Annotated in this window: 365 protein-coding genes, 2 tRNA genes, 2 pseudogenes and 1 riboswitch; of the genes and pseudogenes, 187 read left to right on the top strand and 182 right to left on the bottom strand. The window is 63.4% G+C overall.

Annotation, left to right across the window (positions count from 1 at the left end):
• Nucleotides 1-1,071, top strand: a 1,071-nt coding sequence (gene hutF, locus ACT54B_RS18045; protein ID WP_476046875.1) for a formimidoylglutamate deiminase, incomplete at its 5' end; no start/stop codon positions are given.
• 120 nt (nt 1,072-1,191) lie between these two features.
• Nucleotides 1,192-1,464, top strand: a complete 273-nt coding sequence (locus ACT54B_RS18040; RefSeq protein ID WP_476046873.1) for an acyl carrier protein — start codon at nt 1,192-1,194, stop codon at nt 1,462-1,464.
• A 17-nt stretch (nt 1,465-1,481) separates the two neighbouring features.
• On the opposite strand, the gene ACT54B_RS18035 is transcribed toward ACT54B_RS18040, so the two are convergent.
• From ACT54B_RS18035 to ACT54B_RS18025, 3 genes are all read right to left on the bottom strand, one after another.
• Nucleotides 1,482-1,976, bottom strand: a complete 495-nt coding sequence (locus tag ACT54B_RS18035) for a hypothetical protein (RefSeq protein ID WP_476046871.1) — start codon at nt 1,974-1,976, stop codon at nt 1,482-1,484.
• A gap of 70 nt (nt 1,977-2,046) precedes the next feature.
• Nucleotides 2,047-2,952, bottom strand: a complete 906-nt coding sequence (gene lepB, locus ACT54B_RS18030) for a signal peptidase I (RefSeq protein WP_476046869.1) — start codon at nt 2,950-2,952, stop codon at nt 2,047-2,049.
• 104 nt (nt 2,953-3,056) lie between these two features.
• Nucleotides 3,057-3,473: a hypothetical protein gene (locus ACT54B_RS18025; protein WP_476046867.1), complete on the bottom strand. Its 417-nt coding sequence runs from the start codon at nt 3,471-3,473 to the stop codon at nt 3,057-3,059.
• Nucleotides 3,474-3,718: 245 nt separating this feature from the next.
• Here ACT54B_RS18025 and ACT54B_RS18020 point away from each other — a divergent pair.
• The 4 genes from ACT54B_RS18020 (at nt 3,719) to secD (ending at nt 7,875) form a co-directional block, all read left to right on the top strand.
• A tRNA-Pro gene (locus ACT54B_RS18020) sits at nt 3,719-3,795 on the top strand.
• Nucleotides 3,796-4,441: 646 nt separating this feature from the next.
• Nucleotides 4,442-4,621: a Flp family type IVb pilin gene (locus ACT54B_RS18015; protein ID WP_476046865.1), complete on the top strand. Its 180-nt coding sequence runs from the start codon at nt 4,442-4,444 to the stop codon at nt 4,619-4,621.
• A 224-nt stretch (nt 4,622-4,845) separates the two neighbouring features.
• Nucleotides 4,846-5,271 carry a hypothetical protein gene (locus tag ACT54B_RS18010; RefSeq protein ID WP_476046863.1) on the top strand — a complete coding sequence of 142 codons (426 nt, stop codon included), beginning with the start codon at nt 4,846-4,848 and terminating at the stop codon, nt 5,269-5,271.
• A gap of 81 nt (nt 5,272-5,352) precedes the next feature.
• Complete coding sequence (secD, locus tag ACT54B_RS18005) at nt 5,353-7,875, top strand: protein translocase subunit SecD (protein ID WP_476046861.1); 2,523 nt, start codon at nt 5,353-5,355, stop codon at nt 7,873-7,875.
• Between the two features lie 42 nt (nt 7,876-7,917).
• On the opposite strand, the gene ACT54B_RS18000 is transcribed toward secD, so the two are convergent.
• On the bottom strand, nt 7,918-8,712 hold the full coding sequence (locus ACT54B_RS18000; protein WP_476046859.1) for a LytR/AlgR family response regulator transcription factor: 795 nt from the start codon (nt 8,710-8,712) through the stop codon (nt 7,918-7,920).
• Nucleotides 8,709-9,809 (bottom strand): sensor histidine kinase, encoded by a 1,101-nt coding sequence (locus ACT54B_RS17995; protein ID WP_476046857.1) that lies wholly within the window; start codon nt 9,807-9,809, stop codon nt 8,709-8,711. Before ACT54B_RS17995 ends, ACT54B_RS18000 begins: the two co-directional genes overlap by 4 nt.
• A gap of 217 nt (nt 9,810-10,026) precedes the next feature.
• Here ACT54B_RS17995 and ACT54B_RS17990 point away from each other — a divergent pair, with 217 nt between their 5' ends.
• Nucleotides 10,027-12,255 carry a calcium-binding protein gene (locus tag ACT54B_RS17990; protein WP_476046855.1) on the top strand — a complete coding sequence of 743 codons (2,229 nt, stop codon included), beginning with the start codon at nt 10,027-10,029 and terminating at the stop codon, nt 12,253-12,255.
• 297 nt (nt 12,256-12,552) lie between these two features.
• Complete coding sequence (locus ACT54B_RS17985; protein WP_476046853.1) at nt 12,553-13,995, top strand: pyridoxal phosphate-dependent decarboxylase family protein; 1,443 nt, start codon at nt 12,553-12,555, stop codon at nt 13,993-13,995.
• A gap of 608 nt (nt 13,996-14,603) precedes the next feature.
• On the opposite strand, the gene dxs is transcribed toward ACT54B_RS17985, so the two are convergent.
• Nucleotides 14,604-16,532, bottom strand: a complete 1,929-nt coding sequence (gene dxs / locus ACT54B_RS17980) for a 1-deoxy-D-xylulose-5-phosphate synthase (protein WP_476046851.1) — start codon at nt 16,530-16,532, stop codon at nt 14,604-14,606.
• A gap of 257 nt (nt 16,533-16,789) precedes the next feature.
• Here dxs and ACT54B_RS17975 point away from each other — a divergent pair, with 257 nt between their 5' ends.
• Entirely contained in the window at nt 16,790-17,536 is a 747-nt protein-coding gene (locus ACT54B_RS17975; RefSeq protein ID WP_476046849.1) for a class I SAM-dependent methyltransferase, read from the top strand.
• Nucleotide 17,537: 1 nt separating this feature from the next.
• On the opposite strand, the gene ACT54B_RS17970 is transcribed toward ACT54B_RS17975, so the two are convergent.
• The 6 genes from ACT54B_RS17970 to ACT54B_RS17945 form a co-directional block, all read right to left on the bottom strand.
• Nucleotides 17,538-17,846, bottom strand: coding sequence for a type II toxin-antitoxin system RelE/ParE family toxin (locus ACT54B_RS17970; RefSeq protein ID WP_476046847.1), 309 nt, complete (start codon nt 17,844-17,846; stop codon nt 17,538-17,540).
• 2 nt (nt 17,847-17,848) lie between these two features.
• Complete coding sequence (locus ACT54B_RS17965; RefSeq protein WP_476046845.1) at nt 17,849-18,118, bottom strand: transcriptional regulator; 270 nt, start codon at nt 18,116-18,118, stop codon at nt 17,849-17,851.
• Between the two features lie 88 nt (nt 18,119-18,206).
• Nucleotides 18,207-18,452: a helix-turn-helix domain-containing protein gene (locus ACT54B_RS17960; RefSeq protein WP_476046843.1), complete on the bottom strand. Its 246-nt coding sequence runs from the start codon at nt 18,450-18,452 to the stop codon at nt 18,207-18,209.
• A 64-nt stretch (nt 18,453-18,516) separates the two neighbouring features.
• A complete protein-coding gene (locus ACT54B_RS17955; RefSeq protein WP_476046841.1) occupies nt 18,517-19,437 on the bottom strand; it encodes a pirin family protein in 921 nt (306 codons plus the stop codon).
• A gap of 114 nt (nt 19,438-19,551) precedes the next feature.
• On the bottom strand, nt 19,552-19,803 hold the full coding sequence (locus tag ACT54B_RS17950; protein WP_476046839.1) for an exodeoxyribonuclease VII small subunit: 252 nt from the start codon (nt 19,801-19,803) through the stop codon (nt 19,552-19,554).
• Between the two features lie 10 nt (nt 19,804-19,813).
• Nucleotides 19,814-20,743 carry a histone deacetylase family protein gene (locus ACT54B_RS17945; protein WP_476046837.1) on the bottom strand — a complete coding sequence of 310 codons (930 nt, stop codon included), beginning with the start codon at nt 20,741-20,743 and terminating at the stop codon, nt 19,814-19,816.
• Between the two features lie 146 nt (nt 20,744-20,889).
• Between ACT54B_RS17945 and ACT54B_RS17940 the strand changes: the two genes are divergently transcribed.
• Complete coding sequence (locus tag ACT54B_RS17940; protein WP_476046835.1) at nt 20,890-22,077, top strand: winged helix-turn-helix domain-containing protein; 1,188 nt, start codon at nt 20,890-20,892, stop codon at nt 22,075-22,077.
• Nucleotide 22,078: 1 nt separating this feature from the next.
• Here the strand turns inward: ACT54B_RS17940 and ACT54B_RS17935 are convergent, their stop codons facing one another.
• The 8 genes from ACT54B_RS17935 to ACT54B_RS17900 all read right to left on the bottom strand — a co-directional run bounded on the left by ACT54B_RS17935 (nt 22,079) and on the right by ACT54B_RS17900 (nt 31,040).
• Entirely contained in the window at nt 22,079-22,519 is a 441-nt protein-coding gene (locus tag ACT54B_RS17935; protein WP_476046833.1) for a hypothetical protein, read from the bottom strand.
• Nucleotides 22,516-22,779, bottom strand: coding sequence for a type II toxin-antitoxin system Phd/YefM family antitoxin (locus tag ACT54B_RS17930; protein ID WP_476046831.1), 264 nt, complete (start codon nt 22,777-22,779; stop codon nt 22,516-22,518). Before ACT54B_RS17930 ends, ACT54B_RS17935 begins: the two co-directional genes overlap by 4 nt.
• Before the next feature lie 58 nt (nt 22,780-22,837).
• Complete coding sequence (gene aroC, locus ACT54B_RS17925) at nt 22,838-23,932, bottom strand: chorismate synthase (RefSeq protein ID WP_476046829.1); 1,095 nt, start codon at nt 23,930-23,932, stop codon at nt 22,838-22,840.
• Between the two features lie 105 nt (nt 23,933-24,037).
• Nucleotides 24,038-27,229, bottom strand: a complete 3,192-nt coding sequence (locus ACT54B_RS17920; protein ID WP_476046827.1) for a sensor domain-containing protein — start codon at nt 27,227-27,229, stop codon at nt 24,038-24,040.
• 155 nt (nt 27,230-27,384) lie between these two features.
• On the bottom strand, nt 27,385-27,993 hold the full coding sequence (locus tag ACT54B_RS17915) for a histidine phosphatase family protein (protein ID WP_476046903.1): 609 nt from the start codon (nt 27,991-27,993) through the stop codon (nt 27,385-27,387).
• Between the two features lie 20 nt (nt 27,994-28,013).
• Entirely contained in the window at nt 28,014-28,832 is an 819-nt protein-coding gene (fabI, locus tag ACT54B_RS17910) for an enoyl-ACP reductase FabI (protein WP_476046825.1), read from the bottom strand.
• Between the two features lie 248 nt (nt 28,833-29,080).
• On the bottom strand, nt 29,081-30,304 hold the full coding sequence (locus ACT54B_RS17905; RefSeq protein WP_476046823.1) for a DnaJ C-terminal domain-containing protein: 1,224 nt from the start codon (nt 30,302-30,304) through the stop codon (nt 29,081-29,083).
• 337 nt (nt 30,305-30,641) lie between these two features.
• A complete protein-coding gene (locus tag ACT54B_RS17900; RefSeq protein WP_476046901.1) occupies nt 30,642-31,040 on the bottom strand; it encodes an RT0821/Lpp0805 family surface protein in 399 nt (132 codons plus the stop codon).
• Between the two features lie 144 nt (nt 31,041-31,184).
• Here ACT54B_RS17900 and pdxH point away from each other — a divergent pair, with 144 nt between their 5' ends.
• On the top strand, nt 31,185-31,805 hold the full coding sequence (pdxH, locus tag ACT54B_RS17895) for a pyridoxamine 5'-phosphate oxidase (protein WP_476046821.1): 621 nt from the start codon (nt 31,185-31,187) through the stop codon (nt 31,803-31,805).
• An 18-nt stretch (nt 31,806-31,823) separates the two neighbouring features.
• Here pdxH and ACT54B_RS17890 read toward each other — a convergent pair whose 3' ends face one another.
• The gene (locus ACT54B_RS17890) at nt 31,824-32,597 is read right to left on the bottom strand and encodes a sulfite exporter TauE/SafE family protein (RefSeq protein ID WP_476046899.1); all 774 of its coding nucleotides are present in this window, start codon (nt 32,595-32,597) and stop codon (nt 31,824-31,826) included.
• A 561-nt stretch (nt 32,598-33,158) separates the two neighbouring features.
• Between ACT54B_RS17890 and ACT54B_RS17885 the strand changes: the two genes are divergently transcribed.
• Nucleotides 33,159-33,602 carry a helix-turn-helix domain-containing protein gene (locus ACT54B_RS17885; RefSeq protein ID WP_476046819.1) on the top strand — a complete coding sequence of 148 codons (444 nt, stop codon included), beginning with the start codon at nt 33,159-33,161 and terminating at the stop codon, nt 33,600-33,602.
• 31 nt (nt 33,603-33,633) lie between these two features.
• Here the strand turns inward: ACT54B_RS17885 and tldD are convergent, their stop codons facing one another.
• Together tldD and ACT54B_RS17875 are read right to left on the bottom strand one after the other, a co-directional pair.
• A complete protein-coding gene (gene tldD / locus ACT54B_RS17880) occupies nt 33,634-35,058 on the bottom strand; it encodes a metalloprotease TldD (RefSeq protein ID WP_476046817.1) in 1,425 nt (474 codons plus the stop codon).
• 91 nt (nt 35,059-35,149) lie between these two features.
• Nucleotides 35,150-35,716, bottom strand: coding sequence for an invasion associated locus B family protein (locus ACT54B_RS17875; protein WP_476046815.1), 567 nt, complete (start codon nt 35,714-35,716; stop codon nt 35,150-35,152).
• 410 nt (nt 35,717-36,126) lie between these two features.
• Between ACT54B_RS17875 and coxB the strand changes: the two genes are divergently transcribed.
• The 12 genes from coxB (at nt 36,127) to ACT54B_RS17815 (ending at nt 46,106) form a co-directional block, all read left to right on the top strand.
• Nucleotides 36,127-37,011 carry a cytochrome c oxidase subunit II gene (gene coxB, locus ACT54B_RS17870; protein ID WP_476046814.1) on the top strand — a complete coding sequence of 295 codons (885 nt, stop codon included), beginning with the start codon at nt 36,127-36,129 and terminating at the stop codon, nt 37,009-37,011.
• Nucleotides 37,012-37,031: 20 nt separating this feature from the next.
• The gene (gene ctaD, locus ACT54B_RS17865) at nt 37,032-38,711 is read left to right on the top strand and encodes a cytochrome c oxidase subunit I (protein ID WP_476046812.1); all 1,680 of its coding nucleotides are present in this window, start codon (nt 37,032-37,034) and stop codon (nt 38,709-38,711) included.
• An 82-nt stretch (nt 38,712-38,793) separates the two neighbouring features.
• Nucleotides 38,794-39,747 (top strand): heme o synthase, encoded by a 954-nt coding sequence (locus ACT54B_RS17860; RefSeq protein WP_476046810.1) that lies wholly within the window; start codon nt 38,794-38,796, stop codon nt 39,745-39,747.
• Nucleotides 39,747-39,884, top strand: coding sequence for a hypothetical protein (locus ACT54B_RS17855; RefSeq protein WP_476046808.1), 138 nt, complete (start codon nt 39,747-39,749; stop codon nt 39,882-39,884). The genes ACT54B_RS17860 and ACT54B_RS17855 overlap by 1 nt, the downstream gene beginning before the upstream one ends.
• The gene (locus ACT54B_RS17850; RefSeq protein ID WP_476046806.1) at nt 39,877-40,488 is read left to right on the top strand and encodes a cytochrome c oxidase assembly protein; all 612 of its coding nucleotides are present in this window, start codon (nt 39,877-39,879) and stop codon (nt 40,486-40,488) included. The genes ACT54B_RS17855 and ACT54B_RS17850 overlap by 8 nt, the downstream gene beginning before the upstream one ends.
• A 64-nt stretch (nt 40,489-40,552) precedes the next feature.
• Nucleotides 40,553-41,431, top strand: coding sequence for a cytochrome c oxidase subunit 3 (locus ACT54B_RS17845; protein ID WP_476046805.1), 879 nt, complete (start codon nt 40,553-40,555; stop codon nt 41,429-41,431).
• Nucleotides 41,432-41,603: 172 nt separating this feature from the next.
• Nucleotides 41,604-41,987, top strand: a complete 384-nt coding sequence (locus ACT54B_RS17840; RefSeq protein WP_476046804.1) for a DUF983 domain-containing protein — start codon at nt 41,604-41,606, stop codon at nt 41,985-41,987.
• Nucleotides 41,980-42,720: an SURF1 family protein gene (locus tag ACT54B_RS17835; RefSeq protein ID WP_476046803.1), complete on the top strand. Its 741-nt coding sequence runs from the start codon at nt 41,980-41,982 to the stop codon at nt 42,718-42,720. The genes ACT54B_RS17840 and ACT54B_RS17835 overlap by 8 nt, the downstream gene beginning before the upstream one ends.
• Before the next feature lie 432 nt (nt 42,721-43,152).
• Nucleotides 43,153-44,172, top strand: a complete 1,020-nt coding sequence (ispH, locus tag ACT54B_RS17830; protein WP_476046801.1) for a 4-hydroxy-3-methylbut-2-enyl diphosphate reductase — start codon at nt 43,153-43,155, stop codon at nt 44,170-44,172.
• A gap of 132 nt (nt 44,173-44,304) precedes the next feature.
• Nucleotides 44,305-45,267, top strand: a complete 963-nt coding sequence (locus tag ACT54B_RS17825; protein WP_476046799.1) for a homoserine kinase — start codon at nt 44,305-44,307, stop codon at nt 45,265-45,267.
• A gap of 5 nt (nt 45,268-45,272) precedes the next feature.
• A complete protein-coding gene (rnhA, locus tag ACT54B_RS17820) occupies nt 45,273-45,713 on the top strand; it encodes a ribonuclease HI (RefSeq protein ID WP_476046797.1) in 441 nt (146 codons plus the stop codon).
• A 12-nt stretch (nt 45,714-45,725) separates the two neighbouring features.
• Nucleotides 45,726-46,106, top strand: a complete 381-nt coding sequence (locus ACT54B_RS17815) for a helix-turn-helix domain-containing protein (protein ID WP_476046795.1) — start codon at nt 45,726-45,728, stop codon at nt 46,104-46,106.
• Here ACT54B_RS17815 and ACT54B_RS17810 read toward each other — a convergent pair.
• The 3 genes from ACT54B_RS17810 to ACT54B_RS17800 form a co-directional block, all read right to left on the bottom strand.
• Nucleotides 46,078-46,416 (bottom strand): type II toxin-antitoxin system RelE/ParE family toxin, encoded by a 339-nt coding sequence (locus ACT54B_RS17810; protein ID WP_476046794.1) that lies wholly within the window; start codon nt 46,414-46,416, stop codon nt 46,078-46,080. The two genes, ACT54B_RS17815 and ACT54B_RS17810, sit on opposite strands and share 29 nt — an antisense overlap.
• Nucleotides 46,417-46,525: 109 nt before the next feature.
• Nucleotides 46,526-47,011 (bottom strand): redoxin family protein, encoded by a 486-nt coding sequence (locus ACT54B_RS17805; RefSeq protein WP_476046792.1) that lies wholly within the window; start codon nt 47,009-47,011, stop codon nt 46,526-46,528.
• A gap of 96 nt (nt 47,012-47,107) precedes the next feature.
• Nucleotides 47,108-47,905 (bottom strand): protein-disulfide reductase DsbD domain-containing protein, encoded by a 798-nt coding sequence (locus ACT54B_RS17800; protein WP_476046790.1) that lies wholly within the window; start codon nt 47,903-47,905, stop codon nt 47,108-47,110.
• Nucleotides 47,906-48,041: 136 nt separating this feature from the next.
• Here ACT54B_RS17800 and ACT54B_RS17795 point away from each other — a divergent pair, with 136 nt between their 5' ends.
• Entirely contained in the window at nt 48,042-48,674 is a 633-nt protein-coding gene (locus tag ACT54B_RS17795; protein WP_476046788.1) for a YqgE/AlgH family protein, read from the top strand.
• A gap of 31 nt (nt 48,675-48,705) precedes the next feature.
• Here the strand turns inward: ACT54B_RS17795 and ACT54B_RS17790 are convergent, their stop codons facing one another.
• The 4 genes from ACT54B_RS17790 to thrC all read right to left on the bottom strand — a co-directional run bounded on the left by ACT54B_RS17790 (nt 48,706) and on the right by thrC (nt 55,019).
• Entirely contained in the window at nt 48,706-51,624 is a 2,919-nt protein-coding gene (locus ACT54B_RS17790) for an EAL domain-containing protein (RefSeq protein WP_476046786.1), read from the bottom strand.
• Entirely contained in the window at nt 51,621-52,229 is a 609-nt protein-coding gene (locus ACT54B_RS17785; protein ID WP_476046784.1) for a GNAT family N-acetyltransferase, read from the bottom strand. Before ACT54B_RS17785 ends, ACT54B_RS17790 begins: the two co-directional genes overlap by 4 nt.
• A 62-nt stretch (nt 52,230-52,291) precedes the next feature.
• Nucleotides 52,292-53,590: a M16 family metallopeptidase gene (locus ACT54B_RS17780; protein WP_476046782.1), complete on the bottom strand. Its 1,299-nt coding sequence runs from the start codon at nt 53,588-53,590 to the stop codon at nt 52,292-52,294.
• Between the two features lie 28 nt (nt 53,591-53,618).
• The gene (gene thrC / locus ACT54B_RS17775) at nt 53,619-55,019 is read right to left on the bottom strand and encodes a threonine synthase (RefSeq protein ID WP_476046780.1); all 1,401 of its coding nucleotides are present in this window, start codon (nt 55,017-55,019) and stop codon (nt 53,619-53,621) included.
• Nucleotides 55,020-55,337: 318 nt separating this feature from the next.
• On the opposite strand from thrC, the gene ACT54B_RS17770 reads away from it, so the two are divergent.
• Together ACT54B_RS17770 and ACT54B_RS17765 are read left to right on the top strand one after the other, a co-directional pair.
• Nucleotides 55,338-55,931 carry a hypothetical protein gene (locus tag ACT54B_RS17770; protein ID WP_476046778.1) on the top strand — a complete coding sequence of 198 codons (594 nt, stop codon included), beginning with the start codon at nt 55,338-55,340 and terminating at the stop codon, nt 55,929-55,931.
• 60 nt (nt 55,932-55,991) lie between these two features.
• Nucleotides 55,992-56,927, top strand: a complete 936-nt coding sequence (locus ACT54B_RS17765; RefSeq protein WP_476046776.1) for a diacylglycerol/lipid kinase family protein — start codon at nt 55,992-55,994, stop codon at nt 56,925-56,927.
• Nucleotides 56,928-56,939: 12 nt separating this feature from the next.
• Here ACT54B_RS17765 and ACT54B_RS17760 read toward each other — a convergent pair whose 3' ends face one another.
• Entirely contained in the window at nt 56,940-57,629 is a 690-nt protein-coding gene (locus ACT54B_RS17760) for an HAD family hydrolase (protein ID WP_476046774.1), read from the bottom strand.
• A 442-nt stretch (nt 57,630-58,071) separates the two neighbouring features.
• Here ACT54B_RS17760 and ACT54B_RS17755 point away from each other — a divergent pair, with 442 nt between their 5' ends.
• From ACT54B_RS17755 to ACT54B_RS17730, 6 genes are all read left to right on the top strand, one after another.
• The gene (locus ACT54B_RS17755; protein ID WP_476046772.1) at nt 58,072-59,499 is read left to right on the top strand and encodes a hypothetical protein; all 1,428 of its coding nucleotides are present in this window, start codon (nt 58,072-58,074) and stop codon (nt 59,497-59,499) included.
• A 10-nt stretch (nt 59,500-59,509) separates the two neighbouring features.
• Nucleotides 59,510-59,953, top strand: a complete 444-nt coding sequence (locus ACT54B_RS17750) for a hypothetical protein (protein ID WP_476046770.1) — start codon at nt 59,510-59,512, stop codon at nt 59,951-59,953.
• A gap of 40 nt (nt 59,954-59,993) precedes the next feature.
• Complete coding sequence (locus ACT54B_RS17745; RefSeq protein ID WP_476046768.1) at nt 59,994-60,314, top strand: hypothetical protein; 321 nt, start codon at nt 59,994-59,996, stop codon at nt 60,312-60,314.
• Nucleotides 60,315-60,592: 278 nt separating this feature from the next.
• Nucleotides 60,593-61,261, top strand: coding sequence for a GntR family transcriptional regulator (locus ACT54B_RS17740; protein ID WP_476046766.1), 669 nt, complete (start codon nt 60,593-60,595; stop codon nt 61,259-61,261).
• Nucleotides 61,262-61,754: 493 nt separating this feature from the next.
• Nucleotides 61,755-62,888: a DNA methyltransferase gene (locus ACT54B_RS17735; protein WP_476046764.1), complete on the top strand. Its 1,134-nt coding sequence runs from the start codon at nt 61,755-61,757 to the stop codon at nt 62,886-62,888.
• Nucleotides 62,889-63,064: 176 nt separating this feature from the next.
• A complete protein-coding gene (locus tag ACT54B_RS17730; protein WP_476046762.1) occupies nt 63,065-64,906 on the top strand; it encodes an O-linked N-acetylglucosamine transferase, SPINDLY family protein in 1,842 nt (613 codons plus the stop codon).
• On the opposite strand, the gene ACT54B_RS17725 is transcribed toward ACT54B_RS17730, so the two are convergent.
• Nucleotides 64,818-65,525 carry an HAD family hydrolase gene (locus ACT54B_RS17725; RefSeq protein ID WP_476046760.1) on the bottom strand — a complete coding sequence of 236 codons (708 nt, stop codon included), beginning with the start codon at nt 65,523-65,525 and terminating at the stop codon, nt 64,818-64,820. The genes ACT54B_RS17730 and ACT54B_RS17725 overlap by 89 nt on opposite strands.
• Entirely contained in the window at nt 65,522-66,595 is a 1,074-nt protein-coding gene (gene mutY / locus ACT54B_RS17720; protein ID WP_476046759.1) for an A/G-specific adenine glycosylase, read from the bottom strand. The genes ACT54B_RS17725 and mutY overlap by 4 nt, the downstream gene beginning before the upstream one ends.
• A gap of 204 nt (nt 66,596-66,799) precedes the next feature.
• On the opposite strand from mutY, the gene ACT54B_RS17715 reads away from it, so the two are divergent.
• From ACT54B_RS17715 to ACT54B_RS17685, 7 genes are all read left to right on the top strand, one after another.
• Complete coding sequence (locus ACT54B_RS17715; protein ID WP_476046757.1) at nt 66,800-67,540, top strand: glycosyltransferase family 25 protein; 741 nt, start codon at nt 66,800-66,802, stop codon at nt 67,538-67,540.
• A gap of 14 nt (nt 67,541-67,554) precedes the next feature.
• The gene (locus ACT54B_RS17710; protein WP_476046755.1) at nt 67,555-68,895 is read left to right on the top strand and encodes an O-antigen ligase family protein; all 1,341 of its coding nucleotides are present in this window, start codon (nt 67,555-67,557) and stop codon (nt 68,893-68,895) included.
• Between the two features lies 1 nt (nt 68,896).
• Entirely contained in the window at nt 68,897-69,436 is a 540-nt protein-coding gene (locus tag ACT54B_RS17705) for a DUF721 domain-containing protein (protein WP_476046753.1), read from the top strand.
• 132 nt (nt 69,437-69,568) lie between these two features.
• Nucleotides 69,569-70,324 carry a DsbA family protein gene (locus tag ACT54B_RS17700; RefSeq protein WP_476046751.1) on the top strand — a complete coding sequence of 252 codons (756 nt, stop codon included), beginning with the start codon at nt 69,569-69,571 and terminating at the stop codon, nt 70,322-70,324.
• 102 nt (nt 70,325-70,426) lie between these two features.
• Nucleotides 70,427-73,888 carry an AAA family ATPase gene (locus ACT54B_RS17695; RefSeq protein ID WP_476046749.1) on the top strand — a complete coding sequence of 1,154 codons (3,462 nt, stop codon included), beginning with the start codon at nt 70,427-70,429 and terminating at the stop codon, nt 73,886-73,888.
• Between the two features lie 218 nt (nt 73,889-74,106).
• Nucleotides 74,107-75,225 carry a Fic family protein gene (locus ACT54B_RS17690; RefSeq protein ID WP_476046747.1) on the top strand — a complete coding sequence of 373 codons (1,119 nt, stop codon included), beginning with the start codon at nt 74,107-74,109 and terminating at the stop codon, nt 75,223-75,225.
• Between the two features lie 334 nt (nt 75,226-75,559).
• Complete coding sequence (locus ACT54B_RS17685; protein WP_476046745.1) at nt 75,560-75,811, top strand: hypothetical protein; 252 nt, start codon at nt 75,560-75,562, stop codon at nt 75,809-75,811.
• A gap of 156 nt (nt 75,812-75,967) precedes the next feature.
• Here the strand turns inward: ACT54B_RS17685 and ACT54B_RS17680 are convergent, their stop codons facing one another.
• The 6 genes from ACT54B_RS17680 to ACT54B_RS17655 all read right to left on the bottom strand — a co-directional run bounded on the left by ACT54B_RS17680 (nt 75,968) and on the right by ACT54B_RS17655 (nt 78,130).
• The gene (locus ACT54B_RS17680) at nt 75,968-76,405 is read right to left on the bottom strand and encodes an XRE family transcriptional regulator (RefSeq protein ID WP_476046743.1); all 438 of its coding nucleotides are present in this window, start codon (nt 76,403-76,405) and stop codon (nt 75,968-75,970) included.
• The gene (locus ACT54B_RS17675; RefSeq protein WP_476046742.1) at nt 76,297-76,638 is read right to left on the bottom strand and encodes a type II toxin-antitoxin system RelE/ParE family toxin; all 342 of its coding nucleotides are present in this window, start codon (nt 76,636-76,638) and stop codon (nt 76,297-76,299) included. The genes ACT54B_RS17680 and ACT54B_RS17675 overlap by 109 nt, the downstream gene beginning before the upstream one ends.
• Before the next feature lie 75 nt (nt 76,639-76,713).
• Entirely contained in the window at nt 76,714-77,106 is a 393-nt protein-coding gene (locus ACT54B_RS17670) for a GFA family protein (protein ID WP_476046740.1), read from the bottom strand.
• 83 nt (nt 77,107-77,189) lie between these two features.
• Nucleotides 77,190-77,420 carry a hypothetical protein gene (locus ACT54B_RS17665; RefSeq protein ID WP_476046739.1) on the bottom strand — a complete coding sequence of 77 codons (231 nt, stop codon included), beginning with the start codon at nt 77,418-77,420 and terminating at the stop codon, nt 77,190-77,192.
• A gap of 74 nt (nt 77,421-77,494) precedes the next feature.
• Nucleotides 77,495-77,734, bottom strand: coding sequence for a 30S ribosomal protein S21 (gene rpsU, locus ACT54B_RS17660; RefSeq protein ID WP_476046737.1), 240 nt, complete (start codon nt 77,732-77,734; stop codon nt 77,495-77,497).
• Nucleotides 77,735-77,920: 186 nt separating this feature from the next.
• Entirely contained in the window at nt 77,921-78,130 is a 210-nt protein-coding gene (locus tag ACT54B_RS17655; protein ID WP_476046736.1) for a cold-shock protein, read from the bottom strand.
• Nucleotides 78,131-78,536: 406 nt separating this feature from the next.
• Here ACT54B_RS17655 and ppdK point away from each other — a divergent pair, with 406 nt between their 5' ends.
• Entirely contained in the window at nt 78,537-81,212 is a 2,676-nt protein-coding gene (gene ppdK / locus ACT54B_RS17650; RefSeq protein WP_476046735.1) for a pyruvate, phosphate dikinase, read from the top strand.
• Between the two features lie 276 nt (nt 81,213-81,488).
• Here the strand turns inward: ppdK and ACT54B_RS17645 are convergent, their stop codons facing one another.
• The gene (locus ACT54B_RS17645) at nt 81,489-81,956 is read right to left on the bottom strand and encodes a hypothetical protein (RefSeq protein ID WP_476046734.1); all 468 of its coding nucleotides are present in this window, start codon (nt 81,954-81,956) and stop codon (nt 81,489-81,491) included.
• A 316-nt stretch (nt 81,957-82,272) separates the two neighbouring features.
• Here ACT54B_RS17645 and ACT54B_RS17640 point away from each other — a divergent pair, with 316 nt between their 5' ends.
• The 3 genes from ACT54B_RS17640 (at nt 82,273) to ACT54B_RS17630 (ending at nt 84,415) form a co-directional block, all read left to right on the top strand.
• Complete coding sequence (locus tag ACT54B_RS17640; RefSeq protein ID WP_476046733.1) at nt 82,273-83,181, top strand: DUF1499 domain-containing protein; 909 nt, start codon at nt 82,273-82,275, stop codon at nt 83,179-83,181.
• Between the two features lie 108 nt (nt 83,182-83,289).
• Entirely contained in the window at nt 83,290-83,916 is a 627-nt protein-coding gene (locus ACT54B_RS17635) for a LysE family translocator (protein WP_476046731.1), read from the top strand.
• Between the two features lie 202 nt (nt 83,917-84,118).
• Nucleotides 84,119-84,415 (top strand): TFIIB-type zinc ribbon-containing protein, encoded by a 297-nt coding sequence (locus ACT54B_RS17630; RefSeq protein WP_476046729.1) that lies wholly within the window; start codon nt 84,119-84,121, stop codon nt 84,413-84,415.
• Nucleotides 84,416-84,470: 55 nt separating this feature from the next.
• Here the strand turns inward: ACT54B_RS17630 and ACT54B_RS17625 are convergent, their stop codons facing one another.
• From ACT54B_RS17625 to ACT54B_RS17610, 4 genes are all read right to left on the bottom strand, one after another.
• Complete coding sequence (locus ACT54B_RS17625) at nt 84,471-85,010, bottom strand: M15 family metallopeptidase (protein ID WP_476046728.1); 540 nt, start codon at nt 85,008-85,010, stop codon at nt 84,471-84,473.
• A gap of 190 nt (nt 85,011-85,200) precedes the next feature.
• Complete coding sequence (gene cysN / locus ACT54B_RS17620; RefSeq protein WP_476046727.1) at nt 85,201-86,688, bottom strand: sulfate adenylyltransferase subunit CysN; 1,488 nt, start codon at nt 86,686-86,688, stop codon at nt 85,201-85,203.
• Nucleotide 86,689: 1 nt separating this feature from the next.
• Complete coding sequence (cysD, locus tag ACT54B_RS17615) at nt 86,690-87,643, bottom strand: sulfate adenylyltransferase subunit CysD (protein WP_476046725.1); 954 nt, start codon at nt 87,641-87,643, stop codon at nt 86,690-86,692.
• An 80-nt stretch (nt 87,644-87,723) separates the two neighbouring features.
• Nucleotides 87,724-88,476 (bottom strand): phosphoadenylyl-sulfate reductase, encoded by a 753-nt coding sequence (locus ACT54B_RS17610; RefSeq protein ID WP_476046724.1) that lies wholly within the window; start codon nt 88,474-88,476, stop codon nt 87,724-87,726.
• A gap of 302 nt (nt 88,477-88,778) precedes the next feature.
• Here ACT54B_RS17610 and ACT54B_RS17605 point away from each other — a divergent pair, with 302 nt between their 5' ends.
• Nucleotides 88,779-89,237 carry an RrF2 family transcriptional regulator gene (locus tag ACT54B_RS17605; RefSeq protein ID WP_476046897.1) on the top strand — a complete coding sequence of 153 codons (459 nt, stop codon included), beginning with the start codon at nt 88,779-88,781 and terminating at the stop codon, nt 89,235-89,237.
• A 1,017-nt stretch (nt 89,238-90,254) separates the two neighbouring features.
• Here ACT54B_RS17605 and ACT54B_RS17600 read toward each other — a convergent pair.
• Together ACT54B_RS17600 and ACT54B_RS17595 are read right to left on the bottom strand one after the other, a co-directional pair.
• The gene (locus ACT54B_RS17600) at nt 90,255-90,542 is read right to left on the bottom strand and encodes a type II toxin-antitoxin system RelE/ParE family toxin (RefSeq protein WP_476046722.1); all 288 of its coding nucleotides are present in this window, start codon (nt 90,540-90,542) and stop codon (nt 90,255-90,257) included.
• Between the two features lie 8 nt (nt 90,543-90,550).
• On the bottom strand, nt 90,551-90,781 hold the full coding sequence (locus ACT54B_RS17595; protein ID WP_476046720.1) for a CopG family ribbon-helix-helix protein: 231 nt from the start codon (nt 90,779-90,781) through the stop codon (nt 90,551-90,553).
• Nucleotides 90,782-91,096: 315 nt separating this feature from the next.
• On the opposite strand from ACT54B_RS17595, the gene betI (ACT54B_RS17590) reads away from it, so the two are divergent.
• Genes betI (ACT54B_RS17590) through betB form a run of 3 tightly spaced genes read left to right on the top strand, consistent with a single transcriptional unit; the run spans nt 91,097 to nt 94,688 of the window.
• Nucleotides 91,097-91,678 carry a transcriptional regulator BetI gene (gene betI / locus ACT54B_RS17590; protein WP_476046718.1) on the top strand — a complete coding sequence of 194 codons (582 nt, stop codon included), beginning with the start codon at nt 91,097-91,099 and terminating at the stop codon, nt 91,676-91,678.
• 20 nt (nt 91,679-91,698) lie between these two features.
• A complete protein-coding gene (betC, locus tag ACT54B_RS17585; protein ID WP_476046716.1) occupies nt 91,699-93,225 on the top strand; it encodes a choline-sulfatase in 1,527 nt (508 codons plus the stop codon).
• Nucleotides 93,225-94,688: a betaine-aldehyde dehydrogenase gene (betB, locus tag ACT54B_RS17580; protein ID WP_476046895.1), complete on the top strand. Its 1,464-nt coding sequence runs from the start codon at nt 93,225-93,227 to the stop codon at nt 94,686-94,688. The genes betC and betB overlap by 1 nt, the downstream gene beginning before the upstream one ends.
• A 95-nt stretch (nt 94,689-94,783) precedes the next feature.
• Here betB and ACT54B_RS17575 read toward each other — a convergent pair whose 3' ends face one another.
• The gene (locus tag ACT54B_RS17575) at nt 94,784-95,134 is read right to left on the bottom strand and encodes a helix-turn-helix domain-containing protein (protein ID WP_476046715.1); all 351 of its coding nucleotides are present in this window, start codon (nt 95,132-95,134) and stop codon (nt 94,784-94,786) included.
• 160 nt (nt 95,135-95,294) lie between these two features.
• Between ACT54B_RS17575 and betA the strand changes: the two genes are divergently transcribed.
• Entirely contained in the window at nt 95,295-96,950 is a 1,656-nt protein-coding gene (gene betA, locus ACT54B_RS17570; RefSeq protein ID WP_476046713.1) for a choline dehydrogenase, read from the top strand.
• A 559-nt stretch (nt 96,951-97,509) separates the two neighbouring features.
• Nucleotides 97,510-99,345 carry a GGDEF domain-containing protein gene (locus ACT54B_RS17565; RefSeq protein ID WP_476046712.1) on the top strand — a complete coding sequence of 612 codons (1,836 nt, stop codon included), beginning with the start codon at nt 97,510-97,512 and terminating at the stop codon, nt 99,343-99,345.
• A gap of 16 nt (nt 99,346-99,361) precedes the next feature.
• On the opposite strand, the gene ACT54B_RS17560 is transcribed toward ACT54B_RS17565, so the two are convergent.
• From ACT54B_RS17560 to dcm, 3 genes are read right to left on the bottom strand one after another with little or no spacing between them, the layout of a single operon-like run.
• Nucleotides 99,362-100,693, bottom strand: a complete 1,332-nt coding sequence (locus ACT54B_RS17560; protein ID WP_476046710.1) for an MvaI/BcnI family restriction endonuclease — start codon at nt 100,691-100,693, stop codon at nt 99,362-99,364.
• Nucleotides 100,674-101,108 (bottom strand): very short patch repair endonuclease, encoded by a 435-nt coding sequence (locus ACT54B_RS17555; protein WP_476046708.1) that lies wholly within the window; start codon nt 101,106-101,108, stop codon nt 100,674-100,676. The genes ACT54B_RS17560 and ACT54B_RS17555 overlap by 20 nt, the downstream gene beginning before the upstream one ends.
• Before the next feature lie 31 nt (nt 101,109-101,139).
• The gene (gene dcm / locus ACT54B_RS17550; protein ID WP_476046707.1) at nt 101,140-102,363 is read right to left on the bottom strand and encodes a DNA (cytosine-5-)-methyltransferase; all 1,224 of its coding nucleotides are present in this window, start codon (nt 102,361-102,363) and stop codon (nt 101,140-101,142) included.
• A 239-nt stretch (nt 102,364-102,602) separates the two neighbouring features.
• On the opposite strand from dcm, the gene ACT54B_RS17545 reads away from it, so the two are divergent.
• On the top strand, nt 102,603-103,601 hold the full coding sequence (locus tag ACT54B_RS17545) for an NAD(P)H-quinone oxidoreductase (protein WP_476046705.1): 999 nt from the start codon (nt 102,603-102,605) through the stop codon (nt 103,599-103,601).
• Between the two features lie 14 nt (nt 103,602-103,615).
• Here ACT54B_RS17545 and ACT54B_RS17540 read toward each other — a convergent pair whose 3' ends face one another.
• The 7 genes from ACT54B_RS17540 to betI (ACT54B_RS17510) all read right to left on the bottom strand — a co-directional run bounded on the left by ACT54B_RS17540 (nt 103,616) and on the right by betI (ACT54B_RS17510) (nt 109,961).
• Nucleotides 103,616-104,896: an NRAMP family divalent metal transporter gene (locus tag ACT54B_RS17540; protein WP_476046703.1), complete on the bottom strand. Its 1,281-nt coding sequence runs from the start codon at nt 104,894-104,896 to the stop codon at nt 103,616-103,618.
• 31 nt (nt 104,897-104,927) lie between these two features.
• The gene (locus ACT54B_RS17535) at nt 104,928-106,367 is read right to left on the bottom strand and encodes an MFS transporter (protein WP_476046701.1); all 1,440 of its coding nucleotides are present in this window, start codon (nt 106,365-106,367) and stop codon (nt 104,928-104,930) included.
• A gap of 82 nt (nt 106,368-106,449) precedes the next feature.
• Nucleotides 106,450-107,277 carry an energy-coupling factor ABC transporter ATP-binding protein gene (locus ACT54B_RS17530; protein WP_476046700.1) on the bottom strand — a complete coding sequence of 276 codons (828 nt, stop codon included), beginning with the start codon at nt 107,275-107,277 and terminating at the stop codon, nt 106,450-106,452.
• Nucleotides 107,274-108,014 (bottom strand): cobalt ECF transporter T component CbiQ, encoded by a 741-nt coding sequence (gene cbiQ, locus ACT54B_RS17525; RefSeq protein ID WP_476046698.1) that lies wholly within the window; start codon nt 108,012-108,014, stop codon nt 107,274-107,276. The genes ACT54B_RS17530 and cbiQ overlap by 4 nt, the downstream gene beginning before the upstream one ends.
• Nucleotides 108,014-108,328: an energy-coupling factor ABC transporter substrate-binding protein gene (locus tag ACT54B_RS17520; RefSeq protein WP_476046697.1), complete on the bottom strand. Its 315-nt coding sequence runs from the start codon at nt 108,326-108,328 to the stop codon at nt 108,014-108,016. Before ACT54B_RS17520 ends, cbiQ begins: the two co-directional genes overlap by 1 nt.
• A 3-nt stretch (nt 108,329-108,331) precedes the next feature.
• The gene (locus ACT54B_RS17515) at nt 108,332-109,000 is read right to left on the bottom strand and encodes an energy-coupling factor ABC transporter permease (protein WP_476046695.1); all 669 of its coding nucleotides are present in this window, start codon (nt 108,998-109,000) and stop codon (nt 108,332-108,334) included.
• 72 nt (nt 109,001-109,072) lie between these two features.
• Nucleotides 109,073-109,292, bottom strand: a riboswitch (cobalamin riboswitch).
• 78 nt (nt 109,293-109,370) lie between these two features.
• Nucleotides 109,371-109,961 (bottom strand): choline-binding transcriptional repressor BetI, encoded by a 591-nt coding sequence (gene betI, locus ACT54B_RS17510; RefSeq protein ID WP_476046694.1) that lies wholly within the window; start codon nt 109,959-109,961, stop codon nt 109,371-109,373.
• A gap of 200 nt (nt 109,962-110,161) precedes the next feature.
• On the opposite strand from betI (ACT54B_RS17510), the gene choX reads away from it, so the two are divergent.
• The 5 genes from choX to ACT54B_RS17485 all read left to right on the top strand — a co-directional run bounded on the left by choX (nt 110,162) and on the right by ACT54B_RS17485 (nt 115,954).
• Nucleotides 110,162-111,070 carry a choline ABC transporter substrate-binding protein gene (choX, locus tag ACT54B_RS17505; protein WP_476046893.1) on the top strand — a complete coding sequence of 303 codons (909 nt, stop codon included), beginning with the start codon at nt 110,162-110,164 and terminating at the stop codon, nt 111,068-111,070.
• Nucleotides 111,067-111,879 carry an alpha/beta fold hydrolase gene (locus ACT54B_RS17500; RefSeq protein ID WP_476046692.1) on the top strand — a complete coding sequence of 271 codons (813 nt, stop codon included), beginning with the start codon at nt 111,067-111,069 and terminating at the stop codon, nt 111,877-111,879. Before choX ends, ACT54B_RS17500 begins: the two co-directional genes overlap by 4 nt.
• A gap of 85 nt (nt 111,880-111,964) precedes the next feature.
• The gene (locus tag ACT54B_RS17495; RefSeq protein ID WP_476046690.1) at nt 111,965-112,972 is read left to right on the top strand and encodes an asparaginase; all 1,008 of its coding nucleotides are present in this window, start codon (nt 111,965-111,967) and stop codon (nt 112,970-112,972) included.
• A gap of 184 nt (nt 112,973-113,156) precedes the next feature.
• Nucleotides 113,157-113,870: a hypothetical protein gene (locus tag ACT54B_RS17490; RefSeq protein WP_476046689.1), complete on the top strand. Its 714-nt coding sequence runs from the start codon at nt 113,157-113,159 to the stop codon at nt 113,868-113,870.
• Nucleotides 113,871-114,025: 155 nt separating this feature from the next.
• Nucleotides 114,026-115,954: an O-linked N-acetylglucosamine transferase, SPINDLY family protein gene (locus ACT54B_RS17485; RefSeq protein WP_476046688.1), complete on the top strand. Its 1,929-nt coding sequence runs from the start codon at nt 114,026-114,028 to the stop codon at nt 115,952-115,954.
• 123 nt (nt 115,955-116,077) lie between these two features.
• Here the strand turns inward: ACT54B_RS17485 and ACT54B_RS17480 are convergent, their stop codons facing one another.
• The 3 genes from ACT54B_RS17480 to ACT54B_RS17470 form a co-directional block, all read right to left on the bottom strand.
• Complete coding sequence (locus ACT54B_RS17480) at nt 116,078-116,737, bottom strand: glutathione S-transferase family protein (protein WP_476046686.1); 660 nt, start codon at nt 116,735-116,737, stop codon at nt 116,078-116,080.
• A 110-nt stretch (nt 116,738-116,847) separates the two neighbouring features.
• On the bottom strand, nt 116,848-117,804 hold the full coding sequence (locus ACT54B_RS17475; RefSeq protein ID WP_476046684.1) for a LysR family transcriptional regulator: 957 nt from the start codon (nt 117,802-117,804) through the stop codon (nt 116,848-116,850).
• A gap of 73 nt (nt 117,805-117,877) precedes the next feature.
• The gene (locus ACT54B_RS17470) at nt 117,878-119,233 is read right to left on the bottom strand and encodes a TIGR03808 family TAT-translocated repetitive protein (protein ID WP_476046683.1); all 1,356 of its coding nucleotides are present in this window, start codon (nt 119,231-119,233) and stop codon (nt 117,878-117,880) included.
• On the opposite strand from ACT54B_RS17470, the gene ACT54B_RS17465 reads away from it, so the two are divergent.
• The 6 genes from ACT54B_RS17465 (at nt 119,224) to ACT54B_RS17440 (ending at nt 124,960) form a co-directional block, all read left to right on the top strand.
• Nucleotides 119,224-119,382, top strand: a complete 159-nt coding sequence (locus tag ACT54B_RS17465) for a hypothetical protein (RefSeq protein ID WP_476046681.1) — start codon at nt 119,224-119,226, stop codon at nt 119,380-119,382. The two genes, ACT54B_RS17470 and ACT54B_RS17465, sit on opposite strands and share 10 nt — an antisense overlap.
• A 131-nt stretch (nt 119,383-119,513) precedes the next feature.
• Nucleotides 119,514-121,811: a sensor domain-containing protein gene (locus ACT54B_RS17460; protein ID WP_476046679.1), complete on the top strand. Its 2,298-nt coding sequence runs from the start codon at nt 119,514-119,516 to the stop codon at nt 121,809-121,811.
• An 85-nt stretch (nt 121,812-121,896) separates the two neighbouring features.
• Nucleotides 121,897-122,484: a TMEM175 family protein gene (locus tag ACT54B_RS17455; RefSeq protein ID WP_476046677.1), complete on the top strand. Its 588-nt coding sequence runs from the start codon at nt 121,897-121,899 to the stop codon at nt 122,482-122,484.
• 412 nt (nt 122,485-122,896) lie between these two features.
• Nucleotides 122,897-123,922 (top strand): fatty acid desaturase, encoded by a 1,026-nt coding sequence (locus ACT54B_RS17450; RefSeq protein ID WP_476046675.1) that lies wholly within the window; start codon nt 122,897-122,899, stop codon nt 123,920-123,922.
• A 355-nt stretch (nt 123,923-124,277) separates the two neighbouring features.
• Nucleotides 124,278-124,487 carry a cold-shock protein gene (locus ACT54B_RS17445; protein ID WP_476046673.1) on the top strand — a complete coding sequence of 70 codons (210 nt, stop codon included), beginning with the start codon at nt 124,278-124,280 and terminating at the stop codon, nt 124,485-124,487.
• 152 nt (nt 124,488-124,639) lie between these two features.
• Nucleotides 124,640-124,960 (top strand): hypothetical protein, encoded by a 321-nt coding sequence (locus ACT54B_RS17440; protein WP_476046672.1) that lies wholly within the window; start codon nt 124,640-124,642, stop codon nt 124,958-124,960.
• Between the two features lie 190 nt (nt 124,961-125,150).
• On the opposite strand, the gene ACT54B_RS17435 is transcribed toward ACT54B_RS17440, so the two are convergent.
• Nucleotides 125,151-127,199: a hybrid sensor histidine kinase/response regulator gene (locus tag ACT54B_RS17435; protein ID WP_476046671.1), complete on the bottom strand. Its 2,049-nt coding sequence runs from the start codon at nt 127,197-127,199 to the stop codon at nt 125,151-125,153.
• A complete protein-coding gene (locus ACT54B_RS17430; RefSeq protein WP_476046669.1) occupies nt 127,183-128,691 on the bottom strand; it encodes an ATPase domain-containing protein in 1,509 nt (502 codons plus the stop codon). The genes ACT54B_RS17435 and ACT54B_RS17430 overlap by 17 nt, the downstream gene beginning before the upstream one ends.
• Nucleotides 128,692-129,083: 392 nt before the next feature.
• On the opposite strand from ACT54B_RS17430, the gene ACT54B_RS17425 reads away from it, so the two are divergent.
• The 6 genes from ACT54B_RS17425 to ACT54B_RS17400 all read left to right on the top strand — a co-directional run bounded on the left by ACT54B_RS17425 (nt 129,084) and on the right by ACT54B_RS17400 (nt 135,658).
• Complete coding sequence (locus tag ACT54B_RS17425) at nt 129,084-129,293, top strand: cold-shock protein (protein ID WP_476046667.1); 210 nt, start codon at nt 129,084-129,086, stop codon at nt 129,291-129,293.
• A 110-nt stretch (nt 129,294-129,403) separates the two neighbouring features.
• On the top strand, nt 129,404-129,619 hold the full coding sequence (locus tag ACT54B_RS17420; RefSeq protein WP_476046666.1) for a hypothetical protein: 216 nt from the start codon (nt 129,404-129,406) through the stop codon (nt 129,617-129,619).
• Between the two features lie 337 nt (nt 129,620-129,956).
• Nucleotides 129,957-130,157 (top strand): hypothetical protein, encoded by a 201-nt coding sequence (locus ACT54B_RS17415; protein ID WP_476046664.1) that lies wholly within the window; start codon nt 129,957-129,959, stop codon nt 130,155-130,157.
• Between the two features lie 118 nt (nt 130,158-130,275).
• Nucleotides 130,276-130,722 carry a GyrI-like domain-containing protein gene (locus tag ACT54B_RS17410; RefSeq protein WP_476046663.1) on the top strand — a complete coding sequence of 149 codons (447 nt, stop codon included), beginning with the start codon at nt 130,276-130,278 and terminating at the stop codon, nt 130,720-130,722.
• Nucleotides 130,723-130,798: 76 nt separating this feature from the next.
• Entirely contained in the window at nt 130,799-131,683 is an 885-nt protein-coding gene (locus ACT54B_RS17405) for a L,D-transpeptidase (RefSeq protein ID WP_476046661.1), read from the top strand.
• A 198-nt stretch (nt 131,684-131,881) separates the two neighbouring features.
• Nucleotides 131,882-135,658: a beta strand repeat-containing protein gene (locus ACT54B_RS17400; RefSeq protein WP_476046659.1), complete on the top strand. Its 3,777-nt coding sequence runs from the start codon at nt 131,882-131,884 to the stop codon at nt 135,656-135,658.
• A 285-nt stretch (nt 135,659-135,943) separates the two neighbouring features.
• Here ACT54B_RS17400 and ACT54B_RS17395 read toward each other — a convergent pair whose 3' ends face one another.
• On the bottom strand, nt 135,944-136,435 hold the full coding sequence (locus ACT54B_RS17395) for a MarR family winged helix-turn-helix transcriptional regulator (protein WP_476046657.1): 492 nt from the start codon (nt 136,433-136,435) through the stop codon (nt 135,944-135,946).
• Nucleotides 136,436-136,589: 154 nt separating this feature from the next.
• On the opposite strand from ACT54B_RS17395, the gene ACT54B_RS17390 reads away from it, so the two are divergent.
• A complete protein-coding gene (locus tag ACT54B_RS17390) occupies nt 136,590-137,012 on the top strand; it encodes an organic hydroperoxide resistance protein (RefSeq protein ID WP_476046655.1) in 423 nt (140 codons plus the stop codon).
• Between the two features lie 59 nt (nt 137,013-137,071).
• Here ACT54B_RS17390 and ACT54B_RS17385 read toward each other — a convergent pair whose 3' ends face one another.
• A complete protein-coding gene (locus tag ACT54B_RS17385; RefSeq protein WP_476046653.1) occupies nt 137,072-137,557 on the bottom strand; it encodes a MarR family winged helix-turn-helix transcriptional regulator in 486 nt (161 codons plus the stop codon).
• A gap of 76 nt (nt 137,558-137,633) precedes the next feature.
• Between ACT54B_RS17385 and ACT54B_RS17380 the strand changes: the two genes are divergently transcribed.
• The 9 genes from ACT54B_RS17380 to ACT54B_RS17340 all read left to right on the top strand — a co-directional run bounded on the left by ACT54B_RS17380 (nt 137,634) and on the right by ACT54B_RS17340 (nt 145,489).
• On the top strand, nt 137,634-138,392 hold the full coding sequence (locus tag ACT54B_RS17380; RefSeq protein WP_476046652.1) for a VOC family protein: 759 nt from the start codon (nt 137,634-137,636) through the stop codon (nt 138,390-138,392).
• 315 nt (nt 138,393-138,707) lie between these two features.
• Nucleotides 138,708-141,056, top strand: coding sequence for a putative monovalent cation/H+ antiporter subunit A (locus tag ACT54B_RS17375; RefSeq protein ID WP_476046650.1), 2,349 nt, complete (start codon nt 138,708-138,710; stop codon nt 141,054-141,056).
• Nucleotides 141,053-141,472 (top strand): Na(+)/H(+) antiporter subunit B, encoded by a 420-nt coding sequence (locus ACT54B_RS17370; RefSeq protein WP_476046649.1) that lies wholly within the window; start codon nt 141,053-141,055, stop codon nt 141,470-141,472. The genes ACT54B_RS17375 and ACT54B_RS17370 overlap by 4 nt, the downstream gene beginning before the upstream one ends.
• The gene (locus ACT54B_RS17365; protein ID WP_476046647.1) at nt 141,472-141,846 is read left to right on the top strand and encodes a Na+/H+ antiporter subunit C; all 375 of its coding nucleotides are present in this window, start codon (nt 141,472-141,474) and stop codon (nt 141,844-141,846) included. The genes ACT54B_RS17370 and ACT54B_RS17365 overlap by 1 nt, the downstream gene beginning before the upstream one ends.
• An 11-nt stretch (nt 141,847-141,857) precedes the next feature.
• The gene (locus tag ACT54B_RS17360; RefSeq protein ID WP_476046645.1) at nt 141,858-143,441 is read left to right on the top strand and encodes a Na+/H+ antiporter subunit D; all 1,584 of its coding nucleotides are present in this window, start codon (nt 141,858-141,860) and stop codon (nt 143,439-143,441) included.
• Complete coding sequence (locus tag ACT54B_RS17355; protein ID WP_476046644.1) at nt 143,438-143,923, top strand: Na+/H+ antiporter subunit E; 486 nt, start codon at nt 143,438-143,440, stop codon at nt 143,921-143,923. Before ACT54B_RS17360 ends, ACT54B_RS17355 begins: the two co-directional genes overlap by 4 nt.
• On the top strand, nt 143,920-144,270 hold the full coding sequence (locus tag ACT54B_RS17350; RefSeq protein ID WP_476046642.1) for a cation:proton antiporter: 351 nt from the start codon (nt 143,920-143,922) through the stop codon (nt 144,268-144,270). Before ACT54B_RS17355 ends, ACT54B_RS17350 begins: the two co-directional genes overlap by 4 nt.
• Entirely contained in the window at nt 144,267-144,590 is a 324-nt protein-coding gene (mnhG, locus tag ACT54B_RS17345; RefSeq protein WP_476046640.1) for a monovalent cation/H(+) antiporter subunit G, read from the top strand. The genes ACT54B_RS17350 and mnhG overlap by 4 nt, the downstream gene beginning before the upstream one ends.
• 470 nt (nt 144,591-145,060) lie before the next feature.
• Complete coding sequence (locus ACT54B_RS17340; RefSeq protein WP_476046638.1) at nt 145,061-145,489, top strand: Ros/MucR family transcriptional regulator; 429 nt, start codon at nt 145,061-145,063, stop codon at nt 145,487-145,489.
• A 146-nt stretch (nt 145,490-145,635) separates the two neighbouring features.
• Here the strand turns inward: ACT54B_RS17340 and ACT54B_RS17335 are convergent, their stop codons facing one another.
• The 3 genes from ACT54B_RS17335 to ACT54B_RS17325 all read right to left on the bottom strand — a co-directional run bounded on the left by ACT54B_RS17335 (nt 145,636) and on the right by ACT54B_RS17325 (nt 147,296).
• Nucleotides 145,636-145,980: a DUF1491 family protein gene (locus ACT54B_RS17335; protein WP_476046637.1), complete on the bottom strand. Its 345-nt coding sequence runs from the start codon at nt 145,978-145,980 to the stop codon at nt 145,636-145,638.
• Between the two features lie 34 nt (nt 145,981-146,014).
• Nucleotides 146,015-146,437, bottom strand: coding sequence for a SufE family protein (locus tag ACT54B_RS17330; protein ID WP_476046635.1), 423 nt, complete (start codon nt 146,435-146,437; stop codon nt 146,015-146,017).
• 325 nt (nt 146,438-146,762) lie between these two features.
• Complete coding sequence (locus ACT54B_RS17325; protein ID WP_476046633.1) at nt 146,763-147,296, bottom strand: DUF5330 domain-containing protein; 534 nt, start codon at nt 147,294-147,296, stop codon at nt 146,763-146,765.
• A gap of 463 nt (nt 147,297-147,759) precedes the next feature.
• On the opposite strand from ACT54B_RS17325, the gene ACT54B_RS17320 reads away from it, so the two are divergent.
• Together ACT54B_RS17320 and ACT54B_RS17315 are read left to right on the top strand one after the other, a co-directional pair.
• Nucleotides 147,760-149,337, top strand: a complete 1,578-nt coding sequence (locus tag ACT54B_RS17320; protein WP_476046632.1) for a sensor histidine kinase — start codon at nt 147,760-147,762, stop codon at nt 149,335-149,337.
• The gene (locus ACT54B_RS17315; protein WP_476046630.1) at nt 149,309-150,427 is read left to right on the top strand and encodes a peptidoglycan-binding domain-containing protein; all 1,119 of its coding nucleotides are present in this window, start codon (nt 149,309-149,311) and stop codon (nt 150,425-150,427) included. Before ACT54B_RS17320 ends, ACT54B_RS17315 begins: the two co-directional genes overlap by 29 nt.
• A gap of 67 nt (nt 150,428-150,494) precedes the next feature.
• Here ACT54B_RS17315 and ACT54B_RS17310 read toward each other — a convergent pair whose 3' ends face one another.
• Both ACT54B_RS17310 and ACT54B_RS17305 read right to left on the bottom strand, forming a co-directional pair.
• The gene (locus ACT54B_RS17310) at nt 150,495-151,286 is read right to left on the bottom strand and encodes a DUF6456 domain-containing protein (protein WP_476046628.1); all 792 of its coding nucleotides are present in this window, start codon (nt 151,284-151,286) and stop codon (nt 150,495-150,497) included.
• Nucleotides 151,273-151,743: a helix-turn-helix domain-containing protein gene (locus ACT54B_RS17305; protein WP_476046627.1), complete on the bottom strand. Its 471-nt coding sequence runs from the start codon at nt 151,741-151,743 to the stop codon at nt 151,273-151,275. Before ACT54B_RS17305 ends, ACT54B_RS17310 begins: the two co-directional genes overlap by 14 nt.
• A gap of 1,399 nt (nt 151,744-153,142) precedes the next feature.
• Here ACT54B_RS17305 and ACT54B_RS17300 point away from each other — a divergent pair.
• Nucleotides 153,143-153,730 carry a DUF1214 domain-containing protein gene (locus tag ACT54B_RS17300; RefSeq protein WP_476046625.1) on the top strand — a complete coding sequence of 196 codons (588 nt, stop codon included), beginning with the start codon at nt 153,143-153,145 and terminating at the stop codon, nt 153,728-153,730.
• Entirely contained in the window at nt 153,723-154,376 is a 654-nt protein-coding gene (locus tag ACT54B_RS17295; RefSeq protein WP_476046624.1) for a DUF1254 domain-containing protein, read from the top strand. Before ACT54B_RS17300 ends, ACT54B_RS17295 begins: the two co-directional genes overlap by 8 nt.
• A gap of 37 nt (nt 154,377-154,413) precedes the next feature.
• Here ACT54B_RS17295 and ACT54B_RS17290 read toward each other — a convergent pair whose 3' ends face one another.
• Complete coding sequence (locus ACT54B_RS17290; protein WP_476046622.1) at nt 154,414-154,590, bottom strand: hypothetical protein; 177 nt, start codon at nt 154,588-154,590, stop codon at nt 154,414-154,416.
• 467 nt (nt 154,591-155,057) lie between these two features.
• Between ACT54B_RS17290 and ACT54B_RS17285 the strand changes: the two genes are divergently transcribed.
• Nucleotides 155,058-156,152, top strand: a complete 1,095-nt coding sequence (locus ACT54B_RS17285; RefSeq protein WP_476046621.1) for a DUF2336 domain-containing protein — start codon at nt 155,058-155,060, stop codon at nt 156,150-156,152.
• Between the two features lie 65 nt (nt 156,153-156,217).
• Here the strand turns inward: ACT54B_RS17285 and ACT54B_RS17280 are convergent, their stop codons facing one another.
• The 5 genes and pseudogenes from ACT54B_RS17280 to ACT54B_RS17260 all read right to left on the bottom strand — a co-directional run bounded on the left by ACT54B_RS17280 (nt 156,218) and on the right by ACT54B_RS17260 (nt 165,292).
• Nucleotides 156,218-157,840 carry a calcium-binding protein gene (locus ACT54B_RS17280; protein ID WP_476046620.1) on the bottom strand — a complete coding sequence of 541 codons (1,623 nt, stop codon included), beginning with the start codon at nt 157,838-157,840 and terminating at the stop codon, nt 156,218-156,220.
• A gap of 92 nt (nt 157,841-157,932) precedes the next feature.
• Entirely contained in the window at nt 157,933-158,670 is a 738-nt protein-coding gene (locus tag ACT54B_RS17275) for a hypothetical protein (protein ID WP_476046619.1), read from the bottom strand.
• 154 nt (nt 158,671-158,824) lie between these two features.
• Nucleotides 158,825-160,654 (bottom strand): annotated as a pseudogene (locus ACT54B_RS17270) (calcium-binding protein); the annotation flags it as partial.
• An 833-nt stretch (nt 160,655-161,487) separates the two neighbouring features.
• The gene (locus tag ACT54B_RS17265) at nt 161,488-162,846 is read right to left on the bottom strand and encodes a calcium-binding protein (RefSeq protein ID WP_476046617.1); all 1,359 of its coding nucleotides are present in this window, start codon (nt 162,844-162,846) and stop codon (nt 161,488-161,490) included.
• A 280-nt stretch (nt 162,847-163,126) separates the two neighbouring features.
• Nucleotides 163,127-165,292 (bottom strand): transglycosylase domain-containing protein, encoded by a 2,166-nt coding sequence (locus ACT54B_RS17260; protein WP_476046616.1) that lies wholly within the window; start codon nt 165,290-165,292, stop codon nt 163,127-163,129.
• A gap of 208 nt (nt 165,293-165,500) precedes the next feature.
• Here ACT54B_RS17260 and ACT54B_RS17255 point away from each other — a divergent pair, with 208 nt between their 5' ends.
• The gene (locus ACT54B_RS17255) at nt 165,501-165,974 is read left to right on the top strand and encodes a YcgN family cysteine cluster protein (protein WP_476046614.1); all 474 of its coding nucleotides are present in this window, start codon (nt 165,501-165,503) and stop codon (nt 165,972-165,974) included.
• Between the two features lie 262 nt (nt 165,975-166,236).
• Here the strand turns inward: ACT54B_RS17255 and ACT54B_RS17250 are convergent, their stop codons facing one another.
• Both ACT54B_RS17250 and ACT54B_RS17245 read right to left on the bottom strand, forming a co-directional pair.
• Complete coding sequence (locus ACT54B_RS17250; RefSeq protein WP_476046612.1) at nt 166,237-166,374, bottom strand: hypothetical protein; 138 nt, start codon at nt 166,372-166,374, stop codon at nt 166,237-166,239.
• A gap of 138 nt (nt 166,375-166,512) precedes the next feature.
• Complete coding sequence (locus ACT54B_RS17245) at nt 166,513-166,824, bottom strand: hypothetical protein (protein WP_476046610.1); 312 nt, start codon at nt 166,822-166,824, stop codon at nt 166,513-166,515.
• Between the two features lie 451 nt (nt 166,825-167,275).
• Here ACT54B_RS17245 and ACT54B_RS17240 point away from each other — a divergent pair, with 451 nt between their 5' ends.
• The 25 genes from ACT54B_RS17240 to ACT54B_RS17120 all read left to right on the top strand — a co-directional run bounded on the left by ACT54B_RS17240 (nt 167,276) and on the right by ACT54B_RS17120 (nt 186,764).
• Nucleotides 167,276-167,749, top strand: coding sequence for a hypothetical protein (locus tag ACT54B_RS17240; RefSeq protein ID WP_476046608.1), 474 nt, complete (start codon nt 167,276-167,278; stop codon nt 167,747-167,749).
• Entirely contained in the window at nt 167,733-169,223 is a 1,491-nt protein-coding gene (locus ACT54B_RS17235; RefSeq protein ID WP_476046607.1) for a DNA-packaging protein, read from the top strand. Before ACT54B_RS17240 ends, ACT54B_RS17235 begins: the two co-directional genes overlap by 17 nt.
• A 120-nt stretch (nt 169,224-169,343) precedes the next feature.
• A complete protein-coding gene (locus ACT54B_RS17230) occupies nt 169,344-169,646 on the top strand; it encodes a Dabb family protein (RefSeq protein WP_476046606.1) in 303 nt (100 codons plus the stop codon).
• A gap of 120 nt (nt 169,647-169,766) precedes the next feature.
• Complete coding sequence (locus tag ACT54B_RS17225) at nt 169,767-170,930, top strand: phage portal protein (protein ID WP_476046605.1); 1,164 nt, start codon at nt 169,767-169,769, stop codon at nt 170,928-170,930.
• Nucleotides 170,931-171,117: 187 nt separating this feature from the next.
• Nucleotides 171,118-171,486 (top strand): DUF6107 family protein, encoded by a 369-nt coding sequence (locus tag ACT54B_RS17220; protein WP_476046603.1) that lies wholly within the window; start codon nt 171,118-171,120, stop codon nt 171,484-171,486.
• A complete protein-coding gene (locus ACT54B_RS17215; protein ID WP_476046601.1) occupies nt 171,483-172,073 on the top strand; it encodes an HK97 family phage prohead protease in 591 nt (196 codons plus the stop codon). Before ACT54B_RS17220 ends, ACT54B_RS17215 begins: the two co-directional genes overlap by 4 nt.
• The gene (locus tag ACT54B_RS17210; RefSeq protein ID WP_476046600.1) at nt 172,070-173,353 is read left to right on the top strand and encodes a phage major capsid protein; all 1,284 of its coding nucleotides are present in this window, start codon (nt 172,070-172,072) and stop codon (nt 173,351-173,353) included. Before ACT54B_RS17215 ends, ACT54B_RS17210 begins: the two co-directional genes overlap by 4 nt.
• Nucleotides 173,354-173,445: 92 nt before the next feature.
• Complete coding sequence (locus ACT54B_RS17205) at nt 173,446-174,015, top strand: head-tail connector protein (protein WP_476046599.1); 570 nt, start codon at nt 173,446-173,448, stop codon at nt 174,013-174,015.
• A gap of 1 nt (nt 174,016) precedes the next feature.
• Complete coding sequence (locus ACT54B_RS17200) at nt 174,017-174,352, top strand: head-tail adaptor protein (protein WP_476046597.1); 336 nt, start codon at nt 174,017-174,019, stop codon at nt 174,350-174,352.
• Complete coding sequence (locus ACT54B_RS17195; protein WP_476046595.1) at nt 174,349-174,756, top strand: DUF3168 domain-containing protein; 408 nt, start codon at nt 174,349-174,351, stop codon at nt 174,754-174,756. Before ACT54B_RS17200 ends, ACT54B_RS17195 begins: the two co-directional genes overlap by 4 nt.
• Before the next feature lie 50 nt (nt 174,757-174,806).
• Entirely contained in the window at nt 174,807-175,214 is a 408-nt protein-coding gene (locus ACT54B_RS17190; RefSeq protein ID WP_476046594.1) for a phage major tail protein, TP901-1 family, read from the top strand.
• The gene (locus ACT54B_RS17185; RefSeq protein ID WP_476046592.1) at nt 175,214-175,576 is read left to right on the top strand and encodes a gene transfer agent family protein; all 363 of its coding nucleotides are present in this window, start codon (nt 175,214-175,216) and stop codon (nt 175,574-175,576) included. Before ACT54B_RS17190 ends, ACT54B_RS17185 begins: the two co-directional genes overlap by 1 nt.
• Nucleotides 175,573-175,815 (top strand): rcc01693 family protein, encoded by a 243-nt coding sequence (locus ACT54B_RS17180; protein WP_476046590.1) that lies wholly within the window; start codon nt 175,573-175,575, stop codon nt 175,813-175,815. Before ACT54B_RS17185 ends, ACT54B_RS17180 begins: the two co-directional genes overlap by 4 nt.
• A complete protein-coding gene (locus ACT54B_RS17175; protein WP_476046588.1) occupies nt 175,812-176,396 on the top strand; it encodes a phage tail tape measure protein in 585 nt (194 codons plus the stop codon). The genes ACT54B_RS17180 and ACT54B_RS17175 overlap by 4 nt, the downstream gene beginning before the upstream one ends.
• A 10-nt stretch (nt 176,397-176,406) precedes the next feature.
• On the top strand, nt 176,407-177,036 hold the full coding sequence (locus ACT54B_RS17170; protein ID WP_476046586.1) for a phage distal tail protein, Rcc01695 family: 630 nt from the start codon (nt 176,407-176,409) through the stop codon (nt 177,034-177,036).
• The gene (locus ACT54B_RS17165; protein WP_476046584.1) at nt 177,033-177,923 is read left to right on the top strand and encodes a DUF2163 domain-containing protein; all 891 of its coding nucleotides are present in this window, start codon (nt 177,033-177,035) and stop codon (nt 177,921-177,923) included. Before ACT54B_RS17170 ends, ACT54B_RS17165 begins: the two co-directional genes overlap by 4 nt.
• A complete protein-coding gene (locus ACT54B_RS17160; RefSeq protein WP_476046582.1) occupies nt 177,920-178,381 on the top strand; it encodes an NlpC/P60 family protein in 462 nt (153 codons plus the stop codon). Before ACT54B_RS17165 ends, ACT54B_RS17160 begins: the two co-directional genes overlap by 4 nt.
• Before the next feature lie 3 nt (nt 178,382-178,384).
• Nucleotides 178,385-182,233 carry a baseplate multidomain protein megatron gene (locus ACT54B_RS17155; protein WP_476046580.1) on the top strand — a complete coding sequence of 1,283 codons (3,849 nt, stop codon included), beginning with the start codon at nt 178,385-178,387 and terminating at the stop codon, nt 182,231-182,233.
• 35 nt (nt 182,234-182,268) lie between these two features.
• Entirely contained in the window at nt 182,269-182,478 is a 210-nt protein-coding gene (locus ACT54B_RS17150; protein WP_476046578.1) for a hypothetical protein, read from the top strand.
• Nucleotides 182,479-182,571: 93 nt separating this feature from the next.
• Nucleotides 182,572-182,859, top strand: coding sequence for a hypothetical protein (locus ACT54B_RS17145; RefSeq protein WP_476046576.1), 288 nt, complete (start codon nt 182,572-182,574; stop codon nt 182,857-182,859).
• 50 nt (nt 182,860-182,909) lie between these two features.
• Nucleotides 182,910-183,608 (top strand): response regulator transcription factor, encoded by a 699-nt coding sequence (locus ACT54B_RS17140; RefSeq protein ID WP_476046574.1) that lies wholly within the window; start codon nt 182,910-182,912, stop codon nt 183,606-183,608.
• The gene (locus ACT54B_RS17135) at nt 183,605-184,999 is read left to right on the top strand and encodes an ATP-binding protein (RefSeq protein WP_476046572.1); all 1,395 of its coding nucleotides are present in this window, start codon (nt 183,605-183,607) and stop codon (nt 184,997-184,999) included. The genes ACT54B_RS17140 and ACT54B_RS17135 overlap by 4 nt, the downstream gene beginning before the upstream one ends.
• A gap of 318 nt (nt 185,000-185,317) precedes the next feature.
• Nucleotides 185,318-185,719 carry a hypothetical protein gene (locus tag ACT54B_RS17130; protein ID WP_476046570.1) on the top strand — a complete coding sequence of 134 codons (402 nt, stop codon included), beginning with the start codon at nt 185,318-185,320 and terminating at the stop codon, nt 185,717-185,719.
• Between the two features lie 98 nt (nt 185,720-185,817).
• On the top strand, nt 185,818-186,270 hold the full coding sequence (locus ACT54B_RS17125; RefSeq protein ID WP_476046568.1) for a hypothetical protein: 453 nt from the start codon (nt 185,818-185,820) through the stop codon (nt 186,268-186,270).
• An 11-nt stretch (nt 186,271-186,281) separates the two neighbouring features.
• Nucleotides 186,282-186,764 carry an ImmA/IrrE family metallo-endopeptidase gene (locus ACT54B_RS17120; protein ID WP_476046566.1) on the top strand — a complete coding sequence of 161 codons (483 nt, stop codon included), beginning with the start codon at nt 186,282-186,284 and terminating at the stop codon, nt 186,762-186,764.
• Nucleotides 186,765-186,771: 7 nt separating this feature from the next.
• On the opposite strand, the gene ACT54B_RS17115 is transcribed toward ACT54B_RS17120, so the two are convergent.
• The 4 genes from ACT54B_RS17115 to ccmI are packed head-to-tail and all read right to left on the bottom strand — an operon-like array spanning nt 186,772 to nt 190,828.
• The gene (locus ACT54B_RS17115) at nt 186,772-187,233 is read right to left on the bottom strand and encodes a cytochrome c-type biogenesis protein (RefSeq protein ID WP_476046564.1); all 462 of its coding nucleotides are present in this window, start codon (nt 187,231-187,233) and stop codon (nt 186,772-186,774) included.
• Complete coding sequence (locus ACT54B_RS17110) at nt 187,230-189,221, bottom strand: heme lyase CcmF/NrfE family subunit (protein WP_476046562.1); 1,992 nt, start codon at nt 189,219-189,221, stop codon at nt 187,230-187,232. The genes ACT54B_RS17115 and ACT54B_RS17110 overlap by 4 nt, the downstream gene beginning before the upstream one ends.
• Complete coding sequence (gene ccmE, locus ACT54B_RS17105; RefSeq protein WP_476046560.1) at nt 189,218-189,673, bottom strand: cytochrome c maturation protein CcmE; 456 nt, start codon at nt 189,671-189,673, stop codon at nt 189,218-189,220. Before ccmE ends, ACT54B_RS17110 begins: the two co-directional genes overlap by 4 nt.
• Entirely contained in the window at nt 189,674-190,828 is a 1,155-nt protein-coding gene (gene ccmI, locus ACT54B_RS17100; protein ID WP_476046558.1) for a c-type cytochrome biogenesis protein CcmI, read from the bottom strand. It abuts the gene before it with no gap.
• A 416-nt stretch (nt 190,829-191,244) separates the two neighbouring features.
• Here ccmI and ACT54B_RS17095 point away from each other — a divergent pair, with 416 nt between their 5' ends.
• The gene (locus ACT54B_RS17095; protein ID WP_476046556.1) at nt 191,245-191,757 is read left to right on the top strand and encodes a nucleotidyltransferase family protein; all 513 of its coding nucleotides are present in this window, start codon (nt 191,245-191,247) and stop codon (nt 191,755-191,757) included.
• Nucleotides 191,723-192,139, top strand: a complete 417-nt coding sequence (locus ACT54B_RS17090; RefSeq protein ID WP_476046554.1) for a hypothetical protein — start codon at nt 191,723-191,725, stop codon at nt 192,137-192,139. The genes ACT54B_RS17095 and ACT54B_RS17090 overlap by 35 nt, the downstream gene beginning before the upstream one ends.
• Here ACT54B_RS17090 and ACT54B_RS17085 read toward each other — a convergent pair.
• From ACT54B_RS17085 to ACT54B_RS17075, 3 genes are all read right to left on the bottom strand, one after another.
• Nucleotides 192,129-193,523 (bottom strand): sensor histidine kinase, encoded by a 1,395-nt coding sequence (locus tag ACT54B_RS17085; RefSeq protein ID WP_476046552.1) that lies wholly within the window; start codon nt 193,521-193,523, stop codon nt 192,129-192,131. The genes ACT54B_RS17090 and ACT54B_RS17085 overlap by 11 nt on opposite strands.
• A gap of 12 nt (nt 193,524-193,535) precedes the next feature.
• The gene (locus tag ACT54B_RS17080; RefSeq protein ID WP_476046549.1) at nt 193,536-194,267 is read right to left on the bottom strand and encodes a response regulator transcription factor; all 732 of its coding nucleotides are present in this window, start codon (nt 194,265-194,267) and stop codon (nt 193,536-193,538) included.
• A gap of 127 nt (nt 194,268-194,394) precedes the next feature.
• The gene (locus ACT54B_RS17075) at nt 194,395-195,957 is read right to left on the bottom strand and encodes a Do family serine endopeptidase (RefSeq protein WP_476046547.1); all 1,563 of its coding nucleotides are present in this window, start codon (nt 195,955-195,957) and stop codon (nt 194,395-194,397) included.
• A gap of 233 nt (nt 195,958-196,190) precedes the next feature.
• Here ACT54B_RS17075 and ACT54B_RS17070 point away from each other — a divergent pair, with 233 nt between their 5' ends.
• The 3 genes from ACT54B_RS17070 (at nt 196,191) to ACT54B_RS17060 (ending at nt 199,876) form a co-directional block, all read left to right on the top strand.
• A complete protein-coding gene (locus ACT54B_RS17070; protein WP_476046545.1) occupies nt 196,191-199,130 on the top strand; it encodes a bifunctional [glutamine synthetase] adenylyltransferase/[glutamine synthetase]-adenylyl-L-tyrosine phosphorylase in 2,940 nt (979 codons plus the stop codon).
• A 91-nt stretch (nt 199,131-199,221) separates the two neighbouring features.
• The gene (locus ACT54B_RS17065; protein ID WP_476046543.1) at nt 199,222-199,470 is read left to right on the top strand and encodes a DUF4160 domain-containing protein; all 249 of its coding nucleotides are present in this window, start codon (nt 199,222-199,224) and stop codon (nt 199,468-199,470) included.
• The gene (locus ACT54B_RS17060) at nt 199,457-199,876 is read left to right on the top strand and encodes a DUF2442 domain-containing protein (protein WP_476046542.1); all 420 of its coding nucleotides are present in this window, start codon (nt 199,457-199,459) and stop codon (nt 199,874-199,876) included. Before ACT54B_RS17065 ends, ACT54B_RS17060 begins: the two co-directional genes overlap by 14 nt.
• 17 nt (nt 199,877-199,893) lie before the next feature.
• On the opposite strand, the gene ACT54B_RS17055 is transcribed toward ACT54B_RS17060, so the two are convergent.
• Together ACT54B_RS17055 and ACT54B_RS17050 are read right to left on the bottom strand one after the other, a co-directional pair.
• Complete coding sequence (locus ACT54B_RS17055; RefSeq protein ID WP_476046540.1) at nt 199,894-200,298, bottom strand: type II toxin-antitoxin system MqsA family antitoxin; 405 nt, start codon at nt 200,296-200,298, stop codon at nt 199,894-199,896.
• Nucleotides 200,295-200,603, bottom strand: a complete 309-nt coding sequence (locus ACT54B_RS17050; protein WP_476046538.1) for a type II toxin-antitoxin system MqsR family toxin — start codon at nt 200,601-200,603, stop codon at nt 200,295-200,297. Before ACT54B_RS17050 ends, ACT54B_RS17055 begins: the two co-directional genes overlap by 4 nt.
• 167 nt (nt 200,604-200,770) lie before the next feature.
• On the opposite strand from ACT54B_RS17050, the gene ACT54B_RS17045 reads away from it, so the two are divergent.
• Nucleotides 200,771-203,083, top strand: coding sequence for a PAS domain-containing sensor histidine kinase (locus ACT54B_RS17045; protein WP_476046891.1), 2,313 nt, complete (start codon nt 200,771-200,773; stop codon nt 203,081-203,083).
• A 36-nt stretch (nt 203,084-203,119) separates the two neighbouring features.
• Here the strand turns inward: ACT54B_RS17045 and pepN are convergent, their stop codons facing one another.
• Nucleotides 203,120-205,762: an aminopeptidase N gene (gene pepN, locus ACT54B_RS17040; RefSeq protein ID WP_476046889.1), complete on the bottom strand. Its 2,643-nt coding sequence runs from the start codon at nt 205,760-205,762 to the stop codon at nt 203,120-203,122.
• A gap of 320 nt (nt 205,763-206,082) precedes the next feature.
• Between pepN and ACT54B_RS17035 the strand changes: the two genes are divergently transcribed.
• Entirely contained in the window at nt 206,083-207,012 is a 930-nt protein-coding gene (locus ACT54B_RS17035) for a DMT family transporter (protein WP_476046536.1), read from the top strand.
• A gap of 3 nt (nt 207,013-207,015) precedes the next feature.
• Here the strand turns inward: ACT54B_RS17035 and ACT54B_RS17030 are convergent, their stop codons facing one another.
• The gene (locus ACT54B_RS17030) at nt 207,016-208,242 is read right to left on the bottom strand and encodes an MFS transporter (RefSeq protein WP_476046534.1); all 1,227 of its coding nucleotides are present in this window, start codon (nt 208,240-208,242) and stop codon (nt 207,016-207,018) included.
• A 272-nt stretch (nt 208,243-208,514) separates the two neighbouring features.
• On the opposite strand from ACT54B_RS17030, the gene ACT54B_RS17025 reads away from it, so the two are divergent.
• Entirely contained in the window at nt 208,515-209,453 is a 939-nt protein-coding gene (locus tag ACT54B_RS17025; protein ID WP_476046532.1) for a hypothetical protein, read from the top strand.
• Nucleotides 209,454-209,462: 9 nt separating this feature from the next.
• Here ACT54B_RS17025 and ACT54B_RS17020 read toward each other — a convergent pair whose 3' ends face one another.
• The 4 genes from ACT54B_RS17020 to ACT54B_RS17005 form a co-directional block, all read right to left on the bottom strand.
• Nucleotides 209,463-209,651 (bottom strand): hypothetical protein, encoded by a 189-nt coding sequence (locus ACT54B_RS17020; RefSeq protein ID WP_476046530.1) that lies wholly within the window; start codon nt 209,649-209,651, stop codon nt 209,463-209,465.
• A 209-nt stretch (nt 209,652-209,860) separates the two neighbouring features.
• Nucleotides 209,861-210,727, bottom strand: a complete 867-nt coding sequence (locus tag ACT54B_RS17015) for a uracil-DNA glycosylase (RefSeq protein WP_476046528.1) — start codon at nt 210,725-210,727, stop codon at nt 209,861-209,863.
• A 47-nt stretch (nt 210,728-210,774) separates the two neighbouring features.
• Nucleotides 210,775-212,055 carry an Hsp70 family protein gene (locus tag ACT54B_RS17010; protein ID WP_476046526.1) on the bottom strand — a complete coding sequence of 427 codons (1,281 nt, stop codon included), beginning with the start codon at nt 212,053-212,055 and terminating at the stop codon, nt 210,775-210,777.
• A 311-nt stretch (nt 212,056-212,366) separates the two neighbouring features.
• Nucleotides 212,367-213,143 (bottom strand): ABC transporter substrate-binding protein, encoded by a 777-nt coding sequence (locus ACT54B_RS17005; RefSeq protein WP_476046524.1) that lies wholly within the window; start codon nt 213,141-213,143, stop codon nt 212,367-212,369.
• A gap of 199 nt (nt 213,144-213,342) precedes the next feature.
• Between ACT54B_RS17005 and ACT54B_RS17000 the strand changes: the two genes are divergently transcribed.
• Nucleotides 213,343-214,311 carry a LysR family transcriptional regulator gene (locus ACT54B_RS17000; protein ID WP_476046522.1) on the top strand — a complete coding sequence of 323 codons (969 nt, stop codon included), beginning with the start codon at nt 213,343-213,345 and terminating at the stop codon, nt 214,309-214,311.
• A gap of 78 nt (nt 214,312-214,389) precedes the next feature.
• Complete coding sequence (locus ACT54B_RS16995) at nt 214,390-215,520, top strand: NAD(P)/FAD-dependent oxidoreductase (RefSeq protein ID WP_476046520.1); 1,131 nt, start codon at nt 214,390-214,392, stop codon at nt 215,518-215,520.
• Between the two features lie 18 nt (nt 215,521-215,538).
• On the opposite strand, the gene ACT54B_RS16990 is transcribed toward ACT54B_RS16995, so the two are convergent.
• From ACT54B_RS16990 to ACT54B_RS16980, 3 genes are read right to left on the bottom strand one after another with little or no spacing between them, the layout of a single operon-like run.
• Nucleotides 215,539-216,330 carry an SDR family oxidoreductase gene (locus tag ACT54B_RS16990; RefSeq protein WP_476046518.1) on the bottom strand — a complete coding sequence of 264 codons (792 nt, stop codon included), beginning with the start codon at nt 216,328-216,330 and terminating at the stop codon, nt 215,539-215,541.
• Between the two features lie 41 nt (nt 216,331-216,371).
• Complete coding sequence (locus tag ACT54B_RS16985; protein ID WP_476046516.1) at nt 216,372-217,787, bottom strand: FAD-binding oxidoreductase; 1,416 nt, start codon at nt 217,785-217,787, stop codon at nt 216,372-216,374.
• A gap of 53 nt (nt 217,788-217,840) precedes the next feature.
• Entirely contained in the window at nt 217,841-218,617 is a 777-nt protein-coding gene (locus ACT54B_RS16980) for a DUF3667 domain-containing protein (protein WP_476046515.1), read from the bottom strand.
• A gap of 290 nt (nt 218,618-218,907) precedes the next feature.
• On the opposite strand from ACT54B_RS16980, the gene ACT54B_RS16975 reads away from it, so the two are divergent.
• The 3 genes from ACT54B_RS16975 (at nt 218,908) to ACT54B_RS16965 (ending at nt 222,240) form a co-directional block, all read left to right on the top strand.
• On the top strand, nt 218,908-220,572 hold the full coding sequence (locus ACT54B_RS16975) for an electron transfer flavoprotein-ubiquinone oxidoreductase (RefSeq protein WP_476046513.1): 1,665 nt from the start codon (nt 218,908-218,910) through the stop codon (nt 220,570-220,572).
• Nucleotides 220,573-220,893: 321 nt separating this feature from the next.
• On the top strand, nt 220,894-221,532 hold the full coding sequence (locus ACT54B_RS16970; protein ID WP_476046512.1) for an HAD family hydrolase: 639 nt from the start codon (nt 220,894-220,896) through the stop codon (nt 221,530-221,532).
• An 84-nt stretch (nt 221,533-221,616) separates the two neighbouring features.
• Nucleotides 221,617-222,240, top strand: a complete 624-nt coding sequence (locus ACT54B_RS16965) for a L,D-transpeptidase (RefSeq protein ID WP_476046510.1) — start codon at nt 221,617-221,619, stop codon at nt 222,238-222,240.
• Between the two features lie 5 nt (nt 222,241-222,245).
• Here the strand turns inward: ACT54B_RS16965 and ACT54B_RS16960 are convergent, their stop codons facing one another.
• The 7 genes from ACT54B_RS16960 to ACT54B_RS16930 form a co-directional block, all read right to left on the bottom strand.
• On the bottom strand, nt 222,246-222,572 hold the full coding sequence (locus ACT54B_RS16960) for a BrnA antitoxin family protein (RefSeq protein ID WP_476046509.1): 327 nt from the start codon (nt 222,570-222,572) through the stop codon (nt 222,246-222,248).
• Nucleotides 222,548-222,832, bottom strand: a complete 285-nt coding sequence (locus ACT54B_RS16955) for a BrnT family toxin (protein WP_476046507.1) — start codon at nt 222,830-222,832, stop codon at nt 222,548-222,550. Before ACT54B_RS16955 ends, ACT54B_RS16960 begins: the two co-directional genes overlap by 25 nt.
• 112 nt (nt 222,833-222,944) lie before the next feature.
• Nucleotides 222,945-224,546 carry an ABC transporter ATP-binding protein gene (locus ACT54B_RS16950; protein WP_476046505.1) on the bottom strand — a complete coding sequence of 534 codons (1,602 nt, stop codon included), beginning with the start codon at nt 224,544-224,546 and terminating at the stop codon, nt 222,945-222,947.
• A 1-nt stretch (nt 224,547) separates the two neighbouring features.
• Nucleotides 224,548-225,690: an ABC transporter permease gene (locus ACT54B_RS16945; RefSeq protein WP_476046503.1), complete on the bottom strand. Its 1,143-nt coding sequence runs from the start codon at nt 225,688-225,690 to the stop codon at nt 224,548-224,550.
• Nucleotides 225,683-226,606, bottom strand: coding sequence for an oligopeptide ABC transporter permease OppB (gene oppB, locus ACT54B_RS16940; protein WP_476046501.1), 924 nt, complete (start codon nt 226,604-226,606; stop codon nt 225,683-225,685). The genes ACT54B_RS16945 and oppB overlap by 8 nt, the downstream gene beginning before the upstream one ends.
• Nucleotides 226,607-226,664: 58 nt before the next feature.
• Nucleotides 226,665-228,263, bottom strand: coding sequence for a peptide ABC transporter substrate-binding protein (locus ACT54B_RS16935; protein ID WP_476046500.1), 1,599 nt, complete (start codon nt 228,261-228,263; stop codon nt 226,665-226,667).
• 350 nt (nt 228,264-228,613) lie between these two features.
• The gene (locus tag ACT54B_RS16930; protein WP_476046498.1) at nt 228,614-229,975 is read right to left on the bottom strand and encodes a glutamine synthetase family protein; all 1,362 of its coding nucleotides are present in this window, start codon (nt 229,973-229,975) and stop codon (nt 228,614-228,616) included.
• A 193-nt stretch (nt 229,976-230,168) separates the two neighbouring features.
• Between ACT54B_RS16930 and ACT54B_RS16925 the strand changes: the two genes are divergently transcribed.
• Both ACT54B_RS16925 and ACT54B_RS16920 read left to right on the top strand, forming a co-directional pair.
• Nucleotides 230,169-231,542 carry an aspartate aminotransferase family protein gene (locus ACT54B_RS16925; protein WP_476046496.1) on the top strand — a complete coding sequence of 458 codons (1,374 nt, stop codon included), beginning with the start codon at nt 230,169-230,171 and terminating at the stop codon, nt 231,540-231,542.
• 627 nt (nt 231,543-232,169) lie between these two features.
• Nucleotides 232,170-234,947 (top strand): hypothetical protein, encoded by a 2,778-nt coding sequence (locus tag ACT54B_RS16920; protein ID WP_476046494.1) that lies wholly within the window; start codon nt 232,170-232,172, stop codon nt 234,945-234,947.
• A 105-nt stretch (nt 234,948-235,052) separates the two neighbouring features.
• On the opposite strand, the gene ACT54B_RS16915 is transcribed toward ACT54B_RS16920, so the two are convergent.
• Together ACT54B_RS16915 and ACT54B_RS16910 are read right to left on the bottom strand one after the other, a co-directional pair.
• A complete protein-coding gene (locus ACT54B_RS16915) occupies nt 235,053-236,555 on the bottom strand; it encodes an AMP nucleosidase (RefSeq protein ID WP_476046493.1) in 1,503 nt (500 codons plus the stop codon).
• A gap of 70 nt (nt 236,556-236,625) precedes the next feature.
• On the bottom strand, nt 236,626-236,790 hold the full coding sequence (locus tag ACT54B_RS16910) for a hypothetical protein (protein ID WP_476046491.1): 165 nt from the start codon (nt 236,788-236,790) through the stop codon (nt 236,626-236,628).
• 193 nt (nt 236,791-236,983) lie between these two features.
• Here ACT54B_RS16910 and ACT54B_RS16905 point away from each other — a divergent pair, with 193 nt between their 5' ends.
• The 3 genes from ACT54B_RS16905 (at nt 236,984) to ACT54B_RS16895 (ending at nt 238,735) form a co-directional block, all read left to right on the top strand.
• Nucleotides 236,984-237,688: a glutathione S-transferase N-terminal domain-containing protein gene (locus ACT54B_RS16905; protein ID WP_476046489.1), complete on the top strand. Its 705-nt coding sequence runs from the start codon at nt 236,984-236,986 to the stop codon at nt 237,686-237,688.
• 223 nt (nt 237,689-237,911) lie between these two features.
• Complete coding sequence (locus tag ACT54B_RS16900) at nt 237,912-238,169, top strand: YjhX family toxin (protein ID WP_476046487.1); 258 nt, start codon at nt 237,912-237,914, stop codon at nt 238,167-238,169.
• A 65-nt stretch (nt 238,170-238,234) separates the two neighbouring features.
• Nucleotides 238,235-238,735 carry a GNAT family N-acetyltransferase gene (locus ACT54B_RS16895; RefSeq protein ID WP_476046485.1) on the top strand — a complete coding sequence of 167 codons (501 nt, stop codon included), beginning with the start codon at nt 238,235-238,237 and terminating at the stop codon, nt 238,733-238,735.
• A 69-nt stretch (nt 238,736-238,804) separates the two neighbouring features.
• On the opposite strand, the gene ACT54B_RS16890 is transcribed toward ACT54B_RS16895, so the two are convergent.
• Nucleotides 238,805-239,143 (bottom strand): DUF2147 domain-containing protein, encoded by a 339-nt coding sequence (locus tag ACT54B_RS16890; protein ID WP_476046483.1) that lies wholly within the window; start codon nt 239,141-239,143, stop codon nt 238,805-238,807.
• Nucleotides 239,144-239,675: 532 nt separating this feature from the next.
• Here ACT54B_RS16890 and ACT54B_RS16885 point away from each other — a divergent pair.
• A complete protein-coding gene (locus ACT54B_RS16885) occupies nt 239,676-239,921 on the top strand; it encodes an SEL1-like repeat protein (RefSeq protein ID WP_476046481.1) in 246 nt (81 codons plus the stop codon).
• Between the two features lie 261 nt (nt 239,922-240,182).
• Here the strand turns inward: ACT54B_RS16885 and ACT54B_RS16880 are convergent, their stop codons facing one another.
• From ACT54B_RS16880 to ACT54B_RS16870, 3 genes are all read right to left on the bottom strand, one after another.
• Entirely contained in the window at nt 240,183-241,292 is a 1,110-nt protein-coding gene (locus tag ACT54B_RS16880) for a pyridoxal phosphate-dependent aminotransferase (protein WP_476046479.1), read from the bottom strand.
• Between the two features lie 85 nt (nt 241,293-241,377).
• Nucleotides 241,378-241,779: a DUF2177 family protein gene (locus ACT54B_RS16875; RefSeq protein WP_476046477.1), complete on the bottom strand. Its 402-nt coding sequence runs from the start codon at nt 241,777-241,779 to the stop codon at nt 241,378-241,380.
• Between the two features lie 85 nt (nt 241,780-241,864).
• Entirely contained in the window at nt 241,865-242,218 is a 354-nt protein-coding gene (locus tag ACT54B_RS16870) for a hypothetical protein (protein ID WP_476046476.1), read from the bottom strand.
• A 318-nt stretch (nt 242,219-242,536) separates the two neighbouring features.
• Between ACT54B_RS16870 and ACT54B_RS16865 the strand changes: the two genes are divergently transcribed.
• Together ACT54B_RS16865 and ACT54B_RS16860 are read left to right on the top strand one after the other, a co-directional pair.
• Nucleotides 242,537-242,998, top strand: a complete 462-nt coding sequence (locus tag ACT54B_RS16865; RefSeq protein ID WP_476046474.1) for a glyoxalase superfamily protein — start codon at nt 242,537-242,539, stop codon at nt 242,996-242,998.
• 50 nt (nt 242,999-243,048) lie between these two features.
• Nucleotides 243,049-244,413, top strand: coding sequence for an MATE family efflux transporter (locus ACT54B_RS16860; protein ID WP_476046472.1), 1,365 nt, complete (start codon nt 243,049-243,051; stop codon nt 244,411-244,413).
• Nucleotides 244,414-244,465: 52 nt separating this feature from the next.
• Here the strand turns inward: ACT54B_RS16860 and iolB are convergent, their stop codons facing one another.
• The 5 genes from iolB to ACT54B_RS16835 all read right to left on the bottom strand — a co-directional run bounded on the left by iolB (nt 244,466) and on the right by ACT54B_RS16835 (nt 250,989).
• The gene (gene iolB / locus ACT54B_RS16855) at nt 244,466-245,260 is read right to left on the bottom strand and encodes a 5-deoxy-glucuronate isomerase (protein WP_476046470.1); all 795 of its coding nucleotides are present in this window, start codon (nt 245,258-245,260) and stop codon (nt 244,466-244,468) included.
• Nucleotides 245,261-245,309: 49 nt separating this feature from the next.
• Nucleotides 245,310-246,206: a myo-inosose-2 dehydratase gene (gene iolE / locus ACT54B_RS16850; protein ID WP_476046468.1), complete on the bottom strand. Its 897-nt coding sequence runs from the start codon at nt 246,204-246,206 to the stop codon at nt 245,310-245,312.
• A 30-nt stretch (nt 246,207-246,236) separates the two neighbouring features.
• The gene (iolD, locus tag ACT54B_RS16845; RefSeq protein WP_476046467.1) at nt 246,237-248,081 is read right to left on the bottom strand and encodes a 3D-(3,5/4)-trihydroxycyclohexane-1,2-dione acylhydrolase (decyclizing); all 1,845 of its coding nucleotides are present in this window, start codon (nt 248,079-248,081) and stop codon (nt 246,237-246,239) included.
• Nucleotides 248,082-248,104: 23 nt separating this feature from the next.
• Nucleotides 248,105-250,030, bottom strand: a complete 1,926-nt coding sequence (locus tag ACT54B_RS16840; protein WP_476046465.1) for a bifunctional 5-dehydro-2-deoxygluconokinase/5-dehydro-2-deoxyphosphogluconate aldolase — start codon at nt 250,028-250,030, stop codon at nt 248,105-248,107.
• Nucleotides 250,031-250,128: 98 nt separating this feature from the next.
• Nucleotides 250,129-250,989, bottom strand: coding sequence for a MurR/RpiR family transcriptional regulator (locus ACT54B_RS16835; RefSeq protein WP_476046463.1), 861 nt, complete (start codon nt 250,987-250,989; stop codon nt 250,129-250,131).
• Between the two features lie 195 nt (nt 250,990-251,184).
• On the opposite strand from ACT54B_RS16835, the gene ACT54B_RS16830 reads away from it, so the two are divergent.
• The 3 genes from ACT54B_RS16830 to ACT54B_RS16820 all read left to right on the top strand — a co-directional run bounded on the left by ACT54B_RS16830 (nt 251,185) and on the right by ACT54B_RS16820 (nt 254,686).
• On the top strand, nt 251,185-252,393 hold the full coding sequence (locus tag ACT54B_RS16830) for a tetratricopeptide repeat protein (protein ID WP_476046461.1): 1,209 nt from the start codon (nt 251,185-251,187) through the stop codon (nt 252,391-252,393).
• A gap of 142 nt (nt 252,394-252,535) precedes the next feature.
• A complete protein-coding gene (locus ACT54B_RS16825; RefSeq protein WP_476046459.1) occupies nt 252,536-253,753 on the top strand; it encodes an NAD(P)/FAD-dependent oxidoreductase in 1,218 nt (405 codons plus the stop codon).
• A gap of 294 nt (nt 253,754-254,047) precedes the next feature.
• Nucleotides 254,048-254,686 (top strand): response regulator transcription factor, encoded by a 639-nt coding sequence (locus ACT54B_RS16820; protein WP_476046458.1) that lies wholly within the window; start codon nt 254,048-254,050, stop codon nt 254,684-254,686.
• 6 nt (nt 254,687-254,692) lie between these two features.
• Here ACT54B_RS16820 and ACT54B_RS16815 read toward each other — a convergent pair whose 3' ends face one another.
• Together ACT54B_RS16815 and ACT54B_RS16810 are read right to left on the bottom strand one after the other, a co-directional pair.
• Entirely contained in the window at nt 254,693-255,154 is a 462-nt protein-coding gene (locus tag ACT54B_RS16815) for a type II toxin-antitoxin system YhaV family toxin (RefSeq protein ID WP_476046456.1), read from the bottom strand.
• A 2-nt stretch (nt 255,155-255,156) separates the two neighbouring features.
• Nucleotides 255,157-255,483, bottom strand: coding sequence for a type II toxin-antitoxin system PrlF family antitoxin (locus ACT54B_RS16810; RefSeq protein ID WP_476046454.1), 327 nt, complete (start codon nt 255,481-255,483; stop codon nt 255,157-255,159).
• Nucleotides 255,484-255,701: 218 nt separating this feature from the next.
• Between ACT54B_RS16810 and ACT54B_RS16805 the strand changes: the two genes are divergently transcribed.
• From ACT54B_RS16805 to ACT54B_RS16775, 7 genes are all read left to right on the top strand, one after another.
• Complete coding sequence (locus ACT54B_RS16805; RefSeq protein WP_476046452.1) at nt 255,702-256,886, top strand: aminotransferase class V-fold PLP-dependent enzyme; 1,185 nt, start codon at nt 255,702-255,704, stop codon at nt 256,884-256,886.
• Nucleotides 256,887-256,900: 14 nt separating this feature from the next.
• Nucleotides 256,901-257,860 (top strand): HpcH/HpaI aldolase/citrate lyase family protein, encoded by a 960-nt coding sequence (locus tag ACT54B_RS16800; protein WP_476046450.1) that lies wholly within the window; start codon nt 256,901-256,903, stop codon nt 257,858-257,860.
• A 25-nt stretch (nt 257,861-257,885) separates the two neighbouring features.
• Nucleotides 257,886-259,067 carry a malate--CoA ligase subunit beta gene (locus tag ACT54B_RS16795; protein WP_476046449.1) on the top strand — a complete coding sequence of 394 codons (1,182 nt, stop codon included), beginning with the start codon at nt 257,886-257,888 and terminating at the stop codon, nt 259,065-259,067.
• Between the two features lie 11 nt (nt 259,068-259,078).
• A complete protein-coding gene (sucD, locus tag ACT54B_RS16790) occupies nt 259,079-259,978 on the top strand; it encodes a succinate--CoA ligase subunit alpha (protein WP_476046447.1) in 900 nt (299 codons plus the stop codon).
• A 149-nt stretch (nt 259,979-260,127) separates the two neighbouring features.
• Entirely contained in the window at nt 260,128-261,411 is a 1,284-nt protein-coding gene (locus tag ACT54B_RS16785; RefSeq protein ID WP_476046446.1) for a glycerate kinase type-2 family protein, read from the top strand.
• A 190-nt stretch (nt 261,412-261,601) separates the two neighbouring features.
• Complete coding sequence (locus ACT54B_RS16780; protein WP_476046444.1) at nt 261,602-263,338, top strand: type I secretion system permease/ATPase; 1,737 nt, start codon at nt 261,602-261,604, stop codon at nt 263,336-263,338.
• A 10-nt stretch (nt 263,339-263,348) separates the two neighbouring features.
• Nucleotides 263,349-264,707, top strand: a complete 1,359-nt coding sequence (locus tag ACT54B_RS16775) for an HlyD family type I secretion periplasmic adaptor subunit (RefSeq protein WP_476046443.1) — start codon at nt 263,349-263,351, stop codon at nt 264,705-264,707.
• Nucleotides 264,708-264,760: 53 nt separating this feature from the next.
• On the opposite strand, the gene ACT54B_RS16770 is transcribed toward ACT54B_RS16775, so the two are convergent.
• Nucleotides 264,761-265,249 carry a helix-turn-helix domain-containing protein gene (locus ACT54B_RS16770; RefSeq protein ID WP_476046442.1) on the bottom strand — a complete coding sequence of 163 codons (489 nt, stop codon included), beginning with the start codon at nt 265,247-265,249 and terminating at the stop codon, nt 264,761-264,763.
• Between the two features lie 590 nt (nt 265,250-265,839).
• On the bottom strand, nt 265,840-266,772 hold the full coding sequence (locus tag ACT54B_RS16765) for a hydrogen peroxide-inducible genes activator (RefSeq protein ID WP_476046441.1): 933 nt from the start codon (nt 266,770-266,772) through the stop codon (nt 265,840-265,842).
• A 156-nt stretch (nt 266,773-266,928) separates the two neighbouring features.
• Here ACT54B_RS16765 and katG point away from each other — a divergent pair, with 156 nt between their 5' ends.
• From katG to ACT54B_RS16745, 4 genes are all read left to right on the top strand, one after another.
• Nucleotides 266,929-269,097 carry a catalase/peroxidase HPI gene (gene katG / locus ACT54B_RS16760; protein ID WP_476046439.1) on the top strand — a complete coding sequence of 723 codons (2,169 nt, stop codon included), beginning with the start codon at nt 266,929-266,931 and terminating at the stop codon, nt 269,095-269,097.
• Between the two features lie 220 nt (nt 269,098-269,317).
• Nucleotides 269,318-269,408, top strand: a tRNA-Ser gene (locus ACT54B_RS16755).
• A gap of 576 nt (nt 269,409-269,984) precedes the next feature.
• Nucleotides 269,985-271,025 (top strand): porin, encoded by a 1,041-nt coding sequence (locus ACT54B_RS16750; protein WP_476046437.1) that lies wholly within the window; start codon nt 269,985-269,987, stop codon nt 271,023-271,025.
• A 546-nt stretch (nt 271,026-271,571) separates the two neighbouring features.
• On the top strand, nt 271,572-272,516 hold the full coding sequence (locus ACT54B_RS16745; protein WP_476046436.1) for a porin: 945 nt from the start codon (nt 271,572-271,574) through the stop codon (nt 272,514-272,516).
• 230 nt (nt 272,517-272,746) lie between these two features.
• Here the strand turns inward: ACT54B_RS16745 and ACT54B_RS16740 are convergent, their stop codons facing one another.
• A complete protein-coding gene (locus ACT54B_RS16740) occupies nt 272,747-274,795 on the bottom strand; it encodes a lytic transglycosylase domain-containing protein (RefSeq protein WP_476046435.1) in 2,049 nt (682 codons plus the stop codon).
• A 343-nt stretch (nt 274,796-275,138) separates the two neighbouring features.
• Between ACT54B_RS16740 and dapA the strand changes: the two genes are divergently transcribed.
• Nucleotides 275,139-276,020 (top strand): 4-hydroxy-tetrahydrodipicolinate synthase, encoded by an 882-nt coding sequence (dapA, locus tag ACT54B_RS16735; protein ID WP_476046433.1) that lies wholly within the window; start codon nt 275,139-275,141, stop codon nt 276,018-276,020.
• Nucleotides 276,021-276,100: 80 nt separating this feature from the next.
• Nucleotides 276,101-276,580 carry an SsrA-binding protein SmpB gene (smpB, locus tag ACT54B_RS16730; RefSeq protein WP_476046431.1) on the top strand — a complete coding sequence of 160 codons (480 nt, stop codon included), beginning with the start codon at nt 276,101-276,103 and terminating at the stop codon, nt 276,578-276,580.
• A gap of 79 nt (nt 276,581-276,659) precedes the next feature.
• On the opposite strand, the gene ACT54B_RS16725 is transcribed toward smpB, so the two are convergent.
• Nucleotides 276,660-277,238, bottom strand: coding sequence for a LabA-like NYN domain-containing protein (locus ACT54B_RS16725; protein WP_476046430.1), 579 nt, complete (start codon nt 277,236-277,238; stop codon nt 276,660-276,662).
• 651 nt (nt 277,239-277,889) lie between these two features.
• On the opposite strand from ACT54B_RS16725, the gene rpoZ reads away from it, so the two are divergent.
• The 8 genes from rpoZ to recO all read left to right on the top strand — a co-directional run bounded on the left by rpoZ (nt 277,890) and on the right by recO (nt 284,869).
• The gene (rpoZ, locus tag ACT54B_RS16720) at nt 277,890-278,294 is read left to right on the top strand and encodes a DNA-directed RNA polymerase subunit omega (protein WP_476046428.1); all 405 of its coding nucleotides are present in this window, start codon (nt 277,890-277,892) and stop codon (nt 278,292-278,294) included.
• A gap of 171 nt (nt 278,295-278,465) precedes the next feature.
• Nucleotides 278,466-280,676, top strand: coding sequence for a RelA/SpoT family protein (locus ACT54B_RS16715; RefSeq protein ID WP_476046426.1), 2,211 nt, complete (start codon nt 278,466-278,468; stop codon nt 280,674-280,676).
• A gap of 244 nt (nt 280,677-280,920) precedes the next feature.
• Complete coding sequence (locus ACT54B_RS16710; protein ID WP_476046424.1) at nt 280,921-281,073, top strand: DUF3563 domain-containing protein; 153 nt, start codon at nt 280,921-280,923, stop codon at nt 281,071-281,073.
• A gap of 129 nt (nt 281,074-281,202) precedes the next feature.
• Nucleotides 281,203-281,601 carry a holo-ACP synthase gene (acpS, locus tag ACT54B_RS16705; protein ID WP_476046423.1) on the top strand — a complete coding sequence of 133 codons (399 nt, stop codon included), beginning with the start codon at nt 281,203-281,205 and terminating at the stop codon, nt 281,599-281,601.
• A gap of 94 nt (nt 281,602-281,695) precedes the next feature.
• Nucleotides 281,696-282,439, top strand: a complete 744-nt coding sequence (lepB, locus tag ACT54B_RS16700; protein ID WP_476046422.1) for a signal peptidase I — start codon at nt 281,696-281,698, stop codon at nt 282,437-282,439.
• Nucleotides 282,436-283,155: a ribonuclease III gene (gene rnc / locus ACT54B_RS16695; protein WP_476046421.1), complete on the top strand. Its 720-nt coding sequence runs from the start codon at nt 282,436-282,438 to the stop codon at nt 283,153-283,155. Before lepB (ACT54B_RS16700) ends, rnc begins: the two co-directional genes overlap by 4 nt.
• 6 nt (nt 283,156-283,161) lie before the next feature.
• Nucleotides 283,162-284,097: a GTPase Era gene (gene era / locus ACT54B_RS16690; protein WP_476046420.1), complete on the top strand. Its 936-nt coding sequence runs from the start codon at nt 283,162-283,164 to the stop codon at nt 284,095-284,097.
• Between the two features lie 34 nt (nt 284,098-284,131).
• On the top strand, nt 284,132-284,869 hold the full coding sequence (recO, locus tag ACT54B_RS16685) for a DNA repair protein RecO (protein ID WP_476046418.1): 738 nt from the start codon (nt 284,132-284,134) through the stop codon (nt 284,867-284,869).
• Between the two features lie 15 nt (nt 284,870-284,884).
• On the opposite strand, the gene ACT54B_RS16680 is transcribed toward recO, so the two are convergent.
• The 4 genes from ACT54B_RS16680 to ACT54B_RS16665 all read right to left on the bottom strand — a co-directional run bounded on the left by ACT54B_RS16680 (nt 284,885) and on the right by ACT54B_RS16665 (nt 290,425).
• Nucleotides 284,885-286,108: an MFS transporter gene (locus tag ACT54B_RS16680; RefSeq protein ID WP_476046417.1), complete on the bottom strand. Its 1,224-nt coding sequence runs from the start codon at nt 286,106-286,108 to the stop codon at nt 284,885-284,887.
• Between the two features lie 101 nt (nt 286,109-286,209).
• Nucleotides 286,210-287,058, bottom strand: coding sequence for an MOSC domain-containing protein (locus tag ACT54B_RS16675; protein ID WP_476046415.1), 849 nt, complete (start codon nt 287,056-287,058; stop codon nt 286,210-286,212).
• A gap of 12 nt (nt 287,059-287,070) precedes the next feature.
• Nucleotides 287,071-287,733 (bottom strand): HD domain-containing protein, encoded by a 663-nt coding sequence (locus ACT54B_RS16670; protein ID WP_476046413.1) that lies wholly within the window; start codon nt 287,731-287,733, stop codon nt 287,071-287,073.
• A gap of 91 nt (nt 287,734-287,824) precedes the next feature.
• Entirely contained in the window at nt 287,825-290,425 is a 2,601-nt protein-coding gene (locus ACT54B_RS16665) for a DUF2339 domain-containing protein (RefSeq protein WP_476046411.1), read from the bottom strand.
• A gap of 359 nt (nt 290,426-290,784) precedes the next feature.
• On the opposite strand from ACT54B_RS16665, the gene nadA reads away from it, so the two are divergent.
• From nadA to nadC, 3 genes are read left to right on the top strand one after another with little or no spacing between them, the layout of a single operon-like run.
• Nucleotides 290,785-291,849 carry a quinolinate synthase NadA gene (gene nadA / locus ACT54B_RS16660; protein ID WP_476046409.1) on the top strand — a complete coding sequence of 355 codons (1,065 nt, stop codon included), beginning with the start codon at nt 290,785-290,787 and terminating at the stop codon, nt 291,847-291,849.
• 50 nt (nt 291,850-291,899) lie between these two features.
• Nucleotides 291,900-293,507 (top strand): L-aspartate oxidase, encoded by a 1,608-nt coding sequence (locus ACT54B_RS16655; protein ID WP_476046408.1) that lies wholly within the window; start codon nt 291,900-291,902, stop codon nt 293,505-293,507.
• A gap of 32 nt (nt 293,508-293,539) precedes the next feature.
• Nucleotides 293,540-294,442 carry a carboxylating nicotinate-nucleotide diphosphorylase gene (nadC, locus tag ACT54B_RS16650; RefSeq protein ID WP_476046887.1) on the top strand — a complete coding sequence of 301 codons (903 nt, stop codon included), beginning with the start codon at nt 293,540-293,542 and terminating at the stop codon, nt 294,440-294,442.
• 73 nt (nt 294,443-294,515) lie between these two features.
• On the opposite strand, the gene ACT54B_RS16645 is transcribed toward nadC, so the two are convergent.
• From ACT54B_RS16645 to ACT54B_RS16610, 8 genes are all read right to left on the bottom strand, one after another.
• Nucleotides 294,516-295,475, bottom strand: a complete 960-nt coding sequence (locus tag ACT54B_RS16645) for an NUDIX hydrolase (RefSeq protein ID WP_476046406.1) — start codon at nt 295,473-295,475, stop codon at nt 294,516-294,518.
• Nucleotides 295,475-296,005, bottom strand: a complete 531-nt coding sequence (locus tag ACT54B_RS16640; RefSeq protein ID WP_476046405.1) for a tyrosine phosphatase family protein — start codon at nt 296,003-296,005, stop codon at nt 295,475-295,477. The genes ACT54B_RS16645 and ACT54B_RS16640 overlap by 1 nt, the downstream gene beginning before the upstream one ends.
• On the bottom strand, nt 296,002-296,580 hold the full coding sequence (locus ACT54B_RS16635) for a YfbR-like 5'-deoxynucleotidase (protein WP_476046885.1): 579 nt from the start codon (nt 296,578-296,580) through the stop codon (nt 296,002-296,004). The genes ACT54B_RS16640 and ACT54B_RS16635 overlap by 4 nt, the downstream gene beginning before the upstream one ends.
• 32 nt (nt 296,581-296,612) lie before the next feature.
• Nucleotides 296,613-297,449: a CAF17-like 4Fe-4S cluster assembly/insertion protein YgfZ gene (ygfZ, locus tag ACT54B_RS16630; protein WP_476046403.1), complete on the bottom strand. Its 837-nt coding sequence runs from the start codon at nt 297,447-297,449 to the stop codon at nt 296,613-296,615.
• 82 nt (nt 297,450-297,531) lie between these two features.
• Nucleotides 297,532-298,260 carry a hypothetical protein gene (locus ACT54B_RS16625; RefSeq protein ID WP_476046402.1) on the bottom strand — a complete coding sequence of 243 codons (729 nt, stop codon included), beginning with the start codon at nt 298,258-298,260 and terminating at the stop codon, nt 297,532-297,534.
• A 59-nt stretch (nt 298,261-298,319) separates the two neighbouring features.
• Nucleotides 298,320-298,589: a hypothetical protein gene (locus ACT54B_RS16620; protein WP_476046400.1), complete on the bottom strand. Its 270-nt coding sequence runs from the start codon at nt 298,587-298,589 to the stop codon at nt 298,320-298,322.
• Nucleotides 298,590-298,672: 83 nt separating this feature from the next.
• On the bottom strand, nt 298,673-299,110 hold the full coding sequence (locus ACT54B_RS16615; RefSeq protein ID WP_476046399.1) for a TIGR02301 family protein: 438 nt from the start codon (nt 299,108-299,110) through the stop codon (nt 298,673-298,675).
• Entirely contained in the window at nt 299,107-299,538 is a 432-nt protein-coding gene (locus ACT54B_RS16610) for an NUDIX hydrolase (RefSeq protein WP_476046397.1), read from the bottom strand. Before ACT54B_RS16610 ends, ACT54B_RS16615 begins: the two co-directional genes overlap by 4 nt.
• 115 nt (nt 299,539-299,653) lie before the next feature.
• Here ACT54B_RS16610 and ACT54B_RS16605 point away from each other — a divergent pair, with 115 nt between their 5' ends.
• Nucleotides 299,654-299,977, top strand: a complete 324-nt coding sequence (locus tag ACT54B_RS16605; protein WP_476046396.1) for a YnfA family protein — start codon at nt 299,654-299,656, stop codon at nt 299,975-299,977.
• A 31-nt stretch (nt 299,978-300,008) separates the two neighbouring features.
• Entirely contained in the window at nt 300,009-300,788 is a 780-nt protein-coding gene (locus ACT54B_RS16600) for an SOS response-associated peptidase (protein ID WP_476046395.1), read from the top strand.
• A gap of 80 nt (nt 300,789-300,868) precedes the next feature.
• Here ACT54B_RS16600 and ACT54B_RS16595 read toward each other — a convergent pair whose 3' ends face one another.
• The 5 genes from ACT54B_RS16595 to ACT54B_RS16575 all read right to left on the bottom strand — a co-directional run bounded on the left by ACT54B_RS16595 (nt 300,869) and on the right by ACT54B_RS16575 (nt 307,076).
• Nucleotides 300,869-301,003, bottom strand: coding sequence for a hypothetical protein (locus ACT54B_RS16595; RefSeq protein ID WP_476046393.1), 135 nt, complete (start codon nt 301,001-301,003; stop codon nt 300,869-300,871).
• 181 nt (nt 301,004-301,184) lie between these two features.
• Nucleotides 301,185-302,048: a CDP-diacylglycerol--serine O-phosphatidyltransferase gene (gene pssA, locus ACT54B_RS16590; RefSeq protein WP_476046391.1), complete on the bottom strand. Its 864-nt coding sequence runs from the start codon at nt 302,046-302,048 to the stop codon at nt 301,185-301,187.
• A 31-nt stretch (nt 302,049-302,079) separates the two neighbouring features.
• Complete coding sequence (locus ACT54B_RS16585; RefSeq protein WP_476046883.1) at nt 302,080-302,811, bottom strand: phosphatidylserine decarboxylase; 732 nt, start codon at nt 302,809-302,811, stop codon at nt 302,080-302,082.
• A 53-nt stretch (nt 302,812-302,864) separates the two neighbouring features.
• A complete protein-coding gene (locus ACT54B_RS16580) occupies nt 302,865-304,751 on the bottom strand; it encodes an ABCB family ABC transporter ATP-binding protein/permease (protein WP_476046389.1) in 1,887 nt (628 codons plus the stop codon).
• 189 nt (nt 304,752-304,940) lie between these two features.
• Complete coding sequence (locus ACT54B_RS16575) at nt 304,941-307,076, bottom strand: LysM peptidoglycan-binding domain-containing protein (protein WP_476046387.1); 2,136 nt, start codon at nt 307,074-307,076, stop codon at nt 304,941-304,943.
• 224 nt (nt 307,077-307,300) lie between these two features.
• Here ACT54B_RS16575 and ACT54B_RS16570 point away from each other — a divergent pair, with 224 nt between their 5' ends.
• Nucleotides 307,301-307,921 carry an LOG family protein gene (locus ACT54B_RS16570; protein ID WP_476046385.1) on the top strand — a complete coding sequence of 207 codons (621 nt, stop codon included), beginning with the start codon at nt 307,301-307,303 and terminating at the stop codon, nt 307,919-307,921.
• A 12-nt stretch (nt 307,922-307,933) separates the two neighbouring features.
• Here ACT54B_RS16570 and rarD read toward each other — a convergent pair whose 3' ends face one another.
• The gene (gene rarD, locus ACT54B_RS16565) at nt 307,934-308,854 is read right to left on the bottom strand and encodes an EamA family transporter RarD (protein WP_476046384.1); all 921 of its coding nucleotides are present in this window, start codon (nt 308,852-308,854) and stop codon (nt 307,934-307,936) included.
• A gap of 448 nt (nt 308,855-309,302) precedes the next feature.
• Here rarD and ACT54B_RS16560 point away from each other — a divergent pair, with 448 nt between their 5' ends.
• The 4 genes from ACT54B_RS16560 to ACT54B_RS16545 all read left to right on the top strand — a co-directional run bounded on the left by ACT54B_RS16560 (nt 309,303) and on the right by ACT54B_RS16545 (nt 310,777).
• A complete protein-coding gene (locus ACT54B_RS16560; protein WP_476046383.1) occupies nt 309,303-309,509 on the top strand; it encodes a hypothetical protein in 207 nt (68 codons plus the stop codon).
• Nucleotides 309,510-309,573: 64 nt separating this feature from the next.
• Complete coding sequence (locus ACT54B_RS16555) at nt 309,574-309,810, top strand: hypothetical protein (RefSeq protein WP_476046381.1); 237 nt, start codon at nt 309,574-309,576, stop codon at nt 309,808-309,810.
• Entirely contained in the window at nt 309,788-310,246 is a 459-nt protein-coding gene (locus ACT54B_RS16550) for a type II toxin-antitoxin system VapC family toxin (protein WP_476046379.1), read from the top strand. The genes ACT54B_RS16555 and ACT54B_RS16550 overlap by 23 nt, the downstream gene beginning before the upstream one ends.
• A gap of 129 nt (nt 310,247-310,375) precedes the next feature.
• Nucleotides 310,376-310,777: a VOC family protein gene (locus ACT54B_RS16545; protein ID WP_476046377.1), complete on the top strand. Its 402-nt coding sequence runs from the start codon at nt 310,376-310,378 to the stop codon at nt 310,775-310,777.
• On the opposite strand, the gene ACT54B_RS16540 is transcribed toward ACT54B_RS16545, so the two are convergent.
• From ACT54B_RS16540 to ACT54B_RS16450, 19 genes are all read right to left on the bottom strand, one after another.
• Complete coding sequence (locus ACT54B_RS16540; RefSeq protein ID WP_476046375.1) at nt 310,729-311,391, bottom strand: helix-turn-helix domain-containing protein; 663 nt, start codon at nt 311,389-311,391, stop codon at nt 310,729-310,731. The two genes, ACT54B_RS16545 and ACT54B_RS16540, sit on opposite strands and share 49 nt — an antisense overlap.
• 45 nt (nt 311,392-311,436) lie before the next feature.
• Entirely contained in the window at nt 311,437-313,053 is a 1,617-nt protein-coding gene (cimA, locus tag ACT54B_RS16535; RefSeq protein WP_476046373.1) for a citramalate synthase, read from the bottom strand.
• Nucleotides 313,054-313,088: 35 nt separating this feature from the next.
• Nucleotides 313,089-314,045, bottom strand: a complete 957-nt coding sequence (gene pip / locus ACT54B_RS16530; protein ID WP_476046371.1) for a prolyl aminopeptidase — start codon at nt 314,043-314,045, stop codon at nt 313,089-313,091.
• Between the two features lie 11 nt (nt 314,046-314,056).
• Nucleotides 314,057-314,179: a hypothetical protein gene (locus ACT54B_RS16525; RefSeq protein ID WP_476046370.1), complete on the bottom strand. Its 123-nt coding sequence runs from the start codon at nt 314,177-314,179 to the stop codon at nt 314,057-314,059.
• The gene (locus tag ACT54B_RS16520) at nt 314,176-314,652 is read right to left on the bottom strand and encodes a GFA family protein (RefSeq protein WP_476046369.1); all 477 of its coding nucleotides are present in this window, start codon (nt 314,650-314,652) and stop codon (nt 314,176-314,178) included. Before ACT54B_RS16520 ends, ACT54B_RS16525 begins: the two co-directional genes overlap by 4 nt.
• The gene (locus ACT54B_RS16515; protein WP_476046367.1) at nt 314,649-315,122 is read right to left on the bottom strand and encodes a GFA family protein; all 474 of its coding nucleotides are present in this window, start codon (nt 315,120-315,122) and stop codon (nt 314,649-314,651) included. The genes ACT54B_RS16520 and ACT54B_RS16515 overlap by 4 nt, the downstream gene beginning before the upstream one ends.
• 40 nt (nt 315,123-315,162) lie before the next feature.
• Nucleotides 315,163-316,548, bottom strand: coding sequence for a cysteine--tRNA ligase (gene cysS / locus ACT54B_RS16510; protein WP_476046366.1), 1,386 nt, complete (start codon nt 316,546-316,548; stop codon nt 315,163-315,165).
• A gap of 220 nt (nt 316,549-316,768) precedes the next feature.
• On the bottom strand, nt 316,769-317,509 hold the full coding sequence (locus ACT54B_RS16505; RefSeq protein WP_476046364.1) for an SDR family NAD(P)-dependent oxidoreductase: 741 nt from the start codon (nt 317,507-317,509) through the stop codon (nt 316,769-316,771).
• Between the two features lie 37 nt (nt 317,510-317,546).
• Nucleotides 317,547-319,034, bottom strand: a complete 1,488-nt coding sequence (purF, locus tag ACT54B_RS16500) for an amidophosphoribosyltransferase (protein WP_476046363.1) — start codon at nt 319,032-319,034, stop codon at nt 317,547-317,549.
• Nucleotides 319,035-319,136: 102 nt separating this feature from the next.
• Nucleotides 319,137-319,748 carry a CvpA family protein gene (locus ACT54B_RS16495; protein WP_476046361.1) on the bottom strand — a complete coding sequence of 204 codons (612 nt, stop codon included), beginning with the start codon at nt 319,746-319,748 and terminating at the stop codon, nt 319,137-319,139.
• A gap of 99 nt (nt 319,749-319,847) precedes the next feature.
• On the bottom strand, nt 319,848-321,248 hold the full coding sequence (gene radA / locus ACT54B_RS16490; protein ID WP_476046360.1) for a DNA repair protein RadA: 1,401 nt from the start codon (nt 321,246-321,248) through the stop codon (nt 319,848-319,850).
• 58 nt (nt 321,249-321,306) lie between these two features.
• The gene (alr, locus tag ACT54B_RS16485) at nt 321,307-322,482 is read right to left on the bottom strand and encodes an alanine racemase (protein ID WP_476046358.1); all 1,176 of its coding nucleotides are present in this window, start codon (nt 322,480-322,482) and stop codon (nt 321,307-321,309) included.
• An 89-nt stretch (nt 322,483-322,571) separates the two neighbouring features.
• Nucleotides 322,572-324,068, bottom strand: coding sequence for a replicative DNA helicase (locus tag ACT54B_RS16480; RefSeq protein WP_476046356.1), 1,497 nt, complete (start codon nt 324,066-324,068; stop codon nt 322,572-322,574).
• Nucleotides 324,069-324,334: 266 nt separating this feature from the next.
• Nucleotides 324,335-324,910 carry a 50S ribosomal protein L9 gene (rplI, locus tag ACT54B_RS16475; RefSeq protein WP_476046354.1) on the bottom strand — a complete coding sequence of 192 codons (576 nt, stop codon included), beginning with the start codon at nt 324,908-324,910 and terminating at the stop codon, nt 324,335-324,337.
• Between the two features lie 30 nt (nt 324,911-324,940).
• Nucleotides 324,941-325,915: a DUF2232 domain-containing protein gene (locus ACT54B_RS16470; protein ID WP_476046352.1), complete on the bottom strand. Its 975-nt coding sequence runs from the start codon at nt 325,913-325,915 to the stop codon at nt 324,941-324,943.
• A gap of 188 nt (nt 325,916-326,103) precedes the next feature.
• The gene (gene rpsR, locus ACT54B_RS16465) at nt 326,104-326,352 is read right to left on the bottom strand and encodes a 30S ribosomal protein S18 (protein ID WP_476046350.1); all 249 of its coding nucleotides are present in this window, start codon (nt 326,350-326,352) and stop codon (nt 326,104-326,106) included.
• A gap of 13 nt (nt 326,353-326,365) precedes the next feature.
• Entirely contained in the window at nt 326,366-326,788 is a 423-nt protein-coding gene (gene rpsF / locus ACT54B_RS16460; RefSeq protein ID WP_476046349.1) for a 30S ribosomal protein S6, read from the bottom strand.
• Between the two features lie 290 nt (nt 326,789-327,078).
• Complete coding sequence (locus ACT54B_RS16455; protein ID WP_476046347.1) at nt 327,079-327,687, bottom strand: YecA/YgfB family protein; 609 nt, start codon at nt 327,685-327,687, stop codon at nt 327,079-327,081.
• Between the two features lie 102 nt (nt 327,688-327,789).
• Complete coding sequence (locus ACT54B_RS16450) at nt 327,790-328,830, bottom strand: aldo/keto reductase (protein WP_476046346.1); 1,041 nt, start codon at nt 328,828-328,830, stop codon at nt 327,790-327,792.
• Between the two features lie 190 nt (nt 328,831-329,020).
• Between ACT54B_RS16450 and fabD the strand changes: the two genes are divergently transcribed.
• The 7 genes from fabD to gmk all read left to right on the top strand — a co-directional run bounded on the left by fabD (nt 329,021) and on the right by gmk (nt 335,739).
• Nucleotides 329,021-329,965 carry an ACP S-malonyltransferase gene (fabD, locus tag ACT54B_RS16445; RefSeq protein ID WP_476046344.1) on the top strand — a complete coding sequence of 315 codons (945 nt, stop codon included), beginning with the start codon at nt 329,021-329,023 and terminating at the stop codon, nt 329,963-329,965.
• A gap of 57 nt (nt 329,966-330,022) precedes the next feature.
• Entirely contained in the window at nt 330,023-330,760 is a 738-nt protein-coding gene (gene fabG / locus ACT54B_RS16440; RefSeq protein ID WP_476046343.1) for a 3-oxoacyl-[acyl-carrier-protein] reductase, read from the top strand.
• Between the two features lie 299 nt (nt 330,761-331,059).
• Nucleotides 331,060-331,296 (top strand): acyl carrier protein, encoded by a 237-nt coding sequence (locus ACT54B_RS16435; RefSeq protein ID WP_027675866.1) that lies wholly within the window; start codon nt 331,060-331,062, stop codon nt 331,294-331,296.
• Between the two features lie 120 nt (nt 331,297-331,416).
• Entirely contained in the window at nt 331,417-332,679 is a 1,263-nt protein-coding gene (fabF, locus tag ACT54B_RS16430) for a beta-ketoacyl-ACP synthase II (protein WP_476046341.1), read from the top strand.
• Nucleotides 332,680-332,887: 208 nt separating this feature from the next.
• Nucleotides 332,888-334,126 carry an endolytic transglycosylase MltG gene (mltG, locus tag ACT54B_RS16425; protein WP_476046339.1) on the top strand — a complete coding sequence of 413 codons (1,239 nt, stop codon included), beginning with the start codon at nt 332,888-332,890 and terminating at the stop codon, nt 334,124-334,126.
• A 54-nt stretch (nt 334,127-334,180) separates the two neighbouring features.
• The gene (locus tag ACT54B_RS16420) at nt 334,181-335,068 is read left to right on the top strand and encodes a YicC/YloC family endoribonuclease (protein ID WP_476046337.1); all 888 of its coding nucleotides are present in this window, start codon (nt 334,181-334,183) and stop codon (nt 335,066-335,068) included.
• A gap of 5 nt (nt 335,069-335,073) precedes the next feature.
• Nucleotides 335,074-335,739, top strand: coding sequence for a guanylate kinase (gene gmk, locus ACT54B_RS16415; RefSeq protein WP_476046336.1), 666 nt, complete (start codon nt 335,074-335,076; stop codon nt 335,737-335,739).
• Between the two features lie 27 nt (nt 335,740-335,766).
• On the opposite strand, the gene rsmA is transcribed toward gmk, so the two are convergent.
• The 6 genes from rsmA to lptF form a co-directional block, all read right to left on the bottom strand.
• On the bottom strand, nt 335,767-336,609 hold the full coding sequence (gene rsmA, locus ACT54B_RS16410) for a 16S rRNA (adenine(1518)-N(6)/adenine(1519)-N(6))-dimethyltransferase RsmA (protein ID WP_476046334.1): 843 nt from the start codon (nt 336,607-336,609) through the stop codon (nt 335,767-335,769).
• On the bottom strand, nt 336,609-337,637 hold the full coding sequence (gene pdxA / locus ACT54B_RS16405) for a 4-hydroxythreonine-4-phosphate dehydrogenase PdxA (protein WP_476046332.1): 1,029 nt from the start codon (nt 337,635-337,637) through the stop codon (nt 336,609-336,611). The genes rsmA and pdxA overlap by 1 nt, the downstream gene beginning before the upstream one ends.
• 7 nt (nt 337,638-337,644) lie before the next feature.
• Nucleotides 337,645-338,577: a SurA N-terminal domain-containing protein gene (locus ACT54B_RS16400; RefSeq protein ID WP_476046330.1), complete on the bottom strand. Its 933-nt coding sequence runs from the start codon at nt 338,575-338,577 to the stop codon at nt 337,645-337,647.
• Nucleotides 338,578-338,712: 135 nt separating this feature from the next.
• Entirely contained in the window at nt 338,713-341,028 is a 2,316-nt protein-coding gene (locus ACT54B_RS16395) for an LPS-assembly protein LptD (protein ID WP_476046328.1), read from the bottom strand.
• A complete protein-coding gene (gene lptG / locus ACT54B_RS16390) occupies nt 341,028-342,113 on the bottom strand; it encodes an LPS export ABC transporter permease LptG (RefSeq protein ID WP_476046881.1) in 1,086 nt (361 codons plus the stop codon). Before lptG ends, ACT54B_RS16395 begins: the two co-directional genes overlap by 1 nt.
• Nucleotides 342,110-343,276 (bottom strand): LPS export ABC transporter permease LptF, encoded by a 1,167-nt coding sequence (lptF, locus tag ACT54B_RS16385; RefSeq protein WP_476046327.1) that lies wholly within the window; start codon nt 343,274-343,276, stop codon nt 342,110-342,112. The genes lptG and lptF overlap by 4 nt, the downstream gene beginning before the upstream one ends.
• A 176-nt stretch (nt 343,277-343,452) precedes the next feature.
• On the opposite strand from lptF, the gene ACT54B_RS16380 reads away from it, so the two are divergent.
• On the top strand, nt 343,453-344,964 hold the full coding sequence (locus ACT54B_RS16380) for a leucyl aminopeptidase (protein ID WP_476046325.1): 1,512 nt from the start codon (nt 343,453-343,455) through the stop codon (nt 344,962-344,964).
• 10 nt (nt 344,965-344,974) lie between these two features.
• Nucleotides 344,975-345,424: a DNA polymerase III subunit chi gene (locus ACT54B_RS16375; protein ID WP_476046323.1), complete on the top strand. Its 450-nt coding sequence runs from the start codon at nt 344,975-344,977 to the stop codon at nt 345,422-345,424.
• 21 nt (nt 345,425-345,445) lie between these two features.
• Here ACT54B_RS16375 and ACT54B_RS16370 read toward each other — a convergent pair whose 3' ends face one another.
• The 3 genes from ACT54B_RS16370 to ACT54B_RS16360 all read right to left on the bottom strand — a co-directional run bounded on the left by ACT54B_RS16370 (nt 345,446) and on the right by ACT54B_RS16360 (nt 349,042).
• Entirely contained in the window at nt 345,446-346,372 is a 927-nt protein-coding gene (locus tag ACT54B_RS16370) for a Gfo/Idh/MocA family protein (protein WP_476046321.1), read from the bottom strand.
• A 225-nt stretch (nt 346,373-346,597) separates the two neighbouring features.
• Entirely contained in the window at nt 346,598-348,481 is a 1,884-nt protein-coding gene (locus tag ACT54B_RS16365) for an ABC-F family ATP-binding cassette domain-containing protein (RefSeq protein WP_476046319.1), read from the bottom strand.
• A 51-nt stretch (nt 348,482-348,532) separates the two neighbouring features.
• Entirely contained in the window at nt 348,533-349,042 is a 510-nt protein-coding gene (locus ACT54B_RS16360; protein ID WP_476046317.1) for a DinB family protein, read from the bottom strand.
• A gap of 140 nt (nt 349,043-349,182) precedes the next feature.
• Between ACT54B_RS16360 and ACT54B_RS16355 the strand changes: the two genes are divergently transcribed.
• Together ACT54B_RS16355 and ndk are read left to right on the top strand one after the other, a co-directional pair.
• Nucleotides 349,183-349,875 (top strand): glutathione S-transferase family protein, encoded by a 693-nt coding sequence (locus tag ACT54B_RS16355; protein WP_476046316.1) that lies wholly within the window; start codon nt 349,183-349,185, stop codon nt 349,873-349,875.
• A gap of 107 nt (nt 349,876-349,982) precedes the next feature.
• Nucleotides 349,983-350,405 carry a nucleoside-diphosphate kinase gene (gene ndk / locus ACT54B_RS16350; RefSeq protein ID WP_476046314.1) on the top strand — a complete coding sequence of 141 codons (423 nt, stop codon included), beginning with the start codon at nt 349,983-349,985 and terminating at the stop codon, nt 350,403-350,405.
• 73 nt (nt 350,406-350,478) lie between these two features.
• On the opposite strand, the gene ACT54B_RS16345 is transcribed toward ndk, so the two are convergent.
• Nucleotides 350,479-350,997, bottom strand: a complete 519-nt coding sequence (locus ACT54B_RS16345) for a hypothetical protein (protein ID WP_476046313.1) — start codon at nt 350,995-350,997, stop codon at nt 350,479-350,481.
• Nucleotides 350,982-351,560: a CGNR zinc finger domain-containing protein gene (locus ACT54B_RS16340; protein WP_476046311.1), complete on the bottom strand. Its 579-nt coding sequence runs from the start codon at nt 351,558-351,560 to the stop codon at nt 350,982-350,984. Before ACT54B_RS16340 ends, ACT54B_RS16345 begins: the two co-directional genes overlap by 16 nt.
• A 68-nt stretch (nt 351,561-351,628) precedes the next feature.
• On the opposite strand from ACT54B_RS16340, the gene ACT54B_RS16335 reads away from it, so the two are divergent.
• The gene (locus ACT54B_RS16335; RefSeq protein ID WP_476046310.1) at nt 351,629-352,525 is read left to right on the top strand and encodes a branched-chain amino acid ABC transporter permease; all 897 of its coding nucleotides are present in this window, start codon (nt 351,629-351,631) and stop codon (nt 352,523-352,525) included.
• A 111-nt stretch (nt 352,526-352,636) separates the two neighbouring features.
• Here the strand turns inward: ACT54B_RS16335 and ACT54B_RS16330 are convergent, their stop codons facing one another.
• From ACT54B_RS16330 to uvrC, 4 genes are all read right to left on the bottom strand, one after another.
• Complete coding sequence (locus tag ACT54B_RS16330; protein WP_476046308.1) at nt 352,637-353,107, bottom strand: molybdenum cofactor biosynthesis protein MoaE; 471 nt, start codon at nt 353,105-353,107, stop codon at nt 352,637-352,639.
• A gap of 3 nt (nt 353,108-353,110) precedes the next feature.
• Nucleotides 353,111-353,365 (bottom strand): molybdopterin converting factor subunit 1, encoded by a 255-nt coding sequence (moaD, locus tag ACT54B_RS16325; protein WP_476046306.1) that lies wholly within the window; start codon nt 353,363-353,365, stop codon nt 353,111-353,113.
• On the bottom strand, nt 353,365-353,955 hold the full coding sequence (pgsA, locus tag ACT54B_RS16320) for a CDP-diacylglycerol--glycerol-3-phosphate 3-phosphatidyltransferase (protein WP_476046304.1): 591 nt from the start codon (nt 353,953-353,955) through the stop codon (nt 353,365-353,367). The genes moaD and pgsA overlap by 1 nt, the downstream gene beginning before the upstream one ends.
• 115 nt (nt 353,956-354,070) lie before the next feature.
• The gene (gene uvrC, locus ACT54B_RS16315) at nt 354,071-356,107 is read right to left on the bottom strand and encodes an excinuclease ABC subunit UvrC (RefSeq protein ID WP_476046302.1); all 2,037 of its coding nucleotides are present in this window, start codon (nt 356,105-356,107) and stop codon (nt 354,071-354,073) included.
• A 506-nt stretch (nt 356,108-356,613) separates the two neighbouring features.
• Between uvrC and ACT54B_RS16310 the strand changes: the two genes are divergently transcribed.
• Nucleotides 356,614-357,252, top strand: a complete 639-nt coding sequence (locus tag ACT54B_RS16310) for an outer membrane protein (protein ID WP_476046301.1) — start codon at nt 356,614-356,616, stop codon at nt 357,250-357,252.
• Nucleotides 357,253-357,363: 111 nt separating this feature from the next.
• Here ACT54B_RS16310 and ACT54B_RS16305 read toward each other — a convergent pair whose 3' ends face one another.
• The 3 genes from ACT54B_RS16305 to ACT54B_RS16295 all read right to left on the bottom strand — a co-directional run bounded on the left by ACT54B_RS16305 (nt 357,364) and on the right by ACT54B_RS16295 (nt 359,650).
• Entirely contained in the window at nt 357,364-357,963 is a 600-nt protein-coding gene (locus ACT54B_RS16305; protein ID WP_476046879.1) for a glutathione S-transferase family protein, read from the bottom strand.
• Between the two features lie 22 nt (nt 357,964-357,985).
• Entirely contained in the window at nt 357,986-358,717 is a 732-nt protein-coding gene (locus ACT54B_RS16300; RefSeq protein ID WP_476046299.1) for a ribonuclease T2 family protein, read from the bottom strand.
• A 75-nt stretch (nt 358,718-358,792) separates the two neighbouring features.
• Nucleotides 358,793-359,650: a 23S rRNA (adenine(2030)-N(6))-methyltransferase RlmJ gene (locus ACT54B_RS16295; protein WP_476046297.1), complete on the bottom strand. Its 858-nt coding sequence runs from the start codon at nt 359,648-359,650 to the stop codon at nt 358,793-358,795.
• Nucleotides 359,651-359,731: 81 nt separating this feature from the next.
• On the opposite strand from ACT54B_RS16295, the gene ACT54B_RS16290 reads away from it, so the two are divergent.
• Nucleotides 359,732-361,852, top strand: coding sequence for a molybdopterin oxidoreductase family protein (locus ACT54B_RS16290; RefSeq protein WP_476046295.1), 2,121 nt, complete (start codon nt 359,732-359,734; stop codon nt 361,850-361,852).
• On the top strand, nt 361,849-362,442 hold the full coding sequence (locus ACT54B_RS16285) for an NUDIX domain-containing protein (RefSeq protein WP_476046294.1): 594 nt from the start codon (nt 361,849-361,851) through the stop codon (nt 362,440-362,442). Before ACT54B_RS16290 ends, ACT54B_RS16285 begins: the two co-directional genes overlap by 4 nt.
• A 52-nt stretch (nt 362,443-362,494) precedes the next feature.
• Here ACT54B_RS16285 and ACT54B_RS16280 read toward each other — a convergent pair whose 3' ends face one another.
• From ACT54B_RS16280 to ACT54B_RS16265, 4 genes are all read right to left on the bottom strand, one after another.
• Nucleotides 362,495-363,451, bottom strand: coding sequence for an omptin family outer membrane protease (locus ACT54B_RS16280; RefSeq protein WP_476046292.1), 957 nt, complete (start codon nt 363,449-363,451; stop codon nt 362,495-362,497).
• 101 nt (nt 363,452-363,552) lie between these two features.
• Nucleotides 363,553-364,137: a phosphoribosylglycinamide formyltransferase gene (purN, locus tag ACT54B_RS16275; protein ID WP_476046291.1), complete on the bottom strand. Its 585-nt coding sequence runs from the start codon at nt 364,135-364,137 to the stop codon at nt 363,553-363,555.
• Nucleotides 364,134-365,207: a phosphoribosylformylglycinamidine cyclo-ligase gene (purM, locus tag ACT54B_RS16270; protein WP_476046289.1), complete on the bottom strand. Its 1,074-nt coding sequence runs from the start codon at nt 365,205-365,207 to the stop codon at nt 364,134-364,136. Before purM ends, purN begins: the two co-directional genes overlap by 4 nt.
• A 107-nt stretch (nt 365,208-365,314) precedes the next feature.
• Complete coding sequence (locus tag ACT54B_RS16265) at nt 365,315-366,331, bottom strand: helix-turn-helix domain-containing protein (protein ID WP_476046287.1); 1,017 nt, start codon at nt 366,329-366,331, stop codon at nt 365,315-365,317.
• A gap of 130 nt (nt 366,332-366,461) precedes the next feature.
• Between ACT54B_RS16265 and ACT54B_RS16260 the strand changes: the two genes are divergently transcribed.
• The 7 genes and pseudogenes from ACT54B_RS16260 to ACT54B_RS16230 all read left to right on the top strand — a co-directional run bounded on the left by ACT54B_RS16260 (nt 366,462) and on the right by ACT54B_RS16230 (nt 374,980).
• A complete protein-coding gene (locus ACT54B_RS16260) occupies nt 366,462-367,490 on the top strand; it encodes an alpha/beta hydrolase family protein (RefSeq protein ID WP_476046285.1) in 1,029 nt (342 codons plus the stop codon).
• A 134-nt stretch (nt 367,491-367,624) separates the two neighbouring features.
• A complete protein-coding gene (locus ACT54B_RS16255; RefSeq protein WP_476046284.1) occupies nt 367,625-368,176 on the top strand; it encodes a CDP-alcohol phosphatidyltransferase family protein in 552 nt (183 codons plus the stop codon).
• A gap of 40 nt (nt 368,177-368,216) precedes the next feature.
• Nucleotides 368,217-369,344, top strand: coding sequence for an AI-2E family transporter (locus tag ACT54B_RS16250; protein ID WP_476046283.1), 1,128 nt, complete (start codon nt 368,217-368,219; stop codon nt 369,342-369,344).
• Between the two features lie 35 nt (nt 369,345-369,379).
• Complete coding sequence (hdaA, locus tag ACT54B_RS16245; protein WP_476046281.1) at nt 369,380-370,078, top strand: DnaA regulatory inactivator HdaA; 699 nt, start codon at nt 369,380-369,382, stop codon at nt 370,076-370,078.
• A gap of 159 nt (nt 370,079-370,237) precedes the next feature.
• A pseudogene (locus ACT54B_RS16240) lies at nt 370,238-372,376 on the top strand (RNA degradosome polyphosphate kinase); the annotation flags it as partial.
• 33 nt (nt 372,377-372,409) lie between these two features.
• The gene (gene ppx / locus ACT54B_RS16235; protein WP_476046279.1) at nt 372,410-373,924 is read left to right on the top strand and encodes an exopolyphosphatase; all 1,515 of its coding nucleotides are present in this window, start codon (nt 372,410-372,412) and stop codon (nt 373,922-373,924) included.
• 390 nt (nt 373,925-374,314) lie between these two features.
• The gene (locus ACT54B_RS16230; RefSeq protein ID WP_476046278.1) at nt 374,315-374,980 is read left to right on the top strand and encodes a response regulator transcription factor; all 666 of its coding nucleotides are present in this window, start codon (nt 374,315-374,317) and stop codon (nt 374,978-374,980) included.
• A 14-nt stretch (nt 374,981-374,994) separates the two neighbouring features.
• Here ACT54B_RS16230 and ACT54B_RS16225 read toward each other — a convergent pair whose 3' ends face one another.
• The 4 genes from ACT54B_RS16225 to ACT54B_RS16210 all read right to left on the bottom strand — a co-directional run bounded on the left by ACT54B_RS16225 (nt 374,995) and on the right by ACT54B_RS16210 (nt 379,827).
• Nucleotides 374,995-375,678, bottom strand: coding sequence for a hypothetical protein (locus ACT54B_RS16225; protein WP_476046276.1), 684 nt, complete (start codon nt 375,676-375,678; stop codon nt 374,995-374,997).
• Between the two features lie 154 nt (nt 375,679-375,832).
• Nucleotides 375,833-376,978, bottom strand: coding sequence for a ribonuclease D (gene rnd / locus ACT54B_RS16220; protein ID WP_476046877.1), 1,146 nt, complete (start codon nt 376,976-376,978; stop codon nt 375,833-375,835).
• A gap of 94 nt (nt 376,979-377,072) precedes the next feature.
• On the bottom strand, nt 377,073-378,470 hold the full coding sequence (locus ACT54B_RS16215) for a multicopper oxidase family protein (RefSeq protein WP_476046274.1): 1,398 nt from the start codon (nt 378,468-378,470) through the stop codon (nt 377,073-377,075).
• A gap of 115 nt (nt 378,471-378,585) precedes the next feature.
• Nucleotides 378,586-379,827 carry an MFS transporter gene (locus ACT54B_RS16210; protein ID WP_476046273.1) on the bottom strand — a complete coding sequence of 414 codons (1,242 nt, stop codon included), beginning with the start codon at nt 379,825-379,827 and terminating at the stop codon, nt 378,586-378,588.
• Nucleotides 379,828-380,080: 253 nt separating this feature from the next.
• On the opposite strand from ACT54B_RS16210, the gene aspS reads away from it, so the two are divergent.
• Entirely contained in the window at nt 380,081-381,871 is a 1,791-nt protein-coding gene (gene aspS / locus ACT54B_RS16205) for an aspartate--tRNA ligase (protein WP_476046271.1), read from the top strand.
• Nucleotides 381,872-381,999 lie beyond the last annotated feature (128 nt).

The following is a 381,999-nucleotide window of genomic DNA, read 5'->3' as shown; positions in this document are numbered from 1 at the left end:
CCCGACCAGATGCAGGCGGTTGCCGAGATGGCCTATGTGGAGATGCTGGAAACCGGCTTTACCCGCGTGGGGGAGTTTCACTACCTGCATCACGGGCAGGATGGCCGCCCCTATGCCGATCCGGCCGAGATGTCGTTGCGGATCGTTGCGGCGGCGACGGAAACCGGGATCAATCTCACCCATCTGCCCGTCTTCTACGCCCATTCGGATTTTGGCGGCGCGCCGCCCTCGGACGGCCAGCGCCGCTTCATCCATCATCTCGAGTCCTTTGCCCGGTTGCTCGAAACCCTGCGCGGGAGGCTGTCGCGTCCTCTCGACCGCCTCGGCATCGCTCCGCACAGCCTGCGGGCGGCGACCGGCGAAGAGCTGGATCGTCTTCTCGCTGCCAATCCTGCCGGTCCGGTGCATATTCACATTGCCGAGCAGATGCGGGAGGTGAACGACAGCGTCGCCCATTCCGGCCAGCGCCCGGTGGAATGGCTGCTGGAGCATCAACCGGTCGATCGGCGCTGGTGCCTCATCCATGCCACGCATCTGACGGACGCGGAGCGAAAGGGCATTGCCGCATCCGGTGCCGTCGCCGGGCTCTGCCCGATCACCGAAGCCAATCTGGGCGATGGCCTGTTCCCCGCAGTCGCGTTCCTGGCCGAAGGTGGGCGCATGGGGGTGGGGACCGACAGCAATGTGGAGATCACCGCCGCAGGCGAGCTGCGGCTGCTGGAATATGGCCAGCGCCTGTTCCATCGCCAGCGAAACCTGCTCGCGCTCGGGGAAGGCTCGACCGGGCGAGCGCTGCTTCGCGCAACGCTCGCCGGCGGCGCGCAGGCGCTGGGGGCGCCCGACCCGGCCATCGTGGCCGGTGCGCCCGCCGATCTGGTTGCGCTTGAAGACAGGGCCGCGCTTTCGGTCGATAAAGATGGATGGATCGACCGTCTCATCTTCGGCCGTGACATCGCCATAGCCGATGTCTGGGCCGCCGGAGACCATGTCGTCCAAGCGGGCAGGCATGTGAAGCGCGACCAGGTCGAGCGCGCCTACCGGGCCGCCATGCAGGCGCTTCTGATGGCGTAAGGCAGAAAGAAGAAGCGTGCGGGGTCCGGATCACATTCCGTTCACCATACCCGCACATCTGGATGTTTTTATCCGCATTAGTTGCCTATATTGCCAATGCAATCAAAAATGGTGGTAATTATGGATCAACTGGTGTGTTCCATTCGGGAAATCCTGTTCCGAAATGGTCATTTTGCGGGGAATGCGGCCGGGTTGGGTCTCGATGACAACCTGTTTGATCTCGGCATGAGTTCTTTCCAGGCCGTGCAGCTGATGATGGCGCTGGAAGACGGTTTCGATCTCCAGTTCCCGGATGACCTCATCCGCAAGGAAACCTTTGCCTCGATCAGGGCCATGGCGGAAGCCGTCGATTTCGTGCTGGCCGGGCGTCTCGCGGTCCGCCGCGCCGTTTAGGCCGGCAAGCGCCGCGCTCAGGAGGGCGAGGGGCCGATGATCCGCAGGATCGCGGCGCGAGCCTCGTCCGCATCCTCCGCTCTGGCGAAGCTGCGCAGGCAGAGCGGTTTCTTCACGTCTTCGAGCTGCAGCAGAAGATCATGGCTGGCGGGTCCGTCCGACCAGCTGTTTTCCACCACGTCCACGCTACGGATCGCATCGAAGCGCCATTGGCGGGTGCGATGCGAAAAGGGTGACCGGGTCGTAACGGAAACCTGCCGCGTTTCGCCATCCAGCCGGATGGCGCTTTTCCCACCCAGAACCGCCCCCGCCAGCAGGGGCAGGCCAATGCTCATGGCGCCGAGGGCAATGATCCAGAATGGCAGAAGGCCGAGCTGGAAGGGATTGCCCCCCGGCCTGATGAAGAAATCCCACAAGGGAAGAAAGCAGAACAGGCCCGCAGCGCCCTGCAGGATTCGTTCCGGAAGAACCAGATCGGACCGGCTCTCGAACACGCTTTCGGAAAGGCTCATCGCACCTTGCATGGCATCAGCTTGCCATGGGTGGATTGCAGAAACGTAACGGCATTCGGTAAAATGTCGATCAGCGGAAGTTGAACACCTTCCCCTTGATATGCTTCTGCGGCACGAAGCCGATGCTCACCGCATCCCGGCTGTCCCGGCTGGATATCCTGTTGTCCCCAATGACGAAATAGGCGTGCTTGGGCACAAGGCGCTCGGGATGATTGTCGAACCGGCCCGTGCCCGGGGAAGCGGAGGAAAGGACCCGGTAGCGGGTGCCTTCTGGAAGTGTTTCCATGAAGGAGGGAGCCGAAAGGCGCAATTGCCCATTCTGGGATGTGTAAGGCCCGAGCGCTTGCACGGCGAGCGGCTTCCCGTTGACATAGGGGACCCCCATGCGCATGGCCACCCGGTCGCCCGGCAGGCCGATGATGCGGGAAACCCGGGTGATCGTCCCCCGTCGGTCGGGGGTGGTGAAGAGAACCACGTCGCCCCGTTCCGGCAGGGACCAGCGATAGGCATAGGTATTTAGGAAAAAGGGAGCATTGAGATCGATGGTGGGAGCCATCGACGTGCTGGCCATCCGATGGCTGGAAAGGGAAACCAGCGTGAAAATGCACAGCGAGAGCACCACGACGGGCGCCGAGAGCAGCAGCGCCAGCCACTTGTAATGGCGCGCCTGCGGCAAGGACAGCGGTGGCTGGACCCGGTTCGTGCAATGCAGGGTGCCGACGACATGCACCGCCAGCACGTAAAAGAACTTGTAGGGCATGAAGGCCAGATAGCTGAGATCCGCCAGATAAAGCCAGGTGAAGCCGAAAGCCACGAAAACAGCATAGGCCGCATAGAACAGGGCAAGCCGCACCTGTCCGAGATACAGGAATCCGAGCCAGGGACCGGCCAGCATCGAGAGGAGGCCCGCTCCCATGGGGGCTGCGGGCTTGGTTCGGTCGGCAGGATAATAGGGGGACGCCGTCGCAAAATTCATGAATGAAACCGAATAAAAAGAAGCATAATTTAGGAATATATATCAAAACACAAAGGCCCGCCATGCGACACGGCGGGCCTCGGAGCAACAGGGTTAACGAAGGGTCAAGAAGCGGGCTTGTCCCCGGCCAGGAATTCCGCGCAATAGGAGGGGCCATTCAGGCCGGGGCGGTCCGCCACCGTGGTGATCTTGCGGATCGTATAGGTGTCGTCCACCGAAAGCTTGACGGTGCAGCTCAGGTAGCGGGTCTGGGCGGCAGAGAGGCGCTTGCCCTTCTTGCCCTTGTCGCCTTCGGCATATTTCGCGGGCACCCGCACCGTCTTGTAGCCACCCTTCCAGGTATATTCGGTCATCCCGCCTTCGCCGGTGTCGCCGGCGGGCGGCCCGAACTGGGCGAAGAAGATGCCTGCGGACTTGCCGTTCCAGGCCGATTCGACGGCATTGCGCGGCAAGCCGCCGGTGGTGGTGCAGCTGGCGAGGGCCACGGCAAGGCCGCCGAGCATGAACATGCGGATTTTCATTGGTCGATTGTCCCCTGAGATATCGAGCGCTGCGTGCGCGTTCCCTGCTCTAGCCGATCCCGAGCCGGTTGAAAATCGTTGCAGCGCCGGGAATCCGAACAAATTTTGCCCACCCGCCGGCCTCTGCCCCGCGCCTTTTCCACAGGGGAAAAGCGGCGGATTAAAATCACTCCCTGGGATGACATTTTTTTGGAATTGCCGCTTGTGTCTCCAAAAGGGCTGGTCTATAGAACCCGCGCTGGCCACGGAGTGTAGCGCAGTCTGGTAGCGCACCACGTTCGGGACGTGGGGGTCGAGTGTTCGAATCACTCCACTCCGACCAGCCGAAATTCTTGTTTTCAAAACAGGATTTCAAAAGAAAGGCCGCCCTTCGGGCGGCTTTTTCTTTTTCCGGCGCGGAGCGCTGGACAGGACCGAACGGCCCTTGCGCGCGAAGGGAGGTCGACCCTCCGGATGGTTCCGTGACGGATAAGGCGGCGCGGATTGCCGATGATCTTTCCGAGTGGAGCATGCCGCCGACGCGGTTTTTTCAGCTGGCGCCGTTGTGCCGCGGACCGCGTTTTGCCGACTGCCGATCGGCTTCCCCTGTGATTCCGTCTTACGGCCGCACAGGTTTCACCTGTCCGGTTCTCCCGTGACATCGAACCGGCTCGACGGGGGAACCCGCTCGACGGGGAACCGCGTCCCCCAGCCTGTCGGCAAATGCGGCCTGCTCTCGTGAAACCGGGAATCGTTGCTGCCTAATTCCTTCCATAATGAATTAATCATAGGTTGTATTTCCCGTTTTGCGGGGCTTCCCGTTTGGCAAGTGTCAGATGTTATTGGGGGTTGTGCAATCGAGCATTAACTAGGTTAAATTCTGCAATTTTTAGGTTGTATCAGGTAAGGAAATTGAAAGAATTTGGAACCAAAAGTGGCGCAACCACAAGCAGTGGTGGATGGTAATGAGTAACATCACGGAGTTTTAAATGTCTAATCTTATCAATCGCTTCCTCAAGGATGAATCCGGCGCGACCGCCATCGAATACGGCCTGATCGCGGCGCTCATCTCTGTCGCTCTGATTGCAGGCGCGACGTCGCTGGGCGGTCAGATCGGTGCTACCTTTACGAAGCTTAAGACCGAGATGAATACCGCCACCAACAAGTAATTCCGCTCTGGTGATGTTCAGCACGAGACGGTTTGAACAACCGCTGATAGCGATATCGGCGGTTGTTTCTTTTTGTGCCGGGGAGCGGCGCGAAGGGTGTTTTCGCGGCCGGTTCGGTCTTCTTCCCGGCAGCTCGCCAAGGGCTCGTGCTCGTCGCCGGACGCTTATCTGTTGGCTTTTGCGCTGTTTTGCCGTTAAGACCGGGGAGCAAACGAGGCAAAGCCGTGCTGGTTCAGGATGAGAAAAGCGATCTAACGGGAGTATCTGCCGGTTCCGGCGGATATCGCTCGGCGTCCGCCTGGCTTGGTTTTCTCGTTCTCGCCGTCCTCATGGCTCTTCTGGGCTTGGGCCCGCGCGCCGGCATCCTGGCGATGCAGTCCGGGCAGACCCTCGATACGTCTTCCGGACCTGGCCGGGCCCTCTTCCTTGCACGGGAGGAGCGGAGCAGGGTGGCCCATGCGCCCCGCCCGGTCGCCAAGCCGCTTCTGTCGGCCGGTGGTGGCGATGACCTCTTGTCCTTGCCCTATCCGGCAATCGCATGGTCCACCGGATCGGCCCCCCTTCGCCCGGTCGCACAGGCGCCCCGCGCCTGGCGGGCCCATCGCTTCGGTCAACCGCGCGCGCCGCCATCGGTGCGCCTCATCGCCTGAATCCTTCGACCGAGACGATACGGCCTTGTCGCACGCACCCCTCGCGGGGTGCGGGACGGCCGTCGAACAGGAATTTTTCCCATGCGCACGCCGCGTTCCCTCGTGGTCACCTATGTGGCCATCATTATCATGGGCTTTTTCATCGCCCTGCCCAATATTCTGCCGCCCACCCTTTTGTCCCGGCTTCCCTCCTTCCTGCCGCATGCCCAGGTTTCCCTTGGGCTCGATCTGCGCGGGGGCGCCCATCTGGTTCTCGAAGTGGATGAAACGGATCTCGTCAAGGAGCGGATGCAGGGCTATCAGCGCGAAGCGCGCCAATTGCTGCGCGAGGCCAACGTCAAGGCGTCAGGCTTTCAGGTGCGCGCCGGCCAGCTGATGATCACGCTTGCCGATCCGGCGCAGGAAGAGGCGGCGCGCGACGCCCTGAAGAAGCTGGTATCTTCGGTCGCGGCCGGCCTTTCGGCCGGGCAGGCCGATCTGGAGGTGACGGCGCCTTCTTCCGGACAGATTGCGGTCGGCATGACCGACGCCGGCCGTGCCGAAGCGCTCGACCATGCGGTGGCGCAGAGCCTGGAGGTCATCCGCCAGCGTGTCGACCAGGTGGGGGTCTCCGAGCCCACCATCCAGCGGGTCGGTTCGAACCGCATCCTCGTCCAGCTCCCCGGCGCGCAGGATCCGTCGCGCCTGCGCCAGCTTTTGGGCTCGACCGCGAAAATGTCCTTCCACATGCTGTCGGACGGCGAGACGGCAGGCCCCGGCATATCGCTGCTCAAGGATGAGGAAGGGCGCACCTATCCGGTGCTCGACCGGGTCGAACTGTCGGGCGACCGCCTGTCCGATGCCCGGGTCAACTTCGATCCGCAGACCAATGAACCCGTTGTCAGTTTCCGGTTCGACAATGCCGGCGCGGCGCGCTTCGCTGAAATCACCCGGCAGAATGTGGGCCATCCCTTCGCCATCGTGCTGGACGACAAGGTCCTGAGCGCGCCTGTTATCCGCGAGCCGATTACCGGTGGCTCCGGCCAGATTTCCGGCAGTTTCAGCGCGGAAAGCGCCAATACGCTGGCCGCCATGCTGCGGGCGGGGGCCTTGCCCGCCAAGCTCACGGTCATCGAGGAACGCACCGTGGGCGCCGATCTCGGCGCAGATGCCATTCGCAAGGGGATAGATACCGGCCTGATCGGCTTCGGGCTCGTGGTCGGCTTCATCCTGCTTCTCTATGGCTGGTGGGGGCTTCTCGCCAATGCCGCGCTCGCCCTCAACGTGGTTCTCACCTTTGCCGGTCTGACCCTTGTGGGTGCTACGCTGACGCTTCCCGGCATTGCCGGTATCGTGCTCGGCATCGGCCTGGCGGTGGATGCCAACGTGCTTATCAACGAGCGTATCCGGGAGGAAACGCAAAAGGGCCGTTCGGCGCTGGCTGCCATCGATGCCGGCTTCTCGCGGGCCTATGCCACCATCGTCGACAGCAACATGACCGCGCTCATTGCCACAACGCTGCTGTTCTACTTCGGCAGCGGGCCGGTACGCGGCTTTGCGGTCACCATGGGGCTCGGCATTCTCATCTCCATGTTCACCGCCGTGTCCATCGTGCGGGTGCTGATGGTGGCGATTGCCACGCGGCGCAAGCTGAAAGAAATCCGCATCCGGCCGCTGTTGCCGCTCAAGCTCATTCCCGATGGCACCAATATCCGCTTCATGAATGCCCGTTTCCTCGGGCTTGGCATTTCCGCATTCCTCTCCCTTGCCTCGCTGGTGCTCTTCGTCACCCCGGGGCTGAATTACGGGGTCGATTTCCGCGGCGGCATCCAGCTTGAGGTCAAGACGGCCGGTCCGCCCGACATGGCGGCGCTGAGGCACGATCTCGAAGGCCTCAATCTGGGCGAGATCACCCTTCAGGGCGCCGGAGACAACCGGGTGCTGATCCGCGCCGAGCGGCAGGCCGGCGGCGAGGAGGCGCAGACGGCCGCCCTGACCAAGCTCAAGCAGCAGATCGCCGTCACCGAAAAGGACGCCACCATCGTGCAGACGGAGGTGGTCGGCCCGAAAGTGTCGGGAGAACTCGCCACCGCCGGCATTATCGCCGTGGTTCTCGCCTCGCTGGCCATGCTTGTCTATATCTGGGCCCGCTTCGAATGGCCCTTTGCCGTGGGGGCGATCGCCACCCTCATTCTCGACGTGACGAAATCGCTCGGCTTCTTCGCTCTCACGGGGCTGGATTTCAACCTGACGGCCATTGCCGCCCTCCTGACCCTGGTCGGCTATTCCGTGAACGACAAGGTGGTGGTCTATGACCGGATGCGGGAAAACATGCGGCTCTACAAGTCCATGCCCCTGCGTGACATCATCGACAAGTCGATCAACGAAACACTGGCGCGCAGCATCTATACCTCGCTGACCGCCTTCCTCGCCATGCTGCCCATGGCCATCTGGGGCGGAAGCGCGGTGGCAAGTTTCGCAATTCCCATGGTGTTCGGCATCTTCGTAGCCGCCGTTTCGTCGGTCTTCATTGCCGCTCCGATCCTGCTGTTCCTCGGCGACTGGCGCAAGCGCCATGCCGCCGCCACGCAGGCGGAAGAGGCGCAACCGCAGCCGCAAGGCTGAGCATCAGTGCGCCGCGGCAGCCGGGCTGCCGCGGCGCAACCGTCAACTGGCGGTTTTCAGCTCCAGGGCGCGGCGCACGGCGGAAGCATAGGTCCGTCCCACCCGCAGTTCGGTTCCGTCGGCCAGCCGCAGGGACCAGGACCCGTAGCGGCCCTGCACCAGCTGGCTGACCGCCTCGCGCCTCACCAGCGTGCTGCGGTGGATGCGCAGGAAGCCAAGCGGCGAAAGCCGCGCCTCGACCGCGGATATGTTTTCAGAAACGAGATGCGACTGACCGCCCGCGTGCAGCCGCACATAATCACGCTCCGCCTCCACATAGTCGATCGTTTCGATGCCGAGCCGCTGCTGCGTGCCCCGGCCTTTCACCCAGAAGAAATGCGCGGGCGTCTGGTTCTGGCGAAGCGACCGGCGCAGCGCTTCGACGGTCGCCAGAAGGTCGCCGATCTGCTCCTCCCGGCTGCGCTGCTCGATGGCTTCGCGCGCGCGGCGAACCGCCATGGACAGGCGCACCGGATCCACCGGCTTGGTCACATAATCCACCGCCTCGATGTCGAAGGCCCGCAGCGCATGATGATCAAAAGCGGTCACGAAGATGACCGGCGGCGATTGTGTGCCGAGCTTCTCGATGACGTCGAAGCCGTCGCCACCGGGCATCTGTACGTCGAGCAGCAGGAGATCGGGCCTGAGCTGCAGAGCTGCCTCTACCGCCGAGGGCACATCCGCGGCCTCTCCGATCACCTCCACGCCCTCGATGGCGCGCAGGATGCGGATGAGACGGCGCCGGGCAATCTGTTCGTCGTCAATCACCAGGATGGTAAGCGGGAGCAGCATGTTCATGGGATCAGGGGCATCGTGATTTCGATACGGATGCGTCCCGGTTCGGTCGGGACGATGATGCATTCGGCGGCGCTGCCGTGGCGCGCCATGAGCCGGCTTTTGACATTGGCAAGGCCGATGCCCAGGCCGTCGGGTGGGGATAGGTCGCCCGGCGGCACCGAATTCTCCACCCACATCCGCAACCGTCCGCCCTCGAGCGCCGTCGCGCCGATGGCTATGCCGGCGGGGCCGGGCGTGCGCGCCACCCCGTGCTTGATGGCGTTTTCCACGAGCGGCTGAAGAAGGAGCGCCGGCACGCGGGCATGCCGGGCGCTGTCATCCAGCGCAACGGTCACCGTCATCCGGTCGGAAAAGCGGGCTTCCTCGATCCCGAGATAATCGAGCTGCAACTTCACCTCCTCGGCCAGCGACGTTTCCGTCATGGGGTCGAGCGAAACGGTCCGGCGCAGAAAGCTCGCCAACCTCAGCACCATCTCGCGGGCAGGGCCGTTTGCCCCTTCCTCCACCAGGCCTGCGATGGAATTCAGCGTGTTGAACAGGAAATGCGGATTGATCTGGTAATGCAGGGCCCGCATCTGCGCCGACAGCGCCTCTTCGCGAAGCGCCGCAAGCCGCCGCTCCGTCGCCCGCACTTCGCTGCTGTACTGGAGCGCCAGATAGAGGCATGACCAGCCGAACAGCTCCGACGTGCTGAAGATCACCACCTGCGCGATATAGGTCGGATCGATCGGCACCGGTTTCGGCCAGAAATAATAGCTGCTGATGCACCAGTCGACGAAGGCCGATACGGGGGAGGCGGCCAGCGCCAGCACGCAGGCCACCAGGGCTTTCACCCCCAGCGGCCTGGCGCGGAGCTTCCACAGAACCAGCGTGATCAGCGCGGCGAGCACGGTATCGCCGGCAATGCCGACCAGCTTGCCGGTGGCCGACTGTACGGGATCGACCCCGGCAATCCACCAGACGAGGCTCGCCACCAGAAACAGAACGACTGCGAAGGAGGCTGCAAGCCCCAGAACCTCCCGGCTGAGAATCGGGACGGGATCGGGCGAAGCAGATACCTCCGAAAAGGCGGTCGGGCGGGCCATTGGACTATTCATGGAACCGATCATCGCGCGCCTTTGCCGCGCTGTCGAGACACCTTCGTCGGCAGTTTTTTGTCGTTGGTCGAAAAGCCTGTTCAGCCGCAGCCTCCACACAGCTGTTCGCCTGAACTTGCTTGCCCCGCCGCACGCCTGAGGGAAAACCTGCGCACCTGTCAGATCCCGACATCCTGGGGGCTGACAATATTGTAACGCATTCAGGAGACCTTGAACCATGTCAACCCTTTACGGCTCTGCCGGCAACGACAGCCTCACAGGAACATCGAGCTCCGATATCATCTATGGCTATGCCAAAGACACATTTCCCGAAAACGAGTTCGGCAATGACTATCTGCGCGGTGGCGCCGGCAACGACATCATCTATGGCGGCGGCGGTGACGACACGATCCTCGGCGACGACGGCGCTGATTCCATGTATGGCGGGGACGGCAACGACACCCTCTATGGCGGCGAAGGCAATGACAAGTTTTATGGTGGCGCCGGCAACGACACTTTTGTCATAACGGACAACAAGTACGATACCTATGATGGCGGCACCGGCTTCGATACGCTGAAGCTCGGCGCAAACATCAATGTCCAGTATCTCACGCTCACGGCACCGGTCAGCGTGGAATCCATCAATTTGAACGGCTTCCTGTTGAACGGCACCGGCTATGCCGACAAGTTCGACCTCTCCGGCCTGACCTCCTTCAGCTATGCCGGCAAGTATATCGACCTCGGCGACAACAACGACACGTTCATCGGTTATGCGGGCGCTGACTATGTGCGCGGCGGCAACGGTTCGGACAAGTTCTATGGCGGCGCCGGCGACGACGTGTTTTCCGGAGGCAACAATTCCGACTATTTCGACGGTGGCGCCGGGAATGACACCTTCCTGATCGACGACAATGATTCCGATACGTTCCTGGGTGGCGCGGGCATCGATACCGTTCGCCTGGAAGGGACGACTGTCCGTTACCGCCTGATCCTGGACGCTGCCGCTGGCGTGGAGCGTCTGGACCGGGCGGGTTTCTCGCTGAAAGGCACATCGCTCGCCGATGTCTTCGACTTCACCGGCCTGACCACGCTCATCGATACCGGCCCGATCATCAACCTCGACTACGGTGACGACACCTATCGCGGTTATGCCGGCACCGATGCGGTGGACGGCGGCGGCGGAGCCGATACAATCACCACCTATGCCGGAAATGACACGCTGGATGGCGGCCTCGGTGCGGATATGCTGATCGGCGGCCTCGGCAACGACATCTATTACGTCGACAACACGGGTGACCGGGTTGTGGAATATGCCGGTCAGGGCATCGATACCGTCTATTCGACCATCAGCTACACGCTGGCCGCCTATGCCGACAATCTCACGCTCGCCGGTATCGGCGCGACCACGGGCATCGGCAACGAGCTGAACAACGTCATGATGGGCAACAACAGCAACAACGTGCTGCGGGGCCTCTCCGGCAACGACGTGCTGTCGGGCCTTGCCGGCAACGATACCCTCGACGGTGGCGTCGGCAGCGATTCCATGTATGGCGGCCTCGGCAACGATTCTTACGGTGTGGACAGCACCGGTGACCGGGTCGTCGAATATGCCGGACAGGGAACGGATACGGTCTATTCCAGCATTTCCTACGCTCTCGGTGCCAACCTGGAAAATCTCGTGCTGTCCGGCACGGCAGCGATCAACGGCACCGGCAACGAACTGAACAATGTCATGAATGGCAATGCCGCAAACAACGTGCTGCGCGGTGCCGCTGGAAACGACATCATCTCCGGTCTGGCGGGCAATGATACGCTGGATGGCGGGATCGGCGCCGATAGCCTGTATGGCGGGCTGGGCAACGATGTTTACTATGTCGACAATGTGGGCGACCGGGTCATCGAAACCGCAGGGCAGGGAACGGATACCGTCTATTCCACCGTATCCTACACGCTCTCCGCAAATGTGGAAAATCTCGTGCTGGCCGGCACGGCTGCCACGTCCGGCTTCGGCAACGAACTCGCCAACCGGCTGACCGGCAATGCCGCCAACAATGCGTTGTACGGCAATGCGGGCAGCGACGTTCTGTCCGGCATGGCCGGCAATGACGTGCTGGTCGGCGGCGTCGGCGCGGATGCCCTGTTTGGCGGTACCGGAAACGATTATTTCATATTCCGCGCCCTGTCCGACTCCACCGTGGCCAGCACGGGCCGCGATACGATCTACGACTTCACCGCTGGCGACAAGATCGACCTCAGGGGAATTGATGCCAGCACCGTGCTGACCGGCGACAATGCCTTCCACTTCATCGGGACAAGCAATTTCACCAAGACCGCCGGTGAACTTCGCTATGTAAAGTCGGGAACCGACCTTTACGTCTACGGCGATGTGAATGGCGACGGAAACGCCGACTTCAGCGTCCTTATCAAAGCGCATGCCGCGCTCTCATCGAGCGATTTCCTGCTCTGAGCGCCGCGCCAGCCACAGCAGGGCTGCCCCCTATATAACCCCTGCTGTACCCCTGGTCCGGCCTTGTCCCCGTAAGCAAGGCCGGACGGCTGTTTCGAAGCAAGGCCGGTTGGATCATAACGATCCAGCCGGCCTTGCCGTTTGCCCCGGACAGGTGACGTCGACTACCCAAATATTGTTAACATGTGAAACAAAATTTCGTCGTGCATCTTGCCTTTCCCTCCGGGCGGTGGCCACTCTGCGGCTTTCGCAATATCGCCCTTTCCCGCTTGTGCGAAAGGGCCGGGAGGAATGACCATGTCCACTCTGAATGAAGGTCCGCTCGCCGGGCCTGCCACGCTGTCGTTCAGCGAAGCCGAAATGCGCCGCATCATGGAAAAGGTCGGCGGCATGATTATCGATCACTTCACCGGCCTCAAGGAGCGGCCCGTGACCACGCCCTCCACGCTGCCATCCCTGAAGGCGGGCCTTGCGGAGGCGTTGCCGATGGAGGCGGTGCCGGTCGACCAGTTGCTCGATCAGGTGCGCAGCTTCGTGCTCGACCAGATGACCCATCAGGACCATCCGCGCAATTTTGCCTTCGTCCCGGGACCTTCCAACTTCATCGGCGCGATGGCGGATGCGCTGGCCTCCGCTTACAATATCTTCTGCGGCGCCTGGATCGGCCCGTCCGGTTCGGCGCAGATCGAGATCACGGTCATCGAATGGCTGCGTCAGTTGTTCGAATTCCCGGAAACGGCCGGTGGTCTTTTCGTGTCGGGTGGGTCCATGGCCAACATGACCTGCCTTGCGGTGGCCCGGCATGAAATGCTTGCCAACAACCCCCTCAATGCCACGGTCTATTTCTCCGATCAGACCCATTCCTCCGTGGCGAAAGGTCTGAAGATCCTCGGCTTCCAGCAGTATCAGCTGCGGAAGATCGCCTCCGACGCCCATTTCCGCCTGCCCATGGAGACCCTCCGCCAGAAGATCGCCGCCGACCGGCAGCAGGGCCTGGTACCCTTCTGTGTGGTGGCCAATGCCGGCACCACCAATGCCGGCGCCATCGATCCGTTGAACGAAATTGCCGATTTCTGTGCGGCGGAAGGCCTGTGGATGCATGTGGATGGCGCTTATGGCGGCAGCGCGGCCCTGTCGCCCACCGGGCGGCAGGCGCTGGATGGCATGAACCGGGCCGATTCCCTGTCCATCGATCCGCACAAGTGGATGTTCCAGCCCTACGAAATGGGCTGCGCGCTGGTGCGCAACCAGGCCTATCTGAAGGACACGTTCCGGGTTTCGGCGGAATATCTGAAAATCATGGAGGAAAGCGCCGAACAGCCGAACTTCTCCGATTACGGGGTGCAGCTGACCCGCGGCTTCCGGGCGCTGAAGCTCTGGATGTCGCTGAAGGCCTTCGGCGTTCCGGCTTTCCGCGAGGCCATCGAGAACGGGATCGCGATGGCGGAAAAGACCGAAGCCCGCCTGCGAGAAAACGCCGCCTGGGAGATCGTGACCCCCGCCTGCCTCGGCATCGTCACCTTCCGCTACCGGGTTGCGGGAATGGAGGAGAAGGAGCTGGACGCGCTCAATGCGCGCATATCCTCGGATCTGATCATGAGCGGCTACGCCATGCTGTCCCCGACGGTCCTGTCCGGCAAGCTGGTGCTGCGCATGTGCACCATCAATCCGCGCACCACGCTGGAAGACATCCACGGCACCATTCGCGCCATGGAAGACATCGCGGCAGCCCTGACCTGAAGCCCGGACGACATCCGCCCTTTGCCGTCCGCGCGGCGAAGGGCAGGATCACCATCCGGCGCCTGATCCCGTCGGGTGAGCATGCGCTGGGCGCATTGAGATCGCTGTCTTCTGCGAGCGTTTTTCACGCCTCTCCCGAAGGCGCGATTCCGAGCGGGAGGACGATCATCCAAGGCGTCTCGGGAGCGCGTCCGGCAAGCATCGTTTTGCCGGACAGCCCTAACGCTCTGTCTTGGCCCATTTACGGACGGGAAACCGGCTTTGCGGTTTTCCCGGACATGCTCCGGGATGAAGGGATTGCCCCGCCGGTGGCGACAAAAAGTGCGGCGTCCCGTCCCCCCGTCCATCGGGTGCGTTGTGGCAGAGGTATGGGAACGCCGCAAAAGCCGGGACTTGGAAAAACCGAGCAAGAACCGTCGCCACGGCCTTTCAACCGGGGTTCTGGTTATTGCCGGGTCTCCCGGCCGTTACGGCAGACATGGAGAAATGCTTGATGTATCATGGCAGCGATGCATCCAACCCTGCCGTCCTCAGAACCTAGCAGGCAAGCGACAGGAGTCAATCAATAAATCCGAATAGATGAACATTCGGAAATTGTGGCGTGCCGGTCAGGCAACCGGCCCGGAAACGCGCGCCTTCAGCGAAGACTGTCCGAGCGCCTCAAAGACCGTGCGCACGATGCCGGCGCGGTCGAGGCCGGCCTTCTCGTACATGGCTTCGGGCTTGGCCTGTTCCATCCAGCTGTCGGGCAGCACCAGCGGCCGGATCTTCAGGCCCTGATCGAGCAGGCCCTCGGTTGCGAGATACTGGAGCACCTGCGCGGCAAATCCGCCGGCGGCCCCTTCCTCGATGGTGACAAGCACCTCGTGGTTCTTGACGAGATCGCGGATGAGGGCCGTATCGAGCGGCTTGGCAAAGCGCGCATCGGCAACGGTGGTGGAAAGACCGGCGGCATCCAGCTCTTCCGCCGCATTCAGACAGTCCTGAAGGCGGGTGCCGAAGGAGAGGAGCGCCACTTTCGTGCCCTGCTTGAGCACCCGGCCCTTGCCGATCTCGAGAATTTCGCCGCGCACGGGCAATTCCACGCCCACGCCTTCGCCGCGCGGGTAGCGGAAGGAAATCGGCCCCTGATCATAGGCGGCTGCGGTGCGCACCATATGCTTCAGCTCCGCCTCGTCGGCGGCCGCCATCACCACGAAGCCGGGGAGGGCAGAGAGGAAACCGGTATCGAAGGAGCCCGCATGGGTTGGCCCGTCGGCGCCGACGAAACCGGCGCGGTCGATGGGAAAGCGCACGGGCAGACCCTGGATCGCCACGTCATGCACCACCTGGTCATAGCCGCGCTGCAGGAAGGTGGAATAGAGCGCGCAGAAGGGCTTGTAGCCTTCCGCCGCGAGACCGGCCGCAAAGGTCACCGCATGCTGTTCGGCAATGCCCACGTCGAAGCAGCGCTTCGGGAAAAACTCCGCCAGCTTGTCGAGCCCTGTACCGGATGGCATGGCGGCGGTGATGCCGACGATCTTCTCGTCGTGCCGTGCCTCTTCCACGAGCGCATCGGCAAAGACGGATGTATAGGCCGGCGCATTGGGCTTTGCCTTCGCCTGCGCGCCGGTAATGACGTCGAACTTGTTGACGCCGTGATACTTGTCCGCCGCCGCTTCCGCCGGCGGATAGCCCTTGCCCTTCTGGGTAACGACGTGGATCAGCACCGGGCCGCGCTGGTTGTCACGCACATTGCGCAAGACCGGCAGCAGGTGCTCGAAGGAATGCCCGTCAATGGGGCCGATATGGTAGAAGCCCATTTCCTCGAACATGGTGCCGCCGGTAACATAGCCGCGCGCATGTTCCACGGCACGGGTGATGGCCCGGTCCACCGTCTTGCCGAGATAGGCGGTCAGCTTCTTGCCGAGATCACGCATGCCCATATAGGTGCGGCCGGAGGCCAGGCGCGCCAGATAGGCGCTCATCGCTCCCGTCGGCGGCGCAATCGACATGTCGTTGTCGTTGAGAATGACGATCAGACGCGCATCGAGCGCGCCTGCATTGTTCAGCGCCTCATAGGCCATGCCGGCCGACATGGCGCCATCGCCGATGACGGCAATCACCTTGCGGTCGCGCCCGTCGAGATCGGCGGCAACGGCCATGCCGAGCCCGGCGGAAATGGAGGTGGAGGAATGGGCCGCACCGAAGGGGTCGTATTCGCTCTCTGCCCGGCGGGTGAAGCCGGAAAGGCCGCCCTCCTGCCGGAGCGTGCGGATGCGCTCGCGCCGGCCGGTGAGGATCTTGTGCGGATAGCACTGGTGGCCGACATCGAAGATCAGCCGGTCGTCAGGCGTGTTGAACACCTTGTGGATGGCAATCGTCAGTTCCACCACGCCGAGGCCCGCGCCGAGATGCCCGCCGGTCACGGAAACAGCGCTGATCATCTCGTCGCGCAATTCGCGCGCGAGCTGCGGCAGGTCCCGGTCCTCGATCCCCTTGAGATCGGACGGGACATTCACCTTGTCGAGCAGCGGCGTTTCGGGGCGTGTGGTCACGGGCTTTGGCCTCATTCTTGGTCTGGCGCGCGGGCGGCACGCCAATCATGCAAGCATTCGCGCCCGGCTTTACTGCAATTTAGGTCGCGGCAAAAGCGGGCGAATTCAAGAACCTTCACCGACTATAGCGTAAAAACAAAGGGCCGGTCTGCCAAACAGCGCCTTTTTCTTCGATTTGGCCGGGAAATTTGCCGCATGGGGTAGGAAGCGGCCGCCGCCTGCGTTACCTCTCCCCGCCTGACCCGAGGAAAATGACCATGCAAGACGATCCGCTCTACACCGATCCCGCGCTCGCCAGCTTCTACGATGTGGAAAACGAATGGGCGCACGATTCGGAAACCTGCTTCCTGATGGCGGAAAAGGCGGGCTCCGTGCTGGACCTCGGTTGCGGCACCGGCATGCTGGCCGTGGCGATTGCCGATCTCGGCGACCGCCGCGTCGTCGGCGTCGATCCGGCCGCGGCCATGCTCGCCATTGCACGTACCCGTCCGGGCGGGGAGGGGGTGGCCTTCATCGAGGGCGATGCCCGCACCCTCCGCCTCGACGAGCGCTTCGACCTGATCACGCTCACCGGCCACGCCTTCCAGTGCTTCCTGACGCGCGAAGACCGGCTGGCGCTTCTGAAGACGATCGCCGCCCATCTCTCCGACAAGGGCCGTTTCATCTTCGACAGCCGCAATCCGAAGGCCGAGGAGTGGCTGGAATGGAACCGCGAGGAAAGCGAGCGGGTGATCGATCATCCCGAACTCGGCACCTTCCTCGCCTGGAACGAGGCAGCGCAGGACGCCGCAACCGGCATCGTCACCTACGAGACCCATTACCAGAACCTCATCGGCACGAAGCACCTCAAGGCCGCCTCCCGCATCGCCTTCCCCGACAAGGCCGAAATCGAAGCCCTGCTCAAGGAAGCCGGCCTCAAGGCGGAACAATGGATGGGCGACTGGTCCGGAGAGGCCTACACGCCCGATATGCCCGAGATCATTCCGGTGGGTGTGCGGGCATAGGTTAGGGAACATCCGGGTCGCCCATTTCGCGGGGAGCGAGCGCATCGCCTTGGCGTGCGTGCCGAATGGACGCGATTTCGATATACTCGCCCACGCGCCGCGCGATCAGGATAAAGGGCGGCATGGAAATCTTCCGCGTGCCTTGCCGAAGACCGCGCTCGGTCATGTTGGGAAAAATGCCGAGCAATGTCTGCAACTCGGCCAGCCGGCGGATCAGCTTTTCTGCTGCTGGCGGGTTATGCTGTGCAATCTCTGCAATATGCCGATGGAAAAACCGTGTTGCGCGCGGCGACAGCCGGACCTGAGGCATGGTCAGGAGGCGCGCTTTTTCCCGGCCGCCGCTACGATGCGCCGGGCTTCGGCGAGAACCGTGTCAAGGGCGATGCCTTCTCCGCGATCGAGTTCGTCAATGCCCTCTGCCTCGTCGAGCAAATCGGCACCCTCCGCTGACAGGTAGGACTGCAAGACCTGGAGCACGACAGTGGACCTGTCGCGCTTCGTATAGTCCGCGATCCTGTCGATCTGCTTCAACACGTCAGCCGGAAGCCGCAGCACGATCTGGCTTTCATCCTGATATGCCATGAAAAATCTCCGCATTGCTGGCCGGGAACATCATACGCCCTCTGTTGATGAAGACAAGTTAGTAAATTCGGATATGTTTCAATTTGATTCAGTCGCGGTCGATCCTGCCGATCTGTGCGAGGCAATCCCCCGGATCGAACCCGAGGATCTCGGCGAGCTGCAGGAATTCCACCACATCCACCCGACGCTGCCCGCTTTCCAGTCGCGCCACGAAGGACTGGTATTCCCCGAGCTTCTCGGCGAGCGCGGCCTGTGTCAGCCCGGCTTTCTCTCGCTGCTCGATAAGCAGCGAGATCAACGCTCGATGTTGCGCACTGCCCAGGGATTTAGACACGGGAATGATCCGGAAGTTGAAGGGGCTGACTATAGTCTTCGCGAGGCCGGGCGTCTCCCGATCTTCACTGCGGCAACGGAATGAACTCTTCCTCGTCACCGGGCACGATGTCGAAGCGGCCGGTTTTCCATTCGTGCTTGGCCTGTTCGATGCGCTCCTGGCTGGAGGAGACGAAGTTCCACCAGATATAGCGCTTGCCTTCCATGGCATCGCCGCCGAAGAGCATGAGGTGGCAGCCTTCCGGCCCGGCGGCAAGGGTGATCGGGTCGCCCGGACGGAAGACGAGGAGCTGGTTTTCCGTGAAGGTGTCGCCCGCAATCGTCACGCTGCCGGAGAGCATATAGGCGGCCCGTTCTTCCTCGCCCGCCGGGAAGGGGAAGCGGGTGCCGGGTTCCAGCCGCAGATCCACGTAGAGCGTGCCGGAGAAGGTCGGCACCGGTGCCTTGAGCCCCAGGAAATCGCCGATCACCACCCGGCCCGATGCGCCGGCCTCGTCGAAGGACGGCAGCTCCACCGCGCCTGTATGGTGAAAGGCGGGGTCGATCTCCTCCCGGTCGGAAGGAAGTGCCAGCCAGGTCTGCAGCCCGGAGAGCGAAAGCGGCCCGCCGCGCAGATTTTCCGGCGTGCGCTCCGAATGGACGATGCCCCGGCCGGCCGTCATCAGGTTCACATCGCCCGGGCGGATCACCAGTTCCGTGCCGAGACTGTCGCGATGCTTGATGTCGCCATCGAACAGATAGGTGACGGTGGAAAGCCCGATATGCGGATGCGGGCGCACGTCGAGTGCGGCACCCGCCTGCAACCGCGCCGGACCCATGCGGTCGAAGAAGATGAAGGGGCCGACGAGGCGGCGCTTTGCCGTCGGCAGCGCCCGGCGCACCTCGAAGCCGCCGATATCGCTGGTGCGGGGAATGATCAGCTGTTCGATGAGGTCGGCCGCAGCCGCATCGCCCGCTTCGGGATCGGTTCCGGGAAAGAAGCTCATGGGCGGCGCCCTCCTCAACGTGGTTGACGGCCCATCATGGCCCGGATGTCCGGCGGGCAAAAAGCCGGGTGCCAGCGAACGCAGTGTCGCCGATCCGGCCCCTTGGCGCGCGATTCAGCCGTCCAGCGGCTCCGTGCCCTGCGGCTTGCCGGCGCGGTCGAGTCGGATTTTCTCGATCCGGCCTTCGGCAGCGGAAAGCAGGGTTTCGCAATGCTTCTTCAGCGCCTCGCCACGCTCGTAGATGGCGATGGATTCCTCAAGCGCCACATCGCCGCGTTCCAGCCGCTGCACGATGGTTTCAAGCTCCTGGACGGCCTTTTCGAAGGAGTGGCCGGAAACATCGGCCTGGGTGGCGTCGCTGCTCATGATACTCTTCTCAACCCTTCATCAGACGCAGGATGTGCAGCCCCGCCGACTCGGCGAGACCCTCGAGATCATAGCCGCCTTCCAGCAGGCTGACGACCCGGCCCTTCGCGCTTTTCCCGGCGAGATCGAGAAGCTTGCCCGTCGCCCAGTCGAAATCCTCGCCGACGAGGTTGATCTGGCCGAGCGGGTCCCGGTAATGGGCATCGAAGCCCGCCGAAATCAGGATGAGGTCCGGCGCAAAGGCCTCCACCGCCGGCAGCACGCGCTCCTTGAAGGCGGCGCGGAAATGGTCGCTGCCGTCATGCGGGTTGAGCGGCGCATTGACGATGGTGCCCGCCGCGCCCGTCTCCGTCTTCGCCCCGGTGCCGGGGTAAAGCGGCATCTGGTGGGTGGAGGCAAAGAGCACGGAAGGGTCGTCCCAGAAAATATCCTGCGTGCCGTTGCCGTGATGCACGTCCCAGTCGACGATGGCGACCCGCTCCGCCCCGTGCGCCTTCTGCGCATGGCGGGCGGCAATCGCCACCGTGTTGAAGAAGCAGAAGCCCATGGCCTTGGTCCGCTCCGCGTGATGGCCCGGCGGCCGCCCGGCCACGAAGGCATTGTCGGCCCGCCCGGCAAACACGTCGTCGACGGCGGCAAGCGCCCCGCCGATGGCCGTCAGGGCGGAGGTGAGGCTTTCCGGCCCCGCATAGGTATCGGCCTCCAGCTGGCTCATGCCCTCCTCGGGCATGGCGCGCATGACGGAGAAGAGATGGCTTTCCGGATGGGCCAGCAGCACCGCATCCTCATTGCCCACGGGCGCCTGCACCCGGGTGAGGTCCCGGAAATTCTCGTGCTCCAGCGCGATATTCAGCGAACGCAGCCGGTCGGCCCGTTCGGGGTGACCGGGCGGGGTGAGGTGGCGAAGAAATACCGGGTTCTCGTAATAATGGGTGGTCATGCGGGCTCCTGGCTCTTGGCCCCAGAGATAGGGAGGGCGGGCGCAAACGTCCAGCAAAAGGGCCTCCCTCGCGGTTTTTCCGGGTGGACAGCCGCGGCAAAAACCCGTGTTATGAAATTTGTTCCCTGAATGTTCGGATTGATTCCATGGCCACTGCGATTTCCAATACCCTTGCCCGCCGCCTGTTTCTCCAGGCACAGGGCCTTTCCGCACCGCCCGGCCGGGCGCTCGGGCGACAGGGGCTGCTCGATCTCATCCACGGCCTCGGCTTCGTGCAGGTGGACAGCGTCCAGACGGTCGAACGCGCCCATCACCAGATCCTGTTTTCCCGCAACCAGACCTATCGGCGGGAGGATCTCGCCCACCTGCTCGAAACGGAGCGGTCGCTGTTCGAGCACTGGACCCATGATGCGTCCGTCATACCCTCCGCCTTCTTTCCCTACTGGAAACACCGCTTCCGCCGCCGCGAACCCGTCATGCGCGAACGCTGGACCCGATGGCAGGGCGACGGTTTTCACGGAGTCACGGAAGACGTGCTCGCCCGGATCCGCGACAACGGCCCGGTCATGGCCCGCGAGATGAAGGAGACGCCGCAGAAATCCACCGGCTGGTGGGATTGGCATCCTTCCAAGACCGCGCTGGAATTCCTGTGGCACACGGGCAAGCTTGCCATTGCCGGGCGCGAAGGCTTCCAGAAGGTCTATGACCTGACCGAGCGCGTCATCCCCGCCGCCCATCATGAAGCGGAGGTCAGTGAGGCAGAGTTCATCGATTGGGCCTGCAAAAGCGCGCTCGAACGGCTGGGCTTTGCCACATCGGGCGAGATTGCCGCCTTCTACGATATTGTTTCGCCGGAGGAGGCGAAGGTCTGGGTGGCGGAAAACCGCGACCGGCTGGAGGAGGTGGAGGTGGGCACCGTGGATGGCAAGAGCCGCCTTTCCCATGCCTTGCCCGGTTTCGTGGCCGCGATCGACACCTGCGTGGAACCGCCCGCACGGGTGCGGGTGCTCTCGCCCTTCGATCCGCTGATCAGGGATCGCAACCGCTGCGAACGCCTCTTCGGTTTCCGCTACCGGATCGAAATCTTCGTGCCCGAGGCCAAGCGCGAATACGGCTATTACGTCTTCCCGCTGATCGAGGGCGACCGGCTCATCGGCCGCATCGACATGAAGGCCGAACGCAAGGGCGGCACCCTGGATGTGAAGCGCCTCTGGCTCGAACCCGGCATAAAGCCCTCAGCCGGCCGGCTGGAAAAGCTTGATGCGGAACTGAACCGGCTCGCGCGCTTCACCGGCGTGGAACGGGTAAATTATCTGGAGGGGTGGCGGGGGTGATCTATTCGGTTCGGCTCACCATGGAGATCATGTTTTCCTGCCGGTTGAGGACAATCTGTTCGATGAGCTTCTTGGTCAGCGCCTCGGGAAGATAGCCATAGGCCCAGTCACGCTTGTTGCCGGCTGTGTCGATAAAGCGAAAATCCGGACCGACCCACGAAAAGGAATTCAACTCCGTGGTGATGATCCATGAGGGACTATCATCGAGTCCCAGACGTTGCTTGGTCTTGACGGGCAGTTCGATAGCCCGCGTATCGGGCCCCGGGGGGCTGTGGGTGACCGGAGCAACAAGCAGGCGCAGGTTTCCCGGCTTTTGCCTTGTCGACAGAACGACCACGCAGGGCCGGTCCTTGGAGGCTTCTTCCTTTCCCCTTCTGGCCTCGTCACGCCAAAGATAAGCGTAGCGAAACACCAGTCCCGGCTGCGGTTCCGGCAGCATCATTCATCGACTTCGTGATTGAACGCCTTGGTAAATTCCGGCGGCTTGGCCTTCTTCAAATCCTCGATGACATCATCCGGCAGTTCCCAAGCGTAATGGGCAGTCGGTGCATCGTCCAGGGCCTTCAGCCGCCGGTATTCCTCCGCAGAAAGCACGACGAGGCTTTCCCGACCATGGTGGGTTACGGCAACCGGCTCGCGAATGGCGAGATCCCGATAGCGTCCGAATTGTTTCTGCAGTTCAGCAGCTGTCACGCGGATCATGGAATTCTCCTTCTTTCCTTATAATAGGAAAAATCCGGAAAATGCGCAATCCGCCCCCTCAATCCAGCCGGCCGGTCTGGCCGCGGTCGCGGAGGTAGTGGTCGGCGATGGCGCAGGCCATCATGGCTTCGCCGACGGGCACGGCGCGGATGCCCACGCAGGGGTCGTGGCGGCCCTTGGTGCGCACGTTCACCTCTTCGCCATCCGCATTGATCGAGCGACGCTCGGTCAGGATGGAGGAGGTGGGCTTGATCGCGAAGCGCGCGACGATCGGCATGCCGGTGGAAATGCCGCCGAGAATGCCGCCCGCATGGTTCGAGAGAAACACAGGCTTGCCGTCGGGGCCGATCCGCATCTCGTCGGCATTTTCCTCGCCGGTGATTTCGGCCGCACCGAAGCCATTGCCGATTTCCACGCCCTTGACCGCATTGATCGACATGAGGAGGCCGGCAATATCCTGGTCGAGCTTGCCGTAGAGCGGCGCGCCGATGCCGGCGGGGACGCCTTCGGCCACCACCTCGATGACGGCGCCGACGGAGGAGCCCGCCTTGCGGATGCCGTCCAGATAGTCCTCCCAGACGGGCACGATTGCCTTGTCCGGGGCGAAGAACGGGTTGTTGTTCACCTCTGCCCAGTCCCAGTTGTCGCGGTTGATCCGGTGCGTGCCGATCTGGATCAGCGCGCCGCGGATGGTGACGCCCGGAATGACGAGGCGGGCGAGCGCACCGGCCGCCACGCGGGCCGCGGTTTCGCGCGCCGACGAGCGGCCGCCGCCGCGATAGTCGCGGATGCCGTATTTCACGTCATAGGTATAGTCGGCATGGCCCGGCCGGTACTGGCGGGCGATCTCGCCATAATCCTTGGAACGCTGGTCGGTATTCTCGATCAGGAGCGAGATCGGCGCGCCGGTCGCGATGAAGGAGCCGTCCTCCTGCGGCATGACGCCGGAGAGAACCTTGACGATGTCGTCTTCGCGGCGCTGGGTGACGAAGCGGTTCTGGCCGGGCTTGCGCTTGTCCATGTAGTCCTGGATGTCGGCCAGCGTGAAGCGCAGCCCGGGCGGGCAGCCGTCCACGACCGCGCCGAGGGCGGGTCCGTGGCTTTCGCCCCAGGTGGTCACGCGGAAGAGATGGCCAAAGCTGTTATGCGACATGAGGAAAACCGTTTCGCCGATGCGCGCCCGAACGAGAGCTGAGGCCCGCCATTGATGACGGCCTCTCTTAGAGGATGGGGGGCAGGGGCGACAAGAGGCTTCTTGTCAGCCGCCCGTTCCGTTGTGGCGAAGATCTTTGGCCGTATAGGCCCAGGCGCCATGTTGCACGGCCTCCGCGAAACGGTCGTAGGAGAGGGGACGCGCGAAGGCATAGCCCTGCAGGATGTCGCAGCCGAGCGTCAGCAACAGGTCGGCATGTTCGATGGTCTCCACCCCTTCGGCCACGGTTTCCACGCCGAGCGAGCGGGCGATGTCGATGATGGAGCGCACCAGCGCCCGTTCCTTCGGCGAATGGGTCAGCGGCATCACCAGCTGCCGGTCGATCTTGAGGCGTTTCGGCTTGAGGCGCAGCAGGCTGACGATGGATGTATGCCCCGTGCCGAAATCGTCGATCTCGATCTCGATGCCGAAATCCTTGATCTTGGCGAGGTTTTCCTGAACCACGTCTTCGCCCTCGTCGAAGAAGATGGATTCGACGAGTTCGAAGGCAATCTCGCCGGGTTGAATCGGCAGGGTCTTCAGGGTCTCGAGAAGCGAGGTGTCCTTCAGGCGCTTGGCCGAAACATTGACCGAGAGGCGCGGCAGCTGGATATTGCGGGCCGCGAGGCGATACTTGTCGCGCAGCGCCGTTTCCAGCACGATGCGGTCCAGCAGGTGCACCACGTTCAGCTCCTCGGCAATCCCCAGGAACCGGTCGGGCGTCAGCACGCCCTGGCTCGGATGGTTCCAGCGCACCAGTGCCTCCGCACCGACGAGCTGGAAAGTGCGGGCGTCGAACTGGGGCTGGTACCAGGCCGTGAATTCGCCGCGCTCCAGTCCGGCGAGGATTTCGTCGGCCGTGCGCTTGCTGGTGATGATTTCGGCATGCAGGTCCTGGGTGAAGAACTGGAAGCAGTTTCGCCCCTCGTTCTTGGCGCGGTAAAGGGCCACGTCCGCATTGATCAGCATCTTGCGCGCGTCGATCCTCTGGCCGATGGCGGTGGCGATGCCGATGGAAACGCCGCAACGGCACGGGAAGCCTTCGATCTCGATCGGGTGGCGCATCTCGTCGATGATGGCTTGCGAGAGTTCGGAAAGCTCCCGGTCGCCAATCCTCTCCTCGATCAGGATCACGAATTCGTCGCCGCCGATGCGTGCGACCAGATCATCCGGATGGATCGCGCGCTTCAGGATTTCCGAAGCATGGATCAGCATGGCATCGCCCGCCGCATGCCCAAGCGTGTCGTTGATCTGCTTGAACCGGTCGAGATCGAGATGCAGCACGGCGAAACGGATGCGCTCCTGGTGGCTGCGCCGGGACAAGGCGTCGAGCGCCTCGTCGAATTGGCGCCGGTTGGCAATGCCCGTCAGCGGATCGTGCAGCGCCGTATGCTCGATATGTTCCTTGGCGGCCCGCAATTCGGCGTTCATGGCATCCGCATCGTCCTTGGCCTGCTTGATGGCGGCCGTCATCAGGGCGTCCTTGGTGATGTCGAAGGCCATGCCGACAATATTCATGTGGCCGTCCTTGTCCGTGTGGATCTGGCCGACAAGCCGCACGTAACGAACGTCCTCGCCACCGTCCTCGATCGGTACGCGGCAGACGATGGAATCCCGCCCGTCAAAAGGATAAAGCGAGGCGAAGGCCTCCTGAAACGCGTCCCGGTCTTCCTCCAGCAGGCAGGATTTCCACTGCCCCACGCTCACCATCCCGCCGACGGATTTCCGGTTGAAGAGCTGTTCCATCCGGTCGTCCCAAAGCGCCGTTCCATCGGGAAGGGACGCTTCCCAGATGCCGCAATTGTAGGAATCGAGCGCCAGGTCGAGCTTGCGCGACAGTTCCTCGAGCTCCCGCTCGCGGATGGACAGTTCGTCCAGCGCCAGCTCCAGCTCCGCATTCTTGATATCGGTGTTTTCCTTGGCTTCGCGCAGCGTCGTGTTGCGCTCCACATCGTCGGTCACGTCCCAGAAAATGCCCGCGGTTCTGGATTGGCCACCCTCCTCGATATGGGAGCTGGCCGAGCGCACATGCCTGATATCGCCATCCGGATGAATGATGCGGAACTGGATGCGCTGTTCTCCGCCGCCGCTCATGGCCTGCGCGAAGTGTTCGTTCCACAGCCCCCGGTCTTCCGGATGCACGGTGCATTGCCACTCGCTCAGGGCCCGGGTCGCCTCGGTCGGGTGGAAGCCGTGCAAGCCGGCGCTGGAATCGTCGAAATAGAGATAGCGCCCGTCATCGGTCAGCTCCCACACGCCGATATGGGAGGATTCCAGGGCCAGATCCAGCCGCTGCGACAGGGAGCGCAACTGCGTTTCCCGGCTTTGCAGCACGGCAATGAACCGGTTTCGCTCGGAGAGCAGCAGGAAGGACGCGGTGATCGGCAGCAGGATGACCGCACCGGACAGCAGGAGCAGGACGCGCAGGAAAACCTGATTCTGCGGACGCTTGTTCCAGCCCTCGGAGGGGGCGGCATTGATCTCCCACAAGCCGCCGGGGAAGATCAGCCGCTGGCTGACCGGGCTTTCTCCCGCAACGGCGGGATCCCCGAAAAAGATCGGCGCATCGAGCATGCCGCGGGAAAGATTGCGCACCGAAAAGTGCACATTGTCCACATCCCGGCCTTCGACACCGGCCTGGGTCAGGTTGGTTCTGTGGTAGAAGCTGTTTTCGTCGATCAGCGCATGAACGGCGCCCCAGACGATCGGGCCTTCCCGGCTGTTGAGGACGACGGGATAGACCACCGCAAAGGCGCCGCGCATGCCGTCGGTCACGACGGGGCCGAGAAACTGGGGCTGGCGGGACCTGTCGTCATGGTCGTTCCACGGAAAGTCGTAAAGCTTGCGCAGATCGCTGCCCTTGGCCATGTCCGTGCTTCCCCAGGGGGCAATCAGCTTCGTCTTGAAATTGGGCGCCACCGAGACCGCCAGCAGCGTGGGATCATCCAGCAAAAGGCGGCGCAATTGCGCTTCGATGATGAAGTCCGCCTGATCGGGACGCAGGGAGAGCTGGCCGGCAAAATTACCGATGGTGGACAGATAGGTACGGATCTGCGCTTCCACGCGGGTCTTGATCAGCTGCGCGCGTGCATCGACGCGCGTATGCAGCTCGCGTTCGTAGAACGTCGCGTTCTGATAATCCACGAGATAGCCAAGAATCGTCACGACGCTGCCCACCACCGCGGCGGCAATCACCGTCGAGCGGGTATTCTTGGCGAGCGCGCCCCCCAGGCGCACCAGATGATTGTAGAGCGTCACGTGCCATCCGCCGCTATGTCCCTGTATGCACCGGATACTAGCGGAGGGCTCTTAATGTAATATTGAGCGATAACTCATATCCGCTACGAGAAATTCGGCAAGAAATTGGGGTCGGCCGGGCCGATCCTGGTCCCATGGAAGGGCTGCGGGTGCGTTCAGCCTGCGGGAAGAACCGGTTCGAGCCAGAGGGTTTCCGCGCGCGCGACGTCGACGGCGAGAATGCGGTCCTGATGAATGGAAGCCTCCGCGGCCTGATCGCCCGTCAAGCCGCCAACCAGCCTGAGGATGCTGCGCATCACGCCGCCATGGCTGACGCAGACGGTCGGCCGTGCGACCGATTTCAGCCAGGAGCCGACCCGCCAGGACAGGATTTCATAGCTTTCGGCATCCGGTCCCGGAGGGATGAAATCCCATTTGTTGCGATGGCGCGCCTCAAGCCGCTCGGGCCAGAGCCGCTCCAGATCGGAAACCGTGTGCCCCTCCCAGTCGCCGAAATTCAGCTCCACGAGGCGTTCGTCCGTCCGGTAGGCGAGGGGATCGAGACCCATGGCCGCCCGCAGGCGTTCCATGGTCTCGCGGGTGCGCGACAGGGGGCTGGCGACGAAATCGAATTCCGTGGCGGCCCCGATCAGCGCCTTCAGCGCCTCGCCATTGCCGGTCGCCTGTCGGCGACCGAGCGCATTGAGGGGAATATCCTGCTGGCCCTGCATGCGCAGTTCCGCATTCCAGTCGGTCTGCCCGTGGCGGATCATGAAGATTTGCACGGGCTTGTCCACGGCTGTCGTCAGTCCTTGGCAACCGAAATGTCGGGGGCGTCCACGGCCTTCATGCCGACGGTGTGGTAGCCGCTGTCCACGTGATGCACTTCGCCGGTCACGGCGGTGGAAAGGTCGGAAAGCAGGTAGAGGGCCGATTTGCCCACTTCCTCGATGGTAACGGTGCGCTTCAGCGGCGCATTATATTCGTTCCACTTGAGGATATAGCGGAAATCGCCGATGCCGGAGGCGGCAAGCGTCTTGATCGGGCCGGCCGAAACCGCATTGACGCGAATGCCGCGACCACCGAGATCGACCGCCAGATAGCGGACCGAGGCTTCGAGAGCCGCCTTGGCAACGCCCATGACATTATAATGCGGCATGACTTTCTCGGCGCCGTAATAGGTCAGCGTGATCATCGAGCCGCCGTCATTCATGATCCGCTCGGCAGCCTTGGCCACGGCGGTGAAGGAATAGACGGAAATGTCCATGGTGCGAGCAAAGTTGTCGCGCGTCGTGTCGAGATATTTGCCGGTCAGCTCGTCCTTGTCGGAGAAGGCGATGGCGTGCACGACGAAATCGATCTTGCCCCACTTCTGTTCGAGTCCGGCGAAGACGGCGTCGATGGTTGCGGGGTCGGTCACGTCGCAGTGGCCGGCCATGACGGCGTTGAGTTCGGCTGCCAGCGGTTCCACGCGCTTCTTCAGCGCATCGCCCTGCCAGGTCAGTGCGATTTCGGCGCCGGCATCCGCGCAAGCCTTGGCAATCCCCCATGCGATCGAACGGTTGTTGGCGACACCCATGATGATGCCGCGCTTGCCTGCCATGAGGCCAGATGCCTGAGCCATGTTTTGCTCCCTGATATAATAGTGTGTGTGCCTATGACATAGTGGGTCCGCCCGTTCAAGGCAGGGGCCTATCAACTGGTGTTATGTATTGTTACAATCCCATGAAATTTAGGGCAGTTTTGCCCTCTTCGCCCCGGCGCCCCGCGGGGCGGGCCGGCCGCGGGCAACAGGCTGCGCCCGAAGCCCCGATTGAAAAATCCCGGCAGGAGGGCCCCGCCGGGATTGAAATCGTGACCTTGCCAGCGGGATCAGAGGTAGAGGCCTTCCCGCATCGATCGCATCAGGTCGGTGACCTTGGCATCGGGCTTGTCCCAGAGAATGATGCGGATTTCGACCACCAGATCGCCCCGCCCGCCCTGTCCGTTGAACAGTCCCTGCCCGGCAATCCGGATCGACTGGTCGGAACCGGTCCAGGCCGGCACGGTGACGTCGATCGGGCCGGTGGGCGTCTCCACCTGCGCGGTACAGCCGAGAACAGCATTCTCGAGCGGGATCGGCAGGGTCGTGCGGATATCGTGGCCGCTGACGCTGAAGAGCGCTGTGGGTTCGACCCGCAGCGTCACCACCGCATCGCCCCGCTGCATGCCGGGAACACGAAAACCCTGGCCCTTCAGCCTGACGCTCTGCCCGTCGGTCTGGCCGGCCTCCAGCCGGAATTTCAGGTCGCGGCCTTCCTGGGTCGGAACGGTCACGAAGTTTTCCTTGAGCAGGTCCTCGATGGTGATGCGCGCTTCCACGAACTGGTCGGGTGCCTTTTCCTGCGGCACCCGTCCCGTGAGGCGGCGGATGAACTCGCCGATCAGCTTGATCGGATTGCTGCCACCGGCCTCGGCGCTTCCGCTCGGCGCGCCGCTGCGCGTTTCGCCGTCGCTCTCCCGCGAGGGCTGGCCCTCGGAAAAATTCGGCTGGGAGCCGAAGATCCGGTTGATGACATCCTCGGCGCTTTCCGCGCCGGAGGCCTTGGGCTGCGCTCCGTCCGGTTGGGCCTGCGAAGCGCCAGCCTGCGCCTGTCCCTGGGCGGCGGCGCCCTGCGGTGCTGCCGCGGCTTCGCCCGCCGGCCTTTCCGCGCCGGGGACGTCGGAACGGGCAGGCTGGGCCTGCCCCTTCGCGGCGGCCTCCGCCTGGGCCTTGCGGGCTTTCTCCGCTTCCGCCTTCATCAGCTCTTCCATCACGCGGCGCGCATTTTCCTCGGCCGCCTTGCGCTTGGCGGCCGCTTCGCGTGCGGCCTCGCGCTGCTGCTGGATGGTCGCTTCCTGCTTGCCGGATTGGCTGAGCATGTCATAGCGGCTGCGCTTCTGCGGGTCGCGCAGCAATTCATAGGCCGCTCCCGCTTCCGCAAAGGATTTTGCGGCATTGGGATCGGTCCGGTTCTGGTCCGGGTGGATTTTCTTCGCAAGAGCGCGCCAGGCGGATTTGATCTCGCTGGCATCCGCATCCCGCTTCACGCCGAGCACGGCATAGGGATCACGCATGATGAACACCGATGATTTGTCGCCCCGGAGCAACGGCAGCCGCTGCCAGGGCATTACGCAATACTCAAACACATCATCTGCCTGCACTCTCCGAAGAGGTACCGGGCAACACGAGGACGAAGAATGACAGAAATCTGCTAACCAGACGTTACGTCAGGCGCGTTCATACAATATCAAGGAATGGCAAAGGCCAGACAGGGCCTGTTCCCACCGCTCGACCCGGATCCCCGCGGCCAAAAAGCGTGCAGGATCAAGAAAGCTGAGAGTGGGCAGGCGCGCTGGGCGCCCGCTTCCGTCCCGGTCAATGCGTAAAGATGCGGTTAAGCGCCGAAAGCGTTCAGCCTTCTTCCTGGAAGCTCATCAGCTTCCAGCTGCCATTGCCCTCCAGGCAGGTCCGGCCGAGAAACTTGGCGATGCCCATGTAGGAATGGCGGGTCGTGCGGAACTGCCGGCATCGAATGCCGTTCTGGTTCTCGTCGAGCACCGTGGTGATCACGCCAGCACTTCCGGTGGAAGCATTGGCCCACGGAATGGGATTACTGCCGATTTTCGCCATGTCGGCGGAGGTCACCGCATTGGTAACCGTCATTTCATCGGAGACTGCATCGGTCGAACGGGACGGTTGTACGGCGGATGTGGATACCGAACGGTCCGGCTTGGCAGACCCGAACAGGTCGAGCCCATCGCTGGCGCAACCGGTGAGCGCGACGGCGACACCGACGACACTTGCCAGCAGGACAAGCCTCGAAGCGGAACCGCGCGCTCCGCCTGCGTCAAGATTTCGCCTGCATGTCTCTTCCACCGTGCATCCTGTCCGGTTAAGAAGTTCGGGAACCGACCTCATAACTTTGTTATCAAAATTCGAGGCATTTGAACTATCATGGCTGGAAACGAGTTAACAACCCGTGACTTTACCGAAGAGAACGAGCCCTTCGCCCTTTTCGGCGAGTGGCTGAAGGAAGCGGAAGCCTCGGAGATCAACGATCCGAATGCGCTTGCGCTCGCCACGGTGGACGAAACCGGCCTGCCGAATGTGCGCATGGTCCTGCTCAAGGGCTTCGATATTGACGGGTTCGTCTTCTACACCAATTTCGAGAGCCAGAAGGGCCGGGAGATCCTCGGCCAGCAGAAGGCGGCCATGGTGTTTCACTGGAAGTCCCTGCGGCGGCAGGTGCGGATTCGCGGCCCGGTTGAAACGGTGACCGACAGGGAAGCCGACGAATATTTCGCCAGCCGTCCGCGCGGCAGCCGGCTCGGTGCCTGGGCGTCGAAACAGTCCCGCCCGCTGGAAAGCCGTTTTGCGCTTGAGAAAGCCGTGGCGGAAGTCACCGCCCGATATCCGTTCGGCGAGATCCCCCGTCCGCCGCACTGGTCGGGCTTTCGCGTGAAGCCCACCTCGATCGAATTCTGGCATGATCGCCCCTTCCGTCTTCATGACCGGATGGAGTTTCGCCGGGACACCCCGGAAAGCCCCTGGAACAAGGTCCGCATGTATCCTTGAGCGGAGCTTGAGGGGCCATTACCGGAACAGGTTCTCCAGCAACGGCAGGCCGCCGATGGCGGCTGCCGCGATCAGCCCGAAGCACACACGCCGGAAAAGCACCTCGCTCGCCACGCCGAACAGCCGCGAGCCCAGGTAGAGGCCGAGAGAAAAGACCGGCGCGACGAGGATCGCCAGGGTCAGGGACTTGAACGTCAACAGGCCGTTCAGCCCGTAATTCGCCGCCGAAATGCAGGTCGACATCGCAAAGAACAGGATGATGCTGGCGCGCACCATCCGCCCCGGCATGTCGCGCCCGATCAGATAGGCCACGACCGGCGGGCCGCCGAGTTGCGCCGCCCCGGAAAAGAAGCCCGAGATCATGCCGACGGCAATGCTGAGCGGCGCCTTCGACTGGCCGCGGTAGCGAAGGCCTGATGCGAGAAGCGCCAGCAGCGTCAGGACGGTTACCGATATCGCCCATCGCAGCTCTATCGCCGGCACATGTACCAGCGCCAGCGTGCCGATCGGCGCGCCGAACAGGGCGCCCGCCGCCAGCAGCAGCGGATCGCGCCGCGGCGCCGTCGCCGCCGCATTCGGTATCAGCGTCAAGGCCGTAAAACCGTCGGCGATCAGCAGCGTCGCCGAAGCCAGCTGCGGCGAGATCACGATGCTGGCCAGCGGCATGAAGATCAGCGCACCCCCGAATCCCGAGAACCCCCTCGCCAGCCCGGCAACGAGCGCCACCACCAGCAGGAAACCGAGAGCGTGCGGGGAGAGACCGGCTGGCAGGAGGTCGATGAGGTCAGGCATCACGGCGCGCGCTCGACATGTCGTTCATTTGGCTTCGACAGTGTGTCTATCCTCCTTGCGATCCGCTCACAAATGAAATTGAATGTGAGAAAATGCGAAAACAACGAAGGACGTTGACTTATATGTCAATTTATGCCAATATTTCCCTTCTTGAGGCAAAAGGAGAATTGGTGGCTTTCCTGCCGCCCGTAGGCTGGCCGGTCAAACGTAGGCTTTACCTGACAGCGGGTTTTTACCGACAGCTGCAGGATCGTCGTTCGAGCCTTCATTTTTTTGCTCAAGTCGTTCTGATCCGCGTGATGTTCGAGCATTGGACGAGCGGCGGCACAATTTTGGTGCGCCTTGGCCATGGGCACGGGGAAGCGGAACTGGCGCGGCTGGAGCCGCCACCCGAGGAGATATGGGAGTTCCGGATCACGCGATCACAGCCACAAGTTCGCGTTTTCGGCCGGTTTGCGGCGCCAGATGTCTTCGTGGCCATGGCCGCCCACGATCGAAACCGGCTGGGTCGGGCAAGGAACCGTGGCAGGAACCGGAACAGCGCGTGGTCGGAGGCAATGTATGACTGTCTATCGGAATGGAACCGGCTTTTCGGAGGAACCCCACCGCTTCGGGGACGAGGAGCCAGTGACTACGTCCGGGAAAATCATCCTGGACCGCAATAACCCCTTCGGACTCAACAATCGGGAAATGGCGGATACAGGCTTCGTGCGGATGCAGTACGAAGCCTTTTACGCCATCTATGCGCTGTGGCTTCGCCGCCGTGCGGAGGGAATGACCCAGCGTGACATCGCCGCGAAACTGGAGCGCGATCCGGCCTGGGTGTCGCGGGCGCTTTCGGGGCCGAAGAACTGGACGATGCGGACGCTGGGCGAACTCGCCCACGCACTGGACGGGCACGTGACGATCCGCGTGGAGGCGGTGGAAGACCTTTCCGCGGATACGGAAGCCGCCGGAGCGGAGGGGCAGCCTGCCGTGCGATCCGGTGTGGGGGAGGCGGGATAGACCCGCTGTCACTCCGATCCGGCGGACGGCTTCAGGCCTTCGTGCCGCCCACGGTGATCTGGTCCATCCTGAGATGCGGCTGGCCGACGCCGACCGGAACCCACTGGCCCGCCTTGCCGCAATTGCCGATGCCCGTATCGAGCTTGCTGTCATTGCCGATCATGCTGACGCGCTTCATCGCATCGGGACCGTTGCCGATCAGCATGGCGCCCTTGACCGGCGCGCCGATCCGGCCGTCCTCGATCAGATAGGCCTCGGTGCATCCGAAGACGAACTTGCCTGACGTGATGTCCACCTGTCCGCCGCCGAAGGATACCGCATAGATGCCCCGTTTTACGGAGGCGATGATTTCCTCCGGCGTCCGGTCGCCGGAAAGCATGTAGGTATTGGTCATGCGCGGCATGGGCTGGTGCGCATAGCCCTGCCGGCGGCCGTTGCCGGTGGCTTTCATGCCCATCAGGCGGGCATTCTGCCGGTCCTGCATGTAGCCGACCAGACGGCCGTTCTCGATCAGCACATTATAGGCGGAGGGCGTGCCCTCGTCATCGACGGAGATGGAGCCGCGGCGGTTCTCGATAGTGCCGTCATCGACCACGGTCACACCCGGCGCGGCGACCATTTCGCCGAGCAGGCCGGAGAAGGCGGAGGTTTTCTTGCGGTTGAAATCGCCTTCGAGCCCATGGCCCACCGCCTCGTGCAGCATCACGCCGGGCCAGCCGTTGCCGAGCACCACATCCATGGTGCCCGCCGGGGCCTCTACCGCTTCCAGATTGACGAGCGCCTGGCGGAGCGCCTCGTCGGCGCCCTTCTGCCAGCCGCCGTGATCGAGGAAGGTGTCGAAAGCCACCCGTCCGCCCGTGCCGAAGGAACCGCTTTCCTGCCGGTCTCCCGATCCGGCGACCACGGAAATGTTGAGCCGGGTCATGGGCCGCACGTCGATCACCCGGTGCCCGTCGGCGCGGATGATCTCGACCACCTGATGGCTGGCGGCGATGGACGCGGTCACCTGCCGCACCTTCGGATCCTTGCCGCGCAGATAGGCATCGATCTCGCCGAGCAGCTTCGCCTTCGCCTCGAAGGAGGGCGCGCCGATGGGGTTGTCCTCGCCATAGAGCTTGCGGTTGGTGCGAGCCGGCGCCTCCGCATAGGTGCCGTTGTGCCCGGAGGCCACGGCACCGGCCGCATCCGCCGCGCGCTTCAGCGCCGCAAGGCTCATCTCGCCGGAATGGGCATAGCCCACCACTTCGCCCGCCACGGCACGCAGGCCAAAACCCTGGTCGGTGGAGAAATTGCCGCCCTTCAGGCGACCGTTGTCGAAGGTGAGCGATTCGAGTTGGCTCTGCTCGAGATAGAGCTCGCCGTCATCGGCGCTCTGCAGGGCGCCGGAGAGCGTCGCCACCACATCGTCCTCACTGGCATCGAACAGGCTGATCAGGGAGGCGGGATGGCTGGACATGCTTCTTATCCTCTGGGCAAAGGGAAAAGAGGCGCGGCCGCCCCTTCATTCGTCCTGTGATATAGGGAGGGGAGGGAGGGTCTGGCAACCGTCAGGGCAGCGCATCGTAGCCTTGCGCGAAGCCCTTGAGGTCGACGGGAATGCCGATCCCGTCCTGCTCGAGGCTTTCATGCACGATGAAGGTGGCGACCGAGCCGCTGCGCAGCGTCTTCAGGAGGTCGTCGTCCAGCGTCACTTCCGCATAGCACCCATCGGCAAAGCAGCGGGCGAAATAGGCGTGCCCCAGGTTCTTTCCGTCGATATTGAGGCCAAGGCCCCCCTTCGGCGGCAAAAGCAGCACGCCGAGCGGCGCGAGCACGCGCAGAATGCGCGCCTTGCGGTCCGCCGTTTTCAAGACGACCACGGAAAGGCCGAGCTCCGGGCGATCCTCGGACAGCACGTTCTGCATCAGCACGCATTGCTCGGCGGAGGCGCCGGCGGGCTTGTCGCAAACCACCGACCAGGAATCATGGGTGGATTTCACCGCTCCCATCTGTGCCGGCTGCTGGCTGCCGGGTGTCGTCTCCCCGGCCGCACGGGCGGGAACAAGCGCGCTTGCCAGAAAGCCGGCCAGGAGGCACACTCGGGTAACGGGTCTGGCGAAGTGAAAAACGCCCATGAAAACCTCTGATATCACGAATCACTCCGGTCTATTGATGGGCTCCGGAGCGGCAAATGAAAAGGGCTGACGCCCTGCTGCAGGCCTGATTTCGCGCCTTTGAGCCCCCTGTCGTCGGCCGAAGCGCAGCATTCCGGTCTGCAATACGGTTCTTATGAGCGGCAAAGCGGCCAAAATAGGACAGGCAGCGGAAAAGATGCGCCAAAAAGGCGTCCCGGCTTCAGAGCTAAGGCAAGCTGGCTTGTGCAAGGCTGTTGAAAGCGTTCGCAAAATTGATTTTGCGCAAAAATGCCGCACGCGCGCACCTTCACGGTGGTTGCGGCGGGCAACAAACTGTGATTTGAAGCGGGAGATAGCATGGATTCCGCGTTTCGGTTTGATGCAGATCAAACGCATGAGGGAGATACGTTGTGATTAAGAAGGCTTCTGCGGCATGGGCCTCGCTGGCCACGCTGCTTTTTGCTTCCGGCGCCTACGCCGATCAGCCCCAACCCTGGCAGACCGGTCTGCAGGCGGCCGCAAGCCCCGTCATGGCCGATATCCGCTGGTTCGAACAGTATACGCTGTGGTTTATCGTTCCGATCACCCTCTTCGTACTGCTGCTTCTGATCGTGGTTGTGGTCAAGTTCCGCTCGGGTGCGAACCCGGTTCCGTCGAAGACCAGCCACAATACGCTGATCGAGATCGTCTGGACGCTCGGTCCGGTCATCGTGCTGATGTTCCTGGCGGTTCCCTCCTTCAAGCTTCTCAACAAGGAGCTGATCCTGCCCGAGAAGCCGGATGTGACCATCAAGGCGACCGCCACCCAGTGGCAGTGGAACTACGAATATGAAGGCGAGAACGCCGTCTCCTTCGACAGCTATATGCTGAAGGATGCCGACCGCAGCGCCGCCGGCAAGACCGATCTGGCCCGTTACCCGCGTCTGCTCGCGGCCGACAACGAGCTGGTCGTTCCCGTCAACAAGAACATCCGCATGCTGGTGACCGCGGCTCCGACCGACGTCATCCATGCCTTCGCGATGCCGGCTTTCGGCGTCAAGATCGACGCCGTCCCGGGCCGTCTCAACGAGACATGGTTCCTGGCGGAGAAGGAAGGCCTCTATTACGGCCAGTGTTCCGAGCTCTGCGGCAAGGACCACGCCTTCATGCCGATCGCGATCCGCGTCGTCTCTGAAGACAAGTACAAGTCCTGGCTGGCTGCTGCCGGCTCCGATCTTGCGAAGGCGAACAAGGACCTGATGGCTGCCACGGACGGGCCCGCCACGGTCAAGGTCGCCGAAAACAACGCACAGTAATTGAGGAGGAGTGAGGAACTATGGCTGGACCATCCGCTCACGACCACGCCCACGACGCGCACGGGCATGACGACCACCACGCCCATATGCCGGGCTTCTTTGCACGCTGGTTCTTCTCGACGAACCACAAGGACATCGGAACGCTCTACCTGATCTTCGCGATCATGGCCGGCATCGTCGGCGGCATCCTGTCCATCGTCATGCGCATGGAGCTGCAGGATCCGGGCATCCAGATCTTCCACGGTCTGGCTTCCATGGTTTACGGCTTCGAAGGCGATGCGGCCATCGACGGCGGCAAGCACATGTATAATGTGTTCACCACCGCCCACGCCCTCATCATGATCTTCTTCATGGTGATGCCGGCCCTTATCGGCGGCTTCGCCAACTGGATGATCCCGATCATGATCGGCGCGCCGGACATGGCGTTCCCGCGCATGAACAACATCTCCTTCTGGCTGATCGTTCCCGCCTTCCTGCTGCTGGTTCTCTCGATGTTCGTCGAAGGCCCGGCCGGTGCCTATGGCACGGGTGGCGGCTGGACGATCTATCCGCCGCTGGCCACGACCGGCCAGCCCGGACCGGCAATGGATCTCGCGATCCTGGCGCTGCACGTCGCCGGCGCATCTTCGATCCTCGGCGCGATCAACTTCATCACCACGATCCTGAACATGCGCGCTCCCGGCATGACGCTGCACAAGATGCCGCTCTTCGCCTGGGCCGTTCTGATCACCGCCTTCCTGCTGCTGCTGTCGCTCCCGGTTCTCGCCGGCGGCATCACCATGCTGCTCACCGACCGCAACTTCGGCACCACCTTCTTCGCACCCGAAGGCGGCGGCGATCCGATCCTGTTCCAGCACCTGTTCTGGTTCTTCGGTCATCCGGAAGTGTACATCCTGATCCTGCCCGGCTTCGGCATCATCAGCCACATCATTTCCACCTTCTCCCGCAAGCCGGTCTTCGGTTACCTCGGCATGGCCTATGCCATGGTCGCCATCGGCGCCGTCGGCTTCATCGTGTGGGCGCACCACATGTACACGGTCGGCCTGTCGCTCGAAGCGCAGCGCTACTTCGTGTTCGCCACCATGGTCATCGCGGTCCCCACCGGCGTGAAGATCTTCTCGTGGATCGCCACGATGTGGGGTGGCTCGCTCTCCTTCAAGACCCCGATGGTCTGGGCGATCGGCTTCATCTTCCTGTTCACCGTCGGTGGCGTGACGGGCGTCCAGCTCGCCAATGCCGGCCTCGACCGTTCGCTGCATGACACCTATTACGTCGTGGCCCACTTCCACTACGTCCTGTCGCTCGGCGCCGTGTTCGCGATCTTTGCCGCCTGGTACTACTGGTTCCCGAAGATGTTCGGCTACACGACCAGCGAGTTCATCGGCAAGCTGCACTTCTGGGTCATGTTCGTGGGCGTGAACCTCGTGTTCTTCCCGCAGCACTTCCTCGGCCTCGCCGGCATGCCGCGCCGCTACATCGACTATCCGGATGCCTTTGCCGGCTGGAACTACGTGTCCTCCGTCGGCTCCTACATCTCGGGCGTCGGCGTCCTGATCTTCCTCTTCGGCATCGTCGAAGCCTTCATGGCCAAGCGCGTTGCCGGCAACAACCCCTGGGGTGAAGGCGCAACCACGCTGGAATGGCAGCTGTCCTCGCCACCGCCGTATCACCAGTGGGAACAGCTCCCGAAGATCAAGTAAGATCGACTTTCTCCGGACGCCGCCCCTGCGGCGTCCGGAACCCTGAAAGGGGCCGGGCCCCGGTTTTGAGATGAGTAAGGTAATGACGGTTCTGGAAAATCACGATGAAGGTCTGAACGACGGTGCGGTGCGCCTGTCGGAAGCCGGTGCGCGTGACTTTTTTGAGCTGTTGAAGCCCCGCGTCATGTCGCTCGTGGTCTTCACCGCCTTTGCCGGCCTCGTGCTGGCCCCGGGCGCGGTCAATCCCATGCTGGCCTTCATCGCCATTCTCTGCATCGCCGTCGGTGCGGGCGCCTCCGGTGCCCTCAACATGTGGTACGATGCCGATATCGATGCGGTGATGACCCGCACGGCGCGCCGCCCGATTCCGGCCGGCAAGGTCACGGGCCAGGAAGCGCTCGCCTTCGGCATTGCACTGTCCTGCTTCTCGGTGGGCATCCTCGGCCTTGCCGTCAACTGGCTGTCGGCGGGCCTGCTCGCCTTCACCATCTTCTTCTACGCTGTCGTCTACACCATGTGGCTGAAGCGCTGGACCCCGCAGAACATCGTGATCGGCGGTGCGGCCGGGGCCTTCCCGCCCATGATCGGTTATGCTGCCGTCACCGGCACGGTCTCGATCGATAGCGTCATCCTGTTCATGATCATCTTCCTGTGGACGCCTGCGCATTTCTGGGCGCTCGCGCTCTTCAAGATGCGCGATTACGGTTCCGTCGGCGTGCCCATGCTGCCGAATGTGGCCGGCGAAGGCCCGACCAAGGTCCAGATCGTGATCTACGCGGTCCTGACCGCCCTCTGTTCCATCCTGCCGAGCCTTCGCGGCACGGCGGGCCTTGGCTATGGCCTGTTTGCCGCCGTGCTCGGCCTTCTCTTCGTCTGGTATGCCGTGAAGGTGTATCGCATGCCCGACGGCGATGAAAAGATGGTGCCGGCCAAGAAGATGTTCGCCTATTCGATCCTTTACCTGTTCGCGATCTTTTCGGCCCTGATGGCCGACCATGCGATCCGCCTGTTTGCCCTGACGGGAGGAACTGTCTGATGGAAACCGTCAACATGACCGAGGCGCAGAAGAAGTCGCGCCGCAACCGCAACATCGCACTGGGTCTGGTTCTCGCCGGCCTCGTCGTGCTCTTCTATGTGATGACCTGGGCCAAGCTGGGAGCCTTCCATGGCTGAGCCCGTCACGCCCGCGCCGCAGCGCCCCGCGCCGCGCAACAACGGCCTCGTCGTCGGCCTTTGCCTCGCCTTCGTGGGCGGCATGGTCGGCATGTCCTTCGCGGCGGTGCCGCTTTATCGCATGTTCTGCGAATTCACGGGATATAACGGAACCACCCAGCGCGTCGACCAGATGTCCGATGTGGTTCTCGACCGCAACGTCACCGTTTCCTTCGATCCCAACGTATCGGCCGGTCTGCCGTGGGAATTCAAGGCCGTGACGCGCGAAGTGACGATGAAGATCGGCGAGACCGTCAAGGTCGACTTCACCATTGAAAACAAGTCGGACAAGCCGACCGTCGGCCAGGCTCGTTTCAACGTGACGCCCATGCAGGCCGCGGCCTACTTCAACAAGGTCCAGTGTTTCTGCTTCGAGCGCACCGAGTTGAAGCCGGGCGAAAAGCGCGACATGCCCGTCGTGTTCTACATCGATCCCGAAATCGTCAAGCATGTCGAGACGAATACGGTGAGTGCCATTACCCTTTCCTACACCTTCTATCCGCAGGACGACGTGAAACCCGTTGCCCAGAATGTGGAGAAGGTGAAGGCTGAGGGCCAACTTTGAGAGAGAGGAGGCGGCTGGCTTGCCGGGCGCCTCAGGGAAAGAAAGACATTCGGGGATAGCTTCCATGGCTGATGCTCATCAGAAAAACCACGACTACCACATCATCGATCCGAGCCCGTGGCCGTTCCTCGGCTCCGTCGGTGCCTTCGTGATGGCGCTTGGCGGCGTCGGCTACATGCGCTACCTCGCAGGCGGCTCCTTCAAGCTGTTCGGCCTTGAACTCGCCCATCCGTGGCTGTTCTTCATCGGCCTGGCGCTGGTGCTTTACACCATGTTCGGCTGGTGGTCGGATACGACCAAGGAAGCCAATGAAGGTCACCATACCCGCGTGGTTGCCCTGCACCTGCGCTACGGCATGATCATGTTCATCGCTTCCGAAGTGATGTTCTTCGTTGCCTGGTTCTGGGCCTTCTTCGATGCCAGCCTGTTTGCCGGCGAGGCACACCAGCTCTCGCGCGTCGAATTCACCGGCGGTCACTGGCCGCCGAAGGGCATCGAGGTTCTCGATCCCTGGCACCTGCCGCTCTACAACACCGTGATCCTGCTGCTGTCCGGCACCACCGTCACCTGGGCGCACCATGCCCTGCTGCATGGCGACCGCAAGGGTCTCGTTCGCGGCCTGCTGCTGACCGTGCTCCTCGGCGTGCTCTTCTCCTTCGTGCAGGGCTACGAATATGCGCATGCCCCGTTCGACTTCAAGAACTCCATCTATGGCGCCACCTTCTTCATGGCCACCGGCTTCCACGGTTTCCACGTGCTCGTCGGCACCATCTTCCTGCTGGTCTGCCTGCTGCGCGCGCTGAAGGGCGATTTCACCCCGAAGCAGCATTTCGGCTTCGAAGCCGCTGCTTGGTACTGGCACTTCGTGGACGTGGTCTGGCTGTTCCTCTTCTTCTCCATCTATATCTGGGGTGGCTGGGGTGCACCGCTGGCGCATGGCTGATCGGCCCGCCGGATGACATTCGAAATGGCGGTCTCCGGGCCGCCATTTTCATTTCCGGGTCCTGCCTGCGACATCACCGCGGTTGCTCCCGAGGGAAGTCCAAACTATCTATCCGCGTAAGGCGTCCCCGCGAAGCCGGGTGTTCCACGCCGTCATGCATGAGGAAGACGCCATGAGCGACGATCACGCCCATTACCCGCCCGTTGATCCCTACACGACCGGTCTTCTCGGCCGCTGCCCCCGTTGCGGCAATGGCAGCCTGTTCCAGGGTCCGCTGAAGGTCGCGCCGCGCTGCAATGCCTGCGGACTGGATTATGGTTTCGTCGATGCCGGCGATGGCCCGGTGGTCTTCGTGATGCTGATCGTCGGCTTCCTCCTCACTGGCATGGCTCTCTGGCTGGAATTCACTTTCTCGCCGCCGGTCTGGCTGCACATCGTCATCTGGGGGCCTGTCAGCCTGGCCATGGTGGTGGGTGTGCAGCGCATGGTGAAGGGCTTGCTGATCTCGCTGCAATACAAGAACAATGCGGGGCAGGGGACCATCGACCGTGGTTGAGCCCGCGTCCGTGCCGAGGCGATCCGAAAGGCTGGTCACCGGTGCGCTCGTGCTGGTGGCGCTCGCAATCCTCCTGTCCCTCGGGACCTGGCAGGTCAAGCGGCTCTTCTGGAAGGAAGCGCTGATTGCCCAGCTCGACACGCGCATCCATGAGCCGCCGAAGCCGCTTGCGGAGATCGAACGCCTCGCCGCGACCGGGGGCGATGTGGACTACCGGCCCATGCAGGCCACCGGCCGTTTCGACAACAGCCGCGAACGCCATTTCCTGGCGACCTTTCGGGGCAATAGCGGTTTCTACATCTATACGCCGCTGACGCTTGCCGATGGGCGCTCTCTCTTTGTGAACCGCGGCTTCGTGCCTTACGAGAACAAGGAACCCGAGATGCGGGTGCTGGGGCAACTCACCGACATCGTCACGGTGAAGGGGCTCGCCCGGGCACGTCTCATGGAGAAACCCGGTACCCTCGTACCGGACAACGATACCGCGAAGAACATCTTCTACTGGAAAGATCTGGATGCCATGGCCTCCAGCACCGGTCTCGACAAGGCGAAGGTGGTGCCCTTCTTCCTCGATGCCGACGCCACGCCAAACCCTTCCGGCCTGCCGATCGGCGGGGTGACCATCGTGGAACTGCCGAACAACCACCTGCAATATGCGATGACCTGGTATGGCCTCGCGGCCGTTCTTGCTGCCATTACCGGGATCGGCTGGTGGAAAAGCCGGCGCAGTTGAGGGCTCGCCCTATTGAAGCAATCGCTTGAATGCACTAGAGTTCATGAGTGGAAGGCGGGGTGCAACCCGCCTTCCACCTAATCAAGGCAAGATATATGCCCGCACGGTGATAATCCAGCCCGTGCGGGTCTTCTTGACCTCGATCGTGATGCGAACAGGAATTTTGAAAAGTCCCATCTGCTTCACTCCTTCGCTGAGGGCAAAGCCCTTGCCTGGGCCGGGGTGGCTCATCCTCCCCGATACGCCGGCTGGAACGGCGCCGCTGCTTCTGCCTCAGCAGACACAGCCTTTCACAACTTTTAAAATAAGAAAAGTAGAAAATATGAATGCAATGGTTTGCATGCCTGCCTTGTTGCGGCAGGCCTCAAACCCCATTTTCCTTTTCGCCGGATGTGGTAGACCGTCCCGGCACGGCAGAAGGACCCGGACGACATGAATGCGATGACCAGACCGCCCCTTACCATCCGGCTCTGCGGGCCGCGCGGCTTCTGTGCCGGCGTGGACCGGGCGATCCAGATCGTGGTTCTGGCGCTCAAGGCCTATGGCGCGCCGGTCTATGTCCGGCATGAGATCGTGCACAATCGCTATGTGGTCGAGGGCCTGGAGGCCAAGGGCGCGGTTTTCGTCGAGGAACTCGATGAAATCCCGGAGGAGCATCGCGGCCAGCCCGTGGTTTTCTCCGCCCATGGTGTGCCGAAATCGGTTCCGGAAGATGCGGTTGCCCGCAATCTCTTCTATCTCGATGCGACCTGCCCGCTGGTCTCCAAGGTACACAAGCAGGCCATGCGTCACCAGCGCCTGGGCCGGCATGTGGTCCTGATCGGCCATGCCGGCCATCCGGAGGTGATCGGCACCATGGGACAACTGCCCGAAGGCTCGGTCTCCCTCGTCGAGACCGTGGAGGACGCGGACCGCTACGCGCCGCTCGATCCGGACAATCTTGGCTATGTCACGCAGACGACCTTGTCCGTCGATGACACGGCCGGCGTGATTGCCCGCCTGCAGGAGCGTTTCCCCAAGCTGACGGCGCCCGCCGCAGACAGCATCTGCTATGCCACCACAAACCGTCAGGAAGCCGTCAAGCAGGCCGCCCCGGGTTGCGATCTCTTCCTCATCGTCGGCGCGCCCAATTCCTCCAATTCCAAGCGGCTGGTCGAAGTGGCGCTCAGGGCCGGCGCGAAGCAATCCCTGCTGGTCCAGCGCGCCTCGGAGATAGACTGGGCAAATCTCGGGCCGATCACGACGGTCGGACTTTCCGCCGGGGCCTCGGCGCCGGAGGTGATCGTCAACGAGATCATCGAGGCTTTCCGCGAACGCTATACAGCCACCGTGGAGCTGGCCGATACGGTAGAAGAGAACGAGCACTTCCTCGTCAATCGGGAGCTGCGCGGCATTGCGCTCACCGAAGCGGACATGGCTTTCGTGAATGGCGAGCGTGCGCCGCAGGCGTGACAGGGATCTGCCCGTTTGCGCCGGATAAGCTGTGGTCTTTGCCGCGCTGCGGGTAGTCTTCAAAGCGGCCTTTGCGCTAAGGAGGGCGGGGAGAATCTTGCTCCTTGACCAGCGACAGAATGGGAAGCCGACGTGGCCGTCTATACCGATATCAGCGAGGATGACCTGAAGCACTTCATCGCCGCCTATGAGGCGGGCGATCTCTTGTCCTACAAGGGCATCGCCGAAGGCGTGGAGAATTCCAACTTCCTGCTGCACACGTCGAAATTCCCGCTGATCCTCACGCTTTATGAAAAGCGGGTGGACCGGAATGACCTGCCTTTCTTTCTTGGCCTGATGGAACATCTGGCAGCGCGGGGCCTGTCCTGCCCGTTGCCCCTGCCACGCAAGGATGGCGCGCTTCTCGGCGAGCTCTCCGGCCGGCCGGCGGCGCTGATCTCCTTCCTGGAGGGCATGTGGCTGCGCAAGCCCGAAGCCAAACATTGCCGGGAGGTCGGCCGCGCGCTGGCCGCGATGCATCTCGCCGGTGAAGGCTTTGAGATCCGCCGGCCGAATGCGCTCTCGCTGGCCGGCTGGCGCGAGCTCTGGGACAAGTCTGAAGCCCGGGCCGATGAGGTGGAAACGGGTCTTTCCGCAGAAATTCGCGGCGAGATGGCCGATCTGGAAGCGCATTGGCCGAAAGACCTGCCATCCGGCGTGATCCATGCCGATCTTTTCCCCGACAATGTCTTCTTCGTCGGCGATGAACTCTCGGGCCTGATCGACTTCTATTTCGCCTGCAACGACCTGCTCGCCTACGACGTTTCGATTTGCCTCAATGCCTGGTGCTTCGAGAAGGACGGCGCCTATAACATCACCAAGGGGAAGGCGCTGCTTGAAGGCTATCAATCGGTGCGCCCGCTCTCCGAAGCTGAAGTGGCGGCATTGCCGATCCTGTCGCGCGGCTCGGCGCTGCGCTTCTTCCTGACGCGCCTCTACGACTGGCTGACCACGCCCGCCGGTGCACTTGTCGTCAAGAAGGACCCGCTCGAATATCTCCGCAAGCTGCGCTTCCACCGGCAGGTGAAATCGCCGGCCGAATACGGGCTGCTCTGATCGCCATGAAGCATGTAGACCTCTTTACGGATGGTGCGTGCTCGGGAAATCCCGGCCCCGGCGGCTGGGGCGCGGTGCTGCGCTATGGCGACGTGGAAAAGGAACTTTGCGGCGGCGAGGCCGACACCACGAACAACCGCATGGAACTGATGGCCGCCATTTCAGCCCTCAATGCCCTGAAGAGCCCCTGCGAGGTCGATCTCTACACCGACAGCGCCTATGTGAAGGACGGCATCTCCAAGTGGATCCATGGCTGGAAGAAGAACGGCTGGAAGACGGCCGACAAGAAGCCGGTCAAGAATGCCGAACTCTGGCAGCAGCTGGAAGAGGCCCGCAACCGCCACAAGGTCACCCTGCACTGGGTCAAGGGCCATGCCGGCCACCCCGAGAACGAACGCGCCGACGCACTCGCCCGCAAGGGCATGGAGCCGTTCAAGAAGCAGTGAGGGGCTGCCCCCTTGTCAAACCGGGTCGCAACGATTATTTTATACGAAATCTCGTATATCGGCATCCTGATGACACAGCTTGGCTACGACAATATCTTCGACGTGGTGACGGAAGACGCGCAAGAGGCGGCGGACCTGCAGTTTCGGGCTGACCTCATGCTCACCCTCCGCCAGATGTTCGAGCAAAGGGGCTGGAAGCAGGCCGATATTGCCGCAGCACTGGGCGTTTCCCAACCACGGGTAAGCGATCTTATGAGAGGAAAGGTCGATCAGTTTTCGGCCGACAAGCTGATCGGATTTCTGGCCCGAATGAATGTCCGGCTGCGTCCCCGCTATGACGCAGCACGGGGTATCGGCTGCGATGTCATGGCGATTGCACCTTTGCCAGCATGAGGCGGTAGCGCTCCCGTGCCAGCAGCATGGCCTTGCGGTCAACACCGTTCGTTTTTTTCGTGAAGCTGTGAAGAATGAAAACCGTATCCGCATATTTTGCGCAGTAAATGCTGCGATATGCCTGTTCGCTGTTATCGATCAGCTCGACCGCGCCAACCCCGACAGTCTCGGTGAGGTGCTTCCATTTTGAGAATGGCGACAGCCCGGCTTGCACCGCCTGCAGGTCGGCGCCGAACTGTTTCTGTATCGATTTTGGCAGATCCAGGAATTCCCGTTTCGCTGCCGCGTTAATGAACTCGAATTTTCGCATCGGAAAAACGTAAATTAGAAAAATATTTATAAGTGTATACGTGAGCCTTTTGTCAATTGCGTAGATAAAAGATACGGCCCTCGCAAAAGCGAGGGCCGTCAACGCTGGATCAGAGGCTTTCCAGCATGTGGGCTGCGGCGGAAACCGTTGCCTGGCCGGGATTTTCCTCGATGTTCAGGCTCTTCACCACGCCGTCTTCGACGAGCATGGAATAGCGCTTGGAGCGCACGCCGAGGCCGCCGGCGGAGAGGTCGGCATCGAGGCCGAGGGCCTTGGTAAAGGCGGCGTTCCAGTCGGCGAGGAAGTGGATCTTGCCCATGCCGCCGGAATTCTCGGCCCAGGCGCCCATGACGTGCCAGTCATTGACGGAGACCACGGCCACTTCGTCCACACCCTTCGCCTTCAGCGCATCGATATTCTCAAGATAGCCGGGCAGGTGGTTCAGCGAGCAGGTCGGCGTGAAAGCGCCGGGCACGGCGAAGATCACCGCCTTCTTGCCGGCAAGCAAATCCTTGACGCTGACTTCGACCGGGCCGTCTTTGGTCTTTTCCTTGAACGTGGCGTCAGGCAGGCGGTCGCCGATGGCAATGGTCATGTCGTGTCTCCTTGAATGGCGGATATGGCCGGCTTCGCTGGCGGGCCGGATGCTGAGAGATAGGGTCTGGCTGGCGCGGAGAAAAGAGGCCCGAGGCTAGTTGGGAGAAAATTCCGTCTCGATAGCGCGCGCCCCGCTCCGGATCACCACCCGCCAGGCGGCGGCGGAAAGGCTTGTTCCATGCGCAAGGCCCTTCAGCGGAACCGAGACGGTCAATCGTCCGTCGTCCGCAGCGGTTCCCGCGGCGGTAAAGGCATAGCCGGGCGGGCCTGTCACGATCGCCTCCCCTTGGGCGCCGGGCAGGCCGAGATCGGCGACGAGGTCGATGGCGTCGCCGGCGGGCGCAAGCCGGGCCTGCACGAGCGAAAGGCCGTCCATGCGGCCGGGCGGCAGAATTGCTTCGGCCGCAGCCACCGCCGCCTCTTCCTCCGGGGAGGCGGACGCATCGCCCGTCACCTTCAGATCGGCCTGAAAGGGAATGCAGATGTCCTTGCAGAGCCCGATGAACAGCATCGCCTGCACCGGGCCGGGCGCGGCGCCAAGCCGGATGGGCAGGGCGACCCGTCCCTGATAGCCGAGATCGGTCAGGTTGCCGAGCCGAAGGATGTGCGGCGCGGGAAAGTGCAGCGACAGCAAAGCGGCGGGCGGCGTGACGGTCAGCTGCGGAGGAATGCCGCTGTCGCCGGGCTCCCGCCAGTAGGTGATCCAGCCCGGAGCCGGTTCGATTTCCACCATGCCCCGCCGGCTACCATCCGCGCCGGGTGCCAGCAGAACCAGGCGGGCCCGCCCGCCTTCATTGACGATCCAGTCACTTGCGGCGGCGGCTGCATGGCCTGCGGCGGCAAGCCCGGCCAGAAGGGCAAGTAGCGGAGCAACAAGGATTTTCGGCTTCATGGCGGCTGCTTCTCCCGGATGGTTGCCTTCCCTTAGCGTATCGGCTTGCAGATTGCCGATCATTTTTGGTTGATTGATGGAGGGAAGTGCCCCATCTTGAATGTGGCAATTGGCAATTCCGGGCTGGAGGAACTCGATGTCATTCTCGAAGCTCACCGATCCCACCATCCACACGCGATCCTCCGGCAAGCGGGAGCGCGGTTTTCTCGATGGCCAGTTTCTGATCGCCATGCCCGGTGTGTTCGACCAGAATTTCGCCCGTACGGTCATTTACATCTGCGCGCATTCGCCGGCGGGCGCCATGGGCTTTATCCTCAATCGCCGGCAGGCGATCACGCTGCCGGAGATACTCCTGCACCTCAACATGATCGACCAGCATGATGCGATCATGCTGCCGCAGCACATGAAGGATTTCCCGATCCAGACCGGCGGGCCGGTCGATACGGGCCGCGGCTTCGTGCTGCATTCGGACGATTATCTCACGGATTCCTCGATCCCTGTCAGCGAGGATATCTGCCTCACCGCCACGCTCGATATCCTCCGGGCGATTTCCGATGGCGGGGGCCCGCGCCGGGCGACCATGCTGCTGGGTTATGCAGGCTGGGCAGGTGGCCAGCTGGAGGCGGAGATCGCCAATAATGGCTGGCTGCATTGCGCCCCCTCCGAAGAGCTGATCTTCGACCGCAAGCTCGACGACAAGTATGAGCGCGCGCTCGCCCTTCTGGGCATTTCGCCGGCCATGCTGAGCAATGAGGCCGGGCACGCCTGAAGCCCTCGCCCCCTTTCGGAGTGCCTGAGGTTCAGGCGCTTTTCGTCAGCGGAAAGCGCTCCTTCAGGAGACGCAGCACGCTGTCTGCGGGGATGGGGGCACCGAAGAGGTAGCTTTGCCCGTAGCGGCAGCCGAGCCGCGCCAGTTCGATCGCGTCCTCGTCGCTTTCGATCCCCTCCGCCACCACATCCATGCCGAGGTCCCGCGCCATGACGATCATGGAGCGGAGCAGAATGGCGCGGCGTTCGCCTTCGCCACCCACCAGCGACTTGTCGAGCTTGATCGTGTCGAAGGGGAAGCGGGCGAGATAGGAGAGCGAGGAATAGCCGGTGCCGAAATCGGTGAGCGCCAGGCCGATGCCGTTCTGCTTCAGCTTTTCGAGCACGAGGCGCGACTGTTCCGGGTTTTCCATGACCAGCGTTTCGCCGAATTCGAGCTTCAGCTGCTCGGCCTTGACCTGCGTGCGGGTCAGCACGGATTTCACATCCATGCAGAGCTCGTTGTTGAGCAATTGACCGGTCGGAATCCCGACCGTCACGAAAACGGGAATTTCGCCGGTTTGCGCCTGCCAGGCATTGAGATCCTGCGCGGCCCGCTCGAGCGCGATGGCATTCAGTGTGGCGCAGAGACCGGCTGCTTCTGCCGCATCGTAGATCTCGTTGATCGGTACCAGACCGCGTTTCGGATGGTCCCAGCGGATGAGGCCTTCGAAGCCCGCCACTTCCGCATCGTTCAGGCGGATGATCGGCTGATAGGTCAGGGTGAGCTCGCGGCGCTCCACGGCGCGGCGCAAATCCGCTTCCATCTGCAGCCGGTCGAAACCCATGCCCCGGAAGGACGGCTGGAAGGGTTCGACGCGATTGCCGCCCGCCTTCTTGGCGCGATACATGGCCAGCTCCGCATCCGCCACCAGCCCGGCGGCGCTGTCCTGCTGCGTTACCCAGGTGGAAAGGCCGATGGAAGCCGTCAGCACCACTTCCCGATTGGCAAAGGAGAGCGGCACGGAAATGGCGCGGCTCACCGCATCGGCGAAATCCGCGACCTTGGCCGGGTTCGCCTCGGATACGAGGAGGAGCGCGAACTGGTCGCCGGAAATCCGCGCCAGCGTATCCTGCGGCTTCAGCAGGCGGCGCAGCCGTCGCGTCAGCGCAATCAGGATGTTGTCGCCGGCGGCAATGCCCAGCGTATCGTTGACCAGCTTGTAGCGGTCGATGTCGATGATGAGCACGGTCGGGCGCACCCGCTCGTCGGTGGGAGCGAGCGCCATCACGCTTTCCAGCCGGTCGAGGAAGATCTGACGGTTGGGCAGGCCGGTCAGGTTGTCGCGCAGCGCGTCGTTCAACAGACGGTCGATGGAATTTCGCTGCTCGGTCACGTCGATGATCGTGCCGACGCAGCGGATGATCTCGCCGTTCGAGCCCAGCACCGGCCGGGCCCGGATCGCCAGCCAGTGGAAATGGCCATCCTCGGCGCGAATGCGGAATTCGTGGCTCAGCCGGCCGCGACGATGTTCCAGCAGCACGTCCAGCGTGGCGCGGAAACGGTCGCGGTCATCGGGGTGAAGCCGCGGCAGCCAGTTGCGCACCGCCCCGTTCATGGCGCCCTGCGGCAGGCCGAGCTTGGCGGAGAGATCGGGAATGGTCACCACCCGGTCGCGCGCCACGTCCCAGTCCCAGACCGTATCGCCCGATCCCGTCAGCGCCAGCGATTGCCGCTCGAGATCCGAGAACAGGCCCTGATGCAGGGCGCCACCGGCAAAGGCATGCTGCATGACGGTAAAGCCGATCAAAAGCACGATCAGCACGAGGCCGCCGCCAAGCGCCGGCTGTACCACGTCATTGTCGATCTGCCCGGTGACGGTCAGCCAGGCGCCGAACAGCCAGACGAGAATCAGCACCCAGGCGGGCACCAGCAGGATCGCGCGGTCATAGCGGTTGAAGCCCAGATAGACGATCAGCAGAATGCCCGCCGCCGCCGTCATCGCATAGGAAAGCCGGGCGACGCCGGACGCAATCGAGGGATCGTAGATGGCGACGCCGAACAGCAGGCCGAGGCCGAGAACCCAGGCAAAGGTGGCATAGCCGAGATTGACGTGCCACCGGTTGAGATTGAGATAGGTGAAGAGGAAGATGACAAGCCCCGCCGCCAGCGCCACCTCAGTCGAGGCCCGCCAGATGCGCTGGTCGCCCGATGTCAGCGTGATCAGCTTTTCGAGAAAGCCGAAATCGACGCAGATATAGCCAAGCACGGCCCAGGCGAGCGCAGCGGTCGCCGGCAGCATGGACGTGCCCTTCACCACGAAGAGGATCGTCAGGAACACCGCCAGCAGGCCGGCAATGCCGAGCACGATCCCGCGATAGAGCGTGAAGGCATTGACCGTGTCCTTGTAGGCGTCGGGCTCCCAGAGATAGAGCTGCGGCAGATCGGGCGAGGCGAGCTCCGCCGCAAAGGTCACGACCGCGCCGGGGTTCAGCGTGATGCGGAACACGTCATCCTCGGAAGACGGCTGACGGTCGAGCGCGAAGCCTTCCGACGGCGTGATCGCCACGATGCGCTGCGAGCCGAGATCGGGCCAGAACACCTTCGAATTCACCAGCCGGTAATGGGGTGCGACGATCAGGCGCTCGATCTGCTCGTCCGTGACATTGGCAAGCGCGAAGACGGCCCAGTCGCCCTGATGGTTCGGCGAGCTCGGTTCCACGGCGAAGCGACGGCGGATGCCGTCGGGGCCATCGGCCGCGGTCACGGTCAGCTTGTCGCTCTGGTTGGTGTAGATCTCGGTGGTGGCGGTGAGGTTCAGCGCCGTATCTTCGCGGGAAATCTTGACCGGTTCGACGGCAAAGGCATTGGATGCGGCCACCGGTGACAGGCACAGCAAGAGGGCGAGCAGCGGCAGGACGGCCACCCACGCGATCGAAAACGCCGAAAACCCGGTTTTCCCTGATGTCATGACGTCTTCCGGTTCCTGTTTTCGTCGCTGGCGAGAAGGGCATACATGAGGTGATCGCGCCATTCGCCGTTGATCTTCAGATAGCCCCTCAACGAGCCTTCCTGTCGAAATCCGGCCTTTTCAAGGAGGCGGATGCTGCGGGCATTGTCCGCAATACAGGCAGCTTCGATGCGGTGCAACTCGAGCGGGCCGAAGATGTAGGGGATGACCGTATCGAGCGTCCGGGACATGATGCCCTTGCCCGCATGCTGCTCCCCCATCCAGTAGCCGATCATGCAGCTCTGCGCCACGCCGCGCCGGATAAGCCCGATGGTGATGCCGCCGAGCAGCTCCTCGCTGTCCGGGTCCCAGATGAAGAGCGCGATGGACTGGCCCGCATCATATTCCTGCTGGTAGCGGTTGAGCCGGGCGCGATAGGCGCTGCCGGACAATTCGTCCGGCCGCCATTTCGGTTCCCAGGGCTGCAGAAAGGTGCGGCTGTCGGAGCGCAGCCGCTGCCAGGCGCGGTAATCGGATGTTTGCGGCATCCGCAGATACAGCCCGTCGCCGTAGAGCTCGACCGGCGAATTGTTCCGCGAGAAAAATCGGAATACCGACCGTGTCATCCGCTGCTCGATCCCTTGCGGCCATCATGGCCGTCCCTTAAGCGACAGGCCAAAGTTCCCGTTCAGCCGTTCGCCGTCAAGGGAGCGGGGGCCTTGCCGGAAAGCGAGGCCACAATTTTCTCCAGCGGAGCCAGCTGATCGAGCGGTCCGATGGCAGAAAGCGTGGGTTTGGTGTCGAAGAACAGGCGGCCGGCGAGATCGGTCAGCCGGTCGGTGGTGATACCGGCCAGCCGTTCCATCATCTCGTTGTTGGGAATGATGCGTCCATAGAGCATCATCTGCCGGGCGATCTGGCCGGCCCGGGCGGCCGGGCTTTCCTGCCCCATCAGCAGCTGGGCGCGGATCTGGGCGCGGGCGCGCTCGATTTCCTGCGGGTCGATGCGCTCCGAGCTTTTCTTCAGCTCGTCGATGATGACGGGCACCAGTTCCGGCAGGTTCTCGCCGCCGGTCGCGGCATGGATGCCGAAGATGCCCGTATCGGAAAAGCCCCAGTGGAAGGCATAGACCGAATAACAGAGACCGCGAATTTCGCGCACTTCCTGGAAGAGCCGCGAAGACATGCCGCCGCCGAGAATATTGGCGAGAATCTGCGAGCAGTAGAAGTCGCGCATGTGATAGGCCTTGCCCTCGAAGCCGAGCAGCACCTGCGTATCCATGAGGTCGCGGGTCTCGCGCACCTCGCCGCCCGTATAGCGGGCGAGATCCATGACCGGCGAAACCGAAGGCTTCTGCGGCAGGCTGGCGAAGCGGGTTTCCACCTCGCGCACGAAATCCTGGTGATCGACAGCGCCGGCCGCGATCACGAACATGCGGTCGGTAGTATAGTTGCGCGAGAGATAGCCGCGGATCTGGTCCGGCTGGAAGGACAGGACCGTTTCCGGCGTGCCGAGGATCGAGCGGCCGATGGTCTGCTCCGCATAGGCGGCCTCGGAGAAGCGGTCGAACACCACGTCGTCGGGCGTGTCGTCGGCCGCGCCGATTTCCTGCAGGATGACGTTCTTCTCGCGGGCTAGCTCTTCCTCGTCGAAGACGCTGTCGGTCAGGATGTCGGCGAGAATGTCGACCGCGAGCGGCACGTGATCCTTGAGGACGCGGGCATAATAGGAGGTCGTCTCCGTCGAGGTCGCGGCGTTGACCTCGCCGCCCACATTCTCGATTTCCTCGGCGATCTGCCGGGCCGAGCGGCGATGCGTGCCCTTGAAGGCCATATGTTCGAGCAGATGGGCGATGCCATGCTCTTCGCGCGTCTCGTTGCGCGATCCCGACTTGATCCAGACCCCGAGAGCGACGCTCTCCAGATGAGGCATGTTTTCCGTTACCACTGTCAAACCGGAAGCAAGCCGGGTGCACTCAACCTTCATCGTCCGTCTTTCTGCGAACCCAGTCGCCTCAGGCCTTGCCGGCCCGGGCGTGGGCGCCAATCAGTTTCTCGACCGCCTGGAGATCCGCCTCGATCACCTCGAAGCGCTCCTGGCGATCCATCAGGTCACCGAGCCAGGCGGGAAGTTCCGGGGTCACGCCAGCGGCCTTCTTGACCGCGTCGGGGAATTTTGCCGGATGCGCCGTGGCAAGCGTAATCATGGGACTATTGGATTTTTCGTGCGCCTTGGCAACAAAAACTCCAACAGCCGTGTGCGGGTCGAGCAGATAGCCGGTCTTTTCCAGCGTTTCGCGGATGGTCGCCGCCACCTGCTTCTCGCTGGCCCGGCCCGCCTTGAACTCGCGCCGGATGGCGCGCAGCGCGCCTTCCGAAAGGGTAAACGCATTCGCCTGCTTCAGGTTCTCCATCAATCCGCGCACCGCCGAGGAATCCCGGCCATAGGCTTCGAACAGCAGCCGTTCGAAGTTGGAGGATATCTGGATGTCCATGGAGGGCGTGGTGGTCGCCTTCACGGATTTCATCTCGTAGCGGCCGGTCTTCAGCGTGCGGGCCAGAATGTCGTTCTCGTTGGTGGCGATCACCAGCCGGTCGATCGGCAGCCCCATGCGCTTGGCGACGAAACCGGCGAAAATGTCACCGAAATTGCCGGTCGGCACGGTGAAGGACATCTTCCGGTCCGGTGAACCGAGGGCCACGGCTGTGGTGAAGTAATAGACCACCTGCGCCATGATGCGCGCCCAGTTGATCGAGTTCACGCCCGAAAGCTGCACCCGTGTGCGGAAGGCCTGGTCGTTGAACATGGCCTTCACCAGGTTCTGGCAATCGTCGAAATTGCCCTTCACGGCCAGCGCATGCACGTTGGAAGCGCCGTGCGTGGTCATCTGCCGCTGCTGGACGGGCGAGACCTTGCCCTCGGGGAAGAGGATGAAGATGTCGGTGCGGTCACGTCCTGCAAAGGCGTCGATGGCGGCCCCGCCCGTATCGCCCGAGGTCGCCCCGACGATGGTGGCGCGCTGCCCCCGCTTTTCCAGCACATAGTCCATCAGCCGGCCGATGAGCTGCATCGCCACGTCCTTGAAGGCGAGCGTCGTGCCGTGGAAAAGCTCCATGATGAAGGAATTCGGCCCGGTCTGGACGAGCGGCGCCACCGCCGGATGGCGGAAGGTGGCATAGGCCTCGTCGATCATGGCGCGGAAATCCTCCGCGGGAATTTCGCCGCCGGTAAAGCGGTAGAGGATCTCGAAGGCGGTTTCCTGATAGGTGAGGCCGCGCAGGGCGCGGATTTCCTTTTTCGTCAGCTGCGGCCAGCTCTTCGGCACATAGAGGCCGCCGTCGCTCGCAAGCCCTGCGAGAAGCGCATCGGAAAAGCCGAGGGTAGGGGCCTCGCCCCGCGTCGAGATGTAGTCCACTGCCAGTTTCCTTGAGTTCCGGTGTCGGATGGGAGCCCGAAGTCTAAGCGTCCTTGCCGTCGCCGGTTTATCTTGTTTGCGCCAAAATTGCCCGGTGACTTTCGTTCTTCGGCAAGTTCGCGTCGCGTCCGCATGGCGCGTGCCGGAAGGCGGGCGTCCTGCGCCCCGCCGCTTCCTCCGAAAACCTGCCCAAAACCTTTTGCCCCCAATCGATTTTTTTCAGCGCCGCTGGTATAGAGCATCCGCATGGGGCATGAAAGGCCCGTTTTCCGTCATTTGTACCGGCATGGAACAGCCGGGTGTTCAGGGAGTGGCAGCATGACAGGCAGAATTCAGGCAAGGATGCTTCGTGGGGCCGCGTTGACCGCCGTGCTGCTGGCGGTGGCGGGCTGCAACACGCCGACCACCACGCCCTTCGACCACGGCACCAAGGCGCCCGGCATGGAAAAGCTTTCCACCGCCCAGGGGGCACCTGCACCCGTCGTGACCGGCACCTGCCCCCAGATTGCGCTGCGGGAGGGCACGGCCTTCCTGCGCAAGGGCGGCAAGGGCAAGAACGGCGCGCCCGACGACCAGTCCAAGCTGCAATACCAGGCCTCTCTGGCCGATACGACCCGCCAGTGCACCGTGGACGAAACCGGCGCCACCAAGGTGATGGTGCAGGCCCAGGGCCGCATCGTCCTCGGCCCGCTCGGCAAGGCCGGCAAGTTCACCCTGCCGATCCGCGTTGCCGTGATCGACGGCGACCAGACGGTTTATTCCGAGCTGGTGAAGTTCAATGTGGATCTGCCGGCCGGTCAGCCGTCCGGACAGTTCCTGTTCCAGAAGGATGGCATCGTGCTGCCGGTGGGAACCGGCGCGACGGCCCGCGTCTTCATGGGCTTCGACGAAGGCCCTTACAACACCAAGTAAGACCGCCGGAAAAGGCCGGCCCTGGAGGAGGGGCGGCCCGTCCGGTGAAGAGGGGGAGCATTGCGCATCGCAATCATCGTGAATCCCGTCTCGGGAGGGGGACGGGCCTCACGGCACGCCGAAGCGGTCCGGGCCGCTGTCGAAAGCCGCTGCGGCGCCGTGGAGATGGCCTTTACCGGCGGGCGGGGCGATGGCGCGCGGCTGGCCGAAAGTAATGCCCGGGCGGGCGTCGATCTTCTGATTGCCTTCGGCGGCGACGGCACGCTGGGCGAAGTGGCGGATGGCCTCCTGCGCCTTTCGCCGGGCGAGGTCGCCAAACGCCCCGATCTGGGATTCATCGCCGCCGGAACCGGCTCCGATTTCCGCCGCAACTTCACCTTCTCCCGTGATCCCGCCACCGCAGCGCTGGAACTGCTCGACCGCCCGGCCCGTCCGGTGGATGCCGGCCGGGTGACCTTTGCCCTGCCGGGCGGCGGCGAGGGCAGGCGGCATTTCCTCAACATTGCCAGCCTCGGCATCTCCGGCGATATCGTCCTGTCCGTGAACCGGGCGAAGCTTGAGAACAACCGCAGCGGCGCGCTGATCTATCTCTTTTATACGTTGCGAACGCTGATGGCCTACCGCTTTCCGCGCGTCCGGATCGCACTCGACGGAGAGGCGCCGCTGGAGGCGCAGGTGGCGGCTGTCGCCATTGCCAACGGCGCCTGGTTCGGCGGCGGCATGAAGATCGCCCCCGACGCACTGATCGACGACGGCCTTTTTGAAACCGTGGTGGTGAAAGCCCGCAATCGCCTGACGCTGCTCGCCAATCTCGCCCGGGTTTATGGCGGCTTGCATCGCTCGCATCCGGACGTGGTCATGCGCCGCGCCCGGCAGGTGGAGGTCAGCCCGATCGAGGCGGGAGCGATGGTTCCCCTCGAATTCGACGGCGAGGATATGGGATGCCTGCCGGCGCGCTATGAGATCCTTCCCGGTGCGCTGATGCTGCGGGCCTGAGCGAACCGGGAATCAGACCGCACCCGACCATTGCGACAGCGCGGCGATGGTGGCGGGCAGGTCGCTCATCCGGGAAATCACCGTTTCCGCGCCCGCATCCGTCAGCCGGTCCGCATGGGAGGGATAGGTGTGGGAGGCGCCGGTAAAGCCGATCACCCGCATGCCGGCCGCCACCGCGCCGCGAATGCCGTGGACGGAATCTTCCACCACCACCGCATGGCTGGGCTTCACGCCCATTTCCTTCGCCGCGTGAAGGAAAATGTCCGGCCGCGGCTTCACCCGGTCCTCGCCGAGATCGCGGGCGGAATAGATATGCGGATCGAAATAGGCCTTCAGCGCCACATGCGTCAGCATCTTGTCGAGCCGCCGGCCGGTGGAGTTGGAACAGATGCAGCGGGGCTGGGTGAGCCGCGAAAGCGCGTCCTTGACGCCCGGGATGATCTGCACGTCGCGGCCGAGGCGCTCGTCGAGAATCGTCTCCGATTTGTCGATCAGCGAGGCCGAAAGCGGGATGGACGCCTCCCGCTCGACGGCAAGCAGGATATTCTGCCAGGTCATGCCCGCGAAGCGCTCGCCCATTTCCTCGATGGAGATCGGATAGCCCGCCTCCGTCAGCAGCACTGATTCGACTTCTGCCGCGATGATTTCCGAATCGACGAGCACGCCGTCATTGTCGAAGATGATCAGGTCAATCTGGCTCATGAATGCGTGGACCCCGTCTGTTCCGGCTGTAATGGGAGTGAAGCGCCCTGCTACACGAAGCGAGCTTCCGCGACAATCGGGGATCTTGCATGGCTCTCCCCAACATCCGGAATAAGTCGAAGATAGCGCTGTAAAAACAAGGCATTAATATACGTCCGGGAAGCCGGGATCCCGCCCTCTTGCGCTGGCCGGCGCGAACCCGGCAGGGAAGGTGTGCGGCAATGTGATTAAAAATGACAACATTTGACACCGGTTTTCGCCGTTACTACAAAAGTCAATAAATAATTAAATTAGCATTGAATCAGGTTTTGGAATCTGAGGTTTTTTCACCCGGCGGCGGCCGCGAAGACAGCAGAGCGCAAGATCTGAACCGGGAACAGGAGCGGGAGACGCAGCGGCTTTGTTTTGAGGTTCCGGGCAGAAATCCCCGAAAGAGGCGGAGATGAAGACCATTCTCGATATTCTATCCCCCAGGGAACCCTTTTTCCGCAAGCAGCGGAATGCCAGGGCCGAAACGGATCCCGCGGCCATGCCGCTGGATGCGATCGGGCAGAGAAACGAAGATCTGCGCCAGCGGATCGATGCCTATAGCGGGCGGCTGGAGGATGCTCTTCTGCTGCGCGACGAGTTTCATCTGCTGATCAAGCCGCTGACGGATATCGCGACCGAGCTGGAGCTGGCGCGGACGAGGATCGTGGAAATGGAGCAGAGGCTCCGCATGGAACGGCGCAGCCGGGAGGAGGCCACCCAGGCGCTTGCCGACGTCAAGTCCCGCTATGCCACCTACGAGCTCAATCTCGGCGAACTCTCCCGCAAGTATGAGGCAGCCTCCAGCGAACTCGGCGAGCGGATCCTGCAGGTCGGCGGGCTGGAGGAGGCCCTTCGCCTGGCGGAGGAGGCGCGGGTCGATGTGCAGCGCAAGGCCTCCGAATTCGAGAAGGCGCTGAAGATCCACGACAGGGAAGCCACCGTCAACCGGGCGGCGCTGGAAGCCTCTGCGGCGCGTATTTCCCGCCTCGAGCAGGATCTCGCGGTGGTGACGGAGCAAAATGCGGTGCTTGACCGCGAGAGCCTGCGCCTGAAGGAAGGCAACGGCTCCCTGGCCCAGCAGGTCACGGAAATGTCGGCCCTGCAGAAAACCCTCGAAGTGGACCTCGCCGCAGCGCGCCGGCGGCTGGCGGAGGTGGAAGCCCACTATGCGCAGGACAAGGCCGCCGCCGAACAGGCCGCCGTGCAGCACCGCACCTTCATGGCGGCGCTTCAGATGGAGCGATCCGCAGCCGAGGAGCAGAATGCCAGCCTGCGGGCCCGGCTGGAGATCGCCGAGCAGACGGCCCGCCAGCTGCGCCAGCAGCAACTCGAAAAGGATGATGCCTTCCGTTCGGTCGAGCGTCTCTACAGCGAGCTGCAGATGTCCAAGTCGCTGGTGGACAATGCCCACCAGGCCCTGCAGGCAGACCTGGCCAAGCTGACGGAACGGGTCAACGACTCCGAGAAGGCAAGGCGCGAGGCGGAGAGCCGCAGCGCCATGATGTCCAAGGCGATCGCGGCCAAGGATGCCATCCTCGATCAGAACAGCGAACGCATCACCGCGCTGACGGCCATGCTGGCCGATGCGGAAGCTGCCATGCAGGCGGAAAGGGCCGAACTCGCCGCCGCCAACAGCCGGCTGACCGCGGAACTCGAGAATGAAAGGTCGGAAAGAGCCCTTCTTCAGGGCGCGCTGAACATTTCCCGCGAAAGCCGGGCGGAGGTGCAGCGCCAGTTCGATGCCTTCCGCCGGACCGCCCGCGCGCCGCTTGTCGGGATGGATGCGGCTCAATCGAGCGCCACAGAAAGTAATGTGTTGAGTATTAACCAGAAGAATTGAGGGCCAAGCCATGCAAAGCGAAGTGATTGCCGAGATCGAAACCCATGAAATCCCGACGGAAGATGTCGAACTGAATGTCCTGACATTCGCAAAACCCGCTGCCATTGCCGCCCCCGCGAGCAGCTATGGCTTGATCGTCAATGCGGAAGCGGAAATTCCCCGCAATTCGCCGGGTTCGCTGGAAATCGTGCGCGAGGCAGCCGAGGCGCTGCGCATCAGCTCGCTCCGCATCCAGGAGCTGGAGAATGGCCTGCTGGAATTGCGCACCCGCTCGGCCGAAACCATCGCCCATCTGGAAAGCGTGAAAAGCGATCTGGAGCGGGACAAGACCAGCCTCGAAAAGCGGATTTCCGACATGACGCTCCGGGCGGACCGCGCAGAGGTCGCGCTCTCGACGCTCAACGAAGCCATCAAGACCTCCTTTGCCCCCTACCTGAAGAACTGGAAGGCCTGAGGTCGATGGAACGGCCATCCTTCAGACTGGGGCGCTGATCATGAACATCCGTGCCATCGACAGCAAGGAAAGCGAACTGATCGTCCGCGAGATTGCCGACAGGCTGGCCGAGCTGACGGATATCGAGGCGAACCATCGCGAGCTCTACGATCAGGCCGTGGCCGAGTTGGAGGAGGAGCGCGTGAGGGCGAGCCAGGTCATGATGCAATATGCGACCGAGATCGAGAAACTCTCGTCTGAGGCCGTGGAACTCCGCCAGAAGATAGAATTGCTGCGTGCCGAGAATGTATTTCTCGCGAACTATATTCGCGACCATGTCGACAAGAAGGGAGGGCTGGAGGCGGCCGCAAAGGCCCGCTGAGGCGGTCCGGCCTGATGCCTTTTCCCGTTTCCGCCCCGGTGCGGCCGCGCTCCGGGGATGCGGGCAAGGGGGGGAAAGGCCAGCTCCTGCGGGAGGCGGGGAGGTAAACCTGTCCAGCCTGCCGTTTCCCCGGACAGGACAAACGCTGCCCTCCGGCGAGGGCGGATATTCTATGCCGGGATCACGGTGCATGCGAGGTCTGCCTGCCCGCCGAAAGCGTTGGGTCTGGTCCATGATGGCGCTTGCACGGCACCCGTCCCGATGCTCTAAGAGCCTGCATGAGGAAGGACCGAGACGATACCATAGTCGCCAGAATCAGCCGGACGCTCGCCGAGCGGATCATCCGGGGTGAGCTCACGCCCGGCATGCGGCTGCGTCAGGATCATGTGGCGGAAGAATTCGGTGCCAGCCATGTGCCCGTGCGGGAAGCGTTCCGCCGCCTCGAAGCGCAGGGACTGGCCATTTCGGAGCCGCGCCGGGGTGTGCGTGTCGCCTCCTTCGATCTGTCCGAAGTGAAGGAAGTGGCGGAAATGCGCGCCGCGCTCGAAGTTCTGGCCTTGAAACATGCCGCACCCCATCTCACCGCTTCCATTCTCGATCAGGCGGAAGAGGCGACCCGCGAAGGCGATGCGGCGGGCGACGTGCGCGCCTGGGAAGCGGCGAACCGGCGTTTCCACACGCTCATCCTGTCCACGTGCGGCATGCCGCGCCTGCTCGCATCCATCGACGATCTGCATTCCGTATCGGCCCGGTTCCTGTTTTCCGCCTGGCATTCCGGCTGGGAGGCCCGCACCGACCACGATCACCGTGCCATTCTGACCGCCCTTCGCCAGGGCGCCACTTCGGATGCGGTCGCCATCCTCGAACGGCACGTCAAATGGATCGGCCAGCGCCCGGTCCGGACCGTCTCCGGCACCACCCGCGACGCCTTCGCCATCGTCGGTTGACCGATCTGTCAACGACGTCCGCAGGGCGATCTGCCTTCACCCTCCGCTGAAACAGCAAGAACCTTACCTGTCTGGCGCGTGCCGTCATTTTGCCTTCTGAAAAGCGGCACGGCGGCGGGCGGCCATGGTCCTCTTCGAATGTGCGCCTGATCTTGCCGGCGCCTTTTTCAGGAACGGGTGATCGCCGTTTTCCGGCCGCAACGCCCGGACAAACCAAGGCTTGGACGCCCTTCGGATGACCGGAGATGGCCGGACCGGCTGCAGGGAAATCAGGCCTCCCGCAAGACGGCTCACCTGTCGCCGGGCTGGGCAAGATCAGGCCAGAAATGCAAGCCTTTGCGAGGTCAGCGGGTCGCGCTGCATGCGGTCGCCTTCCGCATGCGGCATCGTCGCTGGCGCTTTTTCTCGTTCCCGTTCAGCCTTTGGTAACCAACTTCGGTAACCATAAGCATCAAGGATTTGTTCAGCGTAAGCGTAAAAAGTGAGTATCGAAATGGCGTCTGTTCTCCCGCTTTCCGGCCTGCGTCAAAGCACCGAGCCGCTGTCCTGGCTCAATTCCATCATCAAGGGTGATTGCGTGGCCGCTCTCGAAGCGCTGCCGGACCAGTCGGTCGATGTGATCTTCGCCGATCCGCCCTACAATCTCCAGCTCGGTGGCATGCTCACCCGCCCGGACCAGTCCATGGTCGATGCGGTCGATGACGAATGGGACCAGTTCGCCTCCTTCGAAGCCTATGATGCTTTCACCCGCGCCTGGCTGCTCGCCTGCCGCCGGGTGCTGAAGCCGTCCGGCTCGATCTGGGTCATCGGCAGCTATCACAATATCTTTCGCGTCGGCGCGATGATGCAGGATCTCAACTTCTGGATCCTCAACGATATCGTCTGGCGCAAGACCAATCCGATGCCGAATTTCAAGGGCCGCCGCTTCCAGAACGCGCATGAGACGATGATCTGGGCGAGCCGCGATCCCAAGGCCAAGGGTTACACCTTCAACTACGATGCGATGAAGGCTGCCAATGACGACGTGCAGATGCGCTCCGACTGGCTGTTCCCGATCTGCTCCGGCGGCGAACGCCTGAAGGGCGACGACGGCAAGAAGGTGCATCCGACCCAGAAACCGGAGGCGCTGCTGGCCCGCGTCATCATGGCCTCCAGCAAGCCGGGTGACGTGATTCTCGATCCCTTCTTCGGCACCGGCACCACGGGGGCCGTCGCCAAGCGCCTCGGCCGCCATTTCGTCGGCATCGAGCGCGAGCAGGATTATATCGATGCCGCCTCGGCCCGCATCGCCGCCGTCGAGCCGCTCGGCAAGGCCGAGCTGACAGTGCTGACCGGCAAGAAGCAGGAGGCGCGCGTCGCCTTCAACGTTCTCGTCGAAAGCGGGCTGGTGAAGCCCGGTCAGGTCCTGTTCGACCAGAAGCGGCGCTACAGCGCGATCATCCGTGCCGATGGCACGCTGGCCTCCGGCGGTGAGGCCGGCTCCATCCATCGCCTCGGCGCAAAGGTTCAGGGCTTCGATGCCTGCAATGGCTGGACCTTCTGGCATTTCGAGGAAGATGGCGTTCTGAAGCCCATCGACGACCTGCGGGCCAAGGTGCGCGCCGGTCTCGGCAAGCTGGTGGATTGACCCGCCAGTTCAAGTTCCCTGCCAGCCGCCGGTCATCGTACCTTCAGTCCCGGCGGATATGGAAGAGAGCCCGGCCTTCGCAAGAGGGCCGGGCATTCTTGTTTTATCAGGCACTTATCCAGCCTCGGACAAGACGCGCTTTCTAAGTCTCGCTGCAACGAAATGGAGCGGATGGAATGGCGGCTTTGCTGGACAAGGCGATGCAGCAGTACCAGCGGGGCGATCTGAAGATTGCGCTCGCGACGCTGCGCCGGCTTCTGGAAAAGGAGCGTCGCAATCTCAACGCCCATCTGCTCGCCGGCACCATTCACGAACAGCAGGGCAATCTGGCCGAGGCCGCCCGCTTCTTTGCCGATGCGGTGGCGCTGTCGCCGGATCGCAAGCGCGAAATCGGTCTTCGCGCCGCCGTCCATTACGTCTCCGCCGGTCTGTCGGACAAGGCCCTGGCCTGTCTTCTGTCGCTGCATCCGCTGATGCCTGAGGATATCGAGGTCAATCACGGCATTTGCAGCATCCTGCGCGAGGCGGGGCAATATCAGGAAGCCTTGCCCTTCGCCGCGCGCCTCGCCGCGCTGGGCGGCAATTTCGGCAATCTTCTCAATGCCGCTCTCGTCCTGTCCGGTACCGATCATCACGAGCGGGCACTGCCGCTGCTGCTGAAGGCGCTGGAGATGCAGCCGGGCGAACGGCTCGCCCTCAGCGAACTTTTCTGGGTGGCCGCCAATCTCTGCGATTTCGACCTGACAGACCGGCTGCAGGCCGCGCTCGAAGCCGGTTATGCGCGGGAAGGCGACCACGCCGATATCCGGGAAAATGCCTTTCGCGCGATCCTCTGGTCCGGCGATGAGGCCTATCATCTGAAGACGGCACGCCGCACCGCGGAGGTTCTCTTCACGCCGCCCGTGGCCAGAAAACCGGCCGTGCCGGTCACCGGCCGCCGCATCCGCATCGGCTATGTGTCCTGCGATTTCCACGAGCATGCGACGCTGTCGCTCTTCACCGGTGTTCTGGAGGCCCATGACCGGGACCGGTTCGAAGTGTTCCTGTTCTGCCATACGGAAGAAAGCGCGCGCCACGGCCCGCTGCGGGAGCGGGCGCTCGCCGCCGTCGATCACTATGTGGATATCCTCCCCCTGCGAGACGATCAGGCCGCCGCCGAGATCGCCCGTCGCGGCATCGATATCCTGGTCGATCTCAAGGGGTTCACCCAGGGAGGGCGCCTCGGCATCTTCACCCGCCGGCCGGCGCCGCTTCAGGTGTCCTATCTCGGCTTTCCCGGCTCCGTTGCCGGTGTCGGGATTGACTATGCCATCGCCGATTCCATCGTCGCGCCGCCCGGTTCGGACGCCTTCTTCGAAGAGACGATCCTCCGGCTGCCGCGCTGCTACCAGGCAAACGATCGCGGCCGTGTCCGCCCGGTCCGGCCCGCGTCGCGGGCGGTTTACGGCCTGCCGGAGGACGGGATCGTCTTTGCCGCCTTCCACCAGGCCCCCAAAATGCGCAGTCGCGCCTTCAGCGCCTGGATGGACATTCTGAAAACGGTCGAAGGGTCGGTTCTCTGGCTGGCGCCGCAATCGGAAATGGTCGCCGCCAACCTGAAGCGCGCGGCAGAAGCCCGCGGGGTTTCGGCGGATCGGTTGATCGTCGCGCCGCGCATGCCGCTGGCCGCTCATCTGGAGCGCCTGGCGGCGGCGGATATCGCGCTCGATTGCACGCCCTGCAACGGCCACACCACCACCTCCGATGCCCTGTGGGCGGGGGTGCCGGTGGTCACGGTCAGGGGCACAAGTTTCGCAGGTCGCGTCAGCGAAAGCCTGCTTTCCTCCGTCGGGCTCCCGGAGCTCGTTGCGGAAGACCTGGATGCGTTCGTCCGCCTGACGAACGCGCTGGCGCAGGATGGAAACCGCCTTTCCATCCTGCGCCAGAAGCTTATTGCTGCCCGCGATCACGCCCCGCTTTTCGATACGGTTGGCCTGACCCGGGATCTGGAATCGGCCTTCGCCGGTTTGTGCGGCTGATCCTACAGGCCGGAATGCCGAAGCCGGCAAGATCCCGGCGCAATTGATCGGCCCCGGTGAAGAGAACCGCCTGCCATCCCGCAGCCTGCGCACCTTTCACATTGGCGGGCGAATCGTCGATGAACAGGGTCTCTGCGGGCTTAAGGCCGAAGCTCTCCACATGCAGGTCGTAGATCCGCCGGTCGGGCTTGATCAGCTTGACGTCGCCCGAAACCGTTACTCCGCGCGGCTTGGCAAGGAAGGGAAAGATCTCGTTCGCCTCCCGATAGGTGTCGCTGGCGAAATTGGTCAGCATGGTCACGTCGCGGCCCTCTGCGATCAGGCCCTCCATGATGGCGACCGTATCCGTATAGGCATAGGGCACCATCTCGCGCCAATGCTTGCGGAAGGCGCGGATATGGCTTTCGCGGTCCGGATGCAGCGCAATCAGCAGGCGCTCGGCCTCTTCCCAGGGGCGGCCGCGATCCTGCTCGATGTTCCACTCATGGGTGCAGAGATTCTGGAAGAACCACTGGCGTTCCGCCTCGTCGGGAATGAGCCGGCTGAAGGGGATGTTGGGATCGTAATGGATGAGCACCCGGCCGATGTCGAAGACGATGTGGCTGATGGCTGAAGTCATGGCTTTTCTTTTCTCTTCGTTCTGAACGCATCGGGCATGGCGGCGGCAATCGCCTTTTTCATGACGGTCGGCAATGCCGCCTGATCAATTTTATCGACAGGCTGCCACCATCCGTCATTGCTGTCCTGCACGCTTTCCATGTCACTGCGATAAACCGACAGCCGGAGTTCGAAATGGGTGAAGACGTGGCTGACGGCGCCAGCCGGCTGCCAGGCTCCGGGGAAGGGGGCCCCGGAAAGGTCGGTCGCCCCGTCTTCCCGCGCGGTCCACACCGTGCCGGGCACCTCGCTCATGCCACCCAGCAAGCCGCTGTCCTGCCGGCGGTGGAGAAAGACGGACGGACCCGGCCCCACCGCCACATAGGCCGCGCCCACCCGGATCGGTTTCTCCTTTTTGGCCGCCTTGACGGGATAGAGTTCCGGATCGCCCTCTCTGAGGGCCCGGCAATCTCCGTTCAGCGGACAGAGCGCGCAGGCCGGACGACGCGGCGTGCAGATCGTGGCGCCGAGATCCATCATCGCCTGCGCGAAATCGCCGGGGCGGTCGTCGGGAACCATCGCCGCGGTAAAGGCGCGGATCGGGGCTTTCGCGGCGGGAAGAGGGGTGGAAATGCGTTGCAGGCGGGTCACCACCCGCTCCACATTGCCGTCCACGACGGTGGCTTTGCGGTTGAAGGCAATGGCCGCGATGGCCGCAGCGGTATAGGCGCCCACGCCCGGCAGGCCGAGGAGATCCTCCTCCCGCTCGGGAAACCGGCCGCCATGCTGAAAGGCGACCGCTTCGGCGCATTTTTTCAGATTGCGCGCACGGGCATAATAGCCAAGACCGGCCCAGGCGGCCATGACCTCCTCGCTGGGGGCGGCAGCCAGATCCTCGACCGAAGGCCAGAGACGGGTGAACCGATCGAAATAGGCTTTCACGGCCTGCACCGTCGTCTGCTGCAGCATCACTTCCGAAAGCCACACCCGGTAGGGATCGGTGCGGAGGCCTGCTTTCCCGTCGGAAGGCGGCATTCGCCAGGGTAAAGCGCGATGATGGCGATCATACCAGGCAAGCAGCCTGGCCGTCATCTCTTGCGGATCTGTGTCGGCACCGTCGCGCGTCACCGCTCCGCCCCATTTTTCTGATTGTCTACCGCTGAAGAGGTAGCGGCAGTTCCGCCCTGCCACAAGCGGGAATTTGCGGCTTGCAAAGACTGGGGAGGATGGCGGGTGGCGATTGTGTCTTCTGCCGAAATCCGCTAGCGCTGGCGTGAACACAATCATGGGATGCGTATGACACTGCCCGTATATGCCATCAATCTGGACCGGTCCGTGGGACGCTGGAAGCTGATTGCCGACAGCGCCGAAACCGATGGCCTTGAGCTGATCCGGGTCCCCGGTGTGGATGGTCGGGCCGTGCCGCGGGCGGAATGGGTCGATGTGTCCGAGCAGGGGTTCCGGCGTCTGGCGGGCCGCATCATGCGCCCCGGAGAATATGGCTGCTATCAGAGCCATCTCAAGGCGCTCGACCTTGCGGCCGCCTCCGGCGCCCCCGCATCCATCATCGCCGAAGACGACGTGCTGTTCGCACCGGGCTTTTCCGCGCGCGTCGAAGCCATCCTTGCCGATTTTCCCGAGGCCGAGGTGGTGAAGCTGATCAATCACCGGATCAAGGGTTTCCGCCGCCATGGCGTCACCCGTATGGGCGACGAGATCGGCCGCTGCCTGCACGGGCCGCAGGGGTCGGCCGCCTGCTATCTGGTCACCGCAGCGGGCGCCGCGAAGCTGGCCCGCAGCATGCGCCCCATGCAGCTTCCTTTCGACGTGGAACTCGAAAGGGGCTGGAAAACCGGTGCCGCGACCTATACGGTCAGACAGGATTTCGTGTCGCTGGGACCGCTTGAAGTCGAAACGGAAATTGGCAGCCGGGAGGATTACCGGCAAACCCGCCTGCCGGAATACAAGCGCCTGCCGACCCATCTTTTCAGGGCCTGGGATTATGCATGCCGCATGATCTACGCCGTAAAATATTGAGAAAAAGCAAGGCGATGACTTTTGAAGAACGCCCCACGCCGAAGATGGCCGCTGCCGGATTCCTTCTCTGGTTTCTGATGTTGAGCGCCACGCTGGTGGAAACGGATGCCTATCGCAGCAGCGCGATCATTGTCGCCGGCTATGGAATATGGGTCTATTATCGCACCCGGCCGCAGCCCGGCATTTCCCTCATGGCCTGGTACTGCTTTCTCTGGGCGCAATATGTGATCATCCGCTTCCTGTACGGTTATTTCAGCAGCGCCAATTTCGAGCACGGTTCCTCGGAATGGCTCTTCGCCTTCCCGATGTTCTTCGCAGGAATGGGCATCGGCTTGACCCGCATGCGGTTTCACATCGAGAAGGTGCTGCTGTTCTTCTTTGCGGTCGCGGCGCTCATGCTCGCCGCCTCCCAGCACTGGTGGGTCATGGCGACGGGCCGGGCGGTCAGTCCCCTTTACCACAACAACCAGATCCACGGGGCCGTTGCGTGCGGGATGATCATGATCGGCGCCTTTTACTGGTTTGCCCATTATGCGTCCCGCGGCCTTCGGCAATCGCCGCCCTATGGGATGGCAGCCGCCATTCTCGCGCCGATCATCATCGTTCTGTGCATCATCTCCATCATCGGATCGACCTCGAAAGGCGTCTGGATGGCCATGCTGGGCACCTTGCCGGCCGCCATTCTGCTGCATCTCTTCCTGGAGCATCATCGTTTCATCCGCCTGGCGGTCTTCGGTTTCGTGGCCGTCGTCCTCGCCTCGGGCGCCCTGTTTCATGAGAAGCTCTGGACGCGTGCCGGCAGCACGGTGGTCGCGGCCTGGAATCTGCTGAAACAGCTGGTGGTCGGGCGCTTGCCCGCCACGACCATCATCGAGCAGCAGATCGCCTCCGGTTCGGTGCCCTCATCGCTGAAATCCCGTCTGGAAATCTGGTACAATGCCTTCGAGCTGTTCGAGAAGGCGCCGATATTCGGTCACGGCAATTTCTGGATCGAGATGTGGGAGCACACCCGGTATGCGAATGTGGGATTCTATCTCATGCACAATGGCTATCTGGAAATTCTGATCCGCCATGGGCTTTTCGGCTTTGTCGCGCTCGGCATCATGCTCTTTGCGCTGATCGGCATGACATGGCGCGGCTGGCGGAAGGGCTTCATTCCGCTCGCCGGCCTGCAGGCCTATCTCATGCTGATCTTCTTCTTCGGCCTGACCCTTCTGTCCAATTCCAACAACCGGCTGGCGATCGGCGAAGCATTGGCTCTTCTTACCGGAGCCGTCGCCTTCTACGCCCAGGCGATGGAGCGTTATACGGCGCTGCAGGCAAAGCCTGATGGCGCGGAACCGGCGGAGACCTGACATGCAGGGATCCTCCCCGGGCGATGACAGGAAGGACGGAGGCTTTCGCCGCCGGGGCGTCGCGCAGGTCAGCGAGATCGCCAATCCGATGATCGACCGGGTGCTGGCAAAGAAGGCCGGCATTTCCACCGCGCTGCTCGGCAGCTGGGACGAGATCGCCGGCGCTGATTTTGCCGAAACCACCCGCCCGGAAAAGATCACCTGGCCCCGCCGCGATTATGGCGGCGCCGACGGCGGGTACGAGCCGGGCGTCCTGACGATTGCCTGCGAAGGCGCGCGCGCGCTGTTCCTCACCCATGCGCAGGGCGAGCTGATCAGCCGCATCAACGCCTTTTTCGGCTTTCCGGCGATCCGCCAGATCCGCATCGTGCAGAAGCCGGTTTCCGTGGGTCCCCCGCGGCGGCGGAAGATTGCCCCCCTTCAGGGAGCGCAGGCCCGCAAACTGGAGGATATGATGGACGGCGTGGAGGAAGGCCCCCTGCGGGAGGCCCTGAAGCGTCTGGGCACCGCCGTGATGACCCCGACCCGCCGTTTGCGCTGATCACGGTAAATTCAACGCCTTGCGGCCATTTGACCGCCATGTTTCAACGGCATCAGCGTGTCATGACCCTTGTGAGCGCGGTTTTGGCGTACTACCAAGGGCCATGTTTTCGGAATGGCCCGCAGCAAAGGGATGAACAGAATGCAGAGCTTCGACACCACCTTCACCAAGCGCCGTCTTCTTTCCGGTCTGGCCCTGACGGCCGGCGCGGTGGCGCTGACCGCCTGCAGCGAGGAAAAGAAGGCCGAAGCGCCGAAGGCCCCCGAAACGCCCGCCCAGACCGACCCCGCGAAAACCGCATCCACCACGCCGGCCAAGGTGGAAATTCCCGAATCCTCGGGCGATGTGGATATGGCCAAGGTGCTCGAGCCCGGCGCTCTGCCCGAGATGTCGATGGGCAAGGCGGATGCCAAGGTCACCGTGGTCGAATATTTTTCCATGACCTGCCCGCATTGCGCCCATTTCCACAACGACACCTTCGAGAAGATCAAGGAAAAATACATCGATACCGGCAAGGTCCGGTTTATCGCCCGGGAATTCCCCTTCGATCCGCGTGCGGCAGCCGCCTTCATGCTGGCCCGCTGCGCGCCGAACGGCGCCTATTTCCCGATGGTTTCCATGCTGTTCAAGCAGCAGGAAACCTGGGCCGCTGCCGATGACGGCAAGGCCGCGCTGCTCCAGATGTCGAAACTGGCCGGTTTTACACAGGAGAGCTTCGAGAAGTGCTTGACGGACCAGAAGCTTCTGAATGATGTCAATGCGGTCAGGGAGCGCGGCGCCAAGGAATTCGGCATCGATGCGACGCCCACCTTCCTGATCAACGGAAAACGCTACGCCGGAGCCATGTCGTTTGAGACCATGTCCGCGCTTCTGGACAGCCTGCTCTGATCCACGCTCCCTTGGGGCGGGGCAGGGTCCGCGCGTGCTGACATCCTCCCCGCTTCGCCGATACCGTGCCGGAGCCCGCGCCCCGGCACCGGAGCCCGCCCCATGAAGTTCAACAAGCTTCGCCTGGTGGGCTTCAAGTCTTTCGTGGAACCTTCCGAATTCATCATCGAGCGCGGGCTGACCGGTGTCGTCGGCCCGAACGGCTGCGGCAAATCCAACCTGGTGGAAGCGCTGCGCTGGGTGATGGGCGAAAACTCCTACAAGAACATGCGCGCATCCGGCATGGATGACGTGATCTTTTCCGGGTCCGGCAATCGCCCCGCCCGCAACACGGCCGAAGTGGGCCTGTTCCTCGACAATTCCGACCGCACCGCACCCGCCGCCTTCAACGATGCCGACGAAATCCAGGTGACGCGCCGCATCGAGCGCGAGCAGGGCTCCGTCTATCGCATCAACGGCAAGGAGGCGCGTGCCAAGGACGTGCAGCTGCTCTTTGCCGATGCCTCCACCGGCGCGCGCTCGCCCTCCATGGTGGGGCAGGGGCGTATTGGAGAGCTCATCCAGGCAAAGCCGCAGGCCCGCCGCCAGCTTCTGGAAGAGGCCGCCGGCATTTCCGGTCTGCATTCCCGCCGCCACGAGGCCGAACTTCGGCTTCGGGCCGCCGAAACCAATCTGGAACGGCTGGAAGACGTGGTCTCGCAGCTGGAAAGCCAGATCGAAAGCCTGAAGCGGCAGGCTCGGCAGGCCAACCGCTTCAAGATGCTGTCTGCCGATATTCGCGCCCGCGAAGCCATGCTGCTGCATATCCGCTGGGTGCAGGCGAAGGAGGCCGAGGCCGAGGCGACGAGCGCCCTCAATCAGGCGACCATGGTGGTGGCCGAACGGGCGCAGGCGCAGATGGAAACGGCGAAGAACCAGGCGATCGCCGCCCACAAGCTGCCCGAGCTGCGCGAGGAAGAGGCAAAGGTGGCGGCCGCCCTCCAGCGCCTGCAATTTGCCCGTGCGCAGCTGGAAGAGGATGCGGGCCGCCTGCTGAAGCGCCGCGACGAGCTGATGCGTCGCCTGACGCAGCTGGCCGACGACATCGCTCGCGAGGAACGGCTTGTCGGCGAAAATGCCGGCATTCTCGCCCGCCTCTCCGAAGAGGAGAACGAGCTGGAGGACCTGCTTGCCGAGGCGGGCAGCGCGGCGGAGGACATTCTCACCGCCTTTTCGGAAGCCTCCCATCGCCTCACGGAGAGCGAGCAGATCTTCCAGAAACTCACCGCCGAGCGCGCCGAAGCCGGTGCCCGCCGGGGCCAGCTGGAGCGCGCCATTCGGGACGCGGGCGACCGCCGCCAGCGGCTGGACCAGCAACGCGGCGAAGCGGGCCGCGAGCTCGACGCCATCGACGAGCGGATGAAGAGCCTGCCCGACCCCGCCGAACGCCAGGAAATGCTGGAAGCGGCAGAAGAGGCGCTCTCCCGCCATCTTGCCGATCTGCAGGCGTTGGAACAGGCGGTCATGGCCGCGCGCGGGGCGGAGGCCATGGCCCGCAAGCCGCTGGAAGCCGCCCGCCAGCGGCTGGCCGGGCTGGAGACCGAAGCCCGCACCATTCAGAAGATCCTTTCCGCCGGCGAAAGCGAGGGCGGCTTCCGCGCCGTTGCCGAAGACATCACCGTCTCGCGCGGCTTCGAGGCGGCCTTGGGTGCGGCGCTGGGCGACGACCTGCAATCCTCGCTCGATCCCGCCGCGGCCGCCCATTGGCTGGAGAATGGCGATGGCGCGGGCGATCCGCCGCTGCCGGGCAATGCGGTTCCGCTCGCCCGTCACGTGCAGGCCCCGGTAGCCCTCCAGCGCCGTCTGGCCCAGATCGGCGTCATCGAACCGGAACAGGCGGAGCTTCTGCAACGCCAGTTGCGCCCCGGCCAGCGTCTCGTCACCCGGGCGGGCGCGGTCTTCCGCTGGGATGGCCATGTGACCGGGGCCGATGCGCCGGGCGCCGCCGCATTGCGCCTCGCCCAGAAGAACCGGCTTTCCGAGATCGACGAGGAAAAGACGCTTGCCGAGGATTCCCTGGCCGAGGCCGAGGAGCAGCTTGGCGCGGCCGAGGACGAGATCCGCATCGCCGAATCGCGGCTTGCCGGCGGGCGCGAGCAGAGCCGCCTTCTGCAGCGGCAGGTGGCCGAGGCCCGCGAGGAACTGACCCGCGCCGAACGCGCGTCGGGTGACCTTCTGCGCCGCCGCGACGTGATCCGCGAGACCGTCGCCCAGTTCGACAACCAGATCGAGGAGATTGCCGAGGCGCTGGAGGATGCCCGCGCCGAGCTGGAGGACCAGCCCGATCTTTCCGAGATCGACAATCGCCTGCGCGAGCAGCAGATGGCGGTCGCGACCGATCGCGGCCTGCTCGCCGAAGCGCGCGCCCGGCACGAAGGCTTCAACCGCGAGAACGACCAGCGCCAGCGCCGGCTTCTGGCGCTCCGCCAGGAGCGCGGCAACTGGGAGACGCGGGCTGCGGGGGCCAGCGCCCAGATCGAGCGGCTGCGCGAGCGCGAGGAAGAGGCCCGCGAGGAAATGGCGGGTCTCGACGAGGCGCCGGAGGAATTCGAGGAAAAGCGCCGCGCGCTGATGAGTGCCCTTCAGGCGGCGGAAGCCGCCCGCCGCGAGGCCGCCGACCGGCTGGCCGAGGCGGAAAACCGCCAGCGCGAGGCCGACCAGCAGGCGGCGCGGGCCCTTGCGGAACTCGCCGAGGCCCGCGAAAAGCGCGGCCGGGCGGAGGAGCGTCTCGTCTCCGCCCGCGAACGCCGGCAGGAGGGCGAAGCCCGCATCCGCGAGGCGCTGCATGTGGAGCCGCACGAGGCCATCCGCTTTACCGGCATCGGCCCGGCAGAAGAACTGCCCGATCCGCGCGAGGTGGAACGCGAACTCGAACGCCTGAAGATCGAGCGCGAGCGGCTGGGGGCTGTCAACCTGCGCGCCGAGGAAGAGGCGCGCGAACTCTCCGACAAGCTCGCCGCGCTCATCAAGGAGCGCGACGACGTGATCGACGCGATCAAGAAGCTGCGCGCCGCGATCCAGAGCCTCAACCGCGAGGGCCGCGAACGGCTGATCGCCGCCTTTGACGTGGTGAATGCCCAGTTCCAGCGGCTTTTCACCCATCTCTTCGGCGGCGGTACGGCGGAGCTGCAACTAATCGAAAGCGACGATCCGCTCGATGCCGGCCTCGAAATCCTCGCCCGCCCGCCAGGCAAGAAGCCGCAGACCATGACGCTTCTCTCAGGCGGCGAGCAGGCGCTGACCGCCATGGCGCTGATCTTCGCCGTGTTCCTGACGAACCCCGCGCCGATCTGCGTGCTCGATGAAGTGGACGCGCCGCTCGACGACCACAATGTGGAGCGCTACTGCAACCTGATGGACGAAATGGCGGCCTCCACCGAAACCCGCTTCATCGTCATCACCCACAACCCCATCACCATGGCCCGCATGAACCGCCTCTTCGGCGTTACCATGGCAGAACAGGGCGTCTCCCAGCTCGTCAGCGTGGATTTGCAGACGGCAGCCGAACTGGTGGATGTGGGGTGAGTGGGCTTTCCGGCAACCGCAATGGTTTGTCCGCCAAAAACGTGGAAAAATGAAAGTCAAAGTCGCTTGTCTTCCCGCGGCGGCAATCAAACAGCGTTGTCTTTCATTCTTGTCGATTCTTGGAAGTCAAATAAGCTTGCCTTTCCGCCGTGACAGACAATAAGCTTAGACTGTCAAAAAGCTGAAATTTTGGAAGTCAAATGGTCTTGAACCGAACTTTGGACCTGTCGGAAGCCGTCCAGTATCATTACGGACAGTTTCCCCCACAGCACATTGATGCGGGGCGGTTGATCATGCCTATCGCCTCGGCCTCCGCTGCCATGGCGCGCTACGACCAGATGTTGAAGGGCATGCACAATAGCGAGATCCTGCTTGCTCCGCTGAGAAGCCAGGAAGCGGTCGTGTCGTCGAGAATGGAAGGCACGGTCAGCACGCTTGATGAAGTCCTTCGGTACGAGGCGGACGAAGAGGAACGGGGGGAGGAAACGGGCGGCCATTATCGCAACGAGGCGATTGAGGTCTTTCTCTACGGCAGGGCCTTGACGGTTGCGCAGCGCAGCATCGAGCAGGGGGCGCCGCTGTCCAGCTTTCTGATAAGGAGCGCGCATCGCGTTCTTCTCGGGTTCGGACGCGGGGCGCAATTGTCACCGGGAGAGTTCAAGACAGAGCAGAATTATCTGGCTGACCGGATGCGTCGGAAGGTGCAGTTTGTTCCCATGCACCCGGAACAACTGCAGGACGGTATGGATCGCCTCTTCCACTATATCGAAGATGAGAAGAACCAGATCCTGATCAAGACCGCCGTGGCCCATCTGGAATTTGAGGCTCTCCATCCGTTCAAGGATGGAAACGGGCGAATTGGAAGAATGCTGATTACCCTCATGCTTTGGAAATACGGCGCCATCTCTGCACCGCATTTCTACATAAGCAACTATTTCGAAGATCGGCGCGATGAATACATAGACTTGATGCGTGCGGTCTCCAAATCCGGCGAATGGACCGATTGGATCATCTTTTTCCTTGAGGCCCTAGAAGCGCAGGCGCAGAAAAACCTCGCAACCGCCGAGCGTATCAGAGACCTTTACGAAGAGCTGAAGCGCGCCTTTCCGCAGGTCCTGTCCTCCCAGTGGAGCACCGCTGCCCTCGACTTCCTGTTCTCCCGTCCTGTCTTCCGCAATAACGTCTTCACCAAGAAGTCCGGAATACCGGAGACCTCGGCACACCGTTTCACGCGCATCCTGTCCGAACAGGGACTTATCCAGACACTGGAACCCGCCGCAGGCCGGCGACCGGCGCTCTACAGTTTCGAGCCGCTGCTACAAATCGTGCGAGAATGATCGACGCCGCGCGGGAACGCCCGCTAATCAAGCATTGACTAAACCAATCATCCTGCTAACCTCCTCTTCAGGATGTGGGCAGAATCCCCCATCCCGGGGCTTAGAACACCCCATAAACGATGTGGCCGTGCCTTGATTGGCCCGTCCCGAACCCATTAGCTTCTTGGCTGTCGGCCGGGAGGCCTCGGCCATGTCCAGAACTTCGGTTTAAAAGCCGGGGCGGCCGCACGTTTACGGTTGTTCTAACTCCCGGTCACCGGTGGCTACCCCATGGCCGCCGGTGACTCCGTCTCGAGCGAGGGAGTTTAGAGCCGTGAACCTGGATCAACTGTACATGACATCGCCGGATTGGATCAAAGGGCTGATGGTCGTCCTGCCCTTTGCGACGGCCTATGGCATTGCCCGGCTCTTCGCGCCCCGGCAATCCAAGGCCACGCCCATCGCGCCGGCACCGGCTGAAACGGCGCGGGAGCCACGGCCTGAGCCGATCCCGGTGCTGGAGATGACGCCCATCGAAGCGCTGGAGGCACTGGAAAAGGCGGAAGACACCCGACCGCCCGTCCGCACGCTCGATCTGGAACGTTAGGGCAAGTCGCGGAAAAGGGTGGTCACGGTTTGCGCCTGGAGAGGCGAGACGACAAGGCGTGACAGCCCATGCGGTGATCCCGTGATCGCCGACAGGCTTGAGGGTATTTCCCGGAAAAGCACGAAAGAAATGCTGGAACCGTCAGGGGCCCCGTGGTCACAAGGCCGGGTCCAGCCGGCCGATGGTGGTCAGTTTTCCGGCTTCGCGCAGCTCCAGCCGCACTTCCATGTCCGGCTGAAGCTTCCAGAAGATCAGGAACAGCCGATCGAGCGTAAAGCGCTTGAGCTTCAGGTTGTTGATGCGGGAAAATTCCGAATGGGAAATGCCCGTCTTTTCCTCCGCCTCACGGGTGGAAAGCCCCTGTTCGGCCAGCGTTTTCTTGATCCAGATCGCCAGTTGCGACCGGGCCTGTTCGAGGTCGGGGTTGGGCAGAAGGATATCGCGGGCAATATTTCCACTGCTGCGCAGAATGACAAGGTCGTCGTCTAGCTCAAGGTCCGAAGCTGCTTCAGCCGCGCCTTGATCGTCTCGATTTCCTTCTGTGGCGTGGCGATCCCGGATTTCGATTTCTTTTGGAAGGCGTGGATCATCCATATGTCGTCACCGATCTTGAGTGCATAGACGAGGCGCCAGGCATTGCCGCCCTGCCGTTGCGCAATTTCCAGAACACCTGTTCCCAGACCCTTCAGGGGTTTCGCTTTTGACGGCATCCCGCCCTGAGCGAGAAATTCGAGATCAGCATGAAACGCGGCTCTCGCCTCCGCCGGAAATGCCAGGAAGTCACGGCGTGCGGCGGTCAGCCAGCGTATTTCTTTCCAGTCCATCATCCATATGTTCGCAAATTTGTCAACAGTGAAAACATGCGAATATGATAATGAAATGAGTTTGCCTGTAAAGGTCGGCTAGTCTTCGTGGCGGCTCTGGTTGTCCCGGTCGCGGTCGTAATGATGCGCGAGAGGGAAGGGCGGCAGCCAGCTTTCCCGCCGGATGGTCCAAAGTTCGTAGGTGGGGGTGAAAAGATCGGTTGCGTCGAAGGCGCCGATATTGATCTCGGTTTCGTCACCGCTGACGGCGAAGACGGAAGAGCCGCAGGTCGGGCAGAAATGCCGTCCGGCATAGGCGCGGCTTTCCCCGGTCACCTGCACTGCAGTCGCCGGAAAGATCGCAGAGGCGTGGAAGAGGGCGCCGTGATGCTTGCGGCAATCGAGGCAGTGGCAGAGCCCGACGCGATAAGGCGCGCCGGTGGTCTCGAACCGCACCGCCCCGCACAGGCACCCGCCGGTCAGTCGCTGCATGATCCGCCTCCTGAAGATGCCGCTCCGCCGGCAGAGCGGTTTGCCGGCGCGGATATGCGGAAGAAGGGATGAGAGCCCGCGTCTCAGGCGCGTCCGGCGCTCTTCGCCTTACGGGCGGGTTTGGCCGCAGGGGCGGGGGTGGCTGCACCGGCGGCTTCGCGGGCAAGACGCAGGGCGCGAAGCGCTTCCGTCTTCTTCTCGCGGGCGCGGATTTCCGCATTGAGGATCTGGCGGGCGGCGGAGTCTGTTCTCTCGGCCTTGTCGGCGGCAGAGAGCTTTTCGGGCTTGAAGAAGGTGTCTCGGGTGGCGTCCATGGCGGGTCTCCTTCCTGATCGGGTAAAAGGGCGAGGCGCGCGGGCGGCGTTACGCCGCCGGCGCCAGACCGGTATCAGCGGCCGCGCGCAACCTTCGGCTTCGGCGCGGGCAGCAGGCCTTCGCGCTGCATCTTCTTGCGCGCCAGCTTCCGGGCGCGGCGAATGGCGTCTGCCTTCTCGCGGGCCCGCTTCTCGGAGGGCTTTTCATAGGCGCTGCGTGCGCGCATCTCGCGGAAAATGCCTTCCCGCTGCATCTTTTTCTTCAGGACCCGCAGGGCCTGTTCGACATTGTTTTCGCGAACGATGACTTGCAAAAATATCTCCTCCTGCCGCAAGCGCGGCATTGCGTGAACGGCCAGCAGAGGAAACGCGCGGAAGACCGGATCGTTTCGCCAGAAAGGCCATGAAAAAGCAAAAGGCCGGGACTGCTCCCGACCTTCCAGATCATCGCCAGCAAGCGTGCCAGTACATCCGTGGTCACGCGGGCAATGAAATTCGAATTATGCAGCCTGCAGGTTATCCGCAGAGCTCTTGCCGGACCGCTTGTCCTGCACGATGTCGTAACGGATCTTCTGGCCTTCGGTGAGGCCGCGCATGCCGGCGCGCTCAACGGCGGAGATGTGGACGAAAACGTCCTGGCTGCCGTTCTCGGGCTCGATGAAGCCGAAACCCTTGGTGCTGTTGAACCACTTTACAGTGCCTGTGTTCATGAAACGATTCCTTTCAATCGCTGGAAAGCCCGGCATTCGTCCCCGGGCGGGGTCAATCGACGATGAAGGAAATCTGGTAGAGCCGTAAAGGGTCGTGCAAACGTCGCTAGCATGGTGCGATGAGGATAATGTACTCTCTCTTTTGGCTATTTCAAGGCACGGAGGTAATTTTTTTCGAACGAGGGAATTTTTTGACGAAAGGAATTTTAAGAAAACACCTGTTTCGTCCACTGGTTACGCCTCGCCGGGCCGTCTCAACGAAAGGTCGGCGCGCGCCGCGAAGAGAGGCTTGTTTGCCGCAGTCGCGCCAATTTATCCCGCACTGCACAAATTTTACCCGAACGGGTGATTTCCTTTCTTTTTTGAATGGATTACCGTGCTTTTGGCGAGGTGGGATGAAATAACAATGGTCAAGTGGGTCTATACCTTCGGAAATGGCAGGGCGGAGGGCCGTGCCGGCGATGTCGATTTGCTGGGCGGCAAGGGGGCGAACCTGGCGGAAATGGCAAGTCTCGGCCTGCCGGTGCCGCCGGGCCTGACGATCACCACCGAGGCCTGCGCCTGGTTCAACCGGCATAACAAGAGTTTTCCCGATGCGCTGCGTGCCCAGGTGGGCGAGGGCCTGCGCGGCATCGAGGAGGCGACGGGCCGCCGTTTCGGCGATCCGCACCGCCCGCTGCTGCTCTCCGTGCGCTCCGGTGCCCGCGTTTCCATGCCCGGCATGATGGATACGGTGCTGAACCTCGGCCTGAACGACGAGACGGTGCAGGCGCTTGGCCATGATGCGGCCGATGCGCGCTTTGCCTGGGACAGCTACCGCCGCTTCATCCAGATGTATGGCGATGTGGTCATGGGGCTCGACCACGAGGTGTTCGAGGAAATCCTCGAGGATGAAAAGGCCCGCCTCGGCCATGAATATGATACGGAACTCTCCGCCGTCGAATGGCAGCATGTCACGCGGCTCTACAAGGACGTGATCGCCGAGGAGCTGGGCGAGCCCTTCCCGCAGGATCCCGGCATCCAGCTGTGGAAGGCGATTGGCGCCGTGTTCCAGAGCTGGATGAACCACCGGGCCGTCACCTATCGCATGCTGCACAACATTCCCTCGGAAAGCGGCACGGCGGTAAATGTGCAGGCCATGGTCTTCGGCAACATGGGCAACAATTCCGCCACGGGCGTCGCCTTCACCCGCAATCCGTCCACCGGCGAGCGGGAGCTCTACGGCGAGTTTCTGGTCAATGCGCAAGGGGAAGATGTGGTGGCGGGCATCCGCACGCCGCAATCCATTTCGGAAGCAGCCCGCATCGCGTCCGGCTCCGACAAGCCGTCGCTCGAAAAGCTGATGCCGGAGGCCTTCGCCGATTTTCGCGCCATCTGCGACCGGCTGGAAGCCCATTACCGCGACATGCAGGATCTGGAATTCACCATCGAGCGCGGCACGCTCTGGATGTTGCAGACCCGCGCCGGCAAGCGCACCGCCAAGGCGGCGATGAAGATCGCCGTCGACATGGTGGAGGAGGGCCTGATTACCACCGGAGAGGCGGTGTCTCGCATCGATCCCGCCTCGCTGGATCAGCTTCTGCACCCCACCATCGATCCCCGCGTCGAGCGGCAGGTGATCGGCTCGGGCCTGCCTGCCTCACCGGGCGCGGCCACCGGCGAAATCGTCTTCACCTCGGAAGATGCGGTGGCGGCGGAAGCCGAAGGCCGCAAGGTCATTCTGGTGCGCATGGAAACCAGCCCCGAGGACATTCACGGCATGCATGCCGCAGAAGGCATTCTCACCACCCGCGGCGGCATGACCTCCCATGCGGCGGTGGTCGCCCGCGGCATGGGCATTCCTTGCGTCACGGGCGCGGGCAGCATGCGCGTGGATTTCCACAATGGCCTGCTGGTCGGTGTCGGCGTGAAGCTGAAGAAGGGCGACGTCATCACCATTGACGGCTCCTCCGGTCAGGTGCTGAAGGGCGAGGTGCCCATGCTCCAGCCGGAGCTGTCGGGCGATTTCGGCCGCATCATGGAATGGGCCGATGCCGCCCGCCGCATGACGGTGCGCACCAATGCGGATACGCCGCAGGATGCGCGCGCGGCGCGCTCCTTCGGGGCGGAGGGCATCGGCCTTTGCCGCACCGAGCACATGTTCTTCGAGGGCGGGCGCATCCACGTGATGCGCGACATGATCCTTGCGGAGACGGAAGAGGGCCGCAAGACGGCGCTGGACAAGCTGCTCCCCATGCAGCGCTCGGATTTCACCGAGCTCTTCTCGATCATGCATGGCCAGCCGGTGACCATCCGCCTGCTCGATCCGCCGCTGCACGAATTCCTGCCGAAATCCGATGCGGAAATTGCCGAAGTGGCCGCTGCCATGGGCATGGAGCCGCGGGCGCTCCGGGAACGGGTGGATGCGCTGCACGAGTTCAACCCCATGCTCGGCCATCGCGGCTGCCGGCTGGCGATTTCCCATCCGGAAATCGTGGAAATGCAGGCCCGCGCCATCTTCGAGGCGGCGGTGGATGCCGCGCGCCAGACCGGCGAACTGGTTTCGCCTGAGATCATGGTGCCGCTGGTCGGCCTGCGCGCCGAACTGGATTACGTCAAGGGCCGCATCGATGCCATCGCCCGCGCCGTCATGGACGAGGCGGGCATGGAAATCCATTATCTGGTCGGCACCATGATCGAGCTGCCGCGCGCAGCCCTTCGCGCCCATTCGATTGCGGAAGCGGCGGAATTCTTTTCCTTCGGCACCAACGACCTGACGCAGACCACCTTCGGCATTTCGCGCGACGATGCGTCGAACTTCATCAACACCTATATCCGCAAGGGCATCATCGATCACGACCCCTTCATTTCGCTGGATTTCGACGGGGTGGGTGAACTCATCCGCATCGCCGCCCAGCGCGGCCGGCTGACCCGGCCGGAGATGAAGCTCGGCATCTGCGGCGAACATGGCGGCGACCCGACCTCGATCCACTTCTGCGAGTCGATCGGTCTGGATTATGTCTCCTGCTCGCCCTTCCGTGTGCCCATCGCCCGCCTGGCGGCCGCCCAGGCGGCCATCAAGGCCGGCACCGCCAGCCGTTGACGGCGGACTAGTCTAAATTAGGGACTTCAAGATCGGCGGTGCGGGAGTAGCTTGCCGCCAGTGACATGCGGCAGGATCCGCCGTGTTACGGGCGGCAGGTCCGGAAGGCCTTCGCCCGCGGGGCAGGGTCGTATCCGAAAGCCGGTGGAGAGCCTGTGTTTCCCGTCGAAACCGGCAGCATGGCACACCTTGTCAGGGCGCCGGCTCACCGGCAAAGGGTGCCGGACGATACCCATCCCACCGGCACTCTCCTGACCTTTTCGGGGCCGCTGACGCTCAGCCGGCCATGGCACGGCTGGAGATCTGCGGCACGTTCAGCCGTCCCAGCACGCCGACGAAGGAGCGGGCCATCTGGCAGATGGCCTCGCTGCGCTCATCCGGCTGTTCGATGCGGATCGTCGATCCGTCCGGGTCCATGCAGGCCAGCGCCATCAGCCAATCCGTGCCCGAGGGGAGGGCCAGCACTGCCACCCGCCGCGAACCGGGCAGAAGACCGCTGGCCGGCAACTCGAACAGGAAGGCGCCGCCGGCGCTTTCGGCGGCCCGGCTGACGGCCGGCGCGAAATCCTCGACCCCGTCATAAGCGGCAAGCGACAGCTCTGCTTCGAGCAGCGCTTCGTCGAGCAGGGAGGGCAGGACGGTGCCGTTCAGCGGGGCAGCCGGCTCGAACCGTGGCTTCAGGGTCAGCACGCCGGCGTGCGTGTGGCCGGCAACACCGGCAGGGGCAATGTCGATCATGGCCATTCTCGGCTCCTTCGTGATTGTCCGGCCCGTCTTCCGGTCTGTGCACGCTTTTAAAGGCATGCCGACCGGGCTCCGTGCCCGTTCGAACGCTCGCCCCCGCGCATGGGCCTGACAGCAAAGCGTGGTGATTTTGAGACAGGCAAGAATTTATTAAACATGATTTTTAACCATGCCTTTACCGATCAGGGCGGGATGCCGGTGCGGAAACGGCGGGAAATTGACGGGCATCCATGCCGGGCCGGATGGCATCGCCGGCCAGTTTGCTTTAGAGAGAAACCAACCCCAACCGCCTCCAGCCGCGAGGATTGCCACCCGCATGATGATCCGCTTCGAAAGGCCGGTTTCCCGTTCGGCCTATCTGGCCCGCCGCCTCGCTTCCCTGGCATTCCTGTTGACGCTGGCGGCGATGGGCACCCATCGCTTCGGCCTGATCGCGACGCCGGCCTTCGTTGCCCTGGTGCTCGTGGGGGCGGCGCTGGCCGCGGCGGCGGTATTGCTGGCGCTGATCGGCCTGCAGCGCCTGTGGCAGGTGGGCGCGGAAGGCGGGCTTGCCGCCCTGCGCGCGCTCATCCTCTCGCTGCTGCCGCTCGGTCTGGTGGGCAGTGCGCTCTATGCCGCCCGGATCACCGCACCGGTTGCCGATATTTCCACCGACCGCGTTCAGCCCCCGCAATGGATCAACCCGCCCGTGGCCGATCCCGTCTTCCTGCCGCGACCGGACACGACCGGCATGGCGGCACTCTCCGCCCTGTCCGCCTATCCGGAACTGACCGGCCGGCGTTACGAGGGCGCCCTCGATCGCGTCTACCGCGCCGTAACCAAGGTGGCCGAGGCCGAGCGCATCGTCATCAGGGAACAGGCAGGGATCGAAAAGGCCGTCGATCTGGAAGATGCGCCCGTCCCCGAGCGGACCGATTCGCAGGCCGTGGCGGATGCGCCCGCCGAAACGCCGGAAATCGGCCCCGTTCCGCGGCAAAGGCCCGATGCGGCCGAGGCCATGGCCGGCCCGCGCGGCGACGTGGTGCTGCAGGGCGAGAAACGCACCCTGATCCTGGGCCTGCCCTTCGATATCCTCATCCGTCTGCGGGAAGAGGCGGAAACCACCTCGGTGGATATCCGGGTCGTCGCCCGCTACGGAGATCGCGACCTCGGGATCGGCAAGTCGATTGCTGAATCCTACCTGAGGGCGCTGGATGCGGAGCTTCTGGGCATTGCAGGCAGCTGACCGGCGAGGCGATGCTACCTGAACGGGGTCTCGCGTTGGACTAGTCCATGAGAACATATTAAAAGTCGAAATTATTTATGTATGTCTGGGGCGTTCGGGGAGGACGCCATGGACGCAGGATCGCAAACGCTTGCCTTTGCCACGACCGTGGTTCTGGTGGGGATCATACCGGGGCCGGCCATGCTCTATGTCGCGGCGGAGGCCCTCTATGGCGGCCGCCGGGCCGGGTTGCAATCCGTGCTTGGCGTGCATCTCGGCGGCTATCTGCACGTGCTTCTCGCCGCCAGCGGCCTTGCGGCGTTGTTCCATTCCTTTCCGCAGGCCTTCTTCGTCGTCAAGCTGGCCGGCGCCCTGTATCTGGTGGGGATCGGCCTGCGCATGCTGATCCGCAGCGATATCGCCGCGCCGGCGGTCGCTTTCACGGCAGGCCGCCGCCAGACGCTCTGGCGCAGCATGGCCGTCGAGGCGCTCAATCCGAAATCGGCAATCTTCTACATGGCGCTGCTGCCGCAATTCGCCTGTCCGGACGCCACCATTCCCGTGGCCCTGCAACTTCTGCTGCTGGGGGTGGTTGCCAATATCGTCCTCTCGGGGATCGAGGCCGGCGTGGTGATGACGGCGGGCCTCTTTCGCGCCACGGTCAAGCAGGCGCAGCATTCGGCCCGGCTTGCGCGGTTCGCGGGCGGCACGATGATGATCGGGCTCGCTGCCCATCTTGCCTTCGCCCAGATCTGAGGTGAGGGCCATGCTGCGCGCCATCCTTGCCCATCTTCAGGAGACGTTGCGCCTCATCGCCTTTCTGTCCGGCGGGTCCTCTCTGCCCGCAGACGGAATTGGACAGGGCCCCGGCGCCGCGACGAAAGGGACGCTTGAAACTGGCGCTCGGCCACCCCACGTGTCTTCCCGAGCGGACCAACCTGAACCCAGAGAGAGGCCCATGTCTCAAAACATAAACGGAATGCAATGCCCGGTCTGCCGGGTCGGACTCGTCATGAGCGACCGGCAGGGCATCGAGATCGATTATTGCCCCCAATGCCGGGGCGTCTGGCTCGACCGTGGCGAGCTGGACAAGATCATCGAGCGCAGCGCCCCCGCTGCACCGGCGCCGGCTCCCGTTCAATCCGCGCCGCAGCCATCCTATCAGCCGCAGCCGCAATACCAGCAATCCCAGGGCTATCCGCAACCCCACTACCAGAAGCGGCGGAAGAGTTTCCTGGAAGAACTGTTCGACTGACCGAAACGGCAACGCGCGGGTTCAGGCCCGCGCGTTGTGCCTCGGACACCGTCTCCTACGCGAAGCGCTCCCGCATCGCCTCGTCGATGGCCTTGAGCGACAGCCCCGCCATCAGCGGCGAGGCGTCCTTCCGCTTCTGGACATGCGGCCAGTCGGAAAGCCGGGGCCAGAGCCCGCCCGCCACCAGCCCGGCCGCTTCCGCCGCCCGCGCATAGGCGTGATAGCCGTTGTCCCTGTTGACGATCCGGGCGAGCGACCATTCCGCCACGCCATCGACCACCCAAAGACAGTCGGCAGCCTCGCCCCACTGGTGCCATGACAGGCCCGGCAGCGCCCGGGTGACAGGCGGTCCCTGGGCGGGAGCGCTTGTCGCCAGCACTTCGGCCAGATACCAGGCGCCCGCCTGCTTCAGATGACGGATCGCCGCCTCGATTTCCTCCCGCGAGCGCGACTGTCGCCACAGGCGCGCCTGCTCGGCCGGTGGCCGGACGCCCACCGTCACTCGCATCTCGATCCCGTCGTCGCGAAGCGCGCCGATCACCGTTTCAAGCCTTGCCCGGAACTGCGGCTCCAGTCCTTCCAGTCTGTCCGTCATGAAATACACTCCCTTTGAAAGGCTGGAAGTATAGATCGACGTGGATGGCCGGGGACGACGGGGCGGGGCTCGCCTTGAATTCCTTGCATGATTCCGGCTGGTTGTCCCCCATCCCCACACGCTGGGAGCGGGCACGAAAAAGGCCGCTCCGGTGAAGAAGCGGCCTTTCCGAAACGGTCTGCCTGCCGTCTCAGCTGTCGAGATCGTCGAACAGTTCTGCGGCGCGGCCGGCGGTGGTGCGGCGCACCTCCACCTCGTCGCGACGGCTCGCGAAGATCTCGCTTGCCATCAGCTGGTCGGCAAGATCGGCCGGCAACGAAAGGATGACGCGGCGGTCGTTCTCGTGAATGCCGCCCACATCCGTGCGCTTGGCGGTGATCATGCCACCGGCAACCGTGTTGTTCGTGTCCGGATCGATCAGGATGAAGGCGCCGGTCACGCGGTTCTGTTCGTAGGGATCGAAGATCGCCGCCTCGTCGAAGGAGAGATGCACCTTGCCGATGGAGTTCATCGGCAGGGCGTCCGCATGGTGGTGCCACTTGCCGGTCTTCAGATCCAGCTGGCTTGCGGGCTCGACGGTCACGCGCTGGCGGCGCGAACCGCTCTTCAGCCAGTATCGCTTGCCGGGCTCGATGCCGGATGGCTGGAGCGCGACGAGCTGGGCGTCGAAGGAGAGGCCCACCTGCGGCTGGCTTTCCAGCGAGACGATCATGTCGCCGCGCGAGACATCCACCTGACGGTCGAGCACCAGGGTGATCGCATCGCCGGCGACCGCCGCGTTGCGGACGAGGTCGAAGGTGACGATCTTGGTGACGTTCGCCACCATGCCCGAGGGCAGGATCGCGACGCTGTCGCCCGGCTTCACCGAGCCGCCGCCCACCGTGCCCTGATAGCCGCGGAAGCTTTCGCCGGGGCGCGAGACGCGCTGCACCGGAAGCCGGAAGCCGACGGTCTGCGCGGAGCGGACGGTTGCCAGTTCCAGCGTCTCGACCAGCGTCGGGCCGTCATACCAGGGCATGGAGGCGCGGCCGTCATAGACCACATTCTCGCCCTTCAGCGCCGACATGGGGATTGCGGTGACCTGGCGGATGCCGAGCGACAGCGCGACTTCCTTGAATTCATGCGCGATGGCATCGAAGCCGGCGCGGTCATAGTTGGTCAGGTCGATCTTGTTCACCGCCAGCACGAACTGGCGAATGCCCATCAGGGCGGCGATGGTCGCATGGCGGCGCGTCTGTTCCAGCAGGCCGGCGCGGGCATCGACCAGCAGCACGGCGAGATCGGCGGTCGAGGCGCCGGTTGCCATGTTGCGGGTATACTGCTCGTGGCCGGGCGTATCCGCCACGATGAAGGAGCGCTTGTCGGTGGCGAAATAGCGATAGGCGACATCGATGGTGATGCCCTGTTCGCGTTCGGCCTGCAGACCGTCGAGCAGCAGCGCGAAATCCGGCAGGCCGAGATCGTTCTGCTTGCCGCTGTCGCGGTTGAGCGCGGCGGCCTGGTCTTCCTTGACGGCCTTCGTATCCCAGAGGAGACGGCCGATCAGCGTCGATTTGCCGTCATCCACGGAACCGCAGGTGATGAGGCGTAGCGGGCGGGTGTCGCGGATGGCGGGCGCGGCTTCCGCATGGGGATGGGCGGAATGGGCTGCAAGGGCAGCGGTGGCGGTTGCGGACATCTCAGAAGTACCCTTCGCGTTTTTTCTTTTCCATGGAGCCGGCCTGATCGCGGTCGATCGCGCGGCCCTGACGTTCGGAGACGGTGGCGATTTCGAGCTCGGCAATCACCTCTTCCAGGTTGGAGGCGGTGGAGCGTATGGCGCCCGTCAGCGGCCAGCAGCCGAGCGTGCGGAAACGGATATGGCCTTCCTGAATGTTCTCGCCGGGCAGCGCCTCGAAGCGTGGATCTTCCGCCCAGAGCATCATGCCGTCCCGTTCGACGAACTTGCGCTTCTTGGCGTAGTAGAGCGGCACCAGCGGAATGTCTTCCGCCTGGATGTAGCGCCAGATATCCACTTCGGTCCAGTTGGAGAGCGGGAAGGCGCGCACGCTCTCGCCCTTGCGGACCATGCCGTTATAGATGCTCCAGAGCTCGGGGCGCTGGTTGCGCGGGTCCCACTTGTGGTCCGGCGTGCGGAAGGAATAGATGCGCTCCTTGGCACGGGAGGCTTCCTCGTCGCGGCGCGCACCGCCGAAGGCCGCATCATACTGGCCGGCATCCAGCGCCTGCCGCAACGCTTCCGTCTTCATGATGTCGGTATAGAGCGCCGAACCATGGGTAAAGGGCGTGATGTTCTCCGCATCGCCGCGCGGGTTCTTGTGCTCGATCAGGTCGAGATCGTAGCGCTTGGCGATCTCGTCGCGAAACGCGATCATCTCCGGAAACTTCCAGCCGGTATTCACATGCAGAAGCGGGAAGGGCACGCGGCCGGGGAAGAAGGCCTTGCGCGCCAGATGCAGCAGCACGGAGGAATCCTTGCCGATCGAATAGAGCATCACCGGACGTTCGAATTCGGCGGCGACTTCGCGGAAGATATGGATCGCTTCGTTTTCCAGCGCCTTCAGGTGCGGATCGAGCGGCGGCTTGGTCGGAACCGGATTCTTCAGTTCGACGTCCGGTCTGGTATCGGGCATTGCTTGGCTCCAGTAACTGCGTCAGGCCGGTGTCTCGGGAGGATTGCACCGGCTCTGAAAGGGAAAGGTGTTCGGATGGATCAGGCGGGTTCGGGCAGGCTCGAAGCGGCGGCTTCGGCCACATGCAGGCCGCATTCGCGCTTCTCGTCCTGCTCCCACCACCAGCGGCCGGCTCGCTCCGGTTCGCCGGGCTTGATCGCGCGGGTGCAGGGCTCGCAGCCGATGGACGGGAAACCGCGCTTGTGCAGCGGATTGACCGGCACGGCCTGCGCCTCCACATAGGCATTGATGTCCTCGATGGACCAATCCGCCAGCGGGTTCACCTTGATGAGGTTGCGCTCCGCATCATATTCGGCAAAGGGCGTGGTGGCGCGGTTGCCCGACTGGCCACGGCGCAGGCCGGTGATCCAGATATCGGCGCCTTCGAGCGCCCGGGCCAGCGGCTTCAGCTTCCGCACGCCGCAACAGGCATGACGCGCCTCGACGCTCTCGTAAAAACCGTTCATTCCATACTGCGCCGCATAGGCGTCGACATCCGCCTGTTCCGGCCGGAACAGAGTGATCGTCATGCCGAAGCGGGCTTCGGTTTCCGAGATCAGATCCACCGTCTCCTTGAACAGGCGACCGGTCTCCAATGTGGAGACGGTAATGTCCAGCCGGTTCAGACCGATCGCGGCCGTGATGACCTGATCTTCGATCCCGAGCGACGTGGTGAAGACGGCGCGGGCCGAAAGCTCCGCCACATGCGACAGCCGCTCTTCCAGGGAAAGCGACGCAAAGGCGCGATCAAGCGCTTCGGCAAAGGCGGGCGTGGCGGCAAAAGCATGGGGCATGGGATGAATTTCCTGCACTCGACGATATGGCATGCATTATCGCAGGGCTGCCGCCCGAAGGCAGGAAATGGCTTTGCAAATATCGGGAGGGGGTGAGCAAATCTCACCTGTCTTTCGCACTGCGGCGAAACGGGAGAGCCGCCGTTTCCACTGGAAAAATCTATAAAATTAGTAGACTATATGGCATCAGCCACGGCGGCACCGCCTCTATCCGAATGATGATGCGTTGTAATTTCTGTTTCGATGCGATAGTGCCTTTGCCGTTCCTGAATATGGATATTGCTGTCGGTATTGGCGTCGAGATGATCTCCCAGAAGGCAAAATATGCATTGCGTGCCCTGTCTGCGCTCGCCCGCGGCGACGAAGGCAGACCTTTGCAGATTTCGGAGATCGCGGCGGCGCAGAACATTCCGAAGAAGTTTCTGGAACAGATCCTGCTGGACCTGAAGCGGGAGGGCATCGTGCGAAGCCTGCGCGGCAAGCAGGGGGGATATCTCCTGCACCGCCCCGCCGCCGAAATCACCTTCGGTGAGGTTCTGCGCATCATCGACGGCCCGCTGGCGCCGCTGCCCTGCCTGTCGATTACCGCCTATCGTCGCTGCGACGACTGCGATGGCGAACTGTCCTGCGAAATCCGCCATGTCTTTCATCAGGTGGCAGAGGCCGAACGCGCCGTGCTCTTCTCGTCCACCATCGCGGACGGCATCCAGATGGCCGATACGGCAGTTGCGGAAGCCGCTCCGGGCGAAACGGCCAGTTGACGCCGGAACGCGCACGCGCCGGTCGTTTCATTTTATACATCAGGAAAATTTGATATTAATGCGGTGAAAGCGCTGAAGCAGCCGCGGGGAGACCAGCCCCGCATCCGCACGAATGGGCGTTGCGGAGTGGGGCAAGCCACCGCCTTGCGCTTTTGCCGGAGTGAGAGATATGCGGAAGTTTCCGTTTTCGATCAGCTTTACCGTTCGAAAGACCCGCACGACCTGGTCGTTGACCGTGCGGATCAGCTTCGAAACAGAGTAAATGCAAAGGACAACGGGAGTTCGCGCTCCCGTTGTCACTTCGGTTATATATTAGCATCCACGTCTTCGCAAGACGCTCCCGGTTGTTTCATTTTATACATCAGGCAAATTTGATATTCATGCGGTGGAAGCGCTAAAGCAGCAACGGGGAGACCAGCCCCGTATCCGCACGAATGGGCGTTGCGGAGTGGGGCAAGCCACCGCCTTGTGCTTTTGCCGGAGTGAGAGATATGCGGAAGTTTCCGTTTTCGATCAGCTTTACCGTTCGAAAGACCCGCACGACCTGGTCATTGACCGTGCGGATCTACTTCGAACAAAACTAAAGCAAAGGACAACGGGAGTTCCCGCTCCCGTTGTCACTTCGGTTATATATTAGCACCCACGTCTTCGCAAGACGCTCCCGGTCGTTTCATTTTATACATCAGGAAAATTTGATATTAATGCGGTGAAAGCGCTAAAGCAGCCGCGGGGAGACCAGCCCCGCATCCGCACGAATGGGCGTTGCGGAGTGGGGCAAGCCACCGCCTTGCGCTTTTGCCGGAGTGAGAGATATGCGGAAGTTTCCGTTTCGATCAGCTTTACCGTTCGAAAGACCCGCACGACCTGGTCATTGACCGTGCGGATCACATTCGAGAACGAGTAGAAGCAAAAAGGACAAGCGGAGTTCGAGCTCCCGTTGTCGCTTCGGTTCTATATTAGGCCTGCCTGTTTTGCAAGGGAAGTGTTCGGATCGGGAACAGCTGCCGTGAGTGTCCCTTAGAATTGAAGGGGCCAGCGCCTCTCCGTGGGCACCACGGTGAGAATGTCGATACCCCACTCGGTCACGCGGTAGGCGAGGCTGAGCGGAAGGTCGGAAAAGTGAAGCTCGCGTGTACCGGATACGCGTCCAAGGCGCCCCATTTCCGGTTGCTCCGCCAGCACCAGCGCCGCATAGCGGACACGGGTGATCATCGCCCGCGCCGCTGCCGGGTCTTTTCTCGATTTGAAATGACTGATGAATTTCAGCCGGCTTATCGCCTTGTCAGTCCATCGCACCCGGGACATGGTTCACCTCAGGACAGGAGTTGGTTGAAGACTTGACCCGCATGTTCTTCCGATACGAGATGCCCCTGCCGCGCATCGATCAAACCCGCCTCGATGTCCGACAATTGCCACTCTTCCGTATCCACGAAAAATTCGATGGCCCTCTCGGCGATGCTGTGATGAGACTGGTTGCTCTTCGCGCAAAGCTGCTCGAGCCGGCCTGCGGCTCTTTCTGAAATTTCGATAACAAGTGATGGCATGATTCGAACCTCATGAATAAGTGGCAGAATACGACTGTATAAAAGACGGTCAATATTTTACGTTCTGACAGATTATATCTTGTAAATTTATAGTTATATTTAAAAACCATGCTGTAGTCATGGGAGCATTATTTTACGACACCTTTTCGATATTGGAGGGGCGATCGTCCGGTCCGGTGCGGAATGCCGTGCGCTTCAAGAGCCAATCGAGACCCCGTCAGCCATGGTCGTGGACGGTACGGTTTCGGTCGCGATTTTTTGTTGATTGATGGATCAATTAAAAATAATCTGGCTTCCATCAAGAAGGATCGACCGATGCCGAAAATCGGAATGGAGCCCATACGCCGCAAGGCGCTGGTGGATGCCGCGCTGAAAGCGATCGGCGATCATGGCTCGCTTGCCGTCACCATGTCCGAGATTGCGCGCGAGGCCGGCGTGTCTCCGGCCCTGGCCCATCATTATTTCGGCAGCAAGGAGCAGCTTCTGCTGGAGACCATGCGCTTCCTGCTGCGCCAGCTGCATGAAGATGTGGCGCTCGCGCTCCGCAAGGCTGCGACCCCGCGCGAGCGGCTCTCGGCCGTGATCGGCGTGAGTTTCAATGCCAGCCAGTTCACGCCGGAAACCATTGCCGCCTGGCTTGCCTTCTATGTGGAGGCCCAGCGCTCGGAGGAAACCCGGCGCTTGCTCACCATCTATGCCCGCCGGCTGCATTCCAATCTGGTCGATGCCCTGAAGGCGCTCGTTTCGCCCGACGATGCCAGCCGCATTGCCGAGGGCACCGCCGCGATGATCGACGGTCTCTACATCCGCCAGGGCCTGAGGGCAGGGCGGCTGGGGATCGAGGCCTGCGTGGCGCTCACCGAAGATTACCTCTCCTCCCAACTTTCACGCCGATAAGAATCAAGGGAACACCCGGCATGACCGCAAGACCCAATATCCTCATCATCATGGTGGACCAGCTGAACGGGAAGTTCTTTCCCGATGGTCCGGCGGATTTCCTGCATGCGCCGCACATGAAGGCGCTGGCCGCCCGCTCCGCCCGTTTCGTCAACAACTACACGTCTTCGCCGCTCTGTGCGCCGGCGCGCGCCTCCTTCATGGCCGGCCAGTTGCCGAGCCGAACCCGCGTCTATGACAATGCGGCGGAATATGTCTCCTCCATCCCCACCTTCGCCCATCACCTGCGCCGCGCCGGCTATTACACGGCGCTGTCGGGCAAGATGCATTTCGTCGGGCCGGACCAGCTGCATGGCTTCGAGGAACGCCTGACGACCGATATCTACCCCGCCGATTTCGGCTGGACGCCCGATTACCGCAAGCCCGGCGAGCGGATCGACTGGTGGTATCACAATCTCGGTTCGGTGACGGGTGCCGGCGTCGCCGAAATCACCAACCAGATGGAGTATGACGACGAGGTCGCCTTCCTCGCCAATCAGAAGCTCTACCAGCTCTCCCGCGAAAACGACGATCAGGCCCGCCGCCCCTGGTGCGTGACCGTCTCCTTCACGCACCCGCACGACCCCTACGTGGCGCGCAAGAAATTCTGGGATCTCTACGAGAATTGCCCGCATCTCCTGCCCGAAGTCGGCACGCTGCCGGAGAGCGAGCAGGACCCCCATTCCAAGCGCATCATCCATTCCTGCGATTACGAGAACTTCAACGTCACCGAGACGGACATCCGCCGCTCGCGGCAGGCCTATTTCGCCAATATCTCCTATCTGGACGAGAAGGTGGGCGAATTGGTCGATACGCTGACGCGCACCCGCATGCTCGACAACACGCTGATCTTCTTCTGCTCCGACCATGGCGACATGCTGGGCGAGCGCGGTCTCTGGTTCAAGATGAACTTCTTCGAGGGCTCCGCCCGCGTGCCGCTGATGATCGCAGGCCCGGGCGTCATCGCCGGCACGCATCTCGCGCCCGTGTCGAACCTCGACGTGACCCCGACGCTCTGCGATCTTGCCGGGATCTCCATGGACGAGATCATGCCCTGGACGGATGGCGAAAGCCTGGTGCCGGTCATCAACGGCAAGCCGCGCACCGCACCGGTGCTGATGGAATATGCGGCGGAAGCCTCTTACGCGCCGCTCGTCGGCATCCGCGAGGGCAAGTGGAAATACATCCATTGCGAGCTCGATCCGGAACAGCTCTTCGATCTGGACACCGATCCCTTCGAGCTGAAGAACCTCGCCACCGATCCCGCCCATGCCGACGTGCTGGAAGGCTTCCGCGCCAAGCGCAAGGCCCGCTGGAACATGGCGGAATTCGATGCCGCCGTGCGCGAAAGCCAGGCGCGGCGCTGGGTGGTCTACGAGGCGCTGCGCAACGGGGCCTACTATCCGTGGGATCACCAGCCGCTGCAAAAGGCCTCCGAGCGCTACATGCGCAACCACATGGACCTGAACATTCTCGAAGAATCCAAGCGTTACCCGAGGGGTGAATGATGCGCGCACAACCGAAAGCCAGCCATTTCATCGATGGCGAATATGTGGAAGACACCGCCGGTGCGGCCTTCGATTGCGTCTACCCCGCCACCGGCGAGGTGATCGCGAAGCTGCATGCGGCAACACCCGCGATTGTCGAACGGGCAATTGCGTCCGCCAAGGCCGCGCAGAAGGAATGGGCGAAGGTAAGCCCCACCGCCCGTGGCCGCATTCTGCGCCGCGCCGCCGAGATCATCCGCGAGCGCAACCGCGAACTCTCGGAACTCGAGACGCTGGATACGGGTAAGCCGATCCAGGAAACCACGGTGGCGGACGCCACCTCCGGGGCCGACAGCTTCGAATTCTTCGGCGGCATCGCGGCGTCCGCGCTCAATGGCGACTATATCCCGCTCGGCGGCGATTTTGCCTATACCAAGCGCGTGCCGCTCGGCGTTTGCGTCGGCATCGGCGCCTGGAACTATCCGACCCAGATCGCCTGCTGGAAGGGCGCGCCGGCCCTCATCTGCGGCAATGCCATGGTGTTCAAGCCGTCGGAAAACACGCCGCTTTGCGCGCTGAAGATCGCCGAAATCCTCATCGAGGCTGGCCTTCCGAAGGGCCTTTACAACGTCATTCAGGGCGACCGGACGACCGGCCCGCTGCTCGTCAATCATCCCGATGTCGCCAAGGTGTCGCTGACCGGCTCCGTGCCGACCGGCCGCAAGGTCTATGAGGCCGCCGCTGCGGGCCTGCGCCACGTCACCATGGAACTCGGCGGCAAGTCGCCGATCATCGTCTTCGACGATGCGGATATCGACAGCGCCATCGGCGGCGCCATGCTCGGCAACTTCTACTCCACGGGACAGGTCTGCTCCAACGGCACCCGCGTCTACGTGCATACCGCCATCAAGGGCGAATTCTTGAAGCGGCTCAAGGCCCGCACGGAAGCCATCGTCATCGGCGATCCGATGAACGAAGACACGCAGATGGGCCCGATGGTCAGCCATGCCCAGCGCGGCAAGGTTCTGGATTACATCGCCAAGGGCAAGGCCGAAGGCGCAACGCTGGTCACTGGCGGCGGCATTCCGAACAATGTGACGGGCGAGGGGTACTACATCCAGCCGACCGTCTTTGCCGATGTCACCGACGACATGACGATTGCACGGGAGGAAATCTTCGGGCCGGTCATGTGCGTGCTCGATTTCGAGGACGAGGCAGATGTGATCGCCCGCGCCAACGACACCGAATTCGGCCTCGCCGGCGGCGTTTTCACCGCAGACCTCACCCGCGCGCACCGCGTGGTGGACGAACTGGAAGCCGGTACGACCTGGATCAATGCCTACAATCTCTGCCCGGTCGAAATCCCCTTCGGCGGTGCCAAGCAATCCGGCTTCGGCCGGGAAAACTCCGCTGCTGCCCTCAACCACTATTCGGAACTGAAGACCGTCTATGTGGGCATGGGCCCGGTCGCCTCGCCGTATTGAGGACGGGCACGATGGGGGCGGGTTTCGAAACGAACAGGTTCGGAACGGGTGCGTGTAGGGCGCACCTGACCGCCCCCGCTTGCGCCCGATCTGCCTCAGACGACGATGTCGTCAAGCTCGACCCGAAGGGCTGTCGCGATGCGCTTCAGCACGTCGACCGAGCCGGTCTTCTTTCCGCTCTCGATCTCGGAAAGATAGGGCTGGGAAATGCTAGCGGCTTCCGCAAGTTCGGAAACGCTCATGCCGCGATAGGTGCGGTAGGTGCGGATGCGGCTGTCTGTGGACAGGAGTTCGACGACGAGGTCCATCGGCCATGTCTCTTCGCCCGGCGCGATGCGCGCCATGATCGCCTGCGCCTCGATCGTATCCACCATGTCTTCGTAGTCCTCCTCGCTGAGGAGAACATAGACTTTACCCGCGATCTCGATGCGCTGAACGTCGCTCATGGCTCTTCGCTCCTCGTGGATGCCGCCCTCGTTTTCGACCGCCCTGACATGAACGACCTTGCTCTGATCGCCGATAATCGATGGGTCGTTGTCCATAGAGCTGAACAAAACGCCCCACAGCGCCTTCAATCCAGATATCACTAATATAGTGGAACGTGCCATGACACAACAAGCAGATTTCGTCATCATCGGGTCGGGCTCGGCGGGCTCCGCCATGGCCTCGCGGCTTTCCGAAGACGGCAGGCATTCGGTAATCGTGCTGGAATATGGCGGATCGGATGCGGGCCCCTTCGTGCAGATGCCGGCGGCTCTCGCCTATCCGATGAACATGAACCGTTATAACTGGGGCTATCTCTCCGAGCCCGAGCCCTTCCTCAACAATCGCCGGATGATCGCGCCGCGCGGCAAGGTGATCGGCGGGTCCTCCTCGATCAACGGCATGGTCTATGTGCGTGGGCACGCGGAAGACTTCAACCGCTGGGAAGAACTTGGCGCCCGCGGCTGGGCCTATGCGGATGTGCTGCCCTATTTCAAGCGGATGGAACATTCCCATGGCGGCCAGGACGGCTGGCGCGGCACGGATGGCCCCTTGCATGTGCGCCGGGGCGAGGTGAAGAACCCGCTCTACAAGGCCTTCATCGAGGCCGGCCGGCAGGCGGGTTTCCCGGTCACGGAAGATTATAACGGCCAGCAGCAGGAAGGCTTCGGGCTGATGGAGCAGACGAGCCACAACGGCATCCGCTGGTCCGCCGCCAATGCCTATCTGAAGCCGGCCCTGAAGCGCCCGAACTGCCGCCTGATCCGCTGCTACGCCAAGCGCGTGGTGATGGAAGGCACCCGCGCCGTTGGCGTCGAGGTGGAGATCGGCGGCCAGCGGGAGGTTATCCGCGCCAACCGCGAGGTGATCGTCGCGGCTTCCGCCTTCAACAGCCCGAAGATCCTGCTTCTGTCAGGCATCGGCCCGGCCGAGCACCTGCAGAAGATGGGTATTCCTGTCGTCGCCAACCGCCCCGGCGTTGGCCAGAACCTGCAGGACCACCTGGAATATTACCACCAGTTCCATTCCACCAAGCCGATCACGCTGCATGCCAAGAACAACTGGTTCTGGATGGGCGTCGTGGGGGCGCAGTGGCTGTTCTTCAAGAAGGGCCTCGGCACCTCCAACCAGTTCGAGGCGGCAGCCTTCATCCGCTCCGCACCGGGCATCAAGTGGCCGGATATCCAGTATCACTTCCTGCCGATCGCCATTTCCTATGACGGAAAGTCGGCGGCGGGCGGCCATGGCTTCCAGGCCCATGTGGGCTATAACATGTCGAAGTCGCGTGGCTCGGTGACGCTGCGCTCGCCCGATTTCAAGGACGATCCGGTGCTGCGCTTCAACTACATGAGCGACCCCGACGACTGGGTGAAGTTCCGCCACGCGATCCGCGTGACCCGCGAGATCTTCAACCAGAAGGCCTTCGATCCCTATCGCGGCGAGGAAATCCAGCCCGGTCGCAATGCCCAGACCGACGAAGAACTGGATGCCTTCCTGCGGGAGCATCTGGAAGGCGCCTATCACCCCTGCGGCACCTGCAAGATGGGGGCGGTGAGCGATCCCATGGCCGTTGTCGACCCGGAAACCCGGGTTATCGGCGTCGAGGGCCTGCGCGTCGCCGACAGCTCCATCTTCCCGCATGTGACCTATGGCAACCTCAACGGCCCTTCGATCATGACCGGCGAAAAGGCCTCCGACCACATTCTCGGCCGCCAGCCCCTGCCGCGCTCCAACCAGGAGCCGTGGATCAACCCGAACTGGCAGGTCAGCGACCGCTGATCCCTTGCCAATCCATCCGGATTGGCTTATATTCCCGGATCAGCGGCGGGGCTGCAACCCCGCCACTGACTTTCTTACTTACTACGCTTCTGTACCCGCACGGAGACAATCCAGCCCGTGCGGGTTTTGCGTATCGTAAGCGTGATTGAATACCAATTTCTCGGCATCGTTTCACCTCCGGTTACGAAGGCAGGCTTTGTCCTGCGACACGCCGGGACGCCCATTCGCCCGGCTACGCCGGCTGGCTCGACGCGGCTGCTTTGCCTTCGCCCGGGATATTTTATCGGAAAATTCGAAATATAAAATATAAATGTCCTGTGGTGCGCGAAGCCCCTCGGAATGGGACCGTCTGACGCATCCTCCTGCTTCCGATGCGACCAAGTATAATGTTGGGATGGCACATAGTTCACGGGCAATGCTGCGATGTAAAGGCGCTAGAAGTCTTATTCTATGTCATTGAAATGTCATAAAAAAGTTCTTTTCAGTCTATACTTTCTTCAGATGTGTCCGATTAGATGCGCGGGAAATATTCCGATTCTGGATGTGGCTGGAGTATTGAATGACCATAGCGCCCGATCTCCTCAGGCTCTTTGTGGACCGTGATCTCGTGACACTGGTAAGGCTGATAGCCGTGAATGCCTTCCAGCCGATCGTCGAGGCCGGAACGGGTGCTGTTTTCGGCTACGAGTCGCTTTTGCGCGGCCATGAGCGGCTGGGCTTTGCCTCGCCGGTTGACTTTCTCGATCACGCCCAGCTTCACGGGCAACTCATGGAGGTGGAGCGGTTTATGGCGGAGCGGGCGCTGTCGGGTTTCGCGACGGTTGAGAACCACCGGGATGCCACGCTGTTTCTCAATCTCGATGTCCGTCTCATTCCGCGGGGACAGGAATTTGCCGGTGCGCTGCTCGCCTGCATGGATAGCCACGGCATTCCCGCGTCTTCGGTCTGCTTCGAGCTGTCCGAGCGCTTCGACAATGCGAGCGTTCCGGAGTTCGCCGCCGTGGTCAGCACGCTGCGTCAGGCGGGCTTCAAGCTGGCGCTCGACGACTACGGCGCCGGTCATGGCGAGATGAACCTGCTCTGCGACTATCAGGTGGATTACCTGAAGATTGATCGCCACATGGTCTCCGGCATCGACCAGAACCCGCGCAAACGGCACCTCTTCAAGAACACGGTCAACATGGCCCATGCGCTGGGCATCCGGGTGATTGCTGAGGGCGTGGAAACCGAGGCGGAATTCGTCACCTGCCGGGAGCTCGGCGCCGATCTGGTGCAGGGCTGGTATTTGTCCCGGCCGGATGTGGATCTGTCCCGCCTGAAGACGGCCTTTCCCCATCTGCCGCGTATCGGCCACGGGGCGGGGGGCGCCGGTCCGTCAACCGATCTCGCCCTCATCCGCCGGCAGATGGAGGCGCTGCCCGCCATCCACGAGCATGACAGGCTGGACCGGGTCTTCGAGCTTTTCCGCACCAATCCGGCGCAGACCTTCTTTCCGGTGCTGAACGCCAATGGCGAGCCGCGCGGCATCATCCGGGAGCGCACGCTGAAGGCCTATATCTACCAGCCCTTCGGCCGCGATCTCCTGTCCAATCCGCATTATCGCCGCTCGATCAGCCGCTTTGTCGAATCCGCCCCTGTCTTCGCGCTCGACGCGGATACGGACACGGACCAGCTCGCCTCCATCTTCACCAACATGGAGGGCAATGACTGCGTGATCCTGACGGAGAACATGCGCTATGCCGGCATCGTCTCGCCGGCGGCGATGGTGCGCGTGTTCAACGAGAAGCAGCTGAAGAATGCCCGCGAACAGAACCCGTTGACCGGCCTTCCGGGCAATACGGCGATCCATGACTATCTGCTTGCCCGCACCCGCGATACGGCGCGGCTGCGCTATTTCTGCTATGGCGATTTCGACCATTTCAAACCCTTCAACGATGTCTATGGCTTCGAGCGGGGCGACAAGGCGATCACCCTGTTTGCCGCGCTGATGCGGCGCGATTTCCTGGCGGGGGAGGTGTTTCTCGGCCATATCGGCGGGGATGATTTCTTCATCGGCACGGTGGACATGCCGCGCGCCCAGGTGGAGGCGGCGCTCTCGCGCCTGACCGCCGATTTTGCACTGGAGGCCCGCCAGCTCTACCGGCCCGAGGACATCGCCCGCGGCGGCATCGAGGCGGAAGACCGCATGGGCCGCCCGAGCCTCTTCCCGCTGCTGCGCTGCTCTGTGGCGGTGCTGGAAGTGCCGGAAGGGCAGGTTCTGTCAGACCTCGCCGATATCAGCCGTCGCATTGCCGAGCTCAAGCGCGACGCCAAACGCCACCCCCGCGGCCTCGTCTTCGGCACCGTGGACCGCGCCGATGCGGGGCATGAGGCGCCGTTACAGGCGGCGGGGTGAGGGGGCGGCGCTAGGCTTAGACCAACTTATGGAGAGTGAGCGAGTGATAGACGTTTGGCACGTTTCGATAGTTGATGCGGAACTGGCTTCGTTTCTTCGGCTTCGGCTGGCTTGAGGAGAACATTTCCATCTTTATTCCAGGATCCATAAAAACCAGACCCTTTGCGACCGCAGAGAGAAACAGATTGAAGTCCGTACCTTCGCAAAGCTGAACGTTTGGCCCTATCCGGTATTCCCGGGTACTCGTCTCACGCATTTCTCCGGGAACATACACCGCCTTTGAGTGCTTTTCGTTCCAGTGGGTCAGCAACTTCGGAAACGACCACGTGGCAACCTCCACCCCGGCATCACTTGCAAGTACCAGCTGTCCATCCACATCCGTGACTTTTCCGGTGATGGCATCAAATCCATGAAGACTTGCAGTTAAACCTGTAAGGTGATGACGCCTTCCAACGCGAAAATCTCCGCCGAAATTCATCCGGTCCTCAACACCATTCCTGTCGGCGTAGCCAAACTTCGACAGGAATTCTTTAAGGCCAATCTGTTTGTAAACCCCTCCATCCGGCTCGGGTGTGAGAAGCGTTGTTTTCTTGGAGTCTGGTATTTTCGTGAAATTCGTAACTTGCAGGGATTTAACTTCCCACCCTTCAAAATCCGGGCCGGCTGTTCCATTGTTCGCAACCCCAAGTTCTGCTTCGAGTGTGTAGCCCAAGCCGTTTCTTGCGTTGTACGAAGAAATGCCGTTCTTGGTCCTGCGTTTGCCAGCAATCCAGTCTAGGAGATGGATCCTGCGAAGTTCATCCAGCAAGATGGCCCTACTATCCCGGGCACTGGAGCTGGTTAAAGGAATTCGGCGGAACACGCCCTCAGATTCCAGTTCGCCAAGGCGCCTTATCTCTTCCGCCAGGCCGTTGTCGCCCCAGCAGGCCCAGGCAACAATTCTGCGGTTTTCAGTTATCCCGAAAAACATGATGCGCCCTGGCAGACGGGTTGTCAGTATTTCGTTAGGGCCTTTGGAGCCACGCAGGAAGCCGGAGAATCTGACTTCCGGATACTGTGGGTAGAGAATGAGTTTTGCGTGTCTCGCAGGAACCGTACTTCCATCCGGCTGCAACCAAACAAGATTCAACGGGGCTTTCATGATTCTGTTGCCGCGGTCGGTAACATCCACGTAAACCTCTCCCGCGGGAATGATATTCAGTACATCCATGCTACCGGACAGATAGGGCTGATTTTTTGCATTGTCGTTTGGCGCAAGCTCTTTCATCAGCAAGCGCCGAACACCAGCAGCAATCATCATGCTCCTGAGCTGTTCCAGGTTTATGTCGTTATTGCTCCGCTGGCTCATTTGTTGGGCTCCCAAGCTCGATGAATGGGGCTTCAGAGGTTAGCCATTTGCCCAAGGCGAGGATAACCTCCCCTGTAGGCATACGTTTCTTGCCCCTCAAAGCACATTCCCAAACTATACCGATTCTCCAGCCCTCAACCAGAAGTTTATTAGTGTTCAGGAAATCATTTTTTTGATTTCGCGTGATTTTGAGCTCCCAGAATTCCCGTCTTGTGGAGGGCCACTTGAACATGTGGCAATTGTGCCCATGCCAGAAGCAGCCATGGACAAAGATGACAGCCTTCCACTTGGGAAACACCATGTCGGGTGTTCCGGGAATGCTGCGATTGTGTAACCGAAATCGGAAGCCGGCAGCATGAAGGCCCCTGCGAACTATCATCTCCGGACGGGTATCTTTCGAACGGATACCGGACATCATCCGGCTCCTGACCTCCGGTGCCACTACATCAGTCATTTTGTACAGGTTGACGCTGTACTGACGACAATGCCTCATGAATATGGGGTGCCATCGCTTCCGCGATTGCCTCAACAACGGGCACAACAACGGCGTTGCCAAACTGACGATAGGCCTGCGTGTCCGACACCGGAATATCCCAGACGCGATTGCCCCGCTCAAAGCCCATGAGGCGGGCGCATTCTTTCGGGGTCAGTCGCCGCGGGCGCTTTCCCTTGCCCTGGTCAACCAGGATTTCTGACCCGTCCTTGTGATACCGCGCCGAAAGCGTACGGGCAACGTCCTCGGGACCGACCAGTCCGTACCCAAATCCATTTCCGGCAGCGTTGTGCTTTTCCTTATAGTCCTGAAGATACTGCCAAAGCTTTGGTGTCAGTGTATATTTCTCATCTACTTCGTTCAGCAGGACTGATTTCATTGTTGGCGGTGGAACATCAGGATAAACGATGTCGTCAAAGGTGAAGCTGCTCCTGCTGCTGAAACCGACGATAAAGATCCTTTCCCTACCTTGCGGCACCCAAGGTTTTGCACTTATGACGCGCGTGTCAACATGATAGCCCAGTTCCTCAAGCACCTTCATTATCGTGCTGAATGTCCGGCCCTTGTCATGCCGCTGAAGGTTCTTGACGTTCTCAAGCAGAAACGCTTTCGGCTTGTGATACTGAATTATTTTCGCAACATCGAAAAAGAGAGTACCTTGCGTCTCGTCCAGGAACCCGTGCGGACGGCCGAGCGCATTTTTCTTTGATACGCCTGCAATGGAAAAGGGTTGGCATGGAAAACCGGCCAGCAGCACGTCGTGAGCGGGAATTCTTGCCAGTGCTTCGTCACTTTCCGTGTAGGGGCGAATATCGCCTACCAAAACGTGACCTTCTTCATGAGGGAAATTTTTACGGTACGTAATGTTGGAATACTTGTCCCATTCACTTGTGAAGACACATTTTCCGCCGATATTCTCGAAGCCTATGCGCAGCCCACCGATACCTGCAAAGAGATCTATAAAGGTGAAGCTGTGATGAGACTGTTTTGGCCTGTTGCTTTCAGCCATCAGTCGTAGCATAGCGATTGCCGCAGGGTGAGGAGCGCACTCGCCACTATCGTGACGGTAAGCGGACCTGACCGAAGTATGCGTGATCCTTGCAGCTTCTTCCACAGTCAGCCCCGCCTGCTCGCGCAGTGTCGCAAACTCGGACCGGCCGTTTAACGTGACAAGCATCGGCGATTCTCCAGCTGGGTCATTTTCCGTCACGTTGGCACAATGTGTCCCGCCGGACAATCTGTATTCTTCTTTCCAGCTGAGGCCTTTCAGGCTGCGTGATCGGTGAGGTGTTTGAAATTCCGGGTGTGTCCCACCCCCACAGCGTCCCTATGCCGCGTAATCATGCCCTTGCCCACAAGCCCAAGTCCGCCCTAATTTTCCGGGAAAACAGACAAGGCTTGAGGAGGCCAGATTTCATGACCCTTCCCCAGGAAATGACCCATGTTGCGCTCGATGCGCCCGGTGGGCCGGAGGCGATGCGGATGGCGAGGGGGCCGTTGCCGGTCCTGAAGCCCGGCGAGATCCTTGTCCGCGTCGAGGCGGCGGGCATCAACCGGCCGGATGTGCTGCAGCGCAAGGGCGCCTATCCGCCGCCGAAGGATGCAAGCCCGATCATGGGGCTCGAAGTGGCGGGTGAAGTGGTCGCGGTGGCAGAGGGTGTCGCAAGCTTCCGGCCCGGTGACCGGGTCTCAGCGCTCGCCAATGGCGGCGGCTATGCGGAATATTGCGCCGTCCCCGCCACCCAGGCGCTCCCCTTTCCCAAGGGCTATGATGCGGTCAAGGCGGCCGCGCTGCCGGAAACCTTCTTCACCGTCTGGGCCAATCTCTTCCAGATGGCCGGGCTGACGGAGGGTGAAACGGTCCTCATCCATGGCGGCACGTCCGGCATCGGCACCACGGCGATCCAGCTTGCCCGGGCCTTCGGCGCGGAGGTCTACGCGACCGCCGGCACGGCCGAGAAATGCGCCGCCTGCGTGACGCTCGGCGCGAAGCGTGCCATCAATTACCGCGAGGAGGATTTCGCCGCCGTCATCCGCAACGAGACGGAAAAGGGCGGCGTGGACGCGATCCTCGACATGATCGGCGCCGCCTATTTCGAAAAGAACATCGCGGCGCTCGGCAAGGATGGCTGCCTCTCCATCATCGCCTTCCTTGGCGGTGCTGTGGTGGAAAAGATGGATCTGACCCCCATCATGCTGAAGCGGCTGACGATCACCGGCTCGGCCATGCGCCCGCGCACGGCGGCCGAAAAGCAGGCGATCCGAGACGAGCTGCGCGACGAGGTCTGGCCGCTGCTCGAAAACGGCACGGTTGCCCCGGTCATTCATGCGGTCCTGCCGTTCGCGGACGTCGCGAAGGCCCATCGCATGATGGAAGAGGGCCACCACGTCGGCAAGATCGTGCTGACGCTTTAGGGCGAGACGCGCGCTCAGGAAAACACGAAGAAGGCCGCGGAGGCCGCCGCCATGGCGGCGGTCGCCAGCCAGCCGGCAACGGCGAGAGGCGGCTTCAGTGTCAACCGTCCCATGACGCGGCGGTTGGTGGCGATCATCATCATCACCGCCATCAGCGGGGCGGAGAGAAGGCCGTTGACGACCGCGCTCCAGTAGAGCGCCTTGACGGGATCGATCGGCGAAAGGCTGATGGCCACGCCGCCGGCGGTGGCGAGCGCGATCACCCCGTAAAAGGCTTTCGCCTCGCGCGGGCGGCGGTTCAGTCCTTCCACCCAGCCGAAGGTCTCGCTGACCGCATAGGCGGTCGATCCCGCCAGAACCGGCACGGCGAGAAGGCCGGTCGCGACGATGCCGAGCGCAAAGAGGGCGAAAGCGAGATCGCCGGCGATCGGCCGCAGCGCCTCGGCGGCATCCGCCGAGGTCCGGATGTCGGTCACCCCATGCGCATGCATGGTGGCGGCAGCGGAAAAGACGATGAAAAGCGCGATCAGGTTCGAGACGCCCATGCCGGTGATCGTGTCGAAACGGATGCGGGCGAGCTCGGGTCCGGCACTTCTCGGCGTGATGCAGAGCGGCTTCACATGCCGCCGGTGCAGCTCCTCCACCTCCTGTCCCGCCTGCCAGAAGAACAGGTAGGGGCTGATCGTGGTGCCAAGCACCGCCACCAGCGCCATCATGTGGTCGCGGTCGAAGGTCAGGCGCGGGATGAGCGCACCGGACAGCGCCTCGCCGACCGGCAGCTTCACTGCAAAGACCACCGCCACATAGGAAAACAGCGACAGCGTCGCCCATTTCAGAAAGCCGGCATAGCGGTCATAGGGGATGAAGATTTCCGCAATCACGCAGATCAGGCCGAACAGCACCGTATAGACGAGCGCCGGCCCGCCGAGGATCAGCTTCAGCGCCGCCCCCATGGCGCCGAGATCGGCCCCGAGATTGAAGACATTCGCGACGATCAGCAGCAGCACCACGGACCGGAGCAACGCTTTCGGATAATGGCGGCGGAGATTCTGGGCGATGCCCACCCCGGTCACGCAGCCGATCTGGGCGCTGACGGCCTGGATGGCCGCCATCAGCGGAAACGAGAAGACCAGCGCCCAGGACAGACCGTAGCCGAATTGCGCGCCCACCTGCGCATAGGTGGCGATCCCGCTCGGATCGTCGTCCGCAGCACCCGTGACCAGCCCCGGTCCGAGGCTTTTCAGGAGGCCGGGCTTTTCCGGCAGGTCGGCGGGTTCGTGGTCGCTATGGTTCATGGCCCTCTATACCCAAAGCCCGCGCAAACGGCTAGGCGGCGAGGCGGCGCCGCAAGGCCAGCCCCGACAGAACGGCCGCCGCAGCCGGCAGGGCAAACAGCAGGAACAGCCAGTGGGCGGCGCTGCGATTGCCTTCGAGGCCGCCGGGATCGAGGAGGCCGGTGGAATTGACGATCACGCCGGCCAGCGCCGCGCCGAAGCCGGAACCGAGCGACTGCATCATGGTAATGGCCGCGGAGGCGCGATCCTTCTCGTCGTCCCGGGCCAGCCGGATGACCAGCGCGACCAGATGCGACCAGCCGAGCCCCACCCCGGCGCCCATGAAGAAGATGCCGACCGAAACGGCCGTCAGCAGAAGAAGATCCCCGGCGGGATCGGCCTGCGCCATGGAAAAGGTCAGGCTCGCCGTGCCCACCGTCTGGATGACCGCGCCGATCAGGATCGAGGCAAGCGCCCGGTTGCCGGTGTAATGGGTGGTGAGAAAAGCGCCGCCCGTCCAGCCGAGCGCCACCAGCGCCACCAGATAGCCGGAGAAAAGCGGCGGCACGGCGTGCAGTTCCTGCAGGAAATAGGGGATGTAGACATCCGCAGACAGCACCAGCAGCACTAGCATCATGAAGGCGTAGATAAGGCCGAGCGGTGTGGAAAGCCGCGTCGCCCCTTCCGGAAACAGGCGCACGGGAAGCAAACGCTCGCTCACCACCACGCCGATGGCGGCCGCAATGGCAAGACCGAACCAGACCGCGCGGCGGGTTGCGTCCTCGGCCGAGCCCGCCAGCGACAGCAGCACCACCGCGGCGACCATCAGGAAGATCTGCGGCAGCGCCACGCGAATTTCGCCCCGGTCGTCAGGTGCGGCGGGCAGCAGGCGCGGCGCGGCAAGCGCCATCACCAGCGTGAAGGGCAGGGGAATGGCGAAGGCGAAGCGCCAGAGCGAGCCCGAGGCGAACAGGCCGCCGAGCGACGGCCCGATGAAGGTGGCCGCGCCCCAGACAGCGGCATAGAGCGTGCCCGCCATGTTCCAGAGCCGTTCGGGATAGGCGTGACGCACGAAGGCATAGCCGAGCGCGACGATGATGCCCGCGCCAAAGCCCTGCACGCCACGCCCGGCAATCAGCAGCGGCATGCTGGGAGCAAGGGCGGCAAACAGGCTGCCCGCGCCGAAGAACAGCGCCCCGATGACATAGACCGTCCGGAGCGAAAGCCCGCGCGGCCGGGCCGTGATGAAGACCGAGCCGAGCAGGGAGAAGGCGACGAACAGCGTGGTCGCCCAAGCAAAGAGATCGAGCCCGCCCACATCCCGCACCACCGAGGGCAGCACGGTAATGGAAATATAGACCTCGATCGCATGCAGCGCGACCCCGCCGCCGAGCATCAGCGTCGCGCCCAGATAGCGCGGCGCGAAGATTTCGGTAATGCGCGAGCGGGATGCGTGTTCCCTTGCCTCGCCGGTCGCCGGCCTGTCGTCCATGAGCGCGATTCCCTGAGCTGTCAGGCAACCTGTCTGGCGCGATTGCGGCAGTCTGGCAAGGTGCGGAATCTGGCCGCGCCCCTCAGCCTCTCGGCAAGGTGCCGATCAGGCCCACCAGATCTTGGACGGAACGGGGCAGATGCCCGATCACGCCCGCGCCCTTCAGCGCAGCGGCAATCTCCTGCACCATGGCGGGCCGAAGCCCGAGCCGGGTGAGCGCCGCGCCATCGGCAAAAACGGTCTCCGTCGGGCCTTCGAGCGCGATGCGGCCGCGCGAGAAGACCACGGCTCTTTCGGCCCAGCTCCAGGCGAGATCCATGTCATGGGTGGCGATCACGATGGCCGTCCCGCGCCTGTTCAGGGCGTCGAGCGCATGCATGAGTTCGCTGACCCCATGCGGGTCGAGACCGGCGGTCGGCTCGTCCAGCAGCAGCACGCGGGGCTCCATGGCGATGACGCCGGCAATCGCGGCCCGCTTCTTCTGCCCGAAGCTCATGCGGTGGGTGGGGGTCGCTGCCAGATCGGCAATGCCCATCGCCTCCAGCGCGGCCGCCACCCGGCGGCGGATCTCCGCCTCCGGCAGACCCATGTTGGACGGGCCGAAGGACACGTCTTCGGCGACCGTGGCCGCAAAGAGCTGGTCGTCCGGGTCCTGCATGACGAGGCCGACGCTGGCGCGCAGCCGGGCAAGGCCCTTGCGGTCGTGGCTGATGGCCTCGCCGTCGAGCCGCACCGTGCCTTCCGCCGGCTTCAGGCTGCCGTTCAGCAGCTGGAAAAGGGTGGACTTGCCGGCCCCGTTGACGCCGAGCAGCGCCACGCACTCACCGCGATCGATGGAAAAACCGACGCCCGAGAGCGCCGGCGGCGCGCCCGGATAGGCAAAGGAAAGGCCTTTCGCCGACAGGATCATGCAAACCTCCCGACCAGCAGCAGGCCGGCAAAGGCGCTGACCGTCGCCGCCATGCGGAAGAGGCGGGAGGGCTCCTCGGTCGTCAGGAACACGAGTCGCCCCTCGTAGCCGCGCGCGCCCAGTCCGGTTTCCAGCCGCTGCGCCCGCGAGAAGACCCGCGGCAGCAGCGCCGCCAGCAGCAGACCGTGCGAGGTGAGAATGCCGCGGAAATTCCGGTGCCCGAGCCGGCCTTTCAGCGCCCGCTCGCCGCTTTCCAGACAGTCGAGCGTCAGCCAGATCATCCGGAACATCACGAGCGCGATATCGGCAATATGCGGGTTCAGGCCGCGCCGCTCCAGGAAGGCGATCAGCCGGGTGAGCGGCGTCGTCAGCGCCAGCAGCAGCAGGGCGGAAATGGAGGCAAGCGCCGTCACGGCAAAGCGTGCAGCCATCAGAAGGTCTTCCCGGCCTGCCAGGCCGAGAACGGGGCCACCGGACCAGGAGAGCGTCACCGCCTGGGCCAGGACGCCCGTGGCGATGAAGCCTGCCGGAACGGCAAAAGCCTTCAGGTAATCGCGCGCCGGAATACCGGCGCCGAAAAGGGTGAGCAGGGCCATGATCGCCAGGATCACGAGCTTGATCGCCAGCGCCGTCGACAGCACCGCCACCAGCATGGCGGAGAGGCTGAGCGCGAGTTTTTCCGCCGTTGGCACATGGCGCCAACGGCTCGTATGGGCGGACCGGTCGATGAGGCGCATCAGTGCGCCTGTTCGACGGATGTCTTCGATGCGCGATGGCTGTCGCCCCGGGCGGAGCGTCGGCCGAAATAGAAGCCGATCAGGCCGGCGCCAAGCGCGGCCTGCAGCGCAAACAGCAGGCTGGCCACTTCGCCGCTCGGCGGCTCCCAGATCGGGGTGAACCAGGGCTGGTAACCGGGATTGATCTCGGTGATCAGCGCGGCGGCATTGTTGTCGGCGCCGTTGAACTGGGCGGTGCCGCCCCGGTGGATGAAGAGCGGCGCGGCGGCCAGCGCGCCCACGATGGACAGGAGGATGAGGTTCTGCTTCAGCATGGCTCAGGCCTTTCCGGTCACGGGGCCGAGCGCCTTCAGCTCATCGGCGGAATAGCGCGACAGAAGATTCATCACGACCACGGTCAGCAGACCCTCGCTGACCGCAAGCGGCGCCTGGGTGGGTGCGAAGACCGCGAGGAACTTCACGGCCGCCCCGGTGACGCCCGAAACCGGATCGGGGAAGGCGAGCGCCAGCTGCAGCGCGGTGACGCAATAGGTGGCGAGATCGCCGAGCATGGCGGCGAAGAACACCGCGACCGCCATGGAAGCCCCCGCCTTCGTGAGGCCGCGATAGAGGCCATAGGCGATGAAGGGACCGGCGATCGCCATGGAGAAGACGTTGGCGCCCAGCGTCGTCAGACCGCCATGGGCGAGCAGCAGCGCCTGGAACAGAAGCACGATGGTGCCGAGCACGGCTGTCACGGACGGGCCGAACAGCGTGGCCGAGAGGCCGGTGCCGGTCGGATGGGAGCAGCTGCCCGTCACCGACGGGATCTTCAGCGCCGAGAGCACGAAGACATAGGCCCCGGAAGCGGCCAGCAGCATCTTGGTTTCTGGTTTTTCCTCAAGCGTGCGCACGATCTTGCGGGCGCCATAGACGACGAAGGGGAGAGAAAGCGCAGCCCAGCCAAGGGCATGGCTCACCGGAAGGTAGCCTTCCATGATATGCATCGGACAACTCCTTTGCCCGCGCCACCCGCGCGGGGCCAGTCAAAAGGATGGTTCCCTGTCGGGAAATCCCATCCCGGGTTGCCGAAAGAGGCAGGTCTCCTGGCTTGCGGGTCGTCGCTCGGTCCGCCTTATCGGCACGCCTGTCGCGCCAATGGCATGGTTGGACGTCGCTCTCCGCTCACAGTTGCGGGGGCAGCCACGGTCTCGGTCCCTGATGGGTAATCCTCACCGTGTTCCCTTTTCATCCGCCCTCCCGTCCGGTGTGGGCAGAACCGTCTTTCGTAGTCACGTCGCGCGAACCTTCGGGTCCGCGTTTCCGCATCCCTCCTTCATAGGAGAAGTTCCAGCCGATTGCAATCTGCGCTTTGCGTCATGCGGTGACGGTGGCAGGCACAAGCCCGTCGACATAGCGCCAGACCTGCCGCAGCGCCGCATCCCGGTCCATCGATCCGGCGCCGAGCCCCAGGCGCAGCCAGAGGCCGTCGATCAGCGCGCTGAGGCCGGCGGCGATGTCTTCCGCCTCCTGACGCGGCACGAGGCCGGCCAGCGCCGCCACCAGATTGGAGTGGAGCCGCGCGTGGAACACATGCTGAAGCCGCGCCAGCTGCGGCTCGCGCGGCACTTCCGCCACCAGCGAAAGCCAGGCATGGCTGATTTCCGGCTTGAAGAATTCCGGCTCGAAATTGCCGAGCAGCACCGCTTCGAGCCGCTGCCGGGGCGTCGTGGCCGTCTTCAGCCGGGCGACGACCGCCCGGTGCAGGGCCGCGTTCGCCTCCCGCATGGCCTGCTCGAAAAGCTCCTGCTTGTTGCGGAAATAATGCAGCACGATGCCCTTCGATGCCCCCGCATGCGTGGCCACCTTTTCCAGCGTCGTTCCTGCCAGGCCCTCCGTCTGCAGCACCTCGAAAGCCGCCTGCCGCAGTTCCCGGCGCCGGATCTCGCTGATTCTCGAAAGCTTCATGGCCGCCCTGCCTCTGCTCTGTGCCCCTGCCTCCTTCATCGACAATTCGTCCGGAAAGATCAACTGTTGACCGGCGGGTCAATTTAATATCCAATGAGACAAAATGATGGGAACGGCGGTGCGCCGCAGAAAAGGAGATGTCGATGAGGGGGCAAACGGAAAAGGGTCGAAGCGGGCGTGGCCTCGTGCTCGCCGCAATCATGGCAGGGGTTCTGGCCGGGGCGGGCGCCGCCCGGGCCGCCGAGGCTGAAAGCTGCAAGGCGGTCCGCATGGCCGAACCCGGATGGAACGATCTTGCCTTCACCACCGGCGTCGGGATGACGCTGCTGAAGGGGCTCGGCTATGAACCGTCCTCGTCGCTTCTCGGCGTCGATGTCATCTATCTCAGCCTGAAAAACCGGGATCTCGACGTTTTCCTCGGCTATTGGGATCCGGCCATGATCACCTATGCCAAGCCCTATCTGGCGGATGGAACGGTAGAGACGGTGGCCACCAATCTCACCGGGGCGAAATATACCTTTGCCGTGCCGACCTATGTCTATGAGGCCGGCGTCCACGACTTCGCCGATCTGCAGGCCTTCGCCGACCGCTTCGAACGCAAGCTCTACGGCATCGAGCCGGGTTCCAACCAGCTGATGCTGGATGCCGTCAACGATCCCGCGCTTGGCCTGAAGGGCTGGGAAGTGGTGGAATCCTCCGAGCAGGGCATGCTGGCCGAGGTCAAGCGGCATGCGAAAGACAAGAGCTTCATCGTGTTCCAGGGCTGGGCGCCCCATCCGATGAACACGGACATCGACATGAAGTACCTCACCGGCGGCGACAAGTTCTACGGCCCGGATTTCGGTGCGGCCACCGTCAGCACCCAGGTGCGCAAGGGCTTTGCCGGGGAATGCCCGAATGTGGCCAAGCTGCTTTCCAATCTCCGCTTCGATGTGGATTTCGAGAATCGCGGCATGGGCTACCTGATGAATGACGGCCTGCCGCCCGAAGAGGCCGCCGCCCGTGCCATCAAGGAGGAGCCGAAGCGGCTGGAAGCCTGGCTTGCGGGCGTCACCACGCTCGACGGCAAGCCCGGCCTCGAGGCCGTCCGCGCGAGCCTTGGCCTGTGACGCCGATAGAGGCCGATCTCTGGCGGGCCTCCAAGCAGCGGTTGGTGCTGCCCGATGGCCGCGCGCTTGCCTATGTCGAGCAGAAAGGGACGGGAAGGCCGTGGATACTGATCCATGGCTATTCCGATACGAGCCGCAGCTATCAGCCGCTCCTGCCGTATCTGGCCGGCCGATGGCTGCTCGTTCCCGATCTTCCCGGCCATGGCGACAGCACGGCCCCCGGCGCGCTCAGCCTGAAGGGCCTCGCCGACGATCTCCGCCATCTGGCGGCCCATGCGGGCGCAGTTCCGGCTGTGGTCGTCGGCCATTCCATGGGCGCGCTGCTGGCGCTCGAAATGGCGTCACGGGCGATCTTCCCCGACATGAAGGTGGTGCTGCTCGCCGGCACACCCTGGCCCGCCTGCACCGGGCTGGCCTTTCTCGACGGGGTGGACGACTTTCCGGACCCGCCCGGCTTCGGATCCCCCTTCTTCGACAGCTGGTATGAAAGCCCGATGCCGCTCGATCCGCGTTTTGTCGCCTCTGTCCGGCAGGAGGCCGCGGCCATGCCGAAGGAAACCTGGCTGGCCTTCCGGCAGCTGATCGCCACGACCGATCTCCGCTCCCGCCTGTGCGGTGTCTCCGCGCCGGTCCTGGCCCTGTCCGGCGCTTGCGATCCCCTCTTTCCGCCGGCCCATGCGGCGCTGCTGGACGCGGGCCTTGCCCGGCGCACGGTGATCCGCCTCGAGGGGCACGGCCACAATCCCCATTGGGAGGATCCCGCCCGCATGGCGTCGCTGATTGCGGATTTTGCGGCGGAAGGCCGCTGAAAATTGTGCCCGGGACAGCAAAATCCGTTTCGAAATCCTGCGCCCTGCGCTATTTCGGAGGCCCGTCTTGCCAAGGAGGCCCCCTATGACCAATCCGGTTCTCGTCGAAGTCACCCGCGGTTCGCTGGTCGAAAGCCGCCATCGCGGCATGGTCGTGGCGGTCGATTCGGAGGGCAGGGTGGTCTTTTCCGCCGGTGCGGTGGACAGCGCGGTCTTCCCGCGCTCGGCCTGCAAGGCCATGCAGGCGCTGCCGCTGGTCGAAAGCGGCGCGGCCGATCATTATGGTTTCGGCAAGCGGGAACTGGCGCTCGCCTGCGCCTCCCACAGCGGTGAGGACGATCACGCCGCGCTTGCGGGTGCGATGCTTGCCCGGGCCGGGCTCGGCGAGGAGGTGCTGGAATGCGGGGCGCACTGGTCCTTCGACCAGGGGCCGCTGATCCATCAGGCCCGGACCTTCGACCGGCCCACGGCGCTCCACAACAACTGCTCGGGCAAGCATGCGGGCTTTGTCTGCGCCGCCTGCCACACGGGCATGACCGTGGAAAACTACGTCACCTACGACCATCCGCTGCAGGCCGAGATTCGCGGCATCATGGAGAGCCTGACCGGCGCGGTGCTCGCCCATGACAATTGCGGCACCGATGGCTGTTCCATTCCGACCTATGCCGTGCCGCTCGACGGGCTTGCGCGCGGCTTCGGGCGGATGCTGACCGGCCGCGGGCTGGAACCGCTCCGGGCGCGCGCCGCCCGACGGCTCATCGACGCCTGCATGGCCGAACCCTTCTACGTCGCCGGCACCCGCCGCTTCTGCACGGAGCTGATGGAAGCGGCACCGGGCAAGATCTTCGCCAAGACCGGTGCCGAGGGCGTCTATTGCGCGCTGCTGCCCGAACAGGGCATCTCGATCGCGGTCAAGTGCGAGGACGGCGCCGGCCGCGCCGCCGAATGCATGGTGGCGGCAAGCCTTGCCCGCTTCTTCGAGCCGGGCAGCGAAACGCGCCAGACGCTTCTCTCCATGGCCAACCGCACCATGCGCAACTGGAATGGCATCGAGGTTGGACAAATCCGCGCAGGCGCGCTCCTGCTCGGCTGAGGCCGTTTGGCCAAGGCTTTATAAACACTGATGAATCCGCACGACCAGCGAAGCGGGCAGTGCGATTCCCTGCTGTGAATCTTAAGCGAAGCTTTACCATTCATGATTAATTTCAGAGATTGTAATACGTCTATTTTGTAAGGGAACTCCGAAATCAGTTCGGGGCGACAAGGGACCGGATACCATGTTTGCGGGACGTTACATCTGGTGGCTGCTGACGACGGCCGTGTTGCTTTTTCTGACCATCGTGGTTTTCGATTTCCTCGTGATGGTGGCGCTCGGCTTTTCCGATTGCCATCTCCGCGAAGGCAGCTGCTACCTTCTGAGCGGCTGGTTGATGGGGTCCTTGAAACAGACGCTGGTCGGGATCGCCGCAGGGGCGGTGCTGCTGGTGATCGTCATCCGCATCCTCTATCTGCGCCTTCTCTGGTTCTGGCTCGTGCCCGTCTTCGCCTGGGCCGCCGCGACGGCGAGCGCCGTGCTTGCCTATGATCCGCTCTGGCGCGACGGCGCCGATTACAGCGATCTCCTGCTGCTGCTGCCGCCCGGCACCTTTGCCTTACTGGCGCTGGCCCTTTTTCTCTGCTTCCCGCTGGAGGAGGAAGACGACGGCTACCGCGGCCGCCCGGCGCCCATCGGCATTCTGGCAGGCTTCATGGCGCTCATGTGCGTGCTGCACACCTATGCCACCGCGACCGGCCTCGCCAGCTTCGTGCTTTCGCTGAGCAACGGTCCCGAACCGGCCGTGACGCTGGAAAACATTCGCCGCGTGCTGGCCATCGCCCTTCTCGTGGCCAATGGGAGTCTCATTCCCGGCTTCCTGATGACCATCCTTTTTGCCCTCGCGCTGGCCTTGCGGGTGCTGCGGCACGAGCGCATCGTGTCGGGGCAAGTCTGAAATTTCGCCAGTTTCGTGCAAGTCGGAAAATGATAAACAACCCCTGTTCAAATCCCTGATTTGAACGTGTTTTTTTCGATTTGCGGTTGCCGGTCACCGCGCGCGGGCCGGGGGCGGCGACCGCCGTCGTGTTCCGGCCGGAAGGGCTTTTGGACATGAACCAGACCTTGAAGGAGGCCTTCGCGGCCTATCAGGCAGGGCGCTATCAGGAGGCGCTCGACCGGATCGGCGAGACCTATGCCCGCACCGGCGCCCGCAGCCAGGAATTGTGCTCCCTCGAAGGCAATTGTTACCTGCGCCTGGGGCAGGGCCTGCAGGCGGCGGAATGCTTTGCGACCGGAGCGAAGCTTCCGGGTTCCAATGCCGCCATGCTGGCGAAATTTGCCGTCGGCCTCTTCTCCCGGGCCGGCGCGCGCCGCCGGATCGCCGATTTCGGCCCCGACGCGGTGGCCCTCAATCCCGACGAGCCCGCGCTCGCCTTCGATCTGGCCGAGGCGCTGTTCAGCGAGGGGCGCTTTCACGAGGCGGCGGCTCTGGCGGGCGCACTCGACCGCACCAATCCCCATCACTTCGCCCTGATCGTCAACTGCTTTCGCCTGACGGGCCAGTTTACCCGGCTGGCCGAAGAGCTGGAAGCGGCCTGTCGGCGCGACCCCGGCGATGCGCTCGCCGCCATATCCCGCTTCGTCGTGGCCCGCGAAGTCGCGGATTTCCCGGTGGTCGAAGCCCATGACCGTCTGCTCGGTTCCCGGACCGACCCCGAACGTGGTCCGCTGACCGATGGCGAGCCGGCCATGGCCCGCCTGCTCTGGGCCCTGACGGACCGGGCAGCCAGCATGCCGAACGGCGATTCCATCCGCCTGGCGGCGGAAGCGCCCGCACCGGCCCGTCGCTCCGTTTCCGCGGCCGGGGAAAAGCTGCGGATCGGCTATCTCTCCTCGGATTATCACGAGCATGCCACCATGCGCCTGATCGAGGATGTATTCACCCTGCACGACCGGGATGCCTTCGAGGTCACGCTGTTTTGCCATACGGAACCGGCGCAGCGGCTCTGGCAGCAGCGCAACCTGCCGCCGGATATCCTGTTTTCCCTTGTGCATGTGGGCTTTATGGACGATCGCACCGCCGCGGCGGAGATTGCAGCCCGCGGCATCGATATTCTGGTCGATCTGAAGGGCCATACGATGGGCGCGCGGCTCGACATCGTCAAGCGTTCGGATGCGCCGGTAAAGGCAACCTTTCTCGGCTTTCCGGGCAGCGTGATGGGGGCGGGGCTGGACTATGCCATCACCGACCCCATCGTCACGCCGGATGCGGCCATCCCCTATTTCGAGGAAAAACTCTGCCGCCTGCCCGAGACCTACCAGCCGAACGGCAGCCTGCGGCGACCCCTGCCGCCCTTCGCAAACCGCGCCATGGCAGGGCTCCCGGCGGATGCCTTCGTCTTTGCCTCGTTCAACGCCATCCAGAAGATCACGCCCGGCTGTTTCGAGCTCTGGTGCCGCATCCTCAAGGCCGTGCCCGGATCGGTATTCTGGATCTTCGCCGAGCGCAGCGAAGCCCGCGCCCATCTGATGGCGGCCTTCCGGCAGGCCGGCATTGCCGACGAGCGCATCGTCTTTACCGGCGGCATTCCCTATGCGCAGCATGTGGCCCGCCTCGGCCTGGCCGATCTCGGTCTGGACAGCTTTCCCTATAACGGCCACACCACCACGTCGGACATGCTCTGGGCCGGCCTGCCGTTGCTGACGATGAGGGGGGAGGCCTTTCAGGCCCGCGTGTCGGAAAGCCTGCTCCGCGCCGCCCGGCTCGACGGCCTGGTGGCCGATGATCCGGAGGATTTCGTCCATCGCGCCGTCTCGCTCGCCGCCTCGCCGGACCGGATCGCCGCCCTGAAGGCGCAGATCGAGGAAAACCGCTTCCGTGCGCCGCTCTTCGACAGCGAGCGCTTCACCCGCCATCTGGAACGGGCCTATCGCCTGATGGCCGATCGCGCCCGCGCAGGCCTGCCCGCAGCACTGATCGACGTCCCCGCTCTCCCGCCCCGTATCGGCCCCTTCTCGGACCGCCAGCGCGGGGGGTGAGGCTTCACAAGCCGGAAAACCCTGCCGAAGCCGTGCTCCGTCAGGTCGTTCTGGCCGGCCCGTCATCCGGGCCGGCATCGGCAAACCGGGCAGGCACCACGCGCCTGCTTCGATCCCGCAGGCCTATTCCGGTTCGCCGAGGCGGGTTTCCATCATGGCGCGGAAAGCGGGGCGGGATTGGCAGGCGGCGATCCAGGCCTGCACATGCGGCGCCTCGTCGAACAGGGCCTGCTGCGACTGGGTGTAGCGGAAGACTTCCGCAAGGTTGAGATCGGCCACCGTGAAGCGGTCGCCCACCACATGACCGGTCGAGGCGAGCTGGCGGTCGAGCACGGCGAAAGCCTTGCGGAGCGCGCGGCGGGCGATCGCGATGGTCGTCTTGCCGTCTTCGGTATTCTCCGCGCCCGCATCATAGGTGAGCACCAGCTTCACCGCATGCGGTTCCACCTCGTTGGCGGCCCAGAAGCTCCAGCGCAGCATCTCGCCCTCTTCCTCCAGCGTGGCGGCGGAAAGCGGACCGGGATGCTTGCGGGCGAGATAGAGGTTGGTGGCGAGCGATTCCGTCAGCAGCAGCCCGTCATCCGTGACCGCGGGGATCTGGCCCATGGGGTTGATTGCCAGAAATTCCGGCGAGGCGGTGTTGAGCGGCGCTCCCGGCGCCATCGGGTCGCTGACCCGGCGCGCCTGGATGACAGGCACGGAGCGGAATTCGAGGCCAAGCTCGAGAGCCATCCAGTAATTGCGCGAGGCGCGCGAGCGGTAAACGCCGTAGATCGTCAGCATGAAGAACTCCGTTGGGAAGGGACGCCGGACAGTAGCGGCCTTCCTTCCGGCAAAACATCGCCTTCGGGTGACAGGAGGATGAATTCCGCTGATGATTGCGAAGTGGACCGTCAGTCCACCCCGCATTCGGGGGAGCGTTCGGCCAGCGGGCCGAGAATGCTGAAGATCTTCTCCCGCATCCAGCGATGGGCCGGGCTTTCCTCGTTGCGCCGGTGCCAGGTCGCCACCAGCAGCGGCGCCGGAACGGGAATGGGCGGGGTGAAGAAATCGAGCTGCATGTCGGCGGCAAAGCGGTCCGCCACATGCACGGGCACCAGCGCGATCAGATCGGTGCAGCTCACGGTCCGGCATATGGAAAAGAAGAAGGGCAGGGTGACGGCCACCTGGCGGCTGCGGCCTATTCGCCCCAGCGGCCCTTCGGCATCGGCCCCGACATTGCCTTCCGGCGAGAAGATGACGTGGCGGAGGGCGCAATAGAGGTCGATCGGCACCGCCTCCCCGGGGGCGATCCCGGCTTCCGCAAGGGCCGGATGGCCCCGGGCGGCGACGATCGTAAAGGGCGAGCGCAGCAGGCGGCGGCGGATGACCCAGTCCGGAACCGCCTGCTCGGGATGCAGCGCAATATCCGCCTTGAACTGTTCGAGGCTTTCCACATAGACGTCGCGCACCAGATCCACCTGATGCAGCCGGATACCCGGCGCCTCGCGGGCCAGCACGGCCGCCAGATCCGGCATCAGCGTTTCCGCGAAAAAATCCGCCCCGGCAATGCGGAAGCCGAAACTGGCCCGGGCAGGATCGAAGGCGGTGCCGATGGACAGCAGCGATTCCATCCGCGCCAGTTCCTCGCGCAGCGGAACCGCCAGCATCGCCGCGCGCTCGGTGGGCACGATCCGGGTGCCCTGCCGCACGAAGAGTTCGTCGTCGAAGGCAAAGCGCAGCCGTCCGAGGGCTGCCGAAACCGCCGGCTGCGAGAGCCCCAGCCGCTCCCCCGCCTTCACGGTCGATCCGTCCCGCAAGAGAGCATCCAGCACCCGGAGCAGGTTGAGATCGAATGCGGTGAAATCCATGCGGTCCGGCTCCTCTTGCATCGATACTCTATTAGGTGACGCTCACCTTTGCAATGCGGGGAATTGACAATCGTCAAGACAGGATGTTGCGCTCCACCGTCACGCCCGGAAACCGTTCGGCCCCCTCGATCAGCTCGCCGCTCGCCTGATCGTTCCAGCGGAAACCGGCAATCGCCGCGCCCGGCGTCGCCGAGAAGACATTGCCGGAAATCAGCGCGCTGCCGGCCCCTTCCGCGACGCTGACGGCGCAACCGACCGGGACGGCGCGAACCATGTTGCCGGAGGCCGCGACATTGCGCAGATAGGGACCCCAGCCCAGCAGCAGGCCCCATTTTTCGATCGTATCCAGCGCATTGCCCGAAATCACCGCATCCGCCTCGGCGCTGATGCCCACCCCGAAGCCGCCGTCGCTGGCGGGGTAGGGGCCCGGCCCGGCAATATTGCGCACGATATTGCCGGTAATGCTGGCCAGCCGGCCGCCCTCGTTGAAATTCACCACCGAAATGCCGTTCGCCGCGCCATCCACCGTGTTGGCGGAAATGACCGCCCCTTCGAAGGCAAATTCGCAATAAAGCGCGGTCTCGCCCGAACGCAGGCACTGGTTGCCGGTGATCGAGATGCCGGAGGCGCTGTTGGCGCGAATGGCGGAGAAGGCGCAGTCGGAAACATGGTTGGCCGAAACGATCACGTTCCCGGCGCGGAAAACATTGATCCCGTTTCCGTTCTGCCCGGTGCCGCCGGACCGCGCCGCAATCCGCTCCACCCGGTTGCCGGTGATCAGCGTGCCGTCTTCGGCGGCCGTGTAGCGGTGAACCAGTATGCCGCCATTGCCGCACCCGTCCACCCGGTTGTCGCGGATGACGAGGCCCCGGCTTTCCGCCGCGAAGATGCCGGCTTCCGCCGCACCGGACAGATGGCAGCCGGCAATCCGCCCGCCGCATCCCTCCAGCCGGATCGCATGGGCGGCCGATCCCAGAATGACACAATCCTCGATTTCCACCTGCTCGACCGCATTGAACTGCAACAGCGCGCCGGCGGCATCCGCCAGCCAGCGATTCGCCCCGTCGATCTCGATCCCGCAAAGCCGGATGCGCCGGGCATTGGCGGCGGCAAACAGATGACCCTCGCCGGTATATTCGATGCGGGTGCGACCCGGCACGCCGTTGATCTCCGTATTGTCGGGCAGGTCCAGATTGGAGACGCGATAGGTTCCGGGCGGCAGGAAGACGGGCTTGCCGCGCGCCGCGGCCTCTGCCAGCACCTTCTGGAAGCGGCGGCTGCCGCCGGCGGGAGGCGCGGTTGCCGCGACCGGCTGGAAGGCGTCCAGCGCGCCCCGCAGCGGCCGATCGTCCCGGAAACCGGCAGCGCGGGCCGGCAAGGCGGCCAGCCCCGCCAGGGCGGAGGCAAGGAAGAGGCGGCGTGTCGACATGGGACGGCTCCGGCATTTCGGTGGTCTTGCCGATTGTCATGTGCAATCGCCGTGCCACCGCCGCCCGTGCCATTTCGAGACGACCGGCCGGCGGCAAGCGGCGCGCGCCGGCGCCCCTTTCCCGCGAAAAGTCGCTGACGCGATTTTGATGGCGATACGTGAAAGTTAAGTCTCGCACAAACAATGGTTTGAATATAATAATACACACAGTTTCGTTTCGCGGTTGTATCCCGGTCTGCTGGCCGAGGCGCGGCGGCCAAAGCCAGGAAAGGGACGGAGCATGCACAAGGTCGGGGCTACGAGCATGGACGGAGGCGTCGCGGACGAGTTGTCCGATGAAAGCCGTCTTCTGCTTTCCCTCGCGGGTGCGCGGATCGTCACGGAAAGCACGGAACTGCTCACCGCGGAGGTGGATTTCCTCCGCTCGGTTCTCGAGCAGCTTCCCGCCCAGATTTTCGTGAAGGACCTGCAGAGCCGCTTCCTCTTCGCCAATCAGGCCACGTTGCGCCGGCTCGGCATGTCTTCCTTCAGCGAGGTGAAGGGCAAGACCGATTTTGCCTTCTATGGCCCGCAGGACGCCCAATCCTTCTACGATCTCGAACAGCAGGTGATCCGCACCGGCATTCCGGCCATGAACCACGAGGAGAAATTCGTGGGCGAGGACGGACTGCCCTCCTGGCATCTTTCCTGCAAGCTGCCGATCCACGATCCGGCGGGCGAGGTGAACGGCATCGTCGGGTTCTCGCTGGATATCACCGAGCGCAAGCGCCAGGAAATGCTGCGCCGGGGCCAGTCGGACCTTCTGGAAATGATTGCGCGGAGCGAGCCGCTGCCCTCCATCCTGGAGGCGCTGGTGCTGCTCATCGAGGCGCAGCTTTCGGGTATTTTCGGCTCGATCCTGCTGCTCGATGCGGAAGGCCGGCATTTGTACAAGGGCGCCGCCCCCAACCTGCCGGATGCCTATAACGACCGAATCGAGGGCGTTGCCGTCGGCAACATGGTCGGCTCCTGCGGCACGGCGGCCTGGTCGGGCAAGCCGGTCTTCGTCAGCGACATCATGAACGATCCGCGCTGGGCGAATTATCGCGGGCTGGCGGCCGCCTTCGGCTTCCGCTCCTGCTGGTCCACGCCCATCATCGCGCAGCACAATCATGTGCTGGGCACCTTCGCGCTCTATTCCTTCGAAGTGCGCGAGCCCACCTCGGAAGAACTGTCGCTGATCAGCATCGCCACCCATATTGCCGGCATCGCCATCGAGCGCAAGCGGGCGGAAGACCGCATCCGCTATCTCGCCCATCATGACAGCCTGACCGGCCTGCCGAATCGCGCCGCCTTCATGGACATCATGGCCGAGACCTTCAACCAAGCCCGCCATACCAAGCAGCACGTGGCCGTGGTCTATATCGATCTCGACAATTTCAAGCAGGTCAACGATACCCATGGCCACCAGGCGGGGGACCTGCTCCTGTCGGAATTTGCTGCCCGTCTCGTGCAGTTCAAGCATGGCGGCGACCACGTGGTGCGCCTTGGCGGCGACGAATTCGTGATGCTGTGTCTCACCAAGCCCACGGACGAGCGGGCCTTCATTTCCCGCCTGCACCAGTTGCGCAAGATGCTGGCCGAACCGATCCGCATCGGCGAGGGTGAGGTGGTCACCACGGCCAGCATCGGCGTCGCCCTGCATCCCCGCGACGGCGCCACACCGGAAGCGGTGCTGGCCAGCGCCGATGCCGCCATGTACCGCTCGAAGGAAATGGGTCGCGATACCCTGTGCGTCTATGACGGGCCGGGCAATTTCAAGATCAGCCGCGACATCGGCCGCGAAGAGGAACTGCGCCGCGCGGTCGAGAATGGCGAGCTTTTCCTCGAGTACCAGCCGCGCGTCGACATGATGAGCGGTCGGATCCTCGGGCTGGAGGCGCTGGTCCGCTGGCGGCACCCCAAGGAAGGCATCGTGCCGCCGCTGCAGTTCATCCCGCTGGCCGAGGAAACCGGGCTGATCCTGCCCATCGGCAACTGGGTGCTGAAAACCGCCACGCGGCAGGCCAAGGCGTGGCAGGACGCCGGCTTGCCGCCCGTGGTCATGGCGGTCAATGTCTCCGCCCGGCAGTTCTGCGATCCTCTCTTTCCCGATCAGGTGGAACAGGCGCTGGCCGAAAGCGGTCTTTCCGCCGAATTCCTGGAGCTGGAACTCACCGAATACACGCTTCTCGGCAATGTCCGGGGCGCACTTGCGGCCATGAATGCGGTGAAGGCGCTCGGCATCCGCCTGTCCGTCGACGATTTCGGCACCGGCTACGCCAATCTCGACATCCTGCGCGACCTGCCGATGGACATGCTGAAGATCGACCGCTCCTTCGTGGGCGCGCTGCCGGGCGACCGGGCCACCCGCGCCATTGCCGGCGCGGTCATGTCGCTGGCCCGCGACCTGAAACTCTCGGTCGTTGCCGAAGGGGTGGAGACGACCGAGCAACGGGATTATCTGCGCGCCGAAGGCTTCGCCGAAGCCCAGGGCTTCCTCTATTCCGCCCCCATCGGCGCGCCGGAAATAGAACGACTTCTGGGAGCAGCCTGCTGAAGCGGTACGCGCCGCAGTTTCCTTTTTTCTTGCGTCATGTCAAATATGCAACCGGACGCTGGGAAACGAAGGGCAGGGGGCGCGCATGGCAGAGGGTAAACGGATGGGCAAGGGCCGGGTGGAGGCCTTTTCCGACGGGGTCGTGGCCATCATCATCACCATCATGGTGCTGGAGCTGAAGGTCCAGCATGGGGAAACCCTGTCGGCCATCCTGCCGCTTTATCCGGTCTTCCTGTCCTATGTGCTGAGCTTCGTGCATGTCGGTATCTATTGGAACAATCATCATCACATGTTCCATGCGGTCACCCATGTGCGCGGCGGGGTGCTGTGGGCCAACATGCACCTGCTGTTCTGGCTGTCGCTGGTGCCCTTCACCACCGGTTTCATGGGCGAAAACCACTTCGCACCCTTCCCGGTGGCGCTCTATGGCGTGAACCTGCTGCTGTGCGGGGTGGCCTATTTCATCCTGGCGCGCCTGCTGCTGAAGCATCACGGGCAGGAGTCCGATCTCGCCCGCGCCATCGGCCGCGACCGCAAGGGGGTGATCTCGGTGGTGCTCTATGCCATCGCCGTCGCGGTTGCCTTCGTGGCGCCGATCCTCTCCATGGCTCTCTACACCGCCGTGGCCGCCCTCTGGTTCATCCCGGACCGCCGCTTCGAGAACGCGGCCTGAGAAACCCGCGGGCTTCCGGGGGAAGACACCGCCGGTTAGCCCCCTGAAGAACGGCAAAGATCGAACAGCCGACACGGGCACCCTTTCGCGGCTACGGCGTTTCCTGTCCGTAAGCGGATCGAGGCCGGATGGGCGCTTGAGCGGCTCCCGGCCGATCTGTTCTGCGGGCGTGCAGGTCGCCTGTCCGGATCGGAGAGGAAGATGTCCCGTTTGGGGCACGCTTTGTCCATCGGAGGGGAAAACTTCGGAAAGTCCGGATTGCAATACGGGCTTCTTTAGTGCCTATGGCGGGAACCAGATCCGCGGGGGGCGGGCAAACGTGTCCGGCAGCGAGCCTGGATGCGAAAGCCGCATGCTCGCGCGGGTGCCAACGAAACAGCAGAAGTGCTATTGGGAAAGTCGGATTTTCAGAATGAACAACATTGCGTCAGAAGCAGCCAGTGCAAAAGCCTGGCCTGCCGCACTTGCCGGGTACCGGGAAGCAAGAATGGGAACGGCGGCCTGGGAACTGGGCGTCACGCTTCTTCCCTTTCTGCTGTTTTGGACATCCACCCTGCTGCTTGTCCACTTCGGCTACTGGTTCGGCCTGATCCTGATTGTTCCCGCTGCCGGATTTCTTGTTCGCCTGTTCATGATCCAGCACGATTGCGGACATGGCTCCTTCTTCGGCCGGCGCTTTGTCGACGACTGGACCGGACGCATCCTGGGCGTCCTCACGCTCACGCCCTTTGATTGCTGGCGGCGCGCGCATGCAAAGCATCACGCCTCGGCCGGCAATCTCGACAATCGCGGTGACGGCGACATCACCACCTATACGGTCCGCGAATATCGGGCGCTGTCCCCCCGTGCACGGCTCGGTTACCGGTTGTACCGGCACCCGCTGGTGATGTTCGGCATCGGTCCGGCCTGGGTGTTTCTGTTCAAGCAGAGACTGCCGCTCGGCATGATGCGGGAAGGCAGCCTTCCCTGGCTTTCGAGCATGGGCACCAATGCCGCCATTGCCGTGCTCGTCCTTGCCGTCGCCTGGGCAGTCAGCCCGCTGGCCTTGCTGGTGGTGCATCTGCCGATCGTTCTTCTGGCCGGGCTGGCTGGCGTATGGCTCTTCTACGTGCAGCACCAGTTCGAGGATACGCACTGGTCCCGCCCTCCGGACTGGCAGTTCCAGCAGGCGGCACTGCACGGTGCGTCGCATTACGTGCTGCCGCCGGTGCTTCGCTGGTTCAGCGGCAATATTGGCGTGCACCACGTTCACCATCTCGCCAGCAGGATCCCCTATTACCGGCTGCCGGAGGTGCTCAAAGATCATCCGGAGCTTGCCGACATCAACCGCATCACGATCCGGGAAAGCCTGCGCTGCGTGCCCTTGACCCTCTGGGACGAAGAGTCCGGAAGGCTCATCTCCTTCCGCGATGCGGCAGCCCTGTCAGGGCGGGCATAACCGGCGGCGGTCGCTGCCGCCCTTTGGCATCGGCGGACGGAGTAAGCCCGGTCGCAAGCGCGGGAGAAGTCCGTTCCAGACCGGGCTTGCGGCCGGTTGAGCCGGTCGGCTGGCCGCAGCGCCCGCGTGTCGCGAAGGGGAGCGGTTGCTCGTGCGGCGCGCGATCCGAAAATCAAAAGTTGACAAAGCGCTCGGGAATACCTATCTCCGGTTCATCGATATTTTCTTGCCGAGCTTTTGGTTATCGCGCGCCTGGCACCGCGCCTTGAACGAACCCTCCCTTTAAAACCGTCGTTATCCTCCACCGCCGCGCCTCTGCGCAGCGGGTATCGCAATTGCTATGAAAGGGTTCATCATGACCACTGGCACTGTAAAATGGTTCAATTCCACCAAGGGCTTCGGCTTTATCCAGCCCGATGACGGCGGCGCCGACGCCTTCGTGCACATCTCGGCTGTAGAACGCGCCGGCATGCGCGAACTGGTCGAAGGCCAGAAGATCGGCTTTGACCTCGAGCGCGACCGCAAGTCGGGCAAGATGTCTGCCTGCAATCTTCAGGCAGCCTGACTTTGTCTATGCTCTGCGCTGACCACGGATGTACTGGCAGTATCGGAGCATAAACCGGATAAGGTCAGGCGGTTGCCTGACCTTTTTGCATTTCACGACCGCAGCTGCCAGATTTGTTGCTTCCGGCTCTCTGCTTCAAGGATGTCGATTACATGAGTACTGACCGCAGGACGAACGCATTGCCCGAAATCGCTCTCACGCCGGCGCAATCGCGCGCGTTGAAGCTGGCGAAAACCGGCGACCTCTACGCCAACGGCAGCAATGGCTGGACGTTGAAGGATGCTGTGGTCACCTATGCCCGCAATGACCGGTTCAAGGAGCGCCCGCGGAAAGTGGTCGTCGTCAACGAAAAAACTATCAACGAATTGCGCGATTGCGGTTTCCTGCAGGGACCGGCCGTCGCTGCGGAAGCGGGCAGTGTGCCCTACAAGATCACGATGCCGGGCAAGATCTGGCTACTGCAGAACAAATAGACCGGCAGCGGCGCAGAGAGCGCCGTTTCATGTCTTCGATTTTTTGCGGATGCGTCCGAGACCCATCCAGCCTGCGGCCGCCATGGGCGGGACCGGGAACGGCCTTGGCGGCGACCCGGCCTGACCTTCCGTTCGCTGGCTTCCGCCTGCCGGGCATCCTCGCCCGCAGGCCGTCCGGGCAAGCCTCCCGCTATATCAGCTTGCCCAGCATCAGCGCCAACTGCTCCTGGGAATAGGGCTTCCCGAGCCTTGCCACATCCAGTTCCATGCCCGACGGCAGGTCCGCATAGCCGGAGGCCAGCAGGATCGGCAGGGTGGGCAGCCTTTCGCGAACGGCTTTCGCCAGTTCCGCCCCGGTCATGCCCGGCATGGAATAATCCGTGATCAACAGGTCGAAAACTTCACCGCCATCGATCAGCGAAAGAGCGTCCTTGCCGGAATAGGCCTCGACGACCTCATGGCCGAGATCGGTCAGCATGTCCGCCGAACTCATCGCGATCAGCGCATCGTCATCGACGAGAAGGATCCGCTTGGGGCCGGCGGCGGCGACCCGCATCGGTGCTGCCGCCCCGTCCTGGGCCATGACCGGCCTTTCCGAGGTCGAAACCGGTATCCAGAGTTCGGCTGTCGTTCCCTGACCCAGACGGCTCGTCAGCCGCAGCCGGCCATTCAGCTGCAAGGCCAATCCATGTACCATGGACAGGCCGAGGCCCGTGCCCTTGCCGAGTTCCTTGGTGGAGAAAAACGGCTCGACTGCCTTTTGCAGGGTGTCCGGGTCCATGCCATGGCCCTGGTCGATGACCGACAGCACCACATAGCGTCCCGGCGCGAGCTCGTCCGAACCCGCCGGCTGCTCGCCCTCCTTCAGTTCGATACGGAGGACGCCCCCGTCGGGCATGGCGTCACGTGCGTTGACGGCGAGATTGAGAAGGGCGAGCTCCACCTGGTTGGCATCCGCTGAAACCTGCGCCAGCCGCTCGGGGACGGCCACTTCGACGGCGATCCTCGATCCGACCGAGCGCTGCAACAGGTCCTTCATCTCCTCCACGAGACCGGCAAGGTTCACCGGACCCACCTGAAGATCCTGCCGGCGGGCAAAGGCGAGCAGCCGCTGGGTCAGCGAGGCGCCGCGTCTCGCCCCTTGCAGCGCGCCTTCGATCAGCCGCGTCGCCTTCGCATCGCCGTTATGGTGCTTCTGCAGCAGCTCCAGATTGCCGAGCACGGCCATGAGGAGATTGTTGAAATCATGCGCCACGCCGCCCGTGAGCTGGCCGATCGCCTCCATCTTCTGTGCCTGCCGCAATTGCTCTTCCGCCCGTTCCCGCTGATGGACCTCCGCCAGCACGAGCCTGTGGGCTTCCTCCAGTTCGCGCGTCCGCTCCGCGACCCGCTCCTCCAGCATCTCGTTGACATGCCGCTGCTGAAGCTCCGATCGAAGCCGCTCGGTAATATCTGCGGAAACGCCCACGAGCTTGATCGGCCGCCCGGACAGGTCGCGGTGAAGCTGCGCGCGGATTTCCGCGCCATGCACCGAGCCGTCCGGCCAGACCGTCCTGTAGGAAATCGCATAATCGACGCCGGTTTCGAGGGTCGTTCGAACGGCGGTTTTCATGCGGTCCAGATCATCCGGATGGATGGCCGCAAGCAGGTCCTCGTAGGTAAAGCGCTCGTCCGGCGCGCGGCCGAAAATTTCGCGGCATAGCGGCGATGTCGTCAGGACATTGGTGGCGATATCCAGTTCCCAGGCCCCGAGACGACCGGCGGCAAGCGCCGTCTGAAGCCGGCGCTCCCCCTCGTCCAGAGCTTTCATCCGGGCGCTTGCCTCATACTGCCGGCGGCGGCCGCGCATGGCCGAGGTGGCGACGCTGATGAAGGAGGTGGCGTGGAAAGGCCGCTCGATGAAGCTGACATTGCCGAGCACTTCGGACAGCCGCGCCGCCGCCGGGTTCCGCTCCGGGCCGCCGCCCCGCGCCGTGAGAATGATGAAGGGGAGATCGGACCAGGTCGGCTGCGATGCGATCCACTGGGCCAGCGGGCGCAAGTCCGCCGAACGCAGCGCCTCCTCCGTCATGACGACGAAGGCGACATTGTCGGTGAGGGCGGCAACCACACCCTCGAAGGTGGGGACCGTGCGGGCGAACAGGCCCGCTTCCTGCAGCAAGGCCGCAGCAATCTGGGCATCCCGACCCAGGGGAGCATGAATGAGGCCAAACACATCGCGGTCAGGAATGGGAAACATCCTCGTCTAGGGTCTGCAGAAGGGGCTTCCTGTCCCCGATGAAGATCGGAACGCCGCGGAGAATACCCTGAAATCCCGAGAGCGGCGCTCCGAGCGTCAGACCGTCGCGGCCGATCTTGTATTCGCGAATGGTGTCCTCATGCGGACCCGTGCGCTTCTTGATGACCGAAATTGCCCGGCGCACCCGGCCCTCGGCCACGAAATAGCGGAGCAGAATGACCGTATCGGCCAGATAGGTGACGTCGACCGGTGACTTCATGTCGCCGACCAGGCCATGCTGCGCCACGGTTATGAAGGTGTTGGCCCCCTGCCTGTTCAGATATTGCAGCAGTTCGTGCATGTGCAGGATGAGGGCGTTTTCCTCCGGCATCGCCGCCTGATAGCCGTTGATGCTGTCGATAACGACCGTTTTTGCGTCGAAGCTCGCCACCTTGTCTCTCACCCGCTGGGCAAACTCGCCCGGCGACAATTCGGCGGCGTCGAGCTGTTCGATATGAATGAGCCCCTTGTCCCGCATGGATTCGAGATCCAGTCCCAGGTCCCGGGTGCGGGCAAACAGGAGCCCCAGCTCCTCATCGAACACAAAGATCGCGGCCCTTTCGCCGCGCCGAACGCTTGCCTCGACAAATTGCAGCGCAAACAGGCTCTTGCCCGTGCCGGCAGGTCCGATCAGAAGCGTGCTGGAGCCGCGGGCAATGCCCCCGCCCAGCAGATCGTCGAATGCTCCGATGCCGCTCGCGAGGACCGTGCGTTGAAAATTCGACCTGTGTTCCAGGGCACGCAACCGCGGGAAAACGGCCACGCCCCCGGTCTTGATCGTGAAATCGTGATAACCGCCGCGAAACGATTGCCCACGATATTTGAGAACCCTGAGCCGACGGCGCTCCGACCCGTAATCGGGCGCCAGCTGCTCGAGGTGGATGACACCGTGCACCACGCTGTGGACCGTCTTGTCCGTCGCATCGGAGGTCATGTCGTCGAGCAGCAGAACCGTTGCCTGGGAGCGGGAAAAGAAATGCTTCAGCGCGAGAATCTGCCGCCGGTACCGCAGCGAGCTCTGGGCCAGAAGCCGGATTTCCGAAAGGCTGTCGATCACCACGCGATGCGGCTTCGCCCGCTCGAAGGCCTCGAAGATGAGCTTGGTCGTCTCCCCCAGCTCCAGATCCGACGAATAGAGCAGGCTCTGCTGCTGATCGGCATCGAGAAGACTTTCCGGCGGCACCAGCTCGAAGATCTCCACATGGTCGTCGATGGTCTTGCCGTGGGCGAGCGCGCTGTCGCGAAGCTCCTCCTCGGTCTCGGAAAGGGTGATGTAGAGACAGCGTTCGCCCTTGCTGGCGCCTTCGAGCAGGAATTGCAGGGCAACGGTGGTCTTGCCGGATCCGGGCGCGCCTTCCAAGAGAAACACATGACGACGGGAAAGCCCACCGGACAAGATTTCATCGAGCCCTTCCACGCCGGTCTTCGCCATACCGTTGAAACTGTCTGCCATACCTTCTCCATCTGATTGTGAAATAGAGCGATGCGCTTTCTTTGCCAGTGAAGAAGACGCCTGAACCTGCCATTTCGTTCCGCTTGCAGGCGAGCAATAAGAAAACCCCTCGGCATCCGGCGCGGCGGCCGGCAAAGACCGTATGCGTGTTTCTGCCGGAGTCAGCGGCGACGGCGCGCGCCGCAACCAAAAATTTATAAAGAATAGCTTTCCATCACTTCTGATTGACATACGAATGGAAGCTGCTAGGATGGGCCCATCGAATTTTGCTCGCTAAGTTTTGTTATCGCGTTTCGCAACGCGCCATGATCGAACCTTCCTTCAAAAATCGCTATCCCAAGCCGCAGCGCTGCCGCGCTGTGGGCACTCATGCGCCTCAGAAAGGGTTCATCATGACCACTGGCACAGTAAAATGGTTCAATTCCACCAAGGGCTTCGGCTTCATTCAGCCTGACAATGGCGGCCCGGACGCCTTCGTGCACATCTCCGCCGTCGAGCGCGCCGGCATGCGCGAAATCATCGAAGGCCAGAAGCTGGCCTTCGACATGGAGCGCGACCAGAAGTCGGGCAAGATGTCGGCCTGCAATCTTCAGGCGGCTTGATCAGGCACGCTTCTGACCACGGATGTACTGGCAGAGCGGCACGATACGAAGATCGGGGTCAGGCGGATCGCCTGGCCCTTTGTCTTGAACGCGATCCGACCGGAAAGACCATGACCGAGACCCACAGCAAATCGCGGCAAAGAGCGGAGCTCGCCTTTGCCGATACCCAGAGCCAGTTCTTCGCCCGCAGCAAGGCGCTGGACGAAGCGGCTGCCCTCGTGCAATCGCGCGATGAAAAGACGGCCCGCCTGCGCGAAGCGCGGCTGGCGCGGGAGGCGGAAGCGCTCGCTTCTGCAAGGCCGACGCGGCCAGACGACTCTCTCTGAAGCGACAAGCGCCGATGAGGGCGCTGCGGCAAGGGCCACGCCCCGTCGTCGCTCCCGGCGCAACGGCCTCGAAATCTTCATCCTCCGGTTGATCGGCCCCGTCCCCGAACCGGGCCTTCCGCGCCTCTCCCCGTCCGCACGCTGTCCTAATAAAGGAAATTTGCTGTCGGTTGCGCTAGATCAAATCAAATGAACCAAACTCTCGCCATAGTCTTCCCATGGTCGACAGGAAATCCACCTCGGAATTCTTGTCGCTACAAGTAGAAATCGAGAGAAAGGCAGCAACCAGCTCCGCCAACGGGGGTGGAGTGGCTGTGTGTTGCCGGGGAGACAGGACATGATACGTTTGGCGGTCGTCATTTACATTCTGACTGCAACTGTTTTTGCGGGTTCTGCTGTGATTGCGGTTCTGACGATGAATTTGCTGAAACCGGCGCAAATCGGCGGGGCCTTCGGGGCCGGTCTGCTTCTGGCCGCGCCCGTGGCGCTTCTTGTCGCACGCAACATCTATAATGCCCTGAACAGCCGAAGCGTCTGACGTTTTCGCCGCAGAGGGGCTGCGCCTCCGGGTCGGGCGGGTCCCGGAGGCGTCTTTCATTCGGCATCCGGCTCGGCTATGAGCGAGGGCGCAACCCCTCGCGATCCCGGAGACCCCGATGCTCGAAACGCCCCGCATCGTCGAAGCAGACGAGCAGATCACCGCCGTCGTTCCGTTTCGCGTGCCCCGCAGCGAAATCGCCGAGGCCATGGGGGCCGGGCGCATGCAGCTGATCGAGGTGCTCGCCCGCCAGGGGATCGAGCCGACCGGCCCCTGGTTTTCCCGACATCATCGCATGGATCCCGACTGGTTCGATTTCGAAGTGGGTCTGCCCGTCGCCCGCGCCGTGGTGCCGGAAGGCAGCGTCGTGCCGTCCACGCTGCCGGCGGGACGGCTGGCGCTCACCGTCTATCACGGCGGCTATGAGGGGCTCGGCACCGCCTGGTCGGATTTCATGCTCTGGCTGGAGGAGGGGGGCTATCGGCCCGCCGAACAGCTCTGGGAACATTATGCCGCGAGCGACGACGGCACGCCGGCGACGGTTCTCTGCCGCCCGGTTCTCTGACCGCCCCGGCGACAGCTTCGCGAAAGGGCCGCCGGCTAGCCTCGGCCAAGGTTCCTGATCAAGAAGCGGTTTCCGTATGTCCCTGTTCCTTTCCCGTCTTGCCGTTCGCGCCCGGCGCCTTGCGCCGCTCGGCGCTGCGCTTTTTCTGAGCGGTTGCTATATCGATACCAGCAGCATGAATACCGACCGGTTCGTTCAGCAGACCCGGCCGATCTTCTATGTGGACGAGGACCTGCCGGATACCGCCAATGCCTATGTCGCGCCGCCGAACACGCTGCCGCGCGTTCCGGCCCAGATGCCGCTCGCCGGAACACCCGGCCGCACGCCGCCCTCCACCAACTATCCGGTTGCGCCGAAGCCGGTGCTGAAGGCCGGGTTGACGCTCTCGCCCGGCCAGCTGGATGTCTACGATCCCGAATATGAAAGCATGTACGGCGCCTTCCAGGACAAGGACCGGCTGCTGCCCGCACTGCCCTACAAGCGCATCCCCGCCAAATATCTGCGCCGCGAGGTGGATTTTCCGAGCGCCGACCGGCCCGGCACCATCATCGTCGATACGAAGGAGAAATATCTCTATCTCGTGCTCGGCAACGGCAGGGCCATGCGCTACGGCGTCGGCCTCGGCCGCAAGGGCTTCGGCTGGCACGGACGCGGCGTCATCCAGTGGCGGCAGCGCTGGCCGCGCTGGACCCCGCCCGACGAAATGGTGCAGCGCCAGCCGGAAATCGCCCAATATTCCGCCGCCAATGGCGGCATGAACCCCGGCCTTGCCAACCCGCTCGGCGCGCGCGCTCTCTATATCTTCCAGAACGGCCAGGACAGTCTCTACCGCATCCACGGCACGCCGGAATGGCGCTCCATCGGCAAGGCCGTCTCCTCCGGCTGCGTGCGCATGCTGAACCAGGACGTGATCGACCTTTACGACCGCCTGCCGGACAAGGCCGAGATTGTGGTCCTGTAAGCCCCTTTTCCTCTTCGTCGTTTTCCAGAGCCCGGCCCCAGCGCCGGGCTTTTTGCGTTCGGGCCGGGCTGAGGCCGGAAAGGTCCGTGAAATCGGGACTTTGCGCATTTCGGGGCGCGTCGGTCGCTTGACACGAACAGACATTTAAATAGCCTCATATCCGAATTTTTGAATATTTTGATTTACGAGGAAACAATCATGGCATTGAGGCTAACGCTGACCAACAGCAACGGCACCCACACCTACAATAACGGGGATACGGTCCCCTTGACCTCGGGTGCCGATGTCATCGAGGGAACGCAGTTTCAGGACGTTTTCCTTGTTGATCCTGCCGGCATCACCTGGAAGGACAAGATCAATCTGGGTGACGCATCGAATGACCGGCAAGACCTGATTGCCTTTTCGGTTCCCGGCACGTTCGACACGACGCTGCTCGGCGAGTTCTCCGGGGTAGATATTATCTACGGCAGTGAAGGTGACGATACCATCAAGATCCGTGCCGATAATACAGCCGATCTGGTGATGGGCGGTGGCAACGACAAGCTGGTGCTTGTCGGCGGCGGTACGCTCGACCTCACGTCCCCGGGCACGTCCTACCTGTATAGGTACACGAGCTTCCAGTTCCTCGAAGGAACGGATGGCATCGACGATACCTTCGAGATTGCGGAGGGCAGCACGCTCACCATCGACGGCAGGACCGGCACGGACAAGGTCGTGCTCAAGGGCGGCGGCATGCTGGATACGACGGTGGCAGGCCGCTACACCAGCATCGAAAAGTTCGATGGCACGAGTGCGGGCGCGGATACCTTCATCATTACCGCAAACAATACCGCCATCATCGATGGCAAGGAGGGGGCGGACAAGATCATCCTCTCGGGCGGCGGCGAACTCGATCTCACCGTCACGGACCGTTACCTCAACATCGAAAGCTACGAAGGCTCCGCTGCCGACGACACGTTCAAGGTCGCGGCCGGAAGCGCGCTCACCATCGACGGCAAGGGCGGCACGAACACGGTGATCCTGAACGATACGGGCACGCTGGATATGACGACGTTCACCAACATCCGGACCGTGCTGGGCACCACGGGCGACGATGTCTTCGACGTCCGTGCTTCGAGCAGGATCACGATCCAGAGCAACGGCGGCAGGGACAAGGTCGTGCTCTCGGGCGGCGGCACGCTGGATACGACGGCGGCCTTCTACACCAGCATCGGAAAGTTCGATGGCACCAGTGCGGGCGCGGATACCTTCATCGTGACCGCAAACAATACCGCCATCATCGACGGCAAGGAGGGGGCGGACAAGATCATCCTCTCGGGCGGCGGCACGCTCGATACGACATCGCCGCTCTACACCGATATCGAAATCTTCGAAGGCACAAATGCGGGCGCTGACAGTTTCACGGTCAAGGCAGACAATACCGCCATCATCGACGGCAAGGGCGGCGTCAACAAGGTCATTCTTTCGGGCGGCGGCACGCTGGATACGAGGTTTGCGGGCCGCTACCTCAACATCGGCACCTTCGAAGGCACCGACGACACCGACGACACCTTCGAGATTGCGCTCTACAGCGCGCTGACCATCAACGGCAGGACCGGCACGGATACGGTCACAGTCAGCCAGAATCTCACCACTTCAGCCCGTATGGATGCCACCCGGTTCACCCATGTGGAACGCATTGTGGGCAGCACCGGCGATGATGTCATCTCTGTGTCCCAGAGCTGCTTGGCCTTTATCACGCGCATCGACGGCGTCGGCGGATCAGACATCGTCTTTCTTGACGCCGCCGGGTCCATCGATCTTGGAAAACTTGCAAACATCACGACTGTCCAAGGCTCCGCCGGCGACGACATCTTCACGGTCGGATCTCGTAACACTATCAACGTTCAGGGCAAGGGCGGCGTCGACACGGTCGTGCTCTCGGGCGGCGGCACGCTGGATACGACGATTGCAGGCCGCTACCTCAACATCGCCACCTACGAAGGCACCGATGCAGGCAACGACACCTTCACCATCCTCGCGGGCAGCACGGCGATCGTCGACGGCAAGGGCGGCACGGACAGGATCGTGCTTGGCTCTGCCGGCGCGCAGGACACGCGGACATTCACCGGCATCGATTATATTGACGGCTCTTCCGGCGCGGATACCTTCACCGTTGCGGCGGGCAACACGGCCAGCATCGACGGCAAGGAAGGGACCGACAAGGTGGTGCTTGCCGCCGCCGGCACGCTGGACCTCACGAAATTTACCGGCGTCGAAAGTGTCGATGGCACCGCGGGCGCGGATACCTTCACCGTCGGGGCGGGCAACACCGCAACCATCGACGGCAAGGAAGGGACCGACAAGGTGGTGCTAGCCGCCGCCGGCACGCTGGACCTCACGAAATTTGCCAATATCGAGCGTTTCGAGGGCTCTTCGGGCAACGACACCTTCATCACATCCGTGGCGGGCACTGCCATCATCGATGGCGGCGAGGGCGCGGATACGGTCCGCCTTGCGGCGGCGGACACGCTCGATTTCACCACCGCCACCCGCTTCGCCCATATCGACCGCTTCGAGGGCTCGTCCGGCCATGACAGTTTCATCGTCACCGCGGATGGACCGCAGATCGTCGATGGCGGCGCGGGCTATGATACCGTGCGCCTTGCGGCGGCGGGCACGCTCGATCTCGCCCGCTTCACCGCTATCGATACCTTCGTCGGCTCCGAGGGCAACGATACCTTCCTCTTCGCGCCCGGCACGGAAGGCCGGATCGACGGCGGCGCCGGCAGCGATACGCTCCGGCTCTCCAGGGCCGGCACCCTCGATCTCGCCGTTGATGGCCGCTATCTGAACATCGAGAAGGTCCTGGGCTCGTCGGGCAACGACACGTTCCGCATCGCTGCGGGCGATACGCTCGGCATCGACGGCGGCGCCGGCAGCGGCGATACGCTCAGGCTCTCCAGGGCCGGCACGCTCGATCTCTCCGTCGCCGGTCGCTATCTGAACATCGAGAAGGTCCTGGGCTCGTCGGGCAACGACACGTTCCTCGTCGCTACGGGCGATACGCTCGGCATCGACGGCGGCGCCGGCAGCACGGATACGCTCCAGCTGGCCTCGGCCGGCACGCTCGATCTCTCCATCGCCGGCCGCTATCTGAACATCGAAAAGGTTCTCGGCTCGTCGGGCAACGACACGTTCCGCGTCGCCGCAGGCAGCACGCTGGGCATCGAAGGCGGCTTCGGCAGCGATACGGTGCAGCTGGCCACGGCGGGCACGCTCGATCTCACGGCAGCGGGCCGTTATGTCGGCATCGAGACGTTTCTGGGTTCGGCCGGCAATGATGTGTTCCTGATCAATGCCGCCACCACGGCCGCCATCGATGGCGGCGGCGGGATGGATACGGTGCAGGTCGCCACGGCGGGGGCGCTTGACCTGCAGGCAATGAGCAACTTGAAGGGTATCGAGCGCCTCCTCGGCTCGAAGGGCAATGACACGCTCTCCGGCAGCCTGCTCGGCGATACGCTCGAAGGCGGGGACGGCAATGACGGGCTGAACGGCCGGGGCGGCAATGATACGCTCCTCGGCGGGCTCGGCAACGACACGCTGACCGGCGGCGATGGCAATGACCGGCTGAATGGCGGCGACGGGCGCGATATCCTCGTCGGCGGCAACGGCAATGACAGTTTCGTCTTCGACACGAAGCTTGGACCGGTCAATCTGGATACGATCAGCGGTTTCAACGTGGTGCAGGATACGATCGAGCTCGACAATGCCATCTTCACCCGGCTCGGCAAGACCGGGGCGCTTGGCGCTGGCTTCTTCACAGCCAATGCCACCGGCAAGGCCGTCGATAAGGACGATTACCTGATCTACAACACGAAAACCGGCGGGCTGTTTTACGATGCGGACGGCAATGGCAAGGGCGTGGCGATCCAGATCGCCCAGCTCGACAAGGCCCTTGCGCTGACGGCGAAGGATGTCCTCGTCATCTGAGCCCCGTCACCCCAATGACGAAAGAGCCCGGCGGCAGACCGCCGGGCTTTTTGCCGGGTGACAAACCCTCCATCCGCCAACCTGCCTACTCGAAGTCCAAAATTCACGGAATGTTTCTCAATCGAAAAGGGGAGGGATCGGACCCAAATCGGCCTCAACACCTGCCAGAAGACTTTTGTCAGCAGTCCGAGCCCGGCGGCACACCGCCGGGTTTTGGGCCGTTTTCTCTTTGAAAAAGCGCGGGCCTCCGGTCGGTGCGGCAAGCCCTCGGGTGCCGGGCAGGCTCTAGCCTTCCAGGGCGCGGCGAAGCCGGGTCAGCCGTTCGCGCAAGTCGTCGGCCTCGCCGGCGCCACATCCGGTCTTGGCAGCAATGCCGGCAAAGACGCGAATGGCTGCCTCCCGCAGGGCTTCCCCCGCAGGGGTGAGCGAGACCGTTACCTGTCGCTCGTCGCCCGCATCCCGCCGTCGCGCCACATGGCCGGCCTGCTCCAGACGCTTGAGAAGCGGCGAAAGCGTGCCGGAATCCAGCGTCAGCGCCTCGCCCAGCGCCTTCACGCCCATCGGTCCCTGCTCCCACAGAACCAGCATCACCAGATATTGCGGATAGGTCAGCTGCAAGTGCTCCAGCAGCGGCTTGTAGGCCCGCTGAAAAGCATGCGCCGCCGCATGGACGGAAAAGCACAATTGCCGGTCGAGCGTGAGCGCGGCGCTGAAAGCCTCCCTCTCTTCCGGCTTGAGCACGGGCAAGGGATCGTTTGCCGCAATCGGGCGTTTCATCAAAGGTCTCCAGCCTTGAGGGCAGGGCCGGCGCAAACCGGCAATCTCCCCTGCATCATGCCGCAGAAAGGCCGAATTTTCAATGCGCAAAATTCTATTGCGCGCAATTTAATTTTGCGCTATTTGTTTCGCATCAACCAGAAAGGAAACGCCGATGCCGATACTCTACACCACCAAGGCCACCTCCACCGGCGGACGGGCCGGCTCCTCCCGCACCGAAGACGGTGCACTCTCGGTCACGCTCACCGTGCCGAAGGAACTCGGCGGCGATGGCGCGCCGGGCAACAATCCCGAGCAGCTTTTCGCTGCCGGCTATTCCGCCTGCTTCCTCGGCGCGTTCAAGTTCGTGGCCTCGAAGGAAAAGATCAAGATTCCCGACGATGCCCGCGTCACCGCAACCGTCGGCATGGGCCCGCGGGAAGATGGCGGTGGTTTCGGCATTGACGTCAAACTGGAAATCCACGTGCCGGGCCTCGACAAGGCCGAGGTGCAGCGCCTGGCCGATGCCGCCCATGTGGTTTGCCCCTATAGCCACGCCCTGCGGGTGCCGCGGCAGGTGCCCACCACCGTTGTCTGACCGGCACTCCGGGGATGGAAGCAAGGCCCGGCCCCTGAAAAGGCCGGGCTTTTTGCCGTTCAGCTGTTTTCGTCGGCTCTGCGGCAGGCCTGGGTCAGGCTCTCCAGCGTCGCCGGCACCGCCGCCAGCTCCGTCGCTGACTGGGCTGTCAGCCGCGCCAGCGTGTCCTGCCAGACAGGCAGAAGCTGCTGCAGAAGCCGGTAGCCGTCCTCCGTCAGCAAAAGCTGCTGCACCCGGCGATCGCCGGGGGCAGGGCGGCTTTGCAACAGCCCGCGCCCCGAAAGCACCTTCACCGCCGCCGTCACCGTGGTCCGGTCCATGCCGAGTTCCCGGCCCACTTGCCCGATGGAGGGCGGCTCGGGACGGTTCAGCGCCATCATCAGGGAGAATTGCCCGTTGCCCACGCCGAAAGGTTGAAAAGCCCGGTCGAAAAGCCGGGCCAGTTCCCGGGCAGCGCGCTGCGCCTGAAAGCACAGGCAGTGGTCCCGCACGAAAAGCGTGGTGGCAAATGGAACGGGAGGTTGTGAAAATCCGGCGGTTGACATGCCCTATATGTTGATATCAACTTTTCCTCGTCAAGAGCCCAGCCTTCGAGAGGCCTGACAAAAGGGAGACAGGATCATGGCAGCCCACCACGGACCCTTCATCTGGTATGAATATGCAAGCGCCGATCCCGGCCGCGCGGCGGCCTTCTATGCCCATGTGATCGGCTGGACCACGAGCGATTTTTCCATGCCGGGCATGCCCTATACGATCTTCAACGCGCCGGATACGGGCGTGGGCGGCCTGTCCGGCCTCATGGAAGGCAGCCGCAAGGGCTGGCTCGGCTATGTGCAGGTCGAGAACGTGGATGAAACGGTCAGCGCCTTCGCGAAGGACGGCGGCGGCGTGCTGGTGCCCGCCATGGATATTCCGACGGTGGGGCGCTTCGCCATCCTGTCCGATCCCGGCGGCGCGGCTCTGGCGGTCATGAAGCCGCTCTCCGAGGAACGCTGGGTTCCGGACACGCTCGCCAGACCCGGACATTGCGCCTGGCACGAGCTCTATGCCCGCGACGGGGAGGCGGCCTTTCCCTTCTATGCGAAGATGTTCGGCTGGAGCGAGGCCCGCACCATGGATATGGGCGCCATGGGCGTCTACCGCATCTTCGCCCAGGATGGCACCGATATCGGCGGCATGATGACCATGATGCCGGGCAATCCCGCCCCCTACTGGAACTTCTATTTCCACGTGGATGCCATCAATGCCGCCGCCGCCCGTGGCGCGGAGAAAGGCGCAACCGTGCTCATGGGTCCCCATCAGGTCCCGGGCGGCGCCTGGGTCATCCAGATGATCGATCCCGAGGGCAACCCCTTCGCCATGCTGTCTGCGGTGAAATAGCGGGCAAACGCCTCTTGCCGTCGGGTGCGCCGGGCAGGCGAGGGGTGCGTCCTCCGGCCCGGGGCTCGCCCGTCCGCCGGGCATCTTCCGCGCCTGCGGCGGATCGGAAAGACCCGGAAAAACCGCATGAACGAGATGCCGCGAATGCGGGAGAGAACGGCGCCCGCCAGCCTTCGCTCGCGGCCTCGTGACCCGATTTCAGCGGGCGTGTTGCCCTTTCGCCTTGAGCCATCCGGGCAAATGGCCTATCTCGGGGCTAGCGAAACGGGGCATCTCAGCCAGAGGCTCCGGGCATGAGGACAGAAGGCCAATAGGATGGAAGTAACCTTTCTGGCGCTGGTCGCGCCCTTTCTCGCCGCGCTTGCCGCGCCGGGACTGGTGCGTGTCTTCGGCCATCGGGCGGCCTTTCTGCTGGCGCTTGTTCCCGTGGCGATATTTGCCCGTCTGGCGGGCTTTCTTGCCGATGTCATGGCGGGCGAGAAAATCACCGGCGGCTTTGCCTGGGTGCCGTCTTTCAATCTGTCCTACAGCTGGTATCTGGATGGGCTGTCGCTCACCTTCGCCCTGCTCGTGACGGGCATCGGGGCGCTTATCGTGCTCTATGCCGGGGCCTATATGAAGGGGCATCCGCAGCAGGGGCGTTTTCTCGCCTTTCTTCTGGCCTTCATGGGCGCGATGCTCGGGCTCGTGGTGTCCGACAGTTTCCTGATGCTGTTCATCCATTGGGAACTCACTTCGCTCACCTCCTTCCTGCTGATCGGATTCGATCATGAAAAGGCGGCCTCGCGCCGCGCGGCGCTGACGGCGCTCGCCGTCACCGGCGGGGGAGGGCTGTTCCTGCTGGCGGGGCTGATGTTCATCTGGAACATCACCGGCGTCACCCAGTTCTCGCTCCTGCTCATGCTGGGGGGCGACCTGAAGGCCAGCCCCTTCTACATGGCGGTCTTTGCGCTGATCGCGGTTGCGGCCTTCACCAAGTCCGCCCAGTTTCCCTTCCATTTCTGGCTGCCCAATGCCATGGCCGCGCCAACCCCTGTTTCGGCCTATCTCCATTCCGCCACCATGGTGAAGGCGGGCGTGTTCCTGCTCATGCGGCTCAATCCGGTCATGGGCGGCACGCCGCTCTGGACCATCGTCCTGCCGGTCATGGGCGGCGTCACGCTGATTGCCGGCACGGTGCTGGCACTGCGGCAGACCGATATCAAGCTCATTCTCGCCCAGACCACGGTCGCCTCGCTGGGGCTTCTGGTGATGATGACCGGTTATGGATCCGAAAAGGCGGTCGAGGCAGCGGTGCTCTATCTCCTCGCCCACGCGCTCTTCAAGGGCGCGCTGTTTATGGTGGCCGGGCAGGTAGATCACGGCGCGGGCAGCCGCGAAATCGGGGTGGTGTCGGGCCTTTATCGCGCCATGCCCCTCACCGGTTTTGCCGCGGGTCTGGCCGCCCTTTCCATGATCGGCTTCATGCCTTTTGCGGGCTTCCTCGCCAAGGAAGAAATCTATGCCGCCTTTGCCGGCGGTTCCCCGCGCGATCTCCTGTTTCTCGCCACCGCCTTTGCCGGCAACGTCATGATGGGCGCTGCCGCCCTGCAGGCGGGCATCACACCCTTTCGGGGGCGGTTCGCCGCGCCGGAAGCCCATCCGCATGAAGGGCCGTTCGGGCTTCTGGCGGGGCCGCTTCTGCTCTCCATTCTCGGCCTTGCCGCTGGCATGGGGGCCGGCTGGTATCATGCGGGGGTCGGCAATCCCATGGCCTCGGCCGTGGCCGGCCATCCGGTCGCGATCACCATTTCCGGCATCCCGCATCTCGGCCTGCCTTTCGCGCTGTCGCTGGCGACGATCCTGCTGGCCGTGCTTCTCTGGTGGCGGCTGCCGGCGCTGGCGCCTGCGCTGCGCACCTTTCTCACCGCACTCGGCCCGGGGCCGGACCGGGGCTTCGATCATGCGCTCGACGGGCTGACGCGGATCGCCCATGCCGTGGTGCGCCGCGTGCAAAGCGGCCGGCTCGAACATTATTTCGTCGGCACTTTTGCCGCCCTGGCGCTGACGCTTCTGGTGTCGATGGCGGTGCAGGGCGAAATGCCCGGCCTGCCGGCGCTTGCCGGGCCCGTGCCCGTGGCCGAGGCCCTGGTGCTGCTGCTTGCCGTCTGCGGCATCGGGGCGGCGCTGGCTGCGGCAGACCGGCTCGTCGCCATTGTCGCGCTCGGCATTCAGGGCTTTGCGGTCGGTCTCGTCTATCTGCTCTATGGCGCGCCCGACCTCGCCTTTACCCAATTCATGGTGGAAACGCTGGCCGTGGTCATTCTGACCCTGGTCATGACCCGCCTGAACCTCAAGGGCAGCGATCATCGTGCGCCGGTGGAGCGGCTTGTGGATGGCGCCGTCGCCTGTGCCGCGGCGCTGTCGCTCGGCCTGCTGATGCTGAAGATGCTGGAAAGCCCGTTCGATGCGCGCCTCAGCACCTTCTTCAATGCCTATAGCAAGGCCATCGCCCATGGCGCCAATGTGGTGAATGTCATCATCGTCGATTTCCGCGGCACCGATACGCTGGGCGAAATCAGCGTCGTGCTGGTCACGGGGCTTGCCGTGCTGGGCCTCATTCGCTTGCGTCGCCCGGCGGCCCGGCCGGAACGGGCGGGCAAACAGTCGGGGGAAAGCCGATGAACACGCTGATTTTCCGCACCATCGCCCCGTTCCTGTCGGCGCTCATGCTGGTCTTCTCGGTTTTCGTGCTGTTGCGCGGCCATAACGAACCGGGCGGCGGCTTCATCGGCGGGCTGATTGCGGCGTCCGCCCTTGCCATCCAGGGCATCGCGCAGGGCGTCCCGGCCGTGCGCCGCTCGCTGAAGGCTGATCCCCTGACGATCGCCGCATTCGGCCTGCTGCTGTCGGCGCTGGCCGGTCTCATGCCCTTTCTCGGGTACCGGCCCTTCATGACCGGCCTCTGGACGGAGATCGATCTCGGGCTGGGCACCGTGGCGATTTCCTCGGTGATGCTGTTCGATATCGGGGTCTATCTGGTCGTCGCCGGCACGGTCACGGCCATGGCCCTCGCGCTCGAGGAAAGGGAGAAGGACTGATGGAACCCGTCTTCGCGGCGCTTGCCACCCTGTTCTTCGCGGCCGCCTTCTATCTGCTGCTGTCGCGCCATGTGGTGCGGATGCTGATCGGCGTGGCGCTGCTCGGCAATGGGGTCAATCTTTCGCTGTTTCTGGCCGGACGCCTGACGCGCGACGTGCCGCCGGTGATCGGGGCGGAGGAAACGGTGCTGGCTGCCGGGGCCGCCAATCCGCTGCCGCAGGCGCTGATCCTCACGGCCATCGTGATTTCCTTTTCCTTCTTCGCCTTTCTGCTGGTGCTCGGCTATCGGGCCTATCAGACGCTGGGCACCGACGATACGCGCACCATGCGCTTTGCCGAGCCGGATCGCCTCGATCCGCCCTCTGGCTATTGAGGAGCGCTGTCATGGCCGCTTCGCTGTCCGTCGATCCCGCTCTCGTGGCCGATGCCATGGCCACCGCTCCGGTGCTGCCGGAACACTGGCTGATCGTCGCCCCCGTCCTGCTGCCGCTCATCGGCGGCGGCGTGGTCATTGCCGCCCGCCACCGGGCCGGGCGACCGGCCGGCTGGCTGTCGCTGCTCGTTCTCGCCCTGACGCTGCTGGCCAATCTCGGGCTGTTCCTGAACGTGCTGCAGGAAGGCGCGCTGACCATGGTCATGGGGCGCTGGCTGCCGCCCTTCGGCATCGCCTTTACGGTGGACCGGCTGGGTGCGGCCTTCTCGCTCGCCGCCTCGGCCGCCACGCTGCTGGCGGCCATTCACAGCCGCACGGAAAAACGGCCGGCCCCGGCCTATGGCCCGGAACCCTTCCAGCTTCTGCTGCTCGCGGGTGTCTCCGGCGCCTTCCTGACGGGTGATATCTTCAACCTGTATGTGTGGTTCGAGGTGCTGCTGATCTCCTCCTTCGGCCTGCTGGCGCTAGGGCCGGGGCGGGAGGAGCTGGATGGCACGCTGAAATACGGCTTCCTCAATCTGGCGGGCACCACGCTGTTCCTCATTGCGGTCGGCCTGCTGTACGGCCTCACGGGCACGCTCAACATGGCCGATCTTGCCCAGCGCCTGCCCGCGCTCGAAACCGGACCGCTGATTACGCTCGCCAGCCTGTTCCTCTTCGCCTTCGGCATGAAGGCCGCGGCCTTTCCGGTGCAGTTCTGGTTGCCGGCCGCCTATCATACCCCGCGCGCCAGCACGGCGGGGCTGTTTGCCGCCTTGCTCACCAAGGTGGGCATCTATGCCATGTTCCGGGTGCTGGTCATGCTCATGCCCGGCCCGCTTGAGGAGCTGAGCCTGCTGGTGGCCGCCATAGCCGCCGCGACCATGCTGTTCGGCGCGCTCGGCACCCTGGCCGAGCGGGATCTTCGCCGCCTGCCGGGTTTCGTGCTGATCTCCGGCATCGGCACCATGCTGGCCGGCATCGCACTGCATTCGCCGGGCGGGGAAACCGGCGCCATCTTCTATGCGCTGCAATCCATGGCGCTGATGCTGGCGCTTTATCTGGCCCTCTTCGAGGCGGCGCGGCTGGCCGGCACGACCGACATGATGAAGGGCGGCGGGCTCCATGCGCGCGCGCCGCTGCTGTCCGGCCTCGTGCTTGCCCTCTTCTTCGCGGCCTCCGGCCTGCCGCCTTTCTCCGGCTTCTGGCCGAAGGCGCTGATCCTCAAGGCGGCGCTGGATATCGGCGCCTGGTGGCTGGCCGGCGCCCTGCTGCTCTCGGGCTTCCTGACCACGATCGGGCTTGCCCGCGCCTATCTTCTCGCCTTCTGGCATCCTGCCCGGCCCCGGGGGGAGGCGAAGGGCGCGGACGCCGTGGAGGCCCTGCCGCAGGCAACCCCCCTCGCCACGCTCCTGCCGGTGCTGCTGCTCGCGGCGGTCGTCCTCGGTTTCGGCCTCTTTCCCGAGCCGCTGCTGCAGCTCGCCGGCGATGCCGCAGGCGGTCTTGCCGATCCCACCGTCTATATCCGCTCCGTCTTTCCGGGAGTCCAGCCATGATGCCGTCCCGAAGCGCGCTCGCCTATGCCACCATTCTCACCCTGTTCTGGCTCGCCCTGAGCGGCAGCGTCACGCCGCTCAACATCCTGCTCGGCTATGCGGTGTCCGCCGCAGCGCTCGGCGTGCTGCGGGGGCAGTTGCCGGAAATCGATTTCCGCATCCGGCCGCTGAAGGCTTTCGTTCTGTTCCTGCTGTTTCTGCGGGAGCTTTTCCGCTCCGCCTGGCGGGTGGCGAGCCTTGTGCTGCGGCCGCGCCTGGATATCGCGCCGGATGTGGTGGCGGTCCCCGTGGGCCTTGCCCGCGACGCGGAACTGACCCTGCTGGCCAATCTCATCACCCTGACCCCCGGCACGCTCACCGTCGATATCGCCGATGACCGCCGGGCGCTCTACGTGCATGCGCTCGAAGGGGGCGATCCGGAGGCTGTCCGGCGCGACATCCGCGCGGGCTTCGAACGGGCGATCCGGGAGGCCTTCCGATGAGCCTTGCCGCAACTGTTCTCGATCAGGTGTCGATGGTGGCCTTGCCCGTGCTCGGCCTTTCGCTGCTCGCCACCGCCTGGCGGGTGGTGCGCGGGCCGACCCTGGCCGACCGCGTGCTGGCCCTCGACATGATGACGGCCATCGCCATCGGCTTCATGGCCGTCTTTGCGATCCGCACCGGCCACAGCCTCTATGTGGATATTGCCATCGCCCTTGGCCTTGCGGGCTTCCTCGCCACCATCGCCTTTGCCCGCTTCATTCTCACCCGGCCGGACCGGCGCCAGCCGCCCGCGCCGCCCGCGCGGCCCAGACCCATGCGGCCCGGCCAGAGACGGAGGCGCGCATGATGGACGATATCCTCGACTGGCTTTCCGCCGCGATGATCCTGGCCGGAGCCTTCTTCACGCTGGCCGCCGCCATCGGCCTGGTGCGTCTGCCGGATCTCTTCACCCGCATGCATGCCGCCTCCAAGGCGGGGGCCGTGGGCGCCGGCCTTTTTCTCATCGCCGCCGGTCTTCAGGGAGAAAGCTGGGGTATCCTGGCACGGACAGTTGCAGGTTTCTTCTTCCTGATCCTCACCTCTCCCGTGTCCGCACACCTGCTCGCGCGGGCTTTTGTCGCTGCAGGAAACAGGCCGGATACAGCCCGCTTGCGCCGCAAGGACTGATTTGCTCGCTCCGCTCGCCGCCTGACGGGTGTTACATTTTGAGATTACATTGCTTCGGGACAGTGATTCATTATTTTTGTTCACTATTGTTGAGATATTCTTTTGATATGCAATATCGCGACTGATGAGGGTTTTTATATATTTTCCGCCATTTTATTATTGGTTTTTATTTTGATTGGTGATAGGCAAAAAACCATAGAGTGACTGTGTTGACTGTAGCAGACCCGAAATTGTCACCTCATTGCTTGCATGCCGTCAGGATGTCTCGCAATGAACGAGGTTGGCGGTGAAAGGAATGTTTCGCAACGGGCGCAAGGCAACTTGGCGGACCATGGTGAAGCGCTTAGGGGTAGGCGTTTCACTGCCAATTTGTTTCAGTGTCTGGACTCTGCACAGCACATCTATGGATTGGCCGGCGCGTGTCTCCTGGGGGAGCGGCCGGTGGGCGTGTTGATAAGGAGAAATAACTAATGGTTGAATTGGTTGGAAACGCCAATCAAGAGCTGCTCGTCGAGCTGACTGCGGAAATCGTCGCTGCCTATGTGGGGAATCATGTCGTGCCGGTGGCCGATTTGCCGAACCTGATTGCGGATGTGCATGCGGCTCTGAACCAGACCCACTCGCCTCAGCCGGTCGCCTTGCCCGTCGAGAAGCCGAAGCCGGCCGTCTCCGTGCGCAAGTCCATTCAGGACGATCAGATCACCTGCCTGGAATGCGGCGGTTCCTTCAAGTCGCTGAAGCGCCACCTGATGACCCATCACTCCCTTTCGCCGGAAGAATATCGCGAGAAGTGGGACCTTTCTGCCGATTATCCGATGGTCGCGCCCGCCTATGCAGAAGCCCGCTCGCGCCTCGCCAAGGAAATGGGCCTCGGCCAGCGCCGCAAGCGCGCCAAGTAAGCCCTCGCCATCTCCCGCCATTCAAAAAGGCCTCCGCTGTCGCGGGGGCCTTTTGCATATCCGGCAAGCCCGTTCGCGAATATCGCCTCGATCAGTAACCCGCCCCCCGAACCATCGGCCCCATGGACAGTCTTGCGCGTCGGTGTTCACGGGCTTTCGTCGACGGCAATATAGCGGCCGAGATCTTCGGTTTCCGCCTCCACCACCCAGAGATCCGGATCGAAACGGCGCTCGCGGGCCATGAGGGCGTCGACGGCGTCGGCTTCGGCGCGGTCGAGACGCCGCTCGAACCGCCGCTCGCCGCTCGTCTCGTCGTCGAAGAAAGCCTGCGGGGCCGGGGCGAAGAGCGTGACGGTGCCGTCCCGGTGGCGTTCCTTCAGGAAAACCGCACCCGCTTCCGGCGCGCCCTTGCATTCCACCGCCGCAAAGCCGCCGGCGGCAAAAACGCGCCGGATCAGCGCGCTCACATAGAAATCGGTGGTGACGCGCATGGGAAAACCCCTGTTGCGGTGAAAAGGCCGGCCGTCAGGACGTCTTGGCCAGCCGGAGGGCGTCCTCGCGGATGCGGGCGATCATCGAGCGCAGCCCGTTTGCCCGCTGGGCGGAGAGATGCTCGATAAGGCCGATCTTCGCGAAGAGATCGGCGGCGTCGAGCCCGGCGATCTCGCTGGCGCGCTTGCCGTCATAGGCCGCAAGGACGATGGCGACGAGGCCGCGCACGATATGGGCGTCGCTGTCGCCTTCGAGATGCAGCACCGGATCGGTGCCCGTCTCTGGCTTCACCACCAGCCAGACCTGGCTGGCGCAGCCGCGCACCTTGTTTTCCGCCGTCCGCAAGGCCTCCGGCAGCTCGGGCAATGCCTTGCCCAGCTCGATCACATAGCGGTAGCGGTCTTCCCAATCGTCGAGATAGGCGAAGTCGTCGATGATCTGGTCGATGGAGGCCATGGCGTGGTCGAAGTCCCTGCTGTCACGTGCCCCCGATATAGGCGAAGCCTGCGGAAATGAACAGGAACAGCGTCCATTCCCCCGCACAAAAAAAGAAGCCGCGAGGCACGCCGTCGGGCGCACATCGCGGCAAGCAGCAACAGGGATGCTGCAAGGTGACAGGGCAGGCACTGCAACCGGAAGCGGGGCGGGAAAGCCGGATGCTTCCGGGGAAAACGCGCGGGCCTCGGATCCTGCCGCAGGGCAGGGGGGACAAGAACCGGCGCGAAAGGAAAATGCGGGGGCGACCAAGGGACAGGAGGCCACCCCCGCCAGGGAAAGGCGTTCAGATCTCCGGGTTGGGCCGCGGCAGCGGCACCGGCACCCGGGCAGGAAGGCTGCCGGTCACCACCGTGTCGGAGACCGGCGGACGATAGGCCTGCGGCTTGTGGCCGGAAAGTTTCGACGGCAGGGGCTGGAAGGCGACGCCGCCCTCGACAGCCTCATCGGCGGATTTCTCGGCGAAGGCCACGGCCAGCGAAGGCGATTTCGGTGCAGCCGGCGCGGCATCCGCAGTGCGGGACCCCGCCTTGCCCGGCTCGTCGGCAAATTGCTCGTTCAGGTACTGATAGGCGACGAAGGCCCCTTCCTTGGCGCGGTAGCCGAGCGCGGTGAAGGTTTTCGCACCCTTCTCGCACACATCGGGCTTTTCCTCGCAGAGACCGGAAAGATAGGTGTAGGCCCCGGTTGCGGCGGCGAAGGCATCGCCCATTTCCACCGGCGGGGCATTGGCGAGGCGACCGGCGCTGCCGGCACTCAAAAACGGCAACAGCACAAGCACCAGCGAGAACCAGAAGCTGCCCTTGATCATCCACCACATTGCATTCGTCCCTGTTATCACGCTCCGGTCTTCGTGCCGGATGAAGCGGAACCACTGCCCCGCTGACTGACCTGACCCTAGGGATCGAAGTGCCAACAGCGGCTTTCCCGGACCGATGGCATTTGCGGCGAATTTCACTCAAATGCCATTGTTTCTGCATTTGAAGCGAATTTGAATGGCATTTTAACGGCGGCCGTTAAGCATATGGGCAGCCCCACCCCCGGAAACCGGGGAGATCGGCCGGCCGGCTCTGCCGCAAGTCTTAACATCCATCGAAAATACAAGGTAAAACCGTCGCTTACGCGGTATTAACCACAATTCCCAAAGCAGGGCAAAAGCGTCCGGAAAAGAGACTCCGAAGGGGGTTCGCCCCATTCGGGGACAGGCATTTTTATCCTTTCCTTAAGCCGCCGGACCGTAAAATCGGACCATACAAGGATCAGCCTTGAAGGGTTCATCAGGTTTGCGCGTTATTGAAACCATCTGCGGGAAGGCGGGCGATGCAGTCCGGTTCACCGCCGGCCGCTGGGCCGACCACTGGCTGGCCGCCACCGGCGGGGCAGAGGATGCGCGCGCCCACGAACGGGCTCTTCTGGTCTCGGCTGCCGGCATGGCCGGCATGGCTTTCGTCACCCTGGCGCCGCTCTCGCTTTTCCTGCTGCCCCCCTCCGCCGCCCTGCCGGCCGCCTTTGCCGCCTCCACAGCCGGTTTCCTCGTCAGCGCCACCGCCGCCATCGCGCGGGCCCGGTCCGCACCCGAGCCGAAGCGCGCCGACGCGGTTTCCCCCGCAGGCCCGGAGCTGTTGCTGGCTGCCAGCCGGCTGGCGCCCGGCCTCATGCTGATCATGGATCCGCAGGGCCATGTGCTGGCCACCGGCGGACGCGATGCGGCGACCATGCTGGCCCGCATGGCCGATCCGCTCGGCGCAGGCTTCACCGAACAGCTTCACGTCTCCGACCGCATTGCCTATCTGACGGCGCTCGACCGGCTGCGCCAGGGCGAGGACCGCGCGCGCGCCGATATCCGGCTGGAGCCGCCGCTTGCGGCCGAGCAGCGGGGCGGCCAGTTCGCGCCCGTCCGGCTGGATCTGATGGCGGAGCGCGGCCCCGATGGCGCGCTTTGCTATATTGCCTGCCATGTGGAGGACAGCACCGAGGAAAGCCGGCTGCGCGACGCGGCGGAGGCGAAGACCGCAGAGGCCGAGAACGCCAATGAATCGAAGAGCCGCTTCCTCGCCGCCGTCAGCCACGAGCTGCGCACGCCGCTGAATGCCATTCTGGGCTTTTCCGATATTCTGCTCGGCGAGTATTTCGGCAAGCTCGCCGATGACCGGCAGCGCGAATATGTGGGGCTGATCCGCCAGTCGGGCGCGCATTTGCTTTCGGTCGTCAACACCATGCTCGACATGTCGAAGATCGAGGCGGGCCGCTATGAGCTGATCATGGAGCCTTTCCCGGCTGCGGAGCCCATCCGCGCCTGCGAGGAGATGCTGGCGCTCCAGGCCCGCGAAAAGGGTGTGACGCTGACCAGCCGCATACAGCGCGACATGGGCGAGGTGGTGGCAGACCGCCGCGCGCTCAGCCAGGTGCTGATCAACCTCGTCGGCAATGCCATCAAGTTTACCGATCGCGGCGGCGTGATTTCCATCGATGCCACCCGCGCCGCCGGGCGGCTGGTGATCACGGTTGCGGATACGGGTATCGGCATTGCCGAAGACAAGATCGGCCTCATCGGCCAGCCGTTCCAGCAGGTGCAGAACGCCTATACCCGCCAGTATGAAGGCACGGGCCTCGGCCTGTCGCTGGTCAAGGGGCTGGTGCGGCTGCATGGCGGCGAATTTTCCATCCGCAGCCGGGTGGGCGAGGGCACCGTCATCACGGTCAGCCTGCCCGATGACGGTTCCGGCCCGGTCGGCGTCGAAGACGGTCCGGCCGACGACAGGACCGTGGAATTCCCGCCGCGCCTCGGCGCCGCACGGACCACCGCGGCCAATCCACATGAGGGCATGAGCCATGGCACCCCGAAAGCCCAAAGCGCCTGAAAAGCGGCCGAAGCCGCTGATCGTCCGGCTGTTGTCCACCACCGCGCTGTGGCTGGGCCTTGGCGCGCGGGGTCTCGGCCGTCAGGCGCTGCGCCATCCCGGGCCGGCCCTGGCGAGCGCCCTGTTTCTGGGCGTGTTCGGCTCCGTCGCGGCCAATGCGCTCTGGTACCAGCCGCAGCGGCTCGCCTCCGGCTATTTCGCCACGCGCGATTTCGACCGGTTCGATGCTCTGCCCGGGCTGCGCCACCGCAAGCCCGCGCCCGCCGACGTCACCACCTTCAAGATCGAACGCGCCGATGACGTGGTCGTGGAGGGCGAGGAGCCCGCCGCCGCCCCGACCGCCGAAGAGACCGCCTCGACCGGCGACGAGACCGCCTCGATCATCCGCAATGCCGAAAGCCTGCCTGTGGCGGGGACGGTTCCGTCGGCCGGCCCGGAAAATGTCGCCCTGGCCGTCGCCGTGCAGCAGGCGCTGATCCGTCGCGGGCTCTATAACGGCAATGCCGACGGGGTGATCGGCCCGCGCACCACCGCTGCGATCCTGTTCTTCGAGCAGACGGAGGGCCTGCCGGAGACCGGCGAGGTGACCGAAGACCTGTTGAAACGGCTGACGGAGGGCGCGCCGCCCGCCGAAACCACCGCCGCCATCAGCGCCGCCCCGGCGGAAGCGGCCCCGGCCCCGGAGGCCGATCCCGTCGCGGCCGCCATCCGGGCCACGCCGGTCCCGGCCGCCCGGCCGAAAACCCGCAAACCGGAAGATCGCGCCACGCCGGTCAAGGTCAAGAGCGGCGCGGACGATCTCGCCAGCCTCATCCGCGCCAGCGATGACCAGGCACCGGCAAAGACCGCCGGCAAGACCACGCTGCCCGGCAAGAGCAGCGCCGCGCCGCCGCCGGTCGATGCCCACATGATCAGCCAGATCCAGGCGGGACTGGCCCGCATGTCCTACCAGAACGCCGATCCTAAGGGGGTTGCCGGCCCCGGCACCCGCGCCGCAATCCGCCAGTTCCAGAAATACTACCGCCTGCCGATGAACGGCGAACCCAGCGCCGAAGTGCTGGCCAAGCTGAAGGAAATCGGTGCGGTCTAGCATCCGTCAGGATGCGGTCTAGCATTCGGTTGGAGCGATCCGGCATTCTGCCGGGGGGCGTCCGGCTTCAGAGCCGGTAATGCCGCGCCAGCAGGCTGAGGGCGGTACGCAGCATCAGCTTGGCGGAGCGGGCGGGCCATTGCCGGTCGCGCTCCACCTGTTCCAGGCCCTTGCCGAAGCAGCAGACATCCAGCGCCACGCCTGACAGTTTCGGACCGAGGGCGGCAAGGGCGGCATCGAGACGGGCACGGGCATCGAGCTGGTGCTCGGAAAGCTCCGCCTGCCCGCCGCGTCCGCCGCTGTTGCGGGCGGAGAGATGCGGCTCCAGCCGCGCGGTAAGGCGCGGTTGAAGGCCCGCAAACGTGAAATCGCGCCCCAGTCTTTCGCCCGCCTGCACCGCCTCGGTCGAAAACCAGGGCGCGCCGGTGCGGTCCTTCCGCTGGGCCAGCTGGCCAAGCACGCTTTCGTGCCGGTTGATGCGCACGGAGCGGCCTGTGCCGTCGATCAGCCGGTCCTGGACGGCGATATCGGCATGCTGGGCCAGAAAGGCCGGCGTGTCGCCGCTGAGCAGCCGCCGCAGCAGGGGCCGGGCCGGGGGCAGGGGCGTCAGCCGGCGTCCGTCCCGGGCAAGAAGGCCGCGCCGGACGCAATGGGCAACGAGGAAGGGCGGCGCCTGCCGCGTCAGCGTGCCCCGGCGGAGAACCAGAACCTCGCCCTCCGCCTCGATGTCCACCGGTCCGGCCAGCACGAAGCCGATCAGCTTCACCAGCCCGCGGGCGGGATCGCCGCCACGCCCTTCCGGCACGGGCAGGCGGGGCGGAAAGGCCGGTGCACCGGCAGAGGCATCACGCGGCCGCATCGAAATCCCCCTCCGCCGGCTCGAAGACCGCGATGGCGAGCCGCTCCACGGCGGCGACGAAATCGTCATAGACGGGATCGTCGCGCCGGTCCTCCACCGCCGAACAGGCATGCCGCACGGTGGTGCGGTCCCGGCCGAACCCGTGGGCCACATCCGCCTGCGGGATGCGCAACGCCACATGGCAGACATACATGGCGATCTGCCGGATATGGCATTCGGAGCGGCGGCGGTCCGTCCGGAAGCGGATGCGATCGCCGGTGACGCCGAGCAGCTCCGCCGTCATCTTCCGGACCGTCAGGCACACCGGCCGCAAGGGCACCGGCGTGACCGGCGGCGGCGACGGCCGGGCAAGGGGCGGGGCCGACAGCCCCCGCCGCCCCCGCCGCCCGTCCGCCAGCAGCACATGCGAAAGCCCGGGTATGCGATCCGGGTGGTAATAGGGATTGATTTCCGACATGCCGAGACTCCCTCACTGGATGTAGGAATAATTTCTCTCAATTTGCCGGAAAAGGGAACGGGTAAAATTGCTTATAGGGCATGTGCAAGCTGATTTTGTTGGGTTATTTTTAGTTCTAATCCACAATTTATAGGCTTAATATCCTAAATTCTGTATCGAAATGAGACAGGTGGATGCGCGTGCACCCCACCGCTTCCGCATTCCGAAGCCCACCCGCGACGCCATCCTCGGCCTCCGTGCCGAGGATCTGCTGCCGGTTCGGCAACCTCCCGCTCTCCGCAGCCCTCGGCAGATGCTCGGGACAAGCCCGAGCATGACGGTGTGCGGCCTATACTTGGTGTCGTCCGCCCCTCGCACCCAGCCCCATACTCAACGTCATCCTCGGCCTCCGTGCCGAGGATCTGCTGCCGGGTCACCGGCCTCGCGCTTCCCGCAGGCCTCGGCAGATGCTCGGGACAAGCCCGAGCATGACGGCGTGTGCCCTACACTTGGCGACGTCCTCCGCCCGCACTCGGCGTTATCCGGCATCCCGAACTCCGCCCCACACGCGACGTCATCCTCGGCCTCCGTGCCGAGGATCTGCTGCCGTGTCAGCGGTCTCGCGCTATCCGCAGCCTCGGCAGATGCTCGGGACAAGCCCGAGCATGACGGTGTGTGCCCTACACTTGGCGTCGTCCTCCGCCCCGCGCCCACCCCCACACGCGACGTCATCCTCGGCCTCGTGCCGAGGATCTGCTGCCGGTTCGGCAACGTCCCGCTCTCCGCAGGCCTCGGCAGATGCTCGGGACAAGCCCGAGCATGACGGTGTGTGGATGGGGGCAATGGCGGAGGTGAGGAGAGCCGGGAGCGGCAGACGAAAACACAGAACCCGGAGGCCAACAGCCCCGGGCGTGGAGCGTTGCCCGGTCGGCAGCCTCCCGCTATCCGCAGTCATCGACAGATGCTCGGGGCAAGCCCGCCGAACATGCCCGAGCAGGACGGCTTGGCAGGGGGGTGGTGCGATGCAGGGGGTGCAAAGAAGAAAGCCTCCGCGAGGGGGCGGAGGCTTTCGGGATCTCTCAGGAGACGGGGATGCGAGGTTGCTCGTTGCCGCTGCTGAACACGCAAGAACAGGACGTTAGACCGACGGCTGCCGGACGAAATACTTCCCTCGTGGCGTGCACCCCCGCCTTCTGAAAGATCCTGGCCGAACGGGGCGGCCGGTCCTTTCTCTGTAGCGTGCCCCGGCTTTCGGAAGACTTTCCGCATGGACCCAATAAATCATACGGTACAATTGACAGCCTGCTTTCTTTACCCGTTGCTTACCCCGGCGGGATGCCTTTTGCTCCGGCGGAATCAGTGATAGTCCTGCCCGGACCGCACAGTGCCGTGCCATGAAAACAAAGGCTGCCGATTGCGCATGTTCCGGGTTCCGTTTCTCGTTGCCATCACGCTGGCCATCGCCTTTGGAGGGGGGATCTACTCCACGCTGCGGCTTCTGGACGCGACCTCCGGTTTCGGGGCGATCCGGCTGGGGGCCTGGCAGGCTTTTCCCGATGCGCAGACTTCGGCTGCCGATCCCTATGCGCGGGCGCACCGTGCCAAGGCGGGACGGCTTCTCTATGGCAGCGCCGAGGGCTTGATGTTCGAAGCGGACCGGGACGATCAGGGCAATGCCCTTGATGCCGCCTGCGATTATCGGCTTTCCGGCCAGACGCCGATTGCCCGGGCCTGGACGCTCTATGTGGCGCGGCCCGATGGCAGCGCGCTGCTTTCCGCCGCCGGCCTGCCGAGCGGGCTGAACTCCACCATCGTCACCCGCCGCCCCGATTCGTCTTTCGAGATCACGCTGTCGAGCCGCGCCTCGTCCGGCAACTGGCTGGCGCTGCCGCAGGGCGGCACCTTCCGGCTGGAGCTGACCCTGCTGGATACGCCGACCGCCGGATCCTCCGGCCTGTTCGATCTCGCCATGCCGAAGCTGGAAAAGCAGGAGTGCCGCCATGGTTAGGCTGCTGCACGCCCTTCTCACCGGCCTTGTCGGCGCGGCGCTTCTGCATGTGGTGATCATTCTCGGCCTGCCGCGCTTCGTGAAGGCGGATGCCTTTCGCCGGGTGGAAGCGCTGGGCGCGCCCGGGCTTTTCCACCCGCTGGCCGGTGCGGCCGAAGGCGGCGCGCTGCGGGGGCTTGCGGGCGATACCGGCGCATTGGCCGGGGGCGAGGGCCAGAAACGGCCGCCGCTGGCCAGCGAAGACCCGTTCCTCAGCGTGGCCGCCTGCATCGTCAATCTCGAAGGGGGGCCGGTGCGGCTCTTTGCCGAGGGCGACGTGCCCTTCTGGTCTGTTGCGATCTACGACCGCAATTCGAACGAGGTCTACAGCATGAGCGACCGGACCTCGATTACCGGTGCGCTGGACATTCTGGTGGGCCGGCCGACCGATCTGCCGGCGATCCGCAAGGCGGTCCCGCCCGATCTCGCCCAGTCCATTCTGGTGGAAATGCCGGAAAGTGGAGGCTATGCCGTGCTGCGCGCGCTGGCGCCGACGCCGAGCTATCGCTCCTCCGCGGCGGATTTTCTCGCCTCCGCCCAATGCGGCCCCTGGAAGGCCCCGGCCGCGGACAGCCAGCCGCCGGCCTCGGCGGAACCCGCCGGTTGACCACCGCCGCCACTATGCGGGGTGGAGAGGGCCTGCCTCAGCGCTTGCGCGCGCGGGTGGAGCCCGTGGGGCGCGGCTGCGTTTCCGGCTGGTATCGCTCGTAGCGCACGCCCGTGAAGAAATAGACGCGCGCACCGCCTTCCGGCACGGCCGCGCGTTCCGCTGCCTGGCGCCGTTTCGGTTGCCGGTCTCTCAGATAGATCACTGCTGCCATTCTCGTCTCCATGCCAAACGATGAGACGGATGATCGAAGTACCGATTTCACCCTGCCCGACCGCGCAGGTCGTCCTGCGTTCGGGCTGGCGCTGTCCGGACTGGACCCTCGGCCGCCGCCGTCATGGGCGGAAACCCTCAAGCCTCATTCCCGGTTCCGGCGGACCGGCCGGGAAAATCGTCCGGCGTCATGCGCGCCGTTCCCAGATCCCCTGTGAGAGCATGTCCGGATTGCCCCGCCGGGCATGCCCATCTTGTCCGCGATCCGGCCCGGAACGGCGTGCCGTTCCAGGATTTTGCCTCTCAACCCACAACCTGAGGCGGTTTCGCGGTCATTGAGAAAGACTACGCTACTTGAGCCTGCGAATCTTTCCCCTATGCCGCATTCAGCCACAGCATAGTTAACAGCTCGCTAACGATTTTGATCTAGTTTGATGGACTGTGTCTTGCGTAACCCGGGAATTTATCGTGGACGACCGTTTCAGAGAACTCGAGCGCCCGCTTGCCATGCGGAAGAAAGACGTCGTGCTGCTGGCTGCCGTGACCAGCTTCGACGCGCTCGGCCTGCCGGGCAAGATCGAACAGAAGCAATTTTCCGAGCTTTTTCCGCCGCTTTTCGCCGCCTCCACCGCGGAAGCGCGCCGTCAGGCTGCGGCGGCGCTCAGCCGCTCTGCCCATGTGCCGGATGCCGTCGCGCTGTTTCTGGGGCGCCAGCCCATCGACGTCGCCGCCGTGTTTCTCACCTCGGTGCCGGTCATTTCCGATGAGGTGCTGATCGAGATCGCCAGCCGCGAAGGGGAGGGTCATGCCCGCGCCATCGCCCGGCGCGAGAGCCTTTCGCCCGCCGTGATCGATGCGCTTGTCGGCCTTCGCTTCGAGCGCCAGCAAAAATCAAGGGAAGGGCAAAAAGCCGCCGCAATCCCGCCACAGGCCCCCACCATTCTCCCGCAAAACGAGCAGTTGGAAGCAAAAGAGGAACGTCTGACCATGCAGGAGGAACACCGGATGGACATCGAGGAGACCGCCGACAACAGCGCGCTTTCCACGCCGCCCGTGGCCGGGGAGGCCGAGGCCCCCGCCCGCATGGAGCGCGAGGAGAAGCTGCGTCAGGAACTGAAGGCGCTCGCCCGCCATCTCAATCCTCCGGAAGAGGACCGCGCCGGTCTGCGCCATATCCAGCCGGTGGAGCGCGCGCTCTTCGTGCGCTTTGCCCGCGCCGGCGAAATCGGTCTCTTCACCACCGCCCTGTCCTATGCGCTGTCTTCCACGCGCTGGCTGGCCGAACGGATCCTGCTCGACATGTCCGGTCTGCAGCTCGCCACCACGCTGGTCAGCCTGGGCATGCCGGATGAAGAGGCCGCCGAGGTGCTGTCCGGCGTCTATCCGCATCTCGCCGCAACGGAAGGGCAGGGAACCAGGGCCGTCAACCTCTTGGAATCGCTCGACCAGCGCGATTGCGACCTGCGCGTCGATAGCTGGCTGCGTGCCGATACCTATTCCTTCCCGGCCGCTGGCAATGGCCGCAAGGAAGACCAGCGCGTGCGTCGCTTCACCCGCCGCTGAGCCGAGCCGCATCCCGGCATGTCCAACGAAGAAAGGGGCCCGACGGCCCCTTTTGCATGCAGGCGTCAGAGAATGACGAAATCCAGGTGAGACAGGGCAAGTCCCGGAGAAAGCAGGGCGATTTTCACCGCCGCGCCCCGGCCGTTGCCGTCCGCATCATAGGAAAGCAGCCCGGTGCAGCGATTGTAGATCAGGATGTCGTCCCGGTCGGCGGGCAGCCCCGTCGTGGTGACGGCCAGCAGGCCGGGCGCCAGAACGCCGGTCCTGGCCAGCGCCGTGAAAATCCCGTTCTCCAGCTGGATCGTATCGTCCTTCACGGAAAAATCGGTGATCCGGTCGAGCGCACCGCCCGCGCCCGGCGCGGTGTCGAACAGGAAGAAATCCGCGCCCGCGCCGCCGGTCAGGATATCGCTGCCGCCCTTGCCGGCCAGCCGGTCATTGCCGTCGCCGCCTGAAAGCCCATTGTTGCCGGCATTGCCGGTCAGCTGGTTGGCCAGTCCGTTGCCGGTGGCGGAAATCGCGGCCGACCCGGTCAGCGTCAGGTTCTCCACCGCGCCTTTTGCAGAAGCCAGCGAGAAGGACACGGCGGATTCGACCCGATCCACGCCCCCGCTTTCGTCCACCCGGTCGCGGAGGTTGTCGACCACATACAGGTCGTCGCCCGCGCCGCCCTGCATCATGTCCGGATCCTGTCCGCCGTCCAGCCGGTCATTGCCGGCTCCGCCGAACAGGGCGTCCCAGCCGCTGCCGCCGACCAGCGTATCGTCACCGGCCTCGCCCATCAGGTGGTCGTCCTGCGCGTCGCCATACAGCATGTCGTTGCCTTCGCCGCCGAACAGGTCGTCGACCCCGTTGCCCCCTCTCAGGGTGTCGGCGCCGCCTTCGCCATGCACCGTATCCGCCGCGACCGTGCCGAGAATGACCTCGCCCCGGGCGCTCCCGAAGAAGGCCTCCACCCCCTGCCATTTCAGCGACAGGACCGCCAGGTTGATCGGCCCGGCCGGAACGAAATCCTCGAGCCGGACGATATCGAATCCGTCCCCGCCGCTCACCCGGTCGGTGGGGTCCACGGTCAGCACGTCATTGCCCGCGCCGCCGAACAGATCGTCCGCCCCCGCGCCGCCGGAAAGGCCGTCATTACCCTCGTCGCCCCTGAGCGTGTCGTTGCCCGTGCCGCCGGTCAGCCGGTCGTCGCCGATGCAGCCGCAGAGGTCGTCGTCCCCGGCGCCGCCGTCGATCTCGTCATTGCCGCCGGCGCCGTGGACCCGGTCCGCCCGCGCCGTGCCGATGATCACGTCCCGGAGATCGCTGCCGAAAACCGCCTCGATGCTCTGCCAGTGGGCCGAAAAACTCGTCAGATCCAGCGGATTGAGGCCGAGCGACGGGGAAATCCACACCATGTCATACCCGTCGCCGCCATCGATGGTTTCGGCGACATCGGAATAGAAGATGTCGTCGCCCGCTCCGCCGAGCATCGTATCCACGCCCAGCCCGCCGTCGAGCACATCGAACCCGTCGCCGCCGGACAGAATATCCTCTCCCGCGTCCCCGTAGAGGTGGTCTTTGCCGCCCCCGCCGAACAGGCTGTCTGCCCCGAGCCGGCCCCGGAGCGTCTCGTCCGCGGCGGAGCCGTTGATCGTGTCATCCCCATCCGTGCCCTCGAGAACGAGGCTGTTGAAAAGCGTCATGATGTGATCTCCCGCAGAAGGGCCCCTCCGGCCTTCCGCATGTTCGGATGCCGGACGGGCCGCCTGTTCGGACGACCCGCCGAAACTCCGCCTCAGATGACGAGGACGTCCAGATGGGTGAGGAGAGGGGCCTTGTCGAGGGTGGCGAACTGGATGGCCGCCCCCTTGCCGTTGCCGTCGGCATCGTAGAACAGCGCCCCGGTCTTGGTGTTGTAGACAAGGTAGTCGTTCTTATCCATGGCCACGCCCCTGGCATTGGCCACGAACTGGTCCTTGGCCAGCACCCCGGTCTTCAGCAGCTTGGTGAAGACCGCATTTTCCAGCTCGATCGTGTCGTCCTTGACGTTGAAGTCCGTGATCCGGTCGAGATTGGTCTTCGCATTCAACGCCGTGTCGAACACGAAACTGTCCTTGCCCGCGCCGCCGGTCAGCCGGTCGAGGCCGAGCTTGCCGAAGAGCCGGTCGTTGCCGGCCCCGCCGTCCAACTGGTTGCCGCTGCCATTGCCGGTCAGGCTGTTGGCAAGCCCGTTGCCGGTGGCGTCGATCTTGGCCGTGCCGGTCAGCGTCAGGTTTTCCACCGCGCCCTTCGCCTTGGTCAGGCTGTAGGTCATGGAGGAGAGAACCGTATCCGTGCCGGTGCCGCCGGTTTCGTCGACGATGTCGCCTGCCTGATCGACCACATAGGTGTCGTTGCCGGCCCCGCCCGCCATCCGGTCCGCGCCCGCGCCGCCGTCCAGCCGGTTGTCGCCGCCATTGCCGGTCAGGCTGTTGGCGAGCCCGTTGCCGGTGGCGTCGATCTTGGCCGTGCCGGTCAGCGTCAGGTTTTCCACCGTGCCCTTCCGCCTTGGTCAGGCTGTAGCTCACGGAGGACATCACCATATCCGTGCCGGTGCCACCGGTTTCGTCGACGATGTCGCCGCCATGGTCGACCACATAGGTGTCGTCACCGGCAGCGCCCGTCATCGTGTCCGCGCCCGCGCCGCCGTCGAGACGGTTGTTGCCGCCGTTTCCGACCAGCCTGTTGGCGAGCGCATTGCCGGTGGCGTCCATATCGCCCGTGCCTGTCAGCGTCAGGTTTTCCACCGCGCCGAGCGTCGTCCGAAGGCTGTAGGAGACCGAGGACTCGACCCGGTCGATTCCGGAGCCGTCGGTTTCGTCGACGATGTCGCCGGCAATGTCGACCACATAGGTGTCGTCTCCGGCGCCGCCCTTCATCGTGTCGGCCCCTTCGCCGCCGTCGAGACGGTTGTTGCCGCCATTTCCGACCAGCCTGTTGGAAAGGTCGTTGCCGGTTGCTTCCGTATTGCCCGTGCCTGTCAGCGTCAGGTTTTCCACCGCGCCGAGCGGGGTCCGCAGGCTGTAGGAGATCGACGATTCCACCCGGTCGGTGCCGGAGCCCTCGCTTTCGTCCACCACATCGCCGGCATCGTCGACCACATAGGTGTCGTCTCCAGCGCCGCCGATCATCATGTCGGCGCCTTCGCGGCCGTCCAGGCGGTTGTTGCCGCCATTTCCGACCAGCCTGTTGGAAAGGTCGTTGCCGGTTGCTTCCGTATTGCCCGTGCCTGTCAGCGTCAGGTTTTCCACCGCGCCGAGCGGGGTCCGCAGGCTGTAGGAGATCGACGATTCCACCCGGTCGGTGCCGGAGCCGTCGGTTTCGTCGACGATGTCGCCGGCATTGTCGACCACATAGACATCGTCTCCGGCCCCGCCTTGCAGCGTATCGGCCCCGAGCCCGCCGTCCAGCCGGTCGTTGCCCGCATCGCCCTTCAGGGTATCGTTGCCGGCGCTGCCGTCGATATTGTCATTCTGCGAGGAGCCGCTGATCCGGTCGGATTGCGCCGTCCCGAGCAGGCGGGCGACCCGGATCCCCACCTGGATTTCCTCGATATTGTGCAGGCGCGCCATCAGCGTGGAGAGATCCACGATGCTTTCGTCGAGATCGCCATCGATCTCGACGATATCGTAGCCATCGCCGCCGTCGATCTCATCGAGGCCCTCGGTGAAGAAGCGGTCGTCGCCGCCGCCGCCGCGCAGCGTGTCGCTGCCCGCACCGCCGCGGATGAGGTCGTTGCCGAGCCCGCCGTCGATGGTATCGTCACCCGCGCCGCCGTCCAGCATGTCATTGCCGTCGCCGCCGTCGAGCGTGTCGCTGCCTGTCCCGCCGGAGAGCGTGTCATGGCCGGCCCCGCCGCGCAGGATATCGTTGCCGTCGCCGCCATCCAGCAGGTCTTCGTCGTCACCGCCCTCGAGCGTGTCATTGCCGATCCCGCCGTCGAGCTTGTCATTGCCCGCATAGCCATAGAGCCGGTTGTTGCCGGAATTGCCTGATATCGCATTGTCCAGCCCGTTGCCGTAGCCATCCACGCTGCTGGCGGCGATATCGATCGCAGCCGGCTCGCCGGCCTTCTGTGCGAGTGACTGAAACCAGTTGAAAAGCGTGGTGGGGGTCAAAACCGGCAGGGCCGTGCTGTCGAGGAAACTGTCGATCAGGTTCAGATTTTCCACATTGTCCGAGAGATGCCAGGTTTTGGCGGTCATCACCGTATCGATGCCCTCATTGGCGTTCTCGAAGATCTGGTCCCGCTCCTCGTCATGGACGATATAGAGGTCGTTGCCGAAGCCGCCATAGAGACGCCCGTCGCCTCCGAGGGAGATCAGCACGTCATCGCCCGCGTCGCCCCGGAGCTCGTTGCTGCCCGTGCCGCCCGAAAGAATATCGTCTCCATCGCCACCGGAGATCGTATCGTCGCCGCCGCCGCCATCGATCTTGTCATTGCCGCCGAGCGCCAGGATGAAGTCCGCAAAGTCCATGGCCGTGACGATATCGTCGCCCTCGGTCAAGCTTATCCTGTTCGTTGTGGTCAAAAGCTCCGTCATCGCAATACATCCTTCTGAAAAAGGCAGCCCAAAAGGTATGGCTGCCGCAATCTGCGGTTTTTAAAATGGGTGTCTTCGGAAAAAGCTTTCCCTGCGCCGCCGCAACGGGGCTGCTGCCCCGATCCGGAGATCGGTGAAAAGGCCGAAGACGTTAAAATCAGGCTCTGGATGGAAATTTAAAGTTTATAAAGCCTAAAATAAGAAAACACGGATGAAGGGTGTTTTGCAACTGCCCGACTAGACCATCTTAAGAAGTGGTTAACGCGCCGCCTTGCATTCCGCAGGTTGTCGGCCGGACCGGTCTGGCGTGACTGAGTAGACCGGACACGATGCAGGCACCCGGGCGGAACGGACAGCAAGTCCCCTGCCAGAAGCCGGCGCCAGGGACATGGACCCCGCCCGAGCCCGGTGCAGCCTCTTCCTTCGGAGCGCTGCCTGACCGTGACGGGTGCCGCTTCTGCATGGGGGCCGTCTCCGAATGCGTTCCGTCTTCCAGTCGAGCGCCGCTTCGTGACGGATTCAGGAGGGATGACCGGATTTCGACCGGTCGACCGGAGCGGGACGACACGTGGCATTTTTGCGGGTGCATCGGGCGAGGGGCGGCCCGGACTGCCGCACGTGTCGGCGCCAATCACGCGATCAGGACGAAGTCCGTAGTCTCCCGGCGGCTGGCACCGAGGGACGTGCGGACCAGAGCCGTCCGGCGCGTGGCATTCTTGCGGTTGTATGGGGGCGGCCAGAACCGCCCCCTCGCATGCCATTGTCGATCAGGCGATCAGGATGAAGTCCGAGGCGGCCAGGGACGCCGGATGGTGGCCATGGCCATCGTCGAAAGTGGCGACCAGCCGCTTGCCTGTCCAGCCTTCCGCATTGGCGGCGCTGCCGTTTTCGTCGTACCAGAGCTCGCCCTTTTTCGCGTCATAGAGGAAGAAGTCGTTCTTGTCCTTGGCATAGGCGCCGTTCAGGAACACCTCCGCGTCAAACTTGCCTCCTGCCGTCATGCCCGCATCCGCCAAGGCGCTGAAGGTGGAGACGCTCAGGGCAATTTTGTCCGTCCCGGAGTCGAAATCCGTAACGACATCCGCATTGGCCTGGATCGTCCGGCCCAGCACCTCGTGGTTCGGTCCGAGGCGATAATAGTCCCGCCCGAAGGAGAAGGTGTCGACGCCCTCGCCACCGGTCAGGCTGTCCTTGCCCTGTCCGCCGTCGAGCCAGTCATTGCCTTTGCCACCGGTCAGCGTGTCGTTGCTGTATCCCCCGAAGAGGCGATCCTGGCCGTCGCCGCCGTCGAGCGTATCCGCGCCCGCGCCGCCATAGAGATTGTCGTTCCCGCCCAAACCGGAAAGCGTGTTGTTCATCAGGTTGCCGGTGATGGCATTGTTCAGCTCGTTGCCGGTGCCGTTGACCGCGTCCGTGCCGCGCAGCACCAGCTGCTCGATATTGTCGGGAAGCGTGTAGGTGGCTTCGACGATCACCGTGTCGCCACAGCCCATCTTGGCCTCAACCAGCGTGACTGCGGTGACCTTGCCGAGAATATAGGTATCGTCGCCCATGCCGCCGGTCAGCGTGCTGCCGGCCCCGACCTTGTCGAAGGTATCGTCTCCGGCCCCGCCATCCATGAAATCCTTGCCGCCCGAGCCGAACAGCCGGTCGTCCCCGCTGCCGCCGAAGAGGTGGTCGTCGCCGAGCGATCCGTAGATCGTGTCGTTGCCGCCCCGGCCATCGAGGGTGAGACCGCCGGGAAAGGTGTAGCCGCCGATCGTCGATCCGAATGCCGTGAGCCTGCCGTCCAGAACATTGTCCTGGTCGTTGCCATAGGCTTCCTTGATGCCGATGGCCAGCCGCAGGATTTCCACATTGGCCGGCAGCGTATAGCCGTTGACATAGGTTTCGACCGCATCGATTCCCTGGCCCTCCTTTTCCTCTATCCGGTCGCCGAGGCTGTCCACCTCATAGGTATCGTTGCCCGGGCCGCCGATCATGTAGTCGTCACCGGTGCCGCCTGAAATCCAGTCGTCGCCGTCGAACCCGACCAGCTGGTCCTTGCCGCCCTTGCCGTAGAGCGTGTCGCTGTCCTTCGTACCGCTGATGGTTTCGTCCCGGTCCGTACCGTTCAATATGGCCATGAATTATCTCCTTGAAATCAAAACAGGCCTTTAAAATGAAAATTATTATAGTCGAATTTAACGAATAAAGGAATGACCTGTTTGCCACAGATCACAGGCTTTTGATGACAGGCGGCACGATTGCCCTGTGCGGCGCAGCGCGCGCACAGAAGCGCGGGGGGAAACGGCTGACGGGGCTCCCGTCCTGAGCGCTCCGGACACAGCGTTGCGGATCGGGACATCCTTTGCCGCCACCGCGCCGATGTGGCCGGTTATCGACGCCGGATCTATCCGGCGCGCCTCAGTGCACGCTGCCGACCTTGGCGGGATCGGGGAGGGGAGGTGCGGTCTTCAGGTCGTTGGCGATCTCGCGGATCAGGCGCGTGGCGTCGCTGGAGAGCGAACGCGGGCGTTGCAGCGGGGGCATCAGCGGCAGGCCGGTTTCCTGGTTTTCCGCCACCTTCTGGCCCTCGTCCGGGGCCTCGCCCGCGGGCGTCGAGGGGTTGGGATTGTCGATGCCGGGAATGGGCCTCAGCTCGATGCCCTGATGCGCGTAGTCCATCAGCCGCTTGAAGGTCATGGCCGGCAGCGAGCCGCCCGTCATGTTGTTCGAGGAGGTATAGTCGTCGTTTCCGAACCAGACGGCGGTGGTGTAATTGCCGGTGAAGCCGCAGAACCACGCATCGCGATAGGCCTGGGTCGTGCCCGTCTTGCCGCCGGTGACGATGCCGTGGTCGAGCGCCGCCTTGCGCGCCGTGCCGATGACGGGGATCTGCACCAGCATCTTGTTCATGTTTGAGGCGGCCACTTCGGACAGCACCCGCTTGGGCGCCGGCTCGTCGCGGTCGAAATCATAGAGCACCCGCCCGTCCTCGGAGAGGATCTGGGCAATGCCGTGCCGGCGCGACTGCATGCCGCCCGCCGGAAACACCGCATAGCCGGTCGCCTGGTCCAGCACGGTCAGCTCCGACGTGCCGAGCGGAATGGTCTTGTCGCGACGGATCGGGGTTTCCACGCCAAAGGCCTTGGCGGTGTTGACGATGGCGTCGATGCCGAGCACGTCCTTGGCCAGCCGCACCGGAATGGTGTTGATCGACTTGGCAATCGCCGTGGTCAGGGTCACCCGGCCGGAATAGGAATTATGATAGTTCTGCGGCGACCAGCCGCGCCAGGTGATCGGCGCATCCACCACCACCGTGTCAGGCGTCATGCCCTTTTCCATGGCGGCGGAATAGGTATAGACTTTGAAGGAGGAACCCGGCTGGCGCAGCGCCTTCGTCGCCCGGTTGAACTGGCTTTCGCCATAGTCGCGCCCGCCCACCATGGCGCGCACGGCCCCGCCATTCTCGATCATGACAAGCGCGCCCTGCTTCACCCGGTAGCTCTCGCCATATTCGCGCAGCGAGGTTTCCACGCTGTCTTCCGCCGCCTGCTGCAGGCCCATGTCGATGGTGGTGCGCACCGTCAGCGTGTGTTCGGGAAAACGCGTCGCCAGCCGCTGCACGTCCTCGAAGGCCCAGTCCAGGAAGAAATCCGGAGAGGCGACGGTGCCGCGATCGACCACGGTCGCGGGGTTGCGCCGCGCCGCCACCACCTGGCCCTCCGACATCAGCCCGCCCTGGACGAGATTGGTCAGCACTTCGTTGGCGCGGGCGCGCGCCGCCGGCAGGTTCACATGCGGCGCATATTTGGCCGGCGCCTTGAACAGGCCCGCCAGCATGGCGGCTTCCGCCAGGTTGACGTCGGTAATGTTCTTGCCGAAGTAGAATTTTGCCGCCGCCGCCGCGCCGAACGTGCCGCCGCCCATATAGGCGCGGTCGAGATAGAGGCGCAGGATTTCCTTCTTGGAGAGATTGGCCTCCAGCCAGAGCGCCAGAAAGGCCTCCTTCACCTTGCGCTCCAGCGAGCGCTCGTTGGAAAGGAAGAGGTTCTTGGCAAGCTGCTGGGTCAGCGTCGAGCCGCCCTGCACCACCTCGCCGGCCCGGGCATTCTCGCTCATGGCGCGGATCAGGCCGAGAAAATCGATGCCGAAATGGTCGAAGAAGCGGCGATCCTCGGTGGCCAGCACCGCCTTGACGAAATGGTCCGGCAGCTCCTCGATCGGCACGCTGTCCGCATGGATGATGCCGCGATGGCCGATCACGTTGCCGTAGCGGTCAAGGAAGGTCACGGCGAAATCGCCCCGGTTCTTCCAGTCGCCCTTGGTCGCCTCCATGGAAGGTTGGGCCAGCGCCAGCATCAGCACCGCGCCGGCGGTGCCCCAGGTCGCGGCCTCGCCTATCACCTCGAACAGCGCCCGGGTCCAGCCCTTCACCCGGAAGCGCCGGAAGAAAATGGTGATTTCCTCCCAGATCTCGGCGGCGCGATAGCCCGCGTTCCACAGGCCCGAATCGATCCAGGAGTCGATGCGCAGCAGGAGGAACCGCTTGCGTTTGCCGCCATTCGGAGAGGGGGTCTTTTCGGTCACGCTGGATACATTCCCGGTCGAACGGCTGTCCGCGCCTTGACCTTCGGCCCATTCGGGGCAAGAAGCATGTCCGGCGGGCCGCAGCCTTGCTCAGGTCTTTCTGTCCGCGATCATTGGGCGATTTCCCGACAAAGGACAAGAGCTTGCGCGGGCTGCCTGCCGAAAATTGTTCTGATTTGAAACGGGTGTTGCGCAGAGGAGATGGCGGATGGGCCAGCCGTTCTGGAAGACGAAAAGTCTGGAAGAGATGAGCCTTTCCGAATGGGAAAGCCTCTGCGACGGGTGCGGCCTGTGCTGCCTCAACAAGCTCGAGGACTGGGATACGGGCGAGGTGGTGTTCACCTGTGTCGGCTGCCGGCTGCTCGATGGCGAAACCGCCCGCTGTCGCAATTATGAAAACCGCCAGGCGATCGTCGAGGACTGCATCCAGCTGACGCCGGAGGAGGTCCGCACCATCACCTGGCTGCCGCCCACCTGCGGCTATCGGCTGGTGCGCGATGGCGAGGATCTGAAGTGGTGGCATCCGCTCGTCTCGGGCGATCCGGAAACGGTGCACCGGGCGGGTATTTCCGTCCGCGGACGCACCGTGGAGGAAGGGGATGTCGAGATCGAGGATTATGAGGATTACGTGGTCGAATGGCCGCTGACGGTTGGGGAAGGGCCGAAGGCCCGCAAACCCTGAGTATTCTGTTCGACCAAGAGGCGCGGAAGCCTTGCGCCGGCAGGCCCCTGCGGGCACTGCCGGCGATGGCGGGCGGTTTCTGGTCTCCGCCCGCGCCCTGGGAGGCTCAGCGCAGTCCGAAGAAGGACAGGATGGCAATGACGATGACGACGGCGCCGACGAGCCAGATGATCTGATTCATGGAATTTCTCCCTCTTGGATGGACCGCCTCGCGGTCGTGACAGGCTAGGTTGCGAAGGCGGCTTCCGCCCTCCGGATACTCTCAGCGGAACCCCGCATAGGAGAGGATCGCGAGAATGATGACGATGGCTCCAACGGCCCAGATGATGCGGTTCATGGTCTTTTCCCTTTTTTGCCGGGCGACGATCTTCAAGGCCCGGTTGTACAAGGAAAGCCGCAACGGCCTGTTTGGTTCCCCCTCGCTTCGCTTTACCCCCATTTTTTTTGGAAGCGGCCCGCCGTGCCGGGAGGCGCAAGACACGAAAACGCCCGGCCGCAGGGAGAGGCCGGGCGTTTTCGGGACGGGAGGTCGGGCCGGTTAGTTGCCGGAACCGGAGCTGCCGCCGGTATTGCTGTCATTCGAGCCGTCGGAGCTGTGGCTGTTGGCATTGCCGCCGGTCGGGCTCTTGGACTGGTCGCTGCACGGCTGTTCGTTGCCGGTGCTGGCGGTGCCGGTCGTGTTCTTCTGGGTGCTGTCCACGCAGTTTTCATCGGCCGGCATGGTGGTGGTCGTGGTCGAATCCATGGTCGTGCCGGTCGCGGTGCCGGTGGAGGTCTGGGCAAGGGCCGGAGCCGCTGCAACGGAGGCGAAAAGGGCAGCGGCAAGGGCCGCATTCGTCAGGATTTTCATATCGATCTTCTCCTCTTGATCTGTTGAGCCGCGGGGACATCCGCCGGTCCGCCGGGGAGGAAAGGCGATCCCGGTCGAAGGATGTCCGGAGGCGGATGCTGCCGTCTCCTGCCGGGGAGGCTGCATCCGCCGGCAAGGAAGAAACACCTCGAACCCCGGGAGGTTCCGAGATTTCTTTCCCTTGCCGTCAGCGATTATCGGGAACCCACCGCCACCGGAGGCCACCGGAACGGGCCGTTTCCTGGCCATTTCGCCCTTTTCATCGCAAGAAAGAAAAATAAAAGATAATAGGAAAAATATCCTTGACACCGTCGCGGGGCCGGGTTATGGTTCAGGCATGATCGGAAAGCTGCGGCCGAAACGAACGGCGCCACCGGTTTTCCTCTTCCCCGCCTTCTTCAGCCATTGAGGCCGCGCCGGTTCTGCCGCCGCGCCTACCGGGAGCCTTGCCATGGATGACAGCCTCAACCCGACGCCCCCTCACGGCGTGCCGGACAGTCTTGCCTATATGGCCGACCTGATGCGGCGGATGAAGGCGGAGCTGGAAAGCCAGTTCGCGCTCTTCTCCACCGCCCGCGAGCAGGCGGAGCGTCGGCTCGGCCAGGACCTGCCCGAAGCGGAGCTGAAGCTCTGCCGGGCCGACCTGAAGGCGGCGGTGGATGCCTTGTCGGTCATCGTCCGCACGCTGGAAAAGGTGGACGAGATGGAGCGGCGCATCATGCGCGACCAGCAGGATCTCGCCGCCATGCCGGGCACGGAGGCCGATTACGACCGGCTCTTCGCCAGCGTCGAGGCGGCCATCGAAGCGCGGATCGCGGAGCGGCTCGCCGCCAGCGCCGGTCCCGCCCTGCCGGAACCGGTGCCGAAGCCGGAAATCGAAGCGATCGATAATCCGCCGGAGGCGGTCCATGCCCTGCAAGGATGAAGCCGGTCCCTCTCTCCGTCATCGGCGGCGCCAGGCGGCGGGTCTGGCGCGCGGCCATCTCTGCGCGGCGGGGCGTCTGAAAACCGGCGTGGAACAACGGCTGCTGGAGACCGCCCGGCAGCACGGGCTGGAACGGCAGGCCGTGCTCTTTCCCGAGGGCGCCCGTCTGGCCTCGACGCTTTCCGGCGACGCGCGACCGGTGCGGACGAAGCGCATCTGGGCCGATGCGGCCGATCTGCCGGCCCCGGCGCTGCTGCGGCTCTCGCGGGATTTCCGGCTGCTCGGCCGGGCCAGCCAGCAGCCGCCCGGCGGCGACTGGCGGCTCTGGCTGCTGCTCGGCGGTCGCGGTTCGGGCAAGACCCGGGCCGGGGCGGAATGGGTGCAGGCGCTGGCGCGCCGCGCCGGTCCCCGGACCGACCTGCGCATCGCACTGGTGGCCGAAACGCTGTCCGATGCCCGCGAGGTGATGGTGGACGGCATCTCCGGCCTTCTCTCCATCTCGGCGGGCTTCCGGCCCGATTACGAGACGAGCCGCCGCCGTCTGGTCTGGCCGAACGGGGCGGTGGCGCAGATTTTCTCCTCGGAGGACCCGGAATCGCTGCGCGGGCCGCAATTCCACTTCGCCTGGTGCGACGAGCTCGCCAAGTGGAAGCACCCGCAGGAGACCTATGACATGCTGCAATTCGGCCTGCGGCTTGGCCTCTCGCCCCGGCAGGTGGTGACGACCACGCCCCGTCCGCTGCCGCTTCTGAAGACCATTCTTGCCGATCCCGGCACGGCGCTGACGCGGCTTTCCACGGCTGAAAACCACGCCCATCTCGCCCCCGGCTTCATCGCGGCGCTGGAAGCGCGCTATGGCGGCACCCGGCTTGGCCGGCAGGAACTGGACGGCGAGCTGATCGAGGACCGGGACGATGCCCTGTGGAAACGCGGCCAGCTGGAAAAGCTGGTGCAGCCGCTGTCCGGCCCGCTGTCGCGCATCGTCATCGGCGTCGATCCGCCCTCCGGCGCGGGCAAGGGCTCGGTCTGCGGCATCGTCGCCGTGGGGCTGGATACGCTCGGCCGCGCCGTGGTGCTGGCCGATGGCTCGGTGGAAGGGGCAAGCCCCGCCGGCTGGGCGCGGGCCGTCTCCGGCCTTTTCCGCCGCTTCGAGGCGGACCGGGTGGTGGTGGAGGTGAACCAGGGCGGCGACATGGTGACGGCGCTGCTTTCCGCCGCCGACGCCACCCTGCCGGTCACCGCCGTCCATGCGGCGCGGGGGAAATTCACCCGCGCCGAGCCGGTCGCCGCCCTCTACGAGCAGGGGCGGGTGGTGCATGCCGGCCATTTCCCCGCTCTGTGCGACCAGTTGTGCGATTTCGGTCCTGATGGTCTCTCCGGCGGGCGCTCGCCCGACCGGCTGGATGCGCTGGTCTGGGCCATCACCGCGCTGCTTCTGTCGGGAACCGGCGAACCCCGCATCCGCGGACTGTAATCCGGTGGCCGCTGTAACCCATGGACGAGGAAAAACGCCGCATTGAACTTGGCAGAGGGTCATGTTATCCGCCCATCCGTCTGGACCGGTCCGCCGGCCCGCCATCGGAGTGCAGCAATCTTGATCCGCCACATCGTCTTCTTCACGGCCCGCGACAAAAGCGATGTCGAAACCATCCGCGATGGACTGGCGGTTCTGGCAGGCATTCCCCACGCGTCGAAGCTCGAAGTGGCGATGAACAAGAAGACCGACCAGCTCGGCAACGAGGTGGATCTGGTCGTCTACGGCGAATTCGAGAACGAGGCGGCCTTGGCCGCCTACAAGGCGCATCCGCTCTACCAGAAATCCATCGAGCTGGTGCGCCCGTTGCGTGAATTGCGGCTCGCCGCCGATTACGACTGCGCGACCGCCGCCGGTCGCTGACCGCATCCGCCTGACCTGACCGACACGATGTGAGGCTGCCGCCGCGTTTCGCGGAGGCTGGCCTTTTGACGTCTGCCGGCCACTCATCCGAACATCCGAACCTTCATGGAGGACGACACCATGCTGACCCTCTTCCGGGGATTGATCCGCCGTGCCGCAGCTGAGCCGTCGCGGGGCGTTTCCGGCGGCTCCGTGCCGCTGGCGCTCGGCGGGGGCGGGCTCGCCCCGGAGGGGCAGTCCTATGCCGCGCTCTCCCGCCGGGGCTATCAGGGCAATCCGGTTGCCCATCGCTGCGTGCGGCTGGTGGCGGAAACCGCCGCCGCCGTGCCGGTCGTGACCTATGAGCAGGACCGGGAAGCGCCCGATCATCCGCTTGCTCGGCTTCTGGCCCGCCCGAACCCGCTGATGGCGGGGCCTGATTTTCTGGAGGCGGTCTACAGCCATCTGGCGCTCGACGGCAATGCCTTCGTCGAGGTGGTGACGGTGGCGGGCGAGGTGCGCGAACTCTATCCGATCCGCCCCGACCGGGTGCGGATCGAGACGGGGGCCAATGGCTGGCCGTCGGCCTATCTGGTCGAGACCGGCACCCGGCTTCGCCGCCTGCCGGTAACGGGCGCGCCGGGCGATCCGGTGCATGTGCGCCTGTTCCATCCGCTCGATCCCGCCCGCGGCTTTGCCCCGCTGGCGGCGGCGGCAGGGGCGCTGGCGCTCTCCAATGCGGCGACCCGCTGGAACCGGGCGCTGATCGACAATTCCGCCCGGCCCTCCGGTGCCCTGGTCTACCAGCCGAAGGACGGCGGCAATCTCTCGCCCTCCCATTACGAGCGGCTGAAGCGGGAACTCGTGGAGGGCTATTCCGGTGCCGGCGGTGCGGGCAGACCGTTGCTGCTCGAAGGGGGGCTCGACTGGAAACCCATGTCGCTCACCCCCCGCGATCTCGATTTCGCCGAGGCGAAAAACGGGGCCGCCCGCGACATCGCGCTGGCGCTCGGCGTGCCGCCGCTTCTGATCGGTCTGCCGGGCGACAATACCTATGCCAATTACCAGGAGGCGAACCGCGCCTTCTACCGGCTGACCGTGCTGCCGCTCGTAACCCGCACGCTTGCAGCGCTCGTCCATGCGCTGGTGCCGGCAGGCGAGGGGGTCCGCATCGAGCCCGATCTCGACCGGATCAGCGCGCTTTCGGCCGAGCGCTCCGAACTCTGGAGCCGGGTCACCGCCGCCGATTTCCTGACCGATGCGGAAAAGCGCGAGGCGCTGGGCTACGGCGCAGAACCGGCCTGAAAAGCCTTTTCCTGACAATGAGTTGAGGCGAGAACCGGAATCGGTCCGGAAGCCGCCTCACGGGCTTCGCCCGCCGCTTCAGCCGATCCGGCCAAGCGATTCTAAAGATTCGACAGTTTCAACCCGCTTCACCGCGATCCCGCTTCGGGGCCGCGAAGGAAGCCCCGTGCGCAGAAAGGACCCTGTCATGACCGACCTTAGCGGCGCGAACGGCTGGCTCGCCGAACGCATTGCGGGATCGACGGCCGGTGCCGCCGTCTCTCTCGTCTATCTCTTTCCCGGCAGCCGCAAGGAGGCGGCGACGCGCTTCCTGACCGGGCTCTGCTGCGGTCTGGTCTTCGGCGGCCCGGCCGGGCTCTGGCTCGAACGCTCGCTCGGGCTCGGCGACCGGCTCTCCGGGCCGGAACTGATGCTGTCGGGCTCGGCCTTTGCCAGCCTCGTCGCCTGGTGGGGGCTCGGCATTCTCGCCCGCATCGCCGCGCGCCAGACCCGGCCGGGCACCACGCCCGCGGGCGAGGCGGGCAGGCCCACCGGCAAGCCCGGAGACCGGCCATGAGCGCGCCCGATCCCGTGGCGCGGACCGGCACGCTTTCGCGCCGCAACGCCGCCCTCTCGCTCGCCGGCCTTGGCGGGGAGGGGCGCTTTTCCGGCTATGCGAGCGTCTTCGGGCGGCCCGATCTCGGCCGCGACGTGATCGAACGCGGCGCCTTCCTCGCCTCGCTCGGCCGGCGCGGGCCGGAAGGGGTGCGCATGCTCTACCAGCACGACCCCGCCGAGGTGATCGGCCGCTGGACCGTGATCCGCGAGGATGCCCACGGCCTCTATGTGGAGGGGCAATTGACCCCCGGCTCGGCGCGCGCCGCCGAGGTCTATGCCAATCTTCTGAACCGCGCCATCGACGGCCTCTCCATCGGCTTCCGGGCGCTCAGCACTCGCCGCGACGGCCGGGGCGGGCTTCGCCGCATCCTGGAGGCCGATCTCTGGGAAATCTCCATCGTCACATTCCCCATGCTGCCGGAGGCGCGGGTGGGCGCGGTGAAGCGCGCCGACATCCCGCCGATCCGCGCCCCCGCTGCGCCGGTGCCCGGCCGCATCCGCACTCCCTTTCGCATCCCACCCCCACCAGGAGGACTGACCGCATGATCGAGACCAAGACGCTTACCGCCCCCGCATCCGCCGCGACCCTGCCGCGCGCGCCGGACATCAAGGCCTGGCCGGACGGCCTCGCCTCCGCCCATGACGAGATGATGGGCACTTTCGAGGCCTTCCGCGAGGCGAACGACCGGCGGCTCGCCGAAATCGAGAAGAAGCTCACCGCCGATGCGGTGACCACCGAGAAGGTGGACCGCATCAACCGCGCGCTCGACCGCCAGTCGCGGGTGATGGAGGAGCTGGCCCTGAAGGCGGCCCGCCCGCCGGTCGGCGAGGCCGCGCCATCGGGTGTCGCCCCGCCCGAGTTCAAGGCGGCCTTCGAGGCCTATCTGCGGCGTGGCGACGAGGCGCCGCTGCGCGATCTCGAGGCCAAGGCCTTTTCCGGCAGCGTGTCGGCCGATGGCGGCGTCGTCATCCCGCCGGAGCTGGATACGGAAATCGGCCGACGTGTCGGCGTAATCTCGCCCCTGCGGCGGCTGGCGACGGTGCGGCAGATTTCCACCTCCGTGCTGAAGAAGCCCTTCGCCACCAACCGCCTCGCCACCGGCTGGGTGTCTGAAACCGCCAATCGCGGCCAGACCAACAGCCAGAACCTCGCCGAAATCGCCGTGCCGACCTTCGAGCTCTACGCCCAGCCGGCGGCAAGCCAGACCCTGCTCGACGATGCCGCCGTGGACATGGAGGCCTGGATCGCGGCGGAAGTGGATCTCGTCTTTGCCGAGCAGGAAGGCGCGGCCTTCATTTCCGGTGACGGCACCACGAGGCCGAAGGGCATTCTCTCCTTCCCGGCCGTGGCGGAAAGCGCCTGGAGCTGGGGCAATATCGGCTATATCGCCACCGGCGTCGCCAACGGCTTCAAGGCGGCGAACCCGCTCGACACGATCTTCGACGCCATCTACGCGCTGAAGGCCGGGTATCGCCAGAACGGCACCTTCCTGATGAACCGGAAGACCCAGGCGGAAATCCGCAAGTTCAAGGATACGACCGGCAACTACATCTGGTCGCCGCCCGCCGCCGCCGGGCAGCCCGCCGCACTCGCCGGCTTCCCGGTCGCCGAGGCGGAAGACATGCCGGACTTTTCCGCCGGCGGCAGCGCCATCGCCTTCGGCGATTTCCGGAGCGCCTATCTGGTCGTCGACCGCATCGGCACCCGCATGCTGCGCGATCCCTATTCCGCCAAGCCCTTCGTGCTCTTCTACGTGACCCGCCGCGTGGGCGGCACGGTGCAGAATTTCGAGGCGCTGAAGCTGATCCGCTTTGCCGCCGCCTGACGGGCGCTGCACCCTCCCGCTTCCGCCGCCGCCCCCGCTCCCTGAAAGGGCGGGGGCTTCCTGTTCCGGACCCTTGCCGAGGAATTCCCCCCATGACCTATGTGACCGTCACGCCGCCCGCCGTGGAGCCGCTGACCCTTGCCGAGGCGAAAGCCCATCTGCGCGTCGATGGCACCGCCGAGGACGACTATCTCGCCGGCCTCATCCGTGTCGCCCGCGACCATCTGGAGCGCATGACCGGCCTCTGCCCGATCACCCGCACCCTGCGCCTCGCTCTTCAACCGGTGCCTGAAGACGGCGTGATTCCGATCCTGAAAGGCCCGGTGCAATCCATTGACCGGGTTATCCTTTATGACGGCAACGGGCTTCCGTCCGCCTTTCGGATCGACCCGCTTGCCGTCGAGCGGGACGGCCCGCCCTCCCGGCTGGCGCTTGGCAGCGCCTTCGACCGCAGCCGCGCCGAAAACGGCATCGAGATCGACTTCACCGCCGGCTTCGGCGCGAGCGGTGCGGATGTGCCGGACAGCCTCCGCCGGGCGCTCCTGCTGCATGTGGCGCTGATGTACGACCATCGCGGCGGGCTGACGCTGGACCAGCAGCCGGCCGCCGTGCCCGACGGCTATGACCGGCTGATCGCCCCCTTCCTGCCGCCGAGGCTCTGAGATGGGACGGCTCCTGATCGACGCGGGGCGCCTCCGCCACCGCCTGGTGCTGGACGTCCCCTCCGCCGAAGCGGACGGGGCGGGCGGCCTGAAGCCGGACAGGACGGCGGGCGAGGCGCTCTTCGCCCTCGTCGAACCCGCCGGGCCTCTGGCCCTTGAGGATACGGGCTTTGCCATGCCGGGCCAGCGGCTTGCCGTGACGATCCGGTTCCGGCCGGGCCTTGCCGCCGGCCAGCGCTTCCGCCACGGCGAGCGGTTGCTCGTCATCGAAAGCGCCTTCGATCCGGATGAAACCGGACGCTTCATCCGCTGCCTCTGCCGAGAGGAGGGCCGATGAGCCGCGCCGGTCTCGATCTCCGCGCGCGCGTTCTGGCGCGCCTTGCCGCCACGCCCGCGCTTGTCGCAAGGCTGGGCGGCAGCAACCGCTTCTTCGATCGGCTGCCCGCCGCGCCGGTGCCTTTCCTGCTGTTCGGCCCCGCCGATATCCGCGATTTCTCCACCGCCACGGAGCCGGCCGAAGAGCATCTGCTGACGATCGAAATCTGGACCGGCGCGGACCATCCGGCGCTTGCGGGCGAGCTTGCGGCGCTGGTCCGGGACGCGCTGTCGAGGCCGCTTGTCCCGTCCGGTTCCGGCAGCGGCCTGATCCGCCCCGACTATCTTTCGACGCGCGCCCGCCGCGTGCCCGCCGCCCGCGCGCTGGTGACGGCGCTCGTTTTCCGCGCGGTGACCGAGGGCTGAGGCCCGCGCCTGTTTTTCCATTCCATCCCTTTCATCACGGAGGACCCGATATGGTCATGCAGAAGGGCAGGGATTTCCTGCTGAAGATCCAGAACGGCAATGCCTATGAAACCGTGGCGGGCCTGAGAAGCCGCAAGCTTTCCTTCAACGCCCAGACGGTCGACGTCACCGACGGCGACAGCGCCGGGCGCTGGCGGGAGCTGCTGGCGGGCGCCGGCGTGCAGCGTGCAGCGATTTCGGGCGCCGGCCTCTTCAAGGATGCGACCTCCGACAGTCTGATCCGCAGCGCCTTCTTCGCCGGCCAGAGCCTCCTCTGCCAGATCGTCATCCCGGATTTCGGCACGGTCGCCGGTCCCTTCCAGATCGCCGCGCTCGACTATTCCGGCGATTACAATGGCGAGATGAAATTCGAGATCGCGCTGGAATCCGCCGGTGCGCTGAGCTTTGCGGTGCTGTGATGCGGGGCCGTGACGATAAGGGCCGGGCCATCAGGCACCGGGGCGAGGTGGAGGCCGTCATCGGCGGCGAACGCCGCATCCTCTGCCTGACGCTCGGCGCGCTCGCCGAACTCGAAACCGCCTTCGCCGCCGAGACGCTGTCCGATCTCGCGGCCCGCTTTTCCGGCGGGCGGCTGAAGGCGCTGGATCTGGTGCGCATCCTCGGCGCCGGCCTCAGGGGCGGCGGCAATCACTTTTCGGATGAGGACGTGCTCTGCCTCGATATCGAAGGCGGTGTGCCGGCGGCGGCGGATCTCGTGGCCGCGCTGCTCGTCTCCGCCTTCGGACAGGACGCGAACGAGGACCGCACGCCCCGCCCTTGAGGGCCGCAGCCCCCGGAGCCTCGGCACCGCCGGCCTTCCCCTGGCGGGCGGCAATGGCATTCGGCCTCGGGCGGCTGCGGCTTTCCCCCGCGCAATTCTGGGCGATGACCCCTCTCGAACTCGCCGCCGCCGCCGGTTCCGGCGAGCCTCGGACGGCGGCACCCGACCGTGCGGCGCTCGATGCGCTGATGGCCCGCTTTCCCGACGGGCCGCCCTCTGACGAAGGAGACATGCCATGAACGGACAGACCGATCCGCAGGCGGCAGTGACCGCCGCCAGCGAGGCGGCGGCGCTCGGCCCCGTGCTTGCCGATCTCGAAAGCCGCAGCGACCAGCTGGCCGCCGCCCTGACCCGCGCCTTCGCGCAAGGGGTGACGGGGGCGAAGAGCCTCGACGAGGCAGTGCGGGGGCTGGCGCTGAAGCTCTCCTCGCTTGCCCTCGATGCGGGGCTGAAGCCGGTGGAGAACCTTCTCTCCGGCGCGCTCGGCAGCCTTTTTACCGGGCTCTCGGGCAAGGCGGGCGGGGAGGCCGCAGCCGCGGCAACGCCCTTTGCCACGGGTGGCGTCGTCTCCGCCCCCACCTTTTTCAGCGATGCGGGCGGCGGGCTCGGCCTGATGGGCGAGGCGGGCGCGGAAGCGATCCTGCCGCTCCGGCGCGGCGTGGACGGGGCGCTCGGCGTCGCCGTTTCGGGCGCTGGCGGCGCCGGCCCCGGCATCGTCTTCAACATCCAGACCGCCGATGCGGACAGCTTCCGCCGCTCCGAGGCGGAGCTGTCCGCCATGTTCGCCCGCACCATCCGGCGCGGCAGCCGCCATCTCTGAGGAGAAACCCATGGCCTTTCACGACGTCCGCTTTCCGCTGCGGCTGGCACTCGGCGTCAGCGGCGGCCCGACCCGGCAGACCGATATCGTCAGCCTCGCCAACGGGCGCGAAGCCCGCAACCAGCGCTGGCGCCATTCGCGGCGGCGCTACGATGCGGGCTCCGGCATCCGCTCGATTGCCGATCTCTATGCGGTGCTCGAATTCTTCGAGGCCCGGGCCGGGGCCCTGCACGGCTTCCGCTTCCGCGACCCGCTGGACTGGAAATCCTGCCGCCCCGACCAGACGCCGACGCCGCTCGACCAGGCGATCGGCCGGGGAAACGGGGTGCTGAAGGCCTTTCCCCTCGTCAAGACCTATGGCGATGCGGCCGGCAGCTGGCCGCGCCCGATTGTGAAACCCGTGGCTGGCACGGTGCGCATCGCGGTGAACGGGGTCGAAGCCCGCGCCGGCGAGGTCGCCATCAATGCCGCAACCGGCCTCGTGACCTTCGCCGCCGCCCCCGCCGACGGCGCGACAGTGACCGCCGGCTTCCAGTTCGACGTGCCGGTGCGCTTTGCCACCGACCGGCTGGAGGTCAGCCTCGAAGCCTTCGCCGCCGGCCGCCTGCCCACCGTTCCGCTGATGGAGATCGACCCATGAGAGCCCTGCCACCGGGCCTTGCCGCCCATCTCGAAAGCGGCGCGACCACGCTTTGCCATTGCTGGCAGGTGACGCGCCGCGACGGAACCCGCCTCGGCTTCACCGATCACGATGGGGATCTGGTCTTCGACGGCGTCACCCATGCCGCCGGCTCCGGCTTTGCGGCGGGCGCCCGGGCGGAGGAGAGCGGCCTGCCCGCCGCCGCAGGCGACATGGAGGGCGCTTTTTCGAGCCCGCTGATCACCCGGGAGCACCTGCTTGCCGGTCTCTATGACGGGGCGGAGGTGGATCTCTGGCTGGTCAACTGGAAGAACACCGCCGACCGGCTGCTGCTGAGCCGCCGCGACATCGGCGAAGTGTCGGTGGAGGGCGATCTCTTCCGTGCCGAGCTTCGCCCGGTGACCCACCGCCTGCAAAGGCCCAAGGGCCGCGCCTATGTGCGAAGCTGCTCGGCGGATTTCGCCAGCGCGGATTGCGGGCTGACGCCGGTGGCCGGGCGGCATTCCGGCGCGGGTCAGATCCTTTCCGTGCTTTCGGAAACCCGCCTTGTCGTTTCCGGTCTTTCCGGCTTCGAGGGCAATGCCTTTCTCCATGGCCGGCTGCACTTCGGCGAAGGGGTGCTTTCGGGGCGGATGGCGGGCATTGCGGGCTCGGCCCGCTCGGGCGAAAACCACCTGCTGGATCTCTGGCTGCCGCTCGACCTGCCGCCCGCGCCCGGCGACCGGGTGACGCTTCTGGTCGGCTGCGACAAGCGCTTCGAGACCTGCCGCGACCGCTTCCGGAACGGCGTGAACTTCAAGGGCTTTCCCCACATGCCCGGCACCGATTTCGCCTATTCCTATGCCGACAGGGACACGGCCCATGACGGCCGTGCGCTGGTGCCATGAACGGGGCGGACGACACGGGCGAAAAGGTACTGGCGATTGCCGAAACCTTCCTCGGCACGCCCTACCGGCATCAGGGTTCGGTCAGGGGGGTGGGCTGCGATTGCCTCGGCCTCGTCAGGGGCATCTGGCGCGAGCTCTACGGCGAGGACCCGGAGGAGCCGCCGCCCTACCGCCGCGACTGGGCGCTCGATGCGCCCGGCGAACCGCTGCTTCAGGCTGCAGTTCGGCATTTCGGACCCGCGCTTTCGCCCCGGGCCATGCGGCCCGGCGATCTCCTCGTCTTCCGCTGGAAGCCGGAAGGCCCCGCCACCCATGCCGGCATTCTGGCCCGGCCGGAGCGGGACGGGGACAGCTTCTACCATGCCTATGAACAGGCGAGCGTGCTGCGCTCGCCGCTCGTGCCCTCCTGGCGGCGGCGGATTGCCGGCGTCTTCCGTTTTCCCGAACCGAAGAGGTAAGCCATGGCAACCGTGATCCTGCAGGCCGCCGGTGCCGCGCTCGGCAGCGTCTTCGGCCCCGTCGCCGCCATGGCCGGACGGGCGCTCGGCGCGCTGGCCGGCGGCATGATCGACCAGTCCCTGATGGGCGCCGGCGCAGGCGAGGCGGCCCATCTTTCCACCGCCCGCATCGGCGGCCCGGAGGAGGGCACGCCGATCCCGAGGCTTTACGGCACCGCACGGCTCGGCGGCACGCTCATCTGGGCGACCCGCTTTCTGGAAACCGTGGTGGAGGAGCGCAGCGGCGGCAAGGGCTCGGGCAGCGCGACAGAGGGCTACAGCTACAGCGTCAGCCTGGCGCTCGGCCTGTGCGAGGGGCCGATAGCCGGGGTGCGCCGCGTCTTCGCCGATGGCCGGGAATTGTCGCCCGCCCGTTTCGAGATGCGCGTCCATACCGGCACCCTGACCCAGCAGCCGGACCCGCTGATCCTTGCCAAGCAGGGCGCGGGCGGTGCGCCCGCCTATCGCGGTCTCGCCTATGTGGTGCTGGAAAACTTTCCGCTCGACGATTTCGGCAATCGCATTCCCGTGCTGCAGTTCGAGGTGATCCGCCCGGTCGGCCAGCTCGAGAAGGATATCCGCGCCGTGACCCTCATTCCGGCGGCGACCGAACACGGCTACCATCCGCTGACCGTCACCGAGAAGATCGGCGACGGCGCCACCCGCAAGATGAACCAGAACACGCTGGCCGGCAAAAGCGACTGGGCCGTTTCCCTTGACGAACTCCAGTCGCTGCTGCCGGCGCTGGAGACCGTGGCGCTCACCGTCTCCTGGTTCGGCACCAGCCTCGATGCGGGGCGCTGCGAGATCCTGCCCGGCGTGGAGGTGGCGACACGCACCGAGGAGAGCATCCCATGGTCCGTCAGCGGGCTCCCCCGGGCTGCGGCGCGGCTGATCAGCCGGAGCGGCGACGGCCCCGCCTATGGCGGCACGCCCTCCGATGCCTCGGTGATATCAGCGATCCGCGACCTCAGGCAGCGCGGCCTGAAGGTGGTGCTCTATCCCTTCGTGCTGATGGATGTGCCCGCCGCCAACACGCTTGACGATCCCTATGGCGCGGCCCGCCAGCCGCCCTATCCCTGGCGCGGGCGCATCACCTGCAATCCCGCGCCCGGCCGCCCGGGCTCGCCGGACAGGAGCGCGGCCATCACGACGATGGTGAGCCGCTTTGCCGGCAGCGCGAAGCCCTCCGACTTCGTGATCGAGGGCGAGACGCTGCGCTATACGGGCGTGCCCGGCGGCTTCCGGCACATGATCCTCGCGCAGGCCTTTCTGGCGCGCATGGCGGGCGGGGTCGATGCCTTCCTGCTCTCCTCCGAGTTTCGCGGGCTGACCACGCTTCGTGACGACAGCGGCCGCTTTCCCTTCGTGGACGAGCTGATCCGGCTGGCGGGCGAGGTGCGCGCCATTCTCGGACCCGGCACACGCCTGACCTATGGCGCCGACTGGAGCGAATATTTCGGCCATCAGCCGGCCGACGGATCGGGCGACGTCTTCTTTCATCTCGATCCGCTCTGGGCGAGCGCCGACATCGATGCGGTCGGGATCGACAATTATCTGCCGCTCTCCGATTTCCGCGACGAGGATCTGGCCGCCGCCCATCCCGACGGCTTTGCCCATGCGGAGGATCCGGAGGCGCTTCAGGCCGGGATCGGGAGCGGCGAGCGCTTCGACTGGTATTATGCCAGCGAGGCCGACCGCATGGCCCGCAGGCGCACGCCGATTGCCGACGGGTCGGCGGGCAAGCCCTGGGTCTTCGCGCCGAAGAACCTTGCCGGCTGGTGGTCGAACCTGCATTACGAGCGCCGCGCCGGCCGCGAACTGCCAAGCCCTACCGCCTGGCGGCCGCGTCTCAAGCCGATCTGGTTCACCGAACTCGGCGCTCCCGCCATCGACCGGGGCGCCAACGAGCCCAACCTCTTCCAGGACCCGAAATCCTCCGAAAGCCGTCTGCCCGGCTTTTCCCGCGGGCATCGTGCCGACAGCGCCCAGCGCCGGTTCCTGGAGGCCCATTACCGCTACTGGACGGGCGCCGCCGCGCCTGCGGGCATGGTCTCCCCGCGCGATATCTTCCTCTGGTGCTGGGACACGCGGCCCTATCCGGCCTTTCCCTTCGGCACTGCCTGGACGGACGGAGACAACTGGCGCACCGGCCACTGGCTGAACGGGCGGCTGGGAGCCGGAACGCTTGCGACTGTCATCGCGGCGATCCTGGCTGATCACGGCTTCACCGAGGTGGATGTCTCCGGCGTGTCCGGCGACCTGCCGGGCTATGTGCAGGCCGACATCGTGCCGGCCCGGGCGCTGATCGAACCGCTGATCGAGGCCTTCCAGCTCGACGTGCTGGAGCGGGAGGGACACCTCGTCTTCCGCAGCCGCGCCGAGGCAAGCCTGCCGGCGACCGCAATCGACACGCTGGCCGAGGCGAAGGGCGAGCCGCTGGTGGCGGAATTGCGGGCCGAGGCGTCTGCCATTCCCCTCGAGGTCCATCTTTCCTTTGCCGATCAGGCGCTCGACTACGAGCCCGCGCGCGCCCGCGCCGCTGCGCTTTCCGGCGAGGGAACGGGGGCCGCCACGCTGTCGCTGCCCGCCGTGCTCGATGCCGGCCTTGCCGAGCGGCTGGCCGCCGGCCTGCTGCGTGACCGCAGCGCTGGCCGCCGCGCCATCCGCTTCCGCCTGCCGCCGACCGCGCTCTCCCTCGAGACGGGCGATGCGGTGACGCTTCCCGACGGCCCGCCCGGGCGCTTTCTCGTCTCGCGTATCGAGGAGGGGCCCGCCCGGCTGGTGGAGGCCCATTCCTTCGCGCCGGCCCCCGGGGCGGTGCGCACGCTGGCGCCGGTGAAGCCCCGGCCCGGCCGCCTGCCGCCGGGTGCAGCCTTTTCCCCCGAAATCGTCTTTCTCGACCTGCCCCGGATGGGGGCGGGGGAGACCGGCAGCTTCCTGAAGGCCGCCGCAACCGTGACTCCCTGGCGGCCGATGACCCTTTCGCTGTCCACGACAGGGACGGGTTTCAAGACCCGCACGACCCTCTCCCGCCCGGCCATGATCGGCCGGCTGGCCGCCGTGCTTGCCCCCGGATCCTTGCGCGGCCGCTTCGATCCCGTGCGGCGGCTGCTGGTGGATTTTCCCTTCGGCGCGCCCGCTTCGGCCAGCCGCGCCGAGGTGCTGGCGGGGACCAACCGGCTCGCCGTGCTCGGCGTGGACGGAGCGCTTGAAGTGATCGGCTTTCTCTCGGCACGGGAAGTGTCCGGCGGGCGCTTCGAGCTGACCGGCCTGCTGAGCGGCCTTTACGGCACGGACGATCAGGCCGCTCTGGGCGCTCCCGCAGGCAGCCGGGTGGTGCTGCTCAACAGCGCCCTCACATCGCTGGCGCTGGGCGAAGGCGAGATCGGCAAGGCACTCTCGGTCCGGCTTGGCGCTGGCGGAGCGCTCGGCGGCACGGCCGGTCCCTTTGTCGCCCGCGGCGGCCTGCGTGCCGAGCGGCCGCTTTCGCCCGTCCATCTCAGGGGCCGCCGGCTGGCAAACGGCGATCTGCACTTCACCTGGATCCGGCGCGGTCGCCTGGATGCGGATGGCTGGGAGGCCAGCGACATTCCGCTCGACGAGGCGGCCCTGCGGTTCCGGATCGATCTCGCCGGGACCGACGGCCGGCTTCGCCGCACCCTGATCGCGACCGAGACCCGGGTCCTCTATGCCGCCGAGACCGAAATGCAGGATTTCGGCGCCCGCCAGACCGCGCTCGACGTCACCGTCCGCCAGCTCGGGCGGCGTGTGCCGGATGGTGTGCCGGCCCGGGCCCGCATCGCTCTCTGAGGCTTCATCGCTTTACCCCAAGAAGGAGAAAGACCATGTCCGACAGCAAATACTGGTATCAGTCCCGCGCCGTCTGGGGCGCGATGGCGGCCCTTGTCGCCACCCTCATCCGTGCATCCGGCCATGATCCGGGCGCGGCCGGCGAGGCGGCCATGGCGGAGGCCGCGCTGGACATTGCAACCGGAATAGGCGCGCTTGCGGCCCTTTACGGACGGCTGGCCGCCACCCATCTTATTGTTCGCTGAGGGCGGCCCTCTTCCACGGCCACATTCATTTGCCATTCAGCCGTGATCGGATAAGAATTTGACATCAATGAAGACCTCGGCAACGGTGTGACAATGGCGAAGCGGCTACCCATGACGGTTCTTGCGCTCGGGCTGTTCGGCCTGACGGCGCCGCTTGCCGCCATGCCGGCTGCAACCCCTGATGCATCTTCCGCCCGGGGGCTGGTGCATTATGTCGGCGGCGATTGTTCCGCCGCCGCCCAGCAGGTGGTGGACGAAACCGGCGGGCAGCTTCTGTCCGCCGAGCCCTCCGGCGATGGCCAGAGCTGCGTCATCACCGTCCTGGTGCAGGGGGATGGCACGTCCCGGCCGCGCAGGATAAGGGTGCAGGTGCCGATGTAGCGGCTGCGATTCTGCAGGCAGCCGCCCTTTTTCGAAGACAGGTCAGATCCATGCGCATTCTCGTGGTCGAAGACGATGCCCACCTCAACCGCCAGCTTGCCGAGGCGCTCAAGGAAAACGGCTATGTGGTCGATCAGGCCTTCGACGGCGAGGAGGGCCACTTCCTTGGCGATACGGAGCCCTATGACGCCGTGATTCTCGATATCGGCCTGCCGACCATGGACGGGATCACCGTTCTGGAGAACTGGCGCGCCAACAGCCGCACCATGCCGGTGCTGATCCTGACCGCCCGCGACCGCTGGTCGGACAAGGTGGCCGGCATCGATGCGGGCGCCGACGATTACGTGGCGAAGCCCTTCCATGTGGAGGAGGTGCTCGCCCGCATCCGCGCGCTCATCCGCCGCGCCGCCGGCCATGCCTCTTCCGAAATCGTCTGCGGCCCGGTGCGGCTCGACACCAAGAGCTCCAAGGCCAGCGTCAATGGCGAGGCGCTGAAGCTCACCTCCCACGAATTCCGGCTGCTTTCCTATCTCATGCACCACATGGGCGAGGTCGTCTCGCGCACGGCGCTGGTGGAACACATGTACGACCAGGATTTCGACCGGGATTCCAACACGATCGAAGTCTTCGTCGGCCGCCTCCGCAAGAAGATGGGCGTCGACCTGATCGAGACCGTGCGCGGCCTCGGCTACCGCATGCAGCCACCCGGCGAGGCAAAGCCCGACGCCAAGCCCGGTAAATCCAGGTGAGCCGCAGGATCACCTCGCTCACCGCCCGCGTGCTGTTGCTCGCGACCCTCTGGTCGGCGGTGGCGCTGGTGGTGATTGCGGTGGTGATCTCGACGCTCTACCGCCAGGGCTCCGAGCGCGGCTTCCAGGAGCTGCTGCGCGCCCAGCTCTACAATGTCATCAATTCCGTCTCCGTCGGGGAAAACGGCAATCTGGCCGGGCGCCCGGAACTGGGGGACCTGCGCTTTTCCCAGCCCGCCACCGGCTGGTACTGGATGGTGGAGCCGCTTGGCGACTTCAAGACCGAACCACTCACCTCCGCCTCGCTCGGCACCACCAAGCTCGCCATGCCGCCGGTGGCGAGCGTGCCCTTCGACGACAATTACGAGCGCTTCTACGTGGAGGACGACGGGCAGGGCAACAAGGTGCAGGTGGCCGAGACCGAGGTGGTTCTGGACCAGGACGGCCGCGCCGCCCGCTTCCGCGTGTCCGGCAACCGCGCCATCGTGGAGGCGGATATCCAGGCCTTCTCGAACCGGCTTTATCTCGCGCTCGGTGGCTTCGGCATCGGCTCGCTGGTCGTCAATGCGCTGGCGATCCTGATCGGCCTGAAGCCGCTCGACCAGGCCCGCGCCGCGCTCGAAAAGATCCGCCGTGGCGAGGCCGAACGCCTGCCGAAGGATTTTCCCCGCGAGATCCAGCCGCTCGCCTCCGAGGTCAATGCGCTGATCGACAGCAACCGCCGCATCGTCGAGCGGGCGCGCATGCAGGTGGGCAATCTCGCCCATTCGCTGAAAACCCCGATTGCCGTGCTGCTGAACGAATCCCGCGTGCTGGACAAGGGCCATGGCGACCTCGTGAAAAGCCAGGCGGAAGCCATGCAGGGGCAGGTGCAGAGCTATCTCAACCGCGCCCGCATCGCCGCCCAGCGCGATACGGTTCTCGCCCGCAGCGAGGCCGAACCGGTGATGGAGCGCCTGTTGCGCGTCATGCGCCGGCTGAACCCCTCGCTCGCCTTCGATCTTTCGGTCGTGCCTCCGGGTCTGTCGCTTGCCATGGAGCAGCAGGACGTGGAGGAAACCGTCGGCAACCTGCTCGAAAATGCCGCCCGCTTCGCGAAAAGCCGGGTGAGCGTCGCCGTCAGCCCCGCCGATGGACCGACCGAGGAGGAAAGCCAGCGCCGCGCCTGGGTGGAGGTGCTGGTGGATGACGACGGGCCGGGGCTTGAGCCCGACCAGATCCGCGAGGCGATGAAGCGCGGCCGCCGGCTGGACGAGAGCAAGCCCGGCACCGGGCTCGGCCTGTCCATCGTGCACGAGATTGCCACCGAATATGAGGGAGCCATCACCCTGTCGCGCAGCCCGTCCGGCGGATTGCGGGCGCGGCTTCTTCTTCCGGGGGTTGCCGTCTGACGGGAGGGCGGATGGCATGCTGTCGTGCACAATTTTACGCCCTTCCTGACGAATAGTGGTGACGAAGCGATTGAAATTGTATTGTGCAACGCCATAATAGCGGGAAGGTACGCCTGTTTCGCGCATTCGGCATCCGGCTTGCATGGATGAGGGTTGAGGGTCGAGCCCGCCGGTCACCGCCAGACCGGAAGGGTGGCTGAAATTCCGCCGCAATTCTGCCCGAAGCACGGTCGCACCCGCCCCTTGATGCCCCGCCGCGGCAGGAGAAATTGGTTGTCTGCACTTCGTTCGTCGTTACCCGCCTGGAGACATGGACTGTTGACGGTGCCTCTGGCCGCGCTTCTGCTTTCCGCCTGCACCACCACGTCTCCCTATCTGGGCAAGAGCCTGTTTTCCAAGGCCCCGCCATCGCCCTCCGCCCGCATTCTCGCGGCGCTCAATGGCGGTATCGTCGGCAATACGGAAGCGGATCTTTCCGACAACGACACCAAGCGGGCGCTGGAAGCGGAATATCGCACCCTCGAAGCCGCCCCGGCCGGCCAGCCGGTCGTCTGGCGCGGCGACGATGCCAATGGCGAGGTGATGGCCGCCGCACCCTACCAGGTCGGCACCCAGAACTGCCGGCAATACACCCACCGCATCATCGCCTCCGGCAAGCAGATGCAGGCCCGCGGCTCCGCCTGCCGCAACGACGACGGCAGCTGGTCCCTGCTCGATTGAGGGCAGGGTCATCGGACATATTGAGTGCTTATTTAGATAAGGCTTTAATTTTGGCTTCAATCCGGATACCTTCATCCTGCTTTGGGGAGGGAGGCATCATGGACGGCAAGTTCACCACGGCTCTATTTGTCGGACTGCATCTGGTAACCTTGGTTTTTCTCGTTGCCATCATTTCAGATTATCATTTCATTGATCCCTCCCTCATGGCCGAGGTCGAAGCTCACGACGGGCTCGATACGATTGCTGTTGCCTCTCAGCTTGGCCGTTTCGATTTTCTCTCGGTCCTGCTGGCGGTCTTCGCCCTCCTTGCGGTATTCGGCGGCTTGTTCGGCTTTGGGTTTGTAAGGGGCGAAAGCCAGGCCACCGCCCGGCAGACTGCGGAGCGAATTGCCGAGGAGCGCTTGACGGAACTGTTGTCGGAGTTCAGGAAAAGCAACGATGATCTGCGGGCGATCCTCCAATCCAGCGAGGAGCCGTCATCCATGCCGCCGGCTCCTGAGTATTTGCGCAAGGCGGATGCAAACAGTGAAACGAGCCATCGGTCCGGCTGAGAGGGGATACCATGCGAGTGGAAGAAAAGATGCGCATGATCCGGGAGTTTACCTCCCGTCCTCCGCCTGTGATGACGATCGAGCTTGCGGAGGCGCTGGGCATCAACGTCTTCTACGTCGATTGGCCGGACGATATTTCCGGCCGTATCCAGAAGGATACCGTCAATGGAGGCAAGAGCGGCTACGCCATTCTTGTGAACCAGAAGCACCACCCCAACCGGCGGCGATTCACCATCGCTCATGAGATCGCGCATTTCGTGCTGCATCAGGATCGGATCGGCGACGGTATCTACGATGATGCGCTGTATCGTTCCGGGCTGCCGCGCCCGATGGAATTTGAGGCGAACCGGTTGGCCGCAGACATTCTCATGCCGCTTTCCACGCTTGGGGAGGCCCTGAACCAGTCCCCCGCATCCGTGGAGGAACTGGCGGAGAAATTTCAGGTCTCGAAGAGCGCCATGTCGATTCGGCTCGGCATTCCCTACGAGAGCTGAGACGGACCTATTCTTCCTTCAGCAGGTCCTTCAGACGTGCTTCTTCCTCTTCGGTGAGCGGCTGGGGTTGCGCCGTCTGGCGACGGCGGCCGAGGGCTGCGACGAGGAGGACAGCGCCGCCGACTGCGATGAGAGCGGCTGGAGCTCCCCACAAGACAAGGGTCTTGGCCGAGAAGCGCGGCTTCAGCAGCACGAATTCCCCATAGCGCGAGACGAGATAGTCGAAGACCTGTTCGTCCGTATCGCCGCGCTTCAGCCGGTCGCGCACCAGCACCCGGAGGTCCTTGGCCAGCTCCGCATTGCTGTCGTCGATGGACTGGTTCTGGCAGACCATGCAGCGCAGCTCGGCGGAAATCTTTCGCGCCCGGGCTTCGAGCGCGGGGTCGGCGAGCATTTCGTCCGGATTGACGGCAAGCGCCGGCAGGGCCGATACCATCAGGAAGAAGGCGAGGGCGAGCTTGCGGATCATTCGGCGGCCTCCAGCACAGGCGTTGCGGCCCGGTGGGCTGCCCGACGCGGCGCACCGACACGCAGCCGCCGGTCCGAGAGCGACACGAAGCCGCCGATGGCCATGATAACGGCGCCGAGCCAGATGCACAGAATCGTCGGCTTCCACCAGACGCGGACCACGATGCCGCCGTCCGGCGTCGGATCGCCGAGCGAGACATAGAGCTGCGACAGGCCGAAGGTGAGAATGCCGGCTTCCGTCGTCGGCATCTTGCGCGCCATATAGATGCGCTTGGACGACCAGACGTCGCCCACCGTCACACCGCCCTGGGCAATGGTGAAATGGGCGCGGCTTTCCGTATAGTTCGGGCCTTTCGCATCCTTCATGCCGTCGAAACGCAGCTGATAGCCGCCCGCATCGATGGCGGCGCCGGGCTTCACCTCGGTCACGGTTTCGGTCGCGAAGGCGGAAACGGCGACGATGCCGATGACCGTTACGCCAAAGCCCAGATGGGCCAGGGCCGTGCCGAAAGCCGAGCGCGGCAGGCCGGTGAGCCGGCGCATGGCCTGCCCGGAGGCGACGCGGCCGAAGCCCGCTCGTCCCCAGAGATCGACCAGCGCGCCGAAGACGATGTAGAACCCGACCCCCAGCCCGAGGACGGCCATGATCGGCCCGCCGTTTTCGGCATAATGCATCGCGGCCGCGATCACCAGCGCGGCGAGCACGGCGACGAAGAGACGCTGCGAGGCGCCGGCGAGATCGCCGCGCTTCCAGGCAAGCAGCGGCCCGAAGGGCAACACGATCAGCAGCGGCACCATCAGGAGACCGAAGGTGAGGTTGAAGAAGGGCGCGCCGACCGAGATCTTCTCGCCCGTCAGCGTTTCCATCAGCATGGGGTAGAGCGTGCCGATCAGCACCGAGGCGGTGGCGACGGTGAGGATCAGGTTGTTCAGCACCAGCGCGCCCTCGCGCGAGATCGGCGCGAAGAGGCCGCCGGAGCGCAAGGTTCCGGCCCGGAAGGCGAAGAGGCTGAGCGCCCCGCCGATGAAGAGCAGCAGCAGGACGAGAATGAAGATGCCGCGCGTCGGATCCGAAGCGAAGGCATGCACCGAGGTGAGCACGCCCGAGCGCACCAGGAAGGTGCCGAGCAGCGACAGCGAAAATGTGAGGATCGAAAGCAGGATCGTCCAGATCTTCAGCGCATCGCGCTTTTCCATGACGAGCGCGGAATGCAGCAGCGCGGTGCCCGCCAGCCAGGGCATGAAGGAGGCGTTTTCCACCGGATCCCAGAACCACCAGCCGCCCCAGCCGAGTTCGTAATAGGCCCAGTAGGAGCCCATGGCGATGCCGAGCGTGAGGAAGGCCCAGGCGCCCAGCGCCCAGGGACGCACCCAGCGCGCCCAGGCCGCATCGATGCGGCCTTCGATCAGCGCCGCGACCGCAAAGGAGAAGCAGACCGAAAAGCCCACATAGCCGAGATAAAGCAGCGGCGGGTGGATCGCGAGACCCACATCCTGCAGCACGGGATTGAGATCCTGCCCCTCGACCGGGGCGGGGTTCAGCCGGATGAAGGGATTGGAGGTCAGCACGATGAAGAGCGAGAAGGCAAAGCCGATCCAGCCCTGCACGGCCAGTACCAGCGTGCGCAGGCGCACCGGCAGATTGGCCGAGAAGCCCGCGACCATGGCCGAAAACAGCGAGAGGATGAGCAACCAGAGCATCATCGAGCCCTCGTGATTGCCCCAGACCCCGGAGATCTTGAACAGCGCCGGCACCAGCGAATGGGAGTTCTGCCAGACATTCATCACCGAGAAATCCGAGGTCAGATGCGCATGCATCAGCACCCCGAAGGAAAAGGCGACCAGCGCGAAATTGACGAGCGTCGCGGCGGGGGCAATCCCCATGAGCGTGCGGTCGCGGATGACCGCGCCGTAAACCGGCACGATCGAGAGCAGCAAGGAAACAACGAGCGCGATGACGAGCGCAAAATGGCCGAGTTCAACGATCACGGTGTCTTGGCCTCCTCGCCGCGCCATTCGCCCTGCTGCTTCAGCCGGTCGGCCACATCCTTGGGCATGTATTTCTCGTCATGTTTTGCCAGCACCGTATCCGCGGTGAAGAGCTTGCCATCCCCATTGAAGGCGCCTTCGGCAATCACGCCCTGTCCCTCGCGGAAGAGGTCGGGCAGGATGCCCGTATAGGTGACGGGCACGACCGTGCCGGTCGTATCCGTCACGGAAAAGGCAACCGTGGAGCCCTGGCCGCGCACGACGGAGCCGTTCGCCACCAGCCCGCCCAGGCGGATGCGGGTGCCCGGCTGCACATTGGCCTTGGCAAGATCGCCGGGCACGTAGAAGAAGGACACCGACTGACCGAAGGCGAACATGACCAGCAGCACGGCAGCCATGATGAAGCCCACGCCGCCGCCGATAATCGCAAGCCGCTTCTGTTTGCGCGTCATTCAATTGCCTCCTTCGGCGGAAATGCCCATGCTGTCGCCGAGCGCCTTCAGCTGGCCGCCCTTGTCCGTATCGGCGGGGAAGGTCTTCAGGGCGGTGGCGAGCGCGTCCGATGCCTTGTCCTTCATGCCGAGCACGCCATAGGAGCGGACAAGCCGCATCCAGCCCTCGAAATTGTCCGGTTCGTTCTGGAGCCGCGCAGCCAGCGTTTCCACCATGCCCATGATCATCTGCTGCCGGTCGGCGCCGCTCATGCCCTCGGCCGCGGCAATATCCGCCTCGCCGGGATTGCCGGGCGGAGCCGCCTCCGGCGCCGGCGCGGGCTTCGAAGGATCCGTCGCGGCGATGTGGCGGTCGACCAGTTCGAGATAATTCGCATCGGGCGCCGCATCCTTGCGGATCGCCTGGAAGGCGGCGAAAGCCTCCGCGCGCTTGCCCTCCTGCTCGAGCTTCAGCGCCAGATAGAAACGGGCGCGGGGATCGCCCGGTGCGCGTTTCAGCACCGCATTCAGCTCCGCCACCGCTTCATCGCCGACCTTGCCGCCGTCCAGGCCGATCAGCGCTTCGGCAAAATTGCCGGACCGCTCCAGCGAAGCACCCTCCAGCCGGATGGCGTTGCGATAGGCATCGGCTGCCTTGTCGTAGATCTGGTTGCGCAGATAGATCGGCGCGACGAGATCCCAGCCCTTGCCGTCTTCCGGGTTCTGCAACAGGTGGCGCTCGACCTTGGCGAGCAGGAGTTCCATGTTCTGGCCGGGATTGGCAAGCCGCTCTTCCAGCGGCTGGTCGGGAATGCCGGGCGCACCCGTCAGGAGATAGAGCGGAACGCCGATGGCCGGCAGCGCCACGATCACAAGCGCTTCCGCCAGACGGCGACGGAAGGGGCGCGATTCGATCTCGCCCGTGCCGCGGCCTTCTTCGACCGCCAGCAGGCGCCGGGCGATTTCCGCCCGCGCATAATCCGCCTCGGCCTCGGAAATCAGCCCGTTTTCCCGGTCCCGAACCACTTCCTTCAGCTGGTCGCGATAAACCGCCGCTTCCTTTTCCCTGTCCTCCCCGTCGGGCATGGCAGCGCCCTTTCCGGCGCGCGACAGCGGCAGGAGGAGCAAAATCGCCACAAGGGCGGTCATGACGGCAACGAGGATCCAGAACAACATGGAACAGTGGAATACAAAAATGCGGCGCGCAATCCAATCCGGAATAGACCGTACACGCGGATTTGAGGCGTTTGGCCGCAATTTGATGCATGTCAAGGCGGGAAGGGGCGAAATCGGGGTGGGATGGGCGGACAGCTCCCCTATGCCTGCTTCCCGTTTTCGATGTTGACGCGGTTAAGTTGACCATTTATTTTGGCAATTGCCTAAAAAAATGGGCAATTGACTATTTCAATGGGCATTGAGGCGTTATGAGCCGGATTGATACCGAAAGCGTAGTCCGCCGGCCGTTGAATCACATTCTCGGCTCCCTTTCCCATGTTCGACTCCTGCGGTCACTCCTATGGCACGGAGGATATGTTTCGGCTTCGGACCTCACGCGCTCTACCGGGCTCTCCCGAGAGAGCGTCCGACAGGGTTTGGCGACGCTGGAAGCGCTTGGTGCGGTCGCAGCGGTGGGGTCCGCCTATGCAAGAGTGTTCCGCTTTGATGAAAACGGTGCCCTGGCCCCTCAGCTTGCCGCACTGTTCATGGCGGAAAAATCTCGTTTCGAGACAATCCTGGACACGATCCGCTTGGCCGCCAGGGAGCTGAAGCCTCTTAGCCTGTTCCTCTATGGCAGCGCAGCGCGGGGAGAGGATGGTATCGACAGTGATCTTGATATCTGCGTCATCCTGCCCGTCGGCCGGTTGGCCGCAGGTGTCGAGCGCCTGCGCGAAGGATTGCGTGACCCTTCCCAGCGGCTCGGCTTCGTGCCGGCGGTTGTCGGTCTCGACCTCAGTCACGTGCGTCATCTCTCGGCCACCTCCGATCCGTGGTGGATAAGTGCCGTGCGCGATGCGCTCCTGCTTGACGGTCGCCGGCCTGACGATCTGGATGACCGGAGGGAGGCACGCCATGGTCAGAACGGGTCGCACAAAGCGGAAGGATGAGACCTATGTCTCTGAACGTCTGCGCATCGCACGGGCATACCTGAAATCCGCGTCCAGTGGCATCGATATTTCTGACACCGGCGATATCGGAAACCCGGTCATTTCCACAGCCATTCTCTGCGCTATCGCCTATGCCGATGCGCTGACGGCCCGAAGGCTCGGTGAAGTCAACCAGGGGGATCATCAGGGGATTGTCAAACTCTTGCGCCAGGCTTTCGGCAAAGAATTACCGGATCGGCAAGCTGCCAATCTCCGGGGGCTGCTGGAAGAAAAAGATGAAGCGCAGTATGGCGCCCGCGCGAAAACTCTCGATGAGGCGAAACGGGCGCTGGAACGGCTCCGGTCTTTCGCAGACTGGGCCGAACTCACCCTCAGAACCTGAGGGTGACAGTCAGGCCCGGGTGGTCGGGGGTGGTGGGGTCGGTATCCGAGAGCGTGATCTTGCCGCCATGCAGCACCATCACCGCTTCCGCCATGGCGAGGCCGAGGCCGGTGCCGGGTTTGGTGCGGCTTTCGTCGAGGCGGACGAAGCGTTTCATCACGTCGCCGCGCCGGTCGGCGGGAATGCCGCGGCCGCGATCGGAGACCGAGAGCGCCACGCCACCGCCGTCATGGGTGAGGCTGACCCGGATCAGCCGCTCGCTGCCTTCGCCGTCGCCGTATTTGATGGCATTGTCGATAAGGTTCGCGAGCGTCTGGCCGATCAGCTCGCGATTGCCCTTGACGCCGATGCCGGGTGCGATCTGCGCCTCCAGCCGGAAACCTGCTTCCTCCGCCACCGGCTCGTAGAGTTCGACGCAATCGGCGGCGATGGCGGAAAGGTCGAGATCGGTCAGCGTCGCGGCTTGCGAGCCCGCTTCCACGCGCGAGATCATCAGCAGCGAATCGAAGGTGCGGATGATCTGGTCCGCCTCGGAGAGGATGCCTTCGAGGCTCATGCGCCGCGCCTCGGGATCCTCGGCGGCCAGCGCCTCCGTTGCCCGGTTCTTCAGCCGGGTGAGGGGCGTCTTGAGATCGTGGGCGATGTTGTCGGAGACCTGCCGGAGCCCCTCGGACAGTTTGCCGATCCGCTCCAGCATGTCGTTGAGCGAGAGCGACAGCCGGTCGAATTCGTCGCCGGAGCCGGAGACGGGCAGCCGCTGGGCCAGATCGCCGGCCATGATCTTCTTGGAAGCGGCGGAAATCCGGTCGATGCGCTTCAGCGCGTTGCGGCCGATGAAGAGCCAGAGCAGCAGCGCCCCGATGCCCATGGTGCCGACGGTGATGAAGATCGCCCGCCGCACGAGGAAGCGCAGCGCCCCGGGCTCCGCGAGGTCGCGCCCGATCAGGATGCGCATGCCATTGTCGAGAAACACCACGCGGGCGATGGCCATGCGCGGATGTTTGTCGTTTTCCTCCTGGTAGCGGCGATAGGGGAAGGGATCGGTCGTCCATCCCTCCTTGTCGAACAGGCCCGGCGCGACCGAAGCGACATTGCCGGCGAGCATTTCCCCGGCGGGACCGGCGATGATGTAGAGATTGGCTCCGGGCTGGCGGGCGCGCACATCCATCACCCGGGCGAGCTGGCCAAGCCCGCCGCGCTCATAGGCGCGTTGCACGGCCGAGACTTCCTGATTGAGCGATTCCCGGATTTCGGCAATCAGCAGCCGCTCCGACATGGCGGTGACATAGAGCACCAGCGCGCCAGCCGCGAGCGCGAAGATGAGAATGAAGAGGGCGGACAGGCGCACCGCCGTGGACAGGAAAAGCAGGCGGAAACGCGACATGGTGAAAGGTCCTCAGTCCCCGTCCTTGATCATGTAGCCCGCACCGCGAATGGTCTTCAGCAGCGGCGGGCTGCCGGGCTTCTCGATCTTGGCGCGCAGCCGCGAAATATGCACGTCGATGACATTGGTCTGCGGATCGAAATGGTAGTCCCACACATGTTCGAGCAGCATGGTGCGGGTCACCACCTGGCCGGCATTCTTCATCAGATATTCGAGCAGGCGGAATTCGCGCGGCTGCAGCAAAAGATCCTTGCCGGCGCGGCGGGCGGTGTGGGACAGGCGGTCGAGCTCGATATCGGCGACCCGGTAGACCATGTCCTGCTCGGGCGCGCCCTTGCGGCGGCCGAGCACCTCCACCCGGGCCAGCAGTTCGCTGAAGGCATAGGGCTTCGGCAGATAGTCGTCGCCGCCGGCGCGAAGGCCGGTCACGCGGTCGTCCACCTGGCCGAGTGCCGAGAGAATCAGCACCGGCGTGTTCACGCCCTTGCGGCGCAGCTCCCCGATGACGGAAAGCCCGTCCCGGCGCGGCAGCATGCGGTCGATGACCATCACGTCGTAGCTGTTTTCCAGACCCATGAAGAGCCCGGCTTCCCCGTCGCTCGCATGGTCGGCCACAATGCCGGTCTCGCGAAACGCCTTGATGAGATAGGCGGCGGCTTCCAGATCGTCTTCGATGACAAGAATTTTCATGGAGTCGATCTTAGCGTCGCGACCCTTCCCTTCGCAATCCATCGTGTCGTTCATCCTGGGAGTCTCCCGCGTGTTCGCAAGGCACAAGGGGGCTCGCGCCGGCTCCCCGCCGGGGAGTGGCGCGCTCAAGCCCGATGGAAAAAAGGCCTGCCGGTGCCGGCAGGCCTTCCTGTTTTCGGGATCAGCCCTTGTTGGAAATGTCGAGGGCGAGGAAGCGGGTGCCCTGCTGGCTTTCCACCTGGAAGAGCGCCTTGGCGCGGCCCTGGTTGCGGGCCTTGTCGATGACCTTCTCGATGTCCTCGGCAGACTTCACTTCCTGATTGTTGACGGAGGTGATGGTCTCGCCCTGCTTCATGCCCTTGTCGGCCGCATCCGAGTCGGGATCGACCTCGGTCACGGTAACGCCGGCGCCGCCATCGGCAGGCGAGACGGAAAGGCCGAGGCCCGCCAGCGCCTTGTCGGTCGAAGGCTGGGTCTGCTCCTCGTTCTGCTGGTCACCGGCCTGCGCCTGCTGCTGGTCGGCGGGCAGCGAACCGAGTTCCAGCGACAGAACCTGGCTCTTGCCGTCGCGCCAGATGGTCACTTCGGCCTTGGTGCCGGGGCGGAACGAGGCGATGCGCTTGGCAAGATCGCGGGCATCCTTGACCGGCTCGCCGTTGACGGCGGTCACGACGTCGCCCTTCTTCATGCCGGCCTTCTGGCCGGGCGACCCTTCCTGCGGGGCGACAACGAGCGCGCCGGAGGCTTCCGACAGGCCAAGCGAGTCGGCGATATCGCGGGTCACGGGCTGGATCTGTACGCCAAGCCAGCCGCGGGAGACCGAGCCGTTCTTGATCAGGTCGTTGACCACGCCTTCGGCCACCGTGGACGGGATGGCGAAGGCAATGCCCACATTGCCGCCCGACGGCGAGAAGATGGCGGTGTTGATGCCCACCACTTCGCCGGAAAGGTTGAAGGTCGGGCCGCCGGAATTGCCCTTGTTCACGGCTGCGTCCACCTGCAGGTAATCGTCATAGGGGCCCGAGCCGATGTCGCGGCCACGGGCGGAGATGATGCCCGAGGTGACGGTGCCGCCGAGACCGAAGGGGTTGCCCACGGCCACCACCCAGTCGCCCACGCGCACCTTGCTGTCATCGGCGAACTTCACATAGGTGAAGGTGCGCTTCGGCTCGTCCACCTTGAGGACGGCGAGGTCGGTGCGGCTGTCCTTGCCGATCAGCTTGGCATCCAGCTCGGTGCCGTCGTTCAGCACCACGGTGAAGGCCTCGCCGTCGGATACGACGTGGTTGTTGGTGACGAGATAGCCGTCAGCGGAGATGAAGAAGCCGGAGCCCTGGGCGGTCGGGCGCAGATGGCCCTTGCCATGCGGCATGCGGTGCGGGTTCGGACGACCCTCGCCATCGAAGCCGGGACCGCCGAACTCCTTGAAGAAGCGCTTCAGCGGGTGATCGTCCGGCAGCTGGTCGAAGCCTTCGCCACCGAAATTGAAGGAAAAGCCGTTTCCTTCGGCAGCGGTTTCATCGACATTGGTCTGCACGCGGACCGAAACGACGGCCGGGGTCACGGCGCTCACCACATCGGCAAAGCTCGGCACCTGCGGGGCCTGCACGGCGACCGGCGCGGCATAGGCGGACATGATGCCCTGCGGCACGCCCGAAACGACGACGCCGGCGGCGATAAGCCCGGCCGCAGAGGCCTGGAGAGCGGATTTCACGGTGAAAAGACCTTTGATACGGGTGATCATTGTCGTCTGCCTTCTCTTGCTGGGACCCCGTTTCTGGCGGGGCATTCATTCGATGACCTCAGATATAGGCGGGCGCACCTTACGAAGAACTGTCCGGAGCATGAAATCTTTGTAATGTTTTCCGGTTCCGCACGCCGCCGTGGAATACCATCGCCGGGGATGACTTATGCCGTGCCGGCCTGCTACATCCTTGCAGGAGGACGCATCGCATCGGGGAGGACAAGCGGTTGGACATGGCAGGCCTGAAGGACATCACCGCTCATCCCTTGCGTCCCATGAGCCAGACGGAGCTGAAGTCCGTCCTTTCCGACCTGAAGGATATCGCCAAGACCGAGCCACCGGTGGCCGCCCTGATGGCCGGTGATGGCGTGCTGAAGGAATTCATCCTCGCCGCGCTCTCGCTCTCGCCCTTCCTGCGCGAGGTGATGAACCGCGATCCCGCGCTTCTGTCGCTGGCCATCACCGGGGCGCTGGAGCCGGAACTCGAAAAGCTGGTGGCCGCGGCCCGCCAGGCCTGGAAACCCGATGCCGAGGGCCGCGAGCCGACCGAAGCGGAGGTCATGTCGAGGCTTCGCCGCGCCAAGCGCAGCGTCGCCTTTCTCGTGGCGCTTGCCGATCTCGCCCGCCTGTTCGACGGCCGGAAAACCACTGGCTGGCTGACCCGTCTGGCGGAAGCCTCCGTCGCCGCGGCGATCGATCACCTGCTGCTCGCGGCCGATGGCGGCAAGATCACGCTCAAGAACCGCGACAATCCGAGCGCGGAAAGCGGCCTCATCGTGCTGGGCATGGGCAAGCTCGGTGCGGGAGAGCTCAACTATTCCTCCGATATCGACCTCGTCGTCTTCTTCGACATTTCGGCCGGCATCGTCGGCGACCCGCTGGATGCGACGGAAATCTATGCGCGCATGATGCGCCGGCTGATCCGCATCATGCAGGAGCGGACGGCGGATGGCTATGTCTTCCGCACCGACCTGCGCCTGCGGCCCGATCCCGGATCCACGCCGCTGGCCGTGCCGGTGGAAAGCGCGATGATCTATTACGAGGGGCGCGGCCAGAACTGGGAGCGCGCCGCCTTCATCAAGGCCCGCGCCATCGGCGGCGATATCGCGGCCGGCGAACGCTTCCTGCGCGATCTCGTGCCCTTCGTCTTCCGCAAATATCTGGATTATGCGGCAATTGCCGACATTCACTCCATCAAGCGGCAGATCCATGCCCACAAGGGCCATGGCACGATTGCGGTGAAGGGCCATAACATCAAGCTCGGGCGCGGCGGCATCCGCGAGATCGAGTTCTTCGCCCAGACCCAGCAGCTGATCGCCGGCGGCCGCATGCCGGCGCTGCGCTCCCGCGCCACCGAGGAGACCCTGCATCGCCTTGCCGAGGCGAAATGGATCGACGAGGCGACGGCCACGGAACTGACCGAATGCTACTGGTATCTGCGTGATGTGGAGCATCGCGTGCAGATGGTGCGCGACGAGCAGACCCATCTTCTGCCCGAAACCGAGAGCGAGCTGAAACGCATCGCCTACATGCTCGGCTATGCCTCCACGGCGGAATTTTCCGAAGCGCTGGTCGAGGTGCTGAAGCGGGTGGAGCGGCGCTATGCCCGCCTGTTCGAGCAGGAAACCCGGCTTTCGACCGGCACCGGCAACCTGGTTTTCACCGGCCAGAACGACGATCCCGATACGCTGGACACCCTGTCGCGCCTCGGCTTTGCGCGCCCCTCCGACATTTCCCGCGTCATCCGCACCTGGCATTACGGCCGCTACCGCGCCACGCAATCGGTGGAGGCGCGCGAGCGGCTGACCGAGCTGACGCCGGAACTGCTGCGCGTTTTCGGCGAGAACAAGCGCGCTGACGAGGCGCTGCTGCGCTTCGACAATTTCATTTCCGGACTGCCGGCCGGCATCCAGCTTTTCTCGCTGCTCTCGACCAATCCGGCGCTGCTCTCGCTGATCGTCACCATCATGTCGGCGGCACCCCGGCTGGCCGACATCATCGCGGAGCGGCCGCATGTCTTCGACGGCATGCTCGATCCGGCGCTGCTGTCCGAACTGCCGACCCGCGACTATATCGAGAACCGGCTGACCCTCTTCCTCGCCGGCGCCCGGCATTACGAGGATATCCTCGACCGGCTGCGCATCTTTGCCGCCGAGCAGCGCTTCCTGATCGGCATCCGTCTTCTGACCGGCTCCATCGGCGCGGAGGTGGCGGCCCGCGCCTTCACCCATCTCGCGGACTTGATCATTGCCGCCGCCCTGGAGGCGGTGCTGAAGGAGATAGAGCAGGCGCACGGCACCTATCCCGGCGGCCGCGTCGCCGTCATGGGTATGGGCAAGCTCGGCAGCTTCGAGCTGACGGCGGGCTCCGACATCGACATCATCCTCCTCTACGATTACGACGACACGGCCCCGGAATCGTCAGGGCCGAAGCCGCTCGATCCCGTCCGCTACTTCACCCGCATCACCCAGCGGCTGATCGCGGCGCTCTCCGCGCCCACGGCGGAGGGCATTCTCTTCGAGGTGGACATGCGGCTGCGCCCCTCCGGCAACAAGGGGCCTGTCGCCACCCGCATCCAGTCCTTCGAGAAATACCAGCGCGAGGAGGCCTGGACCTGGGAGCACATGGCGCTCTCGCGCGCCCGGCTGATCTCCGGCGACGAGACCTTGAAGGCCGAAGCCGCCGATATCATCGCCAAGGTCCTCTCGCGCCCCGGCGATCTCGGCAAGATCGCCGCCGACGTGCGCGAGATGCGCCAGCTCATCGAAACCGAAAAGCCGCCCAAGGCGATCTGGGACCTCAAGCTCATTCCGGGCGGGCTGATCGATATCGAATTCATCGCGCAATATCTCACGCTGGCGGCGCCCTATCGCGGCGTATCCCTCCCGGCCCGCGGTCTCGATACCGCCGAGACGCTGAAGGCGGTGGCAGGCGACGGGCTCGACCCCAACGATCTCGATACCTGCCTGGAAGCGCTCGCCCTTTACAGCGCGATCGCCCAGATCACGCGCCTCAGCATCGACAGCGGCTTCGACCCGAAGGAAGCCCCGGCCGGCCTGATCGACCTCGTCTGCCGCGCCGGCGACTGCCCTGACATCAAGACGCTCGAAGGCGAGGTAAAGCGGCTCTCGAAGGCTGTCCGCAAGGTATTTTCGGCGGCGGTGCGGGCGTGAGATTGAAAAGAAAGGAATTCTAATTTAAAGTTTCTGCAGAAACAGGCAGTCAGCGCTTCCCAAGCGCTTGGGTTTTTGTTAGGATCATTCCATGCCGACGGTGATGCGCCTCGGCGGATACCGGGTTGTCATCTATCTCAATGACCATCGGCCCGCCCATGTTCATGTGCTGGATGGCGGGCGCTCTGCCGTCTTCGCCCTGAATTGTTATCGCGGACCGGTGGAGCTTCGCGAAAGCCATGGCTTTGCGCGGGCTGAAGCAAGCCGCGTCTGCCGGCTTCTGGAAGCCGTGGTAGAGGCTCTTTGCCGGGAATGGAGGCGTTTCCATGCCGATATCTGACGAAGAATGGCAGACTGCCCGGGCGCGGGGTGCGCGCGTGGCAGGGCGTGCCGCGACCGGGGTGCGCTACGATCCCGTTCGCAAGGCGATCCTCATCGAATTCGGCGATGGCTCCTTTTTCGGTGTCCCGGCGGACCGCCTGGAAGGGCTGCGCGACGCGAGCGAGCCTCACCGCGCCCACGTCCTTCTGCAGGGCGCCGGGACGGGCCTTCATTGGCCTGACCTCGATCTCGACCTTCTGGTTTCCGGCCTGCTTGAGGGCCTGTTCGGCACCCGCGCTTTCATGGCCGGCCAGTTGGGCGCTGCCGGGGGCCGGGTGTGCAGCGCCGCCAAATCCGCCACCGCCCGCGAAAACGGCCGCAAGGGCGGCCGGCCGCGGAAAGCCGTGCAGTCGGAGAGCGTCTAGATGCGGAGGGCAGTCCCTCAGCCGGCTTTCAGCCGGTCCAGCTCCTCGGGATGTCTTTCCAGCAGCCGGAAGAGGTTGATGACTGCGGGAGAGGGCTCGATGGCGCCTGTCTCGTAGCGGGAGAAGGCATTATGTCCGCCACCGGTCAGTCGTGCGGCCTCGGCTTGCTTGAGATTCAACTTTTTCCTGATGCGCCGCAATTCAAGCCCTACCGCCTGCCGCGCTGCGAGGACCAGAGCATCGCCGGCCTCCGCATAGCGCACTGCGCTTTCAGGTTCGAATTCGATCTCGCCGCAGAGGGTGCACCGAAAGCCCGACAGGTTGCCGACTGTCGCCTGTCGATCCCGATAGTCGACGGTCAGGCTCTCGCCGCAAAAGGAGACCATCTCCGCTGCGCCGCAGCTTCCACACTGTCGTGTCATGTCTCCAGCTCCTTGAATTGAATGACGGGCGCGCCATCGTCACGAAGGGTGATCTTGATGTATGCCTTTCCCGCCGGGGTCTCCCCATGATAGACATCCTGCCACAGGCGGCTGTCCGCATAGGTCGTCATCGACTTGTAGAGACAGGCTGGCGTCAAGCACGAAACGGCCTCGACCATCTCCGCAAGGGTCAGGCCCATTCTGCGGCCCCCATCGAGAGCCGTCCGCGTGAATGCAGCACTCCCACGTTCCTCGACGCGGATGATCACCACTGCCAGATCGTAGTGCGCTATCCTTTTCTCCATGGCTAATATTACCCATATTGGGTAGTATCGCAAGGAAAATGTCCACATCGCCCCGCTTAACGAATCCTTATCAAATTTCGCTGGACAAGCCGAATCACCGATGATTCATTAGGGCAGATTCGCGAAGCGGCTATTGCGAATCATGACGAGGAATCAGGGTATTGACGATGATGGACGTGCGGCGGGCAACCGCGGCCGATGCTCGGCTGCGTTTCAAATTTCCGGACCGTGAACAGGGTGTGGGGCGCCCCGAGGGAGGGGTCCGGTTGTTTTCGGAACCGGTCGCCATGCAGCTCTCCCGTCTGGAGCCTCTTCTCAAGCGGGCCATTCCCGTTCTGATCGTCGTCTTCCTCGTCGTGGTGGCGATTGCGCGCGTGGCCGGCATTCTCTCCCAGCAGGCCCGCATCCAGGAAGCGGCGCGCGACAGTGTCTCGCTGTCGGCGGCACTGGCGGCCACCGCCTTTGCCGGCGGCGCCGTCGATCTTTCCGACCATGCGGCCGTCGAGAAGCAGTTGCAGAAGGTGTTGCCGCAGGACCGCATGGCCCCGGGCGCCTTCGTGATGATGGTGACAGCGACCGGCCGGGTGACGGGCGCTTCGGCTGCGGGCGAAGGCTTCGTCGGCCGCAACATCTTCAATCTCATTCCGGAAGTGGCCTCCGCCCAGCGGTTCGATGGCCATGCGGGCATTTTCGAAACCACCATCGGCGGCATTCCCCATTATGCAACGCTGGTGCTGGTCGGCGACAAGGGCGATTTCCTGCTGGCGGGCCGCTCGCAGGCGGCGATCAACGATCTCTGGCGCGAGGAAATCGCGCTGAATGTCACGCTTTTCGCCGGCATTTCCTCGATCCTGCTGGTCATCCTCTACGCCTATTACAATCAGGTGCGCCGGGCGCGCGATGCGGACAGCATCTTCCTCGAAAGCAATCTCCGGGTCGAGCTCGCGCTGTCGCGCGGCCGCTGCGGCCTCTGGGATTTCGATTTCGCCAACCGCCGGCTCTACTGGTCGCGTTCGCTTTACGAAATGCTCGGCATGCCGCCGTCGGACCAGTTCCTGTCCTTCGCGGATGCGGCGCGCCTCATGCATCCGGAAGACGACAATCTGAGCCAGCTTGCCCGCGCCGTCGCCAAGGGTGACAGCCGGCAGGTGGACCGCGTCTTCCGCATGCGCCATGCGCAGGGGCATTATGTCTGGATGCGCGCCCGCGCCCAGGTGATCCGCAATCCCTCCGGCCGCGTGCACATGATCGGCATCGCCATGGACGTGACCGAGCAGCACCGGCTCGCCCAGCGCTATGCGGAAGCCGACCAGCGGCTCGCCGACGCCATCGAATGTACCTCGGAAGCCTTCGTGCTCTGGGACAAGCATGACCGCCTCGTCATGTGCAACGCCCACTTCCAGCAGGCCTACGGGCTTCCGGACACCGTGCTGGTGCCGGGCACCGAACGGGCACTGGTGAATGCGGCGGCGGCCCGCCCGGTGATCGAGCGGCGGCTCGCCGACGAGACGCGCGGCGGCCTTTCCCAGACCACCGAAGTGCAGCTGGCCGACGAGCGCTGGCTGCAGATCAACGAGCGCCGCACCCGCGACGGCGGCCTCGTCTCGGTCGGCACCGACATCACCCAGCTGAAGCGCAACCAGGAGCGCCTGCGCGACAGCGAGCGCCGCCTGATGGCGACGATCAACGATCTCTCCGCCTCGCGCCTGACGCTGGAGCGCCAGAAAGCGGAGCTTTCCACCGCCAATGCCAATTATCAGGCGGAAAAGGAGCGCGCCGAGGCCGCCAACCGGGCGAAATCGGAATTCCTCGCCAATATGTCGCATGAGCTGCGCACGCCGCTGAACGCGATCATGGGCTTTTCGGACATCCTCCAGAACCAGATGTTCGGCGCCATCGGTTCGCCGAAATATCTCGAATATTCCCGCGACATTCACGAAAGCGGCAAGCATCTCCTCAACGTCATCAACGATATTCTGGACATGTCGAAGATCGAGGCCGGGCACATGAAGCTCAGCCGCGAGAAGATCGATCTGCAGCCGCTTGTCGAGGAAAGCCTGCGCTTTACCGCCATTCCCGCCGCCCACAAGGGCATCTATATCGACCAGCGGGTCGAGCCGGGCCTGACGCTGGATGCGGATCGCCGGGCGATGAAGCAGATCCTGCTGAACATCCTCTCCAATGCGGTGAAGTTCACCAATGAGGGCGGGCGCATCGCGGTGCGCGTGCGCCGCATCGGCAACCGCGCGGTCTTCACCATCGCCGATACGGGCATCGGCATTCCGAAGGGGGCGCTCGCCAAGATCGGCCAGCCCTTCGAGCAGGTGCAGAACCAGTATGCGAAGAGCCGCGGCGGCTCCGGTCTGGGTCTCGCCATTTCCCGCTCGCTCACCATGCTGCATGGCGGCACGATGCAGATCCGCTCCCGCGAAAATTGCGGCACGGTCATCACCCTGAAGATCCCGGATTGCGGCTGCTGACCGCCAGGGGGAGGGAAGCGGCCGGAACGGCCGCGATCACCCCAGCATGCGGTCGACGATATCCTTCACATCCCTTGAAAGGGCCGGCGCCGACTGGATGCGGCGCAAGGCCTTTTCCGCCTCGGCCCCGCGATGGGTCTCGAGAATCCGCCAGGAACGCAGCGCGGTGAGAAGCCGGGCGGCGAGCTGCGGGTTCTTCGGATCGTGTTCCAGGATCTGGTCCGCAAAGAAACGGTAGCCCGCGCCATCCGCCCGGTGGAAGCCGGTGCTGTTCTGGAAGGCAAAGGTGCCCACCAGAGAACGCACCCGGTTCGGGTTCTTGGCGTTGTAAAGCGGGTGGGCCATCAGCCCCTCGATCCGGGAGAGCGTTTCCGCACCGGGAATGGTGGCCTGCACGGTAAACCACTTGTCCATGACCAGCGCATTCTCGCCGAACCGGGTTTCGAACCGGGAGAGGGCCTCCTTCGCTTCCGCACTGTCGGGGAAGTGGTGGGCAAGCACCGTCATGGCATGGAACTGCACGGTCATGTTGTCGGCCTCGGCAAAGGCCTTCGCGGCGCGGGCAGGACTTGCCTCGCAGATCGCCAGATAGCCGAGCGCCGCATTGCCGAGCGCGCGGCGGCCGGCGCCTTCCGCATCGGGCGCGAAGGGCGCGGAGGTGGTCATGGCCGCATGGATGGCCTCGAATTCGGCCTGGCCGGCCGCTGCCACACTCGCCAGAATGGCGCGACGGGCGCGGTGGTTGGCATCCGGATCGTTGTTTTCGCCAAGCGCGCGGGCAATGTCGCCTTCGGAGGGAAGCGCCAGCGCCTGGGCGCGGAACGCCGGTTCAAGCGCGCCGTCGCGGGCCGTGGCGATCAGGGCATCGACGAGGGCAGGGGACGCCTTGGCCTGCGCGCCCGCACCGGAGCGCACCGCTTCCACCATATCCTTCAGCGCCAGATCGGTAATCGCCTGCCAGCGGGTGAAGAGATCGCTGTCATGCCGGGCAAGATGGGCGCGGTCCGCCTCGCTCTGGGCAAAGGCGATATTGACCGGCGCGGAGAAACCGCGATTGAGCGACAGCACCGGCCGTTCGGAAAGGCCGCTGAAGGTCACCACATGGCGCTGTTCCTTCAGGTGCAGCACGCCTTCGGCAAAGTCCGCACCGGAAGCGGAGGCCGGCGGAAGCGCCTTGCCGTCGGCACCGATCAGCCCGAGCGCCAGCGGCACATGCATGGGCTTCTTGACCGGCTGGCCGGGGGTGGCGGGCACCGCCTGGTCGAGCGTCAGCGTGTAGGTGCGGGTGGCCGCGTCATAGGCTTCGGCGACCGTGATGACGGGCGTGCCGGCCTGATGATACCAGAGCGAGAACTGGCCGAGATCGACGCCATTGGCATCCTCGAAGCACTTGACGAAGTCTTCGACCGTCGCGGCATCGCCGTCGTGGCGCTCGAAATAGAGATCCATGCCCTTCTTGAAACCCTCGCGGCCGAGAACGGTCGCGATCATCCGGGTTACTTCCGAGCCCTTCTCGTAGACGGTAGACGTGTAGAAGTTGTTGATCTCGCGATAGGCCGTCGGACGGACGGGATGGGCGAGCGGACCCGCATCCTCGGCAAACTGCTCGGCCTTCAGGTGGCGCACCTCGGCGATGCGCTTGACCGCGCGCGAACGCTGGTCGGCGGAAAATTCGTGGTCGCGATAAACGGTCAGCCCTTCCTTCAGGCAGAGCTGGAACCAGTCGCGGCAGGTGATGCGGTTGCCGGTCCAGTTGTGGAAATATTCATGCGCGATGATCGCCTCGATATTGGCATAGTCCGCATCGGTCGCGGTTTCGGGATCGGCGAGCACATATTTGTCGTTGAAGATGTTGAGGCCCTTGTTCTCCATGGCCCCCATGTTGAAGTCGGAGACGGCGACGATCATGAAGATGTCGAGATCGTATTCGCGCCCGAAGACCTCCTCGTCCCACTGCATGGAACGCTTCAGCGCATCCATGGCATAGGTCGCGCGCGGCTCCTTGCCGTGCTCCACATAGATCTTCAGCGCCACCTCGCGGCCGCTCATGGTGGTGAATGTGTCTTCCACCACGCCGAGATCGCCCGCGACCAGCGCGAACAGGTAGCTCGGCTTCGGATGCGGATCGAACCAGGCGGCGAAATGCTTGTCCGGGCCAAAGCCCGCGCCGCCGAGGAAATTGCCGTTGGAAAGCAGCAGCGGGTTCGGCCCCTTGTCGGCGATGATGTTGACCGTATAGGGCGCCAGCACGTCCGGCCGGTCGGGGAAATAGGTGATGCGGCGGAAGCCTTCTGCCTCGCACTGGGTGCAATAGATGCCGTTCGAGCGGTAAAGCCCCATCAGCTGCGTGTTGGCGGACGGATTGATGAAGGTGGTGACGGTGATTTCGAACGGCGTTTCGGCGGGAAGGTCGCGGATCTCAAGCCGCTCGGGCGAGACCGTGTAGCGATCCGCCGGCAGCTCGGACTGGTCGAGCAGCAGGCTGTAAAGCGAGAGTTCGTCACCGTCGAGAACGAGCGCGGCCTTTGGGTCGGCGCCCTCGCGGCGATGGAAAATCAGGCGGGATTCCACCTTGGTTTCGGTTGGGTCAAGCTCGAAGGTCAGATCCACCCGCTCGAGAACGAAGGGGGTAGGGCGGTAATCTGCCAGGTGAATGGCCTGGCCTGCTTCTTTGCGCATGGTCGTTCCCGGTTCGGATTTCTGGTCTTCTGTCGTCATTCTGGCGCGCCTCGGAAACCCCTCGGGAATGTTAAGCCAGTCCTTGTTCGGGAAGGCTGACAGATAATTCTGAATTATTACTAAAATTGACGGCAATAAATTCAAACGCCACCGTCAGGTTGTATCGGGGCGTTTTTGCCAAGGGGGGTATCATAAGTCTTGGTCGTGTCATCAGGATTTTTCATGAATACGCACAAGCGATTCCGCTAGCCTGTCGGCAAGCGATGTCGCCTTAACCCTCGGGCGCACTGTCCGGTTCCTGCTTCTCCCTGAAAGCCCCCATGCCTGCTCTTCCCACCGGCCCCATGCGGGGCATTGCCCTGAAACTCTGCTCCGTCGGCATTTTTCTCGCCATGCAAACGCTGATCAAGCTGGCCGGTACGGGCATCAATCCCGGGCAGGTGGTGTTCTACCGCTCGGCTTTCGCTCTCGTGCCGATCATGGGTTACCTGCTGTGGCGCAGTGAACTGCGCGCAGCCTTCGTCACGGAAAGCCCCTTCGGCCATTTCAAGCGCGGCTTCATCGGCGTCATTTCCATGGGCTGCGGGTTCTACAGTCTGGCGGTGCTGCCGCTGCCGGAATGGATTGCGCTCAACTATGCCATGCCGCTCTTTTCCGTGTTCTGCGGCTGGGCGCTGCTCGGCGAGCCGGTGCGCATCTATCGCTGGACGGCGGTGGCGGTCGGGCTGCTCGGCGTGCTGATCATCTCCTGGCCGAAGCTGACCCTGTTCGGCACGGAAGGCTTCGGTTCCACCGAGGCCGTCGGTGCGCTGGTGGTGCTGGCCGGGGCGGCGGGGGCGGCCCTTGCCATGGTGCAGATCCGCATTCTCGTGCGCACGGAAAAGACGCCCACCATCGTCCTCTATTTCTCGATCACCTCGGCATTGCTGGCGCTGGTCAGCCTGCCCTTCGGCTGGTCCTGGCTCGATCTGAACCAGACGGTTCTCCTGGTGCTGGCGGGATTTGCCGGCGGCGTTGCGCAGATCCTGCTGACGGAAAGCTACCGCCACGCGGAGGTCTCCACCATCGCGCCCTTCGAATATTCCTCGATCCTGTTCGGCATTCCGGTGTCCTGGATGCTGTTCGGAGAGGTGCCGGCCACGACCATGCTGATCGGCACCGCCATCACCATCTCGGCCGGAATCTACATCATCCATCGGGAACGCCGGTTGCAGCGGGAAATGCTGTCCAGCGAGGCGCCGGTTCGCTGACTCTCACCCCTCGGAGAGAGGGGAAACCCCTTCCGTCCCCTGCATGGGAAGCGGCATGGCGTGGAAATCGGTGGCGGCATCGCGCGTATCGGTGACGCGGCGCTGCATGCGCCACCAGGCATAGCCCGCATAAAGCGCGAAGGCGATGGCGAGGAACCAGAGAAGGCCGTTCGGCCCGACATATTCCATGGCGGTCCCGCCCATCAGCGGCCCGGACACGGTGCCGAGGCCATAGAGGATCATGATGCCGGAGGAGATCATCACATATTCCTCCGGTTCGGCGCGGTCATTGGCATGCGCCACGTTGAGCGCGTAGACCGGGTAGAGCACGGTGCCGACCAGAAAGGCCCCGACATAGAGAAGCCAGGTGCTGACCCCGCCCGCAAGGCTCATGGCCACGCAGGCAAGAACGCCGGTGATGCCGCTGCCGATCATCACGTAGCGCCGGTCGATCCGGTCGGAGAGACGGCCGATCGGCATCTGCGAGACGGCACCGCCCGCAAGGGCTGCGGCAAGCAGCGTCGCGCCCTCGGCGGTCGAAAGTCCCGCCTTCTGCGTATAGACGCCGCCGAGACTGCCCCAGGTGCCGGAGAGCGCGCCCGACAGCAGCGATCCCCAGAAGGCAATCGGCGAGCGGCGGAGCAGGCGGGTGAGGTTGAAGCTCGCCTTGGCAATCGGCGCGGGCGTTTCCGCCGTCGAAAGGGCGGTCGGCAGCAGCGCCAGCGAGAAGATGACGCCGCACAGGATGAACAGGTCCGGCTTGCCGATATCGCCGAGTGGCACCAGATATTGCCCGCCGATCGAGCCGACGAGGCAGGTGATCATGTAGACCGAGAAGAGCGTGCCGCGGTTCTCGTTGGTGACCCGCTCGTTCAGCCAGCTCTCGATGATCAGATAGGCGCCCGCAATGGCAAAACCCGAGACCATGCGGAAGAAGAACCAGGCCCGCCATTCCACCATCAGCGCGCAGAGCAGGATACCGACGGTCAGCAGCGTGATCAGCGCCCCGAACACCCGGACATGCCCGACCCGGCGCACGAAGAACGGCGTCACGATGCAAGAGAGGGTGAAACCGAACGTATAGCCGGTGGCGATGAACGAGATGGCGATGGTCGACCATCCCTCGCTGAGCGAACGGATCGGCAGCATGTAGTTCATCAACCCGAAGCCGATCATCATCAGCAGCGTGGACGCCATGAGGCTGGCAATGGAAAGCAGGCTGCGGATCATGGTCTGTGGTCCTGTTCGACGCGTCGGGCGAGAAATCTTCGGTTCGGTGTCATCATCGCGAATGAGGCAGCAAAGGGGCGGCCCCGTTTGCGACAGTCATTATCCCCATATCTTCTGTAGTTTACTAAAACTTATTGTGTTAACCGAATGTTAGTCTTCTTCTTGATTTTCAAGCATAATAGGGGCAACGTTCCCCTGCGGATGGGATGAAAGGCTGTCTGAAGCGGAAAAGGCGCACGGTAGGGCGTCGGGTTCCACGGTGTACCGAGCAAATGATGCAGAATTTGGCCTTGCAGACGCAGTCGCCGACAACCGAAGGGGAAACGGCCGCCGATCACGCTCCGCGCGCATTGACGCCGTCGGAGATCGCGGCGCATCCTGCCATTCTGCCGGCGCTGGCGCAGCTGGCCATGGGCCTGCGCGGCGTGTTTGGAGACAATCCCCGTCTCGGCCGCACTCTTGCCTCGCACCAGCGCTGGCTGATGTCGCAAGCCGCCATGGCGCTCTATCTCGAATATCGCCCCGAAGAACGCAATTCCGGTCTGACCGTCGGTCGCTTGCGCGACATCGTCACCACCACCTCCGCTGCCAGCCGCAATACCGTTTTGAACTTCATGGAAGAAATGCGCCACTACCGTTTCGTCCGGGATGTGCCGGCGCCGGCCTCCGGGCGCATGCGCCGTCGCCGGGTGGAAGTGACGGAAATTGCCGACCGCGCGATGCGCCGCTGGTTCGAGGTCAATCTCATGGTCCTGGATGGCCTGGATGGCGGAAACCGGGCGGCGCTGCATGCGGCCGATCCAACGCTGTTCGAGCGCGCCCAGCCCGCGATGGCGCGCGCTTGCCTGGCCGATCCGCTCTGGCTGGAGCCGCCGGGCCATGTGGGCCTCTTCCAGTGGACGGAAGGCGGCGCGCTCGTCATGGACGAGCTGGTTGCCCGCGCCACCGGCTACGAACCGGGCGAAGACGGTCGCCAGCCGGTCGGGCAGGTGAATGTCCGCTCCATGGCGGATGAATATCTCATGTCCCACACCCATCTGCAGCGGCTGTTCCGCAAGGCTGCGGAAGTCGGCGTCATCGGCTGGAGCGGCCAGCGCCGCAAGGCGGATCTCTGGGTCAGCGTCGCATTCCTGCAGGATTACGCCCGCTGGCAGGCGGCAAAGCTTTCCCATCTCGACCGGGCGTTCCAGGCGTCCCTCCAGAAAGACTGACGGGCGGGTCTAGCGCAGCGCGAAGGGCCCGTCATAGCGATGGGCCGATTGCGCGCCGGTCCGCAGGAGACCGAGCGCGCTCAGCTGCTCGTTCGTGGCAAAACAGGCCGGACGCCCGATGAAGGCGGTACGATGGGAACGGATCGCCGCCTTCAGGCTGTCGAAGGTGGAATGTGCGCGGTCGATGCGGTTGCTCATGGCGGTCGGCCTCAGTTCAGATCCGTGGATGGCGAGAACCTCCGGCGCATCGGCGCACGGAACCTCTCGGGTCGACCTCCCCCTAGCCAGAGATTACGACATGGCCGTGAAAAGACACAGGCGCGGCGACGCCGGTCTGCCATGCGCGGGCTGCACGGCCCGGTCAAAAATTTGCCATGGTCGATGGGTCGGGCACGGCAAATCGCCGGTCAGGCGAGGCCGAGCGTTTTCAGCCGGGCCTGAAAGGCAAGAAGATCCTGCCAGGCGAGCCGCTTGGAGGCCGGTGCCCGCAACAGGTCCTCCGGATGCAGGCTGGGAAGCGCGGCAATGGCCACGCCTTCCACGCCGATCTCCCGCCATTCCCCGCGCATCAGCTGGATGGAGGCTGCGGGATCGATGAGGTAACGGGCGGCGAAATTGCCCAGCACCAGCACGATCTTGGGCTTGCAGAGAGCGATCTGCCGCTCGACGAAGGGCCGGCAGATATCCATCTCCGCCTGGGTCGGCTGCCGGTTGCCCGGCGGTCGCCAAGGCAGGGCCGAGAGCGCCGCGACCTTGTCCCGGCCCAGCCCGATGGCCGCGAGCATCCGGTCGAACAGCGCGCCAGAGCGCCCGGCAAAGGCCGTGCCGCCGGAATCCTCGTCCGATCCCGGCACACCGCCGATCACCATGATGCCCGTCTCGCATGCGCCATCGACCAGAATGGTCGAACGGGCGCCGCGCTTCAGGCCGCAATGGGTGAAACCTTCGATGGCCGTGCGCAATTCCGCGAGGCTGGTTGCCATCGCCGCCACGCGCCGGGCCTCGGCAATCGCTTCCTGGTCCGGCAAGGGCAGCGGCTGGGCGGAGGGGGCAGGGCCGCGCGTGTCCTGCGGCCTTCCGGCCGCCGCCGCACGGGCAGGGGCCGCCGATGCCGGCGCATCCGCCACGCGAGGTGCGCGCGCCTGCCTTTCGGCGGCAAAGGCGGCGAACCGGTCCTGCGGCTCATCCTCCAGCAGCACGTCCACGCCCGCATCCGCATAGAAATGCAGAAGCGCGGCAAGGGCCTGCGGGGGGAGGGTCTCGGCGTCGATCATGGGCCGGACCTTATCCGAGGCGGGGCTTCCATATCAAGCAATGATCCTCAGGCCGCCCAGGCACCGATATCCTCCAGCTCGCCGATCAGCGCCAGGCCATGGGCAATCGAGATCAGTTCTCCACCGCTTTCGATGCGCGAGCCGTCGAAACGCTGTTCGAAGATGCGCCGGACCGCCGGCACGAAGGAGGACCCGCCCGTGAGGAACACCTTGTCGATGGCCCCGGCGGGTGTCTCTGTCTTTTCCAGCACCTCGTCCAGCGCCGCCTCGATGCGGGCGAGATCGGGCGCAATCCAGCGCTCGAAATCCGCCCGGCGCACCACCTGCCGGCCGGCGGCACCCAGAGGGGCGAAGGAAAATTCTGCCTCTTCCTCGCTGGACAGCGCCATCTTCAGTTTCGAGACCGCCTGATAAAGCGGAAAGCCCTCGTCATGCTCGACCAGTTCGATGAAGAGCTCCAGCATGTCGGGCGCATCGGCCACGCGCACGAGCTTCTTCAGCTCCTGGAATTCGCGGGAGGTCTTGAAGATCGAGAGCTGGTTCCAGCGGCCGAAATTGGCATAGTAGCCGCTCGGCACGTCCAGCCGCTTGTCGAAGGAGCGGAAGGTGGTGCCCTTGCCGATGGCCGGCGAGACGACATTGTCGACGATACGGAAATCGAAGTGGTCGCCGGCAATGCCCACGCCCGAATGGCCGATCGGGCGGGCGGAAAGCTGGCCGCCCTGTCGCTCGAAGCGGATCAGCGAATAGTCCGTGGTGCCGCCGCCGAAATCGGCGACCAGAACGGTGGCATCCGCCTTCAACTGCTGGGCGAAGAAGAAGGCGGCCGCCACCGGTTCGTAGACATAATGGATATCGGTAAAGCCGAGCCGCGACAGCGCCTCGTTGTAGCGGGCGAGCGCCAGCGCCTCGTCGGCGCTCGCGCCTGCGAAGGCGACGGGGCGCCCGACCACGATGCGCCCGGGTTGCGCGGGCCAGCTCTCGCCCGCATAGGCCCGAAGCCGCTCGGTAAAGGTCTCCATCAGGTCCTCGAAGGTCTTGCGCCACGCAAAGACCTGGGTTGCCTGGAAGAGCGGGCTTGCCGCGAACGTCTTGATCGATTGCAGGAACCGGCATTCGCCGGGATTGTCGATGAACTGGCGGATCGCCGCCTGTCCGGCCTCGGGATGCAGGCTGGTATCCGGCTTTTTCAGGAACGACAGCGCGGTGCGCATCGTATCCTGTTTGCCGGCCGGGCTGTCGAAGACCATGGACCGGGTCGTCTCTCCGGCCGAGACCGCGATGACCGAATTGGTGGTGCCGAAATCGAAGCCCAATGCGCGAGCCATGCCCGTCACTCCTTGCCATGCCTGTTTTGGGAAAAGGGGCTCGGCCAACAAAGGAAGGCGCCGCCCGTGAGGGACGCGCCTGATGCCATGTTCGGCAGGGGATGGCAAGATCGCACGGAGATTATCCGCCGGTAAGGCCCATCGGCGTGCGGCAGACCGTCACCGCGGCTGGCATCCTCGGGCTTGTCCCGAGGATCTGCTGCGGCCGGCAGGATGGAAGGGTCGGCGGATGCCCGGCACAGGTTGGGGCAAGAAGGCCGAATGTTACGGCCCGACATGAAAAGGGCGGGGAAACCCCGCCCTGATCCGGCTTACTTCATCGTGTAGACGTCGATGGTGAAGTACTTGTCGTTGATCTGCTTGTAGGTGCCGTCGGCGCGGATTTCGTCGAGCGCCTTGTTCAGCTTTTCGCGCAGCGCATTGTCTTCCTGGCGCACGGCAATGCCCACGCCTTCGCCGACGAACTTCGGATCGGTGATCGGATCGCCGGCGAGCTTGCAGCATTCGCCATCCTTGCTCTTGCTCGTCCAGTCGAGCAGCGGCAGCATGTCGCCCACCTGCATGTCGAGACGGCCGTTGACCATGTCGAGGTTCACCTCGTCCTGGGTCGGGTAGAGCTTGATGTCGGAGTCGGGATAGACGGCGGTGATGTAGTCCGCCTGGGTCGTGCCCGACTGGGCGCCGATGGTCTTGCCCTTCAGCGCTTCGGGCGAGAAGTCGGTAAGCGCGCTATCCTTCGGCACGACGCGGGTCATGGCGGCCAGATAGTAGGGGTTGGAGAACGAAACCTGCTTCTTGCGCTCTTCGGTGATGAACATCGAGGCGATGATCATGTCGTATTTCTTGGCGAGCAGGCCGGGAATGATGCCGTCCCAGTCCTGGGCGACGACGGTGCATTCCGCATCCATCTTGGCGCAGAGGGCCTTGCCGATTTCCACGTCGAAGCCGGTGATGGTGCCGTCTGCCTCGATCTTGTTGAAGGGCGGGTAGGCGCCTTCCGTACCGATGACCAGCTTGTCGGCAGCACCCGCCGGCGCGGCGAAGAGCCCGGCGGCAACGAGCGCGAGGGCGGCGATTGTCTTCTTCATGATCCGTGTTCCCCAAATGAATGCATCAAAAATTCCGGCCCCGGTTCTTCTGGGGGTGCCGGTGGCTCAACCGGGCCTTCCGTCCACATGGGCAGGAGGTCCCCGGATGCTGGACACTCTAGCGCTCAATGTGCATAAGCGAAATAGATACTGAAGATAGTCGGAATTGTTTCTGTTGATGGAGGGGAGAGGACAGCCCATGGCCCGTCATCGTCTCGAGCGCTTCGCCCATAATCTCGACTGGAACCTCCTGCGCACGTTCGCCGTGGTGGTGGAGGAAGGGTCGATCACCGGTGCCGCAAGCCGGCTTCTTCTCCAGCAGCCCGCCGTCAGCATGGCGCTGAAGCGGCTGGAACAGACGGTCGGCCACCGCCTCATCGACCGCAGGCCGGGTCGTTTCGACCTGACCGAAGCGGGTGACCGGCTCTACCGCCAGTGCCGGGATATCTTCGCCGCCGTGGTGCGCCTGCCGGAATCGCTCGACCAGGCCGGCGAGGACGTGACCGGCCATGTCAGCATCTATTCCGTCAGCCATGTGCACAGTCCCCACTGGGACCGGAAGCTCTCCAGCTTCTTCGCCGCCCATCCCAAGGTCAGCCTCAGCGTGACCATCCAGACCACCACCGACGTCATCTCCGCAGTGGAGCGCAATGTCGCGACCATCGGTCTCTCGGATGGCGTCATTCCGGAAGCGCTCCGGCGCGCGCCCTACAAGCGGGAACGCTATGCGCTCTATTGCGGACGCGGCCACCGGCTCTTCGGTGTCGAGGGCGTCACGCTCGATGCGCTGCGCGGCGATCCCTATGTGGCCTTTCCGGCCGACATGCTGGGCGGACCGCACATGAGCGCGGTGACGGCGGTGCGGGCGCTCGGCTCCTTCGGGCAGGAAGTGCGCGCCGTCTCCAGCCATGTGGAGGAGGTGCTGCGCCTCATCGCCGCCAATGTCGGCATCGGCATGCTGCCGGTCCATCTTGCCACCGCCGCGGTCCGGGCGGGTCGCCTCTGGCAATTGCCGCCCTACGCGGACCTGCCGGTCACCGAGGTGTTCCGCATCACCAATCCCAATGCCATGCTGAACGCCGCCGAGCAGCGCTTCCTTGCCCATATGGACGACACGGACTTTCTGCCCGAGGAAATCGAGGACAGCGAAGACTATTATTCCTATTGATAGCCATCTTCGGGGGTATCAATTTGAAGGCGGGGTGGCCGCCGCCTATTGCTCTTCTCGAACAGGGAAGGGGCGGGCATGGATACGGTAGACATCGCAATCGTCGGCGGCGGGATCGCGGGAGCATCGCTGGCCTATTTCCTCGGTGCAGGTGTTTCCGTGGCTCTTCTCGAGGCGGAGGACCAGCCGGGCTATCATGCCACCGCCCGTTCTGCTGCCGAATTCGTGCTGAACTACAATCCGCCGGAAATCCGGGCACTGGCCCGCGCCGCCAAACCTTTCTTCGATGCGCCGCCCGCGGGCTTTACGGATGTGCCGCTGCTGAAGCCGCGCGGCGGCGTGGTGATGGCGCATGAGGAGGACCGCGCGCTTCTCGACACGCAATTTGAAGACCTGTCCGGGCGGGTGGACGGCCTTCTCCGCCTGACACCGGAGGAGGTGAAGGCCCGTATCCCCTTCATCGATCCGACAAGTTTTGCCGCCGCCTATTACGATCCGGAGTATTGGGACATCGAGGCGGACAGCCTGTTGCAGGCCTATCTGCGGCAGGCCCGCAAGGCGGGCCTGGATGTCAGGCTGAAGGCTGGCCTCGTCTCCGCCCGCCGGGAAAACGGTGCCTGGGTCGTCGAAACCGCCTCCGGGCCGCTGCGGGCGGGCATTCTCGTCAATGCCGCCGGAGGCTGGGCGGATGCGGTGGCGGTTCTGTGCGGCGTCGCGCCGCTCGGCATCGTGCCGCACCGGCGCACCGCCATTCTGGTCGATCTGCCGGAGGGCATGGAGGCGCTTGCCCTGCCGGAAGTGAATGACGTGGCGGATGCCTTCTATTTCAAGCCGGATGCGGGCCGCCTGCTGGTCTCGCCGGCAGACGAGACGCCCTGCGAACCCGGCGACGTGCAGCCGGAAGAGATCGACATTGCCTGGGCCGTGCATCACCTGGAGTCACATACCGGCCTCAAGGTGAAGCGGGTGGCAAAGGCCTGGGCGGGCATGCGCAGCTTTTCGCCCGACCGGCTGCCCGTCGCGGGTTTCGACCCGGCTTGCCCCGGCTTCTTCTGGCTGGCCGGGCAGGGGGGCTTCGGCATCCTGACCTCGCCAGCCCTCGGCGCTCTGTCGGCGGCCCTGCTGCAAGGCGAACCGGTGCCGGATGCGCTCGCTCGCGAGGGAATCACCGCAGAAACCTTCGCGCCGGCCCGGTTCCGCCGGCGCTGATCGCCAGAAGAAGCGGCCTCAGACGCTGCGGGCCGCGCCGCCATCGCAGCGGATCATCGAGCCGGTGATATAGCTCGCCTTGGTGGAGACAAGGAAGGCGGCGGTGGCGCCGAATTCCTCCACCGTGCCGTAGCGCCCCGCGGGGATCGCGGCTTCCGAGTCCGCCCGGACCGTTTCCACCGTCCTGCCGCTTCGCTCGGCGGCCCGGCGATCGAGTTCGTCGAGCCGTGCGGTGAGAATGCTGCCCGGAAGCAGCATGTTGACGGTCACGCCATCGGCGGCAACCTCGCCTGCCAGGGTCTTCGACCAGCCTGCCAGGGCCGGCCGCAGCGTGTTCGAAATGGCAATCCCGGGAATGGGCTCGATGATGCCGGAAGAGGCGACCGTCAGGATGCGGCCGAAGCCGCGCGCCCGCATGCCGGGCAGGAATGCCTGCGCCAGCGCGATCTGGCGCAGCACCATCGCCTCGAAATGGGTGGCAAGCAGCTCGGGCGTCGCGTCCTGCGCCGAACCGGGCGGCGGACCGCCGGAATTGTTCACGAGAATATCGAGCGCGCCGCCATAGATCTGGTCTACCGTGGTGGAAAGCTTTTCGACGACCTTAGCATCGAAGAGATCGGCCTCGGTAAAGAAGGCCCGGCCCGGCCCCATCTCGTTGAGATGGGAGGTGCGGCGGGCGAGTTCGTCCCGGTCGCGGCCGCACAGAATAACATCTGCCCCCTCCGCCACCAGCGCGCCGGCAATGCCGGCCCCAAGCCCGCGCGACGACGCAAGCACCAGCGCCCTTTTACCAAGCAGTCCAAGATCCATGCATGACTCCATGAGAGGGAGAAAAGAGAGAGGGGGGCGATTTAAGTGTCCGTTTCCCCGGTGAACGGCACCTTGCCGGGATTGAACAGCAGCTCCGGATCGAGCGCGCGCTTGATCCCGTCGGCCAGCCTGCGCTTCACCCGATCGCTATAGGTGAAGTAGGCATGCCGTTTTTCAAGCCCGATGCCGTGCTCTGCGGAAAAACTCCCGCCGAGCGCCTGAACGCCGTCATAGACGGTCTGTTCGATGTCGATGCGCCTGCTGTCGCTGACCGCACCCGCATGGGTGATGGATATATGCAGGTTTCCGTCCGCCATATGGCCGTAGACATAGGCGCCGATATCGGGATCGAGCCGCTTCAGCCGCTCCCGGAAGGCGACGACATAGGCATCGAGGCTGCCTGGCGGCACCGACACGTCGAAGGAGGGGGCATCGGGATGCTCCCGGTAGATGAAATCCGCCTGTTCGCGCAGCTGCCAGAAGCGGTTTCGCTGGGCGAGCGACTGGGCGACGAGGCCGCAGGTCAGGCCGGCGCGCTCCCAATGGTCGGCCAGTATGGATTCCAGCGCCTCCCGCGCGGCTTCTGCCGAAAGGCCGGACACTTCTGTCAGCAGCACCGCCGGCGTTTCTGCGGTCAGCCAGTCGGTTTCGAAGCCGTGATTGCGGGCACTGTCTTCGAAGAAATGCCGCCACATCAACTCCGCGCCCTCCAGCCGCAGCGCGGGATGGGCCTGCAGCGCCCCGACCAGCCCCAGCGCCCGTTCGGCAGAAGGCAGGCCGACAAGCGCCGTTGCGCGCTCGCCCGTATGTCGTTCCAGCTTCAGCACCACCCGCGTGACCACGCCGAACGCGCCTTCGCCGCCGATCAGCAGATGCTTGAGATCGGGCCCGGCGGAAACCTTGATCACCCGCGTCAGGTCCGAGAAGATCGATCCGTCCGGCAGCACCGCCTCGAGCCCCAGCACCTGATGCCGCATCACCCCGTTGCGAAAGGCAAGGATGCCGCCCGCATTGGTGGAGACCATGCCGCCCAGCGTCGCCGAGCCCCGCGCCGCAAGATCGATGCCGGGCGTGAGCCCCAGCGGGCGCAGCCGCGCCTGAAGCGCCTCCAGCGTGACGCCCGCCCCGGCAACCACGCTCATCTCGCCTTCATGGATCGCTTCGATCCGGTCGAGTTTCGCGGTGGAAAGAATGATCTGCCCGGGCCGCGAAATGCCGCCGCCGACAAGGCCTGTCCGCCCGCCCTGCGTGACGATCGCGATGTTCCGCTCCCGCGCGAAGCGGACAAGCGCTGCCACCTCTTCGGTCGTGGCAGGCAGGGCCATGACGCCGCAGCCGAGATTGTCGGGATGTTCGCCGGGCGCGCGGGATGAAAGCGCGTCCGGGCCGAGCAAGGAAAGGGCGGGAAAGGCCCGGGCGAGGATGTCAGCGAGTTCAGCGGGATCAAGGGCCGTCATGGAAGCCTGCCTTCTGGAAGGAAGGCCAGCCTATGCCGGATCGAATGTCGGCTTCAAGACGCCGGAAGCGCCGGCAGGTCGATCCGCACCCCATTTTCCCACAGAACAAGCCCGCCCAGCACGATGCCGAGTGCCAGCGCCATCACAAGCGCCTGCGTGAGGACGATGCGCGCGAATCTGCCGGCGGTCATCGGTCCCAGCAGTTGCGACAGTGCAAAGGCCGTGTAGCCGAGCGAAGCCGTCGCCATCAGGCCCTGTGGCGGCACCCGGTGGAAGGGCGTGAAGAACAGCTCCAGCAGACCCTGGATCAGCGTGCTCTGCGCCACGATATAGGTGACCGCGATGGTGAATTCCGGCAGGGTGAAACCGGCGCGTCGGAAAAAGACGAAGCGCAGCAGAAGCGCCATCAACACCGCCTGCAGCAGTTCGAGCTGGTAATAATGATCATAGAGCCAGCGAACGGCAGGTTCCAGAACCGCCTTTTCGGCCGCGCTGCCATGCAGGCCCAGCACCGCATCGTCAATGCCATCGCTTCGCGTGTTGTAAAGCGTGAGCGCCCAGTACCGGAACGCCGCGATGACGATCAGATAATTGACAGGCTTGACCAGCAGCGCCCGATTTTCCTTGAGATAATGCCGGATCTGGTGTCCGGGGGCAAGGGTGAGGCCGACGATCGTGTCGCGAAAGCCGCGCTGTAGCCATATGGCGAGAAATTCCACCGCAATAGTCTGGAATGTCAGGCGCGGCGGATCCACCTCCAGCCCGCACTTGCTGCAGTACCGGCCATGGCGATCATGATCGCAGGGAACCACTTTGAACGAGCGAAGCATGCGGCCTTCCTTTTTGAAGATGCTCTAACCCGGGCGCCGCCCCGCGGCAAGGTGCACAAAGGCCCGATGCGGGCAGGGCGGGCGCGCATCCCGCCACCATGCCGCAGAAGAATATTGACGTGAACGTTAACGTCAAATAATTTGCGGGGAAGGAGCCGTTCCCTGCGGCAAAATGAGGGCTTTCGCGTCGCAAACCCGGCTCGACAATGCATCTATCATTTGCCAAGAGAGAGTGGAATGACGGGGACCGTGCCGTTTGGAGAAGACGGCCGCGAGTGGAGACTGACAGTATGACCGAAGCGATGGAGCTGCCCGAACGGGAAAGCATGGAATTCGACGTGGTGATCGTGGGCGCAGGCCCCGCTGGCCTTTCGGCCGCCATCCGTCTGAAGCAGATCAATCCGGACCTGTCGGTCGTGGTGCTGGAAAAGGGCGCCGAAGTGGGCGCGCATATCCTGTCGGGCGCCGTCGTCGATCCCGTCGGCATCGACCGCCTGCTGCCGGACTGGCGCTCAGACGAAAGCCATCCCTTCAAGACGGCCGTCACGGACGATCACTTCCTGTTCCTGGGTCCGGCCGGTTCCATCCGCCTGCCGAACGCCTTCATGCCGCCGCTGATGAACAATCATGGCAACTACATTGTCTCTCTCGGCAATGTCTGTCGCTGGCTGGCAACCAAGGCCGAAGAACTCGGCGTCGAGATCTATCCCGGCTTTGCCGCTGCCGAAGTGCTCTACAATGACGAAGGCGCCGTGATCGGCGTTGCGACCGGCGACATGGGCGTCGGCCGCGATGGCGAGCCCGGCCCGAACTATACGCGCGGCATGGCGCTGCTCGGCAAATATACGCTGATTTCGGAAGGCGTGCGCGGTTCGCTCGCCAAGGAACTGATCGCGAAATACAAGCTCTCGGAAGGCCGCGAGCCCCAAAAGTTCGGCATCGGCATCAAGGAACTCTGGGAAGTGAAGCCCGAGAACCACAAGCCGGGCCTCGTCCAGCACTCCTTCGGCTGGCCGCTCGACATGAAGACCGGTGGCGGCTCGTTCCTCTATCATCTGGAAGACAACATGGTGGCGGTCGGCTTCGTCATCCACCTGAACTACAAGAACCCCTATCTCTATCCGTTCGAGGAGTTCCAGCGCTTCAAGACGCACCCTGCCATTCGTGGCACCTTCGAAGGCGGCAAGCGCCTTTCCTATGGCGCGCGCGCGATCACCGAGGGCGGCTATCAGTCCGTTCCGAAGCTCTCCTTCCCCGGCGGCGCGCTGATCGGCTGCTCGGCGGGCTTCGTCAATGTGCCGCGCATCAAGGGCAGTCACAATGCGGTTCTCTCCGGCATGCTGGCCGCCGAAAAGCTCGCGGACGCGATTGCCAATGGCCGCGCCAATGACGAGCCGGTGGAGATCGAGAATAGCTGGCGCGATACCGATATCGGCAAGGACCTGAAGCGCGTGCGCAACGTCAAGCCGCTCTGGTCGAAGTTCGGCACGGCGATCGGCGTTGGCCTCGGCGGTATCGACATGTGGACGAACCAGCTCTTCGGCTTCTCCTTCTTCGGCACGCTGAAGCATGGCAAGACCGATGCCGCCTCGCTGGAGCCGGCGGCCAAGCACAAAAAGATTGACTACCCGAAGCCGGATGGCGTTCTGACCTTCGACCGTCTCTCCTCGGTGTTCCTGTCGAACACCAACCACGAGGAAGACCAGCCGATCCACCTGAAGCTGCTCAACCCCGAGCTTCAGAAGTCCTCGGAACTGGATGTCTATGCCGGTCCGTCGAACCGCTACTGCCCGGCCGGCGTCTATGAATGGGTGGAGAAGGACGGCAAGCCGACCTTCGTCATCAACGCGCAGAACTGCGTGCACTGCAAGACCTGCGACATCAAGGACCCGAACCAGAACATCAACTGGACGGTGCCCCAAGGTGGCGAAGGGCCGGTCTACCCGAACATGTAATGTTCGGGCGCGGCCCGCAGGAACCGCGTCAGTCAGCAATGTGGGCGAGGGGGCTGCGTCTCGTCCTGCCGGCTCCAGCGGGCAGCGCGGCACGGTGGAGGACAAGTTGGAAGCGTCTCGCCGCAACCGTGGCTTCGGGCGGCGAGACGCCATATTCCCACCATCGGCGACCCCTCACCGCGCGGGAATTCATTAGATTCGATTATACTGAAATTCTTAAATAATGCAACTCGGAAAGTGCCGGGTGGTATCCCCGACAGGGGAGGGTGCAAGGCCGAACGGGCATTCCCTCCGCCGGCGTCATGGGTTAGGTTTGGCGCCATGACAAAAGCCTTCATTTTCGATCTCGACGGGACCCTGGTGGACAGCGAACTCATCGCTGCCGAGACATTGGCCGATCTGTTGCCTGAGCTCGGGATGAGCGGCCACCACATCGCGCACCATTATCGCGGCTGGCGCTTTGCCACCATACTGGAGACCTTCTCCCGATTGACCGGGCGCGTGTTGGACGATGCCTTCATCGGGACCTATCGCACCCTGTCTGCCCGCCGCTATGAAAGCGAGCTGCAAGCTTATCCCGGCGTTCACGACATGCTGGAGGGTCTCGACCTTCCGAGGGCAATCGCCTCCAGCGGGCCGCCGGAGAAGATTGCCCGGTCTCTCGCCATCACCAGTCTGGATCGCTTCTTTCCCGCCCACACCTATAGCGCCTATACCCTGAACAGCTGGAAGCCGGAGCCGCATCTGTTCCTGCATGCGGCAGAAGCACTGCAGGTTCTCCCTTCCGAGGTCGTTGTCGTGGAAGACAGCGCTGTGGGGCTGGAGGCTGCCCGGCGGGCCGGCATGCGGGCAATCCTGCATAACCCCGACAATCATCCGGTGGATGGCGTGCCCCATTTCGCATCCTATCGGCAATTCCACGAGACCGTGGCATCCCTGCGCGATCTGCCTCAATCGTAAACACCTGTGTTCCGGTCTTTACCGTCGGTTAACCATAAATCCCTTAGGTTTCGAGGCATCAACGAAATCTAAAGGGTTTGCTTCATGTCCCTCTCCCGCCGCGGATTCCTGGCCGGTCTGCCTCTGCTCCTCGCCGCCTGCGCCACCAATCAGGACCAGTCGAAATATGCGGCCATTCCCGAGGAGAAGTTTCCCCTGGACAAGGTTCCGCTGGACAAGATCAAGCCCGAGCTGCGCCGCACGGAAGTGGCCTATGACAGCAAGCACCCTGCAGGCACGGTCGTGGTGGATACGCCGGCCCGTCGGCTCTACTACGTGCTCGGCAATGGCCGGGCGATGCGTTACGGTATCGGTGTCGGCCGCAATGGCTATTCGCTTGCCGGCTGGGCCGTGGTGGGACGCAAGGCGGAATGGCCGAACTGGACGCCGTCGCCGAACATGATTCGCACCCATCCGGAAAAGAACCTGAAATATGCCGGTGGCGTCCCCGGCGGCCCGAACAACCCGCTCGGTGCCCGTGCCATGTACCTCTATCAGGGCGGGCACGATACCATGTTCCGCATCCACGGCACCAACCAGCCGCAATCCATCGGTCTCGCCATGTCGTCGGGCTGCGTCCGCATGATGAACCACGACGTGATCGACCTCTACAGCCGCGTCTCCGTCGGTGACCGGGTCTATGTCATCCAGGGCGTCCGCGACGTCTGACCGGATCAGGCCGGATCGAGGCCCGATGCCTTGCGCAGGGCCGCGTTGATCCGGCTCTGCCACCCCTTGCCTTCCGCCTTGAAATGCGCGACCAGATCCGCATCGAGCCGCAGCGTCACCTGCTTCTTCGGGCTCTCGACCGGTGGCCGGCCGCGCTGACGCTGCATGTCCACCAGCGCTTCGTAGAGCTCCGGCGGCAATGCTTCCTTGGCAGGACGCATCGAGCGCAGCTCTTCCTCGGTCAATTCGGGGGAATCGACGTCGTCCCAGTCTTCCTTGGTGTAACCTCGACCGGGCACGAATTCCTTCAGTGTCGGGTAGATCTTGACCATAAGAACTCCTTCTTTTCTCTTGAATTCGCGGCCCGCAAGGAAATGAGCGAGAGGGCTTCACTTCCCAGAAAAGCGAAAATGACAATCACGATGGTTCCGGACAACGCCCCTGTTGCCTTCAGCCGCCGCTGCCCGAACTTGGAATCATGCGCCGCACCGTAAAGGGCGTTGGTCCAATCAAAGCTGTCGATCTGTTCGAAATCGAAGCCATGCTTGATCAGGTTGCTTTTTCGTTTCCGCTCGTCCCAAACGATCTTCATTAAATGTAACTACAAAAAATAAAAGAGTCAATTCAGCATATACGGAAATACGAAAAAGAAAATGGCCGGGTTGTGCCCGGCCATTCTGGTCTCGCGCTTCGGCGTCTGGCCTTCAGTGGGTGAAGGCGGCAGCGATCAGGGTTTTCGTGTAGTCGGCCCGCGGTGCATCGAAGATCATCTGCGTGTCGCCCTGCTCGACGATCTTTCCGTCCTTCATGACGACCACATGGTCGGAGATCGCACGGATCACCGAAAGATCGTGGCTGATGAAGATGTAGGAGAGGCCGTGCTTTTCCTGGAGATCGCGCAGGAGCTCGATCACCTGGCGCTGCACGGACCGGTCGAGCGCGGAGGTGGGCTCGTCGAGCACCACCACCTTCGGCTTCAGGATCATGGAGCGGGCAATGGCGATGCGCTGCCGCTGGCCGCCGGAAAACTCGTGCGGATAGCGGTTGCGGGAGGCGGGGTCGAGGCCCACTTCCTTCAGCGCCGCGATTGCACGGCTGTCCCGCTCGGCCTTGGAAAGCTGGGGCTCGTGCACGAAAAGCCCTTCGGTGATGATCTCGCCCACCGTCTGGCGGGGCGAGAGCGAGCCGTAGGGATCCTGGAAGACCAGCTGCATCTCCCGGCGATAGGGGCGCATCGCGGCCCGGTCGAATTTCGAGATTTCCGTCTGGCCGAAGCGCACATAGCCGGCCGCGGGCAGCAGTTTCAGGAGCGCGCGGCCAAGCGTCGATTTGCCGGAACCACTCTCGCCCACGATGCCGATGGTCTGGCCCTGTTCGAGCCGGACGCTCACATCGTCCACCGCGCGGAAGGTGCGGGTGCCACCCGCCAGGAATCCGCCGCCGATGGCGAAATCAACCGTCATGTTGCGCCCTTCGAGAATGACCGGGCTGCCGGCCGGGGGCGGGGGCTTGTGGCCGGTGGGTTCAGCGGCAAGCAGCATCTTCGTATAGTCCGCCTGCGGACGTTCGAAGATATCCTCCCGCGTGCCCTGCTCGACGATCTCGCCGCGCCGCATCACGGCCACCCGGTCGGCCACATGCTTCACCACGCCGAGGTCGTGGGTGATGAGAATGATGGCCATGCCGAACTTCTTCTGGAGATCGGCGAGCAGCTTCAGGATCTGCGCCTGAATGGTCACGTCGAGCGCGGTGGTCGGCTCGTCGGCGATCAGGAGGTCGGGATCATTGGCCAGCGCCATGGCGATCATCACGCGCTGCCGCTGTCCGCCGGACAGCTCGTGCGGATAGCTGTCGATGCGCCGCTCCGGCTCCGGAATGCCGACGAGCTTCAAAAGCTCCAGCACCCGGGCGCGGGCCTCTGCCTTGCTCATGTTCCGGTGGTGGATGAGCGGTTCCGAAATTTGCCTGCCGATCCGGTAGAGCGGATCGAGCGAGGTCATCGGTTCCTGGAAGATCATGGTGATCTTCGAGCCGCGCACGCCGTTCAGCACCGAAAGCGGTGCGTTGACCAGCTCCCGGCCACCGTAGCGGGCGGAACCGGAAACGCGACCATTGGCGGCGAGCAGGCCCATGATTCCCATCATGGTCTGGCTCTTGCCGGAGCCGCTCTCGCCGACGATGGCCAGCGTTTCGCCCTTGCTGACGGAAAGGCTGACGCCCTTGACCGCCTCGACGACACCATCCGGCGTATCGAATTGCACCTTGAGATCCTTCACGTCGAGGACCGTTTGCATCTGTTCCGTCATGTCAGCGGTCCTTCGGATCGAGGGCGTCGCGCAGTCCGTCGCCGATGAAGTTCAGCGAGAAGAGCGTCAGCACGAAGAAGACCGAGGGGAAGATCAGCTGCCAGTAGGCAGACTGGATGTTGCGCGCCCCCTCGGCGATCAGCGTTCCCCAGCTGGCCAGCGGCGCCTGCACGCCGAGCCCCAGGAAGGAGAGGAAGCTTTCGAGCAGCATGACCTGCGGCACGACCGAGGTGACGAAGACGATGACGGGGCCGATCGTGTTCGGGATGATGTGACGGCGGATGATCTGCCAGTCGGACAGCCCGAGCGCCTCTGCCGCGCCGACGAATTCGCGGCGTTTCAGGGAGAGCGTCTGACCGCGCACGATCCGGGCCATTTCCAGCCATTGCACCGCGCCGATGACGATGAAGATCAGCGTGATCGAGCGTCCGAAGAAGACGACGAGCACCACGACCAGGAAGATGAAGGGCAGGGAATAGAGGATTTCCACAAAGCGCATCATCACATTGTCGACGCGCCCGCCGATATAGCCGGAGGTGGCGCCGTAGAGCACGCCGATGCCGAGCGAGACGAGCGAGGCGGCAACGCCGACGGCAATCGAGATCTGGCCGCCCAGCATCACGCGGGCGAGCAGGTCGCGACCATTATTGTCGGTGCCGAATAGGAAATATTCCTGATCGACCTGGCCTGCCAGCGTCATCGACATCTGGTCGGCCGAGGTTTCCTTGACTTCCGTATTCTCGAACTCGTTTGCCCGGTCGAAATAGCGGACGGAACGGGGATCGATCGGCTTGGTCGAGGTGATCACCGCCGAATAGGTGCCGTTCTCCACCGAGAAGGAAGAGAGCGTTACCCGGGCGCGTTTGGCGGCACTGTCGGCCACTTCCTTCAGCGTATCGGGGTCGGGCCGCGGCGACAGGCTCGGTCCAAGCGTCACGTAGGACGGGAAGACCTGGTCATAGCCGTGCTTCAGGAACATCGGGCCGATATAGGAAAACACCACGATAAGCGCCAGCATCAGGCAGCCGAGCATGGCGGCCTTGTTGCGGCGAAAGCGGATCCAGGCGAGCTGCGCGAGGCTTCGGCTCGGGCGGTCGGCCTCCGTGCCGGGCACGGGGGCGAGGGTGGAAGGCGTATCAGTCATGGCGCACCCTCGGATCGAGCAGACCGTAGAGGACGTCCACGATCAGGTTGAAGAGGATCACGAAGACGGCAATCAGGATCACCGTGCCCATGACGAGCGTATAGTCGCGGTTGAGCGAGCCCAGCACGAAGAAGCGGCCGACGCCGGGAATGGCGAAGATGGTCTCGACCACCGCCGAACCGGTGAGCAGCGCCGCGGCGCAGGGCCCGAGATAGGTGAGCACCGGCAGCATGGCCGCCCGCATCGCATGGGTGACGACCACCACCCGGGGCGGCAGGCCATAGGCGCGGGCCGTGCGGATATGGTCTGTGTGCAGCGCCTCGATCATCGAGCCGCGGGTCAACCGGGCGAAGACCGCGAGCTGCGGCAGGCCGAGGGAGAGCACCGGCAGCACCAGGAAGCGGAAGGAGCCGTCTCCCCAGCTTCCGGCAGGCAGCCAGCTCAGCATGATCGCGAAGATCAGCGTCAGCACCGGGCCCATGACGAAGTTCGGCACGGTAACCCCGATGGTGGCGATGACCATCAGCGTGTAGTCGATCCAGCCGTTCTGCCGCAGTGCGGCAATGGTGCCGAGCGCAACCCCGCCGACCACCGCCAGAAGCAGCGCCCAGAGGCCGAGTTCGATGGAATAGGGAAGGGCATTGCCGATCAGTTCGGCAACCGTATTGTCCTTGTAGACGAAGCTCGGACCGAAATTGCCGGTCGCCGCATTGCCGAGGTAATGCAGGTATTGCTCCCAGAGCGGCTTGTCGAGCCCGTAGGTCTTCATGACATTGGCCATCGTCTGAGGCGCCAGCGGGCGTTCCAGGTTGAAGGGGCCGCCGGGGGCGAAGCGCATCATGAAGAAGGAAATGGTGACGACGACAAAAATCGTCGGGACGGCGCTCATCAGGCGCCTCAGCACGAATTGGATCATGGCAATAGACCCGCCGCCGGACCAGGGCTGATCCGGCGGCTGGGCTCCCTAGTACGGGTTACTCGGCGACGCTCAGGTACTTGGACAGGTGCTCGTTGACAGCATTGTCCTGCCAGCCCTTGATCCGGTCGGAGACCAGCCAGAGATTTGCGTAGTTCATCAGCGAGGCGATCGGCTGGTCCTTGTTGATCAGCTCCTCGGCCTTCTTCAGCGCTTCCATGCGCTTGCCGGCATCGCGCTCGTCATAGGACTGCTTCATCAGCGCGTCGAATTCCGGGTTGTTGTAATGCCCGTAGTTGAAGCTCTTGTTGGTGGAGATCATCAGCGACAGGAAGTTTTCCGGATCGCCGTAGTCGGCCGACCAGCCGGCACGCGCCACGTTGAACTTGCCGCCTTCCGTCAGATAGGCGTAGTGGGCGGAAACGTCCGAGTTCAGCAGGGTTACCTTGGCGCCGAAGGTGTTCTTCCACATGTCGGCAACGGCGGTCGCGACGCGCTCATGGTCGGTGTTGGTATTGTAGCGGATCTCGATGTTCAGTGGCTTGCCGCCTTCACCGTAACCGGCTTCCTTCATCAACGCGAGAGCCTTGTCTTCGCGGTCGATCTGGGAAAGGCTGGCCCATTCCGGAACCGGACCCTTGCCATAGCCTTCCATGCCTTCCGGCACGAGGTTGTAAACCGGCAGCTGGGCGCCGTTGTAGATTTCCTTGGCGAGGAAGTCACGATCGACGGCCATGGACAGGGCCATGCGCACGCGCACGTCGCTGTAGGGTTCCTGACGCGCGTCGAAGGAGTAGTAGTAGGTCGACAGCGCCGGCGTCACGCGGACCTGGTCCTTGTACTGCTCGCGCAGGCGTTTGATCTCGCTCGACGAGAAGTGATAGACCGTATCCAGCTCCTTGGCCTCGAAGCGGCGGATGTTGGCCGCATCGTCTTCGGACGGATAGAAGATCACCTTGTCCAGCTTGACGTTGGCCGCATCCCAGTAGTTTTCGTTCTTCACGGCGGTCAGGCTGTCATTCGGCACATGGGCTTCCAGCTTGAAGGCACCGTTCGATACCATGTTGCCGGGCTTCACATAGTCCTTGCCGAACTTTTCCACATTGGCCTTGCTGACCGGCAGCGCCGTCATATGCGCCATCAGCTGCGGGAAATAGGGGGTGGGGCGCTCGAGCGTGTATTCGACGGTCTTGGCATCGACGGCCTTGACGCCGAGCTGGTCGACCGGCACTTCGCCCTTGTTGACCTTTTCGGCATTCTTGATGGGATAGAGAATGTTGGCATATTCGGCAGCCGTCTTCGGGTCCTCGACGCGCTGGGCGGAGAACACGAAATCATCGGCCGTCACGGGCGAACCGTCTGACCACTTGGCGTTTTCGCGAATCTTGAACGTATAGACCGTGCCGTCGTCATTGGCGGTCCAGCTTTCAGCCGCGCCGGGTACGATCTTGCCATCGGCGGAATAGATCGTCAGGCCTTCGTAGAGATCCTTCAGGACGAAGGCTTCGATATCCACGGAGACATGCGCGCTGTCGAGCGTCTGCGGTTCGCCCGAATTGCCGCGATGGAATACAGCCTCTGCGAGTGCGGGGCTGGCGCCGACGAGGATCGTGGCTGCAAGCAGCGCAGCCTTCCAGTTTGTTTTCATGAGGGACATGACAGTTCTCCTTCCCACTGTTTGTTTTTATGATGCCATGAGAGAAGTCCAATTTTGCCCGAAAGACAAGCTGTACGCCTTCGCTATTTCCGTGAACGTAAGAAGCCAGCGGGCGAAAAACACTATTTTTTGGCTAAAATGAAAAACTTTATGCGGTTTGCCGCAAGATGCTGACCCAAATTGGCGAAAAATGGCAATTTCTTATCAACAGTTTGCCTGTGTTCGCATGCGAATTGCCACCGAAATTTTGGGTATTTCAGGCACTTCGCGCCGCACGGAGAGCCGCGGATGCCGCATGGGGAACATCCGCGACTGCCGGGTTGCCCGTTTTCGGGGCAATCCGCTTCGGGTCAGATCCTCGCGAGATAGGTCTGGTAATCGAAATCGCTGACCGTGCGCAGGTAGGTGATGGCTTCCTTCCGCTTTGTGTCGCCGTAAAGCTTCTGGTAGCGGGGGCCGAAGACGTCGGCGATGAAGGGCGAGGCGCAGAATTCCTCCACTGCCGTCAGGAAATCATGGGTGAGACGGCCGGGATTTTCGGGCGCGCTCTCCGGCGTGACCGGTTCGCCGGGGTCGATCTCGTTTTCCAGCCCGTAGAGCATGCCGCCGAGAATGGCCGTCAGCAGCAGGTGCGGATGGGCATCGGCCCCTGCCACCCGGTGCTCGATGCGCGCCGCCGGCCCGTTGGCATCAGGAATGCGGATGGCCGTGCCGCGATGGGCAAAACCCCAGGTGAGATCGACTGGGGCGAAGGAATTCGGCTGGAAGCGCCGGTAGGAATTGGCAAAGGGCGCGAAAATCAGCTGTGCATCCCGCATGGTCTTCAGCATGCCGCCGCAGAGGTGCTTGAGCTTCACCGGATCGCCGCCCTTGGCATCCAGCACATTGTGGCCGTTCTCGTCGATCAGGCTGGCATGCACATGCAGGCCGGAACCGGCGTGATTCCCGTAGGGTTTGGCCATGCAGGTGGATTTCAGGCCGTGCTTCCGGGCAGCCTCTTCCACCACCCGCTTCAGATAGATGCAGTCATCGGCAGCGGCCAGCGCATCCGGCCGGTGGTTGAGATTGACCTCGAACTGGCCGGGGCCGAATTCCGCCGTGGTTGCATCGGCGGGCAGCTCCATGGCGCGGGCATAGGCGCGCACCGTCTGCAGATAATCGTCGAGCGCGTCGACCGCCCGCATGTCGTAGAGCTGGAAGCCGTTCGGCTCGTCCCGGTAGCGCAGCGCTTTCGGCGGCACCGGCCGGCCGGTCTCGTTCCAGTCGCCTTCCACCACGTAGAATTCCAGCTCGGTCGCCACGACGGGCGTCAGGCCGATTTTCTTGAACCGTTCCAGAAGCTTGGCGAGAATGGCCCGGGGGTCGAGAAACATCGGTTCGCCGCTCATGTCATGCATGGTGGCGAGAACTTGGCTCGAACCTTCCGGCGCCCAGGGCAGGGGCACATGGGTGCGCTTGTCCGGCACGCAGAGCCCGTCCGGATCCCCGACCGATTGGGATAGCCCCGTCAGGTCGTCATTGTCGTCTCCCCAGATATCCAGCGACTGGGTGGAGGAGGGCAGGCGCACTTCGCCTTTCCAGACCTTCTTTTCGGCCTCAAGCGGAAGTTGCTTTCCGCGAAGGTCGCCATTCATGCCCACCAGCAGGATTTCCATCCGCGGCACCTGGCCGCCCGTTTCGTTTCCCGTATGCCCGACTTGCGTTTCCTTCATGATCCCCTGCGCTTTTCAGAGCTTTTCACTGTTTGGCTTCGACCGGGCGATTTCGCTCTCTTGTCAAAACAACTGCTAAAGTACATGCTCTAAAGCGTAGATATTAAGCCCACCCAACAGTCAAGACGGGATATCGGATAGAAACTGGGCTAAAAGACCTTCCGATATTCCCGAAATGGAGGACCGACAGAAAATGCCAACGAATGCCGCTCACGCTCGTTCCAACATCGGTGCCATTGATGCAGCGCATCACATGCACCCGTTCTCGGATATGAAAAAGCTGAATGCCTCCGGCACCCGGATCATCCAGCGCGCGGAAGGCGTTCACATTTTCGACAACCACGGCAAGAAATATCTGGATGGTTTTGCCGGCCTCTGGTGCGTGAATGTCGGCTATGGCCGCAAGGAAATCACCGATGCGGTGGTGCGCCAGATGAACGAACTGCCCTACTACAACACGTTCTTCGGCACCACGACCGAACCGGCGACCCTGCTTGCCGAAAAGATCATCGGCCATGCCGGCCCGCGCTTCAGCCACGTCTTCTTCACCGGCTCGGGCTCGGAGGCAAACGATACCTGGTTCCGCATGGCCCGCGTCTACTGGCAGACGCTGGGTCATCCGGAAAAGAAGGTGATCATCTCCCGCAAGAACGGCTATCACGGCTCCACCGTCGCCGGTGCCTCGCTCGGCGGCATGAAGTGGATGCACGAGCAGGGCGACCTGCCGATCCCCGGCGTCGTCCATATCGGCCAGCCCTACTGGTATGTGGAAGGGGGCGACCTCTCGCCGGAGGAATTCGGCCTCGCCCGTGCCCGCGAGCTGGAGGACAAGATCCTCGAACTCGGCGCCGACAAGGTGGCCGCCTTCGTGGCCGAGCCGATCCAGGGCGCCGGCGGGGTGATCATTCCGCCCTCCACCTACTGGCCGGAAATTGCCCGCATCTGCAAGAAATACGACGTGCTGCTTGTCAATGACGAGGTGATCTGCGGCTTCGGCCGGCTCGGCTCCTGGTTCGGCCACCAGCATTACGGGCTGGAGCCGGATCTCTGCCCGATCGCCAAGGGCCTCTCTTCCGGTTATCTGCCGATTGGCGGGGTGATCGTTTCCAAGCGCGTCGCCGACGTGCTGATCAACCAGGCCGGTGATTTCAACCATGGCTTCACCTATTCCGGCCACCCGGTCTGCGCGGCGGCTGCGCTCGAAAATCTCCGCATCATCGAGGAAGAAAAGCTGGTCGAGCGCGTGCGCGACGATACCGGCCCCTATTTCGCCGCCGCCTGGAAGAGCCTCGAGGATCACGACGTGGTCGGTCAGGCGGAAAGCGTCGGTCTGATGGGCGGGCTGCAGCTGGCCGCCGACAAGACGACCCGGCGCCGCTACGACAAGCCGGAGGATGCGGGCGTCGTCGTGCGCAATCACTGCCTGGAAAACGGCCTCGTGCTGCGCGCCACAAACGACCGCATGCTGGCCTCGCCGCCGCTCATCATTACCCGCGCCGAGATCGACCAGATGATCACGACGCTCCGCGCCGGCCTCGACCATCTGCGCGATACGATGCCGCGCTGATCCCCTTCCATCCCGGCCCCGTTCAAGGACGGGGCCGTTCTCTATCTTCTGTGTGAAGGGCACGACCCCGCCATGGCTGGCGACGAGAGCGAGACAGGGTCGCGGAAACGCTCGCTCATGGTCCGAAGGGCAATTTAAGATCGCGAAGGCTCGCGGCAACCAAGGGCCTGTAATGTCAGGCAATGGGAACTATTGTCCGCCACTATCATCGCCTCCGGCGCGCTTTTTGGCCTGTTTATTGTCGGCTGAAGCGGACACTTGTCCGGACTCATCATGATTAAAAACAGTCGCGCCCGTATTATTGTTGGAAATCACACAGAAAATATTTCGCGAGAGCCCGACTTTTTCTGTTTTAATTTCTGAAAATATAAATTAAGAAAACGTTAATTAACGCATGCCGTCTGGTGACGCCCACCTCGCGGGCGGCAGGCCAACGCCGTAAAGCTCAATTTTTTCAAAGCGCAAGCCCTTTCGCCGGGGTGGATCCGGCATGCGCAGGCGCGCCCATTTTCATAATGCGGGTTCCCGGTGTTTTGACCGGCTGTGCCCGGACACAAGCATAACCGGAAAATGCATAAAGACGGAAAATTCACGAAGTAATTTTTGTTTAAAGTGGAGATGATGTCCATGGTTTCTGTTTCAGATGAACTGAACGATACGAATGTAGTTTTTGGCCTCGACGGTAACGATACGCTCGACGGCGATTCCAGCGACAATACGATGGTGGGCGGTGCGGGCGATGACTTGCTCAGAGGCGGCGCCGGCAATGACACCTATGTGTGGAGCCGCGGCGACGGCGACGATACCATTGTCGAAGACATCTGGGGCGGGGATGCCGATACGCTGGTGCTGAAGGATATCCTCAGCACACAAGTCTCCTTCAAGGTCAACGCCGATGAGGTGACCATCGTGATCGCGCCGTCCGGCGAAGGGCGTAACGACGGCGGCAGCGTCAATATCGGCAGCATCAACGCTGTCATGCAGCAGGGCATCGAGGCCATTACCTTCTCGGATGGCACCTGGAGCATGAACACCCTGAGGGCCTTTCTGATATCGGAGGCCCGCACACCTGGAAACGACAGCATAAACGGGTTCCGGACCGACGATAACATCGTCGGCGGCCCCGGTGACGACGCGCTGAACGGTGGCGGGGGCAACGACACCTACATCTGGAATCGCGGCGACGGCCATGACACGATTACGGAGACCTACTGGAACGGCGATGCGGACCGACTGGTTCTGAACAGCGTGAAGAGCACCGAAGTATCCTTCGAGCGCGGCGCGAACGGAGTGGCGATCGTGATCGCCCCCTCGCAGGAGGGAGGGGAGGACGGCGGCAGCGTCAATGTCGGCAGCCTGAACCGCTGGGCGGAGCAGGGTATCGAAAGCATCGTTTTCTCCGATGTGACCTGGAGCGCGGACAAGCTGCGCGCCGAAATCATCGCCCTGGCGCAGACAGCCGGTGACGACACGATAGTCGGTTTCGATACCAATGACACGCTCATCGGCGGGCGCGGCAACGACCTCATGAACGGCGGCGATGGAAACGACATCTACATCTGGAGCCGAGGCGATGGGAATGACGCAATCACCGAGGGCGTGGTATCCGGCATTGGCGACAGGCTGGTGCTCAACGGAGTCCGCAGCAGCCAGGTCTCGTTCGAGAGGGTGGGCAGCGACGTGACGCTGGTCATCGCACCCTCGGCACCGGGTGCGGGGGATGGCGGACGCATCCAGCTCGGGAGCCTCAACCTTGTCTTCGATCAGGGGATCGAGCGGTTTGCCTTCTCCAATGTGACCTGGAGCATCGACAGCCTGCGCGCGAAGATCATCGCGGCAGAAGCGACGGACGGTAACGACCGGATCAACGGCTTCAACACCAATGACACGCTTGAAGGCGGGCGCGGCAATGACCAGCTGAGCGGCGGGGATGGAAACGACATCTATATCTGGGGTCGCGGCGATGGCGACGACACGATCACGGAGGGCAATTTTTCCGGCCATGGCGACCGGCTGGTGCTGCAGGGGGTGAAAACCACGCAGGTTTCCTACCGTCGGGTGGGCGACGACATCACGCTTCTGGTTGCCCCCTCCAAGGCGGGCGGAAAGGACGGCGGCAGCATCAACATCGGCGATCTGAACACGTCCTGGGACCATGGTCTCGAGCGTTTTGCCTTTTCCAATGCGACCTGGAGCATCGATACGCTGCGTGCCAGGATCATCGCGGCCGCATCCACTGCCGGCAATGACACGATCCATGGCTTTTACACCAACAACACGCTCGCCGGCGGTCTCGGCAATGACAAGCTGTTCGGCGGCGGCGGCAACGATACCTATGTCTGGAACCGGGGCGACGGCAATGACACCGTCACGGAGTATCAGTGGGACGGTGATGCCGACCAGCTGCTGCTCAACGGGGTGAAGAGCACGGACGTCTCCTTCCGCCAGACGGGCGACGAGCTCAAGATCGTGATCGAACCCACGGTCGCGGGCGGCAAGGATGGCGGCAGCGTCAATATTGGCAGCATCAGCGATTCCTGGGGGCGGGGCATCGAAAGTGTCGTCTTTGCCGACACGACCTGGTCTGTGGCGAAGCTGCGCACCGAGGTGCTGGTCCGGGTGGCGACGGCCGGCAACGACACGATCTATGGATATAACACCAATGACCTGATTGCCGGCGGTCTCGGCGATGACATTCTCAACGGCGGACAGGGCAACGACACCTATATCTGGAACCGCGGCGACGGGAACGACACCATCCTGGATGGGGATTGGAGTGGCGACGCCGACAGTCTGGTCCTCGCGGACGTCAAGCTCGCCGATCTGTCCTACCGGCGGAGCGGGGACGATGTCACGCTGCTCATTGCGCCCTCGGCTGAGGGCGGCAAGGACGGCGGCAGCGTCCAGCTGGGAAGTTTCCAGAACTACTCCTACCGGGGGATCGAATCGCTGGTTCTTGCGGACAAGACCATGACCATCGACGATCTCAGGGCCGATGTGATCGCGCGCGCCGCCACGGATGGCAACGACACCATCACCGGCTTCAATACGGATGACCGGATTGCCGGCGGTCGCGGAAACGACTGGTTGACCGGGGGCTTCGGCGCCGACACCTTCGTTCTGTCTCTCGATGGCGGGCTGGACACGATTGCCGACTTTGAGTCGGGAATGGGCGACAGGATCGCGCTCGACCGGGCGTCTTTCGGTCTTCGCGCGGATGCCAGCTTCGCCGATTACGTGATCCTGGGCACAGCCGCACCGGATTCAAGCCATGGCTATATTCTGGTGAACGGCAGTGGCCTTTTCTGGGATGCCGACGGCGCCGGTTCGGAAGCCGCCGTCCAGTTCGCTGCCTTCCGCAGCGCGCCGTGGCTGGCCGATCTTGGCGCGTTCCATTTCATCTGAAAAGGGCAGGCGGCTTAGGCCGACCTGTCACCGGCACGGCGCAAGATGCGCCTTGCCGGGCAGGGGCGATAAAATGGTTGCTCCGGCGGCGTTCGCCGGGGTGCGTTACTGGAACGCGGTCTCGAAGAAGCTCCTGAGCTTGCGCGAATGGAGCTTTTCCGGCGGCATGGCCGCGAGCTTCTGCACGGCGCGGATGCCGATCTGGAGATGCTGGGCCACCTGCGTGCGGTAAAAGGCCGTCGCCATGCCCGGCAGCTTCAGTTCGCCATGCAGCGGCTTGTCGGACACGCAGAGCAGCGTTCCATAGGGCACGCGGAAGCGGAAGCCGTTCGCGGCAATGGTGGCGGATTCCATGTCGAGCGCCACGGCGCGCGCCTGGGACAGCCGCTTCACCGGCCCGCGCTGGTCGCGCAGTTCCCAGTTGCGGTTGTCGATGGTGGCGACGGTGCCGGTGCGCATGATGCGCTTCAGCTCATAGCCCTCGTAACCGGTGATTTCCTCCACCGCATCCTCAAGCGCAAGCTGCACTTCGGCAAGCGCCGGGATCGGCACCCAGACCGGCAGGTCGTCGTCCAGCACGTGATCCTCGCGCATATAGGCATGGGCGAGCACGTAGTCGCCGAGCCGCTGGCTGTTGCGCAAGCCCGCGCAGTGGCCGAGCATCAGCCAGGCATGCGGACGCAGCACGGCGATATGGTCGGTGATCGTCTTCGCATTGGAGGGGCCGACGCCGATATTCACCAGCGTGATGCCCGCATGGCCTTTCCGCTTCAGGTGATAGGCGGGCATTTGCGGCAGGCGGGCCAAGAGCCCGGGCACATCCGGCTCCGCATGGCCGGCGGAGGTGATGATGTTGCCGGGCTCCACAAAGGCGGTGTAGCCTTCGCCGCCCCTCGCCATCAGATCCCGCGCAAAGGCGCAGAACTCGTCCACATAGAACTGGTAGTTGGTGAAGAGCACGAAATTCTGGAAATGCTCGGCCGAGGTCGCGGTATAGTGGGAGAGCCGCGCCAGGGAATAGTCGATGCGTTGCGCCGTAAAGGGCGCGAGCGGCGAGGGCTCGCCCGGCGGCGGAATATAATCGCCATTTGCGATTTCGTCGTCCGTGGTCGAAAGGTCGGGCGCGTCGAAGATGTCGCGCAACGGCAGATCGATCAGCGACGAGGCTTCCGCCTCCACATGCGCACCTTCCCCGAAGGCGAAATGCAGGGGAATGGGCGTCGAGGATTCCGAGACCACGACCGGCACATGGTGATTGCGCATCAGCAGCGCCAGCTGCTCTTCGAGATAATGCCGGAACAGGCGCGGCCGGGTCACCGTTGTCGTGTAGACGCCCGGCGCGGTCACATGGCCGTAGGAAAGGCGCGTATCCACATGGCCGAAACTGGTGGTCTCGATCGCCACCTGCGGATAGGTGGCGCGGTAGCGGCCCTGCACCGGCTCACCCCGGCCGAGCCGCTGAAAGGCATCGGTGAGGAAGCCGGTATTGCGCTCGTAGAGGGCAATCAGGGCCTCCACCGCGGCCGAAGCATCGGTGAATTCCTGCGGAGCCTGCAAGTCGGGAGAGATGAGCGGATGGGCGAGCGGGGAAGAGATTCGTTTTTCCATGCGCTATTATAGAGCGGACTGTCTGACACGCAAACGACACTTGACGCCTGTCAGACCCGGTCCGTTGCGCTTAGAGCGAGGAAAGGCACTTGTAGCCCGACACCGTGTCGCAATAGGCGAGGGGGTGATAGCGGTTTGCCTCCTCCCGGGTGCGGTCGATGGCCGTCAGCATGCCGAAGGCGAACAGGGCGGAGCCGAGAAAGAGAATGGTAAACCGGCGGGCAAGGACCAACATGGGGCGAACCTTAGAGACTGTGGCATGCCGGCCCCTGCCGGCATGGTCCGTTTCTTGTTGTGCCGACTATGCCCCAGCCCCCCTGAATGCGTGCTGATCTGCCGGTTCATTTTCAGTTCAGCTTGATGCGGAAGAGTCAACCATATATCTCCATTGATGATTGGACCCGGAGAGCCCCGCGAGGAGACCCCTGATGCATGCGCCTATCGATCTCTATTACTGGCCGACGCCGAATGGCTGGAAAATCACCATCATGCTCGAAGAGCTGGGCCACCCCTACCAGATCAAATATGTGAACATTGGCAAAGGCGAGCAGTTTGCTCCGGATTTTCTCAAGATCGCGCCGAACAATCGCATGCCGGCCATTGTCGATCCGGACGGGCCGGGCGGCGAACCCATCTCCATCTTCGAATCCGGAGCGATCCTTCAATATCTCGGTCGCAAGTCCGGCCGTTTCTATCCGCAGGAGGAGCGCGCCCGCGTGGCGACCGAGGAGTGGCTGTTCTGGCAGGTTGGCGGCCTTGGCCCCATGGCCGGTCAGGCGCATCATTTCCGCCAGTATGCGCCGGAGAAAATCCAGTACGGCATCGATCGCTATACCAATGAATGCAACCGTCTCTATGGCGTCATGAACAAGCGCCTGGCCGACCGCGAATTTCTGGCGGGCGAATACACGATTGCCGACATGGCCTGCATCGGCTGGATCGTTCCCTACGAGCGTCAGGGGCAGGACCTCTCCGATTTCCCGCATCTCAAGCGCTGGTTCGAGACGATGAAGGCCCGTCCCGCCGTGCAGCGCGGCTTGGATGTCGGCAAGGAAGAGCGGGCAAGGGCGGCAGACCTCTCGAAGGACAAGGCTGCGCAATCGGTGCTCTTCGGCCAGCGCGCGCGGGACTGATCGCGGAAGCCGCCCTTTTTTCGGGGGGCGGGCGAATTTGACAGGGGCAGGTGCCGGGGCTATGGTCCCGGCCTTCCCGACAAACCATGGGGATTGTTTTATGTTGGAGCTTGTATCGAACCGCTGACCGTCCTGATCCGAGATCAGGACCAGCTGCCATGCGCGAGCGGCGGGGCAACCGCCGGTGACGCCTGGCTGTCCTTGGTTCACATACAGGTTTCCCATGAACATTTCCCGTTTGGAACAGCGCGTGCTGCACGCACTGGCGCAAGGCGGCATGATCCGCCATGAACGCGGCGACAATGGCCGCATCCTCCGTGTCTTCTGCTTTACCCGCGACGGTTTCGTACTGAGCGACTGTACGCTGGACATCTTCCAGCGCCTGCGCCGCAAGCGCCTGATCGAATCCCGCGAGTCGAGCCCCTACCGCATTTCGGAAAAGGGCCGGCGCAGCGTGCGCGCCCAGGCAGACAACCGATGACTCTGACGATAGGGATCCGCCGCCGGGGCGGCGGGTCTCCCTCCCATCAAGAAAAGGATCCCATCATGCGTATCAGGCCGGAAAAGCCCGCGGATGTCGCCGCGATCCGCGCGGTGACGGCTGCGGCCTTCGCCACCGCATCCCATGCCAGCGGCACGGAGCCCGCAATCGTGGATGCGCTGCGAAAGGCCGGTGCCCTGCATCTCTCGCTCGTCGCCGAGGACGAAACGGGCGTGATCGGCCATGTGGCCTTCTCGCCCGTTCTCATCGACGGGAAAGCCTGCGCCTGGTTCGGTCTTGGGCCGGTCTCCGTGCATCCATCGGCGCAGGGGCAGGGCACCGGATCGGCACTGATCCGCCATGGGCTTAACTGTCTCCGGCAAGAAGGGGCGGCGGGCTGCGTTCTGCTCGGCGATCCCGCCTATTACGGGCGCTTCGGCTTCCGGGCCGATCCCGCCCTCACGCTGGCCGGGGTGCCGCCGGTGTATTTCCAGAGCTTGCGTCTCGCGGCGGAAACCATGCCCCACGGCGCGGTGACCTTTCATGAAGGTTTCGACGCCACCTGAACGCAGAAAAGGAAACGGCCGCCCCGGAGAGGGCGGCCGCTCAGACCTCTTGCAAAGCCTCAGGGCCGGTCAGAGCCGGGTCCAGGTCTGCGATTTGCAGAGAACCATCAGCACGCAGCCCTTCATCTTCAGCGAATTGCCGTTGACGGAGCCCGAACCGCTATAGGTCTTGTCATCCTTGGGGTCGGTGATTTCGCCCGAGTAGCTTGCGCCGGACCCGTCGAGCTTGCCGATCCGCTTGCCGGCATATTTGCCCGTCTTCAGCGTGACGCAGAAACTGCCGCCGCAGGGCGCGATCTGGGCCGTTTCGCCGCTGGCGGTCTTCCATTTGCCTTCGATTGGCTCTGCTGCAAAGGCCGGTGCCGTTGCCATGATCAGCGCGGTGGCCATCAGTATTTTCCGGATCATCCACATCCTCCAAGATGTCCTGCCCTACCGGCACTCCCCGGCCGGCATGAACAAAATCTGCTTCTCCCATGACGATCTGTCAAAGCTTTCCTTCAAGAGACCGCATAAGAGCAGAATAACTGACGCTAACGTAAAGGTAAATAAACAATCGGATGCCCGCAAAAACAGGATTTTGCCGCGATTTCGCCGGAGGGCTTCGAAAAGCATAGTTAGGGAAGGGTGAAAGCCGCGTGCCTAACAAAGTCTTGAAAAATCGAAAGAATCCCGCATTTCCGGGCTCTTCCATGTTTAACGGAACATGACGTTTACCAGACGTTTGTATTTCGTTTGTCTCAAATTAATCATGCATTTTAAGCGAGTATTGAAAGGAGTTTGGCATAGTCCTCTCAACAAAGAGCGGGGCACACCCCGCCGAAACCGGAAGGCCTGAAAGACCCGCAAGAAGACGGGAAGACCAAACGGGAAAGCCCGATCAAGAGGCTGAAAGAACAGGGAAAAGAGCCACGCAACATTTTTGACAGGGACAGAGAAAATGGCACAGTTCGAAAGCTACACCACTGAAATCCGACCCGACGCCCTTTTTGAAATGGGCCTCAAATATGCAACCGGCCGTGGTTGCGACGTGGATCTGGTCGCCGCGCACAAATGGCTGAACATCGCTGCGATCAAGGGCTCCGACCGCGCCGCCGAGCTTCGCTCGGATCTGGCTGCCTCGATGAGCAAGACCCAGCTGGCTGCCGCCCTTCGCGCCGCCCGCGAATGGATGACGATGCACTGATCGTCGGGCCGGTCCCTCTCACCGGCCGACCCATGGAATTTTCACCGATTTGACAAGAAACCCCCGGTGTCCGCCGGACCGTAAGCCACGGAAGAGGGCGCGGAGAAAGCAAGGACATCAGGAACGGACGCCAGACGTCCGGCAGGGGGAGTGGCGGGGCTTTTTGGACGGGGCCAATGTCACCACATCGCGGGACCGCGACCGGCAGGGACAAGGCCGGCGCGGTCCCTTCTTATTTTGTCCGGTCGGTCTCATACCGGCTCAGAGCCGCTTGAGCACCAGCGGCAAGGCTTCTTCCAGCAGGTCCATCGCGGTGGATGGGCCCGTGCTGACGCGGATGCAGCGGTTGAGCGGCGCCACACCCGGCATGCGGATGAAAACCCCATGCTCCATCAGCCCGTCCACGATCGCCCGCGCCCGCACCCCGTCGCCACCCGCATCGATCGCCACGAAATTGGTGGCGGAGGCGAGCGGCTCCAGTCCGTTCTGCCGGGCGATGCGGCCGATGCGTTCCCGCGAGGCGGCAATCTCCCCCACGACCCAGCCGAGATGCGCCTGATCCTTCAGCGCGGCCAGCGCCGCCTCGGTTGCCAGCCGGTTCATGCCGAAATGGTGGCGGATCTTGTCGAAGGCGGTGGCGTTTTCCGGGGTGGAGATCGTGTAGCCCACCCGGGCGCCCGCCAGGCCATACGCCTTGGAGAAGGTGCGCGTGCGGATGACGTTCGGCCGGTCGAGCAGGGCGTCAATGGCGGGCAGCGCCGATTGCGGTCCCGTCTCGCCATAGGCCTCGTCGAGAATGAGGAGCGTGTCCTCCGGGATCGCCCGCGCGAAGGAAACGATGTCCTTAGCCTCCCACCAGCTTCCCATCGGATTGTCGGGATTGGCAAGATAGGCAAGGCGCGGCCTTTCCCGGCGAATGGTCTCGGAAAGGGCGTTCAGGTCTTCCCGGTCGTTCGCATAGGGCACGGTCAAGAGCTGCCCGCCGAAGCCCGCCACGTGATAGTTGAAGGTGGGATAGGCGCCGAGTGAGGTCACCACCTTCTCGCCGCCCGCGATCACCAGCCGCACGATCAGCCCGAGCAGTCCGTCGATGCCTTCGCCGATGCCGATATGGGCGGGGGAGACACCGAGATGCGCAGCAAGCGCCTGTTTCAAGGCGAAATTCTCCGGATCGTTATACTGCCAGATTTCGCCCGCATGCCGCTTCATCGCCTCGATGACGGAAGGGGCGGGGCCGAAGCCGTTCTCGTTGGCGCCGATACGGGCGCGGACGGCCAGCCCCCGGTTGCGTTCGATCGCCTCCGGCCCCACGAAGGGAACGGTGGCGGGAAGCGTATCGACCAGGGGCGTGAAGCGGGAAAAGGCAGACATGAACGGCTCGCGGCAAGACAGACGGGAGCCGTGAGCCTAACCGGATTCGTTTCCCCGGCAAGAGCCCCGGCTTGCCTTCCCGGCGTCAGGCGAACCAGCGCAGCGCGAAAAAGCCGCCGGCCGCCGTTGCGGCGGTCACCACGGTGCCCCAGACGATGTCGACGACGGTGACGGCCACCGGCCAGTCTTTCAGCGTGGCGAGATTGGTGAAGTCGTAGGTGCCATAGGCAGCCATGCCGAGCACCGCGCCGAGGCCGAGCGCGACGCCCAGCGAGTTCCGGTCATAGCCCTGCATGCTGGCGAGGATGACCACAGCCACGGCATAGAACAGATAGAACAGGGCGGCGATGTAGAAATTCGGCTGTTCCGCCATCAGATGGCCGAGCCGCGGCACATAGAAGGAGCGGGCCGTAAGCCCGAGCCAGATGGCATCGAGCACGAGCAGCGTGGCGAGAGCGCCGGCATAGGCAATGAAAAAGGGCTTCATGATCTCTTCCTGTCGATCCCGGCGGGCGCAAAATTCCCGCGCGTTACGGACAAGATAGGGTAGCCGAACGGACCGTAAAGCCCCCCTAGCGGCTTTCGAAATCCAGCCGCAGGACGTGATGCAGGAATTCGGGGTCGATCAGCATGTTGAAGCCGACGGTGACGACCTCCTCCTGCCGGCGCATCAGCGTGCAGCCGATTTCGTCATGGATGCCGAGAATTTCGAGGAAGAAGTTCTTCGGGATCTGCTGGCCCGGCACCACTTCCAGCTCGGCACCATATTGGGAGATCTTCTTGATGATGCAGCGAATATGGTTCGAGGTGCTGAGATGATGGCCGACGAAGATGATCTTTCCGGGCCGATGCAGCGAAAAGCTCTGAAATGCCTTGTCGGGCGATTCCGCCCGGTGGCTCGTGAGATCCTGTGTTGGCAGAGACATAAAGGCCTCCCTTCGATCTTTTCGCCCAGAATAGGGGGAAATAATGGAAACTTCGTTTAGCGACTGTTTCACATTATAAGCGATCCCGCATTGCGCCACCCTTGCCGTATCAAAGCGGGAAGGGCCGATTGACAGCGGATCAAAGCCTGCGCATAAAGAGGCACGGTTCGAGGCACCCGCCGTCCGCAGGCCACAAGGCCATGGTGAAGCCCTCGCATTTTCCGAAGTCATGATCCCGCCCTCGGGCAGCATGCCTCGCTACTGGCAAAGCGGACCCCCGTATATCTGACCGGCATGTTCCTTTGGAAAGGCACGACCATGACCCATGGCAAGAACTGCTCGCCTGCCGAGGCGATTCAATCCTACAAGCAGCAGGCGAAAAGACTGCGCGAGGCGCTGGCCGTCGAGGGGCGCAGCCTGTCCCATGGCCAGGCGCTGGAGCTCGTTGCCCAGCAGCACGGCTTTCGCGACTGGAATACGCTCTCCGCCGCCGAGCTGAAGCGGCCGGCTGGCGCGAATTCCGGCCACACCTATGCGGTGGGCGGCACCATCGGCGGCCGCTATCTCGACCAGCCGTTCACGGGGACGATCCGTGCCGTGACGGCATTGCCGGATGGCGAGCACGTGCGTCTGGCGATCCATTTCGACACGCCGGTGGACGTGGTGACCTTCGAAAGCTTCTCCGCTTTCCGCCAGCGCGTGCATGCGACCGTGAACAGCCGGGGTATCTCCCCGCAGCGTACCTCCAACGGCATTCCCCATCTCGTCATCAGCCCTTGAATGGAAAAGGGCTGGCCGCCCGGCCAGCTCTTTCCCCGGAGCATCCTTTCATGTCTGTCGATAATCTCTTCCTGCAGGGGTCCATGGGCCGGCTATTCCTGCGCACCGCCGCGCCGATCATTCTGATCATGGCGGTATCCGGCCTTTATGTGGTGGTGGATGCGGGCTTCATCGGTCTCTATGCGGGGGCCGATGCGCTGTCTGCCGTCACCCTCATCTTTCCCGTATCCATGCTGATGGTGGCGCTGCAATCGCTGGTGGCGAGCGGCATGGCAAGCCTGGTGGCCCGCGCTCTGGGTGCCGGCGACCGGGAGCGGGCCGGTCGCCTGTTCTTCAGCGCGCATGGGCTGGCCCTCGCAGTTTCGCTGACCGCAGCCGCGCTCTACTGGCTGGCCGGTCCCGCCCTGATCGAATGGGCCTCCGACGGCGACCATGCGGTGGCCGGTCATGCCCGGCGCTTCCTGGGCATCATGATCACCGCTTCGCCCATATCCTTCCTCCTGTCGCTGCATCTCGATGCGCTGAGATGCGAGGGGCGGATGGCCTTCATGAGCGTGGCGACGGTGGCCGCCTCGGTGCTCAATATCGGCTTCAACTGGGTGCTGCTCGCCGTCTTTCATCTGGGCGTCGCCGGTTCCGCGCTGGGAACGGTGCTGGCGCAGGTGCTCTGCCTGTCCGCCGTCGTCGTCTACCGTCTGCGGGATACGAGCGCGCTCCGGCCGGTTCGGGCGCCGTTTCGCTTCGCCTGGAAGGAAATCCTCGGGCTCGGGGCCCCGTCCAGCCTCGGCTTTATCGGGGTTTCGCTGACATCTGCCGCGGTCATCGCCAATATCGCGCTCTGGTCCACCAGCCATCACGCGGTCACGGTCGCCGCCTATGGCATCGCGACGCGCATCCTCACCTTCGCCTATCTTCCTTTGATGGGGGTGAGTGCCGCACTGCAGACCATCGCCGGCAACAATTTCGGTGCGCGGCAGATGGATCGGGTGGGCGCGGCGCTCAAGCATGCGCTTGGTGTGGCGCTGGTCTACTGCACGCTGGTGGAGGTCGTGATCCTGATATTCTCGGGCGGTATTGGCCGGCTCTTTGTCAGCGACCCCGCCGTAATCGCGGAAACGGCCCGCATCCTGCCGCTGATGGTCGCGGTCTATGCCATCGTCGGCGTTGCCGTCATGCTGTCGGGCTATTTCCAGGCGCTCGGGGATGCCCGACACGCCGCCGCCTTCGGGTTGGCGCGGCCCTATCTCTTCAGCATTCCCTTTGCCTTCCTGCTGCCGCTTCTCTTCGGAGAAACCGGCATCTGGCTCGCCCCGCCCACGGCAGACATCGCCATGCTGCTCCTCGGCGCGATCCTGCTCCGCCGCCGGGCGGGCACGACCGGCTGGAAATATGGGGCGCTGCCTGTGGCGGCTTAGAAACCAGTCAATCGAGCGCCCCTCGTTTGGAGGGGCGCTCGCCTTTGTCCTGTCACTTCAGCAGCCACTCGTGCTCTTTGGCATTGTGGAACTTCCAGGTGCGCTTGGGGCCGGCCATGACATTGAGATAATAGAGGTCATAGCCGTGGATGGTGGCGCAGGGGTGGTAGCCCTTCGGCACCAGCGTCACATCACCGTCTTCCACCGCCATGGCCTCGTCGAGCGAGCGGTCGTCCGTATAGACCCGCTGGAAGGCAAAACCCTGCGGCGGGTTGATGCGGTGGTAATAGGTTTCCTCGAGGAAGCTTTCGTTCGGCAGGGCGTCCTGATCGTGCTTGTGTGGCGGATAGGACGAGGTGTTGCCGGCTGGCGTGATGACTTCCACGACCAGCAGGGATTCCGCCGGCCGTCCCTCGGGCAGGATATTGGTGACGTGGCGGACATTGTTGCCCTTGCCGCGCACTTCCTGGCCGAGTTCGTCCTCGGGGATCACCCGGGCCGGAAGGCGTCCCCCTTCGCCGGGAGCCGAACAGACGGCGAGTTCCACATCCGTTTCCGCCGTCACGGCCCAGCGGGAACCGGCGGGGATATAGACCGCCGCCGGCAAGCCCTCGAAGGGCGACATGCGCTTGCCGATGACGCCGAAATTCTGCGTTCCCGCCGTCACCTTGCCCTTGCCGGAAACGAAGACGAGGCAGACTTCGTTGATCCCGGTTTCTTCCGCAGCACTCTCACCGACCTTCAGCTTGTGGAGGTCGAAGCCGACATAGGTCCAGCCCGCATTTTGCGGGGTGACGTGGATGACGCGGCCAGAGGTGCCCTCTTGCTTCCGATGCAGCTTCGACATGGTGGGTTCTCCCGAGATCGTCCAATAAGTGCTGAGGTGATAAGAGGCCTTAACGATCCAGCCCGGCTTCCTTCGCATAGGCCTTGAGCGCCTTGAAGCCCATCGACTGATATTCGAAGGGATTGCGCACCAGCGGGTCCTGCTCGGCTTCGATCACCAGCCAGCCCTGATAGCCATGCTCGGCCGCAATTTTCAGGACCGGCACGAAATCGACGCCGCCTTCCGGATCGCCCGGAACCGTGAAAACGCCCCGGCGCACGCCTTCCAGGAAGGAAAGGCGCTCGCTCTCGACGATGGCGCGCACGGCGGGACGCACGTTCTTGCAGTGGATGTGGCGCACGCGATGCATGTAGTCGCGGGCGAGGCGTACCGGATCGGTCCCGCCGAACCAGGCGTGACCGGTATCGAGCAGCAGCTTCGTGGCCGGGCCGGTATGCTTCATCAGGAGATCGATTTCTTCGCCCGTCTCGACAATCGAGCCCATGTGATGGTGATAGACAAGATCGATGCCCTGCGAGGCGCAGTATGCGGCAATCGCTTCGAGGTCAGCACCGAACTTTGCCCAGCGCTCTGCGGGGAGAACGGGCTTCTCGGCGAGCGGCTTAGAATCGTCGCCATGGATCGCGTTGGACGTTTCGCAGACGATGCAGACCTTGCAGCCCTGCGATTTCAGGAGATCCAGATGCGGCTGGATCGCCTTCTTTTCCTCTTCGACGGAATGAACGAGCAGGTTGGTGGAGTGCCAGCCGGACACGAAGGCCAGCTTGTGGGCCGAAAGCACCGCGCGAAGCTCGTCCGCGTCGGTCGGCAGCTTGTGGCCCTTTTCGATGCCGTCGAAGCCGATTTTCTCGCAATCGGAAAGGCAATCTTCGAGCGTAAGATGAGCGCCGATGGAGCGGTCGTCGTCATTGGACCAGGCAATGGGATTGGTTCCGTAACGGATCATGGTCGTATCAGTCCTTGAGAGAAGCGCGCTTCAGCGCTGGTTCTTGCGGTTTTCGATATAGTTGGCATAGGCGGCATTGACCTCGCTCCGGGGGGAAACCTCCGGCACGGCCACATCCCACCAGTGCCCGCCTTCCTTCGTCGTCACCAGCGGGTCGGTGTCGATGACGAAGACGGAGGTACGATCATTGTTGCGCGAAGCAAGGATCGCCTTTTCCAGTTCATCGATGGAGGAGACCTTCACGGCAATCGCGCCCATGCTTTCCGCATGCTTGCGGAAGTCGATATCGGGCATCATCTCGATGCGGGCATCCTTCAGGAGATTGTTGAAGTTGGCCCCGCCGGTGCCCATCTGCAGCCGGTTGATGCAGCCATAGCCGCGATTGTCGAGCAGCACGATGTTGATCTTGAGGCCGAGCATGACCGAGGTGGAAAGCTCCGAATTCATCATCATGTAGGAGCCGTCGCCGACCATGACGGTGACGTCCTTCTTAGGGTTCGCCATCTTGACGCCCAGGCCGCCGGCCACTTCGTAGCCCATGCAGGAGAAGCCATATTCCATGTGATAGCTGCCGGGCGCAGTCGCTGGCCAGAGCTTGTGCAGCTCGCCCGGCAGGCCGCCGGCGGCGCAGACCAGCACGGAGTTTTCACCGCCGAGCGTCCGGGCGACAGCCCCGATCACGTCGGCATCGGAGGGCAGGTCGTTTCGGCTCGGGGAGAGGGCGCGCGCGGCGGCTTCCTCCCACGTCGCCTTTTCGGATGCGGCGCGATCCACATGCGCCTTCGGGGTCTTCCAGCCGTCGAGACCGCAGGCCAGCTCCTTCAGGCCCTCGCGGGCATCGGCAACCAGCGTCAGCGTCGCATGCTTGGCCGCATCGAAGGCCACGGTGTTGAGACCGACGATCTTGACACCCTCGTCCTTGAAGAGCGCCCAGGAACCGGTGGTGAAATCCTGCATTCTGGTGCCGATGGCGAGCACCAGATCGGCCTGTTCGGTGATCGCATTGGCCGCAGACGTCCCGGTGACGCCGACCGAGCCGAGCGCGAGGCGATGATCGTCCGGCAGCGCCGACTTGCCCGCCTGGGTGAAGACCACGGGTATCTCGTGGGTCTCGACGAACTGCTTCAGAACGTCCGTCGCCTTCGAATAGAGAACGCCGCCCCCGGCGATGATGACCGGCTTCGTGGCGGCACGGATCGCGGCAATCGCGTCTGCCAGCTCATCCGCATCCGGACGCGGACGGCGGAGCGTCCAGACCTTCTCCTCGAAGAAGCTTTCCGGATAATCGAAGGCTTCGGCCTGCGTGTCCTGGCACAGCGAAAGCGTCACCGGGCCGCAATCGATCGGGTCGGTCAGCACCTGCATGGCGCGCTTCAGCGCCGGCATGATCTGCTCGGGGCGGGTGATGCGGTCGAAATAGCGCGAGACGGCGCGGAAGGCATCATTGGCCGAAACCGTGCCGTCGCCGAAATCCTCGATCTGCTGCAGCACCGGATCGGGCGCGCGATTGGCGAAGACGTCGCCGGGCAGGAACAGCACCGGCAAGCGGTTCACATGCGCAACGCCCGCCGCCGTCACCATGTTCAGCGCGCCGGGGCCGATGGAGGTGGTGCAGGCCATGAAGCGGCTGCGGAACAGCGACTTCGTATAGGCAATCGCCGCATGGGCCATGCCCTGCTCGTTATGGGCGCGGAAGGTCGGTAGCTCCTCGCGCACCTGGTAGAGCGCCTCGCCGATGCCGGCCACGTTGCCGTGGCCGAAGATCGCCCAGACACCGCCGAAGATCGGCACGGTCCTGCCATCGATCACGGTCTTCTGGTTCTTCATGAAGTGCACGAGGGCCTGAGCCATCGTCAGGCGGATCGTCTTGGCCATGGAATTCCTCCCGTCTGTTTTCGTTAGAGACCGCGCGTCTTCAGCCAGGCGCCGGTCAGCTCGCTGAAGCGCGCTGCCATATCGGCAATGGCCTGTTCGTCGGTCATGGCGCCAGCCAGCCACTGGCGGGCGGAATGGGCAAAGATGGTGCGGCCAACGGCAAAGCCCTTGACCATGGGCGCGACCAGCGTGGCGCGGAAGGCTTTCTCGAGCTCGGCAGCCGGCGCTTCGAGGCCGAGCAGCACGATGCCGCGGCAATAGGGATCGTTCCGGGCAATTTCCGCCTCGATATTCTTCCAGGCCTCCGGCGAAGCCTGCGGCTCCAGCTTCCACCAGTCCGGCTTGATGCCGAGCGCATAAAGTTCGGCGATCGCGGTGGAAATCGTCCGGTCGTCGAGCGGTCCGTTCTTGCCGGCGATGATTTCGATCAGCAACTCGCGGCCCACCTTGCGGGCGGCCTCGAACAGCGAGCGCAGTTTCTCCTGCTGCTCCTTCTTCAACGCCTCCGGATCGGCGGGATGGTAGAAGCAGAGCGCCTTGATGCAGTGATCCACCGGCCATTCAACCAGCTGGGAGCCCATGTCCTGGCTGAATTCGTAGCGCAGCGGGCGCGAACCCGGCAGTTCGACCGGCCGGCCGATCCAGCTGAAATTCTTCTGCGCCGCATCGAAGAAAGCCTCGCGGCCGAACCGCTCGTCAATCAGCATGCCATAGCCTTCGCGGCCCTGCGCCACCCGGGCGGCGGCGGCCACGGCGAGCCGCTTGAACTGGTTGATCTTCTTGTGCGGCACCTTCAATTCGTCCGCCACGCTCGTCAACTGCGAGCGGTGATCGATGGCAAGCGCCATCAGCAGCGGGATCTCCTTGCGACGGGTGGTGGCCCAGTGCACATGGTTCAGCGCCTCGTCCTTGCGCAATGCATGCTCGCGCGAACCGTTCTTGAGGAAGAATTCCAGCTCCTCCGCAGTCGGGATCTCCGGCGAGCAGAGCAGGCGGGAAACGGCAAAGGCCCCGCAGGCATTCGCCCGGGTCGCCGCATCCTTCCAGTCGCGGCCCTTCAGCCAGCCGGAGAGCAGGCCGGACATGAAGCTGTCGCCGGCGCCGAGCACATTATAGACCTCGATGGGGAAGCCCTTGCCAACGATGCCGTCTTCCAGATTGTCGGTGATCTCCCCTTCATAGACGATGCAGCCCATCGGCCCGCGCTTCAGCACGATCGTGGCATCGGAAAGCGAACGGATGGTTTTCAGTGCGGCGAGCAGGTCGCTCTCGCCGGACGCAATCAGCACCTCTTCTTCCGTGCCGACAATCAGGTCGCACTGCGGCAGCACGGTCTTCAGATGGGCGGAAACCTTGTCGGAGGCAATGTAGCGCTCCTCGCCGGCGCGATGACCGGCAAGACCCCAGAGGTTGGGGCGGTAGTCGATGTCGAAGATCACCTTGCCGCCGTTTTCGCGGGCAATGCGCATGGCCTTGCGCTGCGCCCCATCCGGGCCGGGCTTCGAAAAATGCGTGCCAGACACCAGCACCGCCTTTGAGGACTTGATGAAATCCTCGTCGATGTCGTCTTCCGTCAGCGCCATGTCGGCGCAGTTCTCGCGGTAGAAGATCAGCGGAAAGGTCTTGTCGTTCTCGACCGAGAGGATGACCAGAGCGGTCAGGCGCTCGGGATCCACCACGATGCCATGCGTATCGACACCTTCGCGATCCATCTGCTCGCGGATGAAATTGCCCATCTGTTCGTCGCCGACGCGGGTGATCAGCGCCGATTTCAGCCCCAGCCGGGCCGTGCCGATGGCGATATTGGCCGGGCAGCCGCCGACGGATTTGGCGAAGGAAGCGATGTCTTCCAGCCGCGACCCGGTCTGCTGGCCATAAAGATCGACCGAAGAGCGGCCGATCGTGATGACGTCGAGTGTCGCATTGTCCTTGAAGCGCGCGCTGGTCATGAGTCCCCCAGTCCGGATGGCAAAAGCGGATGCGTCGCCGCATTCCGAATAGGCCCTTACTGAAACATGCATTCTGTTTTCAAGTCAATATGGAACGTTCATTCCATTTTCTGTTTCGCGCTCTTTTTGTGCCGCCGCTTCTCTGCAATCGCGACCGGCAGCGCCATGCAGAGCGCCATGGAGGCGGAGATGGAGCGGAAGCCGGAGAAATCCGCCTCGGAGACTTCGAACCAGCAGTCCGAAGCGCGCGCCAGCGGCGAGAAGGGCGAATCGGTCAGCGCCACCACCGGCGTGCGGCTCGTCTGCATCGCCTCCGTATGGCGGATGGTTTCGGGGGCATAGGGAGAAAAGCTGATGGCAAGAGCGGCGTCGCGCGCGGTCGCGAACTGGATGGTTTCCGCATCGACCCCGTTCGGAGAGGCAACGAGCTGGTGGCGGATCCCGAGTTTCGAAAAGGCATAGGACATGTGCGCGGCCAGCGGATAGGAGCGCCGTTTGCCGAGCAGGTAGATGGTGTCTGCGCCGGCGAGGATTTCCACGGCTTTCGAGAAGGTCTCTGCCGGCAATTGTTGCGAGAGACGGCTGAGCGACTGCATGGCGGCGGTCAGGAAGCCATTCAGAACCGCCGCATCGGCGCCACCCGTCTCCGATTGTTCCAGCGAAATCAGCCGCTCCTCGTAGGAGCTGTTGCGTTCCCTGAGGCGGCCGCGAAAAATGGTCTGCAGATCGGAAAAGCCCGCATAACCGAGGTGATGGGCAAGCCGGACGAGGGTGGAAGGCTGCACATCCGCCGTCGCCGCAATGCTGGCGGCCGTGCCGAAGGCGATATCGTCGGGATTGGCTAGCGCAAAGGCGGCCACCTGCGCCAGGCGCTTCGGCATCTGGTCCTGCCGCTCGATGATGGCCGCGCGCAGACTGTCGAAATCGCGCGGTACCACCCCAATCAGGCTCTCTGCCATTCTGTCGCGCCTTTCATGCCATGAAAATTCCACGGATGAAACGGATATTCCATTTTTGCGTTCTTGACCAGAGACCGGTCCGTTCCGCCAGACCGGTGCAAGGCGCTTGGATAAACATGTGACCAATTGGCCCTTTGCCGCCGGTCACCCTTTCCCGTCATGGGGCAAATCGGTCATGGCTGGCCGGTGGTTTTCTTGGTTGAGTCGCTTATGCCCGTTTTCCGCCCGCAATCGCGCAGCACGGCGCTCCGTCTGGTCATGCCGGGGGCGATGCTTCTGCTGGCCTGTTTTCCGATGGCCGCCCGGGCAGCCGCGACACGCGATCCAACCATCGGGGCGCCCGGTCTGGTGGATTCGGCTGAATGCTATCGGCTCGCAGGCGAGCCCTACGCTCCGCCCGCCTATGCGGGGGTCGCCCTCGACGAGATCGAGCCCGACGCGGCCATTCGCGCCTGCGATGCGGCGCGGCTTGCCGACCCTGCCGATCCCATGCTGGCCGATCTCACCGGACGGGCCTATCAGGCCCGTGGCGACCTGACGCTTGCAAGGCGCTTCTTCGAGCAGGCGGCAAGCGGCGGCAACGCCTATGGAAAGGCCAATCTGGCCTGGTTCTTCATCGAGGCGACGCTGGAACCTGCCGACATGCCACGGGGGCTCGCCCTGCTGGAGGCCGCGGCGGGGGAGGGCAACAGCCTAGCCCAATATTCCCTCGGCCTGATCTATCGGGAAGGTCGAGGCGGCCTCGTGGCCGATGGACCGAAGGCGGTGCGCTGGCTGGAAAAAGCCGCTGCCCAGGGCCATGCGGTCGCCATGTACGACCTGGCGATCATGCTGCGCGACGGGGCCGGCGTGCCCGTGGACGGCAAGGCCTCGCTCGGCTGGCTGGAGAAGGCTTCGGCTCTCGGGGATGCGGATTCCATGGCAGCGCTCGGCTATGCCTATGAGCAGGGCATCGGTACCGCCGCCGATTTCGCGAAGGCGCGGGAATGGTACGCCAAGGCCGCCGATGCACAGCAGATCGATGCGATGACCAATCTCGGCCGCCTCTATGAGGCCGGCGAGGGCGGAGAGCAGGACTATGCGCGCGCCTTCGATCTCTACGGTCGTGCGGCGGATGCGGGGAACCCGACCGCCATGGCCAATCTGGCCAATCTCTACGAATTCGGCTTCGGCACCGAGGCCAATCCCAAAGAGGCCGCCTACTGGCTGGCCCGCGCCATCATGGCCGGCAATCAGGATACGCTGGACCAGCTTTTGACCCGGCCCGAGGATTTCTCGGTCGACGTCGTGCGGCAATTGCAGGTGTTTCTGGAGGGGCGGGGCCTCTACACCGGCGCCACCGATGGCGCGCTGAATGCGGAGACGGCTGCGGCCCTTTCCCGCCTGCCCGGCGAGCAGCCCTGATCCCTTGGGGCCACTCCGGCGTCGCCCGCCGCCGCCGGCGTGCGGTTGACGGGTGTGAGACGAAGCATTACCCCTTGCGCAAACAAGCGCGGTCTGCCGGCATGGCGGGGGCCGCTCGACGGGCCGAACGGGGGAGAGACGCGTGGCAGGCAGACTGGTGATCGTGGGCGCGGGACAGGCCGCCTTTGCAATGGCAGCCAAGCTGCGCAGCCTCAAGGACGAGCGGGAAATCCTCATTCTAGGCGACGAGGCGGTGCATCCCTATCAGCGTCCGCCGCTTTCCAAGAAATATCTGCTCGGCGAGATGGATTTCGACCGCCTGCTGTTCCGTCCGGAAAGCTGGTATGCCGAAAACGCCATCGATATCCGGCTCGGGGTTACCGTCGACCGGATCGACCGTGAGGGCAAGGCCGTGCTTCTGCAGGATGGCGAACGGCTCTCCTACGAAACGCTGGCGCTGGTGACCGGTGCCACGCCCCGCCGTCTGCCGGCGGCTGCCGGCGGCGATCTTGCCGGGATTTATACCATGCGCTCCAAGGCCGATGCCGACCGGCTGGCGGGGGAGATGCAGGCCGGACGCCGTCTGCTCGTCATCGGCGGCGGCTATATCGGGCTGGAAGCGGCAGCCGTTGCCCGCAAGCTCGGCCTCGAGGTCACGGTCATCGAAATGGCGCCCCGCATCCTCCAGCGCGTCGCGGCCCCGGAAACCGCCCGCATCATGCGGGAGATCCATGAATCCGAAGGGGTGACCGTTCTCGAAAACACCGGTTTGAAGACCTTGCTTGGCACCGACGGCCATGTGAGCGGCGCGGAGCTTTCCGACGGTCGCACCATTCCGGTCGATATCGTGATTGCCGGTATCGGTGTCACAGCCAACGACCAGCTTGCCGCCGCAGCCGGCCTGGAAACCGCCAATGGCATTGTGGTGGATGCGTTTGCCCGCACCGCCGATCCCTCGATCTATGCAGCCGGCGACTGCACGGTCCTGCCCTGGAAGGGCAACCGCATCCGCCTCGAATCGGTGCAGAACGCCATCGATCAGGCCGAAGCCGCCGCTGCCGTCATGGCTGGTGGCAACGAGCCCTATGAGGCCAAGCCCTGGTTCTGGTCCGATCAGTACGAGGTCAAGCTGCAGATCGCCGGCTTTAATCTCGGCTATGACGAAACCGTCATTCGCCCCGGTCTCAAGGACGATTCCCGTTCCATCTGGTATTTCCGGGAAGGCACGCTGATTGCCTGCGACGCCATCAACGATGCCCGTGCCTATGTGGTGGCCAAGCGCATGATCGAGCTTGGAATCACCCCGGACAAGACGCTCGTCACCGATCCCGCAGCGGACCTGAAAGCGCTTTTGAAATAGGCCGCAATATTTCTACCGATTGGTAAAATATTTCGAAGAAAGGCCCTTGCGCGGCATTTTGTCTTCCCCGGTATGTTCGAACAGGCAAAGGCGCGTCGCTTTCCGCACGGGATTGCTTCCGCCCCCGATGGTAGCTTTTCGGGAAGGGATGCCGGGAGGAGGCTGTTTCGGGTTGTGCCTGAGGCAGGGCCGGCGTCGTCACGGAAGGAAACCGCAGGAATTTCGCCTGAATCGTCAGCCCTGGAGGCGTGGCGGTTCCGGAGAATATTTTTGCGGCTCGTCTGGGGGACCGCAATGATCGACAGGCCGGGAAACCATGTGCCCCAGGAAGTGCTCGTTGCCGAGCGCAATCCACTGGTGGTCTCGGCCCTGCGCGAGCTTTTCGACCGTCAGGGCGACTATGCGGTTTACGGCCATGTGCGTGCGCCGGCCGATCTTTACCATGCGCTCACCGAACGTCTGCCCGATTTCCTGCTGCTGGGCTGGTCGCTCGACGGCGCCGATGCGCCGGAGATCGTCGCCGAGATTGCCCGGCTGGGATTGTCTCCGCGCATCGTGATCTTCGCGGACCAGAACAATCCTGTCGTCGTGGCTGAGGCGGTGCGGCTCGGGGTGCACGGCCTCTGCTACCAGTTCGAAGATCCCTCGATCCTCTTCACGACCTTCCAGGCGGTGGCCCGGGGCCGCATCTGCATTCCCTATGCGGCGCTCAACAAGGTGGCGGAATCGCCGCTCGCCCGCCTCACCCAGCGCGAGCGCGAGCTTCTGGGCATGCTGGGCGACGGCTGGACCAACACCCAGATCGCCACCCGCACCGGCATTTCCGAAAATACGGTGAAGTACCACCTCAAGAATCTCTACGACAAGCTGGAGGTGCGCAACCGCGCCATGGCCGTCTCGCTCTTCGCCACCGAGCAACGGCGACGGGGATAAAGGCCGTCAATCGTTCCCCTCCGGTGGGCGTGTCTGCTGGAGCAGGGCATTCCAGTCATCGGGCGGGTGCCCGTTGTCCAGCATCGAACGGAAGACCGCATAGGCATCGGTCCGAGAGCCATAGGCACGAAGCGTGTTTGCGTCATTCACCCAGGCAAAAATGATCACCCGGCTCGCGGAACTGTAGCGGAAGAACAGGCGAAAGCGCTGGTTTCCGAACTTGGCGCGAAACCAGTGCTTTCGCGCACCACCCAGCGTCCCCCCCTGCCGGTATTCGGCTGACGATGGATCGGACGGGATTCTCTCGAAGATCAGGTGGTTGATCGCCTGGAGAAGCTTGGCGTTGGCGCTCTGGCCGTAACGATTGGGATCTTTAGCCTTCTCTTTCTCGACGGCCAGCGAAAGCCGCTCCAACTGCTCGATGAGCAGAGGATGAAACCGGATTGTCCAGCCTTTCGCAGTGGTCATCGTCAGAGATCGACGTCCCCCTCGATGGGTGCATCGAGGTCGATATCATGGCTGGCGACGGCAGCCATTCGTCTGCGAAGCGGTTCGGGCATGGGGCGTATGGAACCGGCCGGATTGCGTTCCATGTCTTGCGCAAGGAAATCGAGAAACCCCGAAATGACAGGGTCCTCATCCGCTGTTTCCGCCCGCTCCAGAACCACCCGGCGGTTCTCGTCGATCACGAATACCACGCGGTCGCCCGTGCCGATGCCGAGCGCCTCCCGAACCGGCTTCGGTACGGTGGTCTGCCCCTTGTCGGTGATGGTGCTGATTTTCCTGAGGATTGCCATAAGGAAACTCCTTTTCTGCTAATGTAAGGAAATTTCCTTGCTTCGTCAAATGTTCGCTTTCGCCCATCGGGTAGGCTGCGCCCCACCCGAGCCGTTCCCCTGATGTCGTTCAGTTTCTGCCCGAGGGAGTGTTGTTGAAGACCGTCCCGCCGGGGAAGGTTCCGTTAACGATTGCCGCTCCGGTTCGAGGCGGCGGTGAGTTCAGCGGAGGAAATTTCATGGCAGGCTATAACCATCTCTTCATTCCCGGTCCCACCAATGTGCCGGAAGCGGTTCGTCAGGCGATGAACCTGCCGATGGAGGACATGCGCGCCTCGACCTTTCCGGAACTCACCCTGCCGATCTTCGAGGATCTGAAGAAGGTCTTCCGCAACGAGACCGGCCGCGTCTTCGTCTTCCCCTCTTCCGGCACCGGCGCCTGGGAATCGGCGATGACCAACGTGCTCTCGCCCGGCGACCGGGTGCTGATGTCCCGCTTCGGCCAGTTCTCGCTACTCTGGGTGGACATGGCGGAACGGCTCGGCTTCGACGTGGATGTGATCGATTGCGACTGGGGCACGGGCGTGCCGGTGGAGCACTATGCCGAAAAGCTGATGGCCGACCGCGAACATCGCATCAAGGCCGTCTTCGTCACGCAGAACGAGACCGCAACCGGCGTGACCTCGGATGTCGCCGCCGTCCGCCGCGCGCTCGATGCGGCGAAGCATCCGGCTTTGCTCTTCGTCGATGGCGTCTCTTCCATCGGTTCCATCGAGTTCCGGCAGGAAGACTGGGGCGTGGATTGCGCGGTTTCCGGTTCGCAGAAGGGCTTCATGCTGCCCGCCGGCCTCGGTTTCCTCTCGGTGTCGAAGAAGGCGCTCGAGGCCGCCAAGACCGCCCGGCACATGCGCTGCTATTTCTCCTTCGAGGACATGATCAAGACCAATGATCTCGGCTACTTCCCCTATACGCCGCCGACCCAGCTGCTGCGCGGGTTGCGCGCCTCGCTGAACCTCATTGCCGAAGAGGGGCTGGACACCATCATCGCCCGCCACCACCGGTTGGCCGAGGGCGTCCGCGCGGCCGTCCATGCCTGGGGGCTGAAGCTCTGCGCCAAGGAGCCGAAGTGGTACTCCGATACGGTCTCGGCCATCGTGCTGCCGGAGGGCATCGATGGCGCCAAGGTCGTCCGCCACGGGCTGGTCAAATACAACACCGCCTTCGGCGCCGGCCTCAACAAGGTCGCCGGCAAGGTCTTCCGCATCGGCCACCTGGGTTCGCTGAACGAGGTCATGGTCTGCTCCGCGCTGTCGGCGGCCGAAATGACCATGCTGGATTGCGGCGTGAAGCTGAAGCCGGGCTCCGGGGTCGGTGCAGCCGTGGATTGTTTCCGCGACCGCGCCAGCCTCGCCGAAGCCGCCTGAAGGGAGACGGGATCATGAGCCATACCATCCACCATCTGCGCAAGCTGCGCGTCCAGCGCTCCGAACTCGCCGTCCCCGGTTCGAACGAGGAGATGATTGCCAAGGCCGCGAATTCCGCCGCCGATTATGTCTTCCTCGATATCGAGGATGCCGTGGCGCCGCCGGACAAGGAGCGCGCCCGTGCCAACATCATCCGCGCGCTGAACGAAATCGACTGGCGCGGCCGGGGCAAGACCGTTTCCGTGCGCATCAACGGCCTCGACACCCATTACATGTACCGCGACGTGGTCGACGTGATGGAACAGGCCGGCGACAAGCTGGATACGATCTTGGTACCGAAGGTGGGCGTGCCCGCCGATCTCTACATGGTCGATGCCTTGTGCAACCAGATCGAGATGGCGAAGGGCTACAGGAACCGCGTCGGTCTGGAAGCGCTGATCGAAACGGCGCTGGGCATGGCCAATGTGGAGGCGATTGCCGCCTATCCGCACCGGCTGGAGGCCCTGCATTTCGGGGTTGCTGACTATGCCGCCTTCAACAAGGCGCGCACCGTCAATATCGGCGGGCTGAACCCCGATTATCCGGGGGACCAGTGGCATTTCGCTCTGTCGCGCATGACGGTTGCGTGCCGCGCCTACGGCCTTCGTCCGATCGACGGTCCCTTCGGCGATTTCTCCGATCCGGAAGGCTACAAGGCCGCCGCGCGGCGGGCCGCAGCCCTTGGCATCGAGGGCAAATGGGCGATCCATCCGTCCCAGATCACGCTCGCCAACGAGGTCTTCTCGCCGCTGCCGGCGGAAGTCACCAAGGCGGAGCGCATCATTTCCGCGCTGAAGGAAGCGGAAGCGCAGGGCAAGGGCGCGGCATCGCTCGACGGCAAGATGATCGATGCCGCGTCCGAGCGCATGGCGAAGAACGTGATTGCCACGGCGGATGCGATCCGCGCGGCAAGCCAGGCGATTGCAGCGGAATAAGGCAACGGACAGGGAGGAGACAATCATGGACATTCATGAATATCAGGCCAAGGAAATCCTTGCCCGCTACCATATCGAGATCCCGCGCGGCGGGCTTGCCTACAGCCCGGAACAGGCGGCCTATCGCGCCAGCGAGATCGGCGGCAACACCTGGGTGGTGAAGGCGCAGATCCATTCCGGCGCCCGCGGCAAGGCCGGTGGCATCCGCGTCTGCCGCTCTGACAGCGAGATTTCCGATGCCGCCGAACACATGCTCGGACGTCGCCTCGTCACGCACCAGACCGGCCCGCGCGGCAAGCTCGTCTCCCGTCTCTACGTGGAAGAGGGCGTGGACATCGTCCGCGAGCTTTATCTCGGCTTCGTACTCGACCGCAAGGAAGAGCGCGTCATGATCGTCGCCTCCGGCTCCGGCGGCATGGAGATCGAGGAAATCGCCGACAAGGAACCGGACAGCATCATCCGCGCGGTGGTCGATCCCGGTGCCGGCATGATGGAGTTTCAGGCGCGCGAGATCGCCTTCGGCCTCGGGCTCGACAATGCCATGATCGGCAAGGCCGTGCAGACCATCATCGGCTGCTACAAGGCCTTCAGCGAACTCGACGCCTCCATGCTGGAAATCAATCCGCTGGTCGTCACCCGCGACGGCCGCCTGATGGCGCTCGATGCGAAAATGTCCTTCGACGACAACGCGCTCTTCCGCCGCGCCCATATTTCCGAAATGCGCGACAAGAGCCAGGAAGACCCGCGCGAAACCTTCGCCTCGGATCGTGGCCTGTCCTATGTCGGCCTCGATGGGCGGATCGGCTGCATCATCAACGGGGCGGGGCTGGCCATGGCGACCATGGACATGATCAAGATCGCGGGCGGCGAGCCGGCGAACTTCCTCGATATCGGCGGCGGCGCCTCGCCGGAGCGTGTGGCGAAAAGTTTTCGCGCCGTGCTGGCGGACAAGAATGTCGAGACCATCCTCGTCAACATCTTCGCAGGCATCAATCGTTGCGACTGGGTGGCCGAGGGCGTGGTGAAGGCGATCCGCGAAGTGGGCGTGCCCGTGCCGCTGGTGGTTCGCCTTGCCGGCACCAATGTGGAGGAGGGCAAGCGCATCCTCGCCGAGTCGGGCGAGAAGATCGAAGTCGCCGACACGCTCGCCGAAGCGGCCGAAAAGGCCGTGTCCATCTGGAAATCCGTCACCAAGACCGCAGCCTGAGGAGGCGAGCCATGACCATTCTCCTGAACAGCAAGAACCGCGTCATCGTCCAGGGCTTCACTGGCAAGATCGGCAGCTTCCACGCCGAGGACATGCGCAAATACGGCACCAATGTCGTCGGCGGCGTGACACCCGGCAAGGGTGGCCAGACCCATCTCGGCCTGCCGGTCTTCAACACGGTGAAGGGCGCCGTCAAGGAAACCGGCGCGGATACCTCCATCGTCTTCGTGCCGCCGCCCTTTGCCGCCGACTCGATCATGGAAGCGGCCGATGCGGGCATCAAGCTTTGCGTCTGCATCACCGACGGCATTCCGAGCCAGGACATGATCCGGGTGAAGCGCTACATGCGCCGCTACCGCTACGAGGACCGCATGCGGCTGATTGGCCCGAACTGCGCGGGCATGATAACCCCCGGTCAGGCGCTGCTCGGCATCATGCCCGGCCATATCTACCTGCCGGGCCGCGTCGGCATCGTCGGCCGCTCGGGGACGCTCGGCTATGAGGCCGCAAGCCAGATGAAGGCGCTTGGCATCGGCGTCTCCACCTCGGTCGGCATCGGCGGCGATCCGATCAACGGTTCGTCCTTCAAGGACATTCTCGAACTCTTCGACAAGGATCCGGAAACGGACGCGGTCGTGATGATCGGCGAAATCGGCGGCCCGCAGGAAGTGGAAGCCGCGCTCTGGGCCGAACAGCACATGAAGAAACCGCTGATCGCCTATATTGCCGGTCTCTCCGCGCCCAAGGGCCGCAAGATGGGCCATGCGGGCGCGATCATCTCCGCCTTCGGGGAATCGGCGCAGGAAAAGGTGGAGATCCTCAAGGATGCGGGCGTCACCATTGTGCCGACCCCCTCTGCCTTCGGCGAGACGATTGCCGGCGTGCTCGGCCAGCGGGCGAAGGCGGCCTGAGGCCAAAAAGGTAAGGCCGGCTGACGTTATCCGGCCTTGCAACGGCGCAGGATGCGTTGCATCCCGTTCAAGGATAAGCACTATGCAGGGCGGCGGAATCGGCAGACGGTTCCGCCGCCTTTCGATGTCACACCATGTCAGGACCGGTCATGCATTCCGAAACGATCTCTGCCCTGCGCGCCGATGCCCGCGCCTTCTTCGATGCGGCGGTCCGGGCGGCAGATCCGGAAGGGGCCGTGGAAAAGGCGTTGCGTCAGGAAGCCGAAGCAATCGCAGCCGCGCGACGGATCATCCTCGTCGCCTTCGGCAAGGCTGCGGTGCCGATGATCCGCGCGGCGGTGCCCTTCGCGACGAGCAAGCTTGCCGAGGCGGTTGCCCTGACGAACTACGAGAACGTGACTTCGGTGGATCGCGTCACCGTCATGCCCGGCGGCCATCCCATACCCGACGAAAACGGCATGAAGGGTGCCGCGGCCATAGAGCGCGCCGTCGCATCCGCCGAAGAGGGTGACCTCGTCATTGTTCTCACCTCGGGCGGCGGCTCTGCGCTCCTCTGCGCGCCGGCGGAAGGCGTGTCGCTTGCCGACAAGATGGCGCTCAATGCCGCCCTGATCCGGTCTGGCGCCGATATCACCGAAATCAACACCGTCCGCAGCATGGTGTCGCGATTGAAGGGCGGACGCCTCGCGCGGCTTGCGCATCGGGGAAAGCTTGTCTCGCTCGTGCTGTCCGACGTGCCGGGCGACGATCTCACCATCATCGCCTCCGGCCCGACCGTGCCGAGCCGCGCCACCGCCGCCCGGGCGATGGAGATTCTCGGCAAGTACGGACTGGTCGAGGGCCTGCCGGAGAGCATTGCCCGTCATCTCGCCGAAAAGGCGCCGGCGGAGGATCTCTCTGCCCCGATTCCCCATGCCCGCTCGCGCATCATCGGCTCCAACCGCTTGAGCCTCGACGCAGCCAAGGCGGCGGCGGAGGCCGCCGGCTATGTCGCCTTCACCGGTCACGAATGGCTGGAAGGCGAGGTGGGCGAAGCGGCTGCCGATTTCCACCGCATGGCCTCCTTTGCCGCCGACGGGCGGATCGCGATCATTTCCGGTGGCGAACCGGTCGTGGTGCTGAAGGGCAGGGGCAAGGGTGGCCGAAACCAGGAGCTGGCGCTCCGCTTTGCCGTGGCCGATGCGGCGGCTCCGCTTGCGCGTCCGTGGGTCTTCCTCAGCGGCGGGACCGATGGCCGTGACGGACCCACCGAGGCCGCCGGTGCCGTGGTGGATGCCGGCACATTGGCGCGCTGCGCCATCGCGGGCATCGACGTGGCTGCACGTCTCGCCGACAATGACAGCAATCCGGCGCTGGACGCGTCCGGCGATCTCGTCATGACGGGAGGCACCGGCACCAATGTCGCCGATATCCAGGTCCTCCTGCTCGGCTGATCTGCTTCTGCGAACACAGGCGTTTTTTTGTCGCTTAGCCGAATTTAAACCAACTTGCCTTATTATAGTTGCATTTCTACTAATGTAGATACTAGTGGAAATCCGGGCGGCGTCCCAACGCTGCACAATATTCAAATTTATGCTATTTCGCTGGTGTTCGGTGCGATTTGGATGCACCAGAAAGGACATTATGTCACGGCAAGCCTCTGCCACCCATAGCGATGCAATCCAGCGGGCCATGGCGTCGATCAAGCGATCGGCCGTCAGCGTCTTCATCTTTTCGGGCATCATCAATCTTTTGTATCTGACCGGCTCGCTCTACATGCTGCAGGTCTATGATCGCGTCCTTTCCAGCCGATCCGTTCCGACCCTCGTGGGTCTGTCGATACTGACGGTCGGGCTTTACCTTTTTCAGGGCGTGCTGGATGGCTTGCGCCAGCGCATCGTGGCGCGACTGGGTCTGCGATTTGACCGCGAACTCGTGCCGGTCGCCTTCGATGCCTTGCGCATGCTCACCCTTTTCGGACGCAATCCGGCAGAGGCGCAGGCCCCCATGCGGGATCTCGACACCGTGCGCAGCTTCGTGAGCTCGCAGGCGCTGATCTCGCTGTTCGATCTGCCCTGGATCCCGATCTACATGATCTTCGTCTTCGCGCTGCACCCGCTGCTGGGCTACATCACCATTGCCGGCGCGGTGCTGTTGATCGCCCTGACGCTTCTGACGGAAGCGCTGAGCCGCAAGCCGTCGAAGACCGTGATGGAGCTGGTGGGCAAGCGACAGGCCATGTCGGAGGCAGCCCGCAGGAATGCCGAGAGCATTCAGGCCATGGGCTTTGGATCCGCCTATTTCACCCAGTTCAATGCGGTCAACCAGAACTACATGGATGCCCAGCGCAATCTGACCGATGTGTCCACGACGCTCGGTTCGGTGGGTAAGGTTCTCCGCCTGATCCTTCAGTCGTCGTCGCTGGGTGTGGCCGCCTACCTGACCATTCAGGGTGAACTGAGCGCCGGATCGATCATCGCCGCCAATATCGTCTCGGGTCGCGCACTGGCCCCGATCGACATGGTCATCGGTCAATGGAAGCTCTTCGTGTCCGCCCGTCAGGCACGCAGCCGTCTTTTCGAGATCATCGGCAAGATGCCGGCCAAGGGAAAAACGCTCGATCTGCCCGATCCGGAAAAATCGGTAGCGCTGGAAGCCGTGACCGTCGCGACGCCGGGCGGCGATCGCATGATCGTCCAGAACATCAACATGACGCTTCAGGCCGGCGACGGCGTGGCCATCATCGGCCCGAGCGGAGCGGGGAAATCCACGCTCGCCCGCGCGATTGTCGGTGCGGCCCGTACCGTGCGCGGGTCTATCCGCCTCGACGGGGCTCCGCTGGATCAATGGGACGAGAAGAAGCTCGGACGCCAGATCGGTTATCTCCCGCAGAATACCGAGCTGTTCGACGGGACCATTGCGGAGAATATCTGCCGTTTCGATCCGACCGCAACGGCGGAGGAAGTGATCGAGGCCGCTCGCGCAGCCGGCGTGCATGACATGGTCTTGCGCCTTCCCGATGGCTACAACACGCGGATCGGCGAAACGGGCGTGATGCTGTCTGGCGGACAGCGCCAGCGGATCGGCCTGGCCCGCGCGCTTTACGGGAAGCCGTTCCTGATCGTGCTCGACGAACCCGCATCCAATCTGGATGGAGAGGGTGACAACGCCCTGATGAAAGCCATCAGCGACGTTCGGGCGCGCAAGGGGATCGTCATCATGATCGCCCATCGCCCCAGTGCGCTGGCCGTGGTGAATCTGGTCGCCGTGCTGCAGGATGGAGCCCTGACCCATTTCGGCCCGACCGAGAAAGTCATGCAGCAGCTCAACAATCCCGCAGGCCAGGGACCGATTGCCCGTCCCGTTGCCGTGAAGTCGTGAGGTGGGCGAAATGATACAGGAAAAACAGCCTTTCTCCGGTACGCCGATTCTCGACCTCAAGCCGGAATCGGGAAAGCCCGTGAATGATGGGCTCAACCGCCAGATCGCTCTCGGATACGGTCTCATAGCGCTGATGGTGCTCGGCATTTTCGGCTGGGCGGCCAATACGGAAATCAATGGCGCCGTCGTCGGCGCCGGCCGGGTCATGGTGCAGAGCAACGAGAAGCTCATCCAGCATCCGGTGGGCGGAGTCGTCGGCGCCATCTATGTGCAGGACGGTTCGAAGGTGAAGGCAGGCGATATCGTCATGCGCCTCGACGACACCACCGCGCGGGCCAACCTCGCGATCGTCGAATCCAGCATTTCTGCGCTGAAGGCCCGGCTGGCGCGCCTTCAGGCGGAGCGGGACCGGGTTGACCACATTACCTTCCCTGCGGAAATGGTCGCCAAGCCTACCCAGGCCGATACCGATTCCATGCGCAGCGAAAAGCAGTTTTTCGAAACCCGTCGCCGCACCTTGATCAACCGGCAGGAACAGCTGCGCCAGAAGATCGATCAGCTCAGCCAGCAGGTAAAGGGCTATGACATCACGATCGACAGCCGCAAGCGGCAATGGGATCTCGTGAAGACGGAGCTTGAAACGGCGCAGGGGCTTCTGAAGAAGAACCTCTCGACCCGCTCCCAGGTCGCCAATCTCGAGCAGAATTCCGCGAAGCTCGAAGGAGAATATGGCGCACTGATCACTGATCGCGCCGGGATGATGGCCCAGATCGCCGAAACCAATGTCCAGATTGCCGGCCTGGAGGAAGAAACTCTGTCCGACGTGATGCGGGACCTGCGCGATACGGAATCGAAAATCGCCGAGCAGGAAGCCCGCCAGCTCGCCGCCAAGGATCAACTGGCCCGGATCGATCTGCGCGCACCGGTCGGCGGCATCGTGCACGAACTCTCCGTTCACACCGTGGGCGGCGTGATCAACCCTGCCGAAACGGTCATGAAGATCGTGCCGGGCACGGCACCGCTGGAATTCGAGATGCGGATCAGCCCCATCGATATCGATCAGGTGCATGTGGGGCAGGACGCCCGCATCCGCTTCCCCGCCTTCAACCGTTCCCACACGCCGGAAGTGGAAGGCACGGTCACGTTCGTGGCCGCGGATGCCTCCACTGACCGGCAGACCGAACGGAGTTTCTACGAACTGCGGATTACCCCGGAAGCGGACATTGCCAAGAAGATCGCGGAAAAAGGCGTCGAGCTCGTACCCGGTATGCCGGTCGAAGCCTTTATCCAGACGGAGAAGCGCACGGCCCTGTCCTACTTCCTGAAGCCGCTGACGGATCAGATCCGGCACGCCTTCCGGGAAGACTGAAAAAAGGGAGCGGGGACCGGGGCCGCATGAGCGGCATTGGTCCCCAACCTCCATCACTGGCCCGCGCCGCCGCGGGACAGTTTTCGGCGAAGCGCGAGCGCATAGGCCGGCAAATGGGCTTCGACCGCTTCCGCATCATTCGGGTCGACGCCGCGCGCAATCATCTGATGGTAAATTTCCGCCGTGTGGCCCGCCGCCGCGCCCGTATCCTCGGCATGACCGAGCTGGCTATAGACGCCCGTGACCGCTGCCGCGATCCTCTCGATCAGGGCACTTTGCACCGGTTCGGCAAGCGTTGCGGGCTGCTCCAGCATTTCGCCTTCGCCCGTCGCAAGCCAGTTGAGGTTGATGCCGAAGCGCGAACGGTACAAGGCGAGCAGATTCATGCCCGGCTCGCTCACGCCTCTTTCGTAGGTTCCTAATGTATCGACCGGAATGCCGAGCAGAGCGGCCATGTCCCGCCGCTGCACCATTCCAAGTGATTTTCGTGCGTGTATCAGTCTTTGACCTAGCGCTGTTCTTGGTTTTTCTGGTCTTGCCATTCCAATTTACGAAAAATCTTCGTTTACAAAACGAAATTTCTTCGTTATCCCTGTGCCAGCCTCCACAATTCCTTGTGGCTGCTTAAGTGAAGGTGGATGGAAAGCGGTTCTTGCTGGCCCGGCTTTCCGGCGGATGCCCGACCGGCTTTCTCCGTATTTGCTTGGGGAGAAAGGTCGTGCAATCAACGGCTTGATGCCGCCTTTGGGTAGAGTTTCAAGGCACTTTGTGCCGAATTTCGGTGTTTGGATTGGTGCGGCTATCCTGTTTGGGCGGTCGTTCATGCGGTTAAGGTGGATTGCTCCTCGCTCTGAGTCACTTGTAGTGGCTTAGAATATGAAAATAAAAGAAGCAATTTCAGGTCAACATTTTCGGAGCGGCATAGTATTTCGCACGAGTATAAAATCAACGCCAGTCCGAATTTGTCTCTTCGCTCGCAACGCGCTGTCCAGAGGAGGCCGTACCCCTGCGAAGGGAATGTCCCTTGGCCGGCTGCTGAAGGGCAACGCGTTGCGTTTCTCTGATCAGGTGGTGGCCGGTGGCTTGCCGGCCGCAAAGCAGAGGCAGGGGCTGTAGGTGGAACGCGATCCACTCACCAATGTTCCGCCTGCACATCCGGCATGCTGATGGCATCCGTTTTCAAGCCGAACCGGGCGATGGTCCCGGCAATATGCTCCAGTTCCTCGCTCAGCGGATTGCTGCGCCGCCAGATCATCCCGATCGTTCGGGTCGGCGCGGGCGAGGGCAGGCGCGCGACCGATACATTCGCGGACCGGATTTCCATGCGGCGCGCGATTTCCGGAATGAGCGTCACGCCGATATGAGCGCCGACCATCTGAACCAGGGTGGAGAGAGAACTGCCCTCGATGAGGTCGCGCATCGGTGAGGGATGCAGATTGCAGAAGGCAATCGCCTGGTCGCGGAAGCAGTGGCCTTCTTCCAGCAGCAGGAGCCGCATGGTCTGGAGCATTTCGAGGGAGGGTACCGGCGCTTCGGCGTCTTCGCGGGAACGCACCAGCAGAAATTCCTCGGAAAAGAGATCCCTTTCCCGGAAGCTGGATTCGCCTGTCGGCAGCGCCACGATGGCCGCATCCAGCCGCCCGTCGGCGAGATCGTCCTTGAGCTTCTGCGTCACCGCCTCCCGAGGTCTTACATCGAGCAGCGGATAGGCTTGCGTCAGCCCGTTGAGAATGCGGGGCAGCACATAAGGCGCGACCGTCGGAATGACACCGAAGCGAAAAGGCCCGGTAAAGGGGCTGTGGGACGTGCGGGAAAGATCCTCCAGTTCATCCACAGACTGCAGGATCGAGCGAATCCGCTCGGAGAAGCGCTCGCCCAGCATGGTCAGCCGGATCTGCCGGGACGACCGCTCCACCAGCGGTGCGCCGATCAATCCTTCCATCTCCTTGATCTGCACGGAAAGCGCCGGTTGCGAAACCGAACAATCGGCGGCCGCCCGCCCGAAATGTCGGTGGCGGGCAAGGGCATCGAAATAACGCAAATGCTTCATGGAGAGACCAATCATAAGGAAATCCTATCAGGCTCTTTAGAAAATACAATTTTCTTTTATCGGATGGCTCTTCTAGAATGATTCCAAAATCTTCGAAAAGGGCATTCCCCTGTCACAATCCTCTGCAAGAGGAGAGGGGAGACTGCTGCATCTCTAGGGAAGGAAGACACGATGAACGAACAAGCCAAGATCGTCGGCAAATGCCCGGTCGTGCATGGCGGACACACGTCCCGCCAGGCCTCCAACACCGACTGGTGGCCGAACGCGCTGAATCTCGACATCCTGCATCAGCATGATACGAAGACCAACCCGCTCGGTCCGGACTTCAACTACCGCGAAGAGCTGAAGACGCTCGACGTCGCGGCCCTGAAAGCCGACCTCAAGGCGCTGATGACCGACAGCCAGGACTGGTGGCCGGCCGATTGGGGTCATTACGGCGGCCTGATGATCCGCATGGCCTGGCACTCCGCCGGCTCCTACCGTCTGGCCGATGGCCGTGGCGGCGGCGGCACCGGCAACCAGCGCTTCGCTCCGCTCAATTCCTGGCCGGACAATGTCAGCCTCGACAAGGCCCGCCGCCTGCTGTGGCCGATCAAGAAGAAGTACGGCAACAAGATCAGCTGGGCCGACCTGATGATTCTCGCCGGCAACATTGCCTATGAAAGCATGGGCCTGAAGACCTTCGGCTTCGGCTTTGGCCGTGAAGACATCTGGCATCCGGAAAAGGACGTCTACTGGGGTTCGGAAAAGCAGTGGCTGGCGCCGAGCGATGGCCGCTACGACAATGTCGAAGACCCGAAGACCATGGAAAACCCGTTGGCCGCCGTGCAGATGGGTCTCATCTATGTCAACCCGGAAGGCGTGAACGGCAAGTCCGATCCGCTGAAGACGGCCGCGCAGATCCGCGAAACCTTCGCCCGCATGGCCATGAACGATGAGGAAACCGTGGCCCTGACCGCCGGTGGCCACACCGTTGGCAAGGCGCATGGCAATGGCGACGCCAAGCTGATCGGTCCCGATCCGGAAGCCGCAGACGTGACCGAGCAGGGCATGGGCTGGTCCAACCCGAACAAGTCGGGCAAGGGCCGCTACACCGTGACTTCAGGCATCGAAGGCGCCTGGACCACCCATCCGACCCGTTGGGACAACGGCTACTTCCAGATGCTGTTCAACCACGAATGGGAGCTGCGCAAGAGCCCGGCCGGGGCAAACCAGTGGGAACCCGTCAACATCCGCGAGGAAGACAAGCCGGTCGACGTGGAAGATCCGTCGATTCGCTATAACCCGATGATGACCGATGCCGACATGGCCATGCGGGTGGATCCGATCTATCGCGAGATCTCCCTGCGTTTCATGAACGACCAGGACTATTTCTCCGAAGTCTTCGCCCGCGCCTGGTTCAAGCTGACCCACCGCGACATGGGCCCGAAGGTCCGCTATGTCGGCCCGGATGTGCCTGCTGAAGACCTGATCTGGCAGGACCCGGTTCCGGCCGGCCGCACCGATTATGATGTGGACGCCGTAAAGGCGAAGATCGCCGCAAGCGGCCTCAGCCAGTCCGACATGATCGCGACGGCCTGGGACAGCGCCCGCACCTATCGCGGTTCGGACATGCGCGGTGGTGCAAACGGCGCCCGGATCCGTCTCGCCCCGCAGAAGGACTGGGTCGGCAACGAGCCCGAGCGTCTCGCCCGTGTTCTCTCCGTGCTGGAGCCGATCGCCGCCTCCACCGGTGCCAGCGTCGCGGACGTGATCGTCCTTGCCGGCAATGTCGGCCTCGAGCAGGCCATCAAGGCAGCCGGTTTCGACGTGAAGGTTCCCTTCGCGCCGGGCCGTGGCGATGCCACCGCCGAGCAGACCGATGCGGAAAGCTTCTCCGTTCTGGAGCCGATCCATGACGGTTATCGCAACTGGCTGAAGCAGGACTACGTGGTCAGCCCGGAAGAGCTGATGCTGGACCGCACCCAGCTGATGGGTCTGACGGCCCATGAGATGACGGCCCTCGTCGGCGGCATGCGCGTGCTCGGCACCAATCACGGCGGCACGCAGCATGGTGTCCTGACCGACCGCGTCGGCGCCCTCACCACGGACTTCTTCGTGAACCTCACCGACATGGCCAACACCTGGCATGCGGTTGGCAACAATGCCTACGAGATTCGCGATCGCAAGACCGGTGCCGTGAAGTGGACGGCAACCCGCATCGACCTCGTCTTCGGCTCCAACTCGGTGCTGCGCGCCTATGCGGAAGTCTATGCCCAGGACGACGCGAAGGAAAAGTTCGTCCGCGATTTCGTCGCCGCCTGGACCAAGGTGATGAACGCAGACCGCTTCGACATCTGAGCAGAGCGCGTCTAGAGCGCGGAAAAATGCCCGCCCTGCCACCTGGCAGGGCGGGCTTTTCTCTTTAAAGAGGAAAAGATCGTCAAACCCGGTGGCATGCCACGCCTCGACCCGCCGTCAACCCGAGGGGGCGGGCGAAGACTTTTCCCACAGGCATTCAATTCGCTCCGCTTTTGGGTTGATTAACCCCCCGAACTTCTTTATCAGCGCTTTCGTGGTTGGAGAGGTGGCCGAGTGGTCGAAGGCGCTCCCCTGCTAAGGGAGTATACCCCTAAAGGGTATCGAGGGTTCGAATCCCTTCCTCTCCGCCACCTGCTTTCTGTCCGCCCAATCGCGCGGCGATCATTTTCTTCCCCCTCGACACTGAATCGACTGACCCAAGCTGGCACCCGATGCCAGACCGGTCTGTGGCGCGTGACGCATGGCGGGAGAGAATCGGGCGGGAATCGATTCCCCGGACAGGGCGTGATGCGGGGGCTGACCGGGATGGACGCAGCCCGGCTCCAGCAGGCTTCCTCCACCGCTCAGACGGCCTCCTGTCCCAAAAGGAGATGAATTTAGGCCGGATTTCCGCGGATTATGGCCGGAAGCGCCTGCTTACCGCTTCGCTTAACCATTGATTTTCCAGCACTTCTTAACGAAAGGTTAACAAAAAGGGCGGTCGGAAGGTGGGTTTGTGTTCTTTTCGCAACATGTCACTTCCATCAACATTTTAAACAATCACTGACGGCCAGATGAATGTTGCGCGGCAATAACGGTTATATATTGTGCATCACAGAAGCGAGGCGGTGGATCGTCCGTCTTCTAATTCAACGGTACTGGGGCAGGGAACGCTGCCGACGTAGCGAAGAACCCAGAACCAAAGACAACTTGACTGGAGGTCAAACATGAACATCAAGAGCCTTCTCCTCGGCTCCGCTGCAGCTCTCGCTGTAGTATCTGGCGCACAGGCCGCTGACGCGATCGTAGCTGCTGAGCCGGAACCGGCTGAATATGTAAAGGTTTGCGACGCATTCGGCACCGGCTACTTCTACATCCCCGGCACCGAAACCTGCCTCAAGATCGGCGGCCACATCCGTTACGACATGCGCGGCGGCGACCTGCTCGGCCTCGACACCGACGCTGACGGCAACGGCGATGCATGGGACAAGCGCGTACAGTTCCGTCTGAAGGTTTCCACGGCTGCTGACACCGAATACGGCGCCCTGAAGACCTACGCTGAAGTGAACTTCAACAACAAGAACAGCAACGGCACCTCCACGAGCCTCGACCATGCTTACATCGAGCTCGGCGGCCTGCTGGTTGGTTTCACCGACTCGCTGTTCACCCAGTTCACCGGCTACGCTGGTAACGTGATCCAGGACGACCTGATCCAGGAAGGTCCGTACGGCACCGCCCTGATCCAGTACACCTATGACGCCGGCAACGGCTTCAAGCTGGCCCTGGCTCTCGAAGACGACAACAACCCGGATGAAGTTGCCCTGCAGGGTCAGGACTCCGGTTACGTTCCGAACGTAGTTGCTGGCGTTGGCTACAACAACGGCACCTTCGGCGTTGGCCTCGTTGGCGGTTACGACGAATCGGCTGAAGAAGGCGCGATCAAGGCTCGCGTTGACGGCTCCTTCGGCGGCGTTGATGTCTTCGTAATGGCTGGCTGGAACACCGACGGTTCCTTCAAGAACCAGTACGCTCGCTGGGAAGGCGATTGGGCTGTTTGGGGTGGTGCATCGTTCGCTCTGACGGACGCTGCCAAGCTCAACGCTCAGCTCTCCTACGACGACGGCGAAAACTTCGCAGCTGTTGCCAACGTAGCCTTCACGGTTGCTTCTGGCTTCACCGTAACCCCGGAAATCGACTACCTCCGTCCGGGTGCTGCTGGCGCCGACGACAAGTGGGGCGGCATGCTCCGCATCCAGCGCTCCTTCTAATCCCTGCTCTGCAGTGGTTAGGGAAAGGCCCGGCGAAAGCCGGGCCTTTCTTTTTTAGTATTTCATTAATCATATTCTTCTATCGCTGACCGTCGTGATTCCAGCGATTCCACCCATTCTGCCCGCTTCATCCTCTTCCTGGCGTCTTCAGCGGCCTTTTCCTGGCGTTTTTCCCAGGGAAGGTCATTCGCCGGGGTGAGCGCTTTATATTCGCGTGAATGTGCAACCATAAGAAGAATAATTGCGCGATTCTCGGATGGTATAGCGGTTCAAATCCCGTTTTAATGGATCTATTAGATTGTAGGTAATAACGTATACCATTGAAAAATATATTTATTTCGTGTGTTTAGTTAGTCACTAAAAAAATACAAATCACTTAAAAAACAAACACTCAATCAATTCGAAATTGCGAGTCTCCAGCGGCTTTGGTTTCCTTTCTCCAGACGCAGGGCATCTGCCCGGTCTTCTGAAACTGAGACACAGGCCCGAACAGGGGGAGCCGGCAATCGGCTTCGGGACGGCCTGACAACGTGACTGGAGGTCATTATGAACATCAAGAGCCTTCTCCTCGGCTCCGCCGCAGCCCTCGCTGTGGTATCCGGCGCACAGGCCGCCGACGCCATCGTTGCCGCCGAACCGGAACCCGCTGAATATGTAAAGGTCTGCGACGCATTCGGCGCCGGCTTCTTCTACATTCCCGGGACCGAAAACTGCCTGAAGATTGGCGGCTATGTCCGCTTCAACGTGGGCTTCAACAGCAGCGATGCGGCGCGCAAGTGGGATGCCGTCACCAAGGCTGACCTTCAGGTCACCGGCAAGTCCGAAAGCGAGCTCGGCACGCTGACCGGCTACATCGAAGCGGTCGCCGCGAATGACGACGGCACGTCCAATACGTTCGGCATCGATGCCGCCTACATGCAGCTCGGCGGCCTGAAGGTCGGCTACTTCGCAGGCTACTTCGACGCCGGTATCGGTGAAAACTCCAGCTGGGCTTCCAAGGCTAAGTTCAATGCTGTGTCCTACACCTATGAAGCCGATGGCTTCGGCGTGGGTCTCGGCCTGGACGAAACCGGTGAGGCAAGCAATGGCGTGGGCATCGAAGGTCAGATCTCCGCAGGGGCCGGTCCGTTCACTGCCAAGTTCATCGGCGCTTACGACACCGACGCCGAAAACGGTGCCATCAAGGGCATTGCTTCCGCTGAAGCAGGTCCGGGCACCCTCAAAGTTGCCGGTCTCTGGTCGAACGGTGAGAACATCTATACTGGCAAGACCAAGTGGGCCGTTGGCGCTGCCTACTCCGTGAAGGCAAGCGATCAGCTGACCGTCATGCCCGAATTCCAGGTTTCCGAAAACCTGGCAGGCGAGCAGAACTGGTTTGTCGGTGCGCTCACCAGCTACCAGATCGCTACCGGCCTGACCGGTTCGCTGGATATCAACTACAACAAGAACGAGAGCGTAACGGGTTACTTCCGTCTGCAGCGTTCGTTCTGATCGGATCCCCATCCGAGGAAAGGCCCGGCTTTGCCGGGCCTTTTTCTATTGTGCGTTCCGCTGCAAGGCTGGTCAGCCGGGCTTAATCCACCTTCTGCAGGTCTCTCTTGCAGCTCACGCCGGTGTGAGCTTGCGAGGATATAGGACCCCGGGCACTCCAGCGCACATCTTCGGAAATTTCTCCCGCTGCGCGCCTCGCCCGGCAGGCCGATTGTCACAAGCCCTATCTGTCACTCCGCGGAGGCGGCCACGCCGTAGCGGCCATAGCGGAGATCTTCCACGATGCTGGCGCGCTGGCCGAGGCGGCTCTTGTAGACCTCGTAATTCTCCATCACCCGCTGCACATAGTTGCGTGTTTCGGTAAAGGGAATGCGTTCGATCCAGTCCACCACCTCTTCGATCGATTTGCCGCGCGGGTCGCCGTATCGCCCGATCCATTCGGGAACCCGCTTGGGCCCGGCATTATAGGCGATGAAGGTCATGATATAGGAGCCGTTGAAGGCGTCGATCTGCTCGCCAAGATAGTGGGCGCCCAGCGTGGCATTGTAGCCCGCATCCGTGGTCAGCCGCTCCTTCGAGAAAGCAATGCCATTGTGCTTGGCAACGGTTTTTGCGGTGCTCGGCAGCAACTGCAGGAGGCCTCGGGCATTGGCGGCCGATACGGCCGCAGGGTTGAAGGCGCTTTCCTGTCGCGCGATCGCATAGGCGAGGGCCTTGCCGGAGCCGGAAATATTGGCGCTCTTCGGAATGACGCCCACGGGGAAAGCCAGCGCTGCGGCATCGATCCCGCGTCCATAGGCCGTCTTGCCAATATTGAGCGACAGCTGGTGGTTACCGGATTTCTCGGCGCGGGCGGCCAGCAATGCCAGCTCGCCGGGACTGTCCAGCTGTTCGGCAAGCGCCATGTACAGCTTGTTTGCCCGGTGCCCATGGCCGGCCGCTTCGAGGCGCGCAATGGCCTGAACCGCTTCACGTGCCTGGAAGCGCGCCCGGTCTTCCGCGCCGGGGGAGGGGTAGGACACATTCAGGGCCTGCCGCTTCAGCTTGGCAGAGGCCAGCTGGCCGTAAAAGGTGGCGGGATGACGCGCGGCCTTCCCGTAATAGTCGCTGGCCGCCGGATCGCCCGCGGCTTCTGCCGAACGGCCCAGCCAGTAATAGGCGCGCGAAACCGAAAGCGGCCGGTTCGAGGCTTTCAGGATGGCGCGGAAATGACGGGAGGCGGTGTCCGGATCCTTCAGCGCGCGCAGGGCGTACCAGCCCGCATGAAACTGCGCTTCGACCTGATCGGCCTGCTCTTCCGCCACTTCGGCTGCAACGATCCGGTAAGCGGCTTTCGGCTGGCCCTTGTCCATCAGGCCGCGGCTGACGATCCGCTGCTCGTTCCACCAGGCGCCCGGATCCACCAGGCTGTCGCGATCCCGCGGCATCGCGCCCAGAAGGGTCGCGGCCTGCTGCCAGTTTTCCTTGCGGCGATTATACTGGATCCGGGCAAAGAGATAGCCTGGATCGCTCTTCCATTTCGGGTCGACGGCCTTCAGCAGGCTGGCAGCCTGGGGCGACTTCGACAGCACGGCGGCCCAGGCGGCATAGAGGCTTTGCGCTTGTCCCAGCTGGGCAAGGCGTTTCGCCTGGGCGATCCTGTCATGATAGAGCAGGAGGTCCATGCGGGCCTTGTGATCCGCCGCAGACATCAGGCCGGACAGGGATTTGATGGCGCGGCTCTCGAGGCTCGGGTCGAAAACCATGCCACGCCAGGCCTTGCGCCATATCTTGGCCGCCCGCTTCGCATTTCCGGTTTCCGTCAGGGCCTTGGCCAGGGCGAAGGCGCCCTCGGGGGTCTCGGGCTGGGTGTCCCCGAAAGCGGCAATCACATCGCCGGCGGACGGGTCTTCCCGATAAAGCGCTTTCTCGGAAAGGGCGCGGAGCCGCTCCAGCCCCGGCCAGCCCTTCAGTTCCGCCTGTGCGGCGGCAATGTCGGAAGAGGGAACACCGGGTGCGCCGGAAACCGCAATGGCCCAGGTGAGGATGTGTTGATCCAGCCGGTTGCCGCGCAGCCGGTCGCGGATGGCCAGTGCCTGCCCAATATCGTCCCGGGTCAGCGCATCCAGCCCCGCCTTGAGCAGGGGACTGGCGGTGCCGCTGCCCGCCCTTGGAATGGCGCCGGTAATTTCGGGTGAGGGGGTGGAAGAGGCTTTCTTGCCCGCTGCAAGGGCCCCGGCCGAAACGGCAGGTTCCACCAACATCAATCCAACAAGGGACAGGGAAAGAAGTGTCTTCATCTCTCAGGCTCGCAAGTCTGGTCCCCAACATATGGAGACAGGGTGAATTCTTCAAGGCACGGCCAAGTCGCCTGTGCGGTATATGGAAGGCCGTCCCGCACATGGGTTCCCTTCCGGCGGGACCGAACATCCATTTGGCGCCCGTTCGGTTAATGAATCCTTATGCTCCGCCCCGCTTTCTTGCAGAATCCGCTTCGGATGCAGAGCGCCCGAAACATCTAAAAAAGCGGCGAAAACAGCTTCTTCCTTGCTTGTTTCAGCCGAAACCTGCCTTTATGGTGCGCGGGATTTGATAGGTGAAATGCGGCCGAATTCCTGTTCATGGCCGCTTCAGGAGTGTTCCATGTTCAAGGGATCGATCCCCGCACTGCTTACCCCCTTCACGGAAACGGGCGCTGTCGACGAAAAGGCCTTCGCCGGGCATGTCGACTGGGTGATTTCGGAAGGCAGCCACGGCGTGGTGCCCGTCGGCACCACCGGGGAGTCCCCCACGCTTTCCCATGCGGAACACAAGCGCGTGGTGGAAATTTGCATCGAGGTCGCTGCAAAGCGCGTGCCCGTCATTGCCGGCGCCGGATCGAACAATACGCGCGAGGCGATCGAACTGGCGCAGCATGCGGAAAAGGCTGGCGCAAGCGCGCTGCTCGTCGTGACGCCCTATTACAACAAGCCGACCCAGAAGGGGCTGATCGCCCATTTCAAGGCCATTGCCGAAGCCGTTTCCCTTCCGATCTTCATCTATAACATCCCTGGCCGTTCGGTAATCGACATGTCGCCGGAAACCATGGGCGCGCTCGCCCATGCTCACAAGAACATCGTGGGCGTCAAGGATGCCACCGGCAAGATCGAGCGGGTTTCGGAACAGCGGGCCAGCTGCGGCAAGGATTTCATCCAGCTCTCGGGCGAGGATGCAACGGCGCTCGGCTTCAACGCCCATGGCGGCGTTGGCTGCATCTCCGTGACCGCCAATGTGGCCCCGAAGCTTTGCGCCGAATTCCAGGAAGCAACCCTTGCCGGCGACTACGCAAAGGCGCTCTCCTATCAGGACCGGCTGATGCCGCTGCACAAGGCGGTCTTCATGGAGCCGGGCGTCTGCGGCGCGAAATATGGCCTTGCCAAGCTGGGGCGGATGAGCCGACAGGTGCGTTCGCCCCTGCTGCCGTCGCTCGAGCCCGCCACCGAGGCGGCGATGGACGCAGCCCTGAAACATGCAGGCCTGATCTGACCTCGTCGCTCTTCCCTTCGGGCCGGTTCGGTCTTACATGAATGCCCGGCCCGTCCGGAAAGCGAAAGAGACATACCATCATGGCACCCAAAGGCAGCCAGCGCGTCGTGAAAAAGGTCGTTGCGGAAAATCGCAAGGCCCGCTTCAATTATGAGATTATCGATACCTACGAAGCCGGTCTGGTCCTGACCGGCACGGAGGTGAAGTCATTGCGCGATGGCAAGGCGAATATTACCGAATCCTACGCCTCGGATGAGGGCAATGAGCTCTGGTTGATCAACTCGCATCTTCCGGAATATCTGCAGGCCAACCGTTTCAATCACGAGCCGCGCCGCCGTCGCAAGTTGCTGATGTCGAAGCGCGAGATCAATCGCTTGCGGGCCGCCATCAACCGCGAAGGCATGACCCTCATTCCCCTGAAGATCTATTTCAACGATCAGGGCCGGGCGAAGCTCGAACTGGCGCTCGGCAAGGGCAAGAAGCTGCACGACAAGCGCGAGACCGAGAAGGAAAGGGATTGGAATCGGCAGAAATCCCGCCTGCTGAAGGATCGCGGCTGAGAAACATCCCGAACGACCGCAATAAAAAACCCGCGCCGGACGCGGGTTTTTTTATGTCTTGCGGGCCTCAAAGGCTCGATCAGGTTTCCACGTCGTCCGCCACCGGCTCGACCACGCGAACGGGCCGCTCGGAAGGGTCACGGCCAACTTCGGCGCGCAGCGTGGTGAGATCGATGAAATGGTCTGCCTGACGGCGAAGATCGTCCGCAATCATCGGCGGTTGGGTCGACATGGTCGAAACGACCGACACCTTGCGGCCCTTCCGTTGCAGGGCCTCGACGAGCGTCGTGAAGTCGCCGTCGCCGGAGAAGATGACCAGATGGTCCACGGTTTCCGACTGCTCCATCGCGTCGATGGCCAGTTCGATATCCATGTTGCCCTTGATCTTGCGGCGACCCATGGAGTCCGTGAATTCCTTCGCCGGCTTGGTGATCACCTTGTACCCGTTGTAATCGAGCCAGTCGATCAGCGGGCGGATGGAAGAATATTCCTGGTCCTCGATCAGCGCGGTGTAATAATAGGCGCGAAGGAGATAACCGCGTTTCTGAAAGGCCTTCAACAGCTTGCGATAGTCAATGTCGAAACCGAGGCTCTTCGATGCGGCATAGAGATTGGCACCATCGATGAACAATGCAATTTTTTCACGGGGGTCAAACATGTCCTAATTCCTAATCCAAAAAGGCGACAATACGGGCTCTCTGTCAAACCGGCGATGCGGCACTCCGGCACCGCGCATGCATAACATCTTTACTGTCTAAAATAAATATTATTGCAAACTTTCATTTCTTCCAAGCAACTGATGGTTGCTGTTTCAAAAATGTAATGGTCGGATGTCCCGTAAAGCGCGCGGCTGCGGGACGCCCCGTTTCCATAGGCTTTTTACCATGACACAAAATATATTCAGTCGCACTAAAATTTGTCGAAGCCGTTTGCCTGAGGCTGCCTAAGCTGTGAATTTCCTGTCATTCGTCGGCCTTAGGGCGCATCCGTCCTGGCAAGCCGCAGGTCATGCCTGCGCCACGGGTTGGGACGGAAGGGCCCCCGAGACAGCCGCTCTGGCAGAAGTTGAAAACTCCCCTATAAGTGGTGGCGGGTGCACGGACGGGCGATGTCGGATGTCGGCATTTTCGAATGTGCGGCCGTTCGGATAAGCCTGTGGTGACATGATTCGACGGGTCCGCCGGTCGTCTTCCGTTCGTCGTAAAGCGCAGGCCGTTGCGATCCTTACAGGAAAAACTTGAATTTCCGGCGCATTCCCTGTATCGGCGGGGGCAGTAATCCCCGATTTCGTGAATATGAAGGACAGGCTATGGCCCGCGTCACCGTAGAAGACTGCATTGACAAGGTGGACAACCGCTTCGAGCTGGTGCTGCTCGCAAGCCACCGTGCCCGCCAGATTTCCCAGGGCGCGCAGATCACCATCGATCGCGACAATGACAAGAACCCGGTTGTCGCGCTGCGTGAAATCGCTGACGAAACCCTGTCTCCCGACGACCTGAAGGAAGACCTGATCCATTCGCTGCAGAAGCATGTGGAAGTGGACGAGCCCGAGCATGAGGGTGCTCCGATGATCGGCGCCGGCCAGATGGCTGCCGACAAGGGCGAAGACGAAGACGATATGCCGGAAACCATCACTTTCGACCAAATGACGGAAGAAGAGCTGCTGGCTGGCATCGAAGGCCTCGTACCGCCGGAAAAGAGCGACGATTATTGATGATCACACCGGCGGCCGGGCGAAGATGGCCGCAGGCCAGGCTGCCAAGTCCTGATTTAGAAGAGCGCAAGGGCCGGTTTTTTTAAACCGGCCTTTTCGTTTGACGTTGCAATGTCTTGCGTGGGTCCTATGATTGCGCGAGTTTGCTTATATGCCGGGGGATGACGGGGAATGATGCGGCAATACGAGCTCGTTGAGCGCGTTCAGAAATACAAGCCTGACGCCAACGAAGCTCTCCTCAACAAGGCCTATGTCTATGCCATGCAGAAGCATGGGCAGCAGAAACGGGCGAGTGGCGATCCCTATATTTCCCATCCCCTTGAAGTGGCCGCCATCCTCACGGAAATGCATCTGGACGAATCGACCATCGCGGTCGCCCTCCTGCACGACACGATCGAGGATACGAGCGCGACCCGCGCCGAGATCGATGAACTCTTCGGGGAGGATATCGGCCGGCTGGTGGAAGGTCTGACCAAGATCAAGAAGCTGGACCTCGTCAGCAAGAAGGCGAAGCAGGCCGAAAACCTGCGCAAGCTGCTTCTGGCCATTTCCGACGACGTGCGCGTGCTGCTGGTCAAGCTGGCTGATCGGCTGCACAATATGCGCACGCTCGATCACATGACCGCGGAAAAGCGGGTACGCATTTCCGAAGAGACCATGGATATCTACGCGCCGCTCGCCGGCCGCATGGGGATGCAGGATCTGCGCGAAGAGCTGGAGGAGCTTTCCTTCCGCCACATCAATCCGGAAGCCTATGAAACGGTGACGCGGCGGCTGGAGGAGCTCTCCCGGCGCAACGAGGGGCTGATCAAGAAGATCGAGGACGAACTGCGCGACCTGCTTGTGGCCAATGGCCTGACGGGAGCAAGCGTCAAGGGCCGGCAGAAGAAGGCCTATTCGGTCTTCCGCAAGATGCAGTCGAAATCGCTCTCCTTCGAGCAGCTTTCGGATGTGTATGGTTTTCGCATCATCGTCGAATCCGTGCCGGCCTGCTACCAGGCTCTCGGCATCGTCCACAGCCGCTGGCGCGTGGTTCCGGGCCGGTTCAAGGACTATATTTCGACGCCCAAGCAGAACGACTACCGCTCGATTCACACCACCATTGTCGGCCCGTCGCGCCAGCGCATCGAACTGCAGATCCGTACCAAGCGCATGCACGAGATCGCCGAATTCGGCATTGCCGCCCACACGCTCTACAAGGATGGCGGGACGGGAACGGAAGGGGAGGCGCTCGGGCGCGAATCCAACGCCTATTCCTGGCTGCGCCATACCATCGAGGCGCTGGCCGAGGGCGATAGCCCGGAAGAATTCCTGGAACACACGAAGCTCGAACTTTTCCAGGACCAGGTCTTCTGCTTCACCCCGAAGGGCAAGCTGATCGCGCTTCCACGCGGGGCAACGCCCATCGATTTCGCCTATGCTGTCCACACCAATATCGGCGATACGACCGTGGGCGCCAAGATCAACGGCCGCATCATGCCGCTGGTCACGCGGCTTGCCAATGGCGACGAGGTAGAAATCATCCGATCGGGCGTACAGGTACCGCCGGCAGCCTGGGAGGAAATCGTCGTCACCGGCAAGGCGCGCGCCGCCATCCGCCGCGCCACCCGCATGGCCATCCGCAAGCAATATGCCGGCCTCGGCCACCGCATTCTGGAACGCACCTTCGAGCGGGCCGGAAAGATCTTCTCGCGGGATGTCATGCGGCCGGCGCTCCATCGGCTGGGTCAGAAGGATGTGGAAGACGCCATCGCCTCCGTCGGACGCGGGGAAATCTCCTCGCTGGACGTGCTGCGCGCGGTCTATCCCGACCACCAGGACGAAAGGGTCACCGTCAAGCCCAGTTCGGACGAAGGCTGGTTCCATATGAATACCGCGACCGGCATGGCCTTTCGTTTGCCGGGGCAGGCCAAGGGCGACGCGGCTGCGGGCCTTCTGCCGATCCGCGGCCTTTCCGGATCCCTGGACGTGCGGTTCTCGCCGGCCGGCGCCGTGCCGGGGGACCGCATCGTCGGCATCATGGACGAGAACGGCGAAGGCATCACCATCTATCCCATCCAGGCCTCCACGCTGCAGAAATTCGATGACGAGCCCGAGCGGTGGATCGACGTGCGCTGGGATCTGGATTTTGCCAACAAGGCGCGCTTCACGGCGCGGATCCTCATCAATGCCATCAACGAGCCGGGAACGCTCGCCAAGGTGGCCCAGGCGGTCGCGACGCTGGACGTCAATATTCGTACGCTGAGCATGATGCGGGTCGCCATCGACTTTACCGAAATGGCCCTCGATCTCGAGGTCTGGGACCTGAGACAGTTGAACCAGCTGATTGCCCAGTTGAAGGAACTTGATTGTCTGGCGACCGTGAAGCGCGTCTTCGATTGACCGCCAGCCCGAATGGCGGTTAACCCCTTGTTCAGAAAGAAGGCCCGACGGTGTCGGGCCTTTTTAATTGCGCCGCAAAAATAAGCATATTGCATCGCAGCAGTGCAAATTTGTTCACAATATAGGCACAAAAGCGGCAATCCATGCATCCAGCGCATATCAGCCGTCGCGCATCAGCGTTGGTGCCAGAAGAGAGAAAATATTATCTCTGTTCTCAACGAAAACGAGCTGATTGGAGCAAAAAATGTTCACTTCGCTGAAGAGAGTTGCCCGGGCGCTGCGTGGTCCTTCTATCCAGGAACGGGAAATGGCCTATCTCAATGAAAGCCTTGACCGCTACGATTTCGAATATCGCCAGCGCCAGGTCGATCAGGGCCTGTTCCGCAAGGGCTACTGATATCGGGTCTAGGGCCGGCTTTCGCAGCCGGCCTTTTGCTATGCCGGTCGCTTGACCTTTTGCCCGAATCCGCCCGTAGACTGGCGGTGGGGCATAAGCCGCCCCGCCTGAACGAAGGGACGGCCATTCATGATCATAGGCATCGGAAGCGATCTCGCCGATATACGCCGGGTCGAGCAATCGCTGGAACGCTTCGGCGAACGCTTCACCCATCGCTGCTTCACGGATGTGGAACGGGCGAAATCGGACCGGCGCAAGAACCGGGCTGCGTCCTATGCCAAGCGCTTCGCCGCCAAGGAAGCCTGCGCGAAGGCGCTTGGAACCGGCATTGCCCAGGGCGTCTTCTGGCGCGACATGGGCGTCATCAATCTGCCCTCCGGCAAGCCCACCATGCATTTGACGAACGGCGCGGCCGAACGGCTGGCCGCCCTGCTGCCCGAGGCGCATCGCCCGGTCATACATTTGACCATAACCGATGATTACCCCTATGCGCAGGCTTTCGTCATCATCGAGGCCCTGCCTCTCTAGCCCATGGCCGCTCCGTTTGGGAGGTCCCGGCATTGCCCCGGCCCCTGGAAAGCGTTACAGAGAGCGCCTAAACGCGAAAAAGGATTGAGACAGCGTGTCCGAGCAGACTGTTCAGAAGCAAAATACCCTGTGGGAAAACGTCAAGGTCATCATCGAGGCGCTTCTGCTCGCCGTGGTGATCCGCACGCTGGCCTTCCAGCCTTTCACCATTCCGTCGGGCTCCATGATGCCGACCCTTCTCGTCGGCGATTACATCTTCGTGAACAAGTTCGCCTACGGCTATTCGAAATACTCTTTGCCTTTCTCGCCGGACCTGTTCTCCGGTCGCATTTTCGGGTCCGATCCCAAGCGGGGAGACGTGGTGGTCTTCCGCAAGCCGTCCGAACCCAACATCGACTACATCAAGCGCGTCGTCGGCCTGCCGGGTGACCGCATCCAGGTCACCGGGGGTGTCCTCTACATCAATGGCAAGGCTGTCCCGAAGCAGCCCGATGGCACCTTCACCTCCGACTACAAACTCGATCCGGGCATCGATGTACCGGTCTTCCGCGAAGCCTTCGATACGGGTGTCACCTTCGACACGCTGGATCAGGCGCAGGATGGCGAAGGCGACAACACCCGTGAGTTCCTGGTGCCGGAAGGCCACTTCTTCATGATGGGCGACAACCGCGACAATTCCCGCGACAGCCGCTTTGACGTGGGCTTCGTGCCGGCCGAGAACCTGATCGGTCGCGCCTCCTTCATCACCTTCTCCATCGGCAACAACACGTCCTTTGCCGAAGTCTGGAAATGGCCGGCCAACATGCGCTGGAACCGCCTGTTCAAGGCGGTCGAATGAACAAGCCCAGAGCGCTTTCGGCGGATGATTTTGCCCGTCTGGAGCAGATGATCGGCCATAGCTTCACCGACAGGGCCCGGCTGGACCGGGCCCTGATCCATGCCAGCGCGCTGCCGTCGCGGGGCGGCAATTACGAGCGGCTGGAGTTTCTGGGCGATCGGGTTCTGGGTCTCTGCGTCGCCGAACATCTCTTCACCACCTTCAAGGACGCCAAGGAAGGCGAGCTTTCCGTGCGGCTCAACCAGCTCGTCAGTGCCCAGACCTGTGCGTCCGTGGCCGACGAAATGGAATTGCACCGCTTCATCCGCACCGGTGCCGACGTGAAGAAACTCACCGGCAGCCGCATGTTGAACGTGCGCGCCGACGTGGTCGAGAGCCTGATTGCCGCCCTCTATCTGGAAGGTGGACTGGAAGTGGCGCGGCGCTTCATCCTGAAATACTGGGAAAAGCGCGTGAGCCAGCCCGACAGCGGCCGGCGCGATGCCAAGACCGAGCTTCAGGAATGGGCGCATGCAAAACACGCTGCCACGCCTTCCTACCGGGTTGATGATCGCTCCGGTCCGGATCATGATCCCCGCTTCAAGGTGACGGTTGAAATTCCCGGCGTTGCGCCGGAACAGGGCGTCGAGCGTTCGAAGCGCGCCGCCGAACAGGTTGCCGCCACGCGGCTTCTCGAACGGGAAGGCGTCTGGCCGAAGAGCGGCGCCGGAGAGTAAAGAGCGATGACAGAAGAAATCGAATCCGCGGCCGGCGAACATGCTCCGGCCCCCACCCATTCCGGCTTCGTGGCGCTGATCGGCGCGACCAATGCGGGCAAGTCCACGCTCGTGAATCGGCTTGTCGGCGCGAAAGTGTCGATCGTCAGCCACAAGGTGCAGACGACTCGCGCCATCGTGCGCGGCATTGCCATCCATCACCAGGCGCAGATCGTGTTCATGGACACGCCCGGCATCTTCAAGCCGCGCCGGCGTCTTGACCGCGCGATGGTGACCTCCGCCTGGGGCGGCGCCAAGGATGCGGATCTGATCGCGCTGTTGATCGACAGCGAGCGCGGCCTGCGCGGCGATGCCGAAACCATTCTGGAGGGCCTGAAGGACGTGCCGCAGCGCAAGATCCTCATCCTCAACAAGATCGACCGGGTGCGCCCGGAGGACCTGTTGAAGCTTGCCGCCGCCGCCAATGAAAAGATCGGCTTCGAGCGCACCTTCATGATTTCCGCTACCACCGGTTCCGGATGCGGCGATCTGCTGGATTACCTGGCCGACGCCCTGCCGGAAGGGCCCTGGTATTACCCGGAAGATCAGATTTCCGATCTGCCGATGCGCCAGCTCGCCGCCGAAATCACCCGCGAGAAACTCTTCCTGCGCCTGCATCAGGAATTGCCCTATGCCTCCCATGTGGAAACCGAAAAGTGGGAGGAGCGCAAGGATGGCTCCGTCCGCATCGAGCAGGTGATCTATGTGGAACGCGAGAGCCAGAAGAAGATCGCGCTCGGCAAGAACGGCGAGGCGATCAAGTCTATTTCCACGGCAGCCCGCCGCGAATTGTCCGAAATCCTCGAGCAGCCCGTGCATCTCTTCCTCTTCGTGAAGGTGCGCGAAAACTGGGGTGACGATCCCGAGCGCTTCCGCGAAATGGGGCTCGATTTCCACAGCTGAGGCAGAGCCTGTCCGGACGGAGGGCCGGTCATTCATGCAATGGCAGGAAGAAGCCATCATTCTGGGCATCAAGCGCCATGGCGAGACAAGCGTGATCGCCGAGGTGATGACCCGTGCCCGGGGCCGGCATCTGGGCCTCGTTCGGGGTGGCCGTTCCCGGACCATGCAGCCGGTGCTACAGCCGGGAAATCTCGTGGATGTCACCTGGCGAGCCCGGCTCGACGAGCATCTCGGCGAGTTCCGGATCGAACCGATCCGCCAGCGCGCCGCGCAACTGATGGAAAGCGCCGTCGCCCTTTATGGGGTCCAGACCATGGCGGCGCTGCTGCGCCTCCTGCCGGAGCGGGATCCGCATCCGCATCTCTATGAAGCGCTCGATATCATTCTCGACCATCTCGACGATCCTGCGAGCGCGGGGGAGCTCTTCATCCGGTTCGAGCTGGCGGTGCTGAACGATCTCGGTTTCGGCCTCGATCTGAGCGAATGCGCGGCAACCGGGCGGCGGGACGGTCTCACTTTCGTCTCGCCGAAGTCGGGAAGGGCCGTGACCCGCGAGGCGGGTGCACCCTACGCGGACCGTATGCTCAGATTGCCGGGCTTTCTGGCGCCGGAGCGACAAGCCGGCGGCAGCGCTGAAGATCTGGATGATGCCTTTCGCTTGACCGGCTTCTTCCTTCACCGGCACGTCTACGATCCGCGCGGCATCGAAATGCCATCGGCCAGAGAAGGCTTGCGCGAAGCGGCGCTGAAGGCGTTGCGCGAGCGGCCGTGAAAAGGAAGGCGGTGGCTATTCCGCCGGCACGAAGCCCGGACGATCCACCATCTTTTCCTCGATCGGCCAGTGTACGATGGCCGCAAACACGCCGAGCGCCACGCCAAGCCACCAGACGATGTCGTAGGAGCCCAGCTGGTCGCGGAGGAAACCGCCCATCCAGACGCCCAGGAAGGAGCCGATCTGGTGGGATAGGAACACCATGCCACCGAGCAGGCCGAGGTGGCGGGTACCGAACATCAGCGCGACGAGCCCGTTGGTCGGCGGGACGGTCGAAAGCCAGAGGAGGCCCATGACCGCCGCAAAAATGATGACGGAAACAGGCGTCTGCGGCAGCAGGATGAAAGCGGTGACGGCAACCGAACGGGCCAGATAGATAGTGGACAGGATGTAGCGCTTCGGCATCCGGTTTCCGAGCGAACCCACGATCAGCGATCCGAACACGTTGAAGAGGCCGATAAGGGCAATGGCAATGCCGGAATAGCGGACATCGATGCCGATGTCGCCGAGATAGGCGGGGAAATGCGCCGTGATGAAGGCCAGCTGGAAGCCGCAGACAAAGAAGCCCGATACCAGCAGCAGATAGCTGCGATGTCCGAAGGCTTCGCGCAGTGCCTCGCCGGTGGTCTGCTCGTAGGTCGCGGCGGCGGCCCGGCCCGAACTCGAATTTCCACGCAGCGGAAAGGCCAGCAGCGGAATGAGCAGCATCATCGCGCCCATGATGACGAGCGCATCCTGCCAGCCGAAATGGGAGATCAGCTCCACGCTGATCGGGGAGAAGAGGAACATGCCGGCCGAGCTGGCCGCCGAGCCGATGCCGAAGGCGAAGCTGCGCTGCTCCGGTGTCACATGACGGGCAAAGGCCGACAGGATGGTGCCGAGCGAACCCGCGCCAATGGCCAGACCCATCAGGACACCCCCGCCCACATGCAGCCAGATCGGGGCCGAGGCATGGGCCATGAGCAGCATTCCGGCGCCATAGAGCAGCCCGGCGAGGGCGAGCACACGGCCCGTGCCGTAACGATCCGCGACAGCCCCGAAGACCGGCTGGCTCAGCCCCCACATCAGGTTCTGTATGGCGATGGCCAGCCCGAAGGTCGAGCGATCCCAGCCCGTATCCTGCAGCATCGGAAGCTGGAAGAGCCCGATGGCGCTGCGCGGGCCGAATACCAGCATGGTGATCAGGGAGCCGGCGACGATGATCAGCCAGGGCATGCGGTTGGTGGTGGCGGCGGTCATGGCAAACTCCCTTGCGACAGGAAGGAGATGTCTATGACCAATATGCCAAAAAACAAAACGACATTTGCTGATGCATGTATCAAGTGGCTTGAGGGCGTGGGTCAGCGCCGCTTGAAGGCCCAGCCTTCGGGCCGGCCCTCGAGGAGCCGGACACCGTCGCCGACGGAAAGCTGCCCGCTCCCACGCGGCACCGCATTCCAGCCGAAGAGAGGACCTGGAACGCGCCGGTCCGCAGACATGCGGATGCGGCCCATCGCGGCCATCGGCGATGCGCCCTCGCGAGAGCCGTTCTGTTGATCCTGGGTGGTCATGATGCAGCGGGCGCAGGGCTTCACCAGGTCGAAGCGCAGGCCGCCGATGTCAAGGGCAGCCCAGCCATCCTCCTCCCACGGATCCGACCCGTCGATCACGATGTTCGGCCGGAAGCGGTCCATACCGACGGCCCCCTCGCCATGCGCGGCCATATCCTCGTTGAGGGCGGCAAGCGAGGCGGTGGTGGTGATCAGCACCGGATATCCATCGGCAAAGCTGACCGGTGTATTCGGTCCGGACCAGTCCGCGCTGGCAAGGCGGCGCGAATCGCCGTCGAAAAGGACGAGCGCCAGGGGCTGGCCGAACCACTCGGTCAGCGCCGCATCCACGCTCGCATCCGCTCGGGCGCCGCTGACGATCGAGCGCCAGACGGCCACATCCTTGCGTGGCCCGCCCGCCGCAAACCGCGCCTCGACCGCGCCCCGGCCCTCGACCGACAGCCGGTAGCCTTCCGCAAGCGGCGTCACCACGAGCGACGCCAAGGCAGGGAGTTCCCGCTGAGTCACGAATTGGCCGTCGGGGGAGACGAGCATCAGCCGACGGTCACCGTAAAGGCCCATGGCATCCACGGCGGACGTGGCAAGGGGAATGCCGCGGCCGCTCTTCAGCGGATAGATGGCAAGGAAGCTGACATGCATGGACTTCACCCTTCAGATTTCGCCGAGCAACCGGTCCAGCACGTCGGTCAACCGCCGATGCCGTTCTTCGGCCAGTCGGCGTCCCGTGTCAGTCTGGAATCCGTCCGCCAGCTTGAACAGTTTTGCGGGAAAATGGTCAATGGCGAATTGGCGGTCGTCCAGCGCCCGGTCCTGCGCAAGCGGATCGAGAACATCGTAGAGCGCCGAACCCATGCGGCCGGCAATATAGAAGCAGCGCGCCGCGCCGATCATGCCGATGGCATCCAGGCGGTCGGCATCCTGCAGGATTTTCGCCTCCAGCGTCCGGGGCGCAATATTGGCGGAGAAACTGTGCGTCAGCACCGCATGCGCCACCGCCTCGCAGTCCGGCTCTGTCCAGCCGCGCTCGGCGAGAAGCCGGGCCGCCCGCTCTGCGGCGAGCCGCGACGCCTCGGATCGGAGCGGCGAATTCTTCTCCACCGCGACGCAATCATGCAGCAATACCGACGCCGCAAGAATCCGTCCGTCTCCGCCTTCTTCGGCCCTTATCCGCATGGCATTCCGGAAAACCCGGAGAATATGGGCGGGATCATGCGCCCCGTCACCCGCTTCCGTCGAAAAGGGCAACAGCTCGGCCGCGAGCGTTTCATAGGGCTCGAACGCCCCGGCAAGCCGGGCGGGGAAAGAAGCGGTCATTGCATAAGCCTTCTCAAGACAGGTATCGGCATCCCGAAGATGGAAAAAAGGCAAGCCGTGTCAACGGCATCCGGCTATTTGATGATTCTCTTCAGGACGTTGAACTTGCCCCCGCTTCTTCCGCCTCTGCGCGGGCGCTTCTGAGCAGCAGGCGCTGGTAGAAGAGCCCGATTCCGATCAGCGCCAGGCCAAGCCCGATGAAGGACAGGGCTCTCAGCAGGCCTTGCAGATTGGAGAGGTCGATCAGGAATACCTTCAGGACGGTAACGATGACCACCGCTGCCGAAGCATAGCGCAGGCTGACGGCGCGGAAGCGGGTTCCGAGCACCAGCAGACCCACGCCGGTCAGCAACCAGACGACGGAGTAGGTGTAGGTCTCGCCCTCGAAGAAGCCCTGCCAGTCCGCAAGGCTCGTTCCCTGCCAGGCCTGCCGCACCGAGAGCGTGACCCAGGCAAAGCCGAGAACGGCGCCGGCAATCGCGAGCGCGAGAACATAGGGATAGGGTCGTCGCGGCCGGGCCATGACCGCCAGCAGACCATAAGCAATCCCCGGCAGCAGATAGCCGGGCAGGAGGAGGTTGAGCAGCGGCCAGTCGCCCACGAGTTCGCCGGTGAGATAAGGGTTGCGGACAACCAGATGCATCAGCAGCACCGAGGCCATGGACAGCGCGCCGGCAATCATCGAACCCCACACGAAAACCGGGCTCGAATCGCGCCGGTCGATCTGCAGCAGCGCGCCTGCAAAGCCGATCAGCAGGAGCGTGTAGATCGATGTTTCGCCAAGATTGGGCTGCGCGTCGTTGAGGACGCCGCCGTTCATGCCGTGCCGGACGAGGATGGCGATGGCAAGGAAACTCATCAGCACCGCTGCGGCATCGAGCAGCCGGGTCAGCAAAGGGTTCTCCATTCGCCGGCTGAGCCATGCCGTCAGCGCGAGAAGCAGCGCCGGTCCGCCATAGGCGGGCAACAGCGCGTTGAAGACCGGCGTCGTGCCCAGATGGCTCTGGCCGACAATGGTGGGATCCCAGCCAATGCGTGCGGCGACAAGACCTGCACCCGCCACCATCATGAAGGGCAGGGTCGGCCAGGGGCGCAGACGATGGGCAAGGAAGAAGCCGAGGCCAAGCAGGCTGAACCCCATCACCAGCGCCACGCCATCGAGAACCGCAAACAGCGCGAAGGCGAGGGCGAGGAAGGCGGCCAGCACCAGAACGCCCTCGACGACGAAGGAGAGGCCGGTGGCCCGACGCCCGAGCAGCCGGTCGGTCAGCACAAGAAGGGCGAGGCCAAGCAGCGCCGCCAGCAGGGCATGCACGGGATCGCTGATCCAGTTGCCGTGATCGCCATAGGACATGGCGAGCAGCAGCAGCGGTCCGCCGCTGCCCAGCACCGCCCACAGAATGTCGGGGACCGTTCCCCGATGCCGTTCGAAGCGAAGCGCGAGGATGGAGGAAAGAAGAAGAACGCCGCCGATCGCGACGGCCGGCATGGTGCGGTAAAGGGTAGACCCTCCAAACGTGTCGGGCTCGATATAGCGATAGTTTTCGAGAATGGTGCCCACAACCGTCAGCATTCCAATGCCGAAGACGGGAACGGCCGGCAGGGCGTCCCGCCGAAGCGCGATGGCAAGGCCGAACCCAAGCCCCAGCACAATCGCTTCCCAGGGCAGACGGTGGGGGGCGATCAGGGACAGGTCGTTGCCGAGCGCCAGTGCCGCGCCAATGACGGTGACGGAGAGGCACAGCCAAAGCGCCCAGTTGCTGACACGAGCCGTGATCTGTTCCCGCGCTTGCGGCGTACCGGCCATCGTGCCGAACAGGGGGGTATCGGGGGTCAGCAACAGCGTGCCCGCAAAAAGCGCGAGGAAGGCGATGATCGGCGGGTTCGTGCCGGTATCGGTCACTGCAAAGGCGGCCCAGCAACCCGCCCCGAACGTGGCGAGAACAGGAACGAGATTCCAGCCGCGCAGCCGTGAGGTTGCCATCGAACCGAACCATACGAGAACGACATAGGCCATCAGAAGCGGAATGTTCGGGTGCGCCTCCGGTTCGACGAGGGCGGGTGCGATCAGCCCGCCGAACATGCCGAGACCGGCCAGCGCCTGCCCGTGGAAAAGCGACAGACCGAGAATGAGGAAGGCCACAAGGGCCATCAGCACAAAGGTCACGCCTGCGCCGATAAAGCCGTAGAGCTGGTGCGCGGCAAACAGCGTGGCAAACAGCGAGACGCCACCGGCAGCCGTGAGAATGCCGGGGATCATGGCATTCGGTCCGATCCGGTTCGAAAGGGCAGACATGCCGGCGGGCATGCCGCGACGCCGCACGAATTCGCCGGCCATCATGAGGGCAGCGCCGAAGAATGCGGCGAGCATCAGGCGCACCGCCGGACCGATGAGGCCGTTTTCGATGGAATAGCGCACCATCAGCACGCCACCGAACGCCAGCGCCACGCCGCCGACCCACACAGCCCAGCGGCTGCCGAGATTGTTCTCGATTTGGGAAACGTCAGCGGCAGCCGGTGTCTTGAGGGCAGGCTCTGCCACGGCTTGAAGCGTTGCAGGTTCGGGTTCGGCGTCCGTCATGGCCGCGTCCGGCAGGGCTTCCTGCGCAACGACCGGAAGGGCTTCCGGTTCAGGAGCCTCCGCCTGCTGTTGACGCTCGCCAGCGAGGAACAGCAGGCTTTCAGCCCCCACCGCAGTCGTAGTTTCCGTGTGAGGCCGTTTATCGCGCTCTTGAGCGAGGCGATGTCCTTTTCAAGTTTGCGAACCCGGGCCACCAGTCCGCGGTGGCTGAAAAACGCAATGAAGACAACGATCGCAACAAGAAGTAATTCCATCATCGCATGCCCCCGGTGCCACCTGATTGCGGCCTTTAATCCCTAACACTCTTAATCGAAGCCTGCCATTCGTCAAAACATGGCCTTGTCTCCCGTGAGATCGGCCTTGCAATTGCGGTGGAAAATTCCTAATTCAATGCCGACCGGCCCCGCCGGTTTTGTTTGGCACCCCTTATGCTCAAAATGAGAATAAGGCATATCGATCGGAGGGATCGCATGGACACGCTGGCAATCGACCCGAAACAGGGTCTCACCGCGCGGGAGCGTTTTGGCGTGCTGGAGCGCCCCGATTTGACCTTTACGCCGGCGGTTGCCCGCGAAACGGCCCCTCTTTACGAGCGCGTGAAGCATTTCGTGCCCGAGATCGAATGGCCGGTCTATGCGCCCTATGTCCATGCCATCAACCGGCTGAAGAAGGAGCGCAACGCGGTCATTCTCGCCCACAACTATCAGATGCCTGTGGTTTTTCACTGCGTGTCCGACATCCGCGGTGATTCGCTGCAGCTTGCCCGGGATGCAACCCGGGTGGATGCCGATATCATCATCCAGTGCGGCGTGCATTTCATGGCCGAGACCTCCAAGCTCCTCAATCCGGAAAAGACGATCCTCATCCCGGACAGCAAGGCGGGCTGCTCGCTTTCCGAATCGATTACCGGTGCCGATGTGCGGGCGCTGAAGGCCCGTTATCCGGGCGTGCCCGTGGTCACCTATGTGAACACCTCCGCCGACGTGAAGGCCGAAACCGATATTTGCTGCACCTCCGCCAACGCGGTGGACGTGGTCGAAAGCCTCGAGTCCGATACGGTCCTCTGCATCCCGGACGAATATCTGGCGATGAACGTCGCGAAGAAGACCTCCAAGAAAATCCTCACCTGGGCCGGGCATTGCGAAGTGCATGAGCGGTTTACCCCGGATGAGCTCAACGCCTATCGCGAGGCCGATCCGGACGTGGAGATCGTCGCCCATCCCGAATGCCATCCGGATGTGATCGCCGTCTCCGATTTCGCCGGCTCGACCGCCGCCATGATCGATTACGTGAAGACCCGTCGCCCGAAAAAGGTGCTGCTCGTCACGGAATGCTCGATGGCATCGAACATCGAGGCGGAAGCGCCGGGCGTGACCTTCATCAAGCCCTGCAATCTCTGCCCGCACATGCAGAAGATCACCCTGCCGAAGATCCTCGACAGCCTGCTCTTCATGACCGAGGAAGTCACGGTCGATCCCGCCATTGCGGGCCGGGCGCGGCTTGCGGTCGAGCGCATGATCAATCTGAAGCGGTAATGGCCGGGGCTGGTCCGGCCAGCCCCTCAATCTCCGGGAAAGGCAGTCTGATGCTGGTCGATCATTTCCGCCCGCAGAGTTTCAATGGAATAGACGATATCGTCATCATCGGCGGCGGGCTCGCCGGTCTGTTTTGTGCGCTGAAGCTCTCGCCGCGCCCCGTCACCGTGCTGACGGCAGCGCCGATCGGGCAGGGGTCGTCGTCCGCCTGGGCACAGGGCGGCATTGCCGCCGCCATGAGCCAGGAGGATACCTTCGGCAAGCATCTCGCCGATACGCTGGCCGCCGGCGCGGGCATTGTCGATGCCAAGATGGCGCGGCTGATGGTGGAGGAAGGGCCGGACCGCATTCTGGATCTCCTCTCCTATGGCGTTCCCTTCGACCGCGATCTGGAAGGCAAGCTGCTGCTCTCCCGCGAGGCCGCCCATTCCGAGCGCCGCATTGTCCGGGTCAAGGGCGACACCGCCGGCAAGGCCATCATGGAGGCCTTGATTTCGGCCGTCCGGGCAACGCCGTCCATCCGGGTTCTGGAAGGCCATGTGGTCGAGGAAATCGTCACCGAGGGCCGGTTCGTTTCCGGCGTGATCGCTCGTCCGGATGGCGGCCGTTCGCGCAAGCGCGTGGCTTTCTCTGCCCGTGCCATCGTGCTGACCTCCGGCGGCATCGGCCACCTCTTTTCCGTCACCACCAATCCGGTCGAGGCGCAAGGGGCCGGTCTCGGCATGGCCGCCCGGGCGGGTGCTTTGGTGGCAGACCCGGAATTCGTGCAGTTCCATCCGACCGCGCTTGCGGTCGGGCGCGATCCCGCGCCGCTGGCCACGGAGGCGCTCCGGGGCGAGGGGGCCTGGCTCGTCAACGGTCGCGGCGAACGCTTCATGCAGGCGCTGCACAAGGATGCGGAACTGGCGCCGCGCGATATCGTCGCCCGCGGCGTGTTTGCCGAGGTCAAGGCGGGGCGGGGCGCGTTTCTCGATTGCCGCACCGCCGTGGGTCCGCATTTTCCGGAGGCCTTTCCGACGGTCCATGCCGCCTGTGTTGCGGCGGGGATCGATCCCGTTGTCGATCTTATCCCCGTCTGCCCCGCAGCCCACTATCACATGGGCGGCGTGCTGACCGATGCGGATGGGCGCACCTCCATCGACGGGCTCTGGGCTGCGGGCGAAGTGGCCTCGACCGGCGTGCACGGCGCAAATCGGCTTGCCTCCAACTCGCTTCTGGAAGCCGTGGTTTTTGCCGGCCGCATCGCCGACAACATCAAGGGCATGCTGCCCGAAAGCCGCCTCTATGCCTGGAAGGGCCATGCGGGCGAGAATGACGATCTCTATACGGAAGAAGACAGCCCGCCGATGAAGGAGCTGCGCGATCTCGTCTATGCCCATGCGGGCGTCATCCGCGACCGGGAAGGGCTGGAAACGCTGATCCGTGCCATCCGTCGCCTGGAAGGGGACGGCAGCCGCGTGCGCTTCGGCAATATCCTGGCGGCAGCCAAGCTGGTCGCGGCTTCCGCCTATCGCCGCACGGAAAGCCGCGGCGGCCATTTCCGCTCCGATTTCCCCGCCGCGGATGACGGCTTCCGTCATCGCACCTATACGAGCCTCTCCGAAGCGGAGGCTGTCATCGACGAGATTGCGGGAGAGCGATCCCTGCTCGCCGTCTGATCAACCCGTACCTCCAGGAACCGCGTATCATGATGAAACCCAATCTGCCCGTCCTGCCCGCTCTTCTGGTCGAGGAACAGGTTCGTCATGCGCTCCTGGAGGATCTGGGACGGGCAGGCGATATCACCACGCAAGCCGTGATCGGCCGCGACAGGACGGCGACCGCGCGGCTCAACGCCCGCCAGACCGGCATTCTCGCCGGCATGGCCTTCGCGCGCACCGCGTTCCGGCTGATCGATCCGACCATCCGCTTCGATGCCTGCTGTGAGGATGGCGAAAGGCTGGCGCCCGGGCAGGATGTGGCCGTGATCTCCGGACCGGCGCAGGGCGTGCTCTCCGCCGAGCGGGTCGCGCTGAACTATCTCATGCATCTCTCCGGTGTGGCGACCTATACGGATCGTTTCGCCCGGGAAATCGCCCACACGGCCGCGCGCGTCACCTGCACGCGCAAAACCATGCCGGGTCTCCGGGCCGCCGAGAAATATGCGGTTCGTGTCGGGGGCGGCTCCAGCCATCGCTACGGGCTGGACGATGCCATCCTCATCAAGGACAATCATGTTGCGGTGGCAGGCGGTGTCGCGGCGGCCATCCGGTCGGCCCGGGCCTATGCCGGTCATCTGGTGCGTATCGAGGTGGAGGTGGACGGCCTTGCCCAATGCGAGGAGGCGCTGGCCGAAGGGCCGGATGTGATCCTGCTCGACAATATGGCGCCCGCCCATCTGGCCGTCGCGGTCGCCATGAACCGCAAGCACAGCGGGCTTTCCATAGACGACTATCCGCTGAATCGCCGGCGCATCCAGCTCGAGGCCTCGGGCAATGTGGCCATTGATACGGTGCGGGACATAGCCGAGACGGGCGTGGACTATATCTCCACGTCGAAGATCACCATGGCAGCGCCGACCCTCGATCTCGGCCTCGATATCGCCATCGGCTGAGAAGCGGCTGGGGTTTGCTCTTCGTTTCTGGCATTCCGGCCGGAGAAGCGTGCCCGCGCTTTTCTCGAAGACTTCAGCGCCCCCGCACCTTCAGGCCGGGATGCGGCCGTTCTTCCAGAACCTGCCGGCGGAAGCGGAACAGCGCGGCTGGCCGGCCGCCGGTCGCGGCGGTGGTACCGCCGGAGGGTTCGACCAGATTGGCGCCTTCCACCAGCCGGCGGAAGTTCTGTTTGTGCAGATGCCGCCCGGAAATGCCCTCCACGGTGGCTTGCAGGTCCGTCAGGGTGAATTCCGGCGGCATGAGTTCGAAGATGACCGGCCGGTACTTGATCTTGCCGCGCAGCCGCGCAATGGCGGTCGCGGCGATCCGCCGGTGATCGTGGCGCATGGGAAGACCGAGCTCGACCGAAACCTGACGGCTCGCGACCCGGCCATCTGCCACGGCTTCGCTGACCAGTCCGCTTTCGTAGAGCAGTTCATAGCGCTCCAGCACGCGCTCCTCGTCGAATGGCAGGTCCCCGTGGCCGAAGGCCAGCCGCAGGCGCGCCATGCGCGAGGCCAGTCCCGCTGCGGCATCGAGCGTTTCCGGTTCCCGCGCCCAGCTTTCGAGCGCTGGCAGAATGACCCGGTCGAGAATATCCGGCCGCCCCTGCCGCCAGTCTTCCCAGGGAAAGAACGTATACCAGTGCCGCCAGCGCACGCCGTCCAGCGGCTGCTCCGGCTCTCCCTCCGGCGGGGTCAGCGCCAGATAGCCGACCGAGACCACATGCGGACCGGCATCCCCCGGCAGCCGGTGGCGGCCCCGGTCTCCGAACGTGTAGAGCTGCTCCACATAACCCATGGTGAGGGCCGCCTGATCCGTTACGGTCTGTCGCAGGGAGACGTCCAGCGTGCGATGACGCTCGGGATCGAAGGGGCCGAAGGGCAGGGCGGGGCGCTGGCCCGGCTCGTCCACGGTCAGCAGCCGGGGCTCGGCGCCTGCCATGGACACGATCGCGGCATTGAGGCCGATCTCGATCCCGCCCGTCGCCATCACGCCTCCACGGATGCGTAAAGCGGCAGCACGAAGGGGGCGTTCCCATCCGCATCGGCCCCGCGACCGATGGATTTCACCGCCTCGACCAGTCGTCCCTGCCGCTCCAGCATGACATCGGCGATCTCGATCAGCCGGACATTGGGGGTTGCAAAGGGCGAGGCCGTGCGAAGCCGCAGCGCAAGCGCGGAATCCTCTTCTTCCGGATGGACGGCCAGCGAAGCTATGAGAGCCGCTGCCGGCGAGCGCGACACGCCCATCCAGCAATGAATGAGCAAGGGAGCCGACCGGTCCCAGGCTCTGGCAAAGTCGATGATCGCGGCGACATGGCTTTCGCCGGGCGCCACGAGATCGCCCGTCCCGGCAAAGGCAATGTCGTTCATGCCGAGCAGAAGGTGCCGTTCCCGGTCGATGACGGCGGGGCGGTGAAAATCCTGGCCGGCGGCGAGCAGGCTCACCATTTCCCGCGCCCGGTGGCGGACGGCCATTTCGGCGATGCGGGAGAGGGGAGATACGACGATGGCGGTCACTTGGCTGATCCTGTCCGGCGTTCGGCTTCGAGGGTTTCGAAGCGGTCTATGAAGCGACGCTGCACATTGAGGGCAGGCTGGGGCGTGATTTCCAGCGTCTCCGGGGTGACGCCCCGCGGCGTTCCGAAGAACTTCCGGGCTTCCGCTTCCGAAAAGCCGGCGAGCGCCGTGGCCTCGAAATAGGCCGCGATGCAATCCGCCTTCTTGATCCGCGCCTTGAGCTCGGTCGAGGGATGGGCCGGCAGGCCGAAACGCAGATGCACTGCCGCCTCCAGCCGCCGCTCGACCGTCTTGTAGCCACCGCCGACAACCGCTTTGAACGGCGAAATCATGTCGCCGATCACATATTCGGGCGCATCATGCAGCAGGGCCATCAGCCGCTCGCTCGCGGATGTTTCGAAAAGCTTCGAAAAAATCGCCTCCACCATCAGCGAATGCTGGGCGACGGAAAAGGCATGGTCGCCGCGCGTCTGTCCGTTCCAGCGGGCGACACGCGCCAGACCGTGCGCGATGTCGGAGATTTCCACATCGAGCGGGGAGGGATCGAGGAGGTCAAGTCGCCGGCCGGACAGCATCCGCTGCCAGGCGCGCGGTTCTCGTTGCGCCGTCACGGCTCGTCTCCGGCGTCGCTCGGGAAGGAGAGATCCGTCCATGCCGGCAGCGTCAGGGTCACCGGCACGTCCCCCGCGAAAAGGGTTTCCCCGGCAGCCATGGCCGCCCCCGCCTTGTCGATGCGCACGATGGCCAGACCTGCGGTTCCGAGAACGGTGCCGAGCGTTCCGATGGACTTGCCGCCCGTGGAAAGGGTCGTGCCCGACGGGGGAAGCGGGACGTCTGCCGAAACCTGCACCAGCCGCCGCCGCGCGGTCGCGCGATGGTGCATGCGGGAAACGACCTCCTGACCGACATAGCAGCCCTTGCGGAAATGCAGGCCGCCGTCCTTGTCCATCAGGATGTCGTGAGGGAAGGCATCGCCAAGGGCAAAATCCTCCGGCGCTTCGGCGATACCCGCCTCGATCCGGAGCGCCCGATAGGCCTCCGCCCCGTCCTGCGGTTCTGTTCCACCCGGCGCGCGGCGAACCGAAAGGCCTGCCCTGGCAAACCGGTAATCCACCGCGCCGTCGCCCGATCCGTCGAGGCTGACAGTCACGCCCGCTTCCGGCGCGGGCGTCAGGTCCACCGCGGCGCGAAGCCGATACATGGTCAGGCGTTTCAACAGGTTATCGCGGGAAGCGGAATCGGTTTCCAGGAGAAATCCGTTTCCGTCGCGGGAAATGAGGAAGTGGAACAGGATCTTGCCTTGTGGCGTCAGGAGCGCGCCCGGGCGGGCTTCTCCCGCATCCAGGCTGGCAAGGTCTGTGGTGATGAGGTTCTGCAGGAAGCTTTCCCCGTCGGCACCGCCGACACGCAGGAAGGAACGCCCGGCAAGAAAGGCTTTTGTCATGGCGAGTCAGATATCCGTGCCGAAAAATCGGTTCAGACATAATCGACTTCCGGTCTATTGGAAACCGCTGACTGCGACGCCGCTATTCGCCGGAGCGGATGAATTTCAGCTTGCCATCCGGCGCGATGCCGATGCGGAAGAAGCTGTAGGTGCCGAAATCCAGCATGTCCTGATAATCGCCGGCGGTGACGATGCGCATCAGCTCCACCTTTTCCGGAGCGGTGAGCCCGTTGAGCGGCTTGGCCGCAAAATAGGGCCAGACATAGGCCTCGTTCGCTGTGCCCACATCCACATGCACATAGCCGGTGGACAGGATGTTCAGAAAACTGGAGAGGACTTCGATCCCCTGATCGTCTCCTGCCAGTTCCTTAAGTGTGTTGATCGGATCGCCGGCCGTATCGCCGACATTGATTTCGGCCGCGCCAGCTCCCTGGCCGATGAGCGGACGCAGGCGCTCTATGTCGCCGGATGCGGCGGCCTCCACGAGAAGCTGCCGGGTCTTGCGCACCGCCTCGGGCAGCTTGCTTTCGTCGTGAATGGCTTCGGCAGGCTTGCCGCCGTTAAGCGGCAGGACGGTGGGTGTTTCGGAGGACGAGGAATTGCCGATCAGGGGATCGGGAAGGGGAAGGCCGGGCGCTGCGGGCGCCTCTTCTTCCTTTGGCTGCTCTTCGGATTGGCCGCCGGTTCCGGGCATGCCCTGAAGGGCAGACAGCGCCTGTGCCGGGCCCGAGGAGACGCAAAGCAGGGCAGACAGCATGGCGGTGGCGAGGGTCATCCGCTGAAACGGCAGCCGCTCCTGATCACCTTTCATTGCCATGCCTCCGGTTGCCCGTTCCTGATCCTGTCCGGTCGAGTAAGCCGGTTCAGAGCCTATTGCAAGGTCCGCGTTGGGGAGAATTCTCCCGCATGGATGCGATCCCGGAGACTGGTCAGCAGCGCTTCCGCTGCGTCTTCGCCGTGAATGCGCACGGTTTCCCGAATGGCGAGCGCGATGGCCGCATCGGCGATGATTTCCGGTTCGATACCATCCGCCATGCCGTCAGCCCAGGCTTCGTTCTGGTACTCCAGAGCGGCCTGCCGCTTTTCATGGACAATCATATCGTCGATATCGTTCAGGCTCGGTTCCATGTGCATTCTCATCCGGTTCTTACCGATTGCTTAATTCTTCTAACAGCCTTTTCCCAAATCGGCACGCGCCGAGAGAGAAACAGGTTAATAAACTGTCAATTTCCAAAGCGCGCGGTGATTTCTGCCGCCAGTGTTGCGCCTTCGGCACGGTAACGCTCTTCCGCTTCCAGGGCAGCACTCGTGCAGCTTGCATGAAGTGCGGCGAACGACCTGTATCCCCGGTTGAAAGCGGCGGTCAGCTTCTGCTTTCGCTGCGGCTCCTTGCCGGCTTCCATCGAAATGAGCCGCTGCATCTTTTCACGCCAGCGATCCTTTTCTTCGGGATTACAAAGACCCCTCAAATAGTGCATCGAGCCGAGAATTTCCGACAGCCGCAGCAGATCCCGGTCATAGGGAACGATCTGCGGCGTTTGGACCGGAGCCGGCGCCGTCTTTGCCACCGTTTCCGTTTCCTTGGCCTTGCCGGCAGCATCCGCCATGACGGGAAGAAAAACAGCGAAGGAAAGGGCCAGCAGGGCCGCGGTCTTTCTCATGCTTCCATATCCATCATGATCTCCGCTTCCATGCGCTCCACACATTCCAGAACGCCGTCGGTCACGGGCATCTGCCGGATTTGCTCCAGCGTGTACCATCCGCATTCACCGGCGTCATCGGCGGCCACCGCCTCGGTCCGACCGGTTTCCTTCAGCACGAAGACAGAAAGAAAATAGTGATGCGTAACTACATTCTCATCGTTCCGGGTCACGAGGTCATAGGTGGCATAGAGCCTCGGCTCCGTTCCCACGATGCCCGTTTCCTCGGTGCATTCGCGAATGGCCGCCTCGGCGGGCGTTTCTCCCGGTTCCGCCCGTCCGCCGGGAAAGGCGTAGAGGTTTTCCGCCGGCGGATAGAGCCGACGGACCAGAAGATAGCGGCCATCCCTGCGGACTATGGCAGAGGAGGCCGGAGCGGGTATCGACATCCTGTCACCGTTTCGAAAAGCGAATCGTCTTCCTTCGTTTATAGTCGTTCTCTCGTCCGACACGAAAGCTGGGGTTAATACATAGTTAACACCCCTAAGGATGAAGGGGGGATGAATGAAGGTCTGGCTCGTCTATGGTCTGGCCGCTCTCGGGGAGATCGGCGGCTGCTATGCCTTCTGGGCGGTCTTTCGCCTGTCCCGTTCCCCGACCTGGCTTCTGCCCGGCCTTCTCTGCCTCGCCCTGTTCGCATGGTTGCTGACGCTTGTGCCTGCGGATGCGGCCGGCCGCGCCTATGCCGCATACGGCGGCGTCTACATCCTCGCCTCGCTTGGCTGGCTTCTGCTGGTCGAAGGCCGGATGCCGGACCGGTTCGACCTTCTCGGGGCAGGGCTGGCGATCGCGGGGACGATCGTCATTCTCTTCGCCCCGCGCGGTTGACGCACCCCGTCTGCAGTGCCACTTATCCCGCATGTGTGGACGTTTTGCCCTGACTGCGACCCCGGAAGAGGTGCGCGAGCTGTTCGGCCTCCTCGAGCTGGAGGAGTTTCCGTCGCGCTACAATATTGCTCCGACCCAGCCGGTGCTTGTCATCGTCGACGGGGACAAGGCCGCACCCGGAAGCAATCTGCCCGAGCGCCGGGCTCTTCTGGTGCGCTGGGGCTTCATGCCCGGCTGGGTGAAGGATCCGAAAGACTTTCCGCTGCTCATCAATGCGCGCGCCGAGACCGCGATCGGTAAAGCTTCTTTTCGCGCTGCCATGCGGCATCGCCGGATATTGGTGCCCGCTTCCGGCTTTTATGAATGGCACCGTCCGCCCAAGGAGAGCGGGGAGAAATCGCAGGCCTACTGGATCCGCCCGAAGCGGGGCGGCATCGTCGCCTTTGCCGGGCTGATGGAAACCTGGTCTTCTGCCGATGGGTCGGAAGTCGATACGGGCGCGATCCTCACGGTGGGCGCCAATGCAGCCATTGCCCGTATTCACGACCGCATGCCGGTTGTCATCCAGCCCGAGGATTTCAGCCGCTGGCTCGATTGCCGCAGCCAGGAACCCCGCCAGATCGAGGACCTGCTGAAGCCGGCGGACATGGATTTCTTCGAGGCGATTCCCGTGTCCGATCGGGTGAATGCGGTCCGCAATACCGGACCCGACGTTCAGGACCCCATTCCGGCGCCCGCGACGGCCGAGCCGGAAAAGCCGGCCCGCCGTGCGTCCAGTCGTGGCAAGGACGGCCAGATGTCCCTCTTCTGAGGGCGTCGACAAACAAAAACCCGCCGGAAGGGCGGGTTCGGAAAGCGCGTCTGTTTCGAAAGAAACGGGGGAGAAAGAGGTCAGGCGGACTTCTTCAGGGCCTTCGGCTTCACCATCAGGGCTGCCGCAAGAACGGCCTTCAGGCCCAGCGGACGATATTGTGCGGACAGGTCGTTCTGGACCGGTTGATGGTTTGCACCCTGCTTGGCGCTCATGTCTGTTCCCTCTGAAAACGCGATTTGGTCTGTTGCTTCGCTTGATGCTAAAATTTGACCAATTCGGGGCAAAGGCAAGCAGAATTTTCAATTTCGGGCCATTTTGCTCGAAAAACCGGAAAAATCGGCCGGTTCACGCGCTCGTCTGAGCAAAACGGCCGATTTTTCGGGAAAAATGATCTCAGATGTTGCGATCGATTTCCGATTCCGCACCGGGCGGCCCGACTTCGCCTGCATCGCCGATGGTGAGCGTCCCATATTGTCGGTGCCAGGCCCGCGCACCGAAGGGAAGCGAGGCAAGATAGGCGACAACGGTGGCCACCAGAACTTCCCACGTATAGGTCATCAGCATGGCCACATAGAGCACCACGAGGAGCATCAGCGGCAGCACCAGATCGCGCGGCACGCGGCGTTTGCTGGATTTCCCGGACCAGACCGGCAGGCGGCTGACGAGAAGCAGGGCGATGACGACCGTGTAGAGCGCGCTCAGATGGGCGAAATAGATGGAGGCGGGAACGCCGAGAAAGCCGATATAGACCGGCAGCATCACCAGCATGGCGCCCGCCGGGGCCGGGACGCCGACGAAATATTCCGATTGCCAGGGCGCTTTGACCTTGCGCTCGTCCATCACATTGAACCGGGCCAGGCGCATGCACATGGCGATCGCATAGACGAGAGCGGCAATCCAGCCGAAGGAACGGGCCTGTCCGAGCGCATAGACATAGACGACGAGGGCCGGCGCCACGCCGAAATTGACGATATCGGCGAGCGAGTCCATTTGGGCGCCGAACTTCGACGTTGCTTTCAGCAACCGCGCAATGCGCCCGTCGATGCCGTCGAGGAAGGCGGCGAGCAGCACCATGCCCACGGCCATCTCGTAGCGGCCGTCAAAGGCCAGGCGAACACCCGAAAGGCCGGCGCAAATGGCCAGCACCGTGATGATGTTCGGGATCATCAACCGGACGGGGATTTCCCGCAGACGCGGGCCGCGCGCGGCATCGTTGTCCTCGCGGGTCGTTTCGCCGGATTGCCTTGCCTCTTCCATGGACATCTCCTCGCCGGGTGCCGGCTTCGCGTCAGCCGCGGCGGCCGATCAGCGGGCCCTTGGACGAACCGAATTCGGCAATCACGGTTTCACCGGCAATCGCGGTCTGGCCGACGATCACGCGCGGCTGCGCGGCGGTCGGCAGATAGATGTCGAGCCGGGAGCCGAAGCGGATGAGGCCGAAGCGCTCGCCGACGGCGATCTGATCGAGAGGGCGCGCCCAGCAGAGGATGCGGCGCGCCACAAGCCCGGCGATCTGCACCACGCCGATTTCGCCATGGGCGGTCTGGATCGTCAGGCCGTTGCGCTCGTTCTCGTCGCTTGCCTTGTCCAGCTCGGCATTGAGGAAGGAGCCTTCGCGGTAGGAAATGCCGGTGATACGGCCCGCCATGGGGGCGCGGTTCACATGGCAGTTGAAGACATTCATGAAAACCGAGATGCGCAGCATCGGTTCACTGCCGAGATTGAGGTCGGCCGGCGGCACCATCATCTGCACGGAGGACACGCGCCCGTCGGCCGGGCTGATCACGAGATCGTCGTCTTCGGGGGTGATGCGCACCGGGTCGCGGAAGAAATAGGCGCACCAGGCCGTCAGGATCAGGCCCAGCCAGAACAGCGGCTCCCACAACAGGCCGAGCACCACCGAAACAACGAAGAAAATCGCGATGAAACGATAGCCTTCCTTATGGATCGGGACAAAGGTGTTGCGGATCGTGTCGACGAGGCTCATGGCCGGGTTCTCCTTTTTGGGCTTTCGCTCTATCCCAGTTGCGCCGCCCGGGCAATGGTCTTGCCCGGATTGCAGAGGGGCATGGCTCAATGGGCCGGTGCCAGCCGGGTCACGATGCCGAGCGTATCATCCTCGCGCACCCGCTTCAGCTGTTCTTCCACCTGCGTCGCCTCGCGCTGGCGGTTCCACATCGAGGCATAGAGGCCATCGGCTTCGAGCAGCTGCTCGTGGGTGCCTCGCTCGGCAATCATGCCATCCTTGAGAACGATAATCTCGTCCGCATTGATGACGGTGGAAAGACGGTGGGCGATGACCAGCGTGGTGCGGTTCTGCGAGACGAGATCGAGTGCCGACTGGATTTCCCGTTCGGTAGTGGTGTCGAGCGCGGATGTCGCCTCGTCCAGGATCAGGATCGGCGGGGCTTTCAGAATGGTCCGGGCAATCGCCACGCGCTGCTTCTCGCCGCCGGAAAGCTTCAGGCCGCGTTCGCCTACCTTGGTCTTCGGCCCGTCTGGCAGGCGGCGGATGAAATCGCCGATCTGCGCCACGTCCGCCGCAGCCATCACCTCCTCGTCGGAAGCGCCAGGGCGACCGTAACGGATATTGTAGGCGATGGTGTCGTTGAAGAGGACCGTATCCTGCGGCACCATGCCGATGGCGGAGCGCAGGCTCTTCTGCGTCACGTCCCGGATATCCTGTCCGTCCACCGTGACCGATCCGGACTGGATGTCATAGAAACGATAGAGCAGCCGCGACAGTGTCGACTTGCCGGCCCCCGACGGGCCGACCACGGCAACGGTTTTTCCAGCCGGCACCTCGAAGGAGATACCCTTCAGGATCGGCCGTTCCGGATCATAGGCAAAATGGACGTCCCGGAAGGCAATCGCGCCCTGCGCAATGGCGAGCGGTGCGGCCGACGGCTTGTCCACCACTTCCGCCTCGACTTCGAGCAGGTCGAACATCTGTTCGATATCCGTCAGCCCCTGGCGAATTTCGCGGTAGACGAAGCCGATGAAGTTCAGCGGCTGAGCCAGTTGCAGCAGCAGGGCATTGACGAAGACGAAATCGCCGATGGACTGTTCGCCGCGCTGTACGGCGAGGCCGGACATGACGAGCATGACGGTGGTGCCGAGGCCGAAGATCACGCCCTGGCCGAAGTTCAGCCAGCCCAGCGAGGTCCACACATCGGTTGCGGATTTTTCATAGCGGGCCATGGAAGCGTCGAAGCGCTTGGCTTCCATCTCCTCATTGCCGAAATATTTCACCGTCTCGAAGTTCAGCAGCGAATCGATGGCCTTGGTGTTGGCCTCCGTGTCGCTGTCGTTCATGGCGCGGCGGATGGAGATGCGCCAGTCGGAGGCGCGCACCGTGAACCAGATATAGGCCCAGACGGTGAGGGCGGTCACCGCCAGGTAGGAGAAACCGTAACCCCACCAGAAGATCACCGCCGTCAGCACGAATTCGAGCACGGTCGGCACGGAGTTGAGGATGGTGAAGCGGACGATGGTTTCGATGCCCTTCGTGCCGCGCTCGATGATGCGCGACAGACCGCCGGTCTTGCGCTCCAGATGAAAGCGCAGGGAAAGCTGGTGCATGTGCACGAAGGTCTTGTAGGCAAGCTGACGCACCGCATACTGGCCGACGCTGGCAAAAAGCGCGTCGCGCAGCTGGTTGAGACCGAGCTGGACGATGCGGGTGAGGTTGTAGGCGATGATGAGGGCCAGCGCCCCCAGCATGAAGACCGGCAAGAGGCCTGCGGCATCCAGCTTGCCGTTCAGCGCATCGGTCGACCATTTGAAGAAATAGGGCACGGCCATCAGCACGAATTTGGCCAGCACGAGGTAGAGCGTCGCCCACACGACCCGCATCTTCAGGTCAGGACGATCGGATGGCCACATATAGGGCCAAAGGTTCTTGAGTGTCCCGAACGGATTGGTCGCATCCGCTGAAACTGTCTTGGTCTTCCCCGCCATTATCCGCTCCGCCCGCTTCTACCGGCAGCCTGCCCATGCCGTCACGGGCCCGCATCGCCGCTCGCTGTCAAACCATGCTTAAAACAACTGAAGCGGCGACCCCCGGGGATCGCCGCTTCCTTCGCAGATATGCCCTTGTCGGGGCGATTACAATGGCGGGCAGTGCCTTTTTGTGCCTGCCCTCCGCGATCAGTCGATCTTGTCGCCGTGCAGCCGCTGGCGGTGCAGCTCCTCCGCATTCGGCAGGGCCTTGTCCGGCACACCGAAGACCTGGCCCGGCATGATCCGGTCCGGATTGGTGATCTGATCCTTGTTGGCGAGGTAGATCGTGGTGTAGCGAACACCCTTGCCGTAAACGCGGCGGGAAATCTGCCACAGCGTATCGCCCTTGCGGATGATGACCGACGTATCCGTTCCCTTCAGGGGCGCCTGGACGACCTTTGCCGGTTCACTCGGCTTGACCGCCTTGGCCGCCGCGGTCTGGGCTGCGGGTTCGGCTGGCGCTTCCACCGGCTCGGTTGCCGGCGCCTGCGCCTCGGCGGGCGCTTCGGTGCTGCTGGCCGCAGGCGAAACGGTCTTGCCGATCAAATCGGCAATCTGTCCGAGATCCTGTCCGGCGCCCGCACCGTCATCCGGCAAGGCCTTGAGCAGCGCGATCGCCTTGAGCGCATTGTCCCGCGTCGTGGTCACGAGATCCCGCGTCGCCTGTCCCGCGCCTTCCGGCAGAGCAAAATCGGCGAGCGACTGAAGCGCGATGACGGTCGAGGAGCGGGCTGCGGCAAATTCCTCCGCCGTCGGCACTTTCCCGCCGGCAAAAAGATTTTGCAGAAGCGCCAGCGCCTTTACCGCTTCGCCGCGGCGTTGGTCGAATGTACCGTCGCCGAGCGGCTGCAGACCGGCGGCGGCGGTATTGCCATCGGCACCGGGCGTTGCAACGGCTGCTACCTGTTCGCCTTCGGGGCGGTCGAAGGGCACTTCGGCCCGGAAGGCCACCTTGCCATCCGGTCCTTCCTGATCCACGCGGATAATATGTTTGCCGACGGCCAGCGGCATCACGCCGTCGATCACGAAATGACCGTCCTCGCTCGCGGCTGTCTCACCGATCTTCTTCTCGTCCGCATAGGCGGCAACCTTCGATTTCGCATCGGCCGTGCCGGCAACGAAGACGCGGTCTCCCTCGAGTTCGACGGCCGAGATCTGCAAGGCGGCCTTCACGGCAGGCTTGGCAGGCTCTGCGGCAGCCGGGGCAACGGAAACCTCCGTGGCAGGCTCGACCGGCTCCTCGGTCTGAACCTCCGCCTTGGCCGTTGCCGGCTTGGTGCCGGGAGCGGTGATCACCCGGCTCGCCTCACCGGGCTTGGATACCATGGCAAGCAGCTCGCCGCTCGGATCGCTCGGTACCGATACGGTCGCGACCTCTTCGGACAGCGTCGTCTTGCCATCCTTGCCGGTTGCCTTCAGCGTCAGCTGATGATCGCCGGGGGAAAGCGGCGCATCGAAGATGGCGGCAAAGTCGCCACCGGCGCTGGCTTCCGTGGAGGAGACGACCTTGTTCCCGTCGAGAATGTCGATCTTCGCCCCGCCATCCGCCTGACCCGCGATCACGGTAGAGCCATCCGGCTCGACCCGCAGGATGTCGAAACGCGGCACGGGCGGGAAAGCTTCCGCCGGTGCGGCGGGCGCGGCCGGCGCTTCGCTCGTCTCCTGGGTTGCGGCGGCGGGCTGCTGTTCGGCGACGGCCGGTGCAGCCGGCGTTGCTTGCGGCTCCGCAGCAGGGGCGGCAGGCGCAGCGGGAGCTTCCGCCGTCGCAGCCTTGGCGGGCTCGGTCGTTGCCGGAGCCGGTTTGCCAGCCAGAACCGCCTGAATGGAGTCCAGCCCCGCGGCCATGCCGGCAGCATCGGCCGGAAGTCCCTTCAGGATCTCCAGGGCCTTGGCCGCGTTCTCCTTGGCTTTTTTCAGCATGTCCGCGGCAGCTCCTTCAGCGCCTTGCGGAATGTCGATGGCAGAGACACCCGAAAGGGCAGCCTCGATCTTGCCGCGCGCGGCCTCGAGCGCGGGCTGGTCGGGCATCTTGCCGTCCTTGAACAGATCCTTCATCGCCGCGGTTGCGGCGCCCGCATCGGCGATCAACCGGCTGGACTTGTCCAGCGTCGCTCCGAGATCGGCGAGATTGCTGGCCTGCTTTGCCGTTTCGGTTGCGGTATCGGCGAGCTGGGCGGCCTTTTCGGTCACCGCATCGCCCTTCTGCTTGAAGGCGTAATAGGCGCCACCGCCGAGAAGCGCGATCGCAATGGCGATCAGTACGCCCTTCTGAGTTTGGTTCATGCGGATCCCTCCGGGCGTCCCGGGCACGGCCGCGCCAGCGGGACACATCGCATTGTCAGGTCTGATTTTCCCCCTGTCCGACCGAGTGTTCCGGACATTCTGAAAATTGCTACCGATTCTGTCCTGCTTCCACAAGCACCCAGCACGGGCGAACGCCTTGTCACCCTATATTTATTAGCCGACATGCTTGACGCGAGCGTCCTTTCCGGGTTCCCGTCCCCCTCATGACCATATCTGAACCTTCGATTCGATCCGTTTGCGTCTATTGCGGCTCCCAGCCCGGACACGACGGCGCTTATGTCCGCGCCGCCGAAACGCTTGGCCAATCCATCGCCGCGCATGGTCTTCGCCTCGTCTATGGCGGCGGCACCACCGGCATCATGGGCACGGTGGGGCGCGCGGTGAAGAACCACGGCGGCGGTGTGACCGGCATCATTCCGGAATTCCTTTTCGGCCGCGAGAACGTGGCCCGTGACAGCGCCTTCATCGACGACCTCGTCGTCACCGGCGACATGCATGAACGCAAGCACAAGATGTTCGAGCGGGCCGATGCGTTCGTCACGCTTCCGGGCGGCATCGGCACGCTTGAGGAAATCGTCGAGATCATGACCTGGGCCCAGCTCGGGCGCCATCGCAAGCCCATGGTGCTTGCCAATGTCAACGGCTTCTGGGACCCGCTGATGGATCTCATCCATCACATGCGCGGCGAGGGCTTCATCCACACCGGCCATCTCGTGCAGCCGATCCTCGTTTCCGATCCCGCGGAGATCGTGCCGGCCATTTTGAGAGCCGGACAGCAAAACGGCGCCACCGAGGGTGACGCCGCCGTGATTTCCCGACTTTGAGCGGGGAGGGCTTTACCGGCCCTTCCGCGCATTCTTCAGCATCGATCCCGTATAGACCAGCAGCGCCATCCAGATCAGCGGGAAGGCGATCATCTGCGCGCGGCCGAAGGGCTCGCCGAACACGAAGACCGCAAAGATGAAGATCATCGTCGGCGCAATATATTGCATGATGCCGATGGTGGAGAGCTTCAGCAGCTTCGCGCCATTGGCATAGAGCATCAGCGGCACGGCGGTGACGATGCCGCAGCCCGCCAGCATGAGCGTATCGAAGAGCGGCTTGTCGCCGGTCATGAAATGTCCCTGACCGGCCGACTGCAGATAGATGATATAGCCGAGCGCGGGGATCGCCAGGATCATCACCTCCAGAAAGAAGCCCTGATTGGGGCCGACCGGCAGCGTTTTGCGAAACAGGGCATAGAAGCCCCATGACACGGTCAGGCCAAGCGAAACCCAGGGCAGCCCGCCGGCCTCGTAGGTCAGCACCGCAACCGCCGCAATCGCCAGGGCGATGGCGACTTTCTGCGCGCCGGACAGTTTCTCCTTGAGCAACAGGGAGCCGAGCGCGATGCTGAACAGCGGGTTGATATAGTAGCCGAGCGCCGTATCGAGCGCCCGTCCGGCACCGATAGCCCAGACATAGAGCCCCCAGTTGACCGTGATCAGCGCCGCCGTCATGCAGGCGAGCAGCAGCGTGCGCGGCGAGCGCAGCGCCGCCTTCAGGTCGTTGGTCCGCTTCAGCACGATCAGCACGAGCCCGGCAATCGGCAGCGACCAGACGATGCGGTGCGCGATGACTTCAGCCGGCGAGATATGGGCGACCGCCTTCATGTAGATCGGCAGGAAACCCCAGAGCAGGTAGGCGGAGAGCGCATAGAGGAAGCCGCCGAGCGTATCTTCGTTCTTCGGCAAGACCGCAGCGCTTTGATCGGACATGGAATGGACCTGTTATCGTGATGAAAGCTGGGACGTACTCCTTATTGTGCCGATGCACCAATTCATTTCGCTGAAGCATAGGTGAATTGGGGTGGTGAAAGCCCGTTCTGTCGTCCGGATGCGCGTCCGTCAGCATCTTGCTCAAGAAAGAAATGACTAAATAAGCGTTGATCCATATGGCGGCTGTGCTAACCTTCGCTTCAGGATGCCGGCAGAAACCGGCATCCCGGGGCTTCGAAAACCCCGTACACGATGCGGCCGTGCCTTGATCGGCACGTCCCGAACCCTTTAGCGTCTTGGCCATGGCGGCCGGGAGGCCTCGGTCATGTCCAGAACTTCGGTTTAAAAGCCGGGGCGGTCGTTCGTGTACGGCTTTTCGAACTCCCGGTCACCGGTGGCTACCCCATGGCCGCCGGTGTCGTCTTCCTCAGGACAAAGGGAGTGCCGCGTGGACATCAACCGGATCTATGAGACATCGCCCGACTGGCTGAAGCTGATCTTCATTCTGGCGCCCTATGTCACCTTCTACGCCTCAGTCGGCCTCTGGGCCTATGTGAAGATCCGCACAAACCCTCCATCTCCCGTTCCGGATGCCCGCTTCGTGACCTACCGGGTCGACGAGGAGCAGACGCCCTATATCGCATTCAAGGAATGACGCTTGTATCCGGGCGTGACATAAGTTAGAATTAAGGAATATTGTAGGTTAGGATCTCGTCCACATGACAGTTTTGAGTTACAATACAGGCATGGACGATGCAAAAGTCATGCGACTGGCGGATGGAAGGCTCTTCGTACTCGATCCGAAGACCAATACCCATGTCGAAGTGCCGGGTGCAAATGCGATGCGGGATACCCCTCTGTCGCTGGATGAGCGGATCGACCTCACAATGCCCATTTATGATCAGGCTCTCGCCCTGAACGCTGTAAAACCGCGTGAACGGCGCAGGAAAGCGTAAAATTTTGTCGGGAGCATTGCTAGACAGCCATGCCCTATACTGGCTGGTAACGCAGCCAGAACGCTTATCGCTGGAGGCTTTGTTTGCTATCGCAGAAAGCGGCAGACAATCTCGCCTCTATGTATCGCCGATTTCCGTGTGGGAGCTGACAACCGCCGCCCTGAAACCTCCTGTCAGAAACCCGCCAGAGCTAGGGACCGGAGCGCCAGACATTTGGTTTAGGGAAGCATTCGCTGCAATTGGCTCGCGAATTGTCCCCATCCGGGAAAAAATTGCATTCGAGGCTGCTGAGGTCGTGCGCCGCACCGGCCATAAGGATCCCGGCGACTGCTATGTGATTGCCACGGCGCGGGTGAAGAACGTGCCGGTCGTCACCCGTGACCGGATCATACTCCGGCTGTCCGATGCGGGGTTTGTCGAGACCATTCCCTGCTGATCTCGACTATTCACTGACAACCGGCCTGCCTCATCGCACGCCTATCCTGACGCCTGCCAGCGGCCTTGTCGCGATCGTTCAAGACAGGGCCTTGTTGCTGATGGACAAAGTCCCGTCACGAAAAAGGAGATGACGATGATCTTTCGCTACACGATCCTTTACGTCGAGGATGTTGCGGCCACGCTGGACTTTTACGAACGGGCCTTCGGCCTGAACCGGTCCTTCCTGCATGAAACGGGGGACTATGGGGAGCTCGCGACGGGCGAGACCCGGCTTGCCTTCTCCTCCCGCAGCCTGATGCGCCAGCTTGGCAAGCATCCGGGCGCGCCGGACCCCGAGCGTCCGGTTTCCGAAGTGGCTTTCGAGACCGCCGATGTCCAGGCGGCATTCGATCGGGCCGTGGCTGCAGGCGCACGGCCGGTGCAGGCGGTCCGCGAGGAGGCCTGGGGGCAGGTGACCTCCTATGTCGCCGATCCGGACGGCTATCTGGTGGAAATCTGCTCGCCGGTCCAGTTGCCCAGCGCCGGTTGAGCCAGCAGGCGCAAGGTTCGGGCATCCCGGCGCAGCCGCGCGGGCGATGCCCCGAACCAGCGGACCAGGTCCCGGCTCATGTGGGCCTGGTCGCTGTAACCGCTGTCCGAGGCGATATCGGCAAGAGGCAGAGTGCCTTGAAGGCGCAAGGCTGCCCGGCGGGCCCGGCAAAGCAGTCTCCAGAAATCGGGAGGAGGCAGGCCCTCTTCGGCAAAGACCCGTTGCAGGCTCCGCACCGAAAGTCCGCTGTTTGCGGCAACGGAACGCACCGTTTCGTGGCGCGCGCCGAGAGCGAGGATCGCCTGATCGATATCGTCGGAAAAGCGCAGGCCGTTGCCCAGGATTTCGCTGGCCGCCTCCGGTCTTGCCCGGATGGCGGAAAGCACGGCTTCCTTCAGCGTCACGCCCGGCCGCAGCCGGAACCCCTCGATCCGCGTGCCGGCGGCAAGTTGCACGCTTCGGGGGCTGAAATCGAAATCCGTCAGCGCGGCCCGCTCGAAGCGATCGTCCCGTTGAAAGATGAGCAGGTCCCGGCACCCGTCCGGATAGATCAGCGAGGGTGCCGATCCACGCTCCAGATAGGTCCATCGCTCAAAAACTATGCCGCTGCTCATCCACCCGATCTAGCACCGCCTGCCTTGCGGGGCCAGATAGCCTGTTCACTCGGCCGCGATCCGTCCGGCGAGCGCCCGGTTCTTCATCAGCTTGTAGATGATGGAATCCATCAGGGCCTGGAAGGAGGCGTCGATGATGTTGTCGGAAACGCCGACGGTCCACCAGCGCGCGCCGGTCGCATCGGTGGATTCGATCAAGACGCGGGTGATGGCTTCGGTGCCGCCATTGAGGATACGCACCTTGTAATCCACCAGTTCCAGATCGGCGATTTCCGCCTGATAGGAGCCGAGATCCTTGCGGAGCGCCAGATCGAGGGCGTTGACCGGGCCATGACCTTCCGCGACCGACATGACGGTCGTTCCGTCCACGGCCATCTTCACCACCGCTTCCGACACGGTCTTGAGCTGACCGTTCGCATCGAAGCGCCGCTCCACCATCACGCGGAAGCTTTCCACGGTGAAAAAGTCGGGCACCGAGCCGAGAATGCGGCGGGCGAGCAGCTCGAAGCTGGCATCGGCGCCCTCATAGGCATAGCCGGTCGCCTCCCGTTCCTTCACCAGTGCGATCAGCCGGTCGAGCTTCGGGTCGTCCTTGTCGACCAGGATGCCGCGCCGCTTCAGCGCATTGAGGAAGTTCGATTTGCCCCCCTGATCGGAGACCATCACCTTTCGGAAGTTCCCCACGCTGTCGGGCGTCACATGCTCGTAGGTCCTGGGGTCCTTGAGCAGCGCCGAGGCATGAATGCCGGCCTTGGTGGCGAAGGCGGAGGCGCCCACATAGGGCAGCTGGTGGTCGGGCGAGCGGTTCAGCAGCTCGTCGAAGGAATGGGAGAGATGGGTGAGGCCCGACAGTCGCTCGGGGTCGATGCCGATCTCGAAACGGTCGGCATAGACCGGCTTCAGCGCCAGCGTCGGGATGATGGTCACGAGATTGGCATTGCCGCAGCGCTCGCCGATGCCGTTCAGCGTGCCCTGGATCTGGCGCACGCCCGCTTCCACCGCCGCCAGCGAATTGGCGACCGCCTGTCCCGTATCGTTATGCGCATGGATGCCCAGATGACTGCCGGGCACGCCTGCCGCAATCACAGCCGAAACGATGTCGCGCACCTCCTGCGGCTGGGTGCCGCCATTGGTATCGCAGAGCACGATCCACCGGGCACCGGCCGCATAGGCCGTGCGGGCACAATCGAGCGCATAGGACGGATTCGCCTTGTAGCCATCGAAAAAATGCTCGCAATCGACCATGGCCTCCCGGGAGGCGCCGCGGGCGGCTTCGACGCTGTCCCGGATCGAGGCGATGTTTTCCTCGAGCGTGCAACCGAGCGCCACATGGACGTGATAGTCCCAGCTCTTCGCCACGAAACAGATGGCATCGGCCTTGGCCTGCAGGAGGACAGCAAGCCCCGGATCGTTGGAAGCGGAAACGCCCGCCCGCTTCGTCATGCCGAAGGCAACGAAGCCGGCGGATTGTGTGCGCCTGGCCCCGAAAAAGGCGGTATCGGTCGGATTGGCGCCGGGATAGCCACCCTCGATGTAGTCCATGCCGAATTCGTCCAGCAGCTTGGCAATCGCGATCTTGTCCTCGACCGAGAAGTCGATGCCGGGCGTCTGCTGCCCGTCCCGGAGGGTCGTGTCGAAGAGATAGATCTTGTCGCGGTTCATGGTTGCTGTCCGTATCGGATGGAAAGAGGGTCGTCTCATGCCTTGGCGAAATGGTCGGTGGCGCGCACCAGCGCATCGGTGATGCCGGGCTCCATGGCGGAATGACCGGCGCCCTCGATGATCTCGAACTTCGCCTTCGGCCAGGCCTTGTGCAGCGCATAGGCATAGCGGAGCGGGCAGGGCATGTCGTAGCGCCCGTGGACGATGACACCGGGAATGTCCTTCAGCCGGTCCGCATCACGGATCAGCTGGCCTTCTTCGAGCCAGCCGGCATTGACGAAGAAGTGGTTCTCGATCCGCGCGAAGGCGAGCGCAAAATCATCCTCGCCGAAGGTGGTGCTGTTGCCCCGATCGGGCAGCAGGGTGATCGTCTCGCCTTCCCAGAGGCTCCAGGCCTTGGCGCAGGCAATCTGGACGGCGCGATCGCTGCTGGTCAGACGGCGGTTATAGGCGAGCATCATCTCGTGCCGCTCTTCCGGCGGAATGGGTGCCAGGAAGCGCTCCCACTTGTCGGGGAACATTTCGGAGACGCCGAATTGGTAGTACCAGTCGAGTTCCCCCTTGGTCAGCGTATAGATGCCGCGCAGCAGCAGTTCGGTGACGCGCTCCGGATGGGTTTCCGCATAGGCAAGCGCAAGCGTCGATCCCCAGGATCCCCCGAAGACCTGCCACTTTTCGACCCCCACCATCGCGCGCAGCCGCTCGATGTCCTCAACCAGATGCCAGGTCGTGTTGGCTTCGAGATGCGCATGGGGCGTGGACTTGCCGCAGCCGCGCTGATCGAACAGCAGCACGTCATAGACGTCAGGGTTGAAGAACCCACGGTGACCGGGATTGATGCCGCCGCCGGGACCGCCATGCAGGAACACTGCCGGCTTGCCGCCGGGCTTGCCCACCCGTTCCCAGTAGATCACATGCCCGTCGCCGACATCCATATGGCCGGAGGCATAGGGTTCGGTGATCGGATAGAGCGTGCGCAGGGTCTCGGTCATGGCATTTCCTCTCAACGGTTCACATAGATGAGCACGCCTGCCACCACGAGCACGATGACGATGCCCTTGGCGATCAGGCCGTACAGCAGCCATTTCGGCATGCCGAGTTCGGGTTTCTTCTGCAGCTCGCTCACGGTCGGTCCTCCGGCGGCCAGGTGTCGGTGTCATGATCCGGGTGCTGATGGGTGCCGAGCGCCACGCGGGCGAGCCAGTCGGAAGACAGGTGCTCCGCCTCATCGGGCAGGCTGGCGAGCTGCGGGGTAAAGGAAAGACGGGCGGCCTGGCCGGACTGGATCTCCGGTGCAGCGCGCTCCGGTTCGTCCAGCGAGCCCAGGGTCACCGCCATGTCCCCGCTGTCCATCGGGTCGAAGAACAGCGGCGTGCCGCATTGACTGCAGAAGCCCCGCCGCACCACGTCGGAGGAATGAAACCAGGAGGCCGAGCCCCGCGTGAGGGTGAGGCTTGTCTTTGGCGTGGTCCCCAGCGGCAGGAAATAGTTGCCCGATGCCTTCTGGCACATGCGGCAATGACAGAGATGGCGATAACCGATCTCCCCCTTTATGCGGTAGCGCACCGCCCCGCACTGACATCCACCCGTATGGGTCATTCCTGCCTCCCGTGCCAGCCTTCGGTATCGTGATCGGGATGCTGGCGGCTCTTGAGCTTCTTCAGGTCGTCTTCTGTTCGATAATCGCCCGTTTCCTCCGCCGGAAGGGCGACCATTGTCTCAAACCAGGCAACCCGGCTTTCCGTACCGGATTGCCTGGACAGGGCTGGCAGCCCGTTCGGATCGTCGAAAGTCCCCATGGCGAGCTCATAGGCCTCGCCGTCCTCCCGCATGTAGAGCGGTGTGCCGCAGGCCGCGCAGAAGCCGCGCGAAACGATGGAGGAGGAGCGGAACACGCCCGGCGTGCCCCGCGTCCATTCGAGCTGGCTTTCCGGTATGCTGACGAGCGCGGCCCCGAAATTGCCGAATGCCTTCTGGCACATCCGGCAATGACAGATCACCGCGTCCCCGGGCGCACCTGTCACCCGAAAGCGAATTGCTCCGCACTGGCAGCCACCGGCGAGCATCATGGACGTGATGCCCCCGTCAGGCCTGATCCCTGGAGGTCCATCACCGCTTCAGCTCCCACGTGGTCACGCGCTCGCCGGTGGCGGGGTCCTTTCCATCCTTGAGCTGCACGCCCTTGGCGGAAAGATCGTCGCGGATCTTGTCGGCCTCGGCGAAATTCTTCGCCTTCAGCATTTCAAGCCGCATGGCAACCAGAGCCTCGACCGCAGCGGAGAGATCGTCCGAGACCTCCACCTTTTTCAGTTGCACGCCGAGAAGGGCGGCACTGGCTGCAAAGCGTGCGGCTGCTTCCGGCGAGGACGACGCCTCGCCCGCGAGTGCATGCAGGGCCTGGATGGCGGCCACGGTGTTCAGGTCGTCGGCCAGCGCCTCAACCACCCGGGGGTCGGGAGCAGAGCCATTGGCTTCCGCTACCGGCCACTTGGCGATCAGCCGCTCGGCCTCTTCCAGCCGCTTGGCGGAAAAGTCGATGGGCTCGCGATAATGGGTCATCAGCATGGCGACCCGGAGGACCTCGCCCGGCCATTTGCGGCCGGAAAACTGCTCCGTCTCCAGCAGTTCATGGATGGTGAAGAAGTTGCCCTCGGACTTGGACATCTTCCGCCCCTCGATCTGCAGGAAGCCGTTATGCATCCAGACATTCGCCATGACGTCCGTGCCATGGGCGCAGCGTGACTGGGCGATCTCGTTCTCATGATGCGGGAAGATCAGGTCCAGCCCGCCGCCATGAATGTCGAAGACCTTGCCGAGATAACGCTCGCTCATGGCGGAGCACTCGATATGCCAGCCCGGACGGCCGCGGCCCCAGGGGCTTTCCCAACCGGGTTCCGACTCGGAAGAGAGCTTCCAGAGCACGAAATCGCCGGGGTTCTTCTTGTGCGCCTCGACGGCAATGCGGGCGCCTGCCTGCTGCTCGTCGAGATTGCGCTTCGAAAGCTGGCCGTAATCGGGCATCGCGCGGGTATCGAACAGCACTTCGCCACCCGCCACATAGGCAAAGCCCCGGGCAATCAGCGTCTCGATGATCGATATCATCTCGGCGATGTTCTCGGTCGCGCGCGGCTGCACCGTCGGCTCAAGGCAGCCGAGCGCCTTCGTATCGGCCTGATACTGCTGGTCGGTCTTCTCCGTCACCCGCCGGATCGCATCGTTGAGCGGCAGGCCAGGATGGTCGCGCAGCGCGCGGGCATTGATCTTGTCGTCCACGTCCGTGATGTTGCGGGCATAGGTCACATGCGCCTCGCCATAGACGTGCCGAAGCAGCCGGAACAGCACGTCGAAGACGATGGCCGGGCGGGCATTGCCGATATGGGCGAAGTCGTAGACGGTCGGGCCGCAGACATACATGCGCACATTGTCAGGATCGATCGGGGTGAAATCGACCTTGCTGCGTGTCAGTGTATTATAAAGCTTCAGGGGCGTGCCCATATGTCCGTTTCTCCAAACCATACATGATCGAACCGGCCGGACCGGGACGTTTGTCATCTGCGATGGAAGGAAGACGAAAACGGCCAGGCCAGCGACGTGCTAGCGAATAATAATGCAGCAGATGCAAAGGGCCGTGTTCATGGCTGGCTTTATCGCGCGAAGCGCGCGGACCGTCAAGGGGGAGGAGGGGCAAGGTCGGCGCTTGCCCCCTGAGAAAGCCTTATTCCGGCAGCCGGTATTCCTTGAGCTTCTTCTCGCGGACCACGTAGAGCTTGCCGGTCTCGGTCAGCGCGGGGCCGCAAAGCGGCAGGATGGCCTCGGCCACTTCGGAAGGATGCGGCAGGGTTGCCGGATCTTCGCCGGGGAATGCCTGCGCGCGCATCGCGGTGCGGGTGCCGCCGGGATCGACGGAAACCACGCGCAGAGCGGTCCGCTGGCTTTCGCCGGCCCAGGTGCGGGCAAGCGCCTCAACCGCCGCCTTGGAGGCGGAGTAGGGACCCCAGAAGGGCATGCACTTGTGAGCGGCGCTCGAGGAGAGAAGCACGGCACGGCCCTGGTCGGATTTGGTCAGCAGCGGATCGAGCGAGCGGATCAGCCGCCAGGTGGCGGTGACGTTGACGGCCATGACCTTGTCGAACACCTTGGCTTCCACATGGCCGACCGGAGAAATCACGCCCAGCACGCCGGCATTGGCAACCATGATGTCCAGCTTGCCCCAGCGCTCGTAGATCGCGCCGCCGAGCGCATCGATTGCCTTCATGTCGGTGAGATCGAAGGGCACCAGCGTCGCTGAGCCGCCCGCGGCCTTGATCGCGTCGTCCAGTTCTTCCAGCCCGCCCACGGTCCGCGCGCAGGCCACCACATGGGCACCCGCCTTGGCCAGCTCCAGCGCGGTGAAATAGCCGATGCCGCGCGATGCGCCGGTAACGACGGCGATCCGGCCTTTGAGATCGGGAGTCATGAAATGCCTTCTTCCTGCTGAGAGATCGGTCCGGACATCAGCCGGAAACGAGCATCGAAACCTTGCGGCCCATCTTTTCGCCTTCCTTGTCCAGAAGGCGGGTCGGATAGTCGCCGGTGAAATAATGGTCGGTGAACTGCGGGTTCTCCGGATCGCGCTTCACGCCGCCCACCGCGTCATAGAGACCGTCGATGGACAGGAATTCCAGCGAATCCGCACCGATGTACCGGCACATGGAGGCGAGATTTTCATGCTGGTTGGCGAGCAGTTTTTCCCGGTCGGGCGTGTCGATGCCGTAGAAATCCGGGTGATAGATCATGGGGCTCGCGACGCGCAGATGCACTTCCTTGGCGCCCGCATCGCGGATCATCTGCACGATCTTCACCGAGGTGGTGCCGCGCACGACCGAATCGTCGACCAGAACCACCCGCTTGCCCTCGATCATCGCACGGTTGGCCGAGTGCTTCAGCTTCACGCCAAACGCGCGGATCTGCTGGGTGGGCTCGATGAAGGTCCGGCCCACATAATGGTTGCGGATGATGCCGTATTCGAAAGGAATGCCGCTCTGCTGCGCATAGCCGAGCGCTGCCGGCGTGCCGCCATCCGGCACCGGAACCACCACATCCGCATCGATAGGCGCTTCCTTGGCCAGGTTCATGCCCATGTTCTTGCGGGTCACATAGACGCTGCGTCCCCCCACGACCGAATCCGGCCGGGCGAAATAGACATATTCGAACAGGCACAGCTTTTCCGGCTGCGGGCGGGCCGGCGGGCGGGATTCGATGGAGATGGAGCCATCCGGCTGGATCTCGCAGATCACCACTTCGCCATTCTGGATGTCGCGGACGAATTTTGCCCCGATGATATCGAGCGCGCAGGTTTCCGAGCAGAAGATCGGCTTGCCGTCGAGTTCGCCCATGACCAGCGGACGAATGCCGATCGGATCGCGCGCGGCGATCAGCTTGGTGCGGGTCAGCGCGATCATCGCATAGCCGCCCTCCATCTGGCGGATCGCGTCGATGAAGCGGTCCGTGGTGGAGGAATGGCGGGAACGGGCGATCAGATGCAGCACCACTTCCGTGTCGGAGGTGGACTGGCAGATCGCGCCCGTCGCGATGATCTGGCGGCGCAGCGTCAGGCCATTGGTGAAATTGCCGTTATGGGCAATGGCAATGCCACCTTCCTCGAGTTCCGCGAACAGCGGCTGGACGTTGCGAAGCGCCACTTCGCCCGTGGTCGAATAGCGGGTATGGCCGATGGAGGCGGCGCCGGGAAGGCGCGCCAGCGTGGCCGGCTTGGTGTAGTGATCGCCGACGAGCCCCATGTGCTTTTCGGTGTGGAACTGCCGACCGTCGAAGGAAACGATGCCCGCCGCTTCCTGACCGCGATGCTGGAGCGCGTGCAGGCCGAGTGCCGTCAGCGTTGCCGCCTCGGGATGCCCGAGAATGCCGAATACGCCGCATTCCTCATGCAGCGTATCGCCGTCGAGTACGTCGCGGAAGGAGGTCGTCTGGCTGTCGATCATTGCTTTAAAGCCCTTCAAAGCTTCGAATGGAAACGCTTGACGACGGCCCCGGCGCCCGGAACCGTCATGCCCGGGCGCAAGGCCCGGAGAGAGGTCCGGGGTTCAGTTCGTGGTCGTATTGTTGGTCGCGGGCGCAAGCGCCGGCGCTTCATCCTGCGGGGCGACATTGTTCTCCGGATTGTCCGGAGAGGTCTGGTCTTCGCCGCCACCCATCTTCTTCTTGATCTGCTCGTCGATATCGGCGGGCAGCGCTGCCTGCAGCTTCACGACAAGCGCATCGAGCATCGGCTTGGACTTGGAATTGTTCACCCAGTCAGGACGCTGCTTGGGTTCGACCAGCCAGTTCCAGAAGGCAACGGCGACCACCAGCAGCAGGATGGCGCGCGCGGCCCCGAACAGGAAGCCGAGGGTGCGGTCCAGCGCGCCGATCCGGCTATCGATGATGAAGTCGGCAATGCGCATGGTGATGAAAGAGATCACGATCAGCGCCACAATGAAGATGGCCGCCGCCGAGCCGGCAATCGCGATCCGCTGGTCATCGGTATATTTCAGCGCATAGGGCACCAGCATCGGGTAGAAGTAATAGGCCGCCGCGGCCGAACCGCCCCAGCTCGCGATCGACAGAACCTCGCGAGAAAATCCGCGGACCATGGCAAGCACGGCGGAAAAAAGCGTTACGCCGATGACGATCCCGTCGAAGATGGTGATGGGCATCCGAATTGTCTCCAGGGCGGCCCCGATCGATGCGGGTGCGCCAAAGCCGTGTTTCCACTTTGCCCGCCCGCCATGGGAAACATGCCGGGCCGGGCCACGTCAATCGTCTTCCGCAGGCCGAAGCGCGCCGCGCGAGCCGGCGATGCGCGCAACCAGATCCGGCAGGCTGTCGATTTCCGTCCAGCGTCCGCCGTGCCCCTTGGGCGTATCTGCGGAGCCAGCGGGCAGGATCGCCGCCGAAAATCCCAGTTTCTCCGCCTCCTTGAGGCGCTGGGCGGTGTGCGCAACCGGCCGGATGGCCCCGGACAGGCTGACTTCGCCGAAATAGACGCAATCGGCCGGAAGGGCAAGACCGACAAGCGACGAAACCAGTGCGGAAGCCACCGCCATGTCCGCTGCCGGCTCCGTGATACGGTAACCGCCCGCCACATTCAGGTAGACGTCGTGCTGCCCCAGCCGCACCCCGCAATGGGCCTCGAGCACGGCGAGGATCATCGAAAGCCGCGCCGAATCCCAGCCCACCACCGCCCGGCGGGGTGTGCCGAGCGAGGTGGGAGCCACCAGCGCCTGCACCTCCACCAGCACGGGCCGCGTGCCTTCGATGCCCGCGAAAACGGCCGCACCGGGCGCTTTCTCGTTCCGCTCGCCCAGGAAAAGCTCGGACGGGTTGGACACTTCCCGAAGCCCGCGATCCGACATTTCGAACACGCCGATCTCGTCCGTCGGGCCGAAGCGGTTCTTCACGGTGCGGAGAATGCGATAGTGATGGCCCCGGTCGCCCTCGAAATAGAGCACCGCATCCACCATATGCTCGACCACGCGGGGACCGGCGATCTGGCCTTCCTTGGTGACGTGCCCCACCAGCACCATGGCGGCCCCCGTCTGCTTTGCGAAGCGGATCATCGCCTGAACCCCGGTGCGCACCTGGGTCACCGTGCCCGGCGCGCTGTCGGCCGTATCGCTCCAGAGGGTCTGGATCGAATCGATGATGACGAGGTCCGGCCGCTTGCCTTCGCCGATGGTGGCGAGAATGTCTTCCACATTGGTCTCGGCCGCCAGCAGCACATCGGTCGATGCGGCCTCCAGCCGCTGCGCGCGCAGCCGCACCTGCGCGACCGCCTCTTCGCCCGACACATAGATGATCCGGTGACCGCGCCGGGAGAGCGCCGCCGCGGCCTGCATCAACAGGGTCGACTTGCCGATCCCGGGGTCGCCGCCGATCAGCACGGCCGAGCCGCGCACGAAACCGCCGCCGGTGGCCCTGTCCAGCTCGGATATGCCCGTATGGATGCGCGGGGCTTCCTCGATCTCGCCCGACAGCGAGGTCAGCGTTACGGCACGGCCCTTCTTCGGCACCTTGCCGGGAGCGGAGCCGATGCCGCCCATCGGATCTTCCTCGACGATGGTGTTCCACTCGCCGCAGCCGTCGCATTTGCCGGCCCAGCGGCTGTGGACGGTCCCGCAGTTCTGGCAGATGAATTGGGTACGCGCCTTGGCCATGCAGGTCCTCTGCCGCGAAGGCGGCGGTCAAACGATCAATGGGGGAGCTTGTCCTTCCTCAGAAGGATTCGTCCCTTAGATAGAGACGCTCGTAGCGCAGTCCAAGGGCCGTCAGCAAATCATATTCGATTGTGCCGGCGGAAGCGGCGACCTCGCTGAGCGGGCGGTCCGGTCCGAAAAGCTGGATATAGTCGCCGGCGCGGATCGCACCTTCGGGCAGATCGGTCACGTCGAAGATGGTCGTATCCATCGTCACCCGGCCGACGACGGGCAGAAGATGGCCCTTGAACCAGGCGCGGCCAGACGGCGAGCCATCCTGTCTTTGCAGGACGGTGCCGCTCGAAAGCCCGCGAGGAAAGCCGTCGCCATAGCCCGCAAAGGCAACCGCCAGACGGGAATCGCGGGTGAAGCGATGCGTCGCGCCATAGGAAACCGCTTCGCCGGCCTTCGCCTGCCGCACCTGAAGGATACGGGCTTCCGCCGTCGCCACCGTCACCAGGCTTTCGGGGAGCGTGACACCCCCGGTTTCGCCATAAAGCGAGATGCCGGGCCGGGTCAGGTCGAAATGATAGTCGGATCCGAGCGCAATGCCACCGGTCGCTGCAAGGCTTGCCTCGACGCCCTCGAAGGCCGCGGCGATCTCGCGGAAGCGAAGAAGCTGCTGCGCATTCTCGGGGGCGCCCGGCGTATCGCCGCACATCAGATGGCTCATCACGAGGACCGGCGAGAAGGCCATCGGCACGGAATTGTCATCGGAAAGCTCCAGCGCCTCCTCGACGGTGAGGCCCAGCCGGTTGAAACCGGTATCCACCTGCAGCGCGCAGGGGTAGGGGCCATAGTCGGACAGCACCGTCATCCAGTGGGTCAGCTGCTCATAGGAGGCGATAACCGGCACCAGATCGTTCTCGAAGATGATCTGCTCCGTTCCCGGCCAGATGCCGGTCATCACGAAAATCCGCGCCTCGGGCGCGACCGCCCGCAGGCTTGCGCCTTCCGGTGCAGTCATCACGAAGAAATCCCGGGCGCCCGCCTCGTGCAGCGCCTCGCCGCAATCCTCGATTCCCAGCCCATAGGCATCCGTCTTCACCACCGCGCCCGTGCGCGCCCGGCCGGAAAGGCGGGCCATGGTGCGCCAGTTTTCGGCCAGCGCCGCAAGATCCACCGTCAGACGCAGAGGCGCATCCTCGAAGGCAAGGGAACCGGGAATGGGGAAGAAATCGGGGTGATCGGTCATGGCGGGCTTATTGCGCGCCAATCGTGTCAGGTCAATGGCGCTGCCTGAGGAGAGAAACCCGCCGGGCGATGCCGGCGGGCGTGTCGGGCTCAATGTTCTTCGTACTGGATGAAGCTCGGATCGGCGAGGTCCGCAAAGCGGGTGAACTCGGCCTGGAAGGCGAGCTTCACGGTTCCCGTCGGTCCGTGACGCTGCTTGGCAATGATCACGTCGGCGGTGCCGCGCACCTTTTCGAAATGGGCTTCCCATTCCGGATATTTCGGATCATCCGGATCGCGCGGTTCCTGGTTCTTGACGTAATATTCCTCGCGGAACACGAACAGCACCACGTCGGCGTCCTGTTCGATGGAGCCGGATTCACGCAGGTCCGACAGCTGCGGGCGCTTGTCGTCGCGGCTTTCCACCTGACGGGAGAGCTGGGAGAGCGCGACGATCGGCACGTTCAGTTCCTTGCCGAGCGCTTTCAGGCCGGTGGTGATTTCGGTAATTTCCTGCACGCGGTTCTCGCCGGCCTTCTTGGAACCGGTCATCAGCTGCACATAGTCGACGACAAGCACGTCGAGGCCGCGCTGACGCTTCAGGCGACGGGCGCGGGCGGCAAGCTGGGCAATGGAGATACCACCGGTCTGGTCGATATAGAGCGGCACCTTCTGCATCATCATCGAGCAGGCAACCAGCTTCTCGAAATCCGCATCGGTGAGATCGCCACGACGAATCTTCGACGACGAGACTTCCGTCTGCTCGGAAATGATACGGGTGGCGAGCTGTTCGGCCGACATTTCGAGCGAATAAAAGCCGACGACACCGCCGTTCCGCGCCTTCATCGAGCCGTCCGCCTGGACCTCGGCATCATAGGCGGCTGCGATATTGTAGGCGATGTTCGTCGCAAGCGAGGTCTTGCCCATGCCGGGACGACCCGCGAGGATGATCAAGTCCGAGCGCTGCAGACCGCCCATCTTCGAATCGAGCGACTGGATTCCGGTCGAAATGCCCGACAGGCCCCCGTCGCGCTCCTTGGCGGCCGCAGCCATGTCGATCGCCTGGGCGACCGCATCGGTAAAGGTCTGGAAACCGCCGTCATAGCGGCCGTTTTCCGCAAGGTCGAAGAGGCGGCGTTCCGTATCCTCGATCTGTGCCTGCGGCGGCATGTCCAGCGGCGCGTCATAGGCGATGTTGACCATGTCCTCGCCGATGGTGATCAGCGCACGGCGGAGCGCCAGGTCGTAGATGGCGCGGCCATAATCCTCGGCATTGATGATCGAGACGGCTTCGGCGGCAAGGCGCGCCAGATACTGGGCAACGGTCAAATCCCCCACCTTCGCTTCGGCGGGCAGATGGGTCTTGATCGTCACCGGATTGGCTGTACGGCCCATGCGGATGATGTCGCCGGCAACCTCGAAGATCTTCCGGTGCAGCGGCTCGAACAGGTGGATCGGCTTCAGAAAGTCCGAAACCCGGTAATAGGCATCGTTGTTGACGAGAATTGCGCCGAGCAGGGCCTGCTCCGCCTCGATATTGTTCGGGGCTTCGCGGTAATGCGGATCGGCCGGGTTCGGTGGGGCGATCTTGCGCGCAGCTTCATTCATGGGGTGGGGATCCGTCCATCGTCTTGCAAGCGGTTACATTTAGCCGAGAGGCCGGCCCGGGACAGCGGAAACTTCGCTGCCCACAGTGATTCACAGGCACCGGCGGGGGAAAGGGCATAAATGCCGGGCTCACCCATCTTTCCGGTTGACAGTGACATTGCCGAGTCGGCCAGGCCATCCGGCACCATAGCATCGATCAGTTATAGAACAAAACAAAAACGCCCGGGCAGGCCCGGGCGTTTCCAGTCCCTTGCGGGAGAAGAAGATTACTCTTCGTCGCCGTCGCGGTCGGCTTCCGGATCGAAGAAGTCTTCCGGACGCAGGGCGTCTTCGTCCACGCCGTAGATGGCGTCGGCGGAGGTGAGGGTTTCACCCTTGGCCTGACGGGCGGCTTCTTCGGCCGAACGGGCAACGTTCAGCTCGACGGAGGCTTCGACTTCGGCGTGGAGGGCCAGTTCGACCGTGTGCAGGCCGATGGACTTGATCGGCGTGTTGAGGACGATCTGGTTGCGGCCGACGTTGAAGCCTTCGGCAGCGAGTACGTCAGCCACGTCACGGGCAGCAACGGAGCCGTAGAGCTGGCCGGTTTCGCCGGCAGCGCGGACGACCACGAAGGACTTGCCGTTCAGCACGTCTGCGATCTTCTGGGCTTCGGAGCGGCGCTCCAGGTTGCGGGCTTCGAGCGTGGCGCGCTCGGATTCGAAGCGCTTCTTGTTGGCTTCGTTGGCGCGCAGCGCCTTGCCGAGCGGGAGCAGGTAGTTACGGGCAAAGCCGTCGCGAACCTTGACGGTTTCGCCCATCTGGCCAAGCTTGGCGACGCGTTCGAGCAGGATGACTTCCATTTCAGTGTTCCTTTCAGTGAAGTTCGAATGTCAGGTGTTGTTGGTGGGCGCTGCGCCGGCTCCGGGAGCCGATGTCAGCGCGATGGCTTGCCGCGAATCCGTCAGACCCAGCATCATGATGACGAAGGCGGGGAAGACCAGAACGAACGAGGCGAGATAGGCAAAGATGAGAAGCGGAAGCCGGAAGGACTTGCCGCGAGTCCGGAAATGCAGCACCGCAAATCCGGAAATCAGAAAACCGGCGACGAAGGCACCCGCAACCGTGGCCCCGATCAGGCCGAGCGGGCCGCCGACGAAGGCGAGGGCCATGGCACCCAGCAGTACGAAAATCGCGTTGCGGTTCATCCGCAAGGCGGAATTCATGTTCTCCCGCGGACGCACCGGCCGGCCGGAGGCGGCGACCAGCCGCGTCGCGAGATAGTAGGTCGAGAACTGGGTAACCACCCAGGTCATGGCCTGCGCCGCCGGAAGGATGTGGAACAGCACCTGCTTCGTCTGTGCAACGGCAGCCGGGTCCGGCACCGGCGCTTCCGGCTGGCCGGCCGAGGCTTCGAGCAGCATGTCGACGACCCGGTTCACGAGCTCTGGCCCATAGCCGATCATCGCCCCGGTGATCACCACGGCGACCGACACGAGAAGGCACAGTTGCAGCAGCAGATTGGGCAGGGGATACCAGGCGAGCATGTCCTTCGGGCCACCGATCTCGACGGCAGGCCGCGCGAGATTGGCGAGATGGCTGATCCAGCCGGCAGGCAGGAAGGAAATGACCGCCACGAGAAGGGCAGCCTGCGGCGACACCGTGATGCCGATGACCGATGCGCCGGTGACGACCGCAATCGCGGCGGCGGCATGACCCCATCCGAGGCCTGCAATCAGAATGGGCAGCGTCGATATGGCATAGAGCGTGAAGGTCAGCGAGGCACTCTTCACCGCGCCGAGCACCAGAAGTGCGGCGGTGATGCCTGCCAATAGGCCGAGACCGGCTATTTTACTGTCCAGCTTCATCTCTACTCGCTGTCCTGCGGGTTTCGCAGTTAGAGGCGCCGGTCTGTCCGGTTCAGCCCCAACATGGGTTTTGAATTCCAGGGTCTCCGATCCGCGCCCAACGGGGAAGGGAGGAGGGCAGGGCGGAAACCGCCTTGCCCGGAGCAACCGTCATCCCGCAACGGATGCGGGATGACGCCGAGTCAGTATCAGGATACGACGTAGGGCAGCAGGCCGAGGAAGCGGGCGCGCTTGATCGCCTGGGCGAGTTCGCGCTGCTTCTTCTGGGAAACGGCCGTGATGCGGGAAGGAACGATCTTGCCACGCTCGGAAATGTAGCGCTGCAGCAGACGGACGTCCTTGTAGTCGATCCGCGGTGCGTTCGCGCCGGAGAAGGGGCAGGTCTTGCGGCGGCGGTGGAACGGGCGGCGTGCCGGGGAAGAGGATACTTCAGCCATCGGTCAGAACTCCTTATGCACGGTCTTCGCGCGGACGGCGCGGACGGTCGGAACGGTCACGGTCGAAGCCGCGCTCCGGGCGGTCGCCATCGCGGCGCGGACGGTCGTCGCGGTCGCGCTTCTGCATCATGGCAGACGGGCCTTCTTCATGGGCTTCGACTGCAATGGTCATGTAACGAAGGATGTCTTCGTTGATGCGCATCTGGCGCTCGACTTCCTGGATGGCCGCTGCCGGAGCATCGATGTCCATCAGGGCGTAGTGAGCCTTGCGGTTCTTCTTGATGCGGTAGGTGAGGGACTTGAGGCCCCAGTTTTCGATACGGCCAACCTTGCCGCCGAAAGATTCGATAACACCCTTGTACTGTTCGATCAGGGCGTCCACCTGCTGTCCGGATACGTCCTGACGAGCAAGGAATACGTGTTCATAAAGAGCCATTGGCTTGCCTTTCTTGCGTTTCAAATCATCCGGTTTCGGCGGCTAAGCCTCAACGACTGCTCCTGATCGGTTGCAAACCGAGGCAAGAAAAGCGTTTCCGAGACGGTCGAGAGCGGAGACACGGGAGGCTGGAACCCTTGGTTCCGAGCGGTCTGGCAAAAGCCCGACCTGCCCTCCGTTCAGCCACCAGCCAGAAGACCGGATGTTGCGAACAGGCGCGCTTATACGCATTTTCGCCAGGATGGCAAGGGGAAGGGCGGATTTTCCCTGCCCCCGGCCGGGAGTTTGCCTCAGGAATTGAGGTGTGAGCGCTGCGAGCCGCGCTCGCCGCCGTGATAGAGCGCCATGACCGCATAGGGGATGATGTCCGGGGCGGCCTCGTGCACTTCGGCGAGATCCTCCTCGCTCACTTCCTCGGCCTCGTCTTCCGGATCGGCGATGGCGACGAGACCCATGAGGTTCATCAGCGCTTCCGATACCTCGTCTTCGCCGTTTTCCAGATAGGCGCTCCAGGAATCGATCCTGAGATCCATGGCGCGGCTGAAGCCGATGGCCCAGATTTCCCAGATGACCTCTTCCGTTTCCGCATCGATATCGAAGATCGGTTCGAAATTGTCGTTCGCGAGTTCGTCTTCGACGCTCTTCTTGTAATCGCGGATCAGGGCACGGAAGGCCTGCGCGTCGGCAACGCTTTCAAACGGACCGCCATCGTCTTCGCTGTCCCAGATTTCCCGCAGCCACTCGTCTTCGGGGATCACTTCGGGGGAGGTCAGGATACCGCAGAGATAGCCGTTCAGTTCGCTGAGCACCATGGCGACGTTTTCGCCCAGCCCGGCAAGAGCCTCGTCCACGCGGATCGCCAGCTCCGGCAGTTCGTTGAAACCTTCTGCGTTTTCCATTGTCGTATCACTTTCGTCCGGTGGGCCAGTTCGGCCCGTCAATAAAAATGCGGCGCCCCGCGACGCCGCATCTTAAGGCAATAATCGCTCTCTGTCCCACTTTTACATCGGCAGCGGATATTTGCGGTGGATACGTTCGATCTCTTTCAGAAGCTCGGGCGAGAGGGTGACGTCCTTGGCGCTGATATCCACCTTCAACTGCTCCATGGTCGTTGCGCCGATGATGACGGAGGTCATGAAGGGCTTGGTCAGGCAATAGGCGAGCGCCATCGCCGCGGGCTCGAGGCCGTGTTCCCGCGCAAGCGTCACATAGGCGCGGGTGGCTTCTTCCTGCGAAGGCACCAGCCGGCCGCCGATATCGCCGAAATCGGCGCGCGAACCCTTGGGACGGGCGCCGTCGAGATACTTGCCGGAGAGCAGGCCGCCCGCCAGAGCGGAGTAGGCGAGCAGGCCGACATCTTCGTGATGGGACACTTCTGCCATGTCGAGATCGTGATGGCGGTAGAGCAGATTGTACTCGTTCTGGATCGACGCGACGCGCGGCAGGCCGTGGGCGGCTGCAAGTTCCAGATATTTCATGGTGCCCCAGGCGCTGTCGTTCGAAAGGCCGATGGCCCTGACCTTGCCGGCCTTCACGAAGCCGTCCATCGTCTCGAGAATCATCCGCGTGTCGGCGGCGGCTTTCTCCCGGTTCTGCCGGGCGGCGTCGAAGCCCCAGTACTGGCGCCAGTGGAAGTGGCCCCGGTTGGGCCAGTGAATCTGGTAGAGATCGATATAATCGGTCTTCATGCGTCGCAGGCTGCCGTCCAACGCCTCCTGCATCCCGGCCGCATCGATGGGACGGCCGCCGCGGATATAGGGACGCCCCGGGCCGGCAACCTTGGTGGCGAGGATGATATCCTTGCGCTTGCCGGTCTTCTGGAACCAGGTGCCGATATAATCTTCGGTCAGGCCCTGGGTTTCGGCCGAGAGGGGCGTGACGGGGTAAAGCTCTGCAGTGTCGAAGAAATTCACGCCGGCATCGACGGCATGGGACATTTGTTCATGGGCTTCGGCTTCCGTGTTCTGCGTGCCCCAGGTCATGGTGCCGAGACAAATCTCGGATACGGATATGCCGGTGCGGCCAAGCAATTTGTACTTCATGGAAATGGCTCCTCGGGAGGAAAAAGGCTGGATATGCGGTCCCGCAATGTAGTGGGTAGCGCCTGCTCTTCAAGGCCATCCGGGGCAAATATGGTTCGCTTCGATCGGATTGCGGAAACGGCCCAACACTTGACTCATTCCGGCAGAATGTGAATGGAAAGGAAAAATTCGTGGAAGGAGCCTGAACCTCATGGCAATTGCATTCACCTTTCCGGGCCAGGGCAGCCAGGCCGTCGGCATGGGCAAGGAGCTGGCGGCGGAATTCGCCGAAGCACGGGCCGTCTTCGAAGAGGTTGACGAGGCTCTCGGCGAGAAACTTTCGGCCACGATGTTCGAGGGCCCGGAGGACGCGCTGACGCTGACCGCCAATGCCCAGCCGGCGCTGATGGCCGTCTCCATGGCGATCATCCGGGTGATGGAAGCCCGCGGCCTCTCGCTGAAGGACAAGGTGGCCTATGTCGCCGGTCATTCGCTGGGGGAATATTCCGCTCTCTGCGCCGCCGGCACGTTCTCGCTCGCCGATACGGCCCGGCTCCTGCGCATCCGTGGCAATGCCATGCAGGCAGCCGTTCCGGTCGGCAAGGGCGCCATGGCGGCGATCATCGGTCTGGAACACGGCGATGTGGAAGCCGTTTGCGCGGCTGCCCGCGCCGAGGGCTCGGTGCAGATCGCCAATGACAATGGCGGCGGCCAGCTGGTGATTTCCGGCGAAAGGACGGCCGTGGAAAAGGCAGCGGCCCTCGCATCCGAAAAGGGCGCCAAGCGCGCGCTGATGCTGCCCGTCTCCGCCCCCTTCCATTCGACTTTGATGGCGCCCGCCGCAGAGGCCATGCGCGAAGCGCTGGCCAAGGTGACGAAGAATGCGCCGGTCGTCCCCGTCATCGCCAATGTGCGTGCGGCTCCGGTTTCCGATGCGGATGAAATCGCCCGCCTGCTGGTCGAGCAGGCCACCGGTCAGGTCCGCTGGCGCGAAACCGTCGAATGGTTTGGCCGGAATGGCGTGACCACGCTTTATGAAATCGGCTCCGGCAAGGTGCTGACCGGGCTTGCCCGTCGCATCGACAAGAGCGTCAACGGCGTCGCGGTCAATGCCGCTGCCGACATCGACGCCGCCCTGGCCGCGCTGAACGCCTGATCCCTTCGGACGGCGGCCCGAAGGGCGCTGTCCCCGACCCTGGAAAGGATGACTTTCATGTTCGATCTTACCGGCCGCAAGGCCCTCGTTACGGGCGCAACCGGCGGCATCGGCGAAGAGATCGCCCGCGCGCTTCATGCCCGGGGCGCCATCGTGGCCCTGCACGGCACCCGCGCCGAAAAGCTGGAGCAGCTTGCCAACGACCTCGGCGAACGCGTGCACGTCATGCCCGCGAACCTCGCGGATCGCGATGCCGTCAAGGCGCTCGGCGAGAAGGCGGAAGCCGAACTCGGCGGCGTCGACATTCTCGTCAACAATGCCGGCATCACCAAGGATGGCCTTTTCGTGCGCATGAGCGATGCGGACTGGGATGCGGTTCTGGAAGTCAACCTCACCTCCGTCTTCCGCCTGACCCGCGAACTGACCCATCCCATGATGCGTCGCCGCTACGGCCGCATCATCAACATCACGTCGGTGGTGGGCGTGACCGGCAATCCCGGCCAGGCGAACTACTGCGCCTCGAAGGCCGGCATGATCGGCTTCTCGAAGTCGCTCGCCCAGGAAATCGCCACCCGCAACGTGACGGTCAACTGCATCGCCCCCGGCTTTATCGAAAGCGCCATGACAGGCAAGCTCAACGACAAGCAGAAGGAAGCCATCATGGGCGCCATCCCGATGCGCCGCATGGGCACGGGTGCCGAAATTGCATCCGCAGCCGTCTATCTGGCCTCCTCTGAAGCCGCTTACGTGACGGGCCAGACGCTGCACGTCAACGGCGGCATGGCGATGATCTAATCGTTTTGCAGCTGTGCGGCGAAGCCGGCCGGTTTTCGCCCGATTTGCATGTTGACCGATGCTTTGCCGGACATTTTCTGGCTTTGCGGCGAATGCAAACCGTGTTAAGCGGGCCATGGCTGTTGAGATCCTGAGGGGTTCCGACCGGTTGGCATGGGGGACAATTCCACCCGCCGAAGGGAACCTGGGGAGGTTAACGGAATTTGCAGGCATGTGGCGTCCGAAACGGTCGCCGCCGGCAATCATCAGTAAGGATGCCCTCGGGCGTCCAGGTTAAGTCAAAGGTCGAGGAAACCGACATGAGCGATATCGCAGAACGCGTGAAGAAAATTGTTGTTGATCATCTTGGCGTGGACGCCGACAAGGTTGTTGAAGGCGCAAGCTTCATCGACGACTTGGGCGCTGACTCGCTCGATACCGTTGAGCTGGTCATGGCCTTCGAAGAAGAATTCGGCGTTGAAATCCCGGATGACGCAGCAGACTCGATCCTGACCGTCGGCGATGCCGTCAAGTTCATCGAGAAGGCCCAGGCTTAAGCCCCGGTTTCCCCTTGATATGGCGGGTTCTCGTGAGAGAACCCGCTCTTTTGCCCGGGTTTCCGGGCATTTGTTTCTTCATCGGTAGCAATTGACCGAAAATAGGGTGGATCACGAACGATGAGACGTGTCGTTATCACCGGTACCGGCATGGTATCTCCTTTGGGCTGCGGAACGGAAGTCACCTGGCAAAGGCTCATCGCCAGCCAGAATGCGGCCCGCCTCGTGACGGAATTCGAGGTCGATGACCTCGCCGCAAAAATCGCCTGCCGCATTCCCACCGGCGATGGCACGGACGGCACCTTCAATGTCGATCAGTGGATGGAGCCGAAGGAACAGCGCAAGGTTGATCCCTTCATCATCTATGGCATGGCCGCCGCCGACATGGCGCTGGCGGATGCCAACTGGCACCCCGTAACCGACGAGGACCAGATCGCCACGGGTGTGCTGATCGGTTCCGGCATCGGTGGCCTCGAAGGCATTGTCGAGGGCGGCTATACGCTGAAGGAAAAGGGCCCGCGTCGCCTGTCGCCCTTCTTCATTCCTGGCCGTCTCATCAATCTCGTGTCCGGTCACGTCTCGATCCGCCACAAGCTGCGCGGCCCGAACCATTCCGTCGTCACGGCCTGCTCCACGGGCGCCCACGCCATCGGCGACGCGGCGCGCCTGATTGCGCTTGGCGATGCGGATGTCATGGTTGCGGGCGGCACCGAGAGCCCCATCTGCCGCATTGCCCTTGCCGGCTTTGCCGCCTGCAAGGCGCTTTCCACCCAGAACAACGACAATCCGCAAGCGGCCTCGCGCCCCTATGACCGCGACCGCGACGGTTTCGTCATGGGCGAAGGCGCTGGCATTGTCGTGCTGGAAGAGCTGGAACACGCCAAGGCCCGCGGCGCGAAAATCTATGCCGAAGTGGTCGGCTACGGCCTCTCGGGTGATGCGTTCCACATCACGGCCCCCTCTGAGGATGGCGATGGCGCCTATCGCTGCATGGGCATGGCCCTCAAGCGTGCCGGCCTCACGCCTGCCGACATCGATTATGTCAATGCCCATGGCACCTCGACCATGGCGGACACGATCGAGCTGGGGGCCGTCGAGCGCCTCGTTGGCGATGCCGCCTCGAAGATCTCCATGTCGTCGACCAAGTCGGCCATCGGCCATCTTCTCGGCGCCGCCGGTGCGGTCGAGGCCATCTTCGCGACGCTGGCGATCCGTGACAATATCGCGCCGCCCACGCTCAACCTGGACAATCCCGAGCGGGAAACCAAGATCGACCTCGTGCCGCACAAGGCGCGGGAGCGGGAAATCAACGTGGCCGTGTCGAATTCCTTCGGCTTCGGCGGCACGAATGCCTCCCTGGTGCTGAAGCGCTACCAGGCCTGAGGCCGAAAAAAAGACGGGGGCTCAGGCCTCCGTCATCTTCAAATGCGTCGCTCCCGGAGGATCCGGGGGTGCTGTGGCGAAGTGGCCTGGCCAGCGCCGGAACCTGTTTTTGCCGCATTCCTTGGCTTAGACCGGGGAATGCTGCGGCATGAGCGAACCGTCCGGCCAGGCAAGCGCTTGGCGCCAGCAAACAAATCATGAGGATGACGTGAGCGACAGCGACCTGAACAAAGATCCCTCCGCCCCTGAACAGCCCGCGTCGACGGGCGGCTCGGGACCGATCATTCCCAAATCTGCGAATGAAGCGCTCAAGCCGGAGCGCGTGCCGATGCCGCCGACCCGGTCGCGCGGGGCGCGGAGCCAGGTGGTGATCTTTTTCAATTTCCTGATGACGCTTGCGGTCTTCGGCGCACTGGCGCTCGGCGTGGTCGCCTATTATGCGCTGTCCGCCTTTACGGCCCCGGGCCCGCTGGAAACCAACACCACCTTCCAGGTGCGTCAGAAGATGTATCTGGACGACATCGCCAATTCGCTGGAGCGGAACAACATCATTTCCGACTCCCGCATCTTCCGTTACGTCGCGCCGACCTATCTCAAAGGCGATACGCTGAAGGCAGGCGAATACGAGATCAAGGCCGGCTCCTCCATGAAGGAAATCATGGAGCTGCTGCGCTCGGGCAAATCGATCCTCTATTCGATTTCCTTCCCCGAGGGGCTGACAGTCCGCCAGATGTTCAACCGCATGCTGGAAGACCCGGTGCTGGAAGGCGAGCTGCCGTCCGAGCTGCCGCCTGAGGGGTCGTTGCGCCCCGATACCTACAAGTTCTCCCGCGGCACGACCCGTCTTGAAATCGTCAAGCAGGCGCGCGCCGCCCAGGAAAAGCTGGTCGATGAAATCTGGGAGCGGCGCGATGCCTCGCTGCCCATCGAGAACAAGCAGGAATTCGTCACCCTTGCGTCCATCGTGGAGCGGGAAACGGGCAAGGCCGACGAACGGCCGCGCGTTGCCTCCGTCTTCCTGAACCGTCTGAAAAAGGGCATGCGCCTGCAATCGGATCCGACCATCGTCTACGGCATTTTCGGCGGTGAGGGGAAACCGGCTGACCGGCCGATCTACCAGTCGGACCTGAAAAAGGATACGCCCTACAACACCTATATCATCAAGGGACTGCCGCCCGGGCCGATTGCGGCACCCGGCAAGGCTGCGCTGGAAGCGGTCGCCAATCCCTCGCGCACCGGTGACCTCTATTTCGTTGCCGATGGCACCGGCGGACATGTCTTTGCGGAAACGCTGGAAGAGCACAATTCCAACGTCAAGCGCTGGCGAAAGCTCGAGGCGGCTAAGGGCAATAGCGAGGATGTGGCGGTCGACGGGCAGCCCGCCGACGAGGTGGCGCCCGACGCAGAGCAGCCGAAACAGAACAAGAAAAAGAAGAAGCAGAACTGAACCGCTGCCGCCACGCGGGCCGTGGCGGAGCGCATCACGCCCCGGAGGCCTTCGATGGCATTGCAATCCATGACCGGTTTTTCACGGCGCGAAGGCACGGCCGGTCGTTATCGCTGGATCTGGGAGCTGCGGGCGGTGAATGGCAAGGGGCTGGACGTCCGCCTGCGCCTTCCGACTGGCTTCGAGCATCTGGAATCGCCGCTGAAAGCACTGGCTGGTGCGGCGCTCACCCGGGGCAATGTCCAGGCGGGGCTGACCGTGACGGTGGCGGAAAACCGCCTGGAGGCCGTGATCAACCGCGAAGCGCTCGCCGCTGTCCTTGCCCTGCGCACGGAACTGGGAGATCTGGTGGATCAGGCCCCGCTTGGGCTGGATCAGATTTTCGCCATCCGTGGTCTAGTCGAATTCCGGGATGCGGAAGATGACGAGGCGGCCCGCGAGACACGCGACGCAGCGCTGATTGCGGGTTTCCGGGATGCGGTCGAGGGGCTGGTTGCGATGCGTGAAGCGGAGGGGAGGGCACTTTACACCGTCCTGTCCGGTCACATTGACCAGATCGAATCCCTTGGAGACATCATCGAGCGGGATCCGAGCCGCAGCCCCGAGGAAATTGCACGGAGACTGCACGCGCAGGTCGCCGCTCTTCTGGAAGCCTCCAGCGCACTCGACCGTGACCGCTTGCATCAGGAAGCGGCGCTGGCGGCCACCCGCGCCGACACGCGCGAGGAAATAGACCGTCTCAAGGCCCATGTCGCGGCAGCGCGAGAGCTTCTTGCCAAGGGGGGGCCGGTCGGTCGCAAGCTCGACTTCATGGCACAGGAATTTAACCGGGAATCGAATACGATCTGTTCCAAATCGAACAGCGCAGCGGTCACTGCCGCCGGCATCGAGCTGAAAGTGGTGATCGACCAGTTCCGCGAACAGGTCCAAAATCTGGAGTAGACATCATGAGCGGGGGCTCGTCGAAAAACATCACCATTCAGCGGCGTGGCCTCATGCTGGTCATTTCCTCGCCTTCGGGCGCGGGAAAATCCACCATTGCCCGTAATCTGCTGGAATCCGATATCGGTCTCAGCCTGTCGGTCAGCGTCACCACCCGCAAGCGCCGTCCGAGCGAAATCGAGGGCGTGCACTACCACTTCATTTCGGTGAAGGAATTCGAGCGTATGCGGGATAGCGACTCGCTGCTCGAATGGGCCGAGGTGCATGGCAATTTCTATGGCACCCCCCGGGAGCCGGTGGAAACGGCCATGGCGGAGGGCCGGGACATGCTGTTCGACATCGATTGGCAGGGCGCTCTTCAATTGCAGGAAAAGATGCGTGCCGACGTGGTGGCCATCTTCATCCTGCCGCCGAGCATGACCGAGCTGCAGTCCCGCCTGCATCGCCGGGCCGAGGATACGGCAGAGGTTATTGCCACACGGCTTGCCAATTCCCGCGCCGAAATCGAGCACTGGCGCGAATATGACTATATCATCGTCAATGATGATCTCCAGCACGCCTATGAATCCATGCGGGCGATCGTGAGCTCCGAGCGCCTGCGCCGCGACCGCCGTCCCGGTCTGTTCGATTTCGTCCGGGAACTGCTGGAGGAAACACCGGTTCTCCCCTGAGAACCGGTCATGCCGGTCAGACCACAATCAAAGGCAATTGGCGAGCGCCACGAATTCCGCGACCGAGAGCGTTTCCGCCCGGCGTGACGCATCGATGCCGGCGCGGGCGAGCAGCGCTTCGCCGCCAACCGGCTTCAGGCTCTGCCGCAGCATCTTGCGGCGCTGTCCGAAGGCAGCAGCCGTCACCCGCTCGAGCTTGCTCGCGTCGCAGGCAAGCGGCGTGGCGCGCGGCAGCAGATGGACGACGGTGGAGGTCACTTTCGGCGGCGGCGTGAATGCCTGTGGCGGAATGTCGAAGGCGGCGCGCGCATCCGCCAGCCAGCCGCACAGCACACCGAGGCGGCCATAATGATCGTCCTCTTCGTCCGCCACGATGCGTTGCACCACTTCCTTTTGCAGAAGCAGTGTCAGGCTCTCCCAGAAGGGCGGCCAGCCCTTTTCCTTTTCCGGCAGCAGCCAGTTCACCAGCAATTGCGTGCCGATATTATAGGGAAGATTGGCTATGATCCGGACAGGACCGGCAGAGCCTGCGGCCAGGGCCGCGAAATCCGTCTTCAGGGCATCGCCTTCGATCACCTCGAGACGACCCGGGTAATGGGCGGCGATCTCGGCCAGCGCCGGCAGGCAACGGCTGTCCCGCTCAATGGCAATCACCCTCTCTGCCCCCAAAGCCAGAATGGCGCGGGTTAGACCGCCGGGCCCGGGGCCGACTTCGATCACGGTCGCGCCTTTAAGGTCCCCCGCCGTGCGCGCAATCTTCTGCGTAAGGTTGAGATCGAGCAGGAAGTTCTGGCCGAGCGATTTCTTTGCATCCAGCCCATGCGTATGAATGACATCGGAAAGGCGTGGCAAACCGTCCAGCGCCGCCATCAGGCCGGCACCCGGGAATGGCTGGCAAGGTCAGCGGCCAATCGGAGGGCTGCCACCAGACTATCCTCCCGGGCAATCCCCTGGCCGGCAATGCCGAATGCCGTACCATGGTCGGGGGATGTGCGAATAAAGGGAAGGCCGAGCGTGACATTCACCGAGTCGTCGAAGCCCAGCGCCTTCGCCGGGATGAGCGCCTGATCGTGATACATGCAGATGGCGACGTCATAGCGCGCGCGCGCCTCCGCATGGAACATGGTATCGGCGGGAAGCGGCCCGATCGCGTGAATGCCTTCGGATCGCGCCTTGGCGATGGCGGGCGCGATGGTGTCGATCTCTTCGCGGCCCATGGCGCCCTCTTCTCCCGCATGCGGATTGAGGCCGGCAATGGCAAGGCGCGGGCTCTCGATACCGAAACGGTCACGCAGATCCCGGTGAGCGATCCGGCAGGTCTCCAGGATGAGCTTTTCCGTGATCTGCCCGGGGACGTCCTTGAGCGGTATGTGAATGGTGAGCGGGATCGTTCGCAACAGCGGCCCGGCCAGCATCATGAGCGGCAGGACCGGCTGGCCTGTCCGCCTTGCAGCCAGATCGGCCAGAAATTCCGTATGGCCGGGAAAACGGAAACCCGCCTGGTAAAGGACGGATTTCGCAATCGGATTGGTGGTGACGGCAGAAATCTCCCCGCGGAAGCAGAGGTCGACGGCTGCTTCTATCGCCTTGGTCGTGCCGCTTGCACTGGCGGGATGGGGATGGCCCGCGCGAACGGCGGCGCCGGCCGGGATCGGCAGGACGGGAATGGCGTCACGAAAGCTCCGCGCAGCACCTGCCGCATCGGTTTCCACGATACGGATATCGGTCCCCAGTTCCCGCGCTCGTTCCCTGATGATGGCAGGGTCGCCCAGATAGAGAAAGGGTGGCAGCGAAAGGTCGTTTCGTCTCGCCCAGGCAGCGATTGTGATATCCGGGCCGATACCGGCCGGGTCTCCCTGGGTCAGACCGATCGGTCGGTCGGGCAGACGCTGTTCCATCTGATCCTCACAGACCGGTTATGCGGGCCTTCTTGCGCAGTTCGGTGAGATATTCCTCTTCGCGCGGATCGGAACCCTTGGCCTTCGAAAGATCTTCCGCCCGGAAGACCACTTCGGCAGCATAATCGTCGTTGACCTGGCGCTGCTTGCAGATAGCCAGATACTCGACGCCGCGCGGGGTGACGAGCGTGCCCGTCGTGTTGCCCTTGGCCTTCTCGATCAGCGGCTTCCATTCCGACGGCATGGCGGGCAGCAGCACGCGGCCGAGATTGATGATCGATACGTCACGCATGGTCGCCGCGAAGATTTTCGATTGCTCGCAACCGGGGAACTTGGCGCGGGACGCCTCCGCTTCCGCCTTGCGCTTGCCGGTGATCTTGCCGCGCTTGGATTCCGGAATCACGAACACGACCTGCTGCAGGAAATACTCCGTCGTAACGGGCTTTTCCTTGCCGCCCAGACGTTGGGCGAGATCGGCACCATTCGACCGGGCCGGGTTGAAGCGGGCGCTCATGGCGCGCGGCCAGCTCATCTGGATGGCGATGTAGGATTTGAAATGGGCAGCACCGACGCCGGCCTTTTCGAGGATCTGGGTCATCTGCGCCGGGGAAAGCTTGTTGCTCTTGGCAAAGCGGGCAAAGGCCGCGTCGACGTCCTCGGTGCTGACGGATACCTGGAGCCGCAGGACTTCCCGACGCTTCAGTTCCTCGTCGACCAGCTGCTTGCGGGCGAGGCTTGCCAGATTGCCCTTCTGCCGCTGAAGGCGCAGGAAGGCCGCGCGCCGCGCCAGGTCGCCATTGGTGATCGGCGAGCCGTCTACCGTGATCGCGACACTCGTGGCGGAACCGGCAGCCAGTGCGGAAACCGGTGCCATACCGGCGGACATTGCCAGAATGGCAGCGCCCAGAAACAAACCCCGTACGGCAGTCTTCGCAAACATCGTTGTCATCCCTTCCATCGCAAGCGGCCCGGAGGCAGCGTTACCGCCGCCTCCGGGCCGAATAGCACAATTTTTGCGGCCAAACAAAGGCCCTGCGGGGAAACCGGTCTCCCGCGCACGGGGGCCTCCCTCCGGTCAGCCGCCGATATTGATGTCACCCAGCGTCCGGAAGGTCAGACGCGCGCCGATCTTGCGATCCACACCGCTCGTGTTCGACACGTCGCGATCATCCGAATAGAGAAGGGTGAAGACCAGGCATTCGTTCGTGTAGGAGAAACCGGCCGAACGCTTGCTGACGATATTGTTGTTCATATCCCATGCAGCACTGCCGAATACCGACCAATTGTCGTTGATCGCCACGGTCGTGGAACCCTGGACCTCATCCGTGCTGGTCGAATCCGCATAGATCGGCTGCGATCCGATGTGGGTATAGGTGGCGGTGGAGGTCAGGAAATCCGACCGGTATACAACCGACGCACTTGTGCGTTTCGGATCCCAATCGTCCTTATCGAAGCGGATATTGCCGGTCAGCGAAATGCCGAAGGGCGTTTCCACACCCGCCATCGCCACGTAGTCGGAGCGATCGTCCTCCAGGCCCGAATCGGCACCCGCATTGACGAGATCTTCCGTCGCAAAAGAGTTTTGCCCTGCCAGATGGAAGGACTGACCGAAAACGCCGTTCAGGCCCCATCCGTTATCGAAGCTTCCGGTGTAGCGGATACCGAGATTGGCGCGGGTTCCGCCTTCCATCCGGTCAAAACCGGAGAACTTGTCCCGGTCGAACAGGTTGGTGCCGTCGAATACGAAACTCTGGGCGTCTTCATTGGGCAGGCCGCCCGCATATTGCTCGTCCGGACGGACGAAAATCTGGCCGATCGGCTCGATGATATGCGAGCTGCTCTCGGTCGATATCAGGATCGGATAACGCACCTCGAGGCCGGCTGTCACCATACCCCGCGCCAGCGTATCATCGCCCTGGAAATCGCCGGCATAGCTCAGCTTGCCCGGATTGATCGTGTTCGGATCGCTCATCCGGACATTGATCGCATCGGCCCTGGCCGCGAGGATCGGTGTCACCATGAGGCCGCCTGGAGCAATCAGCGTGCGCTCCCATACAGCTTCCGAAGTGAGGCGGGTATAATCGCCCGGAAGGCCGCGGAAGCGGTCGAAACTGCCGTTCTCGACCGTATCGGCAAGATTGCGGCTGAGATGCGTGAGGTTCGTCTTGACCGAAAGCTCCCCGCCCGCGACAGCCTGCGGTGCGGTATAGTCATAGTCCAGCGAAGGATAGACCTTGGCCTGGCGGTCTTCCTGCTTGCTGGCCGGATCCGCGTCCTGGACGTCGAAATAGAAGGCCCGGAGATCGAAATAGTTACGCCGACCCAATCCGGTCAGATAGGCCGTATTGGTCTGGATAGAGCCGTTGGCGCCGGAGATGTCGTAGGTTCGCGAAAAGTTGTTATCGCTCTGCAGCATCACATCCCAGCCGAACGACCAGCGCGGATTGATCTGGAACGTGCCGATCGACTGAACCATCCCGCGTTGCGTTTCCAGTGCGTCGCTGGTCTTGGCGGTGAAGTTTTCCGGATTCTGCTGGTTGATGCCGGCAAAGCGCAGCGTATGCGCTCCCGTCTCGAAGCGCTGACGAAACTCGCCTTCGAGCAGCAGCCCCTGTTCCGAGTAGTAGGTCGGGCTGACGGTAAAATCCATGCTGCCCGAAATGACATAATAATAGGGAACCGTGACCCCGAAGCCGACGTTTTCGTTGAGCTTCATTGTGGGGAACAGGAAGCCCGACTTCCGCTTTACCGTATAATCGGGAACCTCGATGAACGGCAGATAGGCGACCGGCAGCCCGAAAATCTCGAATCGGGCGTTTTCCAGACGAATCGTATGGGTTTCGCCGTTCTGGATGACCTTCTCGGCTTTCACCTGCCAGAGCGGCGGCTTTTCCGGATTCTTGGCGCAGGGCAGGCAGGCGGTATAAACGCCGTTATGCAGGATCATGTCCCGATCGCCGACCCGTTCTGCGCTTTCGGCAACAAGGCGGGTATTGTCCGGGGTCTCGATCCGCAAGGAGTTCACGAAACCGTCAGCGAAGGTATCCGTCACATCCATCGTATCCGCATAGATACGGTTGCCCGACGGCTCGACGAGTTCGATGTTGCCGGTTGCCGTCAGACGGCCGCTCTGCTGGTCGTATTCGACCTTCTGGGCCACCAGCTTGTAACCGGAATAATTGATCTGCACGGCCCCGAGGGCCGTCACTTTATTCAAGTCCCGGTTGTAGACGAGATCGTCCGCAGCAAGCATGAGCTTGCCGCCTTCGGGAGCCTTCAATTCCTGAGCGTATGCCATGGTAGGAATAAGGCAAGCGGACGGTATCGCGGCCGCGCCTGCAAGCAGGGCGGTTGCGAACGTCCTGATCATTTTGCGGTCTTTTGCCGCCACTAGCCGTCCTCCTGATGGAGCAGAATCGTTGAACCCAGCGCCAGCGCCACGAATACAGGAATCCATGTCGCGACATAGGGCGGCACAACGCCGCTGCTTCCAAATGCTTTCACCAGCACCGTGACGACATAAAGCACGAAGCCGGAAAGGATGCCACCCAGAATTACAGCGCTTGACTGTGCAAAACGACTGAATCGGAGGGTCACTGTTGCAGAAATGAGTGTCATGGCGACGAGCAGCAGCGGCAGGGAAAGCAGCGAATGATACTGCGTTTCCAGCGCCTTGGTCGAAATCCCGAAAGACTTGGCCGCTTCAATTTTCCTAGAAAGATCATAAAAAGCAACGGTTTCCGGCGAGGTCAGTCGCTCGCGCACGAAATCGGGCGTGAGGTTGGTGGGCATTTCCACCTTTTCCTTGAATACGGCCACTTCGCCCGGCCGGGTCTCCCGTACCTTGTTAAGCAGCCAGTAACCATCTTTCAAATTGGCGGTCGCTGCGTCCTGGCGCAGAATGATCTGGCCCTCGGATGAGAAGTGAATGATGACGACGCCGGAGAGCGTGTTTCCGTCGTCGACCACCGTGTCCGCGCCGATGATGGCATCGTCGTTTTCGTAGATCTGACGAATCCAGGGCGGCGTTTCGCTGTTGGCCTGCGGTTTGTTGCCCTGCCACTGCGCTTCGACCGAGAGCGCGGTTTTTTGTCCCCAGGCCGCGAGCGGATTGAGGATCCCGACTGCCGCCACGCCAGTCAGGAAGGCCGCAAGGACGAAGGGAGCCATGAACTGCCAGACCGAAATGCCTGCAGCGCGGGTGACCACCAGCTCATATTTGCGGTTGAGCCCGATCAGGGTCGTCATGCCGGCGAAGAGGGCGATGAAGGGGATCGTCTGCTGCAGGATCAGAGGCAGGCGAAGCGCAGTCATCATCAGGCCGCCAGCCACCGTATAGCCGGGAAGGCCGGACATCTGGTTCGATGTCTCGTTGAAGTCGATGATGTAAATGAGCGCGACCACGCCGACGATGAACCAGAACAGCGTCGATATGTGGCGGCGGAAGAAATAGAGGCTCAGCGTCCAGGCCATCAGCTCGGCTTCCTCCCGTCCGGCGAGAAGCGCGCGGAGACTCCGCGATAGAGCGTGCCTAGGCGCTCCACCAGCCCATCGGCGACGGTCAGGCGTTTGCCACGCATCAGCAAACCTCCGGTAATGGCCATGGCGATAACGGGCACGCCGTACACGGCCGGGATGAACCCGGGATTCTGTTCAACCTGATCCTCGACATAAAAGGAGACCCAGCGGAGAAGAAAGGCAAAGACAAGCGCCGTGATCATCGGATGAACCCGGGCTTCACGATGGGAACGTGCGTCGCTGGCGATCAGGAGCGCGATCATCGAGTAGACAAACGCGTAAATCCATTCGGTCAGGCGTCGATGAAGTTCCGCGCGGAATTCGCCCGGGTTGTTTCGATATCGGCTATCGGAAGGATCGGGATTCCAGAGGAAGGCGAGATCCCGGTCGGATGCGGTAAGCCGTGTCTGGCCGCGGGATTCGGAAAAATCCGACAGGTCGAAACTGTAGCTGTCGAACCGAACCACCGAGACGTCGCCCGTCCTGGTTTTGCGATGCACCTCTCCGTCACGCATGACAAGGGCCGAACCCTTTTCATCGACGGCGCCTTCGCGCGCGTAATACAGCAGCTGAAACTCGGGATTGCGCGTATCGGAAATGAAGAGGCCTTCCAGCGTGCGCCCGGCAAGACGTCGGGAAATCTGCACATAAAGCCCGTCGCCGATCTGGCGGAACGACTTTTCCTCGATCACGGAGGAGAGAAGATCCGCATAGGCGGAAGCGATCAGGTGGCGAAATGTATAGCGAACCGGCGGTTCGACCAGGAGATTGACGAAGAGAGCAAAGGCACTCAGCGACAGGCCGAGAAGCAGAATGGGCTTGTAGATCACCGAGCGACCAGCGCCGGAGGCTTCGATAACCGTCAGCTCCGAATCGGTATTCATGGCGGTCAGCGTCTGGGAAATCCCGATGACGGCTGCAAAGGGCAAGACCACCGGCAGAACCATCGGCACGATACAGGATGCCAGCAGCATGAAGGATCCGATCGACTGACCGTTATCCGTCACAAGGTCCACGCGAGAAAGAACCTGGGTGGTCCAAATGATGGCAAGCACGGGTAGCAACGCTACCAGCACCATCTTGGCTGACCGCCGGAATATGTATCTCTCAATTGTTTTCATGCGCAGCCTTCTTACAGAGCTTCAACCCGCAATGGAAGCGGTGCAGTCGCAGCTCTTCAAGGCCAGGCCAGGGCCGCGAACGGGCATAAGCGGAAAATTGCGGGTGTCGCCTTGCAACCGCCGACGTTTTATCCATGATCGCCTCCATCCTATGCCTGTTTTCGAAAGTGAATTCCATGGCCTTTGAACTCGATATCTCCTTCGCCAAGTCCGCTAAGCTGGAAGGCGGCGATGCCGTTCTTTTGTCCCTTGCCGATCCGATGACCCCGTCAGGAGCGGGGGAAGCGGATCCTCAAGGGGTTTTCGCGCGGGCCGCCAAGGCGTCCGAGTTCAAGGGCAAGGCCCGGACCACCGTCGACATTCTGGCGCCTGCCGGATCGCCCGCGGACCGAATCGTCGTCGTCGGACTCGGCAAGAAGCCGGATCTAACGAGGCAGGACTGGCTCAAGGCTGGCGGCGTTGCGGCGTCGAAACTGGGGAAGGCGGATCGTGCAGCCGTATATCTCGATCTTCCGGGCGAAGGCGCTGATGCGGCTGCCGCAGCCGAGTTTGCCCTCGGCATGCTGCTGCGCTCCTATAGTTTCGACCGGTTCAAAACCGGCAAGGCCGGGTCGGCAGAGGACGGGGAAGCGGAAACCTCGAAGAAAAAGAAGACGATTCGGGTAACCCTTGTCACAGAAGCCGCCTCCGCTGCCAAAAAGGCGTTTGCCGATGCCGAAGCGGTTGCCAAGGGCGTCCTCCTCGCACGCGACCTCGTCAACCTGCCCCCCAATCTGCTCGGCCCGGTCGAATTCGCCGAAAAGGCGGAAGCGCTGCGGGAGATCGGGGTCGAGGTCGAGATTCTGACCGAGAAGGAGATGCGTAAGCTGGGCATGGGCGCCTTTCTCGGCGTTGCGCAAGGCTCCGTCCGTCCGCCGCGCCTCGCCATCATGAAATGGAATGGAGGCAAAGCGAAGGAGACGCCTGTCGCTTTCGTGGGCAAGGGCGTGGTCTTCGATACGGGCGGCATATCGATCAAGCCTGCCGCGAGCATGGAAGACATGAAGGGGGATATGGGCGGCGCCGCAGCGGTGATCGGCCTCATGCAGGCCCTTGCAGGGCGCAAGGCACAGGTCAATGCCATCGGCATCCTCGGTCTCGTCGAGAACATGCCGGATGGCGGCGCCCAGCGCCCCGGTGACATCGTCACCTCCATGTCCGGGCAGACCATAGAGATCATCAACACCGATGCGGAAGGCCGCCTCGTGCTGGCCGATGCGCTTTGGTACTGTCAGGACCGCTTCAAGCCGAAAATGATGATCGACCTGGCAACCCTGACCGGAGCCATCATGGTGGCCCTCGGTACCGATCATGCCGGTCTCTTCTCCAACGACGACGCCCTTGCAGGCCAGCTTCTGGCAGCCGGCTTGGCGACGGAGGAAAAGCTGTGGCGCATGCCGCTCGGCAAGGCCTATGACAAGATGATCGATAGCCGCTTTGCCGACATGAAGAACACCGGCGGCCGAAACGGCGGCGCGATTACCGCCGCACAGTTCCTGCAGCGCTTCGTCAATGGAACCCCCTGGGCCCATCTCGACGTGGCCGGTACCGCGATGGATTCACCGAAGAGCGATATCAGCCAGTCCTGGGCCTCCGGCTTCGGCGTCCGCCTGCTCGACCGGTTGGTCCGTGACCATTTCGAAGCCTGAGGGGCGACCGGTGACGGAAGTCCTGTTCTATCACCTGACGGAGAAGCGGCTGGAAGATACCTTGCCGCCGCTTCTCGAGCGCAGTCTGGGCCGTGGCTGGCGAGTGGCGGTGGAGGTACCCGATCCGGAGGTGATGGGACGGCTGGACCAGCATCTGTGGACCTATCAGGAGGAGAGCTTCCTGCCGCATGCGACGGACGCCGCACCGCATCCGGAAGCGCAGCCGGTCCTGCTGACCGGTTCCACCGACAATCCGAACAAGGCGGATATCCGGTTTCTGACCGGTGGCGCCTCGGCGGCCCGGGCGGAGGATTACCAGCGCATCGTCTATCTGTTCGACGGACTGGACCCGGCGCAGGTGGATCATGCCCGAGGCGAATGGAAGCGGCTGAAGACCGAGGGTCATCAGCTCACCTATTGGCAGCAGTCGGCCGATGGCCGCTGGGAAAAGAAGGCGTGACGACCCTTCGGCTTCTCCGCCTCAGTCGTGAAAGGCGTCCGTAATCCGCCGCTTGCCCAGCATGAAGGCATCGGCCACATGGGTCAGCGGCGACAGATCCGTATCGCTGGTGCCTGCGGCAATGATATCGGCAAAACGACGGTAGAGACCCGCATATTCTTCGTCCTTGCCGCAGACATGCAGGGAATCCGCCACGGTCAACCTGGCCCCGCCATCGGAGAGAAGCATGGCGCCCTGATCGGTCTCGGCGCGAATGTCCCAGCTTTGCTTGCCGGTCTGGCGCCAGTCGAATTCGGCCTGGATCGGAACGCCCGTCCGGTCGCGGAAGGAAAGGCTGGCGGCGATCGGCGCGTCGCGATTGTCCGGAAAGGTCAGTTCCGCACCGGTCAGGAAGGCGGGACGCGGCAGGATGCGCGTCATGATGGACAGCGCATTGATGCCGGGATCGAATACGCCGAGACCGCCCGCCTGCCAGATCCATTCCTGGTTCGGATGCCACTGCCGCACATCTTCTTTCCAGGTGATTTCCATGGAATGGATGGTTGCATCCGCCAGGAAGGCGCGCGCCGCCTCGACGGCCGGAGCATACCGGGAATGCCAGCTGGCAAACAGCGACTTGCCGTTCGCCGCCGCGAGCCGGATCAGGTCTTCCACTTCGGAAAGAGAAGCGCCCGGGGGTTTCTCGAGGAAAACATGCTTGCCCGCCAGCAACGCCTTCAGGGCGGCATCGTACCGATATTGCGGCGGCATGCATAGCGACACGGCCTCAATGGCCGGCACCGCCTCGAGCATGGCCTCGATCGACGTATAGGCGGGAATGCCATCCACCGTCCCGTGCCGGCTGGCCGTGGCGATCAGCTCGAAATCTGCATTCGCAGCAATGGCGGGAAGATGCTGGTCCCGGACAATCTTTCCGACCCCGACGATAGCGAGCTTGATGGGCGACATGTTTCCTCCGATCTTTCACGATACCGGGTCCACTCTTAGACACAGGCAGACAAAGCGGCAAGAATGTCAGAGCCTCCGGGCAGAGATTTTTTCCGGATTGTGAAAGAGAGTTCCATTATGTGGAATACTCAAGGGCGTGTAAATCAGCCTAGGCCGCCGGCCCGTTTGAGGGTCGGTCTGTTTGAATCGTTGCAGCGATGACAAGGTGCGGGCAGGCCCGGCGGGTCAATCCGCCATGGCCTCTTCATATTCGGCGGAAAGCGTCAGCCATTCCTCTTCGGCGGCTGACAGCCGGGTGGCCGCGTCGGACCGTTCCTTTGCCTTGGCAGCCGCCTTTGCGGGGCTCTTTTCGTAAAGTGCCGGGTCTGCAAGTTCTGCATCAAGCGCCTGAATCAGTTTCTCCAGTTTTCCGGTCAAGGATTCCAGTTCGTTGATCTTTTTCTTCAGCGGCGCGAAGGCGGCGCGTCTCTCGGCGGCGAGCTTGCGCTGGTCGGCCTTGTTGACGCTGTCCTCGGAGGGGCCTTTCCGGGCATCGTCTTTTTTCGGAGTCGCAATGATCTGCGAGCGATAGTCTTCCAGATCGCCGTCGAACACGTCGACAGTGCCGTCGCGCACCAGCCACAGCCGGTCCACGGTCGCCTCGATGAGGTGGCGGTCATGCGAGATCAGGATCACGGCGCCGGAATAGTCGTTCAGCGCTTCGATGAGGGCACGCCGGCTGTCGATGTCGAGGTGGTTGGTCGGTTCGTCGAGGATCAGCAGATTGGGATGATCGAAGGCGGCAAGACCCATCAGCAACCGCGCCTTTTCGCCACCGGAGAGATCCTTGGCGGGCGTATCCATCTTCTCCGTCGCCAGTCCCATCTGGGCGACGCGGGCGCGAACCTTCGCCTCCGGCTGGTCGATCATGCGCTTGCGCACGTGTTCGACCGCACTTTGACCGGGGATCAGGTCGTCGAGCTGGTGCTGGGCAAAGAAACCGATCTTCAGATGCGGGGCGAGCTTGACCTCACCTGCCTCCGCTTGGAGCCGGCCCGAAATGAACTTGGCGAAGGTGGACTTGCCGTTCCCGTTGGAGCCGAGAAGAGCAATGCGGTCGTCGGTATCGATGCGCAGGTTGAGCCGTTTGAGAATCGGCTTGCCCGGCTCATATCCGACGGCGCCGCCCTGGATCGCGATGATGGGGGAGGCGGCCGTCTTTTCCGGCTCCGGAAAGGTGAAGCCGAGAACGCTGTCTTCGATCACCGCTGAGACGGTGCCCATGCGCTCCAGCGCCTTCACGCGGGATTGCGCCTGGCGAGCCTTGGTTGCCTTGGCCTTGAAGCGGTCGATGAAGCTTTGCAGGTGCTTGCGTGCGGCCTCGTTCTTGGCGGCCGCCTTGTTCTGCAGCTCGTCGGCTTCCGCTTTCTGGCGTTCGAACTGGTCGTAGGAGCCGCGGTAGAATGTCAGTTTCTTCTTGTCGAGATGCACGATGGCATTGACCGCAGTGTTCAGGAGATCGCGGTCATGGCTGATGATCATCACGGTATGCGGATACCGGCGGATATAGTCCTCAAGCCAGAGCGTGCCTTCGAGATCGAGATAGTTGGTCGGCTCGTCGAGCAGCAGCAGATCCGGTTCTGAGAAGAGAACGGCCGCAAGCGCCACACGCATGCGCCAGCCGCCGGAAAAGGCCGAGGCCGGGCGTTGCTGGGCGGCATGATCGAAGCCGAGGCCGGCCAGAATGCTGGCGGCACGCGCTTCTGCGGCATGGGCACCGATATCCGCAAGCCGGGTCTGGATATCGGCGATCCGATGCGGATCGGTCGCCGTTTCCGCTTCGGCGAGAAGCGCGGCCCGTTCCTTGTCGGCCTTCAGCACGATCTCGATCAGCGGCTCTTCCGTACCCGGCACCTCCTGCGCCACCTGACCGATGCGGGCATTGCGGGGCAGGGCCACGGAGCCGCTCTCGGAGGCCATTTCCCCCGTAATGATGCGGAACAGGGTGGATTTGCCGGCGCCGTTCTTGCCCACAAGCCCGGCTTTCGTGCCCGAGGGGAGGGTCACGCTGGCATGGTCGATAAGGAGGCGTCCGGCAATGCGGGCGGAAAGGTCAGAAATCGCGATCATGCGCGCGGTTTTGGCTGAAACCGCTCCGCATGGCAAGAGTTTGCCGAGCCGTTACAGCCACCGGCCGCCTTCGGTGCGAAGGAAGTAGACCAGGTCCAGGGCGAGAGAGGGTTTGCCGAGTGCCGTCAGCGTGGCATGGCACTGACCGCGATGGTGGGTCTGGTGGTTGAAAAAGTGGGCGAGGGCCGAACCCAGTTTCTGCGTGATCCGGTCCGTCTTGCCGATGGGCGAATAGGTGAAGGTGCCTGCGATCCGGTCCACCGTCAGATCGTCCGTGAAAGCGTGGATACGGCTGTCCTCGGCCAGGCGCGCCGCCGCGAGATCCGAAAAGGCCGGATAGAGCATCTGGTCGAGGGTCGTGGGCATCATGCCTTCCCCGGTGAACCGATGAAGCCAGATCCGGTCGGCGACCAGGATATGGTTGAGCGTGTTGAGAATGGAGCCGAAGAAAGCGCCCTTGTCCGCATTCAGCTCTTCCGCCGTCAGCTCGGCCGCCGCGCCATACAGCAGGCGGTTTGCCCAGCTGTTATAGGCAGCAAACATCTGGAAATGATCTTTCACGATCATGCCTCCCGTTTTTTTGTCGATAGGCGCAAGAATAGAGCAATCCGCAGAATGGGTGGCGTCAATTCTTTTGATTGGACGTCCAAAGGCTGCTGATCGAAGCTGCGCCGGACCCTCGATACGGACAGGAGCAGCCCATGGCCTTGACCCTTTATACGCTGCGCGGCGCAGATCCCGCCTGCACCTTTTCTCCCCACTGCTGGAAAGCCGTGATGGCCCTGAAGCACAAGGGACTGGATTTCGAGGAGCGGCCCTTGCGGTTCACCGATATTCCCCGCACCGAGCAAGGCTTTTCGAAGACCGTTCCGATGCTGCGCGACAAGGGGCATCTGGTCTCGGACAGTTTCGCCATTGCCGAATATCTGGAAGATGCCTATCCCGATCAGCCGAGCCTTTTCGGCGGCGAAGGCGGGCGCGCCCTGTCGCGTTTCGTGGAATCCTGGTCCCAGACCACGCTTCACCCCTCCATCAGCCGCATTGCGGTGCGGGATATCTGGGAACTGCTCGATGAGGAAGACCAGGCCTATTTCCGCGCAAGTCGGGAAGAGCGGCTCGGCAGCTCGCTGGAAACGATCGCGGCCAATCGTGATGCCGATATCGCCGCCTTTGCCGGAAAGCTGGAGCCGTTGCGGGTAACCTTGAAGCGGCAGGACTTCCTGGCCGGCGAGCAGCCGCTCTTTGCGGACTATATCGTTTTCGGCGCGCTCCAGTGGTTGCGGATCGTTTCCACCCGGTGGCCTCTTGCCCCCGACGATGCGGTCAGCGCCTGGTTTGACCGGTGCCTGGATCTGTTCGGCGAAACGGGACGCAAGGTTCCGGCGCGAACCTGACCGAAACCCTGTCATTTTCCGTCACAATCGGGCTCCCCCCTTGTTTTCGGCACGGGAGGCGGTTAAACACCGCCCACTTTTCCCACCACCCAAAAGGATGAATTCCGATGGCGATTGAACGTACCTTCTCGATGATCAAGCCGGATGCAACGAAGCGCAACCTGACCGGCGCCATCACCAAGATGCTCGAAGATGCCGGCCTGCGCGTCGTCGCTTCCAAGCGCGTCTGGATGAGCCGCCGCGAAGCCGAAGGCTTCTACGCTGTTCACAAGGAACGCCCCTTCTTCGGCGAACTGGTTGACACCATGACCTCCGGCCCGACCGTCGTTCAGGTTCTCGAAGGCGACAACGCCATTGCCAAGAACCGCGAGATCATGGGCGCCACCAACCCGGCCCAGGCTACCGAAGGCACCATCCGCAAGACCCACGCGCTGTCGATCGGCGAAAACTCCGTTCACGGCTCCGACGCTCCGGAAACCGCAAAGGTCGAGATCGCCTACTGGTTCGCCGAGACCGAAATCGTCGGCTGATCCCGCCGGAAATGTCCCGAAATGCAAAAGGCCGGCGCCCCTCGCGCCGGCCTTTTTCCGTTTCATGACGCGTTCAGCTCTTCGGCTGGCTCGCGGGGCAGGCCGTATCCGGGGAATAATCGGCCGAACCGTCCTTCTTGAATACTTCGGGGTTCTTGTCGTAAGCGGGGCCGGTCACCAGCGGTTTGGCTGCCAGGATCGTCTGGTCTAGGCTCGAGACCACGGTTGTTTCGAGCGTCTGGATCTCTCCTTGGTCAGGACCCTTGATGGTGATCTTGACGTGATAGGGGCGATCCTTCACCACGCAGCGCAGCGCGGGACTTTCCAGGGGGATTTTCTCCCAGAAGGAGAAAATCTTGGTCGTCGTCACCAGCGGCGGCCCGCCGGCCGGGTTTTCGTATTCCGCCGTTACGGTGCTGCCCTCCGGGATATCGCCTGTCTTCCGCAGCGCAATTTCATAGACCGCGGTAGAAAGCCGATAGTTGAAGATGAAGATCTTTCCGGCAATTTCCGTCGGCCCCTTCTCGTCGCTGCGCTGGCAGCCGGCAAGCGGCAACAGAACCAGCGCGCACAGCATCATTCCCCGTCGCATCCGTCTTCCTCCTCATGGCTTCGGCTCTTGCGCCGGGCGGCATAGTGGCGGCTCGCCTTTTCCCGGTTGCCGCAAATGGACATGTCGCACCAGGTACGACTACGGTTCTTGGAGCGGTCGAGAAAAAGCCAGCCGCAATGGCCGCAAATCTTCATGCGGTCCGCAGAAGGGGTGCTGACCAGCATCAAAGCCGAACGGGCCGTCGATGCGATGAGGTCGCCCCTGTCTACCGGGCGACGAAGGGCGCCGGCAATCCGCTCCAGCAAGTCAGCCAGCCGATGCGGGTCGTCCGCTCCGCTGATCCGCGTCCGGAAATAGGCATCGATCGCCTCCCGAAGATCGAGCAGCTGCGGCACGTCCGCCTCTTCGACCGGGTGCAGCGGAGCGAACAGATCCGCCTCCGCCGAGAGGGCCGACGCCGCGGCCGGCAGGCTGGCGAGATTGTGCGGATCGGCCAGCCGGTCGACGCGCTTATCGGGCCGATGGCGAAGGATCACGCTGTTGGCAATATCCAGTGCCAGCGCGCCTCCGACGAAACGATGGGAAGTCCAGGTAAAGCTCATGGGTGAATTATAACTGGTAAAATCAATTTTGCCAGTTATAAATGTCGACGGAACGGGAGGAGGAAGGAATGGCCTATCTGCTGCAGCAACTGGCATTGTCAGTGCCTCTGGCCGCGCTTTATGCCTTGCTGGCCTTCGGTTATGCGGTTGCGTTCGGCGTGACGCGGCGGGCGGATATCGCCTATGGCGGTTTCTTCGCCTTCGGGGGACAGATTTATGTGCTGTTCGTGGATCAGGGATATAACGGGATGCGCTTCACGCTGCTCTCGGCCCTTGCATTCGGGGCAGCGGTGTCTCTGGCCTATGCCCTGTTGATCGGCGTCTTTGCGGGCAGGCATATCATGGGGCCGCTGGTTCGAGTTTCGCCTAATGCGGTTATCGTTGCAGCGCTTGGACTTCTCATCGTGCTGATGGAGACCGCGCGCCTGGCCTCCGGCACGCGGGACCTGTGGTTGCCGCCTCTTCTTTCCGGGCCGATCACGCTGGCGGTGGTGGGCGGGCAGGCCGTCCATCTCACCGGTATGCAGCTTCTGAACAGCGCTCTTTTCCTGCTGCTGGTCCTGACCGGCCATGCGATTCTCACCCGCACGCGCTACGGTCGCCAATGGAAGGCGGTGACGGAAGATCCCCTGGCTGCCGGCCTCTGTGGCGTCGATGCGCCGAAGGTTTTTGTCGTTGCCTATGTCGCGGCCACCATGATCGCCGCCACGACCGGCATGATTGCCACCAATTACTATGGCAACATGGATTTCGGTTCGGGCATCATGTTCGGCTTGAAGGTGCTGCTGATTGCAGCGGTGGGCGGCTACGGGCAGCCGCTCCGCTCCGCCACGGGCGCCGCAGCGCTCGGGGTCGTGGAAACCCTGTGGGGTGCCTATGCGCCTTATGTCTGGAAGGATCTGGCCGTGTTTTCCGGCCTCGTGCTTGTCCTGGTCCTCAGCCGGCGGGAGCGGATCATCCCCTAGCGTATGGTGGGAGCAGGCGTAATCGCGGTTGTGCGCGGGAACTCCATCATGTCAGACCTTGGAACGCGCCCGGCGAACCGGTGTCTGCCGGACAGGCTGGAGCGCGGACCTTCAGTCCCGATCCCAGCGCAACCTGGCCGCGTCGTCGGCATCCCGGGCGGATACCCAGCCGCCGGCCGTTCCGTCGCGCCCGTGCTCTTTCTTCCAGAAGGGAGCGGATGTCTTCAGGTAGTCCATCACGAAATTGGCGCCGTCGAAGGCCGCCTGCCGATGAGCGGCCGTTGCCGCGACCAGCACGATCTGGTCGCCCGGCTCCATCCGGCCGTAACGATGAAGGATCGCCAGACCAAGGAGAGAAAAGCGGGCAATTGCCTCTTCGCCGATGCGGTTGAGTTCCGCCTCGGCCATCCCCGGATAGTGTTCGAGCTCCAGAGCCGCAAGCTGCCCGGCTTCGTCCCGGCAAAGACCGGTGAAGGTCACGAGGGCACCGATATCCAGCCGCCCGTCGGTTAGCGCATGGACGATGGGCCGCGTGTCGAAATCCTCGCGTTGCACGGTCACGATGGGGCGAACGGCAGCCACCGCTCAGCCCCCGGTCATCGGCGGAAAGAGGCCGATTTCTCGCGCGCCGGCTATCGGTTCGTGCCGGTCTGCATGCTCCTGATTGATGGCGACGCGAATGGCATCCGGATATTCGAGGGCAGCCTCGTATTCCTCGCCCAAGCTCTTGAGGTGATTGAGCAAATCACCGACCGTGACGACGGAGGCAGGAATGTCCAGCTCCTCTTCGGCCTTGCCGATCCGTTCTCGAACCCAGGCGAAATAGACGAGCCTGGTCATCAGTCGTCCACCACATGTTTCAGGCCGGCCCGGAAATAATCGTAACCCGTATAGATCGTCAGAATGGCCGCGATCCAAAGAAGGAAAATGCCGATCTGGGTAGTGTAGGGGAGCACCTTGTCGCCGGCCGGTCCGGCGAGCAGGAAGGCGAGCGCCAGCATCTGCACCGTCGTCTTCCATTTGGCGATCCGGGTTACCGGAACGGAGACTTTCAGCTCGGCCAGATATTCGCGCAGGCCGGACACGAGGATCTCGCGGCACAGGATGGTGATGGCAGCCCACAGCGTCCAGCCCGCGATCGTCTTTTCCGTGTCCGCAGCCATCAGCAGCAGGCAGGTGGAAACGAGCAGCTTGTCGGCGATCGGATCGAGCATGCGACCGATGTTGGAGGTCTGGTTCCAGATGCGTGCGAGATATCCGTCGAAAAAGTCGGTGATCGAGGCTATGGCGAAAATGGCGAGCGCAGTCCAGCGGGCGAAATCGGAACTCTGCAGCTTGCCTTCGATGAAGAAGCACAAGACGATCAGCGGTACGGCCAATATGCGGCCATAGGTCAGCAGGTTGGGAATGTTGTATGCGCGCGAGGCCATGAATCAGCTTCTTTTCGTCCGGGGATGACACGTAGATGAAGGCGCGTTCCGCTCACCGTCAATGGTGGGTGAGAGAGAAATCGACTTTCAATGTGCGATTTTTGGGGCAGGGGGCTCACGTTCCGTCATTTTCGTGGAAATGGCCGTAGATCGTCCGCGCCATGGCTTCGGAGATCCCCTCGACGGCAAGCAGATCCGTGACGGCCGCCCGGGAAACCGCTTTCGCCGTGCCGAAATGCTTGAGCAGGGCCCGCTTGCGGGAGGGGCCGATGCCTTCGATCTCGTCCAGCGGGTTCCGGACCATCTCCTTCTTGCGCCGTGCCCGGTGCGAGCCGATGGCGAAGCGATGGGCCTCGTCGCGCATGCGCTGGATGAAATAGAGAACCGGATCCCGCGGCGGCATGGTGAAGCCGCCCGCCATGCCAGGCGGAAAGAAGCGTTCCCGGCCCGCGTCGCGATCGACACCCTTGGCGACGCCGACGGCGACGACATGTTCCGTGATCCCGAGTTCCTCCAGAATGCCCCGCACCGCTGTCATCTGCCCCTGGCCGCCATCGATCAGGATTACATCCGGCCAGGCAGGGAAAGGCATGTCTGCCGCATCTTCCGGCGCAACGGTCATCGACCGGTCCGGCAGGCCTTCTTCCTTCAGCAACCGCGAAAAACGCCGGGTCATCACTTCCCGCATCATTCCGAAGTCATCGCCGGGGGTGATGTCGGTCGATTTGATATTGAACTTGCGATACTGGTTTTTCACGAAACCGTCAGGCCCCGCCACCACCATGCCGCCCACGGCATTGGTGCCCATGATGTGGGAATTGTCATAGATTTCGATGCGGCGGGGCGTGTAGGCGAGCTTGAAGGTCTCCGCAAAGCCACGCAGAAGCCTTTCCTGAGACGCGGTTTCCGCCAGCTTGCGACCATGGGCCTCGCGCGCATTGGCCAGCACGTGATCGACCACATCCTTTTTCTCTCCCCGCTGCGGAACGGAGATCTGCACACGATGGCCGGATCGCTCTGATAGCGCCTGGGAGAGAAGCTCCATCTCCTCCACCGTTTCCGACAGGAGGATATGCCGGGGGCAAGGCTTGTCGTCGTAGAACTGCGCGAGGAAGGCATTCAGCACTTCCGCGCCGCTAAGTTGCGGATCGGCCTTTGGAAAATAGGCGCGGTTCCCCCAGTTCTGACCCGTGCGGAAGAAGAAGACCTGAATACAGGAAATGCCGCCCTCGTGATGAATCGCGAAGACATCCGCCTCCTCGACGCTGGCCGGATTGATGCCCTGATGGCTCTGGACATGGGAGAGGGCGGCCAGCCGGTCGCGATAGACGGCGGCCCGTTCGAAATCCAGGTCTTCCGCTGCCTCGTTCATCGCAGCCGCGATGGTCTGCTTCACTTTCTGGCTCCGGCCGGACAGGAAGTCCCGGGTTTCGGCCACCAGCTCCGCATAGGCGGTATCGCTGATTTCGTGGGTGCAGGGGCCGGAACAGCGCTTGATCTGGAACAGCAGGCAGGGGCGCGTGCGCGTCTCGAACACACTATCGGTGCAGGTGCGCAGCAGGAAGGCGCGCTGCAGACTGTTGATCGTTCGCCCGACCGCGCTGGCTGAGGCAAAGGGGCCGAAATAATCTCCCTTTCGGGCCCGCGCGCCCCGATGCTTCACGATCGCGGGGGCGCGATGATCCCCGGTGACCAGAATGTAAGGGAAGGATTTGTCGTCGCGCAGCAGCACGTTAAAGCGCGGACGCAAGCGCTTGATCAGATTCGCCTCGAGCAGGAGCGCTTCGGTTTCGGTCCGTGTCGTGACGAATTCCATATGGGCAGTTTCGCGCACCATCCGGGCGATCCGGTTGGAGTGGACCCGGCCCTGGGCGTAATTGGAAACCCGCTTCTTCAGACTGCGGGCCTTGCCGACATAGAGAACGTCTCCCGCCTCGTTCAGCATGCGATAGACACCGGGTCCGTTCGGCAGGCGCTTCACGAATTCGCCGATCAGCTCCTGACCACGCAGCCCGTTCTTTTCCGCAGCACCCTCGTTCCAGTCGATATCGAGCGCCGCTGGCGCGTCCGAGGCAGGGATTGCCTCTTCGTCGTCATCGGGCATGTCGTCATCGAAAAGAATGCCGCCATCGGGCAGCTTTCGTGCAGTCATGTCAGTCTCCGGCGGGCAAATCACGCACGCAGCGCTTCCCTCATTTGGGGCTTTCGCTGCCCTGTGTCAAAAAGAAAGAGCAGGGGGTGTCGAACCCGGCAACCTCCCGTACCGGGCAGACTATTGCAAAGCTTTTCCGACCGGTTCCGCTTCCCGCGGCCGGGCTGCGCCAAGCAAGCGGCGGGATTTGATGTTGGGTATCTTTTTAAAATGGCCGGAAACCAGCCGGGCGCGCCAGAATATAAAACGATTTATACTCGGATTAACTATGTATTAACCGTAATAAATTCTGTTTAATGCAATGTTATGGTTAATAAAATACCTGTTGCCCATAAGCAACGTCAAGTTTTGGACTTGGTATTGCCCCAATTATTTCACAATTTCGCTCTTCCATTTCCCAAATTCGATAGCATTTTAACTTTCGAGCCAAGCAGGCAAACAGATAATCCTCCGAAACGAACGGCCCTCCCATGGCCCCGCTCCGGAAGGATCGAAAGGAGAAAGAAATGCGTAAGTTTATCGTCTCTCTCATGGCTTCTTCGGTTGCTGCCATGACCTTCGCCGCCGCTGCCCATGCAGCCGACGCCATCGACTCGATCCCGGAAGCACCGCAGGCCTATGAACAGCCGGCTGCAACCGGCAACTGGGGTGGTGCCTATGTCGGTGGCGCCGCCACCTACAACTTCGGCCGCTTCGACAAGAACGGTTTCGACGACAAGGCAGCCGGTGGCCAGCTCTACGGCGGTTACAACATGCAGGACGGCCAGCTTGTATACGGCGGTGAAGCCGATATCGGTTACTCCGGCAACGACAACGTCACCGGTGGCGTGAAGACCAAGCAGGGCGTCAACGGCTCGCTGCGCGGCCGTATCGGTGTCGACACCGGTCCGGTTCTCGTCTACGGCACCGCCGGTGTGGCTGCTGCCCGTCTGAAGGGCTCCGACGCCACCACCTCCGACACCCGCAACGCCCTCGGCTGGACCGCTGGCGCTGGTGCCGAAACCATGCTGACCGACTCGATCTCGGCTCGCGCCGAATATCGTTACTCGGACTACCAGGACAAGAACTTCAACCTCGCTTCCGGCGTTGCCGAGCGCGGCTATGACGAACACAGCCTGAAGGTTGGTGTTGGCGTCAAGTTCTGATCGCCGACGATCGCACCGACGATCCAGAAGCCGCCGGCCCCGGATATCCGGGCCGGCGGTTTTCTTTTTGCGCGAAGCAACGGTTTGAAACCGCCTTGCGGACAGGCCCGGTCAGGGCTGTTGCGGCTTCATGGCACCGTAATGGGGAAAGTGCCCGGAAAACGCGGTCGCCCATTCCACGAGCTTCGGATGATCGGCCTCCCATTCACCCTTGAACCGCAGCTCCAGGTAGCCCAGCAGCGCGGCCACCGCGAAATGGCCGCCATGCAGCGTCTTGCCGAGCTTCGGTGGCTTCGTTTCGAGCGCGGCCAGGCCGCGTTTGGCCTTGTCCCATTGCCGCTCGGTCCAGGGCGCATGCTGCTTTTCCTCCGGCCGCATCCGCTTTTCGTAGATGATTGCGAGCAGGCAATCGCAGATCCCGTCGGCCAGCGCTTCCAGCACCTCGGCCTCCGTCCGCTTGCGGTCCTTTTCCGGATAGAGCTTTCCCCCGGATTCCCGGTTTAAAAATTGCATGATGGCGCGACTGTCATAGACCGCCTTGCCTTTGCCATGCAGCAAAACGGGTATTTTGCCGAGCGGATTGTTGTCGACCAGCTCGGCCGGTGCGGCAACCGTATCCACCATCACCTCCATATATTTGAATCGCAGATGGCGGGCGGCCATCCGCACCTTGGCGGAATAGGGGGAGGTGGGAGAGCAAAGGATCTTCATCATGACCGGTACCTTTCGCCTGTCAGAGGAGGGGAAGAATGGTGATCGTGCCCGAGCAGGAGCGGCGCGTATCCGTCGGGCAGGCGCGGGGCGACAGGCCGCCATCCAGGCAGACGCGTATTTCCTTCAGCGTCCCGCCCTTGCCGCATTGCAGGGCAACCGCATTGCCCGGCATCCCCGGATTGACCTTCGCGATCGCATCGAGCAGCCGGTTGCGTTCGATGCGCTGCTCGCGGCTGGCCGACCGCAGCAGATCGGGCTGCCGGAAATTGTTCCAGGCCCGTTCCGTTGCCGCAAAATAGTCCCGCTGGCTCAGGCCCGAGCAGCTGCCGTGCTTCTGCCATTCATGGCGGGCAAGCCCAACGCTTGGCATATAGCGCCGCACATCCCGTGCCACGTCGTCCCGCAGCCGGTCGGGCTCCGATGTGTCGCAGAATTCTCTACGCCCGTCGGGCCACAGGCCATGCACCACCAGCCCGCTGCCGCCGCCGATCTCGCACTGGTCGGAATCTCCTTCGGGGTCGCGGCTGGCGCAAAAGGCCGGTGACCAGCTCAGCGACAGCACATAGCCAGGCCCGGTCCGCTGCGGGGCCGGGGCCTTGACGACCTCCGGCTGCAAGGGCCGTTCCGGCGCAGCGGGCGCCTGTCGCTCTGCCGTTGTTTTCGGCGGGGTGGGGTGAGAAGGCTGCTGCTTCAGCAGGGCCCCGGCAATGGCAAGGGCGACAAAGAGAAGAATACCGAGCAAACGGCGCATGGGAAGGCAATTCCAGTCCTGGCAAACCCTCAAGCGGGCAGCAGGACCATAGGCCAGGCCGCGCTCGGGCGGAAGCTATTTCTTGTCTTCCGCCCGCAGCCAGAACACCCGCTGCGAGGCATATCGGTCGATTGCCAGCGTTTCCTTCAAAACGGGCAACAGGACGTGAAGTTCGTCCTTCAGCGTGTAGGGCGGATTGACGATCACCAGACCGGAGCCGTTGAGACCGGTCGTTTCCCGATCGCTGATCACGCTGAGTTCGGCGCAGAGCATCTTGGGGATTTCCAGCGCTTTCAGCGCCTCGTGGAACGCGGGGATCGGCGCCCCCTTCTTCATCGGATACCACAGGCAGAACGTACCGCCCGGAAACTTCCGCCAGCCTTCGGCGAGGCCCTTGACCAGCCGCTCATATTCGCCCTCCAGCTCGAAGGGCGGGTCGACGAGAACGAGACCGCGCTTTTCCTTCGGCGGCAGATGCGCCTTGAGCGTCAGCCAGCCGTCGAGTTCGGTGACGCGGACCTGATGATCGCCCTCGAAAAGGCGCGCAAGTGCCCGGCAGTCGTCGGGGTGCAGCTCGATGGCGGAGAGGCGGTCCTGCGGCCGGAACAGCGCCCGTGCAAGGGCCGGCGAGCCGGGATATTTCGTCAGACCCCCCTTCGGATTGAAGGACCGGACGGCGCTCAGATAAGGTTCAAGCAGGGCCGCGACCGCTTCGGGAAATTCCGCATCGATCAGTTTGCCGATCCCGCCCTGCCATTCCCCCGTCTTTTGCGCCTCGACGGAGGAGAGATCGTAAAGCCCGATCCCCGCATGCGTATCCAGCACACGGAAGGCGGCGTCCTTCTTCTGCAGATAGCGGATCAGCAGGGCGAGAACCGCATGCTTCAGCACATCCGCGAAATTGCCTGCATGGTAGATATGACGATAGTTCATCTGCCGTGATGCCTCGATGAAATCTTTTGGAGCGCGCGTCCGGGCCTTCTGTGCCGGTTGGCTTTGTCCTATACAAAGGGCATGAACATTGCGACCCCCGAGCTGACAAAATCCCGCACCGGTCATACGGCCTGCCCGCATGACTGCCCCTCCACCTGCGCGCTCGACGTGGAGATCGGCGCGGATGGCCGGATCGGCCGCATGCGCGGCTCCGCCGACAACAGCTACACCACGGGTGTCATCTGCGCCAAGGTGGCCCGCTATGCGGAGCGTCTCTACCACCCCGACAGGCTGCTGACTCCGAAGCGCCGCAAGGGAGCCAAGGGAGAGGGCCACTGGCAGGAGATCGGCTGGGACGCGGCGCTAGACGAGATCGCCGACGCTTTCCAGAAATCTGAGGCCCGTTACGGGTCGGAGGCCGTCTGGCCCTATTTCTATGCCGGCACCATGGGCTGGGTGCAGCGCGATTCCATCGAGCGCCTGCGCTTTGCCAAGCGGTATTCCGGCTTCTTCGATACGGTCTGCGTCAACATGGCCTGGACCGGTTTCGTGATGGGGACAGGCGCCCTGAGGGGACCGGATCCGCGCGAAATGGCGAAATCCGATTGCGTGGTCATCTGGGGCACCAATGCGGTCGTCACCCAGGTGAACGTGATGACCCACGCGATCCGCGCCCGCAAGGAGCGCGGGGCGAAGATCGTGGTGATCGACGTCTACGAAAATGCCACGATGAAGCAGGCGGACATTGGCCTTGTCGTGCGCCCCGGCACGGATGCGGCGCTGGCCTGTGCGGTCATGCATGTGGCCTTCCGCGACGGCTATGCCGACCGCGCCTATATGGCGCGCTATGCGGATGATCCCGCAGGCCTCGAGGCGCATCTCGCCACCCGCACGCCGGAATGGGCGGCGGCCATTACCGGTCTGTCCGTTGACGAAATCGAGGCCTTCGCCCGGCTCGTCGGCGAAACCAAGCGAAGCTACTTCCGCCTCGGCTACGGTTTCACCCGCCAGCGCAATGGCGCGGTCGCCATGCATGCGGCAGCGTCCATCGCAACCGTCCTGGGCGCCTGGCAATATGAGGGTGGCGGCGCCTTCCACAACAATGGGCAGATCTTCGGTCTCGATAAATCCGAGCTGATGGGCACGGCCATGGAGGATCCGGAAATCCGGGTGCTCGACCAGTCGCAAATCGGGCGCGTGCTCACCGGCGACCGGGATGCATTGCGCGGCGGTCCGCCGGTTACGGCCATGCTCATCCAGAACACCAATCCCGCCAATGTCATGCCGGAGCAGCGGCTGGTGCGGCAGGGCTTTCTCCGGGACGACCTCTTTACCGCCGTTCACGAGCATTTCATGACCGACACGGCCATGCTGGCCGATATCGTGCTTCCGGCCACCATGTTCGTCGAGCATGACGATATCTATCGCGGCGGCGGACAGAGCCATCTGCTGTTCGGCCCGAAACTTGTGGAGCCGCCGGAGACGGTCCGCACCAATCTCTTTGTCATCGAGGAACTGGCCAAGCGGCTCGGCGTGGCCGATCGTCCCGGCTTCGGCTTCACCGAGCGGGACATGATCGACCGCATTCTGCAACGGAGCGGCAGGGGCACGGTAGAGGACCTGGCTGAAAATCGCTGGATCGATTTCCAGCCCTCTTTCGAAACCGCGCATTTTATCGATGGTTTCGCTTTTGCCGACGGGCGCTTCCGTTTCCGTCCGGACTGGCTCGGTGGTCCGTCCCCGGTCAAGCCGCCGGAAAGCCTGGGCAATCTGGGACCCGTCGCATCGCTGCCGGTTTTTCCCGATCACGTCGACCTGATCGAGACGGCCGATGCGGAGCATCAGTTCCGGCTGGCCACATCGCCGGCCCGCAACTTCCTGAATTCGAGCTTCACCGAAATGCCGACCTCCCGCCAGAAAGAAGGCCGGCCTGAACTGCTGGTGTCGCCGGGAGATGCCACGCGGCTGTCGATTGCGGACGGAGAGATCGTCAGGATCGGCAATAACAGGGGCACGGTGCGTCTCCATGCGAAGATCTCGGATACGGTCCGGCATGGCGTTCTCATCGCCGAGGGTATCTGGCCCAACGGGGCTCACCTGGATGGCGAGGGGATCAATGTGCTGACCGGTGCGGACGCCGTGGCGCCCCATGGCGGAGCGGCCGTTCACGACACCAAGGTCTGGCTGCGGAGGGAAGCATGAGCCGTTTCGACAGCGCAAAAGTCGAGATCGTCAAGGACGAGACCCTCTCCCGGAACTGGTATCACCTGCGCAATGTGACCTTCGATTATACGGGATCGGATGGCCAGACAGTGCGCCAGAAGCGGGAGGTCTACGACCGCGGCAATGGTGCGACGATCCTTCTGCGGGACCGCAAGCGCGACCGCATCGTCCTGGTGCGGCAGTTCCGCATGCCGGCCCACCAGAACGGCCATAGCGGCTGGCTGATCGAGACGCCCGCAGGGCTTCTTGACGGACAGACGCCGGAAGAGGCGATCCGCCGGGAAGCCATGGAAGAAACCGGCTATCGTGTCGGTGCGCCCCGGTTCCTCTTTCGCGCCTTCATGTCGCCGGGTGCGGTTACGGAGACCATCGATTTCTTCGTGGCAGACGTGGATGTGGCGGATCGAATGGAAGCGGGTGGCGGCGTGGCCCATGAGCATGAGGATATCGAAGTCCTCGACATGTCGCTCGATGAGGCCTTGAGCGCTGTGGCCACCGGCGCCATCTGCGATGCCAAGACCGTGATGCTGCTGCAATGGGCGGAAATCGAGCGCCTGAAGGGGCGTTGAGGCGATAAAGCCGGGCCTCAGGCCCGGCTTTTCCCTTATCCGGCGTGAGCCGTCAGAACTTCATGGAGACGCCGAAGGAGACCTGCAGGGAGCGGAAATCCGCCCCCGCGGCATCCTCGTTGACGGACGTGCCACCCGTCACCGTATTGATCGTTTCCACGTCGCCGCGGGCGGTGAAGATCTTCTCGAAACCGCCGGCCAGATAGATCGTGGAATTTTCGTTCCAGTGGTAATTGGCCGACAGATCCACGCCCAGCATCGGAGCGGCGGTCATGTTGTCATAGAAACGCAGGTCGCGCTGCCAATGGTCGTCCGTGTCCCGGATCCCGAAGGAAAGGCCGCCTTTCAGCCCCGCGCCAAGGGTCAGCGCGCCGATGTCATGCGTTACGCCAGCCGTCGCATAGAGAACCGGAATTTGCTGGCGATAGCTGATCACGCGCTCGCCGTCCTTGAAGTTGCCGATCCTGTCGCGGAAATCATCGACCGAGTAGATGTAGCTGCCCCCGGTGGCGGCCCACTTCACATCCGTATACTTGAACCCGGCGCCGAGACTGAGCGCTGTATCCTCGGTCGAATACACCGTCTTGCCGATCTCCAGGCTGCCGGCCCAGTAATGGTCAAGTGCGGTTTCGGGGTGCAGCGAACGGTCGGTCCAGTCATCCGGTCCATTCGGTCCGCCACTGCCCGGATAGATCCAGTCATAGTCGACCATGTGGCCGTCGCCCTTCATGCCCGTGCTGATCGACGCCTTGAGCAGCAAGTCATAGGGCAATTCGGCCTCGCCGTTCAGCGTGAACAGCACGACACCCCGGCTCTCCCAGTCGAGCCGGGATACGGTATAGTCGCCGTCGTAGACGAATTCCCGCGCATCGATATTCATGAGCCCGACCCCGCCGGACAGCGAGAAACTCTTGTCCGCATTGGTGTAAAGCGTCGTTTCGGCAGCAGAAGCCGCGCCGGCCGCAAGGCCGATCATCGCGGCCCCGGCCAAGAGACCTGTGATCTTCATGAAAGATTTCCTCGGCTAATGGTTGTTAAAAACCCTTAGTCGAGGGGGAGTTTGCTCGGCAATAGTGCGAAAAGGCAAAGAATGGGCCCAAAAATGGCCCTTCACGAAAGGTTCAGCAGAAAAGCCCTGAGGGTGGATGGGTAAAGCATGTGCTCCTCGGTCAGCACGCGGGCGGCCAGGATATCGGCCGTGTCGCCGGGAAGGACAGCCACGCGGGCCTGAGCCAGAACCGGACCTTCATCCATGCCCTCGGTGACCACATGCACGGTGCAGCCCGCTTCCGCCATGCCGGCATCGATTGCCCGCTGGTGCGTGTGAAGACCGGGAAACAGGGGAAGCAGGGAAGGGTGGATGTTCAGAATCCGGCCTTCGTATTGGCGGATAAAATTGGCTGAAAGCAGCCGCATGTAGCCTGCAAGGCAAACCACATCGGGCTTCAGGCCGGCGAGGCAGTCGAGGATCGCGGCCTCGTGATCCGCCTTGCTGGCATAGTCGCTGCGTACGAAAGCATAGGTCGGTATGCCCATGGCCTCTGCCTTCGCCAGCCCGCCAGCCTCCCGCTTGTCTGAAATGACCGCGACGATGTCGGCCGGGAAATCGGCAGCCCCGGCGGCGCGCGCCAGCGCCACCATGTTCGAACCGCTGCCCGAAATGAAGATGACGACGCGGCGGCGGGCTTGGCTCATAGGCTAAGCGCGCCCTTGTAGATCGTGCCGGCAGCGCCCTCCGCACGGGCGACCATGCGGCCGAGGCGAACCGGCGTCTCGCCTTCGGCGGTCAGCGCTTCGATCACCGCATCGGCCTTGTCGGCAGCGGTGACGACGATCATCCCGATGCCGCAATTGAAGGTCCGCAGCATTTCCTTTTCGGCGACACCGCCGGTCTTGGCGAGCCACGAGAACACGGCCGGCGGCGTGATGGCGGCGAGATCGATCTCGGCGGCCAGGTGCTTCGGCAGCACGCGCGGAATGTTTTCCGGGAACCCGCCGCCGGTGATGTGGGCGAGCGCCTTCAGCGCCTTCGTCTTGCGAATGGCGGCCAGAAGCGGCTTCACATAGATCCGCGTGGGGGTGAGCAAGGCTTCGCCGAGCGTTTTCGCGCCATCGAAGGGGGCCTTGTCGTTCCAGCCGAGGCCCGACAGCTCCACGATCTTGCGAACCAGCGAATAGCCGTTCGAGTGGACGCCGGAGGAGGCAAGGCCGAGGATCACGTCGCCTTCGGCAATATCGCCGGAGGGCAGCAATTCGCCGCGCTCGGCAGCGCCGACGGCAAACCCGGCGAGGTCGTAGTCGCCGCCCTTGTACATGCCGGGCATCTCGGCGGTTTCACCGCCAATCAGCGCGCAGCCCGCCTGCCGGCAGCCTTCCGCAATGCCCTCGACAATAGCAGCGCCCTGATCCGGATCCAGTTTGCCGGTCGCGAAATAGTCGAGGAAGAGGAGGGGTTCTGCACCCTGCACGACCAGATCGTTCACGCACATGGCCACGAGGTCGATGCCGACGGTGTCGTGACGGTCCGCATCGATGGCGATCTTCAGCTTGGTGCCGACGCCGTCATTGGCGGCCACAAGAATCGGGTCCTTGAAGCCCGCAGCCTTGAGGTCGAACAGGCCACCGAAGCCGCCGATCTCGCCATCCGCACCGGGCCGCCGGGTCGAGCGGACGGCGGGCTTGATCTTCTCGACCATGGCGTTCCCGGCATCGATATCCACGCCCGCATCGCTATAGGTCAGACCGTTCTTTTCCGACTGGCTCATCGCATTTCACCCTATCTTTTCCGTGGTTGCGCATTCGCATGGGGTGGGGAGAGATGCAAGCAAAAACATGTGAAGGGACTGGCCAAATCCCATGCTGTCCAAGCCTTTCAGCTTTGCTCCGGCCGCTGGCTGGCGCGCCAGGCGGAAGGTGCCGCGCCGAGCACGCGCAAAAATTCCCGATTGAAATTCGACTTGGTGTTGAAGCCACTGTCGAGCATTGCGGACGTAATCGATTGTCCGGATCGGATGCGGTCTGCCGCATCCCGAATTCTGTAGCCATTCACAAATCGCGAGACACTTTCTCCGCTGTGGCGATTGATGGCTCCGGACAGGTGTTTGGCCGGAACGTTAAGGCGCTTGGCAAGCCTGGCAAGCGTAAGACCGGGTTCCTGATAGAGCTTGGTTTGGGACAGAAGTTTCTCCAGTCGCGAAACCAGTTCCGCATCGAAGGAAGGGTTGTGCGCCGCGGATTCGTCGTCTGACGACATGTCGTCCGATACATCGGCTGTTTCGGTAGCGGAGACAGGCATGCAAAGCACGCCGATGAGAAGCAGGGTCAAGGCCGACACGGCATCGATGAGGTAGAGCTTCAATTGCGGCATGTGGAACATGAACGCAACGGCGATCGCTATATCCGAAGCGGCAGATAAGATCAGCGAAATCGCCAGCAATCGCCACGTCATGACGGGCAGATCGCCAGCCCCGAGATTTGCCATCGGCAATGCGTCAGGCCCGGTTCTGCTTTGCCAGAGCATGGCGAAACCGTAGCAGCTGAACTGCACGACGAGTGCCACATCCACCCATTGCCGTGCGGCCAGCAGGCAGAAGAGGAAGAAAGCCGGTCCAAGCCCGTGATGCCAATCCAGAGAAAGGCTCAGCGGGCGGCGATTGACGGCGATGAATGTCAGCCATGCCAGGGGCGGGATCATGGAGGCAGTCAGCGGCTGAAGCGGGCGAAGCGCTGCAACGCCATAATGCTGGACGAGGGTGATGATCACGCCCTGTATGGAGAGTGCGAACAGCAGCCAGACATGGGGCGGTAACCGCCGGTCCTTCAAGCATTCCCGAACACCGAGAAAGGCAAGGACGATGGGGGCCATGAGCGGAATCGGGATGGTGAGCATAGGTATGGTTCCTTTTTCCGCCTTCTGGCCGAAATCCGGTTATGGCGCGACCTGAAACCGGTTTGAGGACGATAAGCTCGATGGGAAGCCCGATGACATGGCGGTCAACGTCATTGCAGAGGAGCTTCCCATGACGATCCGTTCCGCATTCATTGCATTCGCCGCCATTTCCCTTTTTTCCACCGCCTCGGCCCGGGCGCAAGAACTCGCCGGCTATGACAAGATGAGCTTTCAGCCAGCCCATCGGTCAGAAAGTGTGGCCGCATCCATCTGGTATCCGGCCGCTGCAAAAACCTACAAGACCATGCTCGGAGACGATGCAGTGTTTTATGGCACGCCTGTTTATGTGGGCCCGGCTGTAACACCGGGAAAGCATCCCCTTGTGGTGATCTCGCACGGATCGGGCGGCAATATGCATAATCTGGGCTGGCTGTCCTCAGCGCTTGCCCTGCGTGGCGCAATCGTTCTTGCGATGAACCATCCCGGGAGCACCTCCGGCGACAGCTCGCCACGTCGATCGATCCTGGCGCAGGATCGTGCATCCGATCTTTCGGCGGGTCTTTCGACTTTGCTTGCCGATCCGACATTCGGCCCCCTGATCGATACAAGCCGCATAACCGCTCTCGGCTTTTCTCTTGGCGGGGCAACCGTTCTGGAAAACGCCGGTGCCCGGTTCGACCGCAAGGCCTATGCGGCCTATTGCAGCCAATTCGGCGAGGCCGCCACGGACTGCTCTTTCTTTGCCAAGGGCGGTGTCGATCTCAACAATATCGATGCGGAGACCGAGGCCGACCGAAAGGACACGCGCTTCAAGTCGATCATTGCCATCGATCCGGGTTTTACCCGTGCCTTTCAGGAAAAGAGCCTCGCGCGGATAACCGCGCCTGTTCTCTTCATCAGTCTTGGTGAGAAAGCCAGCTTTCCGGCTGTAGACCTCACCGAACGTGGCAGCAATCTGCCTGCGCGGGTTGCGGGCGCGCAACATCTTTTGATCAAGGGCGCGCATCACTTCACCTTTCTCGCCCTCTGCAAGCCGGCTGCAAAAGCCATTCTCGCGGACGAAGGCGAAGATCCGATTTGCGACGATCCGGCAGGAACGGATCGCGGCAGCGTGCATGCCGAAATCATCCGCGCGGTTGCTGATTTTCTCAAGCTGTGAGTGACGCCTGAACCTTTCCATGGCCAAACGGAAAGGGGCCGCCATGTGGCCCCTTTTCATGCCTTGAGGGATACCTGAATTTGTTTGTGCCAAGCGGGCTTGGAATCTGGCGGACGAATGGACACATTCAGGCCATGTCGATACCCAATATCATCACCATCGCCCGCTTTCTGGCGGTTCCGGCCATCATTTATGCGCTTGCGCATCAGCATATGCTGATGGCCTTTGCCCTGTTTCTGGGGGCGGGCATTTCCGATGCGGTGGATGGGTTCATCGCGCGGCGGTTCAACCAGCGGTCCGAGCTCGGTGCCTGGCTCGATCCGCTGGCAGACAAGCTGCTTCTGGTCACGGTTTTCGTCATGCTCGGCATCGGCGGCCAGTTGCCGGACTGGCTGGTCTTTCTTGTCGTCTCCCGTGACGTGCTGATCGTCGGCGCCGTGATCCTGGCGAGCGTCATGAGCCAGCCCATGGAGGCCGATCCGATTTTCGTGTCCAAGGCGAACACGGCTGCGCAGATCATCCTGGTCGCGGTTGCGCTCGGCGCCATGGCCTTCGGTCTTGCCCTGCCGCTCCTCATCAACGGGCTTATCCTCGCCGTCGCCGTCTTGACCACAGTCTCCGCTGCATCCTATTTCCGTATATGGATGCGGCATATGGGTGTTGCCGGCCGGTCGTCCGACCGTTGAGACAAGCAATTTTCGTCAAACCGCAAAGCCTGGGGGCAGAATGGTCACGCATATTACCAGTGGGTATCTGAAGCGCCAGCTGGTGTTCTGGCTGGTCATCCTGGTTCTGTTCTATTTCTTCCTGACGACCTTCAGCTCCGTCTTGCTGCCCTTCGCGGCCGGCATGGCGCTCGCCTATTTCCTCGATCCCGTCGCTGACTGGCTGGAAGCCCGGGGTCTTTCCCGCATGATGGCGACGGTGGTGATCCTGCTCGGTTTCCTCGTCCTGTTTGCCGCGGCGCTGGTGCTCATCATTCCCATGATCGTCACCCAGATTTCCGATCTCGCGGCCCATGCGCCGGAGTATGTGCGCAAACTCCAGAGCGAAGTGTCGGCAGAGAGCTTGCAGCGCCTGCCGAAGTGGGTCACCAGCCAGATTGCTCTGGTCAAGGCCAATGCCACGAAGTTTCTCGGCGAAGGGGCAGCGGTGGCAACCGCCGTCTTCGGCCAGATCTGGAGTTCCGGCAAGGCGATCGTCGATCTCGCCTCGCTTTTCCTGATCACCCCCGTCGTCGCCTTCTATGTGCTGCTCGACTGGGACCGCATGGTGGCCAAGGTGGACAGCTGGATACCCCGGGATCATGTGGAATCGGTGCGGGAAATCGCGCGCGAAATCGATGCGGCCATCGCCGGCTTCGTCCGGGGGCAGGGCTCGCTCTGCCTCATCCTCGCGCTTTATTATGCGGCAGCGCTCACCCTTGTCGGATTGAACTTCGGGCTGCTGATCGGCTTTGTCGTGGGCATGATCAGCTTCATTCCCTATATCGGGTCCATGGTCGGCCTGGGCCTGTCCCTGGGCGTGGCCATCTTTCAGTTCTGGCCCGATTACTGGATGCCCGGTCTTGTGCTCGGCATTTTCCTGTTCGGCCAGTTCATCGAAGGCAACGTGTTGCAGCCGAAACTCGTCGGCAAAAGCATCGGCCTGCATCCGGTCTGGCTGATGTTCGCCCTGCTGGCCTTCGGTGCTCTGTTCGGCTTTGTCGGTCTTATCGTTGCCGTTCCGGCCTCGGCTGCCATCGGCGTGCTGGTGCGTTTTGCCATCCGTCGCTATCTCGAAAGCGATCTCTATCACGGCCACGCAGCCCTGCGCGCGCCTCCCGTGCCGTCGCAGATCGGTGTCGATGACTGATCCGCTTTCTCCCCATCCTGTGCTAGTCTGAAGTCATGCGTGATTTGCGTACCCGTAGGAACGAACAATTGCCTCTGGAATTGCCGCATGATCCGGCAACCGGCCGGGAGGATCTGGCCGTGGGCGGACCGCTGGCCGCTGCGGTCCAGCTGATCGACCGGTGGCCGCAATGGCCGTCGCCGGTTGTCGTTCTGGTCGGCCCGGCCGGATCGGGAAAATCGCATCTTGCCGACATCTGGAAGGAACGGTCCGGCGCCCGGTCCATCCTGCCGGCAACAAATGGCGATGCCGCCCTCGAAGCCGCCGCAAATCCCGTGCTGTTCGAGGATGCGGACCGGATCGCCTTCGATGATACAGCCCTCTTTCACGTGATCAACGCGGTGCGCCAGCACGGCCAGAGCCTGCTGATGACCGCGCGGACCTGGCCCGGCATGTGGGATGTGGCACTCGCCGACCTGCGCTCCCGGCTGAAGGCGGCAACCGTGGTCGAGATCGGCGAACCGGACGAGGATCTGCTCGCCCAGGTCATCGTCAAGCTCTTTGCGGACCGGCAATTGCAGATCGAGCCGAAGCTGGTCGATTATATCGTGCAGCGCATGGAGCGCTCCATGGAAATGGCCCAGAAGCTGGTGGACCGCATCGATTTCCTGGCGCTTGCCCGCGGCACGCGCATCACGCGACCGCTCGTGCAGGAAGCGCTGGTCGCCGCCGGAGCGCCTCTTGACGGCGAATAGCTGTCACGCAACTGTCGTAAATCTGTAATAGTGCGGTTTCTATCGGTATGGCATCTGCTGGGCGAGCAGGACCTTGGCAGAGCACGAGAGGGGCGGACAATGGACATGGCAGCGGCGACGGTGGAAAGCACCAGTGAGACGGCGGTCTCCGAGGGGATACAATCCGATCTGGCAGGCAGTCCGGAGCGGTTCATCAACCGCGAATTTTCCTGGCTCCAGTTCAATCGCCGCGTCCTCGAGGAGACGCTGAACGAATCGCATCCGTTGCTGGAACGCGTGCGTTTCCTGTCCATTTCCGCGGCAAATCTCGACGAGTTTTTCATGGTTCGCGTGGCCGGCCTCGAGGGGCAGGTGCGTCAGGGCATGACCATGAAGAGCCCCGACGGCAAGGCGCCGGCAGAGCAGCTGGAAGACATCCTGAAGGAAATCGACAACCTGCAGATGGAGCAGCAGGCATCGCTTGCCGTCCTGCAGCAATATCTGGCACGGGAGGATATCTTCATTGTCCGCCCGGCCTCGATCTCGGACCGGGATCGCGAATGGCTGGCCGACGAATTCGAACGCTCGATCTTCCCGGTGCTGACGCCGCTGTCGATCGATCCCGCCCATCCGTTCCCGTTCATCCCTAATCTCGGCTTTTCCATGGGCTTGCAGCTGGTCAGCAAGCGGACCGAAGAGCCGATGACGGCGCTGCTGCGCCTCCCGACGGCGCTCGACCGTTTCGTCCGTCTGCCCGATGCCGGAACCGCACTGCGCTATATGGCGCTCGAAGATGTGGTCGGGCTTTTCATCCACCGCTTGTATCCGGGCTATGAGGTGAGGGGATTCGGCACCTTCCGCATCATTCGCGACAGCGATATCGAAGTGGAGGAAGAGGCCGAGGATCTGGTGCGCTATTTCGAGACGGCACTCAAGCGCCGCCGCCGCGGCTCGGTGATCCGCATCGAAACCAATGCGGAAATGCCGGCCTCGCTGCGGCAGTTCGTGGTTCAGGAACTGGGCGTTCCCGATAACCGGGTCGCGGTTCTGCCCGGCCTTCTGGCGCTCAACACCATGAGCGAGATTGCCAAGGCCCCGCGCGACGATCTTCGTTTCCAGCCCTACAATGCCCGGTTTCCCGAGCGGGTCCGCGAACATGCCGGCGATTGCCTCGCCGCCATCAGGGAAAAGGACATGGTGGTCCACCATCCTTACGAGTCCTTCGATGTGGTGGTGCAGTTCCTGCTTCAGGCAGCGCGCGATCCGGACGTGCTGGCGATCAAGCAGACGCTCTACCGTACCTCCAACGACAGCCCCATCGTGCGCGCCCTCATCGACGCTGCGGAGGCGGGAAAATCCGTAACCGCGCTGGTGGAACTCAAGGCACGCTTCGACGAAGAGGCCAATATCCGCTGGGCGCGGGATCTGGAACGGGCCGGCGTGCAGGTGGTGTTCGGCTTCATCGAATTGAAGACCCACGCCAAGATGTCCATGGTCGTGCGTCGCGAAGACGGCAAGCTGCGGACCTATTGCCATCTCGGAACCGGCAACTATCACCCGGTCACGGCGAAGATCTATACGGACCTGTCCTTCTTCACCTGCAACGACAAGATCGCCCATGACATGGCGAATGTCTTCAATTTCATCACCGGCTATGGCGAGCCGGAAGCGGGGATGAAGCTCGCGGTCTCGCCCTATACCTTGCGCCCGCGCATCCTGAAGCATATTGCCGAGGAGATCGAGCATGCCAAGGCCGGCCGGCCGGCGGCCATCTGGATGAAGATGAACTCGCTCGTCGATCCCGATATCATCGACGCGCTCTATGCGGCCAGCAGCGCCGGCGTGAAGATCGATCTCGTCGTGCGCGGCATCTGCTGTCTGCGGCCCCAGGTGCCGGGCCTCTCCGACAATATCCGGGCGAAATCCATCGTCGGTCGCTTCCTGGAACACAGCCGCATCTTCTGTTTCGGCAACGGCTATGGCCTGCCATCCGAGAAGGCGCTTGTCTATATAGGCTCCGCAGACATGATGCCCCGCAATCTCGACCGACGCGTCGAGACGCTTGTGCCCCTGCTGAACAAAACCGTGCATGAGCAGGTCTTGTCCCAGATCATGCTCGGCAACCTGATTGACAACCAGCAAAGCTACGAGATACTGCCCGACGGTACTTCCCGTCGTATCGATGTGAAGGCCGGTGAGGAACCCTTTAACGCGCAGCATTATTTCATGACGAACCCCAGCCTTTCCGGCCGCGGCGAAGCCCTGAAGTCCAGTGCTCCGAAGCTGATCGCGGGTCGGGTATCCGGGTTGAGGACGTAAGATCGTTCCACGAACTGAAGCGTAAGAAACTGCATGGTTGAATCTGAAGCCCAAGGGCGCCTGCCGGGGATCGCTCCCGTTTCGGTAGTCGATATCGGATCGAACTCGGTCCGCCTGGTGATTTATGAAGGCCTTTCGAGGGCGCCGGCCATTCTCTTCAACGAGAAGGTCATGTGCGGTCTGGGTCGCGGCATAGCCACCACGGGCCGCATGGATGCGGACGCCATTGCGCGTGCGCTCGCTGCCCTGAAGCGCTTTGCCGCGCTCAGCCGTCAGTCGCGCGCCAAAGAACTCCATGCCGTCGCCACCGCAGCGCCGCGGGAAGCCACCAACGGTCCTGATTTCATCCGTCAGGCAGAGGCGATCCTGGGAACGCGCGTGCGCGTGCTCTCCGGCGAGGAAGAGGCCTATTTCTCCGCGATGGGCATCGTGTCCGGCTATCACCATGCGGATGGGGTGGTCGGCGATTTCGGCGGCGGTTCGCTGGAACTCATCGACGTGCACGAGCGCGACACGCGCGATGGGGTGACAACGCCGCTCGGCGGCTTGCGCATCGCCGAGGAAGCAGACGGTTCTCTGGCCAAGGCGAAAGCCTTCATCCAGCAGCATCTCTCCCGGGCGCCCGTCATTTCGCGGGGGCAGGGGCGCACCTTCTATGCGGTCGGCGGCACCTGGCGAAACATCGCCAAGCTGCATATGGAGCAACGGGATTACCCGCTGCACATGATGCAGGGCTACGAGATTTCCTATGACGAGGCCACCGGTTTTCTGGATGCCCTGATCAACGCCAAGGACACCAAGGCTTTTGCCGGTGTTTCCAAGAACCGGCGCGGTCTCATTCCCTATGGCGCGCTGGCCATGCGCGAGGTCATTGCCCGCATGCGGCCGTCCCGCATTTCCTTTTCCGCGCAGGGCGTGAGAGAGGGCTATCTCTACGCGCTGCTGCCCCGCTCAGAGCGGGAGCGCGATCCGCTGATCGCGGCGGCCAGCGAATTGGCCATCCTGCGCGCCCGCTCGCCAGAACACGCCCGCGAGATCGCCGACTGGTCTGGCCGGATGCTTCCGTTCTTCGGCATCGACGAAACGGAGGATGAATCCCGGTACCGACAGGCTGCCTGCCTGCTGGCCGACATCAGCTGGCGTGCCCACCCGGACTATCGTGGACTGCAGGCGCTGAACGTGATCGCCCATGGGTCTTTCGTCGGCATCACCCATCCCGGCCGGGCCTTCATCGCCCTGACGAACTATTACCGCTATGAGGGCCTGAGCGACGATCCCGCCTCCATGCCCCTCGCCAACATTGCCACACCCCGCCTGCTGGAGCGTGCCAAGACGCTGGGCGGGCTCTTGCGCATCGCCTATCTCTTCTCCGCTTCCATGCCGGGTATCGTCCGAAATTTGACCTTTGCACCTTCGGCAACATCAGGCGCAGATCTCGATTTCGTCGTCCCCGCAGCGTACCGCGATTTCGTCGGAGAACGCATCGAAGGACGCCTGCAGCAACTGGCCAAGCTGACCGGAAAGAAACTGCTCTTCCGCTTTCTGTGAAACCCGACCGCTGTTGTTGAGAAAAATTTCCTGAAAACGCGTCTTCCCGGAGAGGCGTTTTTACTCAGGGTTGTATCCTGCCTTTTCAATAGCATTCTGTATAGTCCGGGGCCGAACTGCGACCAAGCGTGTCGAGCAAGCTGCGGATGATTTTCGGGACAGAAAGGGCATTTCTGAGTACAATTTCCTTCGATCCGGCTTTGCAGCCTGCCTGTACGACACGAATCCTCGTGAATCGCGATGGAAGCGGAAAATGATCCCGACAGGGGCCAGGTTACCCGTTCTGTTAGAATTTGGATCGCTTGCGATTTAATTGGTCGTTTAAGTAACTAACCATTATTCTTCAATGCGTATATCGTAATTGACATTAAAAACAATATGGTAGCTCGCATGACCAGCTTCAATTCCCTGTCGCATGAACTGATGGATCTGTGGCTGGTGCGGGATAAAATTCTCAAGGTCGAGGAGCTCGTCGAGGTGGTGGCCAGCCGCCTTACGGTCAAGATGGCGCTCAACCTGATCGAGACCGACCATGCCGATCCCTATGAATGGCGTTTTACACGGGTCAGGGATTTCGGCTTCAAGAGCCGCTTGCTCGATCGGGTGCGCAAGGAACTGCCCAACACCAAGCTGGGCGCTCTCAACCGGACCTACATGGATGAATCCGTCATTCCGCCCTTCCTGCGAGCGGTCGAAACGAAACGTCCGATCCTCGATCTGGTGCGAACGCGGTTCGTCGGTGCCCGGGTGGGCTATCATCGACTGATCCTGCCGCAGAAGACGGAAGGACGCCCCGGCTGGTGTCTCAGCATGGTGGAGGGCCGCTTCTTCATTCCCTCGAATGCGGAGGCCAAGACCGACATTACCGACGACAGCATCGTCCAGTTGCTGATCGAGGGCCATACGGCCAAGGAAATGGCCGAGCTTCTCAACCTGTCGCCCCGGACGATCGAGCACCGGATCGACCGGCTGAAGGAGAGGCTGGAAGCCAAGAACCTCGTTCATCTGGTTGCCAAGCTGGTGGCGAACCAGCTCGACAAGCAGGAGATGGCCTGACACGACGCCGGATCTCAGGCAACCCGGCGCGTTGCGCGGGCCTGTAGTGCCTCGCGGCTGAGCCCGGTACTGGCGGAAGCGATGGAATAGAGCGCTTCGGTCGTATCCCTCGTCTTGAAAGCGATGCCTTTCTTGCCGCGCTCGTAATCAAAGCCCAGCGTGCTTCCGAAACGGTCCACGATGATGTGAATGCCGAAGAACATCTGGTCGAATTCCTGACTGAGGGGACGGTAGATGCCCCCGGCCCGGGCCGTATCGATGTCGCCATGGAAATTGGCCACGAAAATCTGCGTGACGCCCAGCGTATCGGCGCTTCGCTCGTTGATGATCTCTCCGAACTTGCACGTGCCGAAGTAAGGCGCATCCGGCAGGACGGCCGAACGAATGGCCTTGCGCATCCGGTGACCGTCGGGAAGGCGGTGGGCGATGAGGTCGCTCGCATCCTCGCCGAGCGCTGTCAGGTTGTTCTTCGTGGCCATGGCGATTTCCATCGCGGTCATGTCGGCATTCAACTGCCGGTATCGGCGGTCGGTTTCCTCGGCGGAGCCGGGATCCTGGTCCGCGCCGCAGAACCAGCGGGAGTAGCGCGGGGGAAGATGGCTGAGTGCCGGGGCTGCGGCCATGGATGTCTCATGGGCCAAACGGGCGATTTCATTGCCGAAACGGTTGGCATATTGCAGCTTGGAAAGGGCGGTCATCTGTCTCTCTCGATACTGTGGTCGACAGAAACCAAATTATGTCTGAAATCTTAACGCCCGAGCGAGAACGAGTCCGTAGATTTACCGTATATGGGGTGGGAGGGAAAAAGGAATGTTCTTCTTCCCGCTGAGCTTGCAGGTTCGCGCCCTCTGCTCAGATCTCCACCGCCTCCACCTTCTTGTCCACAAAGCGAAGCGCCACGTCGCCACGAATGAGCTTCAGGGCCACATCCCCGAACAGGTCGCGCCGCCAGCCCTGCATGGCCGGAACATCGGCATGTTCGCCTTCGGCGGCGATCCGGTCTATATCGTCGCTGTTGGCGATTACCTTGGCGGCGACACCGTGCTTTTCTGAAATCAGCTTCAGCAGCACCTTCAGCATCTCGGCGGCTGCGGCGGCTCCTTCGGGGGCCTGCTGGTGACGCTGCGGCTGGGGCATTTCGGTACGGGGCAGGGCAAGCGCCCGCTGGACGGCTTCGATGACCTGGGTGCCCGCGGAGGACCGTTCCCAGCCCTTGGGCACGGTGCGGAGCCGGCCAAGCGCTTCGCTGTCCTTCGGCTGCTGCTGGGCGATTTCATAAATCGTATCGTCCTTCAGCACGCGGGAGCGGGGTACGTTGCGCGCCCGCGCCTCCCGCTCGCGCCAGCCGGCGACTTCACGCAAAACCGCAAGCTCCTGGGGCTTTTTCAGCCGCATGCGCAGACGAAGCCAGGCATCTTCGGGCGCCATGTCGTAGGTCGCCGGCGATTCCAGCACAGCCATTTCTTCCGACACCCAGAGATTCCGGCCTTCGCGCTCAAGCTCAGCCTTGAGGTGCAGGTAGACATCCCGCAGATGCGTCACGTCGGCCAGCGCATAGGCCAGCTGCTTTTCCGACAGCGGGCGATGACTCCAGTCCGTGAAACGGGAAGATTTGTCGATCGGTACGCCCTTCGTCTTCTGGACGAGCTGGTCATAGGAAACGCTGTCGCCGAAGCCGCAAACCATGGCGGCCACCTGCGTATCGAAGATCGGTCGCGGAATGATGCGGCCAAGATGGTAGACGATTTCCAGATCCTGCCGCGCGGCATGAAAGACCTTGGTGACAGCCTCGTTCGACATCAGCGCAAAGAAGGGCGCGAGGTCGATGCCGTCTGCCATGGGGTCGACAATCACTTCCAGTGTCGGGCTTGCCATCTGTATCAGACAAAGCACCGGCCAGAAGGTGGTCTCGCGCAGGAATTCCGTGTCGATCGTCACGAAATCGGACTGGGCGAGCGTTTCGCAAGCGGTGGCAAGGGCAGCCGTGGTGTTGATTATCTGCATCAATATACCAGTCAGGCGTGAAAAGGAGCGAGTGTTTTTCCTTTCCCCTTCACACCCCGGATGTCAATAAGGCGTTGTACGCTTTGCCTCAAACCACCCGTAAATAGGTCGTCATCCCGCTCTTTTGGTGTTCGATGATGTGGCAATGGAACACCCAGTCGCCCGGATTATCCGCGACGAGGCCGAGTTCCGCCTTCTCGTCGGGCAACATCAGCCACGTATCGGTGACGAATGGTTGGACCTCCCGCATGTTCGAGGACAGAACCACGAAATTCATCCCATGCAGATGGATGGGATGGGCATGGGGGGTCGGATTTGCGATCCGGATTCGGTAGCTTCGTCCCAGTTTCATTTCCGCCAGGGGAGCGGTCGGATCCGTATCGCCCGACCACGCCACATTGTTGATGGACCAGAAGGTGTAGCCGAGTGTGCCGCAAATGCTTTGCCTGGGTGCGGATTCGGCCGTGGCGGAGAGCTGCATGTCCAGGTTGGTTGCACCGGAGGGGTCGAAAGCGGGCACGGGATTGACCGTCAGCGATCCGAGATCGTCAAGCGCCCGTCTAAGATCCGGGCCGGAGGCCCGGAAGCGAGCCACCAGCTTCGGCTGGCTGCCGCGAATATCCATCAGCCGAACGTCCCTGCCTTCGTCTCCCGGCATGCGCAGCGCGAGATCCAGCCGCTGGCCCGGGCTCACCATCAGCGTGTCCAGCCGGAATCGCTTCGGCACCGGATTGCCATCGATGGCGATCACGTCTGCTTCGGCGCCCTCGAGCTTCAGCGTGTAGATGCGGGTTACGTCAGCCGCAAGAATCCTGAGCCGCACCAGGCCTCCGGCCGGAGCATCCAGCAGCGGTTCCTTCTGCCAGTTCGCCGTGCGGAAGGTGCCATAGGTGCCGGACTTTGCCGCATCCCGGGCTTTGAAGGCCTCGATGAACTGCCCATTGCCGCCCAGGCGCCAGTCCCGCAGCAGAAGCGGCAGGTCGGCATCGAAGGACGGGTCGTCCTTGCCTTCTACGACCAGCATGCCCGCAAGGCCGCGGCCCATCTGTTCCAGCGTGTTGCAATGGGGGTGATACCAGAAGGTGCCCGCATCGGGCGGCGTGAAGGCATAGTCGAAACCATCCTTGGGATAGACATAGGGCTGCGACAGCAGGGGAACGCCATCCATGCCATTCGGCACCCGGACGCCGTGCCAGTGAATGGTCGTGGGCTCCTCAAGCGCATTCACGAGGCGGGCAGCAAAGGGCTCGCCCTGGCGTGCCGTCAGCACGGGAGGCATGCTATCCGGGCCGTAGGTCATCATGCCTTTGGTTGGGCCCTTGCCCGTCAGGTCGAAATCCAGGGGCCGGGCTTTGAGGAGGACAGGGTCGCGGCCCGTGGCCAGTGCCCCGGCGAGGCTGTTCCGCCCCGCGAGAAGTCCCGCAGCGCCCGATGCGCCGATAATGGCAGTGGCTTTGAGAAGCGAGCGGCGGCTGAGGATGGTCATGCGTGCGATCCCTGGTTTCCGGCTCCGTTTTCCATAAGTGGACTTCTGTAATCAAGATAAATTTCGGCAGCGCCCCGGGTCTGCTACACTCCGTCGCGGAATGTCTTGACGTCGATCAGTTTCCGCGGTCGCGTTCGTCGGGCGGTGTCGCCAGCTTGTTGAAGAAAATGGAGGTTCTGAGCAGGTTGCGGAAGCGCCCGCGCCGCTTCTCCACCGGCACCGCCTCCCGCACCAGCATGCGGTTGAGGGTATACAGAATGAAGAGCAGGAAGACCCCGGCAAGATAGAGGAACAGGCTTTCCGCGCCGAGCCGCTCGATGAGGATCGATGCCACCATCGGGCCGAAGGTGGCCCCGACCGACCAGAAGAACAGCGTGCCGGCCGATACCAGCGCATGCTGCCCCTCCGATGCGTGATCGTTCGCATGGGCCGAACAGAGTGAATAGAGGGGCAGGGCGAAAGCACCGAAGAAGAAGATACCGAGATAGTTCAGATAGACATGGTCCCTGGCGACAAAGCCGATGAAGAGACAGGCTAGCATCGCACCGCCGCTGGACACCAGGATCATCAGCCGCCGGTCCAGCCTGTCGGAGAAATGGCCGAGCGGGTATTGCAGCACCACGCCGGAGAGAATGCCGATGCTCATGAAGGTGGCGATCGATGTCACCGACATGCCGATCCCCTTGCCATAGATCGGGCCAAGGGAGCGAAAGGCGGAATTGCTGAGCCCGATGGCGATACATCCGGCGGTGGCAAGCGGTGAGATGTTCCACAGGGCCTTCACGTCGAAACGGATGGCCGCCGGAAGCGCCGGGCTGGATTTGTCGGTGAGGGAAATCGGAACCAGCGACAGGGTGAGGGCCATGGAAATGATCGCGAAGAGCGCGAAGCCATCGATGCCGACGGACGGGATCATGTATTGGGCGAGGGTGACGGCGCCGAGATCGACGAAGCGATAGACGGAGAGCGTGCGCGCCCGCGTCTCGTTGTTCACCTTGGCGTTCAACCAGCTTTCCATCACCGCGAAGAGGCCGGCAAAACACAGGCCCGAAACCAGCCGCAGCAGGAACCAGGAGACCGGATCGATCAGCAGCGCCATGGCGAGTGCCGCGGCAGAGGACATGGCCGCAAGCGCTGAGAAGGCCCTGATATGGCCGATCGCCCGGATCACCCGGGTGACATAGATGCAGCCGATGGCAAAGCCGATGTTGTAGCCGGTACCGACCAGACCGATCAGGGATGTGGAAAAGCCCTCGTCCAGCGCCCGAAGCGCGATGAAGGTCCCCTGCAGACCGTTGCCGCCGATGAGGATCCCGGCGGTGACGAGAAGGGGAATGAGCGGCCGGATCTGATTCATCTGAAATGCCATCGGGGAAGGGAAGCGGAACGACGGAGCGAACGTGAACCCCGCAGAGCGAATCCCTGCCGTGTTCGCGGATTTGAATTTCTAGGCGAGCTTAAACGGGAAAAACAGTGCAAGAAGCTGGGTGCGCCGCCCAAGCCTTGACAAACGCCCGCGCGCATGCGCTTTTCCCCGCGATTCATGAGCTGTTGGATTCCGGACCGGATCTGGACTCACGGCCCCTGCCAGACATTTAGGATAATTTCCGATGCACCGTTACCGCTCCCATACCTGTGCCGCCCTCCGCAAGAGCGACGTCGGCTCCACCGTTCGCCTGTCGGGCTGGGTCCATCGCGTTCGTGACCATGGCGGCGTTCTGTTCATCGACCTGCGCGACCATTACGGAATGACGCAGGTGGTCTGCGATCCCGACAGCCCCGCCTTCAAGACGGCCGAAACGGTTCGCGGCGAGTGGGTGATCCGCATCGATGGCGTGGTCAAGGCCCGCACCGAGGACACCGTCAACAAGAACATGCCGACCGGCGAGATCGAGCTCTATGCCCGCGAGATCGAGGTGCTCTCCGCCGCCAAGGAACTGCCGCTGCCGGTCTTCGGCGAGCCGGACTATCCGGAAGACGTGCGCCTGAAGTATCGCTTCCTCGACCTGCGCCGCGAAACGCTGCACCGGAACATCGTGAAGCGCACCCAGATCATCGCCGACATGCGCCGCCGCATGGGCGATATCGGCTTTGCCGAATATTCCACCCCGATCCTGACGGCCTCCTCGCCGGAAGGCGCGCGCGACTTCCTCGTGCCGAGCCGTATCCACGAAGGCAAGTTCTTCGCCCTGCCGCAGGCGCCGCAGCAGTACAAGCAGCTTCTGATGGTGGCGGGTTTCGACCGCTATTTCCAGATCGCGCCCTGCTTCCGCGACGAAGACCCGCGCGCCGACCGCCTGCCGGGCGAATTCTACCAGCTCGACCTCGAAATGAGCTTCGTCGAGCAGGAAGACGTCTGGAACACCATGGAACCGGTCCTGCGCGGCGTCTTCGAGCAGTTCGCCGAAGGCAAGCCGGTCACCCAGACCTTCCCCCGCATCGCCTATGACGATGCAATCCGCAAATACGGTTCCGACAAGCCGGACCTGCGCAACCCGATCGTCATGGAAGCCGTGACCGAACACTTCGCCGGTTCGGGCTTCAAGGTCTTCGCCAACATGATCGCCTCCAACCCGAAGGTCGAGGTCTGGGCAATCCCGGCCAAGACCGGCGGCTCCCGCGCCTTCTGCGACCGCATGAATGCCTGGGCGCAGAGCCAGGGCCAGCCGGGCCTCGGCTACATCTTCTGGCGCAAGGAAGGCGAGAAGCTCGAGGGTGCCGGCCCCCTTGCCAAGAACATCGGCGAAGAGCGCACCGATGCGATCCGCACCCAGCTCGGCCTCGGCGATGGCGATGCCTGCTTCTTCGTGGCCGGTGATCCCGCCAAGTTCTACAAGTTCGCAGGCGAAGCCCGCACCCGCGCCGGCGAGGAACTGAACCTCGTCGACCGCGACCGGTTCGAACTGTGCTGGATCGTGGACTTCCCCTTCTACGAGTGGAACGAAGACGAGAAGAAGGTGGATTTCGCCCATAATCCCTTCTCCATGCCGCAGGGTGGCATGGATGCGCTGGAAAACCAGGATCCGCTGACCATCAAGGCCTATCAGTATGACATGGTCTGCAACGGGTTCGAGATCGCGTCCGGTTCGATCCGTAACCAGTCGCCGGAACTGATGGTGAAGGCCTTCGAAAAGGTCGGTCTTTCCCAGCAGGACGTGGAAGACCGCTTTGGCGGCCTCTACCGCGCCTTCCAGTACGGTGCCCCGCCGCATGGCGGCATGGCCGCCGGTATCGATCGCGTGGTGATGCTGCTCGTCGGTGCGAAGAACCTGCGTGAAATCTCGCTCTTCCCGATGAACCAGCAGGCCCAGGACCTACTGATGAACGCGCCTGCTCCGGCCACACCCGCCCAGCTGCGCGAACTCGCGCTGCGCGTCGTGCCGAGCGCCAAGAAGGATTGAGCCTCGGCTTGACGCTCAACGGAAAAAGACCCGGCCCCGCGCCGGGTTTTTTTATGAAATAGAGAAACCTCCACCTTCGGTGGAGGACTGGACGAGTTCTACACAGTCGTTGAGAGACCTCCTGCTTG

This window comes from Gellertiella sp. DMC107 (genome assembly GCF_056313605.1).
The sequence above is the reverse complement of the archived record's forward strand: the minus strand, read 5'-3'. Positions and strand labels throughout refer to the sequence as shown.

Excerpts from the sequence above, each read along its gene's own strand:
- ACT54B_RS16555 (WP_476046381.1), top strand. The coding sequence starts at position 309,574 with ATGACAGTTTTGAGTTACAATACAGGCATGGACGATGCAAAAGTCATG.
- ACT54B_RS17045 (WP_476046891.1), top strand. The coding sequence starts at position 200,771 with ATGATGGACGTGCGGCGGGCAACCGCGGCCGATGCTCGGCTGCGTTTC.
- ACT54B_RS17665 (WP_476046739.1), bottom strand. The coding sequence starts at position 77,420 with ATGGACGCCACCCGAGACACCTTCTTCAAGCCCGAAAAGCTCTCTGCC.
- alr (WP_476046358.1), bottom strand. The coding sequence starts at position 322,482 with ATGACCGATCACCCCGATTTCTTCCCCATTCCCGGTTCCCTTGCCTTC.
- ACT54B_RS16295 (WP_476046297.1), bottom strand. The coding sequence starts at position 359,650 with ATGAACTATCGTCATATCTACCATGCAGGCAATTTCGCGGATGTGCTG.
- ACT54B_RS17485 (WP_476046688.1), top strand. The coding sequence starts at position 114,026 with ATGAACCAGACCTTGAAGGAGGCCTTCGCGGCCTATCAGGCAGGGCGC.
- ACT54B_RS17795 (WP_476046788.1), top strand. The coding sequence starts at position 48,042 with ATGTCATTCTCGAAGCTCACCGATCCCACCATCCACACGCGATCCTCC.
- ACT54B_RS17625 (WP_476046728.1), bottom strand. The coding sequence starts at position 85,010 with ATGACGGACAGACTGGAAGGACTGGAGCCGCAGTTCCGGGCAAGGCTT.
- ACT54B_RS16420 (WP_476046337.1), top strand. The coding sequence starts at position 334,181 with ATGGCATTGCAATCCATGACCGGTTTTTCACGGCGCGAAGGCACGGCC.
- ACT54B_RS18025 (WP_476046867.1), bottom strand. The coding sequence starts at position 3,473 with ATGAAAATCCGCATGTTCATGCTCGGCGGCCTTGCCGTGGCCCTCGCC.
- ACT54B_RS16745 (WP_476046436.1), top strand. The coding sequence starts at position 271,572 with ATGAACATCAAGAGCCTTCTCCTCGGCTCCGCCGCAGCCCTCGCTGTG.
- ACT54B_RS16610 (WP_476046397.1), bottom strand. The coding sequence starts at position 299,538 with ATGTCGATACCCGCTCCGGCCTCCTCTGCCATAGTCCGCAGGGATGGC.
- ACT54B_RS16400 (WP_476046330.1), bottom strand. The coding sequence starts at position 338,577 with ATGTTTGCGAAGACTGCCGTACGGGGTTTGTTTCTGGGCGCTGCCATT.
- aspS (WP_476046271.1), top strand. The coding sequence starts at position 380,081 with ATGCACCGTTACCGCTCCCATACCTGTGCCGCCCTCCGCAAGAGCGAC.
- ACT54B_RS17595 (WP_476046720.1), bottom strand. The coding sequence starts at position 90,781 with ATGCCATCACTTGTTATCGAAATTTCAGAAAGAGCCGCAGGCCGGCTC.
- ACT54B_RS17955 (WP_476046841.1), bottom strand. The coding sequence starts at position 19,437 with ATGAGCTTCTTTCCCGGAACCGATCCCGAAGCGGGCGATGCGGCTGCG.
- ACT54B_RS17740 (WP_476046766.1), top strand. The coding sequence starts at position 60,593 with ATGAGGAAGGACCGAGACGATACCATAGTCGCCAGAATCAGCCGGACG.
- ACT54B_RS16985 (WP_476046516.1), bottom strand. The coding sequence starts at position 217,787 with ATGACGGCCCTTGATCCCGCTGAACTCGCTGACATCCTCGCCCGGGCC.
- betI (WP_476046718.1), top strand. The coding sequence starts at position 91,097 with ATGCCGAAAATCGGAATGGAGCCCATACGCCGCAAGGCGCTGGTGGAT.
- ACT54B_RS16345 (WP_476046313.1), bottom strand. The coding sequence starts at position 350,997 with ATGCGACGGGGAATGATGCTGTGCGCGCTGGTTCTGTTGCCGCTTGCC.
- ACT54B_RS16370 (WP_476046321.1), bottom strand. The coding sequence starts at position 346,372 with ATGTCGCCCATCAAGCTCGCTATCGTCGGGGTCGGAAAGATTGTCCGG.
- ACT54B_RS17890 (WP_476046899.1), bottom strand. The coding sequence starts at position 32,597 with ATGCCTGACCTCATCGACCTCCTGCCAGCCGGTCTCTCCCCGCACGCT.
- cysD (WP_476046725.1), bottom strand. The coding sequence starts at position 87,643 with ATGCCCGATACCAGACCGGACGTCGAACTGAAGAATCCGGTTCCGACC.
- ACT54B_RS16905 (WP_476046489.1), top strand. The coding sequence starts at position 236,984 with ATGCATGCGCCTATCGATCTCTATTACTGGCCGACGCCGAATGGCTGG.
- ACT54B_RS17150 (WP_476046578.1), top strand. The coding sequence starts at position 182,269 with ATGTCCGACAGCAAATACTGGTATCAGTCCCGCGCCGTCTGGGGCGCG.
- ACT54B_RS17780 (WP_476046782.1), bottom strand. The coding sequence starts at position 53,590 with ATGAAGGTTGAGTGCACCCGGCTTGCTTCCGGTTTGACAGTGGTAACG.
- ACT54B_RS16675 (WP_476046415.1), bottom strand. The coding sequence starts at position 287,058 with ATGCATGTCAGCTTCCTTGCCATCTATCCGCTGAAGAGCGGCCGCGGC.
- ACT54B_RS17315 (WP_476046630.1), top strand. The coding sequence starts at position 149,309 with ATGGCACCCCGAAAGCCCAAAGCGCCTGAAAAGCGGCCGAAGCCGCTG.
- ACT54B_RS17805 (WP_476046792.1), bottom strand. The coding sequence starts at position 47,011 with ATGACCATTGCCATCGGCGACCGCCTGCCTGACGCCACGTTCAAGGAA.
- ACT54B_RS17990 (WP_476046855.1), top strand. The coding sequence starts at position 10,027 with ATGTCAACCCTTTACGGCTCTGCCGGCAACGACAGCCTCACAGGAACA.
- oppB (WP_476046501.1), bottom strand. The coding sequence starts at position 226,606 with ATGATCCAATTCGTGCTGAGGCGCCTGATGAGCGCCGTCCCGACGATT.
- ACT54B_RS16355 (WP_476046316.1), top strand. The coding sequence starts at position 349,183 with ATGGCCTTGACCCTTTATACGCTGCGCGGCGCAGATCCCGCCTGCACC.
- ACT54B_RS16750 (WP_476046437.1), top strand. The coding sequence starts at position 269,985 with ATGAACATCAAGAGCCTTCTCCTCGGCTCCGCTGCAGCTCTCGCTGTA.
- ACT54B_RS16620 (WP_476046400.1), bottom strand. The coding sequence starts at position 298,589 with ATGAGAATGCACATGGAACCGAGCCTGAACGATATCGACGATATGATT.
- ACT54B_RS18015 (WP_476046865.1), top strand. The coding sequence starts at position 4,442 with ATGTCTAATCTTATCAATCGCTTCCTCAAGGATGAATCCGGCGCGACC.
- ACT54B_RS17365 (WP_476046647.1), top strand. The coding sequence starts at position 141,472 with ATGGAACCCGTCTTCGCGGCGCTTGCCACCCTGTTCTTCGCGGCCGCC.
- ACT54B_RS16835 (WP_476046463.1), bottom strand. The coding sequence starts at position 250,989 with ATGGCAGAGAGCCTGATTGGGGTGGTACCGCGCGATTTCGACAGTCTG.
- ACT54B_RS17695 (WP_476046749.1), top strand. The coding sequence starts at position 70,427 with ATGAAGTTCAACAAGCTTCGCCTGGTGGGCTTCAAGTCTTTCGTGGAA.
- ACT54B_RS16900 (WP_476046487.1), top strand. The coding sequence starts at position 237,912 with ATGAACATTTCCCGTTTGGAACAGCGCGTGCTGCACGCACTGGCGCAA.
- ACT54B_RS17490 (WP_476046689.1), top strand. The coding sequence starts at position 113,157 with ATGTTTGCGGGACGTTACATCTGGTGGCTGCTGACGACGGCCGTGTTG.
- ACT54B_RS16895 (WP_476046485.1), top strand. The coding sequence starts at position 238,235 with ATGCGTATCAGGCCGGAAAAGCCCGCGGATGTCGCCGCGATCCGCGCG.
- pssA (WP_476046391.1), bottom strand. The coding sequence starts at position 302,048 with ATGGAAGAGGCAAGGCAATCCGGCGAAACGACCCGCGAGGACAACGAT.
- radA (WP_476046360.1), bottom strand. The coding sequence starts at position 321,248 with ATGGCCAAGGCGCGTACCCAATTCATCTGCCAGAACTGCGGGACCGTC.
- ACT54B_RS17020 (WP_476046530.1), bottom strand. The coding sequence starts at position 209,651 with ATGAGCAACCGCATCGACCGCGCACATTCCACCTTCGACAGCCTGAAG.
- ACT54B_RS17470 (WP_476046683.1), bottom strand. The coding sequence starts at position 119,233 with ATGTCGACACGCCGCCTCTTCCTTGCCTCCGCCCTGGCGGGGCTGGCC.
- ppx (WP_476046279.1), top strand. The coding sequence starts at position 372,410 with ATGGTTGAATCTGAAGCCCAAGGGCGCCTGCCGGGGATCGCTCCCGTT.
- ACT54B_RS17655 (WP_476046736.1), bottom strand. The coding sequence starts at position 78,130 with ATGAACACAGGCACTGTAAAGTGGTTCAACAGCACCAAGGGTTTCGGC.
- smpB (WP_476046431.1), top strand. The coding sequence starts at position 276,101 with ATGGCACCCAAAGGCAGCCAGCGCGTCGTGAAAAAGGTCGTTGCGGAA.
- aroC (WP_476046829.1), bottom strand. The coding sequence starts at position 23,932 with ATGTCGCATAACAGCTTTGGCCATCTCTTCCGCGTGACCACCTGGGGC.
- ACT54B_RS17185 (WP_476046592.1), top strand. The coding sequence starts at position 175,214 with ATGCGGGGCCGTGACGATAAGGGCCGGGCCATCAGGCACCGGGGCGAG.
- katG (WP_476046439.1), top strand. The coding sequence starts at position 266,929 with ATGAACGAACAAGCCAAGATCGTCGGCAAATGCCCGGTCGTGCATGGC.
- ACT54B_RS16980 (WP_476046515.1), bottom strand. The coding sequence starts at position 218,617 with ATGCTTCGCTCGTTCAAAGTGGTTCCCTGCGATCATGATCGCCATGGC.
- ACT54B_RS17155 (WP_476046580.1), top strand. The coding sequence starts at position 178,385 with ATGGCAACCGTGATCCTGCAGGCCGCCGGTGCCGCGCTCGGCAGCGTC.
- ACT54B_RS16995 (WP_476046520.1), top strand. The coding sequence starts at position 214,390 with ATGGATACGGTAGACATCGCAATCGTCGGCGGCGGGATCGCGGGAGCA.
- ACT54B_RS16515 (WP_476046367.1), bottom strand. The coding sequence starts at position 315,122 with ATGATGCTCGCCGGTGGCTGCCAGTGCGGAGCAATTCGCTTTCGGGTG.
- ACT54B_RS16880 (WP_476046479.1), bottom strand. The coding sequence starts at position 241,292 with ATGTCTGCCTTTTCCCGCTTCACGCCCCTGGTCGATACGCTTCCCGCC.
- ACT54B_RS17430 (WP_476046669.1), bottom strand. The coding sequence starts at position 128,691 with ATGGCAGACAGTTTCAACGGTATGGCGAAGACCGGCGTGGAAGGGCTC.
- ACT54B_RS16210 (WP_476046273.1), bottom strand. The coding sequence starts at position 379,827 with ATGAATCAGATCCGGCCGCTCATTCCCCTTCTCGTCACCGCCGGGATC.
- ACT54B_RS17555 (WP_476046708.1), bottom strand. The coding sequence starts at position 101,108 with ATGTCCGGTATCCGTTCGAAAGATACCCGTCCGGAGATGATAGTTCGC.
- ACT54B_RS17975 (WP_476046849.1), top strand. The coding sequence starts at position 16,790 with ATGCAAGACGATCCGCTCTACACCGATCCCGCGCTCGCCAGCTTCTAC.
- iolD (WP_476046467.1), bottom strand. The coding sequence starts at position 248,081 with ATGGCCAAGACGATCCGCCTGACGATGGCTCAGGCCCTCGTGCACTTC.
- ACT54B_RS16450 (WP_476046346.1), bottom strand. The coding sequence starts at position 328,830 with ATGAAGTACAAATTGCTTGGCCGCACCGGCATATCCGTATCCGAGATT.
- ACT54B_RS17630 (WP_476046729.1), top strand. The coding sequence starts at position 84,119 with ATGTCTCAAAACATAAACGGAATGCAATGCCCGGTCTGCCGGGTCGGA.
- ACT54B_RS17710 (WP_476046755.1), top strand. The coding sequence starts at position 67,555 with ATGACTTTTGAAGAACGCCCCACGCCGAAGATGGCCGCTGCCGGATTC.
- ACT54B_RS17380 (WP_476046652.1), top strand. The coding sequence starts at position 137,634 with ATGGCAGCCCACCACGGACCCTTCATCTGGTATGAATATGCAAGCGCC.
- ACT54B_RS17245 (WP_476046610.1), bottom strand. The coding sequence starts at position 166,824 with ATGAAAATCCTGACGAATGCGGCCCTTGCCGCTGCCCTTTTCGCCTCC.
- ACT54B_RS16910 (WP_476046491.1), bottom strand. The coding sequence starts at position 236,790 with ATGTTGGTCCTTGCCCGCCGGTTTACCATTCTCTTTCTCGGCTCCGCC.
- ACT54B_RS17790 (WP_476046786.1), bottom strand. The coding sequence starts at position 51,624 with ATGACATCAGGGAAAACCGGGTTTTCGGCGTTTTCGATCGCGTGGGTG.
- ACT54B_RS17605 (WP_476046897.1), top strand. The coding sequence starts at position 88,779 with ATGATCTCCCAGAAGGCAAAATATGCATTGCGTGCCCTGTCTGCGCTC.
- ccmI (WP_476046558.1), bottom strand. The coding sequence starts at position 190,828 with ATGTTGTTCTGGATCCTCGTTGCCGTCATGACCGCCCTTGTGGCGATT.
- iolB (WP_476046470.1), bottom strand. The coding sequence starts at position 245,260 with ATGTCGAAGCTGCATCGGAAGCAAGAGGGCACCTCTGGCCGCGTCATC.
- ACT54B_RS17050 (WP_476046538.1), bottom strand. The coding sequence starts at position 200,603 with ATGGAGAAAAGGATAGCGCACTACGATCTGGCAGTGGTGATCATCCGC.
- ACT54B_RS16860 (WP_476046472.1), top strand. The coding sequence starts at position 243,049 with ATGTCTGTCGATAATCTCTTCCTGCAGGGGTCCATGGGCCGGCTATTC.
- ACT54B_RS17390 (WP_476046655.1), top strand. The coding sequence starts at position 136,590 with ATGCCGATACTCTACACCACCAAGGCCACCTCCACCGGCGGACGGGCC.
- ACT54B_RS17750 (WP_476046770.1), top strand. The coding sequence starts at position 59,510 with ATGCAAAGCGAAGTGATTGCCGAGATCGAAACCCATGAAATCCCGACG.
- ACT54B_RS17985 (WP_476046853.1), top strand. The coding sequence starts at position 12,553 with ATGTCCACTCTGAATGAAGGTCCGCTCGCCGGGCCTGCCACGCTGTCG.
- ACT54B_RS18040 (WP_476046873.1), top strand. The coding sequence starts at position 1,192 with ATGGATCAACTGGTGTGTTCCATTCGGGAAATCCTGTTCCGAAATGGT.
- ACT54B_RS16740 (WP_476046435.1), bottom strand. The coding sequence starts at position 274,795 with ATGAAGACACTTCTTTCCCTGTCCCTTGTTGGATTGATGTTGGTGGAA.
- cysS (WP_476046366.1), bottom strand. The coding sequence starts at position 316,548 with ATGGGCACGCCCCTGAAGCTTTATAATACACTGACACGCAGCAAGGTC.
- ACT54B_RS17405 (WP_476046661.1), top strand. The coding sequence starts at position 130,799 with ATGTCCCTGTTCCTTTCCCGTCTTGCCGTTCGCGCCCGGCGCCTTGCG.
- ACT54B_RS17360 (WP_476046645.1), top strand. The coding sequence starts at position 141,858 with ATGGCCGCTTCGCTGTCCGTCGATCCCGCTCTCGTGGCCGATGCCATG.
- ACT54B_RS16715 (WP_476046426.1), top strand. The coding sequence starts at position 278,466 with ATGATGCGGCAATACGAGCTCGTTGAGCGCGTTCAGAAATACAAGCCT.
- ACT54B_RS17385 (WP_476046653.1), bottom strand. The coding sequence starts at position 137,557 with ATGTCAACCGCCGGATTTTCACAACCTCCCGTTCCATTTGCCACCACG.
- ACT54B_RS17310 (WP_476046628.1), bottom strand. The coding sequence starts at position 151,286 with ATGCGGCCGCGTGATGCCTCTGCCGGTGCACCGGCCTTTCCGCCCCGC.
- ACT54B_RS17455 (WP_476046677.1), top strand. The coding sequence starts at position 121,897 with ATGGCAGAGGGTAAACGGATGGGCAAGGGCCGGGTGGAGGCCTTTTCC.
- ACT54B_RS16965 (WP_476046510.1), top strand. The coding sequence starts at position 221,617 with ATGTCCCTCTCCCGCCGCGGATTCCTGGCCGGTCTGCCTCTGCTCCTC.
- ACT54B_RS17005 (WP_476046524.1), bottom strand. The coding sequence starts at position 213,143 with ATGAAGAAGACAATCGCCGCCCTCGCGCTCGTTGCCGCCGGGCTCTTC.
- ACT54B_RS17200 (WP_476046597.1), top strand. The coding sequence starts at position 174,017 with ATGGGACGGCTCCTGATCGACGCGGGGCGCCTCCGCCACCGCCTGGTG.
- ACT54B_RS17640 (WP_476046733.1), top strand. The coding sequence starts at position 82,273 with ATGATGATCCGCTTCGAAAGGCCGGTTTCCCGTTCGGCCTATCTGGCC.
- ACT54B_RS17415 (WP_476046664.1), top strand. The coding sequence starts at position 129,957 with ATGATACGTTTGGCGGTCGTCATTTACATTCTGACTGCAACTGTTTTT.
- ACT54B_RS16520 (WP_476046369.1), bottom strand. The coding sequence starts at position 314,652 with ATGACCCATACGGGTGGATGTCAGTGCGGGGCGGTGCGCTACCGCATA.
- ACT54B_RS16365 (WP_476046319.1), bottom strand. The coding sequence starts at position 348,481 with ATGATCGCGATTTCTGACCTTTCCGCCCGCATTGCCGGACGCCTCCTT.
- ACT54B_RS16805 (WP_476046452.1), top strand. The coding sequence starts at position 255,702 with ATGGCAGGCTATAACCATCTCTTCATTCCCGGTCCCACCAATGTGCCG.
- ctaD (WP_476046812.1), top strand. The coding sequence starts at position 37,032 with ATGGCTGGACCATCCGCTCACGACCACGCCCACGACGCGCACGGGCAT.
- lptF (WP_476046327.1), bottom strand. The coding sequence starts at position 343,276 with ATGAAAACAATTGAGAGATACATATTCCGGCGGTCAGCCAAGATGGTG.
- ACT54B_RS16305 (WP_476046879.1), bottom strand. The coding sequence starts at position 357,963 with ATGAAGATCCTTTGCTCTCCCACCTCCCCCTATTCCGCCAAGGTGCGG.
- ACT54B_RS16435 (WP_027675866.1), top strand. The coding sequence starts at position 331,060 with ATGAGCGATATCGCAGAACGCGTGAAGAAAATTGTTGTTGATCATCTT.
- ACT54B_RS17560 (WP_476046710.1), bottom strand. The coding sequence starts at position 100,693 with ATGAGCCAGCGGAGCAATAACGACATAAACCTGGAACAGCTCAGGAGC.
- fabI (WP_476046825.1), bottom strand. The coding sequence starts at position 28,832 with ATGGCTCAGGCATCTGGCCTCATGGCAGGCAAGCGCGGCATCATCATG.
- ACT54B_RS16840 (WP_476046465.1), bottom strand. The coding sequence starts at position 250,030 with ATGACCAGCGCGCGCTTCAAGGACAATGCGACACTCGACGTCATCACG.
- ACT54B_RS18000 (WP_476046859.1), bottom strand. The coding sequence starts at position 8,712 with ATGAACATGCTGCTCCCGCTTACCATCCTGGTGATTGACGACGAACAG.
- cimA (WP_476046373.1), bottom strand. The coding sequence starts at position 313,053 with ATGAACCGCGACAAGATCTATCTCTTCGACACGACCCTCCGGGACGGG.
- ACT54B_RS17035 (WP_476046536.1), top strand. The coding sequence starts at position 206,083 with ATGCCTGCTCTTCCCACCGGCCCCATGCGGGGCATTGCCCTGAAACTC.
- ACT54B_RS17530 (WP_476046700.1), bottom strand. The coding sequence starts at position 107,277 with ATGATCCTGTCGGCGAAAGGCCTTTCCTTTGCCTATCCGGGCGCGCCG.
- ACT54B_RS17290 (WP_476046622.1), bottom strand. The coding sequence starts at position 154,590 with ATGGCAGCAGTGATCTATCTGAGAGACCGGCAACCGAAACGGCGCCAG.
- ACT54B_RS16925 (WP_476046496.1), top strand. The coding sequence starts at position 230,169 with ATGCCAACGAATGCCGCTCACGCTCGTTCCAACATCGGTGCCATTGAT.
- ACT54B_RS17970 (WP_476046847.1), bottom strand. The coding sequence starts at position 17,846 with ATGCCTCAGGTCCGGCTGTCGCCGCGCGCAACACGGTTTTTCCATCGG.
- ACT54B_RS17075 (WP_476046547.1), bottom strand. The coding sequence starts at position 195,957 with ATGATCACCCGTATCAAAGGTCTTTTCACCGTGAAATCCGCTCTCCAG.
- ACT54B_RS16455 (WP_476046347.1), bottom strand. The coding sequence starts at position 327,687 with ATGGAAAACGCAGAAGGTTTCAACGAACTGCCGGAGCTGGCGATCCGC.
- ACT54B_RS17460 (WP_476046679.1), top strand. The coding sequence starts at position 119,514 with ATGCACAAGGTCGGGGCTACGAGCATGGACGGAGGCGTCGCGGACGAG.
- ACT54B_RS17235 (WP_476046607.1), top strand. The coding sequence starts at position 167,733 with ATGCCCTGCAAGGATGAAGCCGGTCCCTCTCTCCGTCATCGGCGGCGC.
- ACT54B_RS17255 (WP_476046614.1), top strand. The coding sequence starts at position 165,501 with ATGGGCCAGCCGTTCTGGAAGACGAAAAGTCTGGAAGAGATGAGCCTT.
- ACT54B_RS16950 (WP_476046505.1), bottom strand. The coding sequence starts at position 224,546 with ATGACGGAACAGATGCAAACGGTCCTCGACGTGAAGGATCTCAAGGTG.
- ACT54B_RS17175 (WP_476046588.1), top strand. The coding sequence starts at position 175,812 with ATGAACGGACAGACCGATCCGCAGGCGGCAGTGACCGCCGCCAGCGAG.
- iolE (WP_476046468.1), bottom strand. The coding sequence starts at position 246,206 with ATGATCCGTTACGGAACCAATCCCATTGCCTGGTCCAATGACGACGAC.
- rpoZ (WP_476046428.1), top strand. The coding sequence starts at position 277,890 with ATGGCCCGCGTCACCGTAGAAGACTGCATTGACAAGGTGGACAACCGC.
- ACT54B_RS16810 (WP_476046454.1), bottom strand. The coding sequence starts at position 255,483 with ATGGCAATCCTCAGGAAAATCAGCACCATCACCGACAAGGGGCAGACC.
- ACT54B_RS16540 (WP_476046375.1), bottom strand. The coding sequence starts at position 311,391 with ATGAGCAGCGGCATAGTTTTTGAGCGATGGACCTATCTGGAGCGTGGA.
- ACT54B_RS17160 (WP_476046582.1), top strand. The coding sequence starts at position 177,920 with ATGAACGGGGCGGACGACACGGGCGAAAAGGTACTGGCGATTGCCGAA.
- ACT54B_RS17940 (WP_476046835.1), top strand. The coding sequence starts at position 20,890 with ATGGCCACTGCGATTTCCAATACCCTTGCCCGCCGCCTGTTTCTCCAG.
- acpS (WP_476046423.1), top strand. The coding sequence starts at position 281,203 with ATGATCATAGGCATCGGAAGCGATCTCGCCGATATACGCCGGGTCGAG.
- ACT54B_RS17810 (WP_476046794.1), bottom strand. The coding sequence starts at position 46,416 with ATGCGAAAATTCGAGTTCATTAACGCGGCAGCGAAACGGGAATTCCTG.
- ACT54B_RS17725 (WP_476046760.1), bottom strand. The coding sequence starts at position 65,525 with ATGACTTCAGCCATCAGCCACATCGTCTTCGACATCGGCCGGGTGCTC.
- betB (WP_476046895.1), top strand. The coding sequence starts at position 93,225 with ATGCGCGCACAACCGAAAGCCAGCCATTTCATCGATGGCGAATATGTG.
- ACT54B_RS16885 (WP_476046481.1), top strand. The coding sequence starts at position 239,676 with ATGGCACAGTTCGAAAGCTACACCACTGAAATCCGACCCGACGCCCTT.
- ACT54B_RS17025 (WP_476046532.1), top strand. The coding sequence starts at position 208,515 with ATGATGCAGAATTTGGCCTTGCAGACGCAGTCGCCGACAACCGAAGGG.
- ACT54B_RS17280 (WP_476046620.1), bottom strand. The coding sequence starts at position 157,840 with ATGACGCTTTTCAACAGCCTCGTTCTCGAGGGCACGGATGGGGATGAC.
- ACT54B_RS17330 (WP_476046635.1), bottom strand. The coding sequence starts at position 146,437 with ATGGCCTCCATCGACCAGATCATCGACGACTTCGCCTATCTCGACGAT.
- ACT54B_RS18035 (WP_476046871.1), bottom strand. The coding sequence starts at position 1,976 with ATGAGCCTTTCCGAAAGCGTGTTCGAGAGCCGGTCCGATCTGGTTCTT.
- ACT54B_RS17030 (WP_476046534.1), bottom strand. The coding sequence starts at position 208,242 with ATGATCCGCAGCCTGCTTTCCATTGCCAGCCTCATGGCGTCCACGCTG.
- ACT54B_RS17115 (WP_476046564.1), bottom strand. The coding sequence starts at position 187,233 with ATGATCCGCAAGCTCGCCCTCGCCTTCTTCCTGATGGTATCGGCCCTG.
- ACT54B_RS17340 (WP_476046638.1), top strand. The coding sequence starts at position 145,061 with ATGGTTGAATTGGTTGGAAACGCCAATCAAGAGCTGCTCGTCGAGCTG.
- betA (WP_476046713.1), top strand. The coding sequence starts at position 95,295 with ATGACACAACAAGCAGATTTCGTCATCATCGGGTCGGGCTCGGCGGGC.
- ACT54B_RS16225 (WP_476046276.1), bottom strand. The coding sequence starts at position 375,678 with ATGACCGCCCTTTCCAAGCTGCAATATGCCAACCGTTTCGGCAATGAA.
- ACT54B_RS16870 (WP_476046476.1), bottom strand. The coding sequence starts at position 242,218 with ATGTCTCTGCCAACACAGGATCTCACGAGCCACCGGGCGGAATCGCCC.
- ACT54B_RS17715 (WP_476046757.1), top strand. The coding sequence starts at position 66,800 with ATGACACTGCCCGTATATGCCATCAATCTGGACCGGTCCGTGGGACGC.
- ACT54B_RS16340 (WP_476046311.1), bottom strand. The coding sequence starts at position 351,560 with ATGAGCTTTACCTGGACTTCCCATCGTTTCGTCGGAGGCGCGCTGGCA.
- mutY (WP_476046759.1), bottom strand. The coding sequence starts at position 66,595 with ATGACGGCCAGGCTGCTTGCCTGGTATGATCGCCATCATCGCGCTTTA.
- ACT54B_RS17945 (WP_476046837.1), bottom strand. The coding sequence starts at position 20,743 with ATGACCACCCATTATTACGAGAACCCGGTATTTCTTCGCCACCTCACC.
- ACT54B_RS16915 (WP_476046493.1), bottom strand. The coding sequence starts at position 236,555 with ATGGAAAAACGAATCTCTTCCCCGCTCGCCCATCCGCTCATCTCTCCC.
- ACT54B_RS17730 (WP_476046762.1), top strand. The coding sequence starts at position 63,065 with ATGGCGGCTTTGCTGGACAAGGCGATGCAGCAGTACCAGCGGGGCGAT.
- ACT54B_RS16795 (WP_476046449.1), top strand. The coding sequence starts at position 257,886 with ATGGACATTCATGAATATCAGGCCAAGGAAATCCTTGCCCGCTACCAT.
- ygfZ (WP_476046403.1), bottom strand. The coding sequence starts at position 297,449 with ATGACAAAAGCCTTTCTTGCCGGGCGTTCCTTCCTGCGTGTCGGCGGT.
- purF (WP_476046363.1), bottom strand. The coding sequence starts at position 319,034 with ATGATCGACAGCCAGACGACCTCCTTCCGCGACGTACTCGACGGCGAT.
- ACT54B_RS17355 (WP_476046644.1), top strand. The coding sequence starts at position 143,438 with ATGATGCCGTCCCGAAGCGCGCTCGCCTATGCCACCATTCTCACCCTG.
- ACT54B_RS16975 (WP_476046513.1), top strand. The coding sequence starts at position 218,908 with ATGACCGAAGCGATGGAGCTGCCCGAACGGGAAAGCATGGAATTCGAC.
- ACT54B_RS16290 (WP_476046295.1), top strand. The coding sequence starts at position 359,732 with ATGAACATTGCGACCCCCGAGCTGACAAAATCCCGCACCGGTCATACG.
- ACT54B_RS17165 (WP_476046584.1), top strand. The coding sequence starts at position 177,033 with ATGAGAGCCCTGCCACCGGGCCTTGCCGCCCATCTCGAAAGCGGCGCG.
- ACT54B_RS17645 (WP_476046734.1), bottom strand. The coding sequence starts at position 81,956 with ATGGCCATGATCGACATTGCCCCTGCCGGTGTTGCCGGCCACACGCAC.
- ACT54B_RS17860 (WP_476046810.1), top strand. The coding sequence starts at position 38,794 with ATGACGGTTCTGGAAAATCACGATGAAGGTCTGAACGACGGTGCGGTG.
- ACT54B_RS16875 (WP_476046477.1), bottom strand. The coding sequence starts at position 241,779 with ATGAAGCCCTTTTTCATTGCCTATGCCGGCGCTCTCGCCACGCTGCTC.
- ACT54B_RS17215 (WP_476046601.1), top strand. The coding sequence starts at position 171,483 with ATGAGCGCGCCCGATCCCGTGGCGCGGACCGGCACGCTTTCGCGCCGC.
- ACT54B_RS16785 (WP_476046446.1), top strand. The coding sequence starts at position 260,128 with ATGCATTCCGAAACGATCTCTGCCCTGCGCGCCGATGCCCGCGCCTTC.
- purN (WP_476046291.1), bottom strand. The coding sequence starts at position 364,137 with ATGAGCCAAGCCCGCCGCCGCGTCGTCATCTTCATTTCGGGCAGCGGT.
- ACT54B_RS16335 (WP_476046310.1), top strand. The coding sequence starts at position 351,629 with ATGGCCTATCTGCTGCAGCAACTGGCATTGTCAGTGCCTCTGGCCGCG.
- ACT54B_RS17410 (WP_476046663.1), top strand. The coding sequence starts at position 130,276 with ATGCTCGAAACGCCCCGCATCGTCGAAGCAGACGAGCAGATCACCGCC.
- ACT54B_RS17480 (WP_476046686.1), bottom strand. The coding sequence starts at position 116,737 with ATGCTGACGATCTACGGCGTTTACCGCTCGCGCGCCTCGCGCAATTAC.
- ACT54B_RS17060 (WP_476046542.1), top strand. The coding sequence starts at position 199,457 with ATGCCGATATCTGACGAAGAATGGCAGACTGCCCGGGCGCGGGGTGCG.
- mnhG (WP_476046640.1), top strand. The coding sequence starts at position 144,267 with ATGATGGACGATATCCTCGACTGGCTTTCCGCCGCGATGATCCTGGCC.
- ACT54B_RS17670 (WP_476046740.1), bottom strand. The coding sequence starts at position 77,106 with ATGCAGCGACTGACCGGCGGGTGCCTGTGCGGGGCGGTGCGGTTCGAG.
- lepB (WP_476046869.1), bottom strand. The coding sequence starts at position 2,952 with ATGAATTTTGCGACGGCGTCCCCCTATTATCCTGCCGACCGAACCAAG.
- ACT54B_RS17140 (WP_476046574.1), top strand. The coding sequence starts at position 182,910 with ATGCGCATTCTCGTGGTCGAAGACGATGCCCACCTCAACCGCCAGCTT.
- ACT54B_RS17800 (WP_476046790.1), bottom strand. The coding sequence starts at position 47,905 with ATGAAGCCGAAAATCCTTGTTGCTCCGCTACTTGCCCTTCTGGCCGGG.
- ACT54B_RS17070 (WP_476046545.1), top strand. The coding sequence starts at position 196,191 with ATGGCAGGCCTGAAGGACATCACCGCTCATCCCTTGCGTCCCATGAGC.
- ACT54B_RS16645 (WP_476046406.1), bottom strand. The coding sequence starts at position 295,475 with ATGGCGACGGGCGGGATCGAGATCGGCCTCAATGCCGCGATCGTGTCC.
- ACT54B_RS17755 (WP_476046772.1), top strand. The coding sequence starts at position 58,072 with ATGAAGACCATTCTCGATATTCTATCCCCCAGGGAACCCTTTTTCCGC.
- ACT54B_RS16470 (WP_476046352.1), bottom strand. The coding sequence starts at position 325,915 with ATGAAGCTGGACAGTAAAATAGCCGGTCTCGGCCTATTGGCAGGCATC.
- ACT54B_RS16680 (WP_476046417.1), bottom strand. The coding sequence starts at position 286,108 with ATGACCGCCGCCACCACCAACCGCATGCCCTGGCTGATCATCGTCGCC.
- ACT54B_RS16920 (WP_476046494.1), top strand. The coding sequence starts at position 232,170 with ATGGTTTCTGTTTCAGATGAACTGAACGATACGAATGTAGTTTTTGGC.
- ACT54B_RS16310 (WP_476046301.1), top strand. The coding sequence starts at position 356,614 with ATGCGTAAGTTTATCGTCTCTCTCATGGCTTCTTCGGTTGCTGCCATG.
- ACT54B_RS16945 (WP_476046503.1), bottom strand. The coding sequence starts at position 225,690 with ATGACTGATACGCCTTCCACCCTCGCCCCCGTGCCCGGCACGGAGGCC.
- ACT54B_RS17705 (WP_476046753.1), top strand. The coding sequence starts at position 68,897 with ATGCAGGGATCCTCCCCGGGCGATGACAGGAAGGACGGAGGCTTTCGC.
- ACT54B_RS16495 (WP_476046361.1), bottom strand. The coding sequence starts at position 319,748 with ATGCCCATCACCATCTTCGACGGGATCGTCATCGGCGTAACGCTTTTT.
- ACT54B_RS17325 (WP_476046633.1), bottom strand. The coding sequence starts at position 147,296 with ATGTGGTGGATGATCAAGGGCAGCTTCTGGTTCTCGCTGGTGCTTGTG.
- ACT54B_RS17965 (WP_476046845.1), bottom strand. The coding sequence starts at position 18,118 with ATGGCATATCAGGATGAAAGCCAGATCGTGCTGCGGCTTCCGGCTGAC.
- ACT54B_RS17170 (WP_476046586.1), top strand. The coding sequence starts at position 176,407 with ATGGCCTTTCACGACGTCCGCTTTCCGCTGCGGCTGGCACTCGGCGTC.
- ACT54B_RS17015 (WP_476046528.1), bottom strand. The coding sequence starts at position 210,727 with ATGATCGACGCCGAGACCCTCCCCCCGCAGGCCCTTGCCGCGCTTCTG.
- dapA (WP_476046433.1), top strand. The coding sequence starts at position 275,139 with ATGTTCAAGGGATCGATCCCCGCACTGCTTACCCCCTTCACGGAAACG.
- dcm (WP_476046707.1), bottom strand. The coding sequence starts at position 102,363 with ATGCTTGTCACGTTAAACGGCCGGTCCGAGTTTGCGACACTGCGCGAG.
- rnc (WP_476046421.1), top strand. The coding sequence starts at position 282,436 with ATGAACAAGCCCAGAGCGCTTTCGGCGGATGATTTTGCCCGTCTGGAG.
- ACT54B_RS17950 (WP_476046839.1), bottom strand. The coding sequence starts at position 19,803 with ATGAGCAGCGACGCCACCCAGGCCGATGTTTCCGGCCACTCCTTCGAA.
- ACT54B_RS17515 (WP_476046695.1), bottom strand. The coding sequence starts at position 109,000 with ATGCATATCATGGAAGGCTACCTTCCGGTGAGCCATGCCCTTGGCTGG.
- ACT54B_RS16380 (WP_476046325.1), top strand. The coding sequence starts at position 343,453 with ATGGCCTTTGAACTCGATATCTCCTTCGCCAAGTCCGCTAAGCTGGAA.
- ACT54B_RS17210 (WP_476046600.1), top strand. The coding sequence starts at position 172,070 with ATGATCGAGACCAAGACGCTTACCGCCCCCGCATCCGCCGCGACCCTG.
- ACT54B_RS17240 (WP_476046608.1), top strand. The coding sequence starts at position 167,276 with ATGGATGACAGCCTCAACCCGACGCCCCCTCACGGCGTGCCGGACAGT.
- betI (WP_476046694.1), bottom strand. The coding sequence starts at position 109,961 with ATGAAGCTTTCGAGAATCAGCGAGATCCGGCGCCGGGAACTGCGGCAG.
- ACT54B_RS17675 (WP_476046742.1), bottom strand. The coding sequence starts at position 76,638 with ATGATGGACTGGAAAGAAATACGCTGGCTGACCGCCGCACGCCGTGAC.
- ACT54B_RS16250 (WP_476046283.1), top strand. The coding sequence starts at position 368,217 with ATGGTCACGCATATTACCAGTGGGTATCTGAAGCGCCAGCTGGTGTTC.
- betC (WP_476046716.1), top strand. The coding sequence starts at position 91,699 with ATGACCGCAAGACCCAATATCCTCATCATCATGGTGGACCAGCTGAAC.
- ACT54B_RS17905 (WP_476046823.1), bottom strand. The coding sequence starts at position 30,304 with ATGCGTGATCCCTATGCCGTGCTCGGCGTGAAGCGGGATGCGGATGCC.
- rpsF (WP_476046349.1), bottom strand. The coding sequence starts at position 326,788 with ATGGCTCTTTATGAACACGTATTCCTTGCTCGTCAGGACGTATCCGGA.
- ACT54B_RS17845 (WP_476046805.1), top strand. The coding sequence starts at position 40,553 with ATGGCTGATGCTCATCAGAAAAACCACGACTACCACATCATCGATCCG.
- ACT54B_RS17195 (WP_476046595.1), top strand. The coding sequence starts at position 174,349 with ATGAGCCGCGCCGGTCTCGATCTCCGCGCGCGCGTTCTGGCGCGCCTT.
- ACT54B_RS17610 (WP_476046724.1), bottom strand. The coding sequence starts at position 88,476 with ATGCCCCATGCTTTTGCCGCCACGCCCGCCTTTGCCGAAGCGCTTGAT.
- ACT54B_RS17885 (WP_476046819.1), top strand. The coding sequence starts at position 33,159 with ATGACTGTCTATCGGAATGGAACCGGCTTTTCGGAGGAACCCCACCGC.
- cysN (WP_476046727.1), bottom strand. The coding sequence starts at position 86,688 with ATGTCCGCAACCGCCACCGCTGCCCTTGCAGCCCATTCCGCCCATCCC.
- ACT54B_RS17855 (WP_476046808.1), top strand. The coding sequence starts at position 39,747 with ATGGAAACCGTCAACATGACCGAGGCGCAGAAGAAGTCGCGCCGCAAC.
- ACT54B_RS16815 (WP_476046456.1), bottom strand. The coding sequence starts at position 255,154 with ATGACCACTGCGAAAGGCTGGACAATCCGGTTTCATCCTCTGCTCATC.
- ACT54B_RS16505 (WP_476046364.1), bottom strand. The coding sequence starts at position 317,509 with ATGACTCCCGATCTCAAAGGCCGGATCGCCGTCGTTACCGGCGCATCG.
- ACT54B_RS16300 (WP_476046299.1), bottom strand. The coding sequence starts at position 358,717 with ATGCGCCGTTTGCTCGGTATTCTTCTCTTTGTCGCCCTTGCCATTGCC.
- ACT54B_RS16260 (WP_476046285.1), top strand. The coding sequence starts at position 366,462 with ATGACGATCCGTTCCGCATTCATTGCATTCGCCGCCATTTCCCTTTTT.
- ACT54B_RS17540 (WP_476046703.1), bottom strand. The coding sequence starts at position 104,896 with ATGAACCATAGCGACCACGAACCCGCCGACCTGCCGGAAAAGCCCGGC.
- ACT54B_RS17565 (WP_476046712.1), top strand. The coding sequence starts at position 97,510 with ATGACCATAGCGCCCGATCTCCTCAGGCTCTTTGTGGACCGTGATCTC.
- ACT54B_RS17300 (WP_476046625.1), top strand. The coding sequence starts at position 153,143 with ATGTTCCGGGTTCCGTTTCTCGTTGCCATCACGCTGGCCATCGCCTTT.
- ACT54B_RS17090 (WP_476046554.1), top strand. The coding sequence starts at position 191,723 with ATGGTCAGAACGGGTCGCACAAAGCGGAAGGATGAGACCTATGTCTCT.
- ACT54B_RS17375 (WP_476046650.1), top strand. The coding sequence starts at position 138,708 with ATGGAAGTAACCTTTCTGGCGCTGGTCGCGCCCTTTCTCGCCGCGCTT.
- ACT54B_RS17125 (WP_476046568.1), top strand. The coding sequence starts at position 185,818 with ATGGACGGCAAGTTCACCACGGCTCTATTTGTCGGACTGCATCTGGTA.
- ACT54B_RS17145 (WP_476046576.1), top strand. The coding sequence starts at position 182,572 with ATGGCGAAGCGGCTACCCATGACGGTTCTTGCGCTCGGGCTGTTCGGC.
- ACT54B_RS17205 (WP_476046599.1), top strand. The coding sequence starts at position 173,446 with ATGACCTATGTGACCGTCACGCCGCCCGCCGTGGAGCCGCTGACCCTT.
- ACT54B_RS17335 (WP_476046637.1), bottom strand. The coding sequence starts at position 145,980 with ATGCGCGTCACCACCGATTTCTATGTGAGCGCGCTGATCCGGCGCGTT.
- ACT54B_RS16280 (WP_476046292.1), bottom strand. The coding sequence starts at position 363,451 with ATGAAGATCACAGGTCTCTTGGCCGGGGCCGCGATGATCGGCCTTGCG.
- ACT54B_RS17395 (WP_476046657.1), bottom strand. The coding sequence starts at position 136,435 with ATGAAACGCCCGATTGCGGCAAACGATCCCTTGCCCGTGCTCAAGCCG.
- pgsA (WP_476046304.1), bottom strand. The coding sequence starts at position 353,955 with ATGGCCTCGCGCGCATACAACATTCCCAACCTGCTGACCTATGGCCGC.
- hdaA (WP_476046281.1), top strand. The coding sequence starts at position 369,380 with ATGCGTGATTTGCGTACCCGTAGGAACGAACAATTGCCTCTGGAATTG.
- ACT54B_RS17600 (WP_476046722.1), bottom strand. The coding sequence starts at position 90,542 with ATGTCCCGGGTGCGATGGACTGACAAGGCGATAAGCCGGCTGAAATTC.
- ACT54B_RS16935 (WP_476046500.1), bottom strand. The coding sequence starts at position 228,263 with ATGTCCCTCATGAAAACAAACTGGAAGGCTGCGCTGCTTGCAGCCACG.
- ACT54B_RS16230 (WP_476046278.1), top strand. The coding sequence starts at position 374,315 with ATGACCAGCTTCAATTCCCTGTCGCATGAACTGATGGATCTGTGGCTG.
- ACT54B_RS17440 (WP_476046672.1), top strand. The coding sequence starts at position 124,640 with ATGAGTACTGACCGCAGGACGAACGCATTGCCCGAAATCGCTCTCACG.
- ACT54B_RS16255 (WP_476046284.1), top strand. The coding sequence starts at position 367,625 with ATGTCGATACCCAATATCATCACCATCGCCCGCTTTCTGGCGGTTCCG.
- ACT54B_RS17265 (WP_476046617.1), bottom strand. The coding sequence starts at position 162,846 with ATGGCCATATTGAACGGTACGGACCGGGACGAAACCATCAGCGGTACG.
- ACT54B_RS16865 (WP_476046474.1), top strand. The coding sequence starts at position 242,537 with ATGACCCATGGCAAGAACTGCTCGCCTGCCGAGGCGATTCAATCCTAC.
- ACT54B_RS16570 (WP_476046385.1), top strand. The coding sequence starts at position 307,301 with ATGACCATATCTGAACCTTCGATTCGATCCGTTTGCGTCTATTGCGGC.
- ACT54B_RS17065 (WP_476046543.1), top strand. The coding sequence starts at position 199,222 with ATGCCGACGGTGATGCGCCTCGGCGGATACCGGGTTGTCATCTATCTC.
- ACT54B_RS17850 (WP_476046806.1), top strand. The coding sequence starts at position 39,877 with ATGGCTGAGCCCGTCACGCCCGCGCCGCAGCGCCCCGCGCCGCGCAAC.
- ACT54B_RS17745 (WP_476046768.1), top strand. The coding sequence starts at position 59,994 with ATGAACATCCGTGCCATCGACAGCAAGGAAAGCGAACTGATCGTCCGC.
- ACT54B_RS17295 (WP_476046624.1), top strand. The coding sequence starts at position 153,723 with ATGGTTAGGCTGCTGCACGCCCTTCTCACCGGCCTTGTCGGCGCGGCG.
- pdxH (WP_476046821.1), top strand. The coding sequence starts at position 31,185 with ATGGCTGGAAACGAGTTAACAACCCGTGACTTTACCGAAGAGAACGAG.
- era (WP_476046420.1), top strand. The coding sequence starts at position 283,162 with ATGACAGAAGAAATCGAATCCGCGGCCGGCGAACATGCTCCGGCCCCC.
- ACT54B_RS17770 (WP_476046778.1), top strand. The coding sequence starts at position 55,338 with ATGACAGGCAGAATTCAGGCAAGGATGCTTCGTGGGGCCGCGTTGACC.
- ACT54B_RS17575 (WP_476046715.1), bottom strand. The coding sequence starts at position 95,134 with ATGAGCGACGTTCAGCGCATCGAGATCGCGGGTAAAGTCTATGTTCTC.
- ACT54B_RS16770 (WP_476046442.1), bottom strand. The coding sequence starts at position 265,249 with ATGGCAAGACCAGAAAAACCAAGAACAGCGCTAGGTCAAAGACTGATA.
- ACT54B_RS16605 (WP_476046396.1), top strand. The coding sequence starts at position 299,654 with ATGAAGGTCTGGCTCGTCTATGGTCTGGCCGCTCTCGGGGAGATCGGC.
- ACT54B_RS17220 (WP_476046603.1), top strand. The coding sequence starts at position 171,118 with ATGACCGACCTTAGCGGCGCGAACGGCTGGCTCGCCGAACGCATTGCG.
- ACT54B_RS16480 (WP_476046356.1), bottom strand. The coding sequence starts at position 324,068 with ATGAATGAAGCTGCGCGCAAGATCGCCCCACCGAACCCGGCCGATCCG.
- ACT54B_RS17445 (WP_476046673.1), top strand. The coding sequence starts at position 124,278 with ATGACCACTGGCACTGTAAAATGGTTCAATTCCACCAAGGGCTTCGGC.
- ndk (WP_476046314.1), top strand. The coding sequence starts at position 349,983 with ATGGCGATTGAACGTACCTTCTCGATGATCAAGCCGGATGCAACGAAG.
- ACT54B_RS17700 (WP_476046751.1), top strand. The coding sequence starts at position 69,569 with ATGAACAGAATGCAGAGCTTCGACACCACCTTCACCAAGCGCCGTCTT.
- rsmA (WP_476046334.1), bottom strand. The coding sequence starts at position 336,609 with ATGGCGGCGCTGGACGGTTTGCCACGCCTTTCCGATGTCATTCATACG.
- ACT54B_RS17010 (WP_476046526.1), bottom strand. The coding sequence starts at position 212,055 with ATGGCTCGCGCATTGGGCTTCGATTTCGGCACCACCAATTCGGTCATC.
- rpsR (WP_476046350.1), bottom strand. The coding sequence starts at position 326,352 with ATGGCTGAAGTATCCTCTTCCCCGGCACGCCGCCCGTTCCACCGCCGC.
- ACT54B_RS17930 (WP_476046831.1), bottom strand. The coding sequence starts at position 22,779 with ATGATCCGCGTGACAGCTGCTGAACTGCAGAAACAATTCGGACGCTAT.
- pip (WP_476046371.1), bottom strand. The coding sequence starts at position 314,045 with ATGACCGAGACCCTGCGCACGCTCTATCCGATCACCGAACCCTATGCC.
- ACT54B_RS17935 (WP_476046833.1), bottom strand. The coding sequence starts at position 22,519 with ATGATGCTGCCGGAACCGCAGCCGGGACTGGTGTTTCGCTACGCTTAT.
- rarD (WP_476046384.1), bottom strand. The coding sequence starts at position 308,854 with ATGTCCGATCAAAGCGCTGCGGTCTTGCCGAAGAACGAAGATACGCTC.
- sucD (WP_476046447.1), top strand. The coding sequence starts at position 259,079 with ATGACCATTCTCCTGAACAGCAAGAACCGCGTCATCGTCCAGGGCTTC.
- ACT54B_RS16545 (WP_476046377.1), top strand. The coding sequence starts at position 310,376 with ATGACGATGATCTTTCGCTACACGATCCTTTACGTCGAGGATGTTGCG.
- pdxA (WP_476046332.1), bottom strand. The coding sequence starts at position 337,637 with ATGGAACAGCGTCTGCCCGACCGACCGATCGGTCTGACCCAGGGAGAC.
- ACT54B_RS16215 (WP_476046274.1), bottom strand. The coding sequence starts at position 378,470 with ATGACCATCCTCAGCCGCCGCTCGCTTCTCAAAGCCACTGCCATTATC.
- ACT54B_RS17545 (WP_476046705.1), top strand. The coding sequence starts at position 102,603 with ATGACCCTTCCCCAGGAAATGACCCATGTTGCGCTCGATGCGCCCGGT.
- ACT54B_RS17735 (WP_476046764.1), top strand. The coding sequence starts at position 61,755 with ATGGCGTCTGTTCTCCCGCTTTCCGGCCTGCGTCAAAGCACCGAGCCG.
- ACT54B_RS16625 (WP_476046402.1), bottom strand. The coding sequence starts at position 298,260 with ATGAAAGGTGATCAGGAGCGGCTGCCGTTTCAGCGGATGACCCTCGCC.
- ACT54B_RS16930 (WP_476046498.1), bottom strand. The coding sequence starts at position 229,975 with ATGAAGGAAACGCAAGTCGGGCATACGGGAAACGAAACGGGCGGCCAG.
- ppdK (WP_476046735.1), top strand. The coding sequence starts at position 78,537 with ATGGTCAAGTGGGTCTATACCTTCGGAAATGGCAGGGCGGAGGGCCGT.
- fabF (WP_476046341.1), top strand. The coding sequence starts at position 331,417 with ATGAGACGTGTCGTTATCACCGGTACCGGCATGGTATCTCCTTTGGGC.
- cbiQ (WP_476046698.1), bottom strand. The coding sequence starts at position 108,014 with ATGCGCCTCATCGACCGGTCCGCCCATACGAGCCGTTGGCGCCATGTG.
- ACT54B_RS16285 (WP_476046294.1), top strand. The coding sequence starts at position 361,849 with ATGAGCCGTTTCGACAGCGCAAAAGTCGAGATCGTCAAGGACGAGACC.
- ACT54B_RS17400 (WP_476046659.1), top strand. The coding sequence starts at position 131,882 with ATGGCATTGAGGCTAACGCTGACCAACAGCAACGGCACCCACACCTAC.
- ACT54B_RS17840 (WP_476046804.1), top strand. The coding sequence starts at position 41,604 with ATGAGCGACGATCACGCCCATTACCCGCCCGTTGATCCCTACACGACC.
- ACT54B_RS17120 (WP_476046566.1), top strand. The coding sequence starts at position 186,282 with ATGCGAGTGGAAGAAAAGATGCGCATGATCCGGGAGTTTACCTCCCGT.
- ACT54B_RS16575 (WP_476046387.1), bottom strand. The coding sequence starts at position 307,076 with ATGAACCAAACTCAGAAGGGCGTACTGATCGCCATTGCGATCGCGCTT.
- nadA (WP_476046409.1), top strand. The coding sequence starts at position 290,785 with ATGGACACGCTGGCAATCGACCCGAAACAGGGTCTCACCGCGCGGGAG.
- ACT54B_RS16615 (WP_476046399.1), bottom strand. The coding sequence starts at position 299,110 with ATGAGAAAGACCGCGGCCCTGCTGGCCCTTTCCTTCGCTGTTTTTCTT.
- ACT54B_RS16820 (WP_476046458.1), top strand. The coding sequence starts at position 254,048 with ATGATCGACAGGCCGGGAAACCATGTGCCCCAGGAAGTGCTCGTTGCC.
- nadC (WP_476046887.1), top strand. The coding sequence starts at position 293,540 with ATGAAACCCAATCTGCCCGTCCTGCCCGCTCTTCTGGTCGAGGAACAG.
- ACT54B_RS17370 (WP_476046649.1), top strand. The coding sequence starts at position 141,053 with ATGAACACGCTGATTTTCCGCACCATCGCCCCGTTCCTGTCGGCGCTC.
- rplI (WP_476046354.1), bottom strand. The coding sequence starts at position 324,910 with ATGGAAGTCATCCTGCTCGAACGCGTCGCCAAGCTTGGCCAGATGGGC.
- gmk (WP_476046336.1), top strand. The coding sequence starts at position 335,074 with ATGAGCGGGGGCTCGTCGAAAAACATCACCATTCAGCGGCGTGGCCTC.
- tldD (WP_476046817.1), bottom strand. The coding sequence starts at position 35,058 with ATGTCCAGCCATCCCGCCTCCCTGATCAGCCTGTTCGATGCCAGTGAG.
- ACT54B_RS17475 (WP_476046684.1), bottom strand. The coding sequence starts at position 117,804 with ATGGATTTCACCGCATTCGATCTCAACCTGCTCCGGGTGCTGGATGCT.
- ACT54B_RS16775 (WP_476046443.1), top strand. The coding sequence starts at position 263,349 with ATGATACAGGAAAAACAGCCTTTCTCCGGTACGCCGATTCTCGACCTC.
- ACT54B_RS16580 (WP_476046389.1), bottom strand. The coding sequence starts at position 304,751 with ATGGCGGGGAAGACCAAGACAGTTTCAGCGGATGCGACCAATCCGTTC.
- choX (WP_476046893.1), top strand. The coding sequence starts at position 110,162 with ATGGCAGGGGTTCTGGCCGGGGCGGGCGCCGCCCGGGCCGCCGAGGCT.
- ACT54B_RS16600 (WP_476046395.1), top strand. The coding sequence starts at position 300,009 with ATGTGTGGACGTTTTGCCCTGACTGCGACCCCGGAAGAGGTGCGCGAG.
- ACT54B_RS17225 (WP_476046605.1), top strand. The coding sequence starts at position 169,767 with ATGCTGACCCTCTTCCGGGGATTGATCCGCCGTGCCGCAGCTGAGCCG.
- ACT54B_RS17080 (WP_476046549.1), bottom strand. The coding sequence starts at position 194,267 with ATGAACGACACGATGGATTGCGAAGGGAAGGGTCGCGACGCTAAGATC.
- ACT54B_RS16670 (WP_476046413.1), bottom strand. The coding sequence starts at position 287,733 with ATGACCGCTTCTTTCCCCGCCCGGCTTGCCGGGGCGTTCGAGCCCTAT.
- pepN (WP_476046889.1), bottom strand. The coding sequence starts at position 205,762 with ATGCGCAAAGAAGCAGGCCAGGCCATTCACCTGGCAGATTACCGCCCT.
- ACT54B_RS17760 (WP_476046774.1), bottom strand. The coding sequence starts at position 57,629 with ATGAGCCAGATTGACCTGATCATCTTCGACAATGACGGCGTGCTCGTC.
- ACT54B_RS17450 (WP_476046675.1), top strand. The coding sequence starts at position 122,897 with ATGAACAACATTGCGTCAGAAGCAGCCAGTGCAAAAGCCTGGCCTGCC.
- ACT54B_RS17875 (WP_476046815.1), bottom strand. The coding sequence starts at position 35,716 with ATGGGCGTTTTTCACTTCGCCAGACCCGTTACCCGAGTGTGCCTCCTG.
- ACT54B_RS17520 (WP_476046697.1), bottom strand. The coding sequence starts at position 108,328 with ATGCTGAAGCAGAACCTCATCCTCCTGTCCATCGTGGGCGCGCTGGCC.
- ACT54B_RS16765 (WP_476046441.1), bottom strand. The coding sequence starts at position 266,772 with ATGATTGGTCTCTCCATGAAGCATTTGCGTTATTTCGATGCCCTTGCC.
- ACT54B_RS17305 (WP_476046627.1), bottom strand. The coding sequence starts at position 151,743 with ATGTCGGAAATCAATCCCTATTACCACCCGGATCGCATACCCGGGCTT.
- ACT54B_RS17785 (WP_476046784.1), bottom strand. The coding sequence starts at position 52,229 with ATGACACGGTCGGTATTCCGATTTTTCTCGCGGAACAATTCGCCGGTC.
- ACT54B_RS16800 (WP_476046450.1), top strand. The coding sequence starts at position 256,901 with ATGAGCCATACCATCCACCATCTGCGCAAGCTGCGCGTCCAGCGCTCC.
- ACT54B_RS16595 (WP_476046393.1), bottom strand. The coding sequence starts at position 301,003 with ATGAGCGCCAAGCAGGGTGCAAACCATCAACCGGTCCAGAACGACCTG.
- ACT54B_RS17435 (WP_476046671.1), bottom strand. The coding sequence starts at position 127,199 with ATGTTTCCCATTCCTGACCGCGATGTGTTTGGCCTCATTCATGCTCCC.
- ACT54B_RS17000 (WP_476046522.1), top strand. The coding sequence starts at position 213,343 with ATGGCCCGTCATCGTCTCGAGCGCTTCGCCCATAATCTCGACTGGAAC.
- secD (WP_476046861.1), top strand. The coding sequence starts at position 5,353 with ATGCGCACGCCGCGTTCCCTCGTGGTCACCTATGTGGCCATCATTATC.
- ccmE (WP_476046560.1), bottom strand. The coding sequence starts at position 189,673 with ATGACGCGCAAACAGAAGCGGCTTGCGATTATCGGCGGCGGCGTGGGC.
- ACT54B_RS17085 (WP_476046552.1), bottom strand. The coding sequence starts at position 193,523 with ATGTCGCGTTTCCGCCTGCTTTTCCTGTCCACGGCGGTGCGCCTGTCC.
- ACT54B_RS16960 (WP_476046509.1), bottom strand. The coding sequence starts at position 222,572 with ATGGTCAAGATCTACCCGACACTGAAGGAATTCGTGCCCGGTCGAGGT.
- ACT54B_RS17685 (WP_476046745.1), top strand. The coding sequence starts at position 75,560 with ATGACATCGCCGGATTGGATCAAAGGGCTGATGGTCGTCCTGCCCTTT.
- rnhA (WP_476046797.1), top strand. The coding sequence starts at position 45,273 with ATGAAGCATGTAGACCTCTTTACGGATGGTGCGTGCTCGGGAAATCCC.
- ispH (WP_476046801.1), top strand. The coding sequence starts at position 43,153 with ATGAATGCGATGACCAGACCGCCCCTTACCATCCGGCTCTGCGGGCCG.
- purM (WP_476046289.1), bottom strand. The coding sequence starts at position 365,207 with ATGAGCCAGTCGGAAAAGAACGGTCTGACCTATAGCGATGCGGGCGTG.
- ACT54B_RS17680 (WP_476046743.1), bottom strand. The coding sequence starts at position 76,405 with ATGGATGATCCACGCCTTCCAAAAGAAATCGAAATCCGGGATCGCCAC.
- ACT54B_RS17055 (WP_476046540.1), bottom strand. The coding sequence starts at position 200,298 with ATGACACGACAGTGTGGAAGCTGCGGCGCAGCGGAGATGGTCTCCTTT.
- fabD (WP_476046344.1), top strand. The coding sequence starts at position 329,021 with ATGGCAATTGCATTCACCTTTCCGGGCCAGGGCAGCCAGGCCGTCGGC.
- uvrC (WP_476046302.1), bottom strand. The coding sequence starts at position 356,107 with ATGACTGCACGAAAGCTGCCCGATGGCGGCATTCTTTTCGATGACGAC.
- ACT54B_RS17535 (WP_476046701.1), bottom strand. The coding sequence starts at position 106,367 with ATGGACGACAGGCCGGCGACCGGCGAGGCAAGGGAACACGCATCCCGC.
- ACT54B_RS17350 (WP_476046642.1), top strand. The coding sequence starts at position 143,920 with ATGAGCCTTGCCGCAACTGTTCTCGATCAGGTGTCGATGGTGGCCTTG.
- ACT54B_RS17190 (WP_476046594.1), top strand. The coding sequence starts at position 174,807 with ATGGTCATGCAGAAGGGCAGGGATTTCCTGCTGAAGATCCAGAACGGC.
- ACT54B_RS17495 (WP_476046690.1), top strand. The coding sequence starts at position 111,965 with ATGACCAATCCGGTTCTCGTCGAAGTCACCCGCGGTTCGCTGGTCGAA.
- ACT54B_RS17995 (WP_476046857.1), bottom strand. The coding sequence starts at position 9,809 with ATGAATAGTCCAATGGCCCGCCCGACCGCCTTTTCGGAGGTATCTGCT.
- ACT54B_RS16970 (WP_476046512.1), top strand. The coding sequence starts at position 220,894 with ATGACAAAAGCCTTCATTTTCGATCTCGACGGGACCCTGGTGGACAGC.
- ACT54B_RS16780 (WP_476046444.1), top strand. The coding sequence starts at position 261,602 with ATGTCACGGCAAGCCTCTGCCACCCATAGCGATGCAATCCAGCGGGCC.
- ACT54B_RS16710 (WP_476046424.1), top strand. The coding sequence starts at position 280,921 with ATGTTCACTTCGCTGAAGAGAGTTGCCCGGGCGCTGCGTGGTCCTTCT.
- ACT54B_RS16635 (WP_476046885.1), bottom strand. The coding sequence starts at position 296,580 with ATGCTGTCCGGCCGGCGACTTGACCTCCTCGATCCCTCCCCGCTCGAT.
- ACT54B_RS16990 (WP_476046518.1), bottom strand. The coding sequence starts at position 216,330 with ATGGATCTTGGACTGCTTGGTAAAAGGGCGCTGGTGCTTGCGTCGTCG.
- ACT54B_RS16890 (WP_476046483.1), bottom strand. The coding sequence starts at position 239,143 with ATGATCCGGAAAATACTGATGGCCACCGCGCTGATCATGGCAACGGCA.
- ACT54B_RS16265 (WP_476046287.1), bottom strand. The coding sequence starts at position 366,331 with ATGCTCACCATCCCGATTCCGCTCATGGCCCCCATCGTCCTTGCCTTT.
- recO (WP_476046418.1), top strand. The coding sequence starts at position 284,132 with ATGCAATGGCAGGAAGAAGCCATCATTCTGGGCATCAAGCGCCATGGC.
- moaD (WP_476046306.1), bottom strand. The coding sequence starts at position 353,365 with ATGACCAGGCTCGTCTATTTCGCCTGGGTTCGAGAACGGATCGGCAAG.
- ACT54B_RS16655 (WP_476046408.1), top strand. The coding sequence starts at position 291,900 with ATGCTGGTCGATCATTTCCGCCCGCAGAGTTTCAATGGAATAGACGAT.
- ACT54B_RS17635 (WP_476046731.1), top strand. The coding sequence starts at position 83,290 with ATGGACGCAGGATCGCAAACGCTTGCCTTTGCCACGACCGTGGTTCTG.
- ACT54B_RS17425 (WP_476046667.1), top strand. The coding sequence starts at position 129,084 with ATGACCACTGGCACAGTAAAATGGTTCAATTCCACCAAGGGCTTCGGC.
- ACT54B_RS16725 (WP_476046430.1), bottom strand. The coding sequence starts at position 277,238 with ATGTTTGACCCCCGTGAAAAAATTGCATTGTTCATCGATGGTGCCAAT.
- ACT54B_RS16955 (WP_476046507.1), bottom strand. The coding sequence starts at position 222,832 with ATGAAGATCGTTTGGGACGAGCGGAAACGAAAAAGCAACCTGATCAAG.
- ACT54B_RS17420 (WP_476046666.1), top strand. The coding sequence starts at position 129,404 with ATGACCGAGACCCACAGCAAATCGCGGCAAAGAGCGGAGCTCGCCTTT.
- fabG (WP_476046343.1), top strand. The coding sequence starts at position 330,023 with ATGTTCGATCTTACCGGCCGCAAGGCCCTCGTTACGGGCGCAACCGGC.